This is a genomic window from Xylophilus sp. PBN-3R, assembly GCF_057747805.1.
Genome location: NZ_CM173225.1, coordinates 3,244,720 through 3,692,875 on the forward strand (window position 1 = coordinate 3,244,720; position 448,156 = coordinate 3,692,875).

The window sequence follows — 448,156 nt, forward strand, 5'->3', positions numbered from 1 at the left end:
CCAGCATCTGCTGGCCTGACTGCACGTCGACCCGCCGCACTCCACGCGGCGTGGGCAGGGACACCGGGCCGGCGATCAGCGTGACCAGCGCACCGGCTTCGGCCGCGGCACGGGCTACCGCGAAACCCATCTTGCCGGACGAATGGTTGGTGATGCCGCGTACCGGGTCGATGGCCTCGAAGGTCGGGCCGGCGGTCACCAGCACATGCTGGCCGGCGAGCGGTTTGGGTTGCAGGAAGGCGATCAGTCCTTCGACGATGTCGGCCGGCTCCAGCATGCGGCCGTCACCGGTTTCGCCGCAGGCCTGCGAACCGTTGCCGACGCCCAGCGACACCGCACCATCGGCCTGCACCTGCGCCAGGTTGCGCTGCAGCGCCGGATGGGTCCACATCTCGCGGTTCATGGCGGGCGCCAGCAGCAGCGGCACCCGTTCGACCGGCCGCGCCAGGCAGAGCAGGCTCAGCAGTTCGTCGGTGCGGCCCTGCGCCAGGCGGGAAATGAAGTCGGCGCTGCACGGAGCCAGCAGGATCGCGTCTGCCTCGCGCCCCAGGTGGATGTGCGGCATGCCGTCCGGCGTGCGGCCGACGGAGCCTTCTTCCCATTGCGATTCCGCCACCGGCCGGCCCGACAAGGCCTGCATGGTCACCGGCGTGATGAACCGGGCCGCGCCTTCGGTCATGACCACCTGGACCGTGGCGCCCGACTTGACCAGCAGGCGGCAAAGTTCGGCCGATTTGTAGCAGGCGATGCCGCCGGTCAGGCCGAGCACGATGTGTTTGCCGGAGAGATCCATGGACTTGGGGGCCTGTGGCCTACGTAGGGAGCGCGCAATGTAGCAGAGGCCCGGGAGCGGCGCGGGACATGCCGGCCGGCCTTCTATAATCCCCGTTTACCACCTCCCGGGAAGCTCGACGTTCCCGATTCGACATGACCAAATTCGTCTTCGTCACCGGCGGTGTGGTGTCCTCCCTGGGCAAGGGAATCGCCTCAGCCTCCCTTGCAGCGATTCTCGAATCACGCGGCCTGAAGGTCACGCTGATCAAGCTCGACCCGTACATCAACGTGGATCCGGGCACCATGTCGCCCTTCCAGCACGGCGAAGTGTTCGTCACCGACGACGGCGCCGAGACCGATCTGGACCTGGGCCACTATGAGCGTTTCATCGAAACGCGCATGAAGCGCACCAACAACTTCACCACCGGCCGCATCTACCAGTCGGTGCTCGAGAAAGAGCGCCGCGGCGACTATCTCGGCAAGACCGTGCAGGTGATCCCGCACGTCACCAACGAGATCCAGGAATACATCAAGCGCGGCGCCGGCATGGGCACCGCCGATGCGGTCGATGTGGCCATCGTCGAGATCGGCGGAACGGTCGGCGACATCGAGTCGCTGCCCTTCCTCGAAGCCGTCCGCCAGATGAGCCTGCGCATGGGCCCGAACAACGCGGCCTTCGTGCACCTGACCTACGTGCCGTGGATCGCCGCCGCCGGCGAGCTCAAGACCAAGCCCACCCAGCACACGGTGCAGAAGCTGCGCGAGATCGGCATCCAGCCCGACGCCCTGCTGTGCCGCGCCGACCGCCGCATTCCGGACGACGAACGCGAAAAGATCTCGCTGTTCACCAACGTGCCCGAGTGGGGTGTCATCTCCATGTGGGACGTCGCCACCATCTACCGCGTACCACGCATGCTGCACGAACAGGGCCTGGACGGCCTCATCTGCGACAAGCTGCGCCTGAACACGCCGCCGACCTCGCTGCGCCGCTGGGACGAACTGGTCTTCGAGACCGAGAACCCGCAGCACGAAGTCTCCATCGCCATGGTGGGCAAATATGTCGACCTGTCCGACAGCTACAAGTCGCTGAACGAGGCGCTGCGCCATGCCGGCCTGAAGAACCATGCCAAGGTCAAGATCGAGTACATCGACTCCGAGACCATCAATCCGGAAAACGTCGCCAGCCTCGGCCAGTACGACGCGGTGCTGGTGCCGGGCGGCTTCGGCCAGCGCGGTGTCGAAGGCAAGATCGTCGCCGCACGTTATGCCCGCGAACACCAGACGCCCTACCTGGGCATCTGCCTGGGCATGCAGGTCGCGACCATCGAATACGCCCGCCACGTGGCCGGCCTGGTGCATGCCAACAGCACCGAGTTCGTCGCCGACACACCCGAACCCGTCATCGCGCTCATCACCGAGTGGAAGGACGAGGACGGCACCATCAAGACCCGCAATGCGTCGTCCGACCTGGGCGGCACCATGCGCCTGGGCGCGCAAAGCTCCGACGTCGCCAAGGGCACGCTGGCCCATGCGATCTACGGAGATGTCGTCACCGAACGCCATCGCCACCGCTACGAAGCCAACGTCAACTACCTCGACCAGTTGCGCAAGGCCGGCCTGGTGATCTCTGCGCTGACGCAACGCGAGCAGCTGACCGAAATCGTCGAATTGCCGCGTGAAGTGCATCCCTGGTACATCGGCGTGCAGTTCCACCCCGAATTCAAGTCCACGCCCTGGGACGGCCACCCGCTGTTCAACGCCTTCATCAAGGCCGCGCTGCAGCACAAGAGCCAGGCACCGCGCAGCACCGAACTGCCCGCCAACACGGAAACCGTCGCATGAAACTCTGTGGTTTCGACATCGGCCTCGACAAGCCGTTCTTCCTGATCGCAGGTCCCTGCGTCATCGAGTCCGAGCAGTTGCAGATGGATGTCGCCGGACAGCTGAAGGAAATGACCGCCGCGCTGGACATTCCCTTCATCTTCAAGAGCAGCTTCGACAAGGCCAACCGGTCTTCGGGCAGCACCTTCCGCGGCCCCGGCCGCGAAAAAGGCCTGGAGATCCTGGCCAAGGTGCGGCGTGAACTCAACGTGCCGGTGCTGACCGACGTGCACACCGAAGAAGACATCGTCGAAGCCGCCAAGGTGGTCGATGTGCTCCAGACGCCCGCCTTCCTGTGCCGCCAGACCGACTTCATCCGCGCCGTGGCGCAGTCGGGCAGACCGGTCAACATCAAGAAAGGCCAGTTCCTCGCGCCGCACGACATGAAGAACGTCATCGACAAGGCCCGCGCCGCCGCCCGTGACGCCGGCCTGCCCGAAGACAATTTCATGGCATGCGAACGCGGTGCCAGCTTCGGCTACAACAACCTGGTGAGCGACATGCGTTCCCTGGCGATCATGCGCGAGACCGCCGCCCCGGTGGTCTTCGATGCCACCCACTCGGTGCAGTTGCCCGGCGGCCAGGGCACCAGCTCCGGCGGCCAGCGCGAAATGGTGCCGGTGCTGGCGCGTGCAGCCGTTGCGGTCGGTGTCGCGGGTCTCTTCATGGAGACCCATCCCGACCCGGCCAACGCCATGTCGGACGGCCCCAACGCCGTGCCGCTCAAACACATGAAGGCCCTGCTGGAAACCCTGGTCGCCCTCGACCGCGTGACCAAACGGAACCCCTTCCTCGAAAACGATTTTTCCGCCTGATCCCTTCTTGAATCGGACGTGCGCAGGCGGCCGGTTTTTTAGCATCGCAAAGAAAGAGAAACTCATGAGTGCAATCGTTGACATCGTCGGGCGCGAAGTGCTCGACAGCCGGGGCAACCCAACCGTCGAATGCGACGTGTTGCTGGAATCCGGCGTCATGGGCCGTGCGGCCGTTCCGTCGGGCGCCTCCACCGGCAGCCGCGAAGCCATCGAACTGCGCGACGGCGACAAGAGCCGTTACCTGGGCAAGGGCGTGCTGAAGGCCGTCGAACACATCAACACCGAAATCTCCGAAGCGGTGCTGGGCCTGGATGCTTCCGAACAGGCCTTCCTGGACAAGACCCTGATCGACCTGGACGGAACCGACAACAAGAGCCGCCTGGGCGCAAACGCCATGCTGGCGGTTTCGATGGCGGTGGCCCGCGCCGCAGCCGAGGAATCCGGCATGCCGCTGTACCGCTACTTCGGCGGCATGGGTGGCATGCAGCTGCCGGTGCCGATGATGAACGTCATCAACGGTGGCGCCCACGCCAACAATTCCCTGGACATCCAGGAATTCATGATCGTGCCGGTCGGCGCACCCAGCTTCCGTGAAGCCGTGCGTTACGGCGCCGAAATCTTCCACGCCCTGAAGAAGATCATCAACGACCGCGGCATGAGCACCGCGGTAGGCGACGAAGGCGGTTTCGCACCGACCATCGGCAGCCATGAAGAAGCCATCGTGCTCATCCTGGAAGCCATCGAAAAAGCCGGTTACGTGGCGGGCGAGCAGGTCGTGCTGGCGCTGGACTGCGCCGCCAGCGAGTTCTACAAGGACGGCCACTACGTGCTGGCCGGCGAGAACCTCACGCTGACCGCCGCCCAGTGGACCGACATGCTGGCCACCTGGTGCGACAAGTACCCCATCATCTCCATCGAGGACGGCATGGCCGAAGGCGACTGGGACGGCTGGAAACACCTGACCGAACGCCTGGGCAAGAAGATCCAGCTGGTGGGCGACGACCTGTTCGTCACCAACACCAAGATCTTCAAGGAAGGCATCGACAAGGGCATCGGCAACTCGATCCTGATCAAGATCAACCAGATCGGCACCCTGACCGAAACCTTCGCCGCCATCGAGATGGCCAAGCGCGCCGGCTACACCGCCGTCATCAGCCACCGCTCCGGCGAGACCGAGGACAGCACCATCGCCGACATCGCCGTGGGCACCAACGCCGGCCAGATCAAGACCGGCTCGCTGTCGCGTTCGGACCGTATCGCCAAGTACAACCAGCTGCTGCGCATTGAGGAAGACCTGGGCGAAATCGCCGTTTACCCCGGTCGCGCTGCGTTTTACAACCTCAAGTAAACGTCGAGCAGGCGCCCCCTGGCCATGGTCAATCGCATCGTCCCCGCAGTACTCATCGTGGTGCTGGGGGCGCTGCACGCCCAGATGTGGCTGGGGCGGGGCAGCGTGCCGCAGGTCAAGCAGCTGCGCGCACGCATCGCCGAGCAGCAGGCGGCCAACGCGCAGTCGCAGCGGGTGAACGAGCGGCTGACGTCCGAGGTCAACGACTTGCAGGAAGGCCTCGACATGGTCGAGGAAAAGGCGCGCAACGAACTCGGCATGGTGCGACCCAACGAGATCTACGTGCAGATCACCAAATAGTCGGCGGGCGCGCCGCTCGCCTTGCATGAACGACTTTCTTTTCGCCACCGCATTTACCCTCTGGGGCGCGCCCACCAGCTGGGCCGAAGCCGTGGCCGTGGTGCTGGCATTGGCCATGGTGTGGATGAACATCCGCGAACGCCATTGGGGCTGGCCGCTGGCCATCGTCAGCTCCATCCTCTATTTCTTCATCTTCCAGCGCAGCCGCCTCTACGGTGATGCCTCGCTGCAGGTTCTTTTCGTGGTGCTGGCCGGCTGGGGTTGGGCCAAGTGGTTGAGTGGTCGCAGGGCGGACGGCTCGCCCCTCGTCGTCACGCGCCTGAGTGCGCGCGGCCGGCTGACTGCCATTGCCGCATGGGCCTTGCTGTGGCCCGCGACGGGTTTCTTTTTGCTGCACTTCACCGATACCGATGTGCCCTGGTGGGACGCCTTCCCCACGGCCGGAAGCCTGGTCGGCCAATATCTTCTGGCCCGCAAGTACAGCGAGAACTGGCTGGCCTGGCTGGGCGTCAACGTGGTCGGTGCCGGCCTGTATGCCTACAAGGGCTTGGGGATCACCGCCCTGCTCTATGCCCTGTTCGCGGCGTTGAGTGTTGCCGGATGGCGGGCCTGGCAGCGGCAGCTGGCGACGGCACCCCGGCCCGCATGAGACCGGTGGCCATCGCATTGCTCGGCGCGGAAAGCACCGGCAAGACGACCCTCGCCAACGCGCTGGCCCAGGCGTTGCGCGACGTGGGCAGACACGTGGTGCTGCTGCCCGAATACCTGCGCGAATGGTGCGACCGCGAAGGCCGGGTTCCGCAAGCGCAGGAACAATTGCATATCGCCCATGAGCAGGCGCGCCGGGTGGACGCGGTGCAGGACGCCGATGTCGTCATCGCAGACACCACGCCGGTGCTGACCGCCGTTTACAGCGACAAGTTGTTCGGCGACGGGTCGATCTACCCTTTCGCGCTGGAACATCAGACCCGTTATGCCGCGACCCTGCTCACCGGACTCGACCTGCCCTGGGTGGCGGACGGCCTGCAGCGCGACGGCCCGCATCTGCGTTCGACCATCGACGCAGGCGTGCGGACGGCACTGGCCGGTGCGGGCCTGGGCTGGCGGGTGGTGTACGGCGACGGCGACAGCCGGCTGGCATCGGCCCTGTCAGGCCTGGGAGCCCTGTCGTTCGGCGCCGCCCCGCCACTGCCCAGGGCGGCAACGGCCCGCTGGCAGTGCCTGAACTGCGACGACGCAGAATGCGAGCATCGCCTTTTCAGCAGGCTCAAGGGCTGATCGCCCGAGCTGAAGCGCCTTACTGAACCGAGCCGCTGCCCGGCACCAGTTCGACCGGGTCGGTGAATATCGTGGCCGTATCCACCGGATCGAAACGGTATTGCTGGCCGCAGAACTCGCAGCCGACCTCGATCTCGCCCCGCTCGGCCAGGATCTCCTGTGCTTCGCCCAGGCCCAGGCCGCGGATCATGCCGGCCACCCGTTCCCGGCTGCAGGTACACGAAAAACGGGGGCCGCCCGCGCCGTCTTCCGGTGCGAAACGCAGCACCTTCTCCTCCCAGAACAGTCGCCGCAGAATCGTGTCCACATCCAGCGTCAGCAACTCTTCGCGTTTCAGGCTGTTGGCCAGCAGCGAGATGCGGTTGTAGTCCTCGTTCCGGCCGATCTCGTCTTCGTTTTCCTTGCTGACCAGGCTGCCGGCCAGGTTGCCCTCGCCCTTCACCGGCATGCGCTGGATCAGCAGGCCGCAGGCGACCTTCTCGTCGGCCGCCAGCACCAGCGTCGTGTCCAGTTGCTCGCTCTGCAGCATGTAGTGCTGCAGCACCTCCGACAGCTTGTCGATGGGTTCGCCCTTGTCGTCGAACAGGGGTACGACGCCCTGATAAGGCTGCTGGCCCGGAAACTTGGTCTTGGGGTCGAGGGTGATGGCGCAACGGCCCTGGTTGTTCTGGTTGACCATGTCGCCCAGGCGGGCGCCCGCCGGCACCTCGCCCATGACCGAAGCAGTGGCCCGCACGCCCAGGTCGGCCTGCACCTCGGCGACCGCCAGCTTGACCGGGCCGTTGCCGAAGATCTGCAGGATGAGCGCACCGTTGAACTTGATGCTCGAATGCATCAGCACACCGGCAGCGAGCATCTCGCCCAGCAGTTCGGCCACCGGTTGCGGATAGGCTCCGCCGGTGTTGGACCCGCGGCGGCGCAGCGCCTCGGCCCAGGCGTCCGTCAGGCGGACGATGGCTCCGCGCACTGGCAGGCCGTCGAAGATGAAACGATGTAATTCAGACACGCTGGGCTAACTGGGGATGGGTTCTAAAAATGGAAGGGCGCGGCATCAGTCGATGCGTCGCAGACCCTTGTCAAACCGGGCTGCATTGACGACATAACCCGGCGCACTGCGCGCCAGGCCGGCCAGCTGCTCGGCGCTGAGTTGGCGAACGGCGACGGCAGGCGAGCCGACGATCATGGAGCCGTCGGCGAATGTCTTGCGTTCGGTGACCAGCGACCTGGCGCCGACGAGGCACCTTTCGCCGATTTGCGCATGGTTGAGGATGACCGACCCGATGCCGATCAGCGAACCCGCGCCGATGGTGCAGCCATGCAGCATCACCAAGTGACCGATGGTGACGTTTTCGCCGATGTTCAGCGGCACGCCTTCGTCGGTATGCAGCACGCTGTTGTCCTGCACGTTGGAGCCACGGCCCACGGTGATGGTGGCGTTGTCGCCCCGCAGCACGGCGCCGAACCAGACGCTGGCGCCGTCTTCCAGCACCACGTCGCCGATGACCTGGGCGTTGTCGGCCACCCAGGCGGTGGGCGATATGCGCGGACTGACGCCGTCGAGTTCGTAGATGGCCATGTCATGTTCGGTTTTCGCTGGGAAGCTTTTATTTTAGGGGCGGCTTCTAGAATCCCGGCCCATGGAGATTCGTCAACGCGCGCTCGACGCCCTTTGTTTGGCCGACCCGGCCGAAAAGGCGGCCGCGGCCACGGCCCTGCACCGGGACTTCGAGCGGCTGGCGCTGGCCGACCACGCTCCCGTCGCGCCCGCCGACCCCGACGCCCTGCCCGGCCGACCGGTCCGCCCCGCATTGCTGCCGCACACCGAAGTGGCGCGGCGCTCACCCGCCACGCCGCTGGGTCGGGCGGTGCTGATGCATGCGGTGGCGCATATCGAACTGAATGCCATCAACCTCGCGCTGGACGCGGTTTGGCGTTTCGACGGCATGCCCCCGGACTATTACCGCGACTGGGTGCGGGTGGCGGCCGAGGAAGCCCATCACTTCACCCTGCTGCGCAATCACTTGAAGGCGCAGGGCCACGACTACGGCGACTTTCCGGCGCACCAGGGTTTGTGGACCATGTGCGAACGCACCGCCCACGACGTGGTCGCCCGCATGGCGCTGGTGCCGCGCACCCTGGAAGCGCGCGGCCTGGACGCCACGCCGCCGATGCAGAACAAGCTGCGCAACACGCATGCCGCCGACGCGCTGGCCGCGGTGGCCATCCTGGATGTGATCCTGCGCGATGAAATCGGCCATGTGGCCATCGGCAACCGCTGGTACCGCTGGCTGTGCGACCGTGACGGGCTGGAGCCTGTCGCCCACTATCGGCAGCTGACCCGACGGCACCATGCACCCCGGCCCAAGCCGCCGCTCAACCTGGAAGCCCGGCTGCTGGCGGGGTTCACCGAGGAAGAACTAGCGGCGGCCACCATCGACGCGCCGTGACTGTCGCCTGAAGCCTCCTAGAATGGCTGCTGCTCTCACGACCGCCACGACCAGCACGTCCCGCACGCCATGACCCAAGCCAGCACCGACACTCCGTCCGCCATCATCGCCCGGCAAGCCATCGTCAATTCCGAACGCGCGGTGGTGGGCTACGAACTGTTCGACCGGTCGCACGGCAGCGGGCTGCACACCGCAGCGAGCGATGTCACCTTGATCTTCAACGCGCTGTCGCATGCCGGCACCGAAGAAGTCATCGGCAAACTGCAGCTGTTCATCAACTGCACGCCCAGCAGCCTGGCCGGCGGTCACCTCGACCTGGTGCAGCCAGAAAAATTCACACTCGAAATCCCGCCTGTCGAAGACGCCGATGCATCGCTCATCGAAGGCCGCACGCCGGTGCTGACCTCGCTGCGCGAACGTGGCTTCCAGCTGGCCTTCGAACCTTCGGTGCTGGAAGACGCCTACCAGCCCTGGATCGGCCTGGCCGACTACATCAAGTTCGACCTGAGCGCCCTGCCAGCCGAACAACTCAAGACGCTGGTGCGCCGCGCGCAGAACCTGCCGGGCGTCGATCTGGTGGCCGAAAAGGTCGAGACACCCGAACAGTTCGAAGCATGCAAGGCCATGGGCTTCGGTTTGTTCCAGGGTTACTGGTTCGCGCGGCCGTCGGTGGTCGCGACACGCCTCATCGCGCCCGGGCAGCTGGCGGCGGTCGAGCTGGTCAACCTGATCCGCCGCCAGGCCAGCACCGACGAGATCGAGCTGGTGCTGAAGAAAGACGCCGGCCTGGCCTTCAACCTGATGCGCCTCATCAACTCGGCCGGTTTCGGCATGCAGCGCGAAGTCACCTCGTTCCGCCATGCGGTGATGATCCTGGGCCTGAAAAAGCTGTTCCGCTGGGCCGCCCTGCTGCTGCTGGCATCCAAGAACGGCACTCCGCCGGCGGTCGGCAGCCTGGCCGTGGTGCGTGGCCGGCTGATGGAACTGCTGGTCGCCGAGCGGCTCGGCCCGGATGCCAACGAACATGCGTTCGTGGCGGGCATCTTCTCGATGCTGGACGTGATGCTGGGCATGCCGATGGAACAGGCGGTCAAGCTGCTGACGCTGCCCGACGAAGTGATCGAGGCCCTGCTGCACCGCACCGGCCCGCTGGGCACCTACCTGCGGCTGACCGAAGCCTGCGAGACCGGCGACGAAGAAGCCTTCCGCGAGTGCAGCGAAGCGCTGGGCCTGAGCAGCCAGGAAGTCAACTGGTCTCACCTGCAGGCCCTGGCATGGTCGGACGGCCTGCCCAACGACTGATTTAATTTTCCCTGAGCTTCCCGACGCCCGCCATGGTCCCCACCGACAGCCCCAGCACATCCGCATCCGCACACGCGCCCCAGGTCGAAATCGGGCTGATCGGCCGAGAGGCCATCGTCGACCGTGACCGCAAGGTGGTCGGCTACGAACTGTTCGACCGCACGCCCGATGCCGCGCCCAGCTCGGGCATCGCGCTGTTGCTCAACCTGTTGTCCAACAGCGACGCCGAGGGCCTGCTCGGCCGCCATGCGGTCTTCATCCGCTGCGAACATGAAAGCCTGCACAACGGCGACGTGGAGATGATCCCGGCCGAACGGGTGGTGCTGATGGTGCCGGCGCTGGCCGACGAAAGCGCCGATGCGGTGGCCGCCGCCACCCAGCGCCTGGCCGAACTGAAAGCGCTGGGATTCCGGCTGGCCTTCGACCAGGCGGTCCTGAAAAAAGCCTATCTCGCCTGGTTGCCGCTGGCCGCCTATGTGCGCCTCGACCTGTCGCACTTCAATGCGCAGATCGGTCAGTCGCTGGTGCGGGTCGTTCGCACCTCGACGCAGGCGCAGGTGATCGCCGCCAACGTGCACACCGCCGAACAGCAGGCCACCTTCGCCGGTTTCGGCATCACGCTGTTCCAGGGCCACTGGTTCGCCCAGCCGACGATCATCGAATCACGCTCCATCCGGCCGGCGCAGGCGATCATCCTGCAGCTGATCAACCTGGTGCGGAAGGACGCCGACCCTGTCGAGATCGAGGAACTGCTGAAACGCGATCCAACACTGTCCTTCAACCTGCTGCGCTTCATCAACTCGGCCGGTTTCGGGCTGAGCGTGCAGGTCACCTCTTTCCGCCACGCGGTGATGATCCTGGGCCTGAACAAGCTGCTGCGCTGGGCCGCCATGCTGATGACCACACCCCGCGACGGCAGCCCGCCGGCGCTGGGCACCACCGCCGTGGTGCGCGGCCGGCTGATGGAGTTGCTGGCCGCCGAGATCATGTCGCCCGAAGAAGCCGACAACGCCTTCGTGGTGGGCATCTTCTCGCTGCTCGACAGCATGCTGGGCATGCCGCTGGAAAAGGCGCTGGAAGCCGTTTCGCTACCCCAGCCTGTCACCGACGCCCTGCTGCGCAAGACGGGTGCCTTCGCGCCCCTGCTGGCCTTGACCGTGGCCTGCGAGACCGCCGACGACGCGGTGTTCGCCGAACAGGCCATCGCTTTGAAGCTGACCAATCACCAGGTCAATTGGGCGCACTTGAATGCCCTGGCCTGGGCGGACGACATGAGCCAGGCCTGACACGGGCGCGGCCGCCGGGCCGCCCCGGGGCGGCCCGGAAGGTCCCGGTCATTCAGCCTTGATGCCGGCAGCCTTGATGATGCGGGCGTTGCTGGCCGATTCCGACGCGATCTGTTTGCCGAAATCAGCCGCGCTCATGCTGGTCGGCACGTTGTCGGCCGCCAGCAACTGGGCACGAAATTCAGGGTTGACCAGCACGCGGTTGATCTCGGCATTCAGGCGCTGAACCACCGCGGCAGGCGTCTGGCCCGGCGCAAAGATGCCGAACACCGACGACAGGTTGGCCGACGCATAACCCAGCTCACCGAGCGTCGGCACCTCTGGCAGGCTGGCCAGCCGCGAAGGCGCACCGACCGCCAGCGGGTTCAGCTTGCCCGACTTGGCCTGCGACACGATATTGGGCGCGGCGTTGGTCGACAGCACCTCGAAATGGCCGCCCAGCGCGTCGTTGAACTGCTGGCCGCCGCCCTTGTACGGAATGTGGGTGATGCTGACGTTGGCCGCTGCCGACAACTGCGCCAGCATCAGGTGGCCCAGCGATGCATTGCCCGAAGTCGCCCAGCGCACCGCGCCCGGATGTCCGGTGGCGTAGGTCATGAGGCTGCGGAAGTCACGTGCGGCCAGGGCCGAGGTTCCCATCACCACCACCGGTGAATACATGACGCTGGCGACCGGCGCAATGTCCTTCAGCGGGTCGAAGGGCGTCGCACCCAAATGCGGGTTGAGCACCAGCGGGCTGATGGCCGAGAAACCCAGGGTGTAGCCGTCGGGCGCGGCCTTGGCCACGGCGTCCATGCCGATGCTGCCGCTGGCACCGGCCTTGTTCTCGACCACCACCGGCACGCCCAGAGGGCCGGCCAGTCGCTCGGCCAGCGAACGGGCCACGGCATCGCTGACGCCTCCGGCCGGGTAGGCCACCACGATACGGATCGCGCGGCTGGGGTAGTTCTGGGCCGCGGCAGCAAAGGCGGTACCGGCCAGGCAAAGGGAAAAGATCAGTTTTTTCATGAAACGCAGGGATGGAAATCTCGGGGGTCGTTCAGTCGCCGGCAAGCCGGGACCGCAATGCCAGCGCGTCCGGAATCGCCAGGCCGGCTGCGGTGTTGTCGAACACGCACCAGCACTCGGCGCCTTCGTCGCGGGCCTGGCGCAAGCGCCGTGCCAATGCGTCCAGGGTCGCCGGCGAATAGCCGGAATAATAAGTGCGCGGCGAGCCGTGCAGGCGCAGGTACACCAGCCCGTGCCAGCCGCCCGGCGATTCGCCGCCCGCGTGCAACACCGGGTCGGCCAGCACCCGGGCGACCCGGTGGCGGGCCAGCAATGCATCGGCCGGAGCGGCAAACCAGCTGACGTGCCGCGGTTCTATCGCGACCCGGCCGGCATGACGCTGGCGCAAGACCTTCAAGAAATCATCGACAACGGCGAGATCGAAAACCAGGCTGGGTGCCAGCTGCACGAGTAGGCAACCCAGCCGGTCGCCAAGGGCGCCGACCTGTTCCAGAAACATGTCCAGCGGCCCGGCCGCATCGCGCAGAGCCCGTTCATGCGTGATCTGTCGCGGCAGCTTCACCGCGAAACGAAAATCGCGCGGCGTGCTTTCCGCCCAGCGGGCATACGTCCCGGGCCGGTGGGGGCGGTAGAAAGAGGTGTCGATCTCGACCGCGTCGAACACCCGGGCGTAACGCTCCAGATGCGAGCCTGCGGCGGGAAACGACGGCCAGCTGTCGCGCGGCAGGCTCCAGCCGGCGGTCGCCAGGTGCAGACGGGCAGTCTCTTCGGCCATGTTCACCCCCGTGGATGGTGGGCGCCGTGCAGCGTCTTCAGCCGTTCGCGTGCCACGTGCGTGTAGATGGTGGTGGTCGAGATATCGGCATGGCCCAGCAGCAGCTGCACCGAACGCAGGTCGGCGCCGTGGTTCAGCAGATGCGTGGCGAAGGCATGGCGCAGCGTGTGCGGCGACAGCTTGCCATGCATGCCGGCCATGACGGCATATCGGCGCACCAGCAGCCAGAAGTTCATGCGCTGCATGGCCGCACCTTCGCGGGCGGTGACGAATAGGTCTTCGCTCTGCCGCCCTGCCATCAATTCGCCGCGCGACTCCGCCAGGTAGCGTTGCAGCCACTCACGCGCCACCTGGCCGAAGGGCACCAGCCGCTCCTTCGAGCCCTTGCCGGTGACCCGCACGACGCCGTCGTTCATCGACAGCTCGAACAGCCGCAGCCCGATGAGTTCGCTGACCCGCAGCCCGCTCGCGTACAACAGTTCCAGCATGGCGCGGTCGCGCAGGCCGAGCGGCGTCGAGACGTCGGGCGCGTTCAGCAGGGCCTCGACCTGGGCTTCGGTAAGGGTGCTGACCGACCGCACCGGCGGTTTGGCGGCGAGCAGGCGCAGCGTGGGGTCGCGCGAGACCGCCCCCTGGCGCAGCGCCCAGTGGAAGTAGCGGCGAAGCACCGTCAGCCGCCGGTTGGCGGTGCTGGGTTTGGTGATGCTGAACTGCGCCGACATCCAGGCCTGCAGATGGTGTTCGGCGGTAGCGTCCAGTCCGGTGCCGGGCATGGCGCCGGCCAGCCAGGCGACATAACCCGCGAGGTCGCGCCGGTAGGCGGCGAGGGTGTTGCGAGACAGGCCGTCCTCGAGCCACATGGCGTCGATGAAGGCATCGATGCACTGCAGGCTGCGCTGGTCGCCGACGATCGGAGGATTCATGGGCGAACCTTAGCAAAACGCGAAGGCACCGGCCGTGAAAAAGCCGCCGCTCCTGCGAGCGGCGGCCTGGCATGGAAGCCTTGAACCGGGTAATCCTGATTAGTCGAGTTGCAGTTTCTGCTGCACGACGACCTTCTTGTAGATCTCGAATTCGGCCTTGATCTCGGCTGCGAACTGCTCGGGTGAGTTGGCCACGATCAACGAGCCGGTGTCCTCGATCCGTTTACGGACGGCCGGGTCTTCCAGCACCTTCTTCACGCCGGCATTGATCTTGTCGACGATTTCCTTGGGCATGTTCTTCGGACCCAGGATGCCGTAATAGGCCAGACGGTTGACCGGCTCCAGGCCGACTTCCTTGAAGGTGGGCACATTGGGCAAGGCCGCCAGGCGTTGCGGTGCCGACACCACGATGGGCACCAGCCGGCCTTCCTTCACGAAGGGCAATGCGGACGGCAGGTTGTCGAAGATCATCGGCACCTGGCCAGCCACCACGTCGTTCAGCGCCGGGCCGGCGCCACGGTAGGGAATGTGGGTGACGAAGGTGTTCGTCAGGCTCTTGTACAGCTCCATCAGCATGTGACCGATGCCGCCTGTGCCCGAGGTAGCGTACGAATACTTGCCGGGCGACTTCTTGAGTTCGGCCACGAAACCGGCGTAGTCCTTGGCCGGGAAACCCGGATGCACCGCGATGATGTTGGGCGTTGCCGCGATATTGATGATCGGCGTGAAGTCGGTGATCGGGTTGTACGGCGTCTTGGGGTTGATCGCCGGGGCCGATGCCGTGCTGGACACGGTCGCCAGGCCCAGGTAATAACCGTCGGGTGCCGAACGGGCCGTGTCGTTGGCGCCGATCAGGCCGCCGCCGCCGGCCTTGTTTTCGACCAGCACCGGCTGCCCCAGCACGCGACTCAGCGGGTCGGCGATCACCCGGGCGACGATGTCGGTGGTGCCACCCGGTGCGAACGGTACGACCAGGTGGATCGGCTTGTTGGGATAGGCCGCCTGGGCAAAAGCGCTGCCGCTCAAGGTGGCGATGGCCAGAGGGATCAGGGCAGCGAGAGTGCGGCGTTGCATGCAGGGGTCCTTTCTTCAGAAGCCAGCATGCTAGCCCGGAATATCTGCTGCGAAGCCCTCGCAAACATGCCTCATGCTCATGGATAACCCGCGATTTCGGCGCTGCTATTCTCGCCCGCGTGAATTACGCGCAACTGCTCTTCCCCGACTTCTCCCTGATCCTCTGCGGCTACCTGCTCTGCCGTTTCACTTCGCTGGGCCGGCCGGTGTGGCAGCAGGCGGAAATCCTGGTCTATTACTTCCTTTTTCCGGTGCTGCTGTTCCAGTCGATCGCCAAGAGTCCGCTGGAGCTTCGTGCGGCTTCCGACATGGTCGCGGCCGGCGTGCTGACGGGCGCGGTGGGCATCGCCCTCGCGTATGCCGTTCCCCTGCTGCCGGGGCTGCGCAACCGGGTCGACCGGCGTGATGCGGCGGCCAGCGCACAGGTGGCATTCCGCTTCAATTCGTACATCGCGCTGGCCCTCGCCGAACGCCTGGCCGGCCCGGCCGGCGGCCAGGCCATCGCCGTGCTGATCGGCGTCGGGGTGCCCATCTACAACGCGGCCGCGGTGTGGCCGATGGCTCGCCAGGGCGGGCATGGCGTGCTGGCATCGCTGGCACGCAATCCGTTGATCATCGCGACATGCCTGGCGCTGGCCTTCAACCTGTCGGGGTTCAGCATCCCGGAAATCGTGGCGCCGGCCGTCTCGCGCGTCGGTGCCGCATCGCTGGCATTGGGCCTGCTGTGCGCAGGCGCCGGCATGCAGTTCGCCGCCATGTCCGGCGGCCTGACGCTGGCCGCCTGCATGCTGTGTATCCGCCACCTGGTGTCGCCCTTGGCCGCACTGGGGTTCGCGCATCTGCTGCACCTGGGCCAGACGCAGGCGACGGTGCTGCTGATGTTCTCGGCTCTGCCGACTGCATCCAGCTGTTATGTGCTCGCCGCGCGCATGGGCTACAACGGTCCGTATGTGGCCGGCCTGGTGACCCTGTCGACCGTGGCCGGTGTCTTCAGCCTGCCGTTCGCGCTGTCGCTGCTGCGTTTTGTGTAACGCACTGGTCCAGCGCCCAGGCCACATGTTCCTGCACCACCACGTCGGGATTGGCCAGGCGCATCCGCAGGGCTGCCTGCATGGCGGTCCGCTCGGACATGGACAGCGCTGGTGAACGCAACGCATTGCCCATGCCTACGGCCAGGTTGCGCAGCCAGCGCGCATGGCCGATACGGCGGATCGGGCCGCCTTCGGTGCGGCGCAGGAACTCTTCTTCGCTCCACGCCATCAGCGCCGTCATCGGCTGGCCGAACAGGCCCGGGCGGGCATCGAAGTCTGCCAGCGTCGATGGCCTGGCGAACTTGTTCCACGGGCAGGCCAGCTGGCAATCGTCACAACCGTAGATGCGATTGCCGATGAGCGGCCGCAATTCGAGCGGGATCGGCCCGGCGTGTTCGATGGTCAGGTACGAGATGCAACGCCGCGCATCCAGCCGGCCCGGCGCCACGATCGCCTGGGTCGGACAGATGGCCATGCAGGCGGTGCAATTGCCGCAATGCGCGCTCACCGGTTCGGTCGGCGGCAGCGCCAGATCCAGGTAGATCTCGCCCAGGAAGAACATCGAGCCGCCGGCCCGGTCGAGCACCAGCGTGTGTTTGCCGCGCCAGCCCTGGCCGCTGCGGGATGCCAGTTCGGCCTCCAGCACCGGCGCCGAATCGGTGAACACCCGGTGGCCCAGCGGGCCGACTTCTTCACCGATACGTTCGGCCAGTCTTTGCAAGCGGCTACGTAACACCTTGTGATAATCCCGGCCCCGTGCATAGACCGAAACGATGCCCTCGCCGGGCCGCTCGAGCCGGGCGAATTCATGCCCCTGCCAGCCCGTTGGTGTATCCCGCGGCAGGTAGTCCATGCGGGCCGTCAGGACACTCACGGTACCCGGTACCAGCTCGGCCGGGCGTGCCCGGCGCAAGCCGTGCGAAGCCATATAGTGCATGTCGCCGTGAAAACCCTCGGCCAGCCAGTCGAGCAAACCTTGCTCGGACGAACGCAGGTCGACACCGGTCACGCCGATTTGGGAGAATCCCATTTCGCGTGCCCACCCCTGAATCCGAGAGACGAGTTGACTGCTGCTGATCACCCCGGGATTGTAGGAAGCGCTTCGCTGGCCTGGCCCGACGAAGACGCCACCCTGGCTTTTGCCGCCCGCCTGGCGGCGGCCCCTGAACTGCGCAACGCCTTCATCGCCCTGCACGGCGACCTGGGCGCGGGCAAGACGACCTTCGTGCGCCACCTGCTGCGCTCGCTGGGCGTGCAGGGGCGCATCAAGAGCCCCACCTACGCCGTCGTCGAGCCGCATGAAGCCGTCGCAGCCGAAGGCAACTGGCCGGCCTGGCATTTCGACTTCTATCGTTTCGACGACCCACGCGAGTGGGAAGACGCGGGCTTTCGGGACATCTTCGCCGGCACCGGCCTGAAGATCGCCGAATGGCCCGAAAAAGCCGAAGGCGCGCTGCCGCCTCCCGACCTCGACATCCACATCACCAGCGACGCCGACGAAACGCGCCAGGTCCGGCTGACCGCGCATTCGGCCCGCGGCGCCGCCCTGCTGCGCCAGGCCGCAAGCCCACAGGAAGATCGGCCATGAAGCGCCTTCGCAACACCCGCGCATCGGGCACCATCGACCGCCGTGGCGCACTGCGCGCCGGCACCGTACTGCTGCTGCTGGGCACCGCGCAGATCGCACGCGGCGCATCCATCCTCGCCGTCCGGGTGTGGCCTGCCGCCGAATACACCCGCGTCACCATCGAGTCGGACCGCACACTCAGTACCAAACAGATCTTCATCACCAATCCGCCCCGGCTGGCGGTGGACATCGAGGGCATCGACCTCGACCCCGCCCTGCGCGAACTGGTCGCCAAGGTGAAGAGCGACGACCCCTTCATCGCCGGCGTGCGTGTGGGCCAGAACGCACCCAACGTGGTGCGGCTGGTGCTCGACCTGAAGCAGCCCGCCCAACCGCAGGTGTTCACCCTGCCGCCGGTAGCCGCCTATAAACACCGGCTGGTGTTCGATCTTTATCCGGCCCAGCAGGTCGACCCGCTCGAAACCCTGATCGCCGACCGCCTGCGCGACGCCCAGTCGGTCGCGCCCGCAGGCTCGTCGCCGGTTTCGGCCGACCCGCTGGGTGAACTGATGGCCAGACAGGCCGAAAAACCGACACCGCAGACGCCCGTCAATACCTCGCCAGGCCTGCGCCCGGTGCTGCCGCTTCCGCCTATTTCGGCGGCCGTCGCGGCGGCGCCGCAACCCGCGCCGCTGGTGCCCGGCGCCCCGCTGCCCAGCAGCACCCGTACCGACCGCATCATCATCGTGGCCATCGATCCCGGCCATGGCGGCGAAGACCCCGGCGCCACCGGCCCGGCCGGCACCCGCGAAAAAGACGTGGTGCTTCGGGTGGCCCATCTGCTGCGCGACCGAATCAACGCCAGCAACGTCGGCGGCAGCCCGATGCGGGCGTTTCTCACCCGCGATGCCGACTTCTTCGTGCCCCTGGGTCAGCGGGTCGAAAAGGCCCGGCGGGTGCAGGCCGACCTGTTCATCAGCATCCATGCCGACGCCTTCACCACGCCTGCCGCCAGCGGCGCCAGCGTGTTCGCCCTGAGCCAGGGCGGCGCGAGCAGCACCACTGCCCGCTGGATGGCCAACAAGGAAAACAGCGCCGACCTGGTGGGCGGCCTGAATGTCGGCAACAAGGACGCGCACGTCGCGCGCGCCATGCTGGACATGAGCACCACCGCGCAGATCAACGACAGCCTGAAACTCGGCAGCGCCCTGCTGCGCCAGATCGGCGGCCTGGGCAGGTTGCACAAGGGCAGCGTCGAGCAGGCGGGTTTTGCAGTGCTGAAGGCGCCCGACATTCCCAGCGTGCTGGTCGAGACCGCCTTCATCAGCAATCCGCAGGAAGAGGAACGCCTGCGCGACCCGGCCTACCAGGTCAAGCTGGCCGATGCGCTACTGGTCGGCATCCACGGCTACTTTGCCCGCAACCCACCGCTGGCACGCAGCCGGACGCTCTGAAAGTCGGAGAACCGACAGGTGCCGGGGACCTGCTCCTACAGCCTTGAACGCTATGTCTTTCTACATTGCATTCACAGGTTTTCAAGAAGCCTGACTTCTCAACAGAACCAAAGGTGTACCCAATGAAGACGAACATTCTCCTCGCCGCCGCAGCAGCCGCCATCGTCAGCCTGAGCGGCTGCGCAGGCGGCCCGACCAACCAGCAACTCGGCGTCGGCGGCGGTGCCGTGCTGGGCGGCGTTGCCGGTCATGCATTGTTCGGCGGTACCGCAGGTGCAGTAGGCGGCGCAGCTGCCGGCGCACTGGTCGGCAACGAAGTCACCAAACGCCGTTAAGGCTTAAACACCGGCCGACCTCTTCTGGCGCCCCGCGCGCCAGGACCCGAAGACCGCCAGGGCGGTGGGAACCAGGATCAGGGCCCAGATGATTTTTTCGAGGTTGGCCTTGACCCAGGCGAGGTTGCCGAAGAAGTAACCCGCGAGACATAGCCCCACCACCCAGATGAACGCGCCCGCCACGTTGAAAAGCGTGAAGCGGGCGCGGCTCATTTCAGCCACACCGGCCACGAAAGGGGCGAAGGTGCGGATGAAGGGCATGAAACGTGCGGCGATCACCGCCACGCCACCGTACTTTTCATAGAACGAGTGGGCCTGGTCGAAGGCGTTCCGGTTGAAGAATCGCGAATTCTCCCAGCCGAAAACGCTGGGTCCCAGCTTGCGGCCGATCATGTAGTTGCATTGGTCGCCCAGGATGGCGGCCGCCAGCAGCACCACCATCGCGATACGCAGATCCATCAGCCCTGCACCGGCCAGCGCGCCGGTGATGAACAGCAGCGAATCGCCCGGCAGGAATGGCATCACCACCACCCCGGTCTCGACGAACACGATGACGAACAACAGGCCATAGATCCATGGCCCATAGGCGGCGACGAACGCTTCGAGGTGCTTGTCGACATGCAGGATGAAGTCGATCAGGGTATGCAGGTATTCCACTCTGAGGTCTCTGGGGTTGGGGCAGCGGGCAACTCTAGCCGACTCCTAAAATGTCCCCATGACCGAGCCTGCCGCCAGACGCCCCATCCGTGAACTTCCCGACGAACTGATCAGCCAGATCGCGGCCGGCGAAGTGGTGGAGCGGCCGGCCTCGGTGGTGCGCGAACTGGTCGACAACGCTCTGGACGCCGGTGCGCGCCAGATCACCGTCCGCCTGCTGGCCGGTGGCGTTCGGCTGATCGCGGTCGAGGACGACGGCGGCGGTATTCCCGACCAGGAACTGGCGGTCGCCCTCAAGCGCCATGCCACCAGCAAGATCGCCAGCCTGTCCGATCTGGAATCGGTCGGCACCATGGGATTCCGGGGCGAGGCGCTGGCCGCCATTTCTTCGGTATCCGAGTTGTCTCTCCTGTCCCGGACCGCGTCCCAGGCCAGCGGTTTCCTGCTCGACGGGCGCAGTGGCGAACTGCGTCCGGCCGCACGCAACATCGGCACATCGGTCGAAGTGCGTGAACTGTTCTTCGCCACGCCGGCCCGCCGAAAGTTCCTCAAGACCGACGCCACCGAACTCGCGCATTGCATCGAATCGGTTCGTCGCCACGCATTGGCACGGCCGGATGTCGGTTTCGCCATCTGGCACGAAGGCAAGCTCGTCGAGCAGTGGCGCCGCTGCGAAGGCCTGGACGCCGCGGCGCATGACCGCCGGCTTGCCGATGTGCTGGGCGAGGATTTCATCGAAAACTCGGTGGCCGTCGATTTCGAGCGCAACGGAATCGCCGTGCGTGGCCGGGCCGGTGTGCCCGATGCCGCCCGTTCGCGGTCCGACTGGCAGTACTGCTGGGTGAATGGCCGTTATGTACGCGACAAGGTCCTCGGCCATGCGGCCCGCAGCGCCTACGAAGACGTGCTGCACGGCCACCGCCAGCCGGTGTATTCCCTGCACCTGTCGGTCGACCCGACCCGCATCGACGTCAACGTGCACCCGACCAAGATCGAGGTGCGGTTCCGAGATAGCCGCGAAGTGCACCAGGCCGTGCGCCACGCGGTGGAAGACGCGCTGGCTGCGCCACGGGCCGGCGCCGCCAGCGGCGTTGCACAGCTGCTGCCGGGCCTGACTGCCGCTGCCATGCCTTCCGCAGCGCCGCGCCCGCAGTTCCAGTCGGGCCTGCGTTTCGATGCTGCGCCGACCGGCGTGGCCGTCACCGACCTGGGCGCGCTGTGGCAACCGCGTGCACTCTCGGTGCAGGAACCATCGGCGCCCCAGGGTTTCGCCGTTGCGCCCCAGCCGTTGCCCGACGTGCCGCTGCCCGAGGGCGACTGGCCGCTGGGTCGTGCGCTGGCGCAGCTGCAGGGCATCTACATCCTGGCGGAAAACGCCCAGGGGCTGGTGGTGATCGACATGCATGCCGCCCATGAACGCATCGTCTACGAACGCCTCAAGACCCAACTGGAGGCCGACCGGATCACCAGCCAGCCGCTGCTGATCCCGGCCACTTTCGCAGCCACGCCTCAAGAGGTGGCCACGGTCGAATCCAGCGCCGAGGTGCTGGCCACGCTCGGTCTCGAGATCACGGCGTTTTCGGCGCGTACCCTGGCGGTGCGGGCAGTCCCGACCTCGCTGGCGCAGGGCGACGCGGTCGAGCTGGCCCGAAGTGTGCTTGCCGAATTGGGGCAACACGACGCCAGCACGGTGGTGCAGCGCGCCCGCAACGAATTGCTGGGCACGATGGCCTGCCACGGTGCGGTGCGCGCCAACCGGCGGCTCACCATCGAAGAGATGAATGCCCTGCTCCGCCAGATGGAAGCCACCGAGCGTTCCGACCAGTGCAACCACGGCCGGCCGACCTGGCGCGTGCTCACGGTTCGTGAACTGGACGGGCTGTTCCTGCGCGGTCGCTGAAACTGGCCCGTGAATCCGGCCTGTTGCAAATTAGCGGTAAACGCTGTCTACCCGACTGTGTACCCGGACGTTAACGAAGGGAACCAACCCCTTCACAAAGCTGTCGATCACCTCCATGACCAAGGCTCGCCCCTATCTCGCATCATTTGCCGTCGGCATGGCGGTATTGGCTGGCTGCTCGACGCTCGACTACAAGCAGCGCGAATGGATCTTCCAGCCCAGCGACCGCGCCTGGGGCAATGTCCAGGAAGCGCCGGACATGCAGGACGTCTGGATCGACTTCCATTCCGACACCGAGAGCGGTCCCGGCCGGCTGCACGCGCTCTGGCTGCCCGCCAGCACGCCCGAGAACCTGCCGCGCACCGTGCCGACACCGTCGCCCGACGCGGTCGGCGGGCCGCCGGTGCTGCTGTACCTGCACGGCGCCCGCTGGAACGTGCTGGGCTCCGCCGGCCGCATACGGCGCATGCAGGAAATGGGTTTCTCGGTTCTGGCCATCGACTACCGGGGTTTCGGCAAAAGCAGCGAAGCCCTTCCGTCGGAAGACACCGCCCGCGAAGACGCCAAGGCCGCCTGGCAATGGCTGGCCAAACGTTTCCCCAACCGCTCGCGTTATGTGTTCGGCCATTCGCTCGGCGGCGCCATCGCCATCGACCTGGCGACCGGCCTGGACGACGCCAGCGGTGTCATCGTCGAAGGTACCTTCACCAACATCACCGATGTGGTGAGCAACTTCAAGTGGGGTTGGCTGCCCTTGTCGGCGCTGATCACCCAGCGTTTCGAGTCCATCGACAAGGTCAAGCGCATCCACGCACCGCTGCTGGTGGTGCACGGCACCGACGACAGCGTGATCCCGGCCGCCCTGGGCAAACGCCTGTACGAAGCCGCCCAGGGACCGAAGCAGTTCGTGCTGGTGCAGGGCGGATCGCACTACAGCACCAATGCCGTCGGCGAGGCGCAATACCGCCGGGCGCTGCACGGGCTTTTCGGGCTCGACACCATGCCGGCCGCCGCACCGGTGCCCGCACCCACGCTGGCGCAGATAACACCCGATTGAGCGCTGCGGCCATGGGCCGGGCGGGGGCGTCTGCTACCCTCCGGCAAATGCCCGGCGACGTGATTTCCTCTCCATTCCTTCGTAATTCCCTCGACCTGCAAAAGCTGCCGGTCATCTCGCTGGCGGGCCCCACAGCATCCGGCAAGACCGCCGCTGCGCTGGCCATAGCCGCGCATCTGGCACCAAGGTTTCCGGTGGAGATCGTCAGCGTCGATTCGGCGCTGGTCTACCGCCAGATGGACATCGGCACCGCCAAGCCCGACGCCGCCGAGCGGGCCGCCGTGCCGCACCACCTGATCGACATCCTCGACCCGGCCGATAGCTACAGCGCCGCAGCCTTCGTGGCCGACACCGCGCGCTGCATTTCCGGCATCCGGAGCCGGGGCGCGCTGCCGCTGCTGGTGGGCGGCACCATGATGTATTTCAAGGCCCTGTTCGACGGCCTCGATGCCATGCCGCCGGCCGACGCCGGAGTGCGCGCCGCCATCGACGCCGAAGCAGCCGAACGTGGCTGGGCCGCCCTGCACGCCGAACTGGCCATGGTTGACCCGGTCACCGCGCGGCGCCTGGCACCGCTCGACAGCCAGCGCATTCAGCGTGCGCTCGAAGTTTGGCGCAGCACCGGCCAGCCGCTCAGCGCCTTCCACCAGCGCGACCGCACCAGGCGCAGCAGCGCCGCGCCGGGCGAGCCTTCCGTCGACACCCTGATCGCACTGGAACCGACCGAACGCGGCTGGTTGCATCAGCGCATCGCACAACGTTTCGATGCCATGCTGGCGGCGGGTTTCCTGGAAGAAGTACGGACGCTGCGCGCCCGCGGCGACCTGTCGCCCGACCTGCCGTCCATCCGCTGCGTCGGTTACCGACAGGCCTGGGAATACCTCGACGCACCGAGCGACTGCGCCATGGCCGATCTGCGAGAACGCGGCGTCGCGGCCACCCGCCAACTGGCCAAACGCCAGTTCACCTGGCTGCGCAGCCTGACCGGCCGCACGGTGGTGCCGGCCGATGCGCCCGACGCCACGGCGCGGGTGCTTGCCACCGTCGACCACCTGCTGCGCCAGCCGCCCGCATGAACACCGCCGCTGCCACAGCCGTCAGCGTCACCGGCCTGGCCAAGCGCTACCGCGGCACGGCCGTCTTCGAACATGTCGACTTCCATGTGGCGCCCGGCGAATTCGTCGCAATCGTCGGCCAGTCCGGCGTGGGCAAGTCGACCCTGCTCAACTGCCTCGCCGGACTGGACCAATGGGACGAAGGCAGTGTTTCCGTCGCCGGTACCGTGCTGGACCGGCTGGACGAAACCGCCCGCGCCCTCTGGCGCAGGGCCCAGGTCGGTTTTGTCTTCCAGGCCTTCCATGTGCTGCCGCACCTCGATGTGGCGCAGAACGTCGGCATGCCCTTGATGCTGCTCGGCATGCCCCAGGCCGAGCGCCAGTGCCGGGTTGCCGAGATGCTGCGGCAGGTCGGACTGGAAGACATGCAGGACCGTCTGCCGCAGCAGCTTTCGGGCGGCCAGCTGCAGCGGGTGGCCATCGCCCGCGCCCTGGCCCACCGGCCCGGCCTGCTGCTGGCCGACGAACCCACCGGCAACCTGGACCCCGAAACGGCGGCGCGGGTGATGGACCTGCTCATCTCCGAAGCGCGGCAGAACGGTGCTGCGCTGGTGCTGGTCACCCATTCGGCCAGCGCCGCCGCTCGCGCCGACCGGCGGCTGCATCTGTCGGCCGACGGTATTTACTGAGGCTCCGCCATGCGCGACCTTTTCCTCGTCTTCTCCTGGCAGGAAATCCGTCGCAACCCGGGTCGCCAGCTGGTGGCGGTGATCGCGGTGATGCTGGGCGTGGCGCTGGCCTTCGCGGTGCACCTGGTCAACGCTTCGGCGCTGGATGAATTCGCCCAGGCTGCGCGCACCGTCGACGGCCGGCCCGACCTGGAGCTGCGCGCCGTCCGCGAGACCTTTCCAGATGCCGGTTTTGCCCGTATCGCCGCATCGCCGGGCATCGACCTGGCGGTGCCGGTGCTGGAAGCCGGCGTCAGCATGCGGACCACCGCTGGCGAATCAACCAGGCGGGTGCCGCTGCGGCTGATCGGCACCGACGCACTGGGCATCGCCCGCACCGCGCCGCAGCTGCTGCCACGCAACCTGCCCGGCGCCGACCGGCTGGACCTGTTCGCACCCGATGCGGTTTTCCTCAACACCGCTGCGCTCGAAGCCCTGGGCCTGACCGGGCAGGCACGGGCCGGCGCGCGCTTGCTGATGCAGGCCGGCCAGAAGGAACACGTCCTGCGGCTAACCGGCACCGTCGCCGCCGCAGGCGCACCGCTGGCGGTGATGGACATCGCCGCCGCGCAGGTACTGCTCGGTTTGGCCGGACGACTCAGCCGCATCGATCTGCGACTGTCGCCCGGCATGGACAGCGCCACCGCTTCGGCCTCGCTGCGCGCCCTGCCCGACACCCGCGGCGCCAACCTGGCCGCGCCCGCCGACAACGCCAGCAGGGTGGGCGACCTGTCGCGTGCCTATCGGGTCAACCTGGCGGTGCTGGCCTTGATCGCGCTGTTCACCGGCGCCTACCTGGTGTTTTCGATGACTTCGTTGTCGGTCGCCAAACGGGCGCCGCAGTTCGCCCTGCTGGGGGTGCTGGGGGTCACGCCGCGCGGCAGGCGGATGCTGGTGCTGGCCGAAGCCGGCCTGCTCGGCATGGTCGGCAGCACGCTCGGCCTGCTGCTCGGCGGGGCGCTTGCGGCCCTGGCCTTGCGCCTGCTGGGCGGCGATCTCGGCGGCGGATATTTTTCTGGCAGCACACCGCAGCTGCGGCTCGACACGACGGCCGCCCTGGTCTACGGCGGGCTGGGAGTGGCTGCCGCGCTGGTCGGCGCCTGGTGGCCGGCACGCGCCGCCGACCGCCTGCCGCCGGCTCACGCCCTCAAGGGCCTGGGTGCCAGCGCCGACACCGCCAGGCATCCGGTCCTGGCGCTGCTCATGCTGCTGGCGGGCGGGCTGCTGGCGCTGGCCCCGCCGATCGCCGGCGTGCCGCTCGCGGCATATGGTTCGGTGGCGCTGGTGCTGGTCGGTGGCATCGCCGCCCTGCCCTGGCTGGTGGGTCTGCTGCTCGACCGGCTGCAGCCGCTGGCCGCGCGGCAGGTGCTGTCCCTGCTAGGGGTCGAGCGCGCCCGGCGGCTCAGCGGCACCGCAGCGGTGGCGGTCGGCGGCGTGGTGGCGGCGCTGGCGCTGGCGGTGGCGCTGACGGTGATGGTCGCCAGCTTCCGCGGCTCGGTCTCGCAGTGGCTGGACACGGTGCTGCCGGCGGACCTGATGATGCGGCTGGCGCCGCCCGGAGGCAGTTCGGATGCGCTGGTCTTCGATGCCGGTTTCGTCAGGGCGGCGAGCGAAATCGGGGGCATCGCGCGGGTCGAGCCGGCGCGCCTGCAGCACCTGCAGCTGGAGGCGGCCCGCCCGCCGGTGCTGCTGATCGCCCGCAACATCGGCGACAGCGGCCAGGCGTCACGCGCCCTGCCGCTGCGCGCGCCACCGCTGGCGGCGCCGGCCGGCCACATCGCGATCTATGTCAGCGAGGCGGTCGAGCAGTTGTACGGCGCGCATCCCGGGGACAGCTTCACCGCACTCGACCGGGCGTTTCCCCAGGCGACGCCAGGCCGCTTCTTTGTCGCCGGCGTATGGCGCGACTATGCCCGGCAGTTCGGCGCCGTCGCCATCGACCGCGAGGCCTACCGGCGTTTGTCAGGCGACGAACTCTCCAACGAACTGGCTTTGTGGCTGACACCCGGCGCCGACCTGGGCACCGTGCGCCCGGCGCTCGAAACCCTGGCCCGGACACGCGCCGGCGTGACCGACCCGGACATCGCCTCGAGCACCGAACTCCGCGCCACCGCGCTGCGCATATTCGACCGCAGTTTTGCCGTCACCTACTGGCTGCAGGCGGTGGCGGTCGGCATCGGCCTGGCCGGCGTGGCGGCGAGTTTCGGTGCCCAGGTGCTGGCCCGCCGAAAGGAGTTCGGCCTGCTGGCCCACCTGGGCCTGACACGTCGCCAGATATTGACGGTGGTCGCGGTCGAGGGCGCCGCCTGGACCGCCATCGGCGCGGTGGCGGGTGTGGCGCTGGGCCTGGCGGTGGCCGCTGTGCTGGTGTTCGTGGTCAACCCGCAGAGTTTTCACTGGACCATGGACCTGCTGGTGCCCGGCGGCCGGCTGGCATTGCTGGGCCTGGCGGTGGTGGCCGCCGGCACGCTGGCGGCACGTTTCGCCGGCGGTGCCGCGGCCGGCCGGGACGCGGTTCTGGCGGTGAAGGAGGACTGGTGATGCGGCACTTCCCGATGCCGGCGATGTCGCGCCGAAGCTGGCTGGCCGGCGCCCTGGCCCTGGGCGGTGCCATGCCGGCCGGTGCCGCGGGCATGGCCGAGCCCATGCGGTTCCCGCGCGACTTCGGCGCACACCGCGACAGCCGCACCGAGTGGTGGTATGTCACCGGCCACGGCATGCAGGGCAGCCGGGCCTTCGGTTACCAGATCACCTTCTTCCGCAGCCTCGTGCCGACCACGCAGGGACTGCGGTCGCCGTTCGCAGCGCGCCACCTGGTGTTCGCCCACGCGGCCGTCACCGACATCGCCGCCGGCCGCCAGGTGCACGACCAGCGCATCGCCCGGTGGTCCGGCCTGCCGGCATCCGAAGACGGTTTCGGCCGGGCCTTCGCCGCCGACGCCGACACCGACCTGCGGCTGGGCACCGGAGCCGATGCCTGGACCCTGCGCCGCATCAGCGACAACCGCTACCGGGCGCGTGCGGTGTCGGACCGCTTCACCATCGACCTCGAACTCCAGGCCACCCAGCCGCCCCTGCTGCAGGGCCACGCCGGCCTGTCGCAGAAAGGACCGAAACCGCAACAGGTCAGCCGTTACTACAGCGTGCCGCAGATGCGGGCATCGGGCGGCATCGCCGTCGGCGGCCGACGTTACCTGCTGGACGAACCGGTGAAGAACCGCAACGCCGCCTGGCTGGACCACGAATGGAGCGATGAGTTCCTGCCGCCCGAAGCGGTTGGCTGGGACTGGCTGGGCATCAACGGCTTCAGCGGTTTTGCCCTCACCGTGTTCCGCTTGCGGCGCGCCGACGGCAGCGCCCTGTGGGCGGGCGGATCGATGCGTTCGGGCGGAAACCTGCAGAGCTTCGCGGCCGATTCCATCAGGTTCGAGGTGCTGCGCCGCTGGACCAGCCCGCACACCGGCGCGCGTTATCCGGTGGCGTTGAAACTGACCACGCCGGCGGGCAGTTTCAGCCTGCACGCCTTGCTCGACGACCAAGAGCTGGACAGCCGCGATTCCACCGGCGCGGTGTATTGGGAAGGCCTTTCGGAACTGCGCAATGAGGCCGGCCAGGCCGTCGGGCGCGGTTACCTCGAACTCACCGGTTATCAGTCGGCGCTGCGTCTGTAGATCCGTCCGAGAAGCGCAGCACCACCGATGTGATGCCGGCTTGCGACTCGGCCCGCGCCGTGCCGCCATGCATGCGCAGGATCGCCGAGACGATGGCCAGTCCCAGTCCATGATGGCCGTTGCCGCTGCCCGCGCGCCCGGCTTCCAGCCGGTGGAAACGGTCGAATACACGTGACTGCTGGGCCGGTGGAATGGCCACGCCCCGGTTGGCCACGGTGAGCTCGCAAAACCCGCCGGGCAAGGCCGCGATGCGCACCGCAATGCACGAACCGGGTTCGGCATAACGCGATGCATTGCCCAGCAGGTTGGAGATGGCGCGCCGCATCAGGCCGCCGTCGTAGGCACCACGATGGTCGCCGGTGATGGCGACGGTGAGCCCGCGTTCTTCCAGTGCGGCTTCGTGGAATTCAGCCACCGCGGCGACCTCTGCCGCCAGTGAACACGGCGGCCCGCGCCGCGCCACCGCACCGCGGTCGACCTGCGACAGGAACAGCATGTCGCCGACGATGGCCGCCAGTCGGCGCAGCTCTTCCAGGTTGGACCCGAGCGTCTCCCGCAGCTGCTCGGGCGAACGCTCGCCGGTCAGCGTCAGCTCGGTTTCGCCGATGAGGATGGTGAGCGGCGTGCGCAGTTCGTGCGCCACGTCGGCGTTGAAACCCTCGGCCTGTTCCATCGCCTGCTGCAAGCGGCCGAGCAGTGCGTTGACCTGGTCGATCCAGGGCAGCATTTCCTCGGACGGTCGGGATGTGGAAAGCCTTCGGTCCAGCCGGTCGGCGGTCAGGGCGCGGGTCTGCATGGCCAGGTCGCGCATCGGTGCCAGGCCGCGCCGGACCAGCCAGAAACCGCCCGCGCCCACGGTGGCCGCGCCGGCCAGCGCCACCGCAGCCAGGATCCAGGCGAGCCGGCGCAACAGTACCGCATCGGGTGACTGGTCCATGCGCAGCACCACGTCCGCCTTGCCGCCCGGCACCCAGGGCGCATCGAGTTCGAACGTCGCCTCGCGCAGCTGGTCGGCGCCGAAACCCGGCGCGGTCGGGCTGCGGTAGCTCAGGCTGCCGTCATGGCTGCGCAGCGACAGCGAGATGTCGGTGTATTCACGGAACAAGGTGTCGAACTGCCGGCCCAGGCTGCCGAAGTCGTGGTCGCCTTCGTGCACCGAGCGTTGCAGCAGCAACTGAACCAGGGCGGTCTTGCGGGCGATCTCTTCGTCGGCGCGGGTGGCCAGTGCCCAGGCGGTCAGCAGATAGACCACAAAACACACCGCGCCCAGGCCGAGCAACGCCTGCAGGGCCAGCAGGCGCGACAGGCGGGTTCCGAGGGCGTAGGGGCGTGGCCGACCGGTTTCGGCGGTCATGCCGAACTTGCCGACGGCGGTGTTCCAGCCGCCGCGGCCACCCCGGCCATCGGCGGAGGTGCCGGCACCTGCCGGTCTTCCAGCACATAACCCATGCCGCGCACCGTGTGCAGCAGGCGGTTGGCAAAAGGTTCGTCGAGTTTGCCGCGCAACCGCCGCACCGCCACCTCGACCACGTTGGTCTCGCTGTCGAAATGCATGTCCCAGACCTGTTCGGCCAGCACGGTGCGCGACAGCACCTCGCCCTGGCGTCGCAGCAACAGGGTGAGCAGGCTGAATTCCTTGACGGTGAGGTCGAGCCGCGCCGTACCCCTGGAGGCGCGGCGGCGGATCAGGTCCAGTTCGAGGTCGGCCAGGCGCAGCACGCTGGCTTCATCGGCCCGCAGTCCGGGGCCGCGGCGCATCAACGCCTGCAGCCGCGCCAGCAGTTCCGTGAAGGCGAAAGGTTTGCCCAGGTAGTCGTCGGCACCGGCCTGCAGGCCCAGCACCCGGTCTTCCACGCGGTCGCGGGCGGTGAGCATCATCACCGGCAGCGCCCGGGTGGCGGTGTCGTTGCGCAGGCCGTGCAGAACACCGAAACCGTCGAGCCCGGGCAGCATCACATCGAGCAGCACCAGATCGTATTCACCGTAACGCGCCATGTGCAGGCCGTCGACGCCGTCGCAGGCGGCATCGGCCACATGGCCGTTTTCACGCAGGCCGCGCAACAGGTAGTCGGCCAGCTTGGGTTCGTCTTCTATCACCAGGATTCGCATGCGCAAAGCTTAGCGACCGAGGCCGGCGGAGAGATGACAAATTCGTAATCGCAATGTCCGGGCAACGACGGCATCGGCTTGCCACAGTGAGGCGTCTTCTCTACATCCATCAAAGGAAATACATGAAAATCCGTTGCATCGCAAGCCTCGCCACCCTGGCATCGGTGGCCGCCATCGCCGCCCCGGCGATGGCCTACCAGGTCATCACACCAACCTCGGACGAACGTGGCTACGTCGCCAGACGGGATCCAAGCGTGCAGGGCAAGACCCGTGAACAGGTGAAGGCCGAACTGGCAGAGGCCCGGGCACACAACCCGAGTGCGGTGCGGCTGGGTGTATTTCCCACGCCGCGCTCTACGGTGGTCGCCGACAGTTCGGCGATCCACCGACAGGCGCATGACGCGGCGCGCCTGCAGCTCCAGCCGCAGTACCGCAACTAATCCTGGCCGGCCGCGCCCGCCGAATGGACAGCACGGGCCGGACGGCTACGCGGCCGCATCCAGCGGCCCACCAGCGCCTGCGCCTCGCCCATCATGCCGCGGCGGAAGGCCAGTACGCAGACGACGAAGATCAGGCCGGTGACCATGGTGACCGACTCGCCCAGGGTGCCGAACCAGCCGATGCCGGTGAGCGATGCGATGCCGTTGCCGATCTCGCCCAGCTTGTTCTCGAGCATCACCACCACCGCCGAGCCCACCAGCGGGCCGGACAAGGTGCCCATGCCACCGACGAGGGTCATCAGGATCACGCCGCCCGACGCCGTCCAGTGCACATCGGACAGCGTGGCGAAACCCAGCACCAGCGTCTTCAGCGAACCCGCGAGGCCGGACAACGCGGCCGACAGCACGAAGGCCAGCAGCTTGAACCGATGGGTGTCGTAACCCAGCGATACGGCACGCGGCTCGTTCTCCTTGATGCCCTTCAGCACCTGGCCGAAAGGCGAATGCACGGTACGCACGATGAGCACGAATGCCGCCACCACCACCGCCAGCGTGAGGTAGTACATGTGCAGGTCGTCCGACAGGTCGAACAGCCCGAACAGCTTGCCGCGGGGCACGCCCTGCATGCCGTCCTCGCCGCCGGTGAACGGTGCCTGCAAGGCGGCGAAAAACACCATCTGCGCCAGTGCCAGCGTGATCATGGCGAAATAGATGCCCTGCCGGCGGATGGCCAGCAGGCCGAACACCCAGCCCAGCGCGGCGCCCACCGCCGTGCCGAGCAGCAGACTGATTTCGGGCGTTGCGCCCCAGGCCCGGACCGCATAGCCGGTGACATAGGCCGAACCGCCGAAAAACGCGGCATGGCCGAAGGACAGCAGACCGGTGAAACCCAGCAGCAGGTTGAAGGCCGCGGCGAACAGGGCGAAGCACATGAGCTTCATCACGAACACCGGATACGCACCGGCGAAGGGCGCCATCAGCAGGGCCAGCAAAAGCAGTCCGTAGCAGATCAGAGGCAGTGTCTTTTTCATCTTGTCACGCCTCTTTCCCGAACAGGCCCGCGGGCCGCACCAGCAATACCACGACCATGATGAGGAACACGACGGTGGAGGATGCCTCGGGGTAGAAAACCTTGGTCAGCCCTTCGATGACACCCAACCCCAGGCCGGTGACGACGGAGCCGAGGATGGAACCCATGCCGCCGATCACCACCACCGCGAACACCACGATGATCAGGTTCTGCCCCATCAACGGCGTCACCTGGATGACCGGTGCAGCCAGCACGCCGGCGAAGGCGGCCAGCGCCACGCCGAAGCCGTAGGTCAGCGTCACCATCAAGGGCACGTTGATGCCGAAGGCCTCGACCAGCCGCGGGTTCTCGGTGCCGGCCCTCAGGTAGGCGCCGAGCTTGGTCTTCTCGATCAGGAACCAGGTCGCCAGGCAGATGGTGATCGACACCACCACCACCCAGGCCCGGTAGTTGGGCAGCATCATGAAACCCACGCTGGTGGCGCCGTCCAGCAGTTCCGGCGGGTCGTAGCCCAGGCCCGAGACGCCATAAATGGAGCGGAACACACCTTCGATGAGCAGCGTCAGCCCGAGCGTCAGCAGCAGACCGTAAAGCGGGTCGAGCCGGTAGATGCGCCGCAGCAGCAGGCGTTCGATGACGATGCCGAAGATGCCCACCAATATCGGCGCCACGATGAGCATCACCCAGTAGTTGATCTCGAAATAGGTGAGGCCCATCCATGCGAACAGGGCACCCATCATGAACAGCGCGCCATGAGTGAAGTTGATCACCCCCAGCAGGCCGAAGATCACGGCCAGCCCCAGGCTCAACATGGCATAGAAGGAGCCGTTGACCAAGCCCAGCAAGAGCTGACTGAGAAGGGCTGGCAATGAGACGTTCATGAAGAAATTTCGGTCAGCTGTTGGTCATTTCCAGGTGGCGCATTTCGTCTCGGCCTTGGTGGTGAAGACCTGTTCACCCGGCAAGGTCGCGATCACCTTCAGGTAGTCCCACGGCTTCTTGGATTCGGCCGGCGACTTGGCTTCGACCAGGTACATGTCGTGGATGAAACTGCCGTCTTCGCGGATGTAGCCCTTGCCGTAGAAGTCGTCGATCTTCATGCTCTTCAGCTGCGCCATGACCTTGTCCGAATCGGTGGTCTTGGCTGCCTGCACCGCCTTGAGGTAGGTGGTGACGGCCGAGTAGTCGGCGGCCTGCACGTCGGTCGGCATGCGTTTGGTCTTCTCGAAGAAACGCTGGCCGAACTGGCGGCTGGCGTCGTTGCGGTCCCAGTACCAGCTGGTGGTGTGCAGCAGGCCTTCGGTGTTCTTCAGGCCCAGGCTGTGGATGTCGGTCAGGAACACCAGCAGGCCGGCAGTCTTCATGGTCTTGTTGATGCCGAATTCACGCGCCGCCTTGATGGCGTTGATGGTGTCGCCACCCGCGTTCGCCAGGCCCAGGATCTGCGCCTTGGAGTTCTGCGCCTGCAGCAGGAAGGAAGAGAAGTCGGAGGCGTTGAGCGGATGCCGCACCGCGCCCACCACCGTGCCGCCCTTCGCCTTGACCACGGCCGTGGTGTCGGCTTCCAGGGCATGGCCGAAGGCGTAGTCGGCCGTCAGGAAGAACCAGCTCTTGCCGCCACGTTCGACCACGGCAGAACCGGTGCCCTTGGCCAGCGCCACGGTGTCGTACGCGTAGTGCACGGTGTACGGGCTGCACTGTTCGTTGGTGAGTGCCGATGTGCCGGCGCCGTTGTTGAAGTAGACCCGTTTCTTCTCTTGCGCCACCTTGGCCGTGGCCAGGGCGGTGCCCGAATTGGTGCCGCCGAAGATCATGGTCACGCCCTGCGTGTCTATCCATTCGCGGGCCTTGCTGGCGGCGATGTCGGCCTTGTTCTGGTGGTCGGCGGTGAGCAGCTCGATCGGCTGGCCCAGCACCTTGCCGCCGAAGTCGTCGATGGCCATCTGGATGGCGGTGACGCCGTTCTTGCCTTCGAGGTCGGCGTACAGGCTGGACATGTCGGTGACGAAACCGATCTTGACCTTTTCCTGGGCCTGCGCGGCCGAGGCCGCCAGGCCGCAGGCGGCGAGTGCGAGGACGAGGGTGCGGACCCGGTGTTGCATGGCTTGTCTCCTTCGTTGTTGATCGGTTTTTAAAGACTCTGTCGATGGCGCTCAGACGTTGAGCAGGGCGTCCAGCGTGGCGCGCTTGGCCTCGAGCTGGGCGGCCACGAACTGCATGGCGATGCGGCCGTGTTCCATCACGTAGAAACGGTCGGCCAGCGGTGCGGCGAAACGGAAGTTCTGCTCGACCATCACGATGGTGTAGCCACGCGAACGCAGGGTGACGATCATCCGGGCCAGGGCCTGCACGATGACCGGCGCCAGGCCTTCGGAAATCTCGTCCAGCAGCAGCAGCCGAGCGCCGGTGCGCAGGATGCGTGCCACCGCCAGCATCTGCTGCTCGCCACCCGACAGCCGCGTGCCCGGGCTGTGGCGGCGCTCGGCCAGGTTCGGGAACATGTCGTAAATCTCTTCCAGCGGCATGCCAGAACCGGTCTGCTCGGTGCCTTTGAGGCGCGGCGGCAGCAGCAGGTTTTCTTCACAGGTCAGGCTGGCGAAGATGCCGCGTTCTTCCGGGCAGTAACCGATGCCGCAATGCGCGATGCGGTAGGTCGGCATGGCGATGGTTTCATGCCCGTACACCTTGATCGACCCGGTGCGGCGGCCGGCCAGTCCCATGATGGAACGCAGCGTGGTCGTGCGGCCCGCGCCGTTGCGCCCCAGCAGGGTGACCACCTCGCCTGGCTGCACCAGCATGTCGACACCGTGCAGCACATGCGATTCGCCGTACCAGGCCTGCAGATCGCTTATTTCCAGGGCGGGCGTGTTCTCGAGCGTCGAATCGGAAGCGCTGACCAGCATGTCAATGCCCCCCGGCCTGCAACGCGGCGTCGGGCGTACCCATATAGGCCTCCATCACCTGCGGATTGGCCGACACCTCGGCGTAGTTGCCCTCCGCCAGCACCTGGCCGCGTTGCAGCACGGTGATTCGGTCGGCGATGGTCGAGACCACCTTCATGTTGTGTTCCACCATCAGCACGGTGCGGCCCGCCGCCACCTTGCGGATGAGCGCGGTGACCCGGTCGACGTCTTCATGGCCCATGCCTTGCGTGGGTTCGTCGAGCAGCATCAGTTCGGGCTCCATCGCCAGGGTGGTGGCGATCTCCAGCGCACGTTTGCGGCCGTAGGGCATGGCGGCGGTGTCGGCTTCGGCGAGGTCAGCCAGGCCGACCTCGGCCAGCAGTTCCATGGCCCGGCCGTCCAGCGTGCGCAGCGAACGTTCGCTGCGCCAGAAATGCATGGTGGTTCCCAGCTTGCGCTGCAGCCCCAGGCGCACGTTCTCGAGCGGTGTGAGATGCGGAAACACCGCCGAGATCTGGAACGACCGGATGATGCCCAGCCGCGCGATCTGCGCGGGTCGCAGCGCGGTGATGTCCTGTCCGTTGAATTCGATGCGGCCGGCGCTCGGCGGCAGGAACTTGGTCAGCAGGTTGAAGCAGGTGGTCTTGCCCGCGCCGTTGGGGCCGATGAGGGCATGGATGCTGCCCCGGCGCACCGAAAGGTCGACGCCCTGTACCGCGCTGAAACCGCGGAAGGTCTTGCTGAGCTGGTGCGTCTGAAGGATCACGTCGTCCATGCGGGCGGTCGGCTCATGTAGGTGGTGTCGCCGCATTCTGGAAGTGGATATGCGCGCTGCCATCAGGACAAGTTCCTAGGCTGGAACCCTTGTCGTCCAAACCCGGGTTGGGCGACGTTCGAACCGTGCCGTCAAATGAAGGCGAGGTGTGCCGAAGTGAGTGATGGCACAAACCGTAGGTCGGTGCCTACACCCCTTGGGGGGCGTTTCCTATCGGCCATTTCGTGCCGTCGACCTAGAGTCCGACCACGGTTGTGAATGCAGGTTCAGACACATACCGGAACTCAAAAAAACACAGTACCAACAAGAAGGAGATCGCCATGACCAGCGAACGTACTCAAGGCAACTGGCTTCAGTTCAAGGGCAAGGTGAAAGAGCAGTGGGGCAAGCTCACCGACGACGATCTGGACGTCATCGAAGGCAAGCGTGAACAGCTCATCGGACGCATCAAGGAACGCCATGCCATCGAGCATGACGAAGCAGAGCGCCAGGTAGCCGACTGGCACCACAAGAACCCCAGCTTCTTCTTCGAGAAGTCCTGAGAAATTCCAAAAAAGATTCCGAGTTTTCCATACAGCATCCAGGAGCCATCCATCATGAAAAAAGCACTCATCGCCATCGCCATTGCCTCCACCTTCGTCAGCTTCGGCGCCAGCGCCATGACCAAGGAAGAACACAAGGCCGGCAAGGACCAGATCGAAGCCACCTACAAGACCGACAAGAAGGCTTGTGACGCGATGAAGGACAACGCCAAGGACATCTGCGTGTCCGAAGCCAAGGGCAAGGAAAAGGTCGCCAAGGCCGAACTGGAAGCCGGATACAAGCCGGGAGCCAAGGCCGACATGAAGGTGCGTGACGCCAAGGCCGACGCCGCCTACGACACCGCCAAGGAAAAGTGCGACGACCAGACCGGTAATGCCAAGGATGTCTGCGTGAAGGATGCCAAGGCTGCACAAGTCGCAGCCAAGGCCGACGCCAAGGTCGCAAAGACGGCAGCCGACGCCAAAATGGGCGACGCATCGGCCTCCAAGGTCGCCGACGAACGCAAGGACGCATCCAAGGACAAGCGCGAAGCCGAATACAAGGCCGCCAAGGAACGTTGCGATTCGATGGCCGGTGCCGCCAAGGACACCTGCCAGGCAGATGCAAAGACCAAGTTCGGCATGTGATCTTGTCGAGACGGCTGACGGTTTTCAACAGACGCTGCTAGCCTGACTTGCGAACGACCGGGGACACTTCCGGTCGTTCGCATTTTTGTTTCGGACCCCACATGCAAGACACCGCACGACCCTCGCCGGCTTCGATCGACGTATCTGCGCCGCGCCTCGAATGGTGCCGGCGGCTGGCTTCCGTCCGCGCCGATACGGTGCAGTTGGCCAGCATGCTTTCGGGGGAAGACCAGTGCGTCCAGTCCATGCCGGACGCCAGTCCGGTCAAGTGGCACCTGGCCCACACCACCTGGTTTTTCGAGACGGTGCTGCTGCCACGCAGCGGTGTGCCTTATGCGGCCTTCGACGTCCGGTTCGCCTACCTCTTCAACTCCTATTACGAATCGCTCGGCCCGCGCCATCCGCGTCCGCAGCGTGGCCTGCTCACCCGTCCCGGCCTGGCAGAAGTGATGGCCTATCGCGCGCATGTGGATGCCGCGCTCGAACTTGCCATCGCCTGCTGCGACGAAGCCGCCTGGGAAGTCGTGCGCCCCATCCTGCTGCTGGGCATCAACCATGAGCAGCAGCACCAGGAACTCATCGTCACCGACGTGTTGCACCTGTTGTCCTGCAACCCCTTGCTGCCCGCCTGGCACGCAGCCGGGCCGGCGCGCCTGAAACTGGCGGCCGACCCGGAACCACACTGGATCGCCATGCCGGGCGGCATCGTCGACATCGGCCGCGACCTGCCTCACGAACAGGAAATCGGCGACGACTTCGCCTTCGACAACGAAACCCCGCGCCACCAGGTGCTGCTGCGGCCCTATGCCATTGCCGACCGGCTGGTGACCTGCGGTGATTTCCTTCGTTTCATCGAGGACGGCGGTTACCGCAAGGCGTCGCTCTGGCTGTCCGACGGATGGTCGGCGGTGAAGGCCCATGACTGGCAGCATCCCGCCTACTGGGTGGCGCCGGACGACGCACGCCTTTCAATGGTCCGGCACGGCGATGGTGAAAACGTGCCCGGCTGGCAGGTGTTCGGGCTCCACGGCCTGCGCCCGCTCGACGCCGATGCAGCCGTGGCGCAACTGAGTTTCTACGAGGCTGCGGCGTATGCCGAATGGGCCGGAGCCCGCCTGCCCACCGAACAGGAATGGGAAGCCGCATTCGGCGCGCCGGGCATCCGCGGCATGACCGGCGAAGTGTGGCAATGGACCCGTTCGTCGTACGACCCCTATCCCGGTTTTCGTCCGCTGCCCGGCGTGGCAGCCGAATACAACGGCAAGTTCATGGTGGGCCAGCTGATCCTGCGGGGCAGCAGTGTCGCCACCCCGGCGGGCCATGCCCGGCCGACCTATCGCAACTTCTTTCCGCCGGCAGCGCGCTGGCAATTCTCGGGCCTGCGGCTCGCAAAGGATGCGTAGATGACCCCTCCCCACCACGCCCCGTCCGCCTCGTCTCCTCAACTGGTACCGGAAGGCCACCGGCCTTCGCCCCCGGCTTCGGGCTCCGCCTTCGAGCGCGACCTCGTCGCCGGGCTGTCAGCATCGCCGCGGTATGTGTCGCCCAAATATTTCTACGACGTGGTCGGCTCGACACTGTTCGAACAGATCTGCGAACTGCCGGAGTACTACCCCACCCGCACCGAGATGGGCCTGCTGTCCCGGCATGCGGCGGACATTGCCACGCTGGCCGGGCCACGCGCCGAAGTGGTGGAGTTCGGTGCCGGTGCATTGCAGAAGATCCGCCTGCTGCTGGACGCCTTCGATTCCCCGTCGGGTTACCTGCCGATCGACATCTCCGGCGACCACCTGAATGCGGCTGCCGCGACCCTGAAACGCGACTACCCTGCCCTGTCGATCCAGCCGGTGGTGGCCGATTACACCCAGCGCCTGCTGCTGCCGGCGCCAGCGGCGGGATCCGGCAAACGCATCGGGTTTTTTCCGGGTTCGACCATCGGCAATTTCACCCCCGCGGAAGCGCTGCGGTTCCTGCAGCTTGCAGCCCAGGTGCTGCGCGGCGGCGCGCTGCTGCTGGGTGCCGACCTGGTCAAGGACCCGGCCACCCTCCACGCCGCCTACAACGACGGCGACGAGGTCACCGCCGCCTTCAACCTGAACCTGTTGGCCCGTGCCAACCGCGAGCTGGGTGCCGATTTCGACCTGTCGCAGTTCGCGCACCACGCGTTCTACAATGTGCCGATGAAACGCATCGAGATGCACCTGGTCAGCAAACGCGACCAGAAGGTGCGGCTGGCGGGCGAAGTGTTCGAGCTTCCCGAAGGCGAATCGATCCACACCGAGAACTCGCACAAGTTCACGGTGAACGGACTGCGTGAACTGGCGGCACAGGCGGGGTTCACCGCAGGCCCGGCCTGGGTCGACGACGACGGCCTGTTCAGCCTGCACTGGCTGCAGGCGCCCGCCTGACCGCTGCCGGGCTTTGCGTCAGGCGGCTGACAACGCCGTGCGGCGCGCCTTGCGCACATTGAAGGCGCTGGCGATCAGCACGGCCTGCACCATCGCCATGCCGATCAGCACGCCGCGCACGTTGCCGCGGTCCATCAGCAGGCCGAAGACCAGCGGTGCCACCGCCTGGCCGATGTCAAGCCCGGCATAGACCACGCCGTAGACACGGCCGGTGGCATTTTCCGGGGTGGAGCGTTTCACCAGCAGATCCCGCGACGGGCCGGCGGTGCCTGCGGCGAAACCCATCAGCGCGAACAGCAGCAGGACCACCGCGGCGGACATGTCCAGGAAAGCCATGGCCAGCGCCATGCAGGCCGCCGCGCCGAAACCTGATCCGACGATACGTTCGCAGCGCTGCGGATCGGACGCCAGGAAACCGCCCACGACCATGCCGCCGGCCGAAGCCACCATGTAGATGGTCAGGCACATCGCCGCCAGCGCCACCGGCACGCCGTGCAGCTGGCGGGCGGCTTCGGGCGCGAAGGCCTGCACCGCACTCATCGAGGCAGCGTAGAAAAAGAAGAATCCGAAGCACATCCAGACCGCGGGGATGCGCAGGAAATCGAAACCGCCCGCCACCGGACCGGCGGCCGTCTGCCCGGTTGCTTGCCGGACCTCTTTCCGCCCCAGCACCAGATGGCTGCGCTGCCACACCAGCAGCGCCAGCACCAGGAAGGCCAGAAGGCCCGCCGCAGCCAGCGCCACCCGCCATGAATACGCGACGGCCAGCGGCACCACGAAGGCCGGCGCCAGCGCCCACCCCAGGCTGCCGGTGATGCCGTGCACGCTGTAGGCATGGCCCAGCCGCGTCGGCGCAACACGACGGTTGAACAGCGTGTAGTTGACCGGATGGAACACCCCATTGCCGATACCGCCGACCACCGCGCCGGCCAGCAGCATCCCGTAGTTCTGCGCCACCGAATACAGCAGCGCACCCAGCCCCAGCATTGCCAGGCCGCCGAAAAGCACCGGCCGCGGACTGAACCGATCGACCACGAAACCGGACATCGCCTGCACCGCGCAGGACACCACGAAGAACACCGTCAACACAAAGCCCAGCTCCTGGTAACCCACGCCGAAAGCGTCTTTCAGCCAGGGAAAAAGGGGCGCCAGCAAAAGCTGGCTGAAGTGGCTGATGCCGTGACCCAGCCCGACCAGGCCGATGAGGGTGACGTCGCCCCGAAAGCCGGGAGCCCGGGCGATCGCTGCGGAAGGAGTGGAGGTGGAAGAAGCCATGGCAGCGATGTTAGGCGCGCCGACTTCGGCGGAATTGCGACATAAGGCCAAGTTCCATTGAAAATCAGCCAATGCAGCAAAAGTCACGCGAACGCCGGCCGACGGTGGTGCAGGCGGAAGTCGCCTCCGCCACGCCGCACCTGTTCCAGCCGACCGGCGAAAGACCGGTGCGCGCCAAGCAGCGCCGGCTGAGCGCCGACACCGTGGTGACTCCGCATCACCATCCCTGGCCGCAACTCACCTTGTCGATGCAGGGCGTGGTGCGGTTGACCACCGCGCGCGGCACCATCATCGTCCCGCCGGCCCGCGCGGTCTGGGTGCCGGCCGGCGTGGAGCATTCCATCGACGTGGTCGAGGACGCCGAGTTGCGCACCGTCTACCTGCATGTACTGCAGCCGTCGCCGCAGGACTGCTGGGGCGCCTGCGTGGTACTCGAGTTGGGCCGCCTGCTGCAGGCGCTGCTGCAGTCGCTGGACACGGCGCCGGACCACATCCCGCAGGTATCGGCCGAGCGACAGCGCGCCAGCCACTGCGCGCACGAGCAACTGGTCGCGCCGCTGCTGCATGCCGAACTGGCCAAGGCGCGGCAGGTCCGCATGGGCGTTCCGCTGCCCGATGCCCGCACCGGCGACAAACGCCTGCGTGCGCTGTGCCAGTCGGTGCTCCGTGCACCGGCGCGCAACGCCACCCTGGCCGAATGGTCGGCCGAATCGGGGGCCAGCGAACGCACCGCGGCCCGGCTGTTCCGCAGCGAACTGGGCCTGAGCTGGAAGCAGTGGCGACAACAGGCGCTGCTGGCCCATGCGCTGCCCTTGCTGGCACGCGGCATGCCGGTGGCGCATGTGGCAGCCGCCAGCGGTTATGCCAGCGACAGCGCCTTCATCGCCATGTTCCGTTCGGCCATGGGCCGCTCTCCCCGGCACTTCCGGAGTTTGTGAGCGGAGGTTACCGACTCGGCTAAGCTGCCGGCTTCGCCGCTACCGTCCTGCCCATGGCCCGCCACACTTCCGCCCCAGATTCCCACGCACCGGGCACTTCCGCTCTCACGCTTGCGGCTCTGGGGGTCGTGTTCGGCGACATCGGCACATCGCCGCTGTACGCATTCAAGGAATGCCTGAGCCCGGACCACGGCGTGGTGCTGGACCGGGGCGCGGTGCTCGGCCTGCTGTCGCTGGTGTTCTGGGGCCTGATCCTGGTGGTCACCCTGAAGTACGTCGTCTTCGTGCTGCGTGCCGACCAGGACGGCGAAGGCGGCATCCTGGCGTTGCAGGGCCTGGCCCGCCACGCGCTGCAGGCCGGCAGAAAACCAGGGCGCTCCTGGATGATGCGGCTGATCAGCGTGCTGGGCCTGGTAGGCGCGGCCATGTTCTACGGCGACAGCCTGATCACGCCGGCCATCTCGGTCCTGTCCGCGGTAGAAGGCCTGGAGGTGGCCGCGCCGCAACTCGAACACTGGGTGGTGCCCATCACCCTAGCCGTGCTGGTCGGTCTTTTCATGGTGCAGCGTGTGGGCACGGCGTCGGTCGGCCGCGTCTTCGGGCCGGTGATGCTGCTGTGGTTCGCGGTGCTGGCAGTGGCCGGCGTGTCGCAGATAGCGGCCCACCCCGACGTGCTGGTGGCACTCGACCCGCGCCGGGCCATCGGCTTCTTCGGCAGCCACGGCCCGCAGGCCATCGGCATCCTGGGCGCGGTGTTCCTGGCCTTCACCGGCGGTGAGGCGCTGTACGCCGATATGGGGCATTTCGGCGCCCGCCCCATCCGGCTGGCCTGGAGTTTCATCGCCCTGCCCGCTCTGGCACTGAACTATTTCGGCCAGGGCGCGCTGGTGCTGAACGACGCCACCGCCATGGCCAACCCCTTCTTCCACATGTTCCCCGACTGGGCAGCCATCCCCATGGTGATCCTGGCGGCCTGCGCCACGGTCATCGCATCGCAGGCGGTCATCTCGGGTGCCTTTTCGCTGACCGCCCACGCCATGCGCATGGGTTACCTTCCGCGCATGCGTATCGTGCAGACCTCGCGCGACTCCATCGGCCAGATCTACCTGCCGGGCGTCAACTGGGTGCTGATGGCCGGAGTGCTGGCGCTGGTGCTGGCCTTCAGGAGCTCCGGCGCGCTGGCGGCTGCCTATGGCATCGCCGTGTCCATGACCATGCTCGCCACGACCCTGCTGACGGGCATCGTGGCCTGGCGCCTGTGGCGCTGGAACGGCGTCGCGGTGGCGGTCGGCGTCGCCCTGTTCGCGTTTGTCGACCTGGTCTTCATCGTCGCCAACAGCGTGAAGATCCTGGATGGCGGCTGGCTCACGCTGGTGGTGGCCGCGGTGGCCATCTTCGTGTTCGTCACCTGGTCGCGCGGGCGCCGCATCAGCGAGGCCGCCGCCGCGGAAGAACGTCTTCCGCTGGCGCCCTTCATCGAAAGCCTGGGCGAATACGGCATGCCGCACCGGGTCCGCGGAACGGCGGTGTTCCTGACATCCGATTCGGTCAGCGTGCCGCATGCCCTGCTGCACAACCTCAAGCACAACCAGGTGCTGCATGAACGTGTGGTGGTGATGGAAGTGCGGACCAGCCCGGTGCCGCGGGTGGATGCCAACAACCGCATGATCGCCCACGACCTGGGCCACGGCGTGTGGCGGGTGACGGCACGCCACGGTTTCATGGAAACGCCTGACGTACCCGAATTTTTGAAACTGCTGGCCTATCGCGAAGGCCAGCACATCGAGGCCATGGCGACGTCGTATTTCACCTCGCGCGCCTCGGTCGGCACCGGCCGGCTGGCCGGCCTGGGTACCGTGCGCAAGGCGGTGTTCGCCTGGATGCAGCGCAACGCGGCGCGTGCCCCGGACTACTTCGGCCTGCCGGGCAACCGGCTGATCGAGATCGGGCGACGGGCTACTTGAATATCGTCAAGGACCTCGCAGAAATTCAGACCGCCACTTCACCCGACTGGATGCGTTTGACGCCGGCAGCCGCCATCTGTTTCCAGGCTGCGGCCAGCGAACCGTTCAGGTCGATGGCGCGGGTGGCGTCTTCGATCACATAGACCTCGAAACCTGCCTTGCGCGCGTCCATGGCGGTCCAGGCCACGCAGAAATCGGTCGCCAGACCGGTGACGAAAACCGTCCTGATGGCGCGGGCCTTCAGGTAACCCGCCAGGCCGGTCACCGTCTTGTGGTCGGCTTCCTGGAAGGCCGAATAGCTGTCCATGTCCTTGTGGAAACCCTTGCGGATGATGAGTTGCGCGGTCGGAAGCTTCAGGTCCTTGCCAAGCTCGGCGTCTGCCGTGCCCTGCACACAATGGTCCGGCCACAGCACCTGCTGGCCGTACGCGAGCTGGGTGGTCTCGAACGGCTTCTTGGCGGCGTAGGCACTGGCAAAGGATGCGTGACCCGCCGTGTGCCAGTCCTGCGTGACGACGATGTTCTCGAAAGCCGGGGCCAGCTTGTTGATGACCGGGATGACCTCGTTGCCGCCTTTCACCGCCAGCGTGCCGCCGTCGAGAAAACAGTTCTGGACATCGACCACGATCAGCGCGGCCGAGCCGGGCTTGATGGGCGCAGCGGCCAGCGCGTCGCGGCCCAGGGCAGCAAAGGCGGCCAGCCCGGCGGCGGACTTCAGGACGGCTCGGCGTTGTGTTTTCTGCATGGTGATGGTTCCCCTGTTACCCGGTTTCAAGTTCTCTAGACAGACAGATAGGCCCGACGGACTTCGTCGTTGGCGGCCAGTTCCTTCATCGACGCCTGGTAGCGGATCTGGCCTTTTTCAAGCACATAGGCCCGGTCGGATACCAGTTCGGCGAAGTGCATGTTCTGTTCGGACAGCAGGATGCTCACCCCCTGGCTCTTCAGTTCCAGGATCATGTTGGCCATCTGTTCGACGATGAGCGGGGCGACGCCTTCGGAGGGTTCGTCCAGCAACACCAGATAAGGGTTGCCCATCAGCGTGCGGGCGACGGTGAGCATCTGCTGCTCGCCGCCGCTCATGCGGCCGCCTGGCCGGTCGGGCATTTCGCCCAGGTTGGGGAACAGCTCGAAGAGACGTCCGGGTGTCCAGAGGGGGGCGGCCGTTCCATCGTTCCAGGCGCGGGGCGGCTGGCGGCCGACTTCCAGGTTTTCCATCACCGACAGGTCGGTGAACACGCGCCGGTCCTCCGGCACGAAACCCAGCCCCAGCCGGGCGGCATGGTGCGGCTCGGTGGCCGAAATGTCGTGGCCGCGGAAGGTGATGGCGCCTCTGCGTTTGGCCAACATGCCCATCACCGCCTTGAGTGTGGTCGACTTCCCGGCGCCGTTGCGGCCCATCAGCGCCACCACTTCGCCGCGTTTCACGGTGATGTCCACGTCGTAGAGGATCTGCGCCGCGCCGTACCAGGCCTTCAGGCCGCTGGCCTGCAGCAGCGTTTCGGATGTCGTCACGGCCATGTCAGGCGATCTCTTTCTCGAATGTCTTGCCGCTGCCGAAATACACCTCTTGCACCTTGGGATGGTCTCGGATCTCCAGCGGTTTGCCCTCGGCGATCAGGCGGCCGCGGGCCAGCACGATCATGCGGTCGGCATAGGCGAACACGACGTCCATGCTGTGTTCGGTGAACAGCACTGCCATGCCCCGGTCGATCACCAGTTGTTTGGTCAGCGCCATCAGTGAATTGCGTTCCTTCGGCGCCATGCCGGCGGTGGGTTCGTCCATCAGCAACAGCTTCGGGCTGTTGGACATGGCGATGGCCAGTTCGACCCGCTTGACGTCGCCGTAGGCCAGCACATTGCACGGGCGCTCCGCCTGCGACTTCATGCCGACCTGGTCGAGCAGCGCCAGTGCTTCGTCGCGCTGGTAATCGGCCGCGCGGCGCCACATCGAAAACAGCTGGTCGGCATGCGAGATGAGCGCCATCTGCACGTTTTCGACCACCGTGAGCGAGGCGAAGGTCTCGGCGATCTGGAAGGTGCGTCCGACGCCCTGGCGCCAGACGGCACGCGGCTTGAGGCCGACCAGTTCGGCGCCTTCGAGCCGGATGGAGCCGCGGTCGGCACGCAGTTGGCCGTTGACCATGTTGAAGGTCGTCGACTTGCCCGCGCCGTTGGGGCCGATCAGCGCCAGCAATTCGCCCTTGTGCAGGGTGAAGTCGATGCCGTCGACCGCCTTCACGCCGCCGAAGGACTTGCCCAGGCCGGAAACTTTCAGCAGCGGCGGGTTCATGCCTTCGCCTCCTCGCCCAGCGCCATGGCACGCGACTTCGCGCTGCGGCGGTCGAAAAGATGCTTGGCATATCCGGCTATGCCCTGCGGGAACAGCAGCACCAGCAGCAGGATGATGCCGCCCAGCATCGCCCGCCAGTAGTCGGTGTTGCGGGCCACGGTGTCGTGCAGCCAGTTGAAGGTGACGGCGCCCACCACCGGGCCGGCCAGGGTCTGGATGCCGCCCAGCAGCACCATCACCAGGCCGTCGACCGAGCGACCGACACTCATGGTCTCGGGGGAGATGCTGCCCTTGGAAAATGCGAACAGCGCACCCGCCAGCCCGGCTACCGCGCCGGCGATGACAAAGGCCGCCCACTGCATCTTCTTGACGTCGATGCCGATGGCGTCGGCCCGCAGGCCGGAATCCCGTCCGGCCCGCAACGCATAACCGAAAGGCGAGAACAGCACCCGGCGCAGCCACAAAATGCCGCCACCGACCAGCAGCAGCGTCAGCCAGTAATAAGCCTTCTTGTCGGACAGCCATTCCGCAGGCCAGACGCCGGTCAGGCCATTGCTGCCGCCGGTGAATTCGTCCCACTGGTAGACGATGGCCCACGCGATCTGCGCGAACGCCAGGGTGAGCATGGCCAGGTACACACCCGACAGCCTCACCGAGAACCAGCCGAAAATCAACGCGCCGATGGCCGCCACGACGGGTGCGCCGATCAGGGCGACTTCCATCGGCCAGCCAGCCGCCCGCACCAGCAGGGCGGCGCCGTAGGCCCCCAGTCCGAAGTAGGCCGCGTGGCCGAAGGAATGCATGCCTGCCGGACCCATGATGAAGTGCAGGCTCACGGCGAACAGCGCGGCGATCATCAGGTCGATGGCCAGCACGGTGACATAAGGCGCGCTGACGGTGAAGAGCGGCAGCAGTGCCAGCAGCGCGGCCAGCACACCGGCCGCCGCCAGGAAGGTCCTGCCCGGCCGGCGCAGCGGTTCTTCGGCCATGCCCTGCTGGCGCGACGGCGCCTGCGGCCGGCCCATCAGCCCCCACGGGCGCCACACCAGCACGGCGGCCATCACCAGGAACTCGACCACCAGCGTGGCCTTGGAAAAAGAAACGCTGACACCGAAGATCTCGACCACACCCAGCCACACGCAGATGGCCTTGACCTCGGCGATCAGCAGCGCCGCCACATAGGCACCGGGTATGGAACCCATGCCGCCCACCACCACCACCACGAAGGCGGCGCCGATGGCGGTCAGGTCGAGGTCGAGCGTGGCCGGTTCACGCGGCAGTTGCAGGGCGCCGCCGAGGCCACCCAGCAAGGCCCCGAGGGCGAAAACCGCAGTGAACAGCCAGGCCTGGTTGACACCCAGCGCGCTGACCATTTCGCGGTCTTGCGTGGCGGCGCGCACCAGCGTTCCCCAGCGGGTCCGGGTGAGCAGCAGCCACAGCAGGCCCAGCACCACCGGCCCGACCACCACCAGGAACAGGTCGTATTGCGGGAACTGCCGCCCCAGGATGGAAACGGACCCCTTGAGGCCCGGCGCACGCGGACCCAGCAGTTCTTCAGGCCCCCACAGCCACAAGGCCGCGTCGCGGATCACCAGCACCAGCGCGAAGGTGGCCAGCAGCTGGAAGAGTTCGGGCGCCTTGTAGATGCGCCGCAGCAGCAGCATTTCGATCGCAGCGCCCAGCACGGCCACCACCACCGCCGCCAGCGGCAGCGCCATCCAGAAACCTGCTGCACCCATGAAGGAACCGAGGTAGCCGGCCAGCGCATAAGCCACATATACGCCGAGCATGAAGAACGAACCGTGCGCGAAGTTGACGATGCGGGTGACGCCGAAAATCAGCGACAGGCCGGCAGCGACCAGGAACTGCGACGAAGCGCCCGCCAGCCCGTTGAGCAACTGGACGACAAAACCTGAGAGATCCATGGGAGCCGTGGCCTTTAGTCGGGCGAACGCGATTTCTTGACGTCGGCCGCAGGCGGCTGGAACTTCGCGCCGTCGAGGTAGACGTAATCGACCATCACGCCCTTGCCGTTCTCGTTCTTCGTCTTGCCGACGAAGGCGCCCATGGTCGACTGGTGGTCTTCGGGCCGGAATCCGATGGTGCCGAAGGGCGTCGGCACCTGCAGGCCGCTGAAGGCCGTCACCAGCTTGGCGGTCTCGGTGCTTTTTGCCTTGTTCATGCCCGCGGCCGCCGCCTTGATCATGCTGTAGCCGACCACTGAACCCAGGCGCGGGTAGTCCTTGAACTTTGCGTGATAGGCCAGGAAAAACGCCTTGTGTTCGGGCGTCTGGATACCGTACCAGGGGTAGCCGGTGACGATCCAGCCGTTGGGCGCCTCGTCCTTCAGCGGGTCCAGGTATTCGGGTTCGCCGGTGAGCACGCTGACCACGGCGGTCTTCTCGAACAGGCCGCGGGTGTTGCCTTCGCGGACGAACTTGGAGAGGTCGGCCGCGAACAGCACGTTGAAGATGGCGTCGGGCTTGGCATCGGCCAGGGCCTGCACCACGCTGCCGGCGTCCAGCTTGCCCAGCGGCGGCGCCTGTTCGGCGACGAATTCCACATCGGGCTGCGCCGCCTTCAGCAGGGTCTTGAAGGCGGCCACGGCCGACTGGCCGTATTCGTAGTTGGGGTAGACGATGGCCCAGCGTTTCTTCTTGAGCTTGACGGCTTCGGGCACCAGCATCGCGGCCTGCATGTAGGTGCCGGGGCGCAGGCGGAAGGTGTACGGGTTGCCGCCCTGCCAGGTCATCTTGTCGGTCAGGGGTTCGCCGGCCAGGAAGAAGAACTTCTTCTGCTTGGCGAAGTCGGCCACCGCCAGGCCGGTGTTCGACAGGAAGGTGCCGGCCAGCATGTCGACCTTTTCACGCGATACCAGTTCTTCGGCCATGCGCACCGCATCGCCCGGGTTGGCGTTGTCGTCGCGGGTGACGACTTCCAGCTTTTTGCCGTTGACGCCGCCGGCCGCATTGACCTCTTCGACCGCGAGTTCCATGCCCTTCTTGTAGGGCTCCAGGAACGCGGCCTGCGCCTTGTAGCTGTTGATCTCGCCGATGCGCACCACGTTCTGGGCGAAGGCAGGCACGGTGGCCAGCGTCGCGGTTACGGCAAGGGCGGCAAAGGCCGACGAGGGAATCAGTCGACGCAGCTTGTTCATCTGGAAAACTCCTGGAAGGGAAAAACGGGCGAGGCGGCTAGCCGGTGCATGACGCAGTCCGAAGCAAGGACCGAACCCGCGTCACGGGCGGCGCCGGATTCAGGGGTCGAGGGTGGCGCCGAGGAAGGAACCGAAGGCCTGGTAGAAGCCTTCTTCGTTGTCCCACGGAATCATGTGGCCGGCATCGGCCACCCGGACCTCGTTCAGGCCGGGCATGGCGATTTCCATCTCGAAGACATCGTCCTCGCTGACCACACCGCCGCGCTCCGCGGTCACCAGCAACACCGGCACATGCAGCCTTGGCAGGTCGGCGTGGATGTCGTCGGTGTGGAAACCCTCGAAGCTGGTGACCACCGCGCGTTCGTCGCAGGTGTGCAGCCATTCGGCGCGCAGGTGCAGCTGTTCGTCGGTCCAGCTGGGGCAGAAGGCCCGCATGCCGTCGGCGTCGGTGCCCTGGCGCGAGAGTTTCATCGAGTCGATGTACCAGGACAGCGCCGCCGGATACGGCCGGCGGCCGGGGCCGGACACCGGCGGGTCGACCAGCACCAGCCGGTTCAGGCCGGCCGGTTGCTGCACGGCGGCGCGGATGGCGATACGCGCACCCATCGAATGGCCGACCGCCGACCAGTGCGCCAAGCCCAGCGCGGCTGCGAAGGCATTCAGGTCGGCGGCCTGGGCGTCCAGGCTGTAGTCCATGTCGGGCGTGGTTTCGGTCAGGCCGCGGCCGCGTACGTCCAGCACGTAGGTGTCGAAATGCAGGCCCAGGCGTTCACCGACGAAACCCCAGGTGATGGCGGGGCTGGTGATGCCCGGGATGACGATGACCGCGTCGCGATGGGCACGCGGGCCGGCCCGGCCGCCGTAACGCAGGAAATGCTGGCGTATGCCGTTGGCCGAAACGTGGCCGCCATAGAGAAAAGTGCTGTCCTGATGGGGGGTCATGGCTTTCTGGGAGTCCTGGTGGTGGGGTCAGGGCGATTTCAGCACGGACTCAGGCCATTGTCCGTCGGCGAGAATAATCCTAGCGCACACACTCTATTTGATCAATAAACGAATGCGCTTCAAAAATGTGCATTACCGAATAAATAACGCATCAATAAGGGGAATACGCCCCAATTTGGCGAAAACCTCAATCGACAGGCATTGCATTATTTAGAGTGTTCACACTCTTTATGGGGCGATATCGCCGACCTCGCCCGGGCCGCTCATCTTCTGCAGCAGAAACAGCAGCGCCAGGCGCTCCGCCGGATTCATGTCGCCGAAAGTGGCTTCGGTGATACCGGCCGCGAACGGAACCATCTCGCGCACCAGGGCCTCGCCGGCAGCGGTGGCACGGATCAGCACCTTGCGTTTGTCGGCAGGGTCATGCGATACGTCGATCAACTGGCGGCCCTTCAAGCGGTCCACCACACCCCGCGCCGTGCCCTGGTCGATGGCGGTCGCCCGCACCACGTCGTTGAGCGAACACGACTCCCGCTCATGCACCGCGCACAGCACCACGAACTGGGCCGCCGTCAGCTGCGAATCCGGAATGCCCTGCTGGAAGATCGCCACATGCCGCTGATACGCACGGCGGAGGAGATGGCCGACCTGCTGCGAGAAGTCATAACGCTGCAGTGCGGCATCGGCATCGGCGGCGGTGGAAGTCGCCGCGCCGGCGACGGACGGCGGAGTCTGCGAGGGGCGCTGGGTCATGGCGGCAAGGTCGCGTGAGGGACGGGAAGACAGGGATCTGGATTCAAAGCCTAACACCCACCACGCCGCCGCAGCTGTCGCGCATGAATGACACGCTTCTAACAATTTGGCGCTTGTGTGGTCCTATACTGGGGACGGCGAGAACCCGCGTCCATACCAGCGACCGGACTCGTAGACGCAGCCCCCAACTTTTGAGACGACGGAGAGTTACGTTGCTGAGTTGCAGCCAGGAAGACATCGTGAGCGAGACGAGCGATCGGGCTTCAAGGGTGTCGCGCCGCTACCGCTCATGGGCGCCGTCGGCCCGGACATCCAGAGGCTTCGTCGCGAGGGAGACCGCATGGACGGCGGGATAAAACCTCTCTCGGCCGAACGACGGCTCATCTATTTCCTGGTGCCTTTCCTGATCGCCTTCCAGATAGGCGGTTTCGTGCTGATGTGGTTCGCCAACCGCAAGATCGCCACGGACAACCTGGAAGACGAACTCAATTCCAGCGCCCAGGTCTTCAAGTACGCGGTGGCGCAGCGCAGCGAATACCTCAAGCAGTCCACCGAGCTGGTCGCCAAGGATTACGGGTTTCGTGAGTCGGTCAGCAGCAGCAACCGCGCCACCATCGAATCCGCGCTCAAGAACCAGAGCGTGCGCATGGGTTCCAGCCTGGTGGTTCTGTCCGACCTGAACGACAAGGTTCAGGGCAAGTCGATTTCGCAGACCACCGGTTTCCTGGCCGACTATCCCGGCCTGGCCGACAGTTCGCTGTCCAGCCAGATCCAGCGGCTGGGCGGCGGCCAGAGTTCGCTGCAACCGCTGACGCTGGACACCGACGTCCACGTGCTCTACCAGTGGGTCAAGACCGTCGTGCGCTCGCCGGCCCCCACCGCTCACCTGTCCTTCGCCTTCAAGATCGACGACCAGATCGCATCGCAGTTCCGGCAAATCACCAATTCGGACTTCGTGTTCCTGACCCGCGAAGGCACCGGCCCGTGGATCGTCCAGGCGTCATCCTTCGACTCCGAACTGCAGGGCGAGATGGTGTCGCAGTTCACCAGGCTCAACGAGGGTTTCTGGACCCTCGAAGCCGGCAAGACCCGTTACCGCATGCTCACCGTGGACCTGGGCGCCAGCGATGGCTCGCGGGTGGTGGCCGTCGTCGGCAAGTCCTTCGAGCAGGCCATGTCCACTTTCGTCAAGCTCGAGCAGATCTTCGGCGTGCTGATCCTGTTCAACGTGCTGCTGTCGGTCACCGCGGTGTACCGGGTCACCAACAAGATCGTGGCGCCGCTCGACAAGGTCGCCTACCAGGACAGCCTGACCCGGCTGGCCAACCGCCGGCTTTTCGAGCTGAACCTGCAACTGGCCTCCGAGAACCTGAAAGCGCTGGGCCGCGGCTACAGCCTGATGGTGATGGACCTGAACAAGTTCAAGGCCATCAACGACACCCTCGGCCATGCCGCCGGCGACCAGGTGCTGCAGGAAGCCGCCCGGCGCATCCAGGGCGTGCTGCGTTCGTCCGACACCGTGGCCCGCCTGGGCGGCGATGAATTCGCGGTGCTGCTCATCACCAACGACCGCCACAAGGCCAGCGAAATCGCCACCATGATCGTCGAGCGGGTCAAGCAGCCGATCACGCTGGCCGACGGCAAGCTGGTCGAGGTGGGCGTGAGCATCGGCATCGCCCGTTCACCCGAGAACGGCACCGTCACCGACGAACTGCTCCACCTGGCGGACGAAGCCATGTACGCAGCCAAGGTGCGGGCCTGCGGCTTCACTTTCTCCTGAGCGGCGGCGGCGACAATCGTCGCCCCATGCAGCCCACGCCCGCCCTGATTCTTCTCGCCCCGATGGAGGGCCTGCTCGACTTCGTGCTGCGCGACATCCTGAGTCGCGTCGGCGGGGTAGACCGCTGCGTCTCGGAGTTCATCCGGGTGACCGACACGGTGCTGCCCGACCGGGTGTTCCTGCGTTATGTGCCCGAACTGCTGAACGGCAGCCGCACACCGGCCGGTACGCCGGTCAGGCCGCAATTGCTGGGGTCGGACCCCGGCTGGCTGGCCGGCAACGCACACGCGCTGGCGCGGTTGCAGCCAGAGGGCATCGACCTGAACTTCGGATGCCCGGCCAACATCGTCAACCGGCACGGCGGCGGGGCTGCCCTGCTGGACACACCCGAACTGCTGTTTGCCATCGTTTCGAAAGTCCGCAGCGCCGTGCCGGCCCACATTCCGGTGTCGGCCAAGATGCGCCTGGGCGTGCGGGACGGCAGCCGTGCCGTGGAATGCGCCCGGGCACTGGCCGAAGCCGGCGCCTGCGAACTGGTGGTCCACGCCCGCACCAAGACCGACGGCTACCGGCCGCCGGCGTACTGGGAAAACATCCCTGCGATCCGCGCCGCCGTGTCCGTGCCCGTGGTGGCCAACGGCGAGATATGGACGGTTGAAGACGCGCTGCGTTGCCGCGAGGTCTCCGGCGGCCGGGCGCTGATGCTGGGGCGCGGCATCGTCGCCGACCCGGGCCTGGCATGGGCCATCCGTCGGGCCGACGGCGAGCCACGCACCGCCGACGCCGACTGGGCCACCCTGCGCCCGCAGCTCGATGCCTTCTGGGCCGTCATCAGCCACCATTTCCCCGGTCGCCAACGCGTGGGCCGCTTGAAACAATGGCTCAACCTGCTGCGGCGGCGGCACCCCGAAGCGGAAGCTGCTTTCCAGCAGATCCGCACGCTGACCGACCCGGTGGCGGTCGATACCTGGATGGCGGCTCAGCTTCAGGGCTGACCGTAGACTTTCCGATCCGACACCCGAGGCCACCATGAAAACCATCTCGCGCAACGACTACGAAGAACAACTCGAACCGCTTCAGATCGAACTGGCCCGCGCCGCGCGATGGGTGGCGGCCACCGGCCAGCGGGTGCTGGTCATCTTCGAAGGCCGGGACACGGCCGGCAAGGGCGGCGCCATCTCGGCGGTGTCCGAGCATCTCAACCCGCGCCAATGCCCCATCGTCGCGCTGCCCAAGCCGACCGAACGCGAATCCGGCCAGTGGTATTTCCAGCGGTATGTCCCGCACCTGCCGTCAGCCGGAGAGATCGCGCTGTTCGACCGCAGCTGGTACAACCGCGCCGGCGTCGAGAAGGTGATGGGTTATGCCACCCACGAACAGGTCAAGGCCTTCCTGAAACAGGTGCCGGTGTTCGAGCGCATGCTGGTGGACGACGGCATATTGCTGTTCAAGTACTGGCTGGGCACCGACCAGTCCGAGCAGGAAGAACGTTTTGCAGAACGCCATTCCGATCCGCTCAAGCGCTGGAAACTCTCGCCGGTCGACCTCGAGGCGCGCCATCACTACGACGACTACACCGAGGCGCGCGAGGCCATGCTCGAAGCCACCCACAAACGCGCCACGCCGTGGACGCTGGTCGACTTCAATGACCAGCGGCTGGGCCGGCTCACCCTGATCCGCGACCTGCTCGACCGGCTGCCCAGCAAACGGGTGAAGGAAGAACCCGCTCCGCTGAACGCGCTCAAAGGAAAACCCCTGAAGGAGCACTACAAGGCGGTGCAGCCGCTCAAGCCGGCGAGACTGACCAAGCCCTGAAGGGCCCTGGCTTCGCGTTACACGCCCGGCGCGTCGAACTGGTTCAATGGGCGTCCCAACGCAACCACAATCCATGCACAACATGCGCCACCCCCTGCTTTCTTCCCTCGCCCTGGCCGCCGGCCTGGCCCTGTTCGGTGCCGCCGGGATCGGTGCGGCGCAAGCCCAGACCATGGCCACTCCGGCCGTAGCCGAAAAACCGGTGCGCCTGCGCGGCACCATCGAGAAGGTCGATGCGGCCACCATCACCCTGAAGGAACGCGGCGGCGAAACCGTGGTGCTGCAGCGTGCGCCCGACATGCCGGTGGCCGAGGTCTACGCCATCACGCTGGCAGACATCAAGCCCGGCAGCTACATCGGCACGGCCGCCCTGCCCCAGCCCGACGGGAGCCAGCGCGCCATCGAGGTGGTAGTGTTCCCCGAAGCCGCACGCGGCACCGGCGAAGGCCATTACGCCTGGGACCTGATGCCGGAAAGCACTATGACCAACGCCACCGTCGAAGGCATGGCGGCGGCCCCGGTCAACGTGCCCGGCGGCCAGAAACTGGTGCTGAAGTACAAGGGCGGCGAAAAGACGGTGATCGTGCCCGCCGACGTGCCGGTGGTGACCTTCCGCCCCGGCACGCCCGACCTGCTGATGCCCGGCGCCAAGGTGCTGATCAACGCCCAGATGAAGGACGGCAAACCCACCGCGCTACGGGTGAACGCCGGCCGGAACGGTTTCACGCCGCCCATGTAAATCCGGAGGGCCAGGCCGCGTCATGACGCGGTCATCAGCGGCGGTGATGGTCCGGGGTTCCTTTCAAAGAGCTTTCGGATCCAGCATGAAACGCTTCGCCCTGACCCTGACCTTCGCGGCCGCCGCCGCCGTCGCCGCAGCCGCGGCCACCAGCGCCAACGCCCAGACCCAGACCGTCTTCCCGGCAACCCTGTCGGGCCACGCCGTGCTGCCGGCTTTGTCGTTCGTGGCGACACCCAAGGACGCACCCGCCGACCTGCAGCTCAGCGGCAAGTTCAGCAACGGCAAACGCACCGAAGCCGTGGGGACCGTCGAAGGAGTGTCGTACGGTCGCGGCACCGGTGTCTCGCTGCCCTTCATGGGTCAGCCGCTCCAGGGCCATTCGGGCATCAAACGCATGGACGACGGCAGCTTCTGGATCCTCACCGACAACGGTGCCGGCGCCAGGGCCAACTCGCCCGACTTCATGCTGTACCTGAACCACTACAAGATCGATTTCAAGAACGGCAAGTTCCATCGCCTGGCCACCGTATTCCTGCACGATCCGGACAAGAAGGTGCCTTTCCGCATCGTCCACGAAGGCAGCAAAACACGTTACCTGTCCGGCTCCGACTTCGACCCGGAAAGCTTCCAGTTCGCCGGCGGCGCCTTGTGGATCGGCGAGGAATTCGGCCCCTACCTGATCAAGGCGGACCTGAAGGGCAAGATCCTGGCGGTGTACGACACCCTGGTCGACGGCAAACCCGTGCGGTCGCCCGACCACCCTTCGGTGACCACGCCCGGCGTGCCCGGCGGTGTGGTCGACTTCCAGGTCAAGCGCTCGAAGGGTTTCGAGGGCATGGCCGCATCGAAGGACGGCAGCAAGCTGTATGCGCTGCTAGAGGGCCCGGTCTGGAATGCCGAGGCCAAGGATTTCGAACGGGTCGACGGCAAGGAAACCCTGCGGATCCTCGAATGGGACGTCGCTGCTGAAAAATGGACCGGCCGGCACTGGAAATATCCGCTCGAGGCCAACGGCAACGCCATCGGCGACTTCAACATGATCGACGGCGACACCGGCCTGATCATCGAACGCGACAACGGAGAAGGAACCTCCGACAAGGCCTGCCCGGCGGAGCAGAAACGCAGCGACTGTTTTCATGACATCGCCAAATTCAAGCGCATCTACAAGATCGAGATGACCGATGCAAACGTCGGCGCGCCGGTGCGCAAGATAGGTTATGTAGACCTGCTGGACATCGCCGACCCGGACAAGCTGTCACGCAAGCCGCTGAACGACGGCGTGCTGAAGTTTCCGTTCTTCACCATCGAAAACGTCGAAGTGGTCGACGCCCGCCACATCGTGGTCGGCAACGACAACAACCTGCCGTTTTCCAGCAGCCGCGAGCCCAACAGGGCCGACGACAACGAGCTGATCCTGCTGGACGTAGGCAACTTCCTGCAGGCGCGCTGACCGGTCGTCAGTCGCCGCGCGGCAGCGACAGGCTGGCGCCGCAGTCGCTGCAATAACGGGCGGCGGCGGCATGGCCGGCGGTGCCGCAGTGGGCACAGGTCTGCAACTGCCCTGCCCAACGGGCTCGCTGGGCGCTGAACTCGGAACTGACGATCCCGGTCGGCACCGCCAGCGTGCCCCAGCCCAGCAGCATCATGGCCGATGCGATGGTGCGGCCGGTGGCGGTGACCGGCGCGATGTCGCCGAAACCCACTGTCGTCATGGTGGTGATGGCCCAGTAAACACCCACCGGAATGCTTGTGAAACCATGCGCCGGACCTTCGACCACATACATCAGAGTGCCCATCACCACCACGACCAGCAGCACGAAGGACATGAACACCGCGATCTTGCGACGCGAGGCGGCCAGGGCCTCGGTCAACGCCCGGTATTCGGCCACGTACTGGCTGAGCTTGAGCACCCGGAAGATGCGCAGCAGCCGCAGCACCCGCACATCGACCAGCGCATAGACACCCGGCACCAGCACCGCGACGTAGGTGGGCAGCAGCGCCAGCAGGTCGATGATGCCCAGCAAGCTGCGCATGTAACGCGCCGGTCGCCGGACACACAGCAGGCGGCAGACGTATTCGGCGGTGAAAGCCAGGGTGAAAAACCATTCCAGCGTGTTGAACACGCCGCGCCAGCGGGCATGGATGGAGGCCACGCTGTCCAGTGCGACGGTAGTCACGCTGGCCAGGATGAAACCGATCAGCACCAGGTCGAACAGTCGTCCGGCAGCCGTGTCGGATTCGAAGATGACGCAATAGAGCCGCAGCCGCCAACCGCCTTCCGGGCGGCCGAAACGTTCGGCGGAATCTTTGGCGGGCGTTGGCATGGAACTGAGTTGCATGCCGCTAGTGTGATCGACGGCGGCCCGGGGTTCCAGGCCCGGCCCCGGATCAGTGCCGGACGGAGCAGGATATCGGCCAGGCCGCCGCGCAGCGCGGCTGCGGCAGACTCAGAAGGTTTCCCAGTCGTCGTCCGACGCAGCCGAAGAAGACACCGGTGCCGCAGCCGGCGGCTGGGTGCGGGTGGTGGCCGACGGCAGCCGGCGGGCTGGTGAGGTGGCGGGCGGTGTAGCCGCAGCGGAGGTTGCGGTGGGTTTGGTGGCAGCGGCTGCCGACGCGGGTGCCGGTGCCGACGTGGACGGTCGCTTCAGCGCCGGAGCCACCGAAGCCACCGGAGCCTTGGGTGCCGCGGACGCCGTAGCGGGGCGAGGCGCGCCGGCCGGCGCCAATGCGCGCGCCGCAACGGCGGAAGGGACCTGGGAAGGCGCATGTGCGACATGCGCCATGCCCGACAGCTTGAAAACCGCCACCGATTGCACCAGCTGCTCGGCCTGCGAACGCAGGCTGGCGGCGGCCGCCGCGCTTTCCTCGACCAGCGCGGCGTTCTGCTGAGTGGCCTGGTCCATCTGGGTAACCGCCTGGCCGACCTGCGCCACGCCCGAACTCTGTTCCATGCTGGCGGCGCTGATCTCGCCCATCAGGTCGGTGACACGGCGGATCGCCGACACCACTTCCTGCATGGTGCTGCCCGCCTGGTCGACCAGCGCGGTGCCCTGCTCCACCCGCTCGACACTGGTGCCGATGAGGCCCTTGATCTGCTTGGCAGCGTCGGCGCTGCGCTGCGCCAGGCTGCGCACTTCGCTGGCGACCACCGCGAAACCGCGGCCCTGTTCGCCGGCCCGCGCGGCTTCGACCGCAGCGTTCAGCGCCAGGATGTTCGTCTGGAAGGCAATGCCGTCGATGACACTGATGATGTCGGAGATCTTGCGCGAGCTCTCGTTGATGCCCTTCATGGTGTCGACCACGCGGGCCACCACTTCGCCGCCCTCGACCGCCACGTTGGTGGCGCCCTGCGCCAGCTGGTTCGCCTGCTGGGCGTTGTCGGAGTTCTGGCGCACGGTGGAGCTCAGTTCTTCCATCGATGCGGCGGTCTGCTGAAGCGCGGAGGCCTGTTGCTCGGTACGGCCCGACAGGTCGTTGTTGCCCTGTGCGATCTGCGCGCTGGCGGTGGCCACGCCTTCGGCATTGGAACGCACGCCGGACACCACACGGCCCAGGTTGGCCTGCATGGCATGCAGGGCGGCCAGCACTTCGGCGGCTTCGTCGCGACCGGCCGTGTCGATGTTTTCGGTCAGGTCACCCTCCGCAATGCGGCGTGCGCTGATGGCTGCCTGGCGCAGCGGCAAGGTGATCGAGCGCGACAGCGTGAAAGCGAAAAAGGCGCCCAGCAGCACGGCCAGCACGCCCGCACCGATCAGCAGTTTCTGGCCTTGGGCGGCATCGGCTTCCGCGGCGGCGAGAGACTCGTCGTAGAGTTTCTTCTGGCGCTCCTGGAAGACCTGGATCGTTCCGACGTAGGCGTTGTTGAGCGGAATCAGGCTATCGATGGCCGCGGATACATCCTCGCCGCCGATTTTGCGTTTCATCAGTTCGGCGCGCGGCGTGCGATAGGCCTCGCGTGCCGTATCGATGGCGGCCAGCATCGACTTGCCGGTGGGAGTCACCACCAGCTTCACCAGTTGATCCCGCAGGGCTGCGGTGCGGCTCGACGTGGCGTCCATGTCGCGCTGGAAAGCCGCGACGTTCTCGACCGGGCCGGTGAGCGCCGCACGGGTGCGCATGCCGTTGAGCGCCACGGTGCCGAGCCATTCGGCCGCGATCTGCTGCTTGGCGTTGTCGTCGGTCGCCATGGAATGCATGTGGGTCGCCAGCTGGTTGAGCCGGCACACACCCAGCGTGGTGCTGAGCACCAGGATCAACAGGATGACGCCGAAGGCCATTCCGAGACGGGGGCCGATTTTGAGGTTTCGAAGTGCGCTCACGATGTTCCTTCTTGCGGCTTCGCCACGGATGTTCCGCGCGATGGTAACCAATGGTCGGGTAGTTGCACGCACCTTGGTGGAGCGGCGCGACAGGGCATGGTGGAAATGCCTTGCGCCCCGGCGGTCGGCCTGCCGGACATTTTGTGTCGACCAAGTACACGAAGGTAAAGGAGAAATATCGGCAGGCCCACTGGGAAAACAACTTCCACGCCACACTTTTTTACCCGTTTTGTCTGTTCAATATATCGGCAGCGACGCCATTAATTATCAAACCGCATACGGACGTATCGTTTGGATGAAGTTGCCGCACCACCACGTATCAGGACAGTCGATTCTTATCCTGATCGTCTCTGAAAATTATCCATTTATTATCTTTATTGCATCTCTTTTGACATATATCTGAATAAGCCGCGAATTAACCTCGATTTGACCGATTTATCTCCCAGTGGCGAATCGGAGGGCCCACCTACGATCCAACCCATCGATTAACCCAGTCACCGAGGACTTATTCATGACCAGCATCAGTTCCATCGCCGGAATCAATCCGGCCCAGTATGTTCGCAGTGCCACGGGCGTCGCGCCGGCAGAAGGCGACTATGAAACCAACGCGAAGATGTACGGCCCCGTCGCGGCCACCGCCATCGGCGCGGCAGACGCGGTCGGATCGGCCGCCAGTTCGGTCGTGTCCTTCAGCTCGGAAAGCCTGCAGAAACTGGGCGATGCCATCGAGTCGGGGTACGACGCGGTGAAGAGCGGCATCAGCAACGTGACCACCGGCATCGGAACGTTGGCCCAGGAAGGCGCCGACACCATCGAGGCGGCTTACGACGACGTGGCCAGCGCGGTTTCCAGCGTCACCGACGGCATCAGCGATGCAGCCGGTTCGGTCACCGACACGGTGAGCTCGGCACTCGGATCGGTGAGCCAATACGCCGCACTGGGCTTGGCTGCCGGCAAGCAGCTGATCAGCGAAATCGCCTGAGAGACCTGCCCGCCATGCCAAGCCTTCGATTCGCCCCTGCGGCCGTGGCCGGCTTCGTGCTGTGCCTTGGCGGCTGCTCGGTCGTCACCCCCGAACCCGTCTGGGAACTCACCAAGGCGACCGCCAGCGTGGTCAGCCTGGCCATGTCGGCGGCGCCCAGCCGGTCGAGCGACACCATCCGGCATTTCAAGGGCGGAGTCGAAGAGGTCTGCATCCGCTTCAACCCCGACACCCAGGTGGCGGACATCGTGCCCGCCCTTCAGGCCGAACTGCGCACCCACAACATCGACAGCCGTGTCTACGACAGCGGCATGTCGGCCGACACCTGCCGCGTTTGGCTGAAGTACATGGCGCAGATCGACTGGGACACCCCGCCTTTCGACAACCAGTACCGACCGTTCGTGCGGCAGGCGGCGTTGTCGCTGCGCTCTGCCAACGGTCAGGTGCTGTCGACCAGTCATTACCAGATCGAAACCGGCTTCGCCAAGGGCAAGTGGACTTCCACCCGAGAAAAACTCGCGCCGGTGGTGACGGCGCTGCTGACCGGCGTCGATACCCAGGCCGTCACACCGACGACCGCCAGCCACCGATAGACCGGCCCGGCCCAGACCTTTTTTCAGGAAAACCATGAACCGAATCGACTCTTCCCACCGCGCACCGGCGCGCCTGGCAGCGGCATCCGCGCTGGCCGCCATCGCAATGCTCGGCGGCTGCACCGCCACGCCGCCCAGCATCATGAACGGCCCGGTCGCCGCCATGCCCAACGCCGCGCCAGCGTTTGTGGAGCGGGTGAACAACGGCTCGATCTACCAGCAGAACATGAACATGGCCGCGCTCTACAACGGTCGCCGCAAACCACGCTTCGTCGGTGACAGCCTGAAGGTGGACATCTCGGAATCGACCAGCGCCAGCAACACCGTCAAGACCGAGACCAGCCGCAAGAACGCACTGGCCAACAAGGGCCCGGGCACGGCCAGTTCGAACAAGGGCCTGATCAACCAGATCATCAACCTCGACGCCACCGCTTCCGGCAGCGATTCCTTCGCGGGCAACGGCACCAGCACCAACACCAGCAGCTTCACCGGCCAGCTGGCGGCCACCGTCATCAACGTGCTGCCCAACGGCAATCTGCTGGTAGCCGGCGAACGCAGCGTGGCCATGAGCAACGGCGTCAACACGCTGCGTTTCTCCGGCATCGTCGACCCGAAGGATTTCACGCAGGGCAACGTGGTGGCCTCGGCCGACGTGGTGAACGCTCGGCTCGAAGTGGTCGGCAAGGGCGACGTTTCGGAAGCAAGCTCGCGCAGCTGGCTGCAGCGCCTGCTGACCAACCAGCTGTCCGTGTGGTAAGCCGCCATGAAATCCCGCCTGGGAATCTCTTTGGCTGCCGCCGCCTGCGCGGTTTTTTCCGCCGGCTTCTGCGAGCCGGCTGCGGCCAGCACCACTGTCGAGGGCGTGGCGCTGGAGGAGTCGGCAACCGTTGGCGGCACCACACTCACCTTGAATGGCGCGGGAGTCGGCACGCGGCTGATGTTCAAGGTGTATGCGATGGGGCTGTACCTGCAGACGCGGGCCAGCGACGCCCGCGATGCCATGTCCGTCGACGGCCCGAGGCGCTTGCGCATCGTCCTGCTGCGCGACGTCAGCGGCGAGGATTTCGACGACGCAATCACCAGTTCGGCAGCCGATGACAAGGGCTGCGACCCCGGCATCAGCGAACAGATGGTGCGCCTGGGCCGCGCCATCGCCCGCCAGCCGCAAGGCTTGCGCAAGGGCGACATCCTGACGCTGGACTGGGTGCCCGGCATCGGCACCGTAATCGAGCTCAACCGCCGGGCGCTGACCGAACCGATGCGCGACGTCGCTTTCTATCAGGCACTGCTCAATATCTGGCTGGGTGACAAACCGGCCGACTCGCGGCTGAAGACCCGCCTGCTGGGACGCGTCAAGTCCTGACGCAGCAACAAGGGGCGTCGTCCGGCAAGGCCGGCCGGAGGGCGCGGGGTACCATCGCGCCCTTTCGCCTTTGCCCCGTTCGCCCATGCATCCCGACGCCGCCACTCTCTGGAAATCACCGCAGTGGATGCTGGCGCTGCTGCTGGCGGCGCTGACGATGGTCGGTCCGTTTTCGATCGACACCTACATCCCGGCCTTCGCCGGCATCGCGCAGGCGCTGCATGCCACCCCTGTGCAGATGCAGCAGACGCTGTCGGCCTATCTCTTCGGTTTTGCCTTCATGGGGCTTTTCCACGGCGCGTTGTCGGACAGCTTCGGTCGTCGCCCGGTGGTGCTCTGGGGCATGGCCGCTTTCGCCCTGGCTTCCGTGGGATGCGCCCTGTCGCGCAGTGTCGAACAACTGATTCTGTTCAGGGCCCTGCAGGGCGTTTCGGCAGGTGCCGGCATCGTCGTGTCGCGGGCCGTGGTGCGCGACATGTTCGCCCCGGCACGGGCGCAAAAGGTGATGAGCCAGATCACCATCTATTTCGGCATCGCGCCCACCATCGCGCCCATCATCGGCGGCTGGTTCCTGGTCCTGCTGGGCTGGCAGAGCGTGTTCTGGTTCCTGGCCTTCGTCGGCGCGGCGCTGTGGCTGGCCAACTGGCGGCAGCTGCCCGAAACGCTGCATCCCACGTTCCGCCAGCCCTTTCGTTTCCATCACTTGATGCGTGGTTATCGCCAGCTGTGCGTCAGCCCGCGTTTCCTGCTGCTGGTGCTGGTCAGCGGAGTGCCTTTCAACGGCATGTTCCTGTATGTGATGGCTGCACCGGCCTGGCTGGGGGGACATCTCGGCCTGGCGCCGACGCAGTTCTTCTGGCTGTTCCTGCTGATCATCGGCGGCATCATGGCGGGCGCCTTCCTGAGCGGACGGCTGGCCGGCAAGGTCGCGCCGGTGGCGCAGATCAAGCTCGGTTTCCTGGTGATGGCGGCGGTCTCCGTCCTGAACCTCGTGGCCAATATGTCGTTCGAACCCCAGGCCTGGTGGGCGCTGCCGCCGATCGGCGTGTTCTCGTTCGGCTGGGCGCTGGTATCGCCGGCCACTACCCTGCTGGTGCTCGACCTGTTCCCGCTGCGGCGCGGCATGGCGTCGTCACTGCAGGCCAGCGCCACATCGGTCGCAAACGGCCTGACGGCAGGCGTGCTGGCGCCACTGGTGATGGAGTCGACCATTGGACTGGCCGTGGGCGCCGCCGCCATGATGGCGGTGGGCCTGATGTCATGGACGGTACTACGCAGCCGCTGGCCGGCGACCGGGCGGGCGGTGCAGGAAGGCTGATCAGCGAGGTCCGCGCCGCCGGTCGGGTGCGCCGGCCTTGGCGTAGAACTCGGCCTTTTCCTGGTACATCGCCTTGTCGGCACGCAGCAGCATCGCCTCGACCTGGTCGCCCGAATTGCAGTGGGCGATACCGATCGACAGGCTCAGCTGCAGGCCCCGGTCGCCGCCGTAGAACTGGTTGTTCATGTCGAGCAGCGTCTGGATGCGCTCCTTCATGTGCTGCGCGCCGCGCTCTTCCACGCCGGGCATCAGCACCGCGAACTCGTCGCCGCCGATCCGAGCCGCCACCGAAGGCGCATCGACCGCCTTGGTCAGCACCTCGCCGATACGGCGCAGCAAGCTGTCGCCGGCGGCATGGCCGTTTTCGTCGTTGGCCTGCTTCAGGCCGTTCATGTCGATCACCAGCACCGACAGCGGCCACGGACCCTTGCGCGCCAGGCGCGCGAGTTCTTCGGTGTAGAAGGTACGGTTGCGCAACTGGGTCAGCACGTCGTGTTTGCCCAGGTATTCGAGGTAGGCCTCCGCCTTCTTGCGGGCGGTGATGTCGACCAGCGACACCAGCACCAGGTCCCAGCGGTCCTGGTGGCCATCCATCACCGAGAACTGCATGTGGATGTTGACCAGTTCGCCGGTCAGAGAATAGTTGACCACCTCGCGCTGCTGCAGGGTCTTGCCGTCCCATAGTTCACGCAGCTGCTCCGAAAAGGATTCGTGCATCTCGTCGCGGAAGATGCGACCGGTGTTGCGCAGCAGTTCGTCCTTGTTGCGGGCGCCGAACATGCGCAGGGTTTCGTTATTGACGTCGATCACCCGGATTTCCTGCATGCAGCGCGTGACGAACTCGGAATGCACCTTGATGAAGGTTGCGAAATCGCGGATGCCCTGCCCGCGCGCCTCGTCGATCAGCGCCTTGACGCTGCTGAAATCTTCCACCCACAAGGACACCGGCGAATGCTCGAACAGGCTGCGGGCATATTGCTCGCTGCTGGCGATGGCGCGCTGGGCCTCGGCACGGGCGGTGGTGTCTTCCAGCGAGATGAGCACCCGGTCCCATTCGGCTTCGTGGCCCGGCAATATGCGCGCCCTCACCTGAACGTCGAGGCGGCGGCCGTCGAGCGTGTAGTTGACGGTCTGGTTCTCGAAACCCATGGCGCCGGCCCATAGCTGGCACAGCTCGTTGATGACGCTGTCCGCCATGTCGCCGCGAAAAACTTCGGACAGGCGCGCCACCAGCATCTCCTGGCTGGCCGCGGCAAACAATTGCAGCGTGCGGGCGTTCACCCGCAGCACCTTGAGGCTGGCCATACAGGCCTGGCGCCGGCGCGGGTCGGATTCGAGCCATGAACGCAGGTCGGTGACACCGTCCGCCTGCCAGCCATCCAGGATTTTCTTCAGGCCGCTGAAGTCCTCCAGCCAGAGGGACACCGGCGCGAGTTCGAACATCGACTCGAAATCGGCGGATGAGGACAAGGTTGTCAAGACGCGGGCTCCAGAGCAAAACTCAAAACCCTCGATTGTGCGCGAGAGTCACGTCGGACATGAAAAAGGGCAGCTTTCGCTGCCCTCCGTGTGCTCAGGTAATCCGAAGATCAGCGAGCGGTGCGGGGTGCGCGTGCATCACGCGGCTGGTATGGACGGCCGGCAGGTGCCGGCCGAGCGCCGCCGGCCGGGCCGCGCGGAGGACGGCTGTCGCCGCCACGGGCACCGAAGCCGTCCTGACGACCGCCGCCGAAGCCTTCACCACCACGACCGCCGCCGAAGCCTTCTTGCCGACCGCCGAAATCTTGACGCGGAGCACCGAAGCCACCGCCTTCAGGACGCGGGCCGCGCGGTGCCGGACGGGCGCCGAAGCCCTCCGAACGGCCGCCACGGTCGCCGAAAGCCGGCTTGCGGGCGTAGTCGCGGCCTTCGCCGCCACCACCGAAATTGCCGCCGCCGAAACCGCCACCGCCAGGACGACCGCCGCCGCGCGGGCCGCCACGGTCATTGCCGCGAGGACGTTCGGGCGTGAAACGCGCCTGGGGTTCGAGGCCGACGATGACGTCCGCCTTGAAGGTCTGGCGGCTGTAGCCTTCGATGTCGAAGATCTTGCGGCGATCGCGGAACTCGGCGAAGGTCACGGCGATGCCGTCGCGACCGGCACGGCCGGTACGGCCGATACGGTGGGTGTAGTCCTCGGCCTTCATCGGCAGACCGAAGTTGAACACGTGGGTGATGGTGGGCACGTCGATGCCGCGGGCTGCGACATCGGTTGCCACCAGGATTTGCACCTGGCCCTGGCGCAAGGCCATCAGACGGCGATTGCGCAGGCCCTGGCTCAGGGCACCGTGCAATGCGACGGCCGAGAAGCCTTCTTGCTGCAGGTCGTTGGCCAGGCCGTCGCACTCGACCTGGGTGCTGGCGAAGACGATGGCCTGGTTGATGGTGGTGTCGCGCAGCCAGTGGTCGAGCATCTTGCGTTTGTGCTGGGCGTTGTCGGCCCAATACAGCTTCTGCTCGATGTTGGCGTGCTTTTCCTGCGGCGAATCGATGGTGATGCGCTGCGGTTCACGCATCACGCGCTGGGCCAGTTGCTGGATGCGCGGCGCGAAGGTGGCGCTGAACATCATGGTCTGGCTGCGTTCGACGGTCAGCTGGTTGACTTCGGCGAGATCGTCCGAGAAGCCCAGGTCGAGCATGCGGTCGGCTTCGTCGACGACCAGGAACTTGACCTGGTCGAGCTTGAGCTGTTGCGAGCGTTGCAGGTCCAGCAGGCGGCCCGGGGTGGCGACCACCAGGTTGGCGTTCTGCAGGCGTGCGATTTGCAGCTGGTAAGGGATGCCGCCGACGACATTGGCGATACGCAGGCCGCGGCAATGACGCACCAGGTCGATGGCGTCGTTGGCAACTTGCTGGGCCAGTTCACGGGTCGGGCACAGGATCAGGGCGCCGGGAGCGGCAGCCTTGAAGTGGCGCGGGTTGGTGGGGTCCTTGCGGCGGGCCTTCTTCGGCACTTCTTCGCCACGGGCGGCGGCTTCGGCGACGGTGCGCTCGAATTCGGCCCGTTCGTCGGCTTCGGCCTTTTCCTGGGCGCGCAGGAGGGTGTGCAACACGGGCAGGAGGAAAGCTGCGGTCTTGCCGGAGCCGGTCTGGCTGGAAACCATCAGGTCGACGAAACGGCCGGCGCCTTCGGTGCCGGTGTCCATCGCGAGCGGCACGACCTTGGCCTGCACAGCGGTCGGGTCGTTGTAGCCGAGGTCGGCAACGGCTTGCACCAGTTGCGGAGCCAGGCCCAGCTTGGCAAAGCCTTCGCCTGTGGCCTTGACTTCGACGACAGTTTCCGCTTCGACGGAAACGTCGTTGCCGGTTTGGTCGGAGGCGGAGTTGAATTCGGAAGAATCGGTGGATTCGAATTGGGCAGGCACGAACGTGTCCTGCACGGCGAGCGTGTCAGTCATGGATATAGCTTTCAAGCGCAAGCGCTGCAGGGCAATGGATGCCTGCAGGTGCTTCGCGGATGGTTGGCAAAAACATCAACCATCAAACGAAGCCTGCGCGACCTGGTGCACCTTGATCGGTGCTGAGGCGTTGCGGGGGGCCGTCTATTGCAGAGACTTTGGAAGCGTCTGCGGGGCCCGGTGCATGAAGGGAGATGCGGATGTAGCGAGACAGACCCGTAGGTTGCTATCTGCGCAGCCAGCGATTATTGCACAGGACCGGGTTTTCCCGCAAGGGGTGCAAACCCGAATTCATGACTGCCTGATGACTTATTTTTCGACGGGCACCTGCAGGAAGTGCTTGCGGTAGTGCGCCAACTCTTCGATGGACTCATGCACGTCGGCCAGCGCCGTATGTTTTTGCGCCTTCTTGAATGACGAAACGACATCGGGACGCCACCGTTTGCCCAGTTCCTTGAGCGTGCTGACGTCTACATTGCGGTAGTGGAAAAAAGCTTCCAGCTTCGGCATGTACTTCACCAGGAAACGGCGATCCTGGCCGATGCTGTTGCCGCACATGGGTGCGGTGCGTTTGGGCACGTATTTCGACAGGAAGTCGATCAGTTGTTGTTCGGCTTCAGCCTCGGTGACGGTGGATGCCCTCACCCGATCGGTGAGCCCGCTGCGGCCGTGGGTACCCTGGTTCCAGGCATCCATCAAGGCCAGCGTCTCGTCGCTCTGGTGGATGGCGAAAACCGGACCTTCGACACGCGGCTCGAGGTTGGGGCCGGTGACGACGACGGCGATCTCGATCAAGCGATCGGTGTCGGGCTCCAGGCCGGTCATTTCACAGTCGAGCCAGACCAGATTCAGATCTGACTTGGAGAGGACCACGGGGGATGCGGGGATGTTGACTTCGGACATGGCTGCGATTGTCGCCCATGGCCTACACTGCGCCGCCATGCAGCCCGCAACTCCCCTCGAAACCGCCCTGCCCGCCACCAACTTTTACCTGGAGTACGCCTTTGCGCTGATGGTGCTTTTCGGCGTGGCCCTGGTGTTGTCGCTGGCCGTCAAGTTCTGGCTGGCCTCGCGCCAGATGCGGCATGTGGCGCAGCACCGCGAAACCGTGCCCGCCGCCTTTGCCGGCCGCATCACCACAGAGGCCCACCACAAGGCTGCCGACTACACCATCGCCAAGTCGCGCCTGGGCCTGGCCGAACTCTCCGTCGGGACCGTGGTGGTGCTGGGCTGGACGCTGTTCGGCGGGCTGGACCTGCTGAATGAATCCATCGCGTCGGTGATCGAGCCCGGCATGGTTCAGCAACTGCTGCTGGTAGCTGCGTTCGTGGTGATCGGCGCCATCATCGATTTGCCTTTTTCCATCTATCGCACCTTCGTGCTGGAACAACGTTTCGGTTTCAATCGCACCACCCCGGCGTTGTGGCTGGCCGACATGCTGAAGGCGACCTTGCTGGGTACGCTGATCGGCCTGCCGATCCTCGCGCTGGTGCTGTGGCTGATGGGCGCGGCGGGCACGCTGTGGTGGCTTTGGGCATGGGCCGCCTGGATGGGGATCAACCTGCTGCTGCTGGTGATCTACCCGACCCTCATCGCACCCCTGTTCAACAAGTTCAAGCCGCTCGAAGACGAGACACTGAAGAGCCGTGCCAGCGCCCTCATGCAGCGCTGCGGCTTTGCCGCCAAAGGTTTTTTCGTCATGGACGGCAGCCGCCGCAGTGCGCATGCCAACGCCTATTTCACCGGCTTCGGCGCGGCCAAGCGGGTGGTGTTCTACGACACCCTGCTGCAACGTCTCTCGCCCGACGAGGTCGATGCGGTGCTGGCCCACGAGCTGGGGCACTTTCACCACAAACACATCCCCAAACGCATCGTCACCATGGCGATCGGCTTCCTGGCCGGCTTCGCCCTGCTGGGCTGGCTGTCGGGCGCGCCCTGGTTCTATCTGGCGCTGGGAGTCATGCCCAACGGCGTAGGCCCTAACGACGCGCTGGCGCTGCTTCTGTTCATGCTGGCGCTGCCGGTTTTCACCTTCTTCCTGTCGCCGCTGTCGGCCGGCATGTCGCGCCGCGACGAGTTCCAGGCCGACGCCTATGCCGTCGCCCAGACCGGCCGCACCGCCCTGCCAGAGGCGCTGCTGAAGCTGTATGAAGACAACGCCGCCACCCTTACGCCCGATCCGCTGTTCGTGCGTTTCTATTATTCGCATCCACCCGCTTCGCAGCGGCTGGCGCGCATGGCCGGAGCCTGACCGATGAGCAACACACACGATCTGAAACAACAGGACTGGGCGACCCAGGCACGCCGGGCGCTGGGCCCGGTCGAGGTGGTGTCCCGCCTGGCGCAACTGCCCGGCTGGAAGCTGACAGGTGATGGCGCCGATGTGGCCATCGAGAAGACCTACAGCTTCCGCGATTACTACCAGACGCTGGCCTTCGTGAATGCGCTGGCGCTGATCGCCCACCGCCATGACCACCACCCCGACCTGCTGGTGCGTTACGGCAGCTGCAACGTGCGCTTCAACACCCACGATGTGAAAGGCCTGTCGCTTACCGATTTCGATTGCGCCGCAGCCGCCGAGGCCCTGCTGGCACCGCCTGCTCCTGCTGCTGCGACGGCCGCCGCATGACCACACGCATCCAGCAAACGACCGGCCTGGACGAAGGCCTGGTGGTGGCTGCGCACGGTCGCCATTGCGTGGTCGAAAGCCCGGACGGCGAACGCCGCATCTGTACCCCACGCGGCAAGAAAAGCCAGGCCGTCGTCGGCGACCGGGTGCTGTGGCAGGCGCCTCCACCCGGCCAGGGCGACGGCGGTACGGTCGAGAAAGTGGTGCCTCGCCGCAACCTGTTCTATCGCCAGGACGAGATGCGCACCAAGTCCTTCGCGGCCAATCTCGACCAGGTGCTGATATTGATGGCCGCCGAGCCGGAGTTCTCGGCGATGCAGCTCTCGCGCGCATTGATCGCGGCCGAAGCCGAGCGCATCGTGCCGATCATTGCACTCAACAAGAGCGACCTGGTCGAGCCTTTTGCCAAGGCGTGGGAACGGCTGCTGCCCTATCGAAAGGCAAAGTACGGGGTGCTTCCGCTCTCGTTGACAGCGGCCCCGGATGCCGACCACGAAGAGCTGACCAAACTTCTGCGCGGCAAGACCACGTTGGTGCTGGGCCCCTCGGGCGCTGGCAAGAGCACGCTCATCAACCTGATGGTGCCAGGCGCGCTGGCGCTGACCGGCGAGATTTCCCAGGCGTTGAATTCCGGCAAACACACGACCACCAGCACCAGCTTCTACTGGGTTCCCGACGCAGGCGCGCCACCGCGCAGCACCGGCATCATCGATTCACCGGGGTTCCAGGAATTCGGCCTGTATCACATAGCGCCGACCGATCTCGCCAACTGCATGCCCGACATCAAGGTCCATGCGGGCGAGTGCCGGTTCTACAACTGCAGCCACCTGCACGAACCCGGCTGCGGCGTTCGCACCGCAGTGGAACAGGGCGAGATCGACGCGCACCGGTACAAGATATACACCGAACTGCACGCCGAACTCAGCGAACCGAAACGTTACTGAAGCACGCTTACCGAAGCACGGTCCGCAAGGCGTCCACCAGAATGCCGCACTGCTCCGGCGTGCCGATGCTGATGCGCAGGTGCTGGTCGATGCGCGGCAGCGAGAAATGCCGCACCAGCACACCCTTGGCCCGCAGGCCGGCGGCGATCGCCTTGGCGTCATGGTCCGGATGGCGCACGAAGACAAAGTTGGCCTGCGACGGCAGCACCTCGAAACCCATGTCCTCCAGTTGCAGCGCCAGACCTTCGCGCGTGTCCATCACCGCGCGCCGGGTGGTGTCGAAGTGGGCCTCGTCCTCCATGGCGGCCACCGCGCCGGCAAGCGCGAGGCGGTCCAGCGGGTAGGAGTTGAAGCTGTTCTTGACCCGCTCCAGCGCCTCGATCACCGGGCGTTGCGCGCAGGCGAAACCCACGCGCAAACCGGCCAGCGAACGTGACTTGGACAGCGTCTGGACCACCAGCAGGTTGGGATATCGCCCGACCAGCGACAAGGCGCTGATGCCGCCAAAATCGACATAGGCCTCGTCGACCAGCACCAGCCGCTGCGGATGCAGCTGCAGCAAGCGCTCGATGACGGCAAGGGGCAGGCCTTCCCCGGTCGGCGCGTTGGGGTTGGCGATGACCACGCCGGCCACCGGCTGGTCGGCCCGGCGGGCAAAACCCTCGATGTCCACGCTCAGGTTTTCGTCCAGCGCGACAGTCTCGCAGGGAATGCCGTAGAGCCCGCAGTACACCTTGTAGAAGCTGTAGGTGATGTCCGGAAAGAGCAGCGGCGCGCCTTCTTGCTGGAAGAAGGCGAAGAACGCATGGGCCAGCACTTCGTCCGACCCGTTGCCGACGAACACCTCGTCCACCGCCAGGCCGTGGCGGGTAGCGACGGCACGACGCAGCGCGGTCGAATCAGGATCGGGATACAACTGCAGGTTCTCGACCGCGGCGGCACGGATCGCCTGCACCGCGGCCGGCGACGGCGGGTACGGGTTCTCGTTGGTGTTGAGTTTGGTCAGCCGCTCGATCTTGGGCTGTTCACCGGGCACGTAGGGCACGAGGCCGGCTACCACCGGGCTCCACCAGGGCGGCGGGGTCATTGACACGTTGAGCACTCCTGAAAACGAAAAAGGCGCCGGTTGACGGCGCCTCCTGATAAAAAAAGATCAGCCCAGCAGGCGGGCGAAACTGAGCAGCGCGAGCAGGCCGACCCATACGACCACCGAACGCCACACCAGCCCGACGACCTGGGCGAGATGCGCGCTTTCCGGCGGGCGACCCGGGGTGCTGGGACTGTCGGCACTGTCGTCCACCGGACCGGCATCGGGGAACGTGCTTTCTCCGCTGGCCCGCAAGGCACTGCCACCCAGTCTTACGTCGATGGCACCGGAGGTGGCCGCCAGGATCACGCCGTCGTTGTCGTTGGGGAAACGCTGCGCGTGGTAACGCCACCCCTCGATGGCTTCTTCGAAATTGCCGACCACGGCCAGGCTGAGCGCAGTCATGCGGGCTGGCAGCCAGTCGATCACCGTCCAGCACACGGCGGCGGTGCGCTGCAGGGCCGGGCTGGCGGTTTGCGTACCCGCCCGGACGCGCTGGTTACGGGCGCTCCAGTAACGCGCGGCGAATTCGGACAGGCGATACAAGACCGCGCCCGCAGGCCCGAGGCCACAGGCTGCCAGGATGGAGAAACAGGCCAGCACACCGAACACATGACGGTGCGCCGCCAGCATCGAATATTCGATGACGTGCCGCACCACTTCGCTGCGCGGCAACTCGCTGGCATCGACCTGCTGCCATTGCGCCAGCAGTTCGCGGGCGCGCATCTCGTCGCCGTCCAGCAGCGCGTCGCGGATGTCGGTGAAGTGATGGCTGAACTGGCGGAAACCCAGCGTCAGGTAGAGCACAGCCACATTCCACAGCAGCGCGAAAGGCCAGCCCAGGCCCCATAGCAGCAGGGCGTGGATACCGAACACCACCGCCGTCGGCACCAGCACAGCCACACACCAGGCGACCCAGCCGTGGTGGATGCGGCCCGCATCGAAATTACGGCTGGCGGAAAGGGCCCAGGCGCGCAGGCCGCCATGGATCGGGTTGGCACTGGACAAGGGCCGCGCCTGCTCCAGCAGCAGGGCGACCAGGATGGCGAAAAAACTCATGGGGCGATCATATCGGCGTCGATGGGATGCTCGGGCGTGTGGCCGGTCGGGCGACCCCGGCTCAGCTCGACAGGAGGCGGTAGAGGTTGCGCAGCATGGCCGCGGTGGCGCCCCAGATGAAATGCTCCTTGCCGGAGGCCGGATCGATCCAGGGCATCGACAGCCATTCGCGTCGGCCGTCCGGCGCATCCATGCGGTGGCGCCGGTGTCGGGCCGGGTTCATGAGGAAATCCAGCGGCGCCTCGAATACATCGGCCACCTCGAATGGGTTGGGTTTCAGCACGAAACCCGGCGAGACCAGCGCCACCACGGGAGTGACCACATAGGCGGACACGGTGCCATAGGCCGGCAACTGGCCGAGCACCTCGACGAAGGACGCCTCGAGGCCGACCTCTTCCCAGGATTCACGCAGCGCGGTACCGACCGCACCATCGTCTTCAGGGTCGGTGCGGCCGCCAGGAAACGCCACCTGCCCCGAATGGCTGGACAGGTGTGTGGTGCGTTCGGTCAGCAGCACGGTGGCACCCGAGGGTCGCAACACGATGCCGATCAGCACCGCCGCCGGCCGCAACGTGCGCCCGCCCGGCAGTGGATCGCGCGCCATGTCGGGCGACCACACCGGCTGGTTCGCCAGGCGCTCACGCAACGCCGCCGCGGTCATGCGGCCGGCAGGCACCGGCGGCAGATGCGCGTCCACCTCGGCCACCGGCACCTCGCGCGGGTCGAAGCCCGGCACGCTCGACAGGGGAACCGAGGCCTGAGGATCGTTCGGCGGTACTTGCGTCATGGATACGACAGAAAACGGGAAAGACAAAACAAAAAGCCGCTGCGCGGGAAGCGGCAGCGGCTTTTGAAGGTGACGCCGGAAGAACCGGGGCCACGCAGCGGGCGATTAAGCTGCTGCGGGTGCTGCCACCTTGACGCGGGAAGGCAGCTTTTCCTTGATACGCGCCGACTTGCCGCTGCGTTCACGAAGGTAGTACAGCTTGGCGCGGCGGACATCACCACGACGCTTGACTTCGATCGAAGCGATCAGCGGGCTGTAGGTCTGGAAGGTGCGTTCCACGCCTTCGCCGCTGGAGATCTTGCGAACGGTGAAGCCGCTGTTCAGGCCGCGATTGCGCTTGGCGATCACGACGCCTTCGAAGGCCTGCACACGCTTGCGGGTGCCTTCGACGACGTTCACGCTGACGATCACGGTGTCGCCAGGGGCGAACACGGGGACCGTCTTGCCCAGACGGGCGATTTCTTCCTGCTCGAGGATTTCGATGAGATTGGCCATATTGCTCTGCTTGATGTTCCCGGATCTTGCTCGGCTGCACAAAAGGCGTCTGGCTCGATTGCCTCGGTTTTACCTGAGGCGCCATGTCGGACATGGCTCGGCGTGACGCGGCCCGCAGAGGATCGGAGAACCGCGGATTATATGCCGGTTTTTTTGGCAGGCAAGAGTTCGGGCCGCAGTGCCGTGGTGAGCGCCACACGCTGATCGTGGCGCCAGCGGTCGATGCGTTTGTGGTCCCCCGACATCAGCGCCGCCGGCACCGGCTGGTCACGCCAGGTTTCCGGCCGCGTGTAGTGCGGGCAATCGAGCAGCCCGTCCAACGCCGGGTTGAAGCTGTCCTGCTGGTGGCTGCCCTCGTCGTTCAGCACGCCCGGCTGCAGGCGGGCGACAGCGTCGAGCAGCGCCATCGCCGGGATCTCGCCACCGGACAAGACGAAGTCGCCCATGCTGATCTGAACATCGACATAGGCATCGATGAAACGCTGGTCGATGCCCTCGTAGCGGCCACAGACCAGCACCGCACCAGCGCTGGCCGACCAGGCTTCGACCGCCGCGTGATCCAGCCGCGAACCCAGAGGCGAGAACAGCACCACCGGAACCGGTCCGGCCTCAGCCCGATCCGCACGGATGGCATCCAGGCAGCGCGCCATCGGCTCGGCCATCATCACCATGCCCGGGCCGCCACCGAAAGGCCGGTCGTCGATGCGCCGATAGTTGCCTTCGGCGTAGTCACGCGGGTTCCACAGGCGCACGCTCACGGCACCTTCGTAGGCGCGGCGCGTGACACCGCTGGCCAGGAAAGGCGTGAACAGCTCGGGGAACAGCGTGACGACGTCGAAACGCATCGGAGGCTACAGGTCGAAGTCGGCTTGCCAGTCGACCGTGATCGCCTTGCCCGGCAGGTCGACCTTGTCGATGTAGACACCGACGAAGGGGATCATGCGTTCCTGCGTCTTGCCCCCGGCCTGGTATTCCATCACCAGCACCGTCTGCGGGCCGGTGGACATCAGCTCGCGCACCACGCCCAGGTCCACACCTTCACGGTTGACTACGTTCAGACCGATCAGGTCGACCCAGTAGTACTCGTCTTCGGCCGTGGACGGAAAGCTGGATCGCGCCACGAAGACCTTGGCACCCCTGAGCGCTTCGGCCGCATTGCGGTCTGGCACGTCGTGCGCGGTGGCGACCACGTACTCGGAATGATCCTTGGCCTGCTGGATCGGCAGGCGGAATACCTTGCCCGCCGACGGGCCCGCCGTCGCAGGCGACTGGATGAACCAGCGCTTGGAAGAAAAAAGGGCCTCGGGCGAGGCGCTGTATGCCTGCACCTTGAACCAGCCCTTGATTCCCCAGGCGTCCACGATGCGGCCCACTTCGATGGCGTCGGCGGGCAGTTCGGCGGATTCGAGTCCAGGCAGCATGGTGAGCAGGAAGGAAAAGGGGTTCTGAAAAAAGAAAAAGCCCCGCGGACGTGAATCCGCGGGGCTTCGGGCAATCGACTCAGGCGGCAACCGGAGCTGCAGCCACAGCCTTTTGCGACTGCTTCAGCAGGCGCTCGACGGTAGGCGAGACTTGCGCGCCGACGCCGACCCAGTAGCTCACGCGGTCCTGTGCGACACGCAGCGGTTCTTCGCCGCCACGGGCGCTAGGGTTGTAGAAACCCACACGCTCGATGAACCGACCATCGCGACGAACGCGCTTGTCGGCAACGACGATGTTGAAGAACGGACGGCCCTTGGAGCCGCCGCGGGAGAGTCGAATGACGACCATGATTTATCCTTGGGTGGTTGCCCGGTCTCGTTGCGAGATTCGCTAAAAAATAAGACCTGACAAATTTCTTGCGGCGTTGAGACACGCGACATGGCCACCCGGCCAGCGACACGCTGCAAAGCCGCCCATTATAGCTTTCTTTATTCATGCACACCATTCGTTCTGCGACAGACGCCGATCTCGGCGCCATCACCGCGATCTACGCGCACTACGTCGACACCAGCACCGCCACTTTCGAGACGGTAGCCCCCACCGAAGCCGAGATGGCCGGTCGCCGCGCCGAGGTGCTTTCGCGCAACATGCCTTACCTGGTGATAGAGGACGACGCGGGTCAGGTAGCCGGATACGCCTATTGCAACTGGTTCAAGCCACGCCCCGCCTATCGATTCTCCGCCGAGAACTCGATCTACCTGGCTCCGGGCGCTGCCGGCAGCGGCCGCGGCCGCGCCTTGCTCGACGCCCTGTGTACTGCCGCCGAACAGGTCGGAGTGCGCCAGATGCTGGCGGTCATCGGCGGTGCGGACAACCTGGCCTCGATCGGTGTGCACCGCGCCGCCGGCTTCCAGCCGGCCGGCCTGCTCAAGTCCAGCGGATGGAAGTTCGGCCGATGGCTCGACGTGACGCTGATGCAGAAGACCCTGGGCGCCGGCGACACCGTGGCCCCCGAATGACCGGCTCGACCACTGCGCGGAGCCTGAAGAACAAGACGCTGGCGGCCTGGCTGGCCTTCGTCGGCGGCCCGCTCGGCCTGCACCGTTTCTATTTGGGCGGCAAGGGTGACACGCTCGGATGGCTGCTGCCGATTCCTACCGCGCTGGGCCTGTACGGCCTGCGCCGGGCGCAGGAATTCGGGCTGGACGATCCCTGGTGCTGGGTGCTGATTCCGATACTGGGGTGCGTGGTCGCCGGCACCTCGTTGACCGCCATCGTCTACGGCCTCACCTTGCCGGAGAAATGGAATGCACGCCACAACCCGCAGGCCGCGGCAGATGCACCTGCCGGGCTCAGCCACTGGCTGACCATCTTCGCCGTGGCCGGCGCGCTGCTGTTCGGCACCGGGGCGCTGATGGCGGCACTGGCTTTCGGTTTCGAGCATTACTTCACCTACATGCTCGACAAGGAAAAAGCCGAAGGAGCCGAAAGCCGCTGAGCGGCTCCGGCATTTTCAGGCGACGGTCAGAACAGCCGGTTGCTGATCCAGTAGGCGACCGCCGCGACCACGGCCGAGGCCGGAATCGTCAGGATCCAGGCCCAGACGATATTGCCCGCCACGCCCCAGCGCACCGCGCTGGCCCGCTGCGTGGAACCGACACCGACGATGGCACCGGTGATGGTATGGGTGGTCGACACAGGGATCCCCAGCATCGTCGCCACGAACAGGGTGATCGCCCCGCCCGTCTCCGCGCAGAAGCCGCCGACCGGCTTGAGTTTGGTGATCTTCTGGCCCATGGTCTTGACGATGCGCCAGCCGCCGAACATGGTGCCGAGCGCAATCGCGGTGTAGCAGCAGACGATGGTCCAGGTAGGCGGAGCCGCATCGCTGGCAGATGCATAACCGGTCGCGATCAGCAGCATCCAGATGATGCCGATGGTCTTCTGGGCATCGTTGCCGCCGTGGCCGAGGCTATACGCACCGGCCGACACCAGTTGCAGCCGGCGGAACCAGCGGTCCACACGCGACGGCGTGGAGCGCCGGAAGATCCACGCCACGATCACCATCATCAACGAGCCCAGCAGGAAACCCAGCACCGGCGACACGAAGATGAACAGCACGGTGCGCCAGATGCCCGAGAACACCAGCGCACCGGTGCCGGCCTTGGCCATCACCGCGCCGACGATGCCGCCGATCAGTGCATGCGACGAACTGCTCGGAATGCCGTAATGCCAGGTGATGACGTTCCAGGTGATGGCGCCGACCAGCGCACCGAACACGACATGGATGTCCACCACGCCCGGAAGTGCGATGCCCTTGCCGACGGTGGCCGCCACGCTGAGGTGGAACACGCCGATCGCGACCAGATTGAAGAATGCAGCGAACACCACCGCCTGGCCCGGCTTCAGGACACCGGTCGACACCACGGTGGCGATGGAATTCGCCGCATCGTGAAAACCGTTCATGAAGTCGAACACCAGCGCCAGCGCCACCAGCAGGATGATTGCCCACAGGGCTACCTGTGCGGTTGCCATTGCTTGCAGCCCCGCCGGATCAGGAGTTCTCGAGGACGATGCCCTCGATCACGTTGGCGACGTCTTCGCACTTGTCGGTGATGGTCTCGAGCAGTTCGTAGATGGCCTTGAGCTTGATCACCTCACGCACGTCCGGCTCTTCGCGGAACAGCTTGCTCATGGCCGAACGCATCACCTTGTCGGCGTCGGATTCGAGTTTGTCGATTTCCTCGCAGGTCTTCAAGGCGGCTTCGGCGGTGGAGGCGTCGGCGATCTTGTCGAGCATCCTGACCGCAGCCTGCACCCGTTCGCAGCACTTCACGCTGAGGTCGGTCAGGCGCACGATCTCTTCGGTCATGACCCGCACGTCGTACAGCGCCATGGTCTCGGCCGAATCCTGGATCAGGTCGGCCACGTCGTCCATGGTGTTGATCAGCGTGTGGATCTGTTCACGGTCGATCGGCGTGATGAAGGTCTTGTGGATGGCACGGTTGACGTCGTGTGTCACACGGTCGGCGGCGCGTTCGGCGTCATCGACTTCCTCGTTGTACTTCTGCCTCAGCGCGGGGTCGTTGTAGTTGGCGACCAGCCGGGAAAAAGCATGCGCGGCATCGACGGTGCGTTGCGCGTGCAGGTTGAACATCTCGAAAAAATTGCCCTCACGCGGCAACAGCTTGCCAAAGAACATTGGCGACTCCAGCAGAAATGACCCACCCGCGGGCTGCGGGCGAAAGGCGCGAGTTTAGCCGCGAGGCAACGAACGGTCACAAAACTGTCATCGTGGCAAAGTCGGCAGACTCCTACAAGTCCTTCCGAGCTCTCCGACAAGGCTTCCGGCAGCGGACCCCAAACATGGGTATGCGCCAACTGACATGGCGTTAAAACGACCTCCCCAGCTCTCCAGCATCCACAAGGACTTTTCCCATGACCGCCAGCCGTTCTCTCCTGCGCAACAAAACCGTGTGGCTCGCCGCCCTGATGGCCGCCGCCTGCGGCACCGCTTCCGCCCAGGCCTACAACACTGCGTCCACCGACCGCGCTTCCTACATTCCCTACACCAGCGCCGGCTACATCGGCGCGAGCATCGGCCAGTCGAAATACAAGGTCGGCAACGGCACCGGCATTTATAGCTACGACGACAAGGACACTGCCGGCAAGATCTATTTCGGCGGCATGTTCAACCAGAATTTCGGCATGGAACTGGGCTATATCAACTTCGGTGAAGTCGACCGCGCCGGCGGCAACACCAAGGCCCAGGGCCTGAACCTGAGCATCGTCGGCAAGGCCCCCATCGGCGAGCGTTTCGACGTGTTCGGCAAGGTCGGCACCACCTACGGCTGGACCCGTACCTCGTCGGCTGTCGGCAGCGGCGTGCAGGGCGGCAAGGAAAACGGCTTCGGCGTCTCCTATGGCATCGGCGGCAGCTACTACTTCACGCCGCAGATCGCCGCGACCCTGGAATGGGAACGCCACGACCTGAAATTCGCAGGCACCGGCAAGGACGGCATCCAGGCCGTGACGGTCGGCCTGCGCTACAACTATTGAGCGACTCCAGGTAACCAGGAAAAACGCGGCTCAGGCCGCGTTTTTTCATTCTCCGAGGTAAGCGGCGCGAACCTTGGGATCGCTCAACATGTCGCTCGCCCTGCCCTGCATCGTGATCAGGCCCGACTCCATCACATAGGCGCGGTCGGCAATCTGCAGCGCCCGGCTGGCGTTCTGCTCGACCAGCAGGATCGTCGTGCCCTCCGAAGCCACCTGCTGGATCACCTCGAAGATCTTGTCGACCATGATCGGCGACAGGCCCATCGACGGCTCGTCGAGCAACAGCAGCCTGGGCTGGCTCATCAGGGCACGGCCCATCGCCAGCATCTGCTGTTCGCCGCCGCTCATCGTGCCGGCCAGTTGTGCGCGTCGCTCCTTCAGCCGGGGGAAAGTGGTGAAGATGCGGTCGATGTCCCGACCGATGCCGAGCTTGTCGGTGCGGATATAGGCGCCCATCTGCAGGTTCTCGACGATGGTCATGCGGGCGAAGACGCCGCGCCCTTCGGGCACCATCGCCAAGCCGTCGCGCACGAGATCCCAGGCGCCCTGGCCCGCAGTGCTGCGGCCCTTGTAAAGCACCTGACCGCCGGACAGCGGCAACATGCCGGTCAGCGCCTTCATGGTGGTCGTCTTGCCGGCTCCGTTGGAGCCGATCAGCGACACCAGCTCGCCCTGGCCCACCACGAAATCCACCCCTTTCACCGCCTGGATGCCGCCGTAGGACACCCGCAGGCCGCGGACTTCGAGCAAGGCTTCAGCGGCCGCGTTCTTCTGGGTCTGCTGCATCTCAATGGGCTCCGGCGCCAAGATAGGCCTCGATCACTTTTTCGTTGCGCTGCACTTCGGCCGGCGTACCTTCGGCAATCTGCCGGCCGTAGTCGAGAACCGTGACCCGGTCGCACAGGCCCATCACCAGTTTCACGTCGTGTTCGATCAGCAGGACGGTGCGGCCGTCGGTCCGGATGCGGTCGATCAGGCCGCGCAGCTGTACCTTCTCGGTGGCGTTCATGCCGGCCGCGGGTTCGTCGAGGGCGATGAGCTGCGGCTCGGTCGCCAGTGCACGTGCGATCTCCAGCCTGCGCTGGTCGCCGTACGACAGGGTGCGCGCGCGCACGTCGGCATATCTGCCGATGCCCACATAGTTCAGCAGCATGCGGGCCTGGTCGCGGATGGCGGCTTCCTCGGCCTTGAAACCCGGCGTGCGCAGCATGGCGCCCCATAGGCCCGAACGGCTTCGGATGTGCCGGCCGACCATGACGTTCTCGAGCGCGGTCATGTCGGCGAACAGGCGGATGTTCTGGAAAGTGCGGGCGATGCCGGCCCGTGCCACTTCATGGACCGCCGTCGGCCGGTAGGGCTTTCCGGCCAGCATGAAACTGCCACTGTCGGGTGTGTACAGGCCGGTGATCACATTGAAGAAAGTGGTCTTGCCGGCGCCGTTCGGACCGATCAACCCGTAGACCTGACCGCGCCGGATGGTCATGCCGACATCGGCCAGCGCCTGCAGGCCGCCGAAGCGCTTGCCGATGCCCTGCACTTCCAGCACGACATCCGTCGCGTCGGCCTTGGAATGGAGGTCGTTCATGCCTTTTCCTCCAGGACCCGGCCATGGTCGGGTGCAGGCCATAGTCCACGCGGACGCCACAGCATGACCACGATCATGGCCAGCGCGATCAGCAATTGCCGAAGGATGGAAGCGTCCAGCCGGCCGCCCGTCATCTGCTGCAGCGGCCCGGCGACATAACGCAAGACTTCAGGCAGCGACGACAGCAGCACCGCCCCCAGGACCACTCCCGGAATGTGGCCGATGCCGCCCAGCACCACCATCGCGACGATCATCACCGACTCCATCAGGCTGAAGGACTCCGGCGAAACGAAGCCCTGGAAGGCACCGAACATGGCGCCCGACACACCACCGAAACTGGCGCCCATGGCGAAGGCCAGCAGCTTCAGGTTGCGGGTGTTCAGGCCCATGGCCTTGGCGGCGATCTCGTCTTCGCGAATGGCCATCCATGCCCGGCCTATACGCGAGTCCTGCAGCCGGGTGCAGAGGACGATGCTGACGATGACCAGCGCCAGGAACAGGTAGTAATAGAGGGTGACGGCCGGTATGTCGTAGTCGTCGGTCACCGAAAGGCGCTTGCCCAGGTCGAGCCCGAAGAACTTGACCGAGTCGATCTGGCCGATGCCCTTGGGGCCATTGGTCAGGTTGATCGGGCGGTCCAGGTTGTTGAGGAAGATCCGCACGATCTCGCCGAAACCCAGGGTGACGATAGCCAGATAGTCACCGCGCAGCTTGAGAGTCGGCGCACCCAGCAGCGCACCGAACAGGGCCGCCACCAGGGCCGCCAGCGGAATGACGATCCACAGGGAAAGATGCACGCCGTTCGGGAAGATCGCGGCGATGGCGGCGAAGTTCTCGGAGAGATGCGGCGAGGCCAGCAGGCCGAACAGGTAGGCGCCCACCGCATAGAAAGCCACGTAACCCAGGTCGAGCAGGCCCGCATAACCGACCACGATGTTCAGGCCCAGGGCCAGCATCACGTAGAGCAGCGCCAGGTCGGCGATACGCACCCAGGCATTGCCGAAGTATTGCAGGCCGTGCGGCAGCACCAGCAGCAGCACCGCCGCGATCACCCAGGCGGCGATGCGGGTGCCCCGCTCGGCCTGCGAGGAAAAAACGTGGACCAGCGGATTGCGCGTGCGCATGTTTTCGGCCCCGTTCATGCGCGGTCCGCCACACGTTCACCCAGCAGGCCCGATGGCCGCAGGGTCAGGATGACGATCAGCACGACGAAGGCGAAGATATCGGCGTAGTTGCTGCCCAGAACACCGCCGGTCAGGGTTCCGATGTAACCCGAGCCGATGGACTCGATCAGGCCAAGCAGGATGCCGCCCAGCACCGCGCCGCCCAGGTTGCCGATGCCGCCGAACACCGCCGCGGTGAAAGCCTTGAGGCCGGGCAGGAAACCCATCGTGTGCTGCGCCGTGCCGTAGTTGGCCGCATACATCACGCCGGCGATCGCTGCCAGCACCGCCCCGATGACAAACGTCGCCGAAATCACCAGGTCGGGCTTGACGCCCATCAGGGCCGCGACCTTGGGATTCTCCGCCGTGGCCCGCATGGCGCGCCCGAGGCGGGTGAAATGCACCAGCCACATCAGCACCGCCAGCGACACCGCCGTCAGCGCGAGGATCAACACCTGCGTCGGCGTGATGACCGCACCGCCGATGGCGAAGGGCTCGCTGGGCAGCAGCGTGGGGTAGACCTTGACGTTGGGTTTCCAGACGATCATCGCCAGCGTCTGCAGCAGCAGCGACATGCCGATGGCGGTGATCAGCGTGGCCAGCTTGGGCGCATTGCGCAGCGGTTTGTAAGCCACCTTCTCGATCACGAAATTGAGGGCGGCCGAGACGATGCAGGCGATCACCATCGACAGCAGCAACACCAGCCAGCCGGGCGCCCACGGCATGGCGTCCTGCATCAGCCCTATGACACTCCAGCTGGTCAGCGCGCCGACCATCAGCACCTCTCCGTGGGCGAAATTGATCAGGTTGATGATCCCGTAGACCATCGTGTAACCCAGCGCGACCAACGCATAAACGCTACCCAATACCAAGCCGTTGATGACCTGCTGCAGCAGGATGTCCATAAAACCGGTCCCTTCCAGAGGATCTGTGGATGTCCCAACAGAGGTAAGCAATAAACCCGCCAGTAACGCCGGCCGGCGCATTGTGTCAGCAAGAACGCCGCTCACGTCCCTGGTAGTTCACCCCGTTGCGGCGTCCTCGTCCCACTGCTTCAACTGGTTCAGCTTTTCTCCGATCTTGATTTCCAGCCCGCGCGAAACCGGCCTGTACCAGCCGGGTGCGGCCATGTCGTCCGGCAGATAGGTCTCTCCGGCGGCGTAGGCATTGGGTTCGTCATGGGCATACCGGTATTCGTGCCCGTAGCCGAGCTCCTTCATCAACCTGGTGGGCGCATTGCGCAGATGCACCGGCACCTCGCGGCTCTTGTCCTTCTTCACGAAGGCCTTGGCCGCGTTGTATGCGTTGTAGCCGGCATTGCTCTTGGCCGCCATGGCGAGGTAGATGACCGCCTGGCCCAGCGCCAGTTCGCCCTCTGGGCTGCCGAGGCGTTCATAGGTGAGGGCTGCATCGTTGGCGATCTGCATGGCACGCGGATCGGCCAGTCCGATGTCTTCCCAGGCCATCCGGACGATGCGGCGCGAAAGATAGCGGGCGTCGGCACCGCCATCGAGCATGCGGGTCAGCCAGTAGAGCGCGGCATCCGGGTGCGAGCCCCGCACGGACTTGTGCAGCGCCGATATCTGGTCGTAGAAGTTGTCGCCGCCCTTGTCGAAACGCCTGGAGTTGAGGGTCAGGGCGTTCTGCAGAAACTCCGCCGTGATGACGGTGATGTCCGATGCCTGCGCCGCCGTTCCGGTCTGCTCCAGCAGGTTGAGGAACCGCCGGGCATCGCCGTCGGCATAACCGATGAGGGTGTCGCGCGCCAGGTCGTCGAACTCGAGATGGCCCAGCGCCTTTTCCTGTGCCCGCTTCAGCAGCAGCTTCAATTCGTCGTCCGTCAGCGACTTCAGCACATACACCTGGGCGCGCGACAGCAAGGCCGAATTCACCTCGAAAGAAGGGTTCTCCGTGGTGGCGCCGATGAAGGTGACCAGGCCGCTTTCGGCATAGGGCAGCAATGCGTCCTGCTGCGACTTGTTGAAGCGGTGGATTTCGTCCACGAACAGAATGGTGTGTTTGCCCATGGCCAGGTTCTGTTCGGCCTGTTCCATCGATGCACGAATGTCCTTGACGCCCGAAAAGACCGCCGAAAGCGCGATGAATTCGCATTTGAAGGCATTGGCGGTCAGCCGCGCCAGGGTGGTCTTTCCCACTCCGGGCGGCCCCCAGAAGATCATCGAATGCGGCCGGCCCGACTGGAAAGCCAGGCGTAGGGGTTTGCCTTCGCCCAGCAGGTGGGACTGGCCCACGACTTCGTCCAGCGTCCTGGGCCGCAAGGCTTCGGCCAGCGGTGCATCGGGTTCACGTGTGAACAGGTCAGCCATGATTGGCCTTCTGCAGTCGAAAGGCGCCCGTCCGGGCAGTAGCTTGTCTTGTCAGTTTCGCCATCCGGCGGTTATAGCGCGACCCACCGGGGAGGCTGGTTGCAGACGGTAGCGTCACTCTTCATCTCGCTCACTCGCTCAGGCTGACATAGGTGGAAAGCACCGCCGTCTTGGTGACGGCACCGAGCAGCACCGGCCTGTCGGTGCTTTCGATCACTGGCAGGCGTTCGCCCCGGTGATGCAGCAGGCTTTGCAGCGCCTGCTCCAGGTCGGTCCCGGCCGTCAGCGGCTGGATGTCCTGGCTGAGCAGTTCACCCGCCGTGGTGTGGCCAGGCACCGCGAGGCCCGAGGCGGCGCTCAGCGATTTCAGCGGCACCACGCCCAGGTAACGCATGTCTTCGTCGACCACGTAAAGGTACTTCACCGGATAGGTGACGAAGAGCTGGTTCATCTCCTCCAGGTCGGCCTGCGGCAGCACCACCGTCTGTGCAGGTTCGAGCAGGTCGCGCACATGCTGGCCGCGCAGGCGCAGGCGTTCGTCCTGCTGCTCCTGGCGGCGAACGGTGATCTCGTACATCGAGCCGACACGCGCCGAGCGGGCCACGAAATACGCGACGACGCTCGCCGCCATCAGGGGCAGCATGACCTGGTAGCTCAGTGTCATCTCGAAGACCATCAGGATCGCCATCAGCGGTGCCTGGGCCGCGCCCGCCAGCAACGCCCCCATGCCGACGATGGCGTAGGCAAAAGGCTCGGAAGTGCTGTCGGGCCATATGCCGTGGACCGCCGTGCCGAACAAGGCGCCGACCAGGCAACCGAAAAACAGCGCCGGAGTGAAGACGCCGCCGACCGCGCCCGAACCGGTGGTCGCCAGCGTGGCAGCCGCCTTGGCGATGAGCAGGCCGGCCAGCACCGTCCACGGAAAACTGCCGTGCAGCACCGAATTGACGACGCTGTAGCCGTTGCCCCAGACCTCGGGAAACCAAACCGATATTCCGCCGACGATCAAGCCGCCCAGAGCCAGCCGCCAAGGCAAGGCGATAGGCAGCCTGGCAAAGGCGGCGCGACTGCTGGCCAGCCCACGCAGCATCAGCGCGGCACAGCCGCCCAGCAACACCCCCATCAACACGAAAAGCAGCACCTCGGGTCCATAGACTGCCGGGAAAAACGGCATCTCGTACGGCGCCTGGTAACCCGGCAGTTGCCGCATCAGCACGTTGGCCACCACCGCCGCCACCAGGATCGGTCCGACGCTTTCCATGGCGATGGAACCCAGCACGATCTCGGCCACGAAAAACGCGCCGGCGATGGGCGCGTTATAGGCAGCCGTCAGGCCGGCGGCGGCACCGCAGGCCACCAGCAGGCGCAGGCGGCCGACCGGGAAACGGAACCAGCGCCCCACCAGCGATGTGCCAAGCGCCGCCAGCTGCACCATCGATCCCTCCCGGCCGATGGAGCCGCCGCTGGCAATGCTGACCAGGGAAGACGCGCTGCGCGCCAGCGTCTGCGCCACCGGGATCCGCCCGTCGCCGAGGACGATGGCTTCCATGTAGTCGGAGGTCGCTTTTTGCTGCGTGGTACGCCGAGCCAGCACCAGCAACAGCCCGGCCAGCAGGCCGCCGCCAGCCGGAGTGACCACCCGGGCCCAGACCGGCAGGCCACGCGCAATCTCGACCAATCCGCCGCTGTTGCCGAACAGGCCGACATCCACCGCAGCCAGCGCCATCCGAAACAATTCGGTCGCCAGCGCGCCCAGCAGACCCGCCACGATGGACCAGAGCAGCAGGCGTTGCCACTCGGCAACCCGGAAGAAACGCGCCAGGCGTTCCAGCAGCACGCCCGACCCCTGAGAAAAAGGTTTCATGTCGCCGGCCTCGGGCCGCGAAATTCAAACCTCGATTATCGAGGATCGATATGCGGATTTATTGTTTGACAACACTCACGCCGGCCGGCGGCGTGAAGCTGAAGCTGGCCGCCGGACCGTTGGTCTGGATGTTGGTGAAGTTCAAGACCGAGCGCTGGCCGAAGCTGTCCAGTATGTCGAGCGATGCAAGCTGGTCGCCGCGCAAGCCGACGCGCACCGACTGCAACTGACCGTCCTTGGTCTTCGGGGTCGCCAGCACCCATTGCTGGCCGTCGCGTTCAGGTTCCGATACCAGCGTGAAGTCCTTTTCCAGCGCCTTGATGTCGGCGCTGGAGGCGACCAGCGCGGCCGGCGTGGAACCCAGCGCCTGGGCTTGGTCGCGGGCCGTCACCTGTTGCAGGTCGACGTCGTAAAGCCACAGCGTACGGCCGTCGGCCACCAGCGTCTGTGCAAAGGGTTTGCTATAGACGAAACGAAAATGTCCCGGCCGCTGGAATTCGAAGGTGCCTTCCGACCGCTTGGTGCGCGCCGTCTCGCCCTGGCGAGCGGGGGCGGTTACGACCTGGGTGAAGTCGGCCCGGCCGGTCTTGGCGGTCCGCATGAAACCTTCGAGGCTGCTCAGGCCGTCCGCCCATGTGGCGGAGGTGCCGAGCAACACGGCGAAGGCGAAGGCGCCGGAGCGCAGCGGGAAACGGGAAACAAAAGTCATCGGCGGTTCCGGAGTCGGTGTTCGGCAAATCTTGCCGGACAAGGGTGAAGACCCGGCGAAGCGTTTGTAACAACGCTGCGACGCCGGGTAATCGGACAGTCAGTCTTCGGCGTTCCGGTTCGGCACCAATATGTCGCGCTGGCCGGCGCCGTTCATGGAACTCACCAAGCCGGCCTTTTCCATGTCCTCGACCAGCCGCGCGGCGCGGTTGTAGCCGATCTTCAGGTGCCGCTGCACCAGCGAAATGCTGGCCTTGCGGTTTTTGAGAACCACCTCGACCGCCTGGTCGTACATCGGATCTTTTTCTGCAGCAGGGTCGCCGCCATCGCTGCCCGGGTAGTCGGTGCTGTCGCCGTCGACGGTGCCGCCTTCCAGCACACCCTCGATGTAGTTGGGCTCGCCCTGCTCCTTCAGGTACTTGACCACGCGGTGCACTTCCTCGTCGCTGACGAAGGCACCGTGCACCCGGATCGGCAGGCCCGTGCCGCTGGCCATGTAGAGCATGTCGCCCATGCCCAGCAGCGCCTCCGCGCCCATCTGGTCGAGGATGGTCCGGCTGTCGATCTTCGATCCCACCGAGAACGCGATACGGGTCGGGATGTTGGCCTTGATCAGGCCGGTGATCACGTCCACGCTGGGCCGCTGGGTCGCCAGCACCAGGTGGATGCCGGCGGCGCGGGCCTTCTGCGCCAGGCGGGCGATCAGTTCTTCGATCTTCTTGCCGACCACCATCATCAGGTCGGCCAGTTCGTCGATCACCACCACGATGTGCGGCAGGCGGTCGAGCGGCTCGGGGCTGTCCGGCGTCAGGCTGAACGGGTTGTAGATGAATTCCTCGCGCGCCTTGGCTTCGTCGATCTTGGCGTTGTAGCCGGCCAGGTTCCGGACGCCCAGCTTGCTCATGAGTTTGTAGCGGCGCTCCATTTCAGCCACGCACCAGTTCAAGCCGTGCGCCGCCTGACGCATGTCGGTCACCACTGGTGCCAGCAGGTGCGGAATGCCTTCGTAGACCGACATTTCGAGCATCTTCGGGTCGATCATCAGCAGTCGCACGTCACGCGCGTCGGCCTTGTACAGCAGGCTGAGGATCATGGCGTTGATACCCACCGACTTGCCCGAACCGGTAGTGCCGGCCACCAGCACGTGGGGCATCTTGGCCAGGTCGGCCACCACAGGGTTGCCGATGATGTCCTTGCCCAGGGCGATGGTCAGCATCGACTTGGCGTCGTGGTAGACCTGCGAACCCAGGATTTCCGATAGACGGATGGTCTGGCGCTTGGCGTTCGGCAGTTCGAGCGCCATGAAGTTCTTCCCGGGAATGGTCTCGACGACACGGATCGACACCAGCGACAGCGAACGCGCCAAGTCCTTGGCCAGGTTGACGACCTGGGACCCCTTCACGCCGACCGCGGGCTCGATCTCGTAACGCGTGATCACCGGGCCGGGCGATGCCGCAATCACATGCACCTGCACGCCGAAGTCCTTCAGCTTCTTCTCGATCATGCGGCTGGTCATTTCCAGCGTCTCGGGGGCCACGGTTTCCTGGCGCTGCTGGGCCGCATCCAGCAGGTCGATCTGCGGCAGGTTGCTGTCCGGCATTTCGGTGAACAGGGGTTTCTGGCGCTCCTTGGCCACCCGTTCGCTGAGTACCGGTTCGGTCACCAGCACCGGTTCCGTCAACACCGGCGGCGTGCGCACCGGATGGTGGTCGATTTCGGCACGCTCTTCGATCACCACTTCCTCGCGTTCGCGGGCCGCGCGTTTGCCGACTTCCTTATCTTGGTTGATCTCGCGTTTTTCACGGCGGCTCTGCACCAGCGAATACAGGCGCGCGCCCAGCACCTCGGCGAGGGTGCCCCAGGAGAAACGGAATGCCAGCGATGCCCCCACCACCACCAGCACGATGCACAGCAGGCCGGATCCGGCAAAACCCAGCCAGCGCATGGCGGCCGGGCCGGTGACGAAACCCATCACCCCGCCGGCATGGCGGCCTGGCAGCAATTGTTCGAATCGATAGAGCCGGGTCCATTCGAGCGCGGTGCTGGCGAGCATCAGCAACACCAGGCCGATCCAGAAAACGGCACGATGGGCCGTCCAGCTGCCGGCGTTGTCTGCTGGAATGCCGCCCCGCATCCAGCGCGCCAGCGAAGCCACCCAGGAACGCACCGCGGCAGCAAAACACCACCAGACCGAAAAACCGAAAAGGAAGTAACTGGCATCGGACAGCACCGACCCGACGCGGCCGCCCCAGTTGCCGACGGCGGTCACGCCCGGCGCTCCGGTGGTGGACCAGGCCGGATCCAGCGCTGAATAACTCAACATGGAGATCAGCCAGAAGACCATTGCGATCAAGCCGACCAGCAGGGCGACCTCGTGTGCGAAACCGCCGACCGCTCCGCGTTCTGCCGGTTTGGACTTGCCGCCGCGGGCGTTGAGTGTGTCGAGTGAATAAGTCATATGTGAGCGCGAACAAGCTTACCCCATGCGTCAGGCTTCATCTGCGACGCCCTCGGGAACGGCATCCCCGGCCAGCGCTTCGAGACGGCCGGACGGGATCTGCATGGAACCGTCGTTCCGGGTCTCGAAAAAACCGCGCGATTCGAGATCCTTCATGACCCGGCTCACCATCTCGCGCGACGCGCCGATCATGCGGGCGATGTTCTGCCGCGACACCTTCCGCGCCACCACCCCGTGGCCGTCGGGCGCTGGCGTGGCGCTGTCTATCAGCACCCTGGCGACGCGGCCGTAGACATCCATCAACGCAAGCGACTCGATGGTGCGGTCGGCATTCCGCAAACGTTGCACCAGGCCGATCAATACCGAATGACCGACCGAGCCTTCGGCCGGCAGGCACCGCAGGAATGCCTCGCGGTCGAGCAACAGCGCGTCGGTCTGCACCTCGGCCACCACCGTGGCGGAATGTGGCTCGCCGTCGATCAGGCTCATTTCGCCGACCGGATCGCCGGGCCGCAGGCTGGTGAAAATCACCTCGCGACCCCGGGCATCCGCCGCCAGAACGCGCGCGCGGCCGGACACCAGCACATAGAGACCCGCCGAATGCTGGCCGCGCTCGACCAGTACCTCGCCCCGACGAAAACGCTTCTTGGTGACGGCGCTGGCGAGAAAATCCGCTTGCTCGCCCGTCAGCAATGCAAAAAGAGGCACCCTGCGCAGCAGGTCCAGATCGGAAACCAGGGCCATGAGGCGTTTCTTCCTTCCAGGATCGATTCTTACAATTGTGGCGATTGAAACCAGCGGGCCCGTGCCGCAGCTGGAAACGTCATACTCCGCGCCTCGCGCCCGCCGGATGGTTGAATGCCGCCCGGTTTCCGCCACATAACTGCATCGATTATGTCTACTGCCCAGCACGCCAAAGTCCTCATCCTCGGCTCCGGCCCCGCCGGCTACACCGCCGCCGTGTACGCTGCCCGCGCCAATCTGCAGCCGCTGCTGATCACCGGCATGGCCCAGGGTGGCCAGCTGATGACGACCACCGAAGTCGACAACTGGCCGGCGGACGTGGACGGCGTCCAGGGTCCCGAGCTGATGCAGCGTTTCCTGAAGCACGCCGAGCGCTTCAATACCAAGATCGTGTTCGACCACATCAACAAAGTCGATTTCAGCGAACGGCCATTCAAGCTGACGGGCGACGGCGGCGAATACACCTGCGACACGCTGGTCATCGCGACGGGCGCCTCTGCCAAATACCTCGGCCTGCCGTCCGAGCAGGCCTTCATGGGCCGCGGCGTTTCAGGCTGCGCCACCTGCGACGGTTTCTTCTACCGCGACCAGGATGTGTGTGTGGTCGGCGGCGGCAACACCGCCGTGGAAGAGGCGCTCTACCTGAGCGGCATCGCCCGCAAGGTCTACCTGGTGCACCGCCGTGACAAGTTCCGCGCCGAACCCATCATGCTGGACAAGGTGGCCGAAAAGGTCGCCGCCGGCAAGATCGAGCTGAAGGTCCACAGCGTGCTCGACGAAGTGCTGGGCGACCCGAGCGGCGTCACCGGCGTACGCTTGAAACACATGGTCAGCGGCACCACCGAAGACCTTGCGCTGCAAGGCTGTTTCATCGCTATCGGGCACCATCCCAACACGGAGCTCTTCCAGGGACAGCTGGACATGAAGGACGGCTACATCGTCACCCGTTCGGGCCTGCAGGGTTTTGCCACCATGACTAGCGTGCCGGGTGTTTTTGCTGCCGGTGACGTGCAGGACAACATTTATCGCCAGGCCATCACCAGCGCCGGCACGGGCTGCATGGCGGCCCTGGACGCGCAACGTTTCCTGGAACAGGAAAGCCTGGTCTGACCGATCGTTTTGCCTCCCGCGGGCGGCCGGGCTATAATCGCAGGCTTTGCTGAGTTGAGTAGTGCTACGGATTTATCCGGCGTGCTGGTTTTTTCGGTAAATTTCGGGTTACCGCCACCCATTCCTGGCGAGGTGAGGCCAATCATTTCCTGGTTGGCCGGTTAGATATCGGAGTGACCTCAATGGCACGCGTATGTGAAGTAACGGGCAAAGGCCCGATGTCGGGGAACAATGTTTCCCACGCCAACAACAAGACCAAGCGCCGGTTCCTGCCGAACCTGCAATACCGTCGTTTCTTCGTCGAATCTGAAAACCGCTGGGTTCGCCTGCGAGTTTCCGGTGCTGCCCTGCGCCTGATCGACAAGAACGGTATCGAATCCGTGCTCGCAGACCTGCGCGCACGCGGTCAAGCTTAAACCTTAGGAGAATTGCACCATGGCAACCAAAGGCGGACGCGAAAAGATCAAGCTGGAATCCACTGCTGGAACCGGCCACTTCTACACCACCACCAAGAACAAGAAGACGATGCCTGAAAAGATGTCGATTTCGAAGTTCGATCCGAAGGCTCGCAAGCACGTCGAGTACAAGGAAATCAAGCTGAAGTAATTCAGCGCGATTGACAAGAAGCCGCCAGACGCGAGTCGGGCGGCTTTTTTATTGGCCGAATGATCCAGCCGCTCACAAAAAAGGCCGGAAAAAAGACGCGCAAAAAAAAGCGCTGCCATCAGCAGCGCCTGTTCGCCAAAACCGCAGGATCAGCGGTTGGGGTTCATCGGCGGGCGACCGGCGATGTGGCGGAAAACGATACGACCCTTGCTCAGGTCGTAGGGCGACATTTCCAAAGAAACGGCGTCGCCCGCAATCACGCGGATGTTGTGACGGCGCATCTTGCCGCCGGTATAGGCCACCAGTTGGTGACCGTTTTCCAGGGTGACGCGATAGCGGGAATCGGGCAGAACTTCGTCCACCTTTCCACGCATCTCGATCAGTTCCTCTTTTGCCATGTAGTCTTTCTCAATTTGGGGAATCGCCTGGCGCACGTCGGCGAACCATGCCGAAAATCCGGCCACACATCTGCCAAGAAGGTAAGTGAGCAACCGTGCGGACGGCTCACCAGACGCAATGAAAATCCGGTAAATACGCTCCTGCTGGAACGCTGCAGAAAAGACTCGGCAGAAGAAGGAGCGAACAACCGCCTATTATAGCCCGAGCCTTGTCCGCGTGCGCGTCATGGTCAACCCACAAGACCTCAGATCATGGCCCGTATGAGCCGGCCCAATTCGCGGTAGGCCTCTTCTACCGCCGGGGAAAACGGAAGGCCGCAGCTGAGACGAATAAAACGCTCGTAGCGTCCGCTGTTCGAAAACATCGGTCCGGGCGCTATACGGATGCCCTTGGCCAGCGCCTGTTCGAACAACAGCGTGGACGACGCGCCCGGAGGCAATTCGAGCCAAAGGCTGAGACCGCCCGGCGGCAGGCTCAGTCGTACCCCTGGCGGAAAATGATTGGCAATAGCCTGCGCACTGCGTTCTCGCTGCTCCCGCAATGCCGCACGCAACTTGCGCAACCGGCGGTCATAGGGGGCGCCGGTCACACCGCGGGCGGTCAACAACTGCGACCAACTCTGCATGTTGCGGGTGCGCGAAAACTTCAGCATCTGCACGCGGGTGTGCCAACGGCCGGCGTTCATCCAACCTTGTCTGAGGCCAGGCGCAAACGTCTTGTTGAACGACGAACAATAGATCACCTGCCCCTCCGTGTCCCAGGCTTTCGCGGGCTTGGTGGGATAGGGCGCGTCGATCAGATCGCGGTAGATGTCATCCTCGATCAGGGCCAGCCTGTGTTCGGTGCAGAACGCTACCAGGCGCTCCTTGTGCGCGTCCGGCATTACACAGCCGGTCGGCATTTGCAGATGCGGCACCACGATCACCGCTTTCATGCGTGGCTGGCTGCGCACCGCCAGTTCCAGCGCCTCCAGCGACATGCCGGTATGCGGGCTGCTGGGAATCTCCAGCGTGCGCAGACCCTGGGTTTCGACCGCTTGCAGCAGACCGAAGAAGGTCGGCGATTCGACCGCGACGATGTCACCCGGGGAAGCGACTGCCGCCAACGCCAGGTTCACCGCCTCTGAATTGCCCAGCGTCGCCATGACGTCTTCCGGCGCGATACGAATCCCGCATGCGAGTGCCCTCAACGCCATGGCCGCCTGGAACTCGGGATGCGTTCCGGGAATGGAAGCTCCATGCAGAAGGATGTTGGGTTGCTCTTTCAACAAGGCCACTGCAGACCGGTTCAGCGCCGCCGCATCGAAGAGTTCAGGCGCTGGCATGGCCCCACCCAGGTCGACCAGCACCGTCGTGTGGCGGGCCTTTTCGAGGAAAAGCGAAATACGCTGGTTGATGCCACTGAACGGGGCTGCGTCCACCTCGTCCAGCGCATGCTCGATTTCAGGTTCCCGCGCCGCCGGCATGCGTGCCAGCGCCGGATCGCGCACAAAGTAACCTACCCGCGGCCGTGCTTCCAGTTGCCCGTGTTCTTCCATCCAGCGCAATGCCTGCAAACCGGTTGAAAGACTTACCTGGTGCCGCAACATCAACTCTCGCACCGAAGGCATCCGGCTTCCCGGCGGCAAGGCGCCCTGCTCGATGGCGGAACCATAGTGTGCGGCAAGTCGCCGGTAGAGGAGATCGTCCGACGCAGGGTTTTGGGCAAGGCTCATGGGTGACAGCATGAGGCAGATAATGCCTGCCGGGTGCTGTACCGCAACAGATACAGCGGAGGTCGAAAGCGACCAGAACAGAGTCTAGCCATTAACCCTGATACGGTCCAAACGGTCAAATTCTGTGTCTGCCGAAAATATAGGCAAAAAATTACGCTAGTGGCTCCAAAGCAGGAGCTCAGCATGCCTCACCCAAACACCTCTTTCCAGACCGTCGCCGCTTACGAACAACGGCTGATGAACCTCGATGCCGGCAGCGAACTCCGTTGCCGCCAGGGCGCCATCGAAGTGCGCTTCACTCTCTCAGGCGCGGTCGTGAGCCTGTCGACCGGCCAGGCGATCCGCGTGTCCGACAGCCAGTGCGTCGCCATTGCATCGATCCATGGCGGCGGCTTCTGGCTCGAGAAGCCGGTCGGCCCTGTCGCGCAGACGCAAAAAAACCGCCAGGGCCTTGCCGCGATGGCGGCAAGACTCTGGCGGTCACTGGCGACCGCAGCCTGATGTTCAGGCGTGGGCTGCTCGCAGCCTGATCGAGAAATCCTTCAGAGCGGCGATGCCGCTCTCTTCAGCCCGACGGCACCAAGCCTGCAGTTCGGTCGTGAGTTGTTCACGCGAATGAGTGGTGTTGGTCCAGAGCTGGCGCAGTTCTTCGCGCATGGTCAGCATCTTGTCGAGCACCGGATGCGCGGCGCGGGCCTCGGCCACTTGCGGCAGCACGGTGGCAGGCACCTTTTCGACGTCACGGTGCAACCAGCGTTTGGCAGCTACCAGGTTGGAGACGTCAGCCTGTTTTGCCTTCAATGCCACCAGCTCTTCGCGAGCCGCCCGGCGAACGCCCCGGGCAAAACCGGCCATGACTTCGTAGCGGTTGGTGATCAACGCCTCGAGCGTCTTTTCATCGGCCACCGGTTTGATCTCACCGGTCTGCAGCTTGGGAGCGGTCTTCTTCACCGTCGCCCAGCCCACCTTCTGCATCAGCGTGATGTAGAGCCAGCCGATGTCGAACTCATATGGCTTCACGGAGAACTTCGCGGAGGTCGGGTAGGTGTGATGGTTGTTGTGCAGTTCTTCGCCGCCGATGATCAGGCCCCAGGGCGACAGGTTGGTGCTGGCATCGGTGGCTTCGAAGTTGCGGTAACCCCAGTAATGGCCGAGACCGTTGACGACACCGGCTGCCCAGAACGGAATCCAGAGCATCTGAGCCGCCCAGACGGCCAGGCCCAGCATGCCGAACAGTGCGACGTTCAACAACAGCATCACGCCGACGCCCTGCCAGCTGTAGCGGCTGTACAGATTGCGTTCGATCCAGTCATTGGGCACACCGTGGCTGAACTTGGCGATGGTTTCCTTGTTCTTGGCTTCGGCGCGATAAAGCTCGGCACCGCGCCACATCACCGTGTCGATGCCACGGGTCTGCGGGCTGTGCGGATCTTCTTCGGTTTCACACTTGGCGTGGTGCTTGCGATGGATGGCGACCCATTCGCGGGTGACCATGCCGGTGCCGAGCCACAGCCAGGCACGGAAGAAATGCTGCGGAATCTTGTGCAGATCAAGCGCGCGGTGAGCCTGCGACCGATGCAGAAACACCGTGACCGCCACAATGGTGATGTGGGTTGTCAGCAATGTGTACAGGACGATCTCCCACCATGTCCAGCCCAGCAAACCATTGCTGAGCAATTCTATGGCGGCGTTGAAGACAGCCGAGTCAAATACAAACATAGGGTAAGAGCCTCGCGGCGGGGTGACCGCCGTGGTTGTGGGTACGGGAACCCGGGATGCCGAAAAATTCAGCACCTCGAATTTTAGAGCGAGCCATCGGGCTTAAGTTCGCATTACCCGGGGTTTGCAGGTCTTTACTTGCGGACCAATGTCACGGTTTACGTGTCCAGACGGCGGCGAAAAAGCCGTCTGTGTGATGGATATGCGGCCATAGCCGCAGATATTCACCTTCACCAGAAGGGCCGCTGCACAGTTTTTCGGCATCGGCGATCTTCAATTGTGTCAACAATTCAGCGGCTGGCAATAGCGTGAAGTCGCCGTGCTCCGCGGAAAACGCAGCGGCGATGGCCTCGTTTTCTTCCGGAAGGATGCTGCAGGTGGCATAGACCAGACGACCGCCCGGCTTCACCAGGCGCGCTGCGCTGGCCAGGATGGAGGTCTGCTTGGCCGTCAGTTCGGCAATGCCATCGGGCGACTGGCGCCATTTCAGGTCGGGGTTGCGCCGTGTGGTTCCCAGACCGGAACAAGGCGCATCGACCAGAACCCGGTCGATCTTGCCCGACAGGCGTTTCACACGCTCGTCACGCTCGTGCGCGATGGCGGCAGGATGCACGTTCGACAGCCCGCTGCGTGCCAGGCGTGGCTTGAGCGCGTCCAGCCGGTGTCCGGAGATGTCGAAAGCATAAAGACGGCCGGTATTACGCATGGTGGCACCGATGGCCAGCGTCTTTCCGCCGGCGCCTGCACAGAAATCGACCACCATTTCGCCACGATGCGCATCCAGCAACAAGGCCAGCAACTGCGAACCCTCGTCCTGCACCTCGATTGCGCCACGGGTGAAGGCATCCAGTTTGTTCAGTGCCGGTTTGCCGTCGATTCGCAAGCCCCAGGGGGAATAAGGCGTGACGTCCGCGGTGATGCCGGCTTTCTTCAGCTCGGCCCGCATGTCAGACCGTTTGGCCTGCAGTGCATTCACCCGCAGGTCGAGCGGCGCGGCCTTCTGGAGGCTTTCGGCCAGCGCCCAGAAACCGGAAGCACCGACCTGAGCCTTCAACGGGGCGGCCAGCCACTCGGGCAGGTTGTGCCGATGCGGCTCCATCAGTTCGGACGGCTTGACGGCGTCGCACTGTTCGAGCCATTGGCGCTCTTGTTCGTTGAGCGCGCTGCGCAGGAATTCACGCGGTCCGTGGAAAGCCAGGATGGCGAGCCGACGCGCCTTCGGCCCGGTGCCGGAACGGGCCAGGTATTCGTACAACAGCTTGCGGCGCAACACGTTGTAGGTGGTTTCGGCGAGCGTGTTGCGTTCGCGTGGACCGAGTGCGCGGTTCTCGCGGAAAAAACGCGAGACCACGGCGTCGGCAGGATGGTCGAAGACGAGGACGCGGCCGACGAGGTCGGAACAGGCGTCCAGTAAGGCGTTGGGATGCATGACCCGATTGTCCCATCCCGCCGGCCAAGGCCTGGAAAAGGTCTTTCGTGGCTTCAGGCCAACGCAGAACGGCCACCGGCCGTAGCGGCCGCGGCACTGGTCTTTTCGGTCTGCCGGACGAAATGCAGTTCTGCGACCAGACCGCCGCATGCACGGTTGGACAGCAGCAATTCGCCGCCGTGGCGCTGCACGATCTCCTGGGCGATCGACAGACCCAGACCCACCCCGCCCGAATGGCGGTTGCGCGAGGACTCGACACGGTAGAAGGCCTTCATCAGGTGCTGTAGTTCTTCCTGCGGCACGCCCGGCCCGCGGTCGGCGATGGACACCACCAGGCTGTGTTCCGAATCGATCAGCGATATCTCGGCGCAGCCGCCGTAACGCAGGGCGTTTTCGACCAGGTTGTTGATGCAGCGACCGAGCGCGCGTGGCTGGCCCGTCAGCGGTTCAGCTTCTCCGCTTACGGTAATCAGCCCTTCGCTGCCCGATTCGTCGTGGTCGTCCGCAATGGTGCGCACCAGGGAGTCGATGTCGAAACGCACATTCGCCTCGCCCTGCGCCACGCCCAGGAGGTAGTCCAGGGTGTCGCGGATCATCGTGTCCATCTCGCCGATATCGCGGCGGAAACCGGCGCGGTCTTCCGGGTCTTCCAGGGATTCCGCCCGCAGGCGCAGCCGGGTCAGAGGCGTGCGCAAATCGTGCGAGACGGCGGCGACAAAACGGTCACGGTCGGCAATCTGCCGCTGGATGCGCGCCTGCATGCCGTTGAAGACCCGCGTGGCTTCGCGGCACTCTGCGGTGCCGGCTTCTTCCAGTGGCGGGTGATTGATGTCACGCCCGAGTTCACGCGCGGCGTCCGCAAGCCGCTGAACCGGCTCCGAGAGCCAGCGCGCACCGATCCACGCGGCGAACAGCAATGCGGCCAGGCGCACGCCGATGTCGAACAACATGCCTGCATCGAAAGGCATGCCGCCAGGCCCGTGACCGATGTGATCGGCCTCGTCTGCCTGCGCCGGACCGGTCGCGCCCGCCGGCATCTCGTGATGCCGATGGACGAAATCCGGCGGCGGATGAAACTCGACCATCACCGTCAGCACCAGAGCATGACTGGCAAGCACCACCACGAACAGCAGCATGGCCAGCCGACCGAAGAGGCTGGACGGCAAGGCGCGTTTTGCCAGGCTGCGAACCCGCTGCCGGAAGTCAAAAGGCATGCCGCGCTCCGGAATCACGAATCAACCACTGGAAACCGGACCAAACCTCAGTGCAGCCCGACCTGCGGCTGCACGGAGCGCACGTCGAACACATAACCCGCGCCGCGCACGGTGCGGATCATCGAGGGTGCGCGGGGGTCGTCGCTGAGCTTCTGCCTCAGTCGCGACACCAGCAGGTCGATGCTGCGCTCGAAGTTTTCCATCGCCCGACCGCGTGCGCGTTCCATCAGCTGGTCGCGGGTGAAGATGCGACGCGGCATCGACAGGAAGGTGGTCAGCAGGCGGTATTCGGCATTGGAAAGCGGAACCACCAAGCCGTCGGGCGAGGTCAGGCGGCGTTCGTCGCGGCGCAGTTCCCAGCCGTCGAAACGCACCACACCGTCGTCGGCAGGGTGCGCGGTGCGTCCGGCGGGGATGCGGCGCAGAACAGTGTTGATGCGGGCCACCAGTTCGCGCGGCTCGAAAGGCTTGCCCATGTAGTCGTCGGCGCCCAGTTCGAGGCCTACCACCCGGTCATGGGTTCCGGTGCGGGCGGTCAGCATGATGATGGGTACACGCGAATGCTGGCGGACTTCGCGGGCCAGCATCAATCCGTCGCTGCCGGGCAACATGACGTCCAGCACCACCATGTCCATCGCCTGGCGGGCGATATGTTCACGCATGCCGTTGCCGTCGCTGGCGGTGTGGACGGTGAATCCGAAACGTTCGAGATAATCGCTGAGGAGCGTGGTGATGTCCTGGTCGTCGTCAACCACCAGGATGTGCGGGCGATGGTTCATGACCCGATTGTCCACCCCTGCCGGCCGTCGCACCAGAGGCCCGGCATGCTGAAAAAACGGACATTGACCGGTCTCTTCCCCTGCTGGAACAGGGTTTTGTACCAATCTGTACACCGGAGATACACACTCAGCTTACGACGATCTCCTAAGAATTCGCCGTGACCATCAGCAGGAATGACGCCATGACCGCCATCACCGGAATCAACAACAACGCCCAGAACGCATGGACCGACAAGTCCAATACCAAGACCGCCGCAGCGGACGACGCAGCCCTGTTTCGGCTGGCGCAGCAAAACGCCAACAACTCCACCAGGCTTACGCAGTCGCAATACGACACGGGCAGCGCATCGACCACGCAGGACGCCAGCCGCCTGCCGCCGCCGCCCTCGCTTTTTTCTCGAGGCGCCAGCGACGACACCAGCACCCGGACCGGAGTGGACAACACCACGTCAGCATTGTTCGGTGCGGTGGACGGCAACAGCAACGGAAGCATCGACGACAACGAGCTGGCCACGCTGCAGCAGATGGTCGAGTCCGCGATGGCTTCGATGCAACCGTCTTCGACGGGTTATTCGTCCTCGACGGTATCGCTGTCGGACGGTAGTTCCGAAGGCACGACCAGCACCACCGACCAGACCGTGACCCAGCGCTACGACCTGCAGCAACTGGCGCAGCAGGTGCTGAAGCAATACGACCAGGTCAGCGCGGGCAACTCGTCCGGCTCAGCCACCGGCGGCACCGTCAGCAAGGTCGCCTGAGAGCCGGAGCGGCTTCAGGCCAGCAATTCCGCCAGCACCCGCGGATACAGCTGGTGTTCCTGCGCCAGCACCCTTTCGGCCAGGGTTTCGGCGGTGTCACCGGGCAGCACCGGCACCACCGCCTGGCCCAGGATGGGCCCCAGGTCCAGGTCAGCCGTCACCCGGTGCACGGTCGCACCCGCCACCCGGCAACCCGCTTCCAGGGCGCGCCGGTGCGTGTGCAGACCGGTAAAGGCCGGCAGCAGCGACGGATGGATATTCACCATCCGGCCGGCATAGCGACCCACGAACGCGTCCCCCAGGATCCGCATGAAACCGGCCAGCACCAGCAGTTCCGGCTGGTGCCTGTCGATGGCCTTTGCCAGGGCCGCATCGAAATCGTCACGGCTCTCGAAATCACGGTGATCCAGCGCCTCGGCGTGAATGCCCTGCTGTTTCGCCCAGGCCAGGCCGCTGGCATCGGGCTTGTTGCTCAACACCGCCGCCACACGCGCACCGTGCCGGCCGGCCCAGTCGTCCCGCTGCGCGGCACGCACGATGGCCTGCATGTTGGAGCCGCCGCCTGAGATCAGAATCACCACGTTTTTCATCGGGCGGCATTATCGCGGTCCGCCCGCCGCATTTACCCAACCGAGTCCGACATGCCCTTGCGCCCCCTCACCCAGATCGAAGCCCGCGTGCTGGGCACGCTGATGGAAAAGGCCCGCACCGTGCCTGACAGTTATCCGCTGACCCTCAACGGCGTGGTGTCCGGCTGCAACCAGAAATCCAGCCGCGACCCGGTGATGCAGGTCGACGATGCCCAAGCCCAGGAGGCGCTGGACGCCCTGCGCAGCCTGACGCTGGCCTTCGATACCAGCGGCGGCCGCGCCACCCGCTGGGAGCACAACGCAGAACGCGGCATCGGCGTGCCGGGTGCGGCCGCCGCCCTCCTCGGCATGTTGATGCTGCGCGGTCCGCAGACCGCCGGCGAACTGCGCATCCACACCGAACGCTGGCACCGTTTCGCCGACATCGGTTCGGTCGAGGCTTTCCTGGATGAACTGGCCGAGCGGCCGGAAGAAAAAGGCGGACCGCTGGTGCAGGCCCTGCCACGTGTGTCGGGTTCACGCGAGGTGCGCTGGATGCACCTGCTGTGCGGCCCCATCGACGTGGCCGATTACGCATCGGCGCCGGTGACGGAGACATCGGCCGCGGGCAGCGGGCTGGCCGCACGCGTGGCCGCACTCGAAGAAACCGTGCGCCTGCTGCAGGAGCAGGTCGACGCACTTCGCCCGCGCTGACTTTCTGGCGAGCCGCCGCGTCCGGTCAGAAACTCGCCCAGTCGTCGTCGCCGGCAGCGACTTTCTCCGTCAGCGTCGGAGCGGGTGCCCGAGCCGGCGCGGCCGGAGGTTTTGCCCGAGCCCCGGTTGCCTGCGGTGTTCCCGCTATCGCAGGTTTCGAGGGTCTCGCTGGTTTCGGCGCGGAAGCCACTCCGGGCGCCGGCAAGGACACCAGGCCGCCGGCATCCAGCTTGAACACCGAAATCGCCAGCGAAAGCCGGTGAGCCTGATCACGCAACGAAGACGCCGCCGCCGCACTTTCCTCTACCAGCGCGGCGTTCTGCTGGGTCATCTGGTCGAGCTGGCTCACCGCCTGATTCACCTGGCCGATGCCGTCGCGCTGCTCGGATGCCGCGGCATGGATCTCGGCGATCAGGTCGGCCACCTGACGCACGCTGTTCACGATCGCGCCCATGGTCTCGCCCGCCTGCGCCACCTGGCGTGAACCGGCGTCCACCGTGTCGACCGACGCGCCGATGAGCGTCTTGATCTCGCGTGCCGCCTGCGCGCTGCGCTGCGCCAGGCTGCGCACTTCGCTGGCCACGACGGCGAAACCGCGGCCCTGTTCACCGGCGCGCGCGGCCTCTACGGCTGCATTCAGTGCCAGGATGTTGGTCTGGAAAGCGATGCTGTCGATGGTGCCGATGATGTCGCCGATGCGGCGTGAGGATCCGCTGATCTGCGACATGCTGCTGACCACCTCGGACATCACCTCGCCACCCCGAGTGGCCTCCTGCGCTGCCATGCCGGCCAGTTGCCGCGCGCGGTGCGCGGTGTCGGTGGACTGACTCACCGTGCCGGTCAGCTGCTCCATGCTGGCCGCCGTCTGCTGCAGGCTGGAAGCGGTCTGTTCGGTGCGCCCGGACAAGTCTTGGTTGCCCAGCGCGATCTCGGCCGAGGCGGTGGACACCGACTCGACACCGCTGCGCACCTCGCCCACCACGCCGCGCAGTTTCTGCACCATGGCCGACAGGGACGAAAGCAGTTGGCCGAACTCGTCGCGCCGGTCGGTCCGTGGCTGAACGGTGAGATCACCGGCGGCGATCGACTCGGCCACCGCCACCGCGTGCGCCAGCGGATCCGACATGTTCTTCACCAGTACCGCCGCCAGCGCGACGCCGGCCAGCAGCACCACCAGCATGCAGATCACAGAAACCACCATGGCGCCGTGGCGCGCCGCCTCCAGCGCCACGATGGCCTGGTCGCGCTGCTCTTCCTGGAGCTTGACGAAGGCGTCCAGCGAATCGATGTAACGACCGATGGCGGGCACGTAGGTTTTTTCGATGAAGTCGGGCGACACGGCGCCGGTGGACGATTCGAGCTTGAGTTCGCGCGCCCGCTTGTTCAGCGCCAGCACCGCATTGCGTTCTTCGCCTGCTCGCGCCAGCGCGGCTTTTTCTGCATCGCTGGTGGCGCTCGCGACGATTCTTTTCTGGATCGCGCCGATGCGCGCCACACCCGCGCTGATGCGCTGGTCCAGCACCGTGGTCAACGGCGGCTCGGCAGTGATGTTGCTGGCGACGACCCGTTCACCCACGGTTTCGGTTGCACCCCGCCAGTCGATGGCGTCGGAAATACGTTGTTCGGCAGCGCGGACGCTGGCCAGGGCCGTATCCGCCACCTGGGTTGCGCGGTACTGCGACCAGGCGCCGGCAGCCAGGGAAATGAGCAGAAGGCCGAGGATGCCGCCCCACAGTTTCGTGGAGACGCGGATGTCGTTGAATTGCATGGGAAGCGATGGGAAAAGGAAGCCAGACAACCCATAGCAATAGTTGCGCCACGGCGGCGCTCGGCCTAGAGCATCAGGCGCGACGAGCGCGGCACGTGGGCCATCAGGAATTCCATCTGATCGGCGAGGATGCGGCGGTTGCGCAGGATGAAGTCTTCCCACAGGCTGGGCACGTAGGGCGTATAGAGCAGAGGCATGCCGGCCTGCTCGGGGCTGCGGCTGCTCTTGCGGTGGTTGCAGGCCCGGCATGCGGTGACCACGTTCATCCATACATCCGGGCCGTTCTGGGACAGCGGCACGATGTGTTCGCGCGTCAGTTCGGCTTCGGCGCAGACATCGCCGCAATAGGCGCAGACGTCGCGGTCGCGGGCAAACAGCTTGGCGTTGGTGAGGCCGGGGCGCAGACCGAAGGGGTTGACGCGCGGAACCCCGCGTGTGCCGATGATGCTGTTGACGGCGATCATCGACTGTTTGCCGGTGATGGCGTTGGTGCCGCCGCGGAAGACTGCGATCTCGGCGCCGGACTCCCAGCGGACCTCGCCGGCCGCATAGTGGATCACCGCCTGCTCGAGGCTGATCCAGGACTGCGGCAGCCCCTGGGCCGATAGCTTCAATACCTTCACGACACAGCTCCTCAAGAGGCCGGCCTCGAGGGGGATCGTATCGCCGGCAAACCACTCGGATGATCGGATGGACGCACCGCTTGCCAGGCGGCGCATTCGCTCGTTGACAATATACAGGTATCGTGACGAATTCGCGTCCGGTCGGAGCAGCTGTCCGGACCCCGGAGCATCCAAGAAGAAAACGTTTGACGTGACGCATCCATGAAGGTCTTCCGCGGTTTCCACCATCCCGGCATCGCGGCTGCCTGCGCGCTGACCATCGGCAATTTCGACGGCGTTCACCGCGGTCACCAGGCCATGCTGGCACTGTTGCGCAGCGAGGCCGAGCACCGCGGCGTGCCCAGTTGCGTGCTGACCTTCGAACCCCATCCGCGCGACTATTTCGCCGCCCGTGCCGGCAAGGCCAGCCTGGCGCCGGCCCGCATCGCCACCCTGCGCGACAAGCTCACCGAACTCGCACGCTGCGGCATCGACCAGACCGTAGTGCTGCCGTTCGACGCGCACCTGGCGGCGCAGGTGCCCTGGAACTTCATCGAACAGGTGCTGCTGCACGGCCTGGGTGCACGTTATGTGCTGGTCGGCGACGACTTCCGTTTCGGCAGCCAGCGCGCCGGCGACTATGCCCTGCTGGACGAAGCCGGCACCGCCATCGGTTTCGAGGTGGCCCGCATGAACAGCTACGAGGTGCACGGCCTGCGGGTCTCCAGTTCTGCGGTGCGCGATGCGCTGGCCGCCGGCCAGATGGAACAGGCCGCGCGCCTGCTCGGCCGCAGCTACAGCCTCAGCGGCCATGTGGTGCACGGCCGCAAGCTGGGCCGGGCGCTGGGCGCCAGCGAGGTCGGTGCGGGCGACGGTTTCCGCACACTCAACCTGCGTTTCTCGCACTGGAAACCCGCGGCTGCCGGCATTTTCGCGGTGCGGGTTCACGGGCTGACCGATCACCCGCTGAACGGCGTGGCCAACATGGGTGTCCGCCCGTCCCTCGACCCGTCCGACGTCAACGGCGGCCGGGTGCTCCTGGAGACCCATTGCCTCGACTGGCCCGCCAGCCTGGGCACGGAGGGGGGCTACGGTAAAATCGTCCGGGTGGAACTGCTGCACAAACTGCACGACGAGCTGCGCTACACCAGCCTCGACGCCCTCACCGCCGGTATCGCCAAGGACCTGGAGGACGCGCGGGCGTTCTTCGCCACCCACGGCCAGACCCACCGGCAGACCACCCGCGACCGAATTTGAAGCTCGTCCAGGTGTGCCGCTTTCGGCACCGTGCGGTCGCCCCCTCACTGGGCCGGGCTTCCGCCGCACTTCTCCTCCCGGCCGCCGCCTTCCACTGATTTCTCTCCACATGTCCGACACCAACGTTTCCTCCGCCCCCGACTACCGCGCCACGCTCAACCTGCCGGACACCCCGTTCCCGATGCGCGGCGACCTGCCCAAACGCGAGCCCGGCTGGGTCGCCGAATGGGAATCCAAGGGGGTTTACAAGAAGCTGCGCGACGCCCGCTGCGGCGCACCGCGTTTCGTGCTGCACGACGGCCCGCCGTATGCCAACGGACAGATCCACATGGGGCACGCGGTCAACAAGATCCTGAAGGACATGATCGTGAAGGCGCGCCAGCTCAAGGGCATGGATGCGCTGTACGTGCCAGGTTGGGACTGCCACGGGCTGCCCATCGAGAACCAGATCGAGAAGACCCACGGCCGCAACCTCAGCCGTGACGAAGTGCAGGCCAAGAGCCGCGCTTACGCCACCGAGCAGGTGGCCCTGCAGAAGAAGGATTTCAAGCGGCTGGGCGTGCTCGCCGAGTGGGAGAACCCCTACCTGACCATGAACCCCGGCAACGAAGCCGACGAGATCCGCGCGCTCAAACGCATCATGGAACGCGGGTTTGTCTACCGCGGCCTGAAGCCGGTCTACTGGTGTTTCGACTGCCGCTCCTCGCTGGCCGAATTCGAGATCGAATACGCCGACAAGAAGTCGCAGACCATCGACGTGGCTTTCGAATGCGCCCAGCCGGCAGCTTTGGCGGCCGCGTTCGGATTGTCAGAACTGACCAAGCCGGCCTTCGCCGTCATCTGGACCACCACCGCGTGGACCATCCCCGCCAACCAGGCCCTTAACCTGAACGGCGAACTCGAATACAGCCTGGTCGACACCGCGCGCGGCCTCCTCGTCCTGGCGTCCGCACTGGTCGAGAAGGCGCTTGCCCGCTACGAACTCGAAGGCACGGTGGTCGCCACCGTGGCCGGCGCGGCGCTGGCCGGCATCCGTTTCAAGCATCCGCTGCACGACGTGGCGGACGCCGGCACCGGTGAGTACAGCTACCGCCGCGAATCGCCGGTGCTGCTGGCCGACTACGCCACCGCGGACGACGGCACCGGCATCGTGCACTCGGCCCCGGCCTATGGCGTGGATGACTTCAATTCCTGCATGGCCAACGGCTTCACGCACGACGACATCCTGAACCCGGTACAGGCCACCGGCGTGTACGTCGACGAACTGCCGATGTTCGGCGGCCAGTTCATCTGGAAGGCCGCACCGGTGGTCGCCGAAGCCCTGAAAGACGCCGGGCGCCTGCTGGCCACCTCGGGCATCACGCACAGCTATCCGCATTGCTGGCGCCACAAGACGCCGGTCATCTACCGTGCTGCCGCCCAGTGGTTCGTGCGCATGGACGAAGGCGAAGGCGTCTTCACCAAGGACAAGGCAGGCCGCACCCTGCGCCAGCTCGCCCTGGACGCCATCGAGCAGACCGGTTTCTACCCGGAGAACGGCAAGAACCGCCTGCGCGACATGATCTCCGGCCGGCCCGACTGGTGCATATCGCGCCAGCGCAACTGGGGTGTGCCGCTGCCCTTCTTCCTGCACAAGGCGACCGGCGAACTGCATCCGCGCACCATGGAAATCATGGACCAGGCGGCTGAAATGGTCGCGGCCGGCGGCGTCGAGGCCTGGAGCAAGGCCACGGCCGAGGACATCCTGGGCGCGGAAGCCGCCGATTACCTCAAGAGCAACGACATCCTGGACGTGTGGTTCGACTCCGGCACCACCCACTTCCATGTGCTGCGCGGCTCGCATTTCGACGACAGCATCAGCCGTGGCGGTGCCCGCGACGAAGGGCACCACCTCAGCGGCCCCGAGGCCGACCTGTACCTCGAAGGCCATGACCAGCATCGCGGCTGGTTCCACAGCTCGCTGCTGACCGCCTGCGCCATGAACGACCGCGCTCCCTACAAGGGCCTGCTGACCCACGGTTTCACCGTGGACAGCCAGGGCCGCAAGATGAGCAAGTCGATGGGCAACGGTGTCGATCCGCAAAAGACCGCCGAAAAGCTGGGCGCCGAAATCATCCGCCTGTGGGTGGCCGCCAGCGACTATTCGGGCGACATCGCAGGTGACGACAAGATCCTGGCGCGTGTGGTCGACGCCTACCGCCGCATCCGCAACACGCTGCGTTTCCTGCTGGCCAACACCAGCGACTTCGACCCGGTCGCCGATGCGGTTCCCGAGTCCGAACTGCTCGAAATCGACCGCTACGCGCTGGCCCGTGCGGCGCAGTTCCAGGCCGAGATCCTGGCGCACTACGAGGTGTATGAATTCCATCCGGTGGTCGCCAAGCTGCAGCTGTTCTGCTCCGAAGACCTGGGCGGTTTCTACCTCGACGTGCTGAAGGACCGGCTCTACACCACCGGGCCCAAGTCGCTGGCACGACGCAGCGCACAGACCGCCCTGTGGCATATCGCCCAGGCCATGCTGCGCTGGATGGCGCCGTTCCTGAGCTTCACCGCCGAGGAAGCCTGGAAGCTGGTCGGCAACAGCGAGACCATCTTCCTGGAGCAATACCTGCAGCTGCAGGGCGACCCGGCCGAAGATGCCGCGCTGATCGAAAAATGGATGCGCATCCGCGCGGCACGGGAGCTGGTCAACAAGGAAATCGAAACCCTGCGCACCGAAGGCAAGGTGGGTTCTTCGCTGCAGGCCAAGGTGCGCATCAGCGTGCCGATGGCCACCCACGGCGACCTGTGGGCCGCACTGGCCAGCCTGGGCGACGACCTGAAGTTCGTGCTGATCACCTCCGCGGTAGAAGTGGCCGCTGGCGAAACCCTGGCGATCGAGACCACCGCCATCGAAGCCGCCAAGTGCGAGCGCTGCTGGCACTACCGCGACGACGTGGGCAGCGACCCTGCGCACCCGACGATCTGCGGCCGCTGCAACAGCAACCTGTACGGCGCTGGCGAACACCGGGAGTTTGCATAAATGGCGCGCGGCAAGACCATCTCCATCGGTGGCGGTTCGTCCAGCCCGCTGCCCTGGCTGGGCCTGGCGCTGATCATCCTCATCGCCGACCAGTTCACCAAGACGCTGATCCTGGGCTACTACCGCCTGGGCGACGCCACCTACATCACCAGCTTCTTCAACGTCGTACGGGCCCACAACACCGGCGCGGCGTTTTCTTTCCTGGCCGATTCTTCGGGCTGGCAGCGCTGGTTCTTTACCGCCATCGGCGTGGGCGCGGCGCTGTTCATCGTCTGGCTGCTGCGCTCGCATGCCGGCCAGAAGCTGTTTTCCTTTGCGCTGGCCTGCATCATGGGCGGTGCCATCGGCAACGTGATCGACCGGCTGATGCACGGCTACGTGGTCGACTTCCTCGACTTCCATCTGGCCGGCCGCCACTTTCCGGCCTTCAACGTTGCCGACAGTGCCATCACCATCGGTGCCGCCTGCCTGGTGTTTGACGAGTTGATACGCGTGCGCAAGGGACGCTGAGACAAGATAAGGAATGAAGCACCTGCTCAACCTGCTCGCAGCGATCTCGCTGCTCGTCTGGGGAACCCACCTGGTCCGCACGGGTGTGTTGCGGGTGTTCGGCGAAAAACTGCGCAAGATCCTGGCGCGCAGTCTGGGCAACCGGTTCAGCGCCGCGCTTTCCGGTATCGGCGTGACGGCTCTGGTGCAATCCAGCACCGCCACATCGATGATGACCTCGTCCTTCGTCGGCCAGGGCCTCATCACCCTCCCCGCCGCGCTGGCTGTCATGCGCGGTGCCGATGTCGGCACCGCCATGATGTCGGTGCTGTTCTCGGTCGATCTCTCCTGGCTGTCGCCGCTGCTGATCTTCGTCGGCGTGGTGCTGTTCGTCTCCCGCCAGGCGGGCACTGCCGGCCGCGTGGGCCGGGTGTTGATCGGCCTGGGCCTGATGCTGCTGGCCTTGCGACTGGTGGTCGAGGCCACCGAGCCGCTGCTGGCGGCTCCGGCCGTGCGGGCACTGCTCGGATCGCTCGGCAGCGACCTGCTGCTCGAAATTACCCTGGGCGCGGCCCTCGCCGTAGTCGCGTATTCCAGCCTCGCCATCGTGCTGCTGATCGCGGCCATGGCCAGTTCGACCGTGGTGCCGATGGATGTCGCCCTCGGCCTGGTTCTGGGCGCGAACCTGGGCAGCGGTGTGCTGGCGGTGCTGACCACGTCCAAGTCGTCGGTCGAGGTCCGCCAGGTCACCGTCGGCAACCTGGTCTTCAAGATGATGGGTGTGCTGCTGGTCGCCCCTTTCGTGGGGCTGTGGATCCGATATGCGCAACCGCTGATGGCGGTGCCTTCGCATGGTGTGGTGATGTTCCACCTGGCCTTCAATGCGGTGATCAGCGTCGGTTTCATCGGGCTCACCGACGGCGTTGCGCGCATGGTGCAGAAGTTCATGCCGCGCACGCCCGAAAAGAAGACCACCGACCGGGTGCAGCACCTGGATGCTTCGGCCCTTTCGACGCCATCGCTGGCCATCTCGTGCGCCGCACGCGAGGCGCTTCACCAGGCCGACCTGGTCGAGACCATGCTGGTGGGCCTGCTGAAGGTCATCCGCAACAACGACCTGGCGCTGGCAGACCACCTGCGGCGCCTGGACGACTCGGTGGACGAACTCTATTCGGCCATCAAGTACTACCTGACGAAAATTTCCCGCGAGGCACTGGGCGAGGAAGAAAGCCGGCGCTGGACCGACATCATCAGCTTCACCATCAACATGGAGCAGATCGGCGACATCGTCGAACGGGTGCTGATCGACATCGAGGAACGCAAGATCCGCAAGTCACGCAATTTTTCGCAGGCCGGCATCGACGAGATCAGCGAATTGCACGCTCGCATCATCGACAACCTCCGCCTGTCGATGAGCGTTTTCCTGAACGGCAACGTGCGCGACGCGCAGAAGCTGCTGGAAGAAAAAGCGCTGTTCCGTGATCTGGAAGGCCGGTACACCCGCACCCATCTCGAGCGGCTTTCCGACAACACGCTGCAGAGCATCGAAACCAGTTCGCTGCACATCGACCTGATCAGCGACCTGAAACGCATCAACTCGCACATCTGTTCCATTGCCTACCCCATCCTGGAATCGGCAGGTGTCCTGGCCCCCAACCGGCTGCGCAGCAGCCTGGATGGCGGCGTGCTGCCGCCGCCCTGAGGGCAGGCGCATGACTAGTGGCGGCTCTCGGCCACCACACGCTGGCGGTCGCAATAGTCCAGCAGCGCGTCGATTTCGGTCGATTTGTCGAACACCGCGTCGGCGCCCAATTGTTCACACCGGCGGCGGACTTCCTTGGTGGCGTGGTTGCTGAACACCACCATCTTCTGGTGCGATTCACGCTCGCTGAGCGCCGACAGCACGTTGAGGCCGTTGCCCTCTCGCAGGAACAGATCGACGATTGCCAGGTCCCAATGGCCATCATGGGTACGCAGCCAATCCGCCGCTTCCGCCTCGGTCTCCGCGCAGCCGATGGGTTCGATGTGGGCCAGCTCGCTCAGCGTGGCCAGTAGGTTCTCGCGGATGACCGGGTTGTCCTCGATCAGATAAGCACGAATTTTCATAGGTCTCCAGCCAGGTTCAGCGGGAAAACATTGCCCCGATGCCTCACTGTAGAACCTGACATGGACACGTGTGCAAGCCACCTGCCCTACGCAAGGTAGGACAGGCCTCCCCGGCCCGTCAGCCCGCCTTGCCGACCGCCGGCTGCGTCAGTGCTTCCAGCGGTTCTTCCGGCCGCTGCGCATAACGCTGCGCCAACACAGCGCAGGTCATCAGCTGGATCTGGTGGAACAGCATCAGCGGCAGCACCATCGGACCGACGAGTTCAGGCGCGAACAGCACCTTGGCCATCGGCACGCCGCTGGCCAGGCTCTTCTTGGATCCGCAGAACACGATGGTGATCTCATCTTCTTTCGAGAAACCCAGCTTGCGCGCCAACATCGTGGTGCAGACCAGCACCACCACCAGCAGCACACAGCACAACGCCACCAGGCCCAGCAGAGCCGTCATCGGCAATTGCCGCCACAGGCCTTCGACCACTGCGGCGCTGAAGGCGGTGTACACCACCAGCAGGATCGAACCCTGGTCCACCAGCTTCATGCGTTTGGCGTGTCGCTTGACGAAACCGCCCACCCACGGTTGCAGCAAATGGCCCAGCACGAAGGGCACCACCAGCTGCAGGACGATCTTGCCGATGCCGTGGAAGGTCGCACCTGCCGAGTGATGTTCCACCACCAGCAGGTTGGCCAGCACCGGCGTGATGAACACGCCCAGCAGCGTCGAGGCAGATGCGCTGCACACCGCCGCCGGCACATTGCCGCGGGCCATCGAGGTGAAGGCGATGGCCGACTGCACGGTGGCGGGCAGCACGCACAGGTACATCACGCCGACGTAGAGCTGGGGCGTCACCAGAAGGCTGAGCACCGGCTTCAGGGCCCAGCCCAGCACCGGGAACAGCACAAAAGTGCAGGCGACCACCAGCAGATGCAGCCGCCAGTGCGAAATGCCGGCAATCACTGCTGCCCGCGAAAGCTTGGCGCCGTGCAGGAAGAACAGCAGCGCGATGGCTGCCGTGGTCAGCAGCTCGAATGCATGCGCGACCGCGCCCTGAGCGGGCAACACGGAAGCGGCTAGCACCGTCGCCAGCAGGGCGAAAGTGAAGTTGTCGGGGAGATATTTGGAACGCGTCATGGTGGCGGCGATCATCTTCATTTTCACAGCCGAAGTGAAATTGATTTATCTGATGAATTTATGATTCGGAATGATGAATATCAGCCTGCAGCAACTGCGCGTCTTCCAGGCGGTGGCGGCCGAACGCAACTTCAGCCGTGCCGGTGATCGCGTAGGCCTCACCCAGCCCGCCGTCAGCCGGGCCATGACCGAACTGGAAAACCAGCTCGGTCTGCGGCTTTTCGACCGCACCACCCGCGAAGTGGCGCCGACCGACGCCGGCCGCCTGCTGGCGGCGCACCTGGAACGCCTGCTCGACGAACTCGACACCGCCCTGCTGGATGTCCAGGGCCTGGGCCGGCAACGGCGTGGCCGGGTGCGAGTCGCCAGCAGCCCTACGCTAGCGGCCAGCCTGATGCCCACATGCATCGCCGAGGCCGAAGCGGATGGCACCGAAATCGTGCTGCTCGACCGCATCCAGCAGGACACCCTGGACAGCGTGCGTTCGGGTGTCGTCGACTTCGGTGTGGTGGTCGACCCCGCCGATCCGTCAGGCCTGTATTGCGAACCCATCCTGCGCGAGCCTTTCTGCCTGGTCTGCCCGGCCGACCATGCGCTGGCATCGGTCGGCGACGTCGACTGGCATCGGCTAGCGGCCCATCCGTTGGTGCTGCTGGACCAGGCGTCCGGCAGCCGCCGGCTGATCGACGAAGCCCTGGCGCGCCAGGAAGTCACGCCCCATGTGGTGCAGCAACTCGGCCACCCGACCACCGTGTTCCGCATGGTCGAGGCGCGTATCGGCGTGGCGATATTGCCGGCGCTGGCGCTGGACGCCTACCGTGCGCCCGGCCTGGTCGCCCGCCGCCTGGTGCCCCGGATCGACCGCGACATCATGCTGGTGCACCGCCAGAACCGCAGCCTTTCGCCGCTCGCGCAGCAGGTGTGGGCGCGGCTGGCCCGGATCGCGCAGGGCATGCCGGCGTTCGATCCGGATCGGTGGGCCACCGCGTAAGCTGGCTTTTCGTCGAAACCTGAAAACACTGCAGACCGAGAACACCTGAGGCGTTGCGTCTGCTTGAAACCGTTGCTGTTTATTCATACGACAGCAGAGAAAGAAAAATTCCCGGAATCGCATGACGAGAGGCTTGAGTGAAAGCCGGCGGCATCTTTCAGATACCCAAAGCCATATTTGCTTTAATCAATCAATCAATGGTCAGATTCAACCCCAGCGTGCTGCTGAGCCCGAAGGTCATCAGCAAGAGTATCAGAAGCACCAATACGAAGACTGCGGCCACCTTGCCTCCCGCGCGCAACACTGCGCGCTGTCTCTCTTTTCCGTTCTCTTTCTTTCCTTGATCGTAATGCCACTTTACGGCAAAGAACATTCCGATGCCCAGCACCAGAACCTTGAAGGTAATAAAGACTATCGGCACCCAATCCATGATCCGCCTGACTTTCCAGCAATGACTAAAACCAAAAACAATCGGACCCGATCAATGGATTGGGTGTTCAGATAGAAGGACAAGGCCCGCCTGGCCCTTCAGGGTTGACCGTCGAATGTCTGCAGGCCCGTCCAGAATCGCACCCACGAAAATGCGCGTTTCGTCCATATCTGCCTTTGCGGCGGCCCGAGTTCGTTTCGCTGTTTGATCACGCCAATTCGCAGTGAGTAACTCGCAGGATTCTCTTCCGCGCATGCATATAACGGGCTGCCGCAGTTATCGCAAAACGCCAGGCGGCGTCTGGCTCCACTGGCGGCGGTCTTGATATAGGTGCGAGGTTCGCCCCTTATCAACCGAAATCCATCGGCCGCGGCCGGAATATTGGCGCGGAAGGCCGAACCGGAATGCACCTGGCAGTCCGCACAGTGGCAGATCGAAATACTGCCTGGCCGCACTTCAGCCTCGAATGCGATGGCACCGCAATAGCACTGTGCTTCGACTTTCATGGGGTTGGTCCGTCCTGGTGGCATTCGATTCAGACGCGCTTATAGAAAAACGTCGTTCCACACAAGGCCCCGTCCGGCATCAACGCAAAGTCCGGCACCGCACCGGCCCGCTGCCAGCCTGCGCGTTCATACAGGCGCTCGGCATCGCCACCGGTCGCGGTATCCAGCACCAGCACCGTCTTACCGGCCTCGCGCGCAGCATCGTCGATCACCGCCAGCAGGCGCTGCGCGACACCCTTTCGGCGGGCTTTCCGGTGCACCAGCATCTTCGACACCTCACCTCGATGCGGCTGGTTCTCGGGCATGTCGGTCACCAGCTGGGCGGTGCCGACGATGGCGCCTTCTGCATCCTCAGCCACCAGCAGCACACGTTCGCCGCGGCCCACGCCTTCGGCCACGCCTCGCCAGAAGGCCAGCGCCCGCTGACGCGACAGCGGCCCCATGAAACTCACCGATGCGCCGCCCTGCACACAGTCGATCAGCACATCGGCAAGGCCGTCTACGCAGGCAGCGGTTTCTTCGGGGCCGACACGGCGGATGGTGATGGCGGCCGGGGCGGTCAATTTTTCATTCATGCGAATAGCCTCAGGGAATCAGGACCGTGCAGCCGGTCGTCCTGCGTGCTTCCAGGTCGCGGTGCGCCTGCTGCACATCGGCCAGCGCATAGCGCTGGTTGATCTCGATCTTCACATCGCCCGACGCGACCACGGCGAACAGGTCATCCGCCATCGCCTGCGCCCGTTCACGCGTGTTGTAGTGGTTGAACAGCGTCTGCCGGGTGACGTACAAGCACTTCTTGGCCAGGATGGCCGGCGCAAAGGGCGGCACCGGGCCGGAGGCCGATCCGAAACACACCATCAGGCCGAAGGTGCGCAGGCATTCGAGCGAGCGGTCGAAGGTGTCCAGGCCGACCGAGTCGTAGACCACCTTCACGCCCTGCCCGCCGGTGATTTCCATCAGGCGCTCGACGAAGTTTTCCTTGCGGTAGTCGATGGCGTGCGCCGCGCCGTGGGCCAGGGCCAGGGCGCACTTTTCAGGCGATCCGGCAGTGGCGATGAGTTTCAAACCCAGCAACCGGGCCCACTGGCAGGCAATCAGGCCGACACCGCCTGCGGCGGCATGGAACAACACGAAATCGCCCGGCACCAGGCCCTCGGTCGGCAGCGACTTCTTCAGCAGGTATTGGGCGGTCAGGCCTTTCAACATCATGGCCGCGCCGGTCTCGAAAGATACGGCGTCGGGCAGCTGGCAGACCAGGTCGGCCGGCATCACGCGGGCTTCCGAATAACTGCCCGGCGGGCCGCCGCAATAGGCCGCCCGGTCGCCGACCTTCAGGTGCGTGACGCCCTCGCCCACCGCCTCGACCACACCCGCGCCTTCCATGCCCAGCGTGAGAGGCATGGCGAAGGGATAGAGCCCGCTGCGCTGGTAGGTGTCGATGTAGTTGAGGCCGACCGCGTGGTGGCGGATGCGGATCTGGCCGGGCCCGGGCTCGCCGACCTCCACATCGACCAGTTGAAGCTCTTCAGGACCGCCGTGGCGATCGATACGGACTGCGCGAACCATGGATGTCGTCTCCCGGATTTGAGGAATGAAAACAGCGCCGAATCCTGCCACGGATCACGCCTTCGCGTGATCAACAGATACATTCCCCGCCATGCAACAACGCCTGCGGCCCAGCACCGTCTTCCTGCTTGTCTTTCCGCCCCTGACCTGGGCGGCCAACGCCGTCGTCGGACGCATGATCCACGACCAGATTCCGCCGATGACGCTGAACCTGCTGCGCTGGCTGACCGCGTTCTTGCTGCTGCTGCCGCTGGGCTATGCGGCCCTGAGGCGCGGCTCGCCGATGTGGCCGCGCTGGCGCCATTACGCCCTGCTGGGGCTGCTGGGCGTGGGCACCTACAACAGCCTGCAGTACCTGGCGCTGCACACTTCGCAGCCGCTGAACGTGTCGCTGGTGGGTTCGGGAGTGCCGATCTGGATGCTGCTCGTCGGCCGCATCTTCTACGGCGAACCGGTGCGCCGCGTGCAGGTCGCCGGCGCGCTGATGTCGATGTGTGGCGTGCTCACCGTGCTGTCGCGCGGCAGCCTGGACACGCTGCTGGCCTTCCACCTGGTGCCGGGCGATGCCTACGTGGTGCTGGCGACGATTTCGTGGTCGTTCTATTCGTGGATGCTGGCGCGGCCATCGGGCGGCGGCGACGCGCTGCGCGAGCGCTGGGCGCCCTTCCTCCTGGCGCAGATCTTCTTCGGCTGCCTGTGGTCCGGGCTGTTCAGTGCGGCCGAATGGACGCTGGGCGACCCGCACATCGAATGGAACTGGAAACTGCTGGCCGCCGTGGCTTTCATCGGGCTGTTCCCGGCCCTCATCGCCTACCGGAGCTTCGGTGCCGCGGTGGCCCGCACCGGGCCGGCGATGGCGGTCTTTTCGATCAACCTGACGCCGATCTTCACAGCCTTGCTGACGGTGATCTTCCTGGGCCAGACGCCCAGCGCCTACCACCTGGTGGCATTCGCATTGATCGTCGGCGGCATCGTGATTTCCTCCCGCAGGTAAGGGACCAAAAAAAGACCGCCCGAAGGCGGTCTTTTTCAGGGTGGACCCGCTGTCGATCAGCCGCCCGGCACTTTGCCTTCCACACCCTTCAGGTAGAACTTCACGCCGCTCAGGAACTTGTCGTCGGCGACCATGTCCTTGCCCAGCACTTCCTTGCCGGCGTTGTCGACCAGCGGGCCCTTCCAGATGGAGAAGCTGCCGTCCTTCAGGCCGGCCTTGATGGTGTCGATCCTGGTCTTGATCTCGGCCGGCACGTCGTCGGCGATGGACACGATGTCGATCGTGCCTTCCTTCACGCCCCACCAGCTGCTGCCGGTGGTCCAGGTGCCGTCCAGCTGGTCTTTCACCGTCTTGATGTAGTACGGACCCCAGTTGATGATCGACGAGGCCAGGTGGGCCTTGGGACCATAGGCGCTCATGTCCGAATCCCAGCCGAATGCACGTTTGCCCTTCTCTTGCGCGGTCTTCAGCACGGCCGGCGAATCGGTGTTCTGGAACAGGATGTCGGCGCCGCCGTTGATCAGCGACGTGGCCGCTTCGGTTTCCTTCGGCGGGCTGAACCATTCATTGACCCAGACCACCTTGGTCGTGATCTTCGGGTTCACGCTTTGTGCGCCCAGGGTGAAGCTGTCGATGTTGCGGATGACTTCGGGGATGGGCACCGAGCCGACCACACCCAGGGTGTTGGTCTTGGTCATGGCGCCGGCAATGACGCCTGCCATGTACGCGCCTTCGTAGGTACGGCTGTCGTAGGTGCGCATGTTGGCCGCGGTCTTGTAGCCGGTGGCGTGTTCGAACTTCACGTCGGGGAAGTCTGCCGCGACCTTGAGCATCGGCTCCATGTAGCCGAAGGTGGTGCCGAACACCATCTTGTTGCCCTGGCTGGCCATGTCGCGCAGCACCCGTTCGGCGTCGGCCGATTCGGGCACGCTTTCGACGAAGCTGGTGACGATCTTGTCGCCGTATTCTTTTTCCAGCGCCTTGCGGGCGGTGTCGTGGGCGTAGCTCCAGCCACCGTCACCCACCGGGCCGACATAGGCAAAAGCCACCTTCAGCGGAGCCGCTGCCGGTGCCGGTGCGGCCACGGGAGCCGGTGCCGGCGCGGGCGCGGCGGGCGCCGGTGCTTCCGTCTTGCTGCAGCCCGCCAGCGTGGCGACCATGGCGGCAGCGGCAGCCACGTTCAGCAGCGAACGTTTGGTGATGTCAGTCATGTCTTCTCTCTCGGTTGGTTGATTGGTCTGATTAGCAATATCCGGGCGCGTCGTCGTCACGAGCCCGGATAGAAAGGTTTGCCGAGGGACGCCGGCATGTTGGCCTTGATCCACGCCGGGTTGCGCGAGATCAGCGCCAGCACCACGATGGTCGCCAAGTACGGCAGCATGCTCAGCAACTGGCTCGGCACTTCGACGCCGATGGCCTGCAGGTGGAACTGCAGCATGGTGACGCCGCCGAACAGGTAGGCGCCCAGCAGCACACGGGCAGGCCGCCAGGTGGCGAAGGTGGTCAGGGCCAGGGCGATCCAGCCGCGGCCGGCCACCATGCCTTCGACCCACAGCGGCGTGTATACGGTGGAGATGTAGGCACCCGAAAGGCCGCAAAGCGCACCGCCCGCCACCACCGCGGCCAGCCGGATGCGCCGCACCGGATAACCCAGCGCGTGGGCCGATTCGGGCGATTCGCCGACCGCCCGCAGCACCAGGCCGGCGCGGGTCTTGTAGAGGAACCAGATCAGCGCGGCAGCCAGCGCCATGGCGACATACACCATCGGATGCTGGCGGAACAGCGCCGGGCCGACGAAGGGAATGTCGCCCAGCACCGGAATCGCGAATTCGGCGCTCTCCGGCAGCTTGGCCTGCACGTAGCCGATGCCGACGAAAGCCGAGAAACCGCCGCCGAACAGCGACAGCGCCAGGCCGGTGGCGTACTGGTTGGTGTTGAGCCAGATGACCAGCCAGCCGAAGATCGCCGCCAGCACGCCGCCCGCCAGCATGCCGGCCAGCAGGCCGACCAGATAGCTGCCGCTGTGCACCGTGGCGGCAAAACCGGCGATGGCAGAACACAGCATCATCCCCTCGGCACCGAGGTTGACGATGCCGGCTTTCTCGTTGATCAGCAGGCCCATCGCGGCGATGGCCAGCACCGTGCCCGCGGACAGCGTGGCGGCTAACAGAAGTGCGTAGGAATCCATGTCTTTTTTATGCTCCGGCGACCGTCGTCACGACGGCCGGCTGGTGTTTGACGCTCTTGATCCGGTACGCGATGAGGGTGTCGCAGGCCAGCAGCGCGAACAGCAGCAGGCCCTGGAAAACTCCGGTCAGGCTTTTCGGCAGACCGAGGCGGGATTGCGCCAGTTCACCGCCGATATAGAACATGCTCATCAGCACGGCCGACAACACCATGCCGACCGGATGCAGCCGTCCCACATAGGCCACGATGATGGCCGCGAAGCCGTAGCCGGCCGGCACATAGGGCGTCAGCTGGCCGATGGGGCCGGCGACTTCCAGGCCGCCCGCCAGGCCGGCCGCTCCGCCGGAAACCAGCAGCGCCGTCCACAGCGCCTTGCGTGAAGAGAAGCCTGCGTAACGTGCCGCCGCAGGCGCCAGGCCGCCGACCTGCAGCGAGAAACCGGCCCGCGTGCGGAACAAGAAGATCCACAGGCAGGCCGCCGCCACTAGCGCGATGATCACGCCGATGTTCATGCGCGAACCCTTCATCAGCTTGGGGATCTGGGTCACCGCATCGAAGTTGCGGGTCTGCGGAAAGTTGTAGCCCAGCGGGTCTTTCCAGGGACCGTAGACCAGGTAACCCAGCACCAGCACACCGACGTAGACCAGCATCAGGCTGACCAGGATTTCACTGGCGTTGAACCTGTCGCGCAGCAATGCCACCAGCGCTGCCCACAACATGCCGCCGGCAACACCCGCCAGCAGGATGGCCGGCACGATCCACGGGCCGGAGTTCTTGTCGGCCAGCAGGGCCACGCCGCCGGCGGCCACCGCGCCGATGACGAACTGGCCCTCGGCACCGATGTTCCAGACATTGGAGCGGAAGCACACCGCCAGGCCGAGCGCGATCAGCAGCAGCGGTGTTGCCTTGACCACCAGTTCCCCGATGGCGTATTGCGTCTTGATGGGTTCCCAGAAGAACACCTGCAGGCCGCGCACCGGGTCCTTGCCCAGCGCCGAGAACAGGATGACGCCGACCAGCACGGTGACGGCAAGCGCCAGCAGCGGAGAGCCGTAGGTCCAGAATTTCGACGGCGACGGACGGGCTTCGAGCTTAAGCATGGGAAGCCTCCGTGGTGGTCGTTGGTGCTGCGCCCGGCGCGCCGTCCCACAGGCCGCTCATCCACTGGCCGATCTTCTCGACGGTCGCCTCGGCGCGGGGTACGGAAGGCGACAGGCGCCCCTTGGCAATGACATGCATGCGGTCGCTCAATTCGAATAGTTCGTCCAGCTCTTCGCTGACTACCAGCACCGCGCAACCGGCATCGCGCAGGGCCAGGATTTCGCCACGGATCTGCGCGGCGGCACCCACGTCCACGCCCCAGGTGGGCTGCGAGACGATGAGCAGTTTCGGTTTGGCGTCGATCTCGCGGCCGACGATGAATTTCTGCAGGTTGCCCCCCGACAGCGACTTGGCCGGCGCGTTGGGTCCGCCGGTCTTCACGTTGAATCGCCTGATGATGTCTCTGGCCTGCTCCTGCAGCGGCCCCAGCTTCAGCCAGCCGCCGGCACCGACCGCATCGCTGCGGGTCAGCAGCAGGTTGTGCGCCAGGCCCAGCGTGGGCACGGCACCCCGGCCCAGGCGTTCTTCCGGCACGAACTGCAGGCCGAGTGCACGGCGCGCGGCCGGGCCCAGGCGGCCGGCGGGCGTTCCCGCGACCTCGACCATCGAAGGCGCGGCGCGGGTGTCTTCGCCCGACAGCGCATACAACAGTTCCTGCTGGCCGTTGCCCGAAACCCCGGCGATGCCGACAACCTCGCCGGCGCGAACATGCAGGGCGATGTCTTCCAGGTCGACACCGAAGGTCGAGGCCTTGGGCAGGTTCAGGCCCTTCACCGTCAGCACCGCCTTGCCGGCCTGCGATGCGCGGTGCTGCAGGGCCGGCGGCTCGGCGCCGATCATCAGCCGCGACAGCGATGCATTGGTTTCCCGGGTGGGGTTGCAGACCCCGGTGACCTTGCCGCCACGCAACACGGTACACGCCGTGCACAACTCGCGGATCTCGTGCAGCTTGTGGCTGATGTAGAGAATGCTGCAGCCTTCCGAGGCCAGTTTCTTCAGCACCACGAACAGCTTCTCGACCGCCTGCGGTGTCAGCACCGAGGTGGGTTCGTCCAGGATCAGCAGCTTGGGATTGGTCAGCAGCGCGCGGATGATTTCGACCCGCTGCATCTCGCCAACCGACAGCGTGTGCACCGGCCGCAGCGGGTCGATGTCCAGGCCGTATTCGGCGGCCTTGGCGGTGATGCGCTGGGTGACTTCGGCCAGCGCCACGCTGCGGTCCAGGCCCAGCCAGACGTTCTCGGCCACGGTCATGGTGTCGAACAGGCTGAAATGCTGGAACACCATCGCGATGCCCAGGGCGCGCGCCTCTTGCGGGTTCTTCACCAGCACGGGTTTGCCGTCGAAACGCACGCCGCCTTCGTCGGGCTTGACCGCGCCGTAGATGATCTTCATCAGCGTCGACTTGCCCGCCCCGTTCTCGCCTAGCACCGCATGGGTTTCGCCGGGCATCACGGTCAGCGACACATCGCTGTTGGCCACCACCGCCGGATAACGTTTGGTGATGCCTTCCAGTTGCAGCCGCGGCACCGGCGGTATGACGAAGGCCGGGGGCGTAGTGGTTTCAGGGTTCATGCGCGCGCTTTTTTTGATTCGTCTGATCTTAAGAAATCCCGGCCGCATTTTCGATGGGGCGACCACCCGCTCCGGCCTGCGTCCGCGGTCACCGCAACGAGCCCGCCACCGCCCTCACCCGCTCTCGCAACCAGGCCGCCGAGGCCGATGTGTGTGTGCGCGGATGCCACAGCTGGTAGTAGAGCATCCGTGGAAACTTCACCGGCGGTTCCAGCACCACCAGCGGCAGGCGGTCGAGATAACGCTGGCAGAACTGCCTGCCGGTGGTCAGCACCAGCAAGCTCCGGGCCACCATCTCGGGCACCAGGCTGAAATGCGCGCAACGGGCGGAAATGTTTCGCTGCAGGCCGACCGACTGCAGGTGGTCGTCGATGAAACCGCGGGCGCCCGGATGGGTGGGCGTGGGCGCGATGTGTTCGGCCTCGAGCCAGGCCGCCTCGTCCCAGCCGCGGCGTGCGGCCGGATGGTCTTTGGCGACCAGCGACACCACGTCGTCGCCGAACAGCCGGCCCATGTGCAGGTCTTCCGGCGGCCGGGCCCAGTTGCCCACCACCAGGTCGATGTCGCCCTGCGCCAGGTGGCCGTGGTAATGCGCATCGGCCGACAGGGGATGGATCTCGATCTTGCAAAGCGGCGCCTGCGACTTGATCTGCGCGACCAGCTGCGGCAGAAAGAACGGGTCGAGGTAGTCGCTGGCGGCGATGCGGAAGGTAATGGCGGCGGTCTGCGGATCGAAACCGCGCGCATCGGTGAACAGCATTTCGGCCGCCTGCAGGATGCGGGCCGCCGGCTCCAGCATCCGGGTACCGGCGTCGGTCGGGATCATGCCGGTGCCGCTGCGCACCAGCAACGGGTCGTCCGCCAGGTCGCGCAGCCTTTTGAGGGCGGCGGACACGGCGGGCTGGTGCATGCCCAGCCTCACTGCCGCCCTCGATACGCTTCGTTCCATCAGCACGGTGTGCAAGACCCTTATCAGATGGAGGTCGATCTTGTCGAATAGCGCCTGGTCTCTCATAGCCGTGCCTGCATTCCTGTCATATGCCAATCCGTATGCGCGCCCTGCCGGCGCGGCATAGGTGGGTGGGCTCGGCCAGGAATGTACTTGGACCGGAACCCGCCTACTGGCCGCGCAGGGCCGAAGCCGCTTCCTCACGGAGCAATTCCGGGTCCACCCTGATGGCGGGGGTCGAACCGCCCAGCAAGGCGGCGCAGGACGACCGCAGCGCCGGCCCACCCAGCGCATCGTTGATGTCCTGTCCGGTGGCGGCGAACACCACCCGCCCGACACCTGCCCAGAACATGGCGCCGGCGCACATGGCGCAGGGCTCTCCGCTGGCGTAGACGGTGGCGCCGCGCAAGGCATGGGCACCAAAACGCGACGACGCCTGACGCACCAGCACCATCTCGGCATGGCCGGTGACGTCGTCGGTGGTGACCTGGTTGTTGGCGGCGGTCATCATCACTTCGCCATGCGGCGACACCAGCGTGGCGCCGAAGGGCCGATCGCCGGCGGCCAGCGCGGTGCGGGATGCGGCGATGGCCAGGCGCATCGCGGCGTAGTCGAGTTGGGTGGGGTTCATGGTTCAGATCTCGTCGATGGGGGTGGAGCGGGCAGCGGCAGCGGCAGCGGCATCGGCGGCGTCGCCGAAACCGGGGACGGACGACGCGTCATCGGCATCGGTCACCGCAAACCGTTCGTTGGTCTTCACATAGAAGCTCGCGCCGAAACGCCCGACCGGCCGGTAGTCCTTCAGGTTGACCCGCCAGGCATCGGTGTCGACCAGGCCGTCGCGTGCGGCAAGCCACAACACCTTGCCGATGAACACGTAACGGCTGTCGGTATGCATCACTTCGTGAAGCACGCATTCGAAGGCCACCGGCGCTTCGGCGATGCGCGGCGGCGCGATGCTTCGCGAGGGCACCGCCGTCAGCCCGGCGTGGTCCAGCTCGCTTTCGTGCACCGGCAACTCGGCGGCGCAGGCATCCATGCGTGCGGTCATGGCCTCGTCGGTCAGGTGCACGACGAATTCCTTCGTCCGCAGGATGTTGGCCGCCGTGTCCTTCATGCGGCCGTGGTGCAGCCGGTTGATGCTGACCATCACCACCGGCGGGTCTTCGCCGACCATGTTGAACATGCTGAAGGGCGCGGCGTTGACCGTTCCGTCCTCGCCCAGCGTGGTGATCAGCGCCACCGGCCGCGGCACGATCAGGCTGGCCATCAGCTTGTAGCGGGTGTAGGCGTCGATGCCCGAGAAGTCGATATCCATGCGTTTTGTGCCTGCCGTGCAGGGGGTTCAGGGTTGCGATCCGACAATGCCGGCGACGTAGAACTTCATCTTCCACAGCTCGTCTTCGGAAAGGGACTGTCCAGCCGGCACCCGCAACTTTCCTGCCTGATCGGCGATCGGGCCGGCGAAGGGCAGCAGGCTGCCGGCGACGATGGCGGCCTTCTGTTTCTCCACCGCAGCGACGATGTCCTTCGGCAGGTTGGCATTGAACGGTGCCAGCTGGACGATGCCTTCCTTCATGCCCCACTTGGTGTCTTCGGCCTTCCACTGGCCGGCCAGCCGCTGGCGCACCTTGGCGACGTAATACACACCCCAGTTCAGCACGTTGCCGGTGGGGTGCGCCCTGGGGCCGAAACGGCTCATGTCCGAGTCCTGGCCAAAGGCTGTCAGGCCCTTGCTTTCGGCCAGCTGCACCACCGCTGGCGAGTCGGTATTTTGATAGAAGGTGTCGGCACCCTGGTTGATCAGCGCCTGCGCTGCCTCGCGTTCACGCGCCGGGTCGAACCAGCTGCTGATCCACACCACCCTCGCAGTCACCTTGGGGTTGACGCTGCGGGCGCCCAGCACGAAGGCATCCAGGTTGCGGATGACTTCCGGGATGGGAAACGGCGCCACGTAGCCCAGCACATTGCTCCTGGTGAGCCGGCCGGCGACGGTGCCCAGCAGGTAGGCGCCTTCATAGAAACGGGTCTGGTAGATGCCGACGTTCTTCGCCATCTTGTAGCCCGAGCAATGCTCGAATGCGACATCCGGAAAGTCCGGCGCCACGCGGATGGTCGGCTCCATGAAACCGAAAGAAGTCGTGAAGACCATGTTGCAGCCGTCGCCGGCCAGGTCGCGGATCACACGCTCGGCGTCAGGCCCCTCGGGCACGCTTTCGACGAACACGGTCTTGACCTGCGCGCCGAATTCCTTCTCGACCATCCTGCGGCCCAGGTCGTGCTGGAAGGTCCAGCCGACATCGGACACCGGGCCGGAATACACAAAACCGATCTTCAGCGGCCGGGCCGGCGTGCCGGCGCGGCTGGCGAAAGGCAGGGCTGTGGCGGCAGACGACAGGGCGGAGGCGAGCAGATGGCGACGTTGCATGGCGTGGACTCGATCGAGTGGGTAATTTTGTATACATGCATCGTCCATGCCAACTTCCAAAAACGTTCAATTCATTGATTCTGTTTAATATTTCAATAAAAACGTATTTGTATACATTTTTTTAGACGAGCAGAAACCGTCCACAATGGCGCATACCATCGCACCGTCGTGGCGCAGCGCACCACAACGACGCAGCCGCCATCGGTTTTCAGGAAGAGGTTTCGGGAAGCCGCAGCCGGGCTTCGAGTGCCGACAAATGTCGGTCCATGATCTCGACGGCACGTTCGCCGTCGCGCAGCGCCAGCAGGTCCACCAGCTGCTCGTGTTCCTCGTGTTCGCAGGTGGCGTCGCCGGGCGTTTCGTACATTGCCACGATGAGTGAACAACGGGTCATCAGCTCGGTCAGGATGCGTTGCAGTTCGCGGTTGCCCGACAGCTCGGCCAGCGCCAAATGGAAGCCGCCGGCCAGAGCCACCCAGCGGCCATGGTCCTGCCGGTGCAGGGCTTCGTGTTCGGCCCGCAGGCGCTGTTTGAGCCGGTCGACCTCGCCATGGCTGATGCGCTGCGCCACGGCCCGGACGATGCCGGCCTCGACCACACGGCGGGCGGCGAAGATGTCGCGGGTCTCCTGCGGACCGGGCATGGCCACCGCCGCACCCTTGTTGGCCACGATGTCGACCACCCGCTGTTCGGCCAGCCGGTGCAGCGCCTGCCGCACCACCGTCCGGCTGACGCCGAAACGTTCGCACAAGGCGGCCTCGCCCAGCTTTTCGCCCGGTTTCAGCCGGCCGTGCATCACCTCGTCGAACAGGGTGTCGTAAACCGACTGGTCGAGCGTCACCATCGGCCCGGCGGGCGGCGTTTTTTTTCGGGGGGCGACGGTAGGTGGCATCACGCTTGCGGTGGGTTCCCGTACGGGTCGGGCGGCGCAGTATATCGGTGCGGTTTCTGCATATAGGGACCATACCCGCCGCCTTATGACCGGGTCATGCCGGCCCGCTAACCTCCGGCATGCCAGCATCCCACCAACACGAGCCCGAGAGCCACACCGCATGACGACCACGCGCCCCCTCCAGTTCATCCGCCGCGGCAAACGGGTGATGCTGCACGACGTTCCGCCCGACCGCACGCTGCTCGACCTGCTGCGCGAGGACCTGCACCACACCGGCACCAAGGAAGGCTGCGGCGAAGGCGATTGCGGGGCCTGCACCGTGGTGCTGGGCGAAAGCTGCAGCGGAGCAGACGGCCGGCCCGGCGTCCGTTACCGCGCAATCAACAGCTGCATCCGGCTGGCGCATTCGATCGACGGAATGGCGCTGTGGACCGTGGAAGACCTGGCCCGCGACCCGCTGATCCAGCCCGCCGCCGACGCACCGGTCGCCGCGGCGGACACCCTGCACCCGGCGCAAGAGGCGATGGTCGCCTGCCACGGATCGCAATGCGGCTTCTGCACGCCGGGTTTTGTCATGAGCCTGTTCGGCATGTACCAGAACCGGGTCTGCCAGGGCCAGTCGGTCGACCGTGCAATGGCGCAGGAAGACCTGTCCGGCAACCTGTGCCGCTGCACCGGCTATCGGCCGATCTTCGACGCCGCGCAGCAAATGGAAAAACTGCCCCGCATGGTGATTGATGAATCCGCCCTGTTGGCCCAGCTCCACGCACTGGAATCCGCGCCACAGGAACCCGACGGCTACCAGGCGCCAGGCACCCTGGCCGCCTTGCTGCGGGCCCGCGCCGACCGGCCGCAGGCCCAACTGGTCGCAGGCTGCACCGACGTGGGTTTGTGGATCACCAAACAGCATCGCCAATTCGCCCAGGTACTGGACGTGACTCGCGCCGCCGAGCTTCGCCAGGTCGGCGCACTGCCCGACGGAGGCAGGCGCATCGGCGCCGCCGTCACGCTGCAGGAAGCCTATGCCGCCCTGTGCGAGAACCGTCCGCAACTGCGGGCCTTTGCCGCGCGTTTTGCCGGCCTGCCGGTGCGCAATTCGGGCACGCTGGGCGGCAACGTCGCCAACGGCTCACCCATCGGCGACTCGATGCCGCTGCTGATCGCCCTCGACGCCCAGGTGGTGCTGGCCAGCGTGCGTGGCACCCGGAGCCTGCCGCTCGAATCGCTTTACACCGGCTACCGCCAGAACGTCATCGCGCCCGACGAGATCGTGGCCTTCATCGACGTGCCGCCGGTGCGCGAAAACGAGTTTCTCCGGGCCTACAAGATCAGCAAGCGACAGGACGACGACATCAGCGCCGTCTGCCTCGTGATCCGCATGGTGCTGCTGCGCGACGGCACGGTGCAGCACATCTCCATCGGTGCCGGCGGCGTGGCCGCAACGCCTGCGCGGGCCACCGAAGCCGAAGCCGCCGTGTTCGGCCAGCACTGGTCCGAATCCGCGGCCCGCGCTGCGGGCGAAGCACTGCAAGCCCAGTTCAAGCCCATATCGGACATGCGCGCCAGCAGCGCCTACCGCAGCGTGCTGCTGGGCAATCTGCTGCAGCGTTTCTGGCGCGAAAGCCAGGGCGAGCGCGGCACCAGCCTCGCCAGCATCGACATCCTGGAGACCGCAGCATGAACACCCGCGACCCGCAGCCTCCGGTCAGCCGCGATGCAGAAGCCGACCCGCGTGTGATCGCAGCCGACGCGGTGGCCGACCGCGCCGACGCCACCCTGCCGCGCGAAGCCGGCGACGCCCCGCTGGCCGGCGTGGTGCAGGCCCTTTCGGCCGGTACGTCGCAGGCCCACGAAAGCGCCCGCGCCCAGGTGGCCGGCGCCGCCACCTACATCGACGACATCGCCGAAGTGCGCGGCACCCTGCATGCCGCGCCCATCCTGTCGAACGTCGCCCACGGCAAGCTGCGCGGCGTGGACGCATCGGCCGCGCTGGCCCTGCCGGGGGTGGTCGACGTGGTGCTGCACCAGGACGTCACCGGCGACAAGATGCTGGCGGCCTTCGCCCACGACGAACCGGTTTTTGCCTTCGACACCGTGCAGCACATCGGCCAGGTGATCGGCGTGGTCGTGGCCCGCACCGCGCTGGAAGCCCGGCGCGCCGCCCGCAAGGTGGTGCTGGACATCGAAGCCCTGCCCGCCGTGCTCACCCCGCGCCAGGCCCATGCCGCCGGCAGCTATGTGCTGCCACCGGTCACCGTGTCGCGTGGAGATGCCGCCGCCGCCATGCCCAGGGCCCGCCACATGCTGACCGGCAGCCTGCAGGTCGGCGGCCAGGAGCACTTCTACCTGGAAGGCCAGATCGCCTACGCCCTGCCGCTGGAGCAGGACCAGTGGTGGATTCATTCCAGCACCCAGCATCCCGGCGAGGTGCAGCACTGGGTAGCGCATGCGCTGGGCATCTCGAACAATGCGGTGAAGGTGGAATGCCGGCGCATGGGCGGCGGTTTCGGCGGCAAGGAAACCCAGGCCGGCCACCTTGCCGTGTGGGCCGCGCTGGCCGCCCGCAAGACCGGTTGCCCGGTGAAGCTTCGGCTCGACCGGGACGACGACTTCATGGTCACCGGCAAACGCCACCCCTTCGACTACGACTGGGTGGCGGGTTTCGACGCCGACGGCCTGCTGACCGCGCTCGACCTGACCATGCTGGCCGACTGCGGTTTTTCGGCCGACCTGTCAGGCCCGGTGGCCGACCGGGCCATCTTCCATGCCGACAACGCCTATTACCTGTCGGACGTGGTGGTGCGGTCCTACCGCTGCAGGACGAATACCCAGAGCCACACGGCCTACCGCGGATTCGGAGGTCCGCAGGGCGTGATCGTCATCGAGGCAATATTGGGCGACATCGCGCGCCACCTGGGCATCGATCCGCTGGACGTGCGGCGGCGCAACCTGTACGGGGTGACCGAACGCAACGTCACCCATTACCAGATGACGGTCGAGGACAACATCCTGCATCCCCTGCTGGAGACGCTGGAGGCGGGTTGTGATTACCGGCGGCGGCGCGCCGAGATCGACGTTTGGAACGACAACAGCCCCATCGTCAAACGCGGCCTGTCGATTACTCCGGTGAAGTTCGGCATTTCATTTACCGCCACCTTGTTCAACCAGGCCGGTGCGCTGGTGCATGTCTATACCGACGGCAGCGTTCAGGTGAACCACGGCGGAACCGAGATGGGCCAGGGTTTGCACACCAAGATCGCGCAGATCGTGGCGGATGAACTGGGGGTATCTTTCTCCGACGTACGCATGACGGCGAGCGATACCAGCAAGGTGCCGAATGCTTCTGCCACTGCTGCTTCCAGCGGCACCGACTTGAACGGCCGGGCTGCGCAATTCGCCGCGCGGCATGTGCGGGATAACCTGGCCGCTTTCATTGGGGGCATGGATGCCTGCAATGCGGGGGATGTGCGGTTTTTCGCAGGGCGGGTGGATACGCCTTCTCGCTCCCGGTCGTTTGCCGAGTGTGTCGGGATGGCGTATGCCAACCGGGTGCAGTTATGGAGCGACGGGTTTTACCGGACGCCGAAGATCCATTACGACAAGACAACCCTGACGGGCCGGCCTTTTTATTATTTCTCTTACGGGGCGGCTGCCTGCGAGGTGGCGATCGATACGCTGACAGGTGAAAGCCGGGTGTTGAAGGTCGATATCCTTCACGACGTGGGCCGCAGCATCAATCCTGCCATCGACGTGGGTCAGATCGAGGGCGGGTTCGTCCAGGGCATGGGGTGGTTGACGACCGAGGAACTCGTCTGGAACGACAAGGGGTTCTTGGCTACACACGCGCCGTCTACCTACAAGATTCCAGCCGCGGGGGATATTCCGCAACACTTCAATGTGTCTCTCTGGCCGGAGGCCAATCGGGAAGACAACGTGTTTGGCAGCAAGGCCGTGGGGGAGCCTCCCTTTATGCTGGCCATCGCCGTTTATGAAGCCTTGCGGGAGGCGGTGGCTTCTGCCCGTCGGATTTCCGACCGGTCCCAGGTCTTGTTGCGGGCGCCGGCCACTGCTGAGAATGTCTTGCGGGCGCTGGGACGGGTTTCCTGATTTTTTTGCAACGCGGGGACGACGGACAGCCGTCGTCCCCGGCAGCGATCGAAAAATCAATTTCCCGGGATCAGCACATGGTCCACCACGTGGATCACGCCATTCGATTGGTAGACGTTGGCCGTGGTCACCGTGGAGGTGCCGCCCTGTACGTCGACAAGCACGATGTTGGAGCCGTCCATACGGGCCCGCAGCGGCACGCCTGCGACCGTGGTCAGGGTCGCAGTGCCGCCACCGGCACGGATGGCCTGGGCAAGGGCTGCGGAATCAAGACGGCCGGCCACCACGTGGTAGGTCAGAACCTTGACCAGCATGGGTTTGGCCACCGGCTGCATCAGCGTGCTGACAGTTGCCGGAGGCAGCAGATTGAAAGCGGCATTGGTCGGCGCGAACACGGTGAACGGGCCCGGACCCTTCAGGGTCTCGACCAGGCCTGCCTGCTTGACGGCGGCGACCAGCGTCGTGTGGTCACGCGAGTTCACCGCGTTGTCGACGATGTCCTTGTTGGGGTACATCGGCGCTCCGCCCACCATCACGGAAGCGTTCGAAGCCATCGACGACCCGGACATGCCGCCGGAGTTCATGCCACCGGCACAGGCCGACAACAAGGCTGCGACACCGACTGCAAGAATAAGTTTTTTCATGAAAAAGTCTCCTGGAAAACGAGAGAGAGGTTGTGAGTCGGGCAGCAGCCCGGTCGGACCGCTGCCGCTCCCGGTGCTATACGCGCCAGGCAGGGTTCTGGTTTTGCAGCAGCTGCAATCCAGCACGAAACTTAGGCCGCTTCATCGCCGGGCCGGCGCAGGACGGCAGTGCCGCAGGCTGTAGGAGCTGCACCGGATTGCAGGCGCAAGCCGGTGGCAAAAACGCCGGTTCATCCGCCGTACTGCGCAACCGCCAGGGCCTTCAGCAGCCCGGCCGCCAGCCGCGCCGGACGTGTCGCGGGCCGGGCTTTCGGGATGGCCAGCACCACCCGGTTGCGCATGGCCGGCGCCACGATGGCGGCGTCGTGCAATGGCTGCTCGTAACTCCACAAGGCTCGTGCGCTGGCCGGCAACACGGTATGCGCCACGCCCCTGGCGACCAGCGACAGCACGGTCGATACGGAGTCGACCTCGGCCACGATGTTCAAGACCAGGCCGCGCGGGCGAGCATGGCTTTCCAGCAACTGGCGCAAGGCGTTTGGACCGCTGGGCATGACCAGCGGCAAGCCGGCCACATCGGCCAGCCGCAGCCGCTTGGGCAGGGGCTGCGGGCCGAACAGCCGCAGCGGTTCGCGGCCCACGGTTTCCTCGGCCAGCTGCGGCGAAGGCGGCGGATCGAACAGGATCGCCATGTCCAGCGTGCCGGCCACCAGCCATTCGCGCAGGCGGATGCTGAGCGACTCGACGATGGTCACCGTGGCGTCGGGGTACTGGGCGCGGAAACGCTCCACCAGGTCGGCCGTCAGCACCTGCGCGACCCGCGGCGGCAGGCCGACGGTGACCTGGCCGCGCGGACTGGACTGGCGTTCGCGCATGTCGGCCCGCGCCTTGTCGGCGAGTTCGAAGATGCCGCGGGCATGGGCCATCAGCGCCAGGCCGGCTTCATTGGCCGACGCACCGCGGCCATTGCGCACCAGCAGGCGCTGGCCCACCTCCTCTTCCAGCAGCAGCACCTGCCGGCTGAGCGCGGGCTGCGACAGGTGCAGCGCGGCGGCGGCGCGGCTGAAGCTGCCGCTCTCGACCACCGCGACGAAGTATCGCAGCCGGGTGAGGTCCATGTTTTCCCTCGATAGAAGATAGAAAAGGCATGCATCTTACGGATAACTGCTATTTGCCAAGCCTATCGTCCAGCGCGCGCTGCCGCCGCACAATTCCGGCCATGCCAGACATCCTCACCTACGACCTGCAACCGCGCGTTCCCAGCTTCAGGCCGCCACTGCTCGCCTGCGATAGCCATGTGCATGTGTTCGGCCCGGCGGCGCGGTTTCCGTATGCGGAAGGCCGGGGTTTCACGCCGGTCGATGCACCCAGGGAAAGCCTGTTCGCCCTGCACCGCACGCTGGGCATCGACCGCTGCGTGATCGTGCAGTCCGCCGTGCACGGCATGGACAACCGGGTGGTGGAAGACGCGGTCGCGGCGGGCGGCGGACGTTACCTGGGCGTCGCGCTGGTGCCGGCCACGGTGCCCGACGCCGAGCTGGCGCGCCTGGCCGCTGCCGGCTTCCGGGGCGTACGTTTCAATTTCATGGCGCACCTGCCGGGCACGCCGCTGGAAGACATCGTCGCCCTCACCCGCCGGCTGGCGCCGCTGGGCATGCATCTGCAGGTTCATTTCGAAAGCGGGCTGGTGCATACCGTGGGTGCGGCGCTGGCGCAGAGCGCGGTCCCGGTGGTGATCGACCACATGGGCCGCGTCGATGCCTCGCTCGGCGCCGACCACCCGGACTTCGCCGCCCTGTGCCGGCTGATGCGCAACCCGCTGTTCCGGGTGAAGGTGAGCGGCGTCGACCGCATCGCCGGCCGCGACACCTATGCCCAGGGCGTGGCGCTGGCACGGCGGCTGGTGGAGTCCTTCGGCGACCGCTGCCTGTGGGGCACCGACTGGCCGCATCCCAACCATACCCATGTGCCGGACGACGCGACGCTGGTCGAGCTGCTGCCCGAGATCGCGCCGGACGAGCGCCTTCGCGAGATGCTGCTGGTGAGCAATCCGGCAGCCTTCTATCGCTTCGAAGAAAAGAACTGAAAGCACCCAGGAGACAGGACATGGACCAGACATCCGATTTCAACTACCGTCCCTCGGGCCGCCTGAAGGGCCGCGTGGCCTTTGTCAGCGGCGCCGGTTCGGTCGGCCCGGGCTGGGGCAACGGCCGGGCCATCGCGGTCCGTTTTGCCGAAGAAGGCGCGCTGGTGTTCGCCACCGACCGCGACCCCGCCCGGCTGGTGGAGACCGCGGAAAGGGTGGCCGCTGCCGGCGGCATGCTGGTGACCGGAGCTTGCGACGTGACCGACAGCGCATCGGTCGCGGCGGCCGTGGCGCAGTGCGCCCAACGTTTCGGCCGCATCGACGTCCTGGTCAACAACGTGGGCGGGTCGGCCAGGGGCGGTCCGGTGGAAATGACCGAAGAAGTGTGGGACGCGCAGGTCGACCACAACCTGAAAAGCGTGTTCCTGGGCTGCAAACACGTGCTGCCGCTGATGGAGCGCCAGGGTTCGGGCGCCATCGTCAACATGTCCAGCACCTCGGGCATCCGCTGGACCGGTGCGGCGCAAGTGGCCTATGCGGCGACCAAGGCGGCGGTGATCCAGTTCTCGCGGGTGCTCGCAGTGCAGTACGCCGACCGCAACATCCGCTGCAACACCGTCGTGCCGGGGCAGTTGCACACGCCGATGGTCGAGGTGCGGCTGGCCGGGCAGCGGGCCGGCGGCGATGTCGAGGCGCTGCTGGCCGAGCGCCAGGCGCGCATTCCGCTGCCCTTCATGGGTGACGGCCGGGACAGCGCCGCGGCAGCGCTTTTCCTGGCGTCCGACGAGGCGCGTTTCATCACCGGTACCGAGATCGTGGTCGATGGCGGCATGTCCGTCCGCTGCGGCTGAAGCGGCCCGGACAAGTATTCAAAGGAGACAAGAACCATGTTTTTCCCATCCCTCGCCCGCCGCGCATTCGTCGGGCTGGCTGCCGCTGCCTGCCTGGCGGCCGCATCACCCATGGCTGCCGCACAGGGCGGCAGGATCACCCGCCTGGTGGTCGCCTTCCCGCCCGGCGGACCGGTCGATTTCGTGGCCCGCACCGTGGCCGAACAATTGGGCAAGGAACTGAGCCAGCAGGTCATCATCGAGAACAAGGCCGGCGGCAACGGTGCCATCGCCGCCGAATACGTGGCCCATGCAGCACCCGACGGCACCACGCTGTGGCTGACCAGCGTCGGCGCGGTGGCCATCAACCCGGCCCTCTACGACAAGCTGGCCTACGACATGCACCGCGACCTGCAGCCGGTGTCGCTGATCGTCCGCAACGTCGAGGTGCTGGTGGTGCCGGCCAACGCGCCCTACAACACCGGAGCCGAATTCGTGGCCGCTGCCCGCAAGTCGACGCAGCCGCTGACGCTGGCGTCGTCCGGCACCGGCAGCGTGCCGCACCTGGCGATGGAACTGCTGTCCGACGCCACGAAGACGCCGCTGCTGCATGTGCCTTACAAGGGCGCGGCGCCGGCCATCACCGATGTCATCGCCGGCCATGTCAACGGCTTCTTCGGCGACATCCCGGGGCTGGTGTCCTTCATCAAGGGCGGCAAACTGAAACCCATCGGCATCGCGTCGGACAAACGCAACCCCTTGCTGCCCGATGTGAAGACGTTTGCCGAAATGGGCATCCCCGGCGTGGATTCGGACAACTGGTATGCGGTGTTTGCCGGCAAGGGCGTGCCGGCCGCCGACGTCGAACGGGTGAGCGCGGCACTGCGCAGGTCCCTGGCCGACGAAGGCGTGCAGAAGCGCCTTCTGGCGTCGGGTGCCGAACCCGCGCCGTCCACCCCGGCCGAACTGGCCGCGCTGCTGAAGAAGGACAGCGACAAATGGTCGCGTGTCGTCAAGGCCAAGAACATCAAACCCGACTGATCCTGCAAAAGACACGCCATGCGAATCGACGCCGTCACCCCTTCGACCCGCCCCGAACTGGCCGCGCTGGAAGCGCAGATCCAGGGCGCACGCGGCCGCATCTCGCTGCTCTACCAGGTGCTGCTCAACAGCCCGCCGGTGGCGCAGGGCTGGGAACAGATGCTGTCTTCGGTGCGCAACCACAACAGCCTGCCGGCCGGCCTGCGCGAGATGATCATCCTGCGGGTGGCGGTGATGAACCGCGCACCCTACGAGTTCGAGGCCCATGTGCCGCATGCGCTGGCCGGCGGGGTGCCGCAGGCCACCATCGAAGCCTTGCGTTCGGCCATGCTGCCGGCCGATGCGGGACTGACCGCTGCCGAGGCGGTGGCGCTCGAATACGCCGACACCATGACCCGCGACATCGAGGTGCCCGATGCGTTGTTCGCCCGGGTTGCGCAGCACTTCCAGGGCCAGTCGCTGGTCGATCTCACCGCCACCGTGGCGGCCTACAACATGGTGTCGCGTTTCCTGGTGGCGCTGCACATCGGTCACTGAGGCGCGGCATGCGACAACCCACCGATCTGTTGCTGCTGCAGGCCCGCCTGGACGACGCAGCATCGGCTGCCTTCATCGGCGCCTGCAACGCCGCAGCACAGGCCTGGCCCGGTGCCGCGGTGCAGCGCATGGCCTGGTCGGAAGCCGAGGGCGATGCCTACGGCTACCTGGCGCTTCCGGGCCGCTGCCTGCCGGACATCGCCGACCTGGACGGGGTGCTGGCGGCTTTCACCAGGGCACTGCCGGCGGGCGCCCGGCCGAGGGTGTCACGGCTGGAAAAGGCCCTGGACGTGGCCGGTGCCAGCGCACAGGCGCGGCCGGCCTTCCATTACGTGGTCGAGATGGACCCGGAGCACGGCTGGCGCGACGAACTGCTGCGCTGGTACGACACCGAACACATGCCGGGCCTGGCCGCGGTGACCGGCAGCATCCGCGCGACCCGCATGCTGAACCACGACCATGGCCCGCTTTCGCTCGCCTGCTATGACCTCGTGAGCCCGGAAACGCTGGGTTCGCCGCCCTGGCTGGCGGTGCGCGCCAGCGACTGGAGCAGCCGGGTGAGGCCCCATTTCACCAATACCCGCCGGACCATGTTCCGCACCCTGGGCCTTCCGGACTAATCCGACTGGAAACAGCGCAAGATGAACGATTCCTGAGCGAACCATTCAGGGCTGGGTCATTGCGGGGCCCTACGCTCACGGAATGCTGGAATCCTCACTTCGCCGCCTGCGTACCGCCTGGTCGACGCCCCGCTCCCATCTCTACGCCGCCCTGCTGATCGCCGGGTGGCTCACCGTGATGGGCAATCTGGCCTTGTGGGGCCGGCTGGTGCATCTGGTGCAGCAGGGTTCGCTGCCCCAGCAGACGGCATTGACGCTGGTGGTGATCGTGCTGGCGGTCGGCGCCATCACCACCGCGCTGCTGGTGGCGCTGGCCTGGCCGCGGATCTTCAAGCCGGCGACCATCCTGCTGTTGCTGGTGGCCGCAACGGTGCAGCACATGATGCTGGCCTACGGTGCGGTGATCGACCAGGGCATGGTGCGCAACGCGCTGCAGACCGACTTCACCGAAATGCGCGACCAGCTGAGCCCCGGCCTGGTCGTGCAGTGGCTCCTGGTGGCCGGCCTGCCCGCCGCCTGGCTGCTGCAATTGCGCCTGCTGCCGGCATCGGCCTGGCGGCGCATCGCGACCAACGGCATGGTGACCGGGCTTTCGCTGGTGCTGGCCACCGGGGGCGTGATGGGCATCTACGGCACCCTGGCGCCACTGGTGCGCAACCACATGGAGCTGCGTTTCATGCTCAACCCTGCGGTGCCGGTGCTGTCGACCTTCGCGGCGGTGGGCAAACCCCTGTTCCGCAGCGGCAAGACCGGCGCATTGGTGTCCATCACCGCCGGTGCGGCGCTGGGGCAGACGTATGCGCAATCCGGCCCGCCGCCGATGATGGTGATGGTGGTCGGTGAAACCGCCCGGGCCGACCACTTCTCCCTGAACGGCTACGGCCGCGACACCAATCCGCAGTTGGCAAGGCACGGCGACCTGGTCAGCTTCGGCGATGTTCGCTCCTGCGGCACCAGCACACTGGCTTCGGTGCCCTGCATGTTCTCGTCGCTCGGCAAGGCCGGTTATGAGTCGCAGAAGGCCGACCACGAGAACCTGCTCGACGTGCTGCAGGCCGCAGGCCTGGCCGTGCTGTGGATCGACAACCAGGCCGGCTGCAAGGGCGTGTGCGACCGGGTGCCCCATGTGTCGACCGCCGAGGCCTATGCGCCCGCGGACGCGCTGCGCGGCCAACTGTGCAGCGACGGCGACTGCCTCGACCGGCTAATGCTGGCTGGCCTGGACGAACGCATCGCCGCCCTGCCGGCAGTGCGCCGTGCGAAGGGTGTCGTGCTGGTCATGCACCAGATGGGCAGCCACGGGCCCGCCTACTACCGCCGGTCGGCTGCCGATACCAAAAGCTTCGGTCCCGAGTGCCGGACCCACGAACTGGCGCAGTGCGCCAACGACACGGTGATCAACGCCTTCGACAATTCCATCCGCGAGACCGACCGTTTCCTGGCCGACACGCTGGCCTGGCTCGGAAGGCAGACGGCATATGCACCGGGCCTGCTGTATGTCTCCGACCACGGCGAATCGCTGGGTGAATACGGCCTCTACCTGCACGGCGTGCCCTACGCGTTCGCGCCCGACACCCAGAAACACGTGCCGATGGTGGTCTGGCTGGGCCACGCACTGGCCCGCCGCAGCGCCGTCGGCACCGGCTGCCTGCGCCGGCACCGCAACGATGCGCTGACCCACGACAACCTCTACCCCACCCTGCTCGGCCTGCTGGATGTGCAGACGCCTACTTATCGCATGGCGCTGGATGCCTTCACGCCCTGCCGCGGCGCGCTGCCGGGCGAGACACCCGAGATGGCGGTCAGTGATCCGCCGCCGAAACCCATTGCCCCGGCGTCGCCTGTCGGCGCCATTGACCGGGCGACACCCCTGTCGTCTGGGTGAACGCCCGGGTGAAATGGCTTTGATCCGAAAAACCGCAGTGGGTGGCGATTTCGGCCAGCGTCAGCGCCGGATCGGTCAGCATGCCGCGCGCCTGCTCGATGCGTTGCGCCATCAGCCACTGGTGCGGCGTCAGCCCGGTGGTTTCCCTGAACGCCCGGATGAAATAGCTGCGCGACAAATGGCAGGCCTCGGCCACGTCGGCGATGGACAGGCTGCCGTCCAGCCGGCTGCGAAGCATTTCCTTGGCGCGTTCCTCGTGCTGGCGCGACATGGTGCGGGTCTTGCGCGGCTGCTGCGGTGCGCCGCCGCCGTAGTACTCGACCAGATAGGTCGCGATGGCCACGCCCATCTGGTCCACGAACAGGGCGCTGGCCTCGTGCGGACGGGCCAGCGACGGCGCCAGCGCGGCCGCCAGGTTCATCAGCACCGGGTCTTTCAGGGCTGTCACGCACTCCAATGAACGGACCCGCACACCCGAGCGCTCCTCGATGGTCCTCTCCAGGAAGTCAGGCGATATTTCCATCAGCATGAAGTCGAGCGGCCCCTGCATTTCGGCCCGGTAGGGATCGATGAAATTGCGGATGTAGATGGCGCCGGCATCGAAGTCGTGCACCGAGCTGTGGTGTTCGTGCAGGATGCGCCGCCGGTGCCCGTCGCCCATCGCGATGCCGACCAGATATCCCCTGTCGGCGCCCGGCGTCGCCACCGGGCTGACGCTGTCGCCGAGGCTGCGCTTGCGATGGAACTTGATACCGTCACCGGCGAGTTCGAGGTTGTTGTGAAGCTGCTCCGAAGCACAACCCAGCGAGTCTCGCGCGAGCGCACGAACGTCGGTTGCGGCAGCGTCGGATGTCATCAGGTTTTCCCCTGCGCCGGGATTTCCGGCAAAGGGGCGAAGCCTAGCACCGGGTGTTGACACGAACCTTTCCAAGCGCAAAAGAACCTACAGACGGAAACCTAATCCTCGCGGAAGGCCTCTCCGGTCACCATGTGCCGGCCGGTGCGCGCCAGCACCCACGCCACCACCATCGTGGCCAGGGCCAGCGCCACCAGCGCGATGGATTCGGTGTACCAGGCCGGCCGTGCGCGGTAATAGGCGATACATGCCCCGGCCCAGCCGCAGGCCGGAAACGTCATGGCCCACCAGCTCATGAAGAACGGGCCGTGCGCCAGGTGTTTCACCAGCGTCGCCAGCAGGATCGCGATGAACAGCGCCAGGCTGTAGAAGATGTCGGCCATCGGCCCGGCGACGCCGTGGTTGAAGGCCAGGTAGGCCGACAGCCCGATGGACGGCGGCGCCAGCAGGATGAACAGCGTCGGCAGGCTGCGCTGGCCCATCTCCTGCACGAACAGCACCCGGTGCAGCACGATGGTGAAGAAGATGATCCAAAGCACCAGGCCGATGGAAAAGAAGAACCAGCTGACTTCGACATAACCCAGCGGCACACCGCCGACCGGCACCAATATGTTGCCGACCACCGGAATGAACCAGGCCGGCGTCAGCACGCTTTCGTCCTGCGCCTTCAAGATCCAGCGGCGGATGAGGATCACCGCCAGCACCAGGTGCAGGGCCGCGCCGCCGCACCAGAGCACCCGCGCCAGCGGCTCCGAATAGGCTCGCACGCCGATGGACAGCACCACCATCGACACCGACACCGCGGGGAAGAAACTGGAACGCATCGGATGTTCGAACTCTTCCACCACCGCGCCGAAATGCAGGCCGATCTTGGCCAGGTGGGCGATGGACAGCAGCAAGAAACTCAGCAGCGCCAGCGACAGCAGCACCTGGCTGATGACGATGGGCGCACCGAAGGCATGGGCGGCGGCGGCCCAGGCGCCGGCCAGGCCGCCGATGCCCATCACCAACGCGAACATGGCGACGGAAAGCCGCGCCAGAAACGGCCGTTCGGTCGCGATGTTCATTCGCCCGCACCGTCGCGCAGATCGAGCCAGGCCACCAGCACGAACGCGCCGACCAGCCCCAGGTGTTCGAAGAAGCCGTTCTCCATCATGAAACGCTCCGGCCCCGAAACCTCCCAGAACCGGTTCGCCAGGAAGGTGGCGAAAAGGGTGAAGGCCGCCAGCGCCAGCGCGCCCAGCCAGCGTTGGAAGCCTGCCAGGATCATCAATGAGGCACCGAGTTCCAGCACGATGGTCGCCGCCGCCAGCGGGCCGGCCGGCGACATGCCGAAATGCTGCATCTCGGCGACGGCCGACGGGAAGTCGAAGGCCTTGTCGAGCCCGCCTTGCAGGTAGGCGGCGCAGAGCAGCAACATGGCCACCCAGCGCACGCCGGCCGGCGCGAGAAGATGTCGTGCCAGGGCCATCACACCGCCCAGCAGGCGCAACCCAGCGCGCCCCAGAAGCTCTTCAGGTCGGCGATCGGAAGCTTGCTGGTCCAGGCATTGGCATGGTGGTGGCCGTGCACATTGCAGTTGCTGGCGCAGGCGCAGGCGGCGGCGATTCGGGCGGCGTTCTGCAGCGGCGCGGCCTGCTGGTCGCCCCACGCGCCATAGCCGCCGAACCTGCGTACCGGCGACCAGTCGGGCATGGCCGGCGGCAGCGGGTTCTGGTCGTGCGGCGTGAAGTCGCCGGCACCCCAGACCACCTTGCCGCCGACGATGGTCAGCAGCGACGAGGTGTCGGCGATCTCGGATTCGGAACAGGCGAAGAAGTCGCGGTCGGGCACCACCAGGTCGGCGAACTGGCCCTCGACGATCTGGCCCTTCTTGCCCACTTCGTTGCTGAACCAGGTGACCTTCTCGGTGTACATGCGCAGCGCGGTTTCGCGGTCCAGGCAATTGCGCTGGGGGGTCATCTGCAAACCGCCCACCGTCTTGCCGGTGACCAGCCACGACAGGCCGACCCAGGGGTTGTACGAAGCCACGCGGGTGGCGTCGGTGCCGGCGGAAACCTTCACGCCCTTTTCGAGCATGCGGGCGACCGGAGGCGTGGCTTCGGCTGCACCGTGGCCGTAACGCTCGACGAAATATTCACCCTGGTAGGCCATGCGGTGCTGCACCGCGATGCCGCCGCCCAGCGCCGCGATGCGGTCGATGGACTGGTCGGAAATCGTCTCGCAATGGTCGAAGAACCAATTCAGGCCTTCCAGCGGAATGTCCTGGTTGACCCGCTCGAACACATCCAGCGAACGGCTGATGGTTTCGTCATAAGTCGCATGCAGGCGCCAGGGCCAGCGGTTCTCGGCCAGCACCCGCACCACATCTTCGAGTTCACCCTCCATCTCGGGCGCCATGTCGGGTCGCGGCTGGCGGAAGTCCTCGAAATCGGCAGCTGAGAACACCAGCATTTCACCCGCACCGTTGTGGCGGAAATAGTCGGTGCCCTGCTTGTATTTCGAGGTGGCCGTCCAGTTCAGGAAGTCCTCTTTTTCGGCCTTGGGTTTCTGGGTGAACAGGTTGTAGGCCAGGCGGATGGTGAGCTGGTCCTTGTCGGCCAGTTCCTGGATGACCTGATAGTCGTCGGGATAGTTCTGGAAGCCGCCGCCGGCGTCGATGGCGCCGGTCACGCCCAGTCGGTTCAGCTCGCGCATGAAATGCCGGGTGGAGTTCACCTGGTATTCGTAGGGCAACTTGGGGCCCTTGGCCAGCGTCGCATAAAGAATGGCCGCGTTGGGTTTGGCCAGCAGCAGACCGTTGGGGTTGCCGGCGGCGTCTTTCACGATCTCGCCACCGGGCGGCGGCGGGGTGTCCTTGGTGTAGCCCACGGCACGCATGGCGGCGCCGTTGAGCAGCGCCCGGTCGTACAGATGTAGCAGGAACACGGGTGTATCGGGCGCCACCGCGTTCAGTTCGTCGATGGTCGGCAGGCGCTTTTCGATGAACTGGTGTTCGGTGAAACCGCCCACCACCCGCACCCACTGCGGGGCAGGTGTGATGGCCACCTGGCGCTTCAGCATGTCCATGGCGTCGGCCAGCGACCGCACGCCGTCCCAGCGCAGCTCCATGTTGTAGTTGAGGCCGCCGCGGATGATGTGCAGGTGGTTGTCGATCAGTCCCGGCAGCACACGTCTTCCGCGCAGATCGATGATCTTCGTGTCATTGCCGGCGAGCGGCATGACCTCGTGATCCTGACCCACCTTCAGGAACTTGCCGTTCTGGATGGCGACCGCGCTGGCCGTCGGCTTCGACTTGTCGAGGGTGGTGAAAAGACCCCGGTGCAGGATCAGTTCGGGGGTGGTGCGCAGGGAGGTTGGATCAGGCATCTTGGCGTACTTCCGGTTGGGTTTTGCATTTCGGCAGTTCACCGAACATGTGCGGCTTGACCTGGTGCTGGATCCACGAGGTCTGCACCGGCTGGCTGCGTTGCCACAGCTGGCGCACCAGCGGCGGCAGTTGCTCACCCGCCAGGATGCCGAGCAGGCCGACCAGGGCGATGACCGGCGGCGCCGGCGAACGCACGTTGATGACCGCGTAGACGATGCCGACCAGCAGGCCGGCTGCGGCGGACAGCAGATAAGGTTTCATGGATGGGGCGTGGTTGGTGGGCCGCACGAAATGGCTGCAAGAAAAGCTGCGGCAGTGGCGACCTTATGGGACACCCGCTGCCGCCGGATAGACGATTTGCGCTGTTTTCGAAAGATCGCCTCAGGCCGCCGAATCGACCAGGATCAGTTCCGCATCCGATAACGCGGTGACGGTGAAACTTTCCTCGTCGCGGATCGCGGCGCCGTCGCGCGCCTGGTAGGTCACGCCGCCGATATCCACCTCGCCGCTGGCCGGAACCAGGTAGGCCCGACGGTGCCGGCCCAGCAGGTAGGTGGCGCTTTCACCGGCCTTCAGCGTGGCGCCCAACACCCGGGCATTGCTGCGGATCGGCAGTGCTTCGTCGTCGCCCGGCAGGCCGCTGGCCAGCGCCACGAAACGGCCCGAACGGTCCCCCTTGGGGAAAGGCTTGGCACCCCACGACGGCGGCTGGCCGCGACCGTCCGGAATGATCCAGATCTGGAAGATCTTCGTCGTGCCCGGTTCCTGGTTGTATTCGGAGTGGCGGATGCCGGTGCCGGCGCTCATCACCTGAACATCGCCGGCTTCGGTACGTCCCCTGTTGCCCAGGTTGTCCTGGTGGGTGATGGCGCCTTCGCGGACGTAGGTGATGATTTCCATGTCGGCATGGGCATGCGGCGGGAAACCGGTGCCGGCGGCGATGGTGTCATCGTTCCATACCCGCAGGGCTCCCCAGCCCATGCGTGCCGGATCGTGATAGCCGGCGAATGAAAAGTGGTGCTTGGCATCGAGCCAGCCGTGGTTGGCACCGCCGAGTCCGGCAAAGGGGCGACGTTCGATCATGGTGTTTCTCCTGCGTTGTCTGTTGCGATGGAGTGACTTTAGGATTCCATGATCAATAAGAGAATAGAAGCAATGGAACATCATCCATTCCAAAAATTACACATCAGAAAATGAATCGACTGCCAGATCTCGAAGCCTGGGCCATCTTTGCCAAGGTGGCCGAAACCGGTTCATTCGCCAAGGCGGCCGCAGAACTGGGCGTGTCGCAGCCCACCGTATCGAAAGCGCTCACCCGGCTGGAGACAAGGCTCAGGACCACACTGTTCCACCGCACCTCGCGGCGCATGTCGCTTACCGCCAGCGGGCAGGCCTCGCTGGAGCGGGCAGCACGCATCCTGAGCGAGGGCGAGGCGGTAGAGGCGGAGGTGACCGAGCAGTCCAAGACGCTGCGCGGCACCATCCGCATCGCCGCACCGATGTCCTTCGGCATATCGCACCTGGCGCCCGCCCTGCCCGCCTTCATGGCGCTGCATCCCGAAGTGACGCTCGACCTGCACTACAGCGACGAGCAGATCGACGTGGTCGCCCAGGGTTTTGACATGGCCCTGCGCATCAGCAATCTGCCCGATTCCAGCCTGCTGGCACGCCGGCTGTGCACGGTGCGGCTGATGCTGGTCGGGTCGCCGGAATATTTCGAACGGCACGGCCGGCCGCAGCATCCGCGCGAGCTGGCCGGCCACCGAGCGCTGCGCTACACCCAGAGCCGTTCGGGCGAGGCCTGGAAATTCCAGCACCGCAGCAAGGGTGAGTTTTCGCAGGTGGTCAAACCTGTTCTGATGGCCAACAACGCCGAGGCCCTGGTGCCCGCCCTCAAGGCCGGGCTGGGCCTGGCGATGCAGCCCGAGTTCCTGGTATGGGACGACCTGCGTTCGGGTGCGGTCGAGGCAGCGCTGACGGAGTGGCAGACGCCGCCCATCGCCCTGCACATCGTCAGCCCGCCAGGCCGGGCCAAGCCGGCGCGGGTGCAGGCGCTGGTGCAATACCTGGCGGAGCATTTTGCGCAGGTGCCCTGGGCGGCGAGCGCTTGAAGCGCAGATACCAGCCGGATACCTTGGTATCGGTATCCACTCCTTTCGCACGGAAATAGTCAAGCAAACAACGGGTGCAACTTTAAAATGCAACAGGTTCTCATTTGCATTCGTCGTCTAAAAATCCGCGAAAACACCGGTCATGTCCATCTTCCGCCCCGCCCTTTCGCCCATCACCGCCGCGGTGCTGCTGGCCCTGTCTTCCGCCGCAGCCACCGCGCAGACCTCCGGCACAGATACCACCACCCTCAAGACGGTCACCGTCAACGCCAGCGCCGACGCATCCGCCGAGGGCCTGAGCAAACCCTATGCCGGCGGCCAGGTGGCGCGCGGCGCACGTGCCGGCATCCTCGGCACGCAGGACTACATGGACACGCCCTTCGCGGCGACCAGCTATACCAACGAACTCATCCAGAACCAGCAGGCCCGCAGCGTTGCCGACGTGCTGAAGAACGATCCGTCGGTGCGTGTCGCGCGCGGTTTCGGCAACTTCCAGGAGTCATATTTCATCCGCGGCTTTCTGCTGAGTTCGGACGAGATCGCCTACAACGGCCTGTACAGCCTGCTGCCCCGCCAGTACGTGGCGGCCGAATTGTTCGAACGGGTCGAGGTGTTGCGCGGCGCCAGCAACTTCCTGACCGGCGCGGCACCCGGCGGTGGCGGCATCGGCGGCAGCATCAACCTGCTGCCTAAACGTGCGCTCGACGAAGACATGAGCCAGGTGACCGTCAGCGGCGCCAGCGGCAGCCAGAAACACATCGCGGCCGACATCTCGCGTCGTTTCGGGCCGGACAATTCGACCGGCATCCGCCTGAACGCGGTGCACCGCGAAGGCGGCACCGGTGTGGACCGCGAACAGGCCAAGGTCGACGTGCTGGCACTCGGGCTGGACTGGCGCGGCCGCGACCTGCGCCTGTCGGCAGACGTGGGTTACCAGGACAACAAGCTGTCCGGCACCCGCACCAACGTGACCATGGCCGCTGCCGTGACCAGCGTGCCGACCGCCCCGAACAACACCAGCAACTGGGCCCAGCCCTGGTCCTTCTCCAACGAACGCGACGCCTTCGGCACCCTGCGCGCGGAATACGACTTCAGCCCGGGCGTCACCGGCTGGGCAGCCTACGGCGGCCGGCGCAGCACCGAGTCGAACACCCTCGCCAACCTGACCGTGACCAACGGCAGCACCGGCGCGGGCACCACCTATCGCGCCAGCAATTACCGCAAGGACCAGGTCGACAGCGCCGAAGCCGGCCTTCGCGCCAGGTTGCAGACCGGCCCGGTCGGCCACACCCTGGTGGCGGCGGCTTCCACCTACCGGCTGGATTCGCGGAACGCCTATGCCTGGAGCACCACCGGTGGTCTGGCGACCAACCTTTTCAACCCGGTGGACCGCAGCCTGCCGACGACCAACGCCACTGTCGGTGGTGTGTTGAGCGCTCCACTCACCACCATCCGCAATCAGTTCGACAGCTTCGCCGTCGGCGACACGTTGTCTTTCCTGGACGACACCGTGCTGGCCACGGTCGGCGTGCGCCACCAGAACATCCACACCCAGGGCTTCAACTACAACACAGGCGCGATGTCCGCCGAATACGACAAGTCGCACAACTCGCCGGTGGTCGGCGCGGTGTGGAAGGTCCGCAAGGACGTGTCGGTGTACGCCAACGCCATCGAGAGCCTGAGCGCGGCCACCACGGCTCCCGGCACCGCCGTGAACGTCGGCCAGCTGTTCTCGCCGTATGTCTCGAAGCAGAAAGAGATCGGTGCCAAGTACGACGGCGGCACCATCGGCGCCGGCATCGCCTACTTCACGACCAAGAAGCCCAGCGGTTACCTCGATCCGACCAGCAAGGTCTACAGCGTGGCCGGCGAAGACAAACACCAGGGCGTCGAACTGACCGCCTTCGGTACGCCGATGCGCGGCCTGAAGGTGCTGGGCGGCATCACCTTCCTGCGTGCCGAACAGATCAGCAGCGCTGGCGGCGCGACGAACGGCAACAAGGTCATCGGCGTTCCGGATGCACAAGCCAACGTCGGCGTCGAATGGGCGGTGCCGGGCGTCAACGGCCTGGCGGTCGACAGCCAGTTCATCACCACCGGCCGGTTCTATGCCGACGCGGCCAACAAGCTTCGTGTGCCGGGCTGGACGCGCCTGGACGCCGGCCTGCGCTACACCACCGAAGTGGGCGGTCGGGTGCTCACCCTGCGCGGCCGGATCAACAACTTGACCGACCGCAACTACTGGGCATCGGCGGGCGGTTCGTCGGGCTCCGGGTACCTGGTGCTGGGTGCCCCTCGCACGGCGGTGATCAGTGCGACGGTCGATTTTTAAGGGTTTACCCTTGCTCGCGGTTCGAGAGGACCGCGAGTACCCCGGGTTTCGGCATTAAAACAACGACGCGACTTCTAAAATGAAACAAGTTCTCATTTGCATTCATTTCGTAAAGTCACAACAACCACCATGTCCATGCGCCGTCCCGCCCTCACTCCTCTCGCCGCCGCTGCGCTGCTGACCCTCGCCGCAGCCGGCGTCTCGGCCCAGACAGCCGACACCGGTACAACGCTCAAGACGGTGACCGTCAACGCCAGCGCAGACGCCTCGGCCGAGGGCCTGGCCAAACCATTCGCCGGCGGCCAGGTGGCTCGGGGCGGTCGTGTAGGCATCCTGGGCAACCAGGACATCATGGACACTGCGTTTTCCACCACCAACTACACCAACGAACTCATCCTGGACCAGCAGGCCCAGAGCATCGGCGATGTGTTGCTGAACGACGCCTCCGTGCGCCAGGCACGCGGTTTCGGCAATTTCCAGCAAACCTTTTTCATCCGCGGGTTCACTGTCTTTTCGGACGACATTGCCTACAACGGCCTCTACGGACTGGTACCGCGCCAGTACATGGCGACCGAATTCGTCGAGCGAGTCGAACTCTTCCGTGGCGCAAACACCTTCCTGAGCGGCGCAGGCGCTGGCTCGGTGGCCGGCGGCGGTATCGGCGGCCTGATCAACGTGGTGCCCAAGCGCGCCGGCAATGAAGACCTGAACCGCATCACCGTGGGCGGCCAGACCGGCGGCCAGGGTTACGCCGCAGCCGACATTTCCCGCCGCTTCGGCCCGGACCAGGCAACCGGCATTCGCCTGAACCTGGCTCGCCGCGACGGCGGCACCGGTGTGGACAACGAAAAACAGCAGATGACCGCCGCATCCGTCGGCATCGACTGGCGCAGCCGCGACGTACGCCTGTCGGCAGACCTCGGCTACCAGGAACACAAGCTGAGCCAGCCGCGCCCGTCGGTGACGCCGGGCTTCGGCCTGGCGATTCCGGCCGCTCCCGACGCCAGCCGCAACTTTGCCCAGCCCTGGACCTACTCCAACGACAAGGACGTGTTCGGCACGGTGCGCGGCGAATACGACATCAACGACAACTGGACCGCCTGGGCTGCGGGCGGGGTGCGCCACGGTCGTGAGAACAATGCGCTGGCCAGCGTCACCACGACCGACAGCGTCGGCGGCATCAGCGCCTACCGTTTCGACAACACCCGCCGCAACGAAATCCTCACCGGTGAAATCGGTCTGCGCGGCAAACTGGTGACGGGCGAGGTCAAACACACGCTGACCGTGTCGGCTTCGGCTTTCGATTCGAAGGAAAAGAACGCCTACGCGTTTTCCAACTTCGCCGGCGTTGCCAACAATCTGTACACGCCCTTCGCAGTCGCTTCCCCGGCGACCAACTTCTTCACCGGCGGCGTGCTCGGCAGCCCGCGTGAAGTCGAGCGCATCAAGACCCAGAGCTTCGCTGTCGCCGACACCCTGTCGCTGCTGCAGGACCGCCTGCTGCTCACCGTAGGCGCCCGCTACCAGACCATCGAAGATACCAATTTCGACTACAACACCGGCGCGCAACTCAACACCTACGACAAGAGTCGCACCACCCCGGTGGCTGGCGTGGTGTTCAAGATTCGCCCCGACGTCTCGGTCTACGCCAACTACATCGAAGGCCTGGTCAAGGGCGACACCGCCAGCGGCACCGGCATCGTGAATCCCGGCCAGATCTTCTCGCCCTACGTGTCCAAGCAGAAGGAGATCGGTGTCAAGTACGACGGCGGCAACATCGGTGCCAGCGTGGCCTTCTTCTCGACCGACAAACCGAGCGCCTACGTGGTCAACAACGTCTACGGCGTGTTCGGCAAGCAGCGCAACCAGGGCGTGGAATTCGCCGCCTTCGGCCAGCCGGTGCGGGGCCTGCGCGTGCTGGGCGGCCTGACCCTGCTCGACGCCACGCAACGCCGTTCGGCCGGCGGCCTGACCGACGGCAAGGACGTCATCGGCGTGCCGAACGAACAAGCCAACCTGGGCGTGGACTGGGACGTGCCCGGCGTGCGGGGCCTGGCACTGAACGGCCGTGTCATCCATACCGGCAGGGAATACGCCGATGCGGCCAACACACAGGCGGTGCCGAGCTGGACCCGTGTCGACATCGGGGCGCGCTACCTGACCGAATTCAACGGCAAGGCCCTCACCCTGCGCGCCCGCGTGGACAACGTGGGCGACAAGCGCTACTGGTCCTCGGTCGGCGGCTATCCGGGCGCTGGTTACCTCGTCGTGGGTGCTCCGCGCATCTTCAGCCTGACCGCGTCGGTCGACTTCTGAGCGTCGCCGGGAACACAGGCCGATGCGGGCGCTCTTCACCACCGTCCACCGCTGGCTCGGCCTTTTCATCGCGCTGTTCCTGATCGTGGCCGGCCTCACCGGCGCGGTCACGTCCTGGGACCACGAACTGGATGAATGGCTCAACGCCGACATCCTCACCACCGACAGCCGCGGCCCCGGTCGCGATCCGCTCGAACTGGCGCGGACCGTCGAGTCCGCCGATCCTCGCGTGCGGGTCGACTACCTCACGCTGGCCTACGAGGAAGGCCACACCATGGGCTTTTTCGTCAGCCCGCGCACCGACGCCGCCACCGGCAAACCCTTTGTGCTCGACCACAACTGGGTGTATGTGGACGCCGTCACCGGCCGCATCGTCGGCCAGCGTGACTCCACCTCGGTCTCGCTGTCGCGCCGCAGCCTGATGCCCTTCCTGCGCGATGTGCACACCAGCCTGCACGCACCCGCCTTCTGGGGCAGCGACCGCTGGGGTTTCTGGCTGATGGGCACGGTCGCGCTGGTGTGGCTGTTCGACAGCTTCGTGGCGATGTACCTCACCTGGCCGCGCCGCCTCAGGCCGCCGTCGAAAAACTCGACGGCCCCCCATCGCCCGCCGGCCGGCTGGCTGAAACGATGGCGGCCGGCCTGGACGGTCCGCTGGGCGGCCGGCGGCTACAAACTCAACTTCGACCTGCACAGGGCGGGCGGCCTGTGGGTCTGGCTGGTGATCCTGGTGCTGGCCTTCACCTCGTTCTCGCTGAACCTGCGGCGCGAAGTCTTCTTTCCGCTGATGTCGCTGGTTACCAGAACCACTCCGGGCCCTTATGAAACCCTGCCCATGGCCAGGCCGGGCGAGGCACCGCAACCGCGCATCGGTTTTGCCGAGGCCCTGAAGATCGGCGGCGACGAAGCCGTGCGGCGTGGATTCGAATCCCCCCCGGGCGGCCTGTACTACGACGCGCCCTTCGGTTTCTACAACGTGTCTTTCTTCCCGCCGGGTGGCGACGACGCCAACGGCGGCATGGGCCTGGCCAATCTCTATGTGGACGCTCGCGACGGCCGCATCCTGGGCGAAAACGTGCCCTGGAAGGGAACTGTCGCCGATGTCTTCGCCCAGCTTCAGTTCCCGCTGCATTCCGGCCGCATCCTGGGCCTGCCGGGCCGCATATTGATGTCCGCCATGGGACTGATGGTGGCCATGCTTTCGGTCACCGGCATCGTCATCTGGCGCCGCAAGACGAAAGCACGCACCCACTGACTTGCTCTCCTAGAATCGCCGCCAGCCGGACCTGCCGGAACCCCATGCGATTCAAGGAGACATTTTTTGACCCAACCGCAAGACGATGGCACGCCGGAAAAAACCGGCGACCGAGCTGTTCCGGGCACGCCGCCCAAACCGCGCCGCCCGCGCCGCGGATCCGGCCGGGCCACCCTGGTCGATGTGGCGCTGGCCGCGAAAGTCTCCACCCAGACGGTTTCGCGAGTCATCAACGCACCGGCCCAGGTGCCGGCGTCCACGGTGGCTGTCGTGCGCGAGGCCATCGACAAGGTGGGTTACGTGCCCAACCTGCTGGCGGGCGGGCTGGCTTCCGGCCGCAGCCGGCTGGTGGCGGCATTGGTGCCGGCCATCAGCGGGCCGGTGTTCAGCCAGACCGTCGACGCACTGAGCCAGACCCTGGGCCGGCGCGGTTACCAGCTGATGCTGGGCGAAAGCGGTTATGAAGAGCCGGACGAGGACACCGTCCTGCAGAACCTGATCAGCCGCCGGCCGGACGGCATCATCCTGACCCGCATCGTGCAGTCCGAACCGGCGCGTACGCGGCTGGCGGCATCGGGTGTGCCGGTGGTCGAAACCTGGGACCTGACCGACCGGCCGGTCGACATGCTGATCGGGTTCTCGCATGAAGGCGTGGGTTTGGCGGTGGCCGATTTCTTCGCATCGCGCAGGTTCCGGCATGCCGGCCTGCTGACCGGCGAAGATCCGCGGGCCTTGCGGCGGGGTCTTGCCTTCACCGAACGTCTGCGCCGACACGGTTTGCTCTCGCCAGGCCGCGAGGTGCCCACCATAAGGTTTTCGGCACATGCGCCGCTGGGGGCGGGGCGGCGGGCATTGCGGGAGTTGCTGGCTGCGTATCCGCAGACGGATGCGGTGTTCTGCAGCACCGACATGGTGGCGCTGGGCGCCTTGATCGAAGCGCGCGAAATGGGACTTTCGGTTCCCGGACAACTGGCTGTCGTCGGCTTCGGGGACCTGGCTTTCTCGGCGGATACCGCGCCCGCATTGACGACGGTGCGGATCGACGGTGCCGGCATAGGCGCGCAGGCCGCCGACTGGATCATGAGGAGAGCCGAAGGGGGTCCGGTTCCCGATGCCCTGCGGGACATCGGGTTCGAGATCATCGTGAGACAGAGCGCCTGATCAGGGGCGCATGAAACCGGCTACAGCGTGATGCTGCCCGCGGCGACGTAATCGTCGAACTGTTGGCGGGGCATCGCCGTCAGGCCGACCACCCCGTCGGCCTGCTCCCAGCTGACGGTGGCGCTGTCGGGCGCCAGGTCCACCTCGATGCGGCCCTTGGGAATCTCCAGGGGCGTGCCGTCTCCCGGCATGTAGGTGACGTGGCCGGTAACGGTGGCGAATTGCGACATGGTGGCTCCTCTTTTCGAATGTGTTTCCAGTGTGCCCGGCGCTCGCACGCGGACGTGTACGGATTGGAAACGAAATCCGTGCCGGCGCTGTATCAAGCCATGTTCACGCAAGCGGCGCCAGCAGCCCGTCGATCTCGGCCAGCCCGAACTTCACCGCGCCTTCCACATCGTTACCCAGCATGCCGGCGGCCAGAGCCGCCTTGCGCGCCTGCAACTCCCGCATGCGTTCCTCGATGCTGCCTTCGGCGATGAAACGATAGACCCACACCGTCCGGGTCTGCCCGATGCGGTGAGCACGCGCAGTCGCCTGTTCTTCCACCGCCGGATTCCACCAGGGATCGAGATGGATCACCACGTCTGCCGCCGTCAGGTTCAGGCCGGTGCCGCCGGCTTTCAGGCTGGCCAGCAACACCGGCACTTCGCCGGCCTGGAAACGTGCCACCAAGGGCCCACGGTCGGCAGGCGGTGTATCGCCGGTCAACGCCAGCCAGGGTAGCGGCGCGGGCAGTGCCGACAAGGCATCGCCGGCCAGCTTCAGCAACGCGGTGAATTGCGAGAACACCAGCACCTGCCGGCCTTCCTCGACCAGCGCCGGCAGCATCTCGCACAACCGGTCCAGCTTGGCGTGTTCCATGCCGGGCACGGTCGCGGTGTCGCGCAGCAACCGCGGGTCGCAACACACCTGGCGCAGTTTCAGCAAGGCATCCAGCACCTGGATCTGCGCGCCCGCGAAACCGGTCCGCTGCAGCACCCGCCGCACCTGTTTGTCCGCGGCCACCCGCACGCTTTCGTACAGCACCCGCTGGTGGCCCAGCAAGGGCACACGTTCGATGGTTTCCACCCGCGGCGGCAGCTCGGGTGCCACGTCCTGCTTGCGTCGCCGCAGGATGAAGGGACGCACCCGGCGCGCCAGTAGTTCCGCCCGCGCGGTCTCGCCGCCGACCTCGATCGGCTTCTTCCACAGCCGTTGGAAACTGCGGGTGTCGCCCAGGAACCCCGGCAGCAGGAAGTCGAACTGCGACCACAGCTCGCCGAGGTGGTTTTCCAGCGGCGTGCCGGTGATGCACAGGCGGTGGCGGGCATTCAGCCGGCGCATGGCGCGCGCGGCCCGGCCGGTGGCGTCCTTGGTGACCTGCGCCTCGTCCAGCATCAGCAGATGCCAGGGCTGGGGCCGCAGCCAGTCGAGGTCGCGCCAGGCCAGCGGGTAGGTAGTGATGACCAGGTCGAAAGCCGGCATGTCCTTGAACCGGTCGCGCCGGTCCGCACCCTGCAGCACCAGCACGCTCAGGGCAGGCGCCACCCGCTGCGCCTCGGCCAGCCAGTTGAAGACCAGCGAGGTCGGCACCACCACCAGCGACGGCCGGTCGGCGCGGCCCTGCTGTTTTTCCAGCAGCAGATGGGCCAGCACCTGTGCCGTCTTGCCCAGGCCCATGTCGTCGGCCAGGATGCCGGCCAGGTCATGGGCACGCAGGTATTGCAGCCAGGCCAGGCCTTCGCGCTGATAGCCGCGCAAGGTCACGCCCAGGCCGCCTGGCGGCTCGACCGCCGGCGGCGCGCCCGCACGGGTCAGTCGCCCGGCCAGCTCGCCGATGCCTTCGGCGCCTGCCAGCGCCCAGGCTCCGGACGGCCCCGCGCGCGACGACTGGCTGCTGGCGAGCGACCGGCGCAGCGCTTCCACCCGGTCGGCGTCCCATGACGACAGGCGCAGCGGCCCGGCGGCCCGGCGCGGGTCGGTCAGCAGATCCAGCATGGCCGCCACGATGGCCTTGAGCGGCGCGGCCTGGGCCTCGATGCGCCTGCCGCCGGGCATGCGCAGCCTGACCGGTTCGTCGTCGGCGATCCCGGCCAGCGCTTGGGCATCGCGCCAGCGGGCCTCGCGTTTCAGCAGGTCGGCCAGCAGCGGCGCCAGGTCCAGCGATTCGCCTTCGACGTCGACGCCCAGCGACAGCAGCCAAGAACCTTCGCGGCGATTGAGCGACAGCCCGCCGGAGGTGACGGCCGGTGCACCGTCGGCCTGTTCGCCGGCCAGCAGCAGTCGCCATCCGCCGACCGGCACCGGCCGGTGGGCGAAACCCGGCATCACGGTGACGGCCCAGCCCTTGTCGCGCAAGGTAGGCACACGGTCGGCGTAGAAGTCGCCGAAGTCGTCTTCGCGCTGCAGGGTCCAGATGCGTGGAGAGACATCCACCAGCGCTTCCGCCTCCGCCTGTTCCCCGCGCCATTGCAGGCGGTCCCGGGGCACCGCATGAAAACCCAGAGCGGCGAACGCCGCTTCCTGGCCGGGCACCGTGGTCCATGCCAGCGTCACCCGGTCGCCGCGCGCCGCCAGGCCGGGCGAAGGCGACATGCCCAGCAGGCCGTCGCCGCGTGAGAAGGTTCGCAGGAAAAGGGTCGGTTGCAGAGCGGCTGGCGATGACATTGGCAGCGATTGTCGCGGGCCTTCGAAGGGCTTTTAAAATCAGCCCGCCATGCCCAACACCACACACTCATCCGCCCGCCCAGTCCGTACCCAGTACGAGGACTTCGTCCGCCATGTCCTGGCCAACGGCGTGCAGAAAGCCGACCGCACCGGCACCGGCACCACCAGCGTGTTCGGCTACCAGATGCGTTTCGACCTGGCCGAGGGATTCCCGCTGGTGACCACCAAGAAGGTGCACCTGCGGTCCATCATCCAGGAGCTGCTGTGGTTCCTTACCGGTTCTTCGAGCAACCACTGGCTGAAGGAGCGCAATGTCAGCATCTGGGACGAATGGGCGCGCGAAGACGGCGAACTGGGCCCCATCTACGGCGTGCAGTGGCGCAGCTGGCCCACGCCGGACGGCGGCCACATCGACCAGATCGCGCAGGTGATCGACACGCTGAAGAAGAACCCCGATTCGCGCCGCATCATCGTCAGCGCCTGGAACGTGGCCGAACTCGACCAGATGGCGCTCATGCCCTGCCATGCGTTCTTCCAGTTCTACGTCGCGCCCGCTACGCTAGCCGGCGGCCGCGGCAAGCTCAGCTGCCAGCTCTACCAGCGCAGCGCCGACATCTTTTTGGGCGTGCCCTTCAACATCGCCAGCTACGCCCTGCTGACCCACATGGTGGCGCAGCAATGCGACCTGGACGTCGGCGACTTCATCTGGACCGGCGGCGACTGCCACATCTATGCCAACCACCAGGAACAGGTGGCCGAACAACTGTCCCGCGCGCCGTTCCCCTACCCGGTATTGAAGATCCACCGCAGGCCGGATTCCATCTTCGACTACGAATTCGAGGACTTCGGCGTCGAGGACTACCAGAGCCATGCTGCGATCAAGGCACCGGTCGCGGTCTGAGATGGCGTCACGTGTGCACCTGATCTTCGCCCGCGCCGCCAACGGCGTGATCGGCCGCGACAACGCCCTGCCCTGGCACCTGCCGGAAGACATGGCGCATTTTCGTGAACTCACCCGCGGCTGCCCGGTGATCATGGGACGCAAGACCTGGGACTCGTTGCCGGAACGTTTCCGGCCCTTGCCCGGCCGGCGCAACATTGTCGTCACCCGCCAGGCGGACTGGTCCGCGGCAGGTGCCGAGCGCGCCGACGGGCTGCCCGCGGCGCTCGCTCTCTGCGCCGAAGCGGCCGACGTCTGGGTCATCGGCGGCGCGCAGATCTACGCCGAAGCCCTGCCCTTCGCCCACAGCGCCGAAGTCACCGAAATCCACCGCGAATTCACCGGCGACGCCTGGGCGCCGTCACTCGACACGGCCGCCTGGCAAGAGGCGCGCCGTGTCGACGCGACCGCAGCCGACGGGCTGGCCTACAGTTTCGTGCAATACCTCAGGAACACCTGAAATCGCCCGAATCCGGCTGACATCCACACCGCCTGTCAGCGGCCGGTTTCGTCTTTTCCAGCCTGCCTTCGCCTGTTTTTTCGTCATTTCGGGCGTCGGTCGATCGTTTCGCTTTCACGCGGTTGCGTGACCGCGGGCCTTGGCCTACTGCAGTGAACGCCTCATGGGAGTGAGCGCTGCAATGGAGGCACGATGTTCGACGGCACAACCAGGCAGGCCTGGATCACCTGGATCACCACATTCGTCCTGGGCCTGAGCCTGGGTCTGGCTGGGGCGAACGCGCACGCGATGCCGGTCAAGTGGCTCAGCGCCAACGTCAAGTACGTCGTCAATGGCAAGCCGCTGAAAGACGTGTTGCGCGACTTCGGTGCCAGCCAGGGGATGGTCGTGACGGTAGGTGCCGACGTGGAAGGCACCGTGGTAGGCACGTTCGACCTGACACCTCGTCAGTTCATCGACCTGCTGGCACTTTCCTACGGGTTCACCTACTACTACAACGGCGCAGTGCTGCATTTCTCGGCATCGCAGGGCATGCGCAGCACGCTCATCCGCCTGAACCTGGCGTCCGTCCAGTCCCTGCGCGAAACCCTGGACCGGCTGAACGTGAGCGACCCGCGGTTTCCCATCGTCTACGACCTGGGGGCCAACACCGCACTGGTGGCAGGCCCGCAGGAATATGTGGACGTGATCCGCGAAGTGGCGGTGCAGCTGGAGAAACGCACCCAGATCGGCGGCCGCTCCGTCACCAGGGTCTTTCCGCTGCGTTTCGCCTGGGCCGCCGACCGCATGACCGGCAAGGGCGAGGTGATGCAGGGCCTGGCATCGGTGATGCAGGCCTTGTATGGATCCGCCGGCAATCCGGCGGGTGGTGCGGGTGCCGCCGCGCTCAGCGCCCACAACGACCGCATGAACGCACTGGTCGGGCTTGACGGCGGAACCCCGTCCATGGCACCTGAACTGGGCGCGGCCCAGTCCGGCTCGGCGGTGGATACCGGAACCATGAGCCTGCGCAGGAGCCTGAACCTGGAACCGCGAGCGGTTTCATCGCCGATCGGCAACGGCAGCCGGCAGGGCGGCCGGTCGACCAATTTCGTCACCACGCCTCCGTTCGGGAAATCATCGTCCGGCGACACCGGCTCGGCGCTGGACGGAGAACGTCGCCAGGACGAGAACCTGCCGGTGATCATGGCCGACAGCGCCGGCAACAACGTCATCGTGCGCGACCTGCCTGAACGCATGCCGGCCTACCAGGCCCTGATTGCCAGCCTCGACACCCAGCCGCGCATGGTCGAGATCGCGGTGCAGATCCTCGACATATCCGAGAACGCGCTGGCCGAGGTCGGCGTCGACTGGAACCTGCGCGGAAATCGCCTCGATGCACGCAGCGGCACGCCGCCCGCCCGTTCGGACGGCGGAGTGCTGACGGCCGTGCTGGGGCATTCCGGCCGGGCGCTGCTTGCGCGCATCGCGGCGCTCGAAAAAACCGGCCAGGCCCGCGTCAGCTCGCGGCCCAAGGTGGCCACGCTCAACAACGTCGCGGCGGTGATGAGCAGCGAGAGGACCTTCTATGTGAAGGTGCCGGGTTACCAGAGCTCTTCGCTGTTCAACGTGTCCGCCGGGCTCGACATGAAGGTCACCCCGATGGCGACGATGGGCCCGCAGGGTTACCGCATCCGGCTCGACGTGCAGGTGCAGGACGGCCAGATATCGACCAGCGAAACCGTGGGCGACCTGCCGGTCGTCACCCGCAGCCAGATCGGCACCCAGGCCTTCGTGCGACAGGACGAAAGCCTGCTGCTGGCCGGTTATGCGGTGGAGAGTTCCGGCAGGAACCAGGCCGGCATACCGGTGCTGTCCGACTTGCCCATGATCGGCGCGATCTTTCGCCAGCGTTCGCGGGAAACGGTACGCACCGAGCGGCTCTTTCTGGTGACGCCCCGGGTGCTGGACTGATGTCCGCATGCACCTGCCCTCGGCCCTGGCCCGGAAAGGGGGTGCCGCTCTCCGATCGATGAACACAGCCCCGATCCCGCCGCAGATTCAATTCATCCAGACACTTACACCGAGGTCCCATGTTCCAACCAAACCCCACCGGATTCATGCCCAGCGTCGGCTATTCCACCCAACAGCCGCTCGACGGAGCCGACCGATTCTTCTCGCACATGCAGCGGCAGGCCCACGCCTGCCCGTGGAAGAACTATTCGAATTTCTTCGCCCAGAACCAGCAGCAGATCGCAGCCCGCTGCCGGGGTCGCAACCCCCATGACTATCGCACCGACCAGCAAGGTTGCCGGTGGGAAAACCGGTCACCCGCGCAGACGCAGATCCGAGACCAGAGCCCGACCAGCACCACCATCCAGGCAGGCAGGAACAAGATCACCGTCAACAAGGCCGACTCGTCCGTACGGATCCAGAACGCGGACGGCACCGAACAGAACGTCGACCTGAAGTTCTGGGGCGACCCGCACGTCGACCAGAACGGACGCGAACTGGGCACCATGAAAAAAGACGTGATGCTCACGCTCAAGGACGGCACCCAGGTCAGCCTGCTGATGGGCGACGGCAAGGGGGGCAAACCGCAGCCGGGCGTGGCCGACTATGTCGACAGCGCCGCCATCCGTTCACCCGACGGCACCGGCGCGCTGGTGACCGGCATCAGCGGCCCCGGCGATCTGGGCGTGACGCCGTTGGATTCGAGCCTGTCGTCCGAATTCATGGCGGGCCAGGCCATGAACCGGTTCGGCCAGTACGACCCCAGCGAGGTCGCCGTGGACCGCAACGGCAACATGATCGACCAGGGCAACGGCCAGGTGATCCACGACCAGAACGGCCTGAACCGGCTCGACCAGCAACAGGGCAGGCGCGCCGCGGCGCAGGCGCTTTGGAACCGGGGTTACGTGCCGGCCGAGATGGCCCGCGAATCCGACCGGCCGCTGCAGCATTACACGCCGGACATGCAGCAAGCCTGTCTGGGCGAGATCCAGAACATGCTCCAGCAATACCTGCAGATGGCGCAGCAGATGCCGGGCATGGCCGGCATGTTCAGCATGTCGTTCGCACGTTACGGCGCGCAGGAATTCCAGGGCATGGGCCTGGCGATGCCGGCCGGCATGCTGGCCTGACGCGGGCTGCCGCACCTTCCCCGGTAAGCCATGTCCGACGAAAAAAAGCTACCCCCCACGCCGAAGAAGCTGCTTGATGCCCGCGAGGACGGCGAGTCGATCACCAGCACGGACGTCGCCTCTGCCGGTGTGGTGGCGGCGGCGGCGGGTGCGTTGTGGCTTTCGGCGGGTTTCATGATGGACCGGTTGACGCGGCTCTTCGCCATGGTGTGGCAGCACCTGCCGCGGGCCGACGAGCCGGCCGGCCCGCTGCTGCTCGCCATGGGCGGCGAACTGCTGCTGCTGTCCCTGCCGTTTTCCTTGGCCACCCTGCTCGGCGCGGTGCTGGCGCTGATGCTGCAGGGCTCCATGACCATGTCGGCAAAGCCCGTCATGCTGAAACTGGACGCGGTGAGTCCGGCCGCCGGCCTGAAGAAGATCTTCGGCATGAAGGCCGCGATGGAAGCAGGGACCATGACACTCAAGGGCCTGGTGCTGTTCGGCCTGCTCTTCAGCAGCGGACGCGACCTGCTGCCACTGCTGGTGGGCGCCACCGGTCGTTCGCCCGCGCTGCTGGGCGTGATGATGTGGGAGCTGCTGATGCGGCTGCTTTTCATCGCGGTAGGTTTGTTCGTGGTGTTCGCGCTGATCGACTACGGCATACAACGATTCATCTTCATGCGTGAACACCGCATGAGCGAAGACGAGGTCAAGCGCGAAAACAAGGAGCAGAACGGCAACCCCGAAGTGAAACAGGTGCGCCGGGAACTGGCCCAGGAACTGCTGAACGAGGATCCCGCGGCAGGGGTCGCGAAGGCCCGACTGGTCGTCGCCAACCCGACCCACTTCGCGGTGGCCATCGGCTACCAGCGCGGCGGCGTGCCTCAGGTGCTGGCCAAGGGCCACGACGCCACCGCACTGGCCATACGCGCCGAAGCCGAACGGCTGGACGTGCCGGTCATCGTCAATCCGGCGCTGGCCCGCACGCTCTACAAGGTGGCGCTGGGTGCGGCCATTCCGCGCGAGTGCTACCAGGTCGTCGGCCTGATGCTGCACTGGGTGGAACAACTGAAGGTCGACGCCGAAACCCGGCGCCGGCAGACGCGCCAGGAAACACCGTGACACCGCGCAAACCCGCCCGCACGCGCCGGCCCTTCGGCGGCGAACTGGCCACCGCCGGCCTGGTGATCGCCATCATCGGCCTGATGATCCTGCCGCTTCCGCCACCGCTGATCGACGCGCTGCTGGCGGTCAACATCACGCTGAGCGTGCTGCTGCTGATGTCGGCCCTGTATGCGCCGTCGGCCGTGTCGCTTTCATCCTTTCCGTCGCTGCTGCTGTTCACCACATTGCTGCGGCTGTCGCTCAACATCGCCGCCACCAAGGCGATCCTGCTGCACGGTGACGCCGGCCACATCATCCAGAGCTTCGGCGAACTGGTGGTCGGCGGCAACCTGCTGGTGGGCATGACGGTGTTCGTCATCATCGCGGCGGTGCAGTTCATCGTCATCGCCAAGGGCTCCGAACGGGCTTCCGAAGTCAGCGCCCGGTTTGCCCTGGACGGCCTGCCCGGCCAGCAGATGAGCATCGACGCCGAGCTGCGCGCCGGCTCCATGACGGCCGACGAGGCACGCCGCAAACGCGCCATGCTGGCCATGGAAAGCAAGCTGCACGGCAGCATGGACGGCGCCATGAAGTTCGTGAAGGGCGATGCGATCGCCGCGCTGGTCATCACCATCATCAACATATGCGCGGGCATCACCATCGGGGTGACTTACCACGACCTGGCGATGGGCGCGGCGGCACAGAAATATTCGGTGCTGTCGATCGGCGACGCGATGGTGTCGCAGATTCCCTCGCTGCTCATCTCTGTCGCCGCCGGCGTGCTGACCACCCGGGTGCTCGACACCCGCACCACCAAACGCGAATCGCTGGGGACGGAAGTGGTCCGGCAACTGGGCGGCAACGCACCCGCGCTCTATATGTCGAGCCTGTTGTTGCTGGGTTTTGCGGCGGTGCCGGGCTTTCCGTACGGCCTGTTCCTGGCGGCGGCGGCGGGCCTGGCGCTTTCTGCCTGGCGACTGCAGCGCGCCGCGAAGGGCGGTGACGACGAAAGCGCCGAATCCGGCGAGGCCAGCGACGGTAGGCGCATGCCTTCGCTGCGGGCATATGGCGCCAAGGGAGAGGCACCCAGCATGACCGAGATCGCACCCGCGTTTGCCAGCCCGCTGGGCCTGCGCCTTGCCGAAATTCTGGCCGCACGCATCGCACCGGCGGCACTCGACCAGGCTTTCCGCGATGCCAGGGCCGCCCTCGAGGAGGAATATGGAATTCCGTTTCCCGGCATGGCGGTGTGGTCGAGCCCGCTGGTCGCCGACCGGGGCTACGACGTGCTGGTGCAGGACGTCCCCATGGCCGGAGGGCCGTTGCCGCCGGCCGACGCCATCGACCTGGAAGCAATGCTGGCACGGGAATCTGTCGCCGTCCTCGCGCGCAATGCCCATTTGTTCGTCGGCATCCAGGAAACCCAGTGGCTGTTCGACAAGCTCAACGTCGACTATCCGGGTCTGGTGACCGAGGTGCAGAAGGTCTTGCCGCTGCAGCGGGTGGCCGACGTGCTGCGGCGCCTGCTCGAAGAGCAGGTGCCCATCCGCAACCTGCGCACGATCCTGGAGAGCCTGGTGTATTGGGGACCGAAGGAAAAGGACGTCCTGGTGCTGACCGAATACGTGCGCGGCGACCTCGGCCGGATGATCGCCTGGCGGGCCGGCCACGGCGGCGGCAAGCTGGGGGCGCTGTTCCTGCAGCCCGAACTGGAACAGCTGATCCGGCAAGGCATCAAGCCGACACCGACCGGAAACTTCCTGACGCTGCCGCCCGAGCAGGTGACCAGCACCGTGGATGCCATCATGCTGATCAGCGGCACCGAGGCCCGGCCGGACGTGGCCATCGTCACCGCGATGGACATCCGGCGTTATGTGCGTCGCATGATTCAGCAGCGCCTGCCGTGGCTGCAGGTGTATTCGTTCCACGAGCTCGGCGACCACCTGCAACTGGTGTCGGTCGGCGAAGCGCGGCTGGTTTGAGATCGGTCACAAGGCCGTTTCTTCGACGGTGTCGCCGGAAACCTCGGTCGCCCAGACTCTCAGGCGATCCATTTCCGGCCGCAAGCCTTCCAGCAGGGCCTTCTGCGCCGCGGTGCGGACCTCGGGCGCCGCGCTTTCGGCGTCGTGTGCGGACACCAGCAGCTGGCGCATCTGCACCGACTGCGCTCCATAGGCGTCACGCAGCCGCAAGTCGGCGCCCGGGTCCAGCCGAGCGTTGCGGCGCTCGGCCACCGCCTGGTCCAGATCGGCCATGACCCGACGGTTCATGTCGTCGAACAGCACCGCCAGGTTTGCGACCGACCAGTCGTCCGAGCGCGAAGCATGGCCGGTCCACTGCTGTGCGAAGTTGCGCACCGATTGCGTGAACGCCGCGGCCAGCCGGGCCTGCTGCTGCGCCTGGATATCCGGCCGGCCGATCCGGCCGACCCGGGACAGCGCGCGGCCCAGCAGGCCGTAAGCCAGCCCGAACGCAGCGAACGTGATGCCGCCGGCCGCCGCGATCGCCACAGGAGCCCGGCTCCGCAATGCGCTGCCGGCCCAGGTCGCCAGCGGCACCAGCACATTGATCGGAACCGTCGCGCCATAGACCGCCAGCGCCGTGGCCGGCACTCCGATCAGCAGCTTGCGCAGCAGGCCCAGGTCTCGCACATAGACGGCCCCGGCGGCGGCGAAACCGCTCCTGACGGCCGCGGCCCGTCCCGGTTCGGCCTGGCCCTTCAACCGCCGCAGCACGTGGGCGGGCAGGAACAGGGGAAGCCCGTGGCCATCGGCCGCGGCCACCGTCCGCGATGCGCGCTCGGTTCCCGCGGCGGCAGCCAGCCCGGCACTGGCCGCCCCCGAGGCGCCGGCCGAGACAAACGCACCCGCGCCTGCGGCCAGGCCCCTGCCGGCCGCGTGCTGGGCGGTGAGCACCATGAGCCGGACGGCATGACAGACGGCGAACAGCGGCATGCCGTACTTCAGGTTGAAGACATCGCCCACATCCAGCATGGCGGCCTGCCGGCGCGCCAGGTCGGCACGTCGACGGGCATTGGCCTGCAGCTCGGCGGTATACGCCCTGCCGTCCTTGGGCCAGCCGCTGTCCTGCAGCGGCGACGGCGTCGGGAAAACAAGCACCGGATCGACCGGCACCATGGGGCTGACACGACCGCCGCTCAGCAGCAGGGCCACAGCGTCGACCAGCGGCCGCACCGCCGTTGCCGTGAGACCGCTGCAGACGCCATATCCCAGCGAACCCGGCAGCGAGCCCACCAGGTTGGCCACGACGGCCCGGCCTGCGGCCGTGCCGCTGAATTCACCCACCCGTGTTTCGCCGAAGCCCGCCGGCGTTCCGTTCATGGCGGCCGCGACCTGCGCCACCACGACGGCGAAAGCCCCGAAGTTGATCGCTCCGCTCAGCCCCGCACCGACTGCGGCCGATACCAGCGCGGCCACCCGGGGGCCGCGGTCTTCGGTGCTTCCGTCACCTGCCGCGTATTGCAGCAGCCGCTGGTGCAAGTCCTGCTCCTGCCGCGACTGCGCCACCCGGTCGTCCATCCAGCGCACGCCGAGCGTGTCGAGCACCGCCTGCACCGCCGGCTGTGCAAAGTCGGTAGCCTGCGCGTCGTAGTAGAGGTCGACGCCGGCCTGGCAGACGCCCCGGCCCGCCATATGGTCCAACGCCAGACCGGCGTGGACGGCCTGGTCGGAGGCGACATGCGCTTGCGAAAGTTGCCGGAGCGGCACGCCCTGGTTACTTGGGTTGTTCAGCACATGGGCATGCAACATCACGGCACCTCGGGAGTCGGAAAGAACCCATTTTTCCGGCTCGCCGCGGGCCTGCCGACACTTGGACGAAACAGCGTCAGGCGCGCCGAAAACGGGCGGCGTGCGCCCGCGGAGGGTCACTGGACGGAGATGCTGAAATCCATCGCGAGGCGCTGCGCCAGCAACTCCCGCAACTGCGGCAACTGCGTGTTCAACAACTCGCGCACTTCCCAGAGGGGCGTCTCGAAACGCAGGTCTAGCAGGCCCGGCGAACAGGTCACGTACAGCACGGTCTGCTGCAGCAATTCAGGGTCGAGCGGAATGCGAGCGCTCCAGACGACCTGCGCCTGTTCGTAGCTGCAGACCATCGCCAGGGCATCGCCGATATGGCGGATCCGCGGGTCCAGCGTTTCATCGGCCGCTTCGCCGCCGCTGCCGTCGTCATCCTGCGACTGCCCCTGGCCGCCCTCGCGATGCGGACTCACCGCTCCGACCAGGGAATCGGACACCGTCGGCCCCTGCGAATCGTGCCCCTGGGCGCATCGGCCAGGATCTGCGGGCGATGCTGCTGCGGGGCGGCGCTGGTTCGCCACCGGCCAGGGGCGGGCCGGGGGTGGAGCCTGCGGCAAGGGCGGCAGCGGAACCGGCAGGGAAGGAAGTGGCGGGGGCGCCTGGCGGAACGACGGGATGCCGGTGCTCATTTCAGCAGCCGCCATTGTTCGAGCAGCGCCGCCAGGTCGCTCAGGGTCAGGTACGCCCGGATGTCCTCGATGAAGACCGTGCTGAAAAGCACCATCGACAGCAGCGCGCAGGCGCTCTTTAGCGGGGTTCCCAATGGCGAGGTGTCGACATTCTTGGCAGACCGCGACACCAGCGCGAGGCCGATGTCGATGAACGCCAGGATGAACAGGATCGGCATGGCGAGCGACACCACCACGTCCATCAGGCGGGTCAGCTGAAGTTCGGCGAACGCCTTCGGCAGCGCGGGCCAGTGCGGAGCGGCCTCCAGCACCGGCCACCAGCGGTAGGTCTGGCCGATGAGTCCCATCAGCACCAGCATGCCGCCCCCCATCCAGAACAGCGCGACGAACAGGTTCAGCATCAGGTCGGACACCGGCGTGTTCTGCTCGGAACTGGACGGATTGATCAGCTGCACATTGTTGTAGCCGGCCAGGTTGTCGACATAGGCACCGACCGACTGCGCCACCCAGAAACCCTGGCTGGCCGCGAAGCCGATGGTGAAACCGATGACCGCCTCGCGCCCCAGCATCACCGCCAGGCCCTGAGGCGTGGCCAGCGCGACGAAGGCCTGGGGCGATGCGCCGGCTGCCACGTGCACCGCGAAAATCGCGGTCAGGAGATGACGGATGGTCGGTGTCATGCAGGGCTCGGTGGTGGCCGGCAGCACCAGGAACACCATCGCCGGCCGCATGCTGAAGACCAGCAGCATGGCGCCCCACAACTGCAGGTGTTGCGCCGCATCGAACAGCTCGTTGCCGCTCATGTCAGCATGCCCAGCTGGTCCATGCTGTCGTAGAAGTCGACGGTTTCGTCGACCGGCTGTGCCAGGAATGCCTCGATCTGAGAATGCCTGGCGATAGCCTCGTCCGCCTCCGGATCGCTGCCCGGCTTGTATTCGCCGATACGCACCAGCGTTTCCACCTCGCGCCAGCGCGACAGCAGGCGGCGCACATGGCCAGCGGCCCGCACGTGTTCCCGGTCGGCCACCTCGGACATGACCCGGCTCAGGCTGGCCAGCACATCGATGGCCGGATAGTGGTTGCGGGCGGCGATCTCGCGCGACAGCACCATGTGGCCGTCGAGGATGCCGCGCACTTCTTCCGCCACCGGATCGGAGCCGCTGTCGTCCTCGGCCAGGATGGTGTAGAGCGCAGTGATCGAGCCCTGGGCGGATCGGCCGGGGCGTTCGAGCAGGCGCGGCAGCTCGGCGAATATCGAGGGTGGGAAACCGCGCCGGGTGGGCGGCTCGCCGGCTGCCAGCCCGATCTCGCGCTGGGCACGTGCGAAGCGGGTGACCGAATCCATCATCAGCAGCACCCGCATGCCCTGGTCACGGAAATATTCGGCGATGGCCGTTCCGACATGCGCGGCCTTGGCGCGTTCCACCGCCGAACGGTCGGATGTGGCGCACACCACCACGCTGCGCCGCATGCCTTCCGGCCCCAGCACACGCTCGACGAATTCGCGCACCTCGCGGCCGCGTTCGCCGATCAGCGCGATGACGTTGACGTCGCACTGCGACCCGCGGGCGAACATCGAAAGCAGCGTGCTCTTGCCGGTGCCCGCCGGCGCGAAGATGCCCATGCGCTGACCCTCGCCCAGGGTCAGCAGGGCGTCGACGCAGCGCACGCCGGTAATGAAGGGTGTGTCGATCATCGGCCGCTCCATGGGTGCCGGCGGTGCCCGCATCATCGACAGGGTGGCGATGGTGGGGACCGGCCCCCGGCCATCCAAGGGCTGCCCCAGCACATCGACCACACGCCCCAGCAAGGCCGGCCCCACACGCACCTGCAACGGCCGTCCGGTGCCCACCACCAGGGTGGAACGCGAAAGCCCGGCCGAGCCGCCCATCGGCATCAGCAGCGTCTGGTCGCCCGAGAAACCCACCACCTCGGCGTATTGCAGCACTGCGCCGCTACGGTCGCGCAGTTCACACAGTTCGCCGACGAGTGCGTCGAGACCGGTGGCGCGCACCAGCGTGCCGACCACTTCGTTGATCTTGCCAGCGCGCAGCGGCGCGGGCGACCAGTCGAGGCCGGCGGCCACGGTTTCGGTAGCCGACCGAGATGCAGAAAGGTTCACCAGCGAGGCCTCCGCCCGGCTTCGGATGGGGGTCCGTCATCGAACATGTCGTCACCATCGAACTCGGCATCGTCATCTTCTCCGTTGTCGTAGTCGCCAACGGCCGCCCCGTGCGCCCCGTTCCCGTATGCCGGATACGAAGGCAGGGGCACGGCCAGGTCCACGACCGACCCCGAACGCGCCGGTGCGGCGGATGGAAGTTCGGCCGCCGGCGCAGGAAGCACACCGGGCATGTCCAGTGCCTGAAGCAAGCCCAGTGCGGCCTGCCGCAGCGTCGCCAGCTGCACCGACAGGCTGGCGTCGACATAGGCCTGCGCCGATTCGCAGAGACAGCTGCCACGCGCCAGCGTGTCGGAGTCGATGATCTTCACCACCGTGCCGTCCGGCCACCGGTGCTGCAATGCGTCGACCGCGGCCTGCGCCGCCATCCGGTCGTCCGGATGCACGGTGAGGGTCAGCAGACTGTCGGCCTCGGCCATGTCATCCAGCGCCTGGAGTGCCTGCTGCAGGTACTGCTCCAGTACGGGGCCGTGCACCAGCCGCGCCGTGGCCTGGACCACCATGTCGGCCAGCCGGCCACGCAGTTCTGCATGACGGACAGCGGATGCGTCTCGCTGTGCCCGAGCCTCCGCATGCCAATGGCCCACCGCATCACGCCGGCCCTGGGCGTAGCCGAGCCGGGTCACGGCTGCGGCATCGCTGCGTGCCTTGGCAGCCATCGCGGCCGCGGCCGATTCGGCATCACGCAGAAGCGATTCGCGCTGCAAACCAGCATGTTTTTCCAGCGCGTCGAGGGTGAGCAGGCGCTGCAGGGCTTCACGCGGAATCACGTCGTCGTCGAAGGCAACCGAATCCGGGCCGCATTTCAGCCACACAGCCATGGAGCCTCCGGCAGAAAGCGCGCCAGCCGCTCCATCACCCAGGCGCTTCCGCCGGCGGCTCCGGGCAGGTCCTTCAGGGCCGGCGGCGGCACGGAGTCCCGGCCGAAACCCAGGCGGATCAGGCGGATCACCTGCGGATCGGTCCAGGTGGTGTCTTGCCGAAACAGGCAGAAACCTTCCCAGGCGAGCGCGTCTACCATGTCCTGCGATTCGGGACCCGGCGGCCAGGGCAGCCCGGCCGTGTCCCGGTGCAGCCCGTCGTCCGGCGATTCGAGCAGCACCGCTTCAAACACCACCGGATGCAGCCAGCCGTTCATGCTGCGGCGCAGGCTCGGCTCGACGCAACGCCGCAAGGCCGGCCGCCGGCGCAACAGCGCACGTGCGCGCAACACGCGGCACAAAAGGGCCGGAGGCAGCAATGCCAGGCAGTTGCCCGACTGTTCGAACACATGCGCCGGTATCGGCCCCACACCCAGCGCGGCAGGCAGCAAGGCATGGGCGGTCGAAGTCTCCAGGCCGATGTCCTCCAGCCAACTGGCATGGAGCCATTGCGGCAGGCGCCGCAGGCATTCTTCATAGGCGACCAGCCGCCCGGCAAGCGCGTCTGTCGCCAGGGCCTCGGCCCGGTCGGCAGCCCTGCGCGCGATGATCGATGAAAGACCGAAACGCATGGTGTCTTCAACCTGCCGGGCGGCCGCGATGCAGCCACGCGGCCAGCACCGGCAGCGGCCAGCTGCTGCGCCGCGCGCGATCCGGCCATCTCCAGGCCCAGCCGGTGAGCAGCGCAAAACCGACCGCCAGGGCGGCGGCCAGGCACATGGCCAGCACTGCTGGCACCGACAGGCCGACCGGATCCGCCAGCATCGCGGCCGGGTCCGCCGCCTCGGCCGCGACGAAAGTCACGCTGACCTCGTCGTACTGCAGACCCTCGACGCTGTGGGCCACCAGATTCTTGATCGGTGAAGCCAGTCCGGCGATGGGCAGGTCGGGCCGGTACTTGATGAACACCGAGGCGCTGGCGGGTTTGGTGTCGGTGGCCAGCGGATCGTTGTGCGGCAGCACGATATGCACCCGCGCCACCAGCACGCCGTCCATGCGCGACAGCGTGTCCGACAGTTCCTGCGTCACGCCGTGGACAAAACGCACCCGTTCTTCGGCCGGCGTGGAAATCAGCCCGTCCTTCTTGAAAAGCTCGCCCAGGCTCGCGAAATGGCTGCGCGGCAGGCCGCGTGCACGCAGCAGTTCGAGCGAACGCACGATGCCGTCGTCCGGCACCCGCAAGGACCAGCTCTTGCCGTTGTCCGGCGATGTCTTTTCGGCCGCCACGCCGGAAGCCATCAGCACTGCCAGCACCTCGTTGCAATCGGCTTCGTTCATGGCCGTGAAAAGCTCGGTCTTGCAAGCGGCGAGCAGCGCCAGCAAGCCGAGGACGATGCCGAAACGAAGAAGCGTTTTCATGCGGGGCTACTTGCTGTTCAAGACGGTTTCGACCTGCTTGCGCACCATGCGGATCACGGTCAGGGACATGTTGTTCAGGATCTTGAGTTCGCTCAGGTCGTTCTGTTTCTTCGTATAGAACTTCTGCGACTCGATCGCCGACATTCCCGCGGGCGGCGGTTTGGCGATCTCGGCCAGGCCCTCGGTATAGGCCCGCGAAGGCACCCGGACCAGCTGTGAAAGCATCGACGGCCCCTGCTGCGGCGGCGCGGCGGCTGAAAAGCCGCTCATCACCTGTCCGAATTCATGCATCGCGCCCGGATCGGACGCGTCGGTGGCGGGCGCGTTAGCGTGCAGCTGGAAGGTGTGGGAAGACGAAAAGGCAGGTGGTTGGATCTGGCTCACGGTTGGCTTTCGACGTTCGCAAAAATGAAGTTCAGGCGCGCAGCGATCCGAAGGGATAGGCGGCGTGCGCACCAAATGTCTGCGCCCCTGCCGAAAGCGGGGCTGCATCGGGCGTTTCGTTCATCCAGGGCTCCAGGACTTCCATGGCCGCGCTGTCGCCGGACTCGTAGATGACCTGAGCGGCACCCCACCAGCTGGGCTCGCCTATGTGGCGCAGGCACAGGGCGCAGAAGGCGCGGGCCGTCATGTCGTCGACCTGTTCCCAGCACTGCATGGCTTCGACGTATTCGCCGTGGCGGTAATGCGTCATGGCCTGGAGCCGCCGCAGGTCGCAGCGAGGCAGCAGCACGGCGATGGTGTTCAAAACCGACTGTGCGTTGTGCGAGGCAGAACTGTTCAGCATCGGAATCACGCAGGCGATGAGCACACGGGCCAGAGAGCGAGCGGCGGCGTCGGCAGCCTGGTGGTCCGGGTTGGTTTTCATGCACGCATCCATTGATATTGACCCGAAGAAATTCCATTGAACATTTCATCCACACAATCCAGAATATTCTTTTGCCAATAAATGGCGTGGTCGGCAAAATGTGCCAGCGTATCGGCAAGCCACCGACCGGTAATGTTCGGGCCGAAAGTGCCCCTTACCAAAAGCACCACACCACCGGTATCGGGGTCCATGCCCATCACCGCGTCATCCTTGGCATAGACCAGCACATTCGCTTCCAGCATCAGCCGAAAAACCTTCAGCGTTCGACCTGCGGCAATGGCTCCGAACTGGTAGGAAAAATAGAAATGCCCGCCCTGGGCGTCTCCTGAATTGAAGACGACCTCCAGGCCCTTTACCTGCACCTGACGCCGCCGCAGAATCTCTGGAGGGTATAAACCGACCGTATCGCAGAAATCCTGCAACAGGACGATCAGTTTCTCATCGACATTCTGGGCGACGATCGGTGGAACACCAGGCTCCTCTTCGATGAGAATTACCTCTCGGCAGATTGCGCGCTCGCGGTCGCAGCGGCAACGCCTGCATTGGGACCGACCTTGTCCCAAGTGACCGCTTCCTTCGCACGTTTCAAGCGTATTTCACGCTGGCCGGCATCCACCTGGGCTTTCTCCGCAAGGTATTCGCCCGTATCGCCGACCATCTTGGTATAGGCGGCATTCTTCAGGCTGTTTTCCATCGCGGTGGCGGCGTTCAAGGCTTGCAAACCCATTTTTCAGATCCTTCTCTCAATAATCCCGAACCGCGGGAACGGATTCATCCTGCTTGATGAAATCGGCTGCGAGGGTCAAACCCTCGTATAAAACCCTTAAATCACCGCGCCGCTGCATGGCGTCCGCGGATTTCAATTCATCGATGACTTCACTACGGCACCGGTCCAGCGCGAGCAGCGCTTCCATTACCAGCGCGGGCGATGGCCGCAACCCTTGCAACGCCAGCACGAGACAGTCCTCATGCGCCAGTTGAAAATCGACGAACATGGCGCGGGCGGTAGATTTCATCATCGTCATTTCACCGAAAACACTTTCGCGCCATCGGGCCGCTCCGAATATTGCAATTCGTCGGCAGACATCGCGACACTGAATGGCGGCGTGGTTTTAATGGATTCGAGCGAGAACTCGATGCCCCTGACATTCGCGCCCAGGTCCTTTTGCAGTTGCGGGGCGGCATGTTCCAGATGTGTCGGATCGGCCACCGTGCCGAGGACTTCGAAACGGCCTGCACCCAGGTAATGCGCCTTGAGGCCCGGCGCACGCAAGGCGCTCTCGATGGTCGAGGCGATCTCGTCGGCCACCTCCCAAGACTCCAGCACGGATATGCCGGTGCTGCGCTGCACGTCTGCGACCGCCAGGCGTACCGCACGGCCCTGCTGGGCATTGCCCACCAGGCCGCTGAGGGACACCACACGGCGGTTCTGCAAGACCTGCAGTTCGTTCAGGCCCTGGCTGAGCAGGCTGCGCGACAACCACTGCGCACCCAGCGCGGGCTCCGGCGGCGGCAATTTGGGCGGGCTGCCGGAGGCCGCCCCGTACAGCGCGCCCACCGCCACGAGCAGCCCTGCGCCCACCACCGTGCCACGGATGGTCCATGAATACGCCGGCGCCCTGGCCGACGGGCGGCTGGCTGCCTCGGGTGCCCTGAGCATCTCGAGCAATTGCGCATCGGTCGGCCAGGGTCGGTCGGTGTCACCGATGCAGAGCACGACTTCGCCGAACCGCCTGGGCTGCAGGTCCGGCCAGGTTTCGGGCTCTGGCGCGGCACCGGCATCCGCAACGACATGCGTCGGATCGACCGGCCCCGTGCAGCAGGTGACACCCGCACCGTCGACCACGAAGATGAGCGGTGGAGCGGTCCAGTCGTACAGATTCAGGAAGCCTTCGCCCTCCGGTTCTTCGGCTTGTCCGCGGTCGATGCGATAACGCCCTGGAGGCAGCGGCAGGCACGCGCCGCCATGCAGGCCGGCGACCACACGCAGGCTTTTCATGCGGCCTCCCCTGCTGCGTCAACAGCCGAGTCGCCGGTTGCGTTTTCCCGCGGCTTGCAGGCCATCACGAAGACTGGAAACAGGGGGCAGATCGTCGCCCTCATGATCCGGCTGAATTCGTCGTTGCCGGCGCGCTCGTGCATCAGTTTCTGCAGCGTTGCCTGCGCGCCGCAAAGCACCTCGCAGGCCTCGTCGTAGAGGTGGGCCGTCGGCACATACCGTTGGTACAAGGGTCGCATCAGCTGCAGGAATTCTTCGCAGGCATCGCGCACCGGACTGAAGGCGTCACGACCTGCCGCGCCCTGCGTGACACGATGTTCGATCCGGTCGGCGAGATCGTGCGTGAAGTCGATGACCAGCGACTGCATGGTTTCGCGCAGGAAGCCCGGCATCGTCCACATGCCACGGCTCGCCGCGTGTGCCTCGCAGAGCGCCGGCAATGCCAAGGCATGCCTGGCCATGTGGGTGACATGCGACCTCGGCCGTTCACCTGCCGCCTGCAGGAAATTCACGGCCGGCAGGTGGCGCGCACCACCACCGGATGCGTCGTGAGAGGAACCTTCGCCTGAAGACGACTGCCGGGAAGAAACGCGCGCCGACCCGCCGAAATTCAAAAGATCTTCGGCCTGAAGATGCTGCACGCCGGATGAATCGGCATGCCCTTTCGTTGCCGCGCCGTCGCGTGCCTTGCGGGCCTGCTGCCATTTGGTCCGCAGTGCCGACAAAGGTGGCAGCCCGGCCAGCGACAGGGAACCGGTCGATGGCTCGGGTGGCAACGGCGGGACATTTCCGGCATCGGCGGGTTCTGCGCGCCTGGGAGGCACGACGGCCGGCGAGTCGAAACGAAGGGCTTCGACGACGGATTTGGGCGGTGCGCCGGGAAACGTGTTCATGGCCGGAATGCCGCCTGCAGCAAGGTATGTGAAAAGACCACCATCTGCGTGCCTGACCAGCCTGCCGTGATGGCGATTACCGCCGACACCACCAGCAGCTTGATGGCATGCGCGATGCTGGCATCCTGAAGCGATGTCACCGCCTGCGCGAAGGCCACCACCAGCCCGATGGCCGCCGAAGCGGCGATGGCCGGTAGCGAAACCAGCAGGCAGACCAGCATGGCCTGCGAGGTGAAGCGCACGATGTCGTCGGGATCCATGGAGTGACCTTGCAGATGGCGTGTGTAAGCGTCAGCGGTAGGTTTGCACCAGGCCGTGCAGCAGGGCGGACCAGCCGTCCAGAACCACAAAAAGCAGCAGCTTCAGCGGGATGGCGATGTTGGTGGGCGAGGCCTGCGACAGGCCGATGGCGACCAGCACGTTGGCGACCACCAGGTCGACCACGATGAAGGCGAGGTACAGCAGGAACCCGATACGGAAGCCTTCGTTGAGTTCGCTCACCACGAAGGCTGGCGCCACCACCATCAGATCGTCGGGTTTCAGTTCCGCAGCATCCGCGGCGGGCCAGAGCTCTGCCGCGGATTTGAGGAAATATCGTTTTTCGCGTTCGTGCGCGTGCTTGGAAAGGAACGCCCTGAAAGGCTCCCTGGCAGCGTCCATCAGGTCCAGCACACGCTCGGTGGCGGTGTCGGTCGGCTTGTTCTTCACGGCGTCCATGGTGGCCCTGGCGGTGGGCATCAGCACGTATGCGGTCATGACCAGGGCCAGCCCGTTGATCACCATGGTGGGCGGCACCTGCTGCACACCCAGCGCGTTGCGCACCAGGTTCAGCACCACCACGATCTTCACGAATGAAGTGAGCGACATCACCAGGAACGGCAGCAGGCCCAGCGCCACGCTGATCAAGGCCAGGCCTACGACATCACCCGGCTGGAAGTTCACGGTTCACCGTCCGCCAGGGCATTGCCCGGCATTGCATCGATGCGGAGAATGCGCACGCCCAGGCGGCCGCCCACGGCTACCAGTTCACCGAGTCCCAGCGCCTGCCTGGCCACGGTGATACGCACCTGCGCCTGCTCGACGGATGTCGGCAGTTCGAGCACATCGCCGGCCTTCAGACCCGAGATGTCGGCCAGCCGCAGCAACGGGCCCTGCAGCTCGATACCGACGGTAAGCTCCAGGCGCGCCAGCAGGGCAATGCCGCCGGGCAGCGGCATGTCGCCGGGCGCTTCGCCATCGGGAATGCCGACGACGGCGGGCGGGCTTGTCAGCGTCATGGTGTTCCCACTTAAAAGTACACGGGTGCGGAGTTCGGAAGGGCCGCCCTCGCCCCACGACAGCCAGGCTTCGAAGCCTGACGCCAGCGATGCCTGACCAGCCAGCAGCAGCACATCGCCGGCCTGCAGATTGGCGATGCGCCTCGCCGGCAGCAACCGAGCGGCCAGGAGAAGCCGGCTCGGCAGACTGCGCTGAAGCGTCGCCGTCGTCAGCGAGGGGTTCAGGCGGGCAACATACGCCTCGACCGCGTCGAGCAGCCGGTCGTCGACCGACAGGACTTCGCATCTGATCGCCTCGATATCGAGGGTCACGCCGGCAAAACCGGCATCGCCTGCCGAGCCGGCCTGCAGGTCGAAGTCGCTGACCAGGCTCGCCCTGACACCGAGCCGCGCCTCCATCAACAGCGTGACAAGTGCATGGCGCCGCCCATCGTCCGGCAGTGTCGCGGCGCTCGCGAGTGCCGGCCATTGCGAGGTCTCGATGGCCAGCCTGACGGTGCCGAAAGGCGTGCGCACAGTCGCCAGCAACGGATCCCGGATCACCCGCTCTGCCGCAGCCGTTTCAATCCGCGGGCCTTGCCCGCCTGCGTGAAACGCACACCACGGATGCCCTGCCGCACGGGCCATTGCGGCGCAACGGCGCAGGCGATTGGCCATGCGGTCGACCTGCGGAAGCGCGCGGCCCAGCGAGGATGAAGGAATGGCAGTCGATTTCATGGGGGCTGGATGGCACGGTTCGGTACAGGGCCAAGCTTAGAAAACCTGAGCCGTCGGATGAATGGGAATCCGAAACGAGGAGTGTTTTGGCGAAGTGCACGGGGGTCGTATCGGTTCGATCGACGTGCATCGGCCTTCGAGCCGAGGTTCGGCTTGCATCGCAGGCCTTCGCGCCGAACCCTGCGCGATCCGACGTCGGTCCCTACGCTGGCCGCTATCGCATCGACCTACAGGAAACGCACCATGATCACCAACGGGCCGTCCCACAACAAGTCACCGACCAACCTGCTGCCCAAGCAATCCTCCGGCGTCGTCTCCGGACCGCCGGCCGGCGGCGGCAAAACCGCCGTCCCGTGGACTCCGCCATCGGAAATCGCCGCCCTGTCGTCGACCGGAAAAGCAGGTGCCGTCCATGACGACTTCAAACCCGGCCCACAGAGCCTGGACGGCAGTTATGCAGCGCTCGCGGGCCTGCTGCCGGCCTTGCGGGTGACCGTGCCTCGGTCAAAGGCGGAACAGCAGGCTCGTGACGCGCTGGAAAGCACTCTGCGTGTCATCGACGACATGGCTGTCAGCCTGGTGGAACAAAGCACCGAAGTCTTGAAAAACGGCACCATTTCCCAGCAGCTGGCAGCGGCGGCAGCCATCGACCGGTTCATGCGGAAAGCGGAATCGACGATGAACGCCCTGGCCCAGGGGACGGCGAAGGATCTTCCACCGCCGCAGTCGCCCGCCATGCAGACACTGCTCGAGCTGATGAGCAACGGCATATGGCGTGGTATCGAGGATATGCAGAAGGAGATTGAAAAGGCCTTCGAGACGCCGCTCCCCAGCAACCCTGGACAAGCCAAACCGGATGCAGCGCAACGCCAGCAACTTGCCAGACATTTCGCCGACCGCAACTCGCAGCAGTTTCTTGCGCAACTCGGTGCGATCAACCTGCCGGCCATCAAGAAACTGGATTTCGAACCCCGCAATCTTTCGGGCATGGCCGCCATGCGCGAGGAACTCAAAGCCGTGGCGAAGCTGGCGGACGTCGCCAGGACCACCAGAGCGTCGCCTGCTACCGGCCATGGCGCTGTGGCCGGTCTCGACGCCGGCAGTCCGGTCGCCGATGAACAGGATCCAGAGGACGACGAAGAGTCCGACCTGCAGGACCATGAAAAAAAGTCCGCCGCAGACGTAGACACAGACGCAGACGGATTCGGCGTCGAACGTGCGGAACTCGACGCCCAGGCGCCCAAGAGGGATCGATAGAACCGACCCTGTGACGGCTACCGGTTCGCAAACCGCCGCAAGTCTTCGGATGGCAATGTCGCCCGCCCGCTCCACGCGCAGACCATGACGCTGCCCACTGAAACCCCTCAACAGACAGGCCTCCAATGAGCTTCTCATTTCCTTCCTTCTCGCCATTGGCATCGCGTTTCCCCACGGCCCAGATGCCGCTGACACCGCCGACACCGATGCCGACATTCGACGATGACGAGGTGGACGATGTCGACGCCAATCCGGATGTCGACGAAACGGATGAAGAAGAAGACCCGGACGAAGACGGGGACGAAACATCCATCGACTGAGCTTTACGCGGCGCCTGCGGCGTCACCGGTTTTTAGGAATGCTCCCAAGCACTTGCAAGCGCCTTGCAAGCACGTCCGACGGCGCGTCTTCGCACACTGCCTCTCTCGACAACCTACGGTCGACACCACCAAGATGATTGCCTATCACTACCTGCTCCTCAGTTCCACGCTCGACTGTTGCTCTGTGGCGCCGCTGGCGGCGACATGCATGGCCCAGGGCCGACTTTCGGAAGCCATGACCGCAATGTCCGCGGTCAGCGAATCGACGGCCGATTCCTTGCTAATGGCCCGCTTGCGGCAGAAGTGCGGTGACATCCACCTCTTGCGGGGCGCGCTGGAAGATGCGGAAGAAACCTACCGCCTTTCGTTGAAACCCCTGGCGGCCTCCGCCGAGACACAAGGGCTGTCTTGCCGTGCCGCAGGCCTGCTGTCGCTTTTCCAGCGGCGCTTCGAAACCGCGGCAAGTTGCTTCCAGAAGATCGCGCGACTCGACTGTTCCGTCTGGTTGCGAAACGAGGCCACCGTCTTCCTGGCGCAGATCCTGTTCGAATCGGGCCTGCGTTCGCGAGCCTGCGAAATGCTGCGCGGCGTTGCGGAAGATGCGGCGACGACGGCCGGGGCAGTGGGCTGGCGGCAGCTCTTCCTGCTTGTGCTGCATGACTTCCAGGTGCGCATGCTGGTGCAGAACCAGCCCGAGATGCGCGACGACATCTACTGGCAATCGCTCGACACCGCGCCGCCCTCTGCGGAAACGTCGTCCCCGCTCATCGGAGACGGTGAATGCGACCCGGGTTTCCATGAAACTCGTCGAACAGCGTGCGACCCAGTTGGGCTGCCTCGAGAGCCTTGCCCGTGGCGAACCGGGCAACAGCATCTCGCTGCAGAACTGCCTGGCCGGCACGCGGCTGCTTTCGCCACAATGCCACCAGACCGTGCTGCTCGAACTCACGCAGGCGGCCTTGGCCGGCAAGCTGATCCATGTGGCTGAAATACTGATTGCTGGTGGCGGTGCCACCACCACACAGCGCGGCACGGCCAGCGTCGACGGGACCGACCCGCAGCAACGCCAGTTGATGTATTGCCACGCCAAGCTGCGCCTGCTCCGCGGCTTGGCGGACGAGGGCCTGGCGATGTATGCGGCCTATGCACTGCTGGCCATGCAGGCCATGCGAGCGGCTTATCCCATCGCCCAGCGCTTCGACGAGAAGCCTGCCAGCCACTATGCGGTGGTGAAGGACGACATCAGTGCACGGCTGCCTGCGCGTTACCGCCGCGCCTACCAGTTCATGTTGGCACAGGCGCATCTGCCGTCGTTGTCGATCACCGACATCGCCAACGTCATCGGGGTGTCGGAACGCGCGCTCCAGCTGGCTTTCAAGGAACACATCGGCCTGTCTCCGCGCGAAGTGCTGCGCCGCCACCGCATGCAGAAGATTCGTGAGGACCTGCAGGAAGCGACGGGTGCCGGCGTCATGGAAGTCGCCATGAAACACGGCATCAAGAACCGCACCGCGCTGACGGCGGGTTATCGCCGCTACTACAACGAGACGCCGTCCAAGACCAGCATGGGTTGAGAGCCGAAGATGGACCGCAAGCGCGACATCCAGGATTACGAACTGCTGGCGTCGGTGCGCGAGCGTAGAAACGAGGGGTTCCAGGAGGCGGTTCGCCTGGCTCGCGCCGAACATGCTTATGGCCTGACACGACAGTCGGCAAGCGAAACCGCGTGGCGAGCGAGCCTGCAGATCCAGGACGCCTATTCGGCTCGGCTCCGTGCCCGCACCGCGGTCGGCCAGAACGTTCGGCTCGGCGAACTGGACAACGCACGCAGCCATGGGCGGGCATTGCAAACCAACGCCGAAAGTGCCCATGAAGCCTGTCGCCAAGCCGCGTCCGCCGTCGATTCCGCTCTTGCCAAATACCAGGCCGCCAGCCGGCATCTGGCAAATAACGAGGCGCGAATCCGGTCGCTCGTCGAGCAGGCGAATCGCTGGAGGCGCGCGGCGCAGCTGGAAGCCGAAGAACAGGAAGAAGACGAGCGAAACGATGCCGGAAGCGTCAGGCGCTGAGCACACGTTCCCACTGCAGCAGCGTGCGTTCGTCGCTCAGGTGATGGCGATCCAGGCAGGCCAGAAGCTGCAGCGCCAGCGGGGCTTCTGAGGCGTCCAGCAGTTCGACGACTCTCCATGAGACTTGCTGCCAGGCTGCGCCGAGCGCCCGCCTGCGAAGTGCCATTTCTTCCGAGTCGGCCCGCCCCAGCAGCACCGGGGTGTAGCCGCCCATCAGCCTGGACAGCCAGGACGCCAGCCGCGCGGCTTTTGCCGGGTCGAGGTGCCGGGCCGGATTGCGAGCCAGCACCCGCAATAGATCGAGGTCGGTCCGACACAGACGGTCGTCCAGCGACACGATGCCTCCCTTGACGACCAGGGCTTCCGAATTGCCCATAAGCTGCCGCAACCGGCGAACTGCACTCGAAAAGTTGCTGCGTGCTGTATCACCGTCTGCGGTGGGCCACATCGAGTCGCAGATGCTGGCCACTTCCAGTGGCGGCCCCCAAGGTGCCAACAGCAACCAGCACAAAAGCTGGCGCTGCCGTGTGCCGGGCAGCTGCGCCAGGGCCGCACCGGGCAGCCGGATGGTCAGCCCGCCAAAACTCCGGATCACTATGCGAGGCGTCATTCGCGGGTCCACGTGGATTCGGGCCGCATCGAGCCGTAGGCCAGCAAGAAATCATGGTCGTTGCGCACACCCAGCTTCTTGAACCCGGCCTGCTTCTGCGCGCTGATCGTCTTGACGCTCCGGCGAAATTTGGCGGCCATCCCGGTAACCGTCATGCCCTGCAGGCAGCAACGCAACACCTCGTTTTCTCGCGCCGACAGGATCGGTGCCGAAAGTTGCGGCGCCGGAGTAGCAGCCGCGAAGGCAGATCCACCCGCAGCGAGGTCGCCCACGGCGCGCAGCAGCGCATCGAGGCCGGTGTTCTTGGCCCGGAACCCGTGCGCTCCGGCACGCCGCACGATGTCGGACGTATGGTCGCCTCCGTATGAGGTGTAGACCAGGATCCGCATCCGCGGGAAATGCGCCCGCAGATGCCGTACCAGGCTCGCACCGTCCACATCGTTCGGCCCCAGCTGGTAATCCAGAACCAGAACGTCGCATGGTGAGCCGGCCAGCAGATGCAGCAGCTCCCTACCCTCGCACGCCGAGCCGACCCATGCGTAACCCGGGCTGTTGCGCACCAGCAGTTCGATGCCGTAGCGGACCACCACATGGTCGTCCAGCACCGCCACCCGAACGTCGGCGACCGTCATCGCGAGCCCCCACGACCGACGTCGGCCGAATTCAGCATGTGACCCAGCCAGCGCACGGCCTTTTCCTGCGCTTCCACATCTGTCAGCCGACCGGCATGGACCCGCTCCAGCACCGCTGCGATGCCAGCCACCGCATGGTCGCCCATCATCTGAGACGCCCCGCGGATGCGGTGGGCGTATGCGCGCGCCCGTTCACGGTCGTGGCGCCGGGCCGCCTGCTTGAATGCGGCCAGGTCACGCAGGCAGCTGTCGCGGTAAAGCATGCGCAGGGCCGTCGTGGCGCGCGGTGACGTCGGAGGTTCGGCCAGCGTGATGTCGAGGTTCAGCGCGGAGGCCAGCTCGGGCAGCGAGGCCGGTTTGTGCAGGACGTGGTCCATGCCGGCGCGCAGGCAGCGCTGGCGGTGCTCCTTTCCGGCGAGCGCCGAAATTCCCACCAGCAAGGTCAACCCATATTGGGGGCTTGCACGGATTCGGCGTGCCAATCCGTAGCCATCTCCGTCGGGCAAACCGTTGTCGATCAAGACCATCCCCGGCCGGTATCGGGCAAACAGCGTCAGGGCCTCCCGCAGCGTGCCCGCTGCCAGCGTGTCCAGACCGAGCATTCGCAACTGATCCTGCAATATGGCGCGGCAAAAAGGGTCGTCATCCACCACCAGGCACTGCTGCCGCTGCTGCCCCCGCCGTTCGACCGACCGTGATGGCCGTTTGAAACACAGTGAATACATGGCATGGATCCGGCCGGCTCAGTGCGCCGGCCGGGGCCGTATACGCAGGCTGACGGCGATGTCGGAATGGTCACGAACCACACGACAACTCCAGCGGACCGAACGGCGGGACATCGATGCCGCGAGCCGCCGCAGTTCTGCGCGCAGGTGCCGCAATTGCCGCAGGTGCATCTTGGTCGCCCGGGAGTCCACGCGCAGCGCCATGTCGACATCGATGGCGCCGGTCGTCTTGCCCTGAATCCTGACTGGCAACAAGTAACGACTCTGCAAGCCATCGCTCAAGCCGGTCAGCAACACCTGCGCAACGAGGCAGATGGAATGCGCCTGCACGCGGACCTCGCCGCTCCCCGGGGCCAGTTCGACTGAAGCCAGGAGGTCGCGGCCGTGGAACATCGCGGCCAGCCTGAGATAGCTCTGCAGCATGTCGATCTCTTCGTGGAGCGCCACCTGCGCCGGCGCGGTATGCACCAGGCATTGCCTCAGGTAGTCGGACAGCGCGAATATCGGCTCGGCTGCCGCGATGTCATCGAATCGGCTTTCTCCGGCGATCCGGTTGAACGTGTTCATGACCAGATGGATATCCGGTCCCGATTCCGCCGGCAGGACATTGCAGGACGGCGCAGGCGAACAGGCCGCGCGCATCGGCTCGAGGCCCGGATCCGCGGCGCGTCTGCGGGCGAAGGCGACAAGGCAGCACAGGCCGGCGACCGCCGCCATGACCGAAGCACCTGCCAACGACAGCAACGGAACCGTCGTGACTCTCTCCCAACACTCCAGCATGACCAGACACATGACGCCCTCACAGGGCGCGCCCGTCGCGGAAACGCCTGATTCGAATCGATGAAACCGCCATTATGTCTCATGTGTGAGCGCACACTATCGAAATCAGATGGTCAGCCTGCCGATGCTCAATAGGCGTGATGATCCTTGAACATCACCCGCACCGTACGAAGAATGATGTGCAGGTCCAGTCCGAGGGACCAGTTGCGCAAGTAATCCAGGTCATGGTCGATACGCGCCTGCATCTTCTCCAGCGTCTCGGTTTCACCGCGGAAACCATTCACCTGGGCCCAACCGGTGATGCCCGGTTTCACCTTGTGCCGCACCATGTAGCCCTTGATGAGCTTGCGATACAGCTCGTTGTGCGCCACCGCATGCGGCCTGGGTCCGACGATGCTCATGCGCCCCTGCAGCACGTTGATGAACTGCGGCAACTCGTCGAGCGAAGTGCGGCGCAACACCGCTCCCAGCCGGGTGATGCGACTGTCCTGCTTGCGCGCCTGCCGCACCTCGGCACCGTCCTCCGACACCTGCATCGAGCGGAACTTGTAGACCACGATTTCCTGGCCGTTCAACCCGTAGCGCCTCTGTTTGAAGAGAACCGGCCCGCTGGAAGTCAGCTTTACCGCGATGGCGATCACGATAAGCAGCGGCAGCACCATGAGCAGGATCAACAGCGCCAGCAAAACGTCGCTGCCGCGTTTGACCACGCCCATCACGCCATGAAAAGGGGTCTCGCACACCGAAATCACCGGAATGCCGTTGATCGCTGCAGTACGCCCCTGGATGAGGTCGGTCACGAACATGTCCGGCACAAAATAGATCGATGCGGTCGTGTCTTTCAATTCGTCCAATATCTGCAGTACCCGCGGCTCGGCAGCCATCGGCAATGACAGGAAGATGACCGAGATCTGGCGACTCTTTACGAAAGCCGGCAGATCGCTGATCTTGCCCACGACCCGATGGCCGCCCAGGTCATGCACCGGCCCGTCGCCCACGCGGTCGTCGAAGAAACCCATCATCGACATCTGCAGGAATTCGGCTTCCTCGATTCGCCTGGCCAGGGAAACACCCTGAGGATTGACGCCCACCACGACTACTTTTTTCGGCGGCCCCTGCCAGGAGAGAATCCACGGCGCCAGCCCCCGCACCCCCAGATGCAACAGGATCAGGCAAAGTGGCGCAATCCAGAACCACCACCGCAGGACCGCCGGCGAGAAATGCCCGAGCGAACGAGTCGCATACGCTCCCAGGAACAACAGACACGCCACGCACACCCAGGAAACCATGACCTGCGCAGCCAGGGTCCAGACGGGAACATGCAGACGGGAAACGCCCGGGAACGTCAACGCGAAAACCACCATCGACAGCACCATGCAGGCGGAATCGATCTGTCCACGGAAATAGAACGAAACCAGCCAGAGTGTTCCGATCAAAACCAATGGCTCCAGCAGCGCCTCGATCGGCGACAAAACACTGTCGCTGCTGATCGCAGAACCACTGCGGCGCTGGGTCGGAAGCATTTTCTCGGCGCTATTCACTGACATGCGCCGAATTGAATGCAGATACGGCCTGCATGCGATTCGACACGTCCAGCTTCTTGAAGATCCGCTGCATGTGATTCTTCACGGTGAACGAGCTGATATTCAAAATACTGCCGATCTCGAAGTTGGTTTTCCCCATCGCCACCCAGTGCATGATCTCGACTTCACGCGGACTGAGATTCCACATCTCGACAAAACCTCCCACGCCTGCCAGTGTTGGCGCCTTTTCGATATCGCCGCCTGAGTGCTGATGCGGCAGGTGCGCCACCTGGCGCAGCGCCGTATCGATATACGGCAACAAGATTTCCATGGCGCTGCACACGGCATCGCCATAACGCATTTTGGTGCTCAACATCACATAGATGCAGTCATGCCGGCCGCGTTCGTCATGAATGCCATGCACCAGCATGGAGCGGGCGCGTTGCAGGCCATCCCCCAGTTGTCGCTGCAGATCCACGTCGTCCGGAAACCAGCCCGCCTCATTGGCAGAAATGACAAACGGTCGCCGGTCGTAAGCGACCCACTGCTGGAACAGCGTTTTCAAGAACGGCGCCACGGCCTTCGTTTCGATATTTTCAGAACGTACCCCCTGAAGATCGGAAACGACGTCGTGGTACAGCACGCCTTTTTCAAAATCGCCCCAACCTGCCACCAGAATATCGTGCGGGATATGGGCTTGCACGTCGCCCTGCAGCCAGACCAGCAAGTCAAAGTGCCGTTTCACACCGACAGCCTGCGTAATGATGCGGAAATACCGATTGGTGTCATCCGCCGAAAGCAAGGAAAAGAAAGTCATTGAACATCCAGGCCGAATGAAAGCGGCCGCCAGGCTTGAAAGCGGTCCGACGCACCTATAAAAATGAGTTCCAAAACGCAAGTGATTACTTGCACATGGGCAGGGACACGATGAAACAAATCGATACACCAAGAATAACCCATTTCCGTGTGTAGCGCCCCCCGACGACAGCCTTAAGTTAAATCACATCGTTGCCCAAAGCGAGTGTTTTGCTGCTGAAAACACGCAAGACGCTAGTCATAACGGTCTATTGAGACGTCGTATGCCCCATGAGACATTGCGGTTGTCCCCTCGTCGTCACAGTCCTTTTTCATTCACGGGAATAATGCCATGCGCAAATTACTTTCAAAATTATCGATCGCCGCCGCCTTGGTAATGGGATGCCAGCTGGCAGCCCACGCAAGTGTCACCACACTCGGGGTGATCAGCGGGACCAAAACCCTGTCCAATACCACCCCGGGCGGCAGTTTCACCGATTTTTTCAATTTCTCAGTCGCCTCTGCCAATAACGCAGGCCTGGCGACCACCAGCATTTTGTTTCCGGCGACCTACGGCACGCTCGTGGAAAGCCTCAACCTCTACGCCGGGACATTTTCTACACTGGCTTCGCTGCCGGCAAACCCTGTCAGCCTTCCGTTCATCACCACGGTGGCCAACAGCAACGGCACAGTCATCACCACCCTGGCCAGCTCCGCGAATCTGGATGCTGCGGGCTATACCTTGGTAATCGGAGGAACCAGTATCGGAGCAGCAGCCTATACCGGAATCATTGCCCTCACTGAGATTCCGCGTACCTTGCCGCCGGTACCGGAGCCCGAAACATACGCCATGCTTCTTGCGGGCCTCGGCATGCTCGGTTTTATCGCCCGACGCCGCCAAAAGAATACATAAATCGACCACCTCCACGGAGGTGCCTTTATCAAATGGAGTGCCACCAGGTACTCCATTGTCTTTCAATGCAGCCGAAAAGCGGCATTGAAAAACAACGACCACGCGACGCCAAACACCCGGAAAGGTGCCAAACGCCGTCACTTACGAATGCCAAAGTTAATCTTGATCATCAAGCGATTCATTCAGTTCGCGCCATGGTACGCATTGGCAACGACGGCGCAGGCCACCCTCCATGACAGCCTTCAACTCTCTGCAAGCCTGAACACCAGTTACGACACGAATATATTCAGGTTACCAAAGTCGGCCAATCCCCGGACAACCATCGGCCGGGAATCGGCAGCAGAAGTCATTCGCGCGGCGACAGGCTCCGTGACCTTCAGCAAGGACTACGGTCTGCAGCATGTCGACCTGAATCTCAATGCGGTCAGATACGATTACCAGAATTTCTCCTACCTTGGATTTACAGCACTCAACTACAGCGGAGGCTTGCACTGGAGCCTGACGCCGCGCGTTCGTGGAAACGTCATTGCCACACGCCGCGAAAGCCTGATCAATTTCGGCGATTTTCAGAATGTCGGTGTTCAAAGCAAACGAACAGACATCAACACCCGTGCAGACGGCCTCTATGAATTGGACGGCGCCTGGCAAGTGGTAGGTGGCATTGCACACCTCGAAATCAAGAATACCGCACCCGTCATCGCGCAGAGAGGTTATGACATCACTTCGATTGACGCGGGTATCCGAAGAACCTGGGCATCCAGATCGGAAGCGACCTGGCGTCTCAGGAGATCGGCCGGCGAATACACCGGCGTCCAGAACTTTGCCAACAGCAGCCTGCCTTCCGGTTTTAGCGAAATTGAAAATGAATTGACGTTCAGTTGGGCGTTGACGTCCAAAACAGCCTTCGACACCCGTCTGTCCTACATTCAGCGCACATACAACGAATATAACGTTCGAGACTACAGCGGTGTCGTATCCAGATCGAATCTACGGTGGGGTGTCACCGCGAACACATCGGTGCTGTTCGCATATGCCCACGAATTGATCGACTACCAAACGAGCTACAGCAGCTATATCAGCAGCGACCGGGTGGCAGTCGAACCGAGTTGGCAGGCGATGCCTAAACTCATATTGACCTTTCGGCAGGAATACGCCCGACGTAGTTTCAATGGCCCGTTAGCCGGCCTACCAGTCGCCAACCGACGTGAAGACGAGCAATACACAAGCCGGCTCAGCGCCACATGGAAACCCCGAGACGCTATCGACATAACTGCGTGGATCCAGTCGGACAAACGCAACTCCAGCTATTCCGGCTTCGACTATGTAAGCCGGAGCGCAGGAGTACTGGCGCAAATTACTTTCTAACCGCCTGCCGGCGGCCTATATCTTCCATGACGTACTCCAAACCTGCGCAATCGCGTTATGTGTCGCCCCGACGCGGACCCTCAAGCCACCTCGGGCACTGCATCAGCATTGCCTTATTCACTTTCATTCTCTCCGGCTGCGACGGGAATAACACCGGCCCGAAAACAGCGACACCCAGTCAGGTTGCGGCAAAGGTGGATGGTGACGAAATATCCATCCACCAGGTCAACGACATGCTCGACCGAACAAAAATGAAGGCGGACGACGAGGCGACCGCCAAATTGATGCGCAAACAGATTCTGGACAGGCTGGTTGACCAACAGCTGCTGGTGCAGAAGGCCGTTTCCGAAAAACTCGACAGGACACCGGACGTGCAAATGGCCCTGGACGCGGCACGGCGCGAAACGCTGGCCAATGCTTATCTGAAACAATTCAATGGCCGACGGACAAAACCCGAAGACACCGTCATCAAGAAATATTACGAAGATCACACCCCTCTATTTTCCAAGAGACGGATCTTTGTATTGCAGGAAATAAATTTTCTCAACAGCAAGGTTCCGCCCGAGGGCCAGGGCGTCATCAAGGCCATCGTGGAAGCCGGAAAGCCCATCGATGAAACGATCCGAGCCCTCCGGGCACGCGGAATCGAGTTCACGCAAACCGAGGCCCAAAGAGCCTCTGAGCAAATCACCATCGAATTGCTGCCCGCTTTATATACACGCCAGCCGGGACAGGGCTTGTTCGTGCCGACTTCGCCTGCCACCTCACTGCTATATGTCAAATCGTTTGACGAGGCGCCCCTGTCAGAAGTCGACGCATCGCCGCGTATTGCCCGTTTTCTGGAAAACCAGACCGTCACGCAGGAACTCGCCAACGTGGTAAGCGGCCTGCGATCAAAAGCAAAGATCGATTATTTTGGCGATTTCGCAACGCCTGAAACCGCGGCACCCAAATAACGTCAGCCACTATCGGGATTTCATATGTTCACGTCTATTCAGAAGAAGTGTCTCGCAGTAATTCTAGGATTCTGCTTTTGGGGCCCGGTCACGGCGCAGTTACGCGCGACCGATTATCTTTTAGGTGCGGGTGACGACATAAAGATCCAGGTTTTTCAAAATCCGGAACTCACGGTCGAAACGCGTGTACCCGAAACCGGCATCATCGGTTATCCCTTGATAGGCAATGTCGCGGTTGGTGGACTCAGTGTGACCGACGCCCAACGCGCAGTCGCAGACGCCTTGTTGCGTGGCAAATTCGTCCGCAATCCGCAGGTAACCATCACGCTGGGTCAACTGCGCGGCAATCAGGTTGCCGTACTAGGTCAGGTCAATCGACCCGGACGTTTCGCGCTGGAAACCCAGAACTCCCGTCCAAGCGACATGCTGGCCTCTGCTGGCGGCGTCACGCCAAGCGGAGATGACATCGCCATTATTGTCGGCACCCGCAACGGAAAATCATTCCGTGAAACCATCGATATACCTGCGCTGTTCATCGACGACCTGCAAAAAAACCAGATAACCCTGCGCGATGGCGACACCATCTATGTCCACCGCGCTCCTGTCTTCTATATCTACGGCGAAGCCCAGCGACCCGGGCCGTATCGAATTGAACGCGGAATGACTGTCATGCAGGCACTTGCACAAGGTGGCGGGCCGACCATACGGGGCAGCGAAAACCGCCTGCGCATCACTAGAAGAAACAGCAAGGGCGAGATGGCGGATATCGCACCAAAACTGACCGAACAGATTCAGGCGGACGACGTCATCTACGTACGTGAGAGCCTGTTCTAGAACTTATTTCGAAAATCGTTACCAGGGGCACCCACATGACGATTCAACAGTTTCTTCTGATTCTCAGGGCGCGGTACCGGGCTGCCTTGATCACGTTTTTCACCATCGTCATCCTGACAGGTATCGTGACATTCCTACTACCCGAACGATATACCGCCACGGCCGCCATCATGGTGGACGTGAAGTCGCCAGACCCGCTGGCCGGCATTGTTCTTCCCGGCATGGTGGCACCGAGTTATATGACAACACAGGTTGAAATCATCGGCAGCGATCGGGTTGCGCAGCGGGTGGTTTCACTTCTCGCCATGGAGCGGGACCAGGAATTACGCAGCACATGGATCGAGGCAACAGAAGGAAAAGGTTCTTTCAGCGCTTATCTGGCGAATCTTCTGCAGCGCGGGCTTTCTGTCCGACCCGCCCGAGAAAGCAACATCATTACCATCGACTACAAGGCTCCGACAGCGGACTTCGCTGCGGCGGCGGCAAATGCCTTTGCCAAAGCCTATATGGATATCACCCTTGAACTGAAGGTAGAACCTGCCCGCCAATACTCGCAGTGGTTTCTCGGCCAGACCAAATTGTCCCGCGACAAACTCGACGAATCCCAGCGGGCACTGTACGCATATCAACAAAAAGTAGGGATCGTCGCCACCGACGAACGCATGGACGGCGAAACCACGAAACTCAACGAATCGATCTCGCAGTTGACTGCCGTACAGACATTGACGACCGACAGTCAAAGCAAACGCAACGCGTCGAACCCGGCGACGGTCGCGGAGGTAATGCAAAGCGCATTGGTCAACAGCCTCAAGGCAGATATCGCGCGTGTCGATGCGAAACTACAGGAAAGCAATGGAAACCTGGGGGCCAACCACCCGCAAACGCTTCGGACCGAAGCGGAACTTGCAACATTACAAGCGCAGTTGGCGCGCGAAATCAATCAGATCACGAATTCGATAAACACCACTTACCAGGTGGGGAAAAGGCGAGAACGTGAATTGCAAACTGCCGTCAATGCGCAAAAAGAGCGCGTCATCGATTTGAATAATCGGCGCAATGAGTTGAATGTACTCAAGGGTGACGTCGATGCGGCCCAAAGAGAATTCGAGATCGTGAGCCAACGTGCCGCACAGACGCGTCTGGAAAGCGTCAGCAACCAAACGAATCTTGCCATTCTGAGCGGCGCAACCGAGCCCGCAGCCGCCTCGAGCCCGCGTGTCCTGCTGAATATGCTCGCGTCGGTTTTCTGCGGGACCCTGCTTGCAATAGGTATTGCCATGTTTCTGGAACTGAAGAATCGACGCGTTCGGTCGCCTGAAGATCTTTCCGATTATCTCAAGCTACCGGTATTGGCATCCATTAACTCTGCCAACCAGCCGAGATCCGCTCTCCGGATGTCCGGCAACAGAAACCGGCCCGCGCTGGGCTTCGGGAGCAGAACATGAACCGGTCCCGCATCGAAGTCATGGACACCTCGCTTCCCCGGTCAAGAGGCCGTCAGACCGGCGCCAGCCGATCCATCGGTTCCATCCTTCTGGATGGTGGTCGAATATCGCAAGAGGATGCGGAGCGGATAACCCGACTGCAAAAAGACGAAGGCTTGCGATTCGGTGCTGCTGCCGTCCGGCTCGGACTGGCGACAGAGGAGGACATCAGGCGGGCGTTATCGCACCAGTTCGACTACCCGTATCTCTCACGGGAAGATACCTCTCTCCATGACGGACTCACGGCCGCCTACGAGCCATTCAGTCCATCGGTCGAGAATCTTCGCGCATTACGGAGCCAACTCATATTGAGGTGGTTCGATGGCGACAGATCTCGCAAATCGCTCGCCATTACCAGCGTGGACGGCCAGGATGGACGTAGTTATCTGGCTGCGAATCTGGCGATCGTCTTTTCGCAACTCGGTGAGCGCACATTACTCATCGACGCCGATTTGCGCAAACCAAGGCAACACCAGCTTTTCAAACTGCAGGATGGACCGGGGCTTTCAACCGTACTGGCGGAGCGGAGCGGGCTTGATGCAATAAGCAGCGTTCCCGCACTGGTCGGCCTGTCGGTACTGCAAGCCGGACCCATTCCGCCAAACCCGCAGGAACTCCTGGGCAGGCCGGCCTTTACGGACATGTTGTCGGTGGCTGCCATGGATTACGACGTCATCATCATCGACACGCCACCGGCCGCCAGCTATGCCGACGCGCAGACGATTGCAGTCCGTGCCGGCGCGGCCCTACTGGTTGCCAGGAAGAACAGGAGTTCACTTTCAGCACTTAACCAGTTGAACCAAAACCTTCAGCAGTTTGGCGCGACGGTGGTGGGGTCGGTTCTGAATGACTCATGAGAAATTCCATGGCTGTATTTTTCAAGATCCCGGCATTGGCGGCTTCGGATGACCCAACACCTGACGTGCCGCAAGTGACATCTGCGCCACCCCGTCTGAGGCGGTGGGCCGCTACCGCCTGGCTTCCATTGGTGGTCGGACTGTGCGCGATGTACATACCGACCTCGACAACACTTGCTTCCGGCATCTGGGGTAATGGCGAGCAAAGTCATGGCCCCATCGTGCTTGCCATTTCATGTTGGCTCATTTACCGGAAATGGGCAGAAATGCTGCTCGCCGCCACATCTGAAAATGGCCAGCGGACCGGATGGATTCCCCTGTTGATCGGTTTTTTGCTCTATGCACTCGGGCGGTCTCAGGAAATTCTCCTTTTCGAGGTGGGTTCCCTGATATGGGTAATGGCAGGTCTCTTCATCCTGCATTTTGGTTATGGCGCGCTCAGGATCCAATCCTTCGCATTGTTCTTCATGATCTTCATGGTGCCGCTGCCGATGCAGCTGGTCGACCTCATCACCATGCCGATGAAAATCGCGGTGTCGTATGTGGCAGAGAATGCCCTTTACCACATGGGATATCCCGTTGCCAGAATGGGCGTCATCCTGCAGATCGCGCAATACAAATTGTTGGTTGCCGACGCCTGTGCCGGACTGCATACACTGCTGACACTTGAGGCGCTTGGCCTTCTGTACCTGAACTTGGTGAGAAGAAACTCGGCTTTTCGCAACTTCAGCCTGGGTCTGCTGATCGTGCCGATCTCGTTTACTGCCAATGTCGTCAGGGTCAGCACACTGGTACTCGTCACTTATTATTTCGGTGATGCGGCGGGACAGGGATTCCTGCATGCATTTGCCGGCATGGTGCTCTTTCTCAGCGCTTTGACGCTGACTATCCTCGTAGACACAAGCATTCATGCAGTGGAGCGCTGGCACCGAAAAACAAGAATCACTCCTCTCGGAGTCTGACATGAAACCTTCATTCAACCCGCGGTCATCGCTGATCATGCTCATGATGTTGGGCTGTTCTGCATTGGCCTGGGCCATGACTCCCACGCTTCATATGGCCGATCAGACAGCGCCGCTGAAACTCGATGGCTTGGTACCGAACAGGTTTGGTGAATGGGTGGAATTGCCAGGCACCATGGCAAACATCGTGGATTCAGGAAGCCAGCAAACCATTGACCGAATCTATGATCAGACCCTGACGCGAATGTATGTCAACAAGGATAAATACATGATCATGTTGTCCATTGCCTACGGACGTGACCAGTCCGATGGTTTTGGGCTGCATCAGCCTGAAGTCTGTTACCCCGCACAGGGCTTCGATATGTTGGAAGGTCACTTTGAAGATATTCGAATCGGTCAGCAAAACCTGCCCGCCAAACGCCTAACCATGGCGCTGGGCAATCGTGTGGAACCCATAACGTATTGGACGGTGATCGGACAGAACAACTATCGTGGCGGACTGCAAAAGAAAATTCAGCAGGTCATCTATGGATTCTCTGGAAAAATAGCCGACGGCATGCTGGTCAGAATATCGTCGGTGGACCCGCAGACCGAGGCGGCGTACGTCAGACAGGCGGCGTTTGCGCAGGACCTTGTCGCTGCCCTTCCGGAGGCGTTGAAAACGCGATTTACGGGTATTCTTTACGCCCGATAGCGGCCCTCCCACAGGGCCGCGCCATTTTGCAGAGCTCCACATGATCCTTCAGGCCGACAGCGTACCCATCGACACCATCCTGGAGGCCGATGTATGCATCGTCGGCGGTGGCGCGGCCGGCCTGTCCGTTGCGCTGAAGCTCTGCGGATCCAAGCTCAATGTCATTCTGCTCGAGTCTGGCCAAGGCAAGTTTTCGTCCCAAACGCAGCGTTTGTACGAAGGCAGTGTCAGCAGCGAAGCATTGCACAGCCCGCTCGACAAGTTCAGACAACGCCGTTTTGGAGGATCAACCAACATCTGGGGTGGACGTTGTGCGCCCCTCGATCCGATCGATTTCCAGGAGCGCGCATACATCCCGGACAGTGGATGGCCCATCAATCCCGCAGATCTGCAACAGCATTATGTGGATGCAACTTTGCTGGCCGAAGCCGGCAAATTTGAATTCAACGCGGGTGACGCGAGCAACGCGGGTATTCCGGACCTGATCGAAGGTTTTGATAATACGGATATCCAAACCGATGGACTCGAGAGGTTTTCCTGCCCGACAAATTTTGCCCTGCGCTATCAGGAGCGTCTGGATGCAGCGACCAACGTCAGGGTTTACCTGGGCGCCAACGTCACGAAGATCGAGTTGCACCCAAACGGATCACATGTCGAACAATTGGCGGTGGCGACACTCGGCGGCAATCTCTTCAAGGTGTCGGCAAAGGCGCAGGTTCTCGCCCTGGGCGGGCTTGAAAATGTGCGCTTGTTACTCGCATCGCGCAACGTGGCGCCACAAGGCGTGGGCAACGACCATGACGTGGTCGGGCGGTATTACATGTCGCACATTGCCGGCCACGTTGGCAGATTGACGCTGACTGTGCCCAGGACGGCTGTCCACCATGGCTATGCGCTCAGCCGCGACGGCATTTATATCAGGCGCCGAATTTCGCTGGCCGGCGACGCGCAGCGGCGACTCGGCGTTTCCAACATGATTGCGCGCTTGCATTTTCCACAACCCTCGGATCCGGCCCACCGCAATGGCGTGCTATCGGCCATCTTCCTTGCGCGCCGATTGGTCAGCTTTGAATATTCACGCCGTCTTGCCGGTGGGGGAAATGAAGAGCGCCCGCAGTTATGGAATCATTTGCGCAATGTGTTTTTCGGGCTTCCAGACATCGCACATTTCCTCATGCACTGGACGTTGCAACGTAAACTGAAGCAGCGCAAGTTTCCTTCCGTGATCCTCAAGAACAAAAGCAATCAATTCTCGTTGGATATTCACGCGGAGCAGATTCCATTGCGAGACAGCCGCGTTACATTGACCAATGATGTCGATGTCCTGGGCATGCCGAAGATGCATGTCGATTGGAAATACGATCCCCTTGATATTCAGTCCGTTGAAAAATCACTCGATCTTTTGGCCAAGGCCTTCGAAACATCTGGCACTGGCACATTCGAATATGACCGAAACGGGCTGGAACATGAATTGACGAAGTACGGAGCTTACGGCGGCCATCATTTGGGGACTACACGAATGGGCACGGATTTGTCGACCAGCGTCGTAGATTCCGACTGCGAGGTGCACGGCATCGATGGGCTCTATATTGCGGGCGGTTCTGTATTCCCGACATCCAGCCAGGCAAATCCGACGCTGAGCATCATTGCGCTCAGCCTGAGGCTGGCAGATCATATTGCCAACCGCGCATCAGTCAATATTTCTCGTATCGGATGATCCAATGCCTGTATTAATCATCGGAGCCACAGGTTATATCGGCTCTGCCCTCGCCAGTGAACTTCGCCGGCACGACACCGGAGTGTTGACTGCATCACGCCGCCATGCGCCGCAATATGCCAATCATCGCCAGGTGGATACCATGCAGATGGAATCCCTGTTGATGGCCATGCGTGGTGTCGATATTGTCATCAACTGCGTGAGTGGTGATGCAAAAGCCATCGCGGAAGGAGCTCGCCGACTGGTTGAAGCCGCAAGCCGGTCAAGCGTGAAAAAAATCATCCATTTGAGCAGCATGGCGGTTTATGGGTTCGCAACTCCGTATATCGATGAACAGGCTCCGCTTTCCGGCAGCGGCAATTGGTATGCGGAAGCCAAGATCAAGGCCGAATCCGAAATTTCTACTTTTGCCGCGCATGGTGAAGTCGTTATTTTTCGCATTGGCTGTGTCGCAGGACCTGGGAGCGCTCAGTGGGTTCAACGTATTGGTGACCTGTTGACTGCCCGGCGCATAGGTGACCTGGGAAATTGGGGGGACGGCTGGTCAAACCTTGTCGCACTAGATGATGTTTGCCAAGCCGTAGTCCAATCGGTCTACCAGGCTGAATCACAGGAACGACTGAAAATCTTTAACCTAGCGGCACCCGACAGCCCACGATGGAACAAGTATTTCATCGATTTCTCGCAATTGATAGACGCTACACCGCCGCAGCGAATCTCTTCGGCAGAACTCAAAATCGAGACACATCTAAAAGCTCCGTTTTCCTTGATTTATAAAAAGATCCGTAAATTTGCAAGGTTTCTACCGAGATGGAATGAAATACCGATTCCACCTTCCTTGACAAGGCTTTTCCACTCTGCAGGCAGGCTTGAAACAGGTCTTTTGGAAACGAATTTTTCCATCGCCTGGACGAGCTACGAAAATACGGTGCGGCAAGGTGCCACGTGGTATGTCGAGAAGAGACGCGGATCTCCCCCGGCCTGATATGAAGGGCCCTACTTTTCAGGCAGAAAAATGGCGAAGATCTTGGCGGTCGCTTCCAAAGGAGGCCATTGGATTCAGCTGATGAGGATGCGGCCGGCATATTCGGAACATGACGTCACATACCTGTCGACCGATGCCAGGTATAGCGAACAGATTGGAAATGTGGTTCTCGCAGTAGCAGACGGCAATCGACAAAAAAAGCTTCGCACATTTTGGATGTTCCTCCAGGTGACCATCCACGTTGTGCGTATCAGACCCGATATCGTCATCACCACGGGTGCGGCGCCAGGCCTCGCTGCCGTTATGGTGGGCCGACTGATAAATTCCCGGACCGTTTGGATTGACAGCATGGCAAATGCGGAAGAGCTGTCTTTATGCGGACGTCTGGCCCGCTATTTCAGTACAACATGCGTCACACAGTGGGACCATTTGGGAGATGGTCAGAATATCCACTATTGGGGCACTGTCCTATGATATTCGTGACAGTTGGTACCCAACTCCCGTTTGATCGCCTGGTCCACTCCGTCGATGCCTGGGCATTGAGCCACCCGGTCATGGTTTTTGCACAGATTGCTGATTCCAGGGATCCACCGAAGAAGATTGCGTGGTCGCGGTTTCTTTCGCCTATTGAAACCCGGCAGCAGATGGAAAATGCCGAAGTCATCGTCGCGCACGCTGGGATGGGATCCATCCTGACCGCATTGTCGATGGGCAAACGGATCATCGTCATGCCGCGCCGGGCTTCACTGCAGGAACATCGGAACGATCATCAAATGGCGTCGGTCGGCAAGCTCAGAAACATCCCGGGCCTGATGATTGCAGAAGACCCGATCGCTTTGTTTAGCGCGCTGGACTCCCTAGTCTCCGCTGCGCCATCGGCGCCGATAGCTCATTCGGCCAGCACGGAACTGATTGAAAATCTCAAGCTTTGGATCGGCCGCTGAATTTTCCGACTTCTGCGTATAACGCATCGATCTTTGGCAAACATGTTTCCGGCGAGAATTCGGTCAGGTAGCGTTCCAGCGCATTTTTCGCCATGCGCCGTGCGCCGATATGGTCTTTCCTGATCTCTTTGATCGCTTCGTACAATAAATCAGACCTGCCGGGTTCGACCAGAATTGCATCTTTGCCGTTGGTCAGCATTTCGGGGATGCCGCCAATGAGGGTTGCGACGATGGGTAGTTCTGCCGACATCGCCTCAATTATCGCCAAGGGAAGATTTTCGTTTTTCGACGGCAACACAAAAGCGTCAGCATGCATCAACAGCCGGTTTCTGGTCGGCCCGTCGACCCAGCCAAATAAACGTACGGTACTTAATCGGAACTGTGCGATGACTTCCATGACCTTCTCGGTTTCCCCACTGCCTCCGATCCACAATTCCACGTCCGGGAATTCTTTGGAGAGTTTGGCGAAAGCAGGGATCAATTCATATATTCCCTTTCTGTCGATCAAAGCCCCCATGAAAAGAAATGCAAAACCGCTTTTCATCGCCGGAACTATATCAAGGCCACATTCGATACACGGGGGCATCGCCGGAGAATAGTTAGGAATGATGCAGATCCGTGCGACCGGTGCGATTTTTTGTACGAAATCCGCCCACCCTCTGGACAGAACGACAACACGATCCGCACCTTCCAAAGTGGATCGGATCCAAAGGCGTCCCAATCGGCCGCACGACGAATAAAAACCTTTCATTTCGGAGCCATGCAAATGTATGACTACCGGAACGCGAAAAAAACGGGCGACGCAGACGATTGCCGATTTTCGCCAGAAGCTTCCGCGCATTGCGGCATGTGTGTGCACCAACTGCACGTTGCCGCGTGTCAGCCAGAACAGTACACGGCAAAAGCCTTGCACTGCAGCAATAGCCCTTATCACCCGGCTCCCTCTAACATGGGTTTTTACCCAACGAATATCCCATTTTTCAAAAATGCCATCCCGCGCATAGCCCTTAATGACCTGCGATATGCCGCCCGGGGCTGAGGTTCCGGCAATGATGATCATGTATGGTACCCCTTGCGACTGGAAACACTGAACGGAAATAGCGGATATTTTATTTTCATGAGCACCGAATTGATCCAGAGGGGGGTATCCGCGGCAAAATGGGGTGCATCCTCGACCTTACTGAGATTTTTACTGCAGGTTATCGCGCAGTCGATATTGGCCAGACTACTCGGCCCTGGTGTGTATGGCATTTTTGGCGCGGGATTGATCATCATCGCAATGACGTCGTTGCTGACCGATGTCGGTTTCAGCTGGAGTTTGATGCGAAAAGGCGAGTTGACAGAAGATGATCTTCAATTCGCATTGACGGCGCAGATAATTTTCGGTGCATTGCTTGGTATTTTGCTGTACGCGGGCTCGGACTTTCTCGCGTCGCAGCTGGCCGGTGAACCCGTGGGTTGGGTCATTCGGCTTCTTGCATTTTCAATCGTCTTCAATGCAGCCTCCAGCACGCCTTCCGTCTTGCTTTCCCGCAAGCTCGATTACCGCCACCTGGGCAAGGCACAGTTGCTCAGCTATGTAGCCGGGTATTTTTTGACGGGCATCCCCATGGCTCTGGCTGGTTGCGAGACCCTGTCTTTGATCGTCGCGTTCCTGGTGCAGAGTGTGGTGCGGTGTGGACTGGTGTTCGGATTTTCGGGATTGCGATGGATTCCTACCATCCGGCACGTTGTTTATAAATCTTTCATTGCTGACGGTTTTCTCGTCTTCCTCACCAATATGGTGAATTGGCTTGTCTATAACCTTGACCGGTTGACAGTCAGCAAATTCATGCCCAGTCAAACACTTGGTTTGTACAACGTCAGCGCCAATCTGGCAGGCACTCCGAATTCGGTGCTTCTTGGTTCCATACAGCCGGTTTTCCTTACGACCGGCGCGAAACTGCAAGACAAGGAATCGCTACGCTCCGCATATATCGGCGTGCTTCGCGCGGCGTTACTGGTCGCTCCCGCTTTTTACTGCGTATTGGCGACGAATGCAAAAGGTCTTGTGCACCTCCTGTACGGAGACAGGTGGTTGGATGCTGCGGGAGTTATAGCGGTTTTATTTTTTGGCATGCCTTTTTTCGTCATCTGGAGCATTTCGACGCCAATCTTGTGGAACAGAGGTAAATCACACCAGGAGGCATTGCTTCAAATGCCATTAATATTATTCGCGGCTGCAGCTTTTTATATTGCCTCTTCCTATGGCCTGATGACCTTGGCGCTTGCAGCCGATATCGTTCTTTTCTTGCGGGCGGCGGTAATTTTTGTCGCGGCGTCGAGAAGTGTTTCGCTCGATGGTCGGGTGCTTTTACCATCGCTGTGGCTAGGCCTTGTATTTTCAGCCGCCGCACTCTGCAGCGGTTTTGCTGTCGATCAAACGCCGATTCCGTACTTTGCGAAAATTGTTTTTTCCGGCGTTGTGACGTGCGCCGCCTGTTTTGCACTTCTCAGATTTTTACCTTACCGTCTATCGAGCGATGCAATTGCAACCCTCGGCCACGTTTCCCACAAGTGGGCATTTTGGTTTCGCGCCGGGCGTCGCCATGATTCCTGACGGCGTATGACTAAAATTTTATTACTTAGCCCTCATTTTTCGGAATATTCCTTATGCTTGGCCCGCGCGCTGGTCCGAAGACCAGGAATTTCCGTATTACTCGTATTGAACGAGGCAAATTTCCGTGGCGAACTCGGCGAGTTGCACGATTTGCATGCTACCCCTCACCTTGAAATTGTTCTTTTGCCGCACACCCGATCGCTGTCGTGCTTTCTTTTCAACACGTGGCAATATTGGCGACTGATCTTGGGATTTCAGCCCGATCTGATTCATGTGCAGGAAGAGCCCAAGGATTATCTGGTCTTTTCACTTTTTTGGACATCTCGTCCTGTCGTCCTGACTGTCCACGATCCGTCCGTGCATACGGGGGACTCCACTGCCGCTGCACGTTTTTCTCGGCACGCTTTATATAGGCGTTATCTCCGATATCGCGCCAAAGGTGTGATTGTTCACGGCGCCCGCATGGTGGACGAAATGCGCCGACAAGGTTTCAAGAAGCTATTGATCACCGCCCCGCACGGGCCTTTGGGAATTTTCCGTGAACAACCCAATCAGGGCTGGATAGACGGTCAGTGCCTTTTCTTCGGCAGGATGCAAAGCTACAAGGGCTTGGCGGAATTCATCCAAGCCGTCGAACTGGTGGCAATCGACCATCCGAATGTGCATGGCGTCATCGCTGGGCGGGGGCCTGAACTGGCACGTTTCCGTGATGAGCTCCGGAACAATCCGCTCTTTTCCGTGATCGAGAAATTTCTTTCGCCCTCTGAGGTCGTCGAGCGGTTTCAGAGGGCAAATATCGTGGTTCTGCCTTACAGGGAGGCCACCCAGAGCGGTGTGGCGGCATATGCCTTGGGCGCCGGTCGGCCTTTGGTCGTGACGGCGGTGGGGAGCCTGCCGGACGTGGTGGACAATGGTGAAAATGGTTTCATGGTTCCGCCAAGGCAAGTACCTGCACTCGCGCAGGCAATCGGTTCAATTCTGGCGGATCGGGAGATGGCAAAGTCGATGAGCGAGTGTTCGCTGACCATCGGCAAAGGGCGTCTTTCTTGGGAGACTGCCGCGATCGCGACTGTTGCACTATATGATCATTTAAAAGCCGGAAAATAATCGATTCATTGCCCACAGGCTGATGCGAATCATGAATGTGTTGGCTTACCCAAATATATTTCACTCAGGATATTGACGTATGAAGATTACTGTTATTGGGAGTGGTTATGTCGGCCTGGTGACCGGCGCCTGCCTGGCGGACACCGGCAATCACGTTCTGTGCCTGGATGTCGACGCCAGGAAGATCGCGCTGTTGAATGAAGGCGGCATTCCGATCCATGAACCTGGCCTCAAGGAGGTGGTCCAGCGTAATGTGCAGGCGGGTCGTCTGCAATTCACGACGGACGTGGTTGCGGCAGTGGCCCACGGCACGCTTCAATTCATTGCGGTCGGCACGCCCCCCGACGAGGACGGTTCTGCCGACCTTCAGTATGTGCTGGCGGCCGCACGCAATATCGGCCGGCACATGACTGATTACAAGGTGATCATCGACAAGAGCACCGTGCCGGTCGGCACTGCGGACAAGGTAAAGGCTGAAATCCAGCGCTGCCTGGAAGAACGCGGCGTTTCGATGGACTTTGCGGTGGCGTCCAATCCAGAATTCCTGAAGGAAGGCGCAGCGGTTGCGGATTTCACGCGTCCCGATCGCGTGATCGTCGGCGCGGACGATGAACGCGCGATTCTGCTGTTGCGCTCGCTGTACCAGCCGTTTGTGCGCAACCGCGACCGGCTGCTGGTCATGGATATTCGCAGTGCGGAATTCACCAAATATGCTGCCAACGCCATGCTGGCTACCCGGATCAGTTTCATGAACGAGTTGTCGGGCGTGGCAGAAAAGCTCGGTGCGGATATCGAACTGGTGCGACAAGGCATCGGCAGCGACCCCCGTATCGGCACGCATTTTCTGTATGCGGGCGCCGGTTACGGTGGCTCTTGTTTCCCGAAGGATGTGAAAGCCCTGATACGCATCTCGGCTTCTGCCGGCCATTCTTCCCTGATGCTGGATGCGGTCGAAGCGGTCAACGAGGCTCAGAAACAGGTGTTGGTCAACAAGATCCTGGCGCGTTACCAGGGCGATATCTCCGGCAAGACTTTTGCCCTGTGGGGCCTGGCCTTCAAGCCGGATACCGACGACATGCGCGAAGCACCCAGTCGGGTGATCGTCGCGGCCCTGCTGGCGCGTGGCGCCAAGGTCCGGGCCTACGACCCGGTCGCTGCGGAGGAAGCCGCGCGGATCATGAAGGCAGAAGACAATATCGAACCCGGCGACCTCGTGTTTGCGACTTCGGCCGCTGACGCCCTGGTAGGTGCCGACGCCCTGGTGATCGTGACCGAATGGAAGGAATTCCGCACGCCGGACTTCGAATCGCTCCGCGATGCGCTGGCCGACAAGGTGGTGTTCGACGGACGTAACCTGTACGACCTGGAACTGATCCGCAGCTTTGGCCTCGAATACCACGCGATCGGCCGCACGGCCACACCGGGCGCCGCCATTACCTGACCTGTTCCCCGAGATTGATGAACCGATGAAGATTGCCACCTGGAATGTGAACTCGCTCGGGGTGCGGCTGCCCCAGGTGCTGGACTGGCTGATAGCCAACCCCGTCGACATCCTGTGCCTGCAGGAACTGAAACTGACGAACGACAAGTTTCCGCTGGAGGTGTTGCAGCAGGCCGGCTATCACAGCGCCGCATTCGGCCAGAAGACCTATAACGGCGTGGCGATTCTCAGCCTGCATCCCCTGCAGGACGTGCGCCGCAATATCGAGGGATTCGAGGACGAGCAGTCCCGGGTCATCAGTGCCACGGTGCAGACCGGGCACGGCTCTTTAAGGGTGGTGAACGGCTATTTCGTCAACGGCCAGGAGCCCGGCAGCGAAAAGTTCGCCTACAAGATGCGCTGGCTTGACGCCCTCCGGGCGCAGGTCAAGGCCGAGATGGCGCTCCATGAGCAATTGGTATTGCTGGGCGACTTCAATATCACGCCGGATGACCGCGATACCTATGACCCCGTCGGTTTGCGTGAAACCATCCATCACACCAGTGAAGAACGACGGCATTTCCAGGACTTCATCACCCTGGGGCTGACGGACGCGTTTCGTTTGTTCGACCAGCCGGAGAAGAGTTTCTCGTGGTGGGATTACCGGATGCTGGGTTTCCAGAAGAACCGCGGCCTGCGCATCGATCACATCCTGGTGAGCAACGCACTGAAACCAAAGGTGGAATCCTGCATTGTGGACCGCGTACCGCGCAAGAACAAACAACCCAGCGACCACGCACCGGTGGTCGCCGAATTGAAGCTCTAGGCAACCCTGAAGCCGATCATTCGAGGCCCAGTTCCTGGATCTTGCGGGTAATGGTGTTGCGGCCGATACCCAGCCGTTGCGCCGCTTCGATGCGCCGGCCCCGGGTGCTCGCCAGTGCGGTCAGGATCAGGCGCGACTCGAAGCGGCGCGACAGCTGGTCCCACACATCGTTGTGGCCCTCGGAAAGCAGGGTAAGCGCCTCGGCTTCCAGGCCTTGCTCCCAGTTCGAAGCAGTCGGTGCACCCGCCAGCATGACGTCGACACCGCCGCCCTGCGCCGCCGCATGGGTGCCGGCTTCGGATGTAGGGAACGCTGCAGGAACGGCGGGCGCGGCATAAGACTGCGGTTGCGCCGCAGGCGACGCTACCGGCGAAGACATCGTCTGCGCAGCCAGGGGCGCTGCGGCCGGCGCAGGCTCGCTGCCTGAAACCTCCGGCGGCAGATCCTTGGATTCGATGACCTGCGCGGGCGCCATCACGGTCAGCCAGTGGCAGATGTTCTCGAGTTGTCGCACGTTGCCCGGAAAACCGAAAGTCGCAAGCCGCGCAAGCGCGCCGTCGGAAATTCGCTTGGGTTCGACACCCAGTTGCTTGGCGCTCTGCTGCAGGAAATGCCGGGTCAGCGCCGGGATGTCTTCCAGTCTTTCGCGCAGGGCCGGCAATCGCAGCCGGATGACGTTCAGGCGGTGGAACAGGTCTTCGCGGAATATGCCGTCCTTGACCCGCAGCTCGAGGTCCTGGTGGGTGGCGGCGATGACCCGCACGTTGGCCTTGACGGCGTTGTGACCGCCGACCCGGTAGAAATGGCCGTCGGACAGCACCCGCAGCAGGCGGGTCTGGAGGTCAAAGGGCATGTCGCCGATTTCGTCCAGAAACAACGTGCCGCCCTCGGCCTGCTCGAAGCGGCCGCGGCGCATGGTCTGCGCGCCGGTGAAGGCGCCTCGTTCATGGCCGAAGAGTTCGGATTCCAGCAGGTCCTTGGGGATTGCCGCGGTGTTGATGGCGACGAAGGGGCCGTTGGCGCGCGGCGAATGCTTGTGCAGCGCACGCGCCACCAGTTCCTTGCCCGAACCGGACTCGCCGGTGATCATCACCGTGACATTGCTTTGCGAAAGCCGTCCGATGGCGCGGAAAACGTCCTGCATGGCGGGTGCCTGGCCCAGCATTTCGGGCGTGGCGGCCATTCGCTCTTCGGCGATTTCCTCGCGCTGGCTTTCCTCGACGGCGCGGCGGATCAGCTCGACTGCCTTGGGCAGGTCGAAAGGTTTCGGCAGGTATTCGAAGGCACCGCCCTGGAAGGCCGACACGGCGCTGTCCAGGTCCGAGAAGGCGGTCATGATGATGACCGGCAGGCCCGGATGCTTGAGCTTGACCTTTTCGAGCAGGTCCAGACCCGAACCACCCGGCATGCGGATGTCGCTCACCAGGATCTGCGGGCCCTGATTTTCCGGGTCGTCTTCGCCGGCCTCTTCGAGAGCGGCCAGCACTTCGCGTGGATTGGTAAAGCTGCGGGTGGGGAGGTCCTCCCGCAGCAGGGCTTTTTCCAGCACGAAGCGGATGGATTGGTCGTCATCTACTATCCAGATCGGCTTCATGTCTTGCTCTTGGCCCTGTCGGTTATCGTTGTTGCTCAAATTTCACGGGAGCGGGATCAGCAGTTTGAAGTCCGTCTTCCCGGGGACGCTTTCGCATTCGATGAGTCCATGGTGCTGTTGCACAAAGGTCTGCGCCAGGGTGAGCCCCAGGCCCGAACCACCTTCGCGACCCGATACGAGCGGGTAGAAAATGCGGTCCTTGATCGATGCCGGAACGCCAGGTCCGTTATCGATCACATGCAATTCCAGTGCCAATCGGTATCGTTGCTTGCCGAAGGTGACTTGGCGCGCAATACGGGTCTTGAGCACGATGCGCCCTTCCCCGTCGGCGATACGTTCGGCCAGCGCCTGCGCTGCGTTGTGGGTGATGTTGAGCACCGCCTGGATGAGCTGTTCCCTATCGCCGCGAAACTCGGGGATGGAGGTGTCGTAGTCGCGCACTACCCGCAACCCCCGGGGGAATTCGGCCACGATGAGGGAACGCACCCGCTCGCACACTTCATGGATGTTGACGTCGCCCACCAGATGCGGACGACGGTGCGGCGCCAGCAGGCGGTCCACCAGCGCCTGCAGCCGGTCGGCCTCGTGGATGATGACCTGGGTGTATTCGATGAGGTCGCGCGACTCGATTTCCATCTGCAGCAGCTGCGCTGCGCCACGGATGCCGCCGAGCGGATTCTTGATTTCGTGGGCCAGGTTGCGGATGAGTTCCTTGTTGGCCTGCGTCTGGTCGATCAGGCGTTCCTCGCGGTCCTGTTTGGCCTGCTGCTCCATCGGCAGCAGTTCGATGACGATCTCGCCCTTCTGGTCGGTCGGCGCCACGATGACATGCACCGGCAGGGCTTCGTGGTTGGCACGCCGGATGGCGTCGTCGTAACGCAGGGCCGCGAACTCGTTGCCGACGGCACCGGTGAGTGCGTTGCGCAGCAGTTCGGGCTCGGTGAAGAAGTCGGCGACCGAATTGCCGACGATGGCACGGCGCGAAGTGCCGAGCGCATCTTCCAGCGCTGCATTGGCGAACAGCACGGCGCCGTCGGCTGCCACCACCGCCACCAGCGTGGCCAACAGGTCGAAAGACTGGTAGCGGACCGAACTGTCTTTCGGCGCACGTTTGCCGATGCCGGGAATTTTCAGGCTCATCAAGGGATTACCGATTCTGCAGGCGCGACAGCTCGCGCCGGATGCCGTCCATGTCGCTCTCGTTGCGGGCGATGGCCGCCTTGAGCTCAGCGACACGATCAAGATATTTCTGGTAGTTGCGGCTTTCGGCGCCCTGTCGCTCGGGTTCGCCGTTGTTGTATTCCTTCTGCAGCTCCGCCTGCCGCGCCTGCGCCCGGCGCAATTCGTTTTCGAGAATCGAGCGGGCGTCGGCGTCGCGCGCCTTCTGCTGGTCGTTGTCGATGCGGGCCGCGGCCGGGGGCGCCGTGACCACATTGCCGCCCGACGCACCGGAGCCACCTCCGCCGCCGCCGCCGCGGGTGCCTTGCACGATGGTGACATTGCCGCCTTCCATCGGCTTGCAATCGCGCTGCTTGGCAACCGTCGGATTGTTGGTGTATTCGTTGCCGCAGCGATAGATGCGGCCGTCCTGCGCCAGTGCCGTGGTCGACATGCCTGCGGCAAAAGCCGCGAGGCTGCCGACGGTCATAATTTTCAGAAGCTGCAATGCCTGGATCATCAAAAGTCGCTCCGCGTTTAGCCCGGCAGTATCGCGCCATTCATGCGGCGATGTGATGAACAACCCACATCATGAAAAAGGGCGGCCGAAGCCGCCCTTTCGAAGCATCACTGGCAGCCTGAAGCTTTACAGCGAGTAGTACATGTCGAATTCCACCGGATGGGTGGCCATGCGGAAGCGGGTGACTTCCTGCATCTTCAGGTCGATGTACGCGTCGATGTACGAATCGGTGAACACGCCGCCCTTGGTCAGGAAGGCACGGTCCTTGTCCAGGTGTTCCAGCGCCTGGTCCAGGCTGTGGCACACGGTGGGGATCAGCGCGTCTTCCTCCGGCGGCAGGTGGTACAGATCCTTGGTGGCGGCTTCGCCCGGGTGGATCTTGTTCTCGACGCCGTCCAGGCCAGCCATCAGCAACGCTGCGAAACCCAGGTACGGGTTCATCAGCGGATCCGGGAAACGTGCTTCGACGCGACGGCCCTTCGGATTGGCGACGAACGGGATGCGGATCGAGGCCGAACGGTTCTTGGCCGAGTAGGCCAGCTTGACCGGGGCTTCGAAGCCGGGAACCAGTCGCTTGTAGCTGTTGGTGCCGGGGTTGGTGATGGCGTTCAGGGCACGCGCGTGCTTGATGATGCCGCCGATATAGTACAGCGCGAAGTCGGACAGGCCTGCATAGCCGTCGCCGGCGAACAGGTTCTTGCCGTCTTTCCAGACCGACTGGTGCACGTGCATGCCGGAACCGTTGTCGCCGACGATGGGCTTGGGCATGAAGGTGGCGGTCTTGCCGTAGGCATGGGCCACGTTGTGGATCACGTACTTCTGCAACTGGACCCAATCGGCGCGCTGGATCAGCGTGCTGAACTTGGTGCCCAGTTCCATCTGGCCGGCGTTGGCCACTTCATGGTGATGCACTTCGACCGGGATGCCCAGGCCTTCCAGCACCAGGCACATTTCCGAACGCATGTCCTGGAAGCTGTCGACCGGCGGAACCGGGAAGTAGCCGCCCTTGACCGCCGGACGATGGCCGGTGTTGCCGTGTTCGTATTCCTTGTCGGTGTTCCAGGAAGCTTCTTCGGAGTCGATCTTGACGAAGCAGCCGGACATGTCGTTCTTCCAGCGCACGCTGTCGAAGACGAAGAATTCAGGTTCCGGTCCGAAGTAGGCGGTGTCGCCCAGGCCGGAAGCCTTCATGTAAGCCTCTGCGCGCTTGGCAAGCGAACGCGGATCACGTTCGTAGGCCTTGCCGTCGACCGGGTCGATGACGTCGCAGGTCAGGATCAGGGTGGGCTCTTCGAAGAACGGATCGATGTTGGCGGTATTCGGGTCGGGCATGAGCTGCATGTCCGAGGCTTCGATGCCCTTCCAGCCAGCGATGGAAGAACCGTCGAATGCATGGCCGGAAACGAACTTGTCTTCGTCAAAGTGCGAAACCGGCACGGTGACGTGCTGTTCCTTGCCGCGGGTATCGGTGAAACGGAAATCAACGAACTTGATTTCGTTCTCTTTCACCATCTTCATCACGTCTGCGACGGTCTTGGCCATCAGGAATCTCCAGAAAGTTGAATGCGCGTTAGAAAGGCTAGCACCAGAAGCTGTTGCAGTTTCTGTGCCAAAGCTGGTGCACACAGGCTGCACACGGCACCGGATTGTGCCTTCGCTTGCTCACGGGTTTCAGGTGGCAGGACCTCTGCCGTCTGTAAAAGTCGCCGGATTCGCACCAAATTGGAAACCCGAGCAAGAACCAAATTGGTGCCGGCTCAGCGCACCATTTCGGGGCCGAGTTTCATGCCGAGGACATGCAAGCCGGCCAACAGAGCCGGATAGGCGGCGCGGGCCGCCGCCGCTTCGCCCTTGACTCCAAGCTCGATATGCCGGCCGTGCACCGGATGGTCCACGCTGGGCAGGCTGAACACCTTCACGCTGGCGTGATCGGCTTCGAGGCGAACCATCAACGGCGTGAGGAGTGATTCCATCGCGCCGTACACCACCACCGACCGCTCCTCGAAAGCCACGCGGTGGAACAGGTGGGCATAGTGCTGGTCCAGCACCCACTCCATCATCGGCCAGGCCATCACCGGGAAACCGGGGACGAAATGCACCTGGCCACCGGCCGGACCGGTGCAGGAAAAACCAGGAATCTTGTTGTAGGGATTGGGAATGATGCTGGCGTGTTCCGGAAACACACCCATGTTCAGCCGATGCAGGTTGTCTGCGCGCTCGGGCTGGAACTCTTCGCCTGCCTCACGCGCCGTGTCCTGCATGCGCTCGCGGATCAGGGCCTCGGCCTGCGGATGCAGCACCAGCGACTGGCCGAGCGCACGGGCGGCGGACTGGCGGGTGTGGTCGTCGGGCGTCGCGCCGATGCCTCCGCAGCTGAAAACCACTTCGGCATTCGAAAAGGCGCGCTCGAGCGTGGCGGTGAGGCGATCGGGGTTGTCGCCCACGTAATCGGCCCAGGAAAGCTGAAGGCCGCGCGCCGATAGCAGCTCGATGAGCTTGGGCATATGTTTGTCGGCGCGTTTGCCCGACAGGATTTCGTCGCCGACGATGATCAGGCCGAAGGCGGTGGGGGTTGGCTGAGAAGTCATCCGGCCATCGTAGCCGGAGCCGACGACCAACGCCCCCGGTGGACGAACCGCCGGCTCAACCCCTGCCGAACAAGCGCTTCACGCCCAGCCATTGCTGCGACCAGAAACCTTCGCCGTAGTCGCGCACCCGCCCATGCTCGTCGGGCTCGACCTGGTCGCGAATGCCGGTGGGGTCGAAACGGATGGTGAAGTCCGCGGTGCGAAACAGAATGTCCCACCACGGCAGCAGCACCCCGAAATTGCAGCCGCCCAGCACCGTGCCGACCGGCGGAATGCCGTCGCCCTCATGGCCGCCGCGAGGACTGCTGCGGGCCGCGGCATCGTCGGTCGCCAGGGGCCATTCGTGGCCGATGCCGATGTTGTGGTGGCGCCGGTGAAACCGCGGACTCACCCAGAGACGCTCGCCGATCCGCCCGAACCACATCCGCAGGTTGGCATGCTGCAGGCTTTCGCTCAGCTGGCTGATGACCACCACCACGATGAACTGACTGGGCTGCACGCCGATCAGTTGGGCCACCACGACCACGATGGCGTCGTGCAGAACCGCATCGATCAGGTGGTTGCGGTTGTCGCTCCACATGGTCATCTGGCGTTGCGAATGGTGCAGCGCATGCAGCTTCCACCACCAGTCCAGCTGGTGCTGGCCCCGGTGGATCCAGTACTCGAGGAAGTCGAACACGACGATGTAGAGCAGCAAGCTGACCCATGCGATGTCGGTGACGCCCGGCCACAGGTCGTCGATCTGCCAGGTGTGCAGGCCCTGCACCCGAAGCCAGCCGAACGCGTCGTCGAACAGGGGCTGCACCGCCAAAAACAGGACCACCCTGAAAAGCCCGACGCGGTAGATCAGGGTGTAGAGGATGTCGACCCGGATCGCCCGCCGGTCGCGCACCGGCTCAGCCGGCCGCCAGCGTTGCAGGGGCCCGATGAGGGCCACCAGCACCAGCACCTCGATCAGCCCGATCAGCAGCCAGCCGGTGCCGTCATAAGCGTCTTCGATCATGCTGGACATGCCCAGCAGGAACATCGCCGGCTGTACCACCGCTTCGAAGAGCCATTGCTGGGCGGATGAAAAAACGTTCGCGAAAAAATCCATGTGCAGTGGAGTCGGCAGACCCCGATTCGGTTCAACTGGCTGTGGCAAATCCGATGTCGGCGCAGCGTTTGCCCGACACCAGAAAGTGGCCGGATCATATTCCCTGGCAAGACGCCATAGGCCGAGAGGCTCCGTAGGCAGAATCTCGCACAGATGTAACACTGCGAACGCATTGATATGCGAATCACAGGAGAACGAGTGGGGCAGATTATTTTTATCGCGGCTTTGTTTATCGGCGCCATCGTTCTCGCATTCATGATGGTGGCCACGGCCACCAGCACCGTTCAGGTTGCGAAACGCTGGGAGGGGGGAATATTGCAATATTTCTTTTATGCGCTGTTCATCAGCAACAGCCTGATGACACTGCTCTCCGGCCGCGATTTGAGCGGGCTGGACCCGTCCATGCCGGAAACCGGCGGAAGCCCGGTGATGGCGTGGAGCATTCGATTGACCTCCCTGTTCTTGTTGCTGGCGGCCCTGGATCAATGCGTGAGGTTCTTCAGGAAAAAACCAGACATCGAGCCGGCTCGCGCAGTGCTTGCCCTTGGCGTCCTTTTGTTGTGGTTATCCAATATCGTCGCACCGGCGTTCTGGTCTGCACATCCGACCGGGTTCAATTACACCTGGGCATATCAGCCGGTCCTCATCGTCGGGCTTTTGTGCCTGACGGCAGAAAACGGCAGCGCAGTAATCCGCCATTGCAGAAACGCGATCACCCTGTTTTGTTATCTCAGCCTAGTGCTGGCCGTGGTGCATCCATCCTGGGTCATCGACACCAATTACATGAGAGGTTTTGTGACCGGATTACCTCGACTCAGCGGCATGGCGACCCATCCGGTCACTATGGGAATGATCGCGGCGACCGGTGTCTGGTGTCTGGCGTATGCGCCGTTCCGCTCGCGGAAGATGACGATACCGGCCTTGCTGATCTGTCTGGCAGCACTTGTGCTGTCGCAATCCAAAACAACCTGGGTCGCATTCGCCCTGGGTCTGCCCGTGGTGATCTTCTACCACCAGCGCGCCGTCAGGGTGACCGACGTTGCAGCACGCAGCACAAGTGTCATGTTCGCCGCGGGTTGCGTCGCTGCCATGCTGCTGGTCCTGGCCCTGCTGGCACTGCTGACGCTGGGTGTGGTGGATGACCAGTTGGGGCAGTTTGTGCATTCCGCATTGGGCGCCCAGATGTTCAGCCTGACCGGACGGGACATTATCTGGAATATTGCGCTGGACGAATGGCAGCGCTCGCCCATCTTCGGTTATGGTCCGAATCTATTCGATACGAGTTATCGAATGCGTATCGGCATGCTGTTTGCCACCGATGGACATAATCAATTCTACGATGCGCTCGCCCGTTCGGGCATGGTAGGCGCAGCTGGCGCCGGCATTTACAGTGCCATCATCGCGTGGGCGGGCTTGCGTTACAGTAATGCTTCCCGGGGATTGAGCCTGATCCTGTCGATTTCATTGCTGGTCCGGACCGTCAGCGAAGTGCCCTTCGTGTTGACCGTCACCAACCTGAACGACACGGCGCATTACCTGCTGATATGTGTGATCGTGAGCTGCCTGCGCACCCGCCCAGAACGTCGAGCCGTAGAGAAAAAACGCGAGGAGTCGTTCCCCTCGGCTTTCAGACATTGCTGAATTTATGATGCCGGCTGCGTCGATCATCATGCCGGTCTATAACAAGGCAGACTATCTGCCGGCAGCGCTTGATTCCATTTTTTCGCAGTCTTGTGCAGATTTCGAATTGATCATTATCGACGACGGGTCGAACGACGGGAGTCCGAAGATATTAGCCGACATCGGCGACCAACGCGCCAGAATCATAACCCAGAAAAATTCGGGAGTTTCAAGCGCACGCAATCGGGGAATTCAACTCGCGCGGTCTCCCATCGTCTTGTTCTTCGACGCCGACGACTGGATGCATCCGGATTATCTCCATTACCATTTGCAAACCATCGCCAATCACCCCGGCAATGTTTTTTTCGCGTCGGCATTCAAACGTTTCCCTGCCCGTGAAAATTCACCCGGGCCTTACCAGGCGGTGACCGACGCACCGGCTATCGTCGTATCGGACTTGCCGCGGGCATGGATGACGGGCCAGACCTTCATCACCAGTTGTGTCGCGGTGCGGCGTTCTGCGCTCATGGACGAGCCGTCGTGGTTTCCGGTAGGCGAATCTTTCGGCGAGGACATGGACCTGTGGCTGAGGCTTGCCGAAAGACATGCACTGGTGCTGCTGCCGCAGGCGCTGATCGGCTATCGCGAAGACGCCGTGGGCAGCCTGACCAGCATGAAGTCGACGACCGCCCTGCCGGCCTACATCGGCCGCCTGGAAACTCGTGCGCAGTCCATGCCACGCGGATCGGGGCTACGCCTGTCGACCTTGAATTACGCCGCCGATGCCCGCATCAGCCTGGCACGCCACCTGATGGCGCAGGGCCTGCGCCTGAAAAGCGCGCGGGCACTGCTTGCGGCCCTGCCGCGAGGCTTTTGCCGACCGCGTTGGTGGGTGACCCTGGCGATGGGGGCGCTCTTTCCTCGGAACGCGGTCAGCGCGTGGGAGCGATACCGGATCGCCCGGACTCAAAAGCGGATCTGATGCAGCGCACCCGGTCAGGGGTGCGCCTTGATCCAGGCCTGGTAGTCGGGGTGATCTCGCAAGGTGGCGAAACACATGCCTCGCTGTTTCAGCCCTTCGATGAGCGGTTCGAGGTTGGCCGGAGCCCAAGGGTCCTTGCGTGACCAGATACCCAGATGCGCCAGCAGGATGTCGCCCGGCCGGATGGTGCGCAGGGCCTTGGCCAGCAACGCCTGGTTGGTGAATGTCTCGCTGGGAAGTTCATCCCCCAGGAAACCGGCAGCCGACCAGCCGACGTGCGCGTAACCGCACTGGCGTGCGGCAGCGATCAGCGCCGGCGAGGTCTTGCCGCCGGGCGCACGGAACAAGGGAAGTGGCTTGCGGCCGGTGATGGCCTGCAGCCGGTCTGCGGATCGACGGATCTCGGCACAGTAGCCGGCGGCATCGACGACGGACTGCTGGCCGGTCTGCGGCCCGGCGGACGGGCGAAGCTTGAAACGAACCGGCTGGCCCGGAACGTCGCCCCGCCAATAGGCGTGGTCATAGGTATGCGAGGCGAATTCGTGGCCTTCGGCCGCCCGCGCCTTCCACCAGGGGGCCCAGTGGTCACCCAAGCTGCCGTCGCCTTCCATGGTCGGCTCGTTGGCCGCGAAGAAGGTGACATGCACCTGCTGCCGCTTCAGCACGTCCGCCACCAGCGGCGCGACGCCCATGTGGCCGGTGTCCAGCGTCAGGTAGACCGGTTTGTCGCAGGTGGCGGCGCCGACACCTGCGCAGGCCACCGCCAGCAGGAGCCCGAGGACCCGCACCGGCGGCCTAGCGGCGGGCATGGTCCAGCGTCCAGACGCCGTGGGGGGAGCGACCCACGGGAACCTGGAGCGCCACCTTGGATGTGACGGTGTCGATGATGGTGAATTTCTTGGCCCAGCGCGAGGTCACCAGGATGAAACGACCGTCCGCCGTGAGGTCCATGCAGTCCGGGCCGCCGGGGGCTGGATAGCTGGCCAGCACGGTCTGGGTCTGCATGTCGATCTTGCTGATGGTGTTGGCAACACGGTTGCTGACGAACAGGTGCCGGCCGTCGCCCGCGCTGCGGAAGGCATGGGCGCCGCGACCGGTGGGGATCTTCTTCAGGAACCTGGGCGCGGGGCCGCCGACGTCATAGACCTCGACGCCGTCGCCACCGGTCAGGCCGAGGAACAGGGTGCGGTCGTCGGGCGCAACGAACACATCCGCCGGCATGGCGCCGGTCTTGGTGCGCCAGCGAATGGTCTGGGTCGCCATGTCGATGGCGACCAGTTCGTCGCTGTCCTGCATCGACGAATACAGCGTCGTGCTCTTGCTGTCGATGAAAAGATGGCTGGGCGTCTTGGCAGTCGCCACACGTTTGGCCAGGGTGAAGTCCTGGCCGTCCCAGCGGTAGATGTCGACGTGGTTCAGGCGGTTGGCCGCGGTGACGAACCACTTCATGTCCGGCGAGAACTGCAGCTGGTACGGGTCGACGATGCCACGCACGGTGCGCTGGACCTGGGCGGTGCGCGGATCGAGGAAGGTCAGCGAATCGGACAGCGCATTGGCCACGATGAGCGACTTTTCGTCCGGCGTCAGGTAGAGGTGATGCGGTTCCTTGCCGGTCGGAATGCGCTCTTTTTCGGTCCAGGTGACCGGGTCGATCACGCTGACGCTGGCGTCGAGCGAATTGAGCACGAAAACCGGCGTGCGCAGGACCGGCAGCGGCGGCTGGGCAGCCGGACCGGCCGCTTGCGCATAGGCACAGAAAACAGCACTGGAAAGGGCCAGTGCAACCAGCGCGGCAGCGCGGCGAACAAAAAGGCGGGCGATCGGCATCGAATGGCGCTCAGGAGCGCGTTTGGCAGGGCAACACGGGAGTGTAAGGGGGCGGGCAAAAAGGAAAATACCCGCAGAGGTAACCGGTGATCGACGAGATTCGACCCGGGCCTGGGTGAATCGTTCCAGGCTTCAGCGACTCTTGAGCAAGGCCAGGTCTTCAGGCTGCAACCAGCGCCATTGGCCGGGCGCCAGGTCCGCCGGCAGGACCAGGTCGCCGATCTGCGACCGATGCAGCCCTTCGACCCGGTTGCCGACCGCAGCCAGCATGCGTTTGACCTGGTGGTACTTGCCCTGCGTCAGCGTGAGCTTCAGATGGCACGAAACACCGGGTTCACCCACGATCTCGCAGGCCGCGGCGCTCACCGGCCTGGGGTCGTCGTCCAGAACCACGCCGGCCAGCAGGCGGCTGACCTGGTCTTCGTCCAGCGGATGTTTGGCCGCGACCTCGTAGACCTTGGGCAGGTGGTGTTTGGGCGAGGCCATGCGGTGGATGAACTGGCCGTCGTCCGACATCAGCAGCAGGCCGGTGGTGTCCTGGTCGAGCCGGCCGATGGCCTGCACGCCCTGTACGGCACCCTTGGCCGGGCGCTGCCGCAACGGCGGCTGCAGCAATGTGTAGATGCTGGGATAGGTCGACGGCTTCTGCGAACACTCGGTGCCGGCCGGCTTGTGCAGCATCAGGTAGGCCTTGGTGTGGACTTCCCAGTCTCGGCCCTGCACCCGCAGGCGCAGGCCTTCGGGGTCCATGTCCTCGACCGAGTTGCGGCACACGACGGCACTATCGCCCTGCCCCACGGCCACCAGGCCCTGCTGCACCATGCCCGTACAAACGCGGCGGGTGCCGAAGCCTTGCGAAAAAAGAATGTCCTGAAGCTGCATGAGACCTGTCGGATGCGGTGGGCCTGCGACTGCCTGCGGCTACGCCACCCAAAACGCGCAATTTAACCGATGTCCCCCGCCGCGCCGGCGCGGCGGCTTGTCTTGCAGCGCGGCGCGGTTTCGTTCCCGGGATGCAGGCGTTTCCGCCTACTTCATGTTTGCCGGTGCGCCCATGGTTCGCGCCGTTCACCGGTCAGACCATTCCGGAATTCGCATGGTTGCGAACCAAACAACGTGGAGGCCGGCACCCGGCTACTCCCCTAATGCCACGACTCCACCATGACCGATAAAACCGTGTTGTTCATGCTTCACGCACTAGGCTCCAGCGCAGATGCCTGGAACTCCGTAATCGCCTCTCTCGACCCCGGCTTCGAAGCCATCCCGATCGATCTGCCGGGCTTCGGCCAGCAGCGCGAATCTGTCGAATCCGGTGTCGTCGGCATGGCCGACCATGTCGCGGCGGTCGTACGCAAACGCGGCGCCGCCCGGTGGCTTCTGGTCGGCCACAGCATGGGCGGCAAGATTGCTTCGATCATCGCGTCCAGGGCCCTGGCGGGCGAACCGGGGCTGTTCGGACTGGCGGGCGTGGTGTTGCTGGCGGCATCGCCGCCATCACCCGAGCCGATGGACGAAAGCCGGCGCCAGAAGATGATCGGCTGGGCGGCCCACGGCCCGCTCGGCGACGCCGCGGCCAGGGAATTCGTGGATGCCAACGTCGGCAGTCCCCTTGATCCACAGGCCTACCGTCTGGCCCGGGAAGACCTCAGGCATGCGTCTCCGCAAGCCTGGCTCGGCTGGCTCGAACGCGGCAGCCGAGAGGATTGGACCGCCCAGGTCGGAACGCTGGACCTGCCGGCGCTGATCATCGTCGGCGGGTCCGACGGCGACCTGGGAGAAGCTGGCCAGCGCGAGACCAATGCGCTCGTCTACCCCCGCTCCACCATCGTGGTCGAACAAGGAGCCGGCCATCTGCTGCCCCTGGAACGGCCGGCCGAGGTGGCAGCGCGCATCGCATCCTTCTGGCACGGCGAAGCTGGCAACGGGCCTGCCGTCCCGCAGCCCTACGCCCGCCTGATCGCTTCTTCACGGGTCAGCCGCAGGGTGCGTGCCGCATTGGCGCGCCGGGCGATTTCCGATGACCCCGCCTACACGCCTCGCGCCCTCACTTCCCTGCAGCTGGAGACATTGCGTCTGGTCGCCGATTGCGTGCTTCCACAAATCGGGCTACCGATCGATCTGGCCGCACGCCTCGATGCCCAGCTCGCATCGGGCAAGGACGATGGTTGGCGTTTCGCGGACATGCCGCCGGACCTGCAGGCGTATGCCGCCGCACTGGACGGTCTGGCCGGTTTTGGCAACCTGACCGGCGAGCAGAGGCATGCGCAGCTGACCCGGCTGGACCACGGTGAATTCGCAGTCGCAGCCTTGTCCGCGCGGCAGATGAAACTTTGGTTCGAGGACCTGCGTTCGGACCTGGTGCGGATCTGGACAGCCCATCCGGCGACCATGGCCAGCATCGGTTTCGACGGTTTCGCCAACGGAGGCGACGGTGTCCGCAAGCAGGGCTTCGAACGTCTCGGTGCTGACCAGCGTGAAGCCTGGGAACCGATGATGGAGGCAGCACGATGAATCTCGAATCCATGCGCCGCTACGGCGAAAACGAGGTGGTCGACGCGGTGGTGATCGGCACCGGTGCCGGCGGTGCGCCGTTGCTGGCAAAACTCGCCGCACGTGGCTTGCGGGTGGTCGCGCTGGAAGCAGGCCGCAACTGGGAGCCAGGCGAGCACACGGCTGACGAGACGGAGGGCTGCGACATCAACTGGATGGAAGAACGCCTGAGCGCCGGCACGACCCCGACCGCCTTCGGTGCCAACAACAGCGGCTCGGGAGTCGGCGGATCCACCCTGCACTGGGGCGCCTTCACGCCCCGGCCCGACCCGCGCGACATGGCCCTGCGTTCGACCACCGGCGAGGGACACGACTGGCCGATGTCGCATGCCGAACTGGTGCACTACATCGAGCAGGTCGAGCGTTTCATCGGCGTCTCCGGACCTGCCCGCTATCCCTGGGACCCCGCGCGCACCTACCCCTTGCCACCCGTCCCCCGCAACGCGTCGGCCGACATGATGGCGCGTGGTTGCGCCGCACTCGGCATCGCCACCGCGGATGCGCCTGCCGCGCTGGTATCGCGCGACTGGCGTCAACAGGGTGCGGGCCTGCGTCAGGCCTGCGTGAACTGCGGCTCCTGTCACCAGGGTTGTCGAAACGCCGCCAAGGCGAGCATGGACACGACCTACCTGCCGATGGCGGTCGCCCACGGAGCCGAGATCCGCGCCGAATGCCGGGTATTCGGCATCGAGCGTGACGCCGTCGGACGCGTGAGCGCGGTGTCGTACCGCCATGACGGCATCGAGCATCGTCAGCGGTGCTCGGCGCTGTTCGTCTGCGCGGGTGGCATCGAGACACCACGACTGCTGCTGCACACCGGGCTGGCCAACGGCAGCGGGCAGGTCGGCCGGAATTTTCTAGCGCACGGTGCCACCCAGGTCTGGGGGCGTTTTGACACCGAGATGCGTTCCCACCGCGGTTATCCGTCCTCGCTGCTGACCGAAGACCTGCTGCGCCCGGCGGATGCGGATTTCGCGGGCGGTTATCTCATCCAGAGCCTGGGCGTCATGCCGGTCACCCTGGCGAATTCGATGGCCCGGGGTGCCGGACTGTGGGGGAAGCCGCTGGTCGATGCCATGCATGGCTACCGCTTCATGTCGGGGGTCGGCATCAACGCCGAATGCCTTCCGGCCGCAGGCAACCGGCTGGAACTGTCGAGCGAGCTCGATGCCTTCGGCATGCCCAAGGCGGTCGTCAGTTTCAGTGTCGGCGACAACGAAAAGGCCATCGACCGCCATGCGACCCGCGTCATGCAAAACATCGTCGAAGCCGCAGGCGCCAAGGACACGGTGGTGTTGTCGCGCACTGCACACACCATCGGCACCTGCCGCATGGGCCGCGACAGGGAGACCGCGGTGGTCGATGCCGACGGCCGCAGCTTCGACATCGACAATCTCTGGATATGCGACAACTCGGTCTTTCCCAGTGCGCTGGCGGCAAACCCTGCGCTGACCATCATGGCGTTGTCCTTGCGTACCGCGGACCGGTTCCTGGCCGGGTGAGGCTATGGAACAGGACACGGATAACTAGAATCCTCCGATGCTCTCGATTCACGCCGACACCTCCCATGTCATTCAGCTCGCCGTGGGGCCGGCGTTCATGCTTGCGGCGATCGGCGGCACGCTGACCATCCTCACGAATCGACTGGCCCGCATCAACGACCGGACCCACAAACGTCGTGAAGACCGCGAAACGGCAGATGCCAACGGCAAGTCGGACGAATCCCGGCGTGCCGATATCGACGTCGAACTGGCAACACTGAACCGACGGGCGCGCATCATCAATGCGGCGGTCACCGCGGGTTCGGCATGCGCCATCGTGGTTTGCCTGCTGATCGGCTCCCTTTTCGTGGCGAACGAACTCGAGATCGATTTCGACCGGCCGGTAGCCGTGCTTTTCATCGTGGCGATGCTGACCCTGATCGCGACCTACCTGCTCATGCTGGTCGAGATCTTCGTCGCGCAGCGAAGCATCAACCCCACCTGACAGCCAGCCAGGCGATCACCACCAAGGCGACGAACGCCGCCCGCCGTTCCGGCATTCCAGACAGTCACGATCATCGACTGCGCGATATCTGCAGGGTTGCCCGAGGCACGCGCCGAAGCGTCTGAAAAAGGGTTGCGGTTCCTCCGAAGGCCAGCCCCCAGCACGCGATGCTCGGCAGCAGATCACCGGCAAGTTCCGCGCGATGCCGGTCCACCAGATGCCGGCCAGCCCCCACTCCGAAAACCAGCAGCGCAGTGTCGATGGTGAGCAACAACCTGGAGGACGAATCTGTTTTGCGGAGCGCGAACTGGGGATCGCCTGCCTGCCTGCCGGAATTCTCCGCACGCGAGGGATTGGCAGCAGGCCGGCCAAGGCACAAGAGCAGAGACCCAAAGAAAAACGCCAATGGTTTCCCATTGGCGTTCATCGTTTCAGGTGGTGGAGCTGGGGGGATTTGAACCCCCGTCCGCAAGCCTTTTCCGAGCAGATCTACATGTTTAGCGAGTTGATTTAAATCTCATGGCAAGAGTCGCGCAGTCGCACGCTACACCTGTCACCAGTACCCTTGGATCTCGATCCTTTCCCAAGGTACCCGGGAGGAATCCAGCCTACTGAGGTTACCCCGCTGCCAGACTGCTGGATTGCTCCATCAACCTGGCCCAGTCCGTAGACAAACTGGTGCGAGACCGTCGCCGAGGCGACGGAAGGTTCTTATGGCTTAAGCAGCGATGGCCATACGGCCATCGTTGGATGCTTCAGCGAACTTGAACCCGGTGCTTTTTGCGTTGGCAATTAGCTTGATTCGGTAATTTTTACGAGCACACCGAGCTCGACATGCACCACAACGGATCCGAACCCACGTCGAAACCAATGCAGCCCCTAAGCCGGCTATTTTAGTCCGTATCCAGCAACTTCAAGAGTGTTTGCGGAGAATCTGCGATTGCCTGTGCGCCCCAGTCACCGATCGCGGTGGCGCTGCCGAGGTATCCCCACGCAGCGGCGACCGTGCCCATGCCGGCTGCCAGCCCCGCGACGATGTCTCTTTCATCATCTCCCACATAGATGCAGTGGTCGGGATCGACCTCCATCAGGCGGCACGCCTCTAGCAAGGGTGCCGGGTGCGGCTTGGCATGCGGCGTGGTGTCGCCGCTGACGGCGACCGCCGCATTCGCCAGGGCGGGCAGCATACCGAGCAGGGGAATGGTGAAGCGCTTCGACTTGTTGGTCACGATGCCCCAGGACAATCCACGGGCTTCGAGCGCAGCAATCATCTCGACCACACCCTCGAAAAGGCTGCTGTCCCGCGTCATGCGTTTTTCGTATCTCTGGAAGAACTCTTCGCGCATGGCAGGAAAGTCGGCATGCTCGGGCGCCATGCCGAAAGCCACAGCCAGCATGCCGCGTGCACCTGCGCCACACATGGGGCGATAACGGTCCAGCGGCAAGGATTCGAGACCGCGTTCCACACGCATCTCGTCGACCGCACCGCCCAGATCCGGCGCACTGTCAATCAAAGTGCCGTCCAGGTCGAAAAGCACTGCGCGGATGTTCTGGAACATGTCAGGAGGCCTTCGCGGCGACGATCGCCGCCGGACGGCGCGTGGCGATCATGTAATTGACGCTGGTGTCGTCGTTGAGTTTGTAGCGGCGATTGATCGGGTTGTATTCCAGCCCGCGCGAAGCTTCCATGTCTAGGCCGGCAGCTCGGGCAAAACCCGCCAGTTCGCTGGGACGGATGAGCCGTGCATATTCGTGGGTGCCGCGCGGCAGCATGCGCATAAGGTATTCAGCCCCGACGATTGCCATCAGGAACGACTTGGCGTTGCGGTTGATCGTGGAAAAGAACACCCAGCCACCAGGCTTGACCAAGGCGGCGCATGCCTTCACGACCGATGCCGGGTCTGGAACGTGTTCGAGCATTTCCATGCAGGTCACCACATCGAACGTGCCGGGTTGCTCGGATGCCAACGCCTCGGCACTGATGTTTCGATATTGAACATTCGGCGTGCCGGCCTCCAGCGCATGCAATTTGGCGACCTTCAGGGATTTTTCAGCGAGGTCCACCCCCAGCACATTGGCGCCGCGTCGCGCCATGGCATCGGCCAGGATGCCGCCGCCACAGCCGATATCCACTACTTTCTGGCCAGCCATCGGCGCGAGTGATTCGATCCAGCCGAGGCGCAATGGGTTGATCTGATGGAGCGGGCGAAATTCGCTCTCCGTATCCCACCAACGATGCGCCAATTCAGAAAACTTGGCCAGTTCGGCCGGATCGACATTCAGATGTTCTTGCATGCGTTCATTTTCCCATGGGCATAAAAAAAAGGCCCGCAGGACAAGCCTGCGGGCCTTTTTCTTTAATCCTGTTACGGATTACTTGGCGCGGGTACCGACCACTTCGATTTCCACGCGACGGTTCTTGGCGCGGCCTTCGGCGGTCTTGTTGTCCGCGACTGGCTGCTTCTCGCCCTTGCCTTCGGTGTAGACGCGGTTCTTCTCTATGCCCTTGGACACAAGATAAGCCTTGACTGCTTCCGAGCGACGGACCGACAGCTTCTGGTTGTAGGCATCGGTGCCGACGGAGTCGGTGTGACCCACGGCGATGATGACTTCCAGATTCATGTCCTTGGTCTTGGTGACCAGTTCGTCAAGCTTTGCCTTGCCTTCTGGCTTCAGCACGGACTTGTCGAAGTCGAAGAACGCGTCAGCAGCGAAGGTAACCTTGCTGGAGATCGGAGCTGCCGGCACGACGGCAGGAGCCGGTGCGGGAGCAGCAGGGACCACAGCGGGAGGAGCCATCGGTGCAGGAGCAGGAACCAGAGCGCCGTCGCAGCCGACAGCTGCGGTAGCGGGGGTCCAGCTGGCATCACGCCAGCACAGTTCGTTCGTACCGTTCTTCCAAACGAGTTCGCCCGTGCCGTTCTTCCAGTTGTCCACGACGTTGCCGCCGTTTGCAGCCGTCACACCGGTCGTCTGAGCGCCGGCGGCGGTGGCGACCGCAGCGACTGCAAACAACATCGCCACTTTGTTGAGTTTCTTCATGGTTCTCCTCTTGGGGAAAAAGCCGCAGCCGCGCTGCGATCCTGTACGTTCACGTTCTCAGTGACCATCACCAAAAACGCTGAAAAAGATTGTGCCATAGCGGTTTCCTGAGTCGTTGCCAAAACGGTACGGATGCCGTAGGACTGCAGCGCATTTCCCCTACGATGTTGCAAGTTTGCGACAGCGTGGGCTTGACCGTAAAATCGCAGGTTTTCCGCTCGCCTGTTCGCACTGCTCACATATGACATCCTTCGCCAAGGAAACGCTGCCGATCAGCCTCGAAGAGGAAATGCGTCGCAGCTATCTCGATTACGCCATGAGCGTGATCGTCGGTCGCGCGCTTCCCGATGCACGTGACGGCCTCAAACCCGTCCATCGCCGCGTGCTGTTCGCCATGCACGAGCTGAACAACGACTGGAACCGCCCTTACAAGAAGTCGGCCCGTATCGTCGGCGACGTGATCGGTAAATATCACCCGCATGGCGACAGCGCGGTGTACGACACCATCGTTCGTATGGCGCAGGACTTCTCCCTGCGCCATATGTTGGTGGATGGCCAGGGCAACTTCGGCTCGGTCGACGGCGACAACGCCGCGGCCATGCGTTACACCGAAATCCGACTGTCGAAGATCGCCCACGAGATGCTGGGCGACATCGACAAGGAAACCGTCGATTTCGTTCCCAACTACGACGGCAGCGAACAGGAACCGGCGGTGCTGCCGAGCAAGCTGCCCAACCTGCTGGTGAACGGTTCGTCCGGCATCGCGGTGGGCATGGCGACCAACATTCCACCGCACAACCTGAATGAGGTGGTGGATGCCTGCCTGCATCTGCTCAAACATCCGGACGCGACCATCGACGACCTGATGGAGATCATTCCGGCGCCCGATTTCCCGACCGCCGGCATCATCTACGGCATCGAGGGCGTGCGCGAGGGCTACCGCACCGGCCGCGGCAAGGTGGTGATGCGCGCCAAGTGCCACTTCGAAGACATCGACCGCGGCCAGCGCCAGTCGATCATCGTCGACGAGTTGCCCTACCAGGTGAACAAGAAGACCCTGCAGGAACGCATGGCCGAGCTGGTTCACGAGAAGAAGATCGAAGGCATCAGCCACATCCAGGACGAATCCGACAAGTCGGGCATGCGGCTGGTGATCGAACTCAAGCGGGGCGAAGTGCCCGAGGTGGTGCTGAACAACCTCTACAAGCAGACTCAGCTCCAGGACACCTTCGGCATCAACATGGTGGCGCTGGTGAACGGCCAGCCGCGCCTGTGCAACCTGCGTGAACTGATCGCCGTCTTCCTGCAGCACCGCCGCGAGGTGGTGACGCGCCGTACCGTTTTCGAACTGCGCAAGGCGCGCGAACGCGGCCATGTGCTGGAAGGCCTGGCGGTCGCGCTGGCCAACATCGACGAATTCATCCGCATCATTCGCGAATCGCCCACGCCACCGGTGGCCAAGGCCGAGCTGATGACCCGTTCGTGGGACAGCCAGTTGGTGCGGGAGATGCTCACCCGCAGCCGCGCCGACGGCGGTGTGATCAACGCCGACGACTATCGCCCCGAGACACTGGAAGCCGGCCTGGGCATGGGCTCCGACGGCCTCTACCGCCTGTCCGAAGTGCAGGCGCAGGAAATTCTGCAGATGCGCCTGCAGCGCCTGACCGGCCTCGAACAGGACAAGATCGTTGCCGAATACAAGGACGTGATGTCGGTCATCGAAGACCTGCTCGACATTCTGGCGCGTCCCGAGCGGGTGTCTACCATCATTGGTGAAGAACTCGGCCACATCCGCGCCGAATTCGGCCAGACCAAACTCGGCGCGCGCCGCAGCCTGGTCGAACACAGCTCCTTCGACCTATCGACCGAAGACCTGATCACGCCGACCGACATGGTGGTGACGTTGAGCCACGGCGGCTATATCAAGAGCCAGCCGCTTGGCGAATACCGGGCGCAGAAGCGCGGCGGACGCGGCAAGCAGGCGACCGTCACCAAGGAAGACGACTGGATCGACCAGCTCTTCATCGCCAACACGCACGACTACATCCTGTGCTTTTCCAACCGCGGCCGGCTGTACTGGCTGAAAGTCTGGGAAGTGCCCTCCGGCTCACGTGGTTCGCGTGGTCGTCCGATCGTCAACATGTTCCCGCTCCAGGAAGGCGAGAAGATCAATGTGGTGCTGGCACTGACAGGCAAGTTCCGCAGTTTCCCGGCCGACAACTATGTCTTCATGGGCACCCGAATGGGTACCGTGAAGAAGACTGCCCTGGACGAGTTCGACAACCCGCGCAAGGGCGGGATCATCGCCATCAACCTCGACGAGGGCGACTACCTGGTGGGCGCCGCGCTGACCGACGGCACACACGACGTGATGCTGTTCAGCGACGGCGGCAAGGCAGTGCGTTTCGACGAATCCGATGTGCGCCCCCTGGGCCGCAACACCCGCGGCGTGCGCGGCATGGACCTGCCTGAAGGCCAGTCGGTCATCGCCATGCTGGTGGCCGAGGACGAGCAGCAGAGCGTGCTGACCGCCACCGAGAACGGCTATGGAAAACGGACCTCGATCACCGAGTACACCCGCCACGGCCGCGGCACCAAGGGCATGATCGCCATCCAGCAGAGCGAGCGCAACGGCAAGGTCGTGGCAGCCACGCTGGTGCATGCCGACGACGAGATCATGCTGATCACCGACCGCGGCGTGCTGGTGCGTACCCGGGTCGCCGAAATCCGCGAACTCGGCCGCGCCACACAAGGCGTGACACTGATCGGGCTGGACGAGGGTTCGCGCCTGTCGGGCCTGCAGCGCATTGTCGAAAACGATGTGGCTGCGGTGGCCGAAGGGGCCGAGAATGCCGACGGCGCCGAGAACACGGACGCACCAGACGCTCCTGCTGAATGATCCGGGCCGGCGCCCTTCGCGGCGCCGGTGTTTCGACTGAACCTCCAGCGTCGCGCGACAACTCGTCCCCGACGCCTTTTTTTTCTGTCCGCATCCGATGAATCGTCCCTACAACTTTTCCGCCGGCCCCGCGGCCATCCCTGAAGAAGTGCTGAAGCAGGCGGCGGCCGAAATGCTCGACTGGCACGGCAGCGGCATGAGCGTGATGGAGATGAGCCACCGCGGCAAGGAATTCGTCTCGATCTATGAAAAGACCGAGGCCGACTTCCGCGCCCTGATGTCGGTCCCGTCGAACTTCAGGATCCTGTTCATGCAGGGTGGCGGCCTGGCCGAGAACGCCATCGTGCCGATGAACCTGTCGCGCGGCGGAACGGTCGACTTCGTGGTCACCGGCAGCTGGAGCCAGAAGTCGGTGAAGGAAGCACGCAAATACGCCACGGTGAACGTCGCGGCCGGCAATGAAGCCGATGGCCACCGGAGCATTCCCGACCCGGCCGGCTGGAAACTCAGCGCCGACGCCAGCTATGTGCATATCTGCAGCAACGAAACCATCCACGGCGTCGAATTTCAGCAGTTGCCCGACCTGGCCGCTCTGGGCAGCAAGGCACCGCTGGTGATCGATTTCTCGTCGCACGTGGCGTCGCGCCCGGTCGACTGGAGCAAGGTCGGCCTGGCCTTCGGCGGCGCCCAGAAGAACCTCGGCCCGGCCGGCCTGACCCTGGTGGTGGTCCGCGAAGACCTGCTCGGCCACGCCCTGTCGATCTGCCCCAGCGCCTTCGACTACAAGACCGTGTCGGAACACGAGTCGATGTTCAACACGCCGCCCACCTGGGGCATCTACATCGCCGGCCTGGTGTTCGACTGGCTGCGCCGCCAGACCCACGGCGAGCTGACCGGCATCCAGGCGATGGAAGCCCGCAACACGGCCAAGGCCAGGCTTCTGTACGACTTCATCGACGGCTCGCAGCTGTATGTCAACCCGATCGACGCAGCCGTGCGATCGCGCATGAACGTGCCTTTCCTGCTGCGCGACGAAAGCCGCAACGACGCGTTCCTGGCCGGTGCCAAGGCTCGCGGCCTGCTGCAGCTCAAGGGCCACAAGTCGGTCGGCGGCATGCGCGCCAGCATCTACAACGCGATGCCGATCGAAGGTGTCCAGGCGCTGGTCGATTACCTGCGTGATTTCGAGAGCAAACAAGCATGAGCAACGCATTGCCCCCGGACCTGACGCTGGCCCAGTTGCGCGAGCGCATCGACGCGCTCGACAGCCAGTTGCTGCGCCTGGTGAACGACCGGGCGCTGGTGGCCGAAGCCGTCGGCGAACTCAAGAAACGCGAGGGCACGCCATTCTTCCGGCCGGACCGGGTCGCCCAGGTCATCGAAAAGATCCAGACCGCCAACCCCGGACCGCTGAAAAGCCAGCATGTGGCCGCCGTATGGCGCGAGATCATGTCGGCCTGCCTGGCGCTCGAATCGCCGCAGCGCGTGGCCGTGCTGGGTCCTGAAGGCACCTTCACCGAACAGGCGGCCATCGAATTCTTCGGTGGCGCAGCCGACATGCTGTATTGCGCCAACTTCGACGAGGTGTTCCACGCCACCGCTGCCGGCAGCACGCAATACGGCGTGGTGGGCGTCGAGAACTCGGTCGAAGGTGTCGTGACCCGCGTGCTGGACCTGTTCCTGCACACGCCATGCCATATCGTGGGCGAAGTCAGCATGCTGATCCGCCACAACCTGCTGCGCACCGCCAATTCGCTCCAGGACATCGAGGTCGTGCTGGCACATCCTCAGGCGCTGGCGCAGTGCCAGGGCTGGCTGTCCAAGCACCTGCCGCATGCCGAGCGCCGCCCGGTTTCCAGCAATGCCGAAGGTGCGAGGCTGGCCGCCACCAACCCGGCCTGGGCCGGAATCGCCAGCGAGCGCGCCGCCACCCAGTTCGGCCTGCACATCGTGGCCCACGCCATTCAGGACGACGCCTACAACCGCACCCGGTTCGCGGTGATCGCACTGCCGCAGACCCTGGCCATGCCGCCGGCAACCGGTCGCGACTGCACCAGTCTGGTGGTGTCCGTGCCCAATCAGCCGGGCGCTGTGCACGACTTGCTGGTGCCGCTGAAGAACCATGGCGTGTCCATGACCCGTTTCGAGTCTCGCCCCGCCAAGACCGGGCAGTGGGAGTACTACTTCTATATCGACCTCGACGGCCATCCGTCACAGCCCAACGTGGCCGCGGCACTGGAAGAACTGCGCTCTCTCTGCGCCTTCTACAAGGTGCTGGGCGCCTACGCAGTCGGCGCATGACGGCCGGCAAACCCATGTTCGAACAGCTGGGCCTGATCGGCTGCGGGTTGATGGGCGGATCGTTCGCCCTGGCCTTGCGCGAAGCCGGGCTGGTCAAGCGGGTGGTCGGCTACAGCAAGTCGCCCACCACGACCGAACAGGCACGGCAACTGGGCATCATCGACGTCGAGGCGCCGTCCGCGCTGCTGGCGGCCTCGGGTGCGGACATCATCCTGCTGGCGTTGCCGGTGGCGGCCATCGGGCCGACGCTCAAGGCCATCCGCCATCTGGTGACGCCCGATGTCCTGGTGATGGATGTCGGATCCACCAAGGCGGACGTGGTCGAAGCCGCGCGCGAGGCGCTGCGTGAACGCATCGGATCCTTCGTGCCGGCCCATCCCATCGCAGGTGCCGAAAGCTCCGGCCCCGGCCGCGCCCGGGCCGACCTTTATCGCGAGCGCCAGGTGGTGCTGACGCCGATCGAACGCACCCTGACCGCACAACTCCAGAAGGCGCAGGCTGTGTGGCAGGCGCTGGGCTGCAGCGTGCGCCAGATGTCGCCCGACACCCACGATGCAGCGCTTGCCGCCGTCAGCCACCTGCCCCACCTGCTGGCCTTCGCCGCCATCAACGCGGTCAGCGAACAGCCGCAGGGCTCCGAATTCCTCGACCTGGCCGGTCCCGGCTTCCGCGACTACAGCCGTATCGCCGCGGCCAACCCCGAAATGTGGCGCGACATCCTTCTGGCCAACCGAACCGAGTTGCGCCGCCAGGCCGATGCCTTCCGTGAAGCGCTTTCCACGCTGGAAGATGCCATCGACCGCAACGACGGTGCGGCGCTCGAAGCCCTGATCGGCCGCGCCAGCCACACCCGCGGTGCCTGGCGCATGCGCACCGGCAACAACGCCCCCTGACTTTTTGCCGACCCGATGTACGCCACCGAATTCCTCGACCTTCCCGCGCTGAAGAGCGTTTCCGGCGAAGTCGCCCTGCCCGGCTCCAAGAGCATTTCCAATCGGGCTCTGCTGCTGGCCGCGCTGAGCAAGGGCACGACCGTCGTGCACGAATTGCTGGACTCCGACGACACGCGGGTGATGCTCGACGCCCTCGTCCAGCTGGGTTGCCGTGTCCGCCGCACCACGCCGGGACAGGTCGAGATCGACGGCCTGGGCGGCCAGCCGCCCAGCGTGTCGGCACGGCTTTTCCTGGGCAACGCCGGCACCGCCATGCGGCCGCTGACGGCTGCGCTGGCGGTGCTCGGCGGAGATTTCGTGCTGGAAGGCGTGCCGCGCATGCACGAGCGCCCCATCCGCGACCTGGTCGACGCGCTGCGCGCACTGGGCTGCGCCATCGGTTACCTGGGCAACGAGGGCTACCCGCCGCTGTCCATCGGCAAACCGGCATTGCGGCTCGATGCACCCATCCCGGTGCGCGGTGATGTTTCCAGCCAGTTCCTCACCGCGCTGCTGATGGCGCTGCCCCTGGTCGCCGCCGACAAACCGGTCGTCATCGAAGTCCAGGGCGAGCTGATTTCCCGCCCGTACATCGAGATCACGCTCAACCTGCTTCGGCGTTTCGGCATCGCGGTGCAACGCGACGGCTGGCAGCGTTTCACCATTCCGGCGGGTAGCCGGTATGTTTCGCCCGGTGACTATCACGTCGAGGCCGACGCATCGTCTGCCAGCTATTTCGTCGCACTCGGAGCCATCGCCGCGACCGACGGCCGCAGCCTGCGCATCAAGGGCCTGGGCGAAGACTCCATCCAGGGCGACATCCGTTTTGTCGATGCTGCCCGCGAGATGGGCGCCATCGTCGAAGGCGGCCCCAACCGGCTGACCATCCGCCGCGGTGCCTGGCCGCTCAAGGCCATCGACATCGACTGCAACCACATCCCCGACGCCGCCATGACCCTGGCAGTGATGGCGCTGTTCGCCGACGGACCCAGCACCCTGCGCAACATCGCCAGCTGGCGGGTCAAGGAAACCGATCGCATCGCGGCCATGGCAGTCGAGGCCCGGAAACTCGGCGCCACGGTTGAAGAAGGGCCGGACTGGCTGCGCATCCATCCGCTACCGGCGGGCTCCTGGAAGGCGGCCAGCATCCATACCTACGACGACCATCGGGTCGCCATGTGTTTTTCGCTGGCCACCTTCAATCCGGACGGCGTGCCCGTGCGTATCGAAGACCCGAAATGTGTCGCCAAGACCTTTCCGGACTACTTCGAGTCGCTGTTCTCGGTCGCCCAGGCCGACAGTGCCGCCATTCCGGTGCTGTGCATCGACGGCCCCACCGCCTCCGGCAAGGGCACGGTCGCCGCCGCCGTCGCGGCACGGCTGGGTTATCACTTCCTCGATTCCGGTGCCATGTACCGGGTGACGGCACTCGCCGCGATGCGCGCGGGCCTGCTGATCGACAGCGCCCATGAAACCGCCATCGCCACGCTGGCGCGCGCGCTGCCGGTGCATTTCATCGACGGCAAGGTGCTGATCGCCAACGACGACGTGACCGACGCCATCCGCACCGAGGAAGCCGGCATGAACGCCTCGAAGGTGTCCGCCCTGCCCGCGGTGCGCGAGGCGCTGGTGGCCCTGCAACTGGGTTTCAGGCGGCTGCCGGGGCTGGTCGCCGACGGCCGCGACATGGGCACCGTCATCTTCCCGCAGGCCACGCTGAAGGTCTTCATGACCGCCAGCGCCCAGACGCGTGCCGAGCGCAGGCACAAGCAATTGATTTCCAAGGGAATCGACGCTAAAATCGCAGACCTTCGTGCGGACCTCGAAGCGCGCGACCTGCGGGATTCAACCCGCGCCGTCGCCCCCTTGAAGCCCGCACCAGACGCGCTGCTGCTGGACAATTCAACCGTGACCATCGAGCAATCGGTGGGCCAGGTGATCGACTGGTGGCAGGGCAAGCGGCCTTTTTCAGCCTGAATCCGCTCGCAGAAAAAGTCCGGTTCGATCCCGCCGGTTCCCTCCGCGCCCACTGGCGCACCGACCGGCGGGTTTGTTCAACCAACCGTGGCAAGCGCCCCAAACGCGCCACAAACCATCACCGCACACAGCTCCCGGTTCGTCGACGAATGGTTCGTCGGCGCAAAACCTGTCGTGCGGAACAGGAAAATACATGTCCGAATCTTTTGCCGCCTTGTTCGAAGAATCGCTGCAACGCTCTGAAATGCGTGCCGGCGAAGTCATCACCGCTGAAGTAGTGCGCATCGAGCACAACTTCGTCGTCGTGAACGCCGGCCTCAAGTCCGAAGCCTACGTCCCGCTGGACGAGTTCAAGAACGACAAGGGCGAAATCGAAGTCCAGGTCGGCGATTTCGTCTCGGTGGCCATCGACGCCATCGAAAACGGCTACGGCGACACCATCCTGTCGCGCGACAAGGCAAAGCGCCTGGCTTCCTGGCTGGCCCTCGAAAAGGCACTGGAATCCGGCGAATTCGTCACCGGCACCACCACCGGCAAGGTCAAGGGCGGCCTGACCGTCCTGGTCAACGGCATCCGCGCATTCCTGCCGGGCTCGCTGATCGACACCCGTCCGGTCAAGGACCTGACCCCGTACGAAAACAAGACCCTGGAATTCAAGGTCATCAAGCTCGACCGCAAGCGCAACAACGTGGTGCTGTCGCGCCGCGCCGTCGTCGAAGCCTCGATGGGCGAAGAGCGCCAGAAGCTGATGGAAACCCTGAAGGAAGGCGCCATCGTCAACGGCGTGGTCAAGAACATCACCGAATACGGTGCGTTCATCGACCTCGGCGGCATCGACGGCCTGCTGCACATCACCGACATGGCATGGCGCCGTGTCCGCCATCCGAGCGAAGTGGTCCAGCCGGGCCAGGAAATCACCGCCAAGATCCTCAAGTTCGACACCGAGAAGAACCGTGTCTCGCTGGGTCTGAAGCAGATGGGCGACGATCCGTGGATGGGCGTTTCGCGCCGCTACCCACAGGCTACCCGCCTGTTCGGCAAGGTCACCAACATCGCCGACTACGGCGCGTTCGTGGAACTCGAGCCGGGCATCGAAGGCCTGGTGCACGTTTCCGAAATGGACTGGACCAACAAGAACATCGCTCCCAGCAAGCTGGTTTCGCTGGGCGACGAAGTCGAAGTCATGGTTCTGGAAATCGACGAAGACAAGCGCCGCATCTCGCTGGGCATGAAGCAGACCCGTGCCAACCCCTGGCAAGAGTTCGCTCAGAACACCAAGCGCGGCGACCGCGTCAAGGGCCCGATCAAGTCGATCACCGACTTCGGCGTGTTCGTCGGCCTGGCTGCCGGCATCGACGGCCTGGTGCACCTGTCCGACCTCTCGTGGAACGAAACCGGCGAAGCCGCGGTTCGCAACTACAAGAAGGGCCAGGAAGTCGAAGCCATCGTTCTGGCAGTCGACGTCGACCGTGAACGCATCTCTCTGGGCATCAAGCAACTCGACAGCGATGAGTTCACCACGTTCACCACCGTGAACGACAAGGGCCAGATCGTCACCGGCAAGGTCAAGACCGTCGACGCACGCGGCGCCGAGATCGAACTCGCCGACGGCATCATGGGCTACCTGCGCGCTTCGGAAATCGGTCGCGACCGTGTCGAAGACGCACGCAACGTGCTCAAGGAAGGTGACGAAGTCACCGCCGTGGTGGTCAACGTGGATCGCAAGACCCGCAACATCCAGCTGTCGATCAAGGCCAAGGACATGGCCGACGAACAAGGCGCGATGGCCAACCTGAGCCAGCAGTCGTCGCGCGAAAGCGCCGGCACCACCAGCCTGGGCGCACTGCTGCGCGCCAAGCTGGATAACAACAACTCCTAAGCTGTTGTTTTAAAAAGCAAATGACAACGGTTTGACCGTTGTCGCAAAAGGCGGCGTGCGGCATGATTGCTGCCCGCCGCCTTTTTTATGGCCACGCCTTCTTGTGTTTGTCCGCCAGAATTTTCCTGAATCCGCATGACCCGCTCCGATCTCGTCGAGGAACTCGCCGCCCGTTTCGCCCAGCTCACGCACCGCGATGCGGAAACCGCAGTCAAGACCGTCCTGGACGCTGTGGCGGACGCGCTGGTCCGGGGCCATCGCATCGAGATCCGCGGTTTCGGCAGCTTCACCGTCAGCCACCGCCCGCCGCGCATGGGTCGCAACCCACGCAGCGGTGAAAGCGTGGCGATTCCTGAAAAACGGGTGCCGCATTTCAAACCCGGCAAGGCCTTGCGCGAAGCGGTGGACGAACGCACTGCCGCCATGGAAACCCGGCCTTCGCCGGACGCCTAGAATCCTTCGAGCTTTCCGGGGACCCGTTTCATGAAATACCTCGTGTGGCTGCTCAAGGCAGCCATTTTTTTTACGCTTTTCGCTTTTGCGCTGAATAACCAGCAGGACGCGACGGTGCACTTCTTTTTCGGCACCCGCTGGCAGGCGCCGCTGGTGCTGGTGGTGCTCACCGCCTTCGCCCTAGGTATCGCCACGGGCGTGCTGGGCATGGTTCCCCGCTGGTTGAAGTCACGCAACGCCGCGCGGCGCGCCCACACGGTGCCGGACGGCGCAGCAGCAGCAGCCGCCGCCACCGCCGCAACGCCTGTCGCATCCATCGACCAGGTGCCCCATGGACTCTGATGCCGTCACCGGCCTGGGCTGGATCCTGCTGGGCTTGCCGGTGGCCTTTGTGCTGGGCTGGTTCGCATCGCGTTTCGACCTGCGCCAGATGCGCCTGGACAATCGTCAGGCACCCAAGGCGTATTTCCGCGGCCTGAACTTCCTGTTGAACGAACAGCAGGACCAGGCCATCGACGCCTTCATCGAGGCGGTGCAGAACGACCCGGACACGTCCGAACTGCACTTCGCGCTGGGCAACCTGTTCCGCCGTCGCGGCGAATACGAACGTGCGGTACGGGTGCACCAGCATCTGCTGAGCCGCGCTGACCTCAGCCGGACCGACCGCGAGCGCGCCCAGCATGCCCTGGCGCTGGACTACCTGAAGGCCGGCCTGCTCGACCGTGCGGAAGAAGCCCTGCGCCGCCTGGAGGGCACGCCGTTCGAGGAACAGGCGCGGCTGGCGCTGCTGGCCATCTACGAACGTTCACGCGACTGGGAACAGGCAGCCGCCATCACCGAAAGGCTGACCGCCTCCGGCCAGGGCGACTTCACCATCCGCCGCGCCCACTACCTGTGCGAACAGGCCATTGCACGCAGCACGGCCGGCGATGTGGATGGCGCTCTGGCGCTTCTGGAACAGGCTGCCGCCACCGCGCCAGGCGCTCCGCGCCCGCGCATCGAACGCGCCTTGCTGGAGCGCCGTCGCGGACGTGACGACCAGGCCTATGCCGCATTCCTGCAACTGGACGATGCCGCACCCGTCGCCCTACCCCTGGTCGCCCGAGCACTGGCCGAGACCGCCGTCACCAGCGGCCACGCCGAAGCGGCGCTCGCCCTGCTGACCAGCCGCTACGAGGCATCGCCGTCACTCGATATTCTGGATGCCATCGTGGCGCTGGAGCAGACCGTGCCAGGTGCCGATGCCCGCGCCTGGTACGTACGTCACCTGGAACACGAGCCTTCGCTGGTGGCCGCTTCACGCTGGCTGTCCGGTGAAAGGCTCGAACACGAGCAGTTCCATCCGCCCCTGCAAAAAGCGCTGGACCATGCGGCCAAGCCACTGCTGCGTTACCGCTGCGCCGCCTGCGGCTTCGAAGCCCAGCAGCACTTCTGGCATTGCCCCGGATGCCAGACCTGGGACAGCTACCCACCGAAGCGGGTCGAAGAACTCTGAGATTGCGGGCAGCGGCCCAAGTGTTCACTCTTTCGCGTGACTTTGTCTCACGCAGTCAACGCCGCGTCGCCGGGACGCGTTGAAACTGCGCCATGCCGGCAGGCCATGCCGGTGTCATCCGAGGAGAAAGAATCATGCTGAAGAAGATCATTGCCGTGTTTGCCATGCTGGTCGCAAGCGTCGCCTTCGCCGCCGTGGACGTCAACAAGGGCACACCCGCCGAACTGGACGGAGTCAAGGGTATCGGGCCTGTCACCTCGAAACTCATCACCACCGAACGCGCCAAGGGCCCGTTCAAGAACTGGGACGACTTCATCGCACGGGTGAAGGGTGTAGGCGACAGCCGCGCCACCAAGCTGTCGGCAGAAGGCCTCACGGTCGACGGCGCCAGCTACAAGGGCACAAGCGCCGGCACCGCCTCTGCCAAGCCGGTCACCGAGAAGATCAAGGACGGCGCCAAGAACGCGGCGGAAAAAACCAAGGAAGTCGCCAAGGAAACCAAGGACAAGGTCACCGGCAAATAAGCCGAACGACCGTCCCGACGAAACAGGCCTGCAGCAGCAGGCCTTTTTCATTTGAATGCGGACAAAGCAGCATGTGATTTATAGTGACCGCTCACTCATTTAAGTCATCGATGAAAATTGTCATTTCCGCCGACACCCTGCTCGGCATCGCCGCCGATATTCCAGGCTGGGTCACTGCCATGGGCCACGAAGTCATCCTGCATGGTGCACTCGACCCCGCTGCCAACGCTGAATGGGCGCCCTGCTCGGCCGCCGCAGCTTCCGACGTCGCCGATGGCCGAGCCGATCAGGGAATTATCTGCTGCACCACCGGCACCGGTGCCAGCATCGCAGCCAACAAGGTCGCTGGCATACGGGCAGCCCTGTGCACCGACGCCTTCACCGCCGCCGGCGCTCGCAAGTGGAACGATGCCAACGTGCTGTGTGTCTCGCTGCGGCTCACCTCCGGATCGGTCATGAAGGAAATGCTCGAAGCCTGGTTTTCTGCGAGGACAGAGTCTTCGCAAGCCGCGAACGTCGCTTATGTAAACGGCCTGGAAAGACCTTACGGCTGATTTTTTGTTGCACGGCGCCGGGCGCCATGCTCGAAGATGGAGGGAAGAATGCCTGCCGCCCCACCACCCTCCTTCTTCATGTCTCCATGCTGCTGAGCCTGTTGCTGGCCCTGCCTTTTGCCGGCAGCCTCGTGGCAGTGCTGTTACCGACCCGAGCGCGTAATTCAGGCGCCCTGCTGGCAGGGGTGATCGCCCTGGCCTGTGCGGTCGCCACGGCCAGCGCATTGCCCGGCATGTCGCTCGACGGGCAAGGCGCCATGGTGCGCCAGCAAATTTCGTGGATACCGTCGGTGGGCCTGGACTTCACCCTGCGCATGGACGGCCTCAGCTGGCTGTTCTGCATGCTGATCTACGGCATCGGCGCGCTGGTGGCTCTGTACGCCCGTTATTACCTGTCGCCGCAAGACCCGGTTCCGCGTTTCTATGCCTTCATGCTGGCCTTCATGGGGTCGATGGCCGGTGTCGTGCTGGCCGGCCATCTGGTGGTCCTGGCCTTCTTCTGGGAACTGACGAGCCTGTTCTCGTTCCTCCTGATCGGCTATTGGTATCACCGCAAGGATGCCCGCTGCGGCGCACGAAATGCCCTGCTGGTGACCGGAACCGGCGGCCTCTGCCTGCTGGCCGGCCTGCTGCTGATGGGCCACATCGTCGGAAGTTACGACCTCGATCTGGTGCTGGCCGCCGGCGACAAGATACGCGCCCATCCGCTGTACCTGCCGATGCTGGTGCTGGTGCTGCTCGGCGCGCTGACCAAGAGCGCGCAGTTTCCCTTCCATTTCTGGCTGCCCCAGGCGATGGCGGCGCCGACGCCGGTCTCCGCCTACCTCCATTCGGCCACGCTGGTGAAGGCCGGCGTATTCTTGCTGGCGCGCTTCTGGCCGGTGCTTTCGGGCACCGACGCATGGTTCTGGATGGTCGGTGGCGCCGGGCTGGCCACGTTGCTGCTGGGCGCCTGGTCAGCCCTGTTCCAGAACGACCTCAAGGGACTGCTGGCCTATTCGACGCTGTCGCATCTGGGGCTGATCACCCTGCTGTTCGGCCTGAACAGCGACAGCGCCGCGCTGGCGGCCGTGTTCCACATCCTGAACCACGCCATCTTCAAGGCCTCGCTGTTCATGGCGGCCGGCATCGTCGACCATGAGAGCGGCACACGCGACATCCGCAAGCTGTCCGGACTCTGGCGGCTGATGCCGATCACCGCGACCCTGGCCATCGTGGCCAGTGCGTCGATGGCCGGCGTACCCCTGCTGAACGGTTTTCTGTCCAAGGAAATGTTCTTCGCAGAGGCTGTCTTCGTCACCGCCACGCCCTGGGTCGAATGGCTGCTGCCGCTGGCGGCCACGCTGGCTGGCATGCTGAGCGTGGCCTATTCGCTGCGTTTCGTCTTCGATGTCTTCTTTGGCCCGAAGGATGCGCTGGCGTCCCCCCGGAAACCGCACGAGCCGGTGCGCTGGATGCGCTTGCCGATCGAACTGCTGGTGCTGGCCTGCCTGGTGGTAGGCGTGGCGCCCGAACGGTCGGTGGGGCTGATCCTCGATGTCGCCGCGCGGCCGGTGGTGGGCGGCACCTTGCCTGAATACAGCCTGGCGATCTGGCATGGTTTCAACCTGCCGCTGATGATGAGCCTGGCCGCATTCGCCGGTGGCATCGCACTTTATTTCGTGCGTCCGTGGCTGGCGCACGGCAGTTCCGAACACGTGCCGCTGACCGGCCGGCTGGACGGCGTGCGTGGGCTGCACATCCTGCTGGTCAGCCTGGCCCGGGTGGCGCGCAACACCCGACTGCTGCTGGACACCCACCGCCTGCAACCCCAGCTTCGGCTGCTGCTGGGCGCGGCGTTGATCGGTGGTGTGCTGGCCACCGCCACCTACCTGCCGGTGGGACCGGCCCGCGCCACGCTGCCGGTCGATCCGACCTTCGCCATCCTGTGGACCATCGGCGGCCTGTGCGCCATCGGCACCGCCTGGGCGGCACGCCGACGCCGGCTGGCGGCGATGACGCTCTCCGGCGGCACCGGCCTGTGCTGCTGCCTGACCTTCGTCTGGTGTTCGGCACCCGACCTGGCGCTAACGCAGCTGACGGTCGAGATCGCCACCACCGTGCTGCTGCTGCTGGCCTTGCGCTGGCTGCCGCGCCCGCCGGCGCGGCCGATCGACATGACAGCCGGCCGCCAGCTGCGCCGCCTGCGCGACCTGTTGCTGGCGCTGGGCATCGGCACCGGCATGGCAGTGCTGTCGTGGTGGACCATGACCCGCCCGCTGCAGCACAGCGTGTCCGACTTCTACCTGCGCAACGCCAAGTCCGAGGCCGGCGGTGCCAACGTGGTCAACGTGATGCTGGTCGACTTCCGCGGCTTCGACACCTTCGGCGAAGTGGTCGTGCTGGCCATCGTCGCCCTGACTGTCTACGCGCTGCTGCGGCGTTTCCGACCGGCGCGCGACGCCATGGCATTGCCGGCCCAGCAACGCCGACTGGCAGACGCGCCGACCGACCTGGTCAACCCGCGCCATGTGCGGGACACCGCCGTCGGTTACCTCACCATTCCTGCGGTACTGGTGCGCCTGCTGCTGCCGCTGGCCGCCACGGTGGCAGCCTGGCTTTTCCTGCGCGGCCACAACGCGCCCGGCGGCGGTTTCGTGGCCGCGCTCGTGCTGTCCATCGCCTTGCTGCTGCAATACCTGGTGTCGGGTACGCAATGGGTGGATGCGCGGGTGGGGCTGCGGCCCAGGCGGTGGATCGCCGCCGGCATGCTCACCTTGCTGGCCACCGGCGCGGGCGCATGGATCTGGGGTTACCCGTTCCTGACAAGCCACACCCTGCATCTTTCGTGGCCGGGCGAAGGCACCCACCTGCCCAGCGCCTTCTTCTTCGACCTCGGTGTGTTCGTGGTGGTGGTCGGCACCACCCTGCTGATGCTGACCGCCGTCGCGCACCAGTCGGTGCGTGCCCATCGTGCGGCGGCGCGTGAAGCCGAAGAAAAAGAAGAGGAAAAGAACTGATGGAAGCCATCCTCGCCATCGCCGTCGGCGTACTGGCCTCCGCCGGCGTCTGGCTGCTGCTGCGCGGCCGCACCTTCCAGGTAGTGATGGGGCTGACGCTGCTGTCGTATGCGGTCAACCTGTTCATCTTTTCCACCGGCCGCCTGAGCGTCGACAAGGAACCGGTGCTGCTGGGCCCGCTGGGCGCCACGCTGCAGCATTACGACGATCCGCTGCCCCAGGCGCTGGTGCTGACCGCCATCGTCATCGGTTTCGCCATGACGGCGCTGCTGCTGGTGGTGACCATGGCCTTGCGCGGCCTGTCGGGTAACGACCATGTCGACGGCATCCATGCGCCGCCCGGCCCGCGTGACGAGCAGGACCCGGCGCCATGACCACAGCCCTGGGTTTCCTGACCACGTCCGACCACCTGGTGGTAGCGCCGATCCTGCTGCCTATGCTGTCGGCCGCCCTCATGCTGCTGATGGGTACCGAACGCTACCGGCTGCAGGCGGTGTTCGGTGTCGTCGCCACCAGCCTGGGGCTACTGATGTCGATCCTGCTGTTGATCCGGGTGCAGCGCGGCGGAGCGGACGCCGCCGTGGCGGTGTACCTGGCCGGCAACTGGAAGTCGCCCTTCGGCATCGCGCTGGCGGCCGACCGGCTGTCGGCCTTCATGCTGGTCATCGCCCATGCGGTGGCGCTGGCCGGACTGGTTTTTTCCACCGCCCGCTGGCAGCGGGTGGGTGTGTTCTTCCATCCGCTCTACCAGTTGCAGCTGATGGGGCTGGCAGGCGCGTTTCTCACGGCCGACCTCTTCAACCTGTTCGTCTTCTTCGAGATCCTGCTGGCGGCTTCCTACGGCCTGCTGCTCCATGGCTCGGGCGGCGCACGGGTGCAGGCCGGCATGCACTATGTCGCGCTCAACCTGGCAGCCTCGTCGCTGTTCCTCATCGGCGCCGCGCTGGTCTACGGCAGCACCGGCACGCTGAGCATGGCCGACCTGGCCCAACGCATTCCGCACCTTCTGGCGGGCGACGCCAGCCTGGTGCGCACCGGGGCTGCGCTGCTGGCCGTCACCTTCCTGACCAAGGCTGCGGCCTGGCCACTCAACTTCTGGCTGGTGCGGGCCTATGCCGCCGCCACGCCACCGGCGGCCGCGCTGTTCGCCATCATGAGCAAGGTGGGGCTGTATGCACTGCTTCGCCTGGGTACCCTGTGTTTTCCGGGCGCCGACGGCAACCTGGTCCTGATGGGCATGGGCCTGGCGACGATGGTCTTCGGCATCGTGGGCCTGCTCGCGTCCCAGCGCCTGGCCTATCTGGCCGGATATGCGCTGCTGGTGTCGTCCGGCACGGTACTGACTGCCATCGGCCTCGACCGTCCCGGGCTCACCGCCGCGGCGCTTTATTACCTCGCCAGTTCCACACTGGCTGCCAGCGCGTTCCTGCTGCTGACCGACCTGGTAGAACGCTGGCGCAACGGGGGAGCGGTGTTCGCTCCGCAACAGCGCGCAGCCGAAGCACCCTTCCTCGGCCGCGACCTGAAACCGCTGGACGGCATCGACCTGGACGAAACCCAGGAACAGCCCACCGGCCGGACCCTGCCGACCGCCAACGCCCTGGTCGGCGTGGCATTCGTGCTGTGTGCGCTGGTGCTGGCCGGGCTGCCGCCGCTCTCGGGTTTCACCGCCAAGTTCGCCCTGCTGTCGAACCTGCTCAACCCGCTGGGACTGGGACGCGGCGTGACCGACGTGGCCGGCATCGCAGGCCAGTCGAACACACCCGGCATCGCCGGCTGGGTGTTCGTGGTGCTGCTGGTGCTGACCGGTTTTGCCGGCTTGCTGGGTTTCGCACGGGCTGGCATGCGCAATTTCTGGGCAGCCACCGGTCGCGGCGTACCGAGGCTGCGCTGGGTCGAATGCGCGCCTGTCGCAGTGCTGCTGGCAGGCAACATCGCCCTGACGGTGTTCGGTGGACAGGCTCTCGAATACCTCGACGAAACCGCCATCGCGCTGCGCCGTCCCCAGGCCTACATCCAGGCCCTGATGAGCGCCCGGCCCGCCACCGGCGCACCGGCCGACCAGAAAGCCGCACCATGAAACGCCTGCTGCCCGCCCCGCTGCTGTCGGTAGCTCTCGCCCTGCTCTGGCTGGTGCTGTGGGACGACCACAATGCCGTGGTATTGATCGGGGCAGTGATGGTCGGCGTGTTCATACCCGTGCTGACCCACCGGCTGCGCCCGACCGCACCCAGGGTCCGCCGACCGCTGGTGGCACTACGCCTGCTGCTGCGCATCACCCTGGACGCGACCCGGTCCTGCCTGGAGGTGGCCTGGCTGCTGCTGACCCGGCGGGCCGGGCGCATACCGTCGGGATTCCTGCGGGTTCCGCTGCAGCTGCAGGACAAACATGCGCTGGCCACTCTGGCCGTGATCGTCTCCGCAGTGCCTGGCACTGCGCTGGCCGAACTGGCCGCCGACCGCAGCGCAGTCCTGCTGCATGTGTTCGACACTGGCGGCAACGATGCCCTGCTGGCCCACATCGACCGCTACTACCAGCAACCGCTGCGGGAGATCTTCGAGTCATGAATCCCATCCTCGCCTGCGCCTTCTGGCTGGCGCCCCTCATGCTGCTGCTGGGCATGGCATGCGCCCTGGTGCGCCTGCTGCGCGGACCGCTTGCCGAAGACCGCATCCTGGCGCTCGACAGCCTCTACATCGTCGCCACGCTGCTGGTGCTGGTGCTGGGCGTCAGGGCCGATGGCGGCGGCGCGTATTTCGAGGTGGCGCTGCTGATCGCCCTGCTGGGTTTCGCATCTTCAAGCGCCATGGCCAAGTTCGTGCTGCGCGGCGAGGTGGTCGAATGAACAGCATCGCCGACGTCCCGGGCTGGGTGCAGGGCCTGTGCGGCGGGTTGATGCTGCTGGGTGCCTTCCTTGCCTTGCTGGGGACCACCGGGCTGCTGCGCATGCCTACCTTTTTCCAGCGGGTGCATGTCACCACGCTGGCATCGACGCTGGGTGCCTGGTCCATCGCTATCGGCGCTGCGCTTTATTTCTCTTTCAGCCAGCACCGGCTGGCCCTGCATCCGCTGCTGGTGCCGGCGCTGTTGGCGCTGACGATACCGGTCAGCACTTTCTTCCTGATGCGGGCCGGGCTGTTCCGCCACCGCCTGGCCGGTACGCCGGGTGTCCCCGACAACCTGACGCCCGCGCCGGACACATCCGGGGACTCCCCCAAAAAGAGCCTCTGACCGATGCAGGAAACCGAGCAAGCCTCCGGTAGTTCCGACCGCTGGACCTACGGCATCGCCGCTGCCGCCGTGCTGCTGATCGGTGCCTACGGATTGAACAGCTACCGGCAAGCCCGCAGCACACCGCCTGAAGACCCCAGGCTGCAGGTCGAACACCGAGCCGCCGAACGCATGGCGGGTGTGCGCTGCATAGGCAGCAGGGCTTCGAGCCACGATAAACAGCAGATCGCGCGGCTGCTGGCAGTCAACACCATTGCACCGCACGGCGTGCTGCCGCAATGGCTGCCGACCTCGTACAGCGAGCCGATGCGGGGCAGGTCCGGAGCCGAGACCTGGCAGGCGCTGGCCGAGGCTTGTCCGAACGCGCCGGCGTTCGGTACGCCCTTCGGATTTCCTTCTGCCGACATCGAGAAGGAACTCCGCCAGGACCCAGAATTCGCGGCGTTGTCCGACCGTCAATGGGCGGACATCAAACGACTGGAAGCAGCAGCCATTACCAAACCCGGAACCGGCGGCTGAGCGCCGGTCCCGGGCCGGGCTCATTTCGCGCCGAAACCGCCGCCTCCCGGCGTCTGCACCTCGAACACATCGCCGGGCTGCATCGCCACTTCGGCGATATGGCCCAGCGTCTCGACGCTGCCATCGCTGCGCAACACGCGGTTGGTGCCCGGCGCACCACTGCTGCCGCCGTCCATGCCGAACGGACCGCGGGTGCGGTTGTTGGACAGAATGCTGGCTGTCATCGGTTCCAGGAAACGCACCCTGCGCACACCGCCGTTGCCACCGTGCCAGCGACCGTCGCCGCCGGAATCGGGCCGGATGGCATAGGTGTCCAGCCGCACCGGGTAACGAAACTCGAGCACTTCCGGATCGGTCATGCGTGAGTTGGTCATGTGGGTTTGGACCACGTTGGTGCCGTCGAAGCCCGGCCCGGCGCCGCTGCCGCCGGCGATGGTCTCGTAGTACTGGTAACGCTCGTTGCCGAAGGTGAAATTGTTCATCGTGCACTGGCTGGCGGCATTGATGCCCAGCGCGCCATACAGCGTGTTGGTGACGCAGCTCGACGTTTCCACGTTGCCCGCCACCACCGATGCCGGCGCGGCCGGGTTCAGCATGCAGCCGGGCGGAACCACCACCTGGATGGGTTTCAGGCAACCGGCGTTCAGCGGGATGTCGTCGTCCACCAGCGTGCGGAACACATACAGCACCGCCGCCATGCATACCGCTGTGGGCGCATTGAAGTTGTTGGTCTGCTGCGGCGACGTGCCGGTGAAATCGACCACCGCCGACCGCGCCGCCACGTCGACCTGGACCGAGACCTGGATCTGCGCGCCGTTGTCCAGCGGCAGGGTGAAGCTTCCGTTCTTCAGTCGGGTGATGGCACGCCGCACCGCTTCTTCGGCGTTGTCCTGCACGTGGTTCATGTAGGCCTGAACGACTTCCAGGCCAAATTGGGCCGACATCCGCCGAAGCTCCTGCACGCCTTTTTCGTTGGCCGCGATCTGGGCTTTCAGGTCGGCGATGTTCTGCTCGGGGTTGCGGCTCGGGTATTCACCGCTCTGCAGCAAGGCCACCGTTTCGGCCTCGCGGAACCGGCCGGCGTCGACCAGCAGGAAGTTGCTGATACGCACGCCCTCCTCCTCGATGCGGGTCGAGAACGGCGGCATCGAACCCGGCGTGGTGCCGCCGATATCGGCCTGATGGCCGCGGGAGCCCACGTAGAACAGCGGCAGCACCGAACCGTCGGCCGGCGCGCCTTCGAGATACACCGGCGTGATCACCGTCACATCGGGCAGGTGGGTGCCGCCGTGGTACGGGTCGTTCAGCGCATACACATTGCCGGGCCGCATGTTGCCGGCGTTATCGCGGATCACCGTCTTGATGCTTTCGCCCATCGAGCCCAGGTGCACCGGCATGTGTGGTGCGTTGGCGATGAGATTGCCTTCGGCGTCGAACAACGCGCAGGAGAAATCAAGGCGCTCCTTGATGTTCACCGAGTAGGCGGTGTTCTGCAATTGCAGGCCCATCTGCTCGGCGATGTTCATGAACAGGTTGTTGAACACCTCCAGCAGGACCGGGTCGGCGGTGGTGCCCGCCGCGTAGGTCACCTTGCGCGCCACCTTGCGTTCCAGCACCAGGTGGTCGAGCGAGGTGAGCGCGGCTTCCCAGCCGGGCTCGATCACCGTGGTGGCGTTCTTCTCGGCAATGATGGCCGGGCCGGCCACCACGTCGCCGGGCCGCATGTCTTCACGAACCACCAGCGCGGCGTCGTGCCAGACTCCGCTGGAATACAGGCGCACGGTCTCACGGCGCGGCACTTCGCGCAGCGGGTGGGTCTGCAGTTGCGGTTCGGCAGGCGCATCGCCGCCTACCACCGCCTCGACCGAAACGGCCTCGACCACCAGTCCCTTGCCGCGCATGAGAAAGGCGAAACGCTGGCGGTAGGCAGCTTCGAAACCGGCACGGATCTCGGCCACCGCCGCGTCGGCATCTTGTCCGTTGCCGCCAAAGGACACCACCAGGGCCGAATCGCTGCCTTCGTAACGCACATGCACCCGGCGACGCACGGTGACGCTGCCGGCGCTGACTTCCTGGCGCTCCAGTTCGTCCCGCGCCGCCGCAGTCAGGATGTCCAGCCGCTCGATGACCTGCGGCACGCTGCGGTCGGTAAGCGGCTGTTCGACCGCCTGTTCACGGATCACGCTCTGGTCGGCCAGACCCATTCCGTAGGCGCTCAGCACGCCGGCGAACGGGTGCACGAACACGCGGGTCATGCCCAGCGCGTCGGCCACCAGGCAGGCATGCTGGCCGCCCGCGCCGCCGAAGCACTGCAGGGTGTATCGGGTGACGTCGTAACCGCGCGCCACCGAGATCTTCTTGATGGCATTGGCCATCTGCTGCACCGCGATGTCGATGAAACCCTCGGCGACTTCTTCCGCGCTGCGGCCGGTCTGGCCGGCCAGTGCGCCGAAACGTTCGCGCACCACGTCGCCGTCCAGTTCCTGGTCGGCTGCCGGGCCGAAAACCTTGGGAAAGAAATGCGGCTGGATCTTGCCGAGCATGACGTTCGCATCGGTCACTGCCAGCGGCCCGCCGCGGCGATAACTGGCCGGGCCGGGGTTGGCACCGGCGCTCTGCGGACCCACCCGGAAACGCGATCCATCAAACTGCAGCAGCGAACCGCCACCGGCCGCCACCGTGTGGATGCTCATCATGGGTGCGCGCATACGTACACCGGCCACCTGGGTTTCGAATTCGCGCTCGAACTCGCCCTGCAGGCCACCCCGGAAATGGCTCACATCGGTGGATGTGCCGCCCATGTCGAAACCGATCACGTCGTCGAAACCCGCCAGGCCCGCGGTGCGTGCCATGCCGACGATGCCGCCGGCCGGACCGGACAGGATGGCGTCCTTGCCCTGGAACCGTCGCGCGTCGGTCAGCCCGCCGGAAGACTGCATGAAGAACAGCTTGACGCCCGGCATGTCGCCCGCGACCTGCTCAACATAACGCCGCAGGATGGGGCTGAGGTAGGCGTCGACCACCGTGGTGTCGCCGCGGCTGACGTACTTCATCAGCGGGCTGACCTCGTGCGAGGTGCTGACCTGGGTGAAGCCGATCTCGCGGGCGATCCGAGCCGCCGCCTGCTCGTGATCGGTGTAGCGGTAGCCGTGCATGAACACGATGGCAAGACTGCGCAGGCCGTCGTCATAGGCCGCCTGTAGCTCGGTGCGCAGCGCGGCTTCGTCGAGCGCCACCACCGTGTCGCCATGCGCGCCGACACGTTCGTCAGCCTCGATCACCCGGCTGTAGAGCAGCTCGGGCAGCACGATGCGGCGGTCGAACAGGCGCGGCCGGTTCTGGTAGGCGATGCGCAGGGCATCGCGGTAACCGCGGGTGGTCACCAGCAGCGTCGGTTCGCCCTTGCGTTCCAGCAGCGCGTTGGTGGCCACGGTGGTTCCCATCTTCACGCACTCGACCAGCTCGGGCGTCACGGGTTCGCCGGCCTTCAACCCCAGGAGATGGCGAATGCCGGCCACTGCCGCATCGCGGTACTGCTCGGGGTTTTCGGACAGCAGCTTGTGGGTGGTGAGGCTGCCGTCGGGCCGGCGCGCCACCACATCGGTGAAAGTGCCTCCGCGGTCGATCCAGAACTGCCAGCGGTCGGATGCCGGGAGAGACGAAGTGGGTGCTGCGAGGTCTTGCATGGTGGCTGGAATGATTGGATGGGCCGAGCGTCGGACCGGTGTTTTTGGTGTTCTGCCTCGGCGGGTCGAAAGCGATCTTGCCGAAGAAAATGGGAGAAATACTAAACAGGTCGCCGGTTTTTGCTGGATGAATGCCTTTTGCCGTTATCCGCGAAGGTCGGTCACGAACATCTTGCCGGGTGCATGGGTGATGCACAGCGGCAGGCGGCTGCGCTGCGCCACCCACTGGGGCGTGACGCCGCAGGCCCAGAACACCGGCACTTCGTCGTCGCGGATCTCGACCGCGTCGCCGTAGTCGGGTCGCGAAATGTCGGCGATGCCCAGCGCCGCCGGGTTGCCGATGTGCACCGGTGCCCCATGGGCGATGTCGAAGCCGGCAGTGATCTCGACCGCCCGCGCCACGTCGCGGCTGCGGATGGGCCGCATGCTGACCACCATCTCGCCGCTGAAGCGCCCTGCCGGCCGGCAGGCGATGTCGGTGCGGTACATGGCGACATTGCGGCCCTGCTCGATGTGGCGCAGCGGCATGCCGGCCTGGACGAGGGCATTTTCGAACGAGAAACTGCAGCCGATGACGAAGGTGACGAAGTCGTCTTGCCAGAGTGCGGACACGTCGTCGAGCTCTTCGGTGAACTCGCCGTCGCGGTAGACCCGGTAGCCGGGCACATCGGTGGCGATGTCCGAGCCCGCGCCGCAGGCCACCTGGCGCCGGCCGGGTTCCATCACCTCGATCAGCGGACAGGGCTTGGGATTGCGCTGGCTGAACAGCAGGAAATCGAAGGCCGCTTCCTTCGGCACGATCATCAGGTTGGCCTGAAGGAAACCCGGGGCGTGGCCCGCCGTGGCGTCACGGAAGGCACCGCTGCGGGCCGCCCGGCGCAGTTCGTGGGGTTGCTGGATAAAGGTGGACATGGCGATGAAGGCTGAATGGATTTCTTGCGGGTTCACAGGCCCAGGTAGGCCTTGCGCACGTTCTCGTCGGCCAGCAGCGACTTGCCGTCGCCTTCCAGCACGATTCGGCCGGTCTGGATGACGTAGCCGTGGTCGGCGATGGCCAGCGTCTTGTGCAGGTTCTGTTCCACGAGCAGGATCGAGACCCCGCTGGCGTTCACCTGCTGGATGACGTCCATCACCTTGCTGACGAACTTGGGCGCGATGCCCCACGACGGTTCGTCCAGCATCAGCAGCCGGGGCCGGGCCATCAGTCCGCGGGCGATGGCCAGCATCTGCTGTTCGCCGCCGCTCATGGTGCCGGCCAGCTGCGAGGCCCGTTCGGCCAGGATGGGGAATTCACCGAACATGCGGTCGACGTCCTGGGCAATGCCGTCCTTGTCCTTGCGGGTGAAGGCGCCCAGTTCGAGGTTGCGGCGGACCGTGAGCTTGGGGAAAAGCCGCCGCCCTTCGGGCACCAGCGACAGCCCCAGCGGCACGCGTCTGTGCGCCGGCAGCTTTTGGATCGCCTGGCCCTCGAAGCGGATCTCGCCGGACTCGGCCGGGTTCAGGCCGGCCACCGCCCGCAGCGTGGTCGACTTGCCGTTGCCGTTGCCGCCGACCAGCGCCACGATCTTGCCGACCGGCACTTTCAGGCTGACATCGGACAGCGCGAGCACGTCGCCGTAACGCACCCGCAGGTGGGTGATCTCGAGCATGGCCGCTGGTGTGCCCTGCAGCGAAGTTTGAGGAACGCCGGACATCATTCGTCTCCCAGGTAGGCAGCGATGACGACCGGGTCGCGGGAGACCTCGGCAGGTGTCCCGTCCGCGATCTTGCGACCCCGGTCCAGCACCACGATCTTGTCGGCGATGGGCATGATGCCTTCCAGCACGTGTTCGACGATGAGGGTGGCGATGCCCAGGCCCCGGATGGCGAGCACCACCTCGACAGCCTCGCGCACCTCCGATGGATTCAGGCCGGCCATCACCTCGTCCATCAGCAGGATGCGGGGTTCGATGGACAGCGCACGGGCGACCGCCAGGCGGCGTTGTTCGCTGATGGTCATGCTGGCCGCCGGCCTGTCGGCCCGGTCCTCGAGGTGCACGAAACGCAGCCAGTGCAGCGCCGCGGCGCGCGCCCTGCCGACGTTGCGGTTGACCAGCAGCGCACCGGTCATGACGTTCTCGCAGGCCGTCATGCTGGTGAAGGTGCGGGCGATCTGGAAGGTGCGGGCGATGCCGGCCCGCGCGCTCTGTTCGGGGCTGAGCCCGGCCATCTCGCGGCCCTGCAGCCGGATGCTGCCGGACGTCGGCGGAAAGTAGCCGGCCACGCAATTGAACATGGTCGTCTTGCCGGCGCCGTTGGGGCCGATGAGGCCGACCACCTGGGCGTCGCCGACGCTGAACGAAACGTCTTCGTTGGCGGTCAGGCCGCCGAACTTCTTGCTGACCTTGCGGACGTCGAGCAGGCTCATGAAGTGCCCCTTTCTGCGGTTGCCGCAGCACCGGTGTCGGCGGGCAGCCCGCGTATCCGGCGACCCAGCCTGAGCGCCCCGTCGCGGATGGAGCCGACCACGCCACTGGGGTAGAAAACCGCAATCACGATGATGAGCGCGGCATACAGGATGGTGTCGATGCCGCTGCCGGTACCGCCCAGTCCGGCACGGGTCATCTCCTCGATCACGGTCAGCACCACCGCACCCAGCACAGGACCGCTGAGCGTGCCCACGCCGCCCAGGATGGAGACCAGCGCCATCTTGATCGACAGGGAGGTCGACAGCACCGAACCGGGATCGATGTAGAGCTCTTTCTGCGCGTAGAAACTGCCGCCGACCGCGGTGAAGAACGCACTGACCGCCAGCGCGACCTGCTTGTAGCGGGCAATGTCGATGCCGATGCTGCGGGCGGCATCGGGTTCGTCCTTGATGGCGCGGAAGTAGTAACCCAGAAAGCTGCGCTCGATGGCGAAATTGACCGCCAGCGTCACCGCCAGCAGGCCCAGCGCCAGCCAGTAATACGGCAACTTGGTGGCGAAGTTCATCCAGGCCCAGCCTTCCTTGTCCATCGGCAGATTGAGGCCCACAGCAGCGCCGGCGTATTCCCAGTTGGTGAAGAAGATCTGCACCAGCTCGGCGACCGCGATGGTGGCCATCGCGAAGTAGTGGCCGCGCAGGCGGAAACACGACCAGCCGAAGGCGATGCTCAGCACCGCGGCCACCACGCCTCCGGCCAGCATGCCGAACCACGGGTTGATGCCGAACTTCATCAGCAGCAGCGTCGAGGTGTAGGCACCCAGGCCGTAGAAGGCGGCGTGGCCGAGCGACACCTGGCCGGCATAGCCGCCCACGATGTTCCACGACACGCCGATCTGCGCGGCCATCAGGGCCAGGATGGCCAGGTTGAGCGACGAAGGATTGGTGACCAGCAAGGGCAGCAGCAGAGCCGCGGCCAGCGCCACGCCGGCCACCGACATTCCGGCGACGGGCAGGGGATGGGAAGTTGTCGGTTTCATGCTTTGCCCAAAAGGCCCTGAGGCCGCCACATCAACACACCCAGGAACAGCACCAGCACGATGGCCAGCTTGTATTCGGGGCCGAGCAGCAAGCCGCCCATGACCTCGATGACACCCACCAGGATGCCGGCCCAGAAGGCGCCGGTCACGCTGCCGAAGCCGCCCAGGTTGACCACCACGAAGGCGATCAGGATGAAGGTCGCGCCCACTTCCGGAAAGATGGGAAAGAAGGTCGACAGCAGCACGCCCGCCACACCGGCGCAGGCGGCTCCGATGCCCCAGGCCAGCGCGAACATCCGATGCGAATCGATGCCCATCAGCCGGGCCGCTTCCTTATCGGCCGCGGTGGCTTCCAGTGCCGCGCCGAGCTTGGTGCGGGTCAGGAAGAAGTAGATCAGCCCGGTCACCACGACGGCGCCGATGCCGGCCACCAGTTGCGGTTTGCCCAGCTGGATCTGACCCAGCCTGAAACTGCCCGCCACGAAGGAGTTCTCGATCGAGCGGAAGTCGGGTTTCCAGAAGAACTGGGCCAGACCGCGCAGCAGGATCATCAGGCCGAAAGTGGTGAAGATCTGCGACACCATCGGCGCGTTGACGATACGCACGATGAGCAGCTTGTAGAGCAACACGCCGAACGCGAACAGCATGAGCGCGGTCAGCGGCAACGAAAGCATCGGGTCGAGATGGAACAGCGCGAACATCCAGAAGCTGGAATACATGCCGATCATCAGGAACTCGCCGTGGGCGAAGTTCACGATGTCCATCACACCGAAGATCATGGTCAGCCCGATGGCGACCAGCGCGTAGATCAGTCCGATCAGCACGCCGGATGCCAGGGTCTGCAGGAGGATGTCGAAGGTCATGGCGCCGGACTTACTTGCGCTGGTCCCACTTGGGCATCGGCCACACGACGTCCTTGACCGCCACCTCGAAGGGCCAGACGGTGTTGTTCTGGCCGTTCATGATCTGTACCAGGATGCCCTGGCCGAGCGTGTTCTGGCCGTCTGCATCGAACTTCACGCCCTTCCACGGCATGATGAGTTTGCTGGCCGGGATGTCGGTTTCGGTGAGCGCCTTGCGGATGGCTTCGGGCTCGGTCGAACCGGCGCGGTTGATGGCGTCGGCCAGCACCATCAGGCCGGTGAAGGTGCGCGATGAATTGCCGGTGAAGTTGATCTTGTACTTCGCCATGAACAGGTCGTTGACCTGGCGGATCAGCGGATTGTTCTTGGCCAGGTCGAGCGCCCACACCTCACGCGAGATGATGTAGTCGGCGTCCTTGCCCAGGGTCTTGGTGAACTCGGTATCCGAGAAACCGGCGTCGTTGGCCAGGATCATGTCGGGCGAAAAGCCCAGTTCCTTGTATGTCTTCATCGACAGCAATGCGTCGCCCAGGTAAGACGACTGCATGACCACCGTGGGAGCCGCCGCCTTGAGGGTCTGCACTTCCGAAGTCAGCTGCGTGCTCTTGGCCGGATAGACGATCTGGCGGGCCATCGTGTAGCCGTTCTCGGGCACCAGCTTTGCCTGCAGCTTGGTGGTCTCGTTGCCCCACAGGGTGTTCTCGTTGAAGGTGGCGATGCTCTTCACATCGATGCTCTTCTTCGCCTTCAGGTCCTTCAGGAATTCGAACTGGTTGCGCACGAAAAGATCGTCGTGCGGAGTGGTGCGGAAGAACCACTTGAAGCCACGCTGCGTGAGCGAGGCAGACGAAGATTCGGCGTTCAGGAAAGGCACCTTGTAACGCTCTGCGACCATGCTGGCGGTGGCCGTCACGTTGGAGAAGTAGGCGCCCATCACGGCCGAGACCTTCTCTTGCGTGATGAGCCGCTCGGCCTCGGTGGCACCCACCTGCGGGTTGCCCTGATGGTCGGCAAAGACCAGCTTGATCTTCGCGCCCTTGAGGTTGGGCAGACCGCCGCCCGCCGAGAACGGCAGCTGGGGCACACCCTTGGCGCCGTTGTTGATGATGTCGACCGCCAGCTCCAGCGCGTCGCGCATTTCGGCACCCGACGAAGCCGCCGCGCCGGTCAGCGGATAGATCACGCCGATCTTCACTTCCTGCTGCGCCCGGGCGATGGCGGCAGCACCGATGCCCATGGCCAGGAGCAAGGTCCGGAAAAGGAAATTATTGGCAAACGTTTTCATGGTGGGTCCCGGAAAAAGGGGGTTGCTCGAAAGGTGGCGGATTGTTGGAGCGCTGCTTTAGCGCTAGCAAACAGATATTTTTTTGCTCACCTCATCGATTTTTTCGATGCACCAAAACGACCGAAGACGCCTCCAGGCGAGAACGCCCCAGCCCGGTGCCGACATGCACCGCAGCGGGTCTTTCACCAGCGGGAAAACGATAGTGTTGGGGCTTGGATATACGCGGCGAACCGGGCCGCGCATTGCAGTTTCAGGCCGGTTTCCTGCGGCTTTTTTCCGGCGCTTCGGCAGCACCGGAGACCGTCGGGCCCGAAACCCTGGCGGCCATTGCTCTCTTGCGTGATGTGACCGTGCCCTCGGCCTGTTCGATGAACGCGAACACCGCCTGCACCACGGTTTCCACGGCCGGCGAGGTAGGGTCCGCGCGGTAGCTGGCATACACCGGCAGAGGCTGCAGCGCCGGCTCGAACTTGAGCAGCCGCAGCTTGCGGTTGACCTTGAGCCTCTGCGCCGCGCTGCGCGGCAGCGTGGCGATGCCGAAGCCGCCCTCGGCCAGTTCGGTCATGGCCGAAATCGACGACATGGTGTGGATGCGGCGCGGCTCCAGCCCCACCTGCCGGAAAAGGTCGAGCAGCGCCACATGCGGTTGCGACCCACGCTGGAAGGTCAGCAGGTCGAGCTCGACGATGTCTTGCGGCCGATAGCGTGTCTTGCGGTGCAGTTCGGCATTGGCGACGAACACCATCTCCATCGGGGGCAATGCCCGGGTCCGCAGGTCGTCGCCGGCCGCGGGCTGGGCCGCGAAGATCAGGTCGAGCGCACCGCGCCGGGCCTGGTCGAGCAGCACCGGCGTGGTTTCGACGCTGAGCTGGAATTCGAGTCCTTCGTATTCGGCACGCAAGCGCTCGACCATGGGAATGAGCCACGAATGCAGCACCGACTCGATGCAGCCGAGCCGCAGGGACATGGCCTGGTTCTGCCCGGCCCCCATCTCGGTCTTGATCTCGCGCTGAAGTTCCAGCAGCTTCTGGGCGTAGGTGGCGAAACGCATGCCGGCCACGGTGAGCCGGAATTGCCGGTCACGCCGGTCGAGCAGCAGCACGCCGAGTTCTTCTTCGAGCGCCGCGATGCGGCTCGACATGGCGGACTGGGTGAGGAACAGTTTCTCGGCAGCACGGGTAACACTCTTGAGTGTCACCACCCAATAGAACGCTTCGACAAAACGCAGATTCATGCTGGCCTTTGCTGGAGCAGCCCTCCATGCAACAGCCGGGCCCGGTGGGGCTTTTTAACCGATGGCGTTTTCGCCCACCATCCGGTTCGGCGCCTTGGTGGCTATCAGCACCATCTTCTGGCGGGGTGCACTCACCGTCTTTCGCGAGACCAGTTGCAGGATGATCGACGGTCCCTTGCTGCTGCTGTCCTGGTTGAGGTCGAGCGCCCACAGGGAACGTACATCCCAGCTTTCGGGGTCGTTCAGCACCCGGCTGACCTCGCCCTCCAGCCGTGCGATCTCGGCCTTGGTGTCGGTGTTGGTGCCGGCATGGCCGGAGGTGTCGGCCAGGGCCACCACCATGGCACGGAAATGATCGATGCGACGAGCCGCCAGTGGTGTCATGCGGCGGCGTTCGCCGTGGGTCACGTTTCCGCGTTTTTCTTCGGCCACCAGGCGGGTCAGGTAGGTGTCCAGCGATTTTTCCGCGGCGGCATCGCCGCCCAGCGCGGCGATCCATTCGGCGCGCTGGGTATCGATGTAGCGGGCAAACCGCCGGGCGGTGCCGCATTCGGTGTCCATGACCGAATAGTCAGGGTCGATGCGTCCCTGTTCGGTGACCAGCCGCACGCTGACCCCTGCGGCGTTGCGCAGCACTGCCACGCTGCTGGCGCCGAGATTGGCCGACACCACGGTCAGCGCCTGGGTGGCGCCCGGCTCGCCCGCGTGGGCCTGGATCGCACCGTCCGTGATGGATGGCGCCAGCAGGGTCAGGCCGGCGCCGGCAGTGACGGCCCGGGCGGCGCTTCTCGTGTGCTGTTCGGTGGCACGGTTGGCCCCGCTGTCCTTCAGCCTGCTCCGGTTCAGCAGAACCTTGCTGGCGGTCAGGGTGGCGGTCGGACCGACCTGCACCTTGTTGCCGACTTCGACCCGGGCGCCCAGCATCACGCTGGCGCTGCCGGCGAACGATGTCTGGCTGCCCTGCAGGTCGTCGATGCTGAGATTGGAGTCCTTGTAGAAACGCTGAGCCAGTTGGCACCACATGGCCTCGGCATCGTCGGGCGGCCCCTGCTCGCCGTCTTTCCAGGTGATGGTGTCGTACGCGTTCAGCAGCAATTCGAGCCATGCGGTGGGCTGGGTGGAGCCGAACACGTTCATGCGGGTGCGCAAGGCGGTCGCCTTGGTGCGGCTGTGCTCGAACTGCAGCGGCATCAGACTGGCGCTGAGGCCCAGGTTCACGACCTCGCCCAGACGTTTGCCGACGAAACCCACGACGCCCGCCTCGACTCGCACGCCCTGTTGCGACCCGACCTGCAACTGGCCTCCATGCGCATTGGAGCCGACGACCAGATAGGCATTCCGGCCGCCGATCACGGCGGCGCTGGGGCCGACGCCCACCACCGCCGGCGTCAGCGCCAGGATGTCGATCACCGAAGCCTGGACCCCCATGTTGCTCCCCTGGTTGAACGTGACCGAATACGCCTGCCGCGCATCGGCGATGGCGTGGTGAAGCAACTGGCGCGTCTGCTCCACGGTGGGCCGTTTCAGGATCAGGTCGCCATGGTTGTGCATCTCGCGAAACCGGGTCAGGGCGGTTTCGTAGCTGCGCTGGTCGCCCTGCATCACCGGTTGGGCCTGGTCGATGTTTTCCTGCGTGGACCAGACCGCCAGCACGTCGGCCTGCAGCAGCCGCAGTCCGGCCAGCGCCGGATGTTTTTTCACCAGTTCAACCGCACAACCCAGCTGCGCCGCTACGTCGGCGGCGATGGCGGCGCGCCATCGATGGCCGACCGGCATTTCGTCGCGCCATCCCTTGTCGACGATGCGTTGTTTCCAATGGCGCACGGCGGCGATCCGGATCGATCTGCGCATCACCGAATCCCGGGGTTCCGCCCGCTGCCGTTTGTCCGCCAGGCTGGCCTCCATACGCGCCACGAAGGCGTCCATCACGACGGTGCGTGCGGCCAGGTCGTCTTCCGGCTGGCGGGTCTTCGACTGCGCCGTTCCCAGCTGGGTCAGGGGGTGAAGCGGGCTCTTCTGGTAACCGAACAGGCGCTGCACCGCATGTCCCGCACGTTTTGCGCCGCGCTCGGAAGCACGCTCGATGTAGGTGTTGATCTTGAACAGACGGTCCTGCGCCTGCTTCAGCCGGGCCGCGGTGAGCAGGCCGTTGCGCAGCGCCAGATAGGCCACGCGCCGTGCCTGTCCGACTTCCGCGGCAGGGTCTTCCACCAATGCCTGCGCACACGACAGGCCGTCCACCAGGATGTCGTTGCCGACCAGCGCAAGATCGCCCTGCCCGGCACTTCTTACGCATTCCGCCAGGCTCTGCGGTTGCAGACTGGGCGGCAGAAGGTGGTGAATGGCATCGGCGGCCCTCAGCCGGGCGGCATACGCCTCGCGCTGGACCGGCGCCAGCACCGGGTCGGTCGAAATGTCGGCTGGCGGATGCAGCGCCATCAGGCAGTCGATGCCGACACCGCCGCAACGTGCCAGCGCGCGCTGCACCGCGTACCCTTCGCGCAACGGCTCGGCAGCCAGAAGCCCCTCCAGCATGCCGGTGGCCAGCACCGCATCGCCGCCGGCCAGCCGCGACAGCACACAACCGACCAGCAGCGGCTGTTCGAACGCCAGCGGCGGCGGATTGGCCAGGCACATCAAGCGGTCCACCAGTGCGGCGACGCCGGTTCCGCTGAAGCGGCCGCGCAATTCGGCAGAGGCCTGGTCGCGGCGGCTGGCGTGCCGGTGGGCCGCCGGGCCCCTGGTGGCGTGACCGCCCGTTGCGTTCACCGCACGCTGGCGTCGGCGCAAGATTTTTCCGGAGGTTTCATCGCCCGCTTTTTCCGGCACCCGAAAGGCGGCGTCCTCCGGCTGGCGCAAGCCGCGCGGCGTGTCGCCGGACTGCGTCACCGAGCTGGCGAAGAAGGTGCTGCAGCCGTTGGCTGTGGGACGCAGCCTTTGCGCCAGCCGGGTCAGCACGTTGTCGGTGCGATCTGCCACCGGCTGGTTGCTCACTGGCGGCTGCGGCTTCAGGGCCGGTGGTCGACGAGGTCTGGTGGCGGATCCGGTCGAAGGTTCGCGGCCGGTCAGGTAGTTGTAGAGCATGTCGGTCTACCGCGGTTTTACGCGTTCGTGACGGGGCAGGAAACTCATGCATTGCTCCAGCGGACATGGCCACGGACGAGCGTGTCCGTTGGCTACATTCTTTTGTGCGCAACATGCACGTCCCACCGTGCGGGCGAACATCTGGAAGCCAACACGAAAGCGGCTGACCTGCGGCAACCGGCGCAGTGGATCCATCCAATGTGCAGGCGGTCGAGGTAGCGGTGTCTCGCGCGCTCGGTTCGGGCTCGCCATGACCGGTCAGCATCTCGACCCGCAACCTGCGGGATCGGCCTTGTGCGCATGGACGTAGAGTGTCCGGTGGTGGGCCACTCCTGGCGGACCACCTTCGTCTTAGGTCCGGTCGGTCGTGATGCTGGGAATGCCGTGCGCCAGCACCGCGGCGACGTTGCGCACCGCTTCGGCGACCAGCGCGGGCAGCCGGCCGAACCGGCCGCCACTGGCCGGTACTCGGCGTCCACGCCCGGGGAAAGGCGTCGTCGGCCGGTGGACGGTTGGCCATTCGCTGGGCGCATGAATCGTAGCGCGCGGGGTTTCCCGATCTCGATACCGCAAGAAACGAATCGAGCGGAACCAGAACCACCTCTAACGAAGATGTTGTAGCCAGCTTGCCATAGGTCCGGCGATAGCCGCCGGACCCGCGCGCCGGCTACTTTTGCTCGCCGGGCCAGACGTTGGGTGTGCGGCCGTTAGCGAGCGTCTGACGGTGGATGGCTTCCATGTCCTCTTGCAGACCCTGCCTTTCGTAACGCCGGCTGGCGTTTCTGGCCTCGCCGTACAGACGGTCGAAGTTTCCGCGAACCACCGCCACCTGAGTGGCGGGTTTCAGGTGGTCGAACAGGCCTGCCGCCCTGCCGGTGCCGGGCCCCTGGCCCAAGTTCGAATAGAGCGCATAGGTGCTGGAAATCGAAGCGGACTTGTGTGCCACCAGCGCGTCGCTGCCCATCAGGAACCGGTCCGGGAATTCCTCGATCAGCGCAGCCAGTTCACGGATGCGCGCCTGGCGCAGCGCACGGTCGGCCACCGGATCGAAACGCGCCCGCTGTTCGTCGTTGCAATTGAATGCTGGCTGGGGCTGCGGCGAATAGTAGGTCGCGATGTCGGACCAGGACATGTCGATGCAGACGTTGGGAAAGTCCTTCAGTACCGCCCGCAGATCGGCCACATGGCCGGCCGACGGCGGCGCGGAACGCCCCAGGCCGCCCAGGTGCGCCCAGACGATGCATGAGTTGTCGGAATGGCGCGCAAAGAGACTCCGGATGCCGGCCAGCCGTTCGGAACGGCCCGGCTCGCCGGTGGCGATGCAACGGGCCTCGTCGTTCACGTCCCAGTGCAGCGTGACGCCCATGCCGGTCCGGCCCAGGTATGCCAGGTTGGCGTGGATGGCGGCGTCTTCGTCGAAGGTAGGGATGTAGTCGCGGTTCTGCTTCTCGACGAAACCCTTGCCTCCGGTGATCTCGCCCGCCCAGTGGAAGGTGTCGAGATACTCCCGCTTGAGCCGCATCACGCCGTGGATGCTGTTGGTGTCCTGCAGGTTGATGCCGGTGATGGACGGCAACAGGCGCTCGCGCACGTCGGCAGGCAGTTCCTTCCAGGACTTGGCCAGTTGCCAGTCGACCGACAGGTTGTAGTACTGCCTGACGTCGTAGAGCGCCTGAAGGTCGGCGCCGGTCAGGCGATCCGTGCCGTCGCGGAACCGGTCGGGCAGGTAGTAGGTGCGCCCCAGGCCGGGACCGTCACCGCAGCTCACCGACAGCTTGCCACCCACGATGTTGCTGGGAATGCCCATCCACAACATGCGGTCGACACCTGCGGCGTCCATCAGGCCCAGCTGGTCCTGCACGCTCTGGGACAGCGGACTCGCGAAGTCGAATATCTGCACCGGGCTGTAACCGGGGCCCGGCACATGGCTATGGGCGTCGTTCCAGCCGGTGAAGGTGCCGACGTCCGACCGGCCGTCCCCGGCGAAATGGCTGCTGAGCACACGGCCCCGCTGTTCCTGCAGGAAAACCGTAGGGCTTCGGCGGACATGGTGCAGCGGGAACGTCACCGGGGTCGCGCAGGCCGGTTGCAAGGGCGTGAAACTCATGGGATTCCTTCAGCGGGAAAGCCGCGGAGCAAGGTGTCCGCCGCTCCCATTTTTCAGGCGCTTCCCGGGCCGCCCCGCCCTAATCCGCAGCCGTCGCCCCACGCCCGAAGCGCGGCTGAATCATTTCGCCGACACCATCCGGTCACGCTGTGAAAGGCCCGGGAACAGGCGCACCCACAACAGCGCCACCAACATGGTGCCGACCCCGCCCAGCACCACCGCGCCCACCGGTCCCAGCAAGGCCGCAGTGGCACCGGATTCGAACTCGCCCAGCTGGTTGCTGGCGCCGATGAAGACAGAATTGACGGCACTGACACGGCCGCGCATTTCGTCAGGGGTTTCGAGCTGCACCAGCGACTGCCGCACGACCACGCTGACCATGTCCGCTCCGCCCGTCACGGCCAGCGCCAGCACCGAAAGCCACAGGCTGTGCGAAAGGCCGAACACCAGTGTGGCGAGACCGAAGATGCCGACCGCCAGCAGCAGCCGCTTGCCGACCTTGCGGTCGAGCGGCCAGCGGGTCAGCACGACGGACATGACCAGCGCGCCCACGGCCGGCGCCGACCGCAGGATGCCCAGGCCCCAGGGTCCGGTGTGCAGGATGTCCCTGGCATAGATCGGCAGCAGCGCCACCGCGCCGCCGAGCAGCACCGCGAACAGGTCGAGCGAAACGGCGCCCAGCACCGGCTTGCGGTTCCAGATGAAACTCACGCCGGCCAGCACCGTCTTGACGGTCATGGGTTCCTTGGGCGCCTGCACGTGGGCATAACGCACCCAGGCGATCAGCACGCCCCCGACCAGGAAAAGCGCGGTGCAGGTAGCGTATACCGCGGCCGCGCCGGCCACGAAGATCACGCCGCCCAGCGCCGGCCCGCCGATGATGGCGGTCTGCATGCCGCCGGTGGCGAAGGCCATGGCACGCGGCAGCATCAGCGGCGGCACCAGCATGGGCACCAGCGCCTGCTGGGCCGGCATCTGAAACGCCCGCACCATGCCCAGCACCACCGACAGCAGCAGCAGCAGGTGGCGGTCGGCCCAGTGGCCCTGGGTGGCGACCACGAGCAGCAAGGACAGCAGGCCCTGGGTGAGCAGGCAGCAGGCGATGATCCGGCCGCGGTGGAAACGATCGGCCACATGGCCGGCCACCAGTGCCAGCAACAGGGCCGGCGCGAACTGGTACAGGCCCACCAGGCCGAGGTCCCAGGCGCTGCCGGTCAGGTCGTACATCTGCCAGCCAATGGCCACCAGCAGCATCTGCTGGCCGGCGGTGCCGAACAACCTGGTGCCCCAGAAACGCATGAAATCCCGCTGTTGCAGCAGGTCCTTGAAACTGTAGTCGGTGGCGGTCATCTGGCGGAAAAACGAAATCGGGACATGGCAAACGCAGGCAACGCAGGAAACGTGCGGCGCGAAGAATAGCCGTTATGCCTTCCGGCTGCAGCCGGCGCATCCCTGACAATGCCTCCATGGACAGCACCCACAACCTCAACGACCGCCGCATCGCCGATGCCTGGGCCACCCTGCAATCGCATGCCGACAGCGGCAACACGCTGCATGCGGACGCCTACCGGCTGGCTTTTTCGGACCCCGAATTCCTGGTCCGCCGCGAAACCCGCGGCGTGCGCATGCAACTGGAAATGCTCAAACCCGACCTCGACCAGCAGGCGCAAGGCATCGACAACACCATCGTCGTGTACGGCAGTGCACGTTTCATGGCACCCGACGAGGCGCAGGCCTTGCTCGAAGCGGCGGAAGCCAGCGGCGAGGAGATCGCCATCCAGGCCGCCAAACTGAAGGTGCACAACGCCCACTGGTACGAACAGGCCCGCCTGTTCGCCCGGCTGGTGGCCACCGACAGCGAAGCCCGGCCGCGCGAGGAACGCCTCTACATCTGCACCGGCGGCGGCCCCGGCATCATGGAAGCCGCCAATCGCGGCGCGCACGAAGTCGGCGCGCTCAACGTCGGCCTGAACATCGCCCTGCCCTTCGAACAGAGCGGCAACCGTTTCATCACGCCGAGCCTGTCGTTCAAGTTCCACTACTTCGCCCTGCGCAAGATGCATTTCATGATGCGCGCCAAGGCGCTGGTGGCCTTCCCCGGCGGTTTCGGCACCTTCGACGAACTCTTCGAAGTGCTGACCCTGGTGCAGACTGGCAAGTCCAAACGTGTGCCCATCGTGTTGTTCGGCAGGTCGTTCTGGAGCCGTGCCATCAATCTGGACGTGCTGGTGGAGGAAGGCACCATCTCCGCCAAGGACCTGCAGCTGTTCCACATCACCGACGACCCGCAGGACGCCTGGGACTACATCCAGAATTTCTACAGACTCTGAAAGCGCTCAGGGCCTCTATCCGACTGCCGCCCGTCGACATGCTCGGATGGCGGCAGCCGCCGGCCCGCCCCGAGGCAGGCGGGGCGCCCTGCTGGGAAGGTGGCGAATTACGAGAGCGAAGCGGACGAGAAGCCGGGAGGCCGTTATTTCTCGTCGCCGCGCTGGAGTTTCTTGACGGCGCGTGATCCGAAGGCCAGGACGCCACCGACCATCCAGAACACGCCCCCGACGCCCAGCACCGAGCCGGCGGCGCCGAACGCGATGGGCACGACCACGCTGGACGCATTGATCAACATCAGCCGCAAACCCAGCGCCTCGCCCTGCCGGTTGGGCGGCGTGATGTGGTGCAGCATGCTCATCACCATCGGCTGCACCGCTCCCAGCGTGAAGCCCAGGAAAACCGAGCAGACGCCCATCAGCAGCGCGGAGGGAGCCAGCGGGTAGAGGCCGAACAGCACAGCAGTTCCGACAGTCGATACGAAGATCACGTCCCGTTCTTCGCGCCCGGAGGTCAGCGTGGGCAGCACGATGCGGATCAGTGCCGCGGCAATCGCAAAAGCGCCCAGGATGCTGCCGATGGTCGACGCACCCAGGCCGCGCTCATGGCCCAGCAGCGGCACCACGAAGGCGTGCACATCCCAGCTGGCCGACTGCAGCCAGTTGCAGAACAGCAGGCGCCGGAACATGGATGACTGCAGAAGATCCCAGGCCCGTGTCGGCACACCGGAAGCATTGGTCGAGCGCGGCTCGGCGGCCAGTTCGGTCATGCCGCGCGAAAGCCACCAGGCCAGCAACGGCATGACGGCCATGGCGCCGAAAGCGATCCGGAAACCCCACAGGTCGCCCGGCTGCGCGCCGGCGTGGTCGATCAGCAGCCCGGCACCGAAAGGGCCGACGAAGTTGCCCACCGCCGGCGCGATGGCCAGCCAGCTGAACGCCTGCTTGAGCTGGGCCGGCCCGGCAGCCGCGCGGCCCACATGGCGTTGCAAGGTAATCACCACCGTGCCCGTCGCACCGCCGGACATCAGGGCCGCCACGCAGAACATCGGGAATACCGGAAACAGCCCCGTCAGCGCAACGCCCGCACAGGAAGCCACCGCCGCCAGCGTCACCGGCAATTGCACCCCGTTGCGGTCGGCGAAACGACCGGCCGGCAGCGCCAGGAAGACCTGGGTCAAGGCGAACAGCGCGACCAGCACGCCCACCGCCGCGGCGCTGTAGCCCTGCTGCAGCGCCAGCAGAGGCACGGCCAGCCGGGCGCCGGCCATGGCCGAATGGATGCAGACCTGGATGGGAATGACACGTGCGAGTTGCGGACTCATGGAAACGTTTTCTTGTCTCGGTTCTTCATGGATTTTTTGCGAACGCGGGAGAGCCGGAGAATGGTGTCAACTCGGGATGGAAGGCAGCCCGTCGCCTCGTTCGTCCAGGTCGGGCAAGGCGCCTTCGAGCGCATTCGGGCTCATCGTGCGGGTGGGTTTCACACCGAGGTCCCGCAGGCGCTCGGCCTGGGCGATGGCATTGCCGCGCCCGGCTTTCAGCCGCTTGAAGGCTTCGCCATAGGATTTCTGCGCCTTGTCCAGCGAGCGCCCGATGTCTTCCAGGTCGCCTACAAAAGCGGATAGCTTGTCGTAGAGGTCGGCGCCGCGCCGGGCGATTTCCTGGGCATTCCGGTTCTGCTGCTCCTGCCGCCAGAGATGGGCCACGGTGCGCACCACGAACAATAGCGTGGACGGACTGACCAGCAGCACGTTGCGGCGCCAGGCATCCATGAAGAGCTGTTCGTCAGCCGCGACCGCCAACATGAAGGCCGGCTCGATGGGCACGAACATCAGCACAAAATCCAGCGTCTTCAGGCTGTAGAGCTGCTGGTAATTGCGTGCGGACAAACCTTCGATGTGCGCCCGCACCGAAGCCAGATGGCGGCGCTGGGCCAGCAGGCGGGCCTCGTCGGTTTCGGCCATCACGCACTCCTCGTAGGCGATCAGCGACACCTTGGCGTCTACCACCAGCGTGCGTTCTTCCGGCAGCTGGATCACCACATCGGGCTGCGCGCGGCTGCCGTCTTCGCGGGTATGGTTCTGCTGCACGTGGTATTCGAACCCGCGGCGCAGGCCGGAGGCTTCGAGCACCCGCTCCAGAATCAGTTCGCCCCAGTTGCCCTGCGCCTTCGAACTGCCCTTGAGCGCACTGGTCAGGCTGCGTGCCTCTTCGCCCAGCAGCTTGTTGAGATCCATCAACTGGCTGACCTGCTGCGAAAGGGCTGAACGCTGTTTGCCTTCGGCGTCGTAGAACTGTTCGACCTTGCCCTGGAAGTCGGCCAGCCGGTTGCGCAGGGGGTCGAGCAAGCTGCCCAGGCTGGCCTGGTTCTGCTCGGCGAATCTTTTGCTCTTTTCTTCGAGGATGTCGTTGGCCAGGGTCTTGAACTGCAGGCCCAGCGACTCACGGGCGTCCTGCAGCAGGGCGATCTTTTCGGCGGACTGCGCGCGTTCGGCGGCCAGTTGGGCTTCGAGCGTGGCCTGGCGGCTGCGCGATTGAGAGAGCTGGGCGGACAGTTCCTCGCGTTGCTGCTCGGCCTGCAATCCCAGGCTTCGCGACTGCTCCAGCCAACGGTCGCGCTCGGCGGCCAGGCCACGAGCCCGTTCACTCAACGTGGCGACTTCGGCCGATCCGTCGCGCCGCGTCAGCCACCAACCCAGACCCAGACCCACCACCAGCGCGATGCACGCCAGCACCGCTTCCACCAGACCACCCATTCAGACCTGTCTTTCCTGAACCGGGCAACGCAGCGCGCAACCGCGGTGGCTGCGATGGTTACCGGTAATCCGGCATTTTCGCATCCTGCCAGCGCCGGGCGTAGGCCAGCGCCACCCGGAAGGTGCCTTCCTGCACCTGCAACGTGTCGGCCATGTCGCGGCCGTAGCCGCCGGCCATGGCGAAAGCCATCGGCAGGCGGCGTTGCCAGGCCCAGTCGAATACCCGCCGGTCGCGCGCTTCCATGCCGTCGAAGCTCAGCTTGAGCCGGCCCAGCCGGTCGCCTTCGTGTGGGTCGGCCCCGGCAAGATAGAAGACGAAATCGGCATCGAAACGGTCTTCGAGCGTGGCCAACGCCTGTTCGAGCGCGGCCAGGTATTCGGCGTCGCCGCAGCCATCCGGCAGGTCGACGTCGAGGTCGCCGGCTTCCTTCTGGAAAGGGAAGTTTTTCTCGCCGTGCAGCGACAGGGTGAACACATCCGGGTCGCCTCTGAAGACCGCGGCGGTGCCGTTGCCCTGGTGGACATCGCAGTCGATCACCGCCACGCGGAAGGGCCGCCGCGGACGGGGTACCCGGCGCGCGTGTTCGGCCTGCAACAGGCGTGCGGCCACCGCGACGTCGTTGAATACACAGAAACCGCTGCCCGCCGCGCGACCTGCATGGTGGGTGCCGCCCGCCAGGTTGGCTGCGATGCCGTCGGTCATCGCACGACGGGCCGCGGCGATGGTGGCGCCCACCGAATGCCGCGCCCGTTCGGCCATTGCCACCGACCAGGGGAATCCGATGTCGCGCTGGATGGCAGCGTCCAGGCTGCCGTCGGCCACCGCGCGGATGTAATCGGGCGTGTGGACCAGCGCCAGTTCGCCGTCCGATGCGGCGGGTGCCGGCTGGATGTCCACCTCTGGAAAATTCTGCAGCAGACGGTCGCGTAACGCACCGTACTTGGCCATGGGGAATCGATGGCCGGCGGGCAGCGGCAGGACAAAACGGTCGGCGTAATAGGCGTGCATCAGGACATGCATTTAAAAACAGGGCGCATGGACTAGATGCAACCTTAACCACGACTTGCCAAAACCCGGGGTCTTGGATACCTTGAGATGCCGCCGCCGAAAAATGTTGCAGCGCACAAAACTATTGGCTTTTGCAACGCCCGTGCCTATAATTTCGTCATGTTGCAGTGCAACATAAAAAGCCAATGCCGTTTCAGCGGGCGGTTTCGCCCTCTCATTTTCACCCTACGGAGATGTCCATGACCGCCACGCCCGAACAGATCGCCGCCGCCAACAAGGCCAGCGTCGAAACCATTTTCAGCCTGACCTCCAAGGCATTCGAAAGCCTGGAAAAGCTGGTCGAGCTGAACCTGACCGCTTCGCGTGCCGCGCTGTCCGACGCCGCGGAACACACCAAGGCCCTGCTCAGCGCCAAGGATGCGCAAGAGATGCTGGCCCTCCAGGCAAGCGCACTGCAACCCATCGCCGAAAAGACCGCTGCCTACAGCCGTCACCTGTACGACATCGCATCGGCCAGCGGCGCCGAACTCGGCAAGACCGTGGAAGGCAAGACCGCCGAAGCCCAGAAGGCTTTCACCGGCATGGTCGACGCCGCATCGCGCAATGCACCGGCCGGTTCGGAAACCGCGGTCGCCGTCATGAAGAGCGCCGTCGCCGCCGCCAACAACGTCGCCGACTCGGTGCAGAAGGCTGTCAAACAGGCCTCCGACATGATGGAAGCCAACTACACCGCCGCGTCGGCCTCGGCACTCAACGCCGCCCGCACCACGACGACCGCAGCCACCCGCAAGCGCGGCTGATCGGTATTCCGCCGTGCCGGCCCACGCCGGCATCTGCCTGAAAAGCGCCCGGCCCGTCCGGGCGTTTTGCATGGTGCCCTGCAGGTGTGGCCCATCGCATAATTGACGTTGACGTCAACGTCACATCAAACAGAAGGAGACATCGTGGAAATTTCAGGCAAGGTCTTCATCGTCACCGGCGGCGCATCCGGGCTGGGTGAAGGTACCGCCCGCATGCTGGCGGGCGCGGGCGGCAAGGTGGTGGTCGCCGACCTGCAGCAGGAAAAAGGCGAAGCACTGGCCGCGGAAATCGAAGGTGCCTTCGTCCGCTGCGATGTCACCCAGGCCGCCGACGGCGAAAGCGCCGTGGCTCAGGCGGTGGCACTGGGCGGCTTGTACGGACTGGTCAACTGCGCCGGCATCGCACCGGCCGCCAGGACGGTCGGCAAGTCGGGCGCGCACGCCCTCGACGTCTTCGCCCGCACCGTCGGCATCAACCTGGTCGGCACCTTCAACATGATCCGGCTGGCCGCAGAAGCCATGGCCCTCAACGAACGGCTGCCGACCGGCGAGCGTGGTGCCATCGTGTCGACCGCCTCGGTGGCCGCCTACGACGGGCAGATCGGCCAGGCGGCCTACGCGGCTTCCAAGGGCGGCGTGGTCGGCATGACACTGCCCGTCGCCCGCGACTTGGCCAGCCTGGGCATCCGCAACATGACCATCGCGCCCGGCATCTTCGGGACCCCGATGGTGTTCGGCATGCCGCAGGAAGTGCAGGACGCGCTAGGCGCCAGCGTGCCCTTCCCGTCGCGCCTGGGCACGCCGCAGGACTACGCGAAGCTGGTGCGCCACATCTTCGAGAACGACATGCTCAACGGCGAGGTGATACGACTTGATGGAGCCATCCGCATGGCACCGCGTTAGATTGCCGGCATGAACAAGCCGTCCGCCCGTCACTCCCATCCCAATGTCGAGTCGATCACCCGCAAGAACATCGAATCCATCCTCGACATCGAGCAACAGCGGCGTGAACGCAAGCCCGGCTGGTACCGGGTGGTCGAGCGCCTGGCCAGGTTCTGCGGGACCATCGGTTTCCTCTGGATGAACCTGGCCTGGTTCGCCGCCTGGATCGGCTTCAATGTGCTGGGCAAGCCGTTCGACCCCTACCCTTTCACATTCCTGATCCTGGTGGTTTCGCTCGAGGCCATCGTGCTGTCGATCCTGATCCTGATCAGCCAGAACCTTTCGGCCGTCGAAAACGAGCGTCGCCACCATCTCGACCTGCAGATCAACCTGCTGAACGAGCGCGAAATGACCGCGTTGCTGCGGCTGGTCACGCTGATGGCCGACCGCATGGGCATTTCAACGGAAGACCAGGCCGAGGTCGATGCGCTGGCCTGCGACACCGATCCCGCCGAGGTGCTGCAGGAAATCGTGAAGGCGGAACACGCCCACGCACGTGCCCACCCTCACCCGTCGCATCTCCATCCCGGCGACTGACCCGCGTCAGCCTTTGCGCCCGAGCAGGCTGGCGATGAGGCGCTTGAGCGCCTCGAATTCCAACGGCTTGGACATGTGGGCATCGAAACCGGCGCGCAGTGCCCGGTCGGCATCGGTCGGCCGGCCATAACCGGTCATGGCGATGGCCTTGATGTCCGGCTGATCCGAGCGCCGCACCGCGGCGATCAGCTCGAAGCCGTCCATGCCCGGCATGCCGATGTCGGACAGCAGCAGGTCGTGCCGGCCGGCCGCCAGCCGTTGCAGCGCGTCCGCACCGCTGGTGCTGGCGTCGACCACCGCGCCTTCGCTTTCGAGCAGAGCTACGAATGGCTCCAGTGCGCTCGGCATGTCGTCGACCGCCAGCACCCGCAGGCCCATCAGCACGTCGTCCGGCGCCGCGGATGTCGGCACGGCCAGGGAAGGTTCGCGCAGCAGCGGTAGCCAGACGGTGAAGACCGCGCCCTGCTTCAGCCCCGCAGACTCGGCCAATACCCGGCCGCCCTGGGCCACGGTGAGTTCCTGCACCAGGGCGAGACCGATGCCGAGACCCTGGTTGGGTTCGGCGCTGCGATCGACCTCCTGGCTGAACAGGCCGAAGATGTGCGGAAGGTATTCGGCATCGATGCCACGGCCGTCGTCGGTGATGCGGATACGGACGGATTCGCCCTCGAGTGCCAGCTGAAGGCCCACCGAACCGCCGCGCGGCGTGAACTTGATGGCATTGCTGATGAGGTTCCAGACGATCTGTTCGGTGCGCACGCGGTCGCATTCGAGCAGCAGGTCCTCGTCCACCCGACCGTCCCAATGCAGGGAGATGTCCTTGGCACCGGCATCGCTGCGGGCGGCCTCGAAGATGGCTCGCAAGGCCGGGGCGATTCGCACCGGCTCCCGGTTCAGCGCCAGCTTGCCGGTCCGCATGCGCGACAGGTCCAGCAGGTCGTCGATGATCTTGGCCTGGCTGCGCACCGCGCCCCTGATGCTTTCGGCGGCGCGTTGCACCGCCTTGATGTCGCGCAGCTCAGGCAGGCGCGACAGCAGTTCGGCGTGGACCTGGATCAGGTTGAGCGGATGTTTCAGTTCATGCGACATGACCGCCAGGAACTGGTCCTTCAGTTCGTTGGCATTGCGTGCCGCCGAACTCGCCGCGCGCTCCTGGCGCAGCAAGGCCTCCCGCTCCACCTCCTGCCGTTTGTGGCCGGTCGCGTCGCGGGCGATTTTCACGAACCCGGTCAGGTCGCCCTCGCGTAGCGGTGTCATCACGCCGCTGCAGAAAAACACCGAACCGTCCTTGCGCAGGTGCCAGCGTTCGTCCTCGGCACGGCCTGTTTCGCGGGCCAGCCGGAGTTCGGTCTCGGGCGCATGCAGGGCGCGGTCTTCCTGCGTGAACAACATGCGGACATGCTCGCCGATCGCCTCCGCCGCATCCCAGCCAAAGACCAGCCGCGCACCTTCGTTCCAGGTGTTGATGATGCCGTTGGCATCCATGGTCACGATGGCGTAGTCCTGCGTGGTCAGGGCGACGATGCGCAGCCGCTCCTGGCCGTCGCGCACCGCCTGCTCGGCGGCCCGCAGGTCGGTCACGTCGACGAAGGTCAGCACCGCGCCGGCGATCTTGTAATCCAGCGTGCGGTATGGGCGGATGCGGGCCAGGTAGTAACGGTTTTCGATGCCCTGCACCGGCCGCTCGATCACCCGCAGCTGTTCGAAGACCTCGGTGACGTCGTCTTCGAGTTCGGGGTAGCGCAGGCGGCTGGTGATGTCGAGCAGCGGCCGGTCGATGTCGGTGCTGATGACGTTGAAGACCGTCGACGCCTGGGGCGTGAAGCGCTTGATGCGCAGGCCCCGGTCGATGAACACGATGGCGATGTCCGATGCCAGGATGAAGTTCTGCAGGTCGTCGTTGACCTTGCCGGTCTCTTCCACCTTGGTCTTCAACTCGAAGTTGACGGTGAACAGTTCCTCGTTCATCGACTGCAATTCTTCCTTGCTGGTTTCGAGCTCTTCGGTGGCCGAACGCAGTTCCTCGTTGATGGCCTGCAGTTCCTCGTTGCTGGCCTTCAGTTCCTCGGTGGAAATATCTGCATGCTCGACCGTGTTGCGCAGGTGTTCCTTGAGTTGCTCCACCTCGCGTTCATAGCGGTCGATGAGTTGCCGTTCCACCGGGTCGGTCGGCGGCGGCGGGCCTTCGGGGGCGGTGTCGGTTTCGTCGAATATGACGAGGATCTGCCGTCGCGCCGAATCGGGCACCCGCACCGGACATACCGATATGCGCACGCTGCTGTGCCGGTCGCCGTGTTCGAAAGGCACGCTGCCGGTGTCGATCCGCTTGCCGCTCTGCGACAGCTGGAACAGGGCGGTGCGCAACTCGATGCGCAAGGCCGGCCGTACGTTGGGCAACAGTTCGGTGGTGGGCAGGCCGCTGGCCTGCTCCAGGTAGCGGCCGGCACCTTCGCTCAGGTGCAGGATGGCCAGCTTGTCATCCACCAGCACGCTGGGCGGCGCGTTCTGCTCGATGGCCCGCTGGTGCAGTTCGGCGATGCCCGAACGATTGCGGTCACGTGCAACGGCGGCCGCCTGGCCCGAGGCGGTGATGCGCTCGGCCGGGGTGAAGGGCGTCAACGGCATGTGGCGCACCGGATGCGAATGCGGATTGGCGCGGTAGATGCGGTTCTTCTTGTCGATCACGGTGAACAGGTCGCTCACCACTTCGGCCGACTCGGAACTGCCCAGGAACAGGTAGCCGCCCGGACGCAGCGCAAAACGGAACATCTCGAGGATGCTGGTCTGCGCCTCGCGTCCCACGTAGATCAGCAGGTTGCGGCAGCAGATCAGGTCGAGCCGGGAGAACGGCGGATCGCGCAACACGTTGTGCGCGGCGAACAGCATCGGCTCGCGCAGCAGCTTGGTCACCCGCAGTTCGTCGGCGTCCTTGTGGAAGAACTGAGCCACACGGGCGGGCGATACGTCGGCCAATATGCCGATCGGATAGGTGCCGGCGCGCGCTACGGCGAGTGCGCGTTCATCGATGTCGGTTGCAAATATCTGCACCGTCGGCGGCTCGATGCGTTTTTCGCAGGCCTCCTGCAACAGGATGGACAGGGAATAGGCCTCTTCGCCCGTGGCGCATCCGGCGACCCAGGCGCGCACCGAGTCATCCTTGCCGGCGTTCTCGAAAAGCGCGGACACCACGTCGCGCTCGAGGGCTTCGAACGCATCGCGGTCGCGAAAGAAGTTGGTCACGCTGATCAGCATGTCCTGGAGCAGGGCCGCGCTCTCGTCGGGATGGCTGCCCAGGTAGGCCGCATACGCCCGAAGGTCGGGCATGCCGCAGACCTGCAGCCGGCGCTCGATGCGGCGCAGCACGGTGGCGCGTTTGTAGTGCCGGAAATCGTGGCCGGTGCGGTTGCCCAGCAGCGCCATGATGTCGTGCAGCGCCCGCTCGGCGAGGTCGTTGTCGGCTGGGCTGGGCGCGACCAGCGCGCTGTCGTCCAGCGCTCTTTTCGACTCCGGCAGGCTGATGCGCCGGGCATTTCTCCACAGGTCCATCAGTCGCTGCGGAATCTCGGCGGCCGGCAGCACGAAATCGACCATGCCGGTGGCGATGGCCGCCCGCGGCATTTCACCGAAGGCGGCGTCGTCGGGCGACTGGGCGATGGTGAAACCGCCAAGTTCCTTGACCCGCTTGAGGCCCATGGCGCCGTCCGAACCGGTGCCGGACAGCACTGCGCATACCGCGCGAGCCTGGTTGGCTTGCGCGAGCGTGCGAAAGAAAAGGTCGATCGCCACCAGCGGGCCACGCAACCGCGCCGGCTCTGCCAGCCGCAGCACCCCGTCGTCCATGACAAGGTCCTTGCTGGGCGGAATCACATAGACATGGTCCGACTCGATACGCACCGGCGCGGTGACCTGCACCACCGGCATTTCGGTGTGCCGCTGCAGGATGCCTGCGGCATTACTCTCGTGGTGCGGCGACAGGTGCAGCACGATGACAAAAGCCATGCCGCTGGTGGCCGGCATGAGGTCGAAAAACGCCTGCAGCGCTTCCATGCCGCCTGCCGACGCGCCGAGCCCGACCACGGGGAAATCAAGTTGCGCCTCGGGCAATCCCTCGGGCTTTTCTGGCACATCGTCTGGTAGATCGGTCATCCCGCATGCTATGCGCGTATCTGCAGGTTTCGGAGACACGCGCTCACAAATCGGCGGAATACTGTATTTAATCCCGCTCGTCCGGCGTGAAAAGGCTCAGCGCGAAGTCCTGACTTCGTTGGCGACCACGTCCCCGAGCGCCAGGAATCCCCGGCAGACGGCGGCGACCAGCGTGGCCTTGGCACCGGTCCGGGACTGCACCAGGGCGATTTCACGGCCCTCGACCACTGTCGGCAAGCTGAGCACCCGAAGCCGGGGATGCGCCGCCCACGCGGCCTCACGAAGCTCTGGCACCAGCGCGACACCCAGACCCGAGGCGACCAGATCGACGATGCCTTCGATGGAATTCAGCTCCAGGAATTCGTGCGGTCGCGCCCGCAGCTTGCGCAGGGTGCGTTCGACCAACTGGCCGGTGTGTTCGGCCCGGTCGAAACGAATGAAGGGCTGGGTCTCGACGAGGGTCCGGATCGTCTGCTCCGGCATGTCGCGCGGCATCAGCAGCACCATCGGCTCGACATACAAGGGAGTCCACGCCAGCGTGCCGCGATGCTGGGCGGTGGCCACCACGATGGCTGCATCGAGCGTTCCGGTTTCCACCTGCGCGACCAGTTCCTGCGACTTGGCGGCCGACATGTGCAGGTCCAGCGCGGGGTGTTCACGCTTGAGTTCCACCGTGGCCTGCACCAGCCGGCGCAGCGCGGACACCACGGCCCCGAGCTTGACGGTGCCCGCCATGGCCAGCGGCGTGGCCGGCTGGCGCAATGCCCGGTCGTACAGGGCGACGATCTCGCGTGCCACCGGCAGGAATTCGCGGCCGTCGTCATTGAGTGCAATGGTCTTGCCGTTGCGGTCGAAGAGTGGCCGCCGCAATTCGTCTTCGAGTGAACGGATCTGCAGGCCGACCGCCGACTGGGTGAGGGCGACACGCTGGCCGGCGGCGGTGAAGGAGCCGTCGGCGACCACCGCCAGGAAGGTCTTCAGAACGCGGATGCTGGACATGGGACCGTCGGAAAAAATCAAAATATAAAAAATAATTTTGCAAGAATCGTGCCGTCGGTCGAATGATTAAAAAGTTTTTCTCTTGCTGCAATGCAGAAATTTCCGCTTTCCGGACACGGGATCCGCTTTCCATAATGGCTTCAACCGTTTTTATTGCAGAAGACCGCACCCATGCCACATCCGTTCTCTTCCGCCCGGCGTCTTGCCGTTTCCGCCCTGGCCGCCGCTGCATGGGGGCTGGGTTCAAGTGCTGCCAGCGCTGCCGAGCCGTGGCCCTCGCAGCAGTTGCGCATGATCGTCGGCTTCGCGCCCGGAGGTGCCAACGATGTGCTGGCCCGTTTGCTGGCGCGTGAACTGCAGCAGTCGCTGGGCCAGCCGGTGGTGGTCGAAAACCGTTCAGGCGCCGGTGGCCTGATCGCCGACGAAGTGGTGGCCAAGGCCAAACCCGACGGCTACACGCTGCTGCTGGGCTCCATCGGCGGCAACACCATCGCGCCAGTGCTGGCAAAGAAACTCACCTTCGACCCGCGCAAGGACCTGGCCGCCATTTCGCTGGTGGCGGAATCCGGCAACGCGCTGCTGGTCAACGCCAACCTGCCTTACCGCAGCGTCAAGGACGTGATCGCCACCGCCAGGAAGGAACCGGGTGTCATCAACTACGGCTCGTCCGGCACCGGCTCCAGCCTGCACCTGGCCGGCGCGCTGTTCGCCAAGCAGGCGGGAATCGACCTGGTCCATATTCCGTACAAGGGCAATTCGCAGGCGCTGACCGATGTGGCGGCCGGCCAGATCCAGACCATCTTTTCCGGCATTCCTCCGGCCATTGCCTCGGCCCGCACCGGCGCCACCCGCATCCTGGCGGTGACCACCAAAAACCGGGTCAAATCGCTGCCCGACGTGCCCACCATCGCCGAGGCCGGCGTGCCGGGTTACGAGTTCTCTTCCTGGTACGGCCTGTTCACCACCGGCGGCACTCCGCCCGCCGTCGTCGAGCGCCTGGCCAGGGAAGTGCAGACCATCCTGGCCAGACCCGAGGTCGCGGCCCAGTTCGCGGCCCAGGGCGTCGAGCCGGCCACCAACAGCCCCAAGGTCTTCGGCGCCTTCATCGACCATGAACTGACCCGCTGGACCAGGGAAATCAAGGCGATGAACATCACCCTGGATTGATCCGGCCATCACTGAATCCAAACCCGAGACAAGTCAAACAAATGAAATTCGATCACGGCAATCCCTACAGCAGCGTGCGTATCCCGGTGTTCGCGCGCAACGTGGTGTCCACCTCGCATCCGCTGGCTTCGCAGGCCGGCCTGCGCATGCTCTGGAAGGGCGGCAATGCGGTCGATGCCGCCATCGCCACGGCAGCCGCCATGACCATCCTGGAACCCGTCAGCAACGGCCTGGGTTCGGACGCCTTCTGCATCCTGTGGGACGGCAAGAAACTGCACGGCCTGAACGCATCCGGCCGGGCACCGCAGGCCTGGACACCTGAATACTTCCAGTCGCGCCACGGTGCGGACGGCCGCACGCCGCCGCGCCGCGGCGCCGACTCGGTGACCGTGCCTGGAGCGGTCAGCGCCTGGGTGGCGCTGAGCGAACGTTTCGGCCGCCTGCCCTTCGCCGACCTGATGGAGCCGGCCGCGGAGATCGCCGAACGCGGCTACCTGGTGCCGCCGGTGGTGGGCCAGAAATGGGCCGCCGGTGCAGCCGAACTCAAGAGTCTTCCCGGCTTCGCCGACACCTTCATGCCTTTCGGCCGCGCGCCGGAAGTGGGTGAACTGTTCAAGTTCCCGGCGGCCGCCCGTGCCCTGCGCGCCATCGGCCGGACCAGGGGCGACGCCTTCTACCGCGGCGAGATCGCACAGGCCATCACGGAGTTCATCCAGCAGCATGGCGGCAGCATGACCATGGGCGACCTGGCAGCCCACCAGCCCGAATGGGTCGAACCGCTGGCGCGCGACTACCGCGGCTACACACTCCATGAGATTCCGCCCAACGGGCAGGGCATCGCCGCGCAGATCGCGCTGGGCATCCTCGAAAAATTCGACATCACCGCGCACGCCCCCGATTCGCCGGAAGCGCTGCACCTGCAGATCGAGGCCATGAAACTGGCCTTCGCGGACACCTACCGCTTCGTGTCCGAACGTTCCAGCATGACGGTCACGCCGGAGCAGATGCTCGACGACGGCTACCTGGCCGAACGCGCCCGGCTGATCGACCCGAAACGCGCGCAGGACTTCAAGGCCGGCAACCCGGTGCGGGGCGGCACCATCTACCTGACGGCGGCCGACGAGGACGGGATGATGGTGAGTTTCATCCAGAGCAATTTCCAGGGCTTCGGCTCGGGTGTGGTCGAGCCCACTTTCGGCGTCAGCCTGCAGAACCGCGGTTTCGGTTTCAGCCTGGAGGCCGGCAACCCGAACCAGGTGGCACCGGGCAAGCGGCCCTTCCACACCATCATTCCGGCCTTCCTGACACGGGGCGGCCAGCCGGTGATGAGTTTCGGCGTGATGGGCGGCAACATGCAGCCGCAAGGCCACATGCAGACGCTGGTGCGCATGCTGGACTACCGCCAGAACCCGCAGGTCGCCTGCGATGCGCCACGCTGGCGTTTCAACCAGGGCCTGGAGATCAACGTCGAGGCGGCGATGAACCCGCAGACCGTGCAGGGCCTGATCGACCGAGGCCACCAGACCGAAGTCATCGACGATTCCTACCAGGACTTCGGCGCCGGCCAGTTCATCTGGTCCATGGGCGACACCAAGGAGCACGGTTACCTGGCCGCCAGCGACCCGAGGCGGGACGGGCTCGCAGCGGGGTTCTGATGCGGCCTGCCGTTCGTTGTTTCTTGAAGTGAAAGGCGCCGCGAGGCGCCTTTTTCATGGGCGGCTGCCGTACGTCCGTTGAAAACCACGCTCCATGCGGCGGCATCCGTCCAGCAGCGTATCGCGCCCTGCATGCTGCGAACCGGCCCGGTCGATGGCGCGCCAGCATTGCGCCACGATGAGCCGGTCGCTCGCCAGGTTGGCCCGGCTTCGGTTGCCGACCGACAGCCCGTAGACCAGGAACGCCAACAGCACAGCACCCAAGATCAACAAGGACGGCGGGACAGTGCCTGCCAGCGGAAGTCTCTGGACCCTGGAATTCATATGAAGCAGTCACTTACAAAAGGATTCGCACCCTATATAGAAGTGAATGCACACGTCAACTGCGTATTCCCGGATCGCGGATTTAGTTCCCTGGGCTAAGCCGGGAACAGGCCGTGGCATCGGCATCTCTTCCGCTGCTCAATTTTTAGGCGAATTTCTAAACTTGGCCGGCGCGCACTCATTGCCGTTCCAACCCCTATGACCGACATCGAAACCACCCCGACGCCTCGCCTTGCCGATACCCAGACCGGCGCTTCCCGGTCCCTTGGAAACACACACACCGCCCGCCCCGCGCTGACACGGACCTGGCTGGCAGCCAGCGTTGCGGCAGCCACAGCCTCTTTGCAAGCCTGCGGCGGCGGCGGCGGAGGTTCACCGGCTTCGTCCTCCGCCGTGGCAACGCAGGCCGGACAGGCCGCCGCCGACAACGGTAGTGCCGCCGGTGCTGGAACAGGCTCGAATACCTCGGTGGTGTCCACCGAAACAGCCGGTGGATCCGCTGGACCATTGGGCCAGACACGTACGTTCACCAGCCCGGCCACCGACGCCGAGGCAGCCCGTTTCCTGCTGCAGGCCCAGTTGAATGCATCGGATGCGGACATCGCCTCGGTGCGCTCGCTGGGTTATTCCGCCTACCTGTCTGCCCAGTTCGCCATGGCGGGCGGCACGACCGCATGGGACTGGCTGAATCAGCGCGGCTACGGGGCGATCGACGCGAACAAGTACTACGACTCCCTCTACCCCGCCGACTGCGTGGTGTGGTGGCAGCTCTTCAATGCACCCGATGCGATGCGCAAGCGGGTGGCGCTGGCCTTGTCCGAAATATTCGTGGTGTCGATCACCGGCATCAACATGACCTGGGGCAGCCATATCGTCGCGGCCTGGTGGGACATGCTCTCGGCCAACGCGTTCGGCAATTTCCGCAACTTGCTGGAAGACGTCACCCTGCACCCTGCGATGGGCCTGTACCTCAGCACACGCGGCAGCCTGAAGGAAAACGCAGCCGGTCGCCAACCCGACGAGAACTACGCCCGCGAAGTCATGCAGCTGATGACCATCGGCCTGGTCAAGCTCAATGCAGACGGCAGTGTCGTCACTTCGGGCGGCGTTCCGGTCGAGACCTACGGGCAGAGCGACGTGACGAACCTCGCGCGGGTGTTCAGCGGCTACAACTTCGACATGACCGGCAACGTCGACACGCTGCTCGGCACACGCCCGATCTCCACTACGGCCTTCGCCCAGAAACCGATGGTGCTGACTGCATCCAACCATTCGACGATGGACGTCAATTTCCTGGGCACCAGCATCCCGGGCAGCACCGAAGGCAACGCCGCCCGCAAGCAGGCCCTGGACACGCTGTTCAACCATGCCAACGTCGGCCCGTTCATCGGAAGGCAACTGATCCAGCGCCTGGTCACCAGCAACCCCAGCCCGGCGTACATCGCGCGGGTGTCGGCGGTCTTCGCCAACAACGGCAAAGGTGTGCGCGGCGACCTGGCGGCGGTGGTGGCCGCTGTGCTGCTGGACGACGAGGCACGTGATCCGGCCGGCACCACATCGACCACCTTCGGCCGCCTGCGCGAACCCATGCTGCGCCTGGTGCAGTGGGGCCGCACCTTCGGGCTGAGTTCGGCTGCAGGGAGCTGGAAGATTTTCGACCAGTCCGGCCCCACACAGCTCGGCCAGAGTCCATTGCGCTCGGGTTCGGTATTCAACTTCTTCCGGCCCGGGTACGTGCCTCCGGCGACTGCCATCGCCAGCGCCGGCCTGGTCGCGCCGGAATTCCAGCTGGTGAACGAGACCATGGTCAGCACCTATGTCAACTTCATGCAGAACGCCACCCGATACGGCCTGTATGTGAACGGTCCCGATGTACCGCAGACAGCCAGCACCGCTGCCAACGGCTACGACCTGATCGCCGCCTACACCGTCGAGAAGACCCTGCTGACCAACGCTGCCGCCCTGGTGGGCCGGCTCAACCTGCTGCTGGCCGCCGGCCAGCTGTCCACGGCCACCGTCAACCTGATCGTGTCGGCCCTCAACACCGTCAATGTGACCGCCACCAGCTCCGACGCCGTCAAGACGGCCCGCCTGGGCGCCGCCGTGCTGATGGTGATGGCATCCCCCGAATACCTGGTCCAGAAATGAACACGCATCTTTCCCACCATGCCTGCCCGGACGCCTATCCGGACGACACCTCGTCGGTGCCCGACAGCCCCGGTCGCCGCGCCTTCCTGCGCCGCTCCGGCCAGTTGGCCCTGACCGGAACCGCCCTGCCCTTCGCGCTCAACCTGGCCGCCATGGGCGAAGCCGCCGCGTTCGATGCGACCGACTACAAGGCCCTGGTCTGTGTGTTCCTCTACGGCGGTAACGACTTCGCCAACACCGTGGTGACCTACGACGACGCCAGCTACAACAGCTACGCCGCCATCCGTGGCGGCTCCGGCCAGGCCGGCGGAGGCATCGCCATCGCCAAGGCCGCGCTGACACCGACACTGCTGTCGCCGACCACACCGCTGGCCGACAGCCGCCAGTACGCGCTCAACCCGGCCATGACCGCCATGGCCGCCCTGTTCAACAGCGGCAAGGCCGCCGTGCAGCTGAACGTCGGTCCGCTGGTGGTGCCGCTCACCCGGGCGCAATACAACAGCACCGACCGCAAGACCTATCCGCTGCCACCCAAGCTTTTCTCTCACAACGACCAGCAGTCGGTGTGGCAGTCCCTGGCTGCCGAAGGCGCTACCGTCGGTTGGGGCGGTCGTATCGGCGACCTGGCCCTGTCATCCAACGGCAGGTCGACCTTCACCTGCATTTCGGCGACCGGCAACGCAGTGTTCCTTTCAGGCCAGTCGGCGGTGGCCTACCAGGTCAGCACCGGAGGCTCGGTGGCAATCAACGCCATCAAGAGCAACGGCTATGGCATCCCCGGCGTACAAGGCGCCTTGTCGACACTGCTGCAGCAATCGCGCAGCCATATGCTGGAAGACGAATACAACAAGGTGACCGCGCGTTCGGTGGCGGCCGAAGTACAGGTGACTGCGGCCATCGGCGGCACCAGCACCCTGACCACCACCTTTCCCACCGGCAACGGCCTTGCGGACCAACTGAAGATGGTGGCCCGGCTGATCGCGGCGCGCGGTTCGCTGGGCGCCAAACGCCAGGTGTTCTTCGTATCCTTGGGCGGATTCGACCTGCACGCCGACCTGATGACCCAGCATCCGGTGGTGCTGGGCAGGGTCAGCGAGGCGATGAACGCCTTCTACAACGCCACCGTCGAACTGGGCGTTGCCAGCCAGGTGACTTCCTTCACCGCATCGGACTTCGGCCGCACGCTGGCATCGAACGGCGCCGGATCGGATCACGGCTGGGGCAGCCACCATTTCGTGGTGGGCGGAGCCGTCAAGGGCAAGGCCTTCTACGGCACCGCCCCCACGGTCAGCATCGGCAACAGCACCACGCTGGCGGCCGACCAGAGCCATGTCGGCCAGGGCCGGCTGCTGCCGACCACTTCGGTCGACCAATACGCCGCCACCCTGGCGCGCTGGTTCGGCGTGGCCGACTCGGAGCTCAACGGCATCCTGCCGAACCTGTCGAACTTCGGCACCGCCGCCTACCCGCGCAACATGGGTTTCATGGGCTGAGGCGGCCCGTTGCGGTTCAGCGCGGCGCGCGTTTGGCCAGCGCCGGCTGGCTGACGCCCTGCACGCCCACCAGGGCCAGCACGGTCGTAAGTCCGGTTTGCGCACCCTGCCAGGCATCGGTTGGGTCGAACCACTCGCCCAGCGCGTGGAAGGCGCCGTTCTTGCCGCCGCTTCCTAGAATGATGGCCGGGATACCCAGCCCCATCGGCACGTTGGCGTCGGTGCTGGCCGCGCGCTGGCCGGGCTTGCCACCGGCCGCCGCGATGGCGCCCAGCGCCGTCTGCACGATGGGTTCGTTGCCGGCGGTGGTGCCGGCCGGACGGTCGCCGATCAGCTTGCTGCTGAAGGTGATCTTCACATCCGTCTTCCAGCGGGCGTTCTCTTCGTCCACACCCTTCTGGATGGCGGCCATGATGTCCTTCTCGGCCTGCAGCAGCGTGGGCAGCGCGTTGGAGCGGATGTCGATGGCCATGTTGGCGTCGCCCGAGATGGTGTTGACCGAAGTCCCGCCGCCCACCTTGCCCACCGTGTAGGTGGTCTTGGGGTCGGTCGGCACCTGCACGTCGCTGATGTGGGCGATGGCCCGGCCCATGGCGTGGATGGCGCTGGGCACCTGTCCGAAGGCACCGAAGCTGTGGCCGCCCGGTCCCTTGAAACTCACGTCGTAGCGGTGGCTGCCGGTGCCCTGCGTCAGGATCACGTCGCCGATGCCGGGCTCGAGCCCGACCATGCCGTCGATGTCGCGATGGTCGTTGAACAGCGCCTTCATGCCGCGCAGGTTGCCCAGCTCTTCCTCGCCCACGTTGCCGACGAAGACGATGTCACCCACCGTCTGCACCTTGTTTTCGTTCAGTGCCTTGACCCACGACAGCAGCACCGTCAGCCCGCGGGTGTCGTCGGCGATGCCGGGCGCGTACATGCGGCCTTCGCGGTCCTTCACCGTCACGTCGGTGCCTTCGGGGAACACCGTATCGAGGTGGGCGGACACCACCAGCTTGGGACCGTTTCCGCTGCCCTTGCGGATGCCGATGGCGTTGCCTTCCCTGTCCAGGTAGGCGTCGGTAATGCCCAGCGCCTTCAGGCGGGCGACGAAGTATTCGGCGCGTTTCTGTTCCTTGAAGGGCGGCGCCGGAATCTGCACCAGGGTGCGCAGTTCGTCGACCGTACGCTGGTGATCGGCCTTGACGTCGTCCAGCAGCTTCTTCACCACCGGAGCGGCCCGCAGCTGTTCGAGTGCGGCCTGCGAGGCCGGGCTGGCCGGCGTGGAAGTCTGCGCGAGCAGGGATGACGAAAAACCGGCCAGGCCCAGGGCAAGGGCCAAAGGAGCGACACGCAATGCTGTGAAAGTCATTCGGGATGAAGGTGATGAAGAAAAAGGGATTTCAGTATCGCCCGCAACGCGCAACTTTCATGCCGCCAGTAACTCGCCGAAACGCGTGATGTCGACGTTGCCGCCGCTGATCAGCACACCGACACGTTTGCCTTTCAGCTGTTCCGTCTGCTGCCGCACGGCGGCGAAGCCGAGGCAGCCGGTCGGCTCTATCACCATTTTCAGGCGCTCCGCGGCGAAACGCATGCAGGACACCAGTTCGGCATCGCCGACGGTCAGGATGTCCTCGACATCCCGCCGGATGATGGGAAACGTGATGTTGCCCAGGTGCTGGGTCTGTGCGCCGTCGGCCAGGGTCTTGGGGACCTCGATATGCACGATCGATCCCGAGCGGAAGGACTGCTGGCCGTCGTTGCCCGCCTCCGGTTCGACACCGTACAGGCGGCAGCCGGGAGACAGCGCGCGAGTGGCCAGCGCCGAACCCGACAGCAGTCCGCCACCGCCCAGCGGCACGAAGAAGGCGTCGAGTTCGCCCACTTCCTCGAACAGCTCCCTGGCCGCGGTGCCCTGTCCGCAGATGACGTCGGGATGGTCGTACGGCGGGATCAGCGTGTAGCCGTGCTTCTGCGCCAGGTCGCGGCCGATCTGCTCGCGGTCATCCCTGTAGCGGTCGTAGGTGACCACGTTGCCGCCGTAGCCGCGGGTGGCGGCGATCTTGGCGGCAGGTGCGTCCTGCGGCATGACGATCGTGGCCGGTATGCCCAGGATGCGTGCCGACAGCGCGATGGCCTGCGCGTGGTTGCCGGAAGAAAACGCCACCACGCCGGCCTTGCGCTGGGCGGCGTCGAAACGCGACAGCGCATTGAAGCCGCCGCGGAACTTGAAGGCGCCCATGCGCTGCAGGTTCTCGCACTTGAAGAACACCTGGGCGCCCAGCATCTCGTTGACGGTGCGCGAGGTGATGACCGGCGTCCTGTGGGCGTGGCCGGCGATGCGTTCGGCGGCGGCGACAACGTCTGCGTAGGTGGGAAGCGGCTGGGTCGTCATGGGCATATGAAGAAGTGGATCGACCCCGGCATTCTTCACCAAAGCTGCGCAAGCCTCCGCCCGGCCCATGGGCATCAGCTTCGACGTTCCCTTAACAAACATCTACCTTCTGGCCTGGTCGTAACATTCGCCTTTGCCTCCCGCCGGGTCCGAAACTTTTCCATGCAACGCCAGTACCTCAACGTTCCCTTTCGCCAGAAAGACTCGGTCAAGGCCCTGGGTGCGCGTTTCGACGGCGCGCAGAAACGCTGGTACGTCGAAGGCGATCGTGACCTGAGCGAATTCAAGGAATGGCTGCCCGCCACCGGCGACGAACCGGCCGTGCGGACAGCAACGGCCAGCGTGGCGGTCGCCCGGCCCGGCCTGGCGCTGGCGCCGCAGCCGGCCCATGCCATCAGCCTGTCGCGCCTGCTCAACGGCGTCGGCAAGGCAGTGTCGGACGCCTTCCTGGTCGGCGTGTGGACGCTCGTCGAGGTGGTCGAGGCGCGCATCCGCGGCCATGTTTACCTCGAGCTCTCGGAACGGGATGCCACCGGACAGCAGATCGCCAAGGCCGGCGCCATGATCTGGTCGTCAACCGCATCGAAGATCCTTCCCGAATTCGAGGCTGCCACCGGGGCGGTGCTGGGCCCTGGCATCAAGCTGCTGGTGCGTGCCCGGCCGGTGTTCAAGGCCAACTACGGTTTCAGTCTCGAGATCGACGCCATCGACCCGCAATACACGCTGGGCGACCTGGAGGCACGCAAGAAGGAGATCCGCGACCGGCTGCAGCGTGAAGGTGTGTTCGACAGCAACCGCCGCCTGCCCGCGCCCTTCGACTATCGCAGCGTGCTGGTGGTGGCGCCGCAGGAAGGCGCCGGACTGGGTGATTTCCGCATCGAGGCCGAGCGCCTGGAACGCCACGGCATCTGCCGTTTCGTCTACGCCTGCAGCCGTTTCCAGGGCGACGGCGCGGCGCGGGAAATCGTCGCCGCCATGTCCGCCGCGCTCGCTGATTTCGGCCGCGATGCAGCGCCGGACGCCATCGTGCTGATCCGTGGCGGCGGCGCGGTCAACGACCTGGCCTGGCTGAACGATTACGATCTGGCGCGTTTCATCTGCGACCAGGCGGTGCCGGTGCTCACCGGCATCGGCCATGAACGCGACAACACCCTGCCCGACGAAGTGGCCCACACCCGTTTCGACACGCCCAGCAAGGTGATCGCCGGCATCGAACAAGTGGTACTGCAGCGCGCCCGCGAGGCCCGGGACGCCGCCGAACTCATCTTCGGCCAGGCCGCCCGCGCCGCCCAGCGAGCCGACGGCCAGCTGGACCGCCTGCAGTCCCTGGTGCAAGCCGATGCGCGATCGCACATCGAGAACGCCCGCCACGGCATCGTGCGGACCTTGGGCGAAGTCCGCATCGCTTCCGGACGGCAGTTGCACGAGGCGGCCGCGCTCAACGCGTCGCTGTCGCATCAGGTGCAGACCGAGACCCGTCGCCACCTGGCTGTCGCGCGCCAGCAGGTTCCCGCCTTGCTGGGGGACATACGCCTGCAGGCGGCGACCGGTCTCAACCGCGCTTCGCGCGGCAGTGAAACCGCTTTCCAGGCCGTGCTGAGCCAGGCGAACGCCGACCAAGCCTCCGCCCGCCGTGCGGTGGATGCAGCCATGCAGCGTGTCGCCGAGCGGGCGACCGGAAGCGTCGCCACGGCCAGCGCCGGCGCCGAGGCGCTGATGCGCGAAATCACCGGGCAGGGTCCCGACAAGACGCTGGCCCGGGGCTTCGCCGTCGTGCGGACCGCGGCTGGCGAGGCCGTCACCTCACGCGACCAGGCAGCCATGCTGCCGGTCCTGGAAATCCAGTTCCGCGACGGCACGCTCAGCGCCGGACCGTCGTGTACACCATGAAAGGAAACACCGTGCCAGACACGTCATTCAAGGACGCCTACGGCGTACTTCAGCGCCATGCCGAAACACTGCGGGTGCAGGACGAACCCAACATCGATGACCTGCTGACCATCGTCACCGAGTCGGTGACCGCCTACCAGGTTTGCAAGCAGCGCATCGCGGCGGTGGAAACCGCCCTGAAGGCCGCACTGGACGGCGTCGGCACCGACGCCGCGCCAGCCGCGCCTGCCGCCGCTGCCACGCCGGCGTCGCCCCCCGCCCCACCTGTGGCGGTGAAAGCCAACCGCAGCCGGTCGGCCCCCGCACCTACGCCGGTCGTCAACACGCCCCCACCGGCGCCGACCGCTGCGCCCGCCAGTTTCGAGGACATGGACGACGACATCCCGTTCTGAGCGCCGTAACTCCACCAGACCAGCCAGGGATTGACCACGAATGAAGACGATCGACGAAATGTTGAACCTGGATCTGCTCACGCCCGAGCAGCACCAGCAGATCGGCGCATGGATTGCCAGCGCCGAAACCCCCGAAGAGATCTTGAAGATGCCGCCGGCCCTCTGGCAAGCGGTCGAACGCGCCAGCGAGGTGATGGGCCTGGACACCGACCTGATGCGCCCGCCGGCGATGGATGCAGGCGATGCGGTGACGAACTGACCGTCCCGGGCTTGCCGACTAACAAGCGCTTTTCCCGCCCGCCATTTTTCCCACCGGCCATTGACTTGCAGTGAACGGCGACATCGGCCTCGGCTCCTTCGTTGCCATCTCCCGGCACCGGTCCTGTCGGACTAATGGACGCTACACGACCGACGCCGCGATCACCGTCGAAGAATGGTCGGTGTGTTTGTGGTTTTCTGCTGTGTTGTCCAGGCATGTTTCCCGTCGGCTGAGTGAATGGAGCACTGCGCACACCTATGAAGAAAACGCGTAAATTTGTTGGTTTGCAAGGCGGGCTGTAACTTGCTCCCGCACCGACAGGCATGTCGGCGTCGTCCTACCCCCGATTCCCCGCCGACCGCTGGAAAGTAGGTTCCACACATCGGCGCCGAAGTGTTTACCTCGCTGCTGGTGTGTTTGCAGCAAGACCGTTTTGACGGCCTTTTTCATCATTCTCAGGAGTAAAGATAAATGGCTTCGAATCAGCAAGACAGCAAGAACCACAATCCCGCCGGCCACAATCAGCACACGCAGACGAACCAGGGCAGCAAGGCCAGCCAGGGCCACCAGGGAGGCCAGCCCGGCGCGCAAGGCGGCAGCCGGCAACAGGATCAGTCCGCGGGGAATTCCGGCCGTAGCCAGTCGGGTTCCGGCACCCAGGGCGGCACACACGAACAGCATGTGAACGCAGGCCGCCAAAGCCACAAAAATAGCTGACTGTCGGCGGCGTGACACAAGGGAGCTTCGGCTCCCTTTTTTGTTTTCAGCGGTACGCGCCCAGGGGGACGAGCGTCGCGCAACGGCACCGACTTTCGACTGCCGGGACCTCGCAACCGGCCGGTCAGGGTGTCGAGGGTTGGTTCAGCAGTCTTGCGGAAATCATCCGGCCGGCACGTTTGAGCAGGTCGAAATCGACCGGGCCCAATTGCCGCGGAACCAGGTCGAAATGGCAGAGGCTGCCGATGACAAAGTTGCCGGTCGAGTCCGTGATCGGCGCGGCGGCGTAGGACTGCAGCACGCCCTGATAGGGGCTGCCGTCCAGCCGGTTGTCTCGGGCCGAATCGACCGTCTGGAAGTATCCGTCGCTCACCACGAAACGGCAGAAGCTGTCGGCCAGCGGCACCACCGCAAGTGACGGCGCCAGCGGCTCGCCGCATTTGTCGACGATTGCGCGGTTGACGAGGACACTGTCCTCCAGCCGATAGACGCCGGTGAATCGGTAGGGCACACCGGCGTTGAGGATTTCAAGCGCGCGCTGCAGGTCTGCGACTGCCAGAGCCGCAAGAACCGCCTGGACCAGGGAGCCGTTGCGCATGACGAAAGCTTATGTGAGCCGTTCGGCGCATTACGTTTCCGCTTGCAACCGCGTTTCGTTACAGCGCACCGACGTCGTCGCCCATTACACGGGCGACCAGCGCACGGGCATGGGCAGGCAAGGCATCCAGTTCGCGTACGCACAGCAGCAGCGAACGCCGGGCCCAGGCATCGGCCATCGCCACCGCTGTCACGCGGGCCGAGCGGCCGCATCGCTGCACCACCGAGCGTGGCACCACACCCAGCCCGACCCCCTGGCCGACCATGCGGCATACCGCTTCGAAACTGCGCAGCCGGATGCGGTAGCGCAGCCGGCCGCCCAGCCGGCGCGCATGGCCGGCCAAGTGGTCGTCCAGTGCGCTGCCGGCAGACAGGCCAACCAGTTCCTCCGTCATCACCTGGGCCAGGCCGATGGGGCCAGACCGCGCCCACGCATGGCCGCGCGGCACCACCAGCACCAGCGGATCGGCACCGAGCACGAATGTCTGCAGGCCGGTGGTGTCCACCGAATCGGCCAGCACGCCGATGTCGCAGAGCTGGTGGCGCAACGCGTCCGCTATATCCTGGCTAGAGCGTTCGTCGAGGTCGACCGAAAGGCGGGGATGGTCCCGCAGGAAACCCGCCAGCCGATCGGGCAACCAATCGCTCAGGGCGGCGCTGTTGCACATCAGGCGCACATGACCGCGCAGGCCCGAGGCATGGTCGCCCAGTTCGCCCTGCATGCGTTCGACCTGCTGCAGCACGACGACCGCATGGCTCAGCAAGGTGCGCCCGGCGGCTGTGGGAGAAACGCCGCGCCGGTCGCGCAGCAGCAGCGGTACGCCGAGCGCGGACTCCATGCCGCGGATGCGCTCGCTGGCCGACGCCAGCGTGATCCAGCTGGCGGCAGCGCCGGCGGTGATGGTGCCGGCTTCCACCACGTTGGTGAACAGGCGCAGGTCGGTCAGGTCGAATGCCATGGGCGGCAAGTTAACACGCACCTCCATGTGCAGCCTCAGGCATTGGCTGAGGCTGGCTGCGTCAAAGCCCGATTGCCGGGCCGGGAACCGGACTGAACAATCCGGCCCATGGACCATTTTTTCCCCATCGCCGCATCGCTGGTCGCCAGCGCCGTCTTCTTGCTGGCGGGGTTGGTGAAAGGCGTCGTCGGCCTGGGCCTGCCGACCATCGCCATGGGATTGCTGGCGCTGGTGATGCCGCCGGCGCAGGCGGCGGCGCTGCTGGTGGTGCCTTCGCTGGTGACCAACCTGCTGCAGCTACGCCCGCTGCCGAAGCTCGGCACCATGCTGCGACGGCTAGGGCCGATGTTGGCCGGCGTGTGTGCGGGCTCGGCGATGGGTGCCGCCTGGTTCGGAGCGCCTGCGGGACATGGGGCGGCAATGGCACTGGGCGCGGTGCTGGTGCTTTATGCGGTGTGGGGCCTGGCGGGGGCGCGGCTCGACATTTCGGCACAGGCCGAGAAGTGGCTGGGGCCGGTGATCGGCGCGGCGACCGGTGTGGTCACCGCTGCGACCGGCGTGTTCGTGGTGCCGGCCGTACCCTATCTGCAGGCACTCGGCATGCAGAAGGACGAGCTCGTGCAGGCGATGGGAATTTCATTCACCGCCTCGACCCTGGCGCTGGCTGCCGGCCTGGCAGCCCAGGGGGTTTATACGACCGGCTCGGCGCTGTCGTCGCTGCTGATGCTGGCACCGGCCGTCGCAGGCATGGTCGCCGGGCAATGGCTGCGTCGCGCCCTGTCGCCGACGGTGTTCAAGACGGTCTTCTTCGCGGGCCTGGCCCTGCTGGGGACGCATATGGTGGTCAAGGGTATGGGTTTGTGAACGGTGGCAGTGCCGGTCAGTGCGGATCCGCAACCGGGTCGACGTGAGGGTGCAGGTTGAGCGCCGTCATGCCTCCACCTCCACCTCCGCCTCCGCCGCCACCTCCACTTCCGCCACCGCCGCCCTTGCCCTCACTACCCCCACCCTTTGCCCCCGAGCCGCCGCCGCCGGCACGAACCGGCCCCTGTTTCGGAATTTGCAGATCGGCAGGCATGGGTTCCAGGTCAAGCACATCGCGAATGAACAAGCGCAGTGACGCGACCAGTTCAGCGGTCTCCACCGGCCGGCCGGCGACCATGTCGTTCGCAGCGTCCACGGCCAGCGCCACCTGTTCGGCCGTGCCCAGCAGCATGACATCGGACAGCGCAGCTTCCACCGCGTCACGGATACGCCGGCGACGGTCCGAGCCACTGTCGGGCGCGACCCGTGGTGCCGGCACCGGGGGCGCACCGGCATCGTCCAGCGCTACCCGGGCTTCCGCCGTGCCAAGCGCTGCGGCCGCAGCGTCGGCCCGCGCACGCAGGTCACGCAGATGGGTGGGATCGACCGTCAGGTCGCCGGTGAACGAGCCGCCGAGCGTCTTGTAGGCCGCGATCAAGGTCTTGAGCCTTTCGTTGATCTGCCGGTTCTGCCTCTCTCGCCGTTGCTGCACGCCGGTCATCACCAGCAGGCGGATACTCACCGCCACCAGCGAGACGACCACCAGGCCGAGCAGGGTCGAGAGCAGCCCTGCGAGGGAAGAAAAGTCGAGGGTGTTGCGCATGATCCCAAGCATGGTCGGGCCGTGCCGAATCCAGGTGAACTGGTGTATCCGGCAGGCAGAGGCACAATTCAGGGTGCCGCGCCGGCTTACCTACCTTCATCGCCATGCTGGAACCCACCTTCATCCTCCATGTGTCGAAGCTCGACACAAGCATCCGGTTCTACTCCCAGCTCCTGAAACTGACGCCGGTGCCGTTCGAGCCGATCTTTGTGATGTTCTTCCTGGAGTCCGGTGCCCGGCTGGGGCTGCTGGAGGTCGAGGTTGCCAATGCTCCGTCGGCAGGTTTCGAGCTTGATTTCCCGGTGGGAGAAAACGCCGACGTAGATCGCCTGCACGATGAGTGGTCCAGGCAAGGGATCGCCATCACGCAGCCGCCGCACAACATGAGTTTTGCCTATACCTTCGTCGCGCACGACCCCGACGGGCATTGCCTTCGCGTGTATTGCCGCCGCGTTTCAAGCTGAGCGCCGCGCGCATGCACGGCCCCATATCCGGATCCGTCCATCCATGACCACCGAACAGCGCCTCACCGAGGTCGAGATCAAGCTCAGCTATGCCGAAGACCTGCTCGACGAACTCAATCTGCGGATTTACCGGCAACAGCAACAGATCGACTCCCTGATCGGCCAGGTCACTGCCCTACGGCAGCAAGCCCCCGAAGCCGGTAGCACTGGTCGCAATCCGCAAGACGAACTGCCGCCGCATTACTAAACGGGAGCCCGAACCACCGGCTCGTTCACCCCTGAAAACGAGTTGCTGATTCGCGCCACACAAATGAAAAAACCGCTGAAAGCCTGAGCTCTCAGCGGTTTCCCGTTTGGCGGAGTGGACGGGACTCGAACCCGCGACCCCCGGCGTGACAGGCCGGTATTCTAACCAACTGAACTACCACTCCTGGTAGATAGCTTTCGCCTGCATTTTTCAACACAGGCCAAGCGCTATAACTTGGCGACTCTACGGGGATTCGAACCCCGGTAACCACCGTGAAAGGGTGGTGTCCTAGGCCTCTAGACGATAGAGTCAAAACCTTGGAACAAACCGACAGCAACATCTAAACAGGTGGTGGAGGTAAACGGGATCGAACCGATGACCTCTTGCATGCCATGCAAGCGCTCTCCCAGCTGAGCTATACCCCCCACTGTTTTCACACTTCGCATTCTTGCTTTACTCTGCATCGCTATTTGCTTTGCTTCGTTTTGCGTTTCGCGTTGTGTTCAACTGCTGAGCCTCGAATTATGTCAGTTTTTTAGCGTTTGTCCAACCTTATCGAAAATAAATTGCGATCCATCAGTTCGAGGATCGCATCTACCGAAGGTGTGTGAGCGGTCCCTAGCACCAGAACCCGCACGGGCATCAGCAACTGGGGCATCTTCAGGCCATGGGCGGCCAACGTTTCTTTTATGGCCCCAGCGATGGAAGTCCTATTCCATTCCACTTCACTCAACTTTTCGGCCAGCGTGTCGAGCGCGGGCAGTACTGCCGGGACCACGTATTGGGCCAGGTCCGCCTCGGAGGGCACCACGTCCGAATAGAACTTCGCCGCCCAGTCGGCCAGTGCCACGGTGGTGTCGCAACGATCCTTGAACAGGCCGCAGATACGTGCAAGCCGTTCGTCTGCGTGGATACCGCGCGCTTCGAGATGCCTGCCCACCCGCAGGGCCAGCTTGTCGTCGGCCATGGCCTTCAGGTGCTGGGCGTTCACCCAGCGCAGCTTGGTTTCGTCGAACTGTGCGGCGCTGCGGCCCAGGTGGTCCAGGTCGAACCATTGCAGCAGCTGCTCGCGGCTGAAGATCTCGTCATCGCCGTGGCTCCAGCCGAGGCGGGCCAGGTAATTCACCATGGCGTCGGGCAGGAAGCCTTCGTCGCGGAACGCGGTGACGGGTTTGGCGCCGTTGCGTTTGCTCATCTTCTCGCCTTGCTCGTTGAGCACGGTGGGCAGGTGGGCATAGACCGGCGGTTCCTTGCCCAGGGCGCGGAAGATGTTGATCTGGCGTGGCGTGTTGTTCACATGGTCGTCGCCGCGGATGACGTGGGTCATGCCCATGTCGATGTCGTCCACCACCACGCAGAAGTTATAGGTGGGCGTGCCGTCCGGCCGGGCGATGACCAGGTCGTCAAGTTCGTTGTTGGATATCTCGATACGGCCCTTGACCTTGTCGTCCCAGGACACCACGCCTTCCTGCGGGTTGAGGAAACGCAGCACCGGCTTCACACCTTCGGGCACGGGTGGCAGGGTCTTGCCGGGCGCGGGGCGCCAGGTGCCGTCGTAGCGCGGTTTCTGCTTGGCTTCCATCTGGCGTTCGCGCAGGGCGTCGAGTTCTGCCATCGACATGTAGCAGGGATAGACCTGGCCGGCCGCCTGCAGCTCGGCAAGCACCGCCTTGTAGCGGTCCATGCGCTGCATTTGATAGAACGGGCCTTCGTCGTAGTCCAGGCCCAGCCATTCCATGCCTTCCAGGATGACATCGACCGACGCCTGGGTGGAACGCTCGACGTCGGTGTCTTCGACCCGCAGGACGAAGTCGCCGCCGGTGGAGCGGGCGAAGGCCCACGGGTAGAGGGCCGAACGAATGTTGCCCAGGTGGATGAATCCGGTGGGCGAAGGCGCGAAACGGGTACGGGTGCGGGTGGGTGCTGCGTTGCTCATGTCGGGGAGATCAGGCGTTCTTCAGGCGGTCTTCAGGCGTTCTGCGGATTGGGCAAGGCCAGGCGTGAGTTGTCCTCCTCGCCGAAGGGCTCTTCCTGTCCGACCCGTGCTTCGTTGATCTTCACGATGTCTTCCGGGTTGATGTCGCCGGTGACATAGATGCCGTCGAAGCACGACGCATCGAAACCGTCGAGTTTGGGGTTGAGCGAGCCGATGGCACGTTTCATGCCCTCGACGTCCTGGTAGATCAGCGCGTCGCAACCGATGATCTGGCGCACTTCCTCGATGGTGCGGTTGGCAGCCACCAGTTCGGTGCTGGTCGGCATGTCGATGCCATACACATTGGGGTAGCGGACCGGCGGCGCTGCGCTTGCCAGGTAGACCTTGTTGGCACCGGCATCGCGGGCCATCTGCACGATTTCGCGGCTGGTGGTGCCGCGCACGATGGAATCGTCCACCAGCAGCACGTTGCGGCCCTTGAACTCGCTGCCGATCACGTTGAGCTTCTGGCGGACCGACTTCTTGCGCACGCCCTGGCCGGGCATGATGAAAGTGCGGCCGACATAGCGGTTCTTGACGAAACCTTCGCGGTACGGGATGCCCAGCAGGTGCGCCAGTTGCGTGGCGCTGGGGCGGCTGGATTCGGGAATGGGGATCACCACGTCGATCTCGTTCGGCGGAACGGTGGACACCACACGTTTGGCCAGGGCTTCGCCCAGGTTCAGGCGGGCCTGGTAGACCGACACGTCGTCCAGTACCGAGTCAGGGCGGGCCAGGTAGACGAATTCGAAGATGCAGGGCTGCAGCTTGGCGTTGTCGGCGCACTGGCGGCTGTGGATTTCGCCCTTGGTGTCGACGAACACGGCTTCGCCCGGGGCGATATTGCGTTCGAAGACGAAACCTGAGCCTTCGAGCGCCACCGACTCGCTGGCCACCATCACGGCGCCGTCGGCCGAACGGCCGATGCACAGCGGCCGGATGCCGTGCGGATCACGGAAGGCCAGCAGGCCGTGGCCGGCGATCATGGAAACCACCGCATACGAGCCCTTGATGCGTCCGTGCACGGCGCGTACGGCAGCGAAGACCTCTTCCGGGTGCAGCTGGGCGCCACGGGTCGCGCGGTCGAGTTCGTGCGCGAACACGTTGAGCAGCACTTCGGAGTCGCTCTCGGTATTGGTGTGGCGGTGATCCGTGGAGAAAAGCTCCGCACGCAACTGGGTGGCGTTGGTCAGGTTGCCGTTGTGCACCAGCACCAGGCCGAAAGGCGCGTTGACGTAGAAGGGCTGCGCCTCTTCTTCGCTGTACGCATTGCCTGCGGTGGGATAACGCACCTGGCCCAGGCCTACGGTACCCAGCAGGCCGCGCATGTTGCGGGTTCGGAACACGTCCTTCACCATGCCCTTGGCCTTGTGCATGAAGAACTTGCGGCCGAGCTGGGTCACGATGCCGGCTGCATCCTGGCCGCGGTGCTGCAGCAGCAGCAGCGAGTCATAGATGAGTTGATTGACGGGAGCATTGCTGACAACGCCGACGATTCCACACATGGGAGATACCTCAGGGAAAAAACTGAACGAATGCTTGCGGCAGCGCGGGCTTCACGCCGCTCAGTGCTGCACGTAACAGGGGCGCCGCCTGAGACGTGCGCCAACCGTCCTGCTCATGCAGTGACGTTGCCTCCACCACTACCGCCAAAACCAGCAGCAGCAACAAACCGCGCACCAGACCGAAAACCGCACCCAGGGTGCGATCGACCGGGCGCAAGCCCACGCTGCCTATCAACTTGCGCAACAGCGACGCCACCAGGCCACAGCCGAATGCCGCTGCGATGAAAACAATCACAAAACCGGCCGAGCTGCGCGCCGTTTCGCCGGTGTCGCCCATCGGCAACCACAAGCCCACGGGATCGGCCCACATGCGCGCCGCGAAATAGGCGACCACCCAACCCAGCAGCGACAGCACCTCGAAAACCAGGCCGCGCCACAAACCGATCAGCGCGGAAGCCGCCAGCACGGCAGCCAGCACCCAATCGACCGCGGTCACCACTCAGACCTTCACAAGGTGAGGATGCTTGCGGGCAAATCCAGCCCCTTGACCTTGGCTGCCGCCCGGTCGGCATCTGCCTTGCTGGCAAACGGCCCGACCCGCACCCGCAGGCGTTTGCCTTCCTTGGTGTCGACCGACTGCACGTAGGTCGCGAGACCGCTGCGCGTGAGTTTGTTGCGTGCTTCCTGGGCCTTGGCGGCATCGCCGAAAGCCCCGACCTGGACCACGAAACGCCCGGCCGCGGCGGCTGCCGGCGCGGCGGCTGAAGCCGGGGCAGCGGCCGGCATCGGCTTGCCTTCGAGCAAGGCACGGGCGCGGGCGGCGTCGTCATCGGCATGCACCGGAGCAGAAGCCACAGCCGGCGCCGGAGCCGGCGCGGGTTTTGATGCAGGAGCCGCTTCGCGGTGGGTTTCGTGCGGTGGCTCGACCGGTTTGGCCTGAGGTCTGGGCTGGACTGCCGGTGCCGGGGCAGGTTTTTCAACCTTGGCCGGCGCGGATGCGACGACCTCTTCACCACGATCCAGCGAATCGGCCGTGCTGGCGCGAGCGGTGGCGGTTTTTGCTGCCGCGCCAGACGCGGGCGCGGGCACCGCAACAGGCGCCGGCGTTGGTGCAACGGCCACGACAGGCGCGGCGACCGTAGCTGGCGTCACCGTAGCCGGCAAAGGATCATGGCCTGGAATGGCGATGGGAATGTCGACCGCTATCGGCCGAGGCTGGGTGTCGAACAGCAGCGGAAAACCGACGACTCCGGCCACCAGCAGCACCGCCGCGCCGATCAGGCGATGCCGTGCACGCCTGCGCAATGCGTCGACGCTTTCGGTTGAATTGACACGACGCTGACGCGCGCCGCGCTTGTCGTCGTCCCGGGCGTTGCCGCCATTGCGACCGCCATTGCCAGGCCAACGAATATTGAATAAAGCCATGGTTTCCTAGACGTGCTTCGCGTTCAGGCGAGGCACGCCGTTTTGCAGCACGCCGCCGACGGTGTAGAACGATCCGAAGACCACGATTCTATCCGCCGGGTCGGCTGCGGCCACCGCGGCATCCAGGGCCGCCTGGGGCGAGGCGTAGGACGCGGCCGGCACGGCGGGGTGTCCGCCGGCGGCCATCTGCAGTGCGTTCCACTTGGCGCACAGGTGCGAAGCGGTCTCCGCGCGAGGGGTCGGCAAGTCGCAGAAATACCAGCGATCGACCAGTTTGCCGATGCGTTGCAGCATGGGCGAAAGGTCCTTGTCGGCCATGGCGCCGAAAACGGCGTGGGTGACCGGATGGAATCCCATCGCATCCAGGTTTTCCGAGAGCGCCGCGATGGAATGCGGGTTATGCGCCACGTCCAGCACCAGCGTCGGCTGGCCGGGCACGATCTGGAAACGCCCAGGCAGTTCGGCGCGGGCCAGTCCGGTGCGCACCGCCTGGGCGGTGATCGGCAGACGCTCGCGCAGCGCTTCGAAGGCGGCCAGCACACCGGCGGCGTTCACCAGCTGGTTGGCGCCGCGCAGCGCGGGATAGGCCAGGCCGGCGTAACGGCGGCCGCGGCCTGCCCAGTTCCACTGCTGGCGGTCGCCGGAAATGTTGAAATCGCGGCCGGACAGCCACAGGTCGGCACCGATCTCGGTGGCGTACTGGACCACGCTGGCCGGCGGAGCCGGGTCGCTGACGATGGCCGGTTTCCCGGCGCGCAGGATGCCGGCCTTTTCGCGCCCGATGGCGTCGCGTGTGTTGCCCAGGTATTCGGTGTGGTCGATGTCGATGCTGGTGACGATGGCGCAGTCGGTGTCGATCACGTTGGTGGCGTCCAGGCGTCCACCGAGACCTACTTCCAGCACGGCCACATCGAGTTTCGATTGCGACAGCAACCGGAGGATGACCAGCGTCGTGAACTCGAAATAGGTCAACTCGACCACCGTGCCGCGGCTGCGGGCTTCTTCGACGGCCTCGAAATGCGGCAGCAGCGCATCGGCCGTCACGATGTCGCCGGCGATCCGGCAGCGTTCCTCGAAATGCACCAGGTGCGGCGAGGTGTAGACCCCGGTGCGCCAGCCGGCCTGCATCGCAATCGACTCCAGCATGGCGCAGGTCGAGCCCTTGCCGTTGGTGCCGGCCACGGTGATCACCGGGCAATCGAAGCGCAGTTCGAGGCGTTGAACAAGCTCGCGCACCCGGTCGAGACCCAGCGCGATGGTTTTGGGATGCAGGCGTTCGCAGTGCGCCAGCCAGTCGGCAAGTGTTTTCATCAGGGGCAGGATTGTCGCGTAGCCGGCACTCCCACTGCCGCCAGGGGAGAATCGGGGCATGACGACCCTTTATGGCATTCCGAATTGCGACACGGTAAAAAAGGCGCGCAGCTGGCTGGCGGACCACGTCGGCGACTACCGTTTTCATGATTTCCGCAAGGACGGACTGGACGCCGCGCCGGTTTCGCGCTGGTACGCAGCGGTCGGCGACCGGCTGATCAACCGGCGCGGCGCGACCTGGCGCGGTCTCGATGCGGCAAACCGGGCGACCGCCGAAACCCCGGCCGGCGCACAGGCACTGGCGGTGGCTTTTCCGGCGCTGATCAAACGTCCGGTGGTCGAATGGCCCGACGGCACCATGACCGTGGGTTTCGATCCACAGGAATGGGCCGAAAAAACAAAATCAGCAAGCTGAGAACACTTGCTTACAGGCATTTACCCCGTGCGCCGCATGGGGAACTCCGGGCCACTTCTAAACTCTCAGTACAGCGGGGCGCGGGTGCGTCCCGGAGGATTTCAGTCATGAAAAAAGCCCTGGTCTTTTCGGCGATCGCTGCGGCGGCCGTCTCTGCGATGGCCCAGACCCATGCGCCTTCGCGCGAGATGGGCCGCGTGTTGTCCACCACACCGGTGGTGCAGCAGGTTCCGGTCAACCAGCAGGTCTGCGGCAATCAGCAGGTGGTTTCGCAGGCACCGCCCAGCGGTGTGGGCACCGTGCTGGGCGGCCTGGCAGGCGGCCTGGTGGGCAACGCAATCGGCGGCGGCGGTGGCCGGGCGGCGGCTACTGCGCTGGGTATCGTGGGCGGAGCCATGCTGGGCAATTCCGCCGAAGGCCCGGGCCCGACCTATGTGCAGAACGTGCCCACCTGCAGCACCCAGACCACGTATGAAAACCGCACCGTGGGTTACGACGTGACCTACGAATACGCCGGCCGGCAATACAACACCCGAATGGCCAGCGACCCGGGCCAGTATGTTCCGGTGCAGGTCGGCGCTGTCGGCGACAGCGCGCCGCAGCAAGCCTACGGCGGCCAATACAACCAACCTGGCGTGGTCGAGGCCGGTGTGGTGGTTCCCGCATACAACTCGGTGCCGGCACCGGTGGTCTATCAGACCTACACGCCGGCCTATGCGCCGGTCTATGCCCCTGCGTATTACGGCGGCTACGGGTACGGCGGCGTACCGATCGGCCTGTCGCTCAATCTCGGCTACAGCCGCGGTTACGGCGGCCACGGCCGCTGGCGCTGAGCAAGGCTCGCGGTCGGCAGCGGCAAGGGCAGACCGAAAAAAAGCAGCCTCGCGAGGCTGCTTTTTCATGCCTGTCAGGGACCGGGATCAGACCTCGGTCTTCAGCAGTGCACCCTTGAAAATGATGGGGCCGGTCGGACCGCCGCCGGTCGGCGCACCGCCCTTGGGCTCCAGCGTGATGGCCAGCATCGGCGACGGCGCCACCTCGCCCTCGGCAGCCGTCAGTTTCGCAACCGCTCCCTGTCCCATCAAGCCCAGCGAACGTGGTGCCTGGCCAGGTGGCAGCGCCCAAAGTTCGAGCGACTTGTCGGCATCCATCTGGTAGTCGCCCACCCGTTTCAGGGTGAGCGCCCGTTTTGCCGGGTCGAAGGTGACCAGCACCGAGCCGGCCTGCTTGTCGTCCTGCAGCACCGCCACGTATTCGATGCGCGCCTGGGCCGCCATCTGCGCCGTGAGTTGCGCGCCCTCCTGTTTTGCCTGGGCCAGTTCGGCGCCGCGCCGGCCGAGTTGCTGGTCGAGGCGGATGCCCACCACGACAGCCACCAGCGCTGCCAGGCCACCGCCCATCGCCAGACCTCGCCACAGGCCGAGGGCACGGCGCAGGTTCTGCAGCATCTCGGCCGGACCGGTCGCGACCGCAGCCGTCTCGACCACTGGTTTGCGCAACGGCGGCAGCAGGTTCTCGATGCGCTGCCAGACCTGTGGGTTGGGCAACATCGCAGGCTGTATTTCGGTGAAGGCGGCAAAGGTTTCCTGCCACAGCAAGGCTCGCGAACGGATGCCCGGGTTCTCGCGCGAAAGGCTTTCGAAACGGCGCCGTGCGCCACCGCGCAGCGTGCCGAGCGCATGCGCCGCCGCCAGTTGATCGACCAGATCAGGGTGTCCCAGCAAGTTCATGATGCAAACCTTTCCATGCATTCACGCAGTTGTGTCAGCCCGCGTCGTATCCACGTCTTGACCGTGCCCAGCGGCAGCTTCAGCTGCTCGGCCAGTTCGCTGTGGCTCAGGTCGCGCAGATAAGCGAGGCTCACCACCTCGCGCTGCCTGTTTTCCAGCCGCGACAGGCACTGCCGCAGTGCGGTGGCCTGCTGGCTGGCATCGGCCATGTCGAGCGGATCGTCCGCATCGCCTGCGATGGTGTCCTGCAGGTAATCGTCCAGCTCGACTCCGGCGTCGGCGCGTTCGCTGTTGCGGCGCCGCAGGAAGTCCAGCGAGCGGCTGCGCACGATCACACCCATCCAGGCCATCGGCGGGCTCAGGCCGGCACGGTAATCGCCGGCGATGCGCCAGATGTTCAGGTAGGCCTCCTGCAAGGCATCCTCGGCCCATTCACGGTTGCCCGTGACGCGCAGTGCCAGACCGAACATCCTTCCGGACGTCAGGTCGTAAAGCTCCTTGAGGGCTCCCGCCGAGGCGGTGTCCTGCGCTGCGATACGAAGCATCAGGTCCATGAGATGTTGGTCAGTTCGGTCGAGCGGCATGGCTGCGGATTGTGCGGCCTTCCCTTCATTACGCAACCGGCCGCATCCCGGATGCAGACAGGCACATAAAATCACGGGTTTTGTCCACCTGCCGGCATTCGCCCATCAGCACCATGACCACCGAAAAAATCGACGGCGTATCCGTCAGCACCCAGGCCAGCGTCTATTTCGACGGCAGGTGCGTCAGCCACGCCTTGGTGCTGGCCGACGGCACCAAAAAGTCCGTCGGCGTCGTGCTGCCGGCCACCCTGACCTTCAACACCGGCGCTCCCGAAAAGATGGAATGCGTTGCCGGCGGCTGCGAATACAAGCTCGACGGCAGCGACGAATGGCTGAAGTCCGGCCCGGGCGACATCTTCTCGATCCCCGGCAATTCGAAATTCGACATCCGGGTCACCGAGGCATACCACTACATCTGCCATTTCGGCTGATCGCACCTCACACACACGCCATGGCCACCATCCTCCAACACGTACCCGCCGGCCAGAAGGTCGGCATCGCCTTCTCGGGCGGCCTCGACACCAGCGCAGCACTGCTCTGGATGAAACAGAAGGGCGCCCTGCCCTTCGCCTACACGGCCAACCTGGGACAGCCCGACGAGCCCGACTACGAAGAAATTCCGCGCAAGGCGATGCAGTACGGCGCAGAACTGGCCCGCCTGATCGACTGCCGCCAGCAACTGGCCACCGAAGGCATCGCAGCCCTGCAGGCCGGCGCGTTCCACATCAGCACCGCGGGCATCACCTACTTCAACACGACGCCTCTGGGCCGCGCGGTCACCGGCACCATGCTGGTCGCCGCAATGAAGGAAGACGACGTCAACATCTGGGGTGACGGCAGCACCTTCAAGGGCAACGACATCGAGCGCTTCTACCGCTACGGCCTGCTGGCCAACCCGGCGCTCAAGATCTACAAACCCTGGCTGGACCAGCTGTTCATCGACGAACTGGGCGGCCGCTCGGAAATGTCGGCCTTCATGACGGCCAACGGCTTCGGCTACAAGATGTCGGCCGAAAAGGCTTATTCCACCGACTCCAACATGCTGGGCGCCACCCACGAGGCCAAGGACCTGGAAAGCCTCGGCAGCGGCATCCGTATCGTCAACCCGATCATGGGTGTGGCCTTCTGGAAGGAAGACGTCGTCGTCAGGCACGAAGAAGTCTCGGTGCGTTTCGAGGAAGGCCGCCCGGTCGCCCTGAACGGCAAGGAATACCCCGACCTGGTCGAGCTGATCATGGAAGCCAACCGCATCGGTGGCCGCCACGGCCTGGGCATGAGCGACCAGATCGAGAACCGCATCATCGAAGCCAAGAGCCGCGGCATCTACGAAGCTCCGGGCCTGGCGCTGCTGTTCATCGCCTACGAACGCCTGGTGACCGGCATCCACAACGAAGACACCATCGAGCAGTACCGCGAAAACGGCCGCAAGCTCGGCCGCCTGCTGTACCAGGGACGCTGGTTCGACCCGCAGGCGATCATGCTGCGCGAAGCGGCCCAGCGCTGGGTGGCGCGTGCCGTCACCGGTGAAGTGACCGTGGAACTGCGCCGCGGCAACGATTATTCGCTGCTGGACACGAAGTCCGCCAACCTGACCTACCAGCCGGAACGCCTGAGCATGGAAAAGGTGGAAGACGCGCCGTTCTCGCCAGCCGACCGTATCGGCCAGCTGACCATGCGCAACCTGGACATCGTGGATACCCGCGACAAGCTGGCCATCTATTCCAAGGCCGGCCTGCTGTCGCAGGGCTCGGGCACTTCCATGCCCAAGCTGCAGGGCAACCAGGAATAAGAGAAACAGGTACGGCAACGTAAAGTTGCTCCAGATCAGGACGGGCTTGCCGATTCAGAAGGCAAGCCCGTTTTTCGTTTGGAGTCCGCCATGCAAATTTCCTCGTCCACGACGACCTCTTCCGTTTCCTCGAGCGGCGGCTCGAGCTCGGCCAGCCAGATTGCGCAGCTGCAGAAACAGCTGAAGGAAACCACCGAGGAACTGAAGGCTGTCGCCACCGACTCCACGCTGGATGCCAAGGCCAAGGAGGTGAAGCAGAAACTGCTGCAGGCCCAGGCAGCCGCACTGCAGCAGCAGATTGCAGCCCTGCAGCAGGCCGAAGCGCAGAAGGCCCAGCAAGCCCAGCAAAAGTCGCAGGAAAAGGCGCAGGCCACGGCCGCCAGGACTGACAAGGACGTGTCGGCCAGCAGCACCCGCAGGCCGGAGGACAGCCCGCTGGGCCAGCAACTCGACGTCTACGCCTGATCAGGCGCCGTCGATATCCACCAGTTTCATGCGGCCAGACGCGCCGCTGCGGATGCTGACGGCCGAACGGCGGCAACCGAAAGCTTCGGCGACCAGCCGCACCAGTTCGGCATTGGCCTTGCCGTCGATGGGCGGAGACTTGATCTGCGCCAGCCAGCTGCCGTCGTCGGCCCGGCTCAGCAGGCTGACCCGGGCATTGGGTTTGACCTTGACCTGAACCGTGCGCCGCGAGGCTGCGGTCGCCATGGCTCAGGCAGTTTTCGGCAGCAGGGAAACTGCGTGCCGATAGGCCGCATCCGCCTGCAACGCCCCCCAGGGCAGCGCCTCGCCTTTCGGCAGAAGTGCCAGGCGCCGACGCTCGCTTTCAGGGCGCAGGCGTCCATCTCCGCAGGCTTCTGCGACGCCGTCGATCAGCACATCCAGTGCACGCCCTTCGCCCAGGCTCTGGTTGCACAGGAGCAGCAGGTCGCAGCCGGCATCGATTGCCAGCATGGCGGCCGCCACGTGGCTGATCGCCTGGCCGTTGACCCGACGTGCGCCCTCCATGCTCAGGTCGTCGCTGACGATGGCGCCGTCGAAGGACAGGCGATCGCGCAGCACCTGTTGCAGCCAACGGCTGGAGAATCCGGCCGGCAGCGTATCGACCTGCGGATACACCACATGCGCCGGCATGACCGCGGTGAGCGTGGCGCCGAGCCAGGCATAGGGTGCTGCATCGTCGGCCAGGATCGTTTCGAGCGAACGGTCGTCCGACGGATGACCGATATGCGAGTCGGCCTGCGCATAACCGTGGCCGGGAAAATGCTTGCCGCAATGCTGCATGCCCGTACGCAACATGCCGTGGGCCAGACAACGGGCCAGCGCCGCGACGATGCGCGGATCGCGGTTGAAACTGCGGTCGCCGATCACGCTGCTGGCGCCGTGGTGGAGGTCGAGCACCGGCGCAAAACTGAAGTCGATGCCACAGGCGCGCAGTTCGGCGGCCAGCACATGGCCAGCGGCACAGGCGGCGTCCATCGCCCGCATGGCGCCCGTAGGCTCGTGGTCGGCGGCGTCCTGCAACCACAGGTCTCCCAGGGTGCGCATGGCCGGCAGGTGGGTGAAACCGTCGCTGCGGAAACGCTGCACCCGGCCGCCTTCGTGATCGATGCAGATCAGCAGGTCCGGGCGCAGCGACCGGATCTCGGCAGACAAGGCGGTGATCTGCGCACGGTCGCGCCAGTTGCGGCTGAAATAGATGAGGCCACCCACCAGGGGATGAACGATGCGGCGTCGGTCGTCGGCATTGAGTTCGGTGCCGGCGATGTCGATGATCAGGGGCGAAGTCATGGCGTGTTCTGCTCCACGACCACGAAGGTCGCGGCGTAATCGGTTTCGTCGGTCACGGTGACATGGGCCGACAGGTGGAGGCCTTCGAACCATTCCTTCAATCCGGCATGCAGCACGATGTGGGGCTGGCCGCTGGGGTGATTGAGGACCTCGCACAGGCGCCAGGCCATCGGTGTGCGGATGCCCAGGCCGACCGCCTTGCTGAAGGCTTCCTTCGCGGAGAAACGGGTGGCCAGGTAACGAAGCCCGCGATCGGGCCAGCGCTCGCTGCGGGCACGCCAGACCTTCATTTCACCCGGCCCCAGCACCCGCTGCGCAAAACGTTCGCCGTGGCGCTCGAAGGTGGTCCGCATGCGGCGGATGTCGCAGATGTCGGTCCCGATGCCGTAGATCATGCGCGGGCGTCGGCTATGCTTTTCAGGTAGGCCTTGACGGTTTCGCTGTAGCCCGTTTCAAGCGCGTCGGCGATCAGCGCATGGCCGATGGAGACTTCGCGCACCTGCGGCACCGCACGCAGGAAAGACGTGAGGTTTTCGCGGTTGAGGTCATGGCCAGCGTTGACGCCCAGGCCATTGGCCTCTGCGGCCTGGGCCGCAGAGGCAAAACGCTTCAGCTGCACATCAGCTTCGGGCGTGCCGAAGGCGGCGGCATAGGGTTCGGTGTAGAGCTCGACTCGGTCGGCACCCAGGGCCCGCACGTCGGACATGGCCGATGCATCGGCATCCATGAACAGGCTGACCCGCACGCCCAGCGAGCGGCATTCTTCCACCAGAGGGCGCAGGCGCTCGGCGTCGTCCGGGAAACGCCACCCGTGGTCGCTGGTGAACTGGCCTTCGCTGTCGGGCACGAAGGTGGCCTGGTTGGGCCGCAGTTCGCGGATGAATTCCATCAGGTTGTGGAACGGATTGCCTTCGATGTTGAACTCGATCTTCGGCCACTTCAGCAGCAGCTCGGCGAGTTCATGCACATCCTCGGCGCGAATGTGGCGGGCGTCGGGCCGCGGATGCACGGTGATTCCCTGGGCACCGGCTTCCAGGCAAAGGGATGCGGCACGGGTCACGCTGGGGATCCCCAGGTGGCGGGTATTGCGCACCAGCGCGACCTTGTTGAGGTTGACGGACAGTGCGGTGGAGGCTTCTTCGCTCATAACTTGTACAGGTCGATCATCATCTGGCGGGTGCGCAGGGTTGCGACGCCGGTATGGTAGTGCAGCAGGTTGCGCAGTTGCATCTTGAGGTCGCCCTCCACGATGCCGGTGGCCTGCAGGGTGGAGAAGAACGGTGTTCGTTCGTCCAGCGCCTTCTGCAGCGCCACCCAGTGCGCACCGCCGATGGCACCACGCTCTTCAGGAGCGGCCTGACGCAGCCCGCTTTCAGGCACCAGCAGGTAGGGCAAGGCCGGGTTCAGCGGATGCTGGGTGCTGGTCTGCACATCGAGCGCAGGCAGAAAACCCACCTCACGCAGCAGCAGCAGTTCGAAGGCACGCAGCACCGGCTGCAGCGCTTCGCCGTGTTCGGACGCCAACACACGGACCGCATCGGCATAGGCGTCGAACAGCGCGGGATGCGGGTCGTCGCGTGCCAGCATCCGCAGCAGCAGTTCATTGAGGTACATGCCCGACAGCAACGCATCGCCGGTCGGCATGACATGGCCTCCGACCCATTCCGCGCCCCGCAGGTTGTGGATCTCAGCATCTTCCCCGGTAGACAGCGTCCAGCTGAGCCGCAAGGGCTGCAGCGGCAGCAGCACCGGCCGGAAATTGGAACTGGGTTTCTTCGCGCCCTTGGCCACCAGCGCGACCCGGCCGCGGGTGCGGGTGAAGGTTTCGAGGATCAGGCTCGATTCGCTCCAGTCGTAGCGATGAAGCACGAACCCCGGCTCGTCGGAAACCCGTTTGACGGCCACTTCAGCAAACGCCCGCGCCCTGCTTATTCATAACCAAATGAACGAACACGGGCTTCATCGTCGGCCCAGCCCGAACGCACCTTGACCCACAACTCCAGGAACACCTTGGCGTCCATGGCTTTTTCCAGCTCTTGGCGGGCTTCGGTGCCGATGCGCTTGAGGCGCTCGCCCTTGTCGCCGATCACCATCGCCTTGTGGCTGTCGCGCTCGACCACGATGGTGGCGGCGATGCGCACCATACGTTTGTGGGTCTTGCTGGCTTCTTCCTCGAACTTGTCGATGATGACGGTCGAGGTGTAGGGGAGTTCGTCGCCGGTGAAACGGAAGATCTTCTCGCGCACGGTTTCGCTGGCGAGGAACTTTTCGCTGCGGTCGGTGAGCTCGTCCTCGGCATACCACCAGGCCTGCTCGGGCAGGTACTTTTCGCAGATGCCGAACAGGCGTTGCACATCCGGCGGACTCTTGGCCGACATGGGCACGAATTCGTTGAACGGATGACGTTCCTGCATGGTCTTGAGCCAGGGCGCCAGTTCGGCGCGGCGATGCACCGCGTCGAGCTTGTTGGCCACCAGCAGGCAGGGCACGCCCGGCTTCAGCAAGGACAGCACCTTGGCATCGCCCAGCGTGAAATTGCCGGCTTCGACCACGAACAGCACCAGGTCGACGTCGCCGACCGCGCCCAGCACGGTCTTGTTGAGCGACTTGTTCAGAGCCGTGTTGTGGCGCGTCTGGAAACCCGGCGTGTCGACGAAGATGAACTGCGTCGCCGCATGCGTGCGGATGCCGGTGATGCGGTGGCGGGTGGTCTGCGCCTTGCGCGAGGTGATGCTGATCTTCTGGCCGACCAGGGCATTCAGCAGCGTCGACTTGCCGACGTTGGGTTTGCCGACGATGGCGATCACACCGCAGCGTTGCGGCGAGCCGTCCGGCATCATGCCGCCCGGGCCGGTGGGCATGGCGGGCATCGAAGGGAACGGCGGAATTGGCGGCATGTCCGGCATGGCGGGCATCTCCGGCAGTTCGTCGTCAGGGGTGGGGATCGCGTCCTGCGGAGCGTTGTTCATGGATTCCTTGATTTGAGGTGAGCGAGCATGGCGGCCGCTGCTGCCTGCTCGCCGGCACGGCGCGAACCGCCGATGCCGCGTTCGGTGCGGCCGGTTTCGGCAATTTCGCACTCGACATCGAAAGTCTGGCGATGCGCCGCCCCCAGGACGGCCACCACACGGTAGGTGGGCAATTTCATTTTGCGACCCTGCAGCCACTCCTGCAACTCGGTTTTCGGGTCCTTGTCGGCCGCCGGCATTTCCGGCGTGATGTCGAGTTTGGCGAAAAGCCGATTGACCAGATCGGACGCGGCGGCGTAGCCGGCGTCGCAATAAATGGCGCCGATGATGGCTTCTAGTACGTCGGCCAGGATGGACGGCCGACGGAACCCGCCGGAGCGAGCCTCGCCCTCGCCCAGCCGCAGGGTGTCCGGCAGACCGAGCTCGAGCGCCAGGCCGTGCAGGGTTTCCTGGCGGACCAGGTTCGCCCGAACCCGCGAAAGATCCCCTTCGGCCAATGCGCCGAGGCGTCGGTACAGAAGGTCTGAAACCGCGAGGTTGAGGACCGAATCACCCAGAAACTCGAGACGCTCGTAGTGGTCGGAAGAAAAGCTGCGGTGGGTGACTGCACGCAGCAACAGGCGGGGGTCGGCGAAGGTGTGCTGCAGTCGCGCCTGCAGGGCTGCCTGGGCAGCGTTCAACACCGGTGTCATCGGCAAAAAGTCAGGGTCATTCGGTCAAATCAATGGGCACTGCCCGTGTAGTTCAGCAGCAGCGACGCGGGACCGAACAAGGGGAGTTCCTTGCGGTAGGCAAAGGACACCTTGAAGCCGGGCGCGCTGTTGGCATTCGACTCGATGTCGAGGTCCTTGCCGGTGATGGAGGTGATGTCGTCGATCTGAGCAGCGCGGTCGAATGCAGCGCGCACCGCAGCCGGAGAAGCCGCCGACTTCGAACGTTCGACCGCCTTCAGGACCGCCTGGTATTCGATGGCAGAAGGCACGATGCGCATGGTCAGCAAGGCCGCCGCGCCGATCAGGATGATCACGAAAAGCAGACCCAGGAAACCCAGGCCGCATTGCTGTGTGAAACGCGCGAGACGCGAGGTTGGTTGCGGCATGGGGCTCATGGAAGTCTCCTTATCGCTGGCAGGGAATCGAGGGTTCGGAAACCGGCGGTCAGTCGAAACGACCGATGCGCTTCAGGTCACTGAAGTTCATCCAGATCATGAAGGCCTTGCCGATGATGTTCCGGTCGGGCACGAAGCCCCAGAAGCGTGAATCCAGCGAGTTGTCGCGGTTGTCGCCCATCATGAAGTAATAGCCGTCCGGCACCTTGCAGGTAACGCCTTCAACGGTGTATTTGCAGTTGTTGCGGAAGGCGAAGTCGGAGGCGCCGGGCACGTAGGCCGGGCGTTCGTCGTCGTTCAGGATGCGATGGGTGTGGGTGCCCAGCTTTTCCTCGAACTGCTTGAAGTAGCGCATCGTGTCTTCGTCGAAGAAGTCGGGCACCGCCTTGGTATCGACCACTTGGCCGTTGATTGTCAGGCGCTTGTTCAGGTAGGCCACTTCGTCGCCGGGCACGCCGACGACACGCTTGATGTAGTCGGTACTGGGCTGCGGTGGATAGCGGAAGACCATGACATCGCCGCGAGCCGGCGCGTTGCCCTGGGTGACCTTGGTGTTGATCACCGGCAGCCGGATGCCGTAGGTGAACTTGTTGACCAGGATCAGGTCGCCCACCAGCAGCGTGGGGATCATCGAACCCGAAGGTATCTTGAAGGGCTCGAACAGGAACGACCGCAGCACGAACACGATGATGATCACCGGGAACAGGCCTGCGGTCCAATCCAGCCACCAGGGCTGGGCGAGGATGCGGGCACGCGCCTTCTCGATGTCGGCTTCGTCGCTGCCATCGACCTTGTCGATTCCCATGCGATTCAGTTCCGCGCGGCGCGCGACTGCCGACACGGCCAGCTGCTCGGCCGCACGCCGGCGACGCGGCAGGAAGACGAACCGCTCGGCCAGCCAGTAGATGCCGGTGACCACGGTGGCAAGGAACAGCAGCAGGGCGAAATTACCGTCCAGCATGCCGAAGTACCAGGCGCCGGCATAGGCGACGAAAGCCGCGAGGATCGCGGTGGTGAGAATCTGCATCCAGTCCGTCCGATAGGGATTTTTATTAATCTTCGACTTGCAGGATGGCGAGGAACGCTTCCTGCGGCACTTCGACAGAACCGATCTGCTTCATGCGCTTCTTGCCGGCCTTCTGCTTTTCGAGCAGCTTCTTCTTGCGCGAGATGTCGCCGCCGTAGCATTTTGCCAGCACGTTCTTGCGCAGGGCCTTGATGGTCTCGCGGGCAATGATGTTGGCGCCGATGGCAGCCTGGATGGCCACGTCGAACTGCTGGCGGCTGATGATTTCGCGCATCTTGGCGACCACTGCCCGGCCGCGGTACTGGCTCTGGCTGCGGTGCACGATGATCGAAAGCGCATCGACCTTCTCGCCGTTCAACAGGATATCGACCTTGACCACGTCGGAAGCACGATATTCCTTGAACTCGTAGTCCATGGAGGCGTAACCCCGGCTGACCGATTTCAGCTTGTCGAAAAAGTCGAGCACGATTTCGCCTAGCGGCATTTCGTAGGTCAGCATGACCTGGCGGCCGTGGTACGACATGTTCATCTGTACGCCGCGTTTCTGGTTGGCCAGTGTCATGACCGAACCCACGTGTTCCTGCGGCATGTAAAGGTGCACCGTCACGATGGGTTCTCGCACCTCCTGCAGCCGGCCCTGATCGGGCATTTTCGACGGGTTCTCGACCATGGTCACGACGCCGTCGCCGGTGACCACTTCATAGACAACGCTCGGCGCGGTGGTGATGAGGTCCTGGTCGAACTCGCGCTCCAGGCGCTCCTGCACGATTTCCATGTGGAGCAGGCCGAGGAAACCACAGCGGAAACCGAAGCCCAGCGCCTGCGAGACTTCCGGCTCGTATTGCAGGGAGGAATCGTTGAGCTTGAGTTTTTCGAGCGCGTCGCGCAGGGAATCGTATTCACTGGCTTCGGTGGGATACAGGCCGGCGAAAACCTGCGGCTGGATTTCCTTGAAACCGGGCAGCGCTTCGGTTGCCGGGCCGAGGTTGTTGGGCAGCTTCTTTTCGAGGGTGATGGTGTCGCCCACCTTGGCCGCCTGCAACTCCTTGATGCCGGCGATGATGTAGCCCACTTCGCCGGCCTCGAGCGACTGGCGGGGCTCGTTGGCGGGGGTGAACACCCCGAGGTTGTCGGCGTTGTAGACGGTCTCGGTGGCCATCATCTTGAAACGCTCGCCGCGGCCCAGACGGCCGTCGACCACCCGCACCAGCATGACCACGCCGACATAGGTATCGAACCAGCTGTCCACGATCATGGCGCGCAGCGGCGCATCGGCGTTGCCTTTGGGATGCGGGATCTTGGCAACGATGGATTCGAGGATCTCGTCGATGCCCATGCCGGTCTTGGCCGAGCAGGGAATGGCGTCCGTGGCGTCGATGCCGATGACGTCCTCGATCTCCGCGCGGGCGTTCTCAGGATCGGCGTTCGGCAAGTCCATCTTGTTGAGCACCGGCAGCACTTCGACGCCGAGTTCGAGCGCGGTGTAGCAGTTGGCCACGGTCTGTGCCTCGACACCCTGCGAGGCATCGACCACCAGCAATGCACCTTCGCACGCGGAGAGCGATCGCGACACCTCGTATGAGAAATCGACGTGGCCGGGCGTGTCGATCAGATTGAGGTTGTAGACCTTGCCGTCGAGCGCCTTGTAATGCAGCGCCGCGGTCTGTGCCTTGATGGTTATCCCACGCTCTTTCTCGATGTCCATCGAGTCCAGAACCTGCGCTTCCATCTCACGGTCTGCGAGGCCGCCACAGCGCTGAATGAGCCGGTCTGCCAGTGTCGATTTGCCGTGGTCGATGTGCGCGATGATGGAAAAATTTCTGATGTGCTTCATCAACGGAAACGTTTAAGTAATTGAATTATTTGGAGCGCACAAAGAAAAAAGGGCGCGTCGAGTGGCGACGCGCCCTGAACCAACAATCTATGGCAACTGCGATAGCTGGAGTTTCATTGTAGGCAAAAAGGCCAGTTCGTACAGGTCGCCGCCGTCCGCGAACGGCCGTTGCAGGGTGGCAACGAAAAAGTTATCAACAGCCTATCAACAGAAAGCGCCCACCGCTTGTTGAACAACTTGTGGGCGGCCTGTGGATCGCCTGTGCACGACTGCGATTCGTATCGCATGGTGGTTTTTGACCGGGCGGCTTATACCAAACTGCGCGTATAGGGACGGCATTCTACCGAATCCGTGCATGACGAAATCCGGCCGCGATATCGGAGCACGTCCATCGATTCATTGGTTTTCGTTGGAATACTGTTGAAAAACCCAGGAAAAGACCCTTCAAGCCAGTCGGCCGAAGGGCCTTGTCCAGATCATTTGCTGGGCCGGATCAGCAGGTATTGCGCCCAGTCGCCACGCCGCACCAGCACGTTGGCGACCTTGCTGCGGTCCAGCTTGGCGACGGCGGCCTCGAAATCCCTGACATTCGAAATTTCGGTATTGGCCACCGACAGGATCACATCGCCTTCCTTGACTCCGGCCCGGGCTGCCCCGTCGGAAGCTGACTCGACGCGCACGCCGCTCTTGAGCTTGAGTTCTTTCTTCTGCGCGGCGGTCAGGTCACTGACCACCAGGCCCAGCACCTTGCCGGCGGCCGATGGCTGCGGCTGTTTATCGGCTTTCGATGGCGTTGCAGGCGTCGCGGCGTCGTCCGCCTCGATCTCGGCCACCGTCACCGCCAGGTCGCGTGTGGCGCCTCGACGGAAGACGGTCAAGGTGCTTTTCGTGCCAGGCTTGGTGCCACCGACCAGCCGCGGCAAGTCGCTCGAACGGTCGATGGCCTTGCCGTCGAACTTGACGATGATGTCCCCTGCTTCGACGCCGGCCTTTTCAGCCGGAGACGCAGCCTGCACGCCGCGCACGAGCGCGCCACGTGCGGCCCCCAGTCCTAGGGATTCGGCGACCTCACGGCTGACCTGGTCGATCTCGACGCCGATGCGACCGCGCGAGACCCGGCCGGACTGGCGCAGCTGGTCGCTCACGCGAATGGCTTCGTCGATCGGGATGGAGAAGGAGATACCCATGAATCCGCCGGAACGGGAGTAGATCTGGCTGTTGATGCCAACGACCTCGCCGCGCATGTTGATCAGCGGGCCGCCCGAGTTGCCGGGGTTGATCGCAACGTCGGTCTGGATGAAGGGCAGGTAGTCGCCGGTGTCGCGCTGCTTGGCGCTCACGATACCGGCAGTGACAGTGTTTTCCAGGCCGAACGGCGAACCGATGGCCATCACCCATTCGCCGACACGCAGCTTGGCCAGATCGGGCGCGATGCGCACCGCCGGCAGGCCGGTCGCCTCGATCTTGACCACGGCGACGTCGGTGCGTTTGTCGGCACCGATGATCTTGGCCTTGAATTCGCGTTTGTCGGTCAGCGTGACGATGACTTCATCCGCACCGTCGACCACGTGGGCGTTGGTCATGACGTAACCGTCGGCCGTCAGCACGAAACCCGATCCGACGCCGCGCGGCTGCTCTTCGTCGGGCTGCGCCGGCTGCTGTCGGCGCGGGGTCTGGCCGCGCGGCGCAGCCTTCGGGACCGGAATGCCGAAACGCCGGAAGAACTCGAGCATGTCCTCGTCCATGTCGCCCATCTGCGGATTGGCGGTGACCTTTTCGAGCGTCCGGATGTTGACGACCGATGGCCCTACCTGTTCGACGAGGTCGGCAAAGTCGGACAAGGTACGAGCGACGACCGGCGCGGCAGGACCCGCCGGAGCCGCCTGGGCAAGGGCCGGCATCACGGGGGCGAGCGCGGCGGCACCGAAGGCCAGGGCCAGGAGTCCGCTGGCGGCACGCGCCTGCAGGGTACTGCGATCAATCTGCAACATCTTCACCTTCCAGCTGTGTGCCGGGCAATAAGTGCACGACACGGGAACACCGCCTTACGGACGCCTTTCGAGGTTGGCCGCAAAGGCATCGAGGGTCTGCGCCGGGACTTCTCCCATGGCCGTCACCCACCAATCGTTGGCCACGCGCCGGCCGACCATCTGGGTCATGCCGGCCGAGCTGCGCCATTCCTGGCGCGGCCGGCTGCCGTAGGGCTCTATGAAGAGCGATACGGTCGCCAGGCCGTCCGAGAAAATCCATTGCACTGCGCCGGCTGGTGCGGAGGCGGAGCGTTTGTAGCAATCCATCGGCTCGAAGCCCGGCACCGCCACCCGCACCAGCCAGCCCTCGGTTTCAGCCGAAGTACGAATACGCTGAAGCTTTTCGATTTGCCAGCCGGTCGTGTTGCCGATGGACTGCTGCATCTTGTCGGCCCGCAGCGGTGCGTCGAACTGCAGGTCGGAAAATGCAGCCTGCTCCAGCATGTGCCCCTGGCGATCGATGGTCTGCAGTTGCACCGCGAAACCGGTCTGGCGTTCGACCCAGAGACGGTAGCCGTAACGCAGGCCGTCGCGCGGCATCACCTGCATCACATCGGTATCGAAACCGGCCACACGTTCGGTGCCTGCCACATTGACCGAATAGAAGGAACCGAGGTCCGCTTCAGGTACCCGCGCGAGATGCGGGAACAGGCCGAAGCTGTCGCGTTGCTCAGAACGGGCCAGCCGGCTCTCGGGCAGGTAGGTGGTGACTTCGTTGTTGCGGCGGAAGACCAGCCGCGGTGTGCCGGTCAGCGCCTCCATGCGCTCATACTGCTGGCCTGTCGCGTCGGAAAGATGCCAGATGCGCGAACTGGCCATGGCGCCGTTCGCCGACAGCACGACGAAGGTGCCGACATAGGTCTTCTTGCGGCCGGCCTCGCGGGCCCGCTCGAGCACCGCGCCGATGGCGGCTTGCTCGGCGCGATGGGCACCGCCCCGCGAATTTGGAATGCCCCCCGCCGGCGCCGCTGCGATGACAGTCGTGAAGAACCCCAGCAGGCACAGCGCACCCACCGCTCGATGGCAAAAAGCTCGCAGGAACGTCGGGTTCATCAAGGCGGCAATGATTTGCGCAGGCAGGGGACGGATCTCCTCAGCGCGAAAAATCCTCTGTTACGCTGACGTTGCGCAAGAGGCGGACCTGGCTTTGAAGTGCCGCACCGCCGATGGCACGGTTGTGCGCGGCCAGCAATTCGTCCAGTTGTGCGTTGCGCAGCATGATGGGTGCGTTGTCGGCGGTAGACATGGCGACCTCCGGGGCGGAAGACGTGTCAGACCTGACTTGCTGGAAAACGCCGGCCGGAGCCGCAGTGCTTTCCTGGGCCAACAAGGCCGCGCCACCTGTCGGCGCCTGCAGCTGCAGGGTCTGCCAGCCGATGGCGGCCACGGCGGCCAGCGATGCAAAACCTGCCGCCAGCTTCCAGCGGAAGACGTCGGCGTTTGCTGCTGGCCGCCGAAGCGGCATCACTACCTGGCCAATCAGTTCGACCTTTTCCTGATCCGGGACACGCACCGGCACAGGTTCGTTGGCCAGGCGCGCCTCGATACGTTTCAAAAAATCCATGTCGCCACGGGCATCACCCAAGGCGTCGGAGCGAAGCACGTCACCGACCAGGTGGTAGCAATGCCACTGCGCGCGGGCTTCTTCGTCGTTTGCCAGCTGCTTCAGGGCCGACGCGAATTCATCGCCCCGCAACAGGCCGTCTGCCAGCGCGGAAATGCGGTCATCCTGAGGGGCTGAGGAAGGTCGTTGTTGGGTCATGGCTGCTTCCGGTGCGTTTTTTTCAGCTTCATCGAAACACCCTCACCAGCGTTTGCCGCTCTGGCTTTCCAGCAGCGGCCGAACCTTGGCGGAAATGGCCTCACGGGCCCTGAAAATGCGGGAACGAACGGTACCGATAGGGCAATTCATGGCTTCAGAAATTTCTTCGTAGCTCAAGCCTTCGATTTCTCGCAAGGTCACCGCCTGGCGCAAATCTTCGGGCAAGGACGCCATGGCGGCGTTGACCGTCTCGGCAATTTCCTTAGCGGCCATCACCGTTTCAGGTGTCTCGTCGGTACTTAGTTCGCGGTCCAGCACAGAAGTTTCATCGTCTTCGGATCCCGAACGCAAGGCGTTCTCCGAAATGACCGGATTGCGCCGCATGTCCACCAGCGACTTCTTCGCGGTATTTACCGCGATGCGATAGAGCCAGGTGTAGAACTGGGCGTCGCCGCGAAACTGGTGCAGCGCACGGTAGGCGCGGATGAACGTCTCCTGGGCGATGTCCTCGACCAGTTCGGCGTCGCGCACCATGCGTCCGATCAGGCGTTCGATGCGGCGCTGGTACTTGAGCACCAGCAGGCCATAGGCGCGCTGGTCGCCCGCCACGGTTCGCTGCACCAGCAGCAGATCGCTGTCGGTCGCCAGCGCGGGGCCGTCCGGGATATGCGGAACATCGGGGGTCACGGGCGTCTCAGGGATGTCGCTCATGTCACCCTCCCCGGCCCGGCCGCGACGGTTGCGCAGCGCAAGGAATGCCATGTCAGGGGCGATGCATCACGGTCGACCACCAGCCACTGCGACCGCTCGGCAGGAGGCGACACACGAACCACCATCAGAAACTGCAGGTCGACCACCACCGCCAAACGGGCGTCGAAGGCGGTTCTGGTGCTCCAGAATTGACCGTCCCAGGCGAGGTGATCAGGTCCGGCCTGCCACCAGTGCCGGGCAGCGAGCAGCCCAGTCATGACGGTCCAGGTCGCCACGATCAAACCCACATGCGACGGTGGCGAGGCCAGCATCAGCCAGCCCGTCACGGGCACGGCCCCCAAACACCACAGCAAGGCCAGCCATGCGCCGACCCGGTACGAGCGCAGCACCGGATGGATGACCGATGGGGCGCTGCGCATGTGTTCGTGGTTTTCAGGCGAAACGCTTGAAAACCAGCGAACCGTTGGTGCCGCCGAAACCGAAGTTGTTCTTCAGGGCCACGTCGATCTTCATGTCGCGCGCGGTGTTGGCGCAGTAATCCAGGTCGCAGGCAGGATCCTGTTCGAAGATGTTGATGGTCGGAGGGCTCTTCTGGTGATGCAGCGCCAGCACCGTGAAGACGCTTTCGATACCACCGGCGCCGCCCAGCAGGTGACCGGTCATCGACTTGGTGGAATTGACCACGGTCTTCCTGGCATGGTCGCCCAGCGCCGCCTTGATGGCGTTGGATTCGTTCAGGTCGCCGATCTGCGTCGAGGTGCCGTGGGCATTGACGTAATCGACCTGGTCCGCGTTGACACCCGCGTTGCGCAGTGCCATTTCCATGGAGCGCTGCGGGCCGCCCACGCTGGGCGAGGTGACATGGTAAGCGTCGGCGCTCATGCCGAAACCGGACAGTTCGGCGTAAATCTTGGCGCCACGCGCCTTGGCGTGTTCGTACTCTTCGAGCACCAGCACACCGGCACCTTCGCCGAGCACGAAACCGTCGCGATCCTTGTCCCACGGACGGGATGCGGTCTGTGGCGTTTCGTTGCGGGTCGACAGCGCGCGCGGTGCGGTGAAACCGCCGATGCCCAGCGGCGACACGGTGGCTTCAGCGCCGCCCGCGATCATCACGTCTGCGTCGCCGTATTCGATCATGCGGGCCGACAGGCCGATGGCGTGCAGGCCGGTGGTGCAGGCGGTGACCACGGCAACGTTCGGACCCTTGAAGCCGAAACGGATCGACACGTGGCCGGAAATCATGTTGATGATCGACGCGGGCACGAAGAACGGCGAAATACGGCGCGGGCCGCGATTTTCGAGTTCGGCATGGGTACGTTCGATCAGCGGCAGGCCACCGATACCGGAGCCGATGTTGCAGCCGATGCGGACCGCCTGGTCTTCGGTCAGGGCATCGCCGACGGGCAGTCCGCTGTCGCGAACGGCCTGCACGGCGGCGGCCACGCCGAGGTGGATGAAGCGGTCCATGTGCCGCGCTTCCTTCTCGGGCATGTACTCCGTCACATCGAAGCCTTTGACTTCGCCAGCAAATTTGCAGGCGAAGTTGCTCGCATCGAATTGGGTGATGAAGTCGATGCCGGGGGTTCCGGCAAGGATGTTGGTCCAGGCGTCTGCCACCGTGTTGCCCACGGGGGTGACGCAGCCCAGACCAGTCACGACGACGCGGCGACGGCTCATGCGAAGAAAACCTTTTTCAGGAAAGCGCAGAAAGAAATGGGGAGAGCAAGCCCTGAGGCCAGGCCACCCGGAAGAAACCCCAGCGAACGCCCGGCATCGCTGCCCGGTCGTGCCGCTGTTTCGTCCGGGGCTCTTAGGCCTTCTGGTGCGTGTTGGCGTAGTCGATTGCGTTCTGCACCGTGGTGATCTTCTCGGCGTCTTCGTCCGGAATTTCAATGCCGAATTCGTCTTCGAGTGCCATCACGAGTTCGACCGTGTCGAGCGAGTCGGCACCCAGATCGGCCACGAAGGCTTTTTCGCTGGTGACTTGGGACTCTTCCACGCCGAGTTGCTCGGCGATGATTTTCTTGACACGTGATTCGATATCGCTCATGGATTCCCTCTTAGGGTTGTAGATGAATCCGGGATTTTAGCCGGCGCGCCTGATAGGCCCGCGCAGTAGCCGCCCGGATCGAACGGCAAGGTATGTGCTCGACCGAAATCGGGCGTTCAGTTCATGAACATGCCGCCATTGACGTGCAGTTCCTGACCCGTGATGTACGCGGCTTGGGGGCTCGCCAGGAAGGTGACCGCATGGGCCACGTCTAGCGGCTTGCCGAGGTGACCCAGGGGAATCTGGCCCAGCAGCGCCTTCTGTTGCGCTTCGGGCAGGGCTGCCGTCATGTCGGTGTCGATGAAACCCGGCGCCACGCAGTTGACCGTGATGTTGCGCGAACCCAGTTCACGCGACAGCGCACGTGTCATGCCCGCCAGGCCGGCCTTGGCCGCCGCATAGTTGGCCTGGCCCGCATTGCCGGAAGCGCCGACCACGCTGGTAATGTTGACGATGCGGCCATAACGCTGCTTCATCATCGGACGGATGACGGCACGCGACAGGCGGAAAACCGCCTTCAGGTTGGTGTCGATCACCGCATCCCAGTCGTCGTCCTTCAGGCGCATGGCGAGGTTGTCGCGGGTGATGCCGGCGTTGTTCACCAGGATCTGCAAACCGCCGTGGACAGTGACGATCTCGTTGACCAGGGCTTCGAGCGCGGCCGAGTCGGTCACGTCCAGCATGCGGCCTTCGCCACCGCTCGCCCCCAGCGCAGCCGCAATGCGGTTGGCGCCGTCCTGCGACGTCGCGGTGCCGATGACCCTGACGCCCCGGCCCGCGAGTTCGGCCGCGATGGCAGCGCCGATGCCGCGGGTGGCGCCGGTCACCAGGGCGACCTGGCCGGCATAACTGATGTCGGACATGCTGTGAGTTTCCTAATTCGGATCAAGTGGGGAGTTTGACGGCCAGGGCGATCAACCGAGCGATGACCTGGTTTCGGCGAGCGTGGCCGGATCGTAAATGGCGCTGGCGACAAGACTCGCATCGATACGTTTCGTCATGCCGCTCAATACCTTGCCGGGTCCACATTCGACCACATGTGCAACACCGCGTTGCGCCAATGTGTGAATACATTCGACCCAACGCACCGGGCCGAAAGCCTGCCGGTACAGCGCATCGCGAATGGCGTCGGCGCTGCTTTCGAAGGCGACGTCGATGTTGTTCAGCACCGGGATCGACGGGATGGCGAGCGTGGTGGCCGCCAACTTCTCACGCAGCTTCTCGGCCGCGGGCTTCATCAGGCTCGAATGGAAAGGCGCGGAAACCGGCAACGGCAGGGCACGTTTGGCACCGGCGACCTTCAGGGCCACGCATGCCTGGTCCACCGCGGCCCTGGTACCGGCAATGACGGTCTGGCCCGGATCGTTGAAGTTGACCGCCTCGGCGGTTTCGACTCCGCCCAGGCTGGCCGTGACTTCCGCGCAGACTTCGGCCACGCGCGCCGGGTCCAGGCCCAGGATGGCCGCCATGGCACCGGTGCCGACCGGCACGGCCTCCTGCATGGCCTGCGCACGAAAGCGTACCAGTGGCGCGGCCTGTGCCAGCGTCAGCACCCCGGCTGCAACCAGGGCACCGTACTCGCCCAGCGAATGACCGGCCACTGCGACCGGATCGGCGCCGCCTTCGGCTTTCCAGGCACGCCAGGCGGCGACGCCGGCCACCAGCATCACAGGCTGGGTGTTGGTGGTCAGGCCGAGCGCCTCCTTGGGGCCTTCATGAATCAGTTTGGCAACGTCTTCGTTCAGCGCGTCAGAGGCTTCACGCAGCGTTTCGAGCACGGCCGGATGTTCGCCCCAGGCGTCGAGCATGCCGACGGATTGCGAACCCTGGCCCGGAAAAACGAAAGCAAACGATGTCATGGCGAGGAAATCCTGCTCAGAAAATTGGGATGGATGCCGGGTCGACCTGCGAGCCCGGCGGCTTGACCGTACGCGGGCTACAGCGTCAGCAGCACGGCGCCCCAGGTGAAACCGCCGCCCACGCCTTCGAGCATGACGTTATGCCCTGGCTGAACACGGCCTTCGCGCACCGCCACGTCGAGCGCGAGCGGAATCGAGGCGGCGGATGTGTTTCCGTGCTGATCGACCGTCACCACCAGCTTGTCGAGCGGGAGTTTCATGCGTTTGGCGGTACCTTGCATGATGCGGATGTTGGCCTGATGCGGAATCAGCCAGTCGATGTCGGCATCCGTCTTGCCGGCCTTGGCCAGCGCGGCACGGGCCGCGCTTTCCAGCACACCCACAGCCAGCTTGAACACGGCCTGGCCGTCCATCTTGAGCAAGGGATCGCCCAGCACGGAACCACCCGACACATGACCCGGCACGCAAAGGATGCCGACATGCCGGCCATCGGCATGCAGATCGCTGGAGAGGATGCCCGGCTGCTCGCTGGCTTCGAGCACTACCGCACCGGCGCCGTCGCCGAACAGAACGCAGGTGGTGCGATCGTTGAAATCGAGGATGCGGGAGAAGACTTCCGCGCCGACCACCAGTGCGCGCCTGGCCGCACCGGTCCTGATCATCGCGTCGGCCACCGTCAGGGCGTAGACAAAACCGCTGCACACGGCCTGCACGTCGAACGCGGGACAACCCAGGATGCTGCGCGCGGCTTCCGACGATTGCGCGAGCTTGTTCTGCAGGATGCAAGCCGTCGAAGGGAACACCATGTCGGGTGTGGACGTGGCGACGATGATCAGGTCGATGTCGGCGGCGGTCTTGCCGGCAGACTCGAGCGCACGCAGGCAGGCATGCAGGGCCAGATCACTGGCGGCCACATCGGGCGCCGCGAAATGACGTGCACGAATGCCGGTGCGCTCGACGATCCATTCGTCGGAAGTCTCGACGCCGCGGGCGGCCAGTTCGGCCGCCAGGTCGGCATTGGTCAGCCGGCGCGGCGGCAGGTAGCTGCCGGTGCCGACGATGCGGGAATAGGTGCTCATGTCGTGGTGCTGGCGTCGGCTGGCACGGGCTCACGATGCCCCAGCAGCGGCGCGGCGTGGGCGATACGGGCCTGCACTCGCTCGAGCAGGTTGTTGCGCGCAGCATCATAGGCGCGGTTGAGGGCCTGCTCGAATGCCATCTCGTCGGCGGAACCGTGGCTCTTGAAAACCAGGCCACGCAAGCCCAGCAGTGCAGCGCCGTTGTAGCGGCGGTAATCCATGCGGCGCTTGAGCGCAGCCAGCACCGGATAAGACACCAGGGCTGCCAGCTTGGTCAGCGGGTTGCGCGAAAATTCTTCCTTCAGGAAACCGACGATCACGCTGGCGAGGCCTTCGCTGGCCTTGAGCGCGACGTTGCCGACGAAACCGTCGCATACGACGATGTCGACCGTGCCCTTGAAGATGTCGTTGCCCTCGACGTTTCCGTAGAAATTGAGATCACCCAGGTTGCCGGCCGACCGCAGCAGTTCGCCGGCTTCCTTGATGACTTCACTGCCCTTGATGGCTTCCTCGCCGATGTTGAGCAAACCAACGCTGGGGTTTTCGTCGTCGTTCAGAACCGACGCCAGCGCCGAACCCATGACCGCGAACTGCAGCAGGTGTTCCGCGGTGCAATCCACGTTGGCGCCCAGGTCGAGCACGGTGGTGGCGCCGCCCTTGGCGTTGGGCATGCGCGTGGCAATCGCCGGGCGCTCTATCCCGTCGAGTGTCTTGAGCAGGTAACGCGCAATCGCCATCAGCGCACCTGTATTGCCGGCGGAAATGGCGACATGCGCCGCACCGTCCTTCACCTGACGGATAGCCACGCGCATGGACGAATCTTTCTTGCGGCGCAGGGCGATTTCGATCGAATCGTCCATCGACACCACCTCGGAGGCGGGAACGACAGTGGCGCGCGGATGCGAAAAACCTGCCAGCCTGTCGGGTTGACCGACGAGCAGCAGCCTCACATCGGAATGGTGCGCCAGGAACTGCTTGCAGGCAGCCAGGGTGACACGTGGACCGTGGTCACCCCCCATGCAATCAACGGCCAGCGTGATCATGAACGGAGACCCCTGAGCCAGCACCTGCGCAAAAACAGCGCGGCGCAGCAAGACATAAAAGAGACAACCATCAAAAACGAAGGCCCGGGCTACGAGAAAAGTAGCGCGGGCCTAGGCTGCGGAGGCGATCAGGCTTCGGACTTGTTCTTCAGGACCTGGCGGCCACGGTAGAAACCGTTCGGGCTGATGTGGTGGCGCAGATGGATTTCGCCGGTGTTGGTTTCGACTGCGATGCCCGGCACGGTCAGCGCGTTGTGCGAGCGGTGCATGCCACGCTTGGACGGGGACTTCTTGTTTTGCTGAACTGCCATGATGGCTCCTGAATTCGGTAGGTGGGTCGGGTGCGCTTTAAGACCGTCAGGAGGTTTTTGCCAAATTTCCCTAGGAAACCCGACCCAAACCCGCATTTATCCAGCCTCAAGAAATTGCGCGTAGCCAATGATTATAGCCTGCGCTCAAAAACTAGCCAAGCTTGCCCTTGTTCAAGCCTGCCAGGATCGCAAAAGGGTGGGACCGTTCTTCTTCGGCAGCGGCGAAGGCCGCATCCTCGACGACCGCCGGCAAGGCCACGGGACATACCTCGTGCAGCGGAACAGGCGGCAACGCCAGCAGCAGCTCGTCCTCGATCAATTCGTCCAGCGGGAAATCGCGGCGCAGCACCAGCAGGTCTTCCTCGGATTCGTCGTCTTCCGCTTCGGCGGTGCTTTCGTCGGCCACGAACCGGAAATCGGTCTCGAAGGCCACATGAACGTCGACCGGCGTCAGGCAGCGCTGGCAGGTCATCGGCAGCGAGGTTTCGCCAGACAGATGCAGCCAGGGCTCGCCGGCGCTGCCGGTTTTCTGGCGCCATTCGCCTGTCGCCTTCCAGGTCACGGCACGGCCGTCGGGCGAACCGGTGATGTCTTCCACCAGGCGGGCGTGACGGGACAGCGGGTCGGTCCCTTCGAGGCTGCCGCTGGAACGGGCAAAAGCCAGGATATCCAGGCTGTCGGGGCTCAAGTCTTTTTCCATGGAATCAGTGTAAGAGAATCGACGGATGTCCTTGCCACCCGCCAACCCAACCTCCGCCAGCCTTCTGTCGCGCCCATCCGGTGGACGCCGCCTGATCCTGGGGTCGACTTCCATCTACCGTCGCGAGTTGCTGCAGCGCCTGCGCCTGCCATTCGATGTCGTGTCACCCCATGTGGACGAAACACCACATGCCGACGAAGCACCCGAAGCCCTGGCCCGCCGCCTCGGCCTGGCCAAGGCGCGTGCGGTAGCCGCCCAACAGCCGGAAGCCGTCGTCATCGGCTCCGACCAGGTAGCCGACCTGGAAGGCGAGCCGCTGGGCAAACCCGGCGACCACCAGCGGGCGGTGCTACAACTGCGGCGCATGCGAGGCCGCACCGTGATCTTCCAGACTGCCGTCAGTGTCGTCTGCGCTGCGGCGGGATTCGAGGCCTCTGATCTCGCAAGCGTGCAGGTGCGGTTTCGCGAATTGACCGATGCCGAGATCGAACACTACCTGCGCGCCGAGCAACCCTACGACTGCGCCGGCAGCGCAAAAAGCGAAGGGCTGGGCATCAGCCTGCTGGAATCCATCCACAACGACGATCCCACTGCGCTGGTCGGCCTACCCCTGATCCGGACCTGCCGCCTGCTGCGCGCCGCGGGCATGGTGTTCTGATGGCCCACGGAAAACTCTATCTCGTTCCGGCACCGCTGGACTTCGGCTGCGCCGCCCAGGCCCCGCTGTCGGACGCCCTGCCCGACGCCACGCTGCGGCGGGCGTCGACCATCACCCACTGGATCTGCGAAAACGCCAAAAGCGCTCGCGCCTACCTGAAACGCATCGATGCCCTGCATCCGCTTGCCGCACCCCTGCAGGCCCAGACCATTCAGGAACTGCCGCGAGAGGTCCATAAAAAGGGCGACCACCACGGTGGATTCGATGCAAGACCACTGCTGGCCGCCGCGCTGCAAGGCCACGATGTCGGCCTGCTCAGCGAAGCCGGCATGCCCGCCGTGGCCGACCCCGGCTCATCCGTGGCCCGCGCCGCCCACGACCTGGGGCTGGCGGTGGTGCCGCTGGTCGGACCGGTATCGCTTCTCCTGGCCCTTGCCGCGAGCGGACTGAACGGGCAGAACTTCGCTTTTGTCGGCTACCTGCCGCAGGACGCCGTCGAGCGGGCCGAGAGGATCCGTGCGCTGGAATCGGTCGCCCTGCGCACCGGCCAGACCCAGCTGTTCATCGAGACGCCCTATCGCAATGCCGCATTGCTGCAGGGCCTGCTGGCGACGCTCCAGCCCAATGCACGCCTTTCGGTCAGCTGGGGACTGACATTGGCGGATGGCAATACCCGTAGCGCAGACGTCAAGACCTGGAAGCGGTCGACCGGAGGTCCGGACAACAGCACCCCGGCCGTGTTTGCCATCGGACGCTGAAAAGACCGCCGCGGAATTCAGCGGAAGGCGGGAATGCGGCCCAGGGCATGGACCGCGCCTTCGCCCATCGCCGCGCCAAACTTCTTGGCCAGACGTTCGGCGACGTTGTCGTGACGGGTGTAATCGACCACGTCTTCAGCCTTCACCACTTCACGCGCCACGTAATCCAGGCCACCCAGCTTGTCGGCCAGGCCCATGGCTACCGCCTGCTGGCCGGTCCAGAACAAACCACTGAAGGTCTCCGGCGTTTCCTTCAACCGGCTGCCGCGACCCTTGCGGACCACGTCGATGAATTGGGCATGGATCTGCGCCAGGATGTCCTGGGCATAACCCTTCTGCTTGTCGCTCATCGGGCTGAAGGGGTCCATGAAACCCTTGTTTTCGCCGGCGGTCAGCAGGCGGCGCTCCACACCCAGCTTGTCCATCAGGCCGGTAAAGCCGAATCCGTCCATCAGTACGCCGATGCTACCCACCACACTCGCCTTGTCGACGAAGATCTGGTCGGTACCGGCCGCGATGTAATAGGCGGCCGAGGCGCAACTTTCCTCGACGACCGCGTAGATGGGCTTCTTGTATTTGGCCTTGAGCCGGATGATCTCGTCGTTGATCATGCCGGCCTGCACCGGACTGCCGCCCGGCGAATTGATCAGCAGCACCACTGCCTGCGCGCCGTCGTCCTCGAAAGCACTGCGCATGGACGCATTGATGAACTCGGCACTCGCTTCGGCACCGTCTGCAATTTCACCCTTGACGTCGATCACCGCAGTATGGGGCGTCGTTTTGTCGGTGCTGGGTTGCGCCCGGTGCAGCAGCACCCAGCCGCCGACGACCAGCAGGACCAGCCACGAAAGCCGGACAAAGGTCTTCCAGCGCCGCGCGCTGCGCTGTTCGGTGATGGCGGAGAAAGCCAGCTTTTCGAGCGTGGCACGCTCCCAGTTCTGATTGTCGGACGCACGGCGGCCCGGCGGCGGGATCGGAGAGGCGGCCGGCGGGGGCGGCTCAGGCGGCTCCAGGGGGTCTCGGAAATCAGGATCGGACGACGACATCGCGTTAGAACTCGGCAGGTTTCAGGTTGTAGGCAGTATGCCAGCGGACCACGCCGTCGCTCTCGCTCAGTTGTATCGGCACCAGGCCGCCCCGGCAAGGGCCTCCGGCGCAGCTTCCGGTAGGCGGATCGAATGCGGCGCCATGGACATGGCACAACAGCCAGCGCCCGGTTTCGTCGAAAACACGGCCGCTGCGACCATCCATTTCCATCGCCACATGGCTGCAGCGGTTGAGATAGGCATAAGGCCGGCCGCGGTAACGGACTGCAAAGGCGGTACAGGTCAGTCCGGCATAACGGACATCGAAACCGACAGCCGTACCGCCGTCGCGCAAGTCGCCGCTGCGACACAGGGCAATGGCGGGCTCGTCGTCGTTCATTACGCGCCGCGCCCTGGTTTCGATCAGCCGTTGACGGCCAGCCAGGCGGTCAGGTCGGCGACCGAGTGCGCCACATGCAGAGGCCCGAGCGCACCGAATGCCTCCGGCGTATGGGCGCCGTAGCTGACCCCGACGCTGGCGCAACCCGCGTTTTTCGCCATCAGCAGGTCGTGGGTGGTGTCGCCGATCATCAGGATGCGCGGGTGCGGCACGCCGAGGTCGGCAGCCAGTTCGTTGAGCATCAGCGGGTCGGGCTTCCCGGCGGTTTCGTCGGCGGTGCGCGACGCATCGAAGACGCCGCGCAATTCCACCGATTCCAGCGCTTCGTCCAGCCCACGCCGGCTTTTGCCGGTGGCCACCGCCAGCAGATGGCCTCGCTGCTTCAGCGCCACCAGCAAGGGCAGCACGCCTTCGAACAGGCTCAGGTCGTCGTGATGCTTGCGGTAATGGTGGCGATATCGCTCGCCAAGTTGCGGATACCGCTCGGCAGGGACATCCGGCGCCGCATGCGCCAGCGCCTGCCCCAGGCTCATGCCGATGACATAAGCGGCCGCGCGGTCGTCGGGCACCGTGCCGCCGACATCTCTCACCGCTGCCTGTATGCAGCGCACGATGATGCCGGTCGAGTCGTAGAGCGTGCCGTCCCAATCAAAGGCGATGAGATCGAAACGCAGCGGAGGAGAAGCAGGAGAATCGAGGAGAGACATGTGCCTCGACTATAAAACCCGCGGCGGCGTATTCGATGACGGCTCCCATGCCGCCAGCTCCGTCGGCAGTTCGGCTTGCAGTGCAATCCGCTCGCCGGTCGACGGATGATCGAACTGCAGGCGCCAGGCATGCAGGAACATGCGGCCCAGCCCGGCCTTCTGCAGCCGGTGGTTCAGCTCGAAGTCCCCGTATTTGTCATCTCCCGCAATAGCATGGCCGCCGGCCGACAGGTGCACCCGGATCTGATGGGTACGGCCGGTTTTGATCGTCACTTCCAGCAGGCTCATGGCGGGCAGGCCTTTTTCCTGGCGCGGCGGCGCGGTAGAACGCACCTTGACCAGCGTGAGTGCGCGCATCGCGTCGGGGTCGTCAGCCGTCGTCACCTTCACACGCCGCTCGCCGTCGGGCAGCAGGTATTTGCGCAAGGGCTGGTCCAGCACCTTTCGCCGTGCCGGCCACGTGCCGCCGACCAGGGCCAAGTAGGTCTTGTCGGTGGCACGCTCACGGAACTGGTCCTGCAGTTTCGTCAGCGCCGAACGTTTCTTGGCCACCAGCAGGATGCCGGACGTATCCCGGTCCAGCCGATGCACCAGTTCGAGAAACCGCGCTTCCGGCCGTGCACGGCGCAGCTGTTCGATGACACCGAAACTGACGCCGCTGCCGCCATGCACCGCCGTGCCTGCGGGCTTGTCGATCGCCAGCAGAAAGTCGTCTTCGTACAGAGCCTGAAATTCGCGCGGCGGCACGGCGCGGATCGCATCGTCGGTGGGTTCGGGCGATGTGCGCACCGGCGGCAGCCGGATGGCGTCACCCGACTGGACACGTGTATCAGCCGCAGCCCGGCCTTTGTTCACCCGCACCTCACCGCTGCGGATGATCCGGTAGACATGGGTCTTGGGCACACCTTTCAGGTGCCGCATCAGAAAATTGTCCAGGCGCTGTCCGGAAGACTCTTCATCGACTGTCACGATTTTCGCGTTGGGTGCCGCCGCTGCGTTTTTGCCCCCTATAATGTCTTTCACCGTGTGCGCCGTAAGTGGTTGATTTCCCTGGAGTTTAGTCCAGTCACCACGACAAGGCACACGGCAGGTCGATGCTACTTGCGGCTCTGCCGGAATCGATTGCCAGGGTTTCCACTGACACCTCACGCATCCCTCCGCAGACCCGCCGGGCGAGCCGACTCCTTGAAACACCCGAACCGGAATACCAACCGGCCCGCGTCGCGCCCCATTCGGCCGCTGCCGGCCGGCGGATCTAGCGAGATTTCCCCCGTGTTGATGGCATTGCTTTCCTCCCTCTGGCGCTGGCTGATGCCGCTGCCCGCGGGTGCGACTGCATCTGCCCCGACCGTCGTGTGGGCCGAAGGCGCCCACCCTGCCGCTCCATCGCTGCAGCGTCCGCCCCTCGCACCCATCCACGAGCCCCCACCCCGTCGACCCGGCTGAAAAGCTTCCGGTCGCCGCGGTTTCACGGCTATTCCCCGTTCGTTTCAGGCGTCTGCTCGGCATCGTTGGCCCATCCAGGGCATGTTCCGGTCTTCCGGTACGGCAACGGCGCCGCCATTTCAGGCGCGTCGTACCGGTGACCACTGATACGAAAAAAGGTACGCCTCATGAAGCGGATGTTGATCAATGCCACGCAGCCGGAAGAACGCCGCCTGGCCATCGTCGACGGGCAGAAACTGCTCGACTACGAGATCGAAATCGAAGGGCGCGAACAGCGCAAGGGCAACATCTACAAAGCCGTCGTCACGCGGGTCGAGCCTTCGCTCGAAGCCTGTTTCGTCGATTACGGCGAAGACCGCCACGGCTTCCTGCCGTTCAAGGAAATCTCCCGCCAGTACTTCGCCCCCGGTGTCCCTGCAGGCCAGGCACGCATCAACGAAGTGATCCGTGAAGGCCAGGAACTGCTGGTGCAGGTCGAGAAGGAAGAACGCGGCAACAAGGGTGCCGCCCTCACCACTTTCATCAGCCTCGCCGGCCGGTACGTGGTGCTGATGCCCAACAACCCGCGCGGCGGTGGCGTATCGCGCCGCATCGAGGGCGAAGACCGGGCGGAGCTCAAGGAGAACATGGACCAGTTGGAATATCCCAACGGCATGTCCATCATCGCCCGCACCGCCGGCATCGGTCGCAGCGCGCCCGAACTGCAGTGGGACCTGAACTACCTGCTCAAGCTCTGGACGGCAGTCGACGGCGCCTCCAAGGGTGCCAAGGGCGCGTTCCTGATCTACCAGGAATCCAGCCTCGTCATCCGCGCCATCCGTGACTACTTCAATCACGACATCGGCGACATCCTGATCGACACCGACGACATCTACGAGCAGGCGCACCAGTTCATGGCGCACGTCATGCCCGAGCATGCCGGCCGCGTGAAGCGCTACCGCGACGACGCGGCGCTGTTCAGCCGCTTCCAGATCGAACACCAGATCGAATCGGCCTACGCACGCACCGTGCAGCTGCCCTCCGGCGGCGCCATCGTCATCGATCACACCGAAGCACTGGTGTCCATCGACGTCAACTCGGCGCGCGCCATCAAGGGCAGCGACATCGAAGAGACCGCCACCCGCACCAACCTCGAAGCCGCCGACGAAGTGGCCCGCCAGATGCGCCTGCGCGACCTGGGCGGCCTGATCGTCATCGACTTCATCGACATGGACGAGAGCAAGAACCGTCGGGAGGTCGAAAACCGCCTGCGCGACGCCTTGCGCCAGGATCGTGCACGTGTGCAGTTCGGCACCATCAGCAAGTTCGGCCTGATGGAAATGAGCCGCCAGCGCCTCAAGCCGGCACTGTCCGAAGGTTCGTCCATCCCCTGCCCGCGTTGCGGCGGCGCCGGTCACATCCGCGACACCGAAAGCTCCGCCCTGCAGACGCTGCGGATCATTCAGGAAGAGTCCATGAAGGACAACACCGCAGCCGTGCATGTACAGGTTCCGGTCGAGGTCGCGTCCTTCCTGCTGAACGAAAAGCGCAACGAAATCACCAAGATCGAACTGAAGCAGCGCGTCAACGTGATGCTGGTGCCCAACAAGTCGCTCGACACGCCGCATTACAAGCTGGAGCGCCTGAAGCACGACGACCCGCGCCTCGACAACATCGAAGCCAGCTATTCGCTGGCCGAAGTGGTCGAGGACCCGACCGCCATCACCCGCCGCTCGCAAGAGCCGACCAACCGCCAGACGCCTGTCATCAAGGGCGTGCTGCCCGATGCACCGGCACCTCAGGCCGCGGCACGCCCGGCACCGGCTGCCGCACCCGTGCCTGCGCCTGCGCCGGCGGCGGCACCCGCCGCGCCAGCAGTCGAAGTCGGCTTCTGGGGCTGGCTGAAGAGTCTCTTCGCCGCCGATCCCGCACCGGCTCCAGCTCCGGTCGCCGCACCGGTGGCCGCACCGGCACCTGCCAGCGACGAGCGCCGTGGCAACCGTGGCGGCAGCCGTCGTGACGGCCGTGGCGACAGTCGGGGCGAGGGCCGCGGTGAAGCTCGTGATGGCCGTGGCGAAGGCCGCGGCGGTCGTCGCGAGGGCCGTGGCGGCGAAGGCCGCACCGAGGGCCGTCCGGAAGGCCGTGGCGAAGGTCGTCCCAACGAAGCCCGCGGTGAACGCGGTACCGAGGGCCGCGGCGAACGCGCCGAGCGCCCCGAACGCAACGACCGTGGCGACCGCAACGAACGCGGTGAAACCCGCGCACCGCGTGGCGATCGTCCGCCGCGTGAACCGGGTCGCCTGAACGGCCGTGGCCCGCGTGACGGCGAACGCCTGGCACCGGCACCCGAAGCCGTGATCGACGCCGCCGCACTGGGTGCCGTCGGCGCCGATGCAGCGCTGGTCTCCGAAGAGCCGCGTCGCGACGAAGCTCCGCGCCGTGAACGTGGCGAACGCAACGAAGGCGGCCGTGGCCGAGGACGTGGTTCGCGCGGCCCTCGCACCGAAACCGGTGCGGACAACCAGGCTCCGGCCGAAGACAACCTGACCGAAGGCGCGAATGCTCCGGTGCAGGTCATCGACGGTCAGAACGAAGGTGCGCCACCCTCCGCGCCGGCGCAGGACGGTGACCGTCCCCGCCGTTCGCGTGACCGCTACGGCCGCGAGCGTCGTGAACGTGGTGATCGTCCGGAGCGTGGTGACCGTGCCCAGGCCGACGGTTCGGAAGCTCCGGTGGCCGACGCCGCCGAGCACGCCGCGCCGTCGCAGGGCGGCATCTTCGACGCCTTCCGCGCGCCTCCCGCTCCGGCGGAAACCGTACTGAACGGCACCGACAACATCGTCGACCCGGCCCCCGCACCGCAGGCAGACGATGCAAACGCCCGTCCGCCGCGTGCCCGCCGTGAACGCGGTGAGCGTGGTGACCGCGCCGAGCGTGGCGAACGCAGCGAGCGTCCGGCACGCCAGGAAGCGCCTTTGGTCAGTGCAGAGGCATTGCCCCAGGAAAGCGCCGTGGCACCGGTCGCCGCAGCGCCGGTCGCGTACAGCGCTCCGGTGGCGGCTCCGGAACCGGTGGCTGCAGCGGCAGTGACGCAAGCAGCGCCGGTATTCGAGGCTCCGGCCCCGGCCCCGGTGGCAGCGCCTGTCGCAGTCGTTGCGACGCCTGTGATCGACCCCGCGCCGGTTGCTATCGTGGCAGCCCCGGCGGCGCCGGCGGCGTTCGTGCTGCCCATCGCCGATCTGGTGAAGATCGCCGAAAGCAGCGGCCTGCAGTGGGTCAACTCCGATGCCGGCAAGATCGCCGCCGCGCAAGCGGTGATGGCCGCCGAGCCCCAGCCGGTCCGGGTGCCGCGCGAGCGCGCACCGGCCGTGGTGCTGGACGACGGTCCGCTGGTGCTGGTCGAAACCCGCCGCGACCTGGCCGACATGAAGCTGCCCTTCGAGCAAGCTTCCGGACAGACGCAAGGCTGATGCGCCACAAGCCCCGCGACGGCACATCGGCTGTCGTGGCGGCGACAATGCGGTCCATCCGGACGCCCGCCTGACCGGCGGGCGTTTTTCATTTCCGGCACCGCTTCCATGCAGCGCCGGGCTCCCATCCTCCTGCTGCCTTCGACCGCGATGCTGTTCCTGCTCTCCCCCGCCAAGTCGCTCGACTACGAAACGCCGGCCCCTGCCGACCTGCCCGCCACCACGCCGCAGTTCGTGCCGCAGTCACGCCAACTGATCGAGGTGCTGCGGCAGCAGTCGCCGCAGCAGATCGCATCGCTGATGTCGCTGTCCGATCCGCTGGCGGCGCTGAACGTGGCGCGTTACCAGGCCTGGTCGCCGCGTTTCACCGACAAGAATTCCAAGCAGGCCGTGCTGGCGTTCAACGGCGATGTGTACGAAGGCCTGGACGCCAAATCACTTTCAGCCGAAGACCTGGACTGGGCGCAGGCGCACATCGCCATTCTTTCGGGCCTTTACGGCGTGTTGCGGCCGCTCGACCGGTTGCAGCCTTACCGCCTTGAAATGGGCACCCGGCTGGCGACCGACGCCGGCTCCGACCTCTATCGTTTCTGGGGCAGCCAGCTGAGCGAACACCTCAACGGCCAGCTGCGCGCCGACCGCACGCCGGTGGTGATCAACCTGGCCTCTCAAGAATATTTCAAGGCCGTCGACACGCGGGTGCTGAAGGCGCGGGTAGTCGAATGCGTGTTCCAGGAATGGAAGTCCGGTGTCTACAAAATCATCAGTTTCCACGCCAAACGCGCACGCGGCCTGATGGCGCGCCATGCCATCGAGCAACGCTTGCAAACACCAGATCAGTTGAAGGGCTTCACACTGGAAGGCTATGGTTTCGATGCGGCCGCTTCCGCACCCGACCGCCTCGTGTTCCGTCGCAAGACGGTCTGATACTCCTTCGCCCCTTTCGGCAATTCCGACTTCAGAGCTGACGATGACGACTGATTCCGCCCAACCCACACAGGCCATCACTCCAGAGCTGCGGCAATGGATCGTTGCCCAGGCCGAGGCCGGTTTTGCCGCGCCGGTCATCCTGCAGTCCATGGTCGACGCCGGCTGGCAGGAAGAAACCGCCGCGCAGGCGATGGAGTCCACCCTGCGCAGCCATCTCGCCGCGGCACATGCCATTCCGGCAGCGTCGTCAAACGCGTCCGCCATGCCCGCCGGCGTCACGGTTCCGGCCCCGGCCATCGACGATTCGCCGCTCTATATCGACGTCGGTGATCGGCAGGTGCATGTACTGCAGGTCATCACTTCGCCGCGGGTGGTGGTGTTCGGCAACCTGCTGTCGGACGCCGAATGCGACGAACTCATCGCCGAAGCCGAGCCGCGCATGAAACGCTCGCTCACCGTGTCCATCAAAACCGGCGGCGAGGAAGTCAATGCCGATCGCACCAGCGACGGCATGTTCTTCGCACGCGGCGAAACGCCGGTGGTCCAGGCCCTGGAACGCCGCATAGCCCAGCTGGTGCAATGGCCGGTGCTGAACGGCGAAGGCCTGCAGGTGCTGCATTACCGCCCGGGCGCCGAATACAAGCCGCATTACGACTACTTCGACCCCGACGAACCCGGCACGCCCAGCATTCTCAAGCGCGGCGGCCAGCGGGTCGCCACGCTGGTGATCTACCTCAACGAGCCGCAGCGCGGCGGCGGCACCACCTTCCCGGACATCAACCTGATCGTGGCACCCAAACGCGGCAACGCAGTGTTCTTCAGCTACGACCGCCCGCACCCGGCCACCCGCACGCTGCACGGCGGCGCGCCGGTGATCGAGGGCGAAAAGTGGATCGCCACCAAGTGGCTCCGCGAAGGCGAATTCCATTGAACGAATCCATGACATCGACCCCCAACACCGCCGAGCAATCCTTGCTGGGCAAGGCCACTCCCTACGCCACGCAGTACGACCCCGCCCTGCTCTATCCGCTGCCACGCGCCGGCAAACGGGCCGAGATCGGCATCGATGGCGCTCCTCCGTTTTTCGGCGCCGACCTGTGGACCGCGTTCGAGGTCAGCTGGCTCAACCTGCGCGGCAAGCCGCAGGTGGCCATCGCCCACATCACCGTGCCTTGTGAAACACCCAACATCGTCGAAAGCAAGTCTTTCAAGCTCTACCTGAACAGCTTCAACGACAGCCGTTTCGAAAGCGCCGACGAAGTGCGCAGCCGCATCCGCACCGATGTGTCGGAAGCGGTATGGCGCGGTGCCGAACATCCGTCGACCATCGGCGTACGCCTGGTGCTGCCCGAAGAGTTCGGCCGCGAACGCATTCAGCCGCTGGAAGGCCTGAGCCTCGACCGCCTCGACATCGAATGCGACCGCTACACACCAGCCCCCGAACTGCTGGCCGCCGCGTTCGACCAGGCGCCGGTGACCGAAACCCTGGTCAGCCACCTGCTGAAGAGCAACTGTCTGGTCACCAGCCAACCCGACTGGGGCAGCGTTCAGATCAGCTACAGCGGCCCGCAGATCGAACAGGAAGGCCTGCTTCAATACCTGGTGAGCTTTCGCAATCACAACGAATTCCACGAGCAATGCGTCGAGCGCATCTTCATGGACATCTGGACCCGCTGCAGGCCGGTCAAGCTGGCCGTGCTGGCGCGCTACACACGCCGCGGCGGCCTCGACATCAATCCCTTGCGCACCAGCCATCCCCAGGCGCTGCCGGGCAACACACGCACGGCGCGTCAATAAACGGTGTTCGCGGCAATGCCCGAAACCTCGGTGGCAGACGTGTCTTTTGACATGCCGCCGCTGGCGATGCCGCTGATACACTGGCTGGTTAATGGCTGATCTGTCCCCGTTGCAACCCGCGGCACCACTGCCCAACGTCACACTGGAGAGCTGCGACCGCGAGCCCATCCATATTCCGGGGGCCATCCAGTCGCACGGTTTGCTGCTGGCCTTCGACGCGCAGCGCCGTCTGCGTTACGCCAGCACCAATGCCATCCATCTGCTGGGCAGCCTGCCGGCATTGGGTGAAGCGCTCGCCCACTCCCACCTGCACGCCTGCGCCGACATCCACAACCTGCTCGACGATGCCTTCGCGCCAGACGCAGGGGAAGCCATCCTTCCCCTTTCGGGCGAAATCAGCCTGCAGGGTGACGAATACGACCTGATCCTCCACCAGGCCGGTGCACTGCTGGTGGCCGAATTCGAGCGGCGTGTGCAGCCGGCAGACGAACTGACCAGTTTCGCGCTAAAGGCGCACCGCGCCATGGACCGGCTCAAGCGCCAGCGCTCCATCGACAGCCTGCTGTCGATGGCCACCGAAGACATTCGCCAGCTGACAGGTTTCGACCGCGTGATGGCTTATCGATTCAGGCCGGACGACAGCGGCGAGGTGGTGGCCGAATCGGTCGATGAACGCCTGGAACCCTTCATCGGCAGGCGTTATCCCGCTGGCGACATTCCCGCCCAGGCGCGCCGCCTTTATGTGGTCAACACGCTGCGCATGATCAGCGACATCGGCTCGGCCAGCGTGGCCGTCGACGGCGAGGCCGGCTCGCCGCCGCTCGACATGAGCCATGCAGTGCTGCGCTCGGTATCGCCGATCCACATCGAATACCTCCGCAACATGGGCGTGGGCGCTTCCATGAGTGTTTCCATCGTGGTCCAGGGCCGGCTGTGGGGAATGATCGCCTGCCACCACATGGCGCCTCGGCAGGTGCCGTATTCGGTGCGCATGGCCTGTGACGTCATCGCGCAGATCCTTGCCGCCAACGTGCAGACGCTCCTCACCCGCAGCCACGGCCAACGGGCCGAGGCCGCGACCACGCTGCGCGCACGCATGGTCGAAGACCTCCTGCATGCCGACGATCCGGTGCAGGCCCTCAAACCCCATGCGCCGATGCTGGCCCAGGTATTCGATGCGCATGCGGTGGTCATTGCCGAAGGCAACAAGCTCGGCGTCGAAGGGGAGCTGCCGGTTGAAACGGCCCGTGCCCTGGTGCGCTGGCTGGCCTTGCGCGAAGACCGGGCCGAGCCGCTGGTCACCTTTGACGCCGTCGATCAGTTTCCGGGCTATCTGCATCCCCTGCTCGACATCTGGTGCGGCGTGCTGGCCCTCTGTTTCGACCCGGCGGGTGACGGCTGGCTTCTGCTGTTGCGCAAGGAACAGGTCGAGACGATCAACTGGGGTGGCCGCCCCGAGAAAAACTACACCCACGGCCCCAACGGCCCGCGCCTCACCCCGCGCGGCTCGTTTGCACTGTGGCGCGAAACGGTGCACGGCACCGCCGAGGCCTGGGATGCGACCTGCGTGTCCATCGCCCGGCAGATGCTCGACGAGATGGCGCGCGCCACCTCGGCCCGGGTGGGTGAACTGCACCGCGCCCGCAACCAGTTGCTGGCCGTGCTGGGCCACGACCTGCGCGACCCGCTGCACTCCATCAGCATGGCTGCACGGGTTCTCGAAAAAGGGGCCGAACAACAAACCGGTCGTATCGGCCAGCGCATCCAGTCTTCCAGCAGCCGCATGCAGCGGCTGGTAAGCCAGGTGCTCGACATGTCGCGTCTGCAGGGCGGCCTGGGCCTGGGCCTGCAATTCCAGCCGACGCTGCTGGCGCCATTGATCACCGACCTGCTCGAAGAGGCTTCCATCGCGCAACCCGGCGTATCGTTCAGCCCCCATCTCGACCCTGAACTCATGGCCGATATCGACGCCGACCGCATGGCTCAGGTCATCACCAACCTGATCGGCAACGCGCGCCACCATGGCGCCCCGGGCGAGCCGGTTTCGGTGCTGCTGCGGGCGGCGGGCGACGATGGCGTCGAACTGCAGGTGCGCAACGTAGGCACCGCCATTCCAGAACCGCTGGCCGCCACGCTCTTCAACCCTTTCAAGCGCCAGTCACTGGGCAACGAACGCAATCGTTCGGGCCTCGGGCTGGGTCTCTACATCGCTCACCAGATCGTGCAGGGGCACGGTGGTCGCATCGATTATTCTTTCGAGGAACCGCAGGTCGTCTTCCGGGTGTTCCTGCCGTCCCGACACAGCGTTTAAGGTCTTCTCGTGACACTCAACATCCTTATCGTCGACGACAACCGCGAAGCGGCCGAGCTGTTCCAGGAACTCCTGGAAATGCAGGATTACGCCGTGCGTTGTGCCTTCACCGGCCAGCAGGCCCTCGACGCCGCCCGCGCCGAAGCAGCCAACGTCTACCTGGTCGATCTCACCTTGCCGGACATGCACGGCACCGATCTGGCCCGCCAACTGGTCGAAATCACCCAGCCTCGCCCGATGGTCATCGCCGTGACCGGCCTGGCTTCGGACGGCAGCGACGAAATGGCCGTCTTCGACCACTTCCTGCAAAAGCCGGTCGACTTCGAAAAACTCGAACGCATATTGGCCGGCGTGGCAGCCCGATCATGAGCGGCATCAGCACCCACACCAGCGCAGCCTGGCTGGCCGCCGGCGTACGCCACGAACTCTTTATGCGGGTCCTGCCCGCACTGCGCCACGACATGGCCGGACCGTTGTCGGTGGCCCGCATGGGCAACGCAGTGCTGAAACGCTACCTCGCTGCCACGCCGGTCGATGCCGCCATGTGCCTGAAACGCATGGAGCAGACCGACGAACAGCTCAACGAACTGCTGGTGTCCATCCGCACTCTGGCGCGCTGGGATGTCGAAAGCACCGACCGCGTGTCGCCCAGCCCGGCCCTTCTCGCCACCCTGCACCTGGCGCGGCCCATGCTGGACCTGAACGGCGTTGTGCTGGAGACGTCCGACATCACCGCGCCCACGAGCTGGACGCCGCTGCAGCCCGCCCGCGCCCTGTTCATGGTGCTGGGTGTACTCAGCCACCTGCAGGACAGCAGTAACGGCCCCAGCCGCATCACGCTGTCGACACAGGGCGATTCGCTCACCGCTCGCGCGGAAGCGATGGCGCCCACGCTGCCCGGCGACCATCAGCCCGCGCAACGGCAGATGAAGATCGACGCACAGGCCCTGCAGTGGCTGGCCGACGACCTGCAGTGGCCCGTCACCATGGGCGACGGCTTCGTGACGCTCGGCCTTCCCGCCGAGCAATAGACAGTCTTTCGGCCGGGCTCAACCGGCCTTGCGGCGCACCACCCGGCGCAAGCTCTTACGGTGTTCCCGAAGAAACCCCAGCAACCGATGTTCCGCCGCATGGAGCCGGCGCGGCGTCTTCTGTTTGCCGGTCACCTTCTGCCAGAAGCCCAGCAGTTCCGTCTCGGCGCCCTTGGCCAGGGTTGCGCCCACCTGCAACACGGCGGGATGCACATAAGACTTCTTGCAGACCGCCGGCGTGTTGCCCAATTGTCGGGCCACCTCGGTCAGCACCGCCTTCGCGCTATAGGCGGTTTCGCCGGTGCCGCCACAGGCCAGCCGTGTCAGCTCCAGCGCCTGCACCGTGCCGTGCCAGGTACGGAAGTCCTTGGCGGTGAAGTCCTCACCGGCTGCGTCGCGCAGGTAGTCGTTGACGTCGCTCGAACCCAGACGGCGGATTTCGCCCGCCTCGTCCTCGTAATGGAACAGTTCCTGGCCCGGCAGTTGCTGGCAACTGCGCACGACCCGTGCCACCTGCGGATCGTCAAGTTTCACTTGCTGCAGCACGCCGCTCTTGCCGCGGAACTTCAGGGTCAACACGCTGCCCCGCACGCCGGCATGCGGCGTGCGCAGCGTCGTCAGGCCGTAGGATCCGTTGGTCTCGGCGTATTCCTCGTTGCCTACTCGCAGATAGGTCGTGTCCAGCAAACGCACCAGCGTCGCCAGCAGCACCGGACGCGACAAAGGCTGTCCCCGTCCGGGCTTCAGATCGCGCGAAACACGCGCCCTGATTCGCGGCAGCGCCTTGCCGAAAGCCTCGATGCGTTCGAACTTGCCCACATCCCGTTGCAGCCGCCAGTCCGGGTGATAACGGTATTGGCGCCGTCCCCGGGCGTCGAGCCCGGTCGCCTGCAGATGACCGTTGGGCAGCGGGCAGATCCAGACATCGGTGTAAGCGGGCGGGATCGCCAGATGGTTGATCCGTTCGATCTCGCTTTCGTCCTGGATCGCAGAACCGTCCTCCCGCCGGTACAGGAAACGTTTGCCGCGCTGCACCCGCGAAAAGCCCGGCATCAGCGGGCTGACATACAGCAGGCCCCCCGGCATGGCGGCCGGCGGCGGGACATCGGTGGTAGGCGCTTGCAAGATGAAAAATCCGTGGGGTCGATAGGTAGCCATCGGTGTATCGCGCCGATCGTCGGCCGCTTGTAGGACGCCAGCCGAAGCGTCAGGCAGCCGGCCAGCGGTCGGTGAAGACCAGTTCGTCCAGCGCACCACCGCCCTGCCGCCCGCCAAAGGTTCCGGATGGCACCGGCCACCGAACCCCAGGGCCATGTCGCGAGGCATGGCGCGTCTGCCAGACGCCGTGCCGTCGCCCGGAGCCAGCACCGCCACGAGCAACGCTGCGCGGGCGGGCAAACCTTCGATCTTCGATCTTCAGAACTCGCCAGGGTGCATCGACCCGACCGAAGGTGGCCGGTGGGTCCCCAGCAGCAGCAGCAGCAGCAGCAGCAGCAGCAGCGTGTCGCGCTGGCCGGCGGAAAAAGCAGTGGCGTCGTCGGAAGACATCCCGCCGAGGACGGCTAGAACAACGGCGTCTGGCCCGATGCCGCCTCTGCCGTCGACGGTGCTTCCGCAACAACCGGATCCGCCGCATCCGCGCGCACCAGGGAGCCGGCCCGCACCCCCAGCAAACGCAGCTTGCGCTCCAGTGGCACGCGTTTCAGACACAGCCCCGCCAGCCGGCGGATCTGCACCGCGTCGTCCACCGCCACCTCAACCGTCTGATCGCGGGTGGCGATCCGGAAATCGTCATAACGCAGCTTGATGCCGACGGTCTTGGTGCGCCAACCCTTGCGCTGCAGATCGTCCGCCACCTTCTCGCAAAGCGTGGTGAAGATGCGGCCCAGTTCGGCCCTGTCGCGCACCGCATGCAGGTCGCGCTCGAACGTGGTTTCGCGGCTCATCGACACCGGTTCGCTTTCGGTCACCACCGGCCGGTCGTCGCGTCCCCAGGACACCTCATGCATCCAGGCGCCGGTGGACCGGCCGAAGTTGGCGACCAGCCATTGCGGCTGTTGCGCAGCCAGTTCGCCGATGGTGCGGATCCCGTGCAGTTCCAGCTTCGCATCCGCCTTGGGTCCGATGCCGTTGATCTTGCGAGCGGGCAAGGGCCATATGCGCTCCTGCAGATCGGAAGCGTGGACGATGGAAATACCGTTGGGTTTCTCGAACTCGCTGGCCATCTTGGCCAGCAATTTGTTGGGTGCCACGCCGACCGAACACGTCAGCCCGGTGGCCTCGAAGATCTGCCGCTGGATCAGCCGCGCCAGTACCCGGCCACCCTCGCGCTGCCCGCCCGGGACATCGGTGAAGTCGATATACACCTCGTCTATCCCCCGGTCCTCCATCACCGGCGCGATGTCGGTGATGACGCCCTTGAAGGTGCGCGAGAAATGCCGCACCCGCTCGAAGTCGACCGGCAGCAGGATCGCCTGCGGACACAGCTTTGCCGCCTTCATCAAACCCAGTGCGGAGCCGACGCCGAACTGCCGTGCGGCGTAGGTCGCGGTGGTGGCCACGCCACGACCGACATAGTCGCGCAGGATGGGGAAGTCGGCGATCGGGATGTCGGCCAGCGAGCGCCCGTCCGGCGGGTCGACGAGCGCGCCGTCCGCAGGCCGCCGGCCACCGCCGATCACCACCGGCAAGCCTTTGAGCTGCGGATAACGAAGCAGTTCGACAGACGCGAAGAAGGCGTCCATGTCGAGGTGGGCAATGCGGCGCTGGTGGGGCGGGAAAGACACGCGTTGAGGATAGACGCTGCGATGCAAATTGGCGCGGTGAGGGCTTTTCGGCGTTGGGCGGACCCATCGACGCAGCTATCTATTTACATTTTACAAAATCAATTGCCAACATCTTTGTGATTAAAGATCACCATTCATGCAATTTGGCAGACTTAATATTTATTCGCCGTTAAACGGTTTGACGGCACAACCAACCAACCAAGCAATCCATATGAAACACGTTCAAATTGAATCCACCCTGAAGTGCCAATCTAACGACGCTTATAAAATGCCAAACTACATCAGCCGCGTCAACTAACCTGCTTGACCAACACGATCGGGCGACATGTTCGTCCGATCCAACAGGAGCCAGCCCATGCCTAGGCGTTCCAATAAAAAATTGCAGGTATTTCAACCTAACCATTTTCTGCGCATCCAAAATGGAAAGCTTATTTTTTGGGATTACAAGCAGCATAAACAGTTTGAAATCAGCAAAGAACATCTCGATCGGCTGATAGATTTTTCAAGCCCCCTCGCACCCAAAAAAACAAAAATTGATTCTGAGCTCATGGAATCCGGTGTACTTGTCTCACCATCCAATATGGAAAACTGGAAATGGGACTGGCTAGGACATATATTTCACCATGGAACATCGCACCCCTTAGGAATTGAAGATGGGGACATGGCCGAAACCTCATCTGAATATGCTCGCAGCTACGCCGAATTTTGTGAATCTATCAAGGCAGAGGCACCAGATCCGGAAATCGTGAAAGGCGGAGAAGTCATACCCCTACCTCCACCATGTGTGGATACCTTGCTCGCCACACCGTTCTGGGATGTTTTAAAACTGCGCAGAACCTGCCGTGACTTTGATGGCGGGTCGGTACCGCTCCAGACCCTGGCAGACCTGCTCTTTTGCACATTTGGCGATCAGAAAGTCATTGAAAAAAACCCACCGCCGAATATGCAATATTATGGTTATCGTCGTACCTCACCCTCCGCAGGAGGCTTACAGGCTGCAGAGCCTTACCTGTGGGCCCTGAAGATCGACGGGTTACCTCCGGGAATTTACCATTACCTTTCCAGCCGCCACCAACTTGAAATAGTACAGAAAAATCTCCCCCCATCGCCGCTCGGCGTATATCTTTGCCATCAAGACTGGGCCAACGACATGGCGTTCGCAGTCATTATGACCGCACGTTTTGACAAAATGTGGTGGAAATACCCACATTCTCGTGCATATCGGCCTATGCTGATGGACATTGGACACTTGTCACAAACCTTATGTTTAGGAATCACGGCTTACGGTTTACACCCTTGGTTGACTGGCTATTTTCATGACAATGAACTAACTGACTTGCTCCAATGCACGCCAGACGTCGAATTCCCGATACTCTTAGTCGGCGGAGGTTCGGGAACTGGCAGTTCATATGACCGTGAAACACGCGCACTTACGAATTTTCCGAGGCAAGAGCCATGAAGGCAACATTGAAAAACCTCGGCATTCTTGGCATAAAGCCAGGCCACGACGGAGCATTTGCATGGCTGGAATCCGGAAAACTTCAATTTTGCATTGAAGCGGAGAAAGATAATCAGCATAGATACAGTGAAATCAATGAAGCCACAACCATAAAAGCGTTTCAACAGCTACCAAGAATGCCTGACGTGTTAGCTTACAGTGGCTGGAGCGCAGGCAACCAGCCAACAGGTCGAGACATTGGCAGCGGCTATTTCGGCGTTGCGCCAGGCTCTTTATCCAATATTAACAATCCCTACGTCAACGGTAGAATCCAATTTTCTTCAACGCATGAACGCTCTCATATTTTGTGTGCCTATGCCATGTCGCCATTCCCACAGGGAGAACCATGCTACGCACTTGTATGGGAGGGACATATTGGCGCAATATACTTCATCGACGAGAATGTTAAAATCAAGAAACTGGGTGACATACTACCGTTCCCTGGGATCCGCTACGCATTTCTTTATGGTTTAGCGGATCCAACCTTCAACCTCCGGTTTGGTCAAGTACGCTTGGGCGACGCAGGCAAACTCATGGCAATTTGCAGTTATGCGTCAACAGAACCGGTTTGCGAAGACGGACATGCGCTTGTGGCCAGGATTCTTGACTCGGAAATTAACATCAGCGAACTCGACAAAAGATTGTTCAGCGAGAGCCGTTTTCACAACTGTGGAATTGATAGCCAAGATTTTGCGGGAATAGCCAAATTACTGTCCGATAAAATTTATTCATTCTTTGAAGAAAATGTCAGGAAACATGTCCAGCAAAAAATTCCTCTTATAATTTCAGGAGGGTGTGGATTAAATTGCGACTGGAACTCTCGTTGGATCGACAGCGGTATTTTTTCAGGTGTTTTTATACCCCCTTGTACAAACGACAGCGGGTCTGCCATTGGAACAGCAGCAGATGCGCAATGGGCGCTGTCCGGCATTGCGAAAATTGAATGGACACCTTATGCAGGCGAATATCCGCAAGATGACTTGGTGACGATCACAGGATTTACCGAAAGCGTGTACGAAGCAGAAAAGGTAGCGCAGGCCTTAGCCGAGGGCAAAATTATCGGATGGATGCGAGGCCGATACGAAATAGGTCCTCGAGCGCTGGGCGCCCGTTCTATTTTGGCATGTCCGACATCTCGAACAATGTTAGACCGATTAAATGCTTTAAAACGAAGAGAGGCTTTTCGGCCGATCGCGCCACTTTGTTTAATCGAAGAAATGCAACATTATTTTGAACCGTCCACTCCAAGTCCATACATGCTGGAGTTTAGGAAAGTTGTTTCGGCGGACATTCCTGCAGTTACCCATGTTGACGGCTCGGCAAGGCCGCAGTCAATCAGCAGCGAACAAAACCTTGAATTACACACATTGCTTGTCGCATTCCAGAAAGCAAGGGGCGTCGCGGTACTCTGCAATACATCATTGAATTATAATGGTTATGGATTTTTGAATAAACTCAGTGATTTACTGAATTTCTCACGCCAGCACGACCTGGACGGGTTTGTCTTTAATGACAGATTTTTTCTCAAGAACATCTGAATTCGTTTAGATGGACCACACGATAAAGATACCGGCAATCACATCCAGATTGCTATTTATCCAAATAATTGCTGGATTCACACAGTGGCTGGATATTTTTCTTATATTTTCAATTCCGTCTTTTCTCTGGAATTCAAGTCCCTCGCAGATTGCGCTGTTGGCTGCACTTTTTGGACTGCCATCGTTGTTCCTGGGCCCGATATTTGGCGCCTTCCTAGACAAAAGCGATCCTCGAAAACTAATGGTTATCGGCGTTGCCTTGAGGGCGGCGTTGACGTTGATGATCGCGTTCACCCCCCGATTTGAACTGTTTGCTGCTTTAGTAATGGCAAAGGGGGTTGCAAATCTCGTTTATTGGCCATCGTCTGCCCTGATCACCAATATGGCAATACTGGAGCCGCGCAGATTGTCCTATTTTTCGAGCCTAAGTCTAGGGGACCAACTGAGCAAGGTCGCGGCACCCGTCGTGGCAGGAACTTTGACGCTGGGGATATCTGCCCAGAAGGTTTTTCTGATATCAGCTGCGATGACACTTCTTACTTTGCTTTTATTACCCGGAGTACTCCGTCAGCTGACTTTGCCGTCAAAAAATAACGTACATACCTTTTCAGGATTATTTCAAGGGTTGGTGAAAGGTTGGAGCGCGTTTCAAACCCTCCCTGCACCGTTGATTTTCAGCATGACGCTTGGTATCGGCCTTTCATTAACGCTAGCAATATATGATTCTCATGTTGCGGCATATCTGGAATCAATTGGCTTGCAAGCCGCAGATTTTGCGCTGGTCTTATCAGCTACTGCTGCGGGGGCCATGGCAGCCGCCTCGATGGTAAAAATCATACAAAAGGCGAAGCCTGCGGCAATGCTGGTAAAGAGCGGCGCGATCATTTTTTTTATTTCGGTATTCATAACGACATTAATAATAACCCAGGGCCCACAGCCGACAAGTCAACCCATATTATGCGCAATATGGTTTGTCAATGGATTCGGTTATGAGCTGTTTGTTATTGGCGCCAGCCTGACATTTCAAAATCTCTGCCCGCCTGAACTGCTTGGCCGGGTCAGCACATCGCTGCGCAGCCTCCAACTGGCAGCGGTAGTAGCAGGGCCGAGCATAGGCGCACTGCTTATTAACCAACACGGTCGAGTCGCGCCTTTCGTGGCAGCAACATGTGTCGCAGGGCTGCTGATGATTGCGATGACGTTTTTCAGTCGTCGCAGGCTTTAGCCCCACAACCACCGCTGATCCAGCAACCTGCGGCCCAGCAGAACCAGCGCCGCGTCCCGACCCCATTTCACCGGCCCGGTCGCATGGAAGATGTCCGACTGCCGCCTCGCCCTGGCCTGCACCTGTGCCACCCGCTGCCAGCGATGCAGGGCATAACGGGCCAGGCTGGCACGCACGTCGTCGATATCCATGCCCAAAGTGCGCTGCAGTTCGGCGGCATCTTCCAGCGCCATGGCGGCGCCTTGTGCGAGATAAGGCAGCATCGGATGAGCGGCATCGCCCAGCAGGGCCACCCGGCCGCGGGCCAGGGCGTCGGGTCCGGTGACCGGCGAACGGTCGTGCATCATCCAGCGGCGCCATTGGGGCGCGGCTTCGGCCAGAGCCTGCAGTTGCGGGCTGCAGCCGGCCAGCACCTGGGTGACTTCGGCCGGCGATGCTTCGGCATTCCAGTCCTCGGCATCACCGTTGCCACTCGTTCCTGGCCGGCCTTCCGCCAGCACCACCAGATTCAGCAGTTCCCCACGGCGCACCGGGTAGGCCACCACATGCAGCCGCACTCCCATCCAGACGTTGACTCCCGCGCATGCGGCGTTCTGCGCGACACCGAGCGTGGCCCTGTCGATCAGCGTGCGCCAGGCGAAATGGCCGGTCGGGCGCGGCGGGCCTGCGTTCGGTTCGACCTGTTGGCGCAACACGCTCCACAAGCCGTCGGCCACCACCAGCGCATCGCCTTCGGATGTCACGCTGCGATCGTTTTCGCGCCTGCCGGTCAGGCCCACCACGCCGCCGTCGATCTCCGCCGGGCCGGCTTCGCTGCCGAGGTGCAGCACTGTCTCTCCGGTCTGCCGAACCGCGTCCAGCAGCAAACCGTGCAGATCGGCGCGGTGCAGGGTTGCATAGGGTGCGCCGTAGCGGCCGGCGATGTCGTCGCCCAGCGGCATGCGGGTCAGCTGCCGGTCGTTGCTCGCATGGCGGATGCTGATCCACTCCGGGAAGAACGCGGTATCCCGCAAGGCGTCCGACAGCCCCCACTGCTGCAGGACACGGGTGGCATTCGGTCCCAGCTGCAGCCCGGCACCGACTTCCGAGAAGGCCGGCGTCCGCTCGAACACCCGGGCACGCCAGCCGGCCCGGTTGCAGGCCAGCGCGGTAGCCAGGCCGCCGATGCCGCCTCCGGCCACCAGCATTTCACGCGCAAAGGCAATCGGCATCGGTCAGTCGAGCAGGCCTTGTTGCTGCTCCATTTCGGCGATGGGCAGCGGCCGGCCGAAAAGGTAGCCCTGGAAGGAACTGCAGCCGTGGCGGCGCAGGAAATCGAACTGCCCTTCGGTCTCCACGCCCTCGGCGATGACGTCCAGGCCGAGGCTCAGCGCCAAGGTCAGGGTGGTGCGCACGATGGCCGCGTCGCTCGGGTCACTGAGCACTTCGCGTACGAAGGACTGGTCGATCTTCAACTGGTCCAGCGGCAGGCTCTTGAGGTAACCCAGCGACGAATATCCGGTGCCGAAGTCGTCCAGCGAGAAACCCACGCCGCGCTGCCGCAGGCGTGCCATCTTGCCGAGGATGTCTTCGACGTCGTGGAACAGCAGGGACTCGGTGAGCTCGAATTTGAGCCGCGAAGCGTTGGCACCGGTTTCGTCCAGCACGGCCTCGACCTGGTCGATGAAGTCGGGATGGCGAAACTGCCGTGCGCTCACATTGACCGCAATGTTGAGATTGCGGGTGACCGCACGTCGGCTCCAGGTCACCAACTGCAGGCAGGCGGTGCGCAGCACCCACTCGCCGAGCGGCAGGATGAGGCCGGTCTCTTCGGCCAGATCGATGAATTCCAGCGGCGGCACCATGCCGCGCACGGGATGGCACCAGCGCACCAGCGCTTCCGCACCCAGGATGCGGCGGTTGGTGTCGACCACCGGCTGGTAGTGCAGCCGCAACTCTGCACGGCCCAGGCCTGCGCGCAATTCGACCTCCATCACCGACCGCGCCTTGAGGCGGGCCTGCATGGCGGGATCGAAGAAACGCACGGTGTTGCGTCCTGCGGCCTTGGCCTGGTGCACCGCCAGGTCGGCGCGTTTCAGCAGTTCGTCGGGCGGCAGGATCTGTTCGCCCCCGAAAATGGCCACGCCGATGCTGCCGCTGGCATGGTGCTGCCGCTCGCCGATGGCGAAAGGCATGCGCAGTTGTTCCAGCAGGTCGGCGGCGATGCGTTCGGCCTCGGTTACTGCCGGAATGAGGTCGGCGCCGAGGTTTTCGCACACCACCACGAACTCGTCGCCGCCGAAACGCGCGGTGCTGCGGCCGGGTGCGGCGCGCTCGAGCAGGCGGCTGGCGACCTGCTGCAGCAACTGGTCGCCGACGACATGACCCAGCGTGTCGTTGAGGTTCTTGAAATGGTCGATGTCGATGAACAGCACCGCGCCGTACTGGTGCAGGGCGCAGGCTTCTTCCAGCACCGCCTGCAGCCGGTTGACCAGCAGACGCCGGTTGGGCAGCGCGGTGAGCGAGTCGTAGAAAGCCAGGCGCTCGACTTCATGTTCGGCCCGCTTGCGATCGGTCACGTCGCGGGCGATTCCGATCACGCCGGTGGCCAGTCCCTGGGCGTCGTGCACCGGCATCTTGATGATGTCGTACACCCCGCTACGCTGGACGCCGCGCAGGGTTTCCTCGGCACGGTAAGGCTGGCCGGTCCGCATGGCCACCAGATCTTCGCGGCGCGACCGTTCTGCCGTTTCGGTGTCGTAGAGGTCGGCATAGCTGGCACCCACCAGCTGGTGGCGGGTCAGGCCGTAAAAGGCTTCGAAAGCATGATTGCAGGCGCGGTAGATGCCGCCGCGGTCCCGGTAGAAAACCATGTCGGGAATGGCTTCGAACAGACCCCGCAGTTCGGCCTGCTTTTCGGCCAGCGCCAGCGTCGCACGGTGGCGCTCGCTGTCGTCGACCGCGAACGACAGAAGACCCTGAACCGTGCCGTCGGCGGCATATTCGGGGACCATGGCGTTGTAGCGCCAGTGCACGTCGCCCGGCGAACGTTCGACCCGGTTCTCGAACGAGGTGGCCTGGCCGTCCAGCGCCGCCATCAGCCGGGGCAGCAGGCGCGCGTAACGCTCCGGTGGAATGAAATCGCTGAGCGGCCGGCCCAGCATCTCCTGGGGGTTGGCGGTGCCGTACCAGCGGATGTGGGCGTCGTTGATGAAACGGATGCGCAGTTCGCGGTCCAGGCGGGTGACCCCGAAATGGAGCTGGGCCAGCACGGTCAGCAGGCTGGCATCGTCGCCGGTGCCCCGGGCCAGCACTTCGGGGGGGCAGCAGCCGAGATCGACCAGCAGGCCTTCCCAGACGTCCGGACCGACAGGCGAGGCATGCAGCCGCAGGCGGCGCAGGCTGCCGTCGGGTCGGCGCTGACGGAGTTCGATGGCGATGGTCTGCCGGCCGACCATGGCGGCGTGCACCGTACGGCGCTGCAGGGCGCCGATCTGGCGGAGCAAGCCCCGTGGATGGGCCATGACCTGGTCTTTCTCCAGACCGCACACGGCCTGGCAGCTGTCGCCGATCCAGTCGAAGCGGCCCCTGGGAAACGGAGCATCGACCCAGCGAAACAGCACCGCGCCGGGCAGGTGCACGCCAGAAACGGGCTGTGAGCCGCGATCCTCGTCGGCGGCTGATGGGGTGTTCATCCGGATGCTTCCTCGCGCGGTACGGGTCCGGCGACAAGGCCGGAGCGGGAAGCAGTCTAACGCCGCGCCGGCCCGCCCCGGCGGCGTAGCGGGCAGCTTTTCAGCGGGCTGGGACGATCTTGACGGTGCGCCCATCTGTCGATGGTCCGCCGGGCTGGCCGGGCGTTGCACAGCTGCCGCAGCTGTCGCAAGAGGTGCAACCCGGTGCATCGGCCAGGACGCGGGTGATGCGCGCCGCACCGGCGTCCTTCAGACCCACCCGACGTCCGCCCTGCCCCAGGGCCGCCGCCAGCTTGCGCCGCCAGGCAGCCGGCATCCAGTACCAGGCGGCCCAGGCGAAGGCGGCCAGAACGATCAGGCCGACGATGGATTGCTGCAACATGACTCGTTAACCTCCGCCCAGTGCCAGGGTGATGCGGTATGCGACGAAACTGGCGCCGTAGGCCAGTGCGAACAGGTAGGCCGCCATGATGAGAGCGTAGCGCCAGGAATTGGTTTCACGCTTCACGGTCGCAAGGGTCGAAAGACACATGGGCGCGAACACATACCAGACCAGCAGCGAGATGGCGGTGGCCGTCGACCAGGTGCTGGCGATGACCGGTTCCAGCGCCGCGGCAGCGTCGTCGCCCGTAGCCGACATCGCATAGACGGTACCCAGCGCACCCACTGCGACCTCCCGTGCGGCCAGCCCGGGAACCAGTGCGATGGAAATCTGCCAGTTGAACCCGATGGGCGCGAAGATGACCTCGAGCGCCCGGCCGATCATGCCGGCCAGGCTGTACTGGATGGCCGGGCCGGTGGCGCCTTCCGGCGGACCGGGAAAAGTCGAGAAGAACCACAGCAGCACGGTCAGCGCCAGGATCATGGTGCCGACCCGCTTCAGGAAGATGCGGGCCCGCTCCCAGAGGCCGATGGCCAACTGGCGCGGGTTGGGCCAGCGGTACGAAGGTAATTCCATCATCAGCGGCGACACCGCATGGGTGCCACGCAGCCATTTGAAGATCCAGGCCACGCCCATGGCCGAGACGATGCCGCCCAGGTAGAGCGCGAACAGCACCAGGCCCTGCAGATTGAAAATGCCCGCCACCTGGCGCGACGGGATGAAGGCCGCGATCAGCAGCGCATACACCGGCAGCCGCGCCGAACAGGTCATCAGCGGCGCGATCATGATCGTGACCAGCCGGTCGCGCCAGTTGGTGATGGTGCGGGCCGCCATCACGCCCGGGATGGCGCAGGCGAAACTCGACAGCAGCGGAATGAAGGACCGGCCCGAGAGGCCGACCGTGCCCATCAGCCGGTCGAGCATGAAGGCCGCGCGCGGCAGGTAACCCGAATCTTCCAGCGCCAGGATGAAAAAGAACAGGATCAGGATCTGCGGCAGGAACACCAGCACGCCGCCGGCGCCGGCGATGATGCCGTCGACCAGCAGGCTGCGCAGGATGCCGTCAGGCATGTGTTGCTTGAGGACGTCGCCGACGCCATTGGTAGCCGTCTCGATCAGGCCCATGGGCACCTCGGCCCAGCTGAACACCGCCTGAAACATCAGGAACAGCAGCACCGTCAGGATCAGCATGCCCCACACCGGATGCAGCACCAGCCGGTCGATGCGGTCGTCGCGGGCCAACCGCGAAACGGGTTCGTGCACCGCCGCGGCAAGGATGCGACGTACCTCCTGCTGGGTGTCCAGCACCTGCTCCAGTTGCGGTGCGATCCAGTCCTTGCGGTGGCCGGCCCGGGTGTCGTTGTCGATGGCCGGGTGGTAGTCGGACAACAGGTCGACCAGTTGCGCGGCACCGTCGCCGCGCACGCCGACTGTCTCGATCACGGGCATGCCCAACTCCCGGGACAGCGCTTCGATGTCGACCACCACGCCTTGCTGGCGCGCCATGTCGGTCATGTTCAGCGCCATCACCATCGGCACGCCCAGGCGGCGCGCTTCGAGCACCAGGCTCAGGTTGAGCCGCAGGTTGGTGGCGTCGGTGACCGACACCAGCAGGTCGGGCAGCGGCTCGCCGGGCCGGCGACCGGTGACGATGTCCCGGGTGACGGCTTCGTCGGCCGACAGGGCATTCAGGCTGTAGGCGCCCGGCAGGTCGAGCACCTCTACTCGACGGCCCGAAGGCGTGCGCAGCAGGCCGACCTTGCGCTCGACCGTCACGCCCGCATAGTTGGCGACCTTCTGGCGGCTGCCGGTCAGCAGGTTGAATAGCGCGGTCTTGCCGCAGTTGGGGTTGCCCAGCAGGGCGACGCGCAGGGATGAAGAGGTTTCCGCGTTCATGCGCCCGCCTTGCCGTCGGCAGTGACCATCACCAGGGCGGCTTCATGGGCCCGCAATGCAAACGTGCTGCGCCCGATACGCACCGCGATCGGTTCGCCACCCGGGAAACCATGGGCGATGACACGGACCGGTTCACCGGGCACAAAACCGATTTCGGTGAGCCGCAGGATGCGGTCCTGGTCGTCCGGCTGCCCCAGGCTGCGCAATTCAAGCACTGTTGCCTGCGTGTGGCGCGGCAGTCGATTCAGGGAAAGCGCCCCGCTGGCAAGCGGCGGGACACGGACAGCGGAAGCGGGGGCGATATGGACGTCGGACACAGGATGGACTGGCTGAACGGCGGAAGATAAACAAGAATTATTCTTGAAAAGCCGCGCAGTGTAGCCCGAGGGGTTTTGCGCGCGGAGCCCGAAAGCACCGCGCACCACTCGGAATCAGCCCACCTGCAACAGTTGCCGCAGCACGTACGGCAGGATCCCGCCGGCCTTGTAATAGTCCACCTCGACCGGCGTGTCGATGCGCAGGATCACCCGTGCTTCGGTGCGCTGGCCGTCTGGCCGGGTAATGACCAGGGTCGCCTTGCTTTGCGGTTTGAGGTCCGGATCGGCAATGACGTCGATGGTCTCGTCACCCTTCAGGCCCAGCTCCTGCCACGACTCACCGGCGGCGAACTGCAGCGGCAACACACCCATGCCGACCAGGTTGGAGCGGTGGATGCGCTCGAAACTGCGTGCCACGACCGCCTTGATGCCAAGCAACTGGGTGCCCTTGGCAGCCCAGTCCCGCGACGAACCGGTTCCGTATTCCTCGCCGGCAAAAATCACCGTCGGCTGATTGGCCTTCATGTAGAGCATGGCGGCGTCGAAGATCGCCAGTTTGCTGCCCTTGTCGGGGCCTTCGCCCTGGTAGAGCGTGACTCCGCCCTCTTCCCGCGAACCGTCTGCGGTGGCTGGAATCATCAGGTTCTTGATGCGCACGTTGGCAAAGGTGCCGCGCATCATCACGTCGTGGTTGCCGCGGCGCGCGCCGTAGCTGTTGAAGTCGAGCTTGCCGACGCCGTTTTCCTGCAGCCAGAGGCCGGCGGGTGAACTGGCCTTGATGGAGCCCGCGGGCGAGATGTGGTCGGTGGTGATCGAGTCGCCGAACAGCGCCATGATGCGTGCGCCTTCCACTTTCGAGCCGGGCGCGTCCTTCTGTTTGGAAGGGTCGAGCTCGAAGGTGTCGAAGAACGGCGGCTGCGCGATGTAGGTGCTGGCCGGCCAGGTGTAGGTCTGGCCGGAAACGCCATGGATCTTCTCCCACAGTTCGCCCGGCTCGGATTTCACCCGCCCATAGTTGGCACGGAAAGCATCGCCGTTCATGGCGAACTTCATCAGCTCGTGCACCTCGTCGCTGCTGGGCCAGATGTCACCCAGGTAGACATCCCGGCCCCCGGTGCCCTTGCCGACCGGCTCGGTCATCAGGTCGCGCAGCACCGAACCGGCGATGGCATAAGCCACCACCAGCGGCGGGCTGGCCAAAAAGTTCGCCTTCAGGTTGGGGTGGATGCGTGCCTCGAAATTGCGGTTGCCCGACAACACGGCCGCGCATACCAGGTCGCTTTTGGTGATGGCTTCGTTCAGTTCCGGCGCCAGGTCGCCGGCATTGCCGATGCAGGTCGTGCAACCGTAGCCGGCCAGGGCGAAACCCAGCTTTTCCAGATAGGGCAGCAGGCCGGCCTTGACCAGGTATTCGGTGACGATGCGCGAGCCGGGGGCAAGCGACGTCTTGATATGCGGCTGCACCGTCAGACCCGCCTCGACCGCCTTCTTGGCCAGCAGGCCGGCTGCCAGCATCACGCTCGGGTTGGAAGTGTTGGTGCAGCTGGTGATGGCGGCGATCAGCACGTCGCCGTTGCCCAGGGTGATGTTGGTCGCATCGTGGCCGTCTTCGGTCGGCGCTTCGGATTGCGCCGCGGCCAGCGTCGGTTTGTTGCCCTCCATTTCCATCACCATGCGCGCCGCGCCCGGCGGGGTCGGCGGATTGGCGGGCACTTTGGTGGTCGGCTCTTCACCGGCGTGATGCACCAGCTGGCGTGTCAGCAGGAGGTCGGCCGGGCGATTGAAACCGTTCTCGCTGTTGGGTTTGCTGAAAAGCGACTTGAACTGACCGGCCACGTTGCCCAGCTCGATGCGATCCTGGGGGCGTTTCGGGCCGGCCAGGCTGGGCGTGACGTCGCCCAGGTCGAGTTTCACCACCTGCGAATAGGTGATGTCGCCCGACTTCGGCACGCCGAACAGGCCCTGGGCACGGAAATAGGCCTCGAAAGCCTCGACCTCTTCATCGGTGCGGCCGGTGCCGCGGAAATATTCGACCGTTTTCTCGTCGACCGGAAAGAAACCCATCGTGGCGCCGTATTCCGGCGCCATGTTCCCGATGGTGGCGCGGTCGGGCACCGGCAGCGTGCTGGTGCCCTCGCCGAAGAATTCGACAAATTTGCCCACCACCTTCTGCTTGCGCAGGATCTCGGTGACGGTCAGAACCAGGTCGGTCGCGGTGACGCCCTCTCGCAACCGGCCGGTCAATTCGAAGCCCACCACGTCGGGCGTCAGGAAGTAGACCGGCTGTCCCAGCATGGCCGCTTCGGCCTCGATTCCGCCGACACCCCAGGCCACGACGCCGATGCCGTTGACCATGGTGGTGTGACTATCGGTTCCGACAAGGCTATCGAAATAATAAATATTGGCATCGGAATGGTGAACACCCCGCGCCAGATATTCGAGGTTCACCTGGTGCACGATACCGAACCCCGGAGGCACGACACCAAATGTATCGAATGCTTGCATGCCCCATTTCATGAATTCATAGCGCTCCCGATTTCGCTGGAATTCAAGCTTCATGTTGAGGTCCAAGGCATCCTGGGTGCCGTAGTAATCAACCATGACCGAGTGATCCACCACCAAGTCGACCGGAACCAGCGGTTCGATTCGTTCCGGGTCTTTTCCTAATCGGGCCGCAGTACTGCGCATGGCCGCCAGATCGGCCAGCAACGGCACTCCGGTGAAATCCTGCAATACCACCCGCGCCACCACGAACGGAATCTCTTCTGTGCGATTGGCCACTGGCTGCCAGCCGGCCAACTGGGACACGTGTTCAGACGTTATTTTTCTCCCGTCGCAGTTGCGGAGCACCGACTCCAGAACGATTCGTATCGATACTGGCAACTTCGAGATATTCGGAAAGTCCTTGGCCAAGGCTGGCAGGGAATGAAACTTCCCTTCCCGTCCGGAAGCTGTTTGAAAGGTTTTGACGGTATGGGAGAAATCGTGAGGGGCTCGGGCGGCCATGGGAACTCCTTGAATGGGGACAACGGCGGCATTCATTTTGTCAGTGACGGCAGAACAGCGCGCAACCTGGGGTTACCAGGGGCCCTGGCCGCGTGACGAAACGGAGGAGCGCGGCGCCAAGGCGGCTGCCGGCCAGTCCGAAAAACAAAGACCCCCGCGGGCCCTGAAGGCTGGCGGGGGTCTTGTCAGGCCTGCGGAACCGGCAAACCCGGCTCTCGAAAGCTCAAACCACTCAGATGGCGAACTGGGCGCGATCCTGATCGGCGATCCACTTCGGAGCCTTGCCGCGGCCGGTCCAGGTGGCGCCGGTAGCCGGGTCACGGTATTTGGCAGCGACCTTGCCGCCCTTTGCGGAAGAAGCAGCGCGACCGCGCGCTGGCGGGAAAACGTCGGAAGCGGTCAGACCGAATTCTTCAATCAGGCCACGAACGCGAGAAACTGCATCGGACAGTTCACGTTGACGTGCATCGCTGATTTGAGCTTCAAGAGCTTCGCGTTGCTTCAGGAGTTCTTTATAGGTGGTCATGGTATTTTTTCGCAGAAAGTTGGTGGCGCGATTATAGACGCGGCATCCAGCCCAATGCCGCCGGTGCGATTATTTTTACAAACCCGTAAAAACCCCATGATTATCCCCCTCCGGCGCGGCAGGCATAGCCAGAACCTTGTCGATGCGCCGGCCGTCCAGATCCACCACCTCGAATATCCAGTCACCGCAAGGAATCAGCTCGCCCACGCCGGGCAGATGGCCGGACTCGGATAACAAAAGCCCGGCCAAGGTGTTGTACAGGCCGCGGTCCTCTTGAGGCAAATCACGAATATCAAGCCGCGATTTGAGTTCTGCGACCGGCATCAAACCATCCAGCAGCCATGAACCATCGGCTCTTTGCACTGCCCACGCTTCGGCCTCTGCACCGGGTTGCAACTCGCCGGTGATGGCTTCGAGCAAGTCGCGTGGCGTCATCAAACCCTGCACCACGCCATATTCGTCGACCACAAATATCATGCGGCCGGATTGCGCTCGAAACTGTTCCAGCAATTCCATGCCTGAAAGGGTTTCAGGCAGAAAGGATGCCGGCAACACATAGGCGTCGAGGCTGCCTTCGGCGTCGCTGCCGAGTTCGAGCATGCGGGCCAGGCTGATCACGCCGACCACTTCGTCTAGCGACCCGCGACACACCGGATACCAGGAATGCGCCCGGCCGCTGGCGGCTTGCCGCAGGCCGTGCGCGACCGTGCTGTTGGCGGGCAGCCAGTCGATATCGCCGCGCGGCACCATGAGCGAGGTGAGCGGCCGGTCGTCGAGATGGAACACGTTCTGAACCATGCGGTGCTCCTGGCGCTCGATGACACCTGCATCCAGACCCTCTTCCAAGCTGGCGGCAATTTCTTCTTCGGTTACTGCCCGACCTGCGTCGTTGTCGATGCGCAGCAGTTTCAGCACCGCCTGCGTGCTGACCGACAGCAGGCGCACGAACGGGCTGGCGATGCGCGCCATCCACTGCATGGGACGCGCAACGAAACGCGCCACCGGCTCCGGGTAGAGCTGGCCTATGCGTTTGGGCACCAGTTCGCCGAAGACGATGGTGACGAAGGTGATGATGGTCACGACCAGTGCCGTCGCCACCACGTCGGCGAACCGGGTCGGCATGCCGGCACGTTCCAGCAGCACCTGCACATCGCCGCTGAATGCCGCCTCGCCCAGGATGCCGTTGAGCATGCCGATGGAAGTGATGCCCACCTGCACCGCCGAAAGAAAGCGAGTGGGTTCCGCCAGTAGCGCCAATGCCGCCTGGGCCCCCTTGTCGCCCGCCTCCGCCATCGCATTGAGGCGCGCCTTGCGGCTGGAAGCCAGGGCCAGCTCGGACATGGCGAAAGCACCATTGAGCAAGGTCAGCAAGGCGATGAGCAAAAAATCCATGGAGTGGCGTAGAGAATCGGAAGATGGCAATTTACCTGATGGGCGATCTGCAGGGCTGTGACGAGCCCCTCGAACGGCTGCTGCGCGAGGCTGACTTTTCGCCCAGCCGCGACACGCTGTATGTACTGGGAGACATGGTCAACCGCGGACCCGATTCCGCCGGCACCCTGCGCCGCCTGGCCGCGCTGGGCGAGGCCGCGCATTGCCTGCTGGGCAACCACGACCTGCATTTGCTGGCGGTGATCCACGGCGTCCGCAGGCCCGGCAGGCGCGACACGCTGGCCGACCTGCTGTCTGCACCCGACCTGCCGGCCCTGACCGACTGGCTGCGTCACCGCCGGATGGCGATGCGCCTGCAACACGGCACGCAGGACATCCTGATGGTGCACGCCGGAATCTTGCCTGCATGGAATGCGCAGAAGGTGATGTCGCTGGCCGCGGAGGTGGAGACCGTGCTGCGCGATTCGGAACTGCCGGTGTTCCTGCGGACGATGTATGGGGACGACCCGGCCGAATGGCAGGACACGCTCGGCGGCACCGACCGACTGCGGGTCATCGTGAACGCGCTGACCCGACTGCGTTTCTGCACGCCCGAAGGCCGAATGGATTTTGGCAGCAGCGATTCACCGGACGACGCGCCACCCGGCCTGCTGCCGTGGTTCGATGTACCCGGCCGCAAGACGGCCGACGCCACGGTAGCGTTCGGCCACTGGTCACAACTTGGTTTGCTGGAACGCCCGGGTTTGATGGGGCTGGACACCGGTTGTGTCTGGGGCGGCTGCCTCACGGCCATGCGGCTGGGCGCAACTGCGGCAGACAACCAGCGTCTGCAGGTTCGCTGCGATCAGGCGCAGGCACCGGGATAGACGTTGGTGGCGCCCGGAACCTCGGTCGCCGGGCTTCAGCTTTCCTGTTCGACCTGGGCGCCAGCCGTTTCCGGCACTTCCGCAATGGGAGGCGGAATCGGCTTGAAAAGCATCGCGATCTTGCGTTTGGGCTTGATGTTGGCGTGCGCGCGGCTGGGCGTTGGAGCCTTGGCTTCCCAGGCGGGTTCGGCCTGGGTGCTGGACTCGTAGGGCTTGTCGAAGAACGGGTCACGATTCGCCGCCGGTGCACGGAACCGCGGCGGCTGGGCCGGCTGGAAACGCGGTGCTTCGCCACCGGAGGCGGGCTCGCCTTCGTTGTAGAGGCGGCGGCCGTCGTTGAAACGGCCACGCGGCTGCTGCTCCTCGAACTCGAAGGGTTCGAGTTCCATCTTCTTGCCGATGAGTTTCTCGATGTCGGCCGCCAGGCGCGCGTCGTTGCGGCTGTCGAGGCCGACAAAACTCACCGCCAGGCCGGAAGCGCCGGCACGGCCGGTGCGGCCGATACGGTGCACGTAATCTTCGGCATTGAAAGGCACGTCGAAGTTGAAAACCGCCGGCACGTCCTTGATGTCGAGGCCGCGGGCCGCCACATCGGTACACACCAGAAGATCGACTTCACCGCTCTTGAAGGCCTCCAGTGCCTTAAGGCGTTCGTCCTGGCTCTTGTCGCCATGCAGGGCCGCCGTCTTGAGGCCTTCGCGTTCGAGGGAACGCGCCAGCCGCGCACAGCCCAGCTTGCTGTTGACGAAAACGAATGCCTGGCGGATGCCGCGCTGCTTGAGCACCTGGTGCAGCGCCCGGCGCTTGTCGTCTTCGTTGACGCTATAGAAATGCTGTTCGACCGTAGATGCGGTTTCGTTGGACCGCGCGACTTCGATGGTTACCGGATCCTGCAGGTAGCTCGATGCCAGCCGCTTGATCTCGGGCGAAAAGGTGGCGGAGAACAACAGCGTGGTGCGCTGCTTCGGCAGGTACGAAAGGATGCGCTGCAGGTCGGGCAGGAAACCGATGTCGAGCATTCGGTCGGCCTCGTCCAGCACCACGTACTCGACCTGGTTGAGCACCGCATTCTTGGCTTCGATGTGGTCGAGCAGACGGCCGGGCGTGGCCACCAGGACTTCGACGCCCTTCTTGAGTTCCGCCGTCTGGGGTTTCATGTCCATGCCGCCGAACACCACCGCACAGCGCATCTGCGTGTGTTTGCTGTAGAGCTTGATCTGCTGGGCGACCTGATCGGCCAGCTCACGGGTGGGCAGCAACACCAGGGCACGCACCGGATGGCGCGCGGGCGAGGTGGAGCTGTTCTCGTGTTTCATCAGCCGCTGCAGCAGAGGCAGCGAGAACGCCGCCGTCTTGCCGGTGCCGGTCTGGGCGGCGCCCATCACGTCCTTGCCCTCCAACACGACCGGAATGGCCTGCGCCTGGATGGGCGTCATGCTTTCGTAGCCCATATCGGCCACGGCTCGTGCCAGCGGTTCAGCCAGCTTCAGTTCTGAAAAAGATGTCGTCATGCAGCCGCCGATTGTCGCACCCTGCGCGTAAATCAGGCAAAACCGCTTTCCGGCCTCTCGAAAAGGACTTTGGCGGCGTCGCGGCGAAGCGTCATAAATTGCGGGCTGCGAAGGTGTCGCAACCCTTTACGGTGCCGTTGTCGTAGCCCTGGCCGAACCATTTCTGCCGCTGTGCGCTGGTGCCGTGGGTAAAGCTGTCGGGCACCACCTGGCGGCCGGCGGAACGCTGCAATGCGTCATCGCCGATCTTCTGCGCGGCGTTCATGGCGGACGCGATGTCGCTCGGGTCCAGCCACTGCTTGGACTCCTGCGAGTGGTGCGCCCACACACCGGCGAAACAGTCAGCCTGAAGCTCGACCCGCACACTCATGGCGTTCTGCTGTGACTGGCTCAGCCGCCCCCGCATGCCGTCGACCTTGCCGGTGATGCCGAGTTCGTCCTGTACATGGTGGCCGACCTCATGGGCGATCACGTAGGCCTGGGCGAATTCGCCCGGTGCGCCGAGGCGGTCGCGCAAGGTGTCATAGAAACTGAGGTCAATGTAGACCTTCTTGTCGCCGGGGCAATAAAACGGTCCCATGGCAGATTCGCCGGTGCCGCATGCGGTGGGATACGAGCCCCGGAACAGCACCAGCCGCGTCGGCTGGTACTGCCCGCCGGCCTGCTTGAAGATGTCGCTCCAAACCACTTCGGTATTGCGCAGCACGGTCGACACGAAAGCTGCCTCGCGGTCGTTCGACGGGGGTTTCTGCGCCGGGCCCTGCTGCTGCTGCACGACCGGTGCGCCGCCGCCGCCGCTGAGCATGTTCAGCATGGTCAGCGGATTGATGCCGAATATCCAGCCGGCTACCAGCGCCACGGCCACCGTGCCCAGGCCGATGCTGCGTCCGCCAAAGCCGAAGCCGCCGCCTCCTCCCCCGCCACTTTCGTTGCGCCGGTCTTCGACGTTGTCCGACTGTTCGTTGCCTTCCCAGCGCATATTTCCCTCTTTTCGGCTCTCGGCCCGTTGTGATCGCGCATCGTGCGCCAACCAGTGCAAAGTTTTCCGCCAGTGGACACGTGCTTAACGACGTAGCATTGGTGCTGTTGCCTTTGCTTGCAAATGTTAAGTCGTGAATCTTCGCTTCTCAGAACGCAGTCTTGCGACGCAGATGGCCTTGGTATTCGGGGTGCTGACCACGCTGCTCGCCTTGCTGCTCAGTTTCTCATTCGGGGAAATGCTGCGTGGCCGCATCCGTACGGATGCGGGCGCTGCTCTGCGTGTGGTGGCCAATACCGCCGCCAAACAGCTGAACGCCCAACTCCAGGTCCGCATCGAACAGGCGTCGGTCCTGGCGCGTGCGCCGGGCTTGTGGGAACGCGGCATCGACACGCCCGCAGTGGCCCAACTCCTGCAGCGCATGCAGTCGGTCTCCCCCGAAAACCAGTGGATCGGCGTTGCCGACCTCGGTGGCGTGGTGCGCAATGCCACCGGCGGCCTGCTGCTCGGCAAATCGGTGGCGGAGCGTGACTGGTTCATCAACGGCCAGCACGGTTCGTATGTCGGTGATGTGCATCCGGCGAAACTGCTGGAGTCGCTGTTGCCGCGCCCGGACGGCGATGAGCCGCTGCGCTTCGTCGACTTCGCTGCGCCGGTCAACGTCAACGGCCGGGTGGTCGGCGTGCTGGGCGTGCATGCCAGCTGGGATTGGGCCGACCAGGTCATCAGCCTGGTGCTGCCGGCCGAAACGCAGGCCGCCGGCCTGCAGGTCTTCATCTTCAATCGCGCCGGCGAATTGATCTACGCGCCAGGCCACCAGACGCAACAACTGCGCGACAACGGTTTTGCGGGTCCCAATGCGCCACTGGACGACGAAGGACTTTTCACCGGCGTGCTGCCCTGGGCCGACGGCAGCGACTACCTGACATCGGTGGCGCCGGTGCCTGCGGCCAACAAGGTCACCGACCTCGGCTGGCGGGTCGTGGTGCGGCAGCCGATCACCCTGGCGTATTCGCTCGTGCGGGATGCGACATCCGCCGTGCTGATGATCGGAGCGGTGGCTGCCGTCGTGGCCTCGCTGCTGGCCTATCGCGCCGCACGCCGCCTGAGCCGCCACCTGCACGGCATCGCGCAGGCTGCACGGCGGGTCGAAGCCGGTGCACCGGGTGCCGGCATGCCGGTTTTCGGAGGAAGTTCAGAGGTCACAGCGCTGTCTTCCGCACTACGCAACATGACGGTGCAGCTGATGGCATCCAACAGCCGCATGGAGCAGCAGGTGCGTGTGCGCACCCGCGAACTGCTGGCGGCCAATACAGCGCTCGACCGCCAGGCCCGCAGCGACCCGCTTACCGGAGTACTGAATCGCCGCGGTCTGGAAGAACGTCTTCGACTGGCCGTGGCGACCGCCCGGCGCAGCCATCGCCCGCTGGCCGTGGCCATGCTCGATGCGGACTATTTCAAGCGGGTCAACGACAAGTTCGGCCACGAAATCGGAGATGCCGTGTTACGCAGGCTGGCCGACACCCTGAAGACCCGCCTGCGCACATCGGATGCCGTGGCCCGGCTCGGTGGGGAGGAGTTCATCGCAGTGCTGCCCGACACGGACCTGGCTGGTGCGCTGGCCCTGGCGGAATCCTTGAGGGCGGCCGTCGAGGCCCATGTCGATCCGCTCTACGGCAGCATCACCGTCAGCATCGGTGTCGCGGTGGAACTCGGCTCTGAGACAGATGGCGCTTCGCTGCTGCGTTGCGCCGACGAAGCGCTTTATCGCGCGAAAGCCGAAGGACGCAACCGCGTCTGCGCTGCCGAGGCATCCGCGCAGGACGCCTGAGACTCAGCGAAGGGCGATGGTTTCAGCCGCGCCGTCGTACGAGCGCGAAACGATCACCGGCGAGACGGTCACCGACGACTGGCGGCAGGCAGCGTAGGCCTCGACCCCTGAAACACCCAGGCAGCGCGCCTGTTCCATGCGCACCTGGCGGGCACCGGCTTCCCGTTGCTGGGCCCTGTCGACCTGCGATTGGGCCAGCCAGCCGACGGCACCCAGTTGCAAGGCGATCAACACGGCCCCGACGCCGCCCACCATGATGGCGAGGGGTGCATCGACGACCTTGAAATAAGACTTGATGGACATGGCGGCCTCTTTTTTTGAACTGCCGCCATCCTATAAATGTAACAAGCGTTAATACCCTGCCGAGACGCCCGGCAGCGCGTAGGACAAGCGCGCATGAGTCCCGCTGCCGAATGGAAACCAGCTGAAAGTCAGGTGCGGGGCAGGGTCACGCCGTGCTGGCCCTGATACTTGCCGCCGCGGTCTTTGTAACTGACGTCGCAAACTTCGTCGCTTTCGAAGAACAGCACCTGGGCACAGCCTTCACCGGCATAGATCTTGGCCGGCAAGGGCGTCGTGTTGCTGAATTCCAGCGTCACGTAGCCTTCCCATTCGGGCTCGAAAGGGGTGACGTTGACGATGATTCCGCAGCGGGCGTAGGTGCTTTTGCCCAGGCAGATGGTCAGCACGTTGCGGGGAATGCGGAAGTACTCCACGGTGCGCGCCAGGGCGAAGCTGTTCGGCGGAATGATGCAGTAGTCGCCGTGCATGTCGACGAAGCTCTTCTCATCGAAATTCTTCGGGTCGACCACCGTGCTGTGGATGTTGGTGAACACCTTGAATTCTGGTGCGCAGCGGATGTCGTAGCCATAGCTGCTGGTGCCGTAGCTGATGATCTTGCGACCGTCCTGTTCGCGGATCTGGCCGGGCTCGAAGGGTTCGATCATTCCGGTCTGTTCGGCCATGCGGCGGATCCACTTGTCGCTCTTGATACTCATAAAAGGTGCTCCCTGGCTGGAGGCGCATTCTAGAAGCAAGGGCGAGGGCGCCCCGCCCTCAGCCGGCCTGCGAGATGACCGTGCGTTCGATCAGCCGGTCATCGCCCAGCACGATCATGGCGAACAGCAGTTCGTCCAGGTTCTGTGCGGCGCGTGTCTTGCGTGCCAGCAGCGGCGTGGCTTCCGGATTGAGGATCACGAAATCGGCCTCGCAACCCGCTTGCAGGTTGCCGACCACACCTTCCAGGTCCAGGGCCGCCGCACCGCCGGCCGTGTGCTGCCACCACAACGCCTGCGGCGCCAGGGTGAGGCCCGGTTTGGTCTGGCCTTCGCGCCCCACGTAATAGGCCGCCAGCATGGTGTGAAAGGGGCTGAAGCTGGTGCCGCCTCCCACGTCGCTGGCCAGGCCGTACCGGAAGCCCGCCCGGTCGGCGCCGACATAGTCGAAGAAACCACTGCCCAGGAAAAGGTTGCTGGTGGGACTGACCGCCGCCGCCGTCTGGCGTTCATGCATCAGTGCACGATCGGCGTCGTCGAAATGGATGCAGTGCGCGTAGATGGCGCGCCGGCGCATCAGGCCGAATTCGTCGTACACCGAGAGGTAGCTGCGCGCTTCCGGGAACAGCTGGCGCACCCACTCGACCTCGCCCAGGTTTTCGGCCACATGCGACTGGATCCACACATCGGGGTATCGGGCGGCGAGCTCTCCTGCCCCGCGCAACTGCTCAGGCGTGCTGGTGGGCGCAAAACGCGGGGTGATGGCGTAACCCAGGCGATCCACGCCGTGCCACTTGCGGATCAGCGTCTCGGTGTCGATCAGGCTCTGCCCGGTTTCGTCACGTACGCCATCGGGCGAGAAACGGTCCTGAAGCACCTTGCCGGTGATCAGCCGCAGCTGGCGTTTCTTCGCCTCTGCAAACAGGGCTTCCACCGAAGCGGGATGCGAGGTCGCGAAAGCCAGCGCGGTGGTCACGCCGTTGCGCAGCAGTTCGTCGATGAACACCGGGGCAAGTTCATCCGCGTGGGCGGGCTCGACGTAGCGGCTTTCGTGCGGGAAAGTGTAGTTTTCGAGCCAGGGCAGCAGGCCCTCGGCGGGCGAACCGATGACGTCGGTCTGGGGAAAGTGGATATGCAGATCGACAAAACCCGGCGCGATGATGCGGCCGGGCAGGTGTTCCACCGGCACTTGCGGATAGTCCGGCGACACGGTGGCGTAGTCACCGACGGCGATCACCTTCTGGCGGCCCCCGGCGTCAGGGCCGACGACCAGAAGGCCGTCCTCTTCGAAGACGGCCTTCCGGCTGGAATCAAAACTGAGAATGCGGGCGCGGTAGGCTTTCATGGGCGACGAGCTTAAGTCAGCTTGACGCCGGCGCCATACCGGCCGGCAGATACGCCTTATTCGATCAGGCGGCCTGACCCACATGACCGAGCGCGGCTGACTGGGCCAGCGCGGCGCCGATGGCTTTTTCGCGGGCTTCCGGGCCCATCGCCACGCCTTCGGCGCGGATGATGGTCACGTCGGTCATACCCAGGAAACCCAGCACTCCGCGCAAGTAGGCTTCCTGGTGGTCCAGGGCGGTTTCGTAGGCGGTGCCGGCGTACATGCCGCCGCGGGTGGACACCACGATGACACGGCGGCCGCCGGCCAGGCCTTCGGGGCCGTTGGCGGTGTAGCGGAAGGTCCGGCCCGCCTGCGCGACGCGGTCGATCCAGGCCTTGAGCTGGGTCGGCACACTGAAGTTGTACATCGGCGCACCGATGACGATGGCTTCTGCGTCGAACAGTTCGGTCACCAGGGTTTCGTTCAGGGCCAGTTGGGCGCTGACGGCTGCATCGACGGTGGGCGTGGTGCCCGGGGCGGGACGCATGGCGCCCAGCAGCGCCCCGTCGAGGTGGGCGATGGGGTCCGCGGCCAGGTCACGGTAGGTCACGGCACCGGAGTTGCCGGCCAGCGCGGCGGCGACGGCAGCGGTGATCTGGCGCGAAACGGAAGCAGCGCCCAGGGGGCTGGAGTCGAGGTGCAGAACTTTCATGTCGGTATCCATCAGGTTGTGAGTCGGCGGCGATTGCCGCGATGACAGGCATCGTATTGGGGGTCGATTAGTGGATAAAGACCTCCCATGGCAAATCATCTTCCTGCTGTTGCAATAATTCCGGCATGGATACCAAAGTGCTGCCCGATCTGAACGACATGGCCTACTTCGCCAAGGTGGTGGAACACGGAGGCTTCAGTGCGGCGGCGCGGGTGCTGGGTGTGCAGACATCCCTGCTCAGCCGGCGGCTTGCTGCGCTGGAGGCACGGCTGGGCGTGCGGCTGCTCCAGCGCAGCACCCGACGCATTGCCGTCACCGATGTCGGCCAGACCTATCTGCAGCACTGCAAGGCGCTGATGGCCGAGGCACAGGCCGCCGAAGCGACGGTGGAAGCCACCCGTGAAACCCCGCGCGGACTGGTGCGGATGTCCTGCCCACCCGGGCTGCTGGAAAACGGCGTGGGGCAGGTGGTGGCGCGTTACCTGGCCGATTGGCCCGAGGTGCGGCTGCAGGTCGAGGCGACCAACCGGCGGGTCGATGTGATCGAGGAAGGATTCGACATCGCGCTGCGGGTTCGACGCCCGCCGCTGGACGATTCAGGCCTGGTGGTCCGGCCGCTTACCACCGGCCGCGCCGTGCTGGTCGGCAGTCCCGATCTCCTCCAGCACTGCGGCCGCCCTAACGGCCCGGACGACCTGGCGCGGGTCCCCAGCATGGGTTTCGGCTGGGTGGCCGGCCGCCACAGCTGGAACCTGGTGGCGCCCGACGGCAGTACCTATGTGCATGCCCACACGCCCCGGCTGACGGTGGACGACTTCAGCACCCTGCGCCAGGCTGCGCTGGACGGTGTGGGCATCGTCAGCCTGCCCGACTACATCGTGCGCGACGCGCTCGACACCGGACAGCTGGAGCAGGTATTGCCGGAATGCACGCTGGGCGAGGGCATCGCCCATGCGGTGTTTCCGACAAGACGCGGCCTCTCGCCGGCGGTGCGGCTCTTGATCGACGCCCTGGTGGACGGTTTCGCCACCCGGGGCATCTTCATCTAGGCATCCGTTTCAGCGGAAGGATTCAAACACCGAGTCCAGCCTGGCGATGTAGCCCCGGCGCGTTTCGTCGGTGATGAAGCTGCCTTCGAACGCGTTCAGGCCGAGCTGATAGGCGTGGCGCGCATCCAGTCCGGTGGCGGCGAAAACCTGCAGGAAGTTGTCGTTCATGTAGCCGCCGAAATAAGCCGGGTCGTCGGAATTGACCGTCGCCACGATACCGGCGTCGAGCAGTTGCCGCAGGTTGTGGTCGGCAAGGTCAGGGAACACGCACAGCTTCTGGTTCGACAGTGGACAGACGGTCAGCGGGATCCGCGCCGCCGCCAGGCGCCGCATCAGCACCGGGTCGTGCACCGACTGCACGCCGTGGTCGATGCGCTCGGCATGCAGCACGTCGAGCGCACTCCAGATATAGGCCGGCGGGCCCTCCTCGCCGGCATGGGCCACGCGGTGCAGGCCCAGTTCGCCGCAGCGTGCGAAGACCCGTGCGAACTTCTCCGGCGGATGGCCGACTTCGCTCGAATCCAGGCCCACGCCGATGATCTTGTCGAGATGGGGCAAGGCCTGCTGCAGCGTGTCGAAGGCGTCCTCTTCGCTCAGGTGGCGCAGGAAACACAGGATCAGTTCGGCATCGATGCCGTAGACCGCCTTGGCGTCGGCACAGGCGCGGTGCAGGCCACCGACCACCGTCGCCATCGGCACGCCCCGGGCAGTGTGGGTCTGCGGGTCGAAGAACAACTCGGCCCGTACCACGTTGTCCGCGGCGGCACGGGCGAAGTAGGCCATCGCCATGTCGTGGAAATCCTGCTCCTGCAGAAGCACGCTGGCACCCGCGTAGTAGATGTCCAGAAAGCTCTGCAGATCCTTGAAGGCATAGGCCTCGCGCAGCGTTTCGACACTGGCATAAGGCAGCGTGACACCGTTGCGCTCGGCCAGCGCGAAGATCAACTCCGGCTCGAGCGAACCCTCGATGTGGACATGAAGTTCGGCCTTGGGCATGGCCCGCAGCAGGTCGGGTAGTCGTTCGGCCGGAATCGCCGGAACGTCGAAGGGGGCGGCGATCGTGGTCATGTCGATATCTGCTGCGGAGCGGAGGTTTTTACCGGGCTGGAAAGATGCGTCGCGGACGTTTAGTAAGTGCCGGCGTAGGCGCCACCGTCGGCCAGCACGTTCTGGCCGGTAATGTAGGCGGCCTGGGTGCTGCACAGGAAGGCGCAGATCTCGCCGAATTCCTTCGGCGTACCCAGGCGGCGTGCCGGGATGGTCTGCTTGCGTTTCTCGGCGATCGTTTCCACGTCGGTGCCGGCTTTCTTGGCGGCACCTTCCATGGTCACGCGGATGCGGTCGGTGTCGAACGAACCCGGCAGCAGGTTGTTGATGGTCACGCCCTGGGCGGCCACGCTGCTGCGGGCCACGCCGGCCACGAAACCGGTCAGGCCGCTGCGGGCGCCGTTCGACAGGCCCAGCACCTCGATGGGCGCCTTCACCGAGCTGGAGGTGATGTTGATGATGCGGCCGAAACCACGGCCGGCCATGCCGTCGATGGTCGCCTTGATCAGTTCGATGGGCGTGATCATGTTGGCGTCGACCGCCTTGATCCAGGCGTCACGGTCCCAGTCGCGGAAATCGCCCGGCGGCGGGCCGCCTGCGTTGGTCACCACGATGTCGTATTCGGCGCGATAGGCGAACACCGCCGCACGGCCTTCCGGGGTGGTGATGTCGGCGGCGATGGCCTTCACTTCGACCGAGGTCTTGCCGCGCAGTTCGGCGGCTGCCTTTTCGAGCAGTTCCGCACCACGCGCAACGATCACCACATTGACGCCTTCGCCCGCCAGCGCAGTCGCGCAGCCGAGGCCGAGGCCCTTGCTGGCGCCACATACCAATGCCCACTTGCCCGTCAAACCCAGGTCCATACCATCTCCGTTGTGTTGTGTAAAAAAACCAAAATCATACGATCGGCGCCAAGCCGCACAGTGGCGCAGGGCTTCAGGCCCGGGCGCGGCCGAAGATGAAGATCCCGGCGATGACCAGCACCGTGCCCGCCGCCAGCCACGCGGTGAAGGGTTCACCCAGCAGCAGCACCCCCAGCAGGATGGTGGAAACCGGACCGACCATGCCGCTCTGCGCGGTCATGGCGGGGCCGATGCGTTCGACCGCCATCATCACCAGCAACACCGGCACCACGGTGCAGGCCGTGGCGTTCAGCACCGACAGCCACAGCACCTGAGGCGCCACGGCCAGCACGCTCGACCATGGCCGAAGCACCGCGAACTGCAGCAGGCAGCAGATGCACGCCACCGTGCTGGCCAGCCCGACCAGCCGCAGCGATCCGAAACGTTTCACCATCTGGCCGCTGTAGATCAGGTACACCGCATAACTGACGGCGCTGGCGAACACCAGGGCCGCGCCCCACCAGGCGGCACTGCCGGCGCCATGCAGTTCGCGTCCGAAGACCAGCACCACACCGGCATAACTCACCGCCATGCCGACCACCTGGCCACGCAGCACCGTGCGGCGGTACAGCAGCCAGCCGAGCAGCAGCACCAGCGTCGGATTGAGGTACAGGATCAGGCGTTCGAGGCTGGCGCTGATGTAGGCCAGCCCGGCGAAGTCCAGGAAACTCGCCAGGTAGTAGCCGGACACGCCCAGGCCGATCACCCCCAGCCAGTCGCGCAACAAAAGTCTTGGCGGCACCGCACCCTTGCGCGGCCGCCCGGCCCACCAGGCCAGCGCCATGAAGAAAGGCAGCGCGAACAGCATGCGCAACATGATCAGCGTGACCGCATCGACCTGGTAGCGGTAGGCCAGCTTGACGATGATGGCCTTGCCGCTGAAGGCGATGGCACCGACGGTGGCCAGCACCAGGCCGGAGGTGCGGGAAACAGGAGCGTTTGCAGGAGAAGCGGACAAGGAAGCGGGCACGAAATCCTTCTTGCGGTCGGTCTGGGTCTGCGCCCATTATCCGGACCCACTGCGCATGGACAAAAAAAAACGGCGCCCGCAGGCGCCGTTTCTGGATGGGAGAGACCCCGCCGAATCAGTCTTCGACGAAAGCTTCTTCGCGCTTGTTCTTCACCGAAGGCAGCAGCACGATGATCAGCAGCAGAACCGCTGCAGCCAGCAGGCCGGCCGAGATGGGACGCTGCACGAACACCGCCCAGCTGCCGCGGGACAGCAACAGCGCACGGCGCAGGTTTTCTTCCATCATCGGGCCCAGGATGAAGCCCAGCAGCAGCGGTGCGGGTTCGCAACCGAGCTTGTGGAAGATGTAGCCGATGATGCCGAACGCACCCACCATCCAGATGTCGAAGGTGTTGTTGTTGGTCGAGTACACACCGATCGCGCAGAACAGGATGATCGACGGGAACAGGTACTTGTAGGGAACCGACAGCAGCTTGATCCACATGCCGATCAGCGGCAGGTTCAGGATGATCAGCATGGCGTTGCCGATCCACATCGAGGCGATCAGGCCCCAGAACAGTTCCGGGTTGCTGGTCATCACCTGCGGGCCGGGCTGGATGTTGTGGATGGTCATCGCACCCACCATCAGCGCCATCACCGCGTTGGGCGGAATGCCCAGCGTCAGCAGCGGGATGAAGGAGGTCTGTGCACCGGCATTGTTGGCCGACTCGGGAGCCGCCACGCCACGGATGTTGCCCTGGCCGAAAGGAACTTCGCCGGGTTGCAGCTTGGTCTTCTTTTCGATGGTGTAGGCAGCGAAAGCAGCCAGCAGCGCGCCGCCGCCGGGCAGGATGCCCAGTGCAGCACCCAGAGCCGTGCCACGCAGGACGGCAGGGATCATGCGCTTGAAGTCTTCCTTGGTGGGCATCAGGCCCGACACCTTGGCGGTGAAGACTTCGCGGTCTTCTTCGGGGTTGGCCAGGTTGGCGATGATTTCGCCGTAGCCGAACACACCCATGGCGATCGCCACGAAGCCGATACCGTCGGTCAGCTCAGGAATGTCGAAAGAGAAACGTGCGACACCCGAGTTCACGTCGGTGCCGACCAGACCCATCAGCAGGCCCAGCACGATCATCGACACGGCCTTGAGCAGCGAGCCCGAAGCCAGCACCACGGCGCCGATCAGGCCCAGGATCATCAGCGAGAAGTATTCGGCGGGGCCGAACTTGAAGGCGACTTCGGTCAGCGGCGGGGCGAAGGCGGCCAGGATGATGGTGCCGACGCAACCTGCGAAGAACGAACCCAGGCCCGCAGCGGCGAGCGCCGGTCCGGCCCTGCCTTTTCGCGCCATCTGGTAGCCGTCGATCACGGTCACCACCGACGACGATTCGCCCGGCAGGTTCACCAGGATGGCGGTGGTGGAACCGCCGTATTGGGCGCCGTAATAGATACCGGCCAGCATGATCAGCGCCGACACGGGGGGCAACGCGTAGGTTGCGGGCAGCAGCATGGCGATGGTCGCCACCGGGCCGATGCCGGGCAGCACGCCGATCAGCGTGCCCAGGATACAGCCGACCAGGCAGTACAGCAGGTTGATCGGCGTGAAGGCGACGCCGAAACCGAGCGAGAGGTGATTAATCAGGTCCATTTTTTATCTCAGTCCCGTGTCAGCCGGTGATGAAGGTGGGCCACACCTGCATCTGGAGCTTCAGCGCCCAGATGAAGGCCACGTAGCTGCCGATGGCCAGCACGGTCGCCAGGATGATGGACGGCACGAGCTTGAACTCGCTGCCGGCCATGCTGCCGATGATGACCAGCACGAAGATGGCGATGATCAGGCCCATCGCCGGCAGGCCGATGCTCGGCAGGCCGCCCAGCAGGATGCCGAACAAGAGGTTGGCCACGATCACGAAGCCCAGCGGCTTCCAGGCCCACTTGCCGATCGGGTCACCGGTTTCGGTCTCGACCACCAGTGCGGTCATCGTCAGGCAGGCGCCCAGGATGGCCATCACGATGCCGAGCATCAGCGGGAAGTAACCGGGGCCCATGCGGGCACCGGAACCGATGGTGTAGTTGGTGGATCCCCAAGCGAACGCGATGCCTACGAACAGGAACATCAGGCCCGAGAAGAAGTCCTTGCGACTCTTTATCTTCACAGCTCTCTCCAAACACAAAAATTTGAGAATGGCGGATTGTGGAGGCGGGAAGGACGTATCCGGATGTGGATTCCACCTACCGGGGACCAAGGGATATCCCGCAAGGGTGGCGGGTTCCCTTATTGAAAAGGCTATTCCAGCGCGTCCAGCGGCGGAGTCGTCGCCAGCACTTCCTGCAGCGTCGTCAGTCCCTCCGCCACCCGGAGCGCCCCGGCCAGCCGCAGCGGCCGCATGCCGTCCGCCACCGCCTGCCGGCGCAGCGCGCCGATCACCGGCTCCTTGTTCACCCGGTCCTTGAAGACTTCACTGACGGTGAGCAATTCGTAAAGCCCCATGCGGCCGCGATAACCCGTCATGCGGCAATCCACGCAGCCCACCGGTTTGTACGGCTGATAAGGGCCGTTGAGTTTCCAGGGCTTGACCGCAGCGGCCAGCGTCTCGCGCGATGCCTCGTCGTCCGGCACCTTGCAGTTCTTGCACAGCGTGCGCACCAGCCGCTGCGCCAGCACGCCGAGCAGCGTGGCGTTCAGCAGATACGGCGGCACGCCGAGTTCCATCAGCCGGGTGACGGCCGAGGGCGCATCGTTGGTGTGCAGGGTGGAAAACACCAGGTGCCCGGTCAGCGCCGCCTGCACCGCCATGTCGGCCGTGGCCAGGTCGCGGATTTCGCCCACCATGATGATGTCCGGGTCCTGCCGCATCATGGCCCGCAGGCCCTCGGCGAAACCAAAATCGAGCTGCGGCTGCACCTGCACCTGGTTGAAGGACGGCTCGATCATCTCGATGGGGTCTTCCACCGTGGTGACGTTGACCTCCTCGGTGGCGACACGCTTCAGGGTCGAATAGAGCGTGGTGGTCTTGCCCGCTCCGGTGGGGCCGGTCACCAGGATGATGCCGTGCGGCCGCCGCACCAGCTCTTCCCAGCGGGTGGCGTCGTGCGGCATGAAGCCCAGCGCATCCAGGTCCTTCACCGCGGTGTCGGGGTCGAAGATGCGCATCACCATCTTTTCGCCGAACGCCGTGGGCAGGGTCGACAGGCGCATTTCGACTTCGTCGCCGCGTGGGTTGCGGGTCTTGATGCGGCCGTCCTGCGGGCGCCGGCGTTCGACGACGTCCATGCGGCCCAGCAGCTTGATGCGCGCGGTCATGGCGCTCAACACGCTGATCGGCATCTGGTAGACCTGGTGCAGCACACCGTCGATGCGGAACCGGATCACGCCCTGCTCCCTGCGCGGCTCCAGGTGGATATCGCTGGCGCGCTGGTCGAAGGCGTATTGCCACAGCCAGTCGACCACCCGCACCACTCCCTGGTCGTTGGCGTCGAGCTGGCGGTTGCTCTTGCCGAGTTCGACCAGTTGTTCGAAGCTGGCCGCGCCGGTGTTGCCGCCCGCCTTCTGCGCCGCCCGCACCGACCTGGCGAGGGCGAAGAATTCGATGGTGAACTTGTGGATGTCCACCGGGTTGGCCACCACCCGGCGCACGCTGCGACGGGCCTGGCGTTCGACTTCCGGAATCCAGTCGGTGATGAAGGGTTCGGCGGTGGCGATCACCACCTCCTGCGCCGTCACCTGCACCGGCAGCACCTTGTGGCGCTCGGCGTAGGCCGCGCTCATGGTGTCGGCCACCTTGCCGACTTCCACCCGCAAAGGGTCGATCCGCAGGTATGGCAGTCCGGCCTTGCCCGCCAGGTATTCGGTGAGCATTTCCAGGTCCATCGGCTTGCCGTCGGACTGCCGAACCACCGACACGTTGGCCAGCCTCAGCAATGCCGCCTGGCTGCTTTCGGCGCGGGCGCAGCGGGCTATCGTGCGTTCGGCCTCTTCGGCGCCGATGATGTCGTCTTCCCGCATCCAGTCGACCATGCGCCGCCAGGTCAGCGGGCCGATGATCGGCAGGGCGTCGGCGGATCGGGGCGCGGGAGTCTTCATGGTTTCAAACGGCGGAAGCCATGGAAGCGATGACGGGTTTGAACACACGCGGCCACTTGGGCGCCGGCAGGCCCCAGCGGGCGTGGATGACCTCGGCCCGGGCCAGCAGCGTGGCGCGGTCGGGCCGGCTGGGCGTGCGCTGGGCCAGCACCACCGTGTTGCCCTCGCGGGTGGGCTTGAAGGCCCACACGGCAGACTCCCCAAAGGCTTCGGAAATTTGTTCCAGGCTGCGCGCATAACTGGCGGCGCGGCCGAACAGGTTGACGGTCATGCAGCCGTCTTCGGTCAGCAGGGCCCGGCAGTCGCGATAGAAATCTGCGCTGTCCAGCACCGGCGCGGCGGCTTCCTCGTCGTACAGGTCGACCTGCAGGGCATCGACCGTTCCGGCCCACTTCGGTTTCTTGATCTCGGCGGCGGCGTCGGCCACGATGACCGAAAGCTTGGCATCGTCGGCCGGCAGCTTGAACCAGCCCCGGCAGGCATGCACCACACCCGGGTTGAGTTCGATGGCGGTGGTCTTCATGCGCAGCTTGCGGCGGCTGAACTTGGTCAGTGCAGCGGCGCCCAGGCCCAGCTGCATGGCGTGGCGGCCCATCACCGACGGAGCCTCCACGAACAGCAGCCAGGCCATCATGCGCTGCACATATTCGAGTTCGATGTCGTCCGGCGCGTCGAGCCACATGGAACCCTGGATCCATATCGAGCCCAGGTGCAGGCTGCGGACATCGCCGTAATCGGAAAACTGCACTTCCGGCAGTGCTGTGGGTGTGCGGCGGGTGGGTCGGCTCATGGGGCGGAAGTGTCGCCTAAAGACGTATCGGCCAAGGTACGCAGGCGCGGCATGGCTTCGTAGGCGTTTTCGGTGGTGGCACGTGCCAGTTCATCCGGGGAAATACCCCGCAGCCCGGCGACCACGGCACCGATGGCCGGGAGTTCCACCGGCGTGTTGCGCCCCTGCGGCGAACCGTCGGCGCGCTGTTCGGCGTCGCGATACAGCCAGTGAGGGGGAATGTCGGGCGAATCGGTCTCCATCACCAGCGCCTGCAGCGGCACGGTTTCGACCACCCGGCGCACCTGGCGGGCGCGGTCGAAGGTGGCGGTGCCGCCCACGCCGAGTTTCAGGCCCAGTCCGATGAAAGTCTCCGCCTGCTGCTGGCTGCCGTTGAAGGCATGGGCGATGCCGCGCCACCGATGGCGGCCGGCGCCGCTGCCGCCGACTTCACGCAGATGCTTCAACACCATGTCGACCGAGCGCCGCACATGCAGCAGCACCGGCAGGTCAAAACGCCGGGCCAGGCGCAACTGTTCGCGGAAGAAGTGCTGCTGGCGGGCGTCGTCCAGTCCGGGCACGAAGTAGTCGAGGCCGATTTCGCCGATGGCGACCAGCCGCGGGTCGTCGCGGCTGATTTGCAGCCGCGCTTCCAGCAGCGCCAGATCGTCGTCGCCCGCCTGACCGGTGAACAGCGGATGGATGCCCAGGGCATATGCATCGCCATGTCGTCGTGCCCAGCCGGTCACCGCGTCGAAATTGCACACGCCGATGGCCGGAACCACACACCAGGCCACACCGGCCCGGCGCGCCGCCTGGCGCATGGCATCGCCGTCGGTGTCGAACTCGGATGCATCGAGATGGCAGTGGGTATCGATCCAGGAACTCATTTGCAGAATGATGCCCGAGCCGCGCCGGACGGCCTGTTGCAACAGGCATTCGGACGCGCATTACCTTACAAATCGTGCTAGGGTGTGGACGACAGCTTCATCCCGAACCCTTTTTCAGGAAACCTTCGGAATGCGCAGGCCAGCCCTCTACAGCAGCCCCCGACGCCCCGCGGAGACTCCACCGCAGATCGATGCTGTGCTGGCGCAGGCTGTATCACCCGAACCGTCCGCCTCGGCCCCGCCCGGCCGGCGAACCATTTCCTCGACTTCCCGAAGTTTCCGAAAGCAACGCTTCTGGCACATCACCCGGCTTAGCCTGACACCCGCGCTGGCCGGTGCGGCGTTGATCGTGGCGCTGGTAGTCGCCTTCCGCCCCGCCGCTCCGGCCGTCACCCAGAAGGATATCGACGCAGCGGTGCGCCACACCCTGGAAAAAGCCGTGCTGCCGTCGGCCGTGGCGCGTGCCGCCGACAAGGTCGCGCCTTCCGTGGTGCGTGTGGTGGCCTACGACAAGAGCGAAAAAATCGGCAAGGGCAAATACAAACCCAAGGAAGAAGGCGAGATCGAGCGCGGCATCGGCACCGGTGTGGTGATCGTCGACAAGGGTGTCATCCTCACCAATCTGCATGTGGTGGCCGGCGCGGACCACATCCGGGTTACCTTCTCCGACGGGCTGGAAAGCGTAGCCAGCGTCATCAGCGTGCAGGCCGAAAACGACCTGGCCGTTCTGCAGGCCCACAAGATTCCCGACGACCTGGCCGCGGCGACGCTCAAGACCACCGCATCGCTGCGGCCGGGCGATGAGGTGGCGGCGATCGGTTTCCCTTTCGGCATCGGGCCTTCGGTGTCGTCGGGCATCGTCTCGGGCCTGAAACGTGGATTTCTGTCGCCTGAAGGCAAACAGCAGCTGTCCAACCTCATCCAGTTCGACGCCGCCGCCAACCCCGGCAATTCGGGCGGCCCGCTGGTCACCATGGACGGCGAAGTCGTCGGCATCGTCACCGCCATCCTGAACCCGACGCAGCACCGCACTTTCCTGGGCATCGGTTTTGCCGTGCCGATTGAGAACGCCGCCTCCGCCGCGGCCATGCCGCCTTTCTGACATCCGACGAGACCACCAGACCCCCATGGACACATCCGCCCGCGACCAGACCGCCACCCTGATGGAGCAGGTGCTCTTCGAAGTCAAACGCATCGTCGTCGGCCAGGACCGATTCCTGGAGCGGGTGATGGTGTCGCTGCTGGCGCAGGGCCACATGCTGGTCGAAGGTGTGCCCGGGCTGGCCAAGACGCTGACCGTGAAGACCCTCGCGCATGCCATCCAGGGCAATTTCAAGCGCATCCAGTTCACGCCCGACCTGGTGCCGGCCGACCTGGTCGGCACCCGCATGTACAGCCAGAAGACGGGCGAGTTCAGCACCGCGCTGGGCCCGGTGTTCTGCAACCTGCTGCTGGCCGATGAAATCAACCGCGCGCCCGCCAAGGTGCAGAGCGCGTTGCTCGAAGTGATGCAGGAACGCCAGGTGACCATCGCCGGCGAAACCCACCGGGTGCCATCGCCCTTCGTGGTGCTGGCCACCCAGAACCCGGTCGAGACCGAAGGCACCTATCCGTTGCCCGAGGCGCAGGTCGACCGTTTCATGATGAAGGTTTTGGTCGACTACCCGAGCGACGAGGAAGAGTTCGTCATCGTGCAGCGCGCCATGCACCCGCCCGCTCCCGCCACGCCGGTCGCCACCACCGCACAGCTGGCCGAATTGCAGGCCGCCTGCCGTCGGGTGTATGTCGACCCGTCGCTGCTGCAATACGCGGTGCGCCTGGTGGCCGCCACCCGCCGCCCGGCCGAACACGGCCTGCCCGACCTGGCGCGGCTGCTGCAGTACGGCGCCAGCCCGCGCGCCACCATCAACCTGGCCGAAGGGTCGCGCGCGCTGGCCATGATGCGCGGCCGCGACTATGCGCTGCCCGAGGACATGGCCGACCTGGTACCGGACGTGTTCCGGCACCGCATGTCGCTGTCGTACGAGGCGTTGTCCGAGGGCGTCACCGCGGACGGGCTGATCGAGAAGCTGATGGCCAAGGTCCCGAAGCCGCCCAAGCCTCTTCAGCATGAATACGAAAAACGCGCAGCCTGAGTCCGCCGCCGCGCTGCTGCGGCGCGTCGAGTGGACTGCCCTGCGCCGCCTCGACGGACTGCTGCAGGGCGGCTTTCCCACGCTGTCGCGCGGTGCCGGGCTGGATCTGGCCGACCTGCGGGAGTACCAGCCGAACGACGACGTGCGCCACATCGACTGGAACGTCACCGCCCGGCTCGACAACCCGCATTTGCGGGTCTTCACCGAAGACCGCGAGATGAGCGCCTGCCTGATCGCCGACGGCAGCGCATCGATGGATTTCGGCTCGACCGCGCGGACCAAACGGGTGCTGCAGACCGAATTCATCGCTTTGATGGCTCGCCTTCTGACCCGCCACGGCAACCGCGTCGGCGGCTTGCTCGGCGGCAGCGGCAATGCCGGCTGGCTACCGGCACGCGGTGGTCGCGCGCAGGTCATGCATTTGCTGCAACAGATGGAAAAACGCCTGCCGCCGGTGGCCGGCGACGAAGGCTTGGCCGGCTGGTTGCAGGCCGCCGGCCGTGGGTTGCGCCGCCGTTCAACCGTGTTCGTGGTGTCCGACTTCATCAGTCCTCCCGGCTGGGAACGGCCTCTGGCACGGCTGGCCGAACGGCACGATGTGATCGCGGTGCGGCTGGTCGATCCACTCGAACAATCGTTGCCCGACGTGGGACTGCTCACCCTGCGTGATGCCGAAACCGGCGAACAGCTGCTGGTGGACACCCACGACCGGATGTTCCGACAGCGTTTCGCCCGCGCCGCGGCCGCCCGCGAGCAGGTGATGCGCGAACGTTTCGCCGTCGCCGGTGCGGACGCGCTGGAGCTCACCACCGCCTGCGACCTGCCCGACGCCATCGCCCGTTTTGCCGACCTGCGCCGCCGCCGCGCCCGTCGCCTGCCGGCGCCGGCGCACGCAGCCTGAAGCCGCCCCAAGCCGCCTGAAGATCCCGATGCCGACCCAGCCGACAACGCCCTCCTCCTTCTCCGGCCTGATGGCATCGTGGCTGAGCCATGTTCGTCGCTGGATCGACGCGCTTCCGACTCCCGACTTCCTGTGGCCGCAATTCCTGTGGCTGCTGCTGTTACTGCCCTTGCTGGTGGCGCTGTACCTATGGATGCTGGGCCGGCGCCGCAAGCTGGCTGTGCAGTACGCCAGCCTGTCGCTGGTGCGCGAGGCGGTGGGCAAGGGGCCGGGCTGGCGCCGTCACCTGCCGCCGCTGCTGATGCTGCTGGCAGTGGCCGCCATGCTGCTGGCCGCTGCCCGGCCGGTGGCCACCATCGCCCTGCCGCTGCAGGAGCAGACCATCATGCTGGCCATCGACGTCTCTGCCAGCATGCGCGCTACCGACGTCCAGCCCAACCGCATGGTGGCGGCGCAACAGGCGGCCAAGTCATTCATCGCCGAACTGCCGCGCCGGGTGCGGGTCGGCATCGTGGCGTTTGCCGGCAGCGCGCAGGTGGCTCAGCTGCCGACGCAGTCGCGTGAAGACCTGGAGAAAGCCATCGACAGTTTTCAGCTGCAGCGCGGCACCGCCACCGGCAACGGTATCGTGATGGCGCTGGCCACCCTGTTTCCCAATTCCGGCATCGAGATGTCCGCGCTGGGCGCCAACCGCCCCAGTACCAACGGCGCCATGTCGCTCGACGAGAGCCGCCAGCCCGCTGCCGCCCCGCCGCGACCGGTGCCGCCAGGCTCCTACGGTTCGGCCGCCATCGTGATGCTGACCGACGGCCAGCGCACCACCGGCGTCGACCCGCTCGAAGCCGCCCAGCTCGCGGCCGACCGCGGCGTGCGTGTCTACACGGTCGGCGTCGGTACCCGCGATGGCGACACCATCGGGTTCGAGGGCTGGTCGATGCGGGTGAAGCTCGATGAAGAAACCCTCAAGGCCATCGCCACCAAGACCCAGGCCGAATATTTCTACGCCGGCACCGCCGCCGACCTGAAGAAAATCTACGACACCCTCAGTTCGCGGCTGACGGTCGAAAAACACGAGACCGAGATTTCGGCACTTTTCGCTTTGGTGGCGGCGGCACTGGCGGTGGCCGCGTCGATGCTGTCCCTGTGGTGGTTCAACCGGGTCGGCTGAAGCGGCTCAGCGGGCGGTCATTTCACTGGCCAGCGCAGCCCATGCCTGCGCACGCTGGCTTTCGCACATGGCTTGCGGCACGAAAACCGATGGCAGCCCACGGCTGATGCGCCAGAAATTGACATAAACCTCCCAATAGGGGCGGTGGTGCACGCCGGTCACCTCCCACGCCATCAGACGCTGCATGTGCTGAAGCGTCCGTTCTTCGTTGCCATGCCAGCGACCGAAATTCAGGGCGTTTTCGTAATAGGCCTGGTCGGGTTGCGAATAACCGATGTCGTGCCCGGAGGCTTTGAATATCTCGGAACGCACCTGCATGTGATTGACCACCGCGACAGCTTCGTTGCGCATCTTGGCCGAGGCGTATTGCACGTCGCTGGCATGGGACCAGACGTCCACCGGCATTTCGAATGCATGGCGGATTTCGTGTGCCAGGTGCTGCATCACCACGGCATCGGGCAAGGCCGTGTTGATGATGATCTGGTGTTTTTCCGGATCGCATAAACATCCCTGCGTCTGGGTCCATTGCACCGTCCAGCCCGCCTGCGACAACTGCGCCAACTGGCTGCGCAGGGTGGGCGACTGCGCGATGAAAGGTCCCAGCCGGGTCCACATTTCCGGCATGTTGCTCGCGGGATAAGAAGGCGCTGCGGCAAAGAAATGGTTGGCCGCCGGCGCCACCGGCACAGCCTGCATCGGCATCGGCAAGGGCATGTGCACCGGGCGCTGGGCGTGAAGCTGCTGGACAGGCGCAGGCCAGTTGCTGCCGTAAACCCAGTTCATGGCATATGGAAAAGACATGGTTGCATTCATCAGTGGAAGAGTGGTCGGCGAACTTAGGCGGCCGGCCCAAGCCTTGCATGGGTGCATCCGAAGCTCGCACCACGGTCCACGAAACCAACACCACCGACACGCGCCCCCCTGATAATCCGCCGCGCCATTCGCACAGTTGCCCCAAACGCCAGAACGTCAGGCCCGTCCCGTGAAAACCATCGAACCCGACAACGACGTCTACCGCACCTTGCTCGAATCGACCAAGGCCATCCCCTGGAAGATCGACTGGGCGACCGCCACCTTCGCCTACGTCGGGCCGCAGATCCAGAAGCTGCTGGGCTGGACACCCGAAAGCTGGATGACGGTAAACGACTGGGCGGCCCGCATGCACCCGGAAGACCGCGAATGGGTGGTCAACTTCTGCATATCGCAATCGCAGTCGGGTGTGGACCACGAAGCCGACTACCGGGCGCTCACCTCCAGCGGCGAATACGTCTGGATCCGCGACGTGGTGCACGTGGTGCGCAACGAGGCCGGCGAAGTGCTGTCGCTGGTGGGTTTCATGTTCGACATCAGCGAACAGAAGAAGACCGAGCAGAAACTTCTGCGTCTGCAAAAACAGCTCGAAGAATTCTCCTTCCGCGACGGCCTGACCGGCGTGGCCAATCGCCGCAAGTTCGACAGCGTTTTCGAACACGAATGGAACCAGGCGCAGCGCCTTTCGCGGCCGCTGTCGCTGGTGCTTTTCGACATCGATTTCTTCAAGCAATACAACGACTGCTACGGCCATGTGCAAGGCGACGAAAGCCTGAAACAGGTGGCTGCGGCGCTGGCCTCCGCGGCACGGGCCGACGAAGACTTCGTGGCACGTTACGGCGGCGAGGAATTCGTGCTGGTGCTGCCGGACACCACCGCCGAAGCGGCCCGTGCGGTGGCCGAACGTTGCCGCCAGGCGGTGGCCGACGCCGCCATCGCGCATGCGGCCTCTCCCGTCGCGCCCCTGCTCACCGTCAGCGTGGGCATCGGCACCCTGGTGCCCACCAGCGACGACAGCCCGCTGGCTTTCATCGACGCGGTGGACCGACAGCTCTACAAGGCCAAGCAGCGTGGCCGCAATCGCCTGGAGATGGATCCGGCCTGAAGCGAACGGGCCGGAAACACCGGGACGGCCGTCACGGTGTCCACGGCAGGATCACCACATTGCCGACCCGTTCCACCAGCCAGATGCCGGCCAGAACGACGGCGATCACCGAACCGCCCTGCAGCACGTATGGCCGGTATCCCGACCAGCGGCGAAGCACGAAAAGCAGCGGCACCGCCACGGCCACCAGCGCCAGCTGCCCGGTCTCGATGCCGAGATTGAACTTGACCAGCGCCCAGGCGAACGCCAGCGGCGGCAGGTTCATTTCCTGCAGCGCGCCGGCAAAACCGAATCCGTGGATCAGGCCGAACAGGAAGGTGACCAGGTAACGCAGGCGGCCGAAGACCGGGCGCAGATTGTCTGCGGCGGCCACGATGATGGTTGCGGCGATCGCCGGTTCGATGAACGCCGATGGCAGGGAAACCAGGCCGAAAGCCGCGAGCGCCAGCGTGATGGAGTGGGCCAGCGTGAACAGCGTCACCACGCCCAGCACCGGCGCCAATGCATCGCGCGCACGGCCGACCGGCACCCAGTGCGCGCCTTCCCGGCGCACCACCGCCGGCAGCAGCAGGCTGAGCAAAAACAGGATGTGGTCGTAGCCGGTGAGGATGTGGTGAATGCCTTCGGCGACGAAAGAGGCCGGCGCGGCGGCCTCCGCGGCGCCGGCCTGCGAATCGACGGTCGACGGGTGCGCCGGGTCGAGCGGCACCACACGGGGTTCGCCGTCGCCCATGTTGACCGTCATCAGTCCGCGATGGGTGGGATCGATGTCGGCGAACAGGGTGTAGCCGATGGCGAAGTCCGGCGTCAGCGGGCAGCCGGCCTCCATCTGCAGCACGACGTAGGCGCCATCGCTGCGACGTTCGAGACCATGTTGCGGCACGGACGGCACACAGCGAGCCGGCCATTGCAGGTGCGGCAGCAGATAGGCGTCGATAGCCGGGAAGGCCTGCCGCACTTCTCCCCAGCGCAAATCGCCGTCGCTGTTCGCATCGATCGGCAGGACCGCGTCGAGGTCACGCAGGGCGATGTCCCAGCGCAGGTGCAGGCGGTCGTCGCCCGTTTTGTCGAACTGCAGATAGGCATCGCTGGCCTTGTGGGCCTGGGCCGCGCCGACCCAGCACAGGCAGGCCAGTAGCAACAGCCGGAGCATCCGTTTCAAGCCGCGCATGGCAGGTGATCGTTCATGGCAGTGCATCGAGCCGGCGGTCCTTCAGGCCCATGGTTTTCTGGAGGTCGAGCAAAGCCGTCCGGCAGGCTGGTGCAGCCGCGGCCCTGGCGGCGCGGGCATACAGCAAAAGATCGATCGGTTCCCGCTGCAGCAGCAGGTTCTGCCCAGCCAGTGCCAGCGCGGCCTTGGGATCGTCCCGCACATGGAGCCAGTACATCGCGTGTTCACGCGCATGGCCGTCGATCCCGCCGGGGCGCAGCGCCGCCTGGGCAAACCGTTCGCCCAGCTCGGCGACATCGGCAGCGGCTTGCGGCGTGGCGGCTGCCCGGCCGGCGATGGCCAGCCTCAGCAGCACCGCGTCGTTGCTGCGCGGCTGGCCGGCGAGCAGCTTCAGCGCCTGCTGCGGGCGCTGCTGGTCGATGAGGAAATCGGCATAGGCGATGACGGTGTAGCCGTCGTCGGCGGCCGAAAGCGCGCCGGCAAAGGCAGCATCGGCCTGGCGGGGGTGACCGGCCCTTTGTTCGGCTTCGGCCAGTGTGGTGAACAGCCAGTTGCGGCTGCCGGGGTCTGCGGTGGTCTTCAGCAATGCCAGCAGCACGGTGCGTGCAGCGTCTGTGTCGCCTCGCAGGGCCTTGTTTTCCGCCAGGCAGGCCTGGCCGTGCAGGGCCACACCCAGGCCCAGCAACGCGTGGCAGGCTTCGTCCGAGGCCCGGTAATCGCCACGCAGGCGGCGCAACGTCGCCAGTGTCAGCCAGGCCTGCGGCTGGCGCGGGTCGAGCCGGACCAGTCTTTCGAGCCGGCTGGATGCGCGATCGAACGCATGAAGGAACTGCTCGACCGTGGCCAGCATCAGCATCACGGCGGACGGCGCTCGGGGGTCGTCCTGCCAGGGGGCCAGCAGCGCCAGAGCCTGGCCCGCAGCTCGCGGATCGCCATCGGACCGCGCCACATCCAGAAGTGCGCGAGCTTCTGTCACCGCCCGCATGGCGTCCATCGGACGCGCACCGCGTGCAGCGCCGGTATCGCGGCTGGCCTGCCGGCGCGCGAGCGCGCTGGCAGGCAGTTTTTCGATCAGCTCGTCGTCCGACGTCGGAACGAGGGGCGCCGCATGCACCCCCGCGGTCAGCGCCAGCAGGAGGGACACGGCGCCAAGGGCGGACCAGCGCCGTGTCGCAGTCGACATTACAGCGCGGTCGAGTCCTGGTCGTCGGGCTTCGGCGGAGCGAAGTTGGTCACGTCCAGCGGCGGCGAGGTCTCATCGCTCACCAGCGACTTGAGGTACGCGATCATCGACGCGACCGAGCTGCTGGCGCTGGCCGGCACCGGCACCAGCGGCGCATCCACCGTGCCGGGCACGCTTTGCGTGGTCATGGTGTTGCCACCGCCGCCGCCGCAACCCGCCAGCAGCATCGATGCCGCCAGGGCGGTGCCGGCCAGCGCGGCGTACCGGTTTCCTTGGGTCTTCTTCATGGTCATGCCTTGCATTGTTTGCCTGTGCCTTTACTGGGCACCGGGGGTGGGCGTGTACAGGTACGGGAAGGTGCCCAGCAGCGGGACGACAGCCTGGTCGACCGCGTCATGCAGCTTCAGCGCGGTCATGCCCAGCGGCACGGCGGAAGGATTGCACGCGGCACCCATCTGCAGGCTGTTGCCGGTGCCGTTCAGCACGCACAGACCGCCTTCGACCACCGCCAGCGAAATGTCGACCACGTCGTCCTTCGGGCGACGGCCGTTGGGGTAGCCGGCGTTGTCGCCACCGGCGACTCCCAGCCGGCCCTGCGATGCGGCAGGCGTGGCGGCGATCGAGGTATTGAGTCGCAGCACTTCAGAAGGCGTCGGGTTCAGCGGCTGGTTCACGCCCTTGATACCCGTCAGGAAGGTGGTCACCAGGTCGTTGCGCGGGATGTTGGTCGGCGCGGCCTTGATGCCGAGCGCGATGTCCAGCAGCGCCGGCAGCGTCGGGTTGGTCACGTAGTCGATGAACTGTGCATCACCCGACGGCTTGCTGCCGTTGAAACGGTCCTTCATGGGCAGGCCGATCACCAGTTCGTTGACCAGCGGCTGGCCGAGGCGAGAAACCTGGGTCCACGCGCCACCCGGCTTCGGTGTGGTGATGTGTCCGGCCACCGGCGTAGGGTCGATCAGCTGGCCCTGGCGCACGCTGGACGTGGTCCAGCCGCCGATCACCGGGTCGGTGGCCGCAGTGACGCAGCTGACCGGCACTTCCAGCGCCAGCGATGTGACGTTCACGCCGTCCAGCGAGTTGGGCGCGGCGTTGATCTTGCTCGAATCGGTCAGCGTGGCGGCATCTGCATGCACCAGGTCGAACACCACGCCCAGGTTCACGGCGAACGGATCCTTGCGTTGTCCGACAAACACCTTGCCCACGCCGCAGCCCGGGATGTTGACGTTGTAGATGTGCTGGGCCGCGTAGCCTGTGTAGTCGGGGATGGTCTTGGTGCCGATGTTGTCGACCGGCTTGGCGAACGTGGCAGACCCGCCCGCCGTATTGGTGACGGCGGCGCGCAAGCCGGTGCGGCGATCGCCCTGCACCATGGTCACGGTGTAGCTTTCGTTCACGTTGAGCGTGGCGGCGTTGGGCGCGCTGACCGCGCCGGCCTGGATCAGCGGAATCGGCACGCCCTTGGAGCCGATCGGCAGGGCGATGCCCTTGAGCGTGTTGGTGAACCGGAACTGGAAGGTGACGTCTTCACGGCCGTCGCCGTTGTTGTCGACATGGATCTCGTACAGCGCGTTCGGATCCATCTGGAAGTAGTTGGGGCCGCCGTACGGAGCCTGCAGCGGCTGGTAATTGGCGATCAGCGTGACAAAACCGGCACGTCCGGGTTCGTAGCTGTTGAACATGTAGAAATCACTGGCGTCGACCCGTGGTTGGCCTGCGATGTAGGGAGCCTCCCGATGACTCGAAGCGGATGCGATGCCCGGGACGGCGACCGCAAGAAACACCGCCGACAGGGGCAGCAGACAGGCCAGGGAAGACTTGTGTAATTTCATTTTTTCCTCGGATTGCGCATTGGGAGTGGTGGTGCAAGCACAGTCGTACAGCCGACTCGCCGTGCCGCACGCAAGATACGTATCGCAAACCGCACTGGATGTAAGGAAACGTCTTGCGGCACGTAGTCAAGGGAAAACACCTACGAAAACCGGGCTCCCTGCAGAATGGACCCACATCAATCCCTCGGCTGGACACGACGCACCGATGACACTCCCCAAAAAATCCGCACGGCGATTCCTTGCCGGTTCGCTGGCCTGCGCCCTGGGCCTGGTTTCCAGTCTGGCAAACGCTGCCGACCGCGTCACGCCGCAGGACCTGTGGGTGGAACCACCCACGCTGCAATCCATCGGCCTCGAATGGCGCATGCAGGGCGACGCCAACCGTAACGCGTCCGTCGAAGTCGCTTACCGGGAGGTCGGCAGCAACGCCTGGCGCAAGGCACTGCCGCTGCTGCGGCTGCAGGGCGAACGGGTGGGCAATCTGGTCCCGCCACGCGCCGACTTCCACCCCGACCCCAACCGCTACACCAGCCCCGACATGTTCGCCGGCAGCATCTTCGACCTGGCGCCCGGCACGAGCTACCAGGTGCGCCTGAGCCTGGCCGACCCCGACGGCGTCTCCGGCAGGAAGACGGTCACCACCACCGTCCGCACCCGGCCCGAACCCATGCCCGCCGCCGGCGGCAAGGTCTACCACGTGTACCCCATCGGCTGGACGGGCGTGAAGCAGGAACCAGCCTTCACCGGCCTGATGGAGGCCTATTACCAGGGCGCGGCCAGTTCCGACTTTCAGGGCACGTTCCCGCCCCGGGTGGTGCCGGGCGACACGATCCTGGTGCATGCCGGAACCTACCAGTCGGATCGGGTGCGTTACCTCAACGGACTGCCCCACCCCGGCTACAACGCCTTGAGCACCCTGTTCGACGGCACCTATTACCTGACCGCCAGCGGCACCGCCGAAAAACCCATCGCCATCAAGGCGGCCGGCGACGGCGAGGTGATCTTCGACGGCGACGGCGCGCAGACCTTCTTCAACCTGATGGGCGCCAACTACCACTATTTCGAGGGCATCACCTTCCGCAATGCCAACCTGGTGTTCCTGCTGGGCCTGAAGAACATCGCCGGCAGCAGCGGTTTCACCCTCAAGCATTCGCGCCTTTACGACATCGGCCGGGGTGTGCAGGCCGACTGGTCGGGCTCGAAGAACTTCTACATCGCCGACAACAGCTTCATCGGCCGCCACGACCCGCAGAAGATGATGGGCTGGATCGGCGCCGCCTGGGAAAAGCTGCCAGGCTTCCCGGAAAAACTCGGCGGCCCCGAAGGCTCGGAATACGCGGTCAAGCTCTATGGCCAGGGCCATGTCGTCGCCTACAACTACATCGCCAACTGGCACGACGGCATCGACGTCGCCACCTATGGCGACCCCGACGTGGACGACAAGGGCCTGGAGAAACGCGACCGCGTGCCGGTGTCCATCGACTTCCACGGCAACGACATCTTCAACATGAGCGACAACTGCATCGAAAGCGATGGCGGCGCGCACAACATCCGGGTTTTCGACAACCGCTGCTTCAACAGCATCGCCGGCGCACTGAGTGCCACGCCGATGATCGGCGGGCCGGTCTATTTCTTCCGCAACCTGGTCTACAACACCACCACCAGCGGCGTCATGAAGGTCAGCACCGCTGCCAACGTGGTGCTGTACCAGAACACCTTCGTCGGGGAAGTGCAGATGGATTCGGCCAACCTCTTCCTGGCCAACAACGCCATCCTGGCGGTGAAACCGGCGCTGCCCCTGTTGCGCCTGAGCAGCTATTCGAACCACGGCCGGTCCGACTACAACGCCCTGGCCTTCGGTGCCGATGCGCCGCACGGCCATGAATGGAACACGCCACCTTTCGACGTTGGCAGGGACTGGACGAAACCGGTCGTCAAACGACCGTTCAAGACGCTGCGAGAGGTGACCGACACCAGCGGCCAGGAACGCCACAGCCTCGAAATCGGTTATGCCGACTTCATCCGCCTGTCGCCGCCCGACCGTGCAGACATCCAGCGCATCTACGCGCCGGAAGACTTCGACTTCACGCCTTCGGCCGGTTCGAAGCTGGTCGATGCGGGCGTGCCGCTGCCCACCATCAACGACGGTTTTGCCGGCAAGGCGCCGGACATCGGCGCGGTCGAACTCGGCGGCGCCGTGCGGCATTACGGCCCCCGCAGCCCGGTGCCCGGAACACCGGTCGGTGACCCGGCCGTCCGGTCATTGGCCGGACCCGGTTGAGCCGCCAAGCCGGTCGCCGCAAAATCGCCGCACCCACCACTCCCCAGAACCCGTCATGTTGCCCAAAGCCCAGGCCCAGGCGGCCATGCGCGATGTGTCCCACGGCACTCCCTTGCCGCCGGACATCCTCGAATATTTCATCGGCCGGGGTTTTGTGGAAGCCGTCAGGCCGGGCACCGGTGAAACCGTGCCCGCCACTTCCGAAGGCGCGGAAATCCGCCTGACCGAAGCCGGCAAGGCCTGCATGCGCGGCGAAGGCGTATGAGCCTGCGACCGGCGTTTCAGCGCTGCGTCAGTTCGGTCAGGTAAGTGCGCAGCAACGCCACGCGGCGCGGCCGGAAACTCGCCCCTTCCGCCTCGACGGTGACGATGCGCTCGACCACGAACTGGCGGAACCCCTCGCGCAGGCAGCACCAGGCCAGCAGCACCAGCGCCCGGTCCAGGTAGACGATGGCCAGCGGCCAGATGCTGCGGCCGGTGACCTGCCCGTTGCGGTCGCAGTAGCGCAGCGTCAACGACTCTTCACGCCAGCAGGCCTCCCGGATCAGCCGCATGTCCGGCAGTGCCGGATACCGCTGGTCGAAGCGGTGCACCTGCGACACGGCATGCAGCAGATGCTGTTGCGCCACCGAAGGCAGCGTGGCGGCCACCTTGGCCAGCACCGCGGCGGCCGCATCCGCCAGCGCAGGATCACCCAGCTGCCGCACCTCGCCCAGGCCCAGCACCAGCGCCTCGATCTCGATGCGGTTGAAGATCTGCGGCGGCAGCGTGCCGTCCTCGATCAGGCAGTAGCCGTAGCCACGCTCGCCGCCGATGTCGGCGCCGCTGGCCCGCAGCGACTCGATGTCGCGGTAGATCGAGCGCACCGAAACCCCGGTTTCTTCTGCGAGCCGGGCCGCGGTGACCGGCGCCGGCAAGGTGCGCAAAGCCTGCAGCAGGCGAAAAAGACGATCGGAACGGGCCATCGGGTAGCTGACAGGAATTGGCAGTTGGGCTGGCTAGATTAGCAGCTGTCCCATCCAGCAGACACAACCCGAGGAGCCTTTCATGCTGACCCTTTTCCACGCCCCCATCAGCCGTTCGACCCGTGCCGTCGCCCTGCTCAAGGAACTCGATGCACTCGACCAGGTGAACATCGAGATCGTGAACGTCCGCCGCCAGGACGGCACCGGCCAGGCCGACCCGCACAACCCGCATCCGGAAGGCAAGGTGCCCTACCTGGTGCAGGACGGCGTGGGCATCGGCGAGACCATCGCCATCTTCCAGCACCTGGCCGACCTGTTCCCGGCGCGCGAGCTGAACATTCCGCACGACGACCCGCGACGCGGCGCCTACCTCGGCTGGTTTGCCTGGTATGCGGGCGTGATGGAGCCGGTGATCATTCTCGACACCCTGAAAATCACGCATCCGGCCCTGCTATACACCTTCCGCGGCAACCCGGAAATCCATGCCCGTCTGGAAGCCGCGCTGGGCGACCACGACTTTTTGCTGGGCGAACGCTTCACCGCGGTCGACCTGCTGCTGGCATCGCCCTACGCCTGGTTCGGCAAACCTGGCGTGCCGGTGATCGATGCCTGGGTGGACCGCTGCGCCGCGCGCCCCGGCGCACGGTTTGCGGCGGAATTCGACCAGCTGCAGGCGAAGATGGCCAAAACGGCCTGACCGCCTTTCGCCGGCAAGGTTCAGGGTCGGCGATAAGAGGTCGGCTGGCGGGCCCAATAGGTCGAAGTCAGCCGGTCCAGCCGCACCGCGCCGCCGGTGGACGGCGCATGCACGAAGCGCCCTTCGCCGACATAGATGCCCGCATGGCTGGGCCGGCCGACACCGAAGATCACCAGGTCGCCGGTGCGCAGCTCAGCGGCCTCGATGGGCCGGCCGAAACCCGCCAGCTCGCCCACCGTGCGTGGCGGCGAGACACCGGCCCGGCTGCGATACACGTAGCCGATCAGGCCGCTGCAATCGAATCCACCGGCCGGCGTGTTGCCGCCATAACGGTAGGGCGTGCCCACCAGGCCGAGCGCGTGGACGGCGATGTCGGACGACTGGTCGGTGCTCAACTCCGGATACACCACCACCGGCTTGCCGCGCAAATGGGCAGGCGGCGGGCTGGCGCAACCCGCCAGAAGCGCGACCACGGCAGAAAACATCAGGGCGGAAAAGACGCGCATGGCCGGCAGTTTAGGCGTGTGGCCTGCCAGCGACACCCATCGCCGGATCATGGTAGGCCCGGATAATGGCGGAGCCTGCCTACGGTCCCGGGTCCAAATCATGCCGAGCGCCTCGCCGGCATTCACGCCAACACCATGAAAATCCGCTTTTCAACGCGCATCGTCACGCTGTGTTTTGCCATCGTGTGCCTTGGCATCTGCCTGGTGACGGGACTTGGCACCTATTACTTCAACAAGGGCCTGTACCGCGCCACCAGCGAAATCTCGACCGACTGGCTGCCCAGCGTCACCACGCTCTCGAATATCCACAGCCGCCTCAACCAGGTGCGCCGCATGGAAGCGCGCATTCTCCTGAAGAACGTCCAGTGCCTGCAAATGGATTGCCGGGCCGCGCTGGCCCGGCACATCAGGGAACTCGCCCAGGTCGAGAAGGAATACGAACCGCTCGTCACACCCTATGAAGAAAGGGTGATGTACGAAGCCTACAAACGCCAGCGCGACATTTACCTGAACCTGGACGAACAGATGCTCGGCGCACCGCCGGGCGATCCGGCTGCCCTGCAACTTTTTCTGTCGGAGTCGTCGCAGTCATTCGAAGTGACCACCGAGATACTCGAACAACTGATCAAGTTCAACGGTGCAGCGGGCCTCAAGGCCCAGGCCGCGGTGCAGGCCTACCAGGCCAAGTCGCAGTTCTATCTGAATATCTCGAACACCGTCCTGGCCATTGCCTTGGCGGTATTGCTGATACGGCTGACGCTGCTGGCGATCAAGGACTGACCGCGGCCTGTGCGGCCGCCTCGACCGGCGGGTAATCGCCCAGCCCGTCCGGCCAGGGTGTCAGCACCTCGAAACCGGTCTCCGTCACCGCCACCATGTGTTCCCACTGGGCCGACAGGGAATGGTCGCGCGTGACCACCGTCCAGCCGTCGGGCAACTCGCGGGTATCGGGCTTGCCGGCATTCAGCATCGGCTCGATGGTGAAGATCATGCCCGGCTCCAGCTTCAGGCCTTCGCCGCGCCGGCCGTAGTGCAGCACCTGCGGTTTGTCGTGGTAGACCAGCCCGATGCCGTGGCCGCAATATTCCTTGACCACGCTGAAACGTTCGCGCTGTGCCACCGTCTGGATGGCGTGCCCGATGTCACCCAGCGTCGCGCCCGGCCGCACCTGGCGAATGCCGGCGCACATCGCTTCGTAGGTGGTATCGACCAGTCGTTTGCCCAGCGTGGTGGGTTCACCCACGTAATACATGCGGCTGCAATCGCCGAACCAGCCGTCCTTGTTCAGCGCCACGTCGATGTTCACGATGTCGCCGCGCTTCAGTTTCTTGTCCGACGGAATGCCGTGGCAGATGACATGGTTGACCGAAGCGCAGATGGTCTTGGGATAACCGTGGTAGCCAATGTTGGCCGGAACCGCATTCAGCGCGCCGACGATGAAGTCGTGGCACAGCCGGTCGAGTTCATCGGTCGTCACGCCCGGCTTGACGTGCTGACCGATCATGGCGAGCACCCGGGCGGCCAGGCCGCCTGCATTACGCGCCATGTCGATTTCCGCAGCGCTGCGGATGGGCACACCGCGGGTCATCAGGCTTGCGCCTTCTGCGGCATGGCCAGGATGGCCGCGTCGGCCTTGATCTCGTCCTGAATCAGCAGCCGGCAGATCTCGCCGTATTCCAGGCCGGGGTTCAGCTCGCACATCATGCCGATGCGCAGCCAGTGCTCGGCTTGCGCGTTGATGGAGCGGTTGAGGGCGCCGCTGGCGACACGGATGTTTTCGTGCATCGGCTCGGAAATCTTGACTAGACCCATCGGGTGACCTTGTATATGAAACGACTATGTTTCGTATATTTTACGACAGAAAAATGCATGAATTCGAATACGGACGTGCCGGATGCGATACCAAAAGGCCATTCATGCCAATTTTTGCCATTTCATGCCATTCGTGGCACCGTGTCTAAAAGCGAGGTGCACCATGCAGAGCATGAATATTTCCCTACCAGAACCCTTGAAAAACTTTGTGGACAGCCAGGTTGCGCAAGGTCGCTACAGCAGCGCCAGTGAATACATGCGCGAACTCATCCGCGCGGATGAAGTACGCCGGGCGCAAGACCAACTCGAAGCCCAGTTATTGAAGGGACTGGCGAGCGCTGAAACCGAACTGACAGCAACAGACTGGACGGAGATCCGCGCGGAGGCCTTGGCCAGGGTCCAGGCGCGCAAAAAAGCATCCTGATGGCCACCATCCATCTGCGAGCCGCTGCCAGAACCGATTTGGTGGACCATTTCGACTATCTCGAAGCAAATGCGGGGATGAACGTTGCGGAGCGTTTCCTGCTCAATGCGGAGGCCACCTTCAACGATCTCGCGGGGCAACCTGGCATGGGTGCTTTGCTCAAGTTCCGAAGTCCACCACTTGATGGAATACGGAAATGGCGCATTAGAAATTTCGACAACCACCTGGTTTTTTACATGCCACGCAACGACGAGGTTTCCATCTTGCGTGTGCTTCACAGCGCGACGGACTGGTGGAGATTGCTCGGTAATGAGGAACAAACCTCTTGAATGCGGCTTGGGGCCTGATCTGGCTCGACACATCGAGCCTCGCCTTCATGCAGCAGGTGCAGGGCACTGAACCTATCAAACCCCCGGCAGCATCCAGTCTTCGGCGCTCTCGAAGACGCCACCGTCGCCCATCTTTTTAAGGGCCACATCCGCCACCCAGCCAATCTGCGCCAGGGTCTGCCGCAGCAGGTGGATACGGTCGGCCCGGTCGTCGTCGTCCTCGTCGTGGATCAGGTTGGGGCGGTCGCGCGACACCCGGATGGCGGAGCTGGCAAGGGCACAAACCTCACGCAGCAGGAAACGGGTGCTGTCCGGCTCCGAGGGTGACGGGGGGACGAGGGTCGGTGGGTTCTTCATGCATGGCCTCCTGATCGTTGGCTCCGCGAAGGGAAGACCGCCGCCATGTCATCAGGGAGATGAAATGGCGGCGGCTCGAACAGGTTGACGTGCCGGATTTAACCGAGCGGAAAAGAACCGGTAGGGCGTGAGCCCTCCCATCCGAGCCGCCCTAAAGCGAATCGAATGCAAAGGCCGCAAACCCATTGCGGTAGCCGCGGCCCATGCCGCTCAATTAAATTTTCAGGACGTCAATCCCGGCCGCGTTTTTTGCGCGACGGCGGACTGTAGCGGAGGCGATGGGTACAGGGCAACCCCATGCAGATCAGACGCAAAAAAGCCCCGGCTAGCGGGGCTTTTAGGGCTTTCCGGACGCTCCGTGAAGAAGCTATCGGGTCAGCAATTTTGGCGGAGAGGGTCTCCGCTTCCGTCGAACTTCTTGAATCCTCACGGCAGATCATGGCTCGTCCATTTCAGCCATTTCTACTCTCAGGAGTTGCGACCAACGTCCTCACAGCCAACCATCTGATAGCATCCAAGCGCAGGCGCTTTGTGGGGTTGGATGTTGGGTTTGACCGGGCGCTGAGAGCTTTTGCCATGCCTCGTATAGCCCGTGAGTTGTCAGCCATCGAAGTCAGCCGCCTTGTTGCACCCGGCCTCGTCGCAGTTGGTGTGGTGCCCGGCTTGCATTTGCAGATCATGGCGTCCGGCGCGCGGTCCTGGATCTTGCGAGTCAAGGTCGGTGCAAAGAGGCGCGATATGGGCCTCGGCGGATACCCGGCTGTGACCCTTGCGCAAGCACGCGAAAAGGCCCGCCAAGCGCGTGCGGCGATTGAGGCAGGGGAAGACCCCATACTGCTGCGCCAGCGCGCGCAGAGCACCTTGCGCACAGCACAGACCTCGGAGAAAACCTTCCAGTGGTGCGCGGACCAATACATCGAAATGCATGGGGATGCATGGCGGAACGTCAAGCACCGCAGCCAGTGGACCAGCACACTCACCACCTACGCCTTCCCCATCATCGGGAAGGTTCTTGTCCGCGACATCAACGAGGCAAGCATCCTTGCGGTGCTGCAGCCCATCTGGAAAGAGAAGACTGAGACCGCATCGCGCCTGCGCGGGCGTATTGAGAAGGTGCTGGACTGGGCGAAAGGCAGCAAGTACCGCGATGGAGAAAACCCGGCGCGCTGGCAAGGGCACCTTAAGTCCCTGCTTCCAACCCCGAGCCGCATACAGAAGACCGAACACCACAAGGCGGTATCCATCGACGCTGCACCAACCTTCGTCACAGAGTTGCGTCAACGCGATGGAATGGCAGCGCGCGCCCTTGAGTTCGCCATCCTGACTGCTGCCCGGTCCGGGGAGGTTCGCGGCGCCACGTGGGACGAGTTCGATCTGCAGGCCAATACGTGGACCATTCCAGCAGAGCGAATGAAGGCCAATAAAGAGCACCGCGTTCCCCTCTCCAGTCAGGCTGTGCAGCTTCTCAAAGCGCTGCCTCGCGCCGACGGCGATTCGCCCTTCGTTTTCTTTGCTCCGCGCCTGGGCAAACTCAGCGACATGACCTTGACCGCCGTCATGCGGCGCATGGACGTCGATGCAGTACCACATGGCTTCCGGTCTACGTTCCGCGACTGGGTGGGGGAGCGCACGAACTACCCAAGGGACATGGTTGAGTTCGCTCTCGCCCACACCATCGGCAATGCTGTGGAGGCGGCATACCGGCGGGGCGATGCCCTGGAAAAGCGCCGCGCGATGATGCAGGCATGGTCGAACTTCCTCGATTTGCGTCGCACACCCGCCACTGTGTCCACGATCAATCCAGCCAGCCGGAAATACGCATGACCTTAGAAGAGTTTGTCGCCTCGCTCAACAACGCGCACCCCGCCGAAATCTACGTTCAAGCACTGCAGGATGCTTTGGACGCCCTGCACGCCCCAACTTGTGAGGACCCGCACGCTCGCTTCCTGGAGGTCTGCGACGTACTTGACCTTGCGTATTCAGGCGGTACGCCGGCCATAGAAGAGATGAAGGCCAATCCGCTCACGCCGCACTTGGCGGCGTACGCGCTTCGAGCGCTTCTCCGCTACCGCATTCGATACGAGGAGCGATCGGAGGAACACGCGGAGCTAAAGCGCAAGAAGAAGTTTGAGCTGGCCGATGAGCAGGAAAAGAAGGAAATGCGTAAGGAGCAAAGGATGCCAGCGCTCAAGCGACGAAAGGGGACGGGACTTCCGGCACGCAAGCGGGATGCGCTGTTGCGCGAATCCTTTGGTGCGACTGGTGAGCAAGGAGGTAATAGACGCGCCCCAGCCTGGAGCGTTGCCGACGAGATGCAAATTTTGGTGCAGTTCACAGCCCACCTGAACCAAAGCGAAGGCACACCCAGCGACGACACGGGGTACAGAAAAGGCACCTATCAAGCTGCCCTAGCCGGATATCAAGTTGCGTACGATTTTGCTTTCGGCGCTGATAGTTTGGATGGGCGAGCAGCCCGCGAACGTAAAGAAAACCACACGCGATTGCTTGGACTGATGCGTACCCACGGGTATGAGGATCTGCTTCGTGATGCCTGCACGTCTGTAAGGGCTGGTCAAGCCGTCTCAGGTGCACTTGGTCTCCGTATGCGCGTTGAGGACGCATGAGCACCATAGCGGCTCCTTAACCACTGGAGTCTGTTTTGACCACCCTGTCTGCTACCCCGGCCGCCCAGCGCGAGGGTGCACTGATGCGCCGCAAGCGCGCGGCAGCGCACTTGGACATGAGCCTCGCCACCTTTGACCGTCTTCGCGCAGACCCTACCGGCGCACTTCCGAAACCCATTCGCCTCACTGACCGGGGCACCTGCGCCTGGATCTCCAGCGAACTTGACGAATGGCTCGGCTCGCGCAAGAGGGCCGCACACTGATGAGCGCGCCGATGACCCCTTATGTGAAAGCCTTGTTGAAGCTGAATCGCACTAGCAAAAACATCGAAAAACTGCTTGAAAAGCCCTGCGGCAGCGAATCGGTCCAACTGGCACGCCGTGATCTTGCGTGTGCGATGTGGAACCATGCCGCAGCGGAATTTTGCGATGAGTTGGCTGAAGCGCAGGCAGCTTGGAAATCGGCGCGTCACCTGGGAGCACAGCATGCAACTGTTTAATCTTTCCTCGGACCAATACGCCGATCTGCTTGCCGAGTCTGATGTGCGGGTGCTTGCCGATCTTCCGTATCCCTGTGGGCTGAGGATCAAGGTCATCGAAGGCGGCAGGTGCTACGGCGACTTCCTGGGCGTGTCCGGCATGGGTGACACGCACGTAGTCATTCAGACGAACCTGGATGCCGAATTCGGATCGGTCCACGACGACGCGCGCAGGCTGCAATGACGCATAGCATTCTGAACCCATGCGGTCAGGATGCGAATGAAGGGCGCACTTTGTGCGCCCTTCCCATCTCCACCTTGATCTTCAATGAGCTTGAACTGATTCAGTCCGCAGGCTCACTGGCACTGGAGCACAAAGGTCGCCTTGCAGCTTTTGTTAAACAGGTTTCGGAGCAATCGGCCGGGACTCTGCTAAGCCGACTTCCGCATTCGTCTAGCCCACTGCGGGCTTGGGTCATCCACAACAGGTTGACAGAACTTGGTGTTCCGCCAGTTCTGCGTGGTGAGTGCCGCTACGGAGATCCTCAGATGGATTTCATAGCTTTTGCTGCGGATGTGAAATGGCTTCGTAGGCAGAGCCGCATGCGACCCATATCGACGGGTTGGCGCCGCATCTGGACCTATGCCACAACGGATCGCCGGTGGCATCAAGGAATCTTCCATATCTGGCGCGCCGCATACCTTGGAAACCGCCTCGCGCACTACGTGGCAGCAGGCTTAGGGCTCAACGAAGACCAGCGACGTTTGCTCATGACCTTACCCACAAAGGCACAAGCTGCGGAGCGCCGACAACTGCACGCATCGGCCCTCTCTGATATGAGAGACCGGATCTACAACCATGCCCTCAAGAAGCCCGACAAATCTCGGCAGAAGTCGCCGGATGAGATCACCCAACTTAGGTTGCAACTATGGGCCGTGCATATCAAATGCGGTCGCTCGCCGACTTCCACCGCGAAGGCCCTCTCCCTCATCAGGGGCCACCGTGTCACGCGGCAAGCGGTCTACAAGCAACTAGATGCCATTGAGGGACTGCCTCGCACGCAAGGCGGTAATTAGCGACGACGTGTTGAGCTGCCCCAAGTCAAAGAGCAGCAACCGCGTATCAACTCGCCAATGATCACTGTCGGGCAAGGCGCCGGACAGATGCTGATGCTTGGACACTTCCAGCGCAGCAACCTGGCATGCCCACGAATCGGCACGCGGAACGTTGGATTAAAGGTGCGCGTGAGATAGCCCGCGATTCTCCAGCCACGTCCTGTCGCTTAGGCGTTGGCGCAAAGCAATTTTTCACCTACCCCATCATGGTTTCGATGACTCAACCGCCACTGCGCATAAAAATGATTCGATGCTCGACCCTCATGGTGTACATGGCAGAGCCACCCGCGAATTGCGGGAAGTCGTCCCGGTTTAGGTTGGGCACCAACGTATCGCTGAAAGTCGGCGTGGAATATGTTTTCTTAGAAACCTGAATGCTGCTGGTCACGGGCTGCTGGTTGATGAACCCCGTGCCGGAAAGTGTCAGCGTCACTATAGTTTCGGGCTTGGCGATCCAACCGTCCGGTACCTGGGTGGGAACGTTGGTCCCGCTGAACCGGTAGGTCGCTGGGTAGAGGTTGACCGAGCCCGGATTTGTAGCAGTCGGCCAGTACATGCCTTCCAGCACTGAGTCGGTGTACGTGGAATAACCGCCCGCACGGCCGAGTTTGGTCTGGGCGAGCAGCGCGGGGCTCAAAGCATAGGCCACGTCGTAACCCGTGATGGTCGAGATATCGGCATATCGCAGCGTCGCTGTGCGGGTGGGCATGGAGGCCCAGGGATCGTAGGTCGCCGTAGGAGTTGGCATGTAAGCCAGCGACGAAATGCTGGTGCTGCCAAAGCTGGAACTCTGAAATTCGATGTCCGATGTGGCCCCGTTCCCCGAAAAGCTCGGGCAATTCGACTGGAACAGGGTCAAACCGGTGAAATCCCAAAAGTTGTCGAACTGCGCCTCGGGACGCATGAGGCGGCAGTCGCCACCGGTGCCATAGATTCCATTGGCCACGCCATTGCGCGTTAGGTCGGCGCGGAAGGTCAGCAGAGGCGCCGGTGTGGGGCCTGCCGATACATTCACGATGGCGTATACGGGCACGCTGGACGACTTCCCATCCGATACCGTCAGCTTGAATTTGTAAACGCCGGCCCGGTCCGGGATGAACCGGGGATCGCGCTGCGCGGTGGCCAGTCTATTGATGAGTCCGTTGGCAGCCCGGACCGGTGCGTCCCAGGACGCGGAGCTGCCGGAGGGGTACTCGTCGAGGGTCCACAGGTAGCTCAACGCGTCGCCGTCGGCGTCCGTGCTGGACGCAGCGTCAAGGGACAGCACGCGCGACAGGGCCAGTTCGGCAGGTGCCGCGATTTGTGCCACCGGAATCTGGTTGACGGCCACTGGCGCAGGCTCGGGGGCCGGCGGTGGCGCGGCCACAGCAGGTGCCGGTGCCGGTGCCGGCGAGGCCCCATTGGCGACTGATTCAACGCTACCTCCGCCACCACCGCAACCTGCCAAAACAACCAGAGCTAGAAGAGAAACGGAGTGGCGCATCGCAAGTTCACACAGGTAAAAAGTAAATCTTAACTATTGTGTTACTTTGTATCAAGCACCGAAACCGAAACCGAAACCGAAACCGAAACCGAAACCGAAACCGAAACCGAAACCGGGTCGGGTCGGGTCGGGTCGGGTCGGGTCGGGTCGGGTCGGGTCGGGTCGGGTCGGGTCGGGTCGGGTCGGGTCGGGTCGGGTGAACAGGATGGCATGGAATGCCGCGCTGCCCATAGGCGCGCAGGAGGCAGCTAAGGATCTCGCCTTCGTAGTCGTGAAAGGAGGTCGGCTGCGCGGCGACGAGCAACTGATCATGCTTTGAACCGTTGCTTATGCTGTGTCCCCTTTTCTAAAGAAAAGGGGCGGAGCCCTCCGGCGGAAAGACGGCGCCAGCGCTCACGATAAGGGGGTACGCGGAACCACCTGAGAAGGGGGTGCGACCATCACCACCTACCGCACCCCCTTTGAAATCCGAGCCAAAACCAGCAAATGTCCCTAACCGAAATTGAAGAGCCTAAACGCCGACGCATACAGGTATAAGAATTTCGACCATCCGACGCCCATGCAGAGCATAAAAGCACGGTGGTTTTTTCGAAGTCGCGCGTCACATCGCGGTCAGCCCGATCAACTCCCATCTCAACAACTATCGTCCGAGCGCGCGTAGCCGGCTGCGGCTCATTCCCAATGGCAAGGCATGACCTTGATACCCCCACAGGAACTCGCGGCTTGACGAAGCCCTCATTGACGTTTTTTCCACTACGTCCAGCAAACTGCTTATAGGTGGGCTTCAACGGAAGTGCCACCCATCTCAGTGCGTTTTTGGGATGTGGGGCTTTATGTGGGGTACAAACAAAAAAGCGGCCCGGAGGCCGCAATTTTGCTTACTTACTGGCGGAGAGGGTGGGATTCGAACCCACGGTACGATCGCTCGTACGCCTGATTTCGAGTCAGGTACATTCGACCACTCTGCCACCTCTCCTGTGTGTCGAGCCTCGGATTCTAGCAGGGAAATTTGCCAGATTTCCTCAAATTTCCATCACGCAGCCAATTTTTCCAGGCCGCCCAGGTAGGGACGCAACACCGCCGGCACCGTCACCGAGCCGTCCGCGTTCTGGTAGTTCTCCAGCACGGCCACCAGCGTGCGGCCCACGGCCAGGCCGGAACCGTTCAGCGTGTGCACCAGTTCGTTGTTCTTGCCCTGGTTGGGCTTGAACCTTGCCTGCAGCCTGCGCGCCTGGAAGGCTTCGCAGTTCGACACCGAGCTGATCTCGCGATAGGTGTTCTGCGCCGGCAGCCAGACTTCCAGGTCATAGGTCTTGGACGCGCCGAAACCCATGTCTCCGGTGCACAGCGACATCACCCGGTACGGCAGCCCCAGCTTCTGCAGCACGGCTTCGGCATGGCCGGTCATGGCTTCCAGCGCTTCGTAGCTGCGCTCGGGGTGGACGACCTGCACCATCTCGACCTTGTCGAACTGGTGCTGGCGAATCAGGCCGCGGATGTCGCGGCCGCCGCTGCCGGCTTCGGACCGGAAACACGGGGTGTGGGCGGTGAACTTCAGCGGCAGGCTGTCTTCCGCGACGATTTCGTTGCGCACGAAGTTGGTCAGCGGCACTTCGCTGGTGGGGATCAGGTAGAAGGCGGTCGAATCGGGGGCGGCCTCGCCGTCCTGGCCGCCCTTCCTGGCCGCGAACAGGTCGCCTTCGAACTTGGGCAGCTGGCCGGTGCCGCGCAACGATTCGGCGTTGACGACGTAGGGCACATAACACTCGGTGTAGCCGTGTTCCTCGGTCTGAACATCCAGCATGAACTGGGCGAGCGCACGGTGCAGGCGGGCGATCGGGCCCTTCATGACGGTGAAACGCGAGCCGGCGATCTTGGCGCCCGTGTCGAAGTCCAGGCCCAGCGGAGTGCCCAGGTCGACATGGTCCTTGACCGGGAAGTCGAAGGCCTTGGGCGCCAGGCCGCTGGGGCTCCAGCGGCGCACTTCGACGTTGCCTTCTTCACCGGTGCCGACCGGCACGCTTGCATGCGGCAGGTTGGGCACGGCCAGCAGCAGGGCTTCCAGTTCGGGTTGCAGGGCGGCCAGGCGGGCGGCCGATGCGTCCAGTTCGTCCTTCAGGCTGGCGACTTCGGCCATGACGGCGTCGGTGCTTTCGCCCCTGGACTTCAGCTGGCCGATCTGCTTGGACAGGCTGTTGCGCCGGGCCTGCAGCTCTTCGGTGCGGGTCTGGATGGTCTTGCGTTCGGCCTCCAGTGCACGGAAGGCGTCCACGTCGAGGAAGGATTGAGGGTTGCGGCGCGTCAGGAGACGGGCCAGCACGGCGTCGAGGTCGCGACGCAGCAGGTTGATGTCGAGCATCCGGCGATTGTAATTTTGTGCCCGGCCGGTTCGTCGCCACTACGATCGAAAGAGTCTTGATCACCGAAAGAAAGCAGCATGTTTCACGTCTACGGCGTTGCCGGACGCCTGTATGCCGGCAGCGCGGCCAACCTGCCGGTGGTGCCGGTGCAGCGCATCGAAAGGCTGGATGCGGTGCATACCTTCATGGTGGACGAACACCCGCAGGAAGAACCCGGCTCCGGCAGCGCGCCCCCTGCCGCGCCGCGCAACCACCTGGCCAGCGAGGCGGTGGCCGCCTACGGAGACGCGGCCGCGCCGCCCAGCAAGCTGCCGAAGGTGGTGGCCCAGGTGATGACCGGCACGGTGGTCACGGTGCAGGCCGACGCCACGCTGTTCGAGGCGGCCGCCTGGATGGGCCGCGAAAACGTGGGCCAGGCGCCGGTGCTGGACGAACGCCAGCAGCTCGTCGGGCTGCTGGGGCGCGAACACATCCTCAAAGGGCTGGCCGACCCGCACCAGGCGGTGCGCAACGTGATGGCGTCACCGGTGCCGGCCGCGCTGCCGGACACCGATGTGCATCTGGTCGCCAAGGTGATGCTGCAGAGCGGTTTGCCCGGCCTGCCGGTGGTGGATGCCGACGGCGGGCTGTGCGGTTTCGTGTCGCGGGGCGATCTGCTGCAGGTGCTGGCCGACGAGCCGGCGTTAGATTCCTGGGCTTGAGCCTTCGTCCATCCGCAAACCCTTGGGCAACGGAAACTTGATGGTCTCCTCGATGCCGTCCATGCGCCGCACCGCGACGGCGCCCAGCGCCTTGATGCGGTCGATGACCTCGCGCACCAGCACTTCCGGGGCGGATGCTCCGGCGGTCAGGCCGACGCGCTGCACGCCGTCGAACCAGGCTTCCTTCAGCTCGCCCGCGTTGTCCACCATGTAGGCGGTGGTGCCCAGGCGTTCGGCGAGTTCCCGCAGGCGGTTGCTGTTGCTGCTGGTGGGGCTGCCGACGACGATGAGCAGCTCGACCTGCGGGCTCATGATCTTCACCGCGTCCTGGCGGTTCTGGGTGGCGTAGCAGATGTCCTGCTGCTTGGGTTCACGCACCTTGGGAAACCGCGCGCGCACCGCCGCGCTGATGCCGGCGGCGTCGTCCACGCTCAGGGTGGTCTGGGTGACGACGGCGAGTTTTTCGGTCTGGCTCGGCTGCACCCGGGCGACGTCGGCGATGTCCTCGACCAGGTGGATGCCGTGATCCAGCTGCCCCATGGTGCCTTCGACTTCAGGATGGCCCTTGTGGCCGATCATGATGAATTCGTAGCCTTCCCTGGCCAGCTTGGCGACCTCGACATGCACCTTGGTGACCAGCGGGCAAGTGGCGTCGAAGATCGAGAAACCGCGGGCCCGCGCTTCTTCCTGCACCGCGCGGCTGACGCCGTGGGCCGAGAACACCAGCGTGGCGCCGGGCGGCACGTCGTTCAGGTCCTCGATGAAGATGGCGCCCTTCTGCTTCAGGTCCTCGACCACGAAGGTGTTGTGCACGATCTCGTGGCGCACATAGATGGGCGCGCCGAACTTGGCCAGCGCCCTTTCGACGATCTCGATGGCACGGTCGACGCCGGCGCAGAAACCGCGCGGCTCGGCCAGCAATATCTCGTTGACGGTGGAAGTCGATGGGGTCACAGCACGCCGATCAGCTGCACTTCGAAGGTCACCGGCTGGCCGGCCAGCGGATGGTTGAAGTCGAAGAGCACCGAGTCGGCGCCCAGCTCCTTCACCGCTCCGGCATAACTTCCCTGGCCGTCGGGCGTGGGGAACTGCACCACGTCGCCGACGCTGTATTGCTCGTCCGGGTCGCCCAGTTCGCGCAGCAGCTTGCGGGCCACCCATTGCTGCATGTCGGGATTGCGGTCGCCGAAGGCGGCTCCGGCCGGCAGTTCGAAGGATGTGTGGGTGCCCTCGGGCAGGCCCATCAGGCGCTGCTCGACGGCGGGTGAAAGTTCGCCGGTGCCCAGCGACAGCGTGGCCGGCTTGTCGTTGAAGGTGTTGATGATGTCGCCCGCCGGACCTGACAGCCGGTAATGCAACGTGAGGAACGAGCCGGGCTCGACGACGGGGACTTCGGAAGCGGTGGGGGAGGACATGCGTGACCCTATAAACTGGCCCGTATTGTAGAAAACTGCCCTTTTCCAGTGGCGGCATCCGTTCTTTGCGGGGTGTGCCGGGGCGGTTTCACCGGAAGTTGCCGATGACCGTGCAGAGCCTGCCCCTCGATGCCCGCCCGCGCGAAAAGCTGCTGGCGCGTGGCGCCGCCGCGCTCTGCGACGCCGAACTGCTGGCCCTGCTCCTGCGCACCGGCCTGCCCGGCCGGGGCGTGCTGCAGATGGCGCAAGACCTGCTCGACCGCTTCGGCGGCATCTCCGGACTGCTGCACACCACGGCCGAAGAACTGCGGCAATTCAAGGGCCTGGGCGGCACCGCCAAGCGGGCCGAACTGGTGGCGGTGCTCGAACTGGCTCGCCGTGTGATGGCCCAGGGCCTGCGCGAGAAACCGGTGTTCGAAAGCCCCCATGCGGTGCGTGACTACGTGCAGCTGCAGCTGGCGGCCAACCGGCACGAGGTATTCGCGGTGATGTTCCTGGACACCCAGCAGCGGCTGATCGCCTTCGAGGAAATGTTTCGCGGCACGCTCAACGTCACCAGCGTGTATCCGCGTGAGGTGGTGTTGCGGGCGCTGCACCACAACGCCTGTTCGGTGGTGCTGGCCCACAACCACCCCAGCGGTGGCGTCAAGCCGTCGAAGGCCGACCACGCGCTTACCGAAAACCTGCGGGCCGCGCTGGGGCTGATCGACATCCGGGTGCTCGACCACATGATCGTGTCGCAGGGCCTGTCCCTGTCGATGGCCGAGGCAGGTTACCTATGAGCCAGGCACGACGTTCGATCACCGTCCATGCGCTCGACGACCTGCGTGCCATTCGCACCGAGCTGGCCGACCGCAAGGCGCGCGAGGCAGCCGAGGCAGCCGCCCGCGCCGCCGCCATGGCGCGCCGCGAAGCCCAGCGCAATGTGTTCGCCAAGGCCGTCGGCAAGGTGCACCCCTTGCCCGACCGCGGCCGGGTCTTCTTCGAGCCCGAACTGCCGCCGCCGATCCCGGTGCAGCACATGCTGGACGAAGCCCGGGTGCTGCTCGAATCGATCAGCGACGACTTCGATTCCAGCACCCTGCTGGACACCGACGACAACCTGAGTTTCCGCCGGCCCGGCGTGGGGCCGGACGTGACCCGCCGCCTGCGCAAGGGCGAATGGGCCATCCAGCGCCAGCTCGACCTGCACGGCCTGCGCACCGAAGGCGCACGCGAAGCGCTGGGCGCGTTCGTGCGTGAATCCGCCCGGCAGGGCATCCGGTGCCTGCGGGTGGTGCACGGCAAGGGCCTGGGTTCGGTCGGCAAGACGCCGGTGCTCAAGAGCCGGGTACAGGGCTGGCTGATCCAGAAGCAGGAAGTTCTGGCATTCGTCCAGGCCCGGCCGATCGACGGCGGGGCCGGCGCACTGGTGGTGCTGCTGCGTCCGGTGCGACCCAAGAAGGCGTCGGCTTAAACGCCCTTGTTGCGCATCCAGTCGCCGGTCTGGAAGAAGCTTTTCTTGAGGCGTTCGCGCAGCGCCTGAGGCACACCGGTCTCGCCCATCGCCTGGTCCATGCAGGCCAGCCATTCGTCGCGTTCGCGGATGCCGATGGAAAACGGCATGTGGCGGGCCCGCAGCATCGGGTGGCCGAACTTGTCGGTGTAGTGCTGCGGCCCGCCCAGCCAGCCGCAGAGGAACATGAACAGCCTTTCGCGTGCGTTGGCCAGTTCCGGGCCGTGCGCGGCACGCAGGGCGGCGTAGCCGGGTTCTAGATCCATCAGGTCGTAGAAACGCTCGACCAGGGCTTTCACCCGGTCTTCGCCGCCGATCCATTCGAAAGGCGTGTCGAACGGGGGTTTGTCTTCGATCTGCATGGCGGGCTCTCGGGGAATCTTGTAAAAAACAGGGCGACAGTATCCACATCCATGAAAGAGAACTCCCCCATGGCGAGCACCGACGCTTATCAGAACCCGGGCCCCGCCCGCACCGACATCGACGCCATGGCCGGCGCCACCCTGCTCGAGTTCGGCACCGGCTGGTGCGGCCATTGCCAGGCAGCCCAGGCGCTGATCGGCCAGGCGCTGCAGGGCCGTGGCGGTGTGCAGCACATCAAGGTGGAAGACGGCAGCGGTCGGCCGCTGGGCCGCTCGTTTCGCGTCAAGCTGTGGCCGACGCTGGTGTTCCTGAAGGACGGCCAGGAAGTCGCGCGGCTGGTGCGGCCCCAGGGCACGGCTGCCATCGCCGAGGCGCTGGCGGCGATCGGCGCCTGATCAGGAACTGTCGCGCTCGCGCAGCTTGCCGCTGATCGCGTCCTTCAGCCGGCCGTTCTGCCAGCCGCGCAGGTGGCGCTGGAACTCCGGGTTGTCATAGCGCGGCAGGCGGCGGATGGCGGCCCAGAAGTAGCCCACGATCATCAGGAATCCGCCAATGACGTAGGGTTTTTCGCGCATGCGGTTCAAGCCGGCCACCACGGCATACAGCGGGTGGTAACCGAGGTACCAGTTGCCGCGGCCCCAGCGCAGGCGCCCGACGAACAGGTCGCGGTCGGATGAGCCCATCACCCGGTGGTGCCAGAGCCAGGCCTCGCGGTCGTAGGTGCTGAGCGTTTCCCAGCCTTTCATGGCCGCGGTGTGTACGTCGATGCCGTCCCAGGCCAGGTGCTGCACGAAACCGCCGATGTCCTCGAAGGCCTCGCGCTTGTAAAGCTTGAACTGGCCCGCGACCTGTTCGCGGCCGTGGCTTTCCTCGATGAACCGGCCGTTTTCGGACCGGAAGACCTTGCCCGACACCGCTGCCAGCCTTGGCTGCGTTTCCAGCAGCGCCAGCATGTGTTCGAGGTACCTGGGCCCGAACGACATGTCGCCGTCGAGCTTCACGATGTATTGCCAGTCGTGGAAGGTGATCCGTTCCCGGCCGAACTCGAAAGCCGCGATGACGCCGCCGCCGAGCTTGCGGAAGCCCCGGTCCTGGCGGGCGATGAGACGGATGAAGGGATAACGCGCGGCGTACTCGGCAATGATTTCCGGCGTGTCGTCGCGCGAGCCGTCGTCCACCAGGATCCACTCGGTGGGCCGGCAGGTCTGGGACACGATGGAATCCAGCGTCAGGCGCAGGTATTTGGCCTCGTCACGCACCGGCGAAATGATGACCACCGGAACGATGCGTGGGTTCACGGCCGGGACGGACACGACCGGCACGAGTTCGGAAGGCGAGAAACGGGCCATGGCTGCCAATACAAATGCGGTACAAAGAACTGTACAAAAGAACTCTGTGCACATCCTAACAGTGACGCTAACAGAAAGTTACGCTAACCTCGGAGGCACTCGACCCGACATCCATGAGCGCCCCCATCCTGCCCACGTCCCATCCTGCGTTTGCCGAACCGAATGCCAAGGAGCGTCCGCTGCTGCCGGTCTGCTCGATGTTCGGCCTGGACATCCTGGCGCTGGACTTCGAGCAGGCGGCCGAGGCCCTCGAAAATCGCGCCGCATCGCCGGCACGCCCGACCTGCGTGGTGGTGACACCCAACGTCGATCACCTGACCCGGCTCGACCGCGCCACGCCCGAGTTCCGGGCGATGTACGCCAGTGCCGACGCGATCTTCGCGGACGGCATGCCTCTCGTCTGGGCCAGCAACCATTTCAGCGACACGCCGCTGCCGGGCCGAGTCACCGGCTCCGACCTGTTCGTGCGGCTTGCGCGCCGGGCCGGCGAGCGTGGCTGGCCGATCTTCGTGCTGGGCGGGCAGCCCGGCGACGAAGCCCGGTTGTCGGCCGAACTGGCGGCGCGTTTCCCCGGGCTGCAGGCCGAGGTGTTTTCTCCCTCGATGCAGTTCGACCCCGACGGCGCCGAAGGCCATGAGGCGCTACGCCGCATCGCCCTGATCAAACCCGCCATCGTCTTCGCCTGCCTGGGCATGCCCAAACAGGAACGCTGGGCCATGGGCCATCGCCAAGAGATCGACGCTTCGGTGGTGATGTGCGTGGGCGCGGCGCTCGAATTCGCGCTGGGCCGGAAACGCCGTGCGCCCGCCTGGATGCAGCGCGCCGGCTTCGAATGGTTGTGGCGCCTGCTCAGCGAGCCGCGCCGCCTGTGGCGTCGCTACCTGGTGCAGAGCCTGCGTTTCGCGCGGCTGCTGCGTCGGGAGCGCGCCGCCAGCATCCGGAACCGTCAGGCCGAACGGCCCTGATCCGGCGTCGTCCGTCCACTCATGTCGGGGCTGCAGAAGTCAACTCATCACGCGGTTTTGTTCAACGCGGCGGTTTCATTCGTCTGCGCGGTCACGCTGAGCGTCAACCTGCTGATCTGGGTCGGTGCGTATTGGCGGGCCGACTACGACAACTTCGATTTCATCTCCCTGATGGGGCTGCTGATCGGCCTGGTGGCTTTCCGCGACCTGGGGCAGGAACTGCTGGAAGTGCGGCTGCAGTGGCGCCAGCTGATCGGCTCGCTGGTGCGTCGATGGGCCGTCACCTTCGCGGTGGTGCTGTTCGCGCTGTACCTGGCCAAGCTCGGAGGCACGATCTCGCGGCTGGTGATGCTGGGCTGGCTGATCAGCACACCCTTCGTGCTGCTGCCGCTGCTGCTGCTGTGCCGGCGCACCGCAAGCCATCTCTACAACGCGCCGGGCCTGCGCCGCAAGGCGGTGTTCGTGTTCTTCGACGAGGAAGCCGCCACGCTGGCCGGCACGCTGAAGGACTCGCCCATCCTGGGCATCACGCCGCTGGGATATTTCGACGACCGCGAGGTGCCGCGCGGCGTCAACACCGCCGGGCTGGGCAAGCTGGGTTCGGTCGCCAAGGCGCATGAATGGATCCTGACCCACCGGGTCGACATGGTGTTCATCGGCCTGCGGGGTGCGCACGGGCCGCGCGCGCAGCAATTGCTCGACTCGATGCTGGATTCCGTGGTGTCGATCTATTTCGTGCCCGACTACCGGCCCGCGGGGCTGCGCCACGTGCAATACGCCGAACTGGCCGAAGTGCCGGTGCTGGTCGCCTACGAAACCCCTTTCCTGGGCCTGGCCCGGGTCAGCAAACGCGCCATGGACATCGCGCTGTCGCTTTTCCTGTTGCTGCTGGCCAGCCCGGTGATGCTGCTGGCGGCGCTGGCGGTGCGGCTCAGTTCGCCGGGGCCGGTGCTTTTCCACCAGAAACGCTACGGGGCGGGCGGCGTGGAGATCTCGGTCTACAAGTTCCGGTCGATGCGCAACGATCCGCTGCCGGCCGACGGCACGGTGCAGCAGGCGCGCCGCAACGATCCGCGGGTGACCGCCGTGGGGGCCTTCCTGCGCCGCACCTCGCTCGACGAACTGCCGCAGTTCTTCAATGTGCTGGGCGGCTCGATGAGCATCGTCGGCCCGCGTCCGCATGCGGTGCAGCACAACGAGCTGTACCGTCGCCAGGTGCGCGGCTACATGCTGCGCCACAAGGTCAAGCCCGGCATCACCGGCTGGGCGCAGGTGAACGGCGCGCGGGGCGAGACGGATACCCTCGACAAGATGGAACGCCGGGTCGAACTCGACCTTTACTACATTCGCAACTGGTCTCTCATGCTCGACCTCAAGATCATCCTGATGACCGCTCTGCTCGTGGTGCGCGACAACCATGCCTTCTGAGGACACCGTCGCGCAAGCCACCACACCCCACCTGCCCGCCTCGCTCCACATGGCCGTCCACGGCTCGCTCGAATCGGTGGAAGAGCGCTGGCGCGACGCCTGGAACCGCCTGGCGGGCACGCCCTTCCAGAACTTCGACTGGGTGAAGACCTGGTACGAGACCCTGGGCCGCCAGCAAGGCTGGAAGCCCTGCATCGGCGAACTGCGCGCCGACACGCCCGACGGCCCCACCGTGCTGCTGCTGCCGCTGGCCATGCGCCGCCAGGGCCTGTTGCGGGTGATGGGTTTCATGGGTGCCGAACTGCTCGACTACCAGGCGCCGCTGATCGACCCGGCCTTCGCCCGCGCGCTGACGCCGGCCCACGCCGCGCGTCTGTGGAACGGTTTCATGGGCATCTTTCCTTCGGTGGACATCATCCGCACCCGCCGCATGCCGTCCGCCATCGGCGAGCTTGCCAACCCGTTCGCCGCCCTGCCCGGCGCGCGCCACGACGAAAACGCCAACGCGGCGCGTCTGCCGGCGGATTTCGCCACCTTCGCCGCGGCCCGCGAGGCCCGGATGTTCGCCGACAGCCGACGCCAGCTGCGGCGCTTGGCCGAACTGGGCAAGGTGCAGGTGCTGACCGAAATCGAAGAACCCGCCCTGCGCGAAAGGGTGATGGCCGCGCTGGTCGAACAGAAATCGCACCGCTGGAACGAAAGCGGCGCCATCGACGCGTTCGCCCTGCCCGGCTACCGCGAGTTCTTCTCGCGACTGGCCGCCGGCCCGCTGCAGGGTGTCGATTCGGTGATGTCGGCGCTGCTGCTCGACGACCGCATCATCGCCACCCACTGGGGCATGCGCAGGGGCGACCGCTACTACTGGCTGATGCCTACCTACGACCACGAATGGGCGCGTTTCTCGCCCGGCCGGCTGCTGATGGAAGCGGTGGTGCGGCGCTGCATCGAGGACGGCCTGAAGGTGTTCGACCTGACCGCCGGCGACGAGGCCTACAAGAAGCAGTGGGTCGACGAAAAGATGAAGCTCTACACGCTGACGCAGTCGTTCAGCTCGCTGGGCAACACCGCTCGCAACCTGGAGACGGTCCGCGAATTCGCCAAACGCTGGCCGGCCCTGCGCCGTTTCATCCGCAAGCTGCGCGGCCAGACGACCTGACGGCCTGACGCGGTTCAGCCGGCTCGGGCGGCCCAGTAGTCCAGCGCGGCCCCGACCGTCAGCACCTGGCAGCCGGCATCCAGCGACTGCCGCACCGCCAGATCCAGCGCCTTCGGCGTGCAGCCGTATGGCCCGTCGCCGTCGTCGACCTCGTGGGTGTTGACCACCAGCCAGCCGCGTTTTTGGGCGGTCTCGGCCAGCACCTGCGTGAAGCTGACGCCGTCGGGCTCGCAGCGGTAGAACCGATGGCTCTTGAGGGCGTTCAAGTCGGCCGAGCCGACATGCACGCCGCCACCCGTCACCCGCGACGACCGGTAGCGCAATGCGCAGTCGCGTTTGGCCCCCACCGTGACCGCGCCCCAGGGAAAGGCGAAGTCCATCGTCGCCGGGTCCACGCCCAGGTTTTCCAGGAACCCGTTGCCGAGGTCGAGCTGGCTGCGACGCCGGGCGGCGTCCATGCGGTCGACCGGTACATGGTCGAAGCTGTGGGCGCCCAGCTGGTGGCCGGCCGCCAGCAGGTCGCGCAAGGCGGCTTCCGAATGGCAGGGCAGACCCAGTTCGAAGCCATCGGTCAGGCCGCCGGCGATGTACCAGGTGCCGCGGGCGCCGTGGCGTTCGAGTGCCGCCGCGCCGGCGACGCAGGCCGACATGGGCGCATCGTCGAAAGTGAAACTGACGACGCCCGCCTCGCCTTTCAGCGCCAGCATGCGCCGGTCGGTATAGCGTGAAAGGAAACGGCTGGCCCGGTAGCTCAGCGACATGGCTGCCGCCCTGGGGTGTCACCTGATACGGTCATAACGCATGGCCTCCAGTTGGGTGCGGGCGCGGTTGGCGCCCGACATGTTCTCGAAGGTATACGACAAGCCCAGCTGCAGGCTGTTTCTGCTGAAGTCTCCGGTGGTGCTGACGGCAGGGTCGGGCTGGATGCGTTCACGCAGTCCTTCGACCCGCAGCAGCATCCGCTGGGTGGGCTTGTATTCGATCCGGGCGGAGACCCGCATCACCTTGTCCTTGCCACCCGAAGTCGTGGCGGTGGTGTTGGTGAAGTTCTGATAGGCCTGCTGCTCGTACGCGCTGGTCAGCGCAAACCGGGTCTTGTATGTCATGTCGTACTGGACCCGGGCTTCCAGGCCGGTCGACACCACGTACAGCCGCAGGTCGGCCTGGTCGTTGCTCTGCGGCTGGCGGTAGCCGCGCAGGCCCAGGAAGGTCTTCGGCGAATATTGCCATTCGATGCCGGTGCTGACCGACACCAGCTGGGTGTCGCGGTTGCCCAGGCTGTTGAAACTACGGTCCAGCCGCCCGATGCGGCCGAACAGCACGGTGTTCTCGGTGTAGCGCCACGACACGTCGACAAAGGCTTCCTGGTCGGCATAACCCGAGTCGATGGACGCCAGGTCGGCAGCGCTGCGATTGGGGAACCGTACATCGGTCCTGCGCACGCCGGCGGTGAAGACCGACTTGCGGCCCGACGTATAGGTGAGCGCCAGTTGCAGCGTGCGGTCGTCCGAGTCGTAGCGCTGCGCCAGAGTGGCGTCGTCGTAGCGTAGCGAACCCTGGCTGACGGTCAACGGCAGGTCCAGTTCGGGGGTGATGCGCAGCGCCACCTCGACCAGGTCCTGGGTGGCCTTCGGTGTTTCGGGGTTGGTGAAGAAGCCGCCGTAATAGCTGTACAGGCGTTCGTCGAACCGGTGCCGGAAACGCCCGCGCAAGGCATTGCCGTATTCCCACTGGTAGGCGGCGTCGAGCTGGCGGGCGGTGTAGTCGAGCTGGCTCAGCGATCCATAACGCTGCTGCGACGCGGTGGCGCCCACCGACAAAAAACTGCGGTCGCTGGGCATCGGCATGCGCATGGCGACACCGATGTCGGTGCCCTGCACCGTGTCGCGCACCTTCAGCGGGCTGGTGCTGCCTTCGGGCAGCAAAAACGGGTTGTCGACCGACTGCACCGAGGTGCCGACCTGCATCGCCAGCTCGGTCGTGGCCGCGCCGCCCAGCGGCCAGCAAGATGCGGCCAGGCACACAAATGCGGAACGGCGACGCGCTGCAGCGGTCATTGAACGACGACTTCGTACCAGAGGCTGGCCTGGTTGAACTCCGTCTGCAACGGAAACTTCAGCTGGCCGCCTTCGAGCCGCACCTGGTCGGCACGCAGCGCAGGCAGGCGGCGTCCGCTGCCGTCCAGCGGGAACACCGTGGCGGCGCGGCCGGTGGTGGCAAAGCGCAGCTCGGAAGCCGCCTGTTCGACCCACATCGGGCCGGACGCGTCACGCGAGCCCGATGGCTGGCCAGGCGAGCCCGGGTCGCGCTCGAAGGTCCACAGATCGCGGCTGTCGCCGTAATTCACCAGGTCGACCGGACGCCTGGGAAGGGATCCCGGCTGGGTGCCGCGTACCGCACCGGACACCGACACCAGCAGCTGCCGTGCTTCGGCCAGCGGCTTGCCGTCCAGGCTGGTCAGCAGCACCGACGCCATGCCGCGGTATTCGTTGGGGCCGGCGCCGGCCTTGCGCATGGTCAGCAGCGCCGTGCCGTCGCCGAGCGTCCGGCCCGCACCGACGGCGCCGAAGAATCCCCGCGCCTGCGGCGAACGCAGCAACAGCGTGCCGCGCTGCCGGTCCGACTCCAGTGCCGGCGGGGCGGCCGGCGCGGGTGCCAGCGGCTGCCAGCCCGGCGCGGCCGGCGACACACTGATACGGCGCTGCAAGGCCATGTCGGGACGGGTGCCGGCGCGGGCGTCCAGCGTCTTGTCCATGCCCCAGCGGTCTTCGCTGGCGTTGACCGCCAGGCGGCCCGACAGCGGCAGGCCGATGGGCGGTGCCGGCGGCAGGGTTCCCACCAGAGGCGTGCGGAACAGCTGGGCGGCAGCACCCACCATGGCGTAGCGCCCCCAGTCCCCGGACAGGGTGAAGCTGCTGGGCACCTCGGCCCAGGTGTCGCCGTCGGCATAGTCGAACAAAAAGATGCCGTCCCAGTCCTGCTGCGCCGCCAGGGCCGCCACCACCGGTGTGCCCATGCCGCCCTGCCGGTTGGGAAAAGGCACGCTGAATTCGCTTATCACGAAGGGCTTGGCCGCATCGCGCCAATAAGACATCACCAGCAGGCGATCGAGCGCCTGCGCCGACACCGGCGAGACATCTCGGATACGCCAGTTGAGCGGGTTGAAGTCGTTGGCCGGGAAGTCCGGATGGTCGGCATAGAAATGGCCGTCGAGCCAGTCCATCGCGACACTGGCGTCGTGGTTCAGCGGGCCGCCGTAGTTCATCTGCGTGCCGGTGACCGGCACCAGGCGGTCGGTTTCTTCATGCACCACACGGCGCATGCGTTCGAAATAGGCGCGGTCGGTCTCGGTCAGGAAACGCAGGAAATCCTGCACCCGCAGCAGGCGGCCGGTGGCCGGCGTCTCGGCCGGTGCGGCCTGGGCGTGGCCCAGCCAGCGCGCCGCGATCGCCTGGGCGTGGCGACCCACCTTTTCCTGCAGCTGGCCCAGCCGGCCGGGTATCACCTGCTCGTCGCCCGGCATCGGCAAGTCGATCGGACCGTCGGCTGCCGGGCAGCCGTCCCATGCCTTGCAGGCCGCCTGCACCGAGCCGTAGCGTTTGGCGGCCCAGCGGTTCCACTGCTCGCGCAGCAGCGGTTCGTAGTTGCGCGGCACCGCCGAATGCCATTCGCGCCGCTGCCAGGCGGTCAGCAGCGAGGCTTCATTGCTGACCTCGACCAGCGCCAGTCCGGGGTGATTCTTCAGGCCCAGCCCGCGCAGCAGCCCGCGGGTGTAGCGCTCTTCCAGCTCGACCATGCGCGGCGTGAAGATGTAGAGCGGAGAGGTGTAGTCGGCGGCCGCGGCGCCACCGTCCATCTGCGGCACCTGGTCGATGTTCGGCCGGAAGCGGTAGCCCACCCGCAGGTTCAGGTCGACATAGAGGCCCTCGGCCGCCAGCACGTCGACGAGATGGCGCAGGCGGGCCAGCGCATCGGGGTTGAAGGTGGGAAAAGGCCCCGGCAGCAGCACGCTGCGCGGCGGGTTGGCGCGGGTGTCGGGCGAGGTGTCCATGTGGTGCAGGCGCACCGCGTTGAAACCCAGGCGGCGCAGGCGTTTTGCCAGCCGCAGCGCATCGATGTCGGACGGAAAGTTGGCCGCGAAGGTCAGGTTGACGCCGAACAGGCGCACCCGCTGGTCATCGCCGCCGCCGGGTTTGCCGTCGGCACCCACGGCGACCAGGTGGCCGCCCTGCGCCGTGATGCGGGCGGCGGCGTCGAGTGGCCGGTTCATGGCCGACCGGTCGGCGGCGCCGGTCAGGGCGTCCTCGTCCACCGCGAACCTGAAGAAGGGCACACCGGCACCGTCGTTCACGAAACCCTGCGGCGCAGCCACCGGCTGGGCATGGCCGGCGGTTGCACAGGCCAGCGCGAGGGTCAGTGCCAGGGACAGGCACGAGCCGGGCCGGAAAGACGTTTTCATGGGTTCACCTCGGCCCGCACGGTCGTGTCGCGGGGGAGCAGCCGCGCCAGCGTCACCTGAGAAGCCACGCTGGCCGCCGAATAGAAGAAAAGGATGTTGTAGAAAAGAAAGCCCCGGAAGGCCTCGCTCTCGGTCACGTTGCTGACCAAAAGGATGACAAAGAATGCAGCATGCATCGACGCCTCCTCACGATCGGCGGCCATCAGACGGCCCAGCAGCATGGCGTGGCGCACGAACACGCAGAACGCCAGCACCAGGCCCACCACGCCGAGTTCGTTGAGGATGTCCAGGTAGCCGTTGTGCGACTGCAGCGGGATCCAGTACAGCGCCTGCGCCACGTATTGCGCCGGGCCGTCGACACCCAGCCAGAACGCGCCGTAGCCGGTGCCGAGAACGACATGGCGCTGCACGTCGAGCAGCACCAGCTGCCAGATGTCGGTGCGGCCGGTGAAGTCGGCGTCCTTGCCGACCGCGCGGCCGATGGTGCCGGCGATGTCGTCCCAGCCCGGCAGCCGGCCGCTGAGCACATAGAACACATGCACCGCCAGGCCCGCCAAGGCCAGCAGCACCAGGCCCATCACCCACCACGGCAGGCGAAGCGTGAGGTATTGCCGGCGCAGCAGCAGGTACGAAACGCTGCCGATGCCGAACACCAGCAAGGAGGTGCTGCTCTTGGTCATCACCAGCATGAACAGGCAGAAAAGCAGGACCGCCGAACAGACCGAACGCGGCAGCAGCCGCGGGTTGACCCACTCGCGCAGCCACAGCAACGCGCAGATGGCGGCGGCCGCTCCGGTGGTGTTCTTCTGCAGGAACATGCCGCGCCAGGCGTTGCCCAGGTCGCGGTCGATGCCGACGGTGGGGTTGACCACCACCACCCCGACCGAAATGACCAGCAGCACCGTCAGCGTGGCCATCAGCACCTGCAGCAGCTGGCGCGAGCCGCCCACCGGCGGCGATATGGCCAGTCCGACGACGAAGAAACCCGCCAGCTGCGAAGCCCGCTTCAGGCTGACCACCGGGTAACCCGACCACACGGTCGACACCAGGCACCAGGCCACGAACACCACCAGGAAAAGGTTGGTAGTCCGCAGCCGCAGCAGGGTCCACTGCGGATGGCGCCAGGCCAGCCAGGCGCCCAGCAGGAAGATGGAGCCGAACTCGACCTGCGTCGCCAGCGAACCGGCGGTGAAGTCGAAGTCGGCCTCGTCGTGGTTCCAGCGAAAGTCCGGCGGCAGGAAACAGAAGATGAAACTGGCGGCCACCAGCAGCCGCGCCAGCCATTGCTCGCCCGACGTGGCGACGGTTTCCGTGCCAGGGTCCGGCGACGGCTGCGCCCCGACCGCGGCGAAGTTTTCAGCCGCCGTATTCATGGTAGCGATGGCCCGCCAGGGCACTCAACTTGCCAAGCTGCGCCATGGTGATGCGCACCCAGCGGAACGAACGGATGCGCGAGAACGGCAACAGCAGCAACGCCAGGCAGACCGCCACCGACAGCTGCAACAAGGCGCGCAGACCCAGGCTGCAGGCGCGCGCCAGCCAGGCACCGCCGCGCAGCTGGAAGGTTTCCGACACCACCCAGGTCTGGCCCAGCCGATAGGAGCGGCGCAACAGCCAGCGGGCGTTGGCGCGGGCCAGCGGCACTTCTTCCTGCACCGTCGCTTCGTCGCACCAGACAAACACCGAGCCGCGCGCCAGCATCTCGCGGAACAGCACGGTGTCTTCCGCGCCGGTGCGGCCGAAGGCGACGTCGAAAGGCGTGGCGCCCAGGGCCTTCACCTTGCCGGCGCGCAGCAGCACGTTGCCGGTGCGGGCGTCGCGGGTGCCGATGCGGGTGCCGGTGGCAAATCGCGGCCGGTCGAAATAACCGCCCAGGCGCAGCCAGTCCGCGGTGCCTTCGACATAACGCGGCAGCACCGGCGCGAACACCACGTCGGCATCGAACTTCTGCTGCGCGGCGCGCAGCTTGTCGAGCCAGCCGGCATCCGGCGACTCGTCGTCGTCGATGAAGGCCAGCCACGGCGCACGCGCCGCAGCCACCACCGCGTTGCGGGCCGAGGCGATATTGGGCACCGGCACGTGCAGCGCCCGCAGCGGCAGCCGTTGCGCCCATCCGGCCAGCACCTCGCGCGCCGAATGCGCCGGGTCGTTGTCCGCCACCACGAACTCGACGCCGGCGTCGGGCCCGATCTGCCGCTCCAGTTCGGCCAGCAGCATTCCCAGCAAGGCAGGTCGCTTGAAGGTGCAGATGCACACGCTCACCGCCGGCAGGGTTTCGGTCATTTCGGGACGCATGGTCGCAAGGGAATCAAGGAAGGCAAGGAGATTCAGGACAGGCGCGAATCGACCGCCAGGTCGGCACCGTTCAGCAGGTCGCGCCGGGCGCGCGGCAGCAGCACCAGCCACACCAGCATCACGTCGATCAGCTCGACCAGCGCCAGCGCCGCCACCGCACCCCACGCCCCCCAGCGCGGCAGGGCATAGCTGGCGGCCAGCACCATGACGACCAGGCACAGCAGCGCACTCATCATCAGCATGCGGTAGCGGTCGCCGCTGGTCAGCAGCGAAGTGCCGACCCAGCGCACCGAGTAGATGGCGAAATACACACCCCAGGCCACGATGAAAGGCTCCAGGTCGGCGTATTTGGCGCCCAGCACATGCGCCTCGAGCCAGGGCATCGACAGCCACAGCAGGCCCGAATAGACCGCGGTGATCAGCTCCATCGCGACGACCGAAACCAGGATGAAGCGGTTCAGCGGCTCCATCTCGCGGGTGCCCATCAGCCGCACCGCATGCGGCCGCGCCACCCGCGACCAGGCCAGCACCAGCAGTGCGATCGGCATCAGCAGCAGGCGCGATGCGTTCAGGTCGGCCGATGCGCCCACGCCCAGCCAGATGGCGCTGAGGTACAGGTAGCTGTAGTTGGTGAGCCAGGCCAGCACCGCGCCGGGCAGCGCCCATTTGCCGCGTTGCCATACGGCGTGGATGGCTTCGGCTCGGCCAGAAGGGTCTTCGCTGCCGGGCACCGCGCGCAGCGACAGCGCCGCCAGGTTGGACACGGCCAGCACCAGCATCACCGCCGGCAGGTTGATCCAGTGGATCCAGGCCAGCAGGCCCATGCCGGCGATCACCGCAACGGCGAACCAGCCGTCCATGCGCAGCACCGCCAGCGCACGGCCTTCCACGAAACCGACGCTGCGGCTGAACTCCCGCAGCGATGCCGCCCACACATACGCGGCGAATGCCAGGCCGAGCGCGACCGGATGCACGTCCAGCTTCAGGTATGCCACCACCATGCCGGTGATCACGCCGGCCAGGGCTGCGAACACACCCGAAAGCCGGCGCTGGTAGCGGTCGAGGTGAGCGATGAAACGCTGCCGCCGTTCGTCGTGCAGCCCCGGCGCCACGGTGGTGAGCGGACCGGTGATCAACGCCTCGGTCAGCGTGGCGGCCAGGATGCCGGCCACATACAGCTGCGAATAGAGGCCGTAGCTGTCGCGTGTGGTGAGCCGAATCAGCAGCAGGCCCAGCACCAGGTTGAGCGCCGACAGCATCCCCTGGTCCAGCACCGACGCGACGGAATCCTTGAGCAGACGTCGGCCCGACCGGCCGGGGCTGCCTACTTGCGGCGCAGCCATCGCTGCAGACGCCCGGACAGCGTGCTCTTGCCCTTGTGGCCACCCTTCACCGCCAGCAGCGGGCCACGGGCGTCGGCATCGAAGGTGTTGTAGACGATACCGACGGTCTGCGCGCCGGAGGTCGACATCTGCGCCTGGGTGCGCTCCAGGTCGTCGAGCAGGCTCACATGCTGGCGACCGACCAGCAGGCACTGGCCCACCTGGCGGGCGATGACCTGTGCGTCGGACGAACCCGAAGCACCGGGGGTATCGACGATGAAGACATCGAAGTCTTCGGCGAACGAGGTCAGCAGCCGTTCAAGGCCCTGCTCGAGCAGCAGTTCCAGCGGGTTCGGCGGCTGCGGGCCGGAGGTGATCACATGCAGCAGCGGAAAGCCCGGCGCATGTTCCCCGGCGTCGATCGGCGCACGGCCGGCCAGCATGGTCGACAGGCCGTTTTGCCGGGTCAGGCCGAACAGATCGCGCTGTCCCGAACTCCGCATGTTGGCGTTGACCAGCAGCGTGCGTTTGCCGAGTTGCGAATAGGCGATGGCCAGGCTGGCGGCCAGGTAGGTCTTGCCCTCGTCGTCGCCGGGACTGACGATGGCCACCGCCAGCTTGGGCAGGCCGGACAGGCGGATCGACAGTTCGGCACGCACCCGGCGCACCGCTTCTGCCTCGGCGCTGAACGGCGCCAGTGCGATGGCCAGCGACGGGTCCAGCCCGGTGCCGGGGCCGACGCCGGTGGCATAACGGAATTGCTGCGACAGCACCGACTGCACGTCGGCTTGCGACAGCAGGCCCATCTGCACCGCGGCCTCGCCGAAACGCTGGTTGTGGCGGCGCTGGTGTTCGACCACCCGCGCGACCTGGTCTTGCGTAAGCAGGCCGGCCAGCACGAAACGGTCGCCGATCTTGTCGGTGGGAACGGTGGGCGACGGAGCACCGGCCGGGGTTTCCATCGGAGGCGCGACCGGCGGCACGGCAGAGACGTGAGGCGCGGCCTTCGGCAGGGCCCGCACCGGCGCGAACGCCTTGTCGGTCTCGGGAATATCGGGAGTTTCGAATGGATCCACGCTTCAGCCCACCATGCCGATCTGTCCCAGCACCGGCAGCTTGAGGCCGCGCACCAGGTCTTCCCGGCTGCGCAACCTGCGTTTGCCGAACTCCAGCACCAATGCCAGGCACAGGCCCAGCAGAAGCCCCGCCACCACGCTGCCGGCCAGGCTGGTCAGCACACGCGGTTTGGACGGCGTGCTGGGCGTTTCGGCCTGGCGCAGCACCGTCAGGTTGACCGCGCTGATATTGCCGGCCATCAGGATGTCGTCGTACTTGGTGGTGGCCGCCGTGTAGACACGCTCGGCGCCGTCGAGCTGGCGCTGGTAGGCCAGCAGCGTGTCGCGCTGGCCCTTCTGTTCGAGCAGCTTCTTCTGACGGCGGGCGATCAGCCTTTCCACGTCGCGCTGCTGGGCGTCGAGGCGCTCGACGTCCATGCGACGGCTGGTCACCGCGGTGCGGCCCTCGCGGGCCAGGCGGCCCTGAAGTTCGGCGCGTTCCGCGACCAGCGCCTTGGTGCGCGGATGGTTCGGGCCCAGCACGGCCCGGGCGTCGGTCATGCGGCGATCGACGTCGCTCAGCCGGGCCTTCAGGTCGGTGATGGCGGGCTGGCTGCCGATGTCGGGCAGGTCTTCCGGGCGGCTGCCCTTCAGCAGGGTTTCGGTGCTGCGCTGCCGGCCCAGGGCCTCCTGGCGCTGGTTCTGGAGTTGCACCAGCGATGCGGTCAGGCTCGATATCTCGGAATTGCCCACGTCATCGCGCTCGTTGACGTTGAGGATGCCGGACTTCTGCTGGAAGGCGGTCAGCTCGTCCTGGATGCGGTTGACCTCGGCGCGCAGTTTTTCCAGCTGCGCGTTGTATTGCTCGCTGCGCGAACGCGCGGCGTTGGAGGCGATTTCAGCCGACAGGCCGATGTACGACCGCACGATCTCGTTGGCATAGTCGCGCGCCTCGTCCGGCGACTCGGAGGAATACGACACCTCGATCACCCGGCTGTTGCGCCGGCTCACCGCGGTGGTGCTGTCGGAAATGCCCTTGACCAGCGACGCATAGGCCTTGTCGGCGCCCACCTTGGCGACCATCTCGCGGTATTCGGGTCTGTCACGCAGGCCCAGGCGGTTGACCACCCGTTCGGTGACTGCGCGGCTGGTCAGGATGTCCACCTGGGTGCTGAGGTAACTCTCGTCCAGCGTGGCCGAGAACAGGCGGCCGTTGATCGGGTCCGAGGCCTTGTAGTCGACGTACACGTCCGACGAAGCACTCCAGGTGCGGGGCATCACCGTCAGCACCGCCGCGGTCAGCAGCACCGTCGCGGCGGCCACGCCCAGCACCAGCTTGCGGCGGGCGGCCAGCATGGCCACCAGTTGAACCGACGACATGCCGGCCGGAAGAGTTGCGGCCGCCATCAGAACAGGCTCTCGTTGACGAATACCGTATCGCCCGCCTTCACCGGCTCGGCGATGCCGGCGCGGAAAGGCTGGTCGGTGTTGTTGACCGTGCGATGGATGTCGATGCGTTTCAGCGAAGCCCGCAGGTTGGCGCCGCCGCCAAGGGCGATGGCGCGCATCACCGTCATGCCGGGCTCCATCGGATAGGCGCCGGGGCGGTTGACCTCGCCGTGGATGTAGAAGAGTTTCTTGCGCTCCACATACACCACGTCGCCGGTCCGCAGCTCGACGTCGAGCTGGCTGCGGCTGGCGCCGCCGGCCACGGCAGCGTCGCCCAGGCGGATCGGGATACGTTCACCGGCGGCGGGCGCCACCGCGTCCATGCTGGCCGGCACGGTGCCGGCGGCGGAAGCGGTGACCGCGTCGGCGTCCGCCAGGCGCAGCAGTGTCACCGTCTGTTCGGCCTGTTCGGTCAATCCGCCTGCGGTCGCCAGCAGTTCCAGCACCGTCAGGTGGCCGGGAATCGGATAACGTCCCGGCACCCGCACCTCGCCCAGCACCGAGACCATCTGGCTGCGCACCTGGATGGCGTCCACCGAGACTTCGGGTTTCAGCAGGAAACCGCCAGCCCGCAGCAGGTCGGCGATGCGCGTGGCGGCGGCGCTGGTGCTCAGGCCGGCGACCGGCACGTCGCCGATCAGCGCGACCGCAATCGATCCCCGGTCGTTCACGCCGACCTCGGCCGACAGGTCCGGCTGGCCCAGCACGGTGATGCGCAAGACGTCGCCGCTGCCGATGCGGCCGTTGGCAATGGTCGAACTGGGCAGCGCCTGGGTGGACAACACTCCCGGCGCCGCTGGCTGGAGCAGGCCGGTGCGGCCGGGATCGGACGGAACCTGCGCAAGTGCGGCACCACTGACCAACAGCGAACCCAGCCCGCAGGCCAGCCACTGTTGAATGCGGAGCGCCGGGCGGCGGCCCAGGGCGGTAAGGACGCTCCAGCTGTGCGACATCTGAATAAATATGTTACGAATTAAGACCAACTTCCAGTGTACCAATTCGGTGGCGGACGGACGACGCGAGCGCACGCCGTGTAATTCCCCGTACTGCGTTCGGGGGTCGGCCTGGGGTAAGCTGCCGACCCCTTTAGGTTTCCGACCCGAAACGACACGCCATGACACAGCTTTCCGCGGCCGAAGAGGCCCTGCGCGACGCAGCCCGTGATTACCACCGCTTTCCCACCCGTGGAAAGATCTCGGTCGAGCCGACCAAGCCCCTGGCCAACCAGCGCGACCTGTCGCTGGCCTATTCGCCGGGCGTGGCCTATCCCTGCCTGGACATCGAAGCCGACCCGTCGAAAGCCGCCGACTACACCTCGCGCGGCAACCTGGTGGCCGTCATCACCAACGGCACCGCGGTGCTGGGCCTGGGCGACATCGGTCCGCTGGCCGCCAAGCCGGTGATGGAAGGCAAGGGCTGCCTGTTCAAGAAGTTCGCCGGCGTCGACGTGTTCGACATCGAACTCGCGGAGCGCGACCCGGACAAACTGATCGAGATCATCGCTTCGCTGGAACCCACGCTGGGTGGCATCAACCTGGAGGACATCAAGGCGCCCGAGTGTTTCTACATCGAGCAGGAGCTGTCCAAACGCATGAACATTCCGGTGTTCCATGACGACCAGCACGGCACCGCGATCATCTCGTCGGCCGCCCTGCTGAACGGCCTGGAACTGGTCGGCAAGGACATCGGCGCGGTCAAGATCGCCGTGTCGGGCGCCGGTGCCGCGGCCATCGCCTGCGTCGACGTGATGGTCGGCCTGGGCGTGAAGCGCGAGAACATCTTCATGGTCGATTCCAAGGGTGTCATCTACGAAGGCCGCCCCGGCACGCTGGACGCATCCAAGGCGCGCTATGCCCAGAAGACCGAAGCCCGCACCCTGGCCGACGTGGTCGATGGCGCCGACGTGTTCCTGGGTTGCTCGGCGCCGGGCGTGCTGACCGCCGACATGGTCAAGACCATGGCCCGCCAGCCGATCATCCTGGCGCTGGCCAACCCGGAACCCGAGATCCGGCCCGAACTGGCCAAGGCCATCCGCCCGGACTGCATCATCGCCACCGGCCGGTCGGACTATCCGAACCAGGTCAACAACGTCCTGTGTTTCCCCTACATCTTCCGCGGCGCGCTCGATTGCGGCGCCACCAAGATCACCCAGGAAATGAAGCTGGCCTGCGTGCGTGAAATCGCCGAACTGGCCAAGGCCGAGACCAGCGACGAAGTCGCCGCCGCCTATCCGGGCGTCGAACTGGTGTTCGGCCCCGACTACCTGATCCCGACACCGTTCGACCCGCGCCTGATCCTGCGCATCGCACCGGCCGTGGCCAGGGCGGCCGAAGCCTCGGGTGTCGCCACCCGCCCCATCGCCGACTACGACGCCTACCGCAGCGACCTGACCCGTTTCGTCTACCAGACCGGCATGTTCATGCGCCCGGTGTTCGAAGCCGCCAAGGCTTCGCCGCAGCGGGTGGCCTTTGCGGAAGGTGAAGACGAACGTGTGCTGCGCGCGGTGCAGGTCGCCATCGACGACGGCCTGTGCAAACCCATCCTGATCGGCCGCCCCGCCGTCATCGAGGCCCGCCTGAAGAAGGCCGGCCTTCGCCTGCAGGCCGGCCGTGACTTCGAGGTGGTGAACCCCGAGGACGACGCCCGTTTCCGCAAGTATTGGGAGGCTTACCACGGCCTGATGCAGCGCAACGGGATCTCCACCGAAGCCGCCAAGGCCGCGGTTCGCCGCAGCAACACGCTCATCGGTTCGCTGATGGTCAAGCTGGGCGATGCGGATGCATTGCTGTGCGGCCTGGTCGGCCGTTACGACCATCACCTGGAGCATGTGGGCCACATCATCGGCCTGAAGGACGGCGCCCACGGTTTCGCTGCCCTTAACGCGCTGATGCTGCCGCAGCACACGCTGTTCATCGCCGACACCTACATCAACGACGCACCCGACGCGGAGCAGCTGGCGCACATCGCCGTGGCCGCCGCCGAAGAGGTGAAACGTTTCGGCCTGCCGCCGAAGGTGGCCTTCCTGTCGCACAGCAATTTCGGCACCTCGGTTCGTCCTTCGGCGCTGAAGATGCGCGCCGCCTTCGAGCGTTTCCGCGAACTGGCGCCCGACATCGAGGCCGAAGGCGAACTGCACGGCGATTCGGCCCTGTCGGCCCGCGTGCGTGCCGACTCCGGCATCACCGACAGCCTGCTGACGGATTCGGCCAACGTGCTGATCTGCCCCAACCTGGACGCCGCCAACATCCTCTTCAACGTATTGAAGACGACCAGCGGCCAGGGCATGACGGTCGGCCCGATCCTGCTGGGGGCCGCGGCGCCGGTGCATATCCTGACGCCGTCTTCCACGGTTCGGCGGATCCTGAACATGACCGCGCTGGCAGCCGCCAAGGCTATCTGATTTTTTATCTCTTCTGGCGGGTTGTTTATAAGGCCAAATAATAGGGGTTGCTTGTTTTTGGCTTTGGGGCGGGGGTGAATTCTTTATCTCCGCTTCGCTTTGTTTATTTCTTCTTCTACTCCGCAGGGGTGAGCCGCTTATGCGCGGGGCAGTCACTTTCTTTTCTGGCAAAAAAGAAAGTAACCAAAGAAAGTTGCCTTGGGAGCGGGGAATCGCATGAGCGATGGTCGGGACTTCGTTCCGCTTCGCTCCCCTCTCGTCCTGGCCTAGACGAATTAATCACCCAGCCGTATTCATTGCACGTGAATCGGGACGCCCGTTCACCAAAAGCTTCACGCTCTGGCATCGGCCTTGTTTGATCGAACACCGCTGTACGGCTTGTGTAGGAAATACAGCTTGACGCCCGAACGAGTACCTGGGGTGATGCCGACGACCCATCCTGGTTGACCGATTTTTCCGTCCCACCACCCACCATTGCCAGCAAATCGGCAGTGCGCACAAACCCGCTCCGAGCTGTGTTTTCGCCGAAGAAGTTCGGCGGCGGTTGGTCGAATATGGCCGGTGCCAGAGCGTGAAGCTTTTGGTGAACGAGCGTCCCAAACCTCGAGCAAACGCGTCGACAAATGCGTTTACTACGTCTAGGGTTGGACGAGAGGTAGCGCAGCGAACGACGTCCCGATGTAGCGTCCAGCTACTCCCCGCTCCCAGGGCAACTTTCTTTGGTTACTTTCTTTTTTGCCAGAAAAGAAAGTGACTGCCCCGCGCATAAGCGGCTCACCCCTACGGAGTAGCAGAAGAAAAACCAAGAGCGAAGCGGAGCTAACCCACCCACCAACCGCAAATCCGTGTCGACCCGCCCGCGTCCATCGCATCGTGCCAAGCAGTAACCAAGAAAAGACCAAGCAAGCACCCGACCTCCGCAAGACCACCCCTGACACCCGAAACCGTGTCAGACCAAACCGCATTCCGCTTCGCCGCCCCCCCGAATCCGCAAGCTATGCCTATGATCGATTTCGGTCGTCGCATCCCCGGTGACCACTGAATAAAAACGGCAAGCCCGCCGCAAAAAATGTCCCCCGAAAATCATTACGACCTGATCGTCGTCGGCTCCGGGCCCGGCGGCGGCGCCCTGGTGCACCGGCTTGCATCCACCGGCAAGCGCATCCTGGTGCTGGAACGCGGAGACTACCTGCCACGCAGCCAGGCCAACTGGAACCCCCAGACCGTCTTCGTCGATGGCGTGTACCAGGCAAGGGAAACCTGGCACGGCTCCGACGGCAGCACCTTCACCCCCGGCCTGCACTACTTCGTCGGCGGCAATTCGAAGGTGTACGGCTCGGCCCTGCTGCGCATGCGTGAAGCCGACTTCGGCGAAATCCGCCATGCCGACGGCCTGTCGCCAGCCTGGCCCCTGCCTTATGAAATCTTCGAGCCGTACTACGCCCAGGCGGAAGACCTGTTCCAGGTGCACGGAGAGCGCGGAGAAGACCCGAACGAGCCGGCATCCAGCGGCGCGTTTCCGTTTCCGCCGGTTGCCCACGAACCGCGCATCGAGGCGCTGGCCGAAAGCTTTCGCCGCCAGGGTGTGCATCCCTTCCATCTGCCGCTCGGCATCCTGCTCGACGAGAAGGACGGCAGGCCCACCCCCACCAGCCGCTGTATCCGCTGCGACGCCTTCGACGGTTTCCCCTGCCTGCTGAACGGCAAGGCCGATGCGCAGGTGGTGTGCATCGACCCCACCCTGGCCGCCTGGCCCAACGTCACGCTGATGACCAACGCCTATGTGGCGCGCCTCGAGACCGATGCCGCCGGCAAGACGATCACCGGCGTGCAGGTGGAACACCAGGGCGTGCGCAAGGGCGAGAAGTCACGTTTCACCGCCGACATCGTGGTGCTGGCCTGCGGTGCGCTCAGCACCTCGCTGCTGCTGCTGCGTTCGGCCGGCGACCGCCATCCGAACGGGCTGGCGAACGGTTCCGACCAGGTGGGCCGCAACTACATGCGGCACAACCAGTCGGTTCTGATGGCGGTGGCGCGCGAGGCCAACGACACCGTCTTCCAGAAGACCCTGGCGGTCAGCGACTATTACTTCGGCGCGGACGATTGGGATTACCCGCTGGGCCTGATCCAGATGTGCGCCAAGACGCACCCCGCGCAGATCCGGGGCGAAGTCCTGCCGCAATGGCTCGAATGGCTGCCCGCACAACCCTTCGATTACCTGGCCCGCCATTCGATGGATTTCTGGCTGTCCAGCGAAGACCTGCCGCGGCCCGAGAACCGCATCAGCCTGCGCAGCGACGGCAGCGTGCTGCTGGCGGTGACACCCAACAATCTCGAAGCCCATCACCGGCTGCGCGCCAAGCTGGAATTTCTGCTCAAGCACGCCGACGTGCATCCGCAACTGATGGAACGCAAGCTCTACTTCGGCCAGGACATCCCCATCGGCGGCACCGCCCACCAGGCCGGAACCGCACGTTTCGGCACCGACCCGCGCAGTTCGGTGCTCGACCTGGACTGCAAGGCGCACGAACTGGACAACCTCTACATCGCCGATGCCAGTTTCTTCGTATCGATCGGCGCGGTGAACCCCACGCTGACCATCGTCGCCAATGCCTTGCGTGTGGCCGACGGCATCCGGCGAAGGATGGGTGCGTGACAGCCATGACCGTCTCGACCACCATCGGCCAGTCGCTGGCGGGCCAGTTGCAGGCGCTGCCGGTGGCGCTGCTGGCGCGCATCTGCCTGGTCGGCATGTTTCCTTTCAGCGCGCTCGACAAGTTCTTCAACCGGAGCGAAGCGCTGGCCCAGGCGCGTTCGTCCATCGTGCCGAACGCCCTGGCGCCGCTGCTGCTGGCAATGGGGGCGGTGCTGGAAGTCGTCGCGCCCGTCTGCATCGTCGGCGGCTGGATGGCCGAGCCGGCTGCGCTGATGCTGGCGCTGTTCTGCATGCTTACCGCGTTGCTGTTCCATCCCTTCTGGCTGAAGGGCGACCTGCTGCGCCAGGGTCCCAGCGTGGACCGCGGGCATTTTTGGGATTTCACCAAGAACTTCGGCCTGGCCGGCGGGCTGCTGCTGATCGCCGCCGGCCAGGGTTTCTAGAAAAGCTCAGGAGAGAAAAACACCATGGACATCCAGGACCTGCCGCCCGAAACCGCCTACTGGCACCTGTGGACCGACGCAGACGGCGTGAGCCACCAGGAGCTGTGCCGGCTCGACCGGTTCCACCAGCACAGCGTCGGCTCGGCCGCACCGCAGTGGAACGACGAACAGGCGCGCAGCGAGGCGACCGTCGTCTTCACCGTGCAGCCGGCTGGCTGGGTCGGCGACTGGCACGAGAACCCGGCGCCGCAGTGGATCGTGCCGCTGTCCGGCCGCTGGTTCGTCGAGTCGATGGACGGCACCCGCATCGAGATGGGGCCGGGTGAACTTTCCTTCGGCGAAGACCAGGACTGCAGACAGGACGCCCAGGGCCGCAAGGGCCACCGATCGGGCACCGTGGGCGACGAGCCGGCGCACCTGATGACGGTGCAGCTGCATGTGCCGCCGGTCAGGAAGCCGGGCCACCTGCGCTGAAGCGGATGGACCTCTACGACATCGTCGATGCGGAATTCCGGCCGCTGGTGTTGCCGAACGCCCGCCTGGAAACGCTGGCCACCGGATTTCGCTGGCTCGAAGGCCCGGTATGGTTCGCCGACCACCAGGCGTTGATCTTCAGCGACCTGCCGAACGACCGGGTGTTGCGCTGGACCGAACAAGGCGGCGCCAGCGTGTTCCGGACACCCGCCGGTTTCGAAAATGGCCATGCCCGCGACCGCCAGGGGCGGCTCGTCGCCTGTTCGCACCAGCGGCGCGACATCACCCGGGTCGAGACGGACGGCAGCGTCACGGTTCTCGCCGACCGTTTCCAGGGCTGTCGCCTCAACTCTCCGAACGACGTGGTGGTGAAGAGCGACGGCAGCATCTGGTTCACCGACCCGCCCTACGGCATCCAGACCGATTACGAGGGCGGCAAACAGGCGTCCGAATTACCGGCGCGGGTTTATCGGCTCGATCCCCGCGAGGGCACCCTGCGCGTGGTCGCCGAAGACTTCCAGGGACCGAACGGACTGTGTTTCTCGGCGGATGAAAAGCGTCTCTACATCGTCGAGACCGGCCTGCAGTTCGACGCCACGCCGATCCAGCACATCCGGGTGTTCGACGTGGCCGACGACGGTTCGCTGCACGGTGGCCGGGTGTTCCACCAGGTGTCGCCGGGCAATGCCGACGGCCTGCGCTGCGACGAGGCCGGACGGGTGTGGACCAGTGCGGGCGACGGCGTGCATTGCATTGCGCCGGACGGCCGGCTGCTGGGTCGCATCCGGGTGCCGGCGACGGTGGCCAACCTGTGTTTCGGCGGGCCCTTGCTGAACCGCCTGTTCATCTGCGCAGGCGAGACGCTGCTGGCGATCCACACCAATACACGCGGGGCGCGGCTGCTGTGATGCGGGTGTCGGGTCTGGACGAACTGGCGCGCCCGGTGCGTGACCTGGACCGGTCGCGCAGGTTCTATATCGAGGCGCTGGGGTTTGCCGATTACCTGCCGGTGCGGTCCTCCGACACCCTGCTGGCGGTGTCGCTGGCACGGGCCTGGAAGCTGCTCGCCAGGCCGCGGCTCCAGCGCCTGCAACTCGGCTCGCAGACGCTGCTGCTGGTCGGCTGCGAACAGTTCCTGCCACCACCGGACACCGGCGGTCGGGACTGCCGTTTCCAGCACATCGCCGTCGTCACCCACGACATGGCCGACGCATGGCAGCGGGTGGCGCAGCACGCATCGCCAATCAGCAGGGACGGCCCGCAACGGCTGCCCGCCGGCAGTGGCGGTGTCACCGCGGTGAAGTTCCGCGACCCCGACGGCCATCCGGTCGAACTGCTGGCGTTTGCGCCGGACGCGGTGCCGGCACGCTGGGCATCGGTCGCGACCGGCATCGACCATTCGGCCATCAGCGTGTCCGATGTCGAACGCAGCATCGGTTTCTATGGGCGTCTGGGTCTGCAGGCCACGGCACGGCAGACCAACCGGGGCGACGAACAGGCCCGCCTCGACGGCCTGGAAAGACCGGTGGTCGAAGTGGTCGCCATGACACCGCCGCAAACAAACCCGCATCTGGAACTGCTGGCGTACCAGAACACCGGAATCGCAGAGACCCGGCCCGGTCAGACCCCTGGCCCGCGCACCACCACCATCTGGTGCACCGACCACCCCGCGCCCCGCCTGCTGACCGACCCGGACGGCCACACCCACTTCCTGCTGCCGTCCGATACATGACATTGCCGACCCCGCATTCCCCCGCCATCGCTCCCATGCCGTCGGACGACGCTCCCTGGCTGCTGTGGGGCCCTTATGTCTCGGAACGCCAGTGGGGCACGGTGCGCGAAGACACCAGCGCCGACGGCAACGCCTGGGCCTCGGTCGACCACGACATGGCACGCAGCGTGGCCTATCGCTGGGGCGAGGAAGGCATCGCCGGCCTGTGCGACGAACGCCAGCGCCTGTGTCTTTCGCTGGCGCTGTGGAACGGCCGCGACCCCATCCTGAAGGAGCGGCTGTTCGGCCTGTCGAACGCCCAGGGCAACCACGGCGAAGACGTGAAGGAGGTCTACCACTACCTCGACAACGTGCCCGACCACCGCTACATGCGCATGCTGTACCGCTATCCGCAGGCGGCATTTCCGTATGCGCAGCTGGTGGAGGAAAACGCCCGCCGCACCCGCCAGGACCCGGAGTACGAACTGGCCGACACCGGCATCTTCGACAGCGGTGATTTCTTCGACGTTTTCGTCGAGGTCGCCAAACCCCGGCCGACCGAAGTGCTGGTGCGCTACACGGTGCACAACCGCGGCAGCGCCGAGGCCACGCTGCATCTGCTGCCCACGCTGTGGTTTCGCGCCGACCCCGATCAGGCCGAAGGACAGCTGAAGGCCGACGGCGAAGGCGTGGCCGTGCGGCATCCCACGCTGGGCCGCTACCGCTGGTGCGTGGACGGCGATGCGACCTGGCTGTTCACCGACAACCGCACCAACACCCGCCGATTTCCGCATGCGGTGGACCCGGCCGGCAGCGGTTTCTTCAAGGACGGCATCCACGACCGGGTGGTGTCGGGCCGGACAGATGCGGTGCGCGCCGAAGCCTTCGGCACCAGGGCCGCGTCGTGGCACCGGCTCGACATCGCGGCCGGCGGCAGCGCCACCGTCTGCCTGAAGCTCTTTGACGAGACCCGCCCGCTGCGTCCGACCGCCTTCGGTGCCGATTTCGACAACGCCTTCCGACAGGCCAGAGCCGACGCCGACGCCTTCTATTCCGCCCGACAGGACGCGGCGCAAGGCGCGGACCGCCTGGCCCTGCAGCGACAGGCCTGGGCCGGCCTGCTGTGGAACAAGCAGTTCTATTTCTACGAAGTGCGCCGATGGATCGACGGCGACGCCGGCGGCCCCGACCTGCCTTCCGAACGCAAGCAGGGACGCAATGCCGGCTGGCCGCATCTGCGGGCGCACGACGTCATTTCGATGCCCGACAAATGGGAATACCCCTGGTTTGCCGCCTGGGACCTGGCTTTCCACTGCATCGCCCTGGCGCCCATCGACCCCGCCTTCGCCAAACACCAGATCACCCTGCTGCTGCACGACCGCTACATGCATCCCAACGGCCAGCTGCCGGCCTACGAATGGAACTTCAGCGATGTGAATCCGCCGGTGCAGGCGCTGGCCGCCTGGAAGGTCTACCAGCGGGACGCCGCGCTGACCGGCAAACCCGACACCGTGTTCCTGCGACAGGTGCTGCACCGGCTGATGCTCAACTTCACCTGGTGGGTGAACCGCGAGGACCGCAGCGGCAACAACATCTTCGAGGGTGGTTTCCTGGGGCTGGACAACGTCGGCGTTTTCGACCGCAGCCAGCCCCTGCCGGGCGGCGGCGAGCTGGAACAGGCCGACGGCACCAGCTGGATGGCGATGTACGCCCTGAACCTGATGCGCATCGCCATGGAACTGGCGCAGGACGACCCGGTGTACGAAGACCTGGCCATCAAGTTCGCCGAGCATTTCTTCCACATCGCGGGCGCCATGGCCAACATGGGCAACGTGGAAGGCCTGGGCCTGTGGGACGAGGAAGACGGCTTCTATTACGACCTGCTGCGACTGCCCGACGGCGACTCACGCCGGCTGCGGCTGCGCACCATCGCCGGCCTGGTTCCGTTTTTTGCGGTCGAGGTGCTCGACGAAATGCGGCTGCGGAAACTCACCCGCCTGGGCCGGCACCTGGACAATTTCCTGCACAGCCGGCCCGACCTGGACGCACTGGTGAGCCACTGGCGCGAACCCAGCCGCGACACCCAGCTCGTGGTGGGCGAAGACCCGCCGCCGGACGCGCAGCCCGGGCCGCTGCGCATCCACCTGTTCAGCCTGCTGCGCGGGCACCGGCTGAAACGCGTGCTGAGCCGGCTGCTGGACGAGACCGAGTTCCTTTCGCCGCACGGCATCCGCTCGGTCAGCAAGGCCTATGCGAGCCAGGCTTTCGGCCTGACCGTGGGCGAAGACCGCTACGACCTGCACTACACCCCGGCGGAAAGCGACAGCGGCATGTTCGGCGGCAACAGCAACTGGCGCGGCCCGGTGTGGATGCCGCTCAATTTCCTGATCGTCGAGTCGCTGCGGCGTTTCCACACCTATTACGGAGACGACTTTCTGGTCGAATGTCCGACCGGCTCCGGACAGATGCGCAACATCGCGCAGATCGCCGACTTCCTGCAGCAGCGGCTGCTGTCGCTCTACCTGCCCGACGCCGACGCACGCCTGCCCGGCAGCGGCAAGCCCGGCGAGGCGGCCGACCGCGACCTCGGCAGCGATGCCGCGCCGTTGCTGTTCCACGAATATTTCCATGGCGACACCGGCGTCGGCCTGGGCGCTTCGCACCAGACCGGCTGGACCGCCCTGCTCGCCCTTCTGTGATCCATCCCTGTTCCTCGTATCCCTCTTTTCAGGAGACTCCCATGGCACGTTTCACCGGCAAGTCCGTACTCATCACCGGCAGCACCTCCGGCATCGGCGCGGCCTGCGCACGGCGCCTGGCCAGCGAGGGCGCCGACGTGGTGATCAATGGCCGCAAGGAAAGCGACGAGTCGGCAAAACTCGTCGCCGAATTGCAGGCAATGGGCCGCCGTGCCGCGTTCATCGCCGCGGACGTCGGCACCGCCGCATCCGCCGCCGGCCTGGTCGATCGTGCCATCGAGGCGCTGGGCGGCCTGGATGTGCTGGTCAACAACGCCGGGGTCGAGCGCCGCAGCGACTTCTGGGAGACCACGGAGGCCGACTACGACCTGGTGATGGACACCAACGTGAAGGGCATGTTCTTCGGCACCCAGGCCTTCGTGAAGCACTGCCGGGCGGCCGCCAAGTGCGGCGCGGTGGTCAACATGAGTTCGGTACACGAAGAACTGGCCTTCCCGCATTTCGCATCGTATTGCGCCAGCAAGGGCGCGGTCCGCATGCTCACCCGCGACCTGGCGGGCGAACTGGCACCGATGGGCATCCGCATCAACAACGTGGCGCCCGGCGCCATCGCGACGCCGATCAACCAGCACCTGATGGACACGCCCGAGCTGCTGGAACCGCTGAAGAAGAAGATTCCCCTCGCCCGCCTGGGCAAGCCGGAAGAGGTCGCCGGCCTGGTGGCGTTCCTGGCCAGCGCCGAGGCAGCCTACGTGACCGGCAGCACCTACTTCATCGACGGCGGGCTGACGGTGAGCTACACCGAGCAGTAGCCGCCTGCGGACGACCCACGACGGTGCGTGCGCCCCGCGGCAGGGCGCTCCGCCGGGGCCGCGGCATGCCGGGGCGCCGGATTTGCACGCAAAAATCGTATACAGATATGTGCACCGATCGCGCGCAATCGGGCATCGTTCTTGCTGCTGGGTAGGCATCGTCCATTCCTACGCCTCTTAAGCCGAGCCCGACGCCATGCACAAACGCAGTTTCCTCGCCTCCACCGCCGCCGCCGTCCTGGCCGCGACCCTGGCCACGCCTTCCTTTGCGCAGGCGGTCACACCCGTCAAGTTCCAGCTGGACTGGCGCTTCGAAGGCCCGGCAGCGCTGTTCCTGGTGCCGGTCGCCAAGGGTTACTTCAAGAATGCCGGCCTGGACGTGACGGTGGATGCCGGCAACGGCTCGGGCGGCACCGTGACCCGCGTGGCCTCGGGCAGCTACGACATCGGTTTCGCCGACATGGCGTCGCTGATGGAGTTCCATGCCAACAACCCCGACGCGCCCAACAAGCCGGTCGCCGTGATGATGGTCTACAACAACACGCCCGCATCGGTGATGGCGCTGAAGAAGTCGGGCATCGCCAAACCTGCAGACCTGGCCGGCAAGAAGCTTGGCGCTCCCGTGTTCGACGCCGGCCGCCGCGCCTATCCGATCTTTGCCGCGGCCAACAAGATCGGCCCGGTGCAGTGGACCGCCATGGACCCGCCGCTGCGCGAAACCATGCTGGTGCGCGGCGACATCGACGCCATCACCGGTTTCACCTTCACCTCGCTGCTGAACCTGGAAGCGCGTGGCGTCAAGGCGTCCGACGTGGTGGTGCTGCAGTACCCCGACTACGGCGTGAAGCTGTACGGCAACGCGATCATCGTGAACCCCAAGTTCCTGAAGGAAAAGCCGGAAGCCGTGAAGGCATTCCTGAAGGCTTTCACGCTGGGCATGAAGGACGTTCTGGCCAACCCGGCCGCTGCGGTCGAAACCGTCAAGGCACGTGACGGCATCGTCAACAGCGAACTGGAAACCCGCCGCCTGAAGCTGGCCATCGACACCGTGGTGAACAGCGCCGACGCACGCGCCGAAGGCTTCGGCCAGGCCGAACCGGGCCGCCTGTCGCTGATGGCTTCGCAGGTGTCGGACGCCTTTGCCACCAAGACCCGCGTGAATGCCGACACGGTTTGGACCTCTGCATACCTGCCGACCAGGGCAGAACTGAACATCCTCAAGAAGTAAGCCCCGCACTGGACGCACGCCGTATGGACAACCTCGCCGCATCCGAAGCCCCTTTCGTGGATTTCCGCGACGTCTGGCTCGCCTACAACGAGGAGTTGCTGCGCGCCAACCACTTCGCGGTCGAGAGCATCGACCTGCAGGTGAAACGCGGCGAGTTCATCGCCATCGTCGGGCCGTCCGGCTGCGGCAAGTCGACCTTCATGAAGCTCACCACCGGGCTCAAGATGCCGTCGATGGGCAGGATCCTGATCGACGGCCAGCCGGTGACCGGGCCGCTGAAGATCTCGGGCATGGCTTTCCAGGCTTCGTCGCTGCTGCCGTGGCGCACCACCATGGAAAACGTGATGCTGCCGCTGGAGATCGTGGAGCCCTACCGCTCCAGCTTCAAGCAGAAGAAGAAGGAATACGAGGAACGCGCCCGCAAGCTGCTGCAGAAGGTCGGCCTGGGCGGCTACGAGGACAAGTTTCCGTGGCAGCTATCCGGCGGCATGCAGCAGCGCGCCAGCATCTGCCGCGCACTCATCCACGAACCCAAGATGCTGCTGCTCGACGAGCCCTTCGGCGCGCTCGACGCCTTCACCCGCGAAGAGCTGTGGTGCATCCTGCGCGACCTGCATGCCGAGCAGGGTTTCAACGTCATTCTGGTCACCCACGACCTGCGCGAGAGTGTGTTCCTGGCCGACTCGGTCTACGTGATGAGCAAGAGCCCGGGGCGTTTCGTGGCCAAGCGCGAGATCGACTTCCCGCGTCCGCGCCCCCTGGAACTGACCTACACCAAGGAATTCACCGACATCGTGCTGGAGCTGCGCAGCCACATCGGCGCCATCCGCACGCCCGTCGGCACCGCCGTCCCGCAATAAGCCTTTCCGACCATGAGACTCAACAACAAACAGATGGAACGCTGGTCGCCCTGGCTGCTGCTGGTGGTGGTGCTGGCGCTGTGGCAGATCATCTGCAGCGCCTTCAACGTGTCGGAATTCATCTTCCCGAGCCCGGCGCGCATCGCGTCGCAGTTCATGGAATTCAAGATGATCATCGCCGGCCATGCCTGGCGCACCTTCTGGGTGACGATGGTGGGTTTCGGCATCGCCATCGTGGTGGGCGTGCTGCTGGGTTTCGTCATCGGAAGTTCGCGCCTGGCCTATGCGGCGGTGTACCCGCTGATGACCGCCTTCAACGCCCTGCCCAAGGCGGCCTTCGTGCCCATCCTGGTGGTGTGGTTCGGCATCGGCGTCGGCCCGGCCATCCTCACCGCTTTCCTGATCAGCTTCTTCCCGATCATGGTGAACATCGCCACCGGCCTGGCCACGCTCGAACCCGAACTCGAAGACGTGCTGCGCGTGCTGGGTGCCAAACGCTGGGACGTGCTGATGAAGGTCGGCCTGCCGCGCTCGATGCCCTATTTCTACGGCTCGCTGAAGGTCGCCATCACGCTGGCCTTCGTCGGCACCACGGTGTCCGAGATGACCGCCGCCAACGAGGGCATCGGCTACCTGCTGATCTCGGCCGGTTCGTCGATGCAGATGGGCCTGGCATTCGCCGGCCTGCTGGTGGTCGGCGCAATGGCGATGGCGATGTACGAGCTGTTCAGCCTGATCGAAAAACGCACGACCGGCTGGGCGCACCGCGGTTCGAACAACAGCTGATGACTCCCGACCAGATCGAGGCCGCCCTGCGCCGGGCCAACGGCGTCGCGCTGCGCGCCATGTCGTTGGGCCGCCATCCCTTCGGTGCGTTGCTGGTGGCACCCGACGGCGAAACCGTGTTGGCCGAGCAGGGCAACATCGACACGGTCAACCATGCCGAGTCGACGCTGTCCCGCACCGCCGCGTCGAACTGGCCGGCGGCCTATCTGGCGGACTGCACGCTGGTCACCACCTTCGAGCCCTGCGCCATGTGCGCAGGCACCGTCTACTGGGCGGGCATCGGTCGGGTGGTTTACGGCGCCGAGGAAAGCACCCTGCTGGCCCTGACCGGCAACCACCCCGAAAACCCCACGCTGGCCCTGCCCTGCCGCCAGGTGTTCGAGAGCGGACAGCGCACGGTCGAGGTGATCGGCCCGGTGGCGGCGCTGGCCGATGAAATGGCAGCGCCGCACCGGGATTTCTGGCGCTGAGGAAAGCCCCGCCGCCTACCGGTAAATCCGGAGTTTTCCGTCAACGGTCCATGCCAGAATCATTTTGACTGGCATCTTCCAGGCCATCTCAGCCACAGGACCCTGCTCACCATGGAACCAATCCTCCGCCCGCGACTGGCCGGCATGCTGGCCGCTTTCGCCCTTGCCGCGCCCATGTCCGCTTTCGCCACGCTGGGCAGCGACCAGGCCTCCATCGAGGCAGACCGGACGGCGATGGCCGGCACAGCCAACCCGGTGGTCAATGCGGCCGGGTACACGGTTCAGAGCTACACCCTGCCGTCCGGGACGGTGGTGCGCGAATATCTCTCAGGGGTCGGCAAGGTGTTCGCCGTCGGCTGGGAAGGCCCCTTCAAACCCGACCTGGGCCAGTTGCTGGGCGCCCGGCAGTTCGCGGCGGTCGACGAAGGCGCCCGCGAACGCAACCGCGAAGGCCGGCGCGGCCCGATGTCACTCAGGCCGGCCGGTGCCAGCAACCTGGTGATCGAATCCAGCGGCCACATGCGCGCCTTCACCGGCCGCGCCTGGCTGTCCGACCAACTGCCCACCGGAGTCGATGCCGATGCGATCCGCTGACACCCCTTCCCCGGTCTCGTCCGTTTCCTTCGCTCCCGTGGGCCAACGCCTGCGGGCACTGGCCCTGATGCTCTCGGCCAGTCTCCTGCTCGCCGCCTGCGGCGGCGGCGGCGGATCGGACACCCCTGCCGCGACGTCGACCACGCCGGCGGTCTCGTCGCCCGCCACAACCGCCCCGACCGGCACCAACGTGATGACGCTGGTGGTGGACAGCGGCCCCGCGGACGCCGGTCGCATCGCCAACGTGCCGTATGCCACCGTCACCATCTGTCCGCCGGGGTCGACCAGCAACTGCCAGACCATCGACCATGTGCTGGTCGACACCGGTTCCACCGGGCTGCGGGTGTTCGCGTCGGCACTGAGCAGCACGGCGGCCTTCCCGCCGGTCACCAACAGCGCTGCGGTGCCGTACGCCCAGTGCGCCACCTTCATCAACAGTTACACCTGGGGATCGGTGCGCAGCGCCGACGTGGTGCTGGGCGGGCTCGGCAGCTCGACCCTGCCGATCCAGGTGATGGCCGATCCCGCCTACCCCGCCGTACCGGCCGCCTGCAGCCGCACAGGCACGTCGCAGAACTCGGTCGCGCTGCTGGGTGCCAAGGGCATCCTGGGCATCAGCGGATTCGTGCAGGACTGCGGCAGCGCCTGCGCCAGCACCGCCATCAGCGCGGCTTACTACACCTGCAGCGGCGGCAGCACCGGAACCTGCACCCCGACCGCCGTGCCGCTGGCCCAGCAACTGACCAACCCCATCGCGCGCCTGCCCAGCGATAACAACGGCTCGATGATCCAGTTTGCGGCGGTTGCGAGCGCCGGCCAGGCGACCACGTCCGGTTACCTGGTGATGGGCATCGGCACCCGCGCCAACAACGCGGTCGGCGCGGCCACCGCCTATGGCGTCAACGGCAGCACCGGTTACCTGACGACCACTTACAACGGCCGGGTCTACAACCAGTCGGCCTTCGACAGCGGGTCGAACTTCTATTTCTTCAACGATGCGGCGATCGCCACCTGCGCCACGTCCGGCAGCACCGCCAGCGGAACCAGCACCAGCCTCTTCTATTGCCCGGCCAGCACACTCACGCTGTCCGCGGCGGTGGCGGGCACCAACGGTGCCAGCAGCACCGTGTCCTTCAGCATTGCGAATGCCACCAGCATGTTCAACAACACCAACACGGTGATTCCGAACGTGGGTTCGACCATCGGCTCGAACAGCGTCTTCCTGTGGGGCCTGCCCTTCTTCTACGGGCGCAATGTCTTCACCGCCATCCAGGGACAGGCCACGCCGCTCGGCACCGGGCCCTACGTTGCTTTCTGACGGGCTGCGCGCCTGCGTCTGCGGCCTGCTGGTCGGCCTGGCAACCGCCGTGCACGCCGACGACGGCGCGGCCCTGTGCGCCGCCACCGCCACCCGGCCCTCGGCCGATCCTCGCGCGGCTGCCCTGGTGGCACAGGCCATCGAACAGCACCGGCAATTCGGGCGGCAGGAAATCGACACCGAAGGGCGGCTGGTCCGCGCCGGACATGGCGAAGCCGAGTTCGACCGCAATGCCGGCGACCCCGAACCCGCGTGGCGCAAGGTGCAGCGTTTCTGGCAGGCCTATAAACCCGGCGGCGAGGCGCTGCGCATACGCGACAGCCACGGCCGCGGCCAGCGCGCCGACCTGCTGCGGCAGGCGGTGCAGGGCGCCAGCGCCGCACGGCTGGACAGCTTCGGCGGCGGCGAAACCCAGCTCGGCCTGAGTGCACGCGAGACCGATGCCATCCAGACATCGCTGGTGCGGACATCGCTGATCGACGTGCCGTGGTCCGCGGTGTTCGTCAGTTACCTGGTGCGCAGTGCGGGTTTCGAAGAAGGCGACTTCTTGTTCTCGGACGCCCATGCCGACTACGCCCGCAAAGCCTTCGCGGGCCTCGGTGCCTGGCGCGCCTGCGATGCCGCCGTCACGCCGCTGCGTCCGGGCGATCTGCTGTGCAACACCCGCGGCCGCGCCGCGACGATAGACACCTTCGGAGGCCTCGGCGAGACCCTGCGAGCCGGCGGTTCGTTGCCGATGCACTGCGATGTGGTGGTCGCAGCCGACGCGACAGCCCGGCAGGCCCGGACCATCGGCGGCAACGTGCTGCAGTCGGTCACCCTGCGCCGGCTCGAACTGCAGCCCTCGGGTGTGCTGTCGCCACGTTACCGCGACAACGCGGCATCGCCCGAAGGCAGCTTCAACGACCAGCCCTGGGTGCTGCTGATGCAGCTGCGTTGAAGCCGTTCGGGACGGTCTTTTACTGGCAGCTGAAACTGGCCGCGTCCTCGATGCTTCCCGATCCCTTGTAGTGCGCCTGCTGCGGATAGGGGCACAGCGGCCGGGTGCGGCCCGGCCAGGCGGTGGCGGGGCCTGCCTTGGCGACGATGGTGTCCGGCGCCACGCCTTTCTCCACCCAGTCGACCAGTGGCGCCAGCGAGTCGTAGAGGTCTGTGGACGGGCCGCCCGAATTGGAGCAGTGGTTCATGCCCGGCACCAGGTAAAGCCGCGCGAAGTCCCTGGTGGCGGTGATGCCGCCATTGGCCGCGGCCAGTTTCTCGTAATAGTCGATCGAGTCGTTGGCCGAGAAGATCGGGTCGCTGACGCCATGCACGATGAGCATCTTGCCGCCCCGGTTCCTGTAGGCCGTCACGTCGGTGGAGGTGGTGTTGTAGACCGCCGCATAGGCATCCATGCGGGCCGGATCGGTGTCGAAGTTGAAGTTGAAGTAGTCGAACGTGGGCGCCGCCGGAGTGAAGAATTCATACCGCATGGCGTCGGCCGCGATCAGTGTCTCGTCGCGCGCATTGCCGGTGGAAGTGGCCGAGGTGCCAAGGCGCCATTGCCGCCATCCGGCCGCCCCCACGCCACTGTCCCACGGCCAACTGGCATAGAGCATCTGGCCGGCCGCATTCTTCGGTCCGCCGAAGTCGCGTTTGAGCGCCGTCACCTGCGCGGCCGACAGGCAGCTGTCGTTCTTGGAACCCGTGCATTGAAGCACCGCCGGATCGAAACTGCAGGCCGCCGGATTGGCATGGACCATGCCGTCGACCACGCCGTCGAGGGCATCGCAGCGGGCCAGCACCGCGTTCGACACCAGGGTCATGTCGGTGCTGGACAAGGCCTGGCTGACGATGGGCGCACCGCCGCCATCGGTCGGTGCGATGCTGCGGTAGGTGTTCAACGCCCACACCGCCGCCACGCTGGCCTCCCGCGCCACCTTGATGGCCGGTGCGTTGGCGGCGATGCCGTCGAAGTACGAGGCGAATCGCTGCGGGAAAAGCATGGCCTGTCGCCCCCCGCCCGAACAACCGACGAAATACGAATGGTCCGGCCCCTTGCCGTAGGTCCTGTTGATCAGGTCCTTCGCTGTGACGGTCACCTTGTCGTAGGCGTTGTAGGCATGGTCGGTGCGGGCCTGCGGGTCCAGGCCGAAGGTGGCGTCGGTGCCTTGATGGCCACCATCGGTCGACACCACCGCATAACCCTGCGCCAGGCCGCCGGTCTGCAGGCCGGCGACGGATCCGCCTCCCGCCAGCGAACCCAGCGCGGCGGTGATGGCGCCGTCGTTGCCGCCGCCGCCCTGGAACAGGAACCGGCCGTTCCAGGCCTTGGGCAGCCGCAGTTCGAAACCGATGTAATAGGGCTTGCCATCGACGCCGGTGCGCGGATTGATGCGACCGGTCAGCAGGCAATGCGCCGGCAGCGTATTGCCGCTGACCACCGTTCCGGCTGCCACCGTGGTGGACGAGGTGATGGAGCCGGCGGTGACCGGCAGCGAAGCCAGCGATGCGCAGTCCCCGGTGAAGGCGGCCGCGACCGAGGCGGTGGGCCCGACGGCGACCTGCGTGTTGCCGCCGCCGCATGCGGCCAGAAGCAGGGAAAGGCTGGCAATGGGCCATGACTTGTTTTGCATCGACGGTCTCCTTGTTGCAAGACCTTGAAGTCTCGGACTGCGAGGCCGGCGTCCTGCCCTCCTAGAAGACGACAGGGTTTCGCCTGATACTGTGGCGGCTCAGCCCGGCCCTTGCGGTCCTTCCCACAGCGCGAGCAGGCGCCGCGCATTGACCTGGCCCTGGTCGCGATGGTTGGTGTTGAAGGTGGCGTGCACCTTGCCCACCTGGGCTTCGAGCTGGCGCAGCGGCGGCAGCATGCCGGCCAGTTCGGCATCGGAATAGAGGTATTGGAAACGCCCCGACGAAGCGCCGGAGCGGTTGTTCCAGGCTGCTACGTTGCGGCCATGCAGCCGCACCAGCGCCAGCCTTGGATGCGTCGCCTGCCAGACCGCCGGCACGCTGTTGTCGAAACCGCCCTGCGGCGCGTCGACCACCACGTTGACCACCTGCAGCGCACGCAGCATGGCCAGGGTGTCGTCCCGCTGGACACCGTCGAACCAGCTGCGGTGGCGGAACTCGAAAGCCACGGTGGCGCCGGCCATCATGTCGACGCAATGCTCCAGGTGGGCCCGCACCGCCGGGCCCGGCCTCACCGTGGGCGCGAACTGGAAAAGCACCGCGCCCAGCTTGCCGGCCGCCTGCAGCGGGTGCAGCGCGGTGCGGAAACGGAACCACAGTTCCTGCCTGACGTCCGTGGGCAGGCCGCGCCACAGCAGCGGATCGTTTGCGGCCACCTCGCCGCGCAGGTCCGCCGGCAATGACTGCAGCGGAACGGCATGACCGGTGAACGCACGGAAGGCCTTCACATCGAAAGTGAAATCGCCCGGAGTGCGTTCGGCCCATCGCTGAGCGTTGCGCACGCTGGGCAGGCCGTAGAAGCTGGAATCGACCTCGGTCAGCGGGAACTGCGTGGCGTAGTGACGTAGCCGGGCCTCGGCGGTACGGGCCTCGGGCGGATAGAAAAGGCCGCTGGCCAGCAGCGTCGGATCGGTCCAGGAGGCGGAACCGGCAAGCAGGGTCATGGTCGATACAACAGCGGATGGCGGTGGCCTGGATCGAAAGTCTGGATGAATATACAGTACGCAATTCGAGATCGAAACTCATGCCTTCCCTGCCAAAACCCCTGGCGTCCGCAGCGTCCGCCGCATTCGACGCCCTCAACCAACAACAGCGTCAGGCTGCAGAGTTCGGCAACGGCCCGCTGCTGGTGGTGGCCGGGGCCGGCTCCGGCAAGACCATGACCCTGGCCCACCGGGTGGCCCGTCTGGTGCTGAACGGCGCCGATCCCCAACGCATCCTGCTGCTCACTTTTTCGCGCCGCGCCGCCGCCGAAATGGAACGCCGGGTGGGCGCCGTGCTGCAGAAGGTGCTGGGCACGGCGGGGGTTCGTGGTCCGGCGCCGTCGCTGCCATGGGCCGGCACCTTCCACGGTATCGGCGCGCGGCTGCTGCGCGAACATGCCACGGCCATCGGCCTGGAAGAAAACTTCACCATCCACGACCGCGGCGATGCCGAAGACCTGATGGGCATCGTGCGGCACCAGCTGGGTTTCGGCAGCGCCACGGCCAAGCGTTTCCCCATGAAGGGCACCTGCCTGGGCATCTATTCGCGCTGCGTCAACACGCGCGCACCGCTGGCCGAGGTGCTGCGCGAGGCCTACCCGTGGTGTGCCGAATGGGAGGACGACCTGAAGAAACTCTTCGGCGCCTACGTCGATGCCAAACAGCAGCAGAACACGGTCGATTACGACGACCTGCTGCTGTTCTGGGCCGACATGGCCGCCGACCCGCAGATCGGGCCCTTGCTGGGCGAACGGTTCGACCATGTGCTGGTCGACGAATACCAGGACACCAACCGCCTGCAGGCCGCCGTGCTGCTGGGCCTCAAGCCCGACGGGCGCGGGCTGACGGTGGTGGGTGACGATGCGCAGTCCATCTATTCGTTCCGCGGCGCCACGGTACGCAACATCCTGGACTTCCCGGCGCAGTTCGACCCGCCGGCCACTGTCATCGCACTGGAGCGCAACTACCGTTCCACCCAGCCCATCCTGCAGGTCAGCAACGCGGTCATCAGCCGTTCCACCGAGCGCCACGACAAGCGCCTCTGGACCGACAAGGCATCGACCCGACGCGCCGAACTGGTGGTCGTACCGGACGAGCTGCAGCAGGCGCGCTGGGTGGCCGACCGCACGCTTGCCTTGCGCGAGGGCGGGCTGAAACTCACCTCGCAGGCCGTGCTGTTCCGCACCGCCAGCCACAGCGCCGCGCTGGAGCTCGAACTGGCCCGCCGCAACATTCCGTTCGTGAAATTCGGCGGGCTCAAGTTCCTGGAGGCCGCCCATGTGAAGGACCTGCTGGCGGTGCTGCGTCTTGCGCAGAACCCGCGCAGCCGGCTGGCAGGTTTCCGGGTGCTGCAGCTGCTGCCCGGGCTGGGCGCGGCCACTGCCACCAGGCTGCTGGACGCGATGGAAGCCAGTTCCGACCCGACGGCCGTCCTGGCGGGTTTCGTGCCCCGCCCGGCGCTTGCCGGCGACTGGGCCGCGTTCGCCTCGCTTTACGCCAGCCTGCGCGACGCCGCCCAGTCCACCTGGCCGGGCGATGCCGAACGGGCGCTGGCCTGGTACCTGCCGCACCTGCAGCGCATCCACGAAGACGCGGAACCCCGCAAGGCAGACCTGGAGCAGCTGGTGCGGCTGGCGGCCGGACATGCCTCCCGCGAACGGTTCCTGGCAGAACTCACGCTGGACCCGCCGGAAGCCACCAGCGACCAGTCGGGTGTGCCGCTGCTGGACGAGGACTACCTGATCCTGTCGACCATCCATTCGGCCAAGGGCCAGGAATGGACCTCCGTTTCCCTGCTCAACGTGGTCGACGGCTGCATACCGTCGGACATGGCCACCGGCAGCAGCGCCGAGATCGACGAGGAACGCCGCCTGCTCTACGTGGCCATGACGCGCGCCCGCGAACACCTGCACCTGCTGGTGCCGCACCGTTTCTATGTCACCCAGCAGACCCGCAGCGGCGACCGGCATCTGTACGCCGCGCGCAGCCGGTTCATCGACGAACGCGACCTGCTCGATTTCGACCAGGTGTTCTGGCCGCCGCCACCGCCGCACACGGCGGCCCCGCGGGCTGCGGCGCGGATGGAGACCGGTGTGCGGGAGCGCTCGCGCGCAACCTGGAGCTGAGACCGACGACCACCGTGCGGAGTCAGTCCGAACTGCGCGGCGTGTTCCCCATGTCGTAGATATGCAGGCTTGCGAATTCGGCCTCTTGCTGGGGTCCCCAGCCCGGCGGGGCCTCGTCGCCGCGCTGGATGGTCTGCCAGACCCTGTTGTCCGGGCGTTCGGCCACCCCCTGCTGGTGAGCGTCCCGGAACTGTTTCGTCAATCTCTCCCACGCCACATCGACCGGTGGAAAACGATAGGCCGCATGGGCATGGTGGAAGGACAGATGGGCCATGCTGCCGTCGTTGCTGCGACGCAGGACGATCATTTCCTCTGCCTCACGGGTGTCCTCATGGTATTCGCTCTCAAGGCCACCGAACGGCGGACACATCCACGGGTCCAGCACGATGTCCTGGCCGGTGCCGGGAAAGGACAGTTGCACGAAGACATGGTCCATGTCTCCCGCCTCCCGCATCCGCAGCGTGGCGCCCGGTGGCAGCAGGCCCTGGGCCAGGACGGCGCCGAACGAGCCGATGGCGTTCTCGTTGCAACGACCGCTGCCTGCGGCGATCACCCTGCGGTAGGCGTCTGGCGCGCAGGCCATGCTGTTGATGACGTCCTGTAGCGGGCGCTGGTCCCGATAAAGCGTGAACGCATGGGAGATGTATTTATTGCTCGCCCGCTTCTGGTTGGCGACGGTGCAGACGTCGTTCGCCCGGATCGCCTTCACGGTCTGCCGCGCCTTTTCGCGGTTGGCCGTATCGGAAGCCGCGTCGGTCCGGAATTCGGCGGCGGAAGGCAGGACCAGCGGCTCGGGGTCGTAGACCGGTGCAGCCGCAGACGCTGTCAACGGGGATGCGGGAACGGAGGAAAAGACAGGTTCGTCATCCGGCAAGGCGGGCCCGGATGACCGGTGAAACGCCGGGCGGATCCATGGCGAGGATTCGTCGCTGTCCGACGAAAACGACCCGGCGCTGCCGGGCTCCGACGACGATCCGCTGCCGTCATCGCTCTGCGCACTCAATCGACGGCTGCCGGTGCCGCCGGCGCCCGCGCTGTCGGTTGCCGAGGCAAGGGCGACGCAGGTGAAAAAATACGCAAAAAGACCGTGGCCGAGGCCGCCGGCGGGCCTGGCCGGAAGCATGGTTTCCAGCGGATGAGGGCTGGGTGAACACGAACTGTCTTCGTTGCAAGGAGAAGGAGGATCGCGGTCATCCACAAGGGGATTGGGGAGGACGCCGGTGGCGCCGGGCAAGCCGCGGATGATGGTATCTCCAGGAAGCATGGTGGTTTCTTGCAAAATAAATGAAGGCCCCGATCGTCGGCAACGGGACGGACGGCGCCACCAGGCTTCCGAAGCGACCACCACCCCGACGAAGCTGTTTTCGCTTCTGTTTTACTTCTGCACCCCTGCGCCTGGCGCGACCCGCTCCGGATTCAGCAAAAATGCCGGTCGATGGCCGATCAAGACATTTCCGCCGCAACGCACCGAAGCGACTGCACCTTCACCCTGCACATCAATCCCCAGGAATGGGCGGTGCCGCTGCCGGCCGAACTCACGTTGCTCCAGGCGGCAGAACAGGCCGGAATCGAACTGCCGAGCTCCTGCCGCAACGGCACCTGCCGGGCCTGCCTGTGTCGGATGACGGCCGGCAAGGTGTTCTACGAAATTCCCTGGCCAGGACTCAGCCGCGAGGAAAAAGCCGAGGGCTACGTGCTGCCCTGCGTGGCCCGCGCAGATGGCGACGTGGCGCTGATCGCTCCAGCGGCGCTTCGAATCTGAATCAATGTTTCATGCCAGGCATATGCTCCGTCGCCGCTGACGCGCCACCGGGGGCAGAAGCCAGCACCGGCAACTGCAGCTGCGCGGTGCTCTTGCGCCCCTCGGTATCGACGAACTGCAGTGTCACCGGAACCGTGGCCCCCACCGGCAATGCCTGCTTCAGCTGGGTCAGCATGAGGTGATAACCACCCGGCTTCAGTTCGACCGCCTGGCGCGCCGGCAGGTCCAGGCCCGGCAGCGGACGCATGCGCATGACGTCGCCGTCCATCTTCATTTCATGCACCTCGGCCAGGCCTGCATCGGGCGTCGAAACACCCACCAGGCGGCCACCCGAAGGCGCGGTGATCTTCATGAAGGCACCGGTGCCGCTCTGGCCCTTGACCGCGGTGCGGACCCAGGCGTCCCGCACATCGACCGGCGCCACGCCGGCCGCCAGCACCTCCAGCCGGGCAGCGGGGAAGGCGGGTTTGTCGTCCGGATTGGCCGGCAGCTGCGCCCAGTCGGCCGCACCCTTGTCGCAGCTCTGCAGCACCTTGAAGAACAGGCTGCCGGGCTTGTCGGTCAGCTGGCCGCGCACGATGAATTCGGCACGTTCGCCTTGCGGCAAGGCGTTCTGCGGACGCTCCGCTTTCCAGGTGACGGTGCGACCCGCCGTGGCGGCCGACCAACCCTCGCGCGGCAAGGCCGACTGCAGGCTGAAACCCTCCGGCAACTGCACCGCGACGGCGTTGGTGGAAGTGGAACCCTGGCAGGGATGACCCACACGGAAAGCGGCGTCATAACGACTGCCTGCGGTGGCTCCGCCGGGCGGCAGGACGACGTGGGCGATGGCGGCAGCGGAAGTGGCCGCGAAGACGGATGCGGCCATCGCGGCCCTGAGGATGGAAGAAGACATGTTTTTCAACTCCGATGGATGAGGAAGATCGCCAGATTCAAAGATCCCATTTCAGCTCGGCCGTGTAGCTGCGCTGAGGGTAGGGATGAAAGTTCCAGTACTGGTAGTTGTTGAGGTTGTCGATACCGAAGGCTGCCGACCACTGGCGGGCAATCTGGTAGCGCACCCGCAGGTCGGCGGTGAAGAACCGGCTCACGCCCTGGTAGGTGAATCCGTTCACGTCGCTGTTGTCCAGCGTGCGGTATTGCCTGCCGCTGTAACGCGCACCCAGGCTGACGCTCCACTGCGGGTCGATGCGATAGCTGGCCAGCACCGTCGCCCGCCACCTCGGTATGTTGGGCTGCTGTTTGCCGATGGTGTCGCCCGGCATGGCCACGAAACCGGCGTTCTCCTTGATGACCGAATGTGCATAGGTCACGCTGCCGCCGAGGTCGAAACCACGCACCCCGACATCGCTGCCGTTGAGCGCCGTTTCCAGCCCCTTGGTGGCCACCCTGCCGATGTTCTGCACCCGGCTGACGTTTCGGTTGGCGGCGGTGTCGTAGAGCGTCTGCGAATAGAGCGCGTCGCGGGTGTCCTCGGCAAAAAAGGTCAGCCGCGCCAGTGCATTGCCCAGGTCTTTCTCGGCGCTCAGCTCGCCCGTCCACGATCGTTCCGGCCGCAGGTTGGGGTCGTTGACATACAGCGAATTGGTGGTCGACGTGGCACCGTAAAGCTCGGACACCGTGGGCATGCGCACCGCCCGGCCCACCGAGGCCTTCAGCACCGTGTCCGGCAGCGCCTGCCAGGACAGGGCGGCCTTGGGCGAGAAATGGTTCTCGCTGCGTTCCGGATAGGCCAGCGTGCTGGTCGACGAAAACGCGGTGCTGCCATTGCGGGCCTGCCAGTGTTCGGCCCGGCCGCCCAGCACCGCCTTCCAGCGCGGCGCCAGTTTCCAGCTGTCCTGCGCCCAGAAGCTCTGCAGCCGGGTGTCACCCCTCACCTGGCTGGCCAGCGAACCGGCGCCGTCGGCGAGGTAGTTTCCGGCGATGTTCGAGGTGGTGTAGCGCAGCCGGTATTGCTCCTGCTGGAAACCGAAGTCGACGATGTGCGTGCCGGCCATGCCGTCGGGCCGCCAGGTCCCTTTCAGCGCCAGCGTGTTCCAGCCGGTGCCGCTGCCGTCGGCCAGTGTGCCGGTGCCGCCGTTCAGCGCGGCCGGCTGCGGATTGCCGGCGGCGTTCTGGCGTTTGTCGTCGCGCTTGTAGTCGTACAGGCTGGCAGCCACTTCCCAGTCGAAGACGCCCTGGGTATGGCTCTTCAACGACAGCCCGTGTATGACATGCATCAGGTTTTCGCGGGTCACCGCGAAGTCTCCGCCGCCGAGCGCCTGCGAGCCGGTATAGGCCGTTCCGCCGATGTTGACCGCACCGCCATAGACGGCGTTGCCGGCGCTGTCGCGCAGCGAGGAAACCGAATTGCCGGCAGATGTGTTCTGCCAGAGCCCCAACACGTAGCTGGCGCGGACGGTGGGCGTGATGTCGTAGGCCAGCTTGGCTTTCAGGTGGTCCTGCCGGGTGTCGTATTGCGTGCCCGAACCCAGCACATACCAGGGCGCGCCGGTGGGGCTGGCGCCGGTGCCTGCACCGGTCACCGGCGTGCCTGCAGCGCTGGCGCTGCCGGCGCTTTTCAGCCGGGTGGCGAAAGTCAGCGGCTGGCCCTGGCTGTCGGTTCGGTTGACGTTGAGCCACCAGGCCCAGTCACCGTTCCTGTCGCCCAGCGATGCGCTGGTCTGCCAGGCCCGGAAGCTGCGCTCGTTGCCGTAAAGGCTGGATGGCTGAGTGGTGTAGCCGACCTTGGCATGGGCTTCGAACTTCGTCGGCATGCGGGTGACGTAGTCGACCACCGCGCCCACCGAATTGCCCGGATAGGCGGCCGAGAACGGCCCGTACATCACGTCGACCCGCTCGATTTCCTCGGGTGTGACCAGGCCCCAGCGCGGCGGGAACGACAGCCCGCCGACGCCGTTGCCGAGGAAGTTCGACAGCAATATGCCGTCGGCATAGACCGCCGACCGCGCGCTGTTGCCGGTGCCCGAAGCCCGGCTCGAAAGGATGGCGTGGTTGTAGTCGCCGATATAGCGTTTGCGCACCAGCAGGCTCGGAAAATACTTGAGCGCATCCTCGCTGTCGGTGGCGTTGATGCTGCGTTCGACCTGCTCGCGGGTGATGCCCTCCATGGTGGTGGGAATCTGCGTGGGCAGCGAGGTCGGCTGGCCACCGTTGACGGTGACCACGCCCAGGGTCTTGATGGGTGCGTCGGGTTCGCCCTGTGCAGACGCCGTCGGAACGGCGAAGGTGAATGCACAGGGGAAGGCCAGCGCCAAGGCGCGGACCAGGGATGTTCTGTCCATGGAAATCGGTCTCCTGAAACCGGCGCGAACGCCGGGGCTCCGCACCGGGCTGTTCGGCCGGGCGCGGGACTGCTGATTTCAGGAAACGCGGGGCGGCCCGCGCGCCGGCAGCGGCGCGGCGGTGATGGCCGCGATGCGGGCTGCCGGAATGGCGCGCAGCACATAGGCCAGCGGCTGCGGCGGCACGGATGCCAGGGCCGGGACCGAAGGTGGCGGTGCGCCGCCGGGGGCGCACAGCGGGCAGTCCATGCTGGCGGCGGAAGATTCGGCGCCGCCGTCGGTCTTCTTGATGAGCTTTGCGGTGCCGGCGCCCGAACACACCAGTTCGAACGAAACGGACGGATGCACCAGCGGCGAAGCCACTGCCGCGCCCAGGTACGACACGAACCACGCCAGCACGAAGCGGGCGATCAGTCGGGCGGTGCGCTGGGCGATCATGGACGGGGATTATGGGTGAATCACGCGGGTCGGTGACCTGGGTTCACATGTCTTCCATGTCCTGGAGGCCGTCGCCAGTGGCTTCGTGGATGGCATCGGTGGTGTTCAGGGCGTGCTGGGCGATGTAATCCAGGTTGCCTGCAATGACCGGCAGCGTGTAGGTGCCGGACACGATGCCGCGATACCAGATTTCCGCCGCGATCATGTGCGGCGCCATGCCTTCGACCGCGCCCACCAGGCAGTCGGCCAGCGAGGCCAGGCCGGCGTCGGAATACAGCTCTTCGGCCTCGTAGACCACCCGGTATTCATAGAAGCCGGCACGGCTGCCTTCGATTTCGATCCGCACGATCATGCGACGTTTCCTTCCGTTTTCAAGGTGAGCATTCTCGCGGACGTTCAGGGTTCTCGCCGGTTTCAAGCAGCGGTCGGCGGCATGCGGTAGTGGTAACCGTAGACGTCCTCGAAACCCAGCCTGGCATACAGCCGGCGCGCACCCTGGTTCTGCTCGCGCACCTGCAGGTAGCCGGCCGACGCGCCCTGCGCCTTTCCCCAAGCCATCAAGGCGCGCATCAGCATGCTGCCGTGGCCCTGCCCCCGATGGGCCTGCGCCACCACCACGTCGTAGAAACCGACCGCTTCGCGCTCGACCACCGCCAGGGCAAAACCGATGGCCTCGCCCTGGTGGCGCAGTGTGGCGAAACCGCAGGGCAAGGCGATGGACCGCACCATCGCATGGTGAACCGCCTGGTCGGCCGGGCGCACGCCGTTGGCCAGGGCGAAGCCGTCCAGCCATGCGTCGGTCGCGGTGGACGTCACCGCCACCGCATCGGTCGATGCCGTCGACGTCAGCGCGATGCGGGCCACCTGCGAAGGATCGAAAAAGGTGTAGCCGGCCCGTTCGAGCGCCCTGTCGGCATCGGGCAAGGCCAGTGGCGACAACCGGAAGATGCAGGGCAACCCGTGGCGGCGGTACAGCGCTTCGGCAGCCTCGCGCGCACCTTCCAGGGAGGCACCCGCGACAGCCGCATTGACCGAATTGGCGCGTTTGGTGAAACCACCGTTCAGGCGGCAGACCCAGCCGTCGATCAGCAAGGTGCTGCGAGCGGGCCAGGCATTGAAGCCGCGTTGTTCCAGGGATGCGATGTCGGCGAAATCCATCCCCGGATTCTCTTCACTTCTTCGGGGCCGAAGACGGCTCCCACGAATCCGGCGTGGTGGCCACCAGGCTTTTCAGGTCGGTCCAGGGTTTGGCGCCCGGCACCGTCGTGCCGCCGACGATGGCGACCCTGGCGAAGGCCACCATGCGTTCGCGCAGATAGGCCTTGTCGCTCTCCGGCCAGGTCTCCATGGAATGCGGCGCGCGGGCGACCACGATCTCCCGTGCACCCGGGATCCGGTCATAGGCGGCGATGGTGCCTTCCAGTGTCTCCGCCCGGTCCCACAGGCCCTTGCCGAAGAACGCGGCAGGCCACCTGGGCATGCCGGCCAGCGGGGCGGAGTTGGGATAGAACAGGATGTGGTGGTCCAGCGCCATGCCACCCAGGAACAGGTTGCGGTCGGCCAGATCCGGCGATGCGGGCAGGTAACCCGCGCCGCTGGCGAAGGACGACAGCAGGATCGCGCCGCGGATGTTCTGCCGTCCCTTGGCGGGCACGCATTCGGGCGTCGGCATGTCGTAGCTGCACGACTCGGAGAAGTTCCTGGTCATCGCCCATGCGGTCGACATCGAGCCGCGCGAATAGCCCGCCAGCAGCATCGGCAACCGGGTGAAGCGTTGCCCGCCCGCCAGCCTGCCGACCGCGGCTTCGCCCTGCAGCAACTGGCCCTGCGGGGTCAGCAGCCGCATGCCGCGCCCGCTGTCGAGTTGCTCCAGCACCCTGAACACGTCTTCGCCCTGTTCCAGTGTGTTGGTGTCGCTGAAACCGCCCGAAATGCCCTCGCCGCGCCGGTCGTAGGCCAACACGTCGAAACCTGCTTCGTTCAGCGCCTGCAGGTTCTGCCGGTACCAGCGCTGGCCCATGGTTTCGGTGGTGGCATTGGGGAACTTGAAGTCCACCGTCTTGCCGGTCGCGGGATCGATGCGGTAGGCCTGTTCGTCGGGATGCTGGATCGCCGTCAGCTGGCCGCCGCCGCCCGGCGCGAACACCACCAGTGCACGCATGCGTCCGCCCCTGCCGTCGTCCACTCCGGTGCCTTCGACGTACCACCCACGCAGGTGGATCGGGTCGGTCATTTTCAGGTCGATGCGTTCGAAGGTGTCGCGCGGCACGGTGAACTCGACGATGGAGGTGCGGCTGTCCGCCTGCGCGATCCCCTCGCGGTACGGCTCCCTGGCGAAGAACGCCGGACGCCGGATGTCGGCCAGGTTCACCGCCTGTTCGGGATCGATGCGGCCGGACGGATCGACCGTGCCGGTGGAACGGGTCGAGCGCGCCTTGTTGGGCGGCAGCCAGCGCTGCATCTGCGCATCCACCCGCTGGAAACACGCCGCGTCGGCCTTGCAGGCCAGCCAGCGTTGCTTGATGCGGGCATCGGTGAATTCGTCGACGTAGTAGTCGCCGACATATCCCGGAGCCGGCCGGTTGGCACTGACGCCGAGTGGTACGCAGACGGTCGCGCCGCCGGCCTGCGGCAGCAGGTAACCCGGCATTTGCTGGTTACGGTCGGTGCCGACCCAGGCGGTGCAGTCGGTGGCGGGCGGCGCGGCGCGGGCCACCCGGCCCGGCGTGGTGCCGGCGCATCCGCTCAGCACGACGACCAGCGCGGCAGCGGCGGCGGCCATGCCGCGTGAAAGGAAGGCGGAAGGAACAGGCATCGACATGTCTCCGGTCAGCCGGCCTCGATCGGGCCGATCCCGCGAGTCTTGCCCGGCTGCCTGTCAGTTGGCTGTCCGTCACGTCCGGCAAAACCCGCAAGGCGGCGCCGGCCAGCGTTGCACCAAGTAACCCCGGGCGCGGCAAAGCCTCCTATCTTCGGCAACCTGAAAGCCATCCGGAGAGAAGAATTGCTGCCCCTGCCCTTGCTGATCGCCGCCGTCAAGGCCCGCAAAGCCGTGTCTTTCGTATACCGCGGCGCACGCCGCACCATCGAGCCGCATGCGGTCGGCATCGGCCATGACGGCGGTGCCTGGATCAGCGGCTGGCAAACAGTCGGAAGGGAACTCATGCCCGGGCAGGACTGGGTGTATTGCAGCGTGGATGCGGTCGAATCGGTCGAGGTGACCCCCACGCATTTCAAGCGAGCCAGGCCGGGATACAGTCGTGAGGATTCGCGCTTCCAGCGCTTTTTTGCTGCCGTCTGAAGGCAGCCCCGCCCCCTCGCCATGAACACGATCTATCACAACCCCGCCTGCGGAACCTCGCGCAACGCGCTCGCATTGCTGCGCGAAACCGGCGAAGAACCGACCGTCATCGAATACCTGAAGACGCCCCCAGACCGGGCCACCCTGAAACGCCTGGCCGCCGACAGTGGCGAACCCCTTCGTGCCTTGCTGCGCGACAAGGAAACACTGGTGCAGGAGTTGGGCTTGCGCGACCCTTCTCTCACCGACGACCAGCTGATCGACGCCATGCTGGCGCACCCGGTGCTGATCAACCGGCCGATCGTGGTGACGCCGCTGGGAACCCGTCTTTGCCGGCCGGCGGAACGGGTATCCGAGATACTGCCGCAGCGCGCGTGACCAGCGCCTTTTCGCCCGCCTCGGTCAACCGGGCCTGCGCCTCCACCCAGGCCACGAAAGCCTGCCGGCCGGTGGTCGGCGGCAGCAGCGAATCCACGCACATGAAGTAGCCGCGCCCGGTCGAGACCGGCAGGTCGAAAGGCACCACCAGTTCGCCGCGGGCCAGTTCCTTTTCGACCAGGCAGGGCTGAGTGATGGCGATCCCTGCCCCGGCCTTGGCGGCGAACGCCAGATTGATGCTCAGGTCGTAACCCGGGCCCAGCCGAGGTGGCGCGGGCAACCCGGCGAGGTTGGCCCAGCGCGCCCAGTTCTCAGGAAAGTTGGTGTGGTGCAGCAGCACTTCGCCCCACAGGTCGGCTGGCTCCTTCAGGCGCGCCAGCACCTCGGGCGCACACACCGGCACGATGTCGCGGCCCAGCAGGTAGACCACCGACAGGCGCGCCGGCCAGCGGCGTCGCGGACGTTTGACGTCGATCCAGATGTCTACGTCGTCGCGGCTGAAATCCTCGTCGTGCCGGAACTGCCGCATCTCGATGTCGATGTCCGGATGCAGTGCCCGGAACAGCGGCAGCCGCGGCATCAGCCACTGCGTGCCCAGCGTCGGGATGACACTCAGCCGCAGCCGGTTGACCAGGCGTGGCTGCTGGAAGATCGCGGTGGCCGATTCCAGCGCCATCACATGGCGCTCGGTCAGCTGGCGTAGCTGCCGGCCCTGCTCGCTCAGCACCACACCGCGCGGCGAACGTTCGAACAGCTGGCAGCCGCCCAGGTGCTGTTCCAGCCGCTGGACCGCCCGACTGACCGCGGCCTGCGTGACACACAGAACTTCGGCAGCCTGGCGGAAACTTCCGAGCCGACAGACGGCCAGGAAAGCATGCAGCTCGACCAGCGAAGGAGAATTCAGCTTCATTACGGTTATTACATCATGTCATCACTCGGCATGATTTTGTCGTTTGCCGGCCCGGTGCGGCATGCCTACCCTTCGCGGCTTCGATCCAGTTTCCAGTTCTTGCCGAACCGTTTCCGACCATGACCATCGACCGCCGCCAGTTCCTATCCGCCACCGCCGCAGGCAGCCTCGCCGGCCTGTGCCTGCCAGCCCTGGCCGCCGACAAATATCCCAGCCGCCCGATCAACCTGGTGGTGCCGTTCACGCCTGGCGGTTCGGTCGACGTCTCGGGCCGCCTCATCGCCGACCGGCTGGCCCGAGTGCTGGGCCAGCCGGTGGTGATCGACAACCGCGGCGGCGCGGGAGGCGCCATCGGTTCGACCTATGTCGCCAAGGCGCCTGCCGACGGCTACACCCTCATCGTCACCTCGCAGAGCACCCATGTGGTCAACCCGGCGATGAACCCGAAGCTGCCTTATGACGCGGTCAACGACTTCGCCTGCATCACCCTGATCAGCCGCCTGTCGAACGTGCTGCTGTGCAACGCCGACCTGCCGATCCGCAACTTCGCGGAGTTGGTGAAATATGCCCGCGCCAACCCCACGGCGCTCAACTACGCCAGCGCCGGCACCGGTTCGGTGTCGCACCTGAGCATGGAACTTCTGAAGAGCCAGGCAGGCATCCCGATGGCCCACATCCCCTACCGCGGCGCCGGCGTCGCACTGTCCGACCTGCTGGGCGGCCAGGTGCAGCTGACCTGGAACAACCTGTCGTCGAACCTGGGCAACATCCAGAACGGCAAGCTGCGCGCGCTGGCCGTGGCAGCGCCCTCGCGTGTGCCGCAACTGCCGGAGGTGCCGACCTTCGCCGAACTGAAACTGCCCGACCTGAACCTGAGTTCGTGGAACGGCCTGGCCGCCCCCGCCAGGACGCCCGACGCCATAGTCCAGCAGCTCTACCAGGCCACCCGCAAGATCCTGGCCGAACCAGCGACCCAGGCCGTCTGGGTCGAGAAGGGAATGATCGTCCCCGAAGACATCTCGCCGAAGGCTTACGCCAAGGAAACGCAGGAACGCATCAAGTTCTATCAGCGCATCGCGCGCGACAACCACATCACGATGGAATGACCGTGGCGGCAACCGAAAAAAAGAACCTGACGCAGCTCGTCGACCTGCAACCGCTGCACGATGAACTGGCCAGCTTGCGCCACCATATCCACCAGCACCCCGAACTGGCTTTTGCCGAACACCAGACCTCCGCACTGGTGGCCGGCAAGCTGGAAAGCTGGGGCTACGACGTCACCCGCGGCATCGGCCGGACCGGGCTGGTCGCCACCCTGAAAGTGGGCGACGGCGCCAGGCGCCTGGGCCTGCGTGCAGACATGGACGCACTGCCCATCCAGGAAGACACCGGCCTGCCCTACGCCAGCGGCACGCCCGGCCTGATGCACGCCTGCGGCCACGACGGCCACACCACGATGCTGCTGGGCGCGGCGCAGCATCTGGCCGCCACCCGCAACTTTTCCGGCACGCTGAACCTGATCTTCCAGCCGGCCGAAGAGCGCGGGTTCGACAGCGGCGGCAAGGCGATGGTCGAGGACGGACTGTTCGAACGTTTCCCCTGCGACATGGTGTTCGCCATGCACAACCATCCGGGTGCACCGCAAGGCCACCTGATGACCCGCGCCGGCGCCTTCATGGCGGCCGGCGACCGGGTGTTCATCACCCTCAAGGGCGTCGGAGGCCATGCGGCGCGCCCGCACCTGGCGGTCGATCCGCTGGTGGCGGCAGCGGCGGTCGTGATGGCGCTGCAGACGGTGGTGTCGCGCAACATCGACCCCGCCGAATCGGCAGTGGTCACCGTCGGACGGCTGCGGGCGGGCGACGCGCTGAACGTGATCCCCGACGAGGCCGAGATCGGCATCAGCGTGCGGTCGTTCAGCCCGGCCGTGCGGGAGCTGATGAAGGAACGCATCACCACGCTGGTGCACTCGACCGCCCAGGCCTACGGCACCACCGCCGAGATCCGCTACATCGCCGGCTATCCGGTGGTGGTGAATGCGGCCGAGGCAGTGGCGCTGGCTGCCGCGGTGGCAACCGAACTGGTGGGAGAGGGCCAGGTCGACACCGAGTTTCCGCGCCTTATGGGCAGCGAGGACTTCGCCTACATGCTGCAGGCCTGCCCCGGTGCACTGGTGCGTATCGGCAACGGACCGGCGCAGGGCGGACGCGGCCTGCACAACCCCCGCTACGACTTCCACGACGGCAACCTGACGGTGGGAGCCGCTTTCTGGAGCCGGCTGGCGGAGACTTTCCTGGCCTAGGCCTTCGCTGTCAGCCGCTGGTCCAGCAGGCGGCGGATCTTCTGCGCCAGCGCATCCTGCGTATAAGGCTTGCCAAGCAGTTCGACGCCGGCATCCAGACGGCCTCCGTGCACGATGGCGTTCTGGGTGTAGCCCGAGGTAAACAGCACGGCGACGTCGGGCTGGCGTTCACGCGCCTGGCGGGCCAGTTCGGGGCTGCGCAAGGAGCCGGGCATCACCACGTCGGTGAAAAGCAGGTCGATGGCGATGCCGCTTTCGACGATGGCCAGCGCCGACGCCGCATCGCGCGCCTGCAGCACCCGGTAGCCCAGCTGGCCGAGCAGTTCGACCACCGTGGCGCGCACGTCGTCGTCGTCTTCGGCGACCAGGATGGTTTCTTCACCACCCACCATCGCCAGCCTGGCTTCCACCGGCCGGGCATCTTCGGCCTGCTTCACCCTCGGCAGGTACATCTTCACGGTGGTGCCGTGGCCCAGTTCGCTGTAGATCTTGATGTGGCCGCCCGACTGCTTGACGAAACCGTAGACCATCGACAAACCCAGGCCGGTGCCCTTGCCCTCGGCCTTGGTCGTGAAGAACGGGTCGAACACCTTGGCCAGCACCTCCGGCGGCATGCCGCTGCCGGTGTCGGTCACCGCCAGCATGACGTACTGGCCGGCCGTCACTTCGTCGTGCTGGCGCACATAGGCTTCGTCGAGCGAGGCGTTGCCGGCTTCGATGGTGAGCTTGCCGGCGCCGTCCATCGCATCGCGTGCGTTGATGGCCAGGTTGAGCAGTGCGTTCTCGACGTGCGACGGGTCGGCCAGGGTGTTCCACAGGCCACCGGAGACGATGGTCTCGATCTCGATCGACTCGCCCAGGCTGCGGCGCAGCATGTCGTCCATGCCGGACACGAACCGGCCGATATTCACCACTTTGGGCTCCAGCGGCTGCCGGCGGGCGAAAGCCAGCAGTTGGCTGGTGAGTTTGGCGCCGCGGGCCACGGCCGCCAGGGCGTTGGTGACGTGTTTTTCGCCGCGCTCGTTGCCGGCGTTCAGGCGGGCCAGCAGTTGAAGATTGCCGGACACCACCTGCAGCAAGTTGTTGAAGTCGTGCGCCACGCCGCCGGTCAGCTGGCCGACGCTTTCCATCTTCTGCGACTGGTAGAGCGCTGCCTCGCTGCGTTTGAGGGCATCGCTGGCTTCACGTTCGGCGGTCATGTCGCGGCCGACCGCGTGGATGCGGCCTTCGTCGCGCACCGCCGTCCACATGAGCAGGCGGGTGCTGCCGTCCTGGTGCAACGCGTGGCCTTCGAAACGCACGGTGGTGACGCCCTCGTCGAAACGACGGAGCTCGGCCGCGACGGTGGCGCGATCGGCAGCCGCCTGCAGCGACAGAAAGTCACGGCCCTGCAATTTGGCCGCCGTCCAGCCCAGCACGCTGGTCCAGGCAGGATTGCCGGTCAGCACCCTGTGATTGCCGTCCAGCA

Annotated in this window: 435 protein-coding genes, 4 tRNA genes and 1 other RNA gene (2 of these 440 running past the window's edge); 196 read left to right on the plus strand and 244 right to left on the minus strand. The window is 64.9% G+C overall.

Annotated features, from left to right (window positions below; all coding sequences use genetic code 11):
- Positions 1 to 793 carry the 5' portion of a bifunctional phosphopantothenoylcysteine decarboxylase/phosphopantothenate--cysteine ligase CoaBC gene (gene coaBC / locus AC3ANW_RS15385; protein WP_488341719.1) on the minus strand. Its footprint begins 437 nt before the window's first position, so only the first 793 of its 1,230 coding nucleotides appear in the window; its start codon is at positions 791 to 793; its stop codon lies off the left edge, out of view.
- A 134-nt stretch (positions 794 to 927) separates the two neighbouring features.
- Between coaBC and pyrG the strand changes: the two genes are divergently transcribed.
- From pyrG to AC3ANW_RS15415, 6 genes are all read left to right on the plus strand, one after another.
- Positions 928 to 2,616 carry a CTP synthase gene (gene pyrG, locus AC3ANW_RS15390; RefSeq protein ID WP_488341720.1) on the plus strand — a complete coding sequence of 563 codons (1,689 nt, stop codon included), beginning with the start codon at positions 928 to 930 and terminating at the stop codon, positions 2,614 to 2,616.
- A complete protein-coding gene (gene kdsA / locus AC3ANW_RS15395; RefSeq protein ID WP_488341721.1) occupies positions 2,613 to 3,470 on the plus strand; it encodes a 3-deoxy-8-phosphooctulonate synthase in 858 nt (285 codons plus the stop codon). Before pyrG ends, kdsA begins: the two co-directional genes overlap by 4 nt.
- Before the next feature lie 64 nt (positions 3,471 to 3,534).
- Positions 3,535 to 4,818 (plus strand): phosphopyruvate hydratase, encoded by a 1,284-nt coding sequence (gene eno, locus AC3ANW_RS15400; protein WP_488341722.1) that lies wholly within the window; start codon positions 3,535 to 3,537, stop codon positions 4,816 to 4,818.
- Positions 4,819 to 4,842: 24 nt separating this feature from the next.
- On the plus strand, positions 4,843 to 5,118 hold the full coding sequence (locus AC3ANW_RS15405) for an FtsB family cell division protein (RefSeq protein ID WP_488341723.1): 276 nt from the start codon (positions 4,843 to 4,845) through the stop codon (positions 5,116 to 5,118).
- A gap of 25 nt (positions 5,119 to 5,143) precedes the next feature.
- Entirely contained in the window at positions 5,144 to 5,767 is a 624-nt protein-coding gene (pnuC, locus tag AC3ANW_RS15410) for a nicotinamide riboside transporter PnuC (protein ID WP_488341724.1), read from the plus strand.
- Positions 5,719 to 6,396, plus strand: a complete 678-nt coding sequence (locus tag AC3ANW_RS15415) for an AAA family ATPase (protein ID WP_488341725.1) — start codon at positions 5,719 to 5,721, stop codon at positions 6,394 to 6,396. Before pnuC ends, AC3ANW_RS15415 begins: the two co-directional genes overlap by 49 nt.
- Positions 6,397 to 6,415: 19 nt before the next feature.
- On the opposite strand, the gene hslO is transcribed toward AC3ANW_RS15415, so the two are convergent.
- Positions 6,416 to 7,402: an Hsp33 family molecular chaperone HslO gene (hslO, locus tag AC3ANW_RS15420; RefSeq protein WP_488341726.1), complete on the minus strand. Its 987-nt coding sequence runs from the start codon at positions 7,400 to 7,402 to the stop codon at positions 6,416 to 6,418.
- A 45-nt stretch (positions 7,403 to 7,447) separates the two neighbouring features.
- Positions 7,448 to 7,972, minus strand: coding sequence for a gamma carbonic anhydrase family protein (locus tag AC3ANW_RS15425; protein WP_488341727.1), 525 nt, complete (start codon positions 7,970 to 7,972; stop codon positions 7,448 to 7,450).
- Between the two features lie 61 nt (positions 7,973 to 8,033).
- Here AC3ANW_RS15425 and AC3ANW_RS15430 point away from each other — a divergent pair, with 61 nt between their 5' ends.
- The 3 genes from AC3ANW_RS15430 to AC3ANW_RS15440 all read left to right on the plus strand — a co-directional run bounded on the left by AC3ANW_RS15430 (position 8,034) and on the right by AC3ANW_RS15440 (position 11,431).
- Entirely contained in the window at positions 8,034 to 8,843 is an 810-nt protein-coding gene (locus AC3ANW_RS15430) for a ferritin-like domain-containing protein (RefSeq protein ID WP_488341728.1), read from the plus strand.
- Positions 8,844 to 8,912: 69 nt separating this feature from the next.
- Positions 8,913 to 10,145 carry an EAL and HDOD domain-containing protein gene (locus AC3ANW_RS15435; RefSeq protein WP_488341729.1) on the plus strand — a complete coding sequence of 411 codons (1,233 nt, stop codon included), beginning with the start codon at positions 8,913 to 8,915 and terminating at the stop codon, positions 10,143 to 10,145.
- Positions 10,146 to 10,177: 32 nt separating this feature from the next.
- Entirely contained in the window at positions 10,178 to 11,431 is a 1,254-nt protein-coding gene (locus AC3ANW_RS15440; RefSeq protein WP_488341730.1) for an EAL and HDOD domain-containing protein, read from the plus strand.
- 48 nt (positions 11,432 to 11,479) lie between these two features.
- Here the strand turns inward: AC3ANW_RS15440 and AC3ANW_RS15445 are convergent, their stop codons facing one another.
- The 4 genes from AC3ANW_RS15445 to AC3ANW_RS15460 form a co-directional block, all read right to left on the minus strand.
- Positions 11,480 to 12,439: a Bug family tripartite tricarboxylate transporter substrate binding protein gene (locus tag AC3ANW_RS15445; RefSeq protein WP_488341731.1), complete on the minus strand. Its 960-nt coding sequence runs from the start codon at positions 12,437 to 12,439 to the stop codon at positions 11,480 to 11,482.
- 31 nt (positions 12,440 to 12,470) lie between these two features.
- The gene (locus AC3ANW_RS15450; protein ID WP_488341732.1) at positions 12,471 to 13,214 is read right to left on the minus strand and encodes a DUF72 domain-containing protein; all 744 of its coding nucleotides are present in this window, start codon (positions 13,212 to 13,214) and stop codon (positions 12,471 to 12,473) included.
- Positions 13,215 to 13,216: 2 nt separating this feature from the next.
- Positions 13,217 to 14,137, minus strand: coding sequence for a site-specific tyrosine recombinase XerD (xerD, locus tag AC3ANW_RS15455; RefSeq protein ID WP_488341733.1), 921 nt, complete (start codon positions 14,135 to 14,137; stop codon positions 13,217 to 13,219).
- Between the two features lie 99 nt (positions 14,138 to 14,236).
- A complete protein-coding gene (locus AC3ANW_RS15460) occupies positions 14,237 to 15,211 on the minus strand; it encodes a tripartite tricarboxylate transporter substrate binding protein BugE (protein ID WP_488341734.1) in 975 nt (324 codons plus the stop codon).
- A 119-nt stretch (positions 15,212 to 15,330) separates the two neighbouring features.
- On the opposite strand from AC3ANW_RS15460, the gene AC3ANW_RS15465 reads away from it, so the two are divergent.
- Entirely contained in the window at positions 15,331 to 16,242 is a 912-nt protein-coding gene (locus AC3ANW_RS15465) for an AEC family transporter (protein ID WP_488341735.1), read from the plus strand.
- Here the strand turns inward: AC3ANW_RS15465 and queG are convergent.
- Positions 16,202 to 17,323, minus strand: coding sequence for a tRNA epoxyqueuosine(34) reductase QueG (queG, locus tag AC3ANW_RS15470; RefSeq protein WP_488341736.1), 1,122 nt, complete (start codon positions 17,321 to 17,323; stop codon positions 16,202 to 16,204). The genes AC3ANW_RS15465 and queG overlap by 41 nt on opposite strands.
- Here queG and tsaE point away from each other — a divergent pair.
- The 3 genes from tsaE to AC3ANW_RS15485 all read left to right on the plus strand — a co-directional run bounded on the left by tsaE (position 17,306) and on the right by AC3ANW_RS15485 (position 19,598).
- A complete protein-coding gene (tsaE, locus tag AC3ANW_RS15475; RefSeq protein ID WP_488341737.1) occupies positions 17,306 to 17,830 on the plus strand; it encodes a tRNA (adenosine(37)-N6)-threonylcarbamoyltransferase complex ATPase subunit type 1 TsaE in 525 nt (174 codons plus the stop codon). The genes queG and tsaE overlap by 18 nt on opposite strands.
- Positions 17,827 to 19,263 carry an N-acetylmuramoyl-L-alanine amidase gene (locus tag AC3ANW_RS15480; RefSeq protein WP_488341738.1) on the plus strand — a complete coding sequence of 479 codons (1,437 nt, stop codon included), beginning with the start codon at positions 17,827 to 17,829 and terminating at the stop codon, positions 19,261 to 19,263. The genes tsaE and AC3ANW_RS15480 overlap by 4 nt, the downstream gene beginning before the upstream one ends.
- A 122-nt stretch (positions 19,264 to 19,385) precedes the next feature.
- Positions 19,386 to 19,598 (plus strand): glycine zipper 2TM domain-containing protein, encoded by a 213-nt coding sequence (locus AC3ANW_RS15485; RefSeq protein ID WP_488341739.1) that lies wholly within the window; start codon positions 19,386 to 19,388, stop codon positions 19,596 to 19,598.
- A gap of 3 nt (positions 19,599 to 19,601) precedes the next feature.
- On the opposite strand, the gene AC3ANW_RS15490 is transcribed toward AC3ANW_RS15485, so the two are convergent.
- On the minus strand, positions 19,602 to 20,255 hold the full coding sequence (locus AC3ANW_RS15490) for a DedA family protein (RefSeq protein WP_488341740.1): 654 nt from the start codon (positions 20,253 to 20,255) through the stop codon (positions 19,602 to 19,604).
- Between the two features lie 58 nt (positions 20,256 to 20,313).
- On the opposite strand from AC3ANW_RS15490, the gene mutL reads away from it, so the two are divergent.
- The 6 genes from mutL (at position 20,314) to AC3ANW_RS15520 (ending at position 28,666) form a co-directional block, all read left to right on the plus strand.
- Positions 20,314 to 22,155: a DNA mismatch repair endonuclease MutL gene (mutL, locus tag AC3ANW_RS15495; protein WP_488341741.1), complete on the plus strand. Its 1,842-nt coding sequence runs from the start codon at positions 20,314 to 20,316 to the stop codon at positions 22,153 to 22,155.
- Positions 22,156 to 22,270: 115 nt separating this feature from the next.
- Positions 22,271 to 23,212, plus strand: coding sequence for an alpha/beta hydrolase (locus tag AC3ANW_RS15500; RefSeq protein WP_488341742.1), 942 nt, complete (start codon positions 22,271 to 22,273; stop codon positions 23,210 to 23,212).
- Positions 23,213 to 23,271: 59 nt separating this feature from the next.
- Complete coding sequence (miaA, locus tag AC3ANW_RS15505; protein WP_488341743.1) at positions 23,272 to 24,288, plus strand: tRNA (adenosine(37)-N6)-dimethylallyltransferase MiaA; 1,017 nt, start codon at positions 23,272 to 23,274, stop codon at positions 24,286 to 24,288.
- On the plus strand, positions 24,285 to 24,956 hold the full coding sequence (locus AC3ANW_RS15510) for an ABC transporter ATP-binding protein (RefSeq protein ID WP_488341744.1): 672 nt from the start codon (positions 24,285 to 24,287) through the stop codon (positions 24,954 to 24,956). The genes miaA and AC3ANW_RS15510 overlap by 4 nt, the downstream gene beginning before the upstream one ends.
- Positions 24,957 to 24,965: 9 nt before the next feature.
- A complete protein-coding gene (locus AC3ANW_RS15515) occupies positions 24,966 to 27,536 on the plus strand; it encodes an ABC transporter permease (RefSeq protein ID WP_488341745.1) in 2,571 nt (856 codons plus the stop codon).
- Positions 27,536 to 28,666 carry a lipocalin-like domain-containing protein gene (locus tag AC3ANW_RS15520; protein WP_488341746.1) on the plus strand — a complete coding sequence of 377 codons (1,131 nt, stop codon included), beginning with the start codon at positions 27,536 to 27,538 and terminating at the stop codon, positions 28,664 to 28,666. Before AC3ANW_RS15515 ends, AC3ANW_RS15520 begins: the two co-directional genes overlap by 1 nt.
- On the opposite strand, the gene AC3ANW_RS15525 is transcribed toward AC3ANW_RS15520, so the two are convergent.
- Together AC3ANW_RS15525 and AC3ANW_RS15530 are read right to left on the minus strand one after the other, a co-directional pair.
- Positions 28,635 to 30,020, minus strand: a complete 1,386-nt coding sequence (locus tag AC3ANW_RS15525; RefSeq protein ID WP_488341747.1) for a heavy metal sensor histidine kinase — start codon at positions 30,018 to 30,020, stop codon at positions 28,635 to 28,637. The genes AC3ANW_RS15520 and AC3ANW_RS15525 overlap by 32 nt on opposite strands.
- Entirely contained in the window at positions 30,017 to 30,775 is a 759-nt protein-coding gene (locus tag AC3ANW_RS15530) for a heavy metal response regulator transcription factor (RefSeq protein WP_488341748.1), read from the minus strand. The genes AC3ANW_RS15525 and AC3ANW_RS15530 overlap by 4 nt, the downstream gene beginning before the upstream one ends.
- Positions 30,776 to 30,897: 122 nt before the next feature.
- Here AC3ANW_RS15530 and AC3ANW_RS15535 point away from each other — a divergent pair, with 122 nt between their 5' ends.
- Positions 30,898 to 31,215, plus strand: a complete 318-nt coding sequence (locus AC3ANW_RS15535) for a DUF4148 domain-containing protein (RefSeq protein ID WP_488341749.1) — start codon at positions 30,898 to 30,900, stop codon at positions 31,213 to 31,215.
- Here the strand turns inward: AC3ANW_RS15535 and AC3ANW_RS15540 are convergent.
- The 5 genes from AC3ANW_RS15540 to AC3ANW_RS15560 are packed head-to-tail and all read right to left on the minus strand — an operon-like array spanning position 31,212 to position 35,923.
- Positions 31,212 to 32,246, minus strand: a complete 1,035-nt coding sequence (locus AC3ANW_RS15540; protein ID WP_488341750.1) for a branched-chain amino acid ABC transporter permease — start codon at positions 32,244 to 32,246, stop codon at positions 31,212 to 31,214. The two genes, AC3ANW_RS15535 and AC3ANW_RS15540, sit on opposite strands and share 4 nt — an antisense overlap.
- 4 nt (positions 32,247 to 32,250) lie before the next feature.
- On the minus strand, positions 32,251 to 33,126 hold the full coding sequence (locus tag AC3ANW_RS15545) for a branched-chain amino acid ABC transporter permease (protein WP_488341751.1): 876 nt from the start codon (positions 33,124 to 33,126) through the stop codon (positions 32,251 to 32,253).
- A gap of 24 nt (positions 33,127 to 33,150) precedes the next feature.
- Positions 33,151 to 34,347: an ABC transporter substrate-binding protein gene (locus AC3ANW_RS15550; RefSeq protein ID WP_488341752.1), complete on the minus strand. Its 1,197-nt coding sequence runs from the start codon at positions 34,345 to 34,347 to the stop codon at positions 33,151 to 33,153.
- Positions 34,348 to 34,398: 51 nt separating this feature from the next.
- Complete coding sequence (locus AC3ANW_RS15555; protein ID WP_488341753.1) at positions 34,399 to 35,148, minus strand: ABC transporter ATP-binding protein; 750 nt, start codon at positions 35,146 to 35,148, stop codon at positions 34,399 to 34,401.
- Position 35,149: 1 nt separating this feature from the next.
- The gene (locus AC3ANW_RS15560; protein WP_488341754.1) at positions 35,150 to 35,923 is read right to left on the minus strand and encodes an ABC transporter ATP-binding protein; all 774 of its coding nucleotides are present in this window, start codon (positions 35,921 to 35,923) and stop codon (positions 35,150 to 35,152) included.
- Positions 35,924 to 36,243: 320 nt separating this feature from the next.
- Here AC3ANW_RS15560 and AC3ANW_RS15565 point away from each other — a divergent pair, with 320 nt between their 5' ends.
- The 4 genes from AC3ANW_RS15565 to egtD all read left to right on the plus strand — a co-directional run bounded on the left by AC3ANW_RS15565 (position 36,244) and on the right by egtD (position 39,500).
- Positions 36,244 to 36,465 (plus strand): CsbD family protein, encoded by a 222-nt coding sequence (locus AC3ANW_RS15565; RefSeq protein ID WP_488341755.1) that lies wholly within the window; start codon positions 36,244 to 36,246, stop codon positions 36,463 to 36,465.
- Between the two features lie 54 nt (positions 36,466 to 36,519).
- A complete protein-coding gene (locus tag AC3ANW_RS15570) occupies positions 36,520 to 37,092 on the plus strand; it encodes a hypothetical protein (RefSeq protein ID WP_488341756.1) in 573 nt (190 codons plus the stop codon).
- A 101-nt stretch (positions 37,093 to 37,193) separates the two neighbouring features.
- On the plus strand, positions 37,194 to 38,495 hold the full coding sequence (egtB, locus tag AC3ANW_RS15575) for an ergothioneine biosynthesis protein EgtB (RefSeq protein WP_488341757.1): 1,302 nt from the start codon (positions 37,194 to 37,196) through the stop codon (positions 38,493 to 38,495).
- Complete coding sequence (gene egtD, locus AC3ANW_RS15580) at positions 38,496 to 39,500, plus strand: L-histidine N(alpha)-methyltransferase (protein ID WP_488341758.1); 1,005 nt, start codon at positions 38,496 to 38,498, stop codon at positions 39,498 to 39,500.
- A gap of 18 nt (positions 39,501 to 39,518) precedes the next feature.
- Here egtD and AC3ANW_RS15585 read toward each other — a convergent pair whose 3' ends face one another.
- On the minus strand, positions 39,519 to 40,775 hold the full coding sequence (locus AC3ANW_RS15585; RefSeq protein ID WP_488341759.1) for an MFS transporter: 1,257 nt from the start codon (positions 40,773 to 40,775) through the stop codon (positions 39,519 to 39,521).
- Positions 40,776 to 40,846: 71 nt separating this feature from the next.
- Between AC3ANW_RS15585 and AC3ANW_RS15590 the strand changes: the two genes are divergently transcribed.
- Positions 40,847 to 41,713 (plus strand): AraC family transcriptional regulator, encoded by an 867-nt coding sequence (locus AC3ANW_RS15590; RefSeq protein WP_488341760.1) that lies wholly within the window; start codon positions 40,847 to 40,849, stop codon positions 41,711 to 41,713.
- Positions 41,714 to 41,766: 53 nt separating this feature from the next.
- Positions 41,767 to 43,677: a potassium transporter Kup gene (locus AC3ANW_RS15595; protein WP_488341761.1), complete on the plus strand. Its 1,911-nt coding sequence runs from the start codon at positions 41,767 to 41,769 to the stop codon at positions 43,675 to 43,677.
- A 25-nt stretch (positions 43,678 to 43,702) separates the two neighbouring features.
- On the opposite strand, the gene pncA is transcribed toward AC3ANW_RS15595, so the two are convergent.
- The 7 genes from pncA to AC3ANW_RS15630 all read right to left on the minus strand — a co-directional run bounded on the left by pncA (position 43,703) and on the right by AC3ANW_RS15630 (position 50,822).
- Positions 43,703 to 44,422, minus strand: coding sequence for a bifunctional nicotinamidase/pyrazinamidase (gene pncA, locus AC3ANW_RS15600; RefSeq protein WP_488341762.1), 720 nt, complete (start codon positions 44,420 to 44,422; stop codon positions 43,703 to 43,705).
- A gap of 35 nt (positions 44,423 to 44,457) precedes the next feature.
- On the minus strand, positions 44,458 to 45,198 hold the full coding sequence (locus AC3ANW_RS15605) for an ABC transporter ATP-binding protein (protein WP_488341763.1): 741 nt from the start codon (positions 45,196 to 45,198) through the stop codon (positions 44,458 to 44,460).
- 1 nt (position 45,199) lies between these two features.
- A complete protein-coding gene (locus tag AC3ANW_RS15610; RefSeq protein WP_488341764.1) occupies positions 45,200 to 45,970 on the minus strand; it encodes an ABC transporter ATP-binding protein in 771 nt (256 codons plus the stop codon).
- Positions 45,967 to 47,895 carry an ABC transporter permease gene (locus tag AC3ANW_RS15615; protein WP_488341765.1) on the minus strand — a complete coding sequence of 643 codons (1,929 nt, stop codon included), beginning with the start codon at positions 47,893 to 47,895 and terminating at the stop codon, positions 45,967 to 45,969. The genes AC3ANW_RS15610 and AC3ANW_RS15615 overlap by 4 nt, the downstream gene beginning before the upstream one ends.
- Positions 47,896 to 47,909: 14 nt before the next feature.
- On the minus strand, positions 47,910 to 49,127 hold the full coding sequence (locus AC3ANW_RS15620) for an ABC transporter substrate-binding protein (RefSeq protein ID WP_488341766.1): 1,218 nt from the start codon (positions 49,125 to 49,127) through the stop codon (positions 47,910 to 47,912).
- Positions 49,128 to 49,226: 99 nt separating this feature from the next.
- Positions 49,227 to 50,069, minus strand: a complete 843-nt coding sequence (locus AC3ANW_RS15625) for an alpha/beta fold hydrolase (protein ID WP_488341767.1) — start codon at positions 50,067 to 50,069, stop codon at positions 49,227 to 49,229.
- Positions 50,070 to 50,297: 228 nt separating this feature from the next.
- Positions 50,298 to 50,822 (minus strand): MarR family winged helix-turn-helix transcriptional regulator, encoded by a 525-nt coding sequence (locus tag AC3ANW_RS15630; protein WP_488341768.1) that lies wholly within the window; start codon positions 50,820 to 50,822, stop codon positions 50,298 to 50,300.
- A gap of 340 nt (positions 50,823 to 51,162) precedes the next feature.
- Here AC3ANW_RS15630 and AC3ANW_RS15635 point away from each other — a divergent pair, with 340 nt between their 5' ends.
- From AC3ANW_RS15635 to AC3ANW_RS15655, 5 genes are all read left to right on the plus strand, one after another.
- Entirely contained in the window at positions 51,163 to 52,602 is a 1,440-nt protein-coding gene (locus AC3ANW_RS15635) for a diguanylate cyclase domain-containing protein (RefSeq protein ID WP_488341769.1), read from the plus strand.
- 26 nt (positions 52,603 to 52,628) lie between these two features.
- Positions 52,629 to 53,597 carry a tRNA dihydrouridine synthase gene (locus tag AC3ANW_RS15640; protein WP_488341770.1) on the plus strand — a complete coding sequence of 323 codons (969 nt, stop codon included), beginning with the start codon at positions 52,629 to 52,631 and terminating at the stop codon, positions 53,595 to 53,597.
- A 34-nt stretch (positions 53,598 to 53,631) separates the two neighbouring features.
- Positions 53,632 to 54,417 (plus strand): polyphosphate kinase 2, encoded by a 786-nt coding sequence (gene ppk2 / locus AC3ANW_RS15645; RefSeq protein ID WP_488341771.1) that lies wholly within the window; start codon positions 53,632 to 53,634, stop codon positions 54,415 to 54,417.
- A gap of 82 nt (positions 54,418 to 54,499) precedes the next feature.
- On the plus strand, positions 54,500 to 55,156 hold the full coding sequence (locus AC3ANW_RS15650; protein ID WP_488341772.1) for a single stranded DNA-binding domain-containing protein: 657 nt from the start codon (positions 54,500 to 54,502) through the stop codon (positions 55,154 to 55,156).
- A gap of 85 nt (positions 55,157 to 55,241) precedes the next feature.
- The gene (locus AC3ANW_RS15655) at positions 55,242 to 56,609 is read left to right on the plus strand and encodes an esterase-like activity of phytase family protein (RefSeq protein ID WP_488341773.1); all 1,368 of its coding nucleotides are present in this window, start codon (positions 55,242 to 55,244) and stop codon (positions 56,607 to 56,609) included.
- 7 nt (positions 56,610 to 56,616) lie between these two features.
- Here the strand turns inward: AC3ANW_RS15655 and AC3ANW_RS15660 are convergent, their stop codons facing one another.
- Both AC3ANW_RS15660 and AC3ANW_RS15665 read right to left on the minus strand, forming a co-directional pair.
- On the minus strand, positions 56,617 to 57,498 hold the full coding sequence (locus AC3ANW_RS15660) for an ion transporter (protein WP_488341774.1): 882 nt from the start codon (positions 57,496 to 57,498) through the stop codon (positions 56,617 to 56,619).
- Between the two features lie 108 nt (positions 57,499 to 57,606).
- Positions 57,607 to 59,478 (minus strand): methyl-accepting chemotaxis protein, encoded by a 1,872-nt coding sequence (locus AC3ANW_RS15665; protein WP_488341775.1) that lies wholly within the window; start codon positions 59,476 to 59,478, stop codon positions 57,607 to 57,609.
- A 1-nt stretch (position 59,479) separates the two neighbouring features.
- Here AC3ANW_RS15665 and AC3ANW_RS15670 point away from each other — a divergent pair, with 1 nt between their 5' ends.
- From AC3ANW_RS15670 to AC3ANW_RS15695, 6 genes are all read left to right on the plus strand, one after another.
- Complete coding sequence (locus AC3ANW_RS15670) at positions 59,480 to 59,881, plus strand: hypothetical protein (protein WP_488341776.1); 402 nt, start codon at positions 59,480 to 59,482, stop codon at positions 59,879 to 59,881.
- A gap of 108 nt (positions 59,882 to 59,989) precedes the next feature.
- Positions 59,990 to 60,460: a hypothetical protein gene (locus AC3ANW_RS15675; RefSeq protein ID WP_488341777.1), complete on the plus strand. Its 471-nt coding sequence runs from the start codon at positions 59,990 to 59,992 to the stop codon at positions 60,458 to 60,460.
- 14 nt (positions 60,461 to 60,474) lie between these two features.
- Positions 60,475 to 61,053, plus strand: coding sequence for a cell division protein FtsI (locus AC3ANW_RS15680; protein WP_488341778.1), 579 nt, complete (start codon positions 60,475 to 60,477; stop codon positions 61,051 to 61,053).
- Positions 61,054 to 61,087: 34 nt separating this feature from the next.
- Positions 61,088 to 61,810 carry a flagellar basal body L-ring protein FlgH gene (locus AC3ANW_RS15685; protein ID WP_488341779.1) on the plus strand — a complete coding sequence of 241 codons (723 nt, stop codon included), beginning with the start codon at positions 61,088 to 61,090 and terminating at the stop codon, positions 61,808 to 61,810.
- A gap of 6 nt (positions 61,811 to 61,816) precedes the next feature.
- On the plus strand, positions 61,817 to 62,416 hold the full coding sequence (locus AC3ANW_RS15690) for a chalcone isomerase family protein (protein WP_488341780.1): 600 nt from the start codon (positions 61,817 to 61,819) through the stop codon (positions 62,414 to 62,416).
- An 85-nt stretch (positions 62,417 to 62,501) separates the two neighbouring features.
- On the plus strand, positions 62,502 to 63,734 hold the full coding sequence (locus AC3ANW_RS15695; RefSeq protein ID WP_488341781.1) for a multidrug effflux MFS transporter: 1,233 nt from the start codon (positions 62,502 to 62,504) through the stop codon (positions 63,732 to 63,734).
- On the opposite strand, the gene AC3ANW_RS15700 is transcribed toward AC3ANW_RS15695, so the two are convergent.
- The 3 genes from AC3ANW_RS15700 to orn form a co-directional block, all read right to left on the minus strand.
- The gene (locus AC3ANW_RS15700) at positions 63,735 to 65,177 is read right to left on the minus strand and encodes a sensor domain-containing diguanylate cyclase (protein WP_488345438.1); all 1,443 of its coding nucleotides are present in this window, start codon (positions 65,175 to 65,177) and stop codon (positions 63,735 to 63,737) included.
- Between the two features lie 146 nt (positions 65,178 to 65,323).
- The gene (locus AC3ANW_RS15705) at positions 65,324 to 67,171 is read right to left on the minus strand and encodes a DEAD/DEAH box helicase (protein WP_488341782.1); all 1,848 of its coding nucleotides are present in this window, start codon (positions 67,169 to 67,171) and stop codon (positions 65,324 to 65,326) included.
- A 309-nt stretch (positions 67,172 to 67,480) separates the two neighbouring features.
- Positions 67,481 to 68,074: an oligoribonuclease gene (gene orn, locus AC3ANW_RS15710; RefSeq protein WP_488341783.1), complete on the minus strand. Its 594-nt coding sequence runs from the start codon at positions 68,072 to 68,074 to the stop codon at positions 67,481 to 67,483.
- 109 nt (positions 68,075 to 68,183) lie between these two features.
- On the opposite strand from orn, the gene AC3ANW_RS15715 reads away from it, so the two are divergent.
- The 3 genes from AC3ANW_RS15715 to rsgA are packed head-to-tail and all read left to right on the plus strand — an operon-like array spanning position 68,184 to position 70,744.
- Complete coding sequence (locus AC3ANW_RS15715) at positions 68,184 to 69,422, plus strand: M48 family metallopeptidase (RefSeq protein WP_488345439.1); 1,239 nt, start codon at positions 68,184 to 68,186, stop codon at positions 69,420 to 69,422.
- A gap of 3 nt (positions 69,423 to 69,425) precedes the next feature.
- On the plus strand, positions 69,426 to 69,800 hold the full coding sequence (locus tag AC3ANW_RS15720; protein ID WP_488341784.1) for a 4a-hydroxytetrahydrobiopterin dehydratase: 375 nt from the start codon (positions 69,426 to 69,428) through the stop codon (positions 69,798 to 69,800).
- Positions 69,797 to 70,744, plus strand: a complete 948-nt coding sequence (gene rsgA, locus AC3ANW_RS15725) for a ribosome small subunit-dependent GTPase A (protein ID WP_488341785.1) — start codon at positions 69,797 to 69,799, stop codon at positions 70,742 to 70,744. The genes AC3ANW_RS15720 and rsgA overlap by 4 nt, the downstream gene beginning before the upstream one ends.
- A gap of 7 nt (positions 70,745 to 70,751) precedes the next feature.
- On the opposite strand, the gene hisC is transcribed toward rsgA, so the two are convergent.
- From hisC to rpsP, 7 genes are all read right to left on the minus strand, one after another.
- Positions 70,752 to 71,831, minus strand: coding sequence for a histidinol-phosphate transaminase (gene hisC / locus AC3ANW_RS15730; protein WP_488345440.1), 1,080 nt, complete (start codon positions 71,829 to 71,831; stop codon positions 70,752 to 70,754).
- Between the two features lie 66 nt (positions 71,832 to 71,897).
- The gene (locus AC3ANW_RS15735) at positions 71,898 to 72,890 is read right to left on the minus strand and encodes a CobD/CbiB family protein (RefSeq protein ID WP_488341786.1); all 993 of its coding nucleotides are present in this window, start codon (positions 72,888 to 72,890) and stop codon (positions 71,898 to 71,900) included.
- 61 nt (positions 72,891 to 72,951) lie between these two features.
- Positions 72,952 to 73,677, minus strand: a complete 726-nt coding sequence (locus AC3ANW_RS15740; RefSeq protein WP_488341787.1) for a CoA pyrophosphatase — start codon at positions 73,675 to 73,677, stop codon at positions 72,952 to 72,954.
- Between the two features lie 105 nt (positions 73,678 to 73,782).
- Positions 73,783 to 74,172 (minus strand): 50S ribosomal protein L19, encoded by a 390-nt coding sequence (gene rplS / locus AC3ANW_RS15745; RefSeq protein ID WP_488341788.1) that lies wholly within the window; start codon positions 74,170 to 74,172, stop codon positions 73,783 to 73,785.
- A 137-nt stretch (positions 74,173 to 74,309) separates the two neighbouring features.
- Complete coding sequence (gene trmD / locus AC3ANW_RS15750; RefSeq protein ID WP_488341789.1) at positions 74,310 to 75,017, minus strand: tRNA (guanosine(37)-N1)-methyltransferase TrmD; 708 nt, start codon at positions 75,015 to 75,017, stop codon at positions 74,310 to 74,312.
- Between the two features lie 6 nt (positions 75,018 to 75,023).
- Positions 75,024 to 75,593, minus strand: a complete 570-nt coding sequence (gene rimM, locus AC3ANW_RS15755; RefSeq protein ID WP_488341790.1) for a ribosome maturation factor RimM — start codon at positions 75,591 to 75,593, stop codon at positions 75,024 to 75,026.
- A gap of 79 nt (positions 75,594 to 75,672) precedes the next feature.
- Positions 75,673 to 75,942 (minus strand): 30S ribosomal protein S16, encoded by a 270-nt coding sequence (gene rpsP / locus AC3ANW_RS15760; protein ID WP_488341791.1) that lies wholly within the window; start codon positions 75,940 to 75,942, stop codon positions 75,673 to 75,675.
- A 146-nt stretch (positions 75,943 to 76,088) separates the two neighbouring features.
- Here rpsP and AC3ANW_RS15765 point away from each other — a divergent pair, with 146 nt between their 5' ends.
- Together AC3ANW_RS15765 and AC3ANW_RS15770 are read left to right on the plus strand one after the other, a co-directional pair.
- Positions 76,089 to 76,613, plus strand: a complete 525-nt coding sequence (locus AC3ANW_RS15765; RefSeq protein WP_488341792.1) for a GNAT family N-acetyltransferase — start codon at positions 76,089 to 76,091, stop codon at positions 76,611 to 76,613.
- 23 nt (positions 76,614 to 76,636) lie between these two features.
- Complete coding sequence (locus AC3ANW_RS15770; protein WP_488345441.1) at positions 76,637 to 77,092, plus strand: NINE protein; 456 nt, start codon at positions 76,637 to 76,639, stop codon at positions 77,090 to 77,092.
- A gap of 26 nt (positions 77,093 to 77,118) precedes the next feature.
- On the opposite strand, the gene AC3ANW_RS15775 is transcribed toward AC3ANW_RS15770, so the two are convergent.
- On the minus strand, positions 77,119 to 78,129 hold the full coding sequence (locus AC3ANW_RS15775; RefSeq protein ID WP_488341793.1) for an inorganic phosphate transporter: 1,011 nt from the start codon (positions 78,127 to 78,129) through the stop codon (positions 77,119 to 77,121).
- A 19-nt stretch (positions 78,130 to 78,148) separates the two neighbouring features.
- Positions 78,149 to 78,796 (minus strand): DUF47 domain-containing protein, encoded by a 648-nt coding sequence (locus AC3ANW_RS15780; protein WP_488341794.1) that lies wholly within the window; start codon positions 78,794 to 78,796, stop codon positions 78,149 to 78,151.
- A 236-nt stretch (positions 78,797 to 79,032) separates the two neighbouring features.
- On the opposite strand from AC3ANW_RS15780, the gene AC3ANW_RS15785 reads away from it, so the two are divergent.
- The gene (locus AC3ANW_RS15785) at positions 79,033 to 79,653 is read left to right on the plus strand and encodes an outer membrane beta-barrel protein (protein ID WP_488341795.1); all 621 of its coding nucleotides are present in this window, start codon (positions 79,033 to 79,035) and stop codon (positions 79,651 to 79,653) included.
- A gap of 45 nt (positions 79,654 to 79,698) precedes the next feature.
- On the opposite strand, the gene AC3ANW_RS15790 is transcribed toward AC3ANW_RS15785, so the two are convergent.
- From AC3ANW_RS15790 to AC3ANW_RS15830, 9 genes are all read right to left on the minus strand, one after another.
- Positions 79,699 to 80,439, minus strand: coding sequence for an ABC transporter ATP-binding protein (locus tag AC3ANW_RS15790; protein WP_488341796.1), 741 nt, complete (start codon positions 80,437 to 80,439; stop codon positions 79,699 to 79,701).
- 1 nt (position 80,440) lies between these two features.
- Positions 80,441 to 81,238 (minus strand): ABC transporter ATP-binding protein, encoded by a 798-nt coding sequence (locus AC3ANW_RS15795; protein ID WP_488341797.1) that lies wholly within the window; start codon positions 81,236 to 81,238, stop codon positions 80,441 to 80,443.
- Positions 81,235 to 82,380, minus strand: a complete 1,146-nt coding sequence (locus tag AC3ANW_RS15800; RefSeq protein ID WP_488341798.1) for an ABC transporter permease subunit — start codon at positions 82,378 to 82,380, stop codon at positions 81,235 to 81,237. Before AC3ANW_RS15800 ends, AC3ANW_RS15795 begins: the two co-directional genes overlap by 4 nt.
- On the minus strand, positions 82,377 to 83,306 hold the full coding sequence (locus tag AC3ANW_RS15805) for a branched-chain amino acid ABC transporter permease (protein WP_488341799.1): 930 nt from the start codon (positions 83,304 to 83,306) through the stop codon (positions 82,377 to 82,379). The genes AC3ANW_RS15800 and AC3ANW_RS15805 overlap by 4 nt, the downstream gene beginning before the upstream one ends.
- A 117-nt stretch (positions 83,307 to 83,423) precedes the next feature.
- Positions 83,424 to 84,728 carry a replication-associated recombination protein A gene (locus AC3ANW_RS15810; RefSeq protein WP_488341800.1) on the minus strand — a complete coding sequence of 435 codons (1,305 nt, stop codon included), beginning with the start codon at positions 84,726 to 84,728 and terminating at the stop codon, positions 83,424 to 83,426.
- 130 nt (positions 84,729 to 84,858) lie between these two features.
- Positions 84,859 to 86,592 carry a ClcB-like voltage-gated chloride channel protein gene (locus AC3ANW_RS15815; RefSeq protein WP_488341801.1) on the minus strand — a complete coding sequence of 578 codons (1,734 nt, stop codon included), beginning with the start codon at positions 86,590 to 86,592 and terminating at the stop codon, positions 84,859 to 84,861.
- Between the two features lie 58 nt (positions 86,593 to 86,650).
- Positions 86,651 to 87,301: an outer membrane lipoprotein periplasmic chaperone LolA gene (lolA, locus tag AC3ANW_RS15820; RefSeq protein WP_488341802.1), complete on the minus strand. Its 651-nt coding sequence runs from the start codon at positions 87,299 to 87,301 to the stop codon at positions 86,651 to 86,653.
- 99 nt (positions 87,302 to 87,400) lie between these two features.
- A complete protein-coding gene (locus tag AC3ANW_RS15825) occupies positions 87,401 to 89,758 on the minus strand; it encodes a DNA translocase FtsK (protein ID WP_488341803.1) in 2,358 nt (785 codons plus the stop codon).
- Positions 89,759 to 89,788: 30 nt separating this feature from the next.
- Positions 89,789 to 90,502 (minus strand): Crp/Fnr family transcriptional regulator, encoded by a 714-nt coding sequence (locus AC3ANW_RS15830; protein ID WP_488341804.1) that lies wholly within the window; start codon positions 90,500 to 90,502, stop codon positions 89,789 to 89,791.
- A gap of 150 nt (positions 90,503 to 90,652) precedes the next feature.
- Between AC3ANW_RS15830 and trxB the strand changes: the two genes are divergently transcribed.
- The 3 genes from trxB (at position 90,653) to rpmG (ending at position 92,218) form a co-directional block, all read left to right on the plus strand.
- A complete protein-coding gene (gene trxB / locus AC3ANW_RS15835; protein ID WP_488341805.1) occupies positions 90,653 to 91,612 on the plus strand; it encodes a thioredoxin-disulfide reductase in 960 nt (319 codons plus the stop codon).
- 182 nt (positions 91,613 to 91,794) lie between these two features.
- The gene (gene rpmB / locus AC3ANW_RS15840; RefSeq protein ID WP_488341806.1) at positions 91,795 to 92,028 is read left to right on the plus strand and encodes a 50S ribosomal protein L28; all 234 of its coding nucleotides are present in this window, start codon (positions 91,795 to 91,797) and stop codon (positions 92,026 to 92,028) included.
- A 19-nt stretch (positions 92,029 to 92,047) separates the two neighbouring features.
- A complete protein-coding gene (gene rpmG, locus AC3ANW_RS15845) occupies positions 92,048 to 92,218 on the plus strand; it encodes a 50S ribosomal protein L33 (protein ID WP_160554085.1) in 171 nt (56 codons plus the stop codon).
- Positions 92,219 to 92,367: 149 nt separating this feature from the next.
- Here rpmG and infA read toward each other — a convergent pair whose 3' ends face one another.
- Both infA and AC3ANW_RS15855 read right to left on the minus strand, forming a co-directional pair.
- Positions 92,368 to 92,616 (minus strand): translation initiation factor IF-1, encoded by a 249-nt coding sequence (gene infA / locus AC3ANW_RS15850; RefSeq protein WP_318631483.1) that lies wholly within the window; start codon positions 92,614 to 92,616, stop codon positions 92,368 to 92,370.
- Positions 92,617 to 92,861: 245 nt separating this feature from the next.
- The gene (locus AC3ANW_RS15855) at positions 92,862 to 94,331 is read right to left on the minus strand and encodes an aminotransferase-like domain-containing protein (protein WP_488341807.1); all 1,470 of its coding nucleotides are present in this window, start codon (positions 94,329 to 94,331) and stop codon (positions 92,862 to 92,864) included.
- Positions 94,332 to 94,514: 183 nt separating this feature from the next.
- Here AC3ANW_RS15855 and AC3ANW_RS15860 point away from each other — a divergent pair, with 183 nt between their 5' ends.
- Positions 94,515 to 94,832, plus strand: coding sequence for a hypothetical protein (locus tag AC3ANW_RS15860; RefSeq protein ID WP_488341808.1), 318 nt, complete (start codon positions 94,515 to 94,517; stop codon positions 94,830 to 94,832).
- A gap of 3 nt (positions 94,833 to 94,835) precedes the next feature.
- Here AC3ANW_RS15860 and AC3ANW_RS15865 read toward each other — a convergent pair whose 3' ends face one another.
- The 4 genes from AC3ANW_RS15865 to AC3ANW_RS15880 form a co-directional block, all read right to left on the minus strand.
- Positions 94,836 to 96,050 (minus strand): DesA family fatty acid desaturase, encoded by a 1,215-nt coding sequence (locus tag AC3ANW_RS15865; RefSeq protein ID WP_488341809.1) that lies wholly within the window; start codon positions 96,048 to 96,050, stop codon positions 94,836 to 94,838.
- A gap of 151 nt (positions 96,051 to 96,201) precedes the next feature.
- Positions 96,202 to 97,479 carry an RsmB/NOP family class I SAM-dependent RNA methyltransferase gene (locus AC3ANW_RS15870; protein ID WP_488341810.1) on the minus strand — a complete coding sequence of 426 codons (1,278 nt, stop codon included), beginning with the start codon at positions 97,477 to 97,479 and terminating at the stop codon, positions 96,202 to 96,204.
- A gap of 53 nt (positions 97,480 to 97,532) precedes the next feature.
- A complete protein-coding gene (locus AC3ANW_RS15875) occupies positions 97,533 to 98,693 on the minus strand; it encodes an ATP-binding protein (protein WP_488341811.1) in 1,161 nt (386 codons plus the stop codon).
- A 47-nt stretch (positions 98,694 to 98,740) separates the two neighbouring features.
- Entirely contained in the window at positions 98,741 to 99,472 is a 732-nt protein-coding gene (locus AC3ANW_RS15880; RefSeq protein WP_488341812.1) for a response regulator, read from the minus strand.
- 182 nt (positions 99,473 to 99,654) lie between these two features.
- Between AC3ANW_RS15880 and AC3ANW_RS15885 the strand changes: the two genes are divergently transcribed.
- Positions 99,655 to 100,230 carry a hypothetical protein gene (locus AC3ANW_RS15885; protein ID WP_488341813.1) on the plus strand — a complete coding sequence of 192 codons (576 nt, stop codon included), beginning with the start codon at positions 99,655 to 99,657 and terminating at the stop codon, positions 100,228 to 100,230.
- Between the two features lie 14 nt (positions 100,231 to 100,244).
- On the opposite strand, the gene purN is transcribed toward AC3ANW_RS15885, so the two are convergent.
- Positions 100,245 to 100,820 (minus strand): phosphoribosylglycinamide formyltransferase, encoded by a 576-nt coding sequence (purN, locus tag AC3ANW_RS15890; RefSeq protein ID WP_488341814.1) that lies wholly within the window; start codon positions 100,818 to 100,820, stop codon positions 100,245 to 100,247.
- 51 nt (positions 100,821 to 100,871) lie between these two features.
- On the opposite strand from purN, the gene AC3ANW_RS15895 reads away from it, so the two are divergent.
- The gene (locus AC3ANW_RS15895; RefSeq protein WP_488341815.1) at positions 100,872 to 101,513 is read left to right on the plus strand and encodes a YceH family protein; all 642 of its coding nucleotides are present in this window, start codon (positions 100,872 to 100,874) and stop codon (positions 101,511 to 101,513) included.
- A 25-nt stretch (positions 101,514 to 101,538) separates the two neighbouring features.
- Here AC3ANW_RS15895 and AC3ANW_RS15900 read toward each other — a convergent pair whose 3' ends face one another.
- A complete protein-coding gene (locus AC3ANW_RS15900; protein WP_488341816.1) occupies positions 101,539 to 103,281 on the minus strand; it encodes a methyl-accepting chemotaxis protein in 1,743 nt (580 codons plus the stop codon).
- Between the two features lie 65 nt (positions 103,282 to 103,346).
- Entirely contained in the window at positions 103,347 to 103,904 is a 558-nt protein-coding gene (locus tag AC3ANW_RS15905; protein WP_488341817.1) for an HNH endonuclease, read from the minus strand.
- Between the two features lie 201 nt (positions 103,905 to 104,105).
- Here AC3ANW_RS15905 and AC3ANW_RS15910 point away from each other — a divergent pair, with 201 nt between their 5' ends.
- From AC3ANW_RS15910 to AC3ANW_RS15925, 4 genes are all read left to right on the plus strand, one after another.
- On the plus strand, positions 104,106 to 105,140 hold the full coding sequence (locus AC3ANW_RS15910; protein WP_488341818.1) for a bifunctional riboflavin kinase/FAD synthetase: 1,035 nt from the start codon (positions 104,106 to 104,108) through the stop codon (positions 105,138 to 105,140).
- A gap of 109 nt (positions 105,141 to 105,249) precedes the next feature.
- Positions 105,250 to 108,162, plus strand: coding sequence for an isoleucine--tRNA ligase (ileS, locus tag AC3ANW_RS15915; RefSeq protein ID WP_488341819.1), 2,913 nt, complete (start codon positions 105,250 to 105,252; stop codon positions 108,160 to 108,162).
- On the plus strand, positions 108,163 to 108,672 hold the full coding sequence (gene lspA, locus AC3ANW_RS15920) for a signal peptidase II (RefSeq protein WP_488341820.1): 510 nt from the start codon (positions 108,163 to 108,165) through the stop codon (positions 108,670 to 108,672).
- A 13-nt stretch (positions 108,673 to 108,685) separates the two neighbouring features.
- Positions 108,686 to 110,353, plus strand: coding sequence for a Na/Pi cotransporter family protein (locus AC3ANW_RS15925; protein ID WP_488341821.1), 1,668 nt, complete (start codon positions 108,686 to 108,688; stop codon positions 110,351 to 110,353).
- 14 nt (positions 110,354 to 110,367) lie between these two features.
- Here the strand turns inward: AC3ANW_RS15925 and AC3ANW_RS15930 are convergent, their stop codons facing one another.
- Positions 110,368 to 110,757 carry a response regulator gene (locus AC3ANW_RS15930; protein ID WP_488341822.1) on the minus strand — a complete coding sequence of 130 codons (390 nt, stop codon included), beginning with the start codon at positions 110,755 to 110,757 and terminating at the stop codon, positions 110,368 to 110,370.
- A gap of 118 nt (positions 110,758 to 110,875) precedes the next feature.
- Positions 110,876 to 111,886 (minus strand): bile acid:sodium symporter family protein, encoded by a 1,011-nt coding sequence (locus tag AC3ANW_RS15935; RefSeq protein WP_488341823.1) that lies wholly within the window; start codon positions 111,884 to 111,886, stop codon positions 110,876 to 110,878.
- Positions 111,887 to 111,959: 73 nt separating this feature from the next.
- On the opposite strand from AC3ANW_RS15935, the gene AC3ANW_RS15940 reads away from it, so the two are divergent.
- Entirely contained in the window at positions 111,960 to 112,877 is a 918-nt protein-coding gene (locus tag AC3ANW_RS15940) for a LysR family transcriptional regulator (RefSeq protein ID WP_488341824.1), read from the plus strand.
- A 190-nt stretch (positions 112,878 to 113,067) separates the two neighbouring features.
- On the opposite strand, the gene AC3ANW_RS15945 is transcribed toward AC3ANW_RS15940, so the two are convergent.
- From AC3ANW_RS15945 to AC3ANW_RS15960, 4 genes are all read right to left on the minus strand, one after another.
- Complete coding sequence (locus tag AC3ANW_RS15945; RefSeq protein ID WP_488341825.1) at positions 113,068 to 113,307, minus strand: hypothetical protein; 240 nt, start codon at positions 113,305 to 113,307, stop codon at positions 113,068 to 113,070.
- A gap of 98 nt (positions 113,308 to 113,405) precedes the next feature.
- Positions 113,406 to 113,813: a GFA family protein gene (locus AC3ANW_RS15950; protein WP_488341826.1), complete on the minus strand. Its 408-nt coding sequence runs from the start codon at positions 113,811 to 113,813 to the stop codon at positions 113,406 to 113,408.
- Between the two features lie 29 nt (positions 113,814 to 113,842).
- Positions 113,843 to 114,388 carry a GNAT family N-acetyltransferase gene (locus AC3ANW_RS15955; protein WP_488341827.1) on the minus strand — a complete coding sequence of 182 codons (546 nt, stop codon included), beginning with the start codon at positions 114,386 to 114,388 and terminating at the stop codon, positions 113,843 to 113,845.
- A 10-nt stretch (positions 114,389 to 114,398) separates the two neighbouring features.
- A complete protein-coding gene (locus tag AC3ANW_RS15960; protein ID WP_488341828.1) occupies positions 114,399 to 115,379 on the minus strand; it encodes a quinone oxidoreductase family protein in 981 nt (326 codons plus the stop codon).
- 91 nt (positions 115,380 to 115,470) lie between these two features.
- Here AC3ANW_RS15960 and AC3ANW_RS15965 point away from each other — a divergent pair, with 91 nt between their 5' ends.
- Positions 115,471 to 116,373 carry a DMT family transporter gene (locus AC3ANW_RS15965; protein ID WP_488341829.1) on the plus strand — a complete coding sequence of 301 codons (903 nt, stop codon included), beginning with the start codon at positions 115,471 to 115,473 and terminating at the stop codon, positions 116,371 to 116,373.
- Positions 116,374 to 116,429: 56 nt separating this feature from the next.
- On the opposite strand, the gene AC3ANW_RS15970 is transcribed toward AC3ANW_RS15965, so the two are convergent.
- The 9 genes from AC3ANW_RS15970 to AC3ANW_RS16010 form a co-directional block, all read right to left on the minus strand.
- On the minus strand, positions 116,430 to 117,584 hold the full coding sequence (locus tag AC3ANW_RS15970; protein WP_488341830.1) for a BMP family ABC transporter substrate-binding protein: 1,155 nt from the start codon (positions 117,582 to 117,584) through the stop codon (positions 116,430 to 116,432).
- A gap of 56 nt (positions 117,585 to 117,640) precedes the next feature.
- Positions 117,641 to 118,561: an ABC transporter permease gene (locus AC3ANW_RS15975; protein ID WP_488341831.1), complete on the minus strand. Its 921-nt coding sequence runs from the start codon at positions 118,559 to 118,561 to the stop codon at positions 117,641 to 117,643.
- A 7-nt stretch (positions 118,562 to 118,568) separates the two neighbouring features.
- Entirely contained in the window at positions 118,569 to 119,660 is a 1,092-nt protein-coding gene (locus AC3ANW_RS15980; protein ID WP_488341832.1) for an ABC transporter permease, read from the minus strand.
- On the minus strand, positions 119,653 to 121,236 hold the full coding sequence (locus AC3ANW_RS15985; RefSeq protein ID WP_488341833.1) for an ABC transporter ATP-binding protein: 1,584 nt from the start codon (positions 121,234 to 121,236) through the stop codon (positions 119,653 to 119,655). The genes AC3ANW_RS15980 and AC3ANW_RS15985 overlap by 8 nt, the downstream gene beginning before the upstream one ends.
- 88 nt (positions 121,237 to 121,324) lie before the next feature.
- Positions 121,325 to 122,251: a LysR family transcriptional regulator gene (locus tag AC3ANW_RS15990; protein WP_488341834.1), complete on the minus strand. Its 927-nt coding sequence runs from the start codon at positions 122,249 to 122,251 to the stop codon at positions 121,325 to 121,327.
- 103 nt (positions 122,252 to 122,354) lie between these two features.
- Positions 122,355 to 122,816: a nucleoside deaminase gene (locus AC3ANW_RS15995; protein ID WP_488341835.1), complete on the minus strand. Its 462-nt coding sequence runs from the start codon at positions 122,814 to 122,816 to the stop codon at positions 122,355 to 122,357.
- A 3-nt stretch (positions 122,817 to 122,819) separates the two neighbouring features.
- Positions 122,820 to 123,503, minus strand: coding sequence for a flavin reductase family protein (locus AC3ANW_RS16000; RefSeq protein ID WP_488341836.1), 684 nt, complete (start codon positions 123,501 to 123,503; stop codon positions 122,820 to 122,822).
- A gap of 27 nt (positions 123,504 to 123,530) precedes the next feature.
- Positions 123,531 to 124,613: a BMP family ABC transporter substrate-binding protein gene (locus AC3ANW_RS16005; RefSeq protein WP_488341837.1), complete on the minus strand. Its 1,083-nt coding sequence runs from the start codon at positions 124,611 to 124,613 to the stop codon at positions 123,531 to 123,533.
- Positions 124,614 to 124,821: 208 nt separating this feature from the next.
- On the minus strand, positions 124,822 to 125,505 hold the full coding sequence (locus AC3ANW_RS16010) for a GntR family transcriptional regulator (RefSeq protein WP_488341838.1): 684 nt from the start codon (positions 125,503 to 125,505) through the stop codon (positions 124,822 to 124,824).
- Between the two features lie 160 nt (positions 125,506 to 125,665).
- Here AC3ANW_RS16010 and xdhA point away from each other — a divergent pair, with 160 nt between their 5' ends.
- Both xdhA and xdhB read left to right on the plus strand, forming a co-directional pair.
- The gene (gene xdhA / locus AC3ANW_RS16015) at positions 125,666 to 127,186 is read left to right on the plus strand and encodes a xanthine dehydrogenase small subunit (protein ID WP_488341839.1); all 1,521 of its coding nucleotides are present in this window, start codon (positions 125,666 to 125,668) and stop codon (positions 127,184 to 127,186) included.
- On the plus strand, positions 127,183 to 129,612 hold the full coding sequence (gene xdhB, locus AC3ANW_RS16020) for a xanthine dehydrogenase molybdopterin binding subunit (RefSeq protein ID WP_488341840.1): 2,430 nt from the start codon (positions 127,183 to 127,185) through the stop codon (positions 129,610 to 129,612). The genes xdhA and xdhB overlap by 4 nt, the downstream gene beginning before the upstream one ends.
- Before the next feature lie 56 nt (positions 129,613 to 129,668).
- On the opposite strand, the gene AC3ANW_RS16025 is transcribed toward xdhB, so the two are convergent.
- The gene (locus AC3ANW_RS16025; RefSeq protein ID WP_488341841.1) at positions 129,669 to 130,256 is read right to left on the minus strand and encodes a fasciclin domain-containing protein; all 588 of its coding nucleotides are present in this window, start codon (positions 130,254 to 130,256) and stop codon (positions 129,669 to 129,671) included.
- 230 nt (positions 130,257 to 130,486) lie between these two features.
- Entirely contained in the window at positions 130,487 to 131,374 is an 888-nt protein-coding gene (locus AC3ANW_RS16030; RefSeq protein ID WP_488341842.1) for a LysR substrate-binding domain-containing protein, read from the minus strand.
- A 101-nt stretch (positions 131,375 to 131,475) separates the two neighbouring features.
- Between AC3ANW_RS16030 and AC3ANW_RS16035 the strand changes: the two genes are divergently transcribed.
- The 6 genes from AC3ANW_RS16035 to AC3ANW_RS16060 all read left to right on the plus strand — a co-directional run bounded on the left by AC3ANW_RS16035 (position 131,476) and on the right by AC3ANW_RS16060 (position 137,255).
- Positions 131,476 to 132,342, plus strand: a complete 867-nt coding sequence (locus AC3ANW_RS16035; RefSeq protein WP_488341843.1) for an amidohydrolase family protein — start codon at positions 131,476 to 131,478, stop codon at positions 132,340 to 132,342.
- Positions 132,343 to 132,362: 20 nt separating this feature from the next.
- The gene (locus tag AC3ANW_RS16040; protein ID WP_488341844.1) at positions 132,363 to 133,193 is read left to right on the plus strand and encodes an SDR family NAD(P)-dependent oxidoreductase; all 831 of its coding nucleotides are present in this window, start codon (positions 132,363 to 132,365) and stop codon (positions 133,191 to 133,193) included.
- 36 nt (positions 133,194 to 133,229) lie between these two features.
- The gene (locus AC3ANW_RS16045) at positions 133,230 to 134,213 is read left to right on the plus strand and encodes a Bug family tripartite tricarboxylate transporter substrate binding protein (RefSeq protein ID WP_488341845.1); all 984 of its coding nucleotides are present in this window, start codon (positions 133,230 to 133,232) and stop codon (positions 134,211 to 134,213) included.
- Positions 134,214 to 134,231: 18 nt separating this feature from the next.
- Complete coding sequence (locus tag AC3ANW_RS16050) at positions 134,232 to 134,750, plus strand: carboxymuconolactone decarboxylase family protein (RefSeq protein ID WP_488341846.1); 519 nt, start codon at positions 134,232 to 134,234, stop codon at positions 134,748 to 134,750.
- Positions 134,751 to 134,758: 8 nt separating this feature from the next.
- Complete coding sequence (locus tag AC3ANW_RS16055; protein WP_488341847.1) at positions 134,759 to 135,370, plus strand: hypothetical protein; 612 nt, start codon at positions 134,759 to 134,761, stop codon at positions 135,368 to 135,370.
- 82 nt (positions 135,371 to 135,452) lie between these two features.
- Complete coding sequence (locus AC3ANW_RS16060; protein ID WP_488341848.1) at positions 135,453 to 137,255, plus strand: phosphoethanolamine transferase; 1,803 nt, start codon at positions 135,453 to 135,455, stop codon at positions 137,253 to 137,255.
- Here the strand turns inward: AC3ANW_RS16060 and AC3ANW_RS16065 are convergent.
- The 6 genes from AC3ANW_RS16065 to AC3ANW_RS16090 form a co-directional block, all read right to left on the minus strand.
- Positions 137,173 to 138,111: a helix-turn-helix transcriptional regulator gene (locus tag AC3ANW_RS16065; protein ID WP_488341849.1), complete on the minus strand. Its 939-nt coding sequence runs from the start codon at positions 138,109 to 138,111 to the stop codon at positions 137,173 to 137,175. The genes AC3ANW_RS16060 and AC3ANW_RS16065 overlap by 83 nt on opposite strands.
- Before the next feature lie 101 nt (positions 138,112 to 138,212).
- Entirely contained in the window at positions 138,213 to 139,178 is a 966-nt protein-coding gene (locus AC3ANW_RS16070) for an SLAC1 anion channel family protein (protein ID WP_488341850.1), read from the minus strand.
- Positions 139,175 to 139,582 carry a DoxX family protein gene (locus AC3ANW_RS16075; protein ID WP_488345442.1) on the minus strand — a complete coding sequence of 136 codons (408 nt, stop codon included), beginning with the start codon at positions 139,580 to 139,582 and terminating at the stop codon, positions 139,175 to 139,177. Before AC3ANW_RS16075 ends, AC3ANW_RS16070 begins: the two co-directional genes overlap by 4 nt.
- A complete protein-coding gene (locus AC3ANW_RS16080) occupies positions 139,582 to 141,480 on the minus strand; it encodes an amidohydrolase (protein ID WP_488341851.1) in 1,899 nt (632 codons plus the stop codon). Before AC3ANW_RS16080 ends, AC3ANW_RS16075 begins: the two co-directional genes overlap by 1 nt.
- A complete protein-coding gene (locus AC3ANW_RS16085) occupies positions 141,473 to 141,742 on the minus strand; it encodes a XapX domain-containing protein (protein ID WP_488341852.1) in 270 nt (89 codons plus the stop codon). Before AC3ANW_RS16085 ends, AC3ANW_RS16080 begins: the two co-directional genes overlap by 8 nt.
- Before the next feature lie 120 nt (positions 141,743 to 141,862).
- Positions 141,863 to 142,564: a pirin family protein gene (locus AC3ANW_RS16090; protein WP_488341853.1), complete on the minus strand. Its 702-nt coding sequence runs from the start codon at positions 142,562 to 142,564 to the stop codon at positions 141,863 to 141,865.
- A gap of 110 nt (positions 142,565 to 142,674) precedes the next feature.
- Here AC3ANW_RS16090 and AC3ANW_RS16095 point away from each other — a divergent pair, with 110 nt between their 5' ends.
- The 5 genes from AC3ANW_RS16095 to AC3ANW_RS16115 all read left to right on the plus strand — a co-directional run bounded on the left by AC3ANW_RS16095 (position 142,675) and on the right by AC3ANW_RS16115 (position 150,656).
- Entirely contained in the window at positions 142,675 to 143,592 is a 918-nt protein-coding gene (locus AC3ANW_RS16095; protein WP_488341854.1) for a LysR family transcriptional regulator, read from the plus strand.
- A 142-nt stretch (positions 143,593 to 143,734) separates the two neighbouring features.
- Positions 143,735 to 145,924: a TonB-dependent receptor gene (locus AC3ANW_RS16100; protein ID WP_488341855.1), complete on the plus strand. Its 2,190-nt coding sequence runs from the start codon at positions 143,735 to 143,737 to the stop codon at positions 145,922 to 145,924.
- Positions 145,925 to 146,059: 135 nt separating this feature from the next.
- Positions 146,060 to 148,240, plus strand: coding sequence for a TonB-dependent receptor (locus AC3ANW_RS16105; protein ID WP_488345443.1), 2,181 nt, complete (start codon positions 146,060 to 146,062; stop codon positions 148,238 to 148,240).
- Positions 148,241 to 148,262: 22 nt separating this feature from the next.
- Positions 148,263 to 149,495, plus strand: coding sequence for a PepSY-associated TM helix domain-containing protein (locus AC3ANW_RS16110; RefSeq protein WP_488341856.1), 1,233 nt, complete (start codon positions 148,263 to 148,265; stop codon positions 149,493 to 149,495).
- A 66-nt stretch (positions 149,496 to 149,561) separates the two neighbouring features.
- A complete protein-coding gene (locus AC3ANW_RS16115; protein WP_488341857.1) occupies positions 149,562 to 150,656 on the plus strand; it encodes a LacI family DNA-binding transcriptional regulator in 1,095 nt (364 codons plus the stop codon).
- Positions 150,657 to 150,676: 20 nt separating this feature from the next.
- Here the strand turns inward: AC3ANW_RS16115 and AC3ANW_RS16120 are convergent, their stop codons facing one another.
- Together AC3ANW_RS16120 and AC3ANW_RS16125 are read right to left on the minus strand one after the other, a co-directional pair.
- Positions 150,677 to 150,886: a hypothetical protein gene (locus AC3ANW_RS16120; protein ID WP_488341858.1), complete on the minus strand. Its 210-nt coding sequence runs from the start codon at positions 150,884 to 150,886 to the stop codon at positions 150,677 to 150,679.
- Positions 150,887 to 150,989: 103 nt separating this feature from the next.
- On the minus strand, positions 150,990 to 153,305 hold the full coding sequence (locus tag AC3ANW_RS16125) for a DEAD/DEAH box helicase (RefSeq protein ID WP_488341859.1): 2,316 nt from the start codon (positions 153,303 to 153,305) through the stop codon (positions 150,990 to 150,992).
- Between the two features lie 49 nt (positions 153,306 to 153,354).
- On the opposite strand from AC3ANW_RS16125, the gene AC3ANW_RS16130 reads away from it, so the two are divergent.
- From AC3ANW_RS16130 to AC3ANW_RS16155, 6 genes are all read left to right on the plus strand, one after another.
- A complete protein-coding gene (locus AC3ANW_RS16130) occupies positions 153,355 to 154,206 on the plus strand; it encodes a thymidylate synthase (protein ID WP_488341860.1) in 852 nt (283 codons plus the stop codon).
- A 1-nt stretch (position 154,207) separates the two neighbouring features.
- Positions 154,208 to 154,705 carry a dihydrofolate reductase gene (locus AC3ANW_RS16135; protein WP_488341861.1) on the plus strand — a complete coding sequence of 166 codons (498 nt, stop codon included), beginning with the start codon at positions 154,208 to 154,210 and terminating at the stop codon, positions 154,703 to 154,705.
- A 192-nt stretch (positions 154,706 to 154,897) separates the two neighbouring features.
- Positions 154,898 to 156,658, plus strand: coding sequence for a type III secretion system outer membrane ring subunit SctC (sctC, locus tag AC3ANW_RS16140; protein WP_488341862.1), 1,761 nt, complete (start codon positions 154,898 to 154,900; stop codon positions 156,656 to 156,658).
- Positions 156,659 to 156,777: 119 nt separating this feature from the next.
- Positions 156,778 to 157,827, plus strand: a complete 1,050-nt coding sequence (locus AC3ANW_RS16145) for a DUF1521 domain-containing protein (RefSeq protein ID WP_488341863.1) — start codon at positions 156,778 to 156,780, stop codon at positions 157,825 to 157,827.
- Positions 157,828 to 157,857: 30 nt separating this feature from the next.
- Entirely contained in the window at positions 157,858 to 158,928 is a 1,071-nt protein-coding gene (locus AC3ANW_RS16150; RefSeq protein ID WP_488341864.1) for an EscU/YscU/HrcU family type III secretion system export apparatus switch protein, read from the plus strand.
- Positions 158,925 to 160,892 carry an FHIPEP family type III secretion protein gene (locus AC3ANW_RS16155; RefSeq protein WP_488341865.1) on the plus strand — a complete coding sequence of 656 codons (1,968 nt, stop codon included), beginning with the start codon at positions 158,925 to 158,927 and terminating at the stop codon, positions 160,890 to 160,892. Before AC3ANW_RS16150 ends, AC3ANW_RS16155 begins: the two co-directional genes overlap by 4 nt.
- A 6-nt stretch (positions 160,893 to 160,898) precedes the next feature.
- Here AC3ANW_RS16155 and AC3ANW_RS16160 read toward each other — a convergent pair whose 3' ends face one another.
- The 17 genes from AC3ANW_RS16160 to AC3ANW_RS16240 form a co-directional block, all read right to left on the minus strand.
- Positions 160,899 to 162,680: a hypothetical protein gene (locus tag AC3ANW_RS16160; protein WP_488341866.1), complete on the minus strand. Its 1,782-nt coding sequence runs from the start codon at positions 162,678 to 162,680 to the stop codon at positions 160,899 to 160,901.
- Positions 162,681 to 162,796: 116 nt separating this feature from the next.
- A complete protein-coding gene (locus tag AC3ANW_RS16165; RefSeq protein ID WP_488341867.1) occupies positions 162,797 to 163,360 on the minus strand; it encodes a type III secretion HpaP family protein in 564 nt (187 codons plus the stop codon).
- A complete protein-coding gene (locus tag AC3ANW_RS16170; RefSeq protein WP_488341868.1) occupies positions 163,357 to 164,163 on the minus strand; it encodes an EscT/YscT/HrcT family type III secretion system export apparatus protein in 807 nt (268 codons plus the stop codon). The genes AC3ANW_RS16165 and AC3ANW_RS16170 overlap by 4 nt, the downstream gene beginning before the upstream one ends.
- Positions 164,160 to 165,482 (minus strand): type III secretion system ATPase SctN, encoded by a 1,323-nt coding sequence (gene sctN, locus AC3ANW_RS16175; protein ID WP_488341869.1) that lies wholly within the window; start codon positions 165,480 to 165,482, stop codon positions 164,160 to 164,162. The genes AC3ANW_RS16170 and sctN overlap by 4 nt, the downstream gene beginning before the upstream one ends.
- Positions 165,479 to 166,363 (minus strand): FliH/SctL family protein, encoded by an 885-nt coding sequence (locus AC3ANW_RS16180; protein ID WP_488341870.1) that lies wholly within the window; start codon positions 166,361 to 166,363, stop codon positions 165,479 to 165,481. Before AC3ANW_RS16180 ends, sctN begins: the two co-directional genes overlap by 4 nt.
- Positions 166,348 to 167,034, minus strand: coding sequence for a type III secretion protein HrpB4 (locus AC3ANW_RS16185; protein ID WP_488341871.1), 687 nt, complete (start codon positions 167,032 to 167,034; stop codon positions 166,348 to 166,350). The genes AC3ANW_RS16180 and AC3ANW_RS16185 overlap by 16 nt, the downstream gene beginning before the upstream one ends.
- A gap of 7 nt (positions 167,035 to 167,041) precedes the next feature.
- Entirely contained in the window at positions 167,042 to 167,821 is a 780-nt protein-coding gene (gene sctJ, locus AC3ANW_RS16190; RefSeq protein WP_488341872.1) for a type III secretion system inner membrane ring lipoprotein SctJ, read from the minus strand.
- A 6-nt stretch (positions 167,822 to 167,827) separates the two neighbouring features.
- Positions 167,828 to 168,205: a hypothetical protein gene (locus AC3ANW_RS16195; RefSeq protein WP_488341873.1), complete on the minus strand. Its 378-nt coding sequence runs from the start codon at positions 168,203 to 168,205 to the stop codon at positions 167,828 to 167,830.
- Positions 168,206 to 168,236: 31 nt separating this feature from the next.
- The gene (locus AC3ANW_RS16200; RefSeq protein WP_488341874.1) at positions 168,237 to 168,689 is read right to left on the minus strand and encodes an HrpB1 family type III secretion system apparatus protein; all 453 of its coding nucleotides are present in this window, start codon (positions 168,687 to 168,689) and stop codon (positions 168,237 to 168,239) included.
- Positions 168,686 to 169,111, minus strand: a complete 426-nt coding sequence (locus AC3ANW_RS16205) for a type III secretion system chaperone family protein (protein WP_488341875.1) — start codon at positions 169,109 to 169,111, stop codon at positions 168,686 to 168,688. The genes AC3ANW_RS16200 and AC3ANW_RS16205 overlap by 4 nt, the downstream gene beginning before the upstream one ends.
- Before the next feature lie 71 nt (positions 169,112 to 169,182).
- Positions 169,183 to 169,416, minus strand: coding sequence for a hypothetical protein (locus AC3ANW_RS16210; protein WP_488341876.1), 234 nt, complete (start codon positions 169,414 to 169,416; stop codon positions 169,183 to 169,185).
- A gap of 16 nt (positions 169,417 to 169,432) precedes the next feature.
- Positions 169,433 to 169,708 (minus strand): hypothetical protein, encoded by a 276-nt coding sequence (locus AC3ANW_RS16215; protein WP_488341877.1) that lies wholly within the window; start codon positions 169,706 to 169,708, stop codon positions 169,433 to 169,435.
- 2 nt (positions 169,709 to 169,710) lie between these two features.
- Positions 169,711 to 170,688, minus strand: a complete 978-nt coding sequence (locus AC3ANW_RS16220; protein WP_488341878.1) for a hypothetical protein — start codon at positions 170,686 to 170,688, stop codon at positions 169,711 to 169,713.
- On the minus strand, positions 170,685 to 171,581 hold the full coding sequence (locus AC3ANW_RS16225; protein ID WP_488341879.1) for a hypothetical protein: 897 nt from the start codon (positions 171,579 to 171,581) through the stop codon (positions 170,685 to 170,687). Before AC3ANW_RS16225 ends, AC3ANW_RS16220 begins: the two co-directional genes overlap by 4 nt.
- Positions 171,578 to 171,841 (minus strand): type III secretion system export apparatus subunit SctS, encoded by a 264-nt coding sequence (gene sctS, locus AC3ANW_RS16230; protein ID WP_488341880.1) that lies wholly within the window; start codon positions 171,839 to 171,841, stop codon positions 171,578 to 171,580. Before sctS ends, AC3ANW_RS16225 begins: the two co-directional genes overlap by 4 nt.
- Before the next feature lie 31 nt (positions 171,842 to 171,872).
- Complete coding sequence (sctR, locus tag AC3ANW_RS16235; RefSeq protein ID WP_488341881.1) at positions 171,873 to 172,523, minus strand: type III secretion system export apparatus subunit SctR; 651 nt, start codon at positions 172,521 to 172,523, stop codon at positions 171,873 to 171,875.
- On the minus strand, positions 172,520 to 173,575 hold the full coding sequence (locus AC3ANW_RS16240; RefSeq protein WP_488341882.1) for a FliM/FliN family flagellar motor switch protein: 1,056 nt from the start codon (positions 173,573 to 173,575) through the stop codon (positions 172,520 to 172,522). The genes sctR and AC3ANW_RS16240 overlap by 4 nt, the downstream gene beginning before the upstream one ends.
- A gap of 9 nt (positions 173,576 to 173,584) precedes the next feature.
- Here AC3ANW_RS16240 and AC3ANW_RS16245 point away from each other — a divergent pair, with 9 nt between their 5' ends.
- Positions 173,585 to 174,832, plus strand: a complete 1,248-nt coding sequence (locus AC3ANW_RS16245; RefSeq protein WP_488341883.1) for a hypothetical protein — start codon at positions 173,585 to 173,587, stop codon at positions 174,830 to 174,832.
- A 125-nt stretch (positions 174,833 to 174,957) separates the two neighbouring features.
- Positions 174,958 to 175,152, plus strand: coding sequence for a hypothetical protein (locus tag AC3ANW_RS16250; protein ID WP_488341884.1), 195 nt, complete (start codon positions 174,958 to 174,960; stop codon positions 175,150 to 175,152).
- Between the two features lie 280 nt (positions 175,153 to 175,432).
- Here AC3ANW_RS16250 and AC3ANW_RS16255 read toward each other — a convergent pair whose 3' ends face one another.
- Positions 175,433 to 175,951, minus strand: a complete 519-nt coding sequence (locus AC3ANW_RS16255; protein WP_488341885.1) for a hypothetical protein — start codon at positions 175,949 to 175,951, stop codon at positions 175,433 to 175,435.
- Between AC3ANW_RS16255 and AC3ANW_RS16260 the strand changes: the two genes are divergently transcribed.
- Positions 175,950 to 176,726, plus strand: coding sequence for a helix-turn-helix transcriptional regulator (locus tag AC3ANW_RS16260; protein WP_488341886.1), 777 nt, complete (start codon positions 175,950 to 175,952; stop codon positions 176,724 to 176,726). The genes AC3ANW_RS16255 and AC3ANW_RS16260 overlap by 2 nt on opposite strands.
- 9 nt (positions 176,727 to 176,735) lie before the next feature.
- Positions 176,736 to 177,221: a hypothetical protein gene (locus tag AC3ANW_RS16265; protein WP_488341887.1), complete on the plus strand. Its 486-nt coding sequence runs from the start codon at positions 176,736 to 176,738 to the stop codon at positions 177,219 to 177,221.
- Here AC3ANW_RS16265 and AC3ANW_RS16270 read toward each other — a convergent pair.
- From AC3ANW_RS16270 to epsA, 6 genes are all read right to left on the minus strand, one after another.
- Complete coding sequence (locus AC3ANW_RS16270; RefSeq protein WP_488341888.1) at positions 177,211 to 177,831, minus strand: AfsR/SARP family transcriptional regulator; 621 nt, start codon at positions 177,829 to 177,831, stop codon at positions 177,211 to 177,213. The genes AC3ANW_RS16265 and AC3ANW_RS16270 overlap by 11 nt on opposite strands.
- The gene (locus AC3ANW_RS16275; protein ID WP_488341889.1) at positions 177,828 to 178,463 is read right to left on the minus strand and encodes a response regulator; all 636 of its coding nucleotides are present in this window, start codon (positions 178,461 to 178,463) and stop codon (positions 177,828 to 177,830) included. The genes AC3ANW_RS16270 and AC3ANW_RS16275 overlap by 4 nt, the downstream gene beginning before the upstream one ends.
- The gene (locus tag AC3ANW_RS16280) at positions 178,460 to 179,188 is read right to left on the minus strand and encodes an Hpt domain-containing response regulator (RefSeq protein ID WP_488341890.1); all 729 of its coding nucleotides are present in this window, start codon (positions 179,186 to 179,188) and stop codon (positions 178,460 to 178,462) included. Before AC3ANW_RS16280 ends, AC3ANW_RS16275 begins: the two co-directional genes overlap by 4 nt.
- 18 nt (positions 179,189 to 179,206) lie before the next feature.
- Positions 179,207 to 179,905 (minus strand): histidine kinase, encoded by a 699-nt coding sequence (locus AC3ANW_RS16285; protein WP_488341891.1) that lies wholly within the window; start codon positions 179,903 to 179,905, stop codon positions 179,207 to 179,209.
- A 191-nt stretch (positions 179,906 to 180,096) separates the two neighbouring features.
- Positions 180,097 to 181,515 carry an undecaprenyl-phosphate glucose phosphotransferase gene (locus tag AC3ANW_RS16290; RefSeq protein ID WP_488341892.1) on the minus strand — a complete coding sequence of 473 codons (1,419 nt, stop codon included), beginning with the start codon at positions 181,513 to 181,515 and terminating at the stop codon, positions 180,097 to 180,099.
- Positions 181,502 to 182,308 carry an XrtB/PEP-CTERM-associated transcriptional regulator EpsA gene (gene epsA, locus AC3ANW_RS16295; protein ID WP_488341893.1) on the minus strand — a complete coding sequence of 269 codons (807 nt, stop codon included), beginning with the start codon at positions 182,306 to 182,308 and terminating at the stop codon, positions 181,502 to 181,504. The genes AC3ANW_RS16290 and epsA overlap by 14 nt, the downstream gene beginning before the upstream one ends.
- A gap of 330 nt (positions 182,309 to 182,638) precedes the next feature.
- Between epsA and AC3ANW_RS16300 the strand changes: the two genes are divergently transcribed.
- From AC3ANW_RS16300 to AC3ANW_RS16355, 12 genes are all read left to right on the plus strand, one after another.
- Positions 182,639 to 183,199 (plus strand): FxDxF family PEP-CTERM protein, encoded by a 561-nt coding sequence (locus AC3ANW_RS16300; protein WP_488341894.1) that lies wholly within the window; start codon positions 182,639 to 182,641, stop codon positions 183,197 to 183,199.
- 84 nt (positions 183,200 to 183,283) lie between these two features.
- The gene (gene epsL, locus AC3ANW_RS16305; protein WP_488341895.1) at positions 183,284 to 184,564 is read left to right on the plus strand and encodes an XrtB/PEP-CTERM-associated polysaccharide biosynthesis outer membrane protein EpsL; all 1,281 of its coding nucleotides are present in this window, start codon (positions 183,284 to 183,286) and stop codon (positions 184,562 to 184,564) included.
- Between the two features lie 26 nt (positions 184,565 to 184,590).
- Entirely contained in the window at positions 184,591 to 185,520 is a 930-nt protein-coding gene (locus AC3ANW_RS16310; protein ID WP_488341896.1) for an EpsD family peptidyl-prolyl cis-trans isomerase, read from the plus strand.
- Positions 185,521 to 185,544: 24 nt separating this feature from the next.
- Complete coding sequence (epsE, locus tag AC3ANW_RS16315) at positions 185,545 to 186,354, plus strand: polysaccharide export protein EpsE (RefSeq protein ID WP_488341897.1); 810 nt, start codon at positions 185,545 to 185,547, stop codon at positions 186,352 to 186,354.
- 35 nt (positions 186,355 to 186,389) lie between these two features.
- Positions 186,390 to 187,799, plus strand: coding sequence for a chain length determinant protein EpsF (epsF, locus tag AC3ANW_RS16320; RefSeq protein WP_488341898.1), 1,410 nt, complete (start codon positions 186,390 to 186,392; stop codon positions 187,797 to 187,799).
- Positions 187,796 to 188,695, plus strand: a complete 900-nt coding sequence (gene epsG / locus AC3ANW_RS16325; protein ID WP_488341899.1) for a chain length determinant protein tyrosine kinase EpsG — start codon at positions 187,796 to 187,798, stop codon at positions 188,693 to 188,695. Before epsF ends, epsG begins: the two co-directional genes overlap by 4 nt.
- Before the next feature lie 8 nt (positions 188,696 to 188,703).
- The gene (gene xrtB / locus AC3ANW_RS16330; RefSeq protein WP_488341900.1) at positions 188,704 to 189,657 is read left to right on the plus strand and encodes an exosortase B; all 954 of its coding nucleotides are present in this window, start codon (positions 188,704 to 188,706) and stop codon (positions 189,655 to 189,657) included.
- Between the two features lies 1 nt (position 189,658).
- Positions 189,659 to 190,351 carry an exosortase-associated protein EpsI, B-type gene (epsI, locus tag AC3ANW_RS16335; RefSeq protein ID WP_488341901.1) on the plus strand — a complete coding sequence of 231 codons (693 nt, stop codon included), beginning with the start codon at positions 189,659 to 189,661 and terminating at the stop codon, positions 190,349 to 190,351.
- A gap of 40 nt (positions 190,352 to 190,391) precedes the next feature.
- Positions 190,392 to 192,068 carry an FAD-dependent oxidoreductase gene (locus AC3ANW_RS16340; protein ID WP_488341902.1) on the plus strand — a complete coding sequence of 559 codons (1,677 nt, stop codon included), beginning with the start codon at positions 190,392 to 190,394 and terminating at the stop codon, positions 192,066 to 192,068.
- 4 nt (positions 192,069 to 192,072) lie between these two features.
- A complete protein-coding gene (locus AC3ANW_RS16345) occupies positions 192,073 to 193,053 on the plus strand; it encodes an NAD-dependent epimerase/dehydratase family protein (RefSeq protein WP_488341903.1) in 981 nt (326 codons plus the stop codon).
- Positions 193,054 to 193,083: 30 nt separating this feature from the next.
- Entirely contained in the window at positions 193,084 to 193,527 is a 444-nt protein-coding gene (locus AC3ANW_RS16350) for a glycosyl transferase (protein ID WP_488341904.1), read from the plus strand.
- A gap of 5 nt (positions 193,528 to 193,532) precedes the next feature.
- Positions 193,533 to 193,997: a glycosyltransferase gene (locus tag AC3ANW_RS16355; protein WP_488341905.1), complete on the plus strand. Its 465-nt coding sequence runs from the start codon at positions 193,533 to 193,535 to the stop codon at positions 193,995 to 193,997.
- Here AC3ANW_RS16355 and AC3ANW_RS16360 read toward each other — a convergent pair.
- Positions 193,975 to 195,057, minus strand: a complete 1,083-nt coding sequence (locus AC3ANW_RS16360) for a glycosyltransferase family 4 protein (RefSeq protein ID WP_488341906.1) — start codon at positions 195,055 to 195,057, stop codon at positions 193,975 to 193,977. The two genes, AC3ANW_RS16355 and AC3ANW_RS16360, sit on opposite strands and share 23 nt — an antisense overlap.
- Positions 195,058 to 195,114: 57 nt before the next feature.
- Here AC3ANW_RS16360 and AC3ANW_RS16365 point away from each other — a divergent pair, with 57 nt between their 5' ends.
- The 4 genes from AC3ANW_RS16365 (at position 195,115) to xth (ending at position 199,949) form a co-directional block, all read left to right on the plus strand.
- Positions 195,115 to 196,596, plus strand: a complete 1,482-nt coding sequence (locus tag AC3ANW_RS16365) for an oligosaccharide flippase family protein (protein ID WP_488341907.1) — start codon at positions 195,115 to 195,117, stop codon at positions 196,594 to 196,596.
- A gap of 6 nt (positions 196,597 to 196,602) precedes the next feature.
- Complete coding sequence (locus AC3ANW_RS16370; protein ID WP_488341908.1) at positions 196,603 to 197,703, plus strand: glycosyltransferase family 4 protein; 1,101 nt, start codon at positions 196,603 to 196,605, stop codon at positions 197,701 to 197,703.
- A 79-nt stretch (positions 197,704 to 197,782) separates the two neighbouring features.
- Entirely contained in the window at positions 197,783 to 199,144 is a 1,362-nt protein-coding gene (locus tag AC3ANW_RS16375) for a UDP-glucose dehydrogenase family protein (RefSeq protein WP_488341909.1), read from the plus strand.
- A gap of 25 nt (positions 199,145 to 199,169) precedes the next feature.
- A complete protein-coding gene (xth, locus tag AC3ANW_RS16380) occupies positions 199,170 to 199,949 on the plus strand; it encodes an exodeoxyribonuclease III (protein ID WP_488341910.1) in 780 nt (259 codons plus the stop codon).
- Positions 199,950 to 199,965: 16 nt separating this feature from the next.
- Here the strand turns inward: xth and ntrC are convergent, their stop codons facing one another.
- The 6 genes from ntrC to AC3ANW_RS16410 all read right to left on the minus strand — a co-directional run bounded on the left by ntrC (position 199,966) and on the right by AC3ANW_RS16410 (position 206,905).
- Positions 199,966 to 201,543 (minus strand): nitrogen regulation protein NR(I), encoded by a 1,578-nt coding sequence (gene ntrC, locus AC3ANW_RS16385; protein ID WP_488341911.1) that lies wholly within the window; start codon positions 201,541 to 201,543, stop codon positions 199,966 to 199,968.
- A gap of 42 nt (positions 201,544 to 201,585) precedes the next feature.
- Positions 201,586 to 202,683, minus strand: a complete 1,098-nt coding sequence (gene glnL, locus AC3ANW_RS16390; protein ID WP_488341912.1) for a nitrogen regulation protein NR(II) — start codon at positions 202,681 to 202,683, stop codon at positions 201,586 to 201,588.
- Between the two features lie 7 nt (positions 202,684 to 202,690).
- Positions 202,691 to 203,191, minus strand: a complete 501-nt coding sequence (locus AC3ANW_RS16395) for a hypothetical protein (RefSeq protein WP_488345444.1) — start codon at positions 203,189 to 203,191, stop codon at positions 202,691 to 202,693.
- A gap of 156 nt (positions 203,192 to 203,347) precedes the next feature.
- On the minus strand, positions 203,348 to 204,763 hold the full coding sequence (gene glnA, locus AC3ANW_RS16400) for a type I glutamate--ammonia ligase (protein WP_488341913.1): 1,416 nt from the start codon (positions 204,761 to 204,763) through the stop codon (positions 203,348 to 203,350).
- Between the two features lie 215 nt (positions 204,764 to 204,978).
- The gene (locus tag AC3ANW_RS16405) at positions 204,979 to 205,809 is read right to left on the minus strand and encodes a competence/damage-inducible protein A (RefSeq protein ID WP_488341914.1); all 831 of its coding nucleotides are present in this window, start codon (positions 205,807 to 205,809) and stop codon (positions 204,979 to 204,981) included.
- 55 nt (positions 205,810 to 205,864) lie between these two features.
- Positions 205,865 to 206,905: a sterol desaturase family protein gene (locus AC3ANW_RS16410; protein ID WP_488341915.1), complete on the minus strand. Its 1,041-nt coding sequence runs from the start codon at positions 206,903 to 206,905 to the stop codon at positions 205,865 to 205,867.
- A gap of 198 nt (positions 206,906 to 207,103) precedes the next feature.
- Between AC3ANW_RS16410 and AC3ANW_RS16415 the strand changes: the two genes are divergently transcribed.
- Positions 207,104 to 208,546, plus strand: coding sequence for an O-antigen ligase family protein (locus AC3ANW_RS16415; protein WP_488341916.1), 1,443 nt, complete (start codon positions 207,104 to 207,106; stop codon positions 208,544 to 208,546).
- Between the two features lie 4 nt (positions 208,547 to 208,550).
- Entirely contained in the window at positions 208,551 to 209,507 is a 957-nt protein-coding gene (locus AC3ANW_RS16420) for a glycosyltransferase family 2 protein (protein WP_488341917.1), read from the plus strand.
- Positions 209,508 to 209,521: 14 nt separating this feature from the next.
- Here AC3ANW_RS16420 and AC3ANW_RS16425 read toward each other — a convergent pair whose 3' ends face one another.
- From AC3ANW_RS16425 to AC3ANW_RS16435, 3 genes are all read right to left on the minus strand, one after another.
- Positions 209,522 to 210,316, minus strand: coding sequence for a polysaccharide deacetylase family protein (locus tag AC3ANW_RS16425; RefSeq protein ID WP_488341918.1), 795 nt, complete (start codon positions 210,314 to 210,316; stop codon positions 209,522 to 209,524).
- A complete protein-coding gene (locus AC3ANW_RS16430) occupies positions 210,303 to 211,334 on the minus strand; it encodes a YncE family protein (RefSeq protein WP_488341919.1) in 1,032 nt (343 codons plus the stop codon). Before AC3ANW_RS16430 ends, AC3ANW_RS16425 begins: the two co-directional genes overlap by 14 nt.
- A 132-nt stretch (positions 211,335 to 211,466) precedes the next feature.
- Entirely contained in the window at positions 211,467 to 212,216 is a 750-nt protein-coding gene (locus AC3ANW_RS16435; protein ID WP_488341920.1) for a 16S rRNA pseudouridine(516) synthase, read from the minus strand.
- Positions 212,217 to 212,495: 279 nt separating this feature from the next.
- Here AC3ANW_RS16435 and AC3ANW_RS16440 point away from each other — a divergent pair, with 279 nt between their 5' ends.
- From AC3ANW_RS16440 to AC3ANW_RS16450, 3 genes are read left to right on the plus strand one after another with little or no spacing between them, the layout of a single operon-like run.
- Positions 212,496 to 213,845 (plus strand): alpha/beta fold hydrolase, encoded by a 1,350-nt coding sequence (locus tag AC3ANW_RS16440; RefSeq protein WP_488341921.1) that lies wholly within the window; start codon positions 212,496 to 212,498, stop codon positions 213,843 to 213,845.
- Entirely contained in the window at positions 213,842 to 215,386 is a 1,545-nt protein-coding gene (locus tag AC3ANW_RS16445) for a GMC family oxidoreductase (protein WP_488341922.1), read from the plus strand. The genes AC3ANW_RS16440 and AC3ANW_RS16445 overlap by 4 nt, the downstream gene beginning before the upstream one ends.
- Positions 215,387 to 215,423: 37 nt before the next feature.
- Positions 215,424 to 215,870, plus strand: coding sequence for a DUF2721 domain-containing protein (locus AC3ANW_RS16450; protein WP_488341923.1), 447 nt, complete (start codon positions 215,424 to 215,426; stop codon positions 215,868 to 215,870).
- A gap of 70 nt (positions 215,871 to 215,940) precedes the next feature.
- Here the strand turns inward: AC3ANW_RS16450 and AC3ANW_RS16455 are convergent, their stop codons facing one another.
- The 5 genes from AC3ANW_RS16455 to ompA all read right to left on the minus strand — a co-directional run bounded on the left by AC3ANW_RS16455 (position 215,941) and on the right by ompA (position 218,912).
- Complete coding sequence (locus AC3ANW_RS16455) at positions 215,941 to 216,297, minus strand: hypothetical protein (protein WP_488341924.1); 357 nt, start codon at positions 216,295 to 216,297, stop codon at positions 215,941 to 215,943.
- Between the two features lie 9 nt (positions 216,298 to 216,306).
- Positions 216,307 to 216,750, minus strand: a transfer-messenger RNA (tmRNA) gene (ssrA, locus tag AC3ANW_RS16460).
- A 13-nt stretch (positions 216,751 to 216,763) separates the two neighbouring features.
- Entirely contained in the window at positions 216,764 to 217,429 is a 666-nt protein-coding gene (gene gph, locus AC3ANW_RS16465; protein WP_488341925.1) for a phosphoglycolate phosphatase, read from the minus strand.
- A gap of 1 nt (position 217,430) precedes the next feature.
- Positions 217,431 to 218,165: a bifunctional 2-polyprenyl-6-hydroxyphenol methylase/3-demethylubiquinol 3-O-methyltransferase UbiG gene (gene ubiG / locus AC3ANW_RS16470; RefSeq protein WP_488341926.1), complete on the minus strand. Its 735-nt coding sequence runs from the start codon at positions 218,163 to 218,165 to the stop codon at positions 217,431 to 217,433.
- A 78-nt stretch (positions 218,166 to 218,243) separates the two neighbouring features.
- Positions 218,244 to 218,912, minus strand: coding sequence for an outer membrane protein OmpA (gene ompA / locus AC3ANW_RS16475; protein WP_488341927.1), 669 nt, complete (start codon positions 218,910 to 218,912; stop codon positions 218,244 to 218,246).
- 241 nt (positions 218,913 to 219,153) lie between these two features.
- Between ompA and gyrA the strand changes: the two genes are divergently transcribed.
- From gyrA to AC3ANW_RS16565, 18 genes are all read left to right on the plus strand, one after another.
- Positions 219,154 to 221,811, plus strand: a complete 2,658-nt coding sequence (gyrA, locus tag AC3ANW_RS16480; RefSeq protein WP_488341928.1) for a DNA gyrase subunit A — start codon at positions 219,154 to 219,156, stop codon at positions 221,809 to 221,811.
- 97 nt (positions 221,812 to 221,908) lie between these two features.
- Positions 221,909 to 223,015: a 3-phosphoserine/phosphohydroxythreonine transaminase gene (gene serC, locus AC3ANW_RS16485; protein ID WP_488341929.1), complete on the plus strand. Its 1,107-nt coding sequence runs from the start codon at positions 221,909 to 221,911 to the stop codon at positions 223,013 to 223,015.
- Complete coding sequence (gene pheA / locus AC3ANW_RS16490) at positions 223,012 to 224,112, plus strand: prephenate dehydratase (RefSeq protein WP_488341930.1); 1,101 nt, start codon at positions 223,012 to 223,014, stop codon at positions 224,110 to 224,112. Before serC ends, pheA begins: the two co-directional genes overlap by 4 nt.
- 14 nt (positions 224,113 to 224,126) lie before the next feature.
- Complete coding sequence (locus AC3ANW_RS16495) at positions 224,127 to 225,005, plus strand: prephenate dehydrogenase (RefSeq protein WP_488345445.1); 879 nt, start codon at positions 224,127 to 224,129, stop codon at positions 225,003 to 225,005.
- 15 nt (positions 225,006 to 225,020) lie between these two features.
- On the plus strand, positions 225,021 to 227,021 hold the full coding sequence (locus AC3ANW_RS16500; RefSeq protein ID WP_488341931.1) for a bifunctional 3-phosphoshikimate 1-carboxyvinyltransferase/cytidylate kinase: 2,001 nt from the start codon (positions 225,021 to 225,023) through the stop codon (positions 227,019 to 227,021).
- A 193-nt stretch (positions 227,022 to 227,214) separates the two neighbouring features.
- Complete coding sequence (gene rpsA, locus AC3ANW_RS16505) at positions 227,215 to 228,900, plus strand: 30S ribosomal protein S1 (protein WP_488341932.1); 1,686 nt, start codon at positions 227,215 to 227,217, stop codon at positions 228,898 to 228,900.
- Between the two features lie 135 nt (positions 228,901 to 229,035).
- Positions 229,036 to 229,353: an integration host factor subunit beta gene (locus AC3ANW_RS16510; protein WP_488341933.1), complete on the plus strand. Its 318-nt coding sequence runs from the start codon at positions 229,036 to 229,038 to the stop codon at positions 229,351 to 229,353.
- Positions 229,354 to 229,383: 30 nt separating this feature from the next.
- Positions 229,384 to 229,695: a LapA family protein gene (locus AC3ANW_RS16515; protein ID WP_488341934.1), complete on the plus strand. Its 312-nt coding sequence runs from the start codon at positions 229,384 to 229,386 to the stop codon at positions 229,693 to 229,695.
- Positions 229,685 to 230,848, plus strand: a complete 1,164-nt coding sequence (lapB, locus tag AC3ANW_RS16520; protein ID WP_488341935.1) for a lipopolysaccharide assembly protein LapB — start codon at positions 229,685 to 229,687, stop codon at positions 230,846 to 230,848. Before AC3ANW_RS16515 ends, lapB begins: the two co-directional genes overlap by 11 nt.
- Before the next feature lie 134 nt (positions 230,849 to 230,982).
- On the plus strand, positions 230,983 to 231,372 hold the full coding sequence (locus tag AC3ANW_RS16525) for a ComEA family DNA-binding protein (RefSeq protein ID WP_488341936.1): 390 nt from the start codon (positions 230,983 to 230,985) through the stop codon (positions 231,370 to 231,372).
- Positions 231,373 to 231,482: 110 nt separating this feature from the next.
- On the plus strand, positions 231,483 to 231,926 hold the full coding sequence (locus AC3ANW_RS16530) for an RpiB/LacA/LacB family sugar-phosphate isomerase (RefSeq protein ID WP_488341937.1): 444 nt from the start codon (positions 231,483 to 231,485) through the stop codon (positions 231,924 to 231,926).
- Positions 231,927 to 232,012: 86 nt separating this feature from the next.
- Positions 232,013 to 234,925 carry a monovalent cation/H+ antiporter subunit A gene (locus tag AC3ANW_RS16535; RefSeq protein WP_488341938.1) on the plus strand — a complete coding sequence of 971 codons (2,913 nt, stop codon included), beginning with the start codon at positions 232,013 to 232,015 and terminating at the stop codon, positions 234,923 to 234,925.
- On the plus strand, positions 234,925 to 235,299 hold the full coding sequence (locus tag AC3ANW_RS16540) for a Na+/H+ antiporter subunit C (protein WP_488341939.1): 375 nt from the start codon (positions 234,925 to 234,927) through the stop codon (positions 235,297 to 235,299). The genes AC3ANW_RS16535 and AC3ANW_RS16540 overlap by 1 nt, the downstream gene beginning before the upstream one ends.
- Positions 235,296 to 237,005, plus strand: a complete 1,710-nt coding sequence (locus AC3ANW_RS16545; RefSeq protein ID WP_488341940.1) for a monovalent cation/H+ antiporter subunit D — start codon at positions 235,296 to 235,298, stop codon at positions 237,003 to 237,005. The genes AC3ANW_RS16540 and AC3ANW_RS16545 overlap by 4 nt, the downstream gene beginning before the upstream one ends.
- Positions 237,002 to 237,493 carry a Na+/H+ antiporter subunit E gene (locus AC3ANW_RS16550; protein WP_488341941.1) on the plus strand — a complete coding sequence of 164 codons (492 nt, stop codon included), beginning with the start codon at positions 237,002 to 237,004 and terminating at the stop codon, positions 237,491 to 237,493. The genes AC3ANW_RS16545 and AC3ANW_RS16550 overlap by 4 nt, the downstream gene beginning before the upstream one ends.
- Positions 237,490 to 237,771 (plus strand): K+/H+ antiporter subunit F, encoded by a 282-nt coding sequence (locus AC3ANW_RS16555; protein ID WP_488341942.1) that lies wholly within the window; start codon positions 237,490 to 237,492, stop codon positions 237,769 to 237,771. Before AC3ANW_RS16550 ends, AC3ANW_RS16555 begins: the two co-directional genes overlap by 4 nt.
- The gene (locus AC3ANW_RS16560; RefSeq protein WP_488341943.1) at positions 237,768 to 238,157 is read left to right on the plus strand and encodes a monovalent cation/H(+) antiporter subunit G; all 390 of its coding nucleotides are present in this window, start codon (positions 237,768 to 237,770) and stop codon (positions 238,155 to 238,157) included. The genes AC3ANW_RS16555 and AC3ANW_RS16560 overlap by 4 nt, the downstream gene beginning before the upstream one ends.
- A gap of 3 nt (positions 238,158 to 238,160) precedes the next feature.
- A complete protein-coding gene (locus tag AC3ANW_RS16565) occupies positions 238,161 to 238,676 on the plus strand; it encodes a hypothetical protein (RefSeq protein ID WP_488341944.1) in 516 nt (171 codons plus the stop codon).
- A gap of 20 nt (positions 238,677 to 238,696) precedes the next feature.
- Here AC3ANW_RS16565 and AC3ANW_RS16570 read toward each other — a convergent pair whose 3' ends face one another.
- The 12 genes from AC3ANW_RS16570 to AC3ANW_RS16625 all read right to left on the minus strand — a co-directional run bounded on the left by AC3ANW_RS16570 (position 238,697) and on the right by AC3ANW_RS16625 (position 255,729).
- Positions 238,697 to 242,362, minus strand: a complete 3,666-nt coding sequence (locus tag AC3ANW_RS16570) for a hydantoinase B/oxoprolinase family protein (RefSeq protein ID WP_488341945.1) — start codon at positions 242,360 to 242,362, stop codon at positions 238,697 to 238,699.
- Between the two features lie 144 nt (positions 242,363 to 242,506).
- Entirely contained in the window at positions 242,507 to 243,274 is a 768-nt protein-coding gene (locus AC3ANW_RS16575) for a putative hydro-lyase (protein WP_488341946.1), read from the minus strand.
- 32 nt (positions 243,275 to 243,306) lie between these two features.
- Positions 243,307 to 244,056, minus strand: a complete 750-nt coding sequence (locus tag AC3ANW_RS16580; protein WP_488341947.1) for an ABC transporter ATP-binding protein — start codon at positions 244,054 to 244,056, stop codon at positions 243,307 to 243,309.
- On the minus strand, positions 244,056 to 244,769 hold the full coding sequence (locus AC3ANW_RS16585) for an ABC transporter ATP-binding protein (protein ID WP_488341948.1): 714 nt from the start codon (positions 244,767 to 244,769) through the stop codon (positions 244,056 to 244,058). Before AC3ANW_RS16585 ends, AC3ANW_RS16580 begins: the two co-directional genes overlap by 1 nt.
- Positions 244,766 to 245,806 (minus strand): branched-chain amino acid ABC transporter permease, encoded by a 1,041-nt coding sequence (locus tag AC3ANW_RS16590; protein ID WP_488341949.1) that lies wholly within the window; start codon positions 245,804 to 245,806, stop codon positions 244,766 to 244,768. Before AC3ANW_RS16590 ends, AC3ANW_RS16585 begins: the two co-directional genes overlap by 4 nt.
- Positions 245,803 to 246,669 (minus strand): branched-chain amino acid ABC transporter permease, encoded by an 867-nt coding sequence (locus tag AC3ANW_RS16595; RefSeq protein WP_488341950.1) that lies wholly within the window; start codon positions 246,667 to 246,669, stop codon positions 245,803 to 245,805. Before AC3ANW_RS16595 ends, AC3ANW_RS16590 begins: the two co-directional genes overlap by 4 nt.
- A gap of 10 nt (positions 246,670 to 246,679) precedes the next feature.
- Positions 246,680 to 247,954: an ABC transporter substrate-binding protein gene (locus tag AC3ANW_RS16600; RefSeq protein WP_488341951.1), complete on the minus strand. Its 1,275-nt coding sequence runs from the start codon at positions 247,952 to 247,954 to the stop codon at positions 246,680 to 246,682.
- A 250-nt stretch (positions 247,955 to 248,204) separates the two neighbouring features.
- Positions 248,205 to 249,188: a LysR family transcriptional regulator gene (locus tag AC3ANW_RS16605; RefSeq protein ID WP_488341952.1), complete on the minus strand. Its 984-nt coding sequence runs from the start codon at positions 249,186 to 249,188 to the stop codon at positions 248,205 to 248,207.
- A 54-nt stretch (positions 249,189 to 249,242) separates the two neighbouring features.
- The gene (locus AC3ANW_RS16610; RefSeq protein ID WP_488341953.1) at positions 249,243 to 252,272 is read right to left on the minus strand and encodes a hypothetical protein; all 3,030 of its coding nucleotides are present in this window, start codon (positions 252,270 to 252,272) and stop codon (positions 249,243 to 249,245) included.
- Between the two features lie 351 nt (positions 252,273 to 252,623).
- Positions 252,624 to 252,845: a hypothetical protein gene (locus AC3ANW_RS16615; RefSeq protein ID WP_488341954.1), complete on the minus strand. Its 222-nt coding sequence runs from the start codon at positions 252,843 to 252,845 to the stop codon at positions 252,624 to 252,626.
- 94 nt (positions 252,846 to 252,939) lie between these two features.
- Positions 252,940 to 254,379 carry a hypothetical protein gene (locus AC3ANW_RS16620; RefSeq protein WP_488341955.1) on the minus strand — a complete coding sequence of 480 codons (1,440 nt, stop codon included), beginning with the start codon at positions 254,377 to 254,379 and terminating at the stop codon, positions 252,940 to 252,942.
- 120 nt (positions 254,380 to 254,499) lie between these two features.
- Positions 254,500 to 255,729 (minus strand): MFS transporter, encoded by a 1,230-nt coding sequence (locus AC3ANW_RS16625; RefSeq protein WP_488341956.1) that lies wholly within the window; start codon positions 255,727 to 255,729, stop codon positions 254,500 to 254,502.
- Between the two features lie 116 nt (positions 255,730 to 255,845).
- Between AC3ANW_RS16625 and AC3ANW_RS16630 the strand changes: the two genes are divergently transcribed.
- Complete coding sequence (locus AC3ANW_RS16630; RefSeq protein WP_488341957.1) at positions 255,846 to 256,709, plus strand: LOG family protein; 864 nt, start codon at positions 255,846 to 255,848, stop codon at positions 256,707 to 256,709.
- Between the two features lie 143 nt (positions 256,710 to 256,852).
- Here AC3ANW_RS16630 and AC3ANW_RS16635 read toward each other — a convergent pair whose 3' ends face one another.
- From AC3ANW_RS16635 to AC3ANW_RS16645, 3 genes are all read right to left on the minus strand, one after another.
- The gene (locus tag AC3ANW_RS16635) at positions 256,853 to 258,031 is read right to left on the minus strand and encodes an MFS transporter (RefSeq protein ID WP_488341958.1); all 1,179 of its coding nucleotides are present in this window, start codon (positions 258,029 to 258,031) and stop codon (positions 256,853 to 256,855) included.
- Positions 258,032 to 258,097: 66 nt separating this feature from the next.
- On the minus strand, positions 258,098 to 259,465 hold the full coding sequence (locus AC3ANW_RS16640) for a DNA recombination protein RmuC (protein WP_488341959.1): 1,368 nt from the start codon (positions 259,463 to 259,465) through the stop codon (positions 258,098 to 258,100).
- 58 nt (positions 259,466 to 259,523) lie between these two features.
- Entirely contained in the window at positions 259,524 to 260,474 is a 951-nt protein-coding gene (locus tag AC3ANW_RS16645; protein WP_488341960.1) for a histone deacetylase family protein, read from the minus strand.
- Positions 260,475 to 260,713: 239 nt separating this feature from the next.
- On the opposite strand from AC3ANW_RS16645, the gene AC3ANW_RS16650 reads away from it, so the two are divergent.
- The 3 genes from AC3ANW_RS16650 to AC3ANW_RS16660 all read left to right on the plus strand — a co-directional run bounded on the left by AC3ANW_RS16650 (position 260,714) and on the right by AC3ANW_RS16660 (position 262,753).
- Entirely contained in the window at positions 260,714 to 261,274 is a 561-nt protein-coding gene (locus tag AC3ANW_RS16650) for a phasin family protein (RefSeq protein WP_488341961.1), read from the plus strand.
- A 144-nt stretch (positions 261,275 to 261,418) separates the two neighbouring features.
- Complete coding sequence (locus AC3ANW_RS16655) at positions 261,419 to 262,177, plus strand: 3-hydroxyacyl-CoA dehydrogenase (RefSeq protein WP_488341962.1); 759 nt, start codon at positions 261,419 to 261,421, stop codon at positions 262,175 to 262,177.
- 9 nt (positions 262,178 to 262,186) lie between these two features.
- Positions 262,187 to 262,753 carry a DUF1003 domain-containing protein gene (locus AC3ANW_RS16660; RefSeq protein ID WP_488341963.1) on the plus strand — a complete coding sequence of 189 codons (567 nt, stop codon included), beginning with the start codon at positions 262,187 to 262,189 and terminating at the stop codon, positions 262,751 to 262,753.
- Positions 262,754 to 262,759: 6 nt separating this feature from the next.
- Here AC3ANW_RS16660 and AC3ANW_RS16665 read toward each other — a convergent pair whose 3' ends face one another.
- Positions 262,760 to 266,899, minus strand: a complete 4,140-nt coding sequence (locus tag AC3ANW_RS16665; RefSeq protein ID WP_488341964.1) for a chemotaxis protein CheB — start codon at positions 266,897 to 266,899, stop codon at positions 262,760 to 262,762.
- 96 nt (positions 266,900 to 266,995) lie between these two features.
- On the minus strand, positions 266,996 to 267,898 hold the full coding sequence (locus tag AC3ANW_RS16670) for a LysR family transcriptional regulator (protein ID WP_488341965.1): 903 nt from the start codon (positions 267,896 to 267,898) through the stop codon (positions 266,996 to 266,998).
- 171 nt (positions 267,899 to 268,069) lie between these two features.
- Here AC3ANW_RS16670 and AC3ANW_RS16675 point away from each other — a divergent pair, with 171 nt between their 5' ends.
- Both AC3ANW_RS16675 and AC3ANW_RS16680 read left to right on the plus strand, forming a co-directional pair.
- Positions 268,070 to 269,065: a Bug family tripartite tricarboxylate transporter substrate binding protein gene (locus AC3ANW_RS16675; RefSeq protein WP_488341966.1), complete on the plus strand. Its 996-nt coding sequence runs from the start codon at positions 268,070 to 268,072 to the stop codon at positions 269,063 to 269,065.
- A gap of 41 nt (positions 269,066 to 269,106) precedes the next feature.
- On the plus strand, positions 269,107 to 270,720 hold the full coding sequence (locus AC3ANW_RS16680) for a gamma-glutamyltransferase family protein (protein ID WP_488341967.1): 1,614 nt from the start codon (positions 269,107 to 269,109) through the stop codon (positions 270,718 to 270,720).
- 54 nt (positions 270,721 to 270,774) lie between these two features.
- Here the strand turns inward: AC3ANW_RS16680 and AC3ANW_RS16685 are convergent, their stop codons facing one another.
- A complete protein-coding gene (locus AC3ANW_RS16685) occupies positions 270,775 to 270,993 on the minus strand; it encodes a hypothetical protein (protein WP_488341968.1) in 219 nt (72 codons plus the stop codon).
- A 249-nt stretch (positions 270,994 to 271,242) separates the two neighbouring features.
- On the opposite strand from AC3ANW_RS16685, the gene AC3ANW_RS16690 reads away from it, so the two are divergent.
- Both AC3ANW_RS16690 and AC3ANW_RS16695 read left to right on the plus strand, forming a co-directional pair.
- Positions 271,243 to 273,192, plus strand: a complete 1,950-nt coding sequence (locus AC3ANW_RS16690; protein WP_488341969.1) for a DUF1800 domain-containing protein — start codon at positions 271,243 to 271,245, stop codon at positions 273,190 to 273,192.
- Positions 273,189 to 274,685, plus strand: coding sequence for a DUF1501 domain-containing protein (locus tag AC3ANW_RS16695; protein WP_488341970.1), 1,497 nt, complete (start codon positions 273,189 to 273,191; stop codon positions 274,683 to 274,685). Before AC3ANW_RS16690 ends, AC3ANW_RS16695 begins: the two co-directional genes overlap by 4 nt.
- Positions 274,686 to 274,701: 16 nt before the next feature.
- Here AC3ANW_RS16695 and AC3ANW_RS16700 read toward each other — a convergent pair whose 3' ends face one another.
- Together AC3ANW_RS16700 and AC3ANW_RS16705 are read right to left on the minus strand one after the other, a co-directional pair.
- Positions 274,702 to 276,036: a M20/M25/M40 family metallo-hydrolase gene (locus tag AC3ANW_RS16700; protein WP_488341971.1), complete on the minus strand. Its 1,335-nt coding sequence runs from the start codon at positions 276,034 to 276,036 to the stop codon at positions 274,702 to 274,704.
- Between the two features lie 57 nt (positions 276,037 to 276,093).
- Positions 276,094 to 277,062 (minus strand): threo-3-hydroxy-L-aspartate ammonia-lyase, encoded by a 969-nt coding sequence (locus AC3ANW_RS16705; RefSeq protein WP_488341972.1) that lies wholly within the window; start codon positions 277,060 to 277,062, stop codon positions 276,094 to 276,096.
- A gap of 162 nt (positions 277,063 to 277,224) precedes the next feature.
- Here AC3ANW_RS16705 and xseA point away from each other — a divergent pair, with 162 nt between their 5' ends.
- From xseA to AC3ANW_RS16720, 3 genes are read left to right on the plus strand one after another with little or no spacing between them, the layout of a single operon-like run.
- A complete protein-coding gene (gene xseA, locus AC3ANW_RS16710; RefSeq protein ID WP_488341973.1) occupies positions 277,225 to 278,952 on the plus strand; it encodes an exodeoxyribonuclease VII large subunit in 1,728 nt (575 codons plus the stop codon).
- A gap of 11 nt (positions 278,953 to 278,963) precedes the next feature.
- Complete coding sequence (xseB, locus tag AC3ANW_RS16715; RefSeq protein WP_488341974.1) at positions 278,964 to 279,344, plus strand: exodeoxyribonuclease VII small subunit; 381 nt, start codon at positions 278,964 to 278,966, stop codon at positions 279,342 to 279,344.
- A 40-nt stretch (positions 279,345 to 279,384) separates the two neighbouring features.
- Entirely contained in the window at positions 279,385 to 279,603 is a 219-nt protein-coding gene (locus AC3ANW_RS16720) for a hypothetical protein (protein WP_488341975.1), read from the plus strand.
- A gap of 255 nt (positions 279,604 to 279,858) precedes the next feature.
- On the opposite strand, the gene AC3ANW_RS16725 is transcribed toward AC3ANW_RS16720, so the two are convergent.
- The 3 genes from AC3ANW_RS16725 to AC3ANW_RS16735 form a co-directional block, all read right to left on the minus strand.
- Positions 279,859 to 280,284 (minus strand): hypothetical protein, encoded by a 426-nt coding sequence (locus tag AC3ANW_RS16725; protein ID WP_488341976.1) that lies wholly within the window; start codon positions 280,282 to 280,284, stop codon positions 279,859 to 279,861.
- Positions 280,285 to 280,444: 160 nt separating this feature from the next.
- The gene (locus AC3ANW_RS16730; RefSeq protein ID WP_488341977.1) at positions 280,445 to 280,918 is read right to left on the minus strand and encodes a guanylate cyclase; all 474 of its coding nucleotides are present in this window, start codon (positions 280,916 to 280,918) and stop codon (positions 280,445 to 280,447) included.
- 58 nt (positions 280,919 to 280,976) lie between these two features.
- Positions 280,977 to 281,876, minus strand: coding sequence for a LysR substrate-binding domain-containing protein (locus tag AC3ANW_RS16735; protein ID WP_488341978.1), 900 nt, complete (start codon positions 281,874 to 281,876; stop codon positions 280,977 to 280,979).
- Between the two features lie 108 nt (positions 281,877 to 281,984).
- On the opposite strand from AC3ANW_RS16735, the gene AC3ANW_RS16740 reads away from it, so the two are divergent.
- Positions 281,985 to 282,740: a sulfite exporter TauE/SafE family protein gene (locus AC3ANW_RS16740; RefSeq protein ID WP_488341979.1), complete on the plus strand. Its 756-nt coding sequence runs from the start codon at positions 281,985 to 281,987 to the stop codon at positions 282,738 to 282,740.
- A gap of 16 nt (positions 282,741 to 282,756) precedes the next feature.
- Here the strand turns inward: AC3ANW_RS16740 and AC3ANW_RS16745 are convergent, their stop codons facing one another.
- Positions 282,757 to 283,503: a hypothetical protein gene (locus tag AC3ANW_RS16745; protein ID WP_488341980.1), complete on the minus strand. Its 747-nt coding sequence runs from the start codon at positions 283,501 to 283,503 to the stop codon at positions 282,757 to 282,759.
- Positions 283,504 to 283,607: 104 nt separating this feature from the next.
- Between AC3ANW_RS16745 and AC3ANW_RS16750 the strand changes: the two genes are divergently transcribed.
- Both AC3ANW_RS16750 and AC3ANW_RS16755 read left to right on the plus strand, forming a co-directional pair.
- Positions 283,608 to 283,967 carry a VOC family protein gene (locus AC3ANW_RS16750; protein WP_488341981.1) on the plus strand — a complete coding sequence of 120 codons (360 nt, stop codon included), beginning with the start codon at positions 283,608 to 283,610 and terminating at the stop codon, positions 283,965 to 283,967.
- Between the two features lie 43 nt (positions 283,968 to 284,010).
- On the plus strand, positions 284,011 to 284,214 hold the full coding sequence (locus tag AC3ANW_RS16755) for a SlyX family protein (protein WP_488341982.1): 204 nt from the start codon (positions 284,011 to 284,013) through the stop codon (positions 284,212 to 284,214).
- 107 nt (positions 284,215 to 284,321) lie between these two features.
- On the opposite strand, the gene AC3ANW_RS16760 is transcribed toward AC3ANW_RS16755, so the two are convergent.
- From AC3ANW_RS16760 to folC, 8 genes are all read right to left on the minus strand, one after another.
- A tRNA-Asp gene (locus AC3ANW_RS16760) sits at positions 284,322 to 284,398 on the minus strand.
- Between the two features lie 51 nt (positions 284,399 to 284,449).
- Positions 284,450 to 284,525: transfer RNA gene (locus AC3ANW_RS16765), tRNA-Glu, on the minus strand.
- A 38-nt stretch (positions 284,526 to 284,563) separates the two neighbouring features.
- Positions 284,564 to 284,639, minus strand: a tRNA-Ala gene (locus AC3ANW_RS16770).
- Between the two features lie 110 nt (positions 284,640 to 284,749).
- Positions 284,750 to 286,150 carry a glutamate--tRNA ligase gene (gltX, locus tag AC3ANW_RS16775; protein WP_488341983.1) on the minus strand — a complete coding sequence of 467 codons (1,401 nt, stop codon included), beginning with the start codon at positions 286,148 to 286,150 and terminating at the stop codon, positions 284,750 to 284,752.
- Between the two features lie 32 nt (positions 286,151 to 286,182).
- On the minus strand, positions 286,183 to 287,694 hold the full coding sequence (gene purF / locus AC3ANW_RS16780; RefSeq protein WP_488341984.1) for an amidophosphoribosyltransferase: 1,512 nt from the start codon (positions 287,692 to 287,694) through the stop codon (positions 286,183 to 286,185).
- Between the two features lie 10 nt (positions 287,695 to 287,704).
- The gene (locus tag AC3ANW_RS16785) at positions 287,705 to 288,190 is read right to left on the minus strand and encodes a CvpA family protein (protein WP_488345446.1); all 486 of its coding nucleotides are present in this window, start codon (positions 288,188 to 288,190) and stop codon (positions 287,705 to 287,707) included.
- An 11-nt stretch (positions 288,191 to 288,201) separates the two neighbouring features.
- Positions 288,202 to 289,119, minus strand: a complete 918-nt coding sequence (locus AC3ANW_RS16790) for an SPOR domain-containing protein (RefSeq protein ID WP_488341985.1) — start codon at positions 289,117 to 289,119, stop codon at positions 288,202 to 288,204.
- Between the two features lie 6 nt (positions 289,120 to 289,125).
- Positions 289,126 to 290,430: a bifunctional tetrahydrofolate synthase/dihydrofolate synthase gene (gene folC / locus AC3ANW_RS16795; protein WP_488341986.1), complete on the minus strand. Its 1,305-nt coding sequence runs from the start codon at positions 290,428 to 290,430 to the stop codon at positions 289,126 to 289,128.
- 58 nt (positions 290,431 to 290,488) lie between these two features.
- Between folC and AC3ANW_RS16800 the strand changes: the two genes are divergently transcribed.
- Both AC3ANW_RS16800 and AC3ANW_RS16805 read left to right on the plus strand, forming a co-directional pair.
- Positions 290,489 to 290,845 (plus strand): ArsC/Spx/MgsR family protein, encoded by a 357-nt coding sequence (locus AC3ANW_RS16800; RefSeq protein WP_488341987.1) that lies wholly within the window; start codon positions 290,489 to 290,491, stop codon positions 290,843 to 290,845.
- Between the two features lie 107 nt (positions 290,846 to 290,952).
- On the plus strand, positions 290,953 to 291,678 hold the full coding sequence (locus AC3ANW_RS16805) for a glycine zipper 2TM domain-containing protein (protein WP_488341988.1): 726 nt from the start codon (positions 290,953 to 290,955) through the stop codon (positions 291,676 to 291,678).
- Positions 291,679 to 291,765: 87 nt separating this feature from the next.
- Here the strand turns inward: AC3ANW_RS16805 and AC3ANW_RS16810 are convergent, their stop codons facing one another.
- Together AC3ANW_RS16810 and AC3ANW_RS16815 are read right to left on the minus strand one after the other, a co-directional pair.
- Complete coding sequence (locus tag AC3ANW_RS16810; RefSeq protein ID WP_488341989.1) at positions 291,766 to 292,575, minus strand: anti-sigma factor; 810 nt, start codon at positions 292,573 to 292,575, stop codon at positions 291,766 to 291,768.
- Positions 292,572 to 293,129: an RNA polymerase sigma factor gene (locus AC3ANW_RS16815; RefSeq protein WP_488341990.1), complete on the minus strand. Its 558-nt coding sequence runs from the start codon at positions 293,127 to 293,129 to the stop codon at positions 292,572 to 292,574. The genes AC3ANW_RS16810 and AC3ANW_RS16815 overlap by 4 nt, the downstream gene beginning before the upstream one ends.
- Positions 293,130 to 293,272: 143 nt before the next feature.
- Here AC3ANW_RS16815 and ppnP point away from each other — a divergent pair, with 143 nt between their 5' ends.
- From ppnP to AC3ANW_RS16830, 3 genes are all read left to right on the plus strand, one after another.
- Entirely contained in the window at positions 293,273 to 293,590 is a 318-nt protein-coding gene (ppnP, locus tag AC3ANW_RS16820; protein ID WP_488341991.1) for a pyrimidine/purine nucleoside phosphorylase, read from the plus strand.
- Positions 293,591 to 293,610: 20 nt separating this feature from the next.
- Positions 293,611 to 294,948: an argininosuccinate synthase gene (gene argG / locus AC3ANW_RS16825; protein ID WP_488341992.1), complete on the plus strand. Its 1,338-nt coding sequence runs from the start codon at positions 293,611 to 293,613 to the stop codon at positions 294,946 to 294,948.
- Positions 294,949 to 295,038: 90 nt separating this feature from the next.
- A complete protein-coding gene (locus AC3ANW_RS16830) occupies positions 295,039 to 295,413 on the plus strand; it encodes a FlxA-like family protein (RefSeq protein WP_488341993.1) in 375 nt (124 codons plus the stop codon).
- On the opposite strand, the gene AC3ANW_RS16835 is transcribed toward AC3ANW_RS16830, so the two are convergent.
- The 23 genes from AC3ANW_RS16835 to AC3ANW_RS16945 form a co-directional block, all read right to left on the minus strand.
- The gene (locus tag AC3ANW_RS16835) at positions 295,414 to 295,659 is read right to left on the minus strand and encodes a DUF167 domain-containing protein (RefSeq protein WP_488341994.1); all 246 of its coding nucleotides are present in this window, start codon (positions 295,657 to 295,659) and stop codon (positions 295,414 to 295,416) included.
- A 3-nt stretch (positions 295,660 to 295,662) separates the two neighbouring features.
- The gene (nagZ, locus tag AC3ANW_RS16840; protein WP_488341995.1) at positions 295,663 to 296,742 is read right to left on the minus strand and encodes a beta-N-acetylhexosaminidase; all 1,080 of its coding nucleotides are present in this window, start codon (positions 296,740 to 296,742) and stop codon (positions 295,663 to 295,665) included.
- On the minus strand, positions 296,739 to 297,137 hold the full coding sequence (gene acpS / locus AC3ANW_RS16845) for a holo-ACP synthase (RefSeq protein WP_488341996.1): 399 nt from the start codon (positions 297,135 to 297,137) through the stop codon (positions 296,739 to 296,741). The genes nagZ and acpS overlap by 4 nt, the downstream gene beginning before the upstream one ends.
- On the minus strand, positions 297,134 to 297,889 hold the full coding sequence (locus AC3ANW_RS16850; protein WP_488341997.1) for a pyridoxine 5'-phosphate synthase: 756 nt from the start codon (positions 297,887 to 297,889) through the stop codon (positions 297,134 to 297,136). The genes acpS and AC3ANW_RS16850 overlap by 4 nt, the downstream gene beginning before the upstream one ends.
- Positions 297,886 to 298,647: a DNA repair protein RecO gene (gene recO, locus AC3ANW_RS16855; protein ID WP_488341998.1), complete on the minus strand. Its 762-nt coding sequence runs from the start codon at positions 298,645 to 298,647 to the stop codon at positions 297,886 to 297,888. Before recO ends, AC3ANW_RS16850 begins: the two co-directional genes overlap by 4 nt.
- 23 nt (positions 298,648 to 298,670) lie before the next feature.
- On the minus strand, positions 298,671 to 299,612 hold the full coding sequence (gene era / locus AC3ANW_RS16860) for a GTPase Era (RefSeq protein ID WP_488345447.1): 942 nt from the start codon (positions 299,610 to 299,612) through the stop codon (positions 298,671 to 298,673).
- Positions 299,613 to 299,707: 95 nt separating this feature from the next.
- A complete protein-coding gene (gene rnc, locus AC3ANW_RS16865; RefSeq protein WP_488341999.1) occupies positions 299,708 to 300,403 on the minus strand; it encodes a ribonuclease III in 696 nt (231 codons plus the stop codon).
- Between the two features lie 29 nt (positions 300,404 to 300,432).
- Positions 300,433 to 300,819, minus strand: a complete 387-nt coding sequence (locus AC3ANW_RS16870; protein WP_488342000.1) for a DUF4845 domain-containing protein — start codon at positions 300,817 to 300,819, stop codon at positions 300,433 to 300,435.
- A gap of 49 nt (positions 300,820 to 300,868) precedes the next feature.
- Positions 300,869 to 301,846, minus strand: coding sequence for a signal peptidase I (lepB, locus tag AC3ANW_RS16875; RefSeq protein ID WP_488342001.1), 978 nt, complete (start codon positions 301,844 to 301,846; stop codon positions 300,869 to 300,871).
- 25 nt (positions 301,847 to 301,871) lie between these two features.
- On the minus strand, positions 301,872 to 303,680 hold the full coding sequence (lepA, locus tag AC3ANW_RS16880; RefSeq protein ID WP_488342002.1) for a translation elongation factor 4: 1,809 nt from the start codon (positions 303,678 to 303,680) through the stop codon (positions 301,872 to 301,874).
- Between the two features lie 476 nt (positions 303,681 to 304,156).
- Positions 304,157 to 305,671, minus strand: coding sequence for a DegQ family serine endoprotease (locus AC3ANW_RS16885; RefSeq protein ID WP_488342003.1), 1,515 nt, complete (start codon positions 305,669 to 305,671; stop codon positions 304,157 to 304,159).
- A gap of 54 nt (positions 305,672 to 305,725) precedes the next feature.
- Positions 305,726 to 306,763: a MucB/RseB C-terminal domain-containing protein gene (locus AC3ANW_RS16890; RefSeq protein WP_488342004.1), complete on the minus strand. Its 1,038-nt coding sequence runs from the start codon at positions 306,761 to 306,763 to the stop codon at positions 305,726 to 305,728.
- A 40-nt stretch (positions 306,764 to 306,803) separates the two neighbouring features.
- Positions 306,804 to 307,472 (minus strand): sigma-E factor negative regulatory protein, encoded by a 669-nt coding sequence (locus tag AC3ANW_RS16895; protein ID WP_488342005.1) that lies wholly within the window; start codon positions 307,470 to 307,472, stop codon positions 306,804 to 306,806.
- Positions 307,473 to 307,514: 42 nt separating this feature from the next.
- On the minus strand, positions 307,515 to 308,183 hold the full coding sequence (rpoE, locus tag AC3ANW_RS16900) for an RNA polymerase sigma factor RpoE (protein ID WP_488342006.1): 669 nt from the start codon (positions 308,181 to 308,183) through the stop codon (positions 307,515 to 307,517).
- Positions 308,180 to 308,602, minus strand: a complete 423-nt coding sequence (locus AC3ANW_RS16905; protein ID WP_488342007.1) for a hypothetical protein — start codon at positions 308,600 to 308,602, stop codon at positions 308,180 to 308,182. The genes rpoE and AC3ANW_RS16905 overlap by 4 nt, the downstream gene beginning before the upstream one ends.
- Positions 308,603 to 308,615: 13 nt before the next feature.
- Positions 308,616 to 309,863 carry a beta-ketoacyl-ACP synthase II gene (gene fabF / locus AC3ANW_RS16910; RefSeq protein ID WP_488342008.1) on the minus strand — a complete coding sequence of 416 codons (1,248 nt, stop codon included), beginning with the start codon at positions 309,861 to 309,863 and terminating at the stop codon, positions 308,616 to 308,618.
- A gap of 133 nt (positions 309,864 to 309,996) precedes the next feature.
- Complete coding sequence (acpP, locus tag AC3ANW_RS16915) at positions 309,997 to 310,236, minus strand: acyl carrier protein (protein WP_160551560.1); 240 nt, start codon at positions 310,234 to 310,236, stop codon at positions 309,997 to 309,999.
- Between the two features lie 116 nt (positions 310,237 to 310,352).
- Positions 310,353 to 311,099 (minus strand): 3-oxoacyl-ACP reductase FabG, encoded by a 747-nt coding sequence (gene fabG / locus AC3ANW_RS16920; protein WP_488342009.1) that lies wholly within the window; start codon positions 311,097 to 311,099, stop codon positions 310,353 to 310,355.
- Between the two features lie 51 nt (positions 311,100 to 311,150).
- Entirely contained in the window at positions 311,151 to 312,095 is a 945-nt protein-coding gene (gene fabD, locus AC3ANW_RS16925) for an ACP S-malonyltransferase (protein ID WP_488342010.1), read from the minus strand.
- Between the two features lie 77 nt (positions 312,096 to 312,172).
- Entirely contained in the window at positions 312,173 to 313,174 is a 1,002-nt protein-coding gene (locus AC3ANW_RS16930) for a beta-ketoacyl-ACP synthase III (protein ID WP_488342011.1), read from the minus strand.
- On the minus strand, positions 313,171 to 314,217 hold the full coding sequence (gene plsX / locus AC3ANW_RS16935) for a phosphate acyltransferase PlsX (RefSeq protein ID WP_488342012.1): 1,047 nt from the start codon (positions 314,215 to 314,217) through the stop codon (positions 313,171 to 313,173). The genes AC3ANW_RS16930 and plsX overlap by 4 nt, the downstream gene beginning before the upstream one ends.
- A gap of 128 nt (positions 314,218 to 314,345) precedes the next feature.
- Positions 314,346 to 314,528, minus strand: coding sequence for a 50S ribosomal protein L32 (rpmF, locus tag AC3ANW_RS16940; RefSeq protein ID WP_488342013.1), 183 nt, complete (start codon positions 314,526 to 314,528; stop codon positions 314,346 to 314,348).
- 151 nt (positions 314,529 to 314,679) lie between these two features.
- Entirely contained in the window at positions 314,680 to 315,228 is a 549-nt protein-coding gene (locus AC3ANW_RS16945) for a YceD family protein (RefSeq protein ID WP_488342014.1), read from the minus strand.
- A 25-nt stretch (positions 315,229 to 315,253) separates the two neighbouring features.
- Here AC3ANW_RS16945 and AC3ANW_RS16950 point away from each other — a divergent pair, with 25 nt between their 5' ends.
- Both AC3ANW_RS16950 and AC3ANW_RS16955 read left to right on the plus strand, forming a co-directional pair.
- Positions 315,254 to 315,886, plus strand: coding sequence for a Maf family nucleotide pyrophosphatase (locus tag AC3ANW_RS16950; protein WP_488342015.1), 633 nt, complete (start codon positions 315,254 to 315,256; stop codon positions 315,884 to 315,886).
- Positions 315,886 to 316,644, plus strand: coding sequence for an SAM-dependent methyltransferase (locus AC3ANW_RS16955; RefSeq protein WP_488342016.1), 759 nt, complete (start codon positions 315,886 to 315,888; stop codon positions 316,642 to 316,644). The genes AC3ANW_RS16950 and AC3ANW_RS16955 overlap by 1 nt, the downstream gene beginning before the upstream one ends.
- Before the next feature lie 17 nt (positions 316,645 to 316,661).
- Here AC3ANW_RS16955 and AC3ANW_RS16960 read toward each other — a convergent pair whose 3' ends face one another.
- From AC3ANW_RS16960 to AC3ANW_RS16975, 4 genes are read right to left on the minus strand one after another with little or no spacing between them, the layout of a single operon-like run.
- Positions 316,662 to 317,690 carry a S49 family peptidase gene (locus AC3ANW_RS16960; protein WP_488342017.1) on the minus strand — a complete coding sequence of 343 codons (1,029 nt, stop codon included), beginning with the start codon at positions 317,688 to 317,690 and terminating at the stop codon, positions 316,662 to 316,664.
- Positions 317,691 to 317,694: 4 nt separating this feature from the next.
- Complete coding sequence (locus tag AC3ANW_RS16965; protein ID WP_488342018.1) at positions 317,695 to 318,069, minus strand: Rieske (2Fe-2S) protein; 375 nt, start codon at positions 318,067 to 318,069, stop codon at positions 317,695 to 317,697.
- A 23-nt stretch (positions 318,070 to 318,092) separates the two neighbouring features.
- Complete coding sequence (locus AC3ANW_RS16970; protein WP_488342019.1) at positions 318,093 to 318,776, minus strand: HAD family hydrolase; 684 nt, start codon at positions 318,774 to 318,776, stop codon at positions 318,093 to 318,095.
- Positions 318,777 to 318,785: 9 nt separating this feature from the next.
- On the minus strand, positions 318,786 to 319,799 hold the full coding sequence (locus AC3ANW_RS16975) for an RluA family pseudouridine synthase (protein WP_488342020.1): 1,014 nt from the start codon (positions 319,797 to 319,799) through the stop codon (positions 318,786 to 318,788).
- 590 nt (positions 319,800 to 320,389) lie between these two features.
- Between AC3ANW_RS16975 and AC3ANW_RS16980 the strand changes: the two genes are divergently transcribed.
- The 7 genes from AC3ANW_RS16980 (at position 320,390) to AC3ANW_RS17010 (ending at position 329,740) form a co-directional block, all read left to right on the plus strand.
- Positions 320,390 to 323,671 carry an Rne/Rng family ribonuclease gene (locus tag AC3ANW_RS16980; RefSeq protein ID WP_488342021.1) on the plus strand — a complete coding sequence of 1,094 codons (3,282 nt, stop codon included), beginning with the start codon at positions 320,390 to 320,392 and terminating at the stop codon, positions 323,669 to 323,671.
- A gap of 150 nt (positions 323,672 to 323,821) precedes the next feature.
- The gene (gene yaaA / locus AC3ANW_RS16985) at positions 323,822 to 324,598 is read left to right on the plus strand and encodes a peroxide stress protein YaaA (RefSeq protein ID WP_488345448.1); all 777 of its coding nucleotides are present in this window, start codon (positions 323,822 to 323,824) and stop codon (positions 324,596 to 324,598) included.
- A 43-nt stretch (positions 324,599 to 324,641) separates the two neighbouring features.
- Complete coding sequence (locus tag AC3ANW_RS16990) at positions 324,642 to 325,532, plus strand: 2OG-Fe(II) oxygenase (protein WP_488342022.1); 891 nt, start codon at positions 324,642 to 324,644, stop codon at positions 325,530 to 325,532.
- Positions 325,533 to 325,540: 8 nt separating this feature from the next.
- Complete coding sequence (gene queF, locus AC3ANW_RS16995) at positions 325,541 to 326,398, plus strand: NADPH-dependent 7-cyano-7-deazaguanine reductase QueF (protein ID WP_488342023.1); 858 nt, start codon at positions 325,541 to 325,543, stop codon at positions 326,396 to 326,398.
- A 91-nt stretch (positions 326,399 to 326,489) separates the two neighbouring features.
- Positions 326,490 to 328,709 (plus strand): ATP-binding protein, encoded by a 2,220-nt coding sequence (locus AC3ANW_RS17000; RefSeq protein WP_488342024.1) that lies wholly within the window; start codon positions 326,490 to 326,492, stop codon positions 328,707 to 328,709.
- Positions 328,710 to 328,718: 9 nt separating this feature from the next.
- Complete coding sequence (locus AC3ANW_RS17005; protein ID WP_488342025.1) at positions 328,719 to 329,078, plus strand: response regulator; 360 nt, start codon at positions 328,719 to 328,721, stop codon at positions 329,076 to 329,078.
- Positions 329,075 to 329,740 (plus strand): hypothetical protein, encoded by a 666-nt coding sequence (locus tag AC3ANW_RS17010; protein ID WP_488342026.1) that lies wholly within the window; start codon positions 329,075 to 329,077, stop codon positions 329,738 to 329,740. The genes AC3ANW_RS17005 and AC3ANW_RS17010 overlap by 4 nt, the downstream gene beginning before the upstream one ends.
- 18 nt (positions 329,741 to 329,758) lie before the next feature.
- Here the strand turns inward: AC3ANW_RS17010 and AC3ANW_RS17015 are convergent, their stop codons facing one another.
- From AC3ANW_RS17015 to AC3ANW_RS17025, 3 genes are all read right to left on the minus strand, one after another.
- Positions 329,759 to 330,826 carry a DNA topoisomerase IB gene (locus AC3ANW_RS17015; RefSeq protein ID WP_488345449.1) on the minus strand — a complete coding sequence of 356 codons (1,068 nt, stop codon included), beginning with the start codon at positions 330,824 to 330,826 and terminating at the stop codon, positions 329,759 to 329,761.
- Positions 330,827 to 331,156: 330 nt separating this feature from the next.
- Entirely contained in the window at positions 331,157 to 331,288 is a 132-nt protein-coding gene (locus AC3ANW_RS17020; RefSeq protein ID WP_488342027.1) for a hypothetical protein, read from the minus strand.
- Between the two features lie 14 nt (positions 331,289 to 331,302).
- Positions 331,303 to 332,484 carry a Y-family DNA polymerase gene (locus AC3ANW_RS17025; RefSeq protein WP_488345450.1) on the minus strand — a complete coding sequence of 394 codons (1,182 nt, stop codon included), beginning with the start codon at positions 332,482 to 332,484 and terminating at the stop codon, positions 331,303 to 331,305.
- Between the two features lie 397 nt (positions 332,485 to 332,881).
- Between AC3ANW_RS17025 and AC3ANW_RS17030 the strand changes: the two genes are divergently transcribed.
- The 3 genes from AC3ANW_RS17030 to AC3ANW_RS17040 are packed head-to-tail and all read left to right on the plus strand — an operon-like array spanning position 332,882 to position 336,787.
- A complete protein-coding gene (locus AC3ANW_RS17030) occupies positions 332,882 to 333,985 on the plus strand; it encodes a SagB family peptide dehydrogenase (RefSeq protein ID WP_488342028.1) in 1,104 nt (367 codons plus the stop codon).
- Complete coding sequence (locus tag AC3ANW_RS17035) at positions 333,982 to 335,562, plus strand: carbamoyltransferase C-terminal domain-containing protein (protein ID WP_488342029.1); 1,581 nt, start codon at positions 333,982 to 333,984, stop codon at positions 335,560 to 335,562. Before AC3ANW_RS17030 ends, AC3ANW_RS17035 begins: the two co-directional genes overlap by 4 nt.
- A gap of 10 nt (positions 335,563 to 335,572) precedes the next feature.
- Entirely contained in the window at positions 335,573 to 336,787 is a 1,215-nt protein-coding gene (locus tag AC3ANW_RS17040; protein ID WP_488342030.1) for an MFS transporter, read from the plus strand.
- On the opposite strand, the gene AC3ANW_RS17045 is transcribed toward AC3ANW_RS17040, so the two are convergent.
- The 8 genes from AC3ANW_RS17045 to AC3ANW_RS17080 form a co-directional block, all read right to left on the minus strand.
- On the minus strand, positions 336,784 to 337,998 hold the full coding sequence (locus AC3ANW_RS17045; protein WP_488342031.1) for an FAD-dependent monooxygenase: 1,215 nt from the start codon (positions 337,996 to 337,998) through the stop codon (positions 336,784 to 336,786). The genes AC3ANW_RS17040 and AC3ANW_RS17045 overlap by 4 nt on opposite strands.
- Before the next feature lie 3 nt (positions 337,999 to 338,001).
- Positions 338,002 to 340,461 (minus strand): putative bifunctional diguanylate cyclase/phosphodiesterase, encoded by a 2,460-nt coding sequence (locus AC3ANW_RS17050; RefSeq protein WP_488342032.1) that lies wholly within the window; start codon positions 340,459 to 340,461, stop codon positions 338,002 to 338,004.
- A gap of 100 nt (positions 340,462 to 340,561) precedes the next feature.
- Positions 340,562 to 340,843, minus strand: coding sequence for a DUF6587 family protein (locus AC3ANW_RS17055; protein ID WP_488342033.1), 282 nt, complete (start codon positions 340,841 to 340,843; stop codon positions 340,562 to 340,564).
- A 6-nt stretch (positions 340,844 to 340,849) separates the two neighbouring features.
- Positions 340,850 to 342,739, minus strand: a complete 1,890-nt coding sequence (gene feoB / locus AC3ANW_RS17060; RefSeq protein ID WP_488342034.1) for a ferrous iron transport protein B — start codon at positions 342,737 to 342,739, stop codon at positions 340,850 to 340,852.
- Entirely contained in the window at positions 342,736 to 343,056 is a 321-nt protein-coding gene (locus AC3ANW_RS17065) for a FeoA family protein (protein WP_488342035.1), read from the minus strand. The genes feoB and AC3ANW_RS17065 overlap by 4 nt, the downstream gene beginning before the upstream one ends.
- A 114-nt stretch (positions 343,057 to 343,170) precedes the next feature.
- On the minus strand, positions 343,171 to 346,062 hold the full coding sequence (locus tag AC3ANW_RS17070; RefSeq protein WP_488342036.1) for an aconitate hydratase: 2,892 nt from the start codon (positions 346,060 to 346,062) through the stop codon (positions 343,171 to 343,173).
- A 232-nt stretch (positions 346,063 to 346,294) separates the two neighbouring features.
- Positions 346,295 to 346,588, minus strand: coding sequence for an H-NS histone family protein (locus AC3ANW_RS17075; protein ID WP_488342037.1), 294 nt, complete (start codon positions 346,586 to 346,588; stop codon positions 346,295 to 346,297).
- Positions 346,589 to 346,663: 75 nt separating this feature from the next.
- Positions 346,664 to 347,980 (minus strand): hemolysin family protein, encoded by a 1,317-nt coding sequence (locus tag AC3ANW_RS17080; RefSeq protein ID WP_488342038.1) that lies wholly within the window; start codon positions 347,978 to 347,980, stop codon positions 346,664 to 346,666.
- A gap of 23 nt (positions 347,981 to 348,003) precedes the next feature.
- Between AC3ANW_RS17080 and AC3ANW_RS17085 the strand changes: the two genes are divergently transcribed.
- Positions 348,004 to 348,846 carry a symmetrical bis(5'-nucleosyl)-tetraphosphatase gene (locus AC3ANW_RS17085; protein ID WP_488342039.1) on the plus strand — a complete coding sequence of 281 codons (843 nt, stop codon included), beginning with the start codon at positions 348,004 to 348,006 and terminating at the stop codon, positions 348,844 to 348,846.
- 35 nt (positions 348,847 to 348,881) lie between these two features.
- Here the strand turns inward: AC3ANW_RS17085 and AC3ANW_RS17090 are convergent, their stop codons facing one another.
- Positions 348,882 to 350,357, minus strand: a complete 1,476-nt coding sequence (locus AC3ANW_RS17090; RefSeq protein ID WP_488342040.1) for a DEAD/DEAH box helicase — start codon at positions 350,355 to 350,357, stop codon at positions 348,882 to 348,884.
- A gap of 91 nt (positions 350,358 to 350,448) precedes the next feature.
- Positions 350,449 to 351,336 carry a KPN_02809 family neutral zinc metallopeptidase gene (gene ypfJ, locus AC3ANW_RS17095; protein ID WP_488342041.1) on the minus strand — a complete coding sequence of 296 codons (888 nt, stop codon included), beginning with the start codon at positions 351,334 to 351,336 and terminating at the stop codon, positions 350,449 to 350,451.
- A 172-nt stretch (positions 351,337 to 351,508) separates the two neighbouring features.
- On the opposite strand from ypfJ, the gene AC3ANW_RS17100 reads away from it, so the two are divergent.
- The gene (locus AC3ANW_RS17100) at positions 351,509 to 353,167 is read left to right on the plus strand and encodes a diguanylate cyclase (protein ID WP_488342042.1); all 1,659 of its coding nucleotides are present in this window, start codon (positions 351,509 to 351,511) and stop codon (positions 353,165 to 353,167) included.
- A 3-nt stretch (positions 353,168 to 353,170) separates the two neighbouring features.
- Here AC3ANW_RS17100 and AC3ANW_RS17105 read toward each other — a convergent pair whose 3' ends face one another.
- The 4 genes from AC3ANW_RS17105 to AC3ANW_RS17120 all read right to left on the minus strand — a co-directional run bounded on the left by AC3ANW_RS17105 (position 353,171) and on the right by AC3ANW_RS17120 (position 356,201).
- Positions 353,171 to 353,470: a hypothetical protein gene (locus AC3ANW_RS17105; protein WP_488342043.1), complete on the minus strand. Its 300-nt coding sequence runs from the start codon at positions 353,468 to 353,470 to the stop codon at positions 353,171 to 353,173.
- A gap of 128 nt (positions 353,471 to 353,598) precedes the next feature.
- Positions 353,599 to 354,165 carry a dCTP deaminase gene (gene dcd, locus AC3ANW_RS17110; RefSeq protein WP_488342044.1) on the minus strand — a complete coding sequence of 189 codons (567 nt, stop codon included), beginning with the start codon at positions 354,163 to 354,165 and terminating at the stop codon, positions 353,599 to 353,601.
- 58 nt (positions 354,166 to 354,223) lie between these two features.
- A complete protein-coding gene (gene guaD, locus AC3ANW_RS17115) occupies positions 354,224 to 355,507 on the minus strand; it encodes a guanine deaminase (protein ID WP_488342045.1) in 1,284 nt (427 codons plus the stop codon).
- 64 nt (positions 355,508 to 355,571) lie between these two features.
- Entirely contained in the window at positions 355,572 to 356,201 is a 630-nt protein-coding gene (locus tag AC3ANW_RS17120) for an FMN-dependent NADH-azoreductase (RefSeq protein WP_488342046.1), read from the minus strand.
- A gap of 125 nt (positions 356,202 to 356,326) precedes the next feature.
- Between AC3ANW_RS17120 and AC3ANW_RS17125 the strand changes: the two genes are divergently transcribed.
- The gene (locus tag AC3ANW_RS17125) at positions 356,327 to 357,250 is read left to right on the plus strand and encodes a LysR substrate-binding domain-containing protein (protein ID WP_488342047.1); all 924 of its coding nucleotides are present in this window, start codon (positions 356,327 to 356,329) and stop codon (positions 357,248 to 357,250) included.
- Between the two features lie 9 nt (positions 357,251 to 357,259).
- Here AC3ANW_RS17125 and AC3ANW_RS17130 read toward each other — a convergent pair whose 3' ends face one another.
- From AC3ANW_RS17130 to AC3ANW_RS17165, 8 genes are all read right to left on the minus strand, one after another.
- A complete protein-coding gene (locus tag AC3ANW_RS17130; protein ID WP_488342048.1) occupies positions 357,260 to 358,318 on the minus strand; it encodes an adenosine deaminase in 1,059 nt (352 codons plus the stop codon).
- 59 nt (positions 358,319 to 358,377) lie between these two features.
- Positions 358,378 to 359,160 carry an SDR family oxidoreductase gene (locus AC3ANW_RS17135; protein ID WP_488342049.1) on the minus strand — a complete coding sequence of 261 codons (783 nt, stop codon included), beginning with the start codon at positions 359,158 to 359,160 and terminating at the stop codon, positions 358,378 to 358,380.
- A gap of 73 nt (positions 359,161 to 359,233) precedes the next feature.
- Positions 359,234 to 360,169, minus strand: coding sequence for a DMT family transporter (locus AC3ANW_RS17140; protein WP_488342050.1), 936 nt, complete (start codon positions 360,167 to 360,169; stop codon positions 359,234 to 359,236).
- Positions 360,170 to 360,284: 115 nt separating this feature from the next.
- A complete protein-coding gene (locus AC3ANW_RS17145; RefSeq protein WP_488342051.1) occupies positions 360,285 to 361,796 on the minus strand; it encodes a tripartite tricarboxylate transporter permease in 1,512 nt (503 codons plus the stop codon).
- Between the two features lie 19 nt (positions 361,797 to 361,815).
- Positions 361,816 to 362,304: a tripartite tricarboxylate transporter TctB family protein gene (locus tag AC3ANW_RS17150; RefSeq protein WP_488342052.1), complete on the minus strand. Its 489-nt coding sequence runs from the start codon at positions 362,302 to 362,304 to the stop codon at positions 361,816 to 361,818.
- Positions 362,305 to 362,435: 131 nt separating this feature from the next.
- Positions 362,436 to 364,232, minus strand: coding sequence for a type IV pilus assembly ATPase TfpB (gene tfpB, locus AC3ANW_RS17155; protein ID WP_488342053.1), 1,797 nt, complete (start codon positions 364,230 to 364,232; stop codon positions 362,436 to 362,438).
- 4 nt (positions 364,233 to 364,236) lie between these two features.
- Entirely contained in the window at positions 364,237 to 365,022 is a 786-nt protein-coding gene (locus tag AC3ANW_RS17160; protein ID WP_488342054.1) for a class I SAM-dependent methyltransferase, read from the minus strand.
- On the minus strand, positions 365,019 to 365,891 hold the full coding sequence (locus AC3ANW_RS17165; RefSeq protein ID WP_488342055.1) for a TatD family hydrolase: 873 nt from the start codon (positions 365,889 to 365,891) through the stop codon (positions 365,019 to 365,021). The genes AC3ANW_RS17160 and AC3ANW_RS17165 overlap by 4 nt, the downstream gene beginning before the upstream one ends.
- A gap of 130 nt (positions 365,892 to 366,021) precedes the next feature.
- Here AC3ANW_RS17165 and AC3ANW_RS17170 point away from each other — a divergent pair, with 130 nt between their 5' ends.
- The 4 genes from AC3ANW_RS17170 (at position 366,022) to AC3ANW_RS17185 (ending at position 370,095) form a co-directional block, all read left to right on the plus strand.
- Positions 366,022 to 366,993, plus strand: a complete 972-nt coding sequence (locus AC3ANW_RS17170) for a S1C family serine protease (RefSeq protein ID WP_488342056.1) — start codon at positions 366,022 to 366,024, stop codon at positions 366,991 to 366,993.
- 25 nt (positions 366,994 to 367,018) lie between these two features.
- On the plus strand, positions 367,019 to 368,026 hold the full coding sequence (locus AC3ANW_RS17175) for an AAA family ATPase (RefSeq protein WP_488342057.1): 1,008 nt from the start codon (positions 367,019 to 367,021) through the stop codon (positions 368,024 to 368,026).
- Positions 368,001 to 368,927 carry a DUF58 domain-containing protein gene (locus AC3ANW_RS17180; protein WP_488342058.1) on the plus strand — a complete coding sequence of 309 codons (927 nt, stop codon included), beginning with the start codon at positions 368,001 to 368,003 and terminating at the stop codon, positions 368,925 to 368,927. The genes AC3ANW_RS17175 and AC3ANW_RS17180 overlap by 26 nt, the downstream gene beginning before the upstream one ends.
- Positions 368,928 to 368,997: 70 nt before the next feature.
- Entirely contained in the window at positions 368,998 to 370,095 is a 1,098-nt protein-coding gene (locus AC3ANW_RS17185; protein WP_488345451.1) for a VWA domain-containing protein, read from the plus strand.
- A 6-nt stretch (positions 370,096 to 370,101) separates the two neighbouring features.
- Here the strand turns inward: AC3ANW_RS17185 and AC3ANW_RS17190 are convergent, their stop codons facing one another.
- Positions 370,102 to 370,896 (minus strand): hypothetical protein, encoded by a 795-nt coding sequence (locus AC3ANW_RS17190; RefSeq protein WP_488342059.1) that lies wholly within the window; start codon positions 370,894 to 370,896, stop codon positions 370,102 to 370,104.
- A 181-nt stretch (positions 370,897 to 371,077) separates the two neighbouring features.
- On the opposite strand from AC3ANW_RS17190, the gene AC3ANW_RS17195 reads away from it, so the two are divergent.
- Complete coding sequence (locus AC3ANW_RS17195) at positions 371,078 to 372,010, plus strand: GGDEF domain-containing protein (protein ID WP_488342060.1); 933 nt, start codon at positions 371,078 to 371,080, stop codon at positions 372,008 to 372,010.
- 31 nt (positions 372,011 to 372,041) lie between these two features.
- On the opposite strand, the gene AC3ANW_RS17200 is transcribed toward AC3ANW_RS17195, so the two are convergent.
- The 4 genes from AC3ANW_RS17200 to AC3ANW_RS17215 are packed head-to-tail and all read right to left on the minus strand — an operon-like array spanning position 372,042 to position 376,196.
- Complete coding sequence (locus AC3ANW_RS17200; RefSeq protein WP_488342061.1) at positions 372,042 to 373,181, minus strand: HupE/UreJ family protein; 1,140 nt, start codon at positions 373,179 to 373,181, stop codon at positions 372,042 to 372,044.
- A 13-nt stretch (positions 373,182 to 373,194) separates the two neighbouring features.
- Positions 373,195 to 374,325 carry a tetratricopeptide repeat protein gene (locus AC3ANW_RS17205; RefSeq protein ID WP_488342062.1) on the minus strand — a complete coding sequence of 377 codons (1,131 nt, stop codon included), beginning with the start codon at positions 374,323 to 374,325 and terminating at the stop codon, positions 373,195 to 373,197.
- A 38-nt stretch (positions 374,326 to 374,363) separates the two neighbouring features.
- Positions 374,364 to 374,651, minus strand: a complete 288-nt coding sequence (locus tag AC3ANW_RS17210) for a hypothetical protein (RefSeq protein ID WP_488342063.1) — start codon at positions 374,649 to 374,651, stop codon at positions 374,364 to 374,366.
- Positions 374,652 to 374,681: 30 nt separating this feature from the next.
- Positions 374,682 to 376,196, minus strand: coding sequence for a DUF4331 domain-containing protein (locus AC3ANW_RS17215; protein ID WP_488342064.1), 1,515 nt, complete (start codon positions 376,194 to 376,196; stop codon positions 374,682 to 374,684).
- A gap of 205 nt (positions 376,197 to 376,401) precedes the next feature.
- Between AC3ANW_RS17215 and AC3ANW_RS17220 the strand changes: the two genes are divergently transcribed.
- Together AC3ANW_RS17220 and AC3ANW_RS17225 are read left to right on the plus strand one after the other, a co-directional pair.
- A complete protein-coding gene (locus AC3ANW_RS17220; RefSeq protein WP_488342065.1) occupies positions 376,402 to 378,477 on the plus strand; it encodes a hypothetical protein in 2,076 nt (691 codons plus the stop codon).
- 55 nt (positions 378,478 to 378,532) lie between these two features.
- Positions 378,533 to 378,742, plus strand: coding sequence for a hypothetical protein (locus AC3ANW_RS17225; protein WP_488342066.1), 210 nt, complete (start codon positions 378,533 to 378,535; stop codon positions 378,740 to 378,742).
- Between the two features lie 16 nt (positions 378,743 to 378,758).
- On the opposite strand, the gene AC3ANW_RS17230 is transcribed toward AC3ANW_RS17225, so the two are convergent.
- The gene (locus tag AC3ANW_RS17230; protein ID WP_488342067.1) at positions 378,759 to 379,442 is read right to left on the minus strand and encodes a helix-turn-helix transcriptional regulator; all 684 of its coding nucleotides are present in this window, start codon (positions 379,440 to 379,442) and stop codon (positions 378,759 to 378,761) included.
- Positions 379,443 to 379,524: 82 nt separating this feature from the next.
- Here AC3ANW_RS17230 and AC3ANW_RS17235 point away from each other — a divergent pair, with 82 nt between their 5' ends.
- Positions 379,525 to 380,139, plus strand: coding sequence for a glutathione S-transferase family protein (locus AC3ANW_RS17235; RefSeq protein WP_488342068.1), 615 nt, complete (start codon positions 379,525 to 379,527; stop codon positions 380,137 to 380,139).
- A gap of 20 nt (positions 380,140 to 380,159) precedes the next feature.
- Here the strand turns inward: AC3ANW_RS17235 and AC3ANW_RS17240 are convergent, their stop codons facing one another.
- Positions 380,160 to 380,645 (minus strand): C40 family peptidase, encoded by a 486-nt coding sequence (locus AC3ANW_RS17240; protein WP_488342069.1) that lies wholly within the window; start codon positions 380,643 to 380,645, stop codon positions 380,160 to 380,162.
- Between the two features lie 135 nt (positions 380,646 to 380,780).
- On the opposite strand from AC3ANW_RS17240, the gene AC3ANW_RS17245 reads away from it, so the two are divergent.
- Positions 380,781 to 381,425: an MCP four helix bundle domain-containing protein gene (locus AC3ANW_RS17245; RefSeq protein ID WP_488342070.1), complete on the plus strand. Its 645-nt coding sequence runs from the start codon at positions 380,781 to 380,783 to the stop codon at positions 381,423 to 381,425.
- Here AC3ANW_RS17245 and map read toward each other — a convergent pair.
- Together map and AC3ANW_RS17255 are read right to left on the minus strand one after the other, a co-directional pair.
- A complete protein-coding gene (gene map, locus AC3ANW_RS17250; protein ID WP_488342071.1) occupies positions 381,415 to 382,233 on the minus strand; it encodes a type I methionyl aminopeptidase in 819 nt (272 codons plus the stop codon). The genes AC3ANW_RS17245 and map overlap by 11 nt on opposite strands.
- A complete protein-coding gene (locus tag AC3ANW_RS17255; protein ID WP_488342072.1) occupies positions 382,233 to 382,457 on the minus strand; it encodes a ParD-like family protein in 225 nt (74 codons plus the stop codon). Before AC3ANW_RS17255 ends, map begins: the two co-directional genes overlap by 1 nt.
- A 163-nt stretch (positions 382,458 to 382,620) precedes the next feature.
- Between AC3ANW_RS17255 and AC3ANW_RS17260 the strand changes: the two genes are divergently transcribed.
- Together AC3ANW_RS17260 and AC3ANW_RS17265 are read left to right on the plus strand one after the other, a co-directional pair.
- Positions 382,621 to 382,881 (plus strand): type II toxin-antitoxin system ParD family antitoxin, encoded by a 261-nt coding sequence (locus AC3ANW_RS17260; RefSeq protein ID WP_488342073.1) that lies wholly within the window; start codon positions 382,621 to 382,623, stop codon positions 382,879 to 382,881.
- Positions 382,881 to 383,210 carry a type II toxin-antitoxin system RelE/ParE family toxin gene (locus AC3ANW_RS17265; RefSeq protein WP_488342074.1) on the plus strand — a complete coding sequence of 110 codons (330 nt, stop codon included), beginning with the start codon at positions 382,881 to 382,883 and terminating at the stop codon, positions 383,208 to 383,210. Before AC3ANW_RS17260 ends, AC3ANW_RS17265 begins: the two co-directional genes overlap by 1 nt.
- Positions 383,211 to 383,285: 75 nt before the next feature.
- On the opposite strand, the gene AC3ANW_RS17270 is transcribed toward AC3ANW_RS17265, so the two are convergent.
- Positions 383,286 to 383,567 carry a hypothetical protein gene (locus AC3ANW_RS17270; protein ID WP_488342075.1) on the minus strand — a complete coding sequence of 94 codons (282 nt, stop codon included), beginning with the start codon at positions 383,565 to 383,567 and terminating at the stop codon, positions 383,286 to 383,288.
- Between the two features lie 297 nt (positions 383,568 to 383,864).
- Between AC3ANW_RS17270 and AC3ANW_RS17275 the strand changes: the two genes are divergently transcribed.
- Genes AC3ANW_RS17275 through AC3ANW_RS17300 form a run of 6 tightly spaced genes read left to right on the plus strand, consistent with a single transcriptional unit; the run spans position 383,865 to position 387,746 of the window.
- Entirely contained in the window at positions 383,865 to 385,391 is a 1,527-nt protein-coding gene (locus AC3ANW_RS17275; protein ID WP_488342076.1) for a tyrosine-type recombinase/integrase, read from the plus strand.
- Positions 385,388 to 386,191: a hypothetical protein gene (locus AC3ANW_RS17280; RefSeq protein ID WP_488342077.1), complete on the plus strand. Its 804-nt coding sequence runs from the start codon at positions 385,388 to 385,390 to the stop codon at positions 386,189 to 386,191. The genes AC3ANW_RS17275 and AC3ANW_RS17280 overlap by 4 nt, the downstream gene beginning before the upstream one ends.
- Before the next feature lie 35 nt (positions 386,192 to 386,226).
- The gene (locus AC3ANW_RS17285; protein WP_488342078.1) at positions 386,227 to 386,454 is read left to right on the plus strand and encodes a helix-turn-helix transcriptional regulator; all 228 of its coding nucleotides are present in this window, start codon (positions 386,227 to 386,229) and stop codon (positions 386,452 to 386,454) included.
- Complete coding sequence (locus tag AC3ANW_RS17290; RefSeq protein ID WP_488342079.1) at positions 386,454 to 386,690, plus strand: hypothetical protein; 237 nt, start codon at positions 386,454 to 386,456, stop codon at positions 386,688 to 386,690. Before AC3ANW_RS17285 ends, AC3ANW_RS17290 begins: the two co-directional genes overlap by 1 nt.
- Positions 386,677 to 386,913, plus strand: coding sequence for a hypothetical protein (locus AC3ANW_RS17295; RefSeq protein WP_488342080.1), 237 nt, complete (start codon positions 386,677 to 386,679; stop codon positions 386,911 to 386,913). The genes AC3ANW_RS17290 and AC3ANW_RS17295 overlap by 14 nt, the downstream gene beginning before the upstream one ends.
- Entirely contained in the window at positions 386,910 to 387,746 is an 837-nt protein-coding gene (locus AC3ANW_RS17300) for a hypothetical protein (RefSeq protein WP_488342081.1), read from the plus strand. Before AC3ANW_RS17295 ends, AC3ANW_RS17300 begins: the two co-directional genes overlap by 4 nt.
- A 259-nt stretch (positions 387,747 to 388,005) precedes the next feature.
- Here AC3ANW_RS17300 and AC3ANW_RS17305 read toward each other — a convergent pair whose 3' ends face one another.
- From AC3ANW_RS17305 to serS, 4 genes are all read right to left on the minus strand, one after another.
- Positions 388,006 to 389,115 (minus strand): hypothetical protein, encoded by a 1,110-nt coding sequence (locus AC3ANW_RS17305; protein ID WP_488342082.1) that lies wholly within the window; start codon positions 389,113 to 389,115, stop codon positions 388,006 to 388,008.
- A gap of 204 nt (positions 389,116 to 389,319) precedes the next feature.
- Positions 389,320 to 389,499 carry a hypothetical protein gene (locus AC3ANW_RS17310; RefSeq protein ID WP_488342083.1) on the minus strand — a complete coding sequence of 60 codons (180 nt, stop codon included), beginning with the start codon at positions 389,497 to 389,499 and terminating at the stop codon, positions 389,320 to 389,322.
- Positions 389,500 to 390,154: 655 nt separating this feature from the next.
- A tRNA-Ser gene (locus AC3ANW_RS17315) sits at positions 390,155 to 390,244 on the minus strand.
- Between the two features lie 57 nt (positions 390,245 to 390,301).
- The gene (gene serS / locus AC3ANW_RS17320; protein ID WP_488342084.1) at positions 390,302 to 391,627 is read right to left on the minus strand and encodes a serine--tRNA ligase; all 1,326 of its coding nucleotides are present in this window, start codon (positions 391,625 to 391,627) and stop codon (positions 390,302 to 390,304) included.
- Between the two features lie 78 nt (positions 391,628 to 391,705).
- Between serS and AC3ANW_RS17325 the strand changes: the two genes are divergently transcribed.
- Positions 391,706 to 392,329 carry a CBS domain-containing protein gene (locus tag AC3ANW_RS17325; protein WP_488342085.1) on the plus strand — a complete coding sequence of 208 codons (624 nt, stop codon included), beginning with the start codon at positions 391,706 to 391,708 and terminating at the stop codon, positions 392,327 to 392,329.
- Here the strand turns inward: AC3ANW_RS17325 and ispH are convergent.
- A complete protein-coding gene (ispH, locus tag AC3ANW_RS17330) occupies positions 392,312 to 393,283 on the minus strand; it encodes a 4-hydroxy-3-methylbut-2-enyl diphosphate reductase (protein WP_488342086.1) in 972 nt (323 codons plus the stop codon). The genes AC3ANW_RS17325 and ispH overlap by 18 nt on opposite strands.
- Positions 393,280 to 393,744 carry an FKBP-type peptidyl-prolyl cis-trans isomerase gene (locus AC3ANW_RS17335; RefSeq protein WP_488342087.1) on the minus strand — a complete coding sequence of 155 codons (465 nt, stop codon included), beginning with the start codon at positions 393,742 to 393,744 and terminating at the stop codon, positions 393,280 to 393,282. The genes ispH and AC3ANW_RS17335 overlap by 4 nt, the downstream gene beginning before the upstream one ends.
- A 104-nt stretch (positions 393,745 to 393,848) precedes the next feature.
- On the opposite strand from AC3ANW_RS17335, the gene radC reads away from it, so the two are divergent.
- Together radC and AC3ANW_RS17345 are read left to right on the plus strand one after the other, a co-directional pair.
- Positions 393,849 to 394,526 carry a RadC family protein gene (radC, locus tag AC3ANW_RS17340; RefSeq protein WP_488342088.1) on the plus strand — a complete coding sequence of 226 codons (678 nt, stop codon included), beginning with the start codon at positions 393,849 to 393,851 and terminating at the stop codon, positions 394,524 to 394,526.
- On the plus strand, positions 394,523 to 395,200 hold the full coding sequence (locus tag AC3ANW_RS17345; RefSeq protein WP_488342089.1) for a Smr/MutS family protein: 678 nt from the start codon (positions 394,523 to 394,525) through the stop codon (positions 395,198 to 395,200). Before radC ends, AC3ANW_RS17345 begins: the two co-directional genes overlap by 4 nt.
- Here AC3ANW_RS17345 and AC3ANW_RS17350 read toward each other — a convergent pair.
- Positions 395,197 to 395,601 carry a group II truncated hemoglobin gene (locus tag AC3ANW_RS17350; RefSeq protein WP_488342090.1) on the minus strand — a complete coding sequence of 135 codons (405 nt, stop codon included), beginning with the start codon at positions 395,599 to 395,601 and terminating at the stop codon, positions 395,197 to 395,199. The two genes, AC3ANW_RS17345 and AC3ANW_RS17350, sit on opposite strands and share 4 nt — an antisense overlap.
- A gap of 69 nt (positions 395,602 to 395,670) precedes the next feature.
- Between AC3ANW_RS17350 and AC3ANW_RS17355 the strand changes: the two genes are divergently transcribed.
- Entirely contained in the window at positions 395,671 to 395,997 is a 327-nt protein-coding gene (locus AC3ANW_RS17355) for a thioredoxin family protein (protein WP_488342091.1), read from the plus strand.
- Here the strand turns inward: AC3ANW_RS17355 and AC3ANW_RS17360 are convergent, their stop codons facing one another.
- Positions 395,998 to 396,951 carry a glycosyltransferase family 2 protein gene (locus AC3ANW_RS17360; RefSeq protein ID WP_488342092.1) on the minus strand — a complete coding sequence of 318 codons (954 nt, stop codon included), beginning with the start codon at positions 396,949 to 396,951 and terminating at the stop codon, positions 395,998 to 396,000.
- A gap of 113 nt (positions 396,952 to 397,064) precedes the next feature.
- Between AC3ANW_RS17360 and AC3ANW_RS17365 the strand changes: the two genes are divergently transcribed.
- From AC3ANW_RS17365 to AC3ANW_RS17375, 3 genes are read left to right on the plus strand one after another with little or no spacing between them, the layout of a single operon-like run.
- On the plus strand, positions 397,065 to 397,916 hold the full coding sequence (locus AC3ANW_RS17365) for a WecB/TagA/CpsF family glycosyltransferase (protein ID WP_488342093.1): 852 nt from the start codon (positions 397,065 to 397,067) through the stop codon (positions 397,914 to 397,916).
- 57 nt (positions 397,917 to 397,973) lie between these two features.
- Entirely contained in the window at positions 397,974 to 399,344 is a 1,371-nt protein-coding gene (locus AC3ANW_RS17370; protein WP_488342094.1) for an undecaprenyl-phosphate glucose phosphotransferase, read from the plus strand.
- The gene (locus tag AC3ANW_RS17375) at positions 399,334 to 400,500 is read left to right on the plus strand and encodes a GNAT family N-acetyltransferase (protein ID WP_488342095.1); all 1,167 of its coding nucleotides are present in this window, start codon (positions 399,334 to 399,336) and stop codon (positions 400,498 to 400,500) included. Before AC3ANW_RS17370 ends, AC3ANW_RS17375 begins: the two co-directional genes overlap by 11 nt.
- A gap of 14 nt (positions 400,501 to 400,514) precedes the next feature.
- On the opposite strand, the gene AC3ANW_RS17380 is transcribed toward AC3ANW_RS17375, so the two are convergent.
- The 9 genes from AC3ANW_RS17380 to AC3ANW_RS17420 are packed head-to-tail and all read right to left on the minus strand — an operon-like array spanning position 400,515 to position 412,033.
- Positions 400,515 to 401,261: a polysaccharide deacetylase family protein gene (locus tag AC3ANW_RS17380; protein ID WP_488342096.1), complete on the minus strand. Its 747-nt coding sequence runs from the start codon at positions 401,259 to 401,261 to the stop codon at positions 400,515 to 400,517.
- A gap of 18 nt (positions 401,262 to 401,279) precedes the next feature.
- Positions 401,280 to 402,557, minus strand: a complete 1,278-nt coding sequence (locus AC3ANW_RS17385) for a hypothetical protein (RefSeq protein WP_488342097.1) — start codon at positions 402,555 to 402,557, stop codon at positions 401,280 to 401,282.
- Positions 402,554 to 404,959 carry an alpha-amylase family protein gene (locus AC3ANW_RS17390; protein WP_488342098.1) on the minus strand — a complete coding sequence of 802 codons (2,406 nt, stop codon included), beginning with the start codon at positions 404,957 to 404,959 and terminating at the stop codon, positions 402,554 to 402,556. Before AC3ANW_RS17390 ends, AC3ANW_RS17385 begins: the two co-directional genes overlap by 4 nt.
- Entirely contained in the window at positions 404,956 to 406,332 is a 1,377-nt protein-coding gene (locus AC3ANW_RS17395) for an O-antigen ligase family protein (protein ID WP_488342099.1), read from the minus strand. Before AC3ANW_RS17395 ends, AC3ANW_RS17390 begins: the two co-directional genes overlap by 4 nt.
- A complete protein-coding gene (locus AC3ANW_RS17400) occupies positions 406,316 to 407,242 on the minus strand; it encodes a glycosyltransferase family 2 protein (protein WP_488342100.1) in 927 nt (308 codons plus the stop codon). Before AC3ANW_RS17400 ends, AC3ANW_RS17395 begins: the two co-directional genes overlap by 17 nt.
- 44 nt (positions 407,243 to 407,286) lie before the next feature.
- Positions 407,287 to 408,597: a lipopolysaccharide biosynthesis protein gene (locus tag AC3ANW_RS17405; RefSeq protein WP_488342101.1), complete on the minus strand. Its 1,311-nt coding sequence runs from the start codon at positions 408,595 to 408,597 to the stop codon at positions 407,287 to 407,289.
- A complete protein-coding gene (locus AC3ANW_RS17410; protein WP_488342102.1) occupies positions 408,579 to 409,652 on the minus strand; it encodes a polysaccharide biosynthesis tyrosine autokinase in 1,074 nt (357 codons plus the stop codon). The genes AC3ANW_RS17405 and AC3ANW_RS17410 overlap by 19 nt, the downstream gene beginning before the upstream one ends.
- A gap of 3 nt (positions 409,653 to 409,655) precedes the next feature.
- On the minus strand, positions 409,656 to 411,038 hold the full coding sequence (locus AC3ANW_RS17415) for a Wzz/FepE/Etk N-terminal domain-containing protein (protein ID WP_488342103.1): 1,383 nt from the start codon (positions 411,036 to 411,038) through the stop codon (positions 409,656 to 409,658).
- Entirely contained in the window at positions 411,038 to 412,033 is a 996-nt protein-coding gene (locus AC3ANW_RS17420; RefSeq protein WP_488342104.1) for an SLBB domain-containing protein, read from the minus strand. Before AC3ANW_RS17420 ends, AC3ANW_RS17415 begins: the two co-directional genes overlap by 1 nt.
- Positions 412,034 to 412,194: 161 nt before the next feature.
- Here AC3ANW_RS17420 and AC3ANW_RS17425 point away from each other — a divergent pair, with 161 nt between their 5' ends.
- The 15 genes from AC3ANW_RS17425 (at position 412,195) to AC3ANW_RS17495 (ending at position 429,471) form a co-directional block, all read left to right on the plus strand.
- Positions 412,195 to 414,480, plus strand: coding sequence for an NADP-dependent malic enzyme (locus AC3ANW_RS17425; protein WP_488342105.1), 2,286 nt, complete (start codon positions 412,195 to 412,197; stop codon positions 414,478 to 414,480).
- Positions 414,481 to 415,549: 1,069 nt separating this feature from the next.
- A complete protein-coding gene (locus AC3ANW_RS17430) occupies positions 415,550 to 417,136 on the plus strand; it encodes a GMC oxidoreductase (RefSeq protein WP_488342106.1) in 1,587 nt (528 codons plus the stop codon).
- 5 nt (positions 417,137 to 417,141) lie between these two features.
- Positions 417,142 to 417,579, plus strand: a complete 438-nt coding sequence (locus AC3ANW_RS17435) for a DoxX family protein (protein ID WP_488345452.1) — start codon at positions 417,142 to 417,144, stop codon at positions 417,577 to 417,579.
- 24 nt (positions 417,580 to 417,603) lie between these two features.
- Positions 417,604 to 418,053, plus strand: a complete 450-nt coding sequence (locus AC3ANW_RS17440) for a cupin domain-containing protein (protein WP_488342107.1) — start codon at positions 417,604 to 417,606, stop codon at positions 418,051 to 418,053.
- 5 nt (positions 418,054 to 418,058) lie between these two features.
- Positions 418,059 to 418,961, plus strand: coding sequence for an SMP-30/gluconolactonase/LRE family protein (locus AC3ANW_RS17445; protein WP_488342108.1), 903 nt, complete (start codon positions 418,059 to 418,061; stop codon positions 418,959 to 418,961).
- Positions 418,961 to 419,785, plus strand: coding sequence for a VOC family protein (locus tag AC3ANW_RS17450; protein ID WP_488342109.1), 825 nt, complete (start codon positions 418,961 to 418,963; stop codon positions 419,783 to 419,785). The genes AC3ANW_RS17445 and AC3ANW_RS17450 overlap by 1 nt, the downstream gene beginning before the upstream one ends.
- Positions 419,782 to 422,463 carry an MGH1-like glycoside hydrolase domain-containing protein gene (locus tag AC3ANW_RS17455; RefSeq protein WP_488342110.1) on the plus strand — a complete coding sequence of 894 codons (2,682 nt, stop codon included), beginning with the start codon at positions 419,782 to 419,784 and terminating at the stop codon, positions 422,461 to 422,463. Before AC3ANW_RS17450 ends, AC3ANW_RS17455 begins: the two co-directional genes overlap by 4 nt.
- 41 nt (positions 422,464 to 422,504) lie before the next feature.
- Complete coding sequence (locus AC3ANW_RS17460) at positions 422,505 to 423,275, plus strand: SDR family NAD(P)-dependent oxidoreductase (protein WP_488342111.1); 771 nt, start codon at positions 422,505 to 422,507, stop codon at positions 423,273 to 423,275.
- Positions 423,276 to 423,471: 196 nt separating this feature from the next.
- Positions 423,472 to 424,503 carry an ABC transporter substrate-binding protein gene (locus tag AC3ANW_RS17465; protein WP_488342112.1) on the plus strand — a complete coding sequence of 344 codons (1,032 nt, stop codon included), beginning with the start codon at positions 423,472 to 423,474 and terminating at the stop codon, positions 424,501 to 424,503.
- Positions 424,504 to 424,526: 23 nt separating this feature from the next.
- The gene (locus tag AC3ANW_RS17470) at positions 424,527 to 425,363 is read left to right on the plus strand and encodes an ABC transporter ATP-binding protein (RefSeq protein WP_488342113.1); all 837 of its coding nucleotides are present in this window, start codon (positions 424,527 to 424,529) and stop codon (positions 425,361 to 425,363) included.
- Positions 425,364 to 425,375: 12 nt separating this feature from the next.
- Positions 425,376 to 426,149: an ABC transporter permease gene (locus AC3ANW_RS17475; protein WP_488342114.1), complete on the plus strand. Its 774-nt coding sequence runs from the start codon at positions 425,376 to 425,378 to the stop codon at positions 426,147 to 426,149.
- Positions 426,149 to 426,619, plus strand: a complete 471-nt coding sequence (locus AC3ANW_RS17480) for a nucleoside deaminase (RefSeq protein WP_488342115.1) — start codon at positions 426,149 to 426,151, stop codon at positions 426,617 to 426,619. The genes AC3ANW_RS17475 and AC3ANW_RS17480 overlap by 1 nt, the downstream gene beginning before the upstream one ends.
- Before the next feature lie 111 nt (positions 426,620 to 426,730).
- Positions 426,731 to 427,213, plus strand: a complete 483-nt coding sequence (locus AC3ANW_RS17485; RefSeq protein WP_488342116.1) for a DUF2844 domain-containing protein — start codon at positions 426,731 to 426,733, stop codon at positions 427,211 to 427,213.
- Between the two features lie 37 nt (positions 427,214 to 427,250).
- Positions 427,251 to 428,531, plus strand: a complete 1,281-nt coding sequence (locus AC3ANW_RS17490; protein WP_488342117.1) for a DUF3443 domain-containing protein — start codon at positions 427,251 to 427,253, stop codon at positions 428,529 to 428,531.
- Entirely contained in the window at positions 428,521 to 429,471 is a 951-nt protein-coding gene (locus tag AC3ANW_RS17495) for a DUF2272 domain-containing protein (protein ID WP_488342118.1), read from the plus strand. Before AC3ANW_RS17490 ends, AC3ANW_RS17495 begins: the two co-directional genes overlap by 11 nt.
- A gap of 19 nt (positions 429,472 to 429,490) precedes the next feature.
- On the opposite strand, the gene AC3ANW_RS17500 is transcribed toward AC3ANW_RS17495, so the two are convergent.
- On the minus strand, positions 429,491 to 431,146 hold the full coding sequence (locus AC3ANW_RS17500) for a tannase/feruloyl esterase family alpha/beta hydrolase (RefSeq protein WP_488342119.1): 1,656 nt from the start codon (positions 431,144 to 431,146) through the stop codon (positions 429,491 to 429,493).
- Positions 431,147 to 431,245: 99 nt separating this feature from the next.
- The gene (locus AC3ANW_RS17505; RefSeq protein ID WP_488342120.1) at positions 431,246 to 432,148 is read right to left on the minus strand and encodes a DUF72 domain-containing protein; all 903 of its coding nucleotides are present in this window, start codon (positions 432,146 to 432,148) and stop codon (positions 431,246 to 431,248) included.
- An 80-nt stretch (positions 432,149 to 432,228) separates the two neighbouring features.
- Here AC3ANW_RS17505 and AC3ANW_RS17510 point away from each other — a divergent pair, with 80 nt between their 5' ends.
- Positions 432,229 to 434,313, plus strand: coding sequence for an ATP-dependent helicase (locus AC3ANW_RS17510; RefSeq protein ID WP_488342121.1), 2,085 nt, complete (start codon positions 432,229 to 432,231; stop codon positions 434,311 to 434,313).
- 22 nt (positions 434,314 to 434,335) lie between these two features.
- Here AC3ANW_RS17510 and AC3ANW_RS17515 read toward each other — a convergent pair whose 3' ends face one another.
- The gene (locus tag AC3ANW_RS17515; RefSeq protein WP_488342122.1) at positions 434,336 to 435,661 is read right to left on the minus strand and encodes a hypothetical protein; all 1,326 of its coding nucleotides are present in this window, start codon (positions 435,659 to 435,661) and stop codon (positions 434,336 to 434,338) included.
- An 87-nt stretch (positions 435,662 to 435,748) separates the two neighbouring features.
- Between AC3ANW_RS17515 and AC3ANW_RS17520 the strand changes: the two genes are divergently transcribed.
- On the plus strand, positions 435,749 to 436,075 hold the full coding sequence (locus AC3ANW_RS17520; RefSeq protein WP_488342123.1) for a 2Fe-2S iron-sulfur cluster-binding protein: 327 nt from the start codon (positions 435,749 to 435,751) through the stop codon (positions 436,073 to 436,075).
- 1 nt (position 436,076) lies between these two features.
- Here AC3ANW_RS17520 and AC3ANW_RS17525 read toward each other — a convergent pair whose 3' ends face one another.
- From AC3ANW_RS17525 to AC3ANW_RS17550, 6 genes are all read right to left on the minus strand, one after another.
- Positions 436,077 to 436,970, minus strand: coding sequence for a copper chaperone PCu(A)C domain-containing protein (locus AC3ANW_RS17525; RefSeq protein WP_488342124.1), 894 nt, complete (start codon positions 436,968 to 436,970; stop codon positions 436,077 to 436,079).
- Positions 436,971 to 437,007: 37 nt separating this feature from the next.
- On the minus strand, positions 437,008 to 439,359 hold the full coding sequence (locus AC3ANW_RS17530; protein WP_488342125.1) for a TonB-dependent receptor: 2,352 nt from the start codon (positions 439,357 to 439,359) through the stop codon (positions 437,008 to 437,010).
- A gap of 78 nt (positions 439,360 to 439,437) precedes the next feature.
- Positions 439,438 to 439,797 (minus strand): hypothetical protein, encoded by a 360-nt coding sequence (locus AC3ANW_RS17535; RefSeq protein ID WP_488342126.1) that lies wholly within the window; start codon positions 439,795 to 439,797, stop codon positions 439,438 to 439,440.
- A 43-nt stretch (positions 439,798 to 439,840) separates the two neighbouring features.
- On the minus strand, positions 439,841 to 440,149 hold the full coding sequence (locus AC3ANW_RS17540; RefSeq protein ID WP_488342127.1) for a hypothetical protein: 309 nt from the start codon (positions 440,147 to 440,149) through the stop codon (positions 439,841 to 439,843).
- Positions 440,150 to 440,211: 62 nt separating this feature from the next.
- On the minus strand, positions 440,212 to 440,955 hold the full coding sequence (locus AC3ANW_RS17545) for a GNAT family N-acetyltransferase (RefSeq protein ID WP_488342128.1): 744 nt from the start codon (positions 440,953 to 440,955) through the stop codon (positions 440,212 to 440,214).
- A gap of 13 nt (positions 440,956 to 440,968) precedes the next feature.
- Entirely contained in the window at positions 440,969 to 442,612 is a 1,644-nt protein-coding gene (locus AC3ANW_RS17550; RefSeq protein WP_488342129.1) for an alpha/beta fold hydrolase, read from the minus strand.
- A 189-nt stretch (positions 442,613 to 442,801) separates the two neighbouring features.
- Between AC3ANW_RS17550 and AC3ANW_RS17555 the strand changes: the two genes are divergently transcribed.
- Positions 442,802 to 443,098, plus strand: a complete 297-nt coding sequence (locus AC3ANW_RS17555; protein WP_488342130.1) for a hypothetical protein — start codon at positions 442,802 to 442,804, stop codon at positions 443,096 to 443,098.
- Between the two features lie 21 nt (positions 443,099 to 443,119).
- Complete coding sequence (gene arsC / locus AC3ANW_RS17560; protein WP_488342131.1) at positions 443,120 to 443,476, plus strand: arsenate reductase (glutaredoxin); 357 nt, start codon at positions 443,120 to 443,122, stop codon at positions 443,474 to 443,476.
- Here the strand turns inward: arsC and AC3ANW_RS17565 are convergent.
- The gene (locus AC3ANW_RS17565; protein WP_488342132.1) at positions 443,388 to 444,386 is read right to left on the minus strand and encodes a LysR substrate-binding domain-containing protein; all 999 of its coding nucleotides are present in this window, start codon (positions 444,384 to 444,386) and stop codon (positions 443,388 to 443,390) included. The genes arsC and AC3ANW_RS17565 overlap by 89 nt on opposite strands.
- Before the next feature lie 119 nt (positions 444,387 to 444,505).
- On the opposite strand from AC3ANW_RS17565, the gene AC3ANW_RS17570 reads away from it, so the two are divergent.
- Together AC3ANW_RS17570 and AC3ANW_RS17575 are read left to right on the plus strand one after the other, a co-directional pair.
- Positions 444,506 to 445,492, plus strand: a complete 987-nt coding sequence (locus AC3ANW_RS17570; RefSeq protein ID WP_488342133.1) for a Bug family tripartite tricarboxylate transporter substrate binding protein — start codon at positions 444,506 to 444,508, stop codon at positions 445,490 to 445,492.
- Positions 445,489 to 446,688: a M20 aminoacylase family protein gene (locus AC3ANW_RS17575; RefSeq protein WP_488342134.1), complete on the plus strand. Its 1,200-nt coding sequence runs from the start codon at positions 445,489 to 445,491 to the stop codon at positions 446,686 to 446,688. Before AC3ANW_RS17570 ends, AC3ANW_RS17575 begins: the two co-directional genes overlap by 4 nt.
- On the opposite strand, the gene AC3ANW_RS17580 is transcribed toward AC3ANW_RS17575, so the two are convergent.
- Positions 446,685 to 448,156 carry the 3' portion of a hybrid sensor histidine kinase/response regulator gene (locus AC3ANW_RS17580; protein WP_488342135.1) on the minus strand. It continues 535 nt past the right edge of the window, so 1,472 of the gene's 2,007 nt are visible here — the last part of the coding sequence; its start codon lies beyond the right edge, outside the window; it ends in the stop codon at positions 446,685 to 446,687. The two genes, AC3ANW_RS17575 and AC3ANW_RS17580, sit on opposite strands and share 4 nt — an antisense overlap.

Coding starts and splice junctions, on each gene's coding strand:
- AC3ANW_RS17540 (WP_488342127.1), bottom strand. CDS start 440,149: ATGATCGTGCGGATCGAAATCGAAGGCAGCCGTGCCGGCTTCTATGAA.
- AC3ANW_RS16445 (WP_488341922.1), top strand. CDS start 213,842: ATGAATCTCGAATCCATGCGCCGCTACGGCGAAAACGAGGTGGTCGAC.
- AC3ANW_RS16525 (WP_488341936.1), top strand. CDS start 230,983: ATGCTGAAGAAGATCATTGCCGTGTTTGCCATGCTGGTCGCAAGCGTC.
- AC3ANW_RS16870 (WP_488342000.1), bottom strand. CDS start 300,819: ATGAGCCCCATGCCGCAACCAACCTCGCGTCTCGCGCGTTTCACACAG.
- AC3ANW_RS17020 (WP_488342027.1), bottom strand. CDS start 331,288: ATGTCTTCCGACGACGCCACTGCTTTTTCCGCCGGCCAGCGCGACACG.
- serC (WP_488341929.1), top strand. CDS start 221,909: ATGAATCGTCCCTACAACTTTTCCGCCGGCCCCGCGGCCATCCCTGAA.
- AC3ANW_RS17260 (WP_488342073.1), top strand. CDS start 382,621: ATGCAGAGCATGAATATTTCCCTACCAGAACCCTTGAAAAACTTTGTG.
- AC3ANW_RS17310 (WP_488342083.1), bottom strand. CDS start 389,499: ATGGGCAGCGCGGCATTCCATGCCATCCTGTTCACCCGACCCGACCCG.
- AC3ANW_RS15560 (WP_488341754.1), bottom strand. CDS start 35,923: ATGGACGACGTGATCCTTCAGACGCACCAGCTCAGCAAGACCTTCCGC.
- AC3ANW_RS16500 (WP_488341931.1), top strand. CDS start 225,021: ATGTACGCCACCGAATTCCTCGACCTTCCCGCGCTGAAGAGCGTTTCC.
- AC3ANW_RS15930 (WP_488341822.1), bottom strand. CDS start 110,757: ATGAAAATTCGTGCTTATCTGATCGAGGACAACCCGGTCATCCGCGAG.
- fabD (WP_488342010.1), bottom strand. CDS start 312,095: ATGACATCGTTTGCTTTCGTTTTTCCGGGCCAGGGTTCGCAATCCGTC.
- AC3ANW_RS17280 (WP_488342077.1), top strand. CDS start 385,388: ATGACCTTAGAAGAGTTTGTCGCCTCGCTCAACAACGCGCACCCCGCC.
- plsX (WP_488342012.1), bottom strand. CDS start 314,217: ATGATCACGCTGGCCGTTGATTGCATGGGGGGTGACCACGGTCCACGT.
- AC3ANW_RS16220 (WP_488341878.1), bottom strand. CDS start 170,688: ATGAAAAGCCTGCGTGTGGTCGCCGGCCTGCATGGCGGCGCGTGCCTG.
- pnuC (WP_488341724.1), top strand. CDS start 5,144: ATGAACGACTTTCTTTTCGCCACCGCATTTACCCTCTGGGGCGCGCCC.
- rpsA (WP_488341932.1), top strand. CDS start 227,215: ATGTCCGAATCTTTTGCCGCCTTGTTCGAAGAATCGCTGCAACGCTCT.
- AC3ANW_RS16215 (WP_488341877.1), bottom strand. CDS start 169,708: ATGATGAAATCTACCGCCCGCGCCATGTTCGTCGATTTTCAACTGGCG.
- AC3ANW_RS15660 (WP_488341774.1), bottom strand. CDS start 57,498: ATGCAACTCAGTTCCATGCCAACGCCCGCCAAAGATTCCGCCGAACGT.
- AC3ANW_RS15485 (WP_488341739.1), top strand. CDS start 19,386: ATGAAGACGAACATTCTCCTCGCCGCCGCAGCAGCCGCCATCGTCAGC.
- AC3ANW_RS17435 (WP_488345452.1), top strand. CDS start 417,142: ATGACCGTCTCGACCACCATCGGCCAGTCGCTGGCGGGCCAGTTGCAG.
- AC3ANW_RS16980 (WP_488342021.1), top strand. CDS start 320,390: ATGAAGCGGATGTTGATCAATGCCACGCAGCCGGAAGAACGCCGCCTG.
- ppnP (WP_488341991.1), top strand. CDS start 293,273: ATGACCACCGAAAAAATCGACGGCGTATCCGTCAGCACCCAGGCCAGC.
- AC3ANW_RS16170 (WP_488341868.1), bottom strand. CDS start 164,163: ATGAGCGGCAACGAGCTGTTCGATGCGGCGCAACACCTGCAGTTGTGG.
- AC3ANW_RS17300 (WP_488342081.1), top strand. CDS start 386,910: ATGACGCATAGCATTCTGAACCCATGCGGTCAGGATGCGAATGAAGGG.
- rpsP (WP_488341791.1), bottom strand. CDS start 75,942: ATGGTCGTCATTCGACTCTCCCGCGGCGGCTCCAAGGGCCGTCCGTTC.
- AC3ANW_RS15695 (WP_488341781.1), top strand. CDS start 62,502: ATGCATCCCGACGCCGCCACTCTCTGGAAATCACCGCAGTGGATGCTG.
- AC3ANW_RS16410 (WP_488341915.1), bottom strand. CDS start 206,905: ATGGATTTTTTCGCGAACGTTTTTTCATCCGCCCAGCAATGGCTCTTC.
- AC3ANW_RS16705 (WP_488341972.1), bottom strand. CDS start 277,062: ATGACGACCCAGCCGCTTCCCACCTACGCAGACGTTGTCGCCGCCGCC.
- AC3ANW_RS15510 (WP_488341744.1), top strand. CDS start 24,285: ATGAACACCGCCGCTGCCACAGCCGTCAGCGTCACCGGCCTGGCCAAG.
- AC3ANW_RS15450 (WP_488341732.1), bottom strand. CDS start 13,214: ATGGCCGAAGAGACTGCCCGTCTGCACCTGGCGACCGCCGGCTGGAGC.
- AC3ANW_RS16290 (WP_488341892.1), bottom strand. CDS start 181,515: ATGTCAGTGAATAGCGCCGAGAAAATGCTTCCGACCCAGCGCCGCAGT.
- AC3ANW_RS17160 (WP_488342054.1), bottom strand. CDS start 365,022: ATGAGCCGACCCACCCGCCGCACACCCACAGCACTGCCGGAAGTGCAG.
- AC3ANW_RS16425 (WP_488341918.1), bottom strand. CDS start 210,316: ATGCCCGCCGCTAGGCCGCCGGTGCGGGTCCTCGGGCTCCTGCTGGCG.
- AC3ANW_RS16360 (WP_488341906.1), bottom strand. CDS start 195,057: ATGATCATCATTGCCGGAACCTCAGCCCCGGGCGGCATATCGCAGGTC.
- AC3ANW_RS16085 (WP_488341852.1), bottom strand. CDS start 141,742: ATGAAACCTTATCTGCTGTCCGCCGCAGCCGGCCTGCTGGTCGGCATC.
- lepA (WP_488342002.1), bottom strand. CDS start 303,680: ATGAAGCACATCAGAAATTTTTCCATCATCGCGCACATCGACCACGGC.
- lspA (WP_488341820.1), top strand. CDS start 108,163: ATGGCGCGCGGCAAGACCATCTCCATCGGTGGCGGTTCGTCCAGCCCG.
- AC3ANW_RS16585 (WP_488341948.1), bottom strand. CDS start 244,769: ATGAGCCTGCTCGACGTCCGCAAGGTCAGCAAGAAGTTCGGCGGCCTG.
- AC3ANW_RS16545 (WP_488341940.1), top strand. CDS start 235,296: ATGACCACAGCCCTGGGTTTCCTGACCACGTCCGACCACCTGGTGGTA.
- AC3ANW_RS16605 (WP_488341952.1), bottom strand. CDS start 249,188: ATGAATCTGCGTTTTGTCGAAGCGTTCTATTGGGTGGTGACACTCAAG.
- AC3ANW_RS15740 (WP_488341787.1), bottom strand. CDS start 73,677: ATGACGCAAGTACCGCCGAACGATCCTCAGGCCTCGGTTCCCCTGTCG.
- AC3ANW_RS15830 (WP_488341804.1), bottom strand. CDS start 90,502: ATGGCCCTGGTTTCCGATCTGGACCTGCTGCGCAGGGTGCCTCTTTTT.
- xdhA (WP_488341839.1), top strand. CDS start 125,666: ATGACGACCACGCGCCCCCTCCAGTTCATCCGCCGCGGCAAACGGGTG.
- AC3ANW_RS16755 (WP_488341982.1), top strand. CDS start 284,011: ATGACCACCGAACAGCGCCTCACCGAGGTCGAGATCAAGCTCAGCTAT.
- AC3ANW_RS15685 (WP_488341779.1), top strand. CDS start 61,088: ATGAACCGAATCGACTCTTCCCACCGCGCACCGGCGCGCCTGGCAGCG.
- rpmB (WP_488341806.1), top strand. CDS start 91,795: ATGGCACGCGTATGTGAAGTAACGGGCAAAGGCCCGATGTCGGGGAAC.
- era (WP_488345447.1), bottom strand. CDS start 299,612: ATGCCCGCCATGCCCACCGGCCCGGGCGGCATGATGCCGGACGGCTCG.
- purF (WP_488341984.1), bottom strand. CDS start 287,694: ATGTGTGGAATCGTCGGCGTTGTCAGCAATGCTCCCGTCAATCAACTC.
- AC3ANW_RS15800 (WP_488341798.1), bottom strand. CDS start 82,380: ATGAACGGGGCCGAAAACATGCGCACGCGCAATCCGCTGGTCCACGTT.
- AC3ANW_RS17100 (WP_488342042.1), top strand. CDS start 351,509: ATGGCCTTGGTATTCGGGGTGCTGACCACGCTGCTCGCCTTGCTGCTC.
- AC3ANW_RS16735 (WP_488341978.1), bottom strand. CDS start 281,876: ATGGCATTCGACCTGACCGACCTGCGCCTGTTCACCAACGTGGTGGAA.
- AC3ANW_RS17135 (WP_488342049.1), bottom strand. CDS start 359,160: ATGGACCTGGGTTTGACGGGCAAGTGGGCATTGGTATGTGGCGCCAGC.
- AC3ANW_RS15610 (WP_488341764.1), bottom strand. CDS start 45,970: ATGAACCCGCCGCTGCTGAAAGTTTCCGGCCTGGGCAAGTCCTTCGGC.
- AC3ANW_RS16670 (WP_488341965.1), bottom strand. CDS start 267,898: ATGTCCAGCATCCGCGTTCTGAAGACCTTCCTGGCGGTGGTCGCCGAC.
- AC3ANW_RS15885 (WP_488341813.1), top strand. CDS start 99,655: ATGACCGCCATCACCGGAATCAACAACAACGCCCAGAACGCATGGACC.
- AC3ANW_RS16885 (WP_488342003.1), bottom strand. CDS start 305,671: ATGTTGCAGATTGATCGCAGTACCCTGCAGGCGCGTGCCGCCAGCGGA.
- AC3ANW_RS16810 (WP_488341989.1), bottom strand. CDS start 292,575: ATGAACTTGCTGGGACACCCTGATCTGGTCGATCAACTGGCGGCGGCG.
- AC3ANW_RS15945 (WP_488341825.1), bottom strand. CDS start 113,307: ATGGATTGGGTGCCGATAGTCTTTATTACCTTCAAGGTTCTGGTGCTG.
- AC3ANW_RS15805 (WP_488341799.1), bottom strand. CDS start 83,306: ATGGACATCCTGCTGCAGCAGGTCATCAACGGCTTGGTATTGGGTAGC.
- pyrG (WP_488341720.1), top strand. CDS start 928: ATGACCAAATTCGTCTTCGTCACCGGCGGTGTGGTGTCCTCCCTGGGC.
- AC3ANW_RS16240 (WP_488341882.1), bottom strand. CDS start 173,575: ATGAAATCGACTGCCATTCCTTCATCCTCGCTGGGCCGCGCGCTTCCG.
- AC3ANW_RS16530 (WP_488341937.1), top strand. CDS start 231,483: ATGAAAATTGTCATTTCCGCCGACACCCTGCTCGGCATCGCCGCCGAT.
- AC3ANW_RS15425 (WP_488341727.1), bottom strand. CDS start 7,972: ATGGCCATCTACGAACTCGACGGCGTCAGTCCGCGCATATCGCCCACC.
- epsA (WP_488341893.1), bottom strand. CDS start 182,308: ATGACTTTCTTTTCCTTGCTTTCGGCGGATGACACCAATCGGTATTTC.
- radC (WP_488342088.1), top strand. CDS start 393,849: ATGACCGTGCAGAGCCTGCCCCTCGATGCCCGCCCGCGCGAAAAGCTG.
- AC3ANW_RS17230 (WP_488342067.1), bottom strand. CDS start 379,442: ATGGCCCGTTCCGATCGTCTTTTTCGCCTGCTGCAGGCTTTGCGCACC.
- AC3ANW_RS17050 (WP_488342032.1), bottom strand. CDS start 340,461: ATGAACACCCCATCAGCCGCCGACGAGGATCGCGGCTCACAGCCCGTT.
- ileS (WP_488341819.1), top strand. CDS start 105,250: ATGTCCGACACCAACGTTTCCTCCGCCCCCGACTACCGCGCCACGCTC.
- AC3ANW_RS16595 (WP_488341950.1), bottom strand. CDS start 246,669: ATGACCTTCGACATCCTCCTGCAGACCCTGGCATCCGGCGTGCTGATC.
- mutL (WP_488341741.1), top strand. CDS start 20,314: ATGACCGAGCCTGCCGCCAGACGCCCCATCCGTGAACTTCCCGACGAA.
- epsI (WP_488341901.1), top strand. CDS start 189,659: ATGAAACCTTCATTCAACCCGCGGTCATCGCTGATCATGCTCATGATG.
- AC3ANW_RS16025 (WP_488341841.1), bottom strand. CDS start 130,256: ATGAAAAAACTTATTCTTGCAGTCGGTGTCGCAGCCTTGTTGTCGGCC.
- AC3ANW_RS15775 (WP_488341793.1), bottom strand. CDS start 78,129: ATGGCAACCGCACAGGTAGCCCTGTGGGCAATCATCCTGCTGGTGGCG.
- xdhB (WP_488341840.1), top strand. CDS start 127,183: ATGAACACCCGCGACCCGCAGCCTCCGGTCAGCCGCGATGCAGAAGCC.
- AC3ANW_RS16245 (WP_488341883.1), top strand. CDS start 173,585: ATGGCACGGTTCGGTACAGGGCCAAGCTTAGAAAACCTGAGCCGTCGG.
- AC3ANW_RS16180 (WP_488341870.1), bottom strand. CDS start 166,363: ATGGCTGTGTGGCTGAAATGCGGCCCGGATTCGGTTGCCTTCGACGAC.
- AC3ANW_RS15445 (WP_488341731.1), bottom strand. CDS start 12,439: ATGAAAAAACTGATCTTTTCCCTTTGCCTGGCCGGTACCGCCTTTGCT.
- tfpB (WP_488342053.1), bottom strand. CDS start 364,232: ATGAAGACTCCCGCGCCCCGATCCGCCGACGCCCTGCCGATCATCGGC.
- AC3ANW_RS16635 (WP_488341958.1), bottom strand. CDS start 258,031: ATGAGTCCGCAACTCGCACGTGTCATTCCCATCCAGGTCTGCATCCAT.
- AC3ANW_RS17415 (WP_488342103.1), bottom strand. CDS start 411,038: ATGGCGGCCGCAACTCTTCCGGCCGGCATGTCGTCGGTTCAACTGGTG.
- AC3ANW_RS17045 (WP_488342031.1), bottom strand. CDS start 337,998: ATGCCGATTGCCTTTGCGCGTGAAATGCTGGTGGCCGGAGGCGGCATC.
- AC3ANW_RS15630 (WP_488341768.1), bottom strand. CDS start 50,822: ATGACCCAGCGCCCCTCGCAGACTCCGCCGTCCGTCGCCGGCGCGGCG.
- AC3ANW_RS15675 (WP_488341777.1), top strand. CDS start 59,990: ATGACCAGCATCAGTTCCATCGCCGGAATCAATCCGGCCCAGTATGTT.
- AC3ANW_RS16265 (WP_488341887.1), top strand. CDS start 176,736: ATGGACCGCAAGCGCGACATCCAGGATTACGAACTGCTGGCGTCGGTG.
- glnL (WP_488341912.1), bottom strand. CDS start 202,683: ATGAGCCTGAAAATTCCCGGCATCGGCAAACGTGCGCCGAAAGACAGT.
- AC3ANW_RS15765 (WP_488341792.1), top strand. CDS start 76,089: ATGCACACCATTCGTTCTGCGACAGACGCCGATCTCGGCGCCATCACC.
- AC3ANW_RS17025 (WP_488345450.1), bottom strand. CDS start 332,484: ATGGACGCCTTCTTCGCGTCTGTCGAACTGCTTCGTTATCCGCAGCTC.
- AC3ANW_RS16035 (WP_488341843.1), top strand. CDS start 131,476: ATGCCAGACATCCTCACCTACGACCTGCAACCGCGCGTTCCCAGCTTC.
- AC3ANW_RS15985 (WP_488341833.1), bottom strand. CDS start 121,236: ATGAACCCTGAAACCACTACGCCCCCGGCCTTCGTCATACCGCCGGTG.
- AC3ANW_RS16665 (WP_488341964.1), bottom strand. CDS start 266,899: ATGACCGATCTACCAGACGATGTGCCAGAAAAGCCCGAGGGATTGCCC.
- AC3ANW_RS16165 (WP_488341867.1), bottom strand. CDS start 163,360: ATGAGCACCGGCATCCCGTCGTTCCGCCAGGCGCCCCCGCCACTTCCT.
- AC3ANW_RS15590 (WP_488341760.1), top strand. CDS start 40,847: ATGCAGCAAAAGTCACGCGAACGCCGGCCGACGGTGGTGCAGGCGGAA.
- AC3ANW_RS16970 (WP_488342019.1), bottom strand. CDS start 318,776: ATGTCTCTCCTCGATTCTCCTGCTTCTCCTCCGCTGCGTTTCGATCTC.
- AC3ANW_RS15895 (WP_488341815.1), top strand. CDS start 100,872: ATGCCCTTGCGCCCCCTCACCCAGATCGAAGCCCGCGTGCTGGGCACG.
- AC3ANW_RS16455 (WP_488341924.1), bottom strand. CDS start 216,297: ATGAACGCCAATGGGAAACCATTGGCGTTTTTCTTTGGGTCTCTGCTC.
- AC3ANW_RS17290 (WP_488342079.1), top strand. CDS start 386,454: ATGAGCGCGCCGATGACCCCTTATGTGAAAGCCTTGTTGAAGCTGAAT.
- AC3ANW_RS15970 (WP_488341830.1), bottom strand. CDS start 117,584: ATGACTGACATCACCAAACGTTCGCTGCTGAACGTGGCTGCCGCTGCC.
- AC3ANW_RS16555 (WP_488341942.1), top strand. CDS start 237,490: ATGAATCCCATCCTCGCCTGCGCCTTCTGGCTGGCGCCCCTCATGCTG.
- AC3ANW_RS17450 (WP_488342109.1), top strand. CDS start 418,961: ATGCGGGTGTCGGGTCTGGACGAACTGGCGCGCCCGGTGCGTGACCTG.
- AC3ANW_RS16890 (WP_488342004.1), bottom strand. CDS start 306,763: ATGAACCCGACGTTCCTGCGAGCTTTTTGCCATCGAGCGGTGGGTGCG.
- AC3ANW_RS16070 (WP_488341850.1), bottom strand. CDS start 139,178: ATGAACATCGCGACCGAACGGCCGTTTCTGGCGCGGCTTTCCGTCGCC.
- AC3ANW_RS17365 (WP_488342093.1), top strand. CDS start 397,065: ATGAGCGCCCCCATCCTGCCCACGTCCCATCCTGCGTTTGCCGAACCG.
- AC3ANW_RS16440 (WP_488341921.1), top strand. CDS start 212,496: ATGACCGATAAAACCGTGTTGTTCATGCTTCACGCACTAGGCTCCAGC.
- AC3ANW_RS15440 (WP_488341730.1), top strand. CDS start 10,178: ATGGTCCCCACCGACAGCCCCAGCACATCCGCATCCGCACACGCGCCC.
- AC3ANW_RS15555 (WP_488341753.1), bottom strand. CDS start 35,148: ATGCTGGTCAGCGCTTCCGATTCGACGCTCGAGAACACGCCCGCCCTG.
- rnc (WP_488341999.1), bottom strand. CDS start 300,403: ATGACACCGGTGTTGAACGCTGCCCAGGCAGCCCTGCAGGCGCGACTG.
- AC3ANW_RS17480 (WP_488342115.1), top strand. CDS start 426,149: ATGACTCCCGACCAGATCGAGGCCGCCCTGCGCCGGGCCAACGGCGTC.
- AC3ANW_RS17125 (WP_488342047.1), top strand. CDS start 356,327: ATGGATACCAAAGTGCTGCCCGATCTGAACGACATGGCCTACTTCGCC.
- rpoE (WP_488342006.1), bottom strand. CDS start 308,183: ATGAGCGACATCCCTGAGACGCCCGTGACCCCCGATGTTCCGCATATC.
- AC3ANW_RS16090 (WP_488341853.1), bottom strand. CDS start 142,564: ATGATCGAACGTCGCCCCTTTGCCGGACTCGGCGGTGCCAACCACGGC.
- AC3ANW_RS16075 (WP_488345442.1), bottom strand. CDS start 139,582: ATGGCCCTGGCACGACATCTTCTCGCGCCGGCCGGCGTGCGCTGGGTG.
- AC3ANW_RS16805 (WP_488341988.1), top strand. CDS start 290,953: ATGAAAAAAGCCCTGGTCTTTTCGGCGATCGCTGCGGCGGCCGTCTCT.
- AC3ANW_RS15900 (WP_488341816.1), bottom strand. CDS start 103,281: ATGCAATTCAACGACATCCGCGTCTCCACGAAACTGTGGGGCGGCATC.
- AC3ANW_RS17360 (WP_488342092.1), bottom strand. CDS start 396,951: ATGGCCCGTTTCTCGCCTTCCGAACTCGTGCCGGTCGTGTCCGTCCCG.
- AC3ANW_RS15635 (WP_488341769.1), top strand. CDS start 51,163: ATGGACGGCGGGATAAAACCTCTCTCGGCCGAACGACGGCTCATCTAT.
- AC3ANW_RS17120 (WP_488342046.1), bottom strand. CDS start 356,201: ATGAAAGTTCTGCACCTCGACTCCAGCCCCCTGGGCGCTGCTTCCGTT.
- AC3ANW_RS15990 (WP_488341834.1), bottom strand. CDS start 122,251: ATGAGAGACCAGGCGCTATTCGACAAGATCGACCTCCATCTGATAAGG.
- AC3ANW_RS16515 (WP_488341934.1), top strand. CDS start 229,384: ATGAAATACCTCGTGTGGCTGCTCAAGGCAGCCATTTTTTTTACGCTT.
- AC3ANW_RS17545 (WP_488342128.1), bottom strand. CDS start 440,955: ATGGATTTCGCCGACATCGCATCCCTGGAACAACGCGGCTTCAATGCC.
- AC3ANW_RS17165 (WP_488342055.1), bottom strand. CDS start 365,891: ATGAGTTCCTGGATCGATACCCACTGCCATCTCGATGCATCCGAGTTC.
- AC3ANW_RS16745 (WP_488341980.1), bottom strand. CDS start 283,503: ATGCGCAACACCCTCGACTTTTCTTCCCTCGCAGGGCTGCTCTCGACC.
- AC3ANW_RS16955 (WP_488342016.1), top strand. CDS start 315,886: ATGGCCCACGGAAAACTCTATCTCGTTCCGGCACCGCTGGACTTCGGC.
- AC3ANW_RS16045 (WP_488341845.1), top strand. CDS start 133,230: ATGTTTTTCCCATCCCTCGCCCGCCGCGCATTCGTCGGGCTGGCTGCC.
- AC3ANW_RS16540 (WP_488341939.1), top strand. CDS start 234,925: ATGGAAGCCATCCTCGCCATCGCCGTCGGCGTACTGGCCTCCGCCGGC.
- rimM (WP_488341790.1), bottom strand. CDS start 75,593: ATGCTGCCTGGACTCGAATCCGCCGAACTGCCCGCCGACGCCATCGAA.
- AC3ANW_RS16905 (WP_488342007.1), bottom strand. CDS start 308,602: ATGCGCAGCGCCCCATCGGTCATCCATCCGGTGCTGCGCTCGTACCGG.
- AC3ANW_RS17455 (WP_488342110.1), top strand. CDS start 419,782: ATGACATTGCCGACCCCGCATTCCCCCGCCATCGCTCCCATGCCGTCG.
- AC3ANW_RS17500 (WP_488342119.1), bottom strand. CDS start 431,146: ATGCAAAACAAGTCATGGCCCATTGCCAGCCTTTCCCTGCTTCTGGCC.
- AC3ANW_RS16100 (WP_488341855.1), top strand. CDS start 143,735: ATGTCCATCTTCCGCCCCGCCCTTTCGCCCATCACCGCCGCGGTGCTG.
- AC3ANW_RS16565 (WP_488341944.1), top strand. CDS start 238,161: ATGCAGGAAACCGAGCAAGCCTCCGGTAGTTCCGACCGCTGGACCTAC.
- AC3ANW_RS15625 (WP_488341767.1), bottom strand. CDS start 50,069: ATGACCCCCCATCAGGACAGCACTTTTCTCTATGGCGGCCACGTTTCG.
- AC3ANW_RS16145 (WP_488341863.1), top strand. CDS start 156,778: ATGTTCCAACCAAACCCCACCGGATTCATGCCCAGCGTCGGCTATTCC.
- infA (WP_318631483.1), bottom strand. CDS start 92,616: ATGGCAAAAGAGGAACTGATCGAGATGCGTGGAAAGGTGGACGAAGTT.
- AC3ANW_RS15795 (WP_488341797.1), bottom strand. CDS start 81,238: ATGAACGACCTCCATTCCAAGGCCGACGCGACGGATGTCGTGCTGGAA.
- AC3ANW_RS17355 (WP_488342091.1), top strand. CDS start 395,671: ATGGCGAGCACCGACGCTTATCAGAACCCGGGCCCCGCCCGCACCGAC.
- queF (WP_488342023.1), top strand. CDS start 325,541: ATGACATCGACCCCCAACACCGCCGAGCAATCCTTGCTGGGCAAGGCC.
- AC3ANW_RS16495 (WP_488345445.1), top strand. CDS start 224,127: ATGTTCGAACAGCTGGGCCTGATCGGCTGCGGGTTGATGGGCGGATCG.
- AC3ANW_RS15995 (WP_488341835.1), bottom strand. CDS start 122,816: ATGAACCCCACCCAACTCGACTACGCCGCGATGCGCCTGGCCATCGCC.
- AC3ANW_RS16990 (WP_488342022.1), top strand. CDS start 324,642: ATGACGACTGATTCCGCCCAACCCACACAGGCCATCACTCCAGAGCTG.
- purN (WP_488341814.1), bottom strand. CDS start 100,820: ATGAAAAACGTGGTGATTCTGATCTCAGGCGGCGGCTCCAACATGCAG.
- argG (WP_488341992.1), top strand. CDS start 293,611: ATGGCCACCATCCTCCAACACGTACCCGCCGGCCAGAAGGTCGGCATC.
- AC3ANW_RS16930 (WP_488342011.1), bottom strand. CDS start 313,174: ATGAGCACCTATTCCCGCATCGTCGGCACCGGCAGCTACCTGCCGCCG.
- AC3ANW_RS16750 (WP_488341981.1), top strand. CDS start 283,608: ATGCTGGAACCCACCTTCATCCTCCATGTGTCGAAGCTCGACACAAGC.
- AC3ANW_RS16680 (WP_488341967.1), top strand. CDS start 269,107: ATGAAATTCGATCACGGCAATCCCTACAGCAGCGTGCGTATCCCGGTG.
- epsF (WP_488341898.1), top strand. CDS start 186,390: ATGACGATTCAACAGTTTCTTCTGATTCTCAGGGCGCGGTACCGGGCT.
- hisC (WP_488345440.1), bottom strand. CDS start 71,831: ATGACCCCGCCGCCCTGGTGGAGCCCGGTGGTAGCCGGCCTCGTGCCC.
- AC3ANW_RS17325 (WP_488342085.1), top strand. CDS start 391,706: ATGTTTCACGTCTACGGCGTTGCCGGACGCCTGTATGCCGGCAGCGCG.
- AC3ANW_RS15680 (WP_488341778.1), top strand. CDS start 60,475: ATGCCAAGCCTTCGATTCGCCCCTGCGGCCGTGGCCGGCTTCGTGCTG.
- AC3ANW_RS16350 (WP_488341904.1), top strand. CDS start 193,084: ATGGCGAAGATCTTGGCGGTCGCTTCCAAAGGAGGCCATTGGATTCAG.
- AC3ANW_RS16550 (WP_488341941.1), top strand. CDS start 237,002: ATGAAACGCCTGCTGCCCGCCCCGCTGCTGTCGGTAGCTCTCGCCCTG.
- AC3ANW_RS17215 (WP_488342064.1), bottom strand. CDS start 376,196: ATGAAATTACACAAGTCTTCCCTGGCCTGTCTGCTGCCCCTGTCGGCG.
- AC3ANW_RS15570 (WP_488341756.1), top strand. CDS start 36,520: ATGAAAAAAGCACTCATCGCCATCGCCATTGCCTCCACCTTCGTCAGC.
- pncA (WP_488341762.1), bottom strand. CDS start 44,422: ATGCAGAAAACACAACGCCGAGCCGTCCTGAAGTCCGCCGCCGGGCTG.
- AC3ANW_RS15875 (WP_488341811.1), bottom strand. CDS start 98,693: ATGCCTTTTGACTTCCGGCAGCGGGTTCGCAGCCTGGCAAAACGCGCC.
- AC3ANW_RS17335 (WP_488342087.1), bottom strand. CDS start 393,744: ATGTCCTCCCCCACCGCTTCCGAAGTCCCCGTCGTCGAGCCCGGCTCG.
- gltX (WP_488341983.1), bottom strand. CDS start 286,150: ATGAGCAACGCAGCACCCACCCGCACCCGTACCCGTTTCGCGCCTTCG.
- AC3ANW_RS16255 (WP_488341885.1), bottom strand. CDS start 175,951: ATGGAAACCCGGGTCGCATTCACCGTCTCCGATGAGCGGGGACGACGT.
- AC3ANW_RS15785 (WP_488341795.1), top strand. CDS start 79,033: ATGACCGCCAGCCGTTCTCTCCTGCGCAACAAAACCGTGTGGCTCGCC.
- glnA (WP_488341913.1), bottom strand. CDS start 204,763: ATGGCCAAGACCGTCGCAGACGTGATGAAGATGGTGAAAGAGAACGAA.
- AC3ANW_RS17180 (WP_488342058.1), top strand. CDS start 368,001: ATGAATACGAAAAACGCGCAGCCTGAGTCCGCCGCCGCGCTGCTGCGG.
- sctC (WP_488341862.1), top strand. CDS start 154,898: ATGTTCGACGGCACAACCAGGCAGGCCTGGATCACCTGGATCACCACA.
- AC3ANW_RS17460 (WP_488342111.1), top strand. CDS start 422,505: ATGGCACGTTTCACCGGCAAGTCCGTACTCATCACCGGCAGCACCTCC.
- AC3ANW_RS17015 (WP_488345449.1), bottom strand. CDS start 330,826: ATGCCGGGGGGCCTGCTGTATGTCAGCCCGCTGATGCCGGGCTTTTCG.
- AC3ANW_RS17395 (WP_488342099.1), bottom strand. CDS start 406,332: ATGAATACGGCGGCTGAAAACTTCGCCGCGGTCGGGGCGCAGCCGTCG.
- AC3ANW_RS17295 (WP_488342080.1), top strand. CDS start 386,677: ATGCAACTGTTTAATCTTTCCTCGGACCAATACGCCGATCTGCTTGCC.
- AC3ANW_RS16650 (WP_488341961.1), top strand. CDS start 260,714: ATGACCGCCACGCCCGAACAGATCGCCGCCGCCAACAAGGCCAGCGTC.
- AC3ANW_RS16110 (WP_488341856.1), top strand. CDS start 148,263: ATGCGGGCGCTCTTCACCACCGTCCACCGCTGGCTCGGCCTTTTCATC.
- trxB (WP_488341805.1), top strand. CDS start 90,653: ATGTCTACTGCCCAGCACGCCAAAGTCCTCATCCTCGGCTCCGGCCCC.
- AC3ANW_RS16185 (WP_488341871.1), bottom strand. CDS start 167,034: ATGCGTTTCGGTCTTTCATCGATCATCGCGCGCAGGGCTGCCGACCGG.
- AC3ANW_RS16430 (WP_488341919.1), bottom strand. CDS start 211,334: ATGCCGATCGCCCGCCTTTTTGTTCGCCGCGCTGCCGCGCTGGTTGCA.
- AC3ANW_RS16010 (WP_488341838.1), bottom strand. CDS start 125,505: ATGCCACCTACCGTCGCCCCCCGAAAAAAAACGCCGCCCGCCGGGCCG.
- AC3ANW_RS16700 (WP_488341971.1), bottom strand. CDS start 276,036: ATGACTTTCACAGCATTGCGTGTCGCTCCTTTGGCCCTTGCCCTGGGC.
- AC3ANW_RS15620 (WP_488341766.1), bottom strand. CDS start 49,127: ATGAACAAGCTGCGTCGACTGATTCCCTCGTCGGCCTTTGCCGCCCTT.
- AC3ANW_RS16225 (WP_488341879.1), bottom strand. CDS start 171,581: ATGAACACGTTTCCCGGCGCACCGCCCAAATCCGTCGTCGAAGCCCTT.
- AC3ANW_RS17575 (WP_488342134.1), top strand. CDS start 445,489: ATGACCGTGGCGGCAACCGAAAAAAAGAACCTGACGCAGCTCGTCGAC.
- guaD (WP_488342045.1), bottom strand. CDS start 355,507: ATGAAAGCCTACCGCGCCCGCATTCTCAGTTTTGATTCCAGCCGGAAG.
- rplS (WP_488341788.1), bottom strand. CDS start 74,172: ATGGCCAATCTCATCGAAATCCTCGAGCAGGAAGAAATCGCCCGTCTG.
- AC3ANW_RS16135 (WP_488341861.1), top strand. CDS start 154,208: ATGGCGTCACGTGTGCACCTGATCTTCGCCCGCGCCGCCAACGGCGTG.
- sctJ (WP_488341872.1), bottom strand. CDS start 167,821: ATGAAAACGCTTCTTCGTTTCGGCATCGTCCTCGGCTTGCTGGCGCTG.
- AC3ANW_RS16040 (WP_488341844.1), top strand. CDS start 132,363: ATGGACCAGACATCCGATTTCAACTACCGTCCCTCGGGCCGCCTGAAG.
- AC3ANW_RS15855 (WP_488341807.1), bottom strand. CDS start 94,331: ATGAGCCTTGCCCAAAACCCTGCGTCGGACGATCTCCTCTACCGGCGA.
- AC3ANW_RS16815 (WP_488341990.1), bottom strand. CDS start 293,129: ATGGACCTGATGCTTCGTATCGCAGCGCAGGACACCGCCTCGGCGGGA.
- AC3ANW_RS16375 (WP_488341909.1), top strand. CDS start 197,783: ATGAAGATTACTGTTATTGGGAGTGGTTATGTCGGCCTGGTGACCGGC.
- AC3ANW_RS16580 (WP_488341947.1), bottom strand. CDS start 244,056: ATGTCCGGCGTTCCTCAAACTTCGCTGCAGGGCACACCAGCGGCCATG.
- AC3ANW_RS16125 (WP_488341859.1), bottom strand. CDS start 153,305: ATGTCATCGCCAGCCGCTCTGCAACCGACCCTTTTCCTGCGAACCTTC.
- AC3ANW_RS17440 (WP_488342107.1), top strand. CDS start 417,604: ATGGACATCCAGGACCTGCCGCCCGAAACCGCCTACTGGCACCTGTGG.
- orn (WP_488341783.1), bottom strand. CDS start 68,074: ATGTCCGAAGTCAACATCCCCGCATCCCCCGTGGTCCTCTCCAAGTCA.
- map (WP_488342071.1), bottom strand. CDS start 382,233: ATGACCCGCGGTGTGCCCATCCGCAGCGCTGCGGAAATCGACATGGCG.
- AC3ANW_RS16610 (WP_488341953.1), bottom strand. CDS start 252,272: ATGCTCTACAACTACCTGACCGGCCGCGAACCTTCGACCGGATCCGCC.
- AC3ANW_RS16960 (WP_488342017.1), bottom strand. CDS start 317,690: ATGTCGTCGTCCGATCCTGATTTCCGAGACCCCCTGGAGCCGCCTGAG.
- AC3ANW_RS16030 (WP_488341842.1), bottom strand. CDS start 131,374: ATGGACCTCACCCGGCTGCGATACTTCGTCGCGGTGGTCGAGAGCGGC.
- AC3ANW_RS15565 (WP_488341755.1), top strand. CDS start 36,244: ATGACCAGCGAACGTACTCAAGGCAACTGGCTTCAGTTCAAGGGCAAG.
- AC3ANW_RS17525 (WP_488342124.1), bottom strand. CDS start 436,970: ATGTCTTCTTCCATCCTCAGGGCCGCGATGGCCGCATCCGTCTTCGCG.
- AC3ANW_RS15550 (WP_488341752.1), bottom strand. CDS start 34,347: ATGCAACACCGGGTCCGCACCCTCGTCCTCGCACTCGCCGCCTGCGGC.
- AC3ANW_RS15415 (WP_488341725.1), top strand. CDS start 5,719: ATGGCGGGCCTGGCAGCGGCAGCTGGCGACGGCACCCCGGCCCGCATG.
- AC3ANW_RS17085 (WP_488342039.1), top strand. CDS start 348,004: ATGGCAATTTACCTGATGGGCGATCTGCAGGGCTGTGACGAGCCCCTC.
- lepB (WP_488342001.1), bottom strand. CDS start 301,846: ATGCAGATTCTCACCACCGCGATCCTCGCGGCTTTCGTCGCCTATGCC.
- AC3ANW_RS15435 (WP_488341729.1), top strand. CDS start 8,913: ATGACCCAAGCCAGCACCGACACTCCGTCCGCCATCATCGCCCGGCAA.
- AC3ANW_RS16345 (WP_488341903.1), top strand. CDS start 192,073: ATGCCTGTATTAATCATCGGAGCCACAGGTTATATCGGCTCTGCCCTC.
- AC3ANW_RS16945 (WP_488342014.1), bottom strand. CDS start 315,228: ATGGAAAAAGACTTGAGCCCCGACAGCCTGGATATCCTGGCTTTTGCC.
- AC3ANW_RS17255 (WP_488342072.1), bottom strand. CDS start 382,457: ATGGGTCTAGTCAAGATTTCCGAGCCGATGCACGAAAACATCCGTGTC.
- kdsA (WP_488341721.1), top strand. CDS start 2,613: ATGAAACTCTGTGGTTTCGACATCGGCCTCGACAAGCCGTTCTTCCTG.
- dcd (WP_488342044.1), bottom strand. CDS start 354,165: ATGAGTATCAAGAGCGACAAGTGGATCCGCCGCATGGCCGAACAGACC.
- AC3ANW_RS16055 (WP_488341847.1), top strand. CDS start 134,759: ATGCGACAACCCACCGATCTGTTGCTGCTGCAGGCCCGCCTGGACGAC.
- AC3ANW_RS17070 (WP_488342036.1), bottom strand. CDS start 346,062: ATGGCCGCCCGAGCCCCTCACGATTTCTCCCATACCGTCAAAACCTTT.
- AC3ANW_RS16640 (WP_488341959.1), bottom strand. CDS start 259,465: ATGGGTGGTCTGGTGGAAGCGGTGCTGGCGTGCATCGCGCTGGTGGTG.
- AC3ANW_RS17240 (WP_488342069.1), bottom strand. CDS start 380,645: ATGCGCGTCTTTTCCGCCCTGATGTTTTCTGCCGTGGTCGCGCTTCTG.
- AC3ANW_RS17040 (WP_488342030.1), top strand. CDS start 335,573: ATGGACCACACGATAAAGATACCGGCAATCACATCCAGATTGCTATTT.
- AC3ANW_RS17245 (WP_488342070.1), top strand. CDS start 380,781: ATGAAAATCCGCTTTTCAACGCGCATCGTCACGCTGTGTTTTGCCATC.
- AC3ANW_RS17430 (WP_488342106.1), top strand. CDS start 415,550: ATGTCCCCCGAAAATCATTACGACCTGATCGTCGTCGGCTCCGGGCCC.
- AC3ANW_RS15670 (WP_488341776.1), top strand. CDS start 59,480: ATGTTCCTTCTTGCGGCTTCGCCACGGATGTTCCGCGCGATGGTAACC.
- AC3ANW_RS15705 (WP_488341782.1), bottom strand. CDS start 67,171: ATGACTGACACGCTCGCCGTGCAGGACACGTTCGTGCCTGCCCAATTC.
- lolA (WP_488341802.1), bottom strand. CDS start 87,301: ATGACTTTTGTTTCCCGTTTCCCGCTGCGCTCCGGCGCCTTCGCCTTC.
- AC3ANW_RS17235 (WP_488342068.1), top strand. CDS start 379,525: ATGCTGACCCTTTTCCACGCCCCCATCAGCCGTTCGACCCGTGCCGTC.
- AC3ANW_RS17530 (WP_488342125.1), bottom strand. CDS start 439,359: ATGGACAGAACATCCCTGGTCCGCGCCTTGGCGCTGGCCTTCCCCTGT.
- ompA (WP_488341927.1), bottom strand. CDS start 218,912: ATGAAGAAACTCAACAAAGTGGCGATGTTGTTTGCAGTCGCTGCGGTC.
- AC3ANW_RS15605 (WP_488341763.1), bottom strand. CDS start 45,198: ATGGCCGTGACGACATCCGAAACGCTGCTGCAGGCCAGCGGCCTGAAG.
- egtD (WP_488341758.1), top strand. CDS start 38,496: ATGACCCCTCCCCACCACGCCCCGTCCGCCTCGTCTCCTCAACTGGTA.
- AC3ANW_RS16210 (WP_488341876.1), bottom strand. CDS start 169,416: ATGGGTTTGCAAGCCTTGAACGCCGCCACCGCGATGGAAAACAGCCTG.
- AC3ANW_RS17475 (WP_488342114.1), top strand. CDS start 425,376: ATGAGACTCAACAACAAACAGATGGAACGCTGGTCGCCCTGGCTGCTG.
- AC3ANW_RS17275 (WP_488342076.1), top strand. CDS start 383,865: ATGCAGATCAGACGCAAAAAAGCCCCGGCTAGCGGGGCTTTTAGGGCT.
- AC3ANW_RS15535 (WP_488341749.1), top strand. CDS start 30,898: ATGAAAATCCGTTGCATCGCAAGCCTCGCCACCCTGGCATCGGTGGCC.
- AC3ANW_RS15780 (WP_488341794.1), bottom strand. CDS start 78,796: ATGTTCTTTGGCAAGCTGTTGCCGCGTGAGGGCAATTTTTTCGAGATG.
- AC3ANW_RS17505 (WP_488342120.1), bottom strand. CDS start 432,148: ATGACCCTGCTTGCCGGTTCCGCCTCCTGGACCGATCCGACGCTGCTG.
- AC3ANW_RS16950 (WP_488342015.1), top strand. CDS start 315,254: ATGTCCTTGCCACCCGCCAACCCAACCTCCGCCAGCCTTCTGTCGCGC.
- gyrA (WP_488341928.1), top strand. CDS start 219,154: ATGACATCCTTCGCCAAGGAAACGCTGCCGATCAGCCTCGAAGAGGAA.
- folC (WP_488341986.1), bottom strand. CDS start 290,430: ATGAAAACACTTGCCGACTGGCTGGCGCACTGCGAACGCCTGCATCCC.
- trmD (WP_488341789.1), bottom strand. CDS start 75,017: ATGCGTTTCGACGTCGTCACGCTGTTCCCCGAGCTGTTCACGCCTTTC.
- feoB (WP_488342034.1), bottom strand. CDS start 342,739: ATGAACGCGGAAACCTCTTCATCCCTGCGCGTCGCCCTGCTGGGCAAC.
- AC3ANW_RS15480 (WP_488341738.1), top strand. CDS start 17,827: ATGAAGCGCCTTCGCAACACCCGCGCATCGGGCACCATCGACCGCCGT.
- AC3ANW_RS15825 (WP_488341803.1), bottom strand. CDS start 89,758: ATGACTTATTCACTCGACACACTCAACGCCCGCGGCGGCAAGTCCAAA.
- AC3ANW_RS17420 (WP_488342104.1), bottom strand. CDS start 412,033: ATGTCGCACAGCTGGAGCGTCCTTACCGCCCTGGGCCGCCGCCCGGCG.
- AC3ANW_RS16675 (WP_488341966.1), top strand. CDS start 268,070: ATGCCACATCCGTTCTCTTCCGCCCGGCGTCTTGCCGTTTCCGCCCTG.
- acpS (WP_488341996.1), bottom strand. CDS start 297,137: ATGATCTACGGCATCGGGACCGACATCTGCGACATCCGCCGCATGCGG.
- AC3ANW_RS15910 (WP_488341818.1), top strand. CDS start 104,106: ATGAAGGTCTTCCGCGGTTTCCACCATCCCGGCATCGCGGCTGCCTGC.
- arsC (WP_488342131.1), top strand. CDS start 443,120: ATGAACACGATCTATCACAACCCCGCCTGCGGAACCTCGCGCAACGCG.
- ypfJ (WP_488342041.1), bottom strand. CDS start 351,336: ATGCGCTGGGAAGGCAACGAACAGTCGGACAACGTCGAAGACCGGCGC.
- AC3ANW_RS16435 (WP_488341920.1), bottom strand. CDS start 212,216: ATGCAGCTTCAGGACATTCTTTTTTCGCAAGGCTTCGGCACCCGCCGC.
- AC3ANW_RS15950 (WP_488341826.1), bottom strand. CDS start 113,813: ATGAAAGTCGAAGCACAGTGCTATTGCGGTGCCATCGCATTCGAGGCT.
- AC3ANW_RS15540 (WP_488341750.1), bottom strand. CDS start 32,246: ATGAAAAAGACACTGCCTCTGATCTGCTACGGACTGCTTTTGCTGGCC.
- AC3ANW_RS16050 (WP_488341846.1), top strand. CDS start 134,232: ATGCGAATCGACGCCGTCACCCCTTCGACCCGCCCCGAACTGGCCGCG.
- AC3ANW_RS17055 (WP_488342033.1), bottom strand. CDS start 340,843: ATGTTGCAGCAATCCATCGTCGGCCTGATCGTTCTGGCCGCCTTCGCC.
- AC3ANW_RS15655 (WP_488341773.1), top strand. CDS start 55,242: ATGAAACGCTTCGCCCTGACCCTGACCTTCGCGGCCGCCGCCGCCGTC.
- AC3ANW_RS16000 (WP_488341836.1), bottom strand. CDS start 123,503: ATGGATATCGACTTCTCGGGCATCGACGCCTACACCCGCTACAAGCTG.
- AC3ANW_RS16830 (WP_488341993.1), top strand. CDS start 295,039: ATGCAAATTTCCTCGTCCACGACGACCTCTTCCGTTTCCTCGAGCGGC.
- sctS (WP_488341880.1), bottom strand. CDS start 171,841: ATGGATCCCGACGACATCGTGCGCTTCACCTCGCAGGCCATGCTGGTC.
- AC3ANW_RS17390 (WP_488342098.1), bottom strand. CDS start 404,959: ATGAAAACGTCTTTCCGGCCCGGCTCGTGCCTGTCCCTGGCACTGACC.
- AC3ANW_RS17510 (WP_488342121.1), top strand. CDS start 432,229: ATGCCTTCCCTGCCAAAACCCCTGGCGTCCGCAGCGTCCGCCGCATTC.
- AC3ANW_RS16080 (WP_488341851.1), bottom strand. CDS start 141,480: ATGCCTGATCCAACCTCCCTGCGCACCACCCCCGAACTGATCCTGCAC.
- AC3ANW_RS16395 (WP_488345444.1), bottom strand. CDS start 203,191: ATGACCGTCGGCAGCCTCGCGGCTTTTGCCGCAGGCATGTCGACCACG.
- AC3ANW_RS17520 (WP_488342123.1), top strand. CDS start 435,749: ATGGCCGATCAAGACATTTCCGCCGCAACGCACCGAAGCGACTGCACC.
- AC3ANW_RS17375 (WP_488342095.1), top strand. CDS start 399,334: ATGCCTTCTGAGGACACCGTCGCGCAAGCCACCACACCCCACCTGCCC.
- AC3ANW_RS16720 (WP_488341975.1), top strand. CDS start 279,385: ATGAAGACGATCGACGAAATGTTGAACCTGGATCTGCTCACGCCCGAG.
- AC3ANW_RS17090 (WP_488342040.1), bottom strand. CDS start 350,357: ATGACGACATCTTTTTCAGAACTGAAGCTGGCTGAACCGCTGGCACGA.
- AC3ANW_RS16600 (WP_488341951.1), bottom strand. CDS start 247,954: ATGAAAACGTTTGCCAATAATTTCCTTTTCCGGACCTTGCTCCTGGCC.
- AC3ANW_RS15520 (WP_488341746.1), top strand. CDS start 27,536: ATGCGGCACTTCCCGATGCCGGCGATGTCGCGCCGAAGCTGGCTGGCC.
- AC3ANW_RS16275 (WP_488341889.1), bottom strand. CDS start 178,463: ATGACGGTCGCCGACGTTCGGGTGGCGGTGCTGGACGACCATGTGGTG.
- AC3ANW_RS15640 (WP_488341770.1), top strand. CDS start 52,629: ATGCAGCCCACGCCCGCCCTGATTCTTCTCGCCCCGATGGAGGGCCTG.
- AC3ANW_RS15515 (WP_488341745.1), top strand. CDS start 24,966: ATGCGCGACCTTTTCCTCGTCTTCTCCTGGCAGGAAATCCGTCGCAAC.
- fabF (WP_488342008.1), bottom strand. CDS start 309,863: ATGAGCCGTCGCCGCGTCGTCGTGACTGGTCTGGGCTGCGTCACCCCC.
- AC3ANW_RS15430 (WP_488341728.1), top strand. CDS start 8,034: ATGGAGATTCGTCAACGCGCGCTCGACGCCCTTTGTTTGGCCGACCCG.
- AC3ANW_RS17350 (WP_488342090.1), bottom strand. CDS start 395,601: ATGCAGATCGAAGACAAACCCCCGTTCGACACGCCTTTCGAATGGATC.
- AC3ANW_RS17185 (WP_488345451.1), top strand. CDS start 368,998: ATGGCATCGTGGCTGAGCCATGTTCGTCGCTGGATCGACGCGCTTCCG.
- AC3ANW_RS16280 (WP_488341890.1), bottom strand. CDS start 179,188: ATGTATTCACTGTGTTTCAAACGGCCATCACGGTCGGTCGAACGGCGG.
- AC3ANW_RS16510 (WP_488341933.1), top strand. CDS start 229,036: ATGACCCGCTCCGATCTCGTCGAGGAACTCGCCGCCCGTTTCGCCCAG.
- AC3ANW_RS15880 (WP_488341812.1), bottom strand. CDS start 99,472: ATGAACCATCGCCCGCACATCCTGGTGGTTGACGACGACCAGGACATC.
- AC3ANW_RS15870 (WP_488341810.1), bottom strand. CDS start 97,479: ATGCATCCCAACGCCTTACTGGACGCCTGTTCCGACCTCGTCGGCCGC.
- AC3ANW_RS15500 (WP_488341742.1), top strand. CDS start 22,271: ATGACCAAGGCTCGCCCCTATCTCGCATCATTTGCCGTCGGCATGGCG.
- AC3ANW_RS17570 (WP_488342133.1), top strand. CDS start 444,506: ATGACCATCGACCGCCGCCAGTTCCTATCCGCCACCGCCGCAGGCAGC.
- AC3ANW_RS17550 (WP_488342129.1), bottom strand. CDS start 442,612: ATGCCTGTTCCTTCCGCCTTCCTTTCACGCGGCATGGCCGCCGCCGCT.
- AC3ANW_RS17400 (WP_488342100.1), bottom strand. CDS start 407,242: ATGACCGAAACCCTGCCGGCGGTGAGCGTGTGCATCTGCACCTTCAAG.
- AC3ANW_RS16365 (WP_488341907.1), top strand. CDS start 195,115: ATGAGCACCGAATTGATCCAGAGGGGGGTATCCGCGGCAAAATGGGGT.
- AC3ANW_RS15595 (WP_488341761.1), top strand. CDS start 41,767: ATGGCCCGCCACACTTCCGCCCCAGATTCCCACGCACCGGGCACTTCC.
- AC3ANW_RS16005 (WP_488341837.1), bottom strand. CDS start 124,613: ATGCAACGTCGCCATCTGCTCGCCTCCGCCCTGTCGTCTGCCGCCACA.
- AC3ANW_RS16160 (WP_488341866.1), bottom strand. CDS start 162,680: ATGTTGCATGCCCATGTGCTGAACAACCCAAGTAACCAGGGCGTGCCG.
- AC3ANW_RS16570 (WP_488341945.1), bottom strand. CDS start 242,362: ATGCAAGACCTCGCAGCACCCACTTCGTCTCTCCCGGCATCCGACCGC.
- lapB (WP_488341935.1), top strand. CDS start 229,685: ATGGACTCTGATGCCGTCACCGGCCTGGGCTGGATCCTGCTGGGCTTG.
- pheA (WP_488341930.1), top strand. CDS start 223,012: ATGAGCAACGCATTGCCCCCGGACCTGACGCTGGCCCAGTTGCGCGAG.
- AC3ANW_RS16200 (WP_488341874.1), bottom strand. CDS start 168,689: ATGAAAACCAACCCGGACCACCAGGCTGCCGACGCCGCCGCTCGCTCT.
- AC3ANW_RS16340 (WP_488341902.1), top strand. CDS start 190,392: ATGATCCTTCAGGCCGACAGCGTACCCATCGACACCATCCTGGAGGCC.
- AC3ANW_RS16405 (WP_488341914.1), bottom strand. CDS start 205,809: ATGACTTCTCAGCCAACCCCCACCGCCTTCGGCCTGATCATCGTCGGC.
- AC3ANW_RS16630 (WP_488341957.1), top strand. CDS start 255,846: ATGGACAGCACCCACAACCTCAACGACCGCCGCATCGCCGATGCCTGG.
- AC3ANW_RS17385 (WP_488342097.1), bottom strand. CDS start 402,557: ATGACCGCTGCAGCGCGTCGCCGTTCCGCATTTGTGTGCCTGGCCGCA.
- AC3ANW_RS16895 (WP_488342005.1), bottom strand. CDS start 307,472: ATGACCCAACAACGACCTTCCTCAGCCCCTCAGGATGACCGCATTTCC.
- AC3ANW_RS17075 (WP_488342037.1), bottom strand. CDS start 346,588: ATGACCACCTATAAAGAACTCCTGAAGCAACGCGAAGCTCTTGAAGCT.
- AC3ANW_RS15585 (WP_488341759.1), bottom strand. CDS start 40,775: ATGGCTTCTTCCACCTCCACTCCTTCCGCAGCGATCGCCCGGGCTCCC.
- AC3ANW_RS17345 (WP_488342089.1), top strand. CDS start 394,523: ATGAGCCAGGCACGACGTTCGATCACCGTCCATGCGCTCGACGACCTG.
- AC3ANW_RS16740 (WP_488341979.1), top strand. CDS start 281,985: ATGGACCATTTTTTCCCCATCGCCGCATCGCTGGTCGCCAGCGCCGTC.
- AC3ANW_RS16965 (WP_488342018.1), bottom strand. CDS start 318,069: ATGAACGACGACGAGCCCGCCATTGCCCTGTGTCGCAGCGGCGACTTG.
- AC3ANW_RS17010 (WP_488342026.1), top strand. CDS start 329,075: ATGAGCGGCATCAGCACCCACACCAGCGCAGCCTGGCTGGCCGCCGGC.
- xseA (WP_488341973.1), top strand. CDS start 277,225: ATGCAACGCCAGTACCTCAACGTTCCCTTTCGCCAGAAAGACTCGGTC.
- AC3ANW_RS17405 (WP_488342101.1), bottom strand. CDS start 408,597: ATGGCTGCGCCGCAAGTAGGCAGCCCCGGCCGGTCGGGCCGACGTCTG.
- rsgA (WP_488341785.1), top strand. CDS start 69,797: ATGACCACACGCATCCAGCAAACGACCGGCCTGGACGAAGGCCTGGTG.
- eno (WP_488341722.1), top strand. CDS start 3,535: ATGAGTGCAATCGTTGACATCGTCGGGCGCGAAGTGCTCGACAGCCGG.
- AC3ANW_RS16695 (WP_488341970.1), top strand. CDS start 273,189: ATGAACACGCATCTTTCCCACCATGCCTGCCCGGACGCCTATCCGGAC.
- AC3ANW_RS16060 (WP_488341848.1), top strand. CDS start 135,453: ATGCTGGAATCCTCACTTCGCCGCCTGCGTACCGCCTGGTCGACGCCC.
- AC3ANW_RS15720 (WP_488341784.1), top strand. CDS start 69,426: ATGAGCAACACACACGATCTGAAACAACAGGACTGGGCGACCCAGGCA.
- AC3ANW_RS15940 (WP_488341824.1), top strand. CDS start 111,960: ATGAATATCAGCCTGCAGCAACTGCGCGTCTTCCAGGCGGTGGCGGCC.
- AC3ANW_RS17030 (WP_488342028.1), top strand. CDS start 332,882: ATGCCTAGGCGTTCCAATAAAAAATTGCAGGTATTTCAACCTAACCAT.
- AC3ANW_RS15650 (WP_488341772.1), top strand. CDS start 54,500: ATGCGCCACCCCCTGCTTTCTTCCCTCGCCCTGGCCGCCGGCCTGGCC.
- AC3ANW_RS17445 (WP_488342108.1), top strand. CDS start 418,059: ATGGACCTCTACGACATCGTCGATGCGGAATTCCGGCCGCTGGTGTTG.
- AC3ANW_RS16560 (WP_488341943.1), top strand. CDS start 237,768: ATGAACAGCATCGCCGACGTCCCGGGCTGGGTGCAGGGCCTGTGCGGC.
- AC3ANW_RS16850 (WP_488341997.1), bottom strand. CDS start 297,889: ATGAGCGAAGAAGCCTCCACCGCACTGTCCGTCAACCTCAACAAGGTC.
- AC3ANW_RS17170 (WP_488342056.1), top strand. CDS start 366,022: ATGCGCAGGCCAGCCCTCTACAGCAGCCCCCGACGCCCCGCGGAGACT.
- AC3ANW_RS17000 (WP_488342024.1), top strand. CDS start 326,490: ATGGCTGATCTGTCCCCGTTGCAACCCGCGGCACCACTGCCCAACGTC.
- xrtB (WP_488341900.1), top strand. CDS start 188,704: ATGGCTGTATTTTTCAAGATCCCGGCATTGGCGGCTTCGGATGACCCA.
- AC3ANW_RS16625 (WP_488341956.1), bottom strand. CDS start 255,729: ATGACCGCCACCGACTACAGTTTCAAGGACCTGCTGCAACAGCGGGAT.
- AC3ANW_RS17220 (WP_488342065.1), top strand. CDS start 376,402: ATGACACTCCCCAAAAAATCCGCACGGCGATTCCTTGCCGGTTCGCTG.
- AC3ANW_RS16725 (WP_488341976.1), bottom strand. CDS start 280,284: ATGCTGTTCGTGTGTGCCGCCCTGGGTGCCGGAACCCGACTGGCTACG.
- AC3ANW_RS16835 (WP_488341994.1), bottom strand. CDS start 295,659: ATGGCGACCGCAGCCTCGCGGCGCACGGTTCAGGTCAAGGTCAAACCC.
- AC3ANW_RS16270 (WP_488341888.1), bottom strand. CDS start 177,831: ATGACGCCTCGCATAGTGATCCGGAGTTTTGGCGGGCTGACCATCCGG.
- AC3ANW_RS15865 (WP_488341809.1), bottom strand. CDS start 96,050: ATGTTTGTATTTGACTCGGCTGTCTTCAACGCCGCCATAGAATTGCTC.
- AC3ANW_RS15925 (WP_488341821.1), top strand. CDS start 108,686: ATGAAGCACCTGCTCAACCTGCTCGCAGCGATCTCGCTGCTCGTCTGG.
- AC3ANW_RS17080 (WP_488342038.1), bottom strand. CDS start 347,980: ATGGATTTTTTGCTCATCGCCTTGCTGACCTTGCTCAATGGTGCTTTC.
- AC3ANW_RS15405 (WP_488341723.1), top strand. CDS start 4,843: ATGGTCAATCGCATCGTCCCCGCAGTACTCATCGTGGTGCTGGGGGCG.
- epsE (WP_488341897.1), top strand. CDS start 185,545: ATGTTCACGTCTATTCAGAAGAAGTGTCTCGCAGTAATTCTAGGATTC.
- AC3ANW_RS16730 (WP_488341977.1), bottom strand. CDS start 280,918: ATGCGCAACGGCTCCCTGGTCCAGGCGGTTCTTGCGGCTCTGGCAGTC.
- fabG (WP_488342009.1), bottom strand. CDS start 311,099: ATGTCCGACATCAGTTATGCCGGCCAGGTCGCCCTGGTGACCGGCGCC.
- AC3ANW_RS17210 (WP_488342063.1), bottom strand. CDS start 374,651: ATGAAGAAGACCCAAGGAAACCGGTACGCCGCGCTGGCCGGCACCGCC.
- xth (WP_488341910.1), top strand. CDS start 199,170: ATGAAGATTGCCACCTGGAATGTGAACTCGCTCGGGGTGCGGCTGCCC.
- AC3ANW_RS15975 (WP_488341831.1), bottom strand. CDS start 118,561: ATGGATTCCTACGCACTTCTGTTAGCCGCCACGCTGTCCGCGGGCACG.
- AC3ANW_RS17270 (WP_488342075.1), bottom strand. CDS start 383,567: ATGAAGAACCCACCGACCCTCGTCCCCCCGTCACCCTCGGAGCCGGAC.
- AC3ANW_RS15935 (WP_488341823.1), bottom strand. CDS start 111,886: ATGACGCGTTCCAAATATCTCCCCGACAACTTCACTTTCGCCCTGCTG.
- AC3ANW_RS15715 (WP_488345439.1), top strand. CDS start 68,184: ATGGTGCTTTTCGGCGTGGCCCTGGTGTTGTCGCTGGCCGTCAAGTTC.
- acpP (WP_160551560.1), bottom strand. CDS start 310,236: ATGAGCGATATCGAATCACGTGTCAAGAAAATCATCGCCGAGCAACTC.
- AC3ANW_RS15525 (WP_488341747.1), bottom strand. CDS start 30,020: ATGACCGCCGAAACCGGTCGGCCACGCCCCTACGCCCTCGGAACCCGC.
- AC3ANW_RS15545 (WP_488341751.1), bottom strand. CDS start 33,126: ATGAACGTCTCATTGCCAGCCCTTCTCAGTCAGCTCTTGCTGGGCTTG.
- AC3ANW_RS16535 (WP_488341938.1), top strand. CDS start 232,013: ATGCTGCTGAGCCTGTTGCTGGCCCTGCCTTTTGCCGGCAGCCTCGTG.
- AC3ANW_RS16420 (WP_488341917.1), top strand. CDS start 208,551: ATGATGCCGGCTGCGTCGATCATCATGCCGGTCTATAACAAGGCAGAC.
- yaaA (WP_488345448.1), top strand. CDS start 323,822: ATGCTGTTCCTGCTCTCCCCCGCCAAGTCGCTCGACTACGAAACGCCG.
- AC3ANW_RS17175 (WP_488342057.1), top strand. CDS start 367,019: ATGGACACATCCGCCCGCGACCAGACCGCCACCCTGATGGAGCAGGTG.
- epsG (WP_488341899.1), top strand. CDS start 187,796: ATGAACCGGTCCCGCATCGAAGTCATGGACACCTCGCTTCCCCGGTCA.
- AC3ANW_RS15790 (WP_488341796.1), bottom strand. CDS start 80,439: ATGCAGCAGACCCAGAAGAACGCGGCCGCTGAAGCCTTGCTCGAAGTC.
- nagZ (WP_488341995.1), bottom strand. CDS start 296,742: ATGACTTCGCCCCTGATCATCGACATCGCCGGCACCGAACTCAATGCC.
- AC3ANW_RS15980 (WP_488341832.1), bottom strand. CDS start 119,660: ATGCTTAAGCTCGAAGCCCGTCCGTCGCCGTCGAAATTCTGGACCTAC.
- AC3ANW_RS17265 (WP_488342074.1), top strand. CDS start 382,881: ATGGCCACCATCCATCTGCGAGCCGCTGCCAGAACCGATTTGGTGGAC.
- xerD (WP_488341733.1), bottom strand. CDS start 14,137: ATGAATCCTCCGATCGTCGGCGACCAGCGCAGCCTGCAGTGCATCGAT.
- AC3ANW_RS16095 (WP_488341854.1), top strand. CDS start 142,675: ATGAATCGACTGCCAGATCTCGAAGCCTGGGCCATCTTTGCCAAGGTG.
- AC3ANW_RS17145 (WP_488342051.1), bottom strand. CDS start 361,796: ATGGACCTGATTAATCACCTCTCGCTCGGTTTCGGCGTCGCCTTCACG.
- AC3ANW_RS16130 (WP_488341860.1), top strand. CDS start 153,355: ATGCCCAACACCACACACTCATCCGCCCGCCCAGTCCGTACCCAGTAC.
- AC3ANW_RS16575 (WP_488341946.1), bottom strand. CDS start 243,274: ATGTCCACCTTTATCCAGCAACCCCACGAACTGCGCCGGGCGGCCCGC.
- AC3ANW_RS16150 (WP_488341864.1), top strand. CDS start 157,858: ATGTCCGACGAAAAAAAGCTACCCCCCACGCCGAAGAAGCTGCTTGAT.
- AC3ANW_RS16300 (WP_488341894.1), top strand. CDS start 182,639: ATGCGCAAATTACTTTCAAAATTATCGATCGCCGCCGCCTTGGTAATG.
- AC3ANW_RS16260 (WP_488341886.1), top strand. CDS start 175,950: ATGAAACTCGTCGAACAGCGTGCGACCCAGTTGGGCTGCCTCGAGAGC.
- AC3ANW_RS16065 (WP_488341849.1), bottom strand. CDS start 138,111: ATGACATCCGACGCTGCCGCAACCGACGTTCGTGCGCTCGCGCGAGAC.
- AC3ANW_RS16370 (WP_488341908.1), top strand. CDS start 196,603: ATGACTAAAATTTTATTACTTAGCCCTCATTTTTCGGAATATTCCTTA.
- AC3ANW_RS15530 (WP_488341748.1), bottom strand. CDS start 30,775: ATGCGAATCCTGGTGATAGAAGACGAACCCAAGCTGGCCGACTACCTG.
- AC3ANW_RS16645 (WP_488341960.1), bottom strand. CDS start 260,474: ATGCACGCCTATTACGCCGACCGTTTTGTCCTGCCGCTGCCCGCCGGC.
- AC3ANW_RS15955 (WP_488341827.1), bottom strand. CDS start 114,388: ATGAATGAAAAATTGACCGCCCCGGCCGCCATCACCATCCGCCGTGTC.
- rpmF (WP_488342013.1), bottom strand. CDS start 314,528: ATGGCAGTTCAGCAAAACAAGAAGTCCCCGTCCAAGCGTGGCATGCAC.
- AC3ANW_RS17380 (WP_488342096.1), bottom strand. CDS start 401,261: ATGTCGCTGAGCTACCGGGCCAGCCGTTTCCTTTCACGCTATACCGAC.
- AC3ANW_RS17225 (WP_488342066.1), top strand. CDS start 378,533: ATGTTGCCCAAAGCCCAGGCCCAGGCGGCCATGCGCGATGTGTCCCAC.
- AC3ANW_RS15860 (WP_488341808.1), top strand. CDS start 94,515: ATGCCTCACCCAAACACCTCTTTCCAGACCGTCGCCGCTTACGAACAA.
- AC3ANW_RS17565 (WP_488342132.1), bottom strand. CDS start 444,386: ATGAAGCTGAATTCTCCTTCGCTGGTCGAGCTGCATGCTTTCCTGGCC.
- AC3ANW_RS17130 (WP_488342048.1), bottom strand. CDS start 358,318: ATGACCACGATCGCCGCCCCCTTCGACGTTCCGGCGATTCCGGCCGAA.
- ntrC (WP_488341911.1), bottom strand. CDS start 201,543: ATGAAGCCGATCTGGATAGTAGATGACGACCAATCCATCCGCTTCGTG.
- AC3ANW_RS16790 (WP_488341985.1), bottom strand. CDS start 289,119: ATGGCTTTATTCAATATTCGTTGGCCTGGCAATGGCGGTCGCAATGGC.
- AC3ANW_RS15615 (WP_488341765.1), bottom strand. CDS start 47,895: ATGGATCTCTCAGGTTTTGTCGTCCAGTTGCTCAACGGGCTGGCGGGC.
- rpmG (WP_160554085.1), top strand. CDS start 92,048: ATGGCAACCAAAGGCGGACGCGAAAAGATCAAGCTGGAATCCACTGCT.
- AC3ANW_RS17200 (WP_488342061.1), bottom strand. CDS start 373,181: ATGCGCGGCTTGAAACGGATGCTCCGGCTGTTGCTACTGGCCTGCCTG.
- AC3ANW_RS17035 (WP_488342029.1), top strand. CDS start 333,982: ATGAAGGCAACATTGAAAAACCTCGGCATTCTTGGCATAAAGCCAGGC.
- AC3ANW_RS15735 (WP_488341786.1), bottom strand. CDS start 72,890: ATGAGTTTTTTCGCCATCCTGGTCGCCCTGCTGCTGGAGCAGGCGCGG.
- AC3ANW_RS15810 (WP_488341800.1), bottom strand. CDS start 84,728: ATGGCTGACCTGTTCACACGTGAACCCGATGCACCGCTGGCCGAAGCC.
- egtB (WP_488341757.1), top strand. CDS start 37,194: ATGCAAGACACCGCACGACCCTCGCCGGCTTCGATCGACGTATCTGCG.
- AC3ANW_RS17470 (WP_488342113.1), top strand. CDS start 424,527: ATGGACAACCTCGCCGCATCCGAAGCCCCTTTCGTGGATTTCCGCGAC.
- AC3ANW_RS16690 (WP_488341969.1), top strand. CDS start 271,243: ATGACCGACATCGAAACCACCCCGACGCCTCGCCTTGCCGATACCCAG.
- AC3ANW_RS15960 (WP_488341828.1), bottom strand. CDS start 115,379: ATGGTTCGCGCAGTCCGTATCGATCGCCACGGCGGTCCTGAAGAGCTT.
- serS (WP_488342084.1), bottom strand. CDS start 391,627: ATGCTCGACATCAACCTGCTGCGTCGCGACCTCGACGCCGTGCTGGCC.
- AC3ANW_RS16250 (WP_488341884.1), top strand. CDS start 174,958: ATGAGCTTCTCATTTCCTTCCTTCTCGCCATTGGCATCGCGTTTCCCC.
- AC3ANW_RS16105 (WP_488345443.1), top strand. CDS start 146,060: ATGCGCCGTCCCGCCCTCACTCCTCTCGCCGCCGCTGCGCTGCTGACC.
- AC3ANW_RS15700 (WP_488345438.1), bottom strand. CDS start 65,177: ATGTTCGAACTCGCGCCGGTGTCCCTCTGGCTGGAGGACTTCAGCGGC.
- AC3ANW_RS17425 (WP_488342105.1), top strand. CDS start 412,195: ATGACACAGCTTTCCGCGGCCGAAGAGGCCCTGCGCGACGCAGCCCGT.
- AC3ANW_RS16620 (WP_488341955.1), bottom strand. CDS start 254,379: ATGAGTTTCACGCCCTTGCAACCGGCCTGCGCGACCCCGGTGACGTTC.
- ubiG (WP_488341926.1), bottom strand. CDS start 218,165: ATGCAAGAACATCTGAATGTCGATCCGGCCGAACTGGCCAAGTTTTCT.
- gph (WP_488341925.1), bottom strand. CDS start 217,429: ATGTTCCAGAACATCCGCGCAGTGCTTTTCGACCTGGACGGCACTTTG.
- AC3ANW_RS15460 (WP_488341734.1), bottom strand. CDS start 15,211: ATGCAACGCCGCACTCTCGCTGCCCTGATCCCTCTGGCCATCGCCACC.
- ppk2 (WP_488341771.1), top strand. CDS start 53,632: ATGAAAACCATCTCGCGCAACGACTACGAAGAACAACTCGAACCGCTT.
- AC3ANW_RS17465 (WP_488342112.1), top strand. CDS start 423,472: ATGCACAAACGCAGTTTCCTCGCCTCCACCGCCGCCGCCGTCCTGGCC.
- AC3ANW_RS16590 (WP_488341949.1), bottom strand. CDS start 245,806: ATGAAACCGACAACTTCCCATCCCCTGCCCGTCGCCGGAATGTCGGTG.
- AC3ANW_RS16450 (WP_488341923.1), top strand. CDS start 215,424: ATGCTCTCGATTCACGCCGACACCTCCCATGTCATTCAGCTCGCCGTG.
- AC3ANW_RS16660 (WP_488341963.1), top strand. CDS start 262,187: ATGAACAAGCCGTCCGCCCGTCACTCCCATCCCAATGTCGAGTCGATC.
- AC3ANW_RS16120 (WP_488341858.1), bottom strand. CDS start 150,886: ATGTCGCAATTCGCCACCGTTACCGGCCACGTCACCTACATGCCGGGA.
- AC3ANW_RS17485 (WP_488342116.1), top strand. CDS start 426,731: ATGGAACCAATCCTCCGCCCGCGACTGGCCGGCATGCTGGCCGCTTTC.
- AC3ANW_RS16310 (WP_488341896.1), top strand. CDS start 184,591: ATGACGTACTCCAAACCTGCGCAATCGCGTTATGTGTCGCCCCGACGC.
- AC3ANW_RS15965 (WP_488341829.1), top strand. CDS start 115,471: ATGCAACAACGCCTGCGGCCCAGCACCGTCTTCCTGCTTGTCTTTCCG.
- AC3ANW_RS16800 (WP_488341987.1), top strand. CDS start 290,489: ATGACGACCCTTTATGGCATTCCGAATTGCGACACGGTAAAAAAGGCG.
- AC3ANW_RS15815 (WP_488341801.1), bottom strand. CDS start 86,592: ATGAAACCTTTTTCTCAGGGGTCGGGCGTGCTGCTGGAACGCCTGGCG.
- AC3ANW_RS15690 (WP_488341780.1), top strand. CDS start 61,817: ATGAAATCCCGCCTGGGAATCTCTTTGGCTGCCGCCGCCTGCGCGGTT.
- AC3ANW_RS16285 (WP_488341891.1), bottom strand. CDS start 179,905: ATGGCGGCGGTCGCCGGCCTGTGCTGCCTTGTCGCCTTCGCCCGCAGA.
- AC3ANW_RS17190 (WP_488342059.1), bottom strand. CDS start 370,896: ATGTCTTTTCCATATGCCATGAACTGGGTTTACGGCAGCAACTGGCCT.
- AC3ANW_RS17105 (WP_488342043.1), bottom strand. CDS start 353,470: ATGTCCATCAAGTCTTATTTCAAGGTCGTCGATGCACCCCTCGCCATC.
- AC3ANW_RS17535 (WP_488342126.1), bottom strand. CDS start 439,797: ATGATCGCCCAGCGCACCGCCCGACTGATCGCCCGCTTCGTGCTGGCG.